Annotated in this window: 433 protein-coding genes, 11 tRNA genes, 1 pseudogene and 1 riboswitch (2 of these 446 only partly in view); of the genes and pseudogenes, 201 read left to right on the top strand and 244 right to left on the bottom strand. The window is 56.2% G+C overall.

Going from position 1 to position 459,807, the window contains the following annotated elements:
* From puuE to USG84_RS02475, 3 genes and pseudogenes are all read right to left on the bottom strand, one after another.
* Positions 1-866: the 5' portion of an allantoinase PuuE gene (puuE, locus tag USG84_RS02485; protein WP_320738234.1), read on the bottom strand. It extends 34 nt beyond the left edge of the window; the window shows 866 of its 900 coding nt (coding positions 1-866); the start codon lies at positions 864-866; the stop codon falls past the left edge of the window.
* Positions 784-1,659: pseudogene (gene hpxA, locus USG84_RS02480) on the bottom strand (allantoin racemase). Before hpxA ends, puuE begins: the two are co-directional and overlap by 83 nt.
* Complete coding sequence (locus tag USG84_RS02475) at positions 1,659-2,375, bottom strand: GntR family transcriptional regulator (protein WP_253541469.1); 717 nt, start codon at positions 2,373-2,375, stop codon at positions 1,659-1,661. The pseudogene hpxA and the gene USG84_RS02475 overlap by 1 nt, the downstream one beginning before the upstream one ends.
* A 144-nt stretch (positions 2,376-2,519) precedes the next feature.
* Between USG84_RS02475 and USG84_RS02470 the strand changes: the two genes are divergently transcribed.
* Complete coding sequence (locus USG84_RS02470; protein WP_151412853.1) at positions 2,520-4,016, top strand: NCS1 family nucleobase:cation symporter-1; 1,497 nt, start codon at positions 2,520-2,522, stop codon at positions 4,014-4,016.
* A 102-nt stretch (positions 4,017-4,118) separates the two neighbouring features.
* On the top strand, positions 4,119-5,435 hold the full coding sequence (gene guaD / locus USG84_RS02465) for a guanine deaminase (RefSeq protein ID WP_320738148.1): 1,317 nt from the start codon (positions 4,119-4,121) through the stop codon (positions 5,433-5,435).
* On the opposite strand, the gene uraH is transcribed toward guaD, so the two are convergent.
* Positions 5,415-5,738, bottom strand: coding sequence for a hydroxyisourate hydrolase (gene uraH / locus USG84_RS02460; protein ID WP_061098646.1), 324 nt, complete (start codon positions 5,736-5,738; stop codon positions 5,415-5,417). The genes guaD and uraH overlap by 21 nt on opposite strands.
* Positions 5,735-6,235, bottom strand: coding sequence for a 2-oxo-4-hydroxy-4-carboxy-5-ureidoimidazoline decarboxylase (gene uraD / locus USG84_RS02455; protein WP_151412852.1), 501 nt, complete (start codon positions 6,233-6,235; stop codon positions 5,735-5,737). Before uraD ends, uraH begins: the two co-directional genes overlap by 4 nt.
* A gap of 239 nt (positions 6,236-6,474) precedes the next feature.
* Here uraD and hpxO point away from each other — a divergent pair, with 239 nt between their 5' ends.
* Genes hpxO through USG84_RS02440 form a run of 3 tightly spaced genes read left to right on the top strand, consistent with a single transcriptional unit; the run spans position 6,475 to position 9,626 of the window.
* Complete coding sequence (gene hpxO / locus USG84_RS02450; RefSeq protein ID WP_253541463.1) at positions 6,475-7,629, top strand: FAD-dependent urate hydroxylase HpxO; 1,155 nt, start codon at positions 6,475-6,477, stop codon at positions 7,627-7,629.
* 15 nt (positions 7,630-7,644) lie between these two features.
* A complete protein-coding gene (hpxD, locus tag USG84_RS02445) occupies positions 7,645-8,679 on the top strand; it encodes a molybdenum cofactor-independent xanthine hydroxylase subunit HpxD (RefSeq protein ID WP_320738147.1) in 1,035 nt (344 codons plus the stop codon).
* 11 nt (positions 8,680-8,690) lie between these two features.
* On the top strand, positions 8,691-9,626 hold the full coding sequence (locus USG84_RS02440) for a PDR/VanB family oxidoreductase (protein ID WP_253541457.1): 936 nt from the start codon (positions 8,691-8,693) through the stop codon (positions 9,624-9,626).
* Positions 9,627-9,689: 63 nt separating this feature from the next.
* Here the strand turns inward: USG84_RS02440 and USG84_RS02435 are convergent, their stop codons facing one another.
* Genes USG84_RS02435 through USG84_RS02420 form a run of 4 tightly spaced genes read right to left on the bottom strand, consistent with a single transcriptional unit; the run spans position 9,690 to position 14,604 of the window.
* Positions 9,690-10,262: a DJ-1/PfpI family protein gene (locus USG84_RS02435; protein WP_151412851.1), complete on the bottom strand. Its 573-nt coding sequence runs from the start codon at positions 10,260-10,262 to the stop codon at positions 9,690-9,692.
* A gap of 22 nt (positions 10,263-10,284) precedes the next feature.
* The gene (locus USG84_RS02430; RefSeq protein WP_151412850.1) at positions 10,285-11,475 is read right to left on the bottom strand and encodes a glycoside hydrolase family 88 protein; all 1,191 of its coding nucleotides are present in this window, start codon (positions 11,473-11,475) and stop codon (positions 10,285-10,287) included.
* A 13-nt stretch (positions 11,476-11,488) separates the two neighbouring features.
* The gene (locus USG84_RS02425) at positions 11,489-12,769 is read right to left on the bottom strand and encodes an oligosaccharide MFS transporter (protein WP_151412849.1); all 1,281 of its coding nucleotides are present in this window, start codon (positions 12,767-12,769) and stop codon (positions 11,489-11,491) included.
* The gene (locus tag USG84_RS02420) at positions 12,766-14,604 is read right to left on the bottom strand and encodes a DUF2264 domain-containing protein (protein WP_253541455.1); all 1,839 of its coding nucleotides are present in this window, start codon (positions 14,602-14,604) and stop codon (positions 12,766-12,768) included. The genes USG84_RS02425 and USG84_RS02420 overlap by 4 nt, the downstream gene beginning before the upstream one ends.
* A gap of 229 nt (positions 14,605-14,833) precedes the next feature.
* Between USG84_RS02420 and USG84_RS02415 the strand changes: the two genes are divergently transcribed.
* Positions 14,834-15,700: an AraC family transcriptional regulator gene (locus tag USG84_RS02415; protein WP_151412848.1), complete on the top strand. Its 867-nt coding sequence runs from the start codon at positions 14,834-14,836 to the stop codon at positions 15,698-15,700.
* Between the two features lie 75 nt (positions 15,701-15,775).
* On the opposite strand, the gene USG84_RS02410 is transcribed toward USG84_RS02415, so the two are convergent.
* Positions 15,776-15,863: transfer RNA gene (locus tag USG84_RS02410), tRNA-Ser, on the bottom strand.
* A 279-nt stretch (positions 15,864-16,142) separates the two neighbouring features.
* Between USG84_RS02410 and USG84_RS02405 the strand changes: the two genes are divergently transcribed.
* The 5 genes from USG84_RS02405 (at position 16,143) to USG84_RS02385 (ending at position 21,254) form a co-directional block, all read left to right on the top strand.
* Entirely contained in the window at positions 16,143-17,279 is a 1,137-nt protein-coding gene (locus USG84_RS02405) for a D-alanyl-lipoteichoic acid biosynthesis protein DltD (protein WP_151412867.1), read from the top strand.
* Positions 17,280-17,407: 128 nt separating this feature from the next.
* A complete protein-coding gene (locus tag USG84_RS02400) occupies positions 17,408-18,526 on the top strand; it encodes an MBOAT family O-acyltransferase (RefSeq protein WP_151412866.1) in 1,119 nt (372 codons plus the stop codon).
* Entirely contained in the window at positions 18,523-19,956 is a 1,434-nt protein-coding gene (locus tag USG84_RS02395; RefSeq protein ID WP_151412847.1) for an AMP-binding protein, read from the top strand. The genes USG84_RS02400 and USG84_RS02395 overlap by 4 nt, the downstream gene beginning before the upstream one ends.
* Positions 19,957-19,973: 17 nt before the next feature.
* Positions 19,974-20,192 (top strand): acyl carrier protein, encoded by a 219-nt coding sequence (locus USG84_RS02390; protein WP_028012621.1) that lies wholly within the window; start codon positions 19,974-19,976, stop codon positions 20,190-20,192.
* A gap of 225 nt (positions 20,193-20,417) precedes the next feature.
* Complete coding sequence (locus USG84_RS02385) at positions 20,418-21,254, top strand: alpha/beta fold hydrolase (RefSeq protein WP_253541452.1); 837 nt, start codon at positions 20,418-20,420, stop codon at positions 21,252-21,254.
* Between the two features lie 68 nt (positions 21,255-21,322).
* On the opposite strand, the gene USG84_RS02380 is transcribed toward USG84_RS02385, so the two are convergent.
* Positions 21,323-21,410: transfer RNA gene (locus USG84_RS02380), tRNA-Ser, on the bottom strand.
* 144 nt (positions 21,411-21,554) lie between these two features.
* Positions 21,555-23,183, bottom strand: coding sequence for an ABC transporter substrate-binding protein (locus USG84_RS02375; RefSeq protein WP_151412846.1), 1,629 nt, complete (start codon positions 23,181-23,183; stop codon positions 21,555-21,557).
* A 269-nt stretch (positions 23,184-23,452) separates the two neighbouring features.
* On the opposite strand from USG84_RS02375, the gene yccA reads away from it, so the two are divergent.
* Positions 23,453-24,112 carry an FtsH protease modulator YccA gene (yccA, locus tag USG84_RS02370; RefSeq protein ID WP_013097244.1) on the top strand — a complete coding sequence of 220 codons (660 nt, stop codon included), beginning with the start codon at positions 23,453-23,455 and terminating at the stop codon, positions 24,110-24,112.
* Positions 24,113-24,168: 56 nt separating this feature from the next.
* Here the strand turns inward: yccA and USG84_RS02365 are convergent, their stop codons facing one another.
* Positions 24,169-24,645 (bottom strand): hypothetical protein, encoded by a 477-nt coding sequence (locus USG84_RS02365; RefSeq protein WP_151412845.1) that lies wholly within the window; start codon positions 24,643-24,645, stop codon positions 24,169-24,171.
* Positions 24,642-25,403, bottom strand: a complete 762-nt coding sequence (locus tag USG84_RS02360) for a winged helix-turn-helix domain-containing protein (RefSeq protein ID WP_151412844.1) — start codon at positions 25,401-25,403, stop codon at positions 24,642-24,644. The genes USG84_RS02365 and USG84_RS02360 overlap by 4 nt, the downstream gene beginning before the upstream one ends.
* Positions 25,404-25,734: 331 nt before the next feature.
* Here USG84_RS02360 and USG84_RS02355 point away from each other — a divergent pair, with 331 nt between their 5' ends.
* The 6 genes from USG84_RS02355 to tusE all read left to right on the top strand — a co-directional run bounded on the left by USG84_RS02355 (position 25,735) and on the right by tusE (position 31,955).
* Positions 25,735-26,454, top strand: a complete 720-nt coding sequence (locus tag USG84_RS02355) for a fimbrial protein (RefSeq protein ID WP_206689348.1) — start codon at positions 25,735-25,737, stop codon at positions 26,452-26,454.
* A 75-nt stretch (positions 26,455-26,529) separates the two neighbouring features.
* The gene (locus USG84_RS02350; protein ID WP_028012615.1) at positions 26,530-27,036 is read left to right on the top strand and encodes a CS1 type fimbrial major subunit; all 507 of its coding nucleotides are present in this window, start codon (positions 26,530-26,532) and stop codon (positions 27,034-27,036) included.
* Between the two features lie 72 nt (positions 27,037-27,108).
* A complete protein-coding gene (locus USG84_RS02345) occupies positions 27,109-29,835 on the top strand; it encodes a TcfC E-set like domain-containing protein (RefSeq protein ID WP_320738146.1) in 2,727 nt (908 codons plus the stop codon).
* Position 29,836: 1 nt separating this feature from the next.
* Positions 29,837-30,994: a CfaE/CblD family pilus tip adhesin gene (locus tag USG84_RS02340; RefSeq protein ID WP_253541444.1), complete on the top strand. Its 1,158-nt coding sequence runs from the start codon at positions 29,837-29,839 to the stop codon at positions 30,992-30,994.
* Between the two features lie 10 nt (positions 30,995-31,004).
* Positions 31,005-31,556, top strand: a complete 552-nt coding sequence (locus tag USG84_RS02335; protein WP_151412842.1) for a LuxR C-terminal-related transcriptional regulator — start codon at positions 31,005-31,007, stop codon at positions 31,554-31,556.
* Between the two features lie 69 nt (positions 31,557-31,625).
* Positions 31,626-31,955, top strand: a complete 330-nt coding sequence (gene tusE, locus USG84_RS02330; protein WP_028012611.1) for a sulfurtransferase TusE — start codon at positions 31,626-31,628, stop codon at positions 31,953-31,955.
* Here the strand turns inward: tusE and yccX are convergent.
* The 3 genes from yccX to USG84_RS02315 are packed head-to-tail and all read right to left on the bottom strand — an operon-like array spanning position 31,952 to position 33,601.
* Positions 31,952-32,233 (bottom strand): acylphosphatase, encoded by a 282-nt coding sequence (gene yccX, locus USG84_RS02325; RefSeq protein ID WP_151412841.1) that lies wholly within the window; start codon positions 32,231-32,233, stop codon positions 31,952-31,954. The genes tusE and yccX overlap by 4 nt on opposite strands.
* Before the next feature lie 11 nt (positions 32,234-32,244).
* Positions 32,245-33,033 carry an AraC family transcriptional regulator gene (locus USG84_RS02320; protein WP_061098663.1) on the bottom strand — a complete coding sequence of 263 codons (789 nt, stop codon included), beginning with the start codon at positions 33,031-33,033 and terminating at the stop codon, positions 32,245-32,247.
* Positions 33,034-33,043: 10 nt separating this feature from the next.
* Positions 33,044-33,601 (bottom strand): kinase inhibitor, encoded by a 558-nt coding sequence (locus USG84_RS02315; RefSeq protein WP_151412840.1) that lies wholly within the window; start codon positions 33,599-33,601, stop codon positions 33,044-33,046.
* Positions 33,602-33,775: 174 nt separating this feature from the next.
* On the opposite strand from USG84_RS02315, the gene rlmI reads away from it, so the two are divergent.
* On the top strand, positions 33,776-34,966 hold the full coding sequence (rlmI, locus tag USG84_RS02310) for a 23S rRNA (cytosine(1962)-C(5))-methyltransferase RlmI (RefSeq protein WP_151412839.1): 1,191 nt from the start codon (positions 33,776-33,778) through the stop codon (positions 34,964-34,966).
* 60 nt (positions 34,967-35,026) lie between these two features.
* The gene (gene hspQ, locus USG84_RS02305) at positions 35,027-35,344 is read left to right on the top strand and encodes a heat shock protein HspQ (RefSeq protein WP_008499919.1); all 318 of its coding nucleotides are present in this window, start codon (positions 35,027-35,029) and stop codon (positions 35,342-35,344) included.
* 37 nt (positions 35,345-35,381) lie between these two features.
* Here hspQ and USG84_RS02300 read toward each other — a convergent pair whose 3' ends face one another.
* Positions 35,382-35,795, bottom strand: a complete 414-nt coding sequence (locus tag USG84_RS02300) for a CoA-binding protein (RefSeq protein ID WP_061098666.1) — start codon at positions 35,793-35,795, stop codon at positions 35,382-35,384.
* Positions 35,796-35,968: 173 nt separating this feature from the next.
* Between USG84_RS02300 and csgI the strand changes: the two genes are divergently transcribed.
* Both csgI and mgsA read left to right on the top strand, forming a co-directional pair.
* Positions 35,969-36,631: a curli synthesis inhibitor gene (gene csgI / locus USG84_RS02295; RefSeq protein ID WP_061098667.1), complete on the top strand. Its 663-nt coding sequence runs from the start codon at positions 35,969-35,971 to the stop codon at positions 36,629-36,631.
* Between the two features lie 80 nt (positions 36,632-36,711).
* On the top strand, positions 36,712-37,170 hold the full coding sequence (gene mgsA, locus USG84_RS02290; RefSeq protein WP_041912035.1) for a methylglyoxal synthase: 459 nt from the start codon (positions 36,712-36,714) through the stop codon (positions 37,168-37,170).
* A 57-nt stretch (positions 37,171-37,227) separates the two neighbouring features.
* On the opposite strand, the gene helD is transcribed toward mgsA, so the two are convergent.
* On the bottom strand, positions 37,228-39,282 hold the full coding sequence (gene helD / locus USG84_RS02285) for a DNA helicase IV (RefSeq protein WP_151412838.1): 2,055 nt from the start codon (positions 39,280-39,282) through the stop codon (positions 37,228-37,230).
* A 123-nt stretch (positions 39,283-39,405) separates the two neighbouring features.
* Between helD and USG84_RS02280 the strand changes: the two genes are divergently transcribed.
* Positions 39,406-39,852: a YccF domain-containing protein gene (locus USG84_RS02280; protein ID WP_041910601.1), complete on the top strand. Its 447-nt coding sequence runs from the start codon at positions 39,406-39,408 to the stop codon at positions 39,850-39,852.
* Between the two features lie 18 nt (positions 39,853-39,870).
* Positions 39,871-42,033, top strand: a complete 2,163-nt coding sequence (gene yccS / locus USG84_RS02275) for a YccS family putative transporter (RefSeq protein WP_045261705.1) — start codon at positions 39,871-39,873, stop codon at positions 42,031-42,033.
* Here the strand turns inward: yccS and USG84_RS02270 are convergent.
* The gene (locus USG84_RS02270; RefSeq protein WP_061098669.1) at positions 41,990-42,616 is read right to left on the bottom strand and encodes a TfoX/Sxy family DNA transformation protein; all 627 of its coding nucleotides are present in this window, start codon (positions 42,614-42,616) and stop codon (positions 41,990-41,992) included. The two genes, yccS and USG84_RS02270, sit on opposite strands and share 44 nt — an antisense overlap.
* Before the next feature lie 217 nt (positions 42,617-42,833).
* On the opposite strand from USG84_RS02270, the gene sulA reads away from it, so the two are divergent.
* Together sulA and ompA are read left to right on the top strand one after the other, a co-directional pair.
* Positions 42,834-43,343 (top strand): SOS-induced cell division inhibitor SulA, encoded by a 510-nt coding sequence (gene sulA, locus USG84_RS02265; RefSeq protein ID WP_041910604.1) that lies wholly within the window; start codon positions 42,834-42,836, stop codon positions 43,341-43,343.
* A 354-nt stretch (positions 43,344-43,697) separates the two neighbouring features.
* A complete protein-coding gene (gene ompA / locus USG84_RS02260) occupies positions 43,698-44,753 on the top strand; it encodes a porin OmpA (protein WP_108780329.1) in 1,056 nt (351 codons plus the stop codon).
* Between the two features lie 63 nt (positions 44,754-44,816).
* Here ompA and matP read toward each other — a convergent pair whose 3' ends face one another.
* On the bottom strand, positions 44,817-45,269 hold the full coding sequence (gene matP / locus USG84_RS02255) for a macrodomain Ter protein MatP (protein ID WP_253541439.1): 453 nt from the start codon (positions 45,267-45,269) through the stop codon (positions 44,817-44,819).
* A gap of 186 nt (positions 45,270-45,455) precedes the next feature.
* Between matP and USG84_RS02250 the strand changes: the two genes are divergently transcribed.
* Both USG84_RS02250 and fabA read left to right on the top strand, forming a co-directional pair.
* Positions 45,456-47,216: an AAA family ATPase gene (locus USG84_RS02250; protein WP_151412837.1), complete on the top strand. Its 1,761-nt coding sequence runs from the start codon at positions 45,456-45,458 to the stop codon at positions 47,214-47,216.
* Positions 47,217-47,284: 68 nt separating this feature from the next.
* The gene (fabA, locus tag USG84_RS02245) at positions 47,285-47,803 is read left to right on the top strand and encodes a bifunctional 3-hydroxydecanoyl-ACP dehydratase/trans-2-decenoyl-ACP isomerase (protein WP_000227926.1); all 519 of its coding nucleotides are present in this window, start codon (positions 47,285-47,287) and stop codon (positions 47,801-47,803) included.
* 73 nt (positions 47,804-47,876) lie between these two features.
* On the opposite strand, the gene rmf is transcribed toward fabA, so the two are convergent.
* The 6 genes from rmf to rlmKL form a co-directional block, all read right to left on the bottom strand.
* Positions 47,877-48,044 carry a ribosome modulation factor gene (gene rmf, locus USG84_RS02240; RefSeq protein WP_013097261.1) on the bottom strand — a complete coding sequence of 56 codons (168 nt, stop codon included), beginning with the start codon at positions 48,042-48,044 and terminating at the stop codon, positions 47,877-47,879.
* Positions 48,045-48,300: 256 nt separating this feature from the next.
* Positions 48,301-48,867 (bottom strand): membrane integrity-associated transporter subunit PqiC, encoded by a 567-nt coding sequence (gene pqiC / locus USG84_RS02235; RefSeq protein WP_151412836.1) that lies wholly within the window; start codon positions 48,865-48,867, stop codon positions 48,301-48,303.
* Positions 48,864-50,504, bottom strand: a complete 1,641-nt coding sequence (gene pqiB / locus USG84_RS02230; protein WP_047364232.1) for an intermembrane transport protein PqiB — start codon at positions 50,502-50,504, stop codon at positions 48,864-48,866. The genes pqiC and pqiB overlap by 4 nt, the downstream gene beginning before the upstream one ends.
* Positions 50,505-50,508: 4 nt before the next feature.
* Entirely contained in the window at positions 50,509-51,762 is a 1,254-nt protein-coding gene (pqiA, locus tag USG84_RS02225; RefSeq protein WP_253541437.1) for a membrane integrity-associated transporter subunit PqiA, read from the bottom strand.
* 13 nt (positions 51,763-51,775) lie between these two features.
* A complete protein-coding gene (locus tag USG84_RS02220; RefSeq protein ID WP_253541435.1) occupies positions 51,776-53,683 on the bottom strand; it encodes an ABC transporter ATP-binding protein in 1,908 nt (635 codons plus the stop codon).
* 12 nt (positions 53,684-53,695) lie between these two features.
* Positions 53,696-55,804 (bottom strand): bifunctional 23S rRNA (guanine(2069)-N(7))-methyltransferase RlmK/23S rRNA (guanine(2445)-N(2))-methyltransferase RlmL, encoded by a 2,109-nt coding sequence (rlmKL, locus tag USG84_RS02215; protein WP_151412835.1) that lies wholly within the window; start codon positions 55,802-55,804, stop codon positions 53,696-53,698.
* Between the two features lie 98 nt (positions 55,805-55,902).
* Here rlmKL and USG84_RS02210 point away from each other — a divergent pair, with 98 nt between their 5' ends.
* Positions 55,903-57,012: a YcbX family protein gene (locus tag USG84_RS02210; protein WP_253541430.1), complete on the top strand. Its 1,110-nt coding sequence runs from the start codon at positions 55,903-55,905 to the stop codon at positions 57,010-57,012.
* Here the strand turns inward: USG84_RS02210 and zapC are convergent.
* On the bottom strand, positions 57,009-57,551 hold the full coding sequence (gene zapC, locus USG84_RS02205) for a cell division protein ZapC (RefSeq protein WP_151412834.1): 543 nt from the start codon (positions 57,549-57,551) through the stop codon (positions 57,009-57,011). The genes USG84_RS02210 and zapC overlap by 4 nt on opposite strands.
* 165 nt (positions 57,552-57,716) lie before the next feature.
* On the bottom strand, positions 57,717-58,727 hold the full coding sequence (gene pyrD / locus USG84_RS02200) for a quinone-dependent dihydroorotate dehydrogenase (RefSeq protein ID WP_061098677.1): 1,011 nt from the start codon (positions 58,725-58,727) through the stop codon (positions 57,717-57,719).
* Positions 58,728-58,976: 249 nt separating this feature from the next.
* Here pyrD and ssuE point away from each other — a divergent pair, with 249 nt between their 5' ends.
* From ssuE to ssuB, 5 genes are read left to right on the top strand one after another with little or no spacing between them, the layout of a single operon-like run.
* A complete protein-coding gene (gene ssuE / locus USG84_RS02195) occupies positions 58,977-59,552 on the top strand; it encodes an NADPH-dependent FMN reductase (protein WP_151412833.1) in 576 nt (191 codons plus the stop codon).
* Complete coding sequence (locus tag USG84_RS02190; RefSeq protein WP_253541427.1) at positions 59,545-60,507, top strand: sulfonate ABC transporter substrate-binding protein; 963 nt, start codon at positions 59,545-59,547, stop codon at positions 60,505-60,507. The genes ssuE and USG84_RS02190 overlap by 8 nt, the downstream gene beginning before the upstream one ends.
* The gene (gene ssuD / locus USG84_RS02185) at positions 60,504-61,649 is read left to right on the top strand and encodes an FMNH2-dependent alkanesulfonate monooxygenase (protein ID WP_253541422.1); all 1,146 of its coding nucleotides are present in this window, start codon (positions 60,504-60,506) and stop codon (positions 61,647-61,649) included. Before USG84_RS02190 ends, ssuD begins: the two co-directional genes overlap by 4 nt.
* 9 nt (positions 61,650-61,658) lie before the next feature.
* A complete protein-coding gene (gene ssuC, locus USG84_RS02180; RefSeq protein ID WP_151412832.1) occupies positions 61,659-62,450 on the top strand; it encodes an aliphatic sulfonate ABC transporter permease SsuC in 792 nt (263 codons plus the stop codon).
* A complete protein-coding gene (gene ssuB, locus USG84_RS02175; protein ID WP_151412831.1) occupies positions 62,447-63,217 on the top strand; it encodes an aliphatic sulfonates ABC transporter ATP-binding protein in 771 nt (256 codons plus the stop codon). Before ssuC ends, ssuB begins: the two co-directional genes overlap by 4 nt.
* A gap of 100 nt (positions 63,218-63,317) precedes the next feature.
* On the opposite strand, the gene pepN is transcribed toward ssuB, so the two are convergent.
* Positions 63,318-65,930: an aminopeptidase N gene (pepN, locus tag USG84_RS02170; protein ID WP_320738145.1), complete on the bottom strand. Its 2,613-nt coding sequence runs from the start codon at positions 65,928-65,930 to the stop codon at positions 63,318-63,320.
* A 426-nt stretch (positions 65,931-66,356) separates the two neighbouring features.
* On the opposite strand from pepN, the gene USG84_RS02165 reads away from it, so the two are divergent.
* Positions 66,357-66,623 carry a DinI family protein gene (locus USG84_RS02165; protein ID WP_320738144.1) on the top strand — a complete coding sequence of 89 codons (267 nt, stop codon included), beginning with the start codon at positions 66,357-66,359 and terminating at the stop codon, positions 66,621-66,623.
* 43 nt (positions 66,624-66,666) lie between these two features.
* Here USG84_RS02165 and USG84_RS02160 read toward each other — a convergent pair whose 3' ends face one another.
* Together USG84_RS02160 and USG84_RS02155 are read right to left on the bottom strand one after the other, a co-directional pair.
* Positions 66,667-67,224 carry a recombinase family protein gene (locus USG84_RS02160; RefSeq protein ID WP_320738143.1) on the bottom strand — a complete coding sequence of 186 codons (558 nt, stop codon included), beginning with the start codon at positions 67,222-67,224 and terminating at the stop codon, positions 66,667-66,669.
* Positions 67,225-67,254: 30 nt separating this feature from the next.
* A complete protein-coding gene (locus USG84_RS02155) occupies positions 67,255-67,380 on the bottom strand; it encodes a hypothetical protein (RefSeq protein ID WP_320738142.1) in 126 nt (41 codons plus the stop codon).
* Between the two features lie 85 nt (positions 67,381-67,465).
* Here USG84_RS02155 and USG84_RS02150 point away from each other — a divergent pair, with 85 nt between their 5' ends.
* Complete coding sequence (locus tag USG84_RS02150) at positions 67,466-68,083, top strand: tail fiber domain-containing protein (protein WP_320738141.1); 618 nt, start codon at positions 67,466-67,468, stop codon at positions 68,081-68,083.
* A 27-nt stretch (positions 68,084-68,110) separates the two neighbouring features.
* On the opposite strand, the gene USG84_RS02145 is transcribed toward USG84_RS02150, so the two are convergent.
* Positions 68,111-69,124 carry a tail fiber domain-containing protein gene (locus tag USG84_RS02145; protein WP_320738140.1) on the bottom strand — a complete coding sequence of 338 codons (1,014 nt, stop codon included), beginning with the start codon at positions 69,122-69,124 and terminating at the stop codon, positions 68,111-68,113.
* On the opposite strand from USG84_RS02145, the gene USG84_RS02140 reads away from it, so the two are divergent.
* The gene (locus tag USG84_RS02140) at positions 69,114-69,341 is read left to right on the top strand and encodes a hypothetical protein (RefSeq protein WP_233606844.1); all 228 of its coding nucleotides are present in this window, start codon (positions 69,114-69,116) and stop codon (positions 69,339-69,341) included. The genes USG84_RS02145 and USG84_RS02140 overlap by 11 nt on opposite strands.
* 131 nt (positions 69,342-69,472) lie before the next feature.
* A complete protein-coding gene (locus USG84_RS02135) occupies positions 69,473-69,835 on the top strand; it encodes a hypothetical protein (protein ID WP_320738139.1) in 363 nt (120 codons plus the stop codon).
* Here USG84_RS02135 and USG84_RS02130 read toward each other — a convergent pair.
* From USG84_RS02130 to USG84_RS01945, 39 genes are all read right to left on the bottom strand, one after another.
* Positions 69,800-70,441: a hypothetical protein gene (locus tag USG84_RS02130; RefSeq protein ID WP_320738138.1), complete on the bottom strand. Its 642-nt coding sequence runs from the start codon at positions 70,439-70,441 to the stop codon at positions 69,800-69,802. The genes USG84_RS02135 and USG84_RS02130 overlap by 36 nt on opposite strands.
* On the bottom strand, positions 70,438-70,740 hold the full coding sequence (locus USG84_RS02125) for a hypothetical protein (RefSeq protein WP_318155199.1): 303 nt from the start codon (positions 70,738-70,740) through the stop codon (positions 70,438-70,440). Before USG84_RS02125 ends, USG84_RS02130 begins: the two co-directional genes overlap by 4 nt.
* Positions 70,734-74,174 (bottom strand): host specificity protein J, encoded by a 3,441-nt coding sequence (locus USG84_RS02120; RefSeq protein ID WP_320738137.1) that lies wholly within the window; start codon positions 74,172-74,174, stop codon positions 70,734-70,736. Before USG84_RS02120 ends, USG84_RS02125 begins: the two co-directional genes overlap by 7 nt.
* A 52-nt stretch (positions 74,175-74,226) precedes the next feature.
* The gene (locus tag USG84_RS02115; RefSeq protein ID WP_059290920.1) at positions 74,227-74,817 is read right to left on the bottom strand and encodes a tail assembly protein; all 591 of its coding nucleotides are present in this window, start codon (positions 74,815-74,817) and stop codon (positions 74,227-74,229) included.
* Positions 74,818-74,874: 57 nt separating this feature from the next.
* Positions 74,875-75,285 (bottom strand): hypothetical protein, encoded by a 411-nt coding sequence (locus USG84_RS02110; protein ID WP_320738136.1) that lies wholly within the window; start codon positions 75,283-75,285, stop codon positions 74,875-74,877.
* Positions 75,286-75,314: 29 nt separating this feature from the next.
* Positions 75,315-76,025, bottom strand: coding sequence for a C40 family peptidase (locus tag USG84_RS02105; RefSeq protein ID WP_096152003.1), 711 nt, complete (start codon positions 76,023-76,025; stop codon positions 75,315-75,317).
* 1 nt (position 76,026) lies between these two features.
* Entirely contained in the window at positions 76,027-76,785 is a 759-nt protein-coding gene (locus USG84_RS02100; RefSeq protein ID WP_045407314.1) for a phage minor tail protein L, read from the bottom strand.
* Positions 76,782-77,120, bottom strand: a complete 339-nt coding sequence (locus USG84_RS02095; RefSeq protein ID WP_000963855.1) for a phage tail protein — start codon at positions 77,118-77,120, stop codon at positions 76,782-76,784. The genes USG84_RS02100 and USG84_RS02095 overlap by 4 nt, the downstream gene beginning before the upstream one ends.
* A 2-nt stretch (positions 77,121-77,122) precedes the next feature.
* Positions 77,123-80,404 carry a phage tail tape measure protein gene (locus USG84_RS02090; protein ID WP_320738135.1) on the bottom strand — a complete coding sequence of 1,094 codons (3,282 nt, stop codon included), beginning with the start codon at positions 80,402-80,404 and terminating at the stop codon, positions 77,123-77,125.
* Between the two features lie 34 nt (positions 80,405-80,438).
* Complete coding sequence (locus USG84_RS02085) at positions 80,439-80,702, bottom strand: DUF4035 domain-containing protein (RefSeq protein ID WP_000050396.1); 264 nt, start codon at positions 80,700-80,702, stop codon at positions 80,439-80,441.
* 23 nt (positions 80,703-80,725) lie between these two features.
* Positions 80,726-81,127 carry a phage tail assembly chaperone gene (locus USG84_RS02080; protein ID WP_001135721.1) on the bottom strand — a complete coding sequence of 134 codons (402 nt, stop codon included), beginning with the start codon at positions 81,125-81,127 and terminating at the stop codon, positions 80,726-80,728.
* 54 nt (positions 81,128-81,181) lie between these two features.
* A complete protein-coding gene (locus USG84_RS02075) occupies positions 81,182-81,652 on the bottom strand; it encodes a phage tail tube protein (protein WP_000202242.1) in 471 nt (156 codons plus the stop codon).
* Positions 81,653-81,706: 54 nt separating this feature from the next.
* Positions 81,707-82,054 (bottom strand): hypothetical protein, encoded by a 348-nt coding sequence (locus USG84_RS02070; protein WP_320738134.1) that lies wholly within the window; start codon positions 82,052-82,054, stop codon positions 81,707-81,709.
* Positions 82,051-82,500 carry an HK97-gp10 family putative phage morphogenesis protein gene (locus USG84_RS02065; RefSeq protein ID WP_028019707.1) on the bottom strand — a complete coding sequence of 150 codons (450 nt, stop codon included), beginning with the start codon at positions 82,498-82,500 and terminating at the stop codon, positions 82,051-82,053. Before USG84_RS02065 ends, USG84_RS02070 begins: the two co-directional genes overlap by 4 nt.
* The gene (locus tag USG84_RS02060) at positions 82,497-82,835 is read right to left on the bottom strand and encodes a phage head closure protein (RefSeq protein WP_207168136.1); all 339 of its coding nucleotides are present in this window, start codon (positions 82,833-82,835) and stop codon (positions 82,497-82,499) included. The genes USG84_RS02065 and USG84_RS02060 overlap by 4 nt, the downstream gene beginning before the upstream one ends.
* Positions 82,836-82,843: 8 nt before the next feature.
* Complete coding sequence (locus USG84_RS02055) at positions 82,844-83,170, bottom strand: head-tail connector protein (RefSeq protein ID WP_207168135.1); 327 nt, start codon at positions 83,168-83,170, stop codon at positions 82,844-82,846.
* Complete coding sequence (locus USG84_RS02050) at positions 83,170-83,394, bottom strand: hypothetical protein (protein ID WP_320738133.1); 225 nt, start codon at positions 83,392-83,394, stop codon at positions 83,170-83,172. The genes USG84_RS02055 and USG84_RS02050 overlap by 1 nt, the downstream gene beginning before the upstream one ends.
* 40 nt (positions 83,395-83,434) lie before the next feature.
* The gene (locus USG84_RS02045) at positions 83,435-84,646 is read right to left on the bottom strand and encodes a phage major capsid protein (protein WP_126349041.1); all 1,212 of its coding nucleotides are present in this window, start codon (positions 84,644-84,646) and stop codon (positions 83,435-83,437) included.
* Between the two features lie 9 nt (positions 84,647-84,655).
* Entirely contained in the window at positions 84,656-85,504 is an 849-nt protein-coding gene (locus tag USG84_RS02040; protein WP_320738132.1) for a head maturation protease, ClpP-related, read from the bottom strand.
* A gap of 13 nt (positions 85,505-85,517) precedes the next feature.
* Positions 85,518-86,822 (bottom strand): phage portal protein, encoded by a 1,305-nt coding sequence (locus USG84_RS02035; protein WP_284593247.1) that lies wholly within the window; start codon positions 86,820-86,822, stop codon positions 85,518-85,520.
* Entirely contained in the window at positions 86,822-88,558 is a 1,737-nt protein-coding gene (locus USG84_RS02030) for a terminase large subunit (RefSeq protein ID WP_317104374.1), read from the bottom strand. Before USG84_RS02030 ends, USG84_RS02035 begins: the two co-directional genes overlap by 1 nt.
* Entirely contained in the window at positions 88,558-89,055 is a 498-nt protein-coding gene (locus USG84_RS02025; RefSeq protein WP_045326830.1) for a phage terminase small subunit P27 family, read from the bottom strand. The genes USG84_RS02030 and USG84_RS02025 overlap by 1 nt, the downstream gene beginning before the upstream one ends.
* Before the next feature lie 157 nt (positions 89,056-89,212).
* The gene (locus tag USG84_RS02020; protein ID WP_414146771.1) at positions 89,213-89,563 is read right to left on the bottom strand and encodes an HNH endonuclease; all 351 of its coding nucleotides are present in this window, start codon (positions 89,561-89,563) and stop codon (positions 89,213-89,215) included.
* Complete coding sequence (locus USG84_RS02015; protein ID WP_414146770.1) at positions 89,563-90,153, bottom strand: hypothetical protein; 591 nt, start codon at positions 90,151-90,153, stop codon at positions 89,563-89,565. The genes USG84_RS02020 and USG84_RS02015 overlap by 1 nt, the downstream gene beginning before the upstream one ends.
* On the bottom strand, positions 90,135-91,592 hold the full coding sequence (locus USG84_RS02010; protein ID WP_320738131.1) for a glycosyltransferase family 2 protein: 1,458 nt from the start codon (positions 91,590-91,592) through the stop codon (positions 90,135-90,137). The genes USG84_RS02015 and USG84_RS02010 overlap by 19 nt, the downstream gene beginning before the upstream one ends.
* Positions 91,593-91,749: 157 nt before the next feature.
* A complete protein-coding gene (locus USG84_RS02005) occupies positions 91,750-92,031 on the bottom strand; it encodes a hypothetical protein (RefSeq protein WP_320738130.1) in 282 nt (93 codons plus the stop codon).
* 205 nt (positions 92,032-92,236) lie between these two features.
* Positions 92,237-92,506, bottom strand: a complete 270-nt coding sequence (locus tag USG84_RS02000; RefSeq protein ID WP_320738129.1) for a hypothetical protein — start codon at positions 92,504-92,506, stop codon at positions 92,237-92,239.
* Positions 92,503-93,045, bottom strand: coding sequence for a glycoside hydrolase family 108 protein (locus USG84_RS01995; protein ID WP_033146312.1), 543 nt, complete (start codon positions 93,043-93,045; stop codon positions 92,503-92,505). Before USG84_RS01995 ends, USG84_RS02000 begins: the two co-directional genes overlap by 4 nt.
* On the bottom strand, positions 93,045-93,326 hold the full coding sequence (locus USG84_RS01990) for a phage holin family protein (RefSeq protein ID WP_065187067.1): 282 nt from the start codon (positions 93,324-93,326) through the stop codon (positions 93,045-93,047). The genes USG84_RS01995 and USG84_RS01990 overlap by 1 nt, the downstream gene beginning before the upstream one ends.
* Positions 93,313-93,699, bottom strand: coding sequence for a phage holin family protein (locus USG84_RS01985; protein ID WP_001283165.1), 387 nt, complete (start codon positions 93,697-93,699; stop codon positions 93,313-93,315). The genes USG84_RS01990 and USG84_RS01985 overlap by 14 nt, the downstream gene beginning before the upstream one ends.
* 108 nt (positions 93,700-93,807) lie before the next feature.
* Positions 93,808-93,963, bottom strand: a complete 156-nt coding sequence (locus USG84_RS01980) for a DUF3927 family protein (RefSeq protein ID WP_000579590.1) — start codon at positions 93,961-93,963, stop codon at positions 93,808-93,810.
* The gene (locus USG84_RS01975; protein ID WP_045334164.1) at positions 93,960-94,385 is read right to left on the bottom strand and encodes a tellurite resistance TerB family protein; all 426 of its coding nucleotides are present in this window, start codon (positions 94,383-94,385) and stop codon (positions 93,960-93,962) included. The genes USG84_RS01980 and USG84_RS01975 overlap by 4 nt, the downstream gene beginning before the upstream one ends.
* 273 nt (positions 94,386-94,658) lie before the next feature.
* Positions 94,659-95,441, bottom strand: coding sequence for an antitermination protein (locus USG84_RS01970; RefSeq protein WP_023332570.1), 783 nt, complete (start codon positions 95,439-95,441; stop codon positions 94,659-94,661).
* Complete coding sequence (locus USG84_RS01965) at positions 95,438-95,749, bottom strand: hypothetical protein (protein ID WP_320738128.1); 312 nt, start codon at positions 95,747-95,749, stop codon at positions 95,438-95,440. Before USG84_RS01965 ends, USG84_RS01970 begins: the two co-directional genes overlap by 4 nt.
* Positions 95,750-95,751: 2 nt before the next feature.
* Positions 95,752-97,623, bottom strand: coding sequence for a toprim domain-containing protein (locus tag USG84_RS01960; RefSeq protein ID WP_320738127.1), 1,872 nt, complete (start codon positions 97,621-97,623; stop codon positions 95,752-95,754).
* A gap of 103 nt (positions 97,624-97,726) precedes the next feature.
* The gene (locus USG84_RS01955) at positions 97,727-98,737 is read right to left on the bottom strand and encodes a hypothetical protein (RefSeq protein ID WP_414146782.1); all 1,011 of its coding nucleotides are present in this window, start codon (positions 98,735-98,737) and stop codon (positions 97,727-97,729) included.
* On the bottom strand, positions 98,724-98,999 hold the full coding sequence (locus USG84_RS24025) for an HNH endonuclease (RefSeq protein WP_414146781.1): 276 nt from the start codon (positions 98,997-98,999) through the stop codon (positions 98,724-98,726). The genes USG84_RS01955 and USG84_RS24025 overlap by 14 nt, the downstream gene beginning before the upstream one ends.
* An 82-nt stretch (positions 99,000-99,081) precedes the next feature.
* Positions 99,082-99,291, bottom strand: coding sequence for a DUF4222 domain-containing protein (locus tag USG84_RS01950; protein ID WP_023063376.1), 210 nt, complete (start codon positions 99,289-99,291; stop codon positions 99,082-99,084).
* A 1-nt stretch (position 99,292) separates the two neighbouring features.
* Complete coding sequence (locus tag USG84_RS01945) at positions 99,293-99,637, bottom strand: transcriptional regulator (RefSeq protein ID WP_023150197.1); 345 nt, start codon at positions 99,635-99,637, stop codon at positions 99,293-99,295.
* Between USG84_RS01945 and USG84_RS01940 the strand changes: the two genes are divergently transcribed.
* The 14 genes from USG84_RS01940 (at position 99,630) to USG84_RS01875 (ending at position 111,305) form a co-directional block, all read left to right on the top strand.
* Positions 99,630-100,328, top strand: coding sequence for a S24 family peptidase (locus USG84_RS01940; RefSeq protein WP_109976278.1), 699 nt, complete (start codon positions 99,630-99,632; stop codon positions 100,326-100,328). The two genes, USG84_RS01945 and USG84_RS01940, sit on opposite strands and share 8 nt — an antisense overlap.
* Positions 100,329-100,529: 201 nt before the next feature.
* Positions 100,530-100,961, top strand: a complete 432-nt coding sequence (locus USG84_RS01935) for a helix-turn-helix domain-containing protein (RefSeq protein WP_320738125.1) — start codon at positions 100,530-100,532, stop codon at positions 100,959-100,961.
* Between the two features lie 66 nt (positions 100,962-101,027).
* Positions 101,028-101,414 (top strand): helix-turn-helix transcriptional regulator, encoded by a 387-nt coding sequence (locus USG84_RS01930; RefSeq protein ID WP_023344749.1) that lies wholly within the window; start codon positions 101,028-101,030, stop codon positions 101,412-101,414.
* A 106-nt stretch (positions 101,415-101,520) separates the two neighbouring features.
* Complete coding sequence (locus USG84_RS01925) at positions 101,521-101,742, top strand: hypothetical protein (RefSeq protein WP_320738124.1); 222 nt, start codon at positions 101,521-101,523, stop codon at positions 101,740-101,742.
* Positions 101,735-102,142 (top strand): hypothetical protein, encoded by a 408-nt coding sequence (locus USG84_RS01920; protein ID WP_320738123.1) that lies wholly within the window; start codon positions 101,735-101,737, stop codon positions 102,140-102,142. Before USG84_RS01925 ends, USG84_RS01920 begins: the two co-directional genes overlap by 8 nt.
* 189 nt (positions 102,143-102,331) lie before the next feature.
* Positions 102,332-102,739, top strand: a complete 408-nt coding sequence (locus USG84_RS01915; protein ID WP_320738122.1) for a hypothetical protein — start codon at positions 102,332-102,334, stop codon at positions 102,737-102,739.
* A complete protein-coding gene (locus USG84_RS01910; protein ID WP_320738121.1) occupies positions 102,739-103,317 on the top strand; it encodes a hypothetical protein in 579 nt (192 codons plus the stop codon). Before USG84_RS01915 ends, USG84_RS01910 begins: the two co-directional genes overlap by 1 nt.
* Before the next feature lie 14 nt (positions 103,318-103,331).
* Positions 103,332-103,703 (top strand): hypothetical protein, encoded by a 372-nt coding sequence (locus USG84_RS01905; RefSeq protein ID WP_320738120.1) that lies wholly within the window; start codon positions 103,332-103,334, stop codon positions 103,701-103,703.
* On the top strand, positions 103,687-103,944 hold the full coding sequence (locus tag USG84_RS01900; RefSeq protein WP_013097283.1) for an excisionase family protein: 258 nt from the start codon (positions 103,687-103,689) through the stop codon (positions 103,942-103,944). Before USG84_RS01905 ends, USG84_RS01900 begins: the two co-directional genes overlap by 17 nt.
* 44 nt (positions 103,945-103,988) lie before the next feature.
* Positions 103,989-105,281, top strand: a complete 1,293-nt coding sequence (locus USG84_RS01895; protein WP_320738119.1) for a site-specific integrase — start codon at positions 103,989-103,991, stop codon at positions 105,279-105,281.
* A 184-nt stretch (positions 105,282-105,465) separates the two neighbouring features.
* Entirely contained in the window at positions 105,466-106,668 is a 1,203-nt protein-coding gene (gene pncB / locus USG84_RS01890) for a nicotinate phosphoribosyltransferase (RefSeq protein ID WP_151412830.1), read from the top strand.
* A gap of 167 nt (positions 106,669-106,835) precedes the next feature.
* A complete protein-coding gene (gene asnS, locus USG84_RS01885) occupies positions 106,836-108,236 on the top strand; it encodes an asparagine--tRNA ligase (protein ID WP_048960458.1) in 1,401 nt (466 codons plus the stop codon).
* Positions 108,237-108,841: 605 nt separating this feature from the next.
* The gene (locus USG84_RS01880; protein ID WP_151412829.1) at positions 108,842-109,930 is read left to right on the top strand and encodes a porin; all 1,089 of its coding nucleotides are present in this window, start codon (positions 108,842-108,844) and stop codon (positions 109,928-109,930) included.
* A gap of 184 nt (positions 109,931-110,114) precedes the next feature.
* Positions 110,115-111,305 (top strand): amino acid aminotransferase, encoded by a 1,191-nt coding sequence (locus tag USG84_RS01875; RefSeq protein ID WP_061098686.1) that lies wholly within the window; start codon positions 110,115-110,117, stop codon positions 111,303-111,305.
* 47 nt (positions 111,306-111,352) lie between these two features.
* Here USG84_RS01875 and USG84_RS01870 read toward each other — a convergent pair whose 3' ends face one another.
* The 7 genes from USG84_RS01870 to cmoM all read right to left on the bottom strand — a co-directional run bounded on the left by USG84_RS01870 (position 111,353) and on the right by cmoM (position 121,990).
* Entirely contained in the window at positions 111,353-112,000 is a 648-nt protein-coding gene (locus USG84_RS01870) for an MBL fold metallo-hydrolase (protein WP_028012581.1), read from the bottom strand.
* Positions 112,001-112,020: 20 nt separating this feature from the next.
* On the bottom strand, positions 112,021-112,572 hold the full coding sequence (locus USG84_RS01865; protein ID WP_061098687.1) for a YcbK family protein: 552 nt from the start codon (positions 112,570-112,572) through the stop codon (positions 112,021-112,023).
* A 174-nt stretch (positions 112,573-112,746) separates the two neighbouring features.
* Positions 112,747-114,570: a L,D-transpeptidase gene (ldtD, locus tag USG84_RS01860; RefSeq protein WP_253541417.1), complete on the bottom strand. Its 1,824-nt coding sequence runs from the start codon at positions 114,568-114,570 to the stop codon at positions 112,747-112,749.
* 178 nt (positions 114,571-114,748) lie between these two features.
* Entirely contained in the window at positions 114,749-119,200 is a 4,452-nt protein-coding gene (gene mukB / locus USG84_RS01855) for a chromosome partition protein MukB (protein WP_320738118.1), read from the bottom strand.
* Complete coding sequence (mukE, locus tag USG84_RS01850; protein ID WP_008499954.1) at positions 119,200-119,904, bottom strand: chromosome partition protein MukE; 705 nt, start codon at positions 119,902-119,904, stop codon at positions 119,200-119,202. Before mukE ends, mukB begins: the two co-directional genes overlap by 1 nt.
* On the bottom strand, positions 119,885-121,207 hold the full coding sequence (gene mukF, locus USG84_RS01845; RefSeq protein ID WP_041910621.1) for a chromosome partition protein MukF: 1,323 nt from the start codon (positions 121,205-121,207) through the stop codon (positions 119,885-119,887). Before mukF ends, mukE begins: the two co-directional genes overlap by 20 nt.
* A gap of 3 nt (positions 121,208-121,210) precedes the next feature.
* Entirely contained in the window at positions 121,211-121,990 is a 780-nt protein-coding gene (gene cmoM / locus USG84_RS01840) for a tRNA uridine 5-oxyacetic acid(34) methyltransferase CmoM (RefSeq protein ID WP_061098691.1), read from the bottom strand.
* A 124-nt stretch (positions 121,991-122,114) separates the two neighbouring features.
* Between cmoM and elyC the strand changes: the two genes are divergently transcribed.
* Positions 122,115-122,894: an envelope biogenesis factor ElyC gene (elyC, locus tag USG84_RS01835; RefSeq protein ID WP_151412828.1), complete on the top strand. Its 780-nt coding sequence runs from the start codon at positions 122,115-122,117 to the stop codon at positions 122,892-122,894.
* Here the strand turns inward: elyC and USG84_RS01830 are convergent.
* The 13 genes from USG84_RS01830 to USG84_RS01770 all read right to left on the bottom strand — a co-directional run bounded on the left by USG84_RS01830 (position 122,871) and on the right by USG84_RS01770 (position 137,797).
* A complete protein-coding gene (locus USG84_RS01830; protein ID WP_151412827.1) occupies positions 122,871-123,764 on the bottom strand; it encodes a YcbJ family phosphotransferase in 894 nt (297 codons plus the stop codon). The genes elyC and USG84_RS01830 overlap by 24 nt on opposite strands.
* A gap of 141 nt (positions 123,765-123,905) precedes the next feature.
* Positions 123,906-124,652, bottom strand: a complete 747-nt coding sequence (kdsB, locus tag USG84_RS01825) for a 3-deoxy-manno-octulosonate cytidylyltransferase (protein ID WP_061098694.1) — start codon at positions 124,650-124,652, stop codon at positions 123,906-123,908.
* On the bottom strand, positions 124,649-124,831 hold the full coding sequence (gene ycaR, locus USG84_RS01820) for a protein YcaR (RefSeq protein WP_006174474.1): 183 nt from the start codon (positions 124,829-124,831) through the stop codon (positions 124,649-124,651). Before ycaR ends, kdsB begins: the two co-directional genes overlap by 4 nt.
* A gap of 45 nt (positions 124,832-124,876) precedes the next feature.
* Positions 124,877-126,106 carry a winged helix-turn-helix domain-containing protein gene (locus tag USG84_RS01815; protein ID WP_151412826.1) on the bottom strand — a complete coding sequence of 410 codons (1,230 nt, stop codon included), beginning with the start codon at positions 126,104-126,106 and terminating at the stop codon, positions 124,877-124,879.
* Between the two features lie 44 nt (positions 126,107-126,150).
* Positions 126,151-127,128 (bottom strand): tetraacyldisaccharide 4'-kinase, encoded by a 978-nt coding sequence (gene lpxK, locus USG84_RS01810; RefSeq protein ID WP_253541412.1) that lies wholly within the window; start codon positions 127,126-127,128, stop codon positions 126,151-126,153.
* Positions 127,125-128,873, bottom strand: a complete 1,749-nt coding sequence (msbA, locus tag USG84_RS01805; protein ID WP_253541411.1) for a lipid A ABC transporter ATP-binding protein/permease MsbA — start codon at positions 128,871-128,873, stop codon at positions 127,125-127,127. Before msbA ends, lpxK begins: the two co-directional genes overlap by 4 nt.
* 36 nt (positions 128,874-128,909) lie before the next feature.
* Positions 128,910-131,174: a ComEC family protein gene (locus USG84_RS01800; RefSeq protein ID WP_320738117.1), complete on the bottom strand. Its 2,265-nt coding sequence runs from the start codon at positions 131,172-131,174 to the stop codon at positions 128,910-128,912.
* A 214-nt stretch (positions 131,175-131,388) separates the two neighbouring features.
* Entirely contained in the window at positions 131,389-131,676 is a 288-nt protein-coding gene (ihfB, locus tag USG84_RS01795; protein ID WP_008499965.1) for an integration host factor subunit beta, read from the bottom strand.
* A 170-nt stretch (positions 131,677-131,846) separates the two neighbouring features.
* Complete coding sequence (rpsA, locus tag USG84_RS01790) at positions 131,847-133,520, bottom strand: 30S ribosomal protein S1 (RefSeq protein ID WP_008499966.1); 1,674 nt, start codon at positions 133,518-133,520, stop codon at positions 131,847-131,849.
* A 111-nt stretch (positions 133,521-133,631) separates the two neighbouring features.
* Positions 133,632-134,315: a (d)CMP kinase gene (cmk, locus tag USG84_RS01785; RefSeq protein WP_013097305.1), complete on the bottom strand. Its 684-nt coding sequence runs from the start codon at positions 134,313-134,315 to the stop codon at positions 133,632-133,634.
* Positions 134,316-134,500: 185 nt separating this feature from the next.
* A complete protein-coding gene (gene aroA / locus USG84_RS01780; protein ID WP_253541409.1) occupies positions 134,501-135,784 on the bottom strand; it encodes a 3-phosphoshikimate 1-carboxyvinyltransferase in 1,284 nt (427 codons plus the stop codon).
* A 69-nt stretch (positions 135,785-135,853) separates the two neighbouring features.
* Complete coding sequence (serC, locus tag USG84_RS01775) at positions 135,854-136,942, bottom strand: 3-phosphoserine/phosphohydroxythreonine transaminase (protein ID WP_151412824.1); 1,089 nt, start codon at positions 136,940-136,942, stop codon at positions 135,854-135,856.
* A 162-nt stretch (positions 136,943-137,104) separates the two neighbouring features.
* A complete protein-coding gene (locus USG84_RS01770) occupies positions 137,105-137,797 on the bottom strand; it encodes a DUF421 domain-containing protein (RefSeq protein WP_151412823.1) in 693 nt (230 codons plus the stop codon).
* 127 nt (positions 137,798-137,924) lie between these two features.
* Between USG84_RS01770 and ycaO the strand changes: the two genes are divergently transcribed.
* From ycaO to pflA, 4 genes are all read left to right on the top strand, one after another.
* The gene (gene ycaO, locus USG84_RS01765; protein WP_151412822.1) at positions 137,925-139,685 is read left to right on the top strand and encodes a 30S ribosomal protein S12 methylthiotransferase accessory factor YcaO; all 1,761 of its coding nucleotides are present in this window, start codon (positions 137,925-137,927) and stop codon (positions 139,683-139,685) included.
* 407 nt (positions 139,686-140,092) lie between these two features.
* Positions 140,093-140,950, top strand: a complete 858-nt coding sequence (gene focA / locus USG84_RS01760; RefSeq protein WP_028012564.1) for a formate transporter FocA — start codon at positions 140,093-140,095, stop codon at positions 140,948-140,950.
* A 51-nt stretch (positions 140,951-141,001) separates the two neighbouring features.
* Positions 141,002-143,284: a formate C-acetyltransferase gene (pflB, locus tag USG84_RS01755; RefSeq protein WP_023338210.1), complete on the top strand. Its 2,283-nt coding sequence runs from the start codon at positions 141,002-141,004 to the stop codon at positions 143,282-143,284.
* Positions 143,285-143,487: 203 nt separating this feature from the next.
* Complete coding sequence (pflA, locus tag USG84_RS01750; protein WP_045630022.1) at positions 143,488-144,228, top strand: pyruvate formate lyase 1-activating protein; 741 nt, start codon at positions 143,488-143,490, stop codon at positions 144,226-144,228.
* Positions 144,229-144,264: 36 nt separating this feature from the next.
* Here the strand turns inward: pflA and USG84_RS01745 are convergent, their stop codons facing one another.
* From USG84_RS01745 to lrp, 10 genes are all read right to left on the bottom strand, one after another.
* On the bottom strand, positions 144,265-144,795 hold the full coding sequence (locus USG84_RS01745; RefSeq protein ID WP_061098704.1) for an anti-virulence regulator CigR family protein: 531 nt from the start codon (positions 144,793-144,795) through the stop codon (positions 144,265-144,267).
* Positions 144,796-144,918: 123 nt separating this feature from the next.
* Positions 144,919-146,067, bottom strand: coding sequence for an MFS transporter (locus tag USG84_RS01740; RefSeq protein ID WP_045261768.1), 1,149 nt, complete (start codon positions 146,065-146,067; stop codon positions 144,919-144,921).
* Positions 146,068-146,342: 275 nt separating this feature from the next.
* Positions 146,343-147,206, bottom strand: coding sequence for a dimethyl sulfoxide reductase anchor subunit family protein (locus tag USG84_RS01735; protein WP_061098705.1), 864 nt, complete (start codon positions 147,204-147,206; stop codon positions 146,343-146,345).
* 1 nt (position 147,207) lies between these two features.
* Positions 147,208-147,825 (bottom strand): DMSO/selenate family reductase complex B subunit, encoded by a 618-nt coding sequence (locus USG84_RS01730; RefSeq protein ID WP_014883208.1) that lies wholly within the window; start codon positions 147,823-147,825, stop codon positions 147,208-147,210.
* A 10-nt stretch (positions 147,826-147,835) separates the two neighbouring features.
* Positions 147,836-150,280: a dimethylsulfoxide reductase subunit A gene (gene dmsA, locus USG84_RS01725; RefSeq protein WP_061098707.1), complete on the bottom strand. Its 2,445-nt coding sequence runs from the start codon at positions 150,278-150,280 to the stop codon at positions 147,836-147,838.
* A 211-nt stretch (positions 150,281-150,491) separates the two neighbouring features.
* Positions 150,492-151,784: a serine--tRNA ligase gene (gene serS, locus USG84_RS01720; protein WP_320738116.1), complete on the bottom strand. Its 1,293-nt coding sequence runs from the start codon at positions 151,782-151,784 to the stop codon at positions 150,492-150,494.
* Positions 151,785-151,876: 92 nt separating this feature from the next.
* Positions 151,877-153,220: a replication-associated recombination protein RarA gene (gene rarA, locus USG84_RS01715; RefSeq protein WP_151412820.1), complete on the bottom strand. Its 1,344-nt coding sequence runs from the start codon at positions 153,218-153,220 to the stop codon at positions 151,877-151,879.
* A gap of 9 nt (positions 153,221-153,229) precedes the next feature.
* The gene (gene lolA / locus USG84_RS01710; protein WP_014883204.1) at positions 153,230-153,844 is read right to left on the bottom strand and encodes an outer membrane lipoprotein chaperone LolA; all 615 of its coding nucleotides are present in this window, start codon (positions 153,842-153,844) and stop codon (positions 153,230-153,232) included.
* Positions 153,845-153,971: 127 nt separating this feature from the next.
* On the bottom strand, positions 153,972-157,667 hold the full coding sequence (locus tag USG84_RS01705; RefSeq protein ID WP_253541407.1) for a DNA translocase FtsK 4TM domain-containing protein: 3,696 nt from the start codon (positions 157,665-157,667) through the stop codon (positions 153,972-153,974).
* 135 nt (positions 157,668-157,802) lie between these two features.
* A complete protein-coding gene (gene lrp, locus USG84_RS01700; protein WP_000228469.1) occupies positions 157,803-158,297 on the bottom strand; it encodes a leucine-responsive transcriptional regulator Lrp in 495 nt (164 codons plus the stop codon).
* Positions 158,298-158,965: 668 nt separating this feature from the next.
* Here lrp and trxB point away from each other — a divergent pair.
* The 5 genes from trxB (at position 158,966) to infA (ending at position 164,789) form a co-directional block, all read left to right on the top strand.
* The gene (gene trxB / locus USG84_RS01695; RefSeq protein ID WP_028012555.1) at positions 158,966-159,934 is read left to right on the top strand and encodes a thioredoxin-disulfide reductase; all 969 of its coding nucleotides are present in this window, start codon (positions 158,966-158,968) and stop codon (positions 159,932-159,934) included.
* Between the two features lie 114 nt (positions 159,935-160,048).
* A complete protein-coding gene (gene cydD / locus USG84_RS01690; protein ID WP_320738115.1) occupies positions 160,049-161,815 on the top strand; it encodes a heme ABC transporter permease/ATP-binding protein CydD in 1,767 nt (588 codons plus the stop codon).
* A complete protein-coding gene (gene cydC / locus USG84_RS01685; RefSeq protein WP_253541402.1) occupies positions 161,815-163,536 on the top strand; it encodes a heme ABC transporter ATP-binding protein/permease CydC in 1,722 nt (573 codons plus the stop codon). Before cydD ends, cydC begins: the two co-directional genes overlap by 1 nt.
* Positions 163,537-163,581: 45 nt before the next feature.
* Positions 163,582-164,286, top strand: coding sequence for a leucyl/phenylalanyl-tRNA--protein transferase (gene aat / locus USG84_RS01680; protein ID WP_151412819.1), 705 nt, complete (start codon positions 163,582-163,584; stop codon positions 164,284-164,286).
* A 284-nt stretch (positions 164,287-164,570) separates the two neighbouring features.
* Positions 164,571-164,789 carry a translation initiation factor IF-1 gene (infA, locus tag USG84_RS01675; RefSeq protein ID WP_002211347.1) on the top strand — a complete coding sequence of 73 codons (219 nt, stop codon included), beginning with the start codon at positions 164,571-164,573 and terminating at the stop codon, positions 164,787-164,789.
* Between the two features lie 70 nt (positions 164,790-164,859).
* Here infA and USG84_RS01670 read toward each other — a convergent pair whose 3' ends face one another.
* From USG84_RS01670 to clpS, 3 genes are all read right to left on the bottom strand, one after another.
* The gene (locus USG84_RS01670; RefSeq protein WP_151412818.1) at positions 164,860-165,309 is read right to left on the bottom strand and encodes a hypothetical protein; all 450 of its coding nucleotides are present in this window, start codon (positions 165,307-165,309) and stop codon (positions 164,860-164,862) included.
* Positions 165,310-165,622: 313 nt separating this feature from the next.
* Complete coding sequence (gene clpA / locus USG84_RS01665) at positions 165,623-167,902, bottom strand: ATP-dependent Clp protease ATP-binding subunit ClpA (protein WP_253541399.1); 2,280 nt, start codon at positions 167,900-167,902, stop codon at positions 165,623-165,625.
* 27 nt (positions 167,903-167,929) lie between these two features.
* The gene (gene clpS / locus USG84_RS01660) at positions 167,930-168,250 is read right to left on the bottom strand and encodes an ATP-dependent Clp protease adapter ClpS (RefSeq protein ID WP_006174393.1); all 321 of its coding nucleotides are present in this window, start codon (positions 168,248-168,250) and stop codon (positions 167,930-167,932) included.
* Positions 168,251-168,517: 267 nt separating this feature from the next.
* Between clpS and cspD the strand changes: the two genes are divergently transcribed.
* Positions 168,518-168,739, top strand: coding sequence for a cold shock-like protein CspD (gene cspD, locus USG84_RS01655; RefSeq protein ID WP_006809408.1), 222 nt, complete (start codon positions 168,518-168,520; stop codon positions 168,737-168,739).
* Between the two features lie 70 nt (positions 168,740-168,809).
* Here cspD and macB read toward each other — a convergent pair whose 3' ends face one another.
* Positions 168,810-170,750, bottom strand: a complete 1,941-nt coding sequence (gene macB, locus USG84_RS01650; protein ID WP_253541396.1) for a macrolide ABC transporter ATP-binding protein/permease MacB — start codon at positions 170,748-170,750, stop codon at positions 168,810-168,812.
* Positions 170,747-171,862, bottom strand: coding sequence for a macrolide transporter subunit MacA (gene macA, locus USG84_RS01645; protein ID WP_061098716.1), 1,116 nt, complete (start codon positions 171,860-171,862; stop codon positions 170,747-170,749). The genes macB and macA overlap by 4 nt, the downstream gene beginning before the upstream one ends.
* Before the next feature lie 159 nt (positions 171,863-172,021).
* Between macA and USG84_RS01640 the strand changes: the two genes are divergently transcribed.
* Positions 172,022-172,978, top strand: coding sequence for a VirK/YbjX family protein (locus USG84_RS01640; RefSeq protein ID WP_151412817.1), 957 nt, complete (start codon positions 172,022-172,024; stop codon positions 172,976-172,978).
* On the opposite strand, the gene USG84_RS01635 is transcribed toward USG84_RS01640, so the two are convergent.
* Positions 172,975-174,633, bottom strand: a complete 1,659-nt coding sequence (locus tag USG84_RS01635) for an ATP-dependent endonuclease (RefSeq protein ID WP_253541393.1) — start codon at positions 174,631-174,633, stop codon at positions 172,975-172,977. The two genes, USG84_RS01640 and USG84_RS01635, sit on opposite strands and share 4 nt — an antisense overlap.
* Positions 174,634-174,923: 290 nt before the next feature.
* Here USG84_RS01635 and aqpZ point away from each other — a divergent pair, with 290 nt between their 5' ends.
* From aqpZ to USG84_RS01595, 8 genes are all read left to right on the top strand, one after another.
* Positions 174,924-175,619, top strand: coding sequence for an aquaporin Z (aqpZ, locus tag USG84_RS01630; RefSeq protein WP_014831264.1), 696 nt, complete (start codon positions 174,924-174,926; stop codon positions 175,617-175,619).
* A 158-nt stretch (positions 175,620-175,777) separates the two neighbouring features.
* Entirely contained in the window at positions 175,778-176,677 is a 900-nt protein-coding gene (locus USG84_RS01625) for a lysine exporter LysO family protein (RefSeq protein ID WP_151412816.1), read from the top strand.
* 144 nt (positions 176,678-176,821) lie between these two features.
* Positions 176,822-178,474, top strand: a complete 1,653-nt coding sequence (gene hcp, locus USG84_RS01620; RefSeq protein WP_061098719.1) for a hydroxylamine reductase — start codon at positions 176,822-176,824, stop codon at positions 178,472-178,474.
* 10 nt (positions 178,475-178,484) lie between these two features.
* Positions 178,485-179,453: an NADH oxidoreductase gene (gene hcr, locus USG84_RS01615; protein ID WP_151412815.1), complete on the top strand. Its 969-nt coding sequence runs from the start codon at positions 178,485-178,487 to the stop codon at positions 179,451-179,453.
* A 264-nt stretch (positions 179,454-179,717) separates the two neighbouring features.
* Complete coding sequence (poxB, locus tag USG84_RS01610) at positions 179,718-181,436, top strand: ubiquinone-dependent pyruvate dehydrogenase (protein ID WP_253541387.1); 1,719 nt, start codon at positions 179,718-179,720, stop codon at positions 181,434-181,436.
* A gap of 38 nt (positions 181,437-181,474) precedes the next feature.
* Entirely contained in the window at positions 181,475-182,476 is a 1,002-nt protein-coding gene (gene ltaE, locus USG84_RS01605; protein WP_253541384.1) for a low-specificity L-threonine aldolase, read from the top strand.
* Positions 182,477-182,486: 10 nt separating this feature from the next.
* The gene (locus tag USG84_RS01600) at positions 182,487-183,923 is read left to right on the top strand and encodes an SDR family oxidoreductase (protein ID WP_320738114.1); all 1,437 of its coding nucleotides are present in this window, start codon (positions 182,487-182,489) and stop codon (positions 183,921-183,923) included.
* 91 nt (positions 183,924-184,014) lie between these two features.
* Positions 184,015-185,028 carry an NAD-dependent epimerase/dehydratase family protein gene (locus USG84_RS01595; protein ID WP_253541378.1) on the top strand — a complete coding sequence of 338 codons (1,014 nt, stop codon included), beginning with the start codon at positions 184,015-184,017 and terminating at the stop codon, positions 185,026-185,028.
* A 144-nt stretch (positions 185,029-185,172) separates the two neighbouring features.
* On the opposite strand, the gene USG84_RS01590 is transcribed toward USG84_RS01595, so the two are convergent.
* From USG84_RS01590 to gspC, 15 genes are all read right to left on the bottom strand, one after another.
* Entirely contained in the window at positions 185,173-186,993 is a 1,821-nt protein-coding gene (locus USG84_RS01590; protein ID WP_151412814.1) for a glycoside hydrolase family 19 protein, read from the bottom strand.
* Positions 186,994-187,127: 134 nt separating this feature from the next.
* Positions 187,128-187,565, bottom strand: a complete 438-nt coding sequence (gene iagB, locus USG84_RS01585) for a type III secretion system invasion protein IagB (protein WP_151412813.1) — start codon at positions 187,563-187,565, stop codon at positions 187,128-187,130.
* 108 nt (positions 187,566-187,673) lie between these two features.
* Positions 187,674-190,385 (bottom strand): glycosyl hydrolase family 18 protein, encoded by a 2,712-nt coding sequence (locus USG84_RS01580; protein WP_253541375.1) that lies wholly within the window; start codon positions 190,383-190,385, stop codon positions 187,674-187,676.
* 256 nt (positions 190,386-190,641) lie between these two features.
* Complete coding sequence (locus USG84_RS01575) at positions 190,642-191,439, bottom strand: prepilin peptidase (protein WP_151412812.1); 798 nt, start codon at positions 191,437-191,439, stop codon at positions 190,642-190,644.
* Entirely contained in the window at positions 191,436-191,921 is a 486-nt protein-coding gene (gene gspM, locus USG84_RS01570; protein ID WP_151412811.1) for a type II secretion system protein GspM, read from the bottom strand. The genes USG84_RS01575 and gspM overlap by 4 nt, the downstream gene beginning before the upstream one ends.
* On the bottom strand, positions 191,918-193,051 hold the full coding sequence (gspL, locus tag USG84_RS01565) for a type II secretion system protein GspL (RefSeq protein ID WP_253541371.1): 1,134 nt from the start codon (positions 193,049-193,051) through the stop codon (positions 191,918-191,920). The genes gspM and gspL overlap by 4 nt, the downstream gene beginning before the upstream one ends.
* A 15-nt stretch (positions 193,052-193,066) precedes the next feature.
* Positions 193,067-194,077: a type II secretion system minor pseudopilin GspK gene (gene gspK / locus USG84_RS01560; RefSeq protein WP_151412810.1), complete on the bottom strand. Its 1,011-nt coding sequence runs from the start codon at positions 194,075-194,077 to the stop codon at positions 193,067-193,069.
* A complete protein-coding gene (gene gspJ, locus USG84_RS01555) occupies positions 194,074-194,697 on the bottom strand; it encodes a type II secretion system minor pseudopilin GspJ (protein WP_253541368.1) in 624 nt (207 codons plus the stop codon). Before gspJ ends, gspK begins: the two co-directional genes overlap by 4 nt.
* The gene (gene gspI / locus USG84_RS01550; RefSeq protein ID WP_061098732.1) at positions 194,694-195,074 is read right to left on the bottom strand and encodes a type II secretion system minor pseudopilin GspI; all 381 of its coding nucleotides are present in this window, start codon (positions 195,072-195,074) and stop codon (positions 194,694-194,696) included. Before gspI ends, gspJ begins: the two co-directional genes overlap by 4 nt.
* Complete coding sequence (gene gspH / locus USG84_RS01545; RefSeq protein ID WP_061098733.1) at positions 195,067-195,552, bottom strand: type II secretion system minor pseudopilin GspH; 486 nt, start codon at positions 195,550-195,552, stop codon at positions 195,067-195,069. Before gspH ends, gspI begins: the two co-directional genes overlap by 8 nt.
* Positions 195,552-196,001 (bottom strand): type II secretion system major pseudopilin GspG, encoded by a 450-nt coding sequence (gspG, locus tag USG84_RS01540; protein WP_006809430.1) that lies wholly within the window; start codon positions 195,999-196,001, stop codon positions 195,552-195,554. Before gspG ends, gspH begins: the two co-directional genes overlap by 1 nt.
* A gap of 3 nt (positions 196,002-196,004) precedes the next feature.
* The gene (gene gspF / locus USG84_RS01535; RefSeq protein WP_151412808.1) at positions 196,005-197,213 is read right to left on the bottom strand and encodes a type II secretion system inner membrane protein GspF; all 1,209 of its coding nucleotides are present in this window, start codon (positions 197,211-197,213) and stop codon (positions 196,005-196,007) included.
* A complete protein-coding gene (gene gspE, locus USG84_RS01530) occupies positions 197,213-198,691 on the bottom strand; it encodes a type II secretion system ATPase GspE (RefSeq protein WP_006809432.1) in 1,479 nt (492 codons plus the stop codon). Before gspE ends, gspF begins: the two co-directional genes overlap by 1 nt.
* Before the next feature lie 14 nt (positions 198,692-198,705).
* Positions 198,706-200,628 carry a type II secretion system secretin GspD gene (gene gspD, locus USG84_RS01525; protein ID WP_061098735.1) on the bottom strand — a complete coding sequence of 641 codons (1,923 nt, stop codon included), beginning with the start codon at positions 200,626-200,628 and terminating at the stop codon, positions 198,706-198,708.
* Between the two features lie 13 nt (positions 200,629-200,641).
* The gene (gene gspC / locus USG84_RS01520; protein ID WP_253541365.1) at positions 200,642-201,373 is read right to left on the bottom strand and encodes a type II secretion system protein GspC; all 732 of its coding nucleotides are present in this window, start codon (positions 201,371-201,373) and stop codon (positions 200,642-200,644) included.
* A 300-nt stretch (positions 201,374-201,673) separates the two neighbouring features.
* Between gspC and USG84_RS01515 the strand changes: the two genes are divergently transcribed.
* Positions 201,674-203,230, top strand: a complete 1,557-nt coding sequence (locus USG84_RS01515; RefSeq protein WP_151412807.1) for an ExeA family protein — start codon at positions 201,674-201,676, stop codon at positions 203,228-203,230.
* Positions 203,230-203,856: a hypothetical protein gene (locus tag USG84_RS01510; RefSeq protein ID WP_253541363.1), complete on the top strand. Its 627-nt coding sequence runs from the start codon at positions 203,230-203,232 to the stop codon at positions 203,854-203,856. The genes USG84_RS01515 and USG84_RS01510 overlap by 1 nt, the downstream gene beginning before the upstream one ends.
* On the opposite strand, the gene USG84_RS01505 is transcribed toward USG84_RS01510, so the two are convergent.
* The 3 genes from USG84_RS01505 to USG84_RS01495 form a co-directional block, all read right to left on the bottom strand.
* On the bottom strand, positions 203,857-204,480 hold the full coding sequence (locus USG84_RS01505; protein ID WP_061098739.1) for a helix-turn-helix domain-containing protein: 624 nt from the start codon (positions 204,478-204,480) through the stop codon (positions 203,857-203,859). It abuts the gene before it with no gap.
* Positions 204,481-204,752: 272 nt separating this feature from the next.
* Positions 204,753-205,583, bottom strand: a complete 831-nt coding sequence (locus tag USG84_RS01500; RefSeq protein WP_151412806.1) for an N-acetylmuramoyl-L-alanine amidase — start codon at positions 205,581-205,583, stop codon at positions 204,753-204,755.
* Positions 205,580-205,903, bottom strand: coding sequence for a heavy metal-binding domain-containing protein (locus USG84_RS01495; RefSeq protein ID WP_151412805.1), 324 nt, complete (start codon positions 205,901-205,903; stop codon positions 205,580-205,582). Before USG84_RS01495 ends, USG84_RS01500 begins: the two co-directional genes overlap by 4 nt.
* Before the next feature lie 97 nt (positions 205,904-206,000).
* Here USG84_RS01495 and USG84_RS01490 point away from each other — a divergent pair, with 97 nt between their 5' ends.
* From USG84_RS01490 to artJ, 6 genes are all read left to right on the top strand, one after another.
* Complete coding sequence (locus tag USG84_RS01490) at positions 206,001-206,519, top strand: lipoprotein (RefSeq protein WP_061098742.1); 519 nt, start codon at positions 206,001-206,003, stop codon at positions 206,517-206,519.
* Between the two features lie 226 nt (positions 206,520-206,745).
* Positions 206,746-207,474: an arginine ABC transporter ATP-binding protein ArtP gene (gene artP, locus USG84_RS01485; RefSeq protein ID WP_021240921.1), complete on the top strand. Its 729-nt coding sequence runs from the start codon at positions 206,746-206,748 to the stop codon at positions 207,472-207,474.
* Positions 207,475-207,493: 19 nt separating this feature from the next.
* The gene (gene artI, locus USG84_RS01480; RefSeq protein WP_008500032.1) at positions 207,494-208,225 is read left to right on the top strand and encodes an arginine ABC transporter substrate-binding protein ArtI; all 732 of its coding nucleotides are present in this window, start codon (positions 207,494-207,496) and stop codon (positions 208,223-208,225) included.
* Between the two features lie 6 nt (positions 208,226-208,231).
* The gene (gene artQ, locus USG84_RS01475; RefSeq protein ID WP_061098743.1) at positions 208,232-208,948 is read left to right on the top strand and encodes an arginine ABC transporter permease ArtQ; all 717 of its coding nucleotides are present in this window, start codon (positions 208,232-208,234) and stop codon (positions 208,946-208,948) included.
* On the top strand, positions 208,948-209,616 hold the full coding sequence (gene artM / locus USG84_RS01470) for an arginine ABC transporter permease ArtM (RefSeq protein ID WP_032639161.1): 669 nt from the start codon (positions 208,948-208,950) through the stop codon (positions 209,614-209,616). The genes artQ and artM overlap by 1 nt, the downstream gene beginning before the upstream one ends.
* A gap of 179 nt (positions 209,617-209,795) precedes the next feature.
* The gene (gene artJ / locus USG84_RS01465) at positions 209,796-210,527 is read left to right on the top strand and encodes an arginine ABC transporter substrate-binding protein ArtJ (RefSeq protein ID WP_151412804.1); all 732 of its coding nucleotides are present in this window, start codon (positions 209,796-209,798) and stop codon (positions 210,525-210,527) included.
* A 42-nt stretch (positions 210,528-210,569) separates the two neighbouring features.
* Here artJ and USG84_RS01460 read toward each other — a convergent pair whose 3' ends face one another.
* From USG84_RS01460 to nfsA, 11 genes are all read right to left on the bottom strand, one after another.
* Positions 210,570-212,039: an ATP-binding protein gene (locus tag USG84_RS01460; RefSeq protein WP_151412803.1), complete on the bottom strand. Its 1,470-nt coding sequence runs from the start codon at positions 212,037-212,039 to the stop codon at positions 210,570-210,572.
* The gene (locus tag USG84_RS01455) at positions 212,023-212,730 is read right to left on the bottom strand and encodes a response regulator transcription factor (protein WP_041912037.1); all 708 of its coding nucleotides are present in this window, start codon (positions 212,728-212,730) and stop codon (positions 212,023-212,025) included. The genes USG84_RS01460 and USG84_RS01455 overlap by 17 nt, the downstream gene beginning before the upstream one ends.
* Positions 212,731-212,802: 72 nt before the next feature.
* Positions 212,803-213,930: a 23S rRNA (uracil(747)-C(5))-methyltransferase RlmC gene (gene rlmC / locus USG84_RS01450; RefSeq protein WP_253541359.1), complete on the bottom strand. Its 1,128-nt coding sequence runs from the start codon at positions 213,928-213,930 to the stop codon at positions 212,803-212,805.
* A gap of 40 nt (positions 213,931-213,970) precedes the next feature.
* On the bottom strand, positions 213,971-214,444 hold the full coding sequence (locus tag USG84_RS01445; protein WP_061098747.1) for a YbjO family protein: 474 nt from the start codon (positions 214,442-214,444) through the stop codon (positions 213,971-213,973).
* A gap of 65 nt (positions 214,445-214,509) precedes the next feature.
* Positions 214,510-215,355, bottom strand: a complete 846-nt coding sequence (potI, locus tag USG84_RS01440; protein WP_061098748.1) for a putrescine ABC transporter permease PotI — start codon at positions 215,353-215,355, stop codon at positions 214,510-214,512.
* The gene (potH, locus tag USG84_RS01435; RefSeq protein WP_151412802.1) at positions 215,352-216,305 is read right to left on the bottom strand and encodes a putrescine ABC transporter permease PotH; all 954 of its coding nucleotides are present in this window, start codon (positions 216,303-216,305) and stop codon (positions 215,352-215,354) included. The genes potI and potH overlap by 4 nt, the downstream gene beginning before the upstream one ends.
* A 9-nt stretch (positions 216,306-216,314) precedes the next feature.
* On the bottom strand, positions 216,315-217,448 hold the full coding sequence (gene potG / locus USG84_RS01430) for a putrescine ABC transporter ATP-binding subunit PotG (RefSeq protein WP_320738113.1): 1,134 nt from the start codon (positions 217,446-217,448) through the stop codon (positions 216,315-216,317).
* Between the two features lie 99 nt (positions 217,449-217,547).
* Complete coding sequence (potF, locus tag USG84_RS01425; protein ID WP_061098751.1) at positions 217,548-218,660, bottom strand: spermidine/putrescine ABC transporter substrate-binding protein PotF; 1,113 nt, start codon at positions 218,658-218,660, stop codon at positions 217,548-217,550.
* 350 nt (positions 218,661-219,010) lie between these two features.
* A complete protein-coding gene (locus USG84_RS01420; RefSeq protein WP_151412801.1) occupies positions 219,011-219,487 on the bottom strand; it encodes a YbjN domain-containing protein in 477 nt (158 codons plus the stop codon).
* A 63-nt stretch (positions 219,488-219,550) separates the two neighbouring features.
* Positions 219,551-220,453, bottom strand: coding sequence for a 30S ribosomal protein S6--L-glutamate ligase (rimK, locus tag USG84_RS01415; protein WP_028012504.1), 903 nt, complete (start codon positions 220,451-220,453; stop codon positions 219,551-219,553).
* 69 nt (positions 220,454-220,522) lie between these two features.
* Entirely contained in the window at positions 220,523-221,245 is a 723-nt protein-coding gene (nfsA, locus tag USG84_RS01410) for a nitroreductase NfsA (protein ID WP_061098752.1), read from the bottom strand.
* Positions 221,246-221,429: 184 nt separating this feature from the next.
* On the opposite strand from nfsA, the gene USG84_RS01405 reads away from it, so the two are divergent.
* Positions 221,430-221,699 carry a GrxA family glutaredoxin gene (locus tag USG84_RS01405; protein WP_006809455.1) on the top strand — a complete coding sequence of 90 codons (270 nt, stop codon included), beginning with the start codon at positions 221,430-221,432 and terminating at the stop codon, positions 221,697-221,699.
* A 30-nt stretch (positions 221,700-221,729) separates the two neighbouring features.
* Here USG84_RS01405 and USG84_RS01400 read toward each other — a convergent pair whose 3' ends face one another.
* Positions 221,730-222,098 carry an inner membrane protein YbjM gene (locus USG84_RS01400; RefSeq protein WP_061098753.1) on the bottom strand — a complete coding sequence of 123 codons (369 nt, stop codon included), beginning with the start codon at positions 222,096-222,098 and terminating at the stop codon, positions 221,730-221,732.
* Between the two features lie 279 nt (positions 222,099-222,377).
* Here USG84_RS01400 and USG84_RS01395 point away from each other — a divergent pair, with 279 nt between their 5' ends.
* Positions 222,378-224,063: an aspartate:alanine antiporter gene (locus tag USG84_RS01395; RefSeq protein ID WP_014169303.1), complete on the top strand. Its 1,686-nt coding sequence runs from the start codon at positions 222,378-222,380 to the stop codon at positions 224,061-224,063.
* 403 nt (positions 224,064-224,466) lie between these two features.
* Here the strand turns inward: USG84_RS01395 and USG84_RS01390 are convergent, their stop codons facing one another.
* Positions 224,467-225,111: a hypothetical protein gene (locus tag USG84_RS01390; RefSeq protein WP_151412799.1), complete on the bottom strand. Its 645-nt coding sequence runs from the start codon at positions 225,109-225,111 to the stop codon at positions 224,467-224,469.
* Between the two features lie 167 nt (positions 225,112-225,278).
* Here USG84_RS01390 and USG84_RS01385 point away from each other — a divergent pair, with 167 nt between their 5' ends.
* From USG84_RS01385 to arsC, 3 genes are read left to right on the top strand one after another with little or no spacing between them, the layout of a single operon-like run.
* Positions 225,279-225,599 carry a metalloregulator ArsR/SmtB family transcription factor gene (locus USG84_RS01385; RefSeq protein ID WP_151412798.1) on the top strand — a complete coding sequence of 107 codons (321 nt, stop codon included), beginning with the start codon at positions 225,279-225,281 and terminating at the stop codon, positions 225,597-225,599.
* Between the two features lie 40 nt (positions 225,600-225,639).
* Positions 225,640-226,929, top strand: coding sequence for an arsenic transporter (locus tag USG84_RS01380; protein ID WP_253541354.1), 1,290 nt, complete (start codon positions 225,640-225,642; stop codon positions 226,927-226,929).
* A 12-nt stretch (positions 226,930-226,941) separates the two neighbouring features.
* On the top strand, positions 226,942-227,373 hold the full coding sequence (arsC, locus tag USG84_RS01375) for a glutaredoxin-dependent arsenate reductase (RefSeq protein WP_151412797.1): 432 nt from the start codon (positions 226,942-226,944) through the stop codon (positions 227,371-227,373).
* Between the two features lie 21 nt (positions 227,374-227,394).
* Here arsC and USG84_RS01370 read toward each other — a convergent pair whose 3' ends face one another.
* Positions 227,395-227,946 (bottom strand): TetR/AcrR family transcriptional regulator, encoded by a 552-nt coding sequence (locus USG84_RS01370; RefSeq protein ID WP_045327381.1) that lies wholly within the window; start codon positions 227,944-227,946, stop codon positions 227,395-227,397.
* 81 nt (positions 227,947-228,027) lie between these two features.
* Between USG84_RS01370 and USG84_RS01365 the strand changes: the two genes are divergently transcribed.
* Complete coding sequence (locus USG84_RS01365; RefSeq protein ID WP_320738112.1) at positions 228,028-229,242, top strand: MFS transporter; 1,215 nt, start codon at positions 228,028-228,030, stop codon at positions 229,240-229,242.
* Positions 229,232-230,044, top strand: a complete 813-nt coding sequence (locus tag USG84_RS01360) for a Cof-type HAD-IIB family hydrolase (RefSeq protein ID WP_151412796.1) — start codon at positions 229,232-229,234, stop codon at positions 230,042-230,044. Before USG84_RS01365 ends, USG84_RS01360 begins: the two co-directional genes overlap by 11 nt.
* Positions 230,045-230,104: 60 nt before the next feature.
* Here USG84_RS01360 and USG84_RS01355 read toward each other — a convergent pair whose 3' ends face one another.
* On the bottom strand, positions 230,105-231,337 hold the full coding sequence (locus tag USG84_RS01355) for an MFS transporter (RefSeq protein WP_151412795.1): 1,233 nt from the start codon (positions 231,335-231,337) through the stop codon (positions 230,105-230,107).
* 168 nt (positions 231,338-231,505) lie between these two features.
* Between USG84_RS01355 and USG84_RS01350 the strand changes: the two genes are divergently transcribed.
* The 3 genes from USG84_RS01350 (at position 231,506) to deoR (ending at position 233,675) form a co-directional block, all read left to right on the top strand.
* Positions 231,506-232,234 (top strand): phosphatase PAP2 family protein, encoded by a 729-nt coding sequence (locus USG84_RS01350; protein WP_151412794.1) that lies wholly within the window; start codon positions 231,506-231,508, stop codon positions 232,232-232,234.
* 7 nt (positions 232,235-232,241) lie between these two features.
* Positions 232,242-232,850 (top strand): undecaprenyl-diphosphate phosphatase, encoded by a 609-nt coding sequence (ybjG, locus tag USG84_RS01345; RefSeq protein WP_151412793.1) that lies wholly within the window; start codon positions 232,242-232,244, stop codon positions 232,848-232,850.
* Positions 232,851-232,916: 66 nt separating this feature from the next.
* Positions 232,917-233,675 (top strand): DNA-binding transcriptional repressor DeoR, encoded by a 759-nt coding sequence (gene deoR, locus USG84_RS01340; RefSeq protein WP_047368171.1) that lies wholly within the window; start codon positions 232,917-232,919, stop codon positions 233,673-233,675.
* Positions 233,676-233,736: 61 nt separating this feature from the next.
* Here deoR and dacC read toward each other — a convergent pair whose 3' ends face one another.
* Positions 233,737-234,942, bottom strand: a complete 1,206-nt coding sequence (gene dacC, locus USG84_RS01335) for a serine-type D-Ala-D-Ala carboxypeptidase (RefSeq protein WP_151412792.1) — start codon at positions 234,940-234,942, stop codon at positions 233,737-233,739.
* 240 nt (positions 234,943-235,182) lie between these two features.
* Between dacC and USG84_RS01330 the strand changes: the two genes are divergently transcribed.
* Positions 235,183-235,809, top strand: coding sequence for a glutathione S-transferase family protein (locus USG84_RS01330; RefSeq protein ID WP_061098766.1), 627 nt, complete (start codon positions 235,183-235,185; stop codon positions 235,807-235,809).
* On the opposite strand, the gene USG84_RS01325 is transcribed toward USG84_RS01330, so the two are convergent.
* A complete protein-coding gene (locus USG84_RS01325) occupies positions 235,810-236,928 on the bottom strand; it encodes a PQQ-dependent sugar dehydrogenase (protein WP_253541350.1) in 1,119 nt (372 codons plus the stop codon).
* Between the two features lie 108 nt (positions 236,929-237,036).
* Entirely contained in the window at positions 237,037-237,420 is a 384-nt protein-coding gene (bssR, locus tag USG84_RS01320) for a biofilm formation regulator BssR (RefSeq protein WP_028012482.1), read from the bottom strand.
* 216 nt (positions 237,421-237,636) lie between these two features.
* Between bssR and rimO the strand changes: the two genes are divergently transcribed.
* Entirely contained in the window at positions 237,637-238,962 is a 1,326-nt protein-coding gene (gene rimO, locus USG84_RS01315; protein ID WP_252002663.1) for a 30S ribosomal protein S12 methylthiotransferase RimO, read from the top strand.
* Between the two features lie 60 nt (positions 238,963-239,022).
* Here rimO and gsiD read toward each other — a convergent pair whose 3' ends face one another.
* From gsiD to iaaA, 5 genes are read right to left on the bottom strand one after another with little or no spacing between them, the layout of a single operon-like run.
* Positions 239,023-239,934 carry a glutathione ABC transporter permease GsiD gene (gene gsiD, locus USG84_RS01310; protein WP_061098769.1) on the bottom strand — a complete coding sequence of 304 codons (912 nt, stop codon included), beginning with the start codon at positions 239,932-239,934 and terminating at the stop codon, positions 239,023-239,025.
* A 1-nt stretch (position 239,935) separates the two neighbouring features.
* Positions 239,936-240,856 carry a glutathione ABC transporter permease GsiC gene (gene gsiC, locus USG84_RS01305; RefSeq protein WP_061098770.1) on the bottom strand — a complete coding sequence of 307 codons (921 nt, stop codon included), beginning with the start codon at positions 240,854-240,856 and terminating at the stop codon, positions 239,936-239,938.
* Positions 240,857-240,861: 5 nt separating this feature from the next.
* A complete protein-coding gene (gene gsiB / locus USG84_RS01300) occupies positions 240,862-242,400 on the bottom strand; it encodes a glutathione ABC transporter substrate-binding protein GsiB (protein ID WP_320738111.1) in 1,539 nt (512 codons plus the stop codon).
* A 23-nt stretch (positions 242,401-242,423) separates the two neighbouring features.
* Positions 242,424-244,295 (bottom strand): glutathione ABC transporter ATP-binding protein GsiA, encoded by a 1,872-nt coding sequence (gene gsiA / locus USG84_RS01295; protein ID WP_151412791.1) that lies wholly within the window; start codon positions 244,293-244,295, stop codon positions 242,424-242,426.
* 11 nt (positions 244,296-244,306) lie between these two features.
* The gene (gene iaaA, locus USG84_RS01290) at positions 244,307-245,245 is read right to left on the bottom strand and encodes a beta-aspartyl-peptidase (protein ID WP_151412790.1); all 939 of its coding nucleotides are present in this window, start codon (positions 245,243-245,245) and stop codon (positions 244,307-244,309) included.
* A 188-nt stretch (positions 245,246-245,433) separates the two neighbouring features.
* Between iaaA and moeA the strand changes: the two genes are divergently transcribed.
* Positions 245,434-246,666: a molybdopterin molybdotransferase MoeA gene (gene moeA / locus USG84_RS01285; protein ID WP_320738110.1), complete on the top strand. Its 1,233-nt coding sequence runs from the start codon at positions 245,434-245,436 to the stop codon at positions 246,664-246,666.
* A gap of 1 nt (position 246,667) precedes the next feature.
* A complete protein-coding gene (gene moeB, locus USG84_RS01280; RefSeq protein ID WP_151412789.1) occupies positions 246,668-247,420 on the top strand; it encodes a molybdopterin-synthase adenylyltransferase MoeB in 753 nt (250 codons plus the stop codon).
* Positions 247,421-247,509: 89 nt separating this feature from the next.
* On the opposite strand, the gene fsa is transcribed toward moeB, so the two are convergent.
* Positions 247,510-248,172 (bottom strand): fructose-6-phosphate aldolase, encoded by a 663-nt coding sequence (gene fsa / locus USG84_RS01275; RefSeq protein ID WP_151412788.1) that lies wholly within the window; start codon positions 248,170-248,172, stop codon positions 247,510-247,512.
* Positions 248,173-248,299: 127 nt separating this feature from the next.
* Here fsa and USG84_RS01270 point away from each other — a divergent pair, with 127 nt between their 5' ends.
* From USG84_RS01270 to USG84_RS01255, 4 genes are all read left to right on the top strand, one after another.
* Positions 248,300-249,199 (top strand): glycyl-radical enzyme activating protein, encoded by a 900-nt coding sequence (locus USG84_RS01270; protein ID WP_151412787.1) that lies wholly within the window; start codon positions 248,300-248,302, stop codon positions 249,197-249,199.
* 4 nt (positions 249,200-249,203) lie between these two features.
* Positions 249,204-251,636 carry a formate C-acetyltransferase/glycerol dehydratase family glycyl radical enzyme gene (locus tag USG84_RS01265; protein ID WP_320738109.1) on the top strand — a complete coding sequence of 811 codons (2,433 nt, stop codon included), beginning with the start codon at positions 249,204-249,206 and terminating at the stop codon, positions 251,634-251,636.
* 153 nt (positions 251,637-251,789) lie between these two features.
* The gene (locus tag USG84_RS01260; RefSeq protein WP_320738108.1) at positions 251,790-252,605 is read left to right on the top strand and encodes a Cof-type HAD-IIB family hydrolase; all 816 of its coding nucleotides are present in this window, start codon (positions 251,790-251,792) and stop codon (positions 252,603-252,605) included.
* A gap of 149 nt (positions 252,606-252,754) precedes the next feature.
* Positions 252,755-254,011 (top strand): DUF1479 domain-containing protein, encoded by a 1,257-nt coding sequence (locus USG84_RS01255; protein ID WP_061098779.1) that lies wholly within the window; start codon positions 252,755-252,757, stop codon positions 254,009-254,011.
* Here USG84_RS01255 and USG84_RS01250 read toward each other — a convergent pair.
* Positions 254,008-255,081, bottom strand: a complete 1,074-nt coding sequence (locus USG84_RS01250) for a LacI family DNA-binding transcriptional regulator (RefSeq protein ID WP_151412786.1) — start codon at positions 255,079-255,081, stop codon at positions 254,008-254,010. The two genes, USG84_RS01255 and USG84_RS01250, sit on opposite strands and share 4 nt — an antisense overlap.
* A 288-nt stretch (positions 255,082-255,369) precedes the next feature.
* Between USG84_RS01250 and USG84_RS01245 the strand changes: the two genes are divergently transcribed.
* Positions 255,370-256,671 (top strand): MFS transporter, encoded by a 1,302-nt coding sequence (locus tag USG84_RS01245; protein ID WP_151412785.1) that lies wholly within the window; start codon positions 255,370-255,372, stop codon positions 256,669-256,671.
* A gap of 17 nt (positions 256,672-256,688) precedes the next feature.
* Positions 256,689-259,052 (top strand): glycoside hydrolase family 31 protein, encoded by a 2,364-nt coding sequence (locus tag USG84_RS01240; RefSeq protein WP_320738107.1) that lies wholly within the window; start codon positions 256,689-256,691, stop codon positions 259,050-259,052.
* A 187-nt stretch (positions 259,053-259,239) separates the two neighbouring features.
* On the opposite strand, the gene USG84_RS01235 is transcribed toward USG84_RS01240, so the two are convergent.
* Complete coding sequence (locus tag USG84_RS01235; RefSeq protein WP_047073790.1) at positions 259,240-260,835, bottom strand: ABC-F family ATPase; 1,596 nt, start codon at positions 260,833-260,835, stop codon at positions 259,240-259,242.
* A gap of 222 nt (positions 260,836-261,057) precedes the next feature.
* Between USG84_RS01235 and ldtB the strand changes: the two genes are divergently transcribed.
* On the top strand, positions 261,058-261,978 hold the full coding sequence (gene ldtB, locus USG84_RS01230; protein ID WP_008501186.1) for a L,D-transpeptidase: 921 nt from the start codon (positions 261,058-261,060) through the stop codon (positions 261,976-261,978).
* 43 nt (positions 261,979-262,021) lie between these two features.
* On the opposite strand, the gene USG84_RS01225 is transcribed toward ldtB, so the two are convergent.
* The 9 genes from USG84_RS01225 to mntR all read right to left on the bottom strand — a co-directional run bounded on the left by USG84_RS01225 (position 262,022) and on the right by mntR (position 272,662).
* The gene (locus USG84_RS01225; protein WP_253541322.1) at positions 262,022-262,738 is read right to left on the bottom strand and encodes a GntR family transcriptional regulator; all 717 of its coding nucleotides are present in this window, start codon (positions 262,736-262,738) and stop codon (positions 262,022-262,024) included.
* Positions 262,739-262,749: 11 nt separating this feature from the next.
* Entirely contained in the window at positions 262,750-264,075 is a 1,326-nt protein-coding gene (locus USG84_RS01220; RefSeq protein WP_151412784.1) for a PTS sugar transporter subunit IIC, read from the bottom strand.
* A 51-nt stretch (positions 264,076-264,126) separates the two neighbouring features.
* Entirely contained in the window at positions 264,127-265,503 is a 1,377-nt protein-coding gene (locus USG84_RS01215) for a glycoside hydrolase family 1 protein (protein ID WP_253541319.1), read from the bottom strand.
* 149 nt (positions 265,504-265,652) lie between these two features.
* Positions 265,653-266,693, bottom strand: a complete 1,041-nt coding sequence (locus tag USG84_RS01210; RefSeq protein ID WP_151412783.1) for an aldo/keto reductase — start codon at positions 266,691-266,693, stop codon at positions 265,653-265,655.
* Positions 266,694-266,795: 102 nt separating this feature from the next.
* Positions 266,796-268,319, bottom strand: a complete 1,524-nt coding sequence (locus tag USG84_RS01205) for an efflux transporter outer membrane subunit (protein ID WP_253541315.1) — start codon at positions 268,317-268,319, stop codon at positions 266,796-266,798.
* On the bottom strand, positions 268,319-269,890 hold the full coding sequence (locus USG84_RS01200) for a DHA2 family efflux MFS transporter permease subunit (RefSeq protein ID WP_061098788.1): 1,572 nt from the start codon (positions 269,888-269,890) through the stop codon (positions 268,319-268,321). The genes USG84_RS01205 and USG84_RS01200 overlap by 1 nt, the downstream gene beginning before the upstream one ends.
* Positions 269,887-270,981 carry an HlyD family secretion protein gene (locus tag USG84_RS01195; protein ID WP_253541312.1) on the bottom strand — a complete coding sequence of 365 codons (1,095 nt, stop codon included), beginning with the start codon at positions 270,979-270,981 and terminating at the stop codon, positions 269,887-269,889. Before USG84_RS01195 ends, USG84_RS01200 begins: the two co-directional genes overlap by 4 nt.
* Positions 270,982-271,082: 101 nt before the next feature.
* On the bottom strand, positions 271,083-272,192 hold the full coding sequence (locus tag USG84_RS01190; RefSeq protein WP_253541309.1) for an anion transporter: 1,110 nt from the start codon (positions 272,190-272,192) through the stop codon (positions 271,083-271,085).
* Entirely contained in the window at positions 272,189-272,662 is a 474-nt protein-coding gene (gene mntR, locus USG84_RS01185) for a manganese-binding transcriptional regulator MntR (protein WP_008501176.1), read from the bottom strand. The genes USG84_RS01190 and mntR overlap by 4 nt, the downstream gene beginning before the upstream one ends.
* 183 nt (positions 272,663-272,845) lie before the next feature.
* Between mntR and mntS the strand changes: the two genes are divergently transcribed.
* Both mntS and USG84_RS01175 read left to right on the top strand, forming a co-directional pair.
* Entirely contained in the window at positions 272,846-272,974 is a 129-nt protein-coding gene (gene mntS, locus USG84_RS01180) for a manganase accumulation protein MntS (RefSeq protein WP_014831181.1), read from the top strand.
* A gap of 269 nt (positions 272,975-273,243) precedes the next feature.
* Positions 273,244-274,827 carry a phosphoethanolamine transferase gene (locus USG84_RS01175; RefSeq protein ID WP_151412781.1) on the top strand — a complete coding sequence of 528 codons (1,584 nt, stop codon included), beginning with the start codon at positions 273,244-273,246 and terminating at the stop codon, positions 274,825-274,827.
* A 117-nt stretch (positions 274,828-274,944) separates the two neighbouring features.
* Here the strand turns inward: USG84_RS01175 and ompX are convergent, their stop codons facing one another.
* Positions 274,945-275,463 carry an outer membrane protein OmpX gene (ompX, locus tag USG84_RS01170; protein WP_061098792.1) on the bottom strand — a complete coding sequence of 173 codons (519 nt, stop codon included), beginning with the start codon at positions 275,461-275,463 and terminating at the stop codon, positions 274,945-274,947.
* Between the two features lie 355 nt (positions 275,464-275,818).
* On the opposite strand from ompX, the gene rhtA reads away from it, so the two are divergent.
* From rhtA to ybiO, 6 genes are all read left to right on the top strand, one after another.
* Positions 275,819-276,706: a threonine/homoserine exporter RhtA gene (gene rhtA, locus USG84_RS01165; RefSeq protein ID WP_061098793.1), complete on the top strand. Its 888-nt coding sequence runs from the start codon at positions 275,819-275,821 to the stop codon at positions 276,704-276,706.
* A 299-nt stretch (positions 276,707-277,005) separates the two neighbouring features.
* Positions 277,006-277,509 (top strand): DNA starvation/stationary phase protection protein Dps, encoded by a 504-nt coding sequence (gene dps / locus USG84_RS01160; RefSeq protein ID WP_008501171.1) that lies wholly within the window; start codon positions 277,006-277,008, stop codon positions 277,507-277,509.
* Between the two features lie 361 nt (positions 277,510-277,870).
* Complete coding sequence (glnH, locus tag USG84_RS01155) at positions 277,871-278,614, top strand: glutamine ABC transporter substrate-binding protein GlnH (RefSeq protein WP_014831177.1); 744 nt, start codon at positions 277,871-277,873, stop codon at positions 278,612-278,614.
* Positions 278,615-278,707: 93 nt separating this feature from the next.
* Positions 278,708-279,367 (top strand): glutamine ABC transporter permease GlnP, encoded by a 660-nt coding sequence (gene glnP / locus USG84_RS01150; protein ID WP_003858462.1) that lies wholly within the window; start codon positions 278,708-278,710, stop codon positions 279,365-279,367.
* Positions 279,364-280,086: a glutamine ABC transporter ATP-binding protein GlnQ gene (gene glnQ / locus USG84_RS01145; RefSeq protein ID WP_151412779.1), complete on the top strand. Its 723-nt coding sequence runs from the start codon at positions 279,364-279,366 to the stop codon at positions 280,084-280,086. Before glnP ends, glnQ begins: the two co-directional genes overlap by 4 nt.
* A gap of 125 nt (positions 280,087-280,211) precedes the next feature.
* The gene (ybiO, locus tag USG84_RS01140) at positions 280,212-282,425 is read left to right on the top strand and encodes a mechanosensitive channel protein (protein WP_320738232.1); all 2,214 of its coding nucleotides are present in this window, start codon (positions 280,212-280,214) and stop codon (positions 282,423-282,425) included.
* A gap of 45 nt (positions 282,426-282,470) precedes the next feature.
* Here the strand turns inward: ybiO and rlmF are convergent, their stop codons facing one another.
* Complete coding sequence (rlmF, locus tag USG84_RS01135) at positions 282,471-283,382, bottom strand: 23S rRNA (adenine(1618)-N(6))-methyltransferase RlmF (RefSeq protein ID WP_253541306.1); 912 nt, start codon at positions 283,380-283,382, stop codon at positions 282,471-282,473.
* Between the two features lie 243 nt (positions 283,383-283,625).
* Here rlmF and mcbA point away from each other — a divergent pair, with 243 nt between their 5' ends.
* From mcbA to ybiJ, 3 genes are all read left to right on the top strand, one after another.
* Positions 283,626-283,892: a DUF1471 family periplasmic protein McbA gene (gene mcbA, locus USG84_RS01130; RefSeq protein WP_049136969.1), complete on the top strand. Its 267-nt coding sequence runs from the start codon at positions 283,626-283,628 to the stop codon at positions 283,890-283,892.
* 120 nt (positions 283,893-284,012) lie between these two features.
* On the top strand, positions 284,013-284,279 hold the full coding sequence (locus tag USG84_RS01125) for a DksA/TraR family C4-type zinc finger protein (RefSeq protein WP_151412777.1): 267 nt from the start codon (positions 284,013-284,015) through the stop codon (positions 284,277-284,279).
* Between the two features lie 286 nt (positions 284,280-284,565).
* Positions 284,566-284,826 carry a DUF1471 family protein YbiJ gene (gene ybiJ, locus USG84_RS01120; RefSeq protein ID WP_014883102.1) on the top strand — a complete coding sequence of 87 codons (261 nt, stop codon included), beginning with the start codon at positions 284,566-284,568 and terminating at the stop codon, positions 284,824-284,826.
* A gap of 114 nt (positions 284,827-284,940) precedes the next feature.
* Here the strand turns inward: ybiJ and ybiB are convergent, their stop codons facing one another.
* The gene (ybiB, locus tag USG84_RS01115; protein WP_061098797.1) at positions 284,941-285,903 is read right to left on the bottom strand and encodes a DNA-binding protein YbiB; all 963 of its coding nucleotides are present in this window, start codon (positions 285,901-285,903) and stop codon (positions 284,941-284,943) included.
* A 256-nt stretch (positions 285,904-286,159) separates the two neighbouring features.
* On the opposite strand from ybiB, the gene USG84_RS01110 reads away from it, so the two are divergent.
* The 5 genes from USG84_RS01110 (at position 286,160) to USG84_RS01090 (ending at position 291,529) form a co-directional block, all read left to right on the top strand.
* The gene (locus USG84_RS01110; protein WP_061098798.1) at positions 286,160-286,696 is read left to right on the top strand and encodes a fimbrial protein; all 537 of its coding nucleotides are present in this window, start codon (positions 286,160-286,162) and stop codon (positions 286,694-286,696) included.
* Between the two features lie 69 nt (positions 286,697-286,765).
* Entirely contained in the window at positions 286,766-287,440 is a 675-nt protein-coding gene (locus tag USG84_RS01105) for a molecular chaperone (RefSeq protein ID WP_151412776.1), read from the top strand.
* Between the two features lie 24 nt (positions 287,441-287,464).
* Positions 287,465-290,008: a fimbria/pilus outer membrane usher protein gene (locus USG84_RS01100; protein ID WP_151412775.1), complete on the top strand. Its 2,544-nt coding sequence runs from the start codon at positions 287,465-287,467 to the stop codon at positions 290,006-290,008.
* A gap of 22 nt (positions 290,009-290,030) precedes the next feature.
* Positions 290,031-291,020: a fimbrial protein gene (locus USG84_RS01095; protein WP_151412774.1), complete on the top strand. Its 990-nt coding sequence runs from the start codon at positions 290,031-290,033 to the stop codon at positions 291,018-291,020.
* A gap of 5 nt (positions 291,021-291,025) precedes the next feature.
* A complete protein-coding gene (locus tag USG84_RS01090; RefSeq protein WP_151412773.1) occupies positions 291,026-291,529 on the top strand; it encodes a fimbrial protein in 504 nt (167 codons plus the stop codon).
* Here USG84_RS01090 and dinG read toward each other — a convergent pair.
* The gene (dinG, locus tag USG84_RS01085; protein WP_320738106.1) at positions 291,516-293,693 is read right to left on the bottom strand and encodes an ATP-dependent DNA helicase DinG; all 2,178 of its coding nucleotides are present in this window, start codon (positions 293,691-293,693) and stop codon (positions 291,516-291,518) included. The genes USG84_RS01090 and dinG overlap by 14 nt on opposite strands.
* 97 nt (positions 293,694-293,790) lie before the next feature.
* Entirely contained in the window at positions 293,791-295,173 is a 1,383-nt protein-coding gene (gene rhlE / locus USG84_RS01080; protein ID WP_151412772.1) for an ATP-dependent RNA helicase RhlE, read from the bottom strand.
* Positions 295,174-295,378: 205 nt separating this feature from the next.
* Between rhlE and cecR the strand changes: the two genes are divergently transcribed.
* The 5 genes from cecR to USG84_RS01055 are packed head-to-tail and all read left to right on the top strand — an operon-like array spanning position 295,379 to position 301,019.
* Positions 295,379-296,056, top strand: a complete 678-nt coding sequence (gene cecR / locus USG84_RS01075) for a transcriptional regulator CecR (protein WP_151412771.1) — start codon at positions 295,379-295,381, stop codon at positions 296,054-296,056.
* Complete coding sequence (gene hlyD, locus USG84_RS01070; RefSeq protein WP_151412770.1) at positions 296,053-297,048, top strand: secretion protein HlyD; 996 nt, start codon at positions 296,053-296,055, stop codon at positions 297,046-297,048. Before cecR ends, hlyD begins: the two co-directional genes overlap by 4 nt.
* The gene (locus tag USG84_RS01065; RefSeq protein ID WP_151412769.1) at positions 297,041-298,780 is read left to right on the top strand and encodes an ATP-binding cassette domain-containing protein; all 1,740 of its coding nucleotides are present in this window, start codon (positions 297,041-297,043) and stop codon (positions 298,778-298,780) included. The genes hlyD and USG84_RS01065 overlap by 8 nt, the downstream gene beginning before the upstream one ends.
* On the top strand, positions 298,770-299,903 hold the full coding sequence (locus tag USG84_RS01060; protein ID WP_151412768.1) for an ABC transporter permease: 1,134 nt from the start codon (positions 298,770-298,772) through the stop codon (positions 299,901-299,903). The genes USG84_RS01065 and USG84_RS01060 overlap by 11 nt, the downstream gene beginning before the upstream one ends.
* Before the next feature lie 9 nt (positions 299,904-299,912).
* Positions 299,913-301,019: an ABC transporter permease gene (locus USG84_RS01055; RefSeq protein ID WP_253541296.1), complete on the top strand. Its 1,107-nt coding sequence runs from the start codon at positions 299,913-299,915 to the stop codon at positions 301,017-301,019.
* Here the strand turns inward: USG84_RS01055 and USG84_RS01050 are convergent.
* Positions 300,981-301,391: a YbhQ family protein gene (locus USG84_RS01050; RefSeq protein ID WP_115874544.1), complete on the bottom strand. Its 411-nt coding sequence runs from the start codon at positions 301,389-301,391 to the stop codon at positions 300,981-300,983. The two genes, USG84_RS01055 and USG84_RS01050, sit on opposite strands and share 39 nt — an antisense overlap.
* Before the next feature lie 133 nt (positions 301,392-301,524).
* Between USG84_RS01050 and USG84_RS01045 the strand changes: the two genes are divergently transcribed.
* Genes USG84_RS01045 through USG84_RS01035 form a run of 3 tightly spaced genes read left to right on the top strand, consistent with a single transcriptional unit; the run spans position 301,525 to position 304,483 of the window.
* Complete coding sequence (locus USG84_RS01045; protein WP_151412767.1) at positions 301,525-302,286, top strand: endonuclease/exonuclease/phosphatase family protein; 762 nt, start codon at positions 301,525-301,527, stop codon at positions 302,284-302,286.
* Positions 302,283-303,521 carry a cardiolipin synthase ClsB gene (gene clsB / locus USG84_RS01040; RefSeq protein ID WP_045259955.1) on the top strand — a complete coding sequence of 413 codons (1,239 nt, stop codon included), beginning with the start codon at positions 302,283-302,285 and terminating at the stop codon, positions 303,519-303,521. Before USG84_RS01045 ends, clsB begins: the two co-directional genes overlap by 4 nt.
* Complete coding sequence (locus USG84_RS01035; protein ID WP_151412766.1) at positions 303,521-304,483, top strand: lysylphosphatidylglycerol synthase domain-containing protein; 963 nt, start codon at positions 303,521-303,523, stop codon at positions 304,481-304,483. The genes clsB and USG84_RS01035 overlap by 1 nt, the downstream gene beginning before the upstream one ends.
* A 59-nt stretch (positions 304,484-304,542) precedes the next feature.
* On the opposite strand, the gene USG84_RS01030 is transcribed toward USG84_RS01035, so the two are convergent.
* The 6 genes from USG84_RS01030 to moaA form a co-directional block, all read right to left on the bottom strand.
* Complete coding sequence (locus USG84_RS01030) at positions 304,543-305,250, bottom strand: Bax inhibitor-1 family protein (RefSeq protein WP_061098812.1); 708 nt, start codon at positions 305,248-305,250, stop codon at positions 304,543-304,545.
* A gap of 64 nt (positions 305,251-305,314) precedes the next feature.
* Entirely contained in the window at positions 305,315-305,767 is a 453-nt protein-coding gene (moaE, locus tag USG84_RS01025; RefSeq protein WP_151412765.1) for a molybdopterin synthase catalytic subunit MoaE, read from the bottom strand.
* Position 305,768: 1 nt separating this feature from the next.
* Positions 305,769-306,014 carry a molybdopterin synthase sulfur carrier subunit gene (gene moaD, locus USG84_RS01020; RefSeq protein ID WP_045259953.1) on the bottom strand — a complete coding sequence of 82 codons (246 nt, stop codon included), beginning with the start codon at positions 306,012-306,014 and terminating at the stop codon, positions 305,769-305,771.
* Positions 306,007-306,492, bottom strand: coding sequence for a cyclic pyranopterin monophosphate synthase MoaC (gene moaC / locus USG84_RS01015; RefSeq protein WP_008501142.1), 486 nt, complete (start codon positions 306,490-306,492; stop codon positions 306,007-306,009). Before moaC ends, moaD begins: the two co-directional genes overlap by 8 nt.
* A 3-nt stretch (positions 306,493-306,495) precedes the next feature.
* On the bottom strand, positions 306,496-307,008 hold the full coding sequence (moaB, locus tag USG84_RS01010) for a molybdenum cofactor biosynthesis protein B (protein ID WP_151412764.1): 513 nt from the start codon (positions 307,006-307,008) through the stop codon (positions 306,496-306,498).
* Positions 307,009-307,032: 24 nt separating this feature from the next.
* Positions 307,033-308,022 (bottom strand): GTP 3',8-cyclase MoaA, encoded by a 990-nt coding sequence (gene moaA / locus USG84_RS01005; RefSeq protein WP_253541292.1) that lies wholly within the window; start codon positions 308,020-308,022, stop codon positions 307,033-307,035.
* Positions 308,010-308,144: riboswitch (molybdenum cofactor riboswitch) on the bottom strand. (Overlaps the previous gene by 13 nt.)
* A 225-nt stretch (positions 308,145-308,369) precedes the next feature.
* Between moaA and yvcK the strand changes: the two genes are divergently transcribed.
* Positions 308,370-309,278, top strand: coding sequence for a uridine diphosphate-N-acetylglucosamine-binding protein YvcK (gene yvcK, locus USG84_RS01000; RefSeq protein ID WP_151412763.1), 909 nt, complete (start codon positions 308,370-308,372; stop codon positions 309,276-309,278).
* A 71-nt stretch (positions 309,279-309,349) separates the two neighbouring features.
* Here the strand turns inward: yvcK and uvrB are convergent, their stop codons facing one another.
* Positions 309,350-311,365, bottom strand: coding sequence for an excinuclease ABC subunit UvrB (gene uvrB, locus USG84_RS00995; RefSeq protein ID WP_320726963.1), 2,016 nt, complete (start codon positions 311,363-311,365; stop codon positions 309,350-309,352).
* 750 nt (positions 311,366-312,115) lie between these two features.
* On the opposite strand from uvrB, the gene USG84_RS00990 reads away from it, so the two are divergent.
* Positions 312,116-312,838, top strand: coding sequence for an ABC transporter ATP-binding protein (locus tag USG84_RS00990; protein ID WP_151412762.1), 723 nt, complete (start codon positions 312,116-312,118; stop codon positions 312,836-312,838).
* On the opposite strand, the gene bioD is transcribed toward USG84_RS00990, so the two are convergent.
* The 4 genes from bioD to bioB are packed head-to-tail and all read right to left on the bottom strand — an operon-like array spanning position 312,801 to position 316,428.
* Complete coding sequence (gene bioD, locus USG84_RS00985; protein WP_253541286.1) at positions 312,801-313,502, bottom strand: dethiobiotin synthase; 702 nt, start codon at positions 313,500-313,502, stop codon at positions 312,801-312,803. The genes USG84_RS00990 and bioD overlap by 38 nt on opposite strands.
* Positions 313,495-314,250, bottom strand: coding sequence for a malonyl-ACP O-methyltransferase BioC (gene bioC, locus USG84_RS00980; RefSeq protein WP_151412760.1), 756 nt, complete (start codon positions 314,248-314,250; stop codon positions 313,495-313,497). Before bioC ends, bioD begins: the two co-directional genes overlap by 8 nt.
* Positions 314,234-315,391 (bottom strand): 8-amino-7-oxononanoate synthase, encoded by a 1,158-nt coding sequence (gene bioF / locus USG84_RS00975; protein WP_253541282.1) that lies wholly within the window; start codon positions 315,389-315,391, stop codon positions 314,234-314,236. Before bioF ends, bioC begins: the two co-directional genes overlap by 17 nt.
* Complete coding sequence (gene bioB / locus USG84_RS00970; RefSeq protein ID WP_008501133.1) at positions 315,388-316,428, bottom strand: biotin synthase BioB; 1,041 nt, start codon at positions 316,426-316,428, stop codon at positions 315,388-315,390. The genes bioF and bioB overlap by 4 nt, the downstream gene beginning before the upstream one ends.
* An 86-nt stretch (positions 316,429-316,514) precedes the next feature.
* On the opposite strand from bioB, the gene bioA reads away from it, so the two are divergent.
* Both bioA and USG84_RS00960 read left to right on the top strand, forming a co-directional pair.
* Complete coding sequence (bioA, locus tag USG84_RS00965) at positions 316,515-317,804, top strand: adenosylmethionine--8-amino-7-oxononanoate transaminase (RefSeq protein ID WP_414146769.1); 1,290 nt, start codon at positions 316,515-316,517, stop codon at positions 317,802-317,804.
* Between the two features lie 48 nt (positions 317,805-317,852).
* Positions 317,853-318,329 (top strand): kinase inhibitor, encoded by a 477-nt coding sequence (locus USG84_RS00960; RefSeq protein WP_253541278.1) that lies wholly within the window; start codon positions 317,853-317,855, stop codon positions 318,327-318,329.
* Positions 318,330-318,432: 103 nt separating this feature from the next.
* Here the strand turns inward: USG84_RS00960 and hutH are convergent, their stop codons facing one another.
* From hutH to hutI, 5 genes are all read right to left on the bottom strand, one after another.
* Entirely contained in the window at positions 318,433-319,953 is a 1,521-nt protein-coding gene (gene hutH / locus USG84_RS00955) for a histidine ammonia-lyase (RefSeq protein WP_061098823.1), read from the bottom strand.
* The gene (gene hutU / locus USG84_RS00950) at positions 319,950-321,638 is read right to left on the bottom strand and encodes a urocanate hydratase (RefSeq protein WP_151412759.1); all 1,689 of its coding nucleotides are present in this window, start codon (positions 321,636-321,638) and stop codon (positions 319,950-319,952) included. The genes hutH and hutU overlap by 4 nt, the downstream gene beginning before the upstream one ends.
* Positions 321,639-321,765: 127 nt before the next feature.
* Positions 321,766-322,500, bottom strand: coding sequence for a histidine utilization repressor (locus tag USG84_RS00945; RefSeq protein WP_253543476.1), 735 nt, complete (start codon positions 322,498-322,500; stop codon positions 321,766-321,768).
* A gap of 19 nt (positions 322,501-322,519) precedes the next feature.
* Positions 322,520-323,458, bottom strand: a complete 939-nt coding sequence (gene hutG / locus USG84_RS00940) for a formimidoylglutamase (protein ID WP_320738105.1) — start codon at positions 323,456-323,458, stop codon at positions 322,520-322,522.
* The gene (gene hutI, locus USG84_RS00935) at positions 323,455-324,675 is read right to left on the bottom strand and encodes an imidazolonepropionase (protein ID WP_253541274.1); all 1,221 of its coding nucleotides are present in this window, start codon (positions 324,673-324,675) and stop codon (positions 323,455-323,457) included. Before hutI ends, hutG begins: the two co-directional genes overlap by 4 nt.
* 224 nt (positions 324,676-324,899) lie before the next feature.
* On the opposite strand from hutI, the gene USG84_RS00930 reads away from it, so the two are divergent.
* On the top strand, positions 324,900-326,183 hold the full coding sequence (locus USG84_RS00930) for a putative acyl-CoA thioester hydrolase (RefSeq protein ID WP_061098828.1): 1,284 nt from the start codon (positions 324,900-324,902) through the stop codon (positions 326,181-326,183).
* A 52-nt stretch (positions 326,184-326,235) separates the two neighbouring features.
* On the opposite strand, the gene tisB is transcribed toward USG84_RS00930, so the two are convergent.
* Complete coding sequence (tisB, locus tag USG84_RS00925) at positions 326,236-326,325, bottom strand: type I toxin-antitoxin system toxin TisB (protein WP_023332440.1); 90 nt, start codon at positions 326,323-326,325, stop codon at positions 326,236-326,238.
* Positions 326,326-326,768: 443 nt separating this feature from the next.
* Positions 326,769-327,764 (bottom strand): 6-phosphogluconolactonase, encoded by a 996-nt coding sequence (gene pgl / locus USG84_RS00920; RefSeq protein ID WP_253541272.1) that lies wholly within the window; start codon positions 327,762-327,764, stop codon positions 326,769-326,771.
* Between the two features lie 140 nt (positions 327,765-327,904).
* On the opposite strand from pgl, the gene USG84_RS00915 reads away from it, so the two are divergent.
* Positions 327,905-328,723 carry a pyridoxal phosphatase gene (locus USG84_RS00915; protein ID WP_151412757.1) on the top strand — a complete coding sequence of 273 codons (819 nt, stop codon included), beginning with the start codon at positions 327,905-327,907 and terminating at the stop codon, positions 328,721-328,723.
* Here USG84_RS00915 and modC read toward each other — a convergent pair whose 3' ends face one another.
* The 4 genes from modC to USG84_RS00895 form a co-directional block, all read right to left on the bottom strand.
* The gene (modC, locus tag USG84_RS00910; protein ID WP_151412756.1) at positions 328,724-329,782 is read right to left on the bottom strand and encodes a molybdenum ABC transporter ATP-binding protein ModC; all 1,059 of its coding nucleotides are present in this window, start codon (positions 329,780-329,782) and stop codon (positions 328,724-328,726) included.
* Positions 329,783-329,784: 2 nt separating this feature from the next.
* A complete protein-coding gene (modB, locus tag USG84_RS00905) occupies positions 329,785-330,474 on the bottom strand; it encodes a molybdate ABC transporter permease subunit (RefSeq protein ID WP_253541268.1) in 690 nt (229 codons plus the stop codon).
* Positions 330,474-331,247: a molybdate ABC transporter substrate-binding protein gene (gene modA / locus USG84_RS00900; protein ID WP_151412755.1), complete on the bottom strand. Its 774-nt coding sequence runs from the start codon at positions 331,245-331,247 to the stop codon at positions 330,474-330,476. The genes modB and modA overlap by 1 nt, the downstream gene beginning before the upstream one ends.
* 178 nt (positions 331,248-331,425) lie before the next feature.
* Positions 331,426-331,575, bottom strand: a complete 150-nt coding sequence (locus tag USG84_RS00895; protein ID WP_013097516.1) for an AcrZ family multidrug efflux pump-associated protein — start codon at positions 331,573-331,575, stop codon at positions 331,426-331,428.
* Positions 331,576-331,702: 127 nt separating this feature from the next.
* On the opposite strand from USG84_RS00895, the gene modE reads away from it, so the two are divergent.
* The 7 genes from modE to gpmA all read left to right on the top strand — a co-directional run bounded on the left by modE (position 331,703) and on the right by gpmA (position 339,448).
* Positions 331,703-332,491 carry a molybdenum-dependent transcriptional regulator gene (gene modE, locus USG84_RS00890; RefSeq protein WP_151412754.1) on the top strand — a complete coding sequence of 263 codons (789 nt, stop codon included), beginning with the start codon at positions 331,703-331,705 and terminating at the stop codon, positions 332,489-332,491.
* Positions 332,492-332,558: 67 nt separating this feature from the next.
* Positions 332,559-334,031 (top strand): molybdate ABC transporter ATP-binding protein ModF, encoded by a 1,473-nt coding sequence (modF, locus tag USG84_RS00885; protein WP_253541266.1) that lies wholly within the window; start codon positions 332,559-332,561, stop codon positions 334,029-334,031.
* A 200-nt stretch (positions 334,032-334,231) separates the two neighbouring features.
* Complete coding sequence (gene galE / locus USG84_RS00880) at positions 334,232-335,248, top strand: UDP-glucose 4-epimerase GalE (RefSeq protein WP_151412753.1); 1,017 nt, start codon at positions 334,232-334,234, stop codon at positions 335,246-335,248.
* A 9-nt stretch (positions 335,249-335,257) separates the two neighbouring features.
* Entirely contained in the window at positions 335,258-336,304 is a 1,047-nt protein-coding gene (gene galT, locus USG84_RS00875) for a galactose-1-phosphate uridylyltransferase (RefSeq protein ID WP_253541264.1), read from the top strand.
* Positions 336,305-336,306: 2 nt separating this feature from the next.
* Complete coding sequence (gene galK / locus USG84_RS00870) at positions 336,307-337,455, top strand: galactokinase (RefSeq protein ID WP_061098838.1); 1,149 nt, start codon at positions 336,307-336,309, stop codon at positions 337,453-337,455.
* Complete coding sequence (gene galM / locus USG84_RS00865) at positions 337,449-338,489, top strand: galactose-1-epimerase (protein WP_061098839.1); 1,041 nt, start codon at positions 337,449-337,451, stop codon at positions 338,487-338,489. Before galK ends, galM begins: the two co-directional genes overlap by 7 nt.
* A 206-nt stretch (positions 338,490-338,695) precedes the next feature.
* Positions 338,696-339,448: a 2,3-diphosphoglycerate-dependent phosphoglycerate mutase gene (gpmA, locus tag USG84_RS00860; RefSeq protein WP_008501111.1), complete on the top strand. Its 753-nt coding sequence runs from the start codon at positions 338,696-338,698 to the stop codon at positions 339,446-339,448.
* A gap of 61 nt (positions 339,449-339,509) precedes the next feature.
* On the opposite strand, the gene aroG is transcribed toward gpmA, so the two are convergent.
* Entirely contained in the window at positions 339,510-340,562 is a 1,053-nt protein-coding gene (gene aroG, locus USG84_RS00855; protein WP_151412752.1) for a 3-deoxy-7-phosphoheptulonate synthase AroG, read from the bottom strand.
* A 303-nt stretch (positions 340,563-340,865) separates the two neighbouring features.
* Here aroG and USG84_RS00850 point away from each other — a divergent pair, with 303 nt between their 5' ends.
* Complete coding sequence (locus tag USG84_RS00850) at positions 340,866-341,246, top strand: protein YbgS (RefSeq protein WP_045259933.1); 381 nt, start codon at positions 340,866-340,868, stop codon at positions 341,244-341,246.
* Positions 341,247-341,351: 105 nt separating this feature from the next.
* The gene (zitB, locus tag USG84_RS00845) at positions 341,352-342,290 is read left to right on the top strand and encodes a CDF family zinc transporter ZitB (RefSeq protein ID WP_320738104.1); all 939 of its coding nucleotides are present in this window, start codon (positions 341,352-341,354) and stop codon (positions 342,288-342,290) included.
* Here zitB and pnuC read toward each other — a convergent pair.
* The 18 genes from pnuC to mngA form a co-directional block, all read right to left on the bottom strand.
* Positions 342,287-343,006, bottom strand: coding sequence for a nicotinamide riboside transporter PnuC (gene pnuC / locus USG84_RS00840; protein WP_151412751.1), 720 nt, complete (start codon positions 343,004-343,006; stop codon positions 342,287-342,289). The two genes, zitB and pnuC, sit on opposite strands and share 4 nt — an antisense overlap.
* Positions 343,007-343,029: 23 nt before the next feature.
* Positions 343,030-344,073 (bottom strand): quinolinate synthase NadA, encoded by a 1,044-nt coding sequence (nadA, locus tag USG84_RS00835; RefSeq protein ID WP_151412750.1) that lies wholly within the window; start codon positions 344,071-344,073, stop codon positions 343,030-343,032.
* A 191-nt stretch (positions 344,074-344,264) separates the two neighbouring features.
* A tRNA-Lys gene (locus tag USG84_RS00830) sits at positions 344,265-344,340 on the bottom strand.
* A 3-nt stretch (positions 344,341-344,343) separates the two neighbouring features.
* Positions 344,344-344,419 (bottom strand) — tRNA-Val (locus USG84_RS00825).
* A 27-nt stretch (positions 344,420-344,446) separates the two neighbouring features.
* Positions 344,447-344,522 (bottom strand) — tRNA-Lys (locus tag USG84_RS00820).
* 161 nt (positions 344,523-344,683) lie between these two features.
* Positions 344,684-345,478 (bottom strand): cell division protein CpoB, encoded by a 795-nt coding sequence (gene cpoB, locus USG84_RS00815; protein WP_253541255.1) that lies wholly within the window; start codon positions 345,476-345,478, stop codon positions 344,684-344,686.
* A 9-nt stretch (positions 345,479-345,487) separates the two neighbouring features.
* Complete coding sequence (gene pal / locus USG84_RS00810; RefSeq protein ID WP_003858578.1) at positions 345,488-346,009, bottom strand: peptidoglycan-associated lipoprotein Pal; 522 nt, start codon at positions 346,007-346,009, stop codon at positions 345,488-345,490.
* 35 nt (positions 346,010-346,044) lie between these two features.
* Positions 346,045-347,337 (bottom strand): Tol-Pal system beta propeller repeat protein TolB, encoded by a 1,293-nt coding sequence (gene tolB, locus USG84_RS00805; RefSeq protein WP_013097529.1) that lies wholly within the window; start codon positions 347,335-347,337, stop codon positions 346,045-346,047.
* A 134-nt stretch (positions 347,338-347,471) separates the two neighbouring features.
* Entirely contained in the window at positions 347,472-348,725 is a 1,254-nt protein-coding gene (tolA, locus tag USG84_RS00800; protein WP_061098844.1) for a cell envelope integrity protein TolA, read from the bottom strand.
* Between the two features lie 28 nt (positions 348,726-348,753).
* The gene (gene tolR / locus USG84_RS00795) at positions 348,754-349,182 is read right to left on the bottom strand and encodes a colicin uptake protein TolR (protein WP_003858589.1); all 429 of its coding nucleotides are present in this window, start codon (positions 349,180-349,182) and stop codon (positions 348,754-348,756) included.
* A 3-nt stretch (positions 349,183-349,185) separates the two neighbouring features.
* Complete coding sequence (gene tolQ / locus USG84_RS00790) at positions 349,186-349,878, bottom strand: Tol-Pal system protein TolQ (RefSeq protein ID WP_008501101.1); 693 nt, start codon at positions 349,876-349,878, stop codon at positions 349,186-349,188.
* Entirely contained in the window at positions 349,875-350,279 is a 405-nt protein-coding gene (gene ybgC, locus USG84_RS00785; protein ID WP_003858593.1) for a tol-pal system-associated acyl-CoA thioesterase, read from the bottom strand. The genes tolQ and ybgC overlap by 4 nt, the downstream gene beginning before the upstream one ends.
* A 148-nt stretch (positions 350,280-350,427) precedes the next feature.
* Entirely contained in the window at positions 350,428-350,718 is a 291-nt protein-coding gene (ybgE, locus tag USG84_RS00780) for a cyd operon protein YbgE (protein WP_061098845.1), read from the bottom strand.
* Entirely contained in the window at positions 350,718-350,831 is a 114-nt protein-coding gene (gene cydX / locus USG84_RS00775) for a cytochrome bd-I oxidase subunit CydX (protein WP_151412749.1), read from the bottom strand. The genes ybgE and cydX overlap by 1 nt, the downstream gene beginning before the upstream one ends.
* Before the next feature lie 14 nt (positions 350,832-350,845).
* Positions 350,846-351,985, bottom strand: coding sequence for a cytochrome d ubiquinol oxidase subunit II (gene cydB / locus USG84_RS00770; RefSeq protein WP_028012386.1), 1,140 nt, complete (start codon positions 351,983-351,985; stop codon positions 350,846-350,848).
* A gap of 15 nt (positions 351,986-352,000) precedes the next feature.
* Positions 352,001-353,569, bottom strand: coding sequence for a cytochrome ubiquinol oxidase subunit I (gene cydA, locus USG84_RS00765; RefSeq protein WP_045261075.1), 1,569 nt, complete (start codon positions 353,567-353,569; stop codon positions 352,001-352,003).
* Between the two features lie 678 nt (positions 353,570-354,247).
* Positions 354,248-356,878: a mannosylglycerate hydrolase gene (gene mngB / locus USG84_RS00760; protein WP_253541251.1), complete on the bottom strand. Its 2,631-nt coding sequence runs from the start codon at positions 356,876-356,878 to the stop codon at positions 354,248-354,250.
* Positions 356,879-356,902: 24 nt separating this feature from the next.
* Positions 356,903-358,819, bottom strand: coding sequence for a PTS 2-O-a-mannosyl-D-glycerate transporter subunit IIABC (gene mngA, locus USG84_RS00755; RefSeq protein ID WP_253543475.1), 1,917 nt, complete (start codon positions 358,817-358,819; stop codon positions 356,903-356,905).
* Positions 358,820-359,000: 181 nt separating this feature from the next.
* On the opposite strand from mngA, the gene USG84_RS00750 reads away from it, so the two are divergent.
* The 4 genes from USG84_RS00750 to USG84_RS00735 all read left to right on the top strand — a co-directional run bounded on the left by USG84_RS00750 (position 359,001) and on the right by USG84_RS00735 (position 363,776).
* Positions 359,001-359,717, top strand: a complete 717-nt coding sequence (locus USG84_RS00750) for a GntR family transcriptional regulator (RefSeq protein ID WP_151412747.1) — start codon at positions 359,001-359,003, stop codon at positions 359,715-359,717.
* Positions 359,718-360,046: 329 nt separating this feature from the next.
* On the top strand, positions 360,047-362,002 hold the full coding sequence (locus tag USG84_RS00745) for an alkyl/aryl-sulfatase (protein WP_253541247.1): 1,956 nt from the start codon (positions 360,047-360,049) through the stop codon (positions 362,000-362,002).
* A gap of 63 nt (positions 362,003-362,065) precedes the next feature.
* Positions 362,066-362,989: a transporter gene (locus tag USG84_RS00740; RefSeq protein WP_151412745.1), complete on the top strand. Its 924-nt coding sequence runs from the start codon at positions 362,066-362,068 to the stop codon at positions 362,987-362,989.
* Between the two features lie 13 nt (positions 362,990-363,002).
* Complete coding sequence (locus USG84_RS00735) at positions 363,003-363,776, top strand: hypothetical protein (protein WP_253541245.1); 774 nt, start codon at positions 363,003-363,005, stop codon at positions 363,774-363,776.
* 85 nt (positions 363,777-363,861) lie between these two features.
* Here the strand turns inward: USG84_RS00735 and sucD are convergent, their stop codons facing one another.
* The 8 genes from sucD to sdhC form a co-directional block, all read right to left on the bottom strand.
* Entirely contained in the window at positions 363,862-364,731 is an 870-nt protein-coding gene (gene sucD, locus USG84_RS00730; RefSeq protein WP_008501094.1) for a succinate--CoA ligase subunit alpha, read from the bottom strand.
* Positions 364,731-365,897, bottom strand: a complete 1,167-nt coding sequence (gene sucC, locus USG84_RS00725; protein ID WP_059355295.1) for an ADP-forming succinate--CoA ligase subunit beta — start codon at positions 365,895-365,897, stop codon at positions 364,731-364,733. The genes sucD and sucC overlap by 1 nt, the downstream gene beginning before the upstream one ends.
* Before the next feature lie 94 nt (positions 365,898-365,991).
* Positions 365,992-367,212: a 2-oxoglutarate dehydrogenase complex dihydrolipoyllysine-residue succinyltransferase gene (gene odhB / locus USG84_RS00720; protein ID WP_320738103.1), complete on the bottom strand. Its 1,221-nt coding sequence runs from the start codon at positions 367,210-367,212 to the stop codon at positions 365,992-365,994.
* 14 nt (positions 367,213-367,226) lie between these two features.
* Complete coding sequence (gene sucA, locus USG84_RS00715; RefSeq protein WP_061098851.1) at positions 367,227-370,034, bottom strand: 2-oxoglutarate dehydrogenase E1 component; 2,808 nt, start codon at positions 370,032-370,034, stop codon at positions 367,227-367,229.
* Positions 370,035-370,299: 265 nt separating this feature from the next.
* Positions 370,300-371,016 (bottom strand): succinate dehydrogenase iron-sulfur subunit SdhB, encoded by a 717-nt coding sequence (gene sdhB / locus USG84_RS00710; protein WP_008501090.1) that lies wholly within the window; start codon positions 371,014-371,016, stop codon positions 370,300-370,302.
* 15 nt (positions 371,017-371,031) lie between these two features.
* Positions 371,032-372,798, bottom strand: coding sequence for a succinate dehydrogenase flavoprotein subunit (gene sdhA / locus USG84_RS00705; RefSeq protein ID WP_059355294.1), 1,767 nt, complete (start codon positions 372,796-372,798; stop codon positions 371,032-371,034).
* Positions 372,798-373,145: a succinate dehydrogenase membrane anchor subunit gene (gene sdhD, locus USG84_RS00700; protein ID WP_008501088.1), complete on the bottom strand. Its 348-nt coding sequence runs from the start codon at positions 373,143-373,145 to the stop codon at positions 372,798-372,800. Before sdhD ends, sdhA begins: the two co-directional genes overlap by 1 nt.
* A complete protein-coding gene (sdhC, locus tag USG84_RS00695; protein ID WP_026080740.1) occupies positions 373,139-373,543 on the bottom strand; it encodes a succinate dehydrogenase cytochrome b556 subunit in 405 nt (134 codons plus the stop codon). The genes sdhD and sdhC overlap by 7 nt, the downstream gene beginning before the upstream one ends.
* Before the next feature lie 638 nt (positions 373,544-374,181).
* Here sdhC and USG84_RS00690 point away from each other — a divergent pair.
* Positions 374,182-375,465: a citrate synthase gene (locus USG84_RS00690; protein ID WP_047347070.1), complete on the top strand. Its 1,284-nt coding sequence runs from the start codon at positions 374,182-374,184 to the stop codon at positions 375,463-375,465.
* A 100-nt stretch (positions 375,466-375,565) separates the two neighbouring features.
* On the opposite strand, the gene nei is transcribed toward USG84_RS00690, so the two are convergent.
* From nei to USG84_RS00655, 7 genes are all read right to left on the bottom strand, one after another.
* On the bottom strand, positions 375,566-376,357 hold the full coding sequence (gene nei, locus USG84_RS00685; RefSeq protein ID WP_253541243.1) for an endonuclease VIII: 792 nt from the start codon (positions 376,355-376,357) through the stop codon (positions 375,566-375,568).
* A gap of 18 nt (positions 376,358-376,375) precedes the next feature.
* Positions 376,376-377,116, bottom strand: a complete 741-nt coding sequence (pxpA, locus tag USG84_RS00680) for a 5-oxoprolinase subunit PxpA (RefSeq protein ID WP_253541241.1) — start codon at positions 377,114-377,116, stop codon at positions 376,376-376,378.
* A complete protein-coding gene (pxpC, locus tag USG84_RS00675; RefSeq protein WP_253541239.1) occupies positions 377,103-378,035 on the bottom strand; it encodes a 5-oxoprolinase subunit PxpC in 933 nt (310 codons plus the stop codon). The genes pxpA and pxpC overlap by 14 nt, the downstream gene beginning before the upstream one ends.
* Positions 378,029-378,685 (bottom strand): 5-oxoprolinase subunit PxpB, encoded by a 657-nt coding sequence (gene pxpB / locus USG84_RS00670; RefSeq protein ID WP_151412743.1) that lies wholly within the window; start codon positions 378,683-378,685, stop codon positions 378,029-378,031. Before pxpB ends, pxpC begins: the two co-directional genes overlap by 7 nt.
* A 14-nt stretch (positions 378,686-378,699) precedes the next feature.
* Positions 378,700-379,443, bottom strand: coding sequence for a type 2 GTP cyclohydrolase I (locus USG84_RS00665; RefSeq protein ID WP_253543474.1), 744 nt, complete (start codon positions 379,441-379,443; stop codon positions 378,700-378,702).
* 10 nt (positions 379,444-379,453) lie between these two features.
* On the bottom strand, positions 379,454-380,866 hold the full coding sequence (gene phrB / locus USG84_RS00660; protein WP_151412742.1) for a deoxyribodipyrimidine photo-lyase: 1,413 nt from the start codon (positions 380,864-380,866) through the stop codon (positions 379,454-379,456).
* 599 nt (positions 380,867-381,465) lie between these two features.
* Positions 381,466-381,672, bottom strand: a complete 207-nt coding sequence (locus USG84_RS00655) for a YbfA family protein (RefSeq protein WP_061098857.1) — start codon at positions 381,670-381,672, stop codon at positions 381,466-381,468.
* Between the two features lie 308 nt (positions 381,673-381,980).
* On the opposite strand from USG84_RS00655, the gene kdpF reads away from it, so the two are divergent.
* The 9 genes from kdpF (at position 381,981) to potE (ending at position 393,912) form a co-directional block, all read left to right on the top strand.
* Entirely contained in the window at positions 381,981-382,070 is a 90-nt protein-coding gene (gene kdpF, locus USG84_RS00650) for a K(+)-transporting ATPase subunit F (RefSeq protein ID WP_014069365.1), read from the top strand.
* Positions 382,070-383,749: a potassium-transporting ATPase subunit KdpA gene (gene kdpA / locus USG84_RS00645; RefSeq protein WP_253541235.1), complete on the top strand. Its 1,680-nt coding sequence runs from the start codon at positions 382,070-382,072 to the stop codon at positions 383,747-383,749. Before kdpF ends, kdpA begins: the two co-directional genes overlap by 1 nt.
* Before the next feature lie 18 nt (positions 383,750-383,767).
* Positions 383,768-385,816 carry a potassium-transporting ATPase subunit KdpB gene (kdpB, locus tag USG84_RS00640; protein ID WP_253541233.1) on the top strand — a complete coding sequence of 683 codons (2,049 nt, stop codon included), beginning with the start codon at positions 383,768-383,770 and terminating at the stop codon, positions 385,814-385,816.
* Between the two features lie 12 nt (positions 385,817-385,828).
* Positions 385,829-386,404 (top strand): potassium-transporting ATPase subunit KdpC, encoded by a 576-nt coding sequence (kdpC, locus tag USG84_RS00635; RefSeq protein ID WP_061098861.1) that lies wholly within the window; start codon positions 385,829-385,831, stop codon positions 386,402-386,404.
* Positions 386,405-389,092, top strand: coding sequence for a two-component system sensor histidine kinase KdpD (gene kdpD, locus USG84_RS00630; protein WP_061098862.1), 2,688 nt, complete (start codon positions 386,405-386,407; stop codon positions 389,090-389,092).
* The gene (gene kdpE / locus USG84_RS00625) at positions 389,089-389,766 is read left to right on the top strand and encodes a two-component system response regulator KdpE (RefSeq protein ID WP_008501074.1); all 678 of its coding nucleotides are present in this window, start codon (positions 389,089-389,091) and stop codon (positions 389,764-389,766) included. The genes kdpD and kdpE overlap by 4 nt, the downstream gene beginning before the upstream one ends.
* A 278-nt stretch (positions 389,767-390,044) precedes the next feature.
* Positions 390,045-390,149, top strand: coding sequence for a leader peptide SpeFL (speFL, locus tag USG84_RS00620; protein WP_003858645.1), 105 nt, complete (start codon positions 390,045-390,047; stop codon positions 390,147-390,149).
* 254 nt (positions 390,150-390,403) lie between these two features.
* On the top strand, positions 390,404-392,602 hold the full coding sequence (gene speF / locus USG84_RS00615) for an ornithine decarboxylase SpeF (RefSeq protein WP_320738102.1): 2,199 nt from the start codon (positions 390,404-390,406) through the stop codon (positions 392,600-392,602).
* On the top strand, positions 392,599-393,912 hold the full coding sequence (gene potE / locus USG84_RS00610) for a putrescine-ornithine antiporter (RefSeq protein WP_253541227.1): 1,314 nt from the start codon (positions 392,599-392,601) through the stop codon (positions 393,910-393,912). The genes speF and potE overlap by 4 nt, the downstream gene beginning before the upstream one ends.
* Positions 393,913-394,015: 103 nt before the next feature.
* Here the strand turns inward: potE and pgm are convergent, their stop codons facing one another.
* Positions 394,016-395,656, bottom strand: coding sequence for a phosphoglucomutase (alpha-D-glucose-1,6-bisphosphate-dependent) (gene pgm / locus USG84_RS00605; protein ID WP_253541225.1), 1,641 nt, complete (start codon positions 395,654-395,656; stop codon positions 394,016-394,018).
* A gap of 24 nt (positions 395,657-395,680) precedes the next feature.
* Positions 395,681-396,229, bottom strand: coding sequence for a replication initiation negative regulator SeqA (gene seqA / locus USG84_RS00600; protein ID WP_028012363.1), 549 nt, complete (start codon positions 396,227-396,229; stop codon positions 395,681-395,683).
* Between the two features lie 183 nt (positions 396,230-396,412).
* On the opposite strand from seqA, the gene ybfF reads away from it, so the two are divergent.
* The 4 genes from ybfF (at position 396,413) to fur (ending at position 399,024) form a co-directional block, all read left to right on the top strand.
* Complete coding sequence (gene ybfF / locus USG84_RS00595; protein WP_151412741.1) at positions 396,413-397,186, top strand: esterase; 774 nt, start codon at positions 396,413-396,415, stop codon at positions 397,184-397,186.
* 128 nt (positions 397,187-397,314) lie between these two features.
* A complete protein-coding gene (gene ybfE, locus USG84_RS00590) occupies positions 397,315-397,602 on the top strand; it encodes a LexA regulated protein (protein ID WP_061098866.1) in 288 nt (95 codons plus the stop codon).
* 155 nt (positions 397,603-397,757) lie between these two features.
* The gene (gene fldA / locus USG84_RS00585) at positions 397,758-398,288 is read left to right on the top strand and encodes a flavodoxin FldA (RefSeq protein WP_253541223.1); all 531 of its coding nucleotides are present in this window, start codon (positions 397,758-397,760) and stop codon (positions 398,286-398,288) included.
* 289 nt (positions 398,289-398,577) lie between these two features.
* A complete protein-coding gene (fur, locus tag USG84_RS00580; protein ID WP_028012361.1) occupies positions 398,578-399,024 on the top strand; it encodes a ferric iron uptake transcriptional regulator in 447 nt (148 codons plus the stop codon).
* Between the two features lie 91 nt (positions 399,025-399,115).
* On the opposite strand, the gene chiQ is transcribed toward fur, so the two are convergent.
* The 4 genes from chiQ to nagE form a co-directional block, all read right to left on the bottom strand.
* Positions 399,116-399,442 carry a ChiQ/YbfN family lipoprotein gene (gene chiQ, locus USG84_RS00575; RefSeq protein ID WP_061099693.1) on the bottom strand — a complete coding sequence of 109 codons (327 nt, stop codon included), beginning with the start codon at positions 399,440-399,442 and terminating at the stop codon, positions 399,116-399,118.
* A gap of 47 nt (positions 399,443-399,489) precedes the next feature.
* A complete protein-coding gene (gene chiP, locus USG84_RS00570; protein ID WP_028012359.1) occupies positions 399,490-400,887 on the bottom strand; it encodes a chitoporin ChiP in 1,398 nt (465 codons plus the stop codon).
* A 447-nt stretch (positions 400,888-401,334) separates the two neighbouring features.
* Positions 401,335-403,002, bottom strand: coding sequence for a glutamine--tRNA ligase (gene glnS, locus USG84_RS00560; RefSeq protein WP_151412739.1), 1,668 nt, complete (start codon positions 403,000-403,002; stop codon positions 401,335-401,337).
* Between the two features lie 179 nt (positions 403,003-403,181).
* Entirely contained in the window at positions 403,182-405,203 is a 2,022-nt protein-coding gene (gene nagE, locus USG84_RS00555; protein WP_253541220.1) for an N-acetylglucosamine-specific PTS transporter subunit IIBC, read from the bottom strand.
* Between the two features lie 326 nt (positions 405,204-405,529).
* Here nagE and nagB point away from each other — a divergent pair, with 326 nt between their 5' ends.
* The 11 genes from nagB (at position 405,530) to USG84_RS00500 (ending at position 412,289) form a co-directional block, all read left to right on the top strand.
* Positions 405,530-406,330 carry a glucosamine-6-phosphate deaminase gene (nagB, locus tag USG84_RS00550; RefSeq protein WP_028012356.1) on the top strand — a complete coding sequence of 267 codons (801 nt, stop codon included), beginning with the start codon at positions 405,530-405,532 and terminating at the stop codon, positions 406,328-406,330.
* Positions 406,331-406,385: 55 nt separating this feature from the next.
* Positions 406,386-407,534, top strand: coding sequence for an N-acetylglucosamine-6-phosphate deacetylase (nagA, locus tag USG84_RS00545; RefSeq protein ID WP_253541217.1), 1,149 nt, complete (start codon positions 406,386-406,388; stop codon positions 407,532-407,534).
* Between the two features lie 8 nt (positions 407,535-407,542).
* Positions 407,543-408,763, top strand: a complete 1,221-nt coding sequence (nagC, locus tag USG84_RS00540) for a DNA-binding transcriptional regulator NagC (protein WP_028012354.1) — start codon at positions 407,543-407,545, stop codon at positions 408,761-408,763.
* 45 nt (positions 408,764-408,808) lie between these two features.
* On the top strand, positions 408,809-409,561 hold the full coding sequence (nagD, locus tag USG84_RS00535) for a ribonucleotide monophosphatase NagD (RefSeq protein ID WP_061098871.1): 753 nt from the start codon (positions 408,809-408,811) through the stop codon (positions 409,559-409,561).
* Between the two features lie 250 nt (positions 409,562-409,811).
* The gene (gene asnB, locus USG84_RS00530) at positions 409,812-411,476 is read left to right on the top strand and encodes an asparagine synthase B (RefSeq protein WP_253541214.1); all 1,665 of its coding nucleotides are present in this window, start codon (positions 409,812-409,814) and stop codon (positions 411,474-411,476) included.
* Positions 411,477-411,703: 227 nt separating this feature from the next.
* Positions 411,704-411,780, top strand: a tRNA-Met gene (locus tag USG84_RS00525).
* A 7-nt stretch (positions 411,781-411,787) separates the two neighbouring features.
* A tRNA-Leu gene (locus tag USG84_RS00520) sits at positions 411,788-411,872 on the top strand.
* Between the two features lie 23 nt (positions 411,873-411,895).
* Positions 411,896-411,970 (top strand) — tRNA-Gln (locus USG84_RS00515).
* 17 nt (positions 411,971-411,987) lie between these two features.
* A tRNA-Met gene (locus USG84_RS00510) sits at positions 411,988-412,064 on the top strand.
* A 39-nt stretch (positions 412,065-412,103) separates the two neighbouring features.
* A tRNA-Gln gene (locus USG84_RS00505) sits at positions 412,104-412,178 on the top strand.
* A gap of 36 nt (positions 412,179-412,214) precedes the next feature.
* Positions 412,215-412,289: transfer RNA gene (locus USG84_RS00500), tRNA-Gln, on the top strand.
* Positions 412,290-412,375: 86 nt separating this feature from the next.
* On the opposite strand, the gene ubiF is transcribed toward USG84_RS00500, so the two are convergent.
* Positions 412,376-413,551, bottom strand: a complete 1,176-nt coding sequence (gene ubiF / locus USG84_RS00495) for a 3-demethoxyubiquinol 3-hydroxylase (protein ID WP_151412738.1) — start codon at positions 413,549-413,551, stop codon at positions 412,376-412,378.
* A 135-nt stretch (positions 413,552-413,686) separates the two neighbouring features.
* On the opposite strand from ubiF, the gene miaB reads away from it, so the two are divergent.
* The 10 genes from miaB to rihA all read left to right on the top strand — a co-directional run bounded on the left by miaB (position 413,687) and on the right by rihA (position 423,956).
* Entirely contained in the window at positions 413,687-415,111 is a 1,425-nt protein-coding gene (miaB, locus tag USG84_RS00490) for a tRNA (N6-isopentenyl adenosine(37)-C2)-methylthiotransferase MiaB (RefSeq protein ID WP_059357943.1), read from the top strand.
* A 163-nt stretch (positions 415,112-415,274) separates the two neighbouring features.
* Positions 415,275-416,321 (top strand): PhoH family protein, encoded by a 1,047-nt coding sequence (locus USG84_RS00485; protein WP_028012349.1) that lies wholly within the window; start codon positions 415,275-415,277, stop codon positions 416,319-416,321.
* The gene (gene ybeY, locus USG84_RS00480; protein ID WP_003858677.1) at positions 416,318-416,785 is read left to right on the top strand and encodes an rRNA maturation RNase YbeY; all 468 of its coding nucleotides are present in this window, start codon (positions 416,318-416,320) and stop codon (positions 416,783-416,785) included. The genes USG84_RS00485 and ybeY overlap by 4 nt, the downstream gene beginning before the upstream one ends.
* Before the next feature lie 84 nt (positions 416,786-416,869).
* On the top strand, positions 416,870-417,748 hold the full coding sequence (gene corC / locus USG84_RS00475; RefSeq protein WP_021242574.1) for a CNNM family magnesium/cobalt transport protein CorC: 879 nt from the start codon (positions 416,870-416,872) through the stop codon (positions 417,746-417,748).
* 5 nt (positions 417,749-417,753) lie between these two features.
* Positions 417,754-419,292, top strand: a complete 1,539-nt coding sequence (gene lnt, locus USG84_RS00470) for an apolipoprotein N-acyltransferase (protein ID WP_151412737.1) — start codon at positions 417,754-417,756, stop codon at positions 419,290-419,292.
* 401 nt (positions 419,293-419,693) lie between these two features.
* Complete coding sequence (locus tag USG84_RS00465; protein ID WP_151412735.1) at positions 419,694-420,599, top strand: amino acid ABC transporter substrate-binding protein; 906 nt, start codon at positions 419,694-419,696, stop codon at positions 420,597-420,599.
* Positions 420,600-420,754: 155 nt separating this feature from the next.
* On the top strand, positions 420,755-421,495 hold the full coding sequence (locus USG84_RS00460) for an amino acid ABC transporter permease (protein WP_028012347.1): 741 nt from the start codon (positions 420,755-420,757) through the stop codon (positions 421,493-421,495).
* Positions 421,495-422,169, top strand: coding sequence for a glutamate/aspartate ABC transporter permease GltK (gene gltK / locus USG84_RS00455; RefSeq protein ID WP_028012346.1), 675 nt, complete (start codon positions 421,495-421,497; stop codon positions 422,167-422,169). Before USG84_RS00460 ends, gltK begins: the two co-directional genes overlap by 1 nt.
* Positions 422,169-422,894 carry an amino acid ABC transporter ATP-binding protein gene (locus USG84_RS00450; RefSeq protein WP_014883001.1) on the top strand — a complete coding sequence of 242 codons (726 nt, stop codon included), beginning with the start codon at positions 422,169-422,171 and terminating at the stop codon, positions 422,892-422,894. Before gltK ends, USG84_RS00450 begins: the two co-directional genes overlap by 1 nt.
* Before the next feature lie 120 nt (positions 422,895-423,014).
* Positions 423,015-423,956 (top strand): pyrimidine-specific ribonucleoside hydrolase RihA, encoded by a 942-nt coding sequence (gene rihA, locus USG84_RS00445; RefSeq protein ID WP_151412734.1) that lies wholly within the window; start codon positions 423,015-423,017, stop codon positions 423,954-423,956.
* 54 nt (positions 423,957-424,010) lie between these two features.
* On the opposite strand, the gene USG84_RS00440 is transcribed toward rihA, so the two are convergent.
* Entirely contained in the window at positions 424,011-424,493 is a 483-nt protein-coding gene (locus tag USG84_RS00440) for a zinc ribbon-containing protein (protein WP_028012343.1), read from the bottom strand.
* A 216-nt stretch (positions 424,494-424,709) separates the two neighbouring features.
* Between USG84_RS00440 and leuS the strand changes: the two genes are divergently transcribed.
* From leuS to lipA, 14 genes are all read left to right on the top strand, one after another.
* Entirely contained in the window at positions 424,710-427,292 is a 2,583-nt protein-coding gene (gene leuS / locus USG84_RS00435) for a leucine--tRNA ligase (RefSeq protein ID WP_151412733.1), read from the top strand.
* Positions 427,293-427,306: 14 nt separating this feature from the next.
* Entirely contained in the window at positions 427,307-427,876 is a 570-nt protein-coding gene (gene lptE, locus USG84_RS00430; protein ID WP_151412732.1) for an LPS assembly lipoprotein LptE, read from the top strand.
* Positions 427,876-428,907: a DNA polymerase III subunit delta gene (gene holA / locus USG84_RS00425; RefSeq protein WP_253543473.1), complete on the top strand. Its 1,032-nt coding sequence runs from the start codon at positions 427,876-427,878 to the stop codon at positions 428,905-428,907. Before lptE ends, holA begins: the two co-directional genes overlap by 1 nt.
* On the top strand, positions 428,900-429,565 hold the full coding sequence (nadD, locus tag USG84_RS00420; RefSeq protein ID WP_151412731.1) for a nicotinate-nucleotide adenylyltransferase: 666 nt from the start codon (positions 428,900-428,902) through the stop codon (positions 429,563-429,565). Before holA ends, nadD begins: the two co-directional genes overlap by 8 nt.
* Positions 429,566-429,833: 268 nt before the next feature.
* Positions 429,834-430,151 carry a ribosome silencing factor gene (gene rsfS, locus USG84_RS00415; protein ID WP_003858696.1) on the top strand — a complete coding sequence of 106 codons (318 nt, stop codon included), beginning with the start codon at positions 429,834-429,836 and terminating at the stop codon, positions 430,149-430,151.
* 3 nt (positions 430,152-430,154) lie between these two features.
* Positions 430,155-430,622: a 23S rRNA (pseudouridine(1915)-N(3))-methyltransferase RlmH gene (gene rlmH / locus USG84_RS00410; protein ID WP_003858701.1), complete on the top strand. Its 468-nt coding sequence runs from the start codon at positions 430,155-430,157 to the stop codon at positions 430,620-430,622.
* A 28-nt stretch (positions 430,623-430,650) separates the two neighbouring features.
* Positions 430,651-432,552, top strand: coding sequence for a peptidoglycan DD-transpeptidase MrdA (gene mrdA, locus USG84_RS00405; protein WP_028012338.1), 1,902 nt, complete (start codon positions 430,651-430,653; stop codon positions 432,550-432,552).
* 2 nt (positions 432,553-432,554) lie between these two features.
* Positions 432,555-433,667 (top strand): peptidoglycan glycosyltransferase MrdB, encoded by a 1,113-nt coding sequence (mrdB, locus tag USG84_RS00400; protein WP_042715186.1) that lies wholly within the window; start codon positions 432,555-432,557, stop codon positions 433,665-433,667.
* A gap of 16 nt (positions 433,668-433,683) precedes the next feature.
* Positions 433,684-434,793, top strand: a complete 1,110-nt coding sequence (gene rlpA, locus USG84_RS00395; protein WP_151412730.1) for an endolytic peptidoglycan transglycosylase RlpA — start codon at positions 433,684-433,686, stop codon at positions 434,791-434,793.
* A 139-nt stretch (positions 434,794-434,932) separates the two neighbouring features.
* On the top strand, positions 434,933-436,144 hold the full coding sequence (dacA, locus tag USG84_RS00390) for a D-alanyl-D-alanine carboxypeptidase DacA (protein WP_045261014.1): 1,212 nt from the start codon (positions 434,933-434,935) through the stop codon (positions 436,142-436,144).
* A 105-nt stretch (positions 436,145-436,249) separates the two neighbouring features.
* Positions 436,250-436,513: a DUF493 family protein YbeD gene (gene ybeD, locus USG84_RS00385; protein WP_003858718.1), complete on the top strand. Its 264-nt coding sequence runs from the start codon at positions 436,250-436,252 to the stop codon at positions 436,511-436,513.
* Between the two features lie 94 nt (positions 436,514-436,607).
* Positions 436,608-437,249, top strand: coding sequence for a lipoyl(octanoyl) transferase LipB (gene lipB, locus USG84_RS00380; RefSeq protein ID WP_151412729.1), 642 nt, complete (start codon positions 436,608-436,610; stop codon positions 437,247-437,249).
* A 290-nt stretch (positions 437,250-437,539) separates the two neighbouring features.
* On the top strand, positions 437,540-438,493 hold the full coding sequence (locus USG84_RS00375; protein ID WP_151412728.1) for a YbeF family transcriptional regulator: 954 nt from the start codon (positions 437,540-437,542) through the stop codon (positions 438,491-438,493).
* Positions 438,494-438,700: 207 nt separating this feature from the next.
* On the top strand, positions 438,701-439,666 hold the full coding sequence (lipA, locus tag USG84_RS00370) for a lipoyl synthase (RefSeq protein WP_008501032.1): 966 nt from the start codon (positions 438,701-438,703) through the stop codon (positions 439,664-439,666).
* 80 nt (positions 439,667-439,746) lie between these two features.
* On the opposite strand, the gene tatE is transcribed toward lipA, so the two are convergent.
* Both tatE and USG84_RS00360 read right to left on the bottom strand, forming a co-directional pair.
* Entirely contained in the window at positions 439,747-439,947 is a 201-nt protein-coding gene (gene tatE, locus USG84_RS00365) for a twin-arginine translocase subunit TatE (protein WP_028012332.1), read from the bottom strand.
* Between the two features lie 126 nt (positions 439,948-440,073).
* Entirely contained in the window at positions 440,074-440,862 is a 789-nt protein-coding gene (locus tag USG84_RS00360) for a deaminated glutathione amidase (protein WP_320738101.1), read from the bottom strand.
* A 67-nt stretch (positions 440,863-440,929) separates the two neighbouring features.
* Between USG84_RS00360 and crcB the strand changes: the two genes are divergently transcribed.
* Positions 440,930-441,313: a fluoride efflux transporter CrcB gene (gene crcB, locus USG84_RS00355; RefSeq protein WP_041910922.1), complete on the top strand. Its 384-nt coding sequence runs from the start codon at positions 440,930-440,932 to the stop codon at positions 441,311-441,313.
* A gap of 218 nt (positions 441,314-441,531) precedes the next feature.
* On the opposite strand, the gene cspE is transcribed toward crcB, so the two are convergent.
* Both cspE and pagP read right to left on the bottom strand, forming a co-directional pair.
* Positions 441,532-441,741 (bottom strand): transcription antiterminator/RNA stability regulator CspE, encoded by a 210-nt coding sequence (gene cspE, locus USG84_RS00350; protein WP_002439184.1) that lies wholly within the window; start codon positions 441,739-441,741, stop codon positions 441,532-441,534.
* A 190-nt stretch (positions 441,742-441,931) separates the two neighbouring features.
* Entirely contained in the window at positions 441,932-442,549 is a 618-nt protein-coding gene (gene pagP, locus USG84_RS00345) for a lipid IV(A) palmitoyltransferase PagP (RefSeq protein WP_061098886.1), read from the bottom strand.
* Between the two features lie 393 nt (positions 442,550-442,942).
* On the opposite strand from pagP, the gene dcuC reads away from it, so the two are divergent.
* The gene (gene dcuC / locus USG84_RS00340; protein ID WP_061098887.1) at positions 442,943-444,310 is read left to right on the top strand and encodes an anaerobic C4-dicarboxylate transporter DcuC; all 1,368 of its coding nucleotides are present in this window, start codon (positions 442,943-442,945) and stop codon (positions 444,308-444,310) included.
* Positions 444,311-444,404: 94 nt separating this feature from the next.
* Positions 444,405-445,214: a ribonuclease I gene (gene rna, locus USG84_RS00335; RefSeq protein ID WP_151412727.1), complete on the top strand. Its 810-nt coding sequence runs from the start codon at positions 444,405-444,407 to the stop codon at positions 445,212-445,214.
* Here the strand turns inward: rna and USG84_RS00330 are convergent.
* A complete protein-coding gene (locus USG84_RS00330; RefSeq protein ID WP_151412726.1) occupies positions 445,208-445,828 on the bottom strand; it encodes a flavin reductase family protein in 621 nt (206 codons plus the stop codon). The genes rna and USG84_RS00330 overlap by 7 nt on opposite strands.
* A gap of 260 nt (positions 445,829-446,088) precedes the next feature.
* Between USG84_RS00330 and rnk the strand changes: the two genes are divergently transcribed.
* Positions 446,089-446,499 carry a nucleoside diphosphate kinase regulator gene (rnk, locus tag USG84_RS00325; RefSeq protein ID WP_061098890.1) on the top strand — a complete coding sequence of 137 codons (411 nt, stop codon included), beginning with the start codon at positions 446,089-446,091 and terminating at the stop codon, positions 446,497-446,499.
* 123 nt (positions 446,500-446,622) lie between these two features.
* Here the strand turns inward: rnk and USG84_RS00320 are convergent, their stop codons facing one another.
* Positions 446,623-447,861: a zinc-dependent alcohol dehydrogenase gene (locus USG84_RS00320; protein ID WP_028012324.1), complete on the bottom strand. Its 1,239-nt coding sequence runs from the start codon at positions 447,859-447,861 to the stop codon at positions 446,623-446,625.
* Positions 447,862-448,042: 181 nt separating this feature from the next.
* Between USG84_RS00320 and uspG the strand changes: the two genes are divergently transcribed.
* Positions 448,043-448,471 carry a universal stress protein UspG gene (uspG, locus tag USG84_RS00315; protein ID WP_028012323.1) on the top strand — a complete coding sequence of 143 codons (429 nt, stop codon included), beginning with the start codon at positions 448,043-448,045 and terminating at the stop codon, positions 448,469-448,471.
* 39 nt (positions 448,472-448,510) lie between these two features.
* On the opposite strand, the gene USG84_RS00310 is transcribed toward uspG, so the two are convergent.
* The 6 genes from USG84_RS00310 to ahpC all read right to left on the bottom strand — a co-directional run bounded on the left by USG84_RS00310 (position 448,511) and on the right by ahpC (position 455,188).
* Positions 448,511-449,278 carry a dimethyl sulfoxide reductase anchor subunit family protein gene (locus tag USG84_RS00310; RefSeq protein WP_151413407.1) on the bottom strand — a complete coding sequence of 256 codons (768 nt, stop codon included), beginning with the start codon at positions 449,276-449,278 and terminating at the stop codon, positions 448,511-448,513.
* Positions 449,278-449,835 carry a 4Fe-4S dicluster domain-containing protein gene (locus tag USG84_RS00305; protein ID WP_080327917.1) on the bottom strand — a complete coding sequence of 186 codons (558 nt, stop codon included), beginning with the start codon at positions 449,833-449,835 and terminating at the stop codon, positions 449,278-449,280. Before USG84_RS00305 ends, USG84_RS00310 begins: the two co-directional genes overlap by 1 nt.
* The gene (locus USG84_RS00300; protein ID WP_320738100.1) at positions 449,832-452,108 is read right to left on the bottom strand and encodes a molybdopterin-dependent oxidoreductase; all 2,277 of its coding nucleotides are present in this window, start codon (positions 452,106-452,108) and stop codon (positions 449,832-449,834) included. Before USG84_RS00300 ends, USG84_RS00305 begins: the two co-directional genes overlap by 4 nt.
* A complete protein-coding gene (locus USG84_RS00295; protein ID WP_151413405.1) occupies positions 452,105-452,680 on the bottom strand; it encodes a molecular chaperone in 576 nt (191 codons plus the stop codon). The genes USG84_RS00300 and USG84_RS00295 overlap by 4 nt, the downstream gene beginning before the upstream one ends.
* 190 nt (positions 452,681-452,870) lie before the next feature.
* Positions 452,871-454,436, bottom strand: coding sequence for an alkyl hydroperoxide reductase subunit F (gene ahpF / locus USG84_RS00290; RefSeq protein ID WP_061098895.1), 1,566 nt, complete (start codon positions 454,434-454,436; stop codon positions 452,871-452,873).
* Positions 454,437-454,624: 188 nt separating this feature from the next.
* Positions 454,625-455,188, bottom strand: coding sequence for an alkyl hydroperoxide reductase subunit C (gene ahpC / locus USG84_RS00285; protein WP_014882974.1), 564 nt, complete (start codon positions 455,186-455,188; stop codon positions 454,625-454,627).
* Positions 455,189-455,810: 622 nt separating this feature from the next.
* Between ahpC and citR the strand changes: the two genes are divergently transcribed.
* The 3 genes from citR to USG84_RS00270 all read left to right on the top strand — a co-directional run bounded on the left by citR (position 455,811) and on the right by USG84_RS00270 (position 458,722).
* Positions 455,811-456,710, top strand: coding sequence for a DNA-binding transcriptional repressor CitR (gene citR, locus USG84_RS00280; protein ID WP_151413404.1), 900 nt, complete (start codon positions 455,811-455,813; stop codon positions 456,708-456,710).
* Positions 456,711-456,887: 177 nt separating this feature from the next.
* Positions 456,888-458,111, top strand: a complete 1,224-nt coding sequence (locus USG84_RS00275) for a phosphoadenosine phosphosulfate reductase (RefSeq protein ID WP_253541206.1) — start codon at positions 456,888-456,890, stop codon at positions 458,109-458,111.
* The gene (locus tag USG84_RS00270) at positions 458,096-458,722 is read left to right on the top strand and encodes an IbrB-like domain-containing protein (RefSeq protein WP_253541205.1); all 627 of its coding nucleotides are present in this window, start codon (positions 458,096-458,098) and stop codon (positions 458,720-458,722) included. Before USG84_RS00275 ends, USG84_RS00270 begins: the two co-directional genes overlap by 16 nt.
* On the opposite strand, the gene USG84_RS00265 is transcribed toward USG84_RS00270, so the two are convergent.
* Positions 458,723-459,807: the 3' portion of a pyridoxal phosphate-dependent aminotransferase gene (locus tag USG84_RS00265; protein WP_151413403.1), read on the bottom strand. It continues 76 nt past the right edge of the window; only the last 1,085 of its 1,161 coding nucleotides appear in the window; its start codon lies beyond the right edge, outside the window — the gene reads right to left on this strand; it ends in the stop codon at positions 458,723-458,725. It lies immediately after the preceding gene.

Genomic DNA, 459,807 nt, shown 5'->3' with positions numbered 1-459,807 from the left:
TCGGCAATCTGCTGGCGGGTACAGACCCACACCCGCTCGTGCTGCTGCACGTAGTCAAGGAACCGCTGCAGCGCGCGAAAACGCCCCGGCCGCCCCAGCAGGCGGCAGTGCATGCCGATGGACATCATCTTCGGCGCGCTTTCCCCCTCCTCGTACAGCACGTCAAAGCTGTCCTTGAGATACGTATAAAACTGCTCGGCGGTGTTAAACCCCTGCGCGGTCGCGAAGCGCATGTCGTTCGCATCCAGCGTATAGGGCACGATCAGGTGCGGTTTGCGGGTGCCGTCGCCGCAGGCCACTTCCGTCCAGAAGGGCAGGTCGTCGCCGTAGTAGTCGCTGTCGTAGTCGAAGCCGCCGTGCTCCACCACCAGCTGTCGGGTATTGGGGCTGTCGCGCCCGGTGTACCAGCCCGTTGGCAGCTTGCCGAACAGGTCGGTCAGCACGTGCACCGCCTTATGCAGGTGTTCGCGCTCCTGGCTGATGCCCATGTTCTGGTAGTGGATCCAGCGCCAGCCGTGGCTGACCACGTCGTAATCCGCCGCCCTGATCGCCTCAACGATCTCCGGGTGACGCGCCAGCGCCATCGCCACGCCAAAGACCGTCAGCGGCAGGCCGCGCTTTTGAAATTCATTGTGGATCCGCCAGAACCCGGCGCGGCTGCCGTATTCGTAGAGGGAGTCCATCGACATGTGTTTGTCCGGGTAGCTGGCCGCACCGATGATGTCCGACAGGAACTGCTCGGATCCGGCATCGCCGTGCAGAACGTGGTTTTCCGCACCTTCCTCATAATTGAGCACAAACTGCACGGCGACGCGCGCCTGATTCGGCCACCGCGCGTGCGGCGGGTTGCCCGCGTAGCCGCGCAGATCCCGCGGGTAATCCTGTTCAAAAAGCCCCATTGCCACCCCCAAAAAATTAAAATGGATTCAGTGCCTGAAAATATCCGCTTAACGCTTTTTTCTCCGGGAAGGCCAGATCCCCGTGCTTGCTGGTCGAGAGCCCCAGCGCCACCAGCGACTCCACCATCTTCACCGCCGCGCTGACGCCGTCGATAACCGGCACGCGCAGCTCGCGGGTCAGCTCGTGCGCAAGGGTCGCCATGCCGCCGCAGCCCAGCACGATGGCGCCGCAGCCGTCCTCCTTCAGCGCCTGTATACAGCGCGCGCGCACCTTCTCCTGCGCCAGACCGCTGCCGTCTTCCAGCGCCAGCACCGGGAGATCGATGGCGTGCAGCGCCGCGCACTTGTCCTGAAAGCCATACTGGTGCAGCAGATGGCGGGCAATAATCAGCGTGCGCGGCAGCGTGGTGACCACCGAAAAGCGCGTCGCCACCAGCGTCGCCATATGCATGGCGGCTTCCGCAATGCCGACTACCGGCCCCTGCGCCAGCTCGCGCGCCGCCAGCAGGCCCGGATCGCCAAAGCAGGCGATGACGTGACCGTGCACGCCCTGCTCTCTGCCGAGCCTGACCTGTTCGAGAACCCCCACGGCGGCGATGGCTTCATCAAAGTGGCCCTCGATAGACGGCACGCCAGCGCTGGGGCAGACCGCGAGGATCTCCGTGCCCGGCGCCGCCACCGCGCGGGCCGCCGCGCCGATGGTTTCCGTCATCGCGAGGCTGGTGTTGGGGTTAATGACTTGTATACAGACAGATGACATTACGACTCCTTGTGGCCGGCAAACAGCCGGGCAAAATCAGGCAGGCACTCGCCCGCCCGCTCGAAGCATAGGCTGGCGACGATATGTTCAAAATGGTGCATTAGGGCATCGCTCAGCGGCTGCAGCGCCTTCTGACGCAGCAGATCCACCAGCTGTTCGTGGTCGTTGCAGCGGCAGCCCTGACGCCACGGCGCGCCCCAGGTGGCAATCACCAGCGAGGAGCGCTGGCTCAGGCCTGTCACCATCTCCGTCAGCACCTGATTGCCGGAGATGGCCTGCAGCTGAATGTGGAAATTGGCGGAATGTCGGATCGCCGCCGGGCCGTCGTACGCCTCGTGCGCCTGCTGCTCCTGACGATTAATGGCCTCCAGCGCGGCAAGGTGCGGCGGCTGGCAGCGGGCCAGCACGTCCGGCAGGTTGGCGACCTCCAGCAGGGCGCGGGTGCGGAAGATGTGCCGCGCCTCTTCGACCGTCGGGCTGGCAACGTGTGCACCACGCTTGGGCGTTAAGGTGACCATTTGCACAGCGGCGAGTCGTTGAAGCACCTTGCGAATGCCCGTGCGGCTCACGCCAAACACCTCGGCCAGCGCCTCTTCCGGCAATTTGCTTCCCGGCAGCAGCTGATGTTCGACAATCGCGGTCATCAGCGCCTGAAAGATCGATTCGTCTTTGTCATGCAGGTCTGGCGCGGTCTGCAGGGCGTTTACGATGTTCATTTACCACTCCATCTTTTACCTTTCGTTAGCGAATCGTATACATAAAAATAAAATATTGCATACAAGATTTATTATTTTGGCCTGAATCCTGCAATACCGTTTGCACTCCCACTCAACGGGTTTTCATTAACAGGAGCAGGATTCATGCCAAACAGTCAAAACGCACAGCAGGGTACGGCCGCTGATTCCGGTGCGGTTTACAGCCCACGTCTTTGCAATGAGGATCTGGCACCAACGCGTGACCAGAACTGGAGCTGGTACAACATCTTTTCTTTCTGGATGTCCGACGTTCACAGCATGGGGGGTTACGTTGTTGCCGCGAGCTTCTTTACGCTCGGGCTGGCAAGCTGGCAGGTGCTGCTCTGCCTGCTGGTGGGGATCTGCATTGTGCAGCTGTGCGCCAACCTGGTCGCAAAACCTAGCCAGATGGCGGGCGTACCCTACGCGGTGATCAGCCGTCAGGCGTTTGGCGTCTTCGGGGCCAATATTCCGGCGGTGATCCGCGGGCTTATCGCCTTTGCGTGGTACGGCATCCAGACCTGGCTTGCCGCCAACGCGCTGATGCTGGTGGTGCTGAAGTTCTGGCCTTCTCTGGCGAGCCTTACCACCGGTGCCTTCCTGGGCCTGTCGCCGCTGGGCTGGATCTGCTTTGCCATCATGTGGGTCCTTCAGGCGATGGTCTTCTGGCACGGCATGAGCGCCATTAAGCGCTTTATTGATATCGCTGGTCCCGCGGTCTATGTGGTGATGCTGGCCCTCGCGGGCTGGATTGTATACAAGACCGGCTTTGACGGGATCTCCTTTACCCTCGCCAGCAAATCCCTGAGCGCGGGCGAGCAGACCTGGCAGATGATCACCGCGACCGCGCTGGTGGTCTCCTACTTCTCCGGCCCGCTGCTCAACTTTGGCGACTTCTCCCGCTACGGCAAAAGCATGGGCGAGATCCGCCGCGGTAACCGCTGGGGGCTGCCGTTTAACTTCCTGCTGTTCTCCATCGTCACCGTGGTGATTGTCTCCGGCACCCAGTCGCTGTTTGGCCGCATGATCACCGACCCGATCGAAACCGTCAGCCGCGTGGGTAACGATCTGGCCGTGGCGATTGGCCTGCTGACCATGATCACCGCCACCATCGGGATCAACATCGTCGCGAACTTTGTCTCACCGGCGTTTGATTTCTCTAACTGCTCGCCGCAGAAGATCAGCTTCCGCACCGGGGGGATGATTGCCGCCGTCGGCTCGATCCTGCTCACCCCGTGGAACCTGTTCAACTCGCCGGAGCTTATCCACTACACCCTGGACGTGCTCGGCGCGTTTATCGGCCCGCTGTTCGGCATTCTGATTGCCGATTTCTACCTGATTAAGCGCGGCAAGGTGTCGGTAGACGATCTGTTCGACGACACGCCAAAGGGCAAATACTGGTACCGCAACGGCTTTAACCCGAAGGCCATTGGCGCGCTGATCCCGTCCGTTGCCGTGGGGCTGGTGATTGGCTTTATCCCGGCCCTGCATGAGGTGGCAAACTTCAGCTGGTTTATCGGCGTCTTCCTCGGCGGCGTGACCTACCGCTGGCTGGCGCGGGAAGAGCGCGAGACGGCAGGCGCGGCCTCGTTCAGCTCCCGCGTGGCAACGCAAAAAGAGTAACCCCCTCCCTTCGGCCGCAGTTTATCTGCGGCCCGTTCATTCTGGCACCGTTCTTGCTGAGCCTTTTCACCCCGCTACGCAAACACTAAGGCAGGACCCACGATGGAATACCAGACTGCGATACGCGGTGCATTTTTCGATATCGCCCAGGTCTGCGACAGCGCAGACGCGATCGCCCAACACGCGCGCTACCTTGAGGACGGGCTGCTGTTTATCCAGAACGGTAAAATTCTGGCGCGCACGGCGTGGCAGGAGGGCGAGCAGTATCTTGACCCTCACAAAGGCTACACCGACCTGCGCGGCAGGCTGCTGCTGCCCGGTTTTGTCGACACCCACGTTCATTATCCGCAAACGGAGATGATCGGCGCCTTTGGCGAACAGCTGCTTGAGTGGCTTATCACCTACACCTTCCCGGTGGAGAGCCAGTTTGCCGATGAAGCCTACGCGAAGGAGATCGCCGAATTTTTCATTAACCAGCTGGTGAGCAACGGCACCACCACCGCGCTGGTGTTTTGCACGCTGCATCCGGAATCGGTCGAGGCGCTGTTTACCGAGGCCCTGCGCCTCAACATGCGCCTTATCGCCGGGAAGGTGATGATGGACCGGCACGCGCCGGACTACCTGAGCGAAGACGCAAAGCAGAGCTACCGGCAAACGCGGGAGCTGATCCAGCGCTGGCATCAGCGGGGGCGGCTGGGGTATGCCATTACGCCGCGCTTTGCCCCAACGTCCTCACCCGAGCTGCTCGCCGCGGTCAGCCTGCTCAGAGAGGAGTTCCCGGATACCTGGCTGCAAACCCATCTCAGCGAAAACCCAAACGAAGTGGCCTGGGTGAACGATCTCTGGCCGGAGCACGAGCGCTATCTGGACGTGTATCACCACTACGGCCTGACCGGCGAGCGCAGCGTGTTTGCCCACGCGATTCATCTCCACCACAGCGAGTGGCAGTGCCTGCACGACACCGGTTCGGCGGTGGCGTTTTGCCCCACCTCGAACCTGTTTCTCGGTAGCGGGCTGTTTCGCCTGCCCGCCTGCTGGCAGCACAGGGTGCGGATGGGCATCGGCACCGACGTCGGCGCGGGCACCACCTTCAGCATGCTGCGCACCCTGGGAGAAGCCTACAAGGTCGGCCAGCTTCAGAGCTACCGCCTGCGCGCCAGCGAGGCGTTTTATCACGCCACGCTGGGCGGCGCGCACGCCCTCAGGCTGGACGACAAGATTGGCAACTTCGCCCCCGGCAAAGAGGCGGATTTTGTGGTTATCGATCCTGACGTGACGCCGCTGCAGCGCCTGCGCAATCGCCGCTGTCAGGATATCTACGAGCAGCTATTTGTGCTGATGACCCTGGGCGACGAGCGCAACATCAGCGAGACCTGGGTCAACGGCGAGCGGGTGTGGTCAACTGCCCCGGTAGGTTGACCACCCGCCGGGCGCAATCACAAACGGCAGATGGAAGTGCTCGTCTGCCGTTTCTCCCGTCACAAAATCAATTTGCGCGCAGGGGTAGATCGTCTCCCGGCCGGTTTCGTGAAACCACGCGCCGATCTCCGCCACCAGCCGATAGCGGCCTGCGGGCAGAGACGAAACGAACGCGGCAATGCGCCCCTGCGCGTTGGTCACGCCCGTGGCCAGCGTGTTCCCGTCCTGCTGCAGATGGACCGTCACGCCCTCTGCGGGTTTGCCCGTTGAAATATCGAGAATATGGGTGCTGAGCGTGCTCATTCGCTAATCACTCCTTCCAGCCGCAGCAGCGTAATTTCCCGCAGCTGTTCCAGCGCCGCCTGCACTTCCTGCGCGTCGCTGTTCTCCAGCCGCGCGTTCAGTATCTGTAAAATGTCCTCGCCGCTGCGGCCCTTCGCGCGGATCAGAAAAACGCGCCCGAAGCGGGCCTCATAGCGGGCGTTGCCCTCGCGCAGCGCCTGCGCAAGCGCCGCGTCCCGGTCATTCACCGCGCCCTGCTCCTGACGCGACAGCGCCGCCTCCGCCTGTGCACCCGCGGGCTTTTCGCCGATGCGCGGGTGGGCGCTCAGGGCTTGCGCTAACGCCGCCTCATCCCAGCGCTGCATCATCGCCTGCGCCGCGATCGTTAATTCACTCCGGCTCGGGTAAGGCCGACCGCAAACCAGCGCCTCAGCCCAGCCGGGGAGCGCCACGCAGGGGTGGATTAGCGCGAGAGCCTCTTTCTCAGGAAGATGATTGAAGTCGTGCAGTGCGATCATGATGTCTCCTTTATTGTCATCCTCCGGGTTGTTGCACAAACCGCGCCACTCTTGTGGCCGGTGTGAAACAGTCGATTCTGTATGGCTGAACAGGAAATTATTGATTCATAAAAAGGCATGTTCACCGCGTTTGCGCACCTTAGCAGTGCAAACCCATCTCCCACAACGCTGTTTTCGCCACTCTGCAGCCTGGTACGCAAATTGCTGAATGTTTTTACACCCTGCAAAAGGAGAGAAGCATGAAAGCAATCGTCATTGGCGCGGGTATTGGCGGCCTGAGCGCCGCCGTCGCGCTAAAGAAAGCGGGCATCGACTGTACCGTGTTCGAAGCCGTAAAAGAGATCCGGCCCGTCGGGGCGGCCATCTCCATCTGGCCTAACGGCGTGAAATGTATGCAGCACCTCGGCATGGGCGACATTATCGAGACCTGGGGCGGTCCGATGCGTTTTATGGCCTACAAGGATTACCGGCGCGGCGACACCCTGACCCGCTTCAGCCTCGCCCCGCTGGTGGAGCGTACCGGCGGGCGCCCCTGCCCCGTCTCGCGCGCTGAACTCCAGCGCGAGATGCTGGACTTCTGGGGGCGCGACAAGGTGCAGTTTGGCAAGCGCGTGGAACACGTCCACGAAGACGACGCGGGCGTGAGCGTCACCTTCACCGACGGCACCACGGCAGCCGGGGATTTCCTGATTGCCGCAGACGGCAGCCACTCGGCGGTTCGCCCGTATGTGCTGGGCTATACCCCGGAGCGCCGCTACGCCGGCTACGTGAACTGGAACGGGCTGGTGAAAATTGACGAAGAGATTGCCCCGGCGCACCAGTGGACCACCTTCGTTGGCGAGGGCAAACGCGTCTCGCTGATGCCCGTCTCCGGCGGACGCTTCTACTTCTTTTTTGACGTGCCGCTGCCCGCAGGCCTGGCGGAGGATCGCACCACCCTGCGCGCCGATCTCACGGGCTACTTCCGCGGCTGGGCACCGCCGGTGCAGAAGCTTATCGCCGCGCTGGATCCCGATACCACCAACCGCATTGAAATCCATGACATCGAGCCGTTCGACAGCCTGGTGCGCGGCAGCGTCGCGCTGCTCGGCGATGCCGGGCACAGCACCACGCCGGATATCGGCCAGGGCGGCTGCGCGGCCATGGAGGACGCCGTGGTGCTGGGCGAATGCCTGCGTGAAAACCACAACATTACGCTGGCGCTGCGGCAGTACGAAGCCCTGCGCTGCGACCGTGTGCGTGACCTGGTGCTGAAGGCGCGTAAACGCTGCGACGTCACCCACGGGAAAGACATGGCGTTGACGCAGGCCTGGTATCAGGAGCTCAAAGAGGAGACCGGAGAGCGCATTATCAACGGTCTGTGCGAGACCATTCAGGGCGGCCCGTTAGGCTGAACAGGAGGGACAACGATGAAAAGAGAACCGACTCCACCCGCCCACTGCACGTTTGAGCCAGAAGACTGGCTACGTCTGGCGAAATGCTGGCATCCGGTCGCGCGCGCCTGCGACGTCGGCCCGGCGCCGGTCAAAGCCACCCTGCTGGATGAACAGCTGGTAATTTATCGAATTAACGACCAGGTCGTGGTCGCCCGTGACGTCTGCCCGCACCGCGGCGTGCCGCTGACGCTGGGCTTTCACGATGAGCACGGGATTATCTGCCCGTACCACGGCCTCCGCTTTGGGGAGGACGGGCGCTGCAACCGTATTCCGTCCAGCCCCGACCAGCCCGTTCCGGCGAAGCTGAACCTGATTAACTACGCGGTGGAAGAGCGCTTCGGCCTGATCTGGACCTGCCTGGCGTTTGACCCGGACAATCCCGTGCCGCTGCCCACCATGCCGCACTGGGACGACGACGGATTTCAGCAGATCAACTGCCCGGCGTTTGAGGTGAACGGCTTCGCCGGGCGCCAGGTGGAGGGGTTTCTGGACGTGGCGCACTTTGCCTGGATCCACACCGATACCTTTGCCGACCCCAATAACCCACTGGTGCCCCACTATCAGCCGCAGGAGACGCCTTTCGGTTTCGTGGCCGATTACTGGAGTTCCGTGAGCAACTATCCCGCCAGTTCACCCGTGCAGGCGCCAGAAGGGTTCCAGTGGCTGCGCCATTTTGAAATGCATCTGCCGTTTACCGCCACCCTGACGATTCATTTTCCGGGTGAATCGCGGCTGGTGATTATGAACGCCGCCTCGCCCGTCTCGTCACGGGTGACCCGCATGTTCGCGCCTATCGCGCGCAACTTTGATCTGCATATTCCGGTGGAAGACGTGCATGCCTTTAACCTACGCATCTTCGAAGAGGATCGCCTGATGGTCGAAACCCAGCGCCCGGAAAGCCTGCCGCTGGATCTCACTCTGGAAGCCCATATTCCGGCAGATAAGAGTTCGATTGCCTACCGTCGGGGACTGAAGAAGATGGGCTTTGGCGAATTTTTCCTGGTATGACGGAGGCCAATATGCTGAACGCGATCGTTGACGGGCTGTGGCGAGAGGGGGATAAAAGCCTCGCCGTCAGGCTGGTGGCCGAAAACGGCGAAGCGCTGCCGGCGTGGCAGCCCGGCGCGCACATTGATGTCCACCTGCCCTGCGGCGTGGTCCGCCAGTACTCCCTGACCGGGGATTTTAGGGAGGAGAGCTATCTTATCTGCGTGGGGCGGGAAGCCGCCTCGCGCGGCGGGTCGCGCTACGTTCACGAAACGCTGCGTCCGGGCCAGAGGCTTTCGATCTCGGCCCCCCGCAATCTGTTTCCGCTGCATCAGGCAGAGCGGGTATTGCTGCTGGCAGCAGGGATTGGCATTACGCCGCTGTATGCGATGGCTCTGCATTTGAAAGCTATCGGGACGCCGTTTACGCTGCACTATTACGTCAGAAGCCGGGAAAGCGCGGCGTTTGCGCGCGAACTCTCGCAGTGCGCTGACTGCATTATTCATACCACCAGCCCACGAACCACGCTGGCGGAGCATCTCCCGGCGCCTGAGGCGGGGCTGCACGCGTGGGTGTGCGGACCCGCGGGGTTTATGGAGAAAGCGCGCGATTTGGCGGCGGCGAAGGGTTGGGATGACGCCCATATCCACAGCGAGGCGTTCCAGCCTGTAGCCCCTCCTGCCGCGGGAGACGCGGGAGAGATTTTTACCGTCAAACTTGCCTCCACCGGCGAGCGCTGGCCGGTGCCTGCGGATAAGACCATCGCTCAGGTATTACAGGAAAACGGCGTGGACGTGCCGCTGTCCTGCGAAATGGGGATCTGCGGCGCCTGCCTGACGCCGGTGATTGACGGCGTGGTGGACCACAGGGATAGCGTGCAGTCGGATACGGAAAAAAGCGCGGCTAACCAGCAGGTGGCGCTCTGCTGTTCGCGGAGTCACTCCGGGGAGCTGGTGATTGCGCTGTAAAACGAAATAACTATCCTCCGGCATAGCCGGAGGTTTTTCAGTTGTGCCAGCAACGCTTTGTTATCAGACGCGTCCCGGCGGCCACGCATAATCAATATGGCTGGCCTGCTCGCGCGCCAACGCTTCATCGCCCTGTAATCGCGCCGCCAGGGTAAAGGCGAAATCAAATACTTTACCCAGCCCACGGCCGCTCAGCAGATTGCCGTCTTCCACCACATCGGCATCGACGTAAATGCCATCGCTGACCGTTTTCCACAAATCGCCGGAACAGACATAGCGGCGCCCTTTGAGCAGTCCGTTGCCGCCCAGCACGCGGGCGGCGGCGGAGCAGATCGGGCAGATATATTTGCCCGCTTCATCATGGCGGCGAACGAAGGCAATCACCTCCGTGCTTTTCGCCAGGTTGACGCTGCCTTCCGGGCCCCCCGGTAACACCACGGCGTCAAAGGTCCGATCGAGGCTGGCCTTCAGGGTGCTATCCGCCACCATTGGGATGGCGTGATAGCTCACCACCTCGCGACTCTCGCCGCAGGCTATCGTCTGTACCGTAATATTCAGGCGGCGCAGGATATCGATAGTGACAATCGCTTCCCCCTCTTCAAAACCGGGGGCTAATAGCACGGCTACGCTTTTCATCTTGCTCTCCATTGCTTAAGGGTTACCAGTACGGGTGCCAAATCTGTCGCAGCCGCACCAGCAGCTCAAGATAAAAATAGTCTCCCCAGCTACAGCACTGATCGACGCCCTTACCGCTGCCCATATGATAAACCGAGTGCTGCAGCAGCCCTTCGGTCGGATCGTCGTCATGAGCAAGGTAGTTTTCGGTCAGCGACTGCGCAATACGCAGCGCCATCTCTTCATAATACGCGCGGTGTGCGTCGAGCGTCGGCAGCGCCTTGACCAGCTCCAGCAGGCCACAGGCGGCAATCGCCGCCGCTGAACTGTCGCGCACGGCGTCGGTACCGAGCAGGGCCAGATCCCAGTGGCACACATCATCTTCCGGCAGACGGTTGAGGAAGTAATGCGCCAGGCTGCGTGACAGCTCAACCATCTGCTTATCGCCGGTGTGCTGATAGCTGAGCAGAAAGCCGTAAATGCCCCATGCCTGGCCGCGCGACCAACACGAGGTATCGCTGTAGCCCTGATGGGTGTTGCCAAAGCGCGGCTCACCCGTCTGCACATCCATATAGTAAGTGTGATACGTCGAGGCATCTTCACGCACGATATAGTTCGCTGCTTGTCCGGCGTGAGCCGTCGCCGCCTGCGCATAGCGCGGATCCCCGGTCTGTTCGCTGGCCCAGTACAGCAGCGGCAGGTTCATATTGCAGTCGATGATCATTCGCCCCTGCTGCTCCGTGTCGTTTAAATCACCCCACGCCTGAATAATGCTGGCCGTTGGGTTAAAACGCTCCATCAGGAGCCCGGCTGCCAGCAGCGCCGACTGGCGAGCCGCTTCGTTGCCGGTGAGACGCCAGGCGCTGATGCAGGAGAGCGAATAGAGGAACCCGAGATCGTGCGTTGCGGTGTCGATACGCTGCTCAATACGCCGGGCGAACGACGGTAAATAGCGCTCGGCGGCTTCGCGATAATGCGCTTTGCCGGTCATCTCCCACGCCAGCCACAGCTGGCCAGGCCAAAAGCTGGTGGTCCACTCCACGTTATCGGTGCGCGGCCAGACGCCCTTCTCACAGGCTTCGCCGGGGAACTTATCGCCGAAGGCGATAATATTCTTGTCTAGCTTGCGTGTGACGCGGGTTAAGGCCGCTTCCAGCTTCTGGCTCAGCGCCAGGCGATCGACCTGATGCAGTTCGATCGGCCGCAGCGCTTCGGTGATAACAGATTTGGTCATAACAACTCCTGAATTAATGTTTGGCCGGTTCAACCGGGACGGTATCTAAAGCCGGAGCAAAGGGTCGTGAAACATCGCGATTCGACTGGCAGCGCGATAGCGTAAAGGCGGAAATCAGCGTAAACATCAGGGCGCAGCAGCCCATCAGCAGATAGGTATGCTCAAAGCCTATCCTGTCGTACAGGTAGCCGGCAGGCGGGGCGACCACAATCGAACCCACGTAAATCATCGCCTGGTAGCCCAGCAGGTACATCGTGGCGTTAACCCGACGATGGAAATGTTCGGCGATGTATTTGAAGACCGAAATCAGCAGCAGCGCGATCTCGACGCCATAAAACGGTTTGATGATGGAGATAACAATCGGGTCGCTGGTCAGCCCGGATGCGATCAGCCGTGCTCCGACCACGCAGCCGCAGAACAGCAGGCCGCGCTTCGCACCGTAGTGGTTCACCAGCCACGGGATAAACATCATCATCACGAACTCCATTCCCGACTGGACGGTGCTCAGGTAGCCGTACCAGGCATTACCCTGCTCTTTGGTGGCGAAGAACGACACGAAGTAGCGCGGGAACTGCTGCTCGGCGATAAACATCATCCACGCCACTCCGGCGACGTAGAGGCTGAACATCCAGAATTTGCGGTTTTTCAGCAGCATCAGCACGTCGGCAAAAACGATCTTATTGGCGGAGATGACGCTGTTGTTGCGCAGCTGTTCGTCGCCGATTTTGAGGCTCATCAGCACCAGCAGCATCAGTACCGAGGTACCGCTGCTGAGCAGAAAGTTGGCCAGCGGCGTGAAATTAAACAACAGCCCGGAGACCGAAGCCGCCATCGCCCAGCCCAGCGAACCCCACATTCTGATGCGGCCAAACTCCAGCCCGTACAGGCGGCTAAAGCGGTCGGCATAAGATTCAGACGCCGCCACGCCGGCGTACCAGCCCAGGCTCAGATACAGCGCGCCGATGATAATCCCCGCCATCGCATGGCTTTGCAGCAGCGGCTGGTACACCAGCGCGAAGAACGGGGCCATCAGCGCAGAGATGGCGCAGACAAAATAGAGCAGCCACTTGCTCATGCCGATTTTGTCCATGATGTAGCCGTACACCGGCTTCAGGACCACCGCGAAGACGCCGTTGATGGCGAACACGCTGCCGATGGTGACGCTATCGAGACCCACTTTCTGGCTCAGCCATAAGGCGTACAGGCCAAAGCTGGATGACCAGGTGAAGAAGTAAAGAAAAATAAAGGTACTCATTTTGTACTGTGCGGCGCGTACGGACGATGATGTGCTCATAGCGATGCCTCCGGGGCCAGAACGAGCGTCGTTTCTTGTCGTGCCGTCACGAAGCGTACCGCGTCATCGCTAATGATGGCCTGTGGACAGCGTTGCGGGTCGAAGTCGGCGGCATTTCCCGCCCACACCGCGCTGATTAACACATGCTTGCCGGGGTCGAGTTCACCGCGCAGCACTGGCACCGCCGCGCGCTCGGCGAACAGCAGATTACTGTTTGGCGGCGTCACTACCGTCTCGCCGCGGCGGGCGTGCGGGTGTAAACAGAAAATGGCTGAGACATCCCGGGCATTGCGTAACCAGCAGGCGCCGTCGCTCTCGTGGACCTGCGGCTGCGGGCGGTTCGCCAGGCTAAAGCCTCCCTCCGCGCAGTCCAGCGCGCGCCGGGTATGGATACGATGGACGCGCAGCTGCCAATCGCCCAGCGCCAGCAGCCAGCTCTCAATCACCGCGTCGCGCCACGGCAGCCAGCGGCTGTAAATGGTGCCGTCAGCGGTGACCACGTGCTGGCATTCGCGGCGCCCACGCCAGTAGTTATCCTTTTCGGCCAGCAGCAGCATCGAATCGGGCGCGGCATGGTTCAGGCCGTAGCGCCCGCGTTCGATGGTGAAGCCAAAGCGGGTGGAATAGGCAAATTTGCAGTATTTCGCTTCGGTATTGACGAAGTTGTTCAGCTCCAGCTGGCCGGACGTCAGCATCCACAGGTGGTCGGCCTGATGCACCACCACCTGATCCGCGTGGGCTATCGTGTGCTGCGCGGGCAACGGCGGCAGCGGCAGCTCAGCCGCCTGCCAGAAGGCATTGCCCTCATCTAATGCCAGCACCAGCAGGGTCTTCAGGCCCCAGTATGGCGAACCCGGCGCGTTGTAGTCTTCCGCCATCGCCAGGTTCGGATAGCTGTAGCCGACGCTCAGCACGCCGTCGCGGTCGAACATCGGTTGCTTCAGCCACCAGCGCAGATGGCGCAGAACGATGCCCTTCATCACGCCAGGCGAAAAGACCTCCAGCCCGGCGAAGGCCGCCGCACTCCAGAACGCCGCCTCGGCAAAGCGGTAGGTCAGGCTACGGCCAAACGGGATCGCCGCGCCGTCTTCGGCAAAGAAATGGATGAAGTCAGAGGAGAAACGCGCGGCCCGGTCATGCAGCGTTGCACAGCGCTGTGGATCGACCCCGGCCATGAGCTTCGCGTAAATCAGGCCATAGAAATGAAAGCCCATCGAGATGTAATAGTCGCGCGGCCGGCCCGGACCATCGGAGTACCAGCCATCGCCGAGGTAGTAATGCTCCATGGCAGCAAAATGATCTTCCAGCGCCTGCGGGTTAGTTGGCATGCCGCAATAATGGAAGCCGACCTGCACCAGAATCGGAAAGAAGTGCCAGTTGTTATCGGGGATTTCCCGGGTCTCGCACTGCTTTAGCCAGCGCCATAAATTCTCTTTCTCCGTCTCGGTGAAGTGCGCCAGTACGGTTTCACCCGCCAGCGCCAGCAGCAGCCCGTAGGCCGCCATCTCGACAATTCGCTGATCGTAAGGCGCCACGTCGCCCCAGTAATCGGCATGCTGCGGATTGGTGCCGTTTTTTATCGCCTGTATATAGAAAGAGAAGTGCTGCGGCTCGCTGCCGCCAGCCAACAGCGGCGTCACCCCCCACAGCAGGCGGGAAAAGGTTTCCATGCTCGCGACCTGCTGGCCGTAGTGAGCGGTAAAGTTCGCTAAATCAATGCGGCTGGCGTCTTTTTTAAAAAAGGGCGCCACCGCGTTCAGCATGTCGTTGACCAGCCGTTGCACCTCTTCCCGGCTTGTCAGTGAATTATCCAGATGAATGTTTTCAGGTTGCACAGGGTCCTCCCGCATTACACGAGGGTAGAGATAAGTTATTGTTATTTGGCTTTTTTAAAGCCACACGTGCGACGTCTGAATGAAGAGTAACTGCTTTTATTCCCGGCGCTGAGTGAGCAGACTCACAAAATTAAACCGCTATTTCATTTTTGCTGGATTTTGTCGATCGGGAGGGGGATAAATTACAAACGATGGCCTAAAAATTTAAATCTGTTGTCCTGGAGGCAAAATGGGTGAAACGCAACTGCTGGAACGCATAACGCTCGATCGGCAGGCCATTTCTTTTAACCGCATGTACACCACCAGCGCGATTTACTACCACTGGCATCAGTGCGTTGAATTGCTCTATATTTCCAGCGGCTACGGCATCGTGGTGGTGGATAATCAGCACTACACCGCCCGTCCGGGGCGATTATTTATCTTCCCGCCCTTCCGTTTGCACAAAGTGCAGGTCGATCATAGCGATAAGAATCCCTACCACCGCACGACCATGCACATTGAGCAATCGGTCGTCGAAAGTGCACTCGGCGCCTTCCCTCGCCATCAGGCCCGGTTCGCCGCGCTGGCCGCCAGCAATCTGCCAGCACAGATTTACGATCTCAGCGAACATGCGGCGTTTATCGAGAGGATCCTTGAACAGTTTCAGCGCCTGGAGGGCTACGAACAGACCGAGGCCTGTGAGGTGGCATTTCTGGTGATGCAGCTCATGACGTTTCTGCCCGAACAGCCGCAGCCCTACCCGCCGCGCCAGCAGACCGTCGCCTCGCGGATTATGAGCTGGGTCGAAGCCCACTATGCCCGCAAGTTTTCGCTCGACCAGCTGGCCCACGACCTGGGGCTTTCGCGCAGCTATACCTCACGAATTTTCCGCCAGCAGACCGGCGGTACCATCCACGAATATTTGCTGACCCGGCGGATAAAAAGCAGCTGCGATTTGTTACGGTACAGCGATGAGCCTATTGACGCCATTGCCCTGGCCGTCGGGTTTAGTGAGGTAACCTATTACATTACCTGCTTTAAAAAGATGATGCGCCAGACGCCACTGCAGTATCGGCGCAGTATCCTCAGCGCCAGAACGTCCTGTTCGCGTATTTGAACGTCATTAACAGATCGAAAGGGGTTTTCTGCGCATAAAAAAACCCAGGTCGCATAACGACCTGGGTTTCAAATTTGGCGGAAGCGTAGAGATTCGAACTCTAGAACCCTTTCGGGTCGCCGGTTTTCAAGACCGGTGCCTTCAACCGCTCGGCCACGCTTCCAAAGTGAGGCGCACTATAAACATCTATTAGCGCCTTGTAAAGCAGGAATTTTTCGTTTTTTGCCTGCAGGCGTTTGACTGCGCAAAAAGTCACCCGGACGCTTTCCTGCCCTCGCGCCTTCCCCCCTTGTACATACCGTTACACAGCAACGCTCATCCTTTTAAATCACTGTGGTATAGAATGCCCAAAAAAATAGACGTCCATGTGTTTCGTAGTGGTAATAAATCCGGGTAACGCTGGTTTAAACGCATTACTGTCATAGGGCCTTACTGGTTGATGATGAAAATCAAAAATACGTTTTGCTTACATATCGTGATGGCCGTTTTGGCTATTTTAGTCCTGAGCTTTCACCCGCTGGTGACAAGCTTTGATCCGCCGCTTAAATTCCAGCCGCTGATCAAATCTATGGCGGGGACGACAAAAGAACAGGCGGAAAAAATAGCCACTATTTCCCATGCCTTAGAAGGGAGCGCTATTTTCTTCCTCGGCGCGTCTGAGGTTGCTACCTCAGAAGATGAGCATTACGCGGTATATAATTATTTTAATAAGCAATTGCACCAGCCCGTCGTGGCCTATGGCGATGCGTTTGTCGATGACGAAACGCAATTTTTACTTCTCTCGCGTTTTAAAAATAGCCTTAACGCAAACAGTAAAGTCGTTTTGCTGCTGGCACCCGACGCCTTTTACTCAAAAGGCCTGCCGCCCGCTATTTATGCGGATAATTTTCCGGGCTCCGTTTTTAACCCCCTGATGAAAGATCCGCAGGCGCGCCCGTTACTGGTTAATTACCTGAAGCATATTGATGCGAAAGAGATAAGCCATTTAACCTTCGGGCAAATGGGTGTCTATGGCTGGCATCCGGCGCTGATGTGGGACGAACTGAGTTTTCAGTTTGCAAACTTCTGCACCCTGATTAAAAACGACTGGCTGTCGCTGCTCTACATTACGCCACAGCCGGCGCAGCCCTGGCCTCAGCAGCCAGCCGCCCGTCTTTCCCCTGACTGGGATAAAGCGCTGGCGAATGCCCGGGAGTTGAATAAAAAACGCCATCAGAGCGCGGCCACGCTGTGGATGGACAAAACGATTTACGACGCGGACGGTACACGGCAGCAGTGGGATGACACGCCGGTGGTGCCGGGGCAGTTCGCCGCGTTCAGGAAAACCGTTCAGCTTTTGAAAGCGCATCACGTGCAGGTGATTGCGATCGTTGACCCGGTTAACCCGTGGGCGCTTTACAATACCGACACCTTCCGCCCGTTCGATAAGCAGATTCAAACCATTCTGAAAGAGAACCAGATCCCGTATTTAGATATGTACGCCATGCCGTATCAAAATGGCTGGAACTGGGATCGTCTGCACCCTACCGAACTGGCCTGGGTGCCAATGCTTCGCTTTATTGCACAGAGTTTTAAATAATGAAAATCGCGATCCGTCTTTTTTGCCTTTATTTACTGCTGGCGATCACCATCGTCGCATGGACCGCTGTCGATGACAGCATGAGTATGCAGCTGCATTTTGAATATCAAAAATTCTGAGGCGAAATGATGTACAGCTCAGGAATGTTTTTTGTCTGTTTATTTTCATCCGCGCTGGCGTTTACGCTGGTCAATCGCTTATTACGTCATCGTCTGACTTATTTATCGGCCTTATCCGTCCTTGCTGCATTAGGCTGGGGCTATATTTTTCAGGGTGATTACATTATCCCCCTGGCCGTCTTTTGCTGTTTTTATCTCTTCGCTACGCTAAAAGAAAAAGGATGGTTAAAAACCTGGCAGGCGATCGTTTTAACGCTGCTGCCCCTGTTTTTGGTGAAATTACACCTTAATCATCATCTCGGCATGCTCGGTCTCTCTTTTATGACGTTCCGCGCGGTGGACGTGCTGCTCTATCGAAGTAAAAAAGAAGGGCAGAATTTCCTGCACTATTTCTGCTATCTCTTTATGCCCTTTATTATTCTGGCCGGCCCGATGTATCGCTGGCGGACGTGGATGAGCGATGTAAATAAGCCGGCATTTGTCCTTAATCGCGAACAGTTTTTAACCGCGCTGGAGCAAATTATTACCGGCATCATCCAGAAGTTCCTGTTTGCCATGCTGATCGATTCGCTCGTCGTGCAGCCCTGGAGCCATAAGCCGTTTACCCTGACCGTGGGCGTAGTAATGTCGATTGCCTACAGCGCCTACCTCTACTTTGATTTTGCGGGCTACAGCAATATGGCCATCGGCGCGGGTCGCCTGTTTGGGCTGAATATTCCGGCAAACTTCAATATGCCGCTTCTTGCGAAGAACCCTCAGGATTTCTGGCGCCGCTTCCACATCAGCCTGTCCGAATGGCTGCGCGACGTGGTCTTTATGCCCGTCTATATGAACCTGATGAAGTTTAACTTTTTCCGCCAGAACAAAACGCTGGCGCAAAATATCGGCATTTTTTGCACCCTGTTCTGCATGGGGGCGTGGAACGGCCTGGAACGCCATTACGTCATCAGCGGCGCGCTGTTTGGCGCGATTTCCGTCGCGCACAACATGCTGCTGTGGTCAGCCAAACGCAGCCCAACGTTACACCGCGGATTGCAGTATCCGGCCGTTGCGTTTTTGGGACGAATTCTGACGCTGGGAAGCGCCGCAGGGTCCCTTTACATCTTCAGTGGAATGTCACCTCTATGAAAAAGCATACCGACCTGCAGGAACTGCAGGATTTCTTACGTGCTGCACTGCGCGATCCCGCCTCCCCGCAGCAGCTGGCCATCAGCGGCAGCGACGAAACCCTAAGCTGGCACCAGCTTTCCGCTGCCGTGACGGACTGGGCAGAGCGCTATCGACGCTGCCAGCCCGCAGACGGTACGCCAGTCGTGCTGTACGGCCATCAGCAGGCCGAGTTCGCCGTGGCGATCTATAGCTGCCTGCTGCACAACATTCCGTACATCCCGGTGGACTGCATCTACCCGCAGGAGCGGCTTCGCGAGATCTGCCACCTTGCCAGTGCCCCTTACTACTACGACGTGGCGACGCGGCAGTTCATCGCCACCGGCGAGGCGGGCAAGGTGCTGGAGGAGCAGGATCTGGCCTATATCATGTTTACCTCAGGCAGCACCGGAAAACCGAAAGGCGTGCAGATTGGGCGTGAAAGCGTCTGGCACTTCATGAAGTGGGTCAGCCGGGACTTTTCGCTGCCGGAAAAGCCGGTGCTGATGAACCACGCGGTGTTCAGCTTTGACCTCTCCCTGATCCCTCTGCTGGCGAACCTGGCGATGGGAGGCCACATCGTGCTGAATGCCAAAGAGGATATTCAGAAAGAGAACTGGCTTGAGCGACTGCAAAGCAACGCGGTCTCCGCCTGGGTTTCCACCCCCTCTTTTGCCTACCAGCAGCTGCTTTCCCCGCACTTTAACAGCGAGTATTTACCTGCACTCAGCGTCTTTATCTTCATTGGTGAAGTGTTGAATAAAGCGCTGGTTAAGCAGCTTCGCCGCCGCTTCCCGCAGGCCAAAATCATCAATTCCTATGGCCCAACGGAAGCGACCATCGCGACGACCGTGGTTGAGATCACGGATGCCATCCTTAACAGCGACAGCGCGGTGCTGCCGGTGGGGGTGATGATGCCGGAGAGCCGAATGGAAGTTTCCGCCGAGGGCGAGCTGATTATCTGGGGTAAAAACGTCATGCGCGGCTATCTCGGCCTGCCGCAGGAGAACGCGGCAAAACTGCTGCGTCGGGAACATGACGCGTTCCGCGGCTACCGGACCGGCGATCTGGGTTATGAAGACGGGCTCATCTACTGCCAGGGCCGCAACGACAGCCAGGTCAAGCTGAATGGCTACCGCATCGAGATCAACGAGATTGAAAACCGCCTGCTGGCCATGTCCGGCATCAGCGAAGCGGTGGTGATGCCGCTCATGAAACCGTGCGGCAGCGTGCTGCGCATCGCCGCGTTCTGCGTGACGGAGCTGGCGCCGGATGCGATCAAAACCTCGCTGGCAAACGTGGTGCCCCACTACATGGTGCCTTCACAAATTATCGTAAAAGACGCTTTGCCGCTGAATCCTAACGGCAAAATTGACCGCAAGCTGCTGGACGCTTACGCCCGCACACATTAATTATCCCAGGAAAAATGATGGAACACGATATTCTCGCCCTGTTTGAAAAAGTGTTATCCCGCAAGGTGGGCTTTCACGATGAGCTGATTGAATCCGACATTCTCGACTCCATTCTGGCGGTCGACATGGTGCTGGAGGTGCAGGACGTTTACGGCTGTATGATCCCGCCTACCGACGTGGCGACGGTGCTGAAAACCCCGGCAGATCTCGCCCGCTATATTGAAGAGAACCGTTAACACCCGCTCCTCTGATGGCTCCGGGGATCTCTCCGGGGCCCATCATGCGCTCTCCCCTTCTGGATACCTTTCACAGGAATGAAACCCACCGGTTTTACTATTTCTCCTACACTTTAGGGGTACTGTCGGTACGGGAAGCAAAACAAGCCAACATCATGAAGACAATAATGGTTCGCTATGCGCTCAGCCAGCGATCGTTGCGTCTTTAACAGAGGAGTCTGCGGTATGGCATTCGTAACAACGAAAGACGGCGTCAATATTTACTACAAAGACTGGGGTCCGAAAGAGGCTCAGCCCATTGTTTTCCATCACGGCTGGCCATTGAGTGCCGATGACTGGGATAACCAGATGCTCTTCTTCCTTGCGGAAGGCTATCGCGTTATCGCTATCGATCGTCGTGGTCACGGGCGTTCGGACCAGGTCAGCGAAGGGCACGATATGGATCATTATGCGGCCGACGCGTCGGCCGTGGTTGAAAGCCTGGACCTGCATAATGCCGTGCACGTCGGCCACTCTACCGGCGGTGGCCAGGTGGCCCGCTATGTTGCGAAGTACGGCCAGCCGCAGGGGCGCGTCGCCAAAGCGGTGCTCGTCAGCGCCGTTCCACCGTTGATGGTGAAAACAGAAAACAACCCTGGCGGGACACCCATTGAGGTCTTCGACGGCTTCCGTAAGGCGCTGGCCGCGAATCGCGCCCAGTTTTACCTCGACGTCGCCAGCGGTCCTTTTTACGGTTTTAACCGGGCGGGGGCCGAGGTTTCACAGGGCACCATTCAGAACTGGTGGCGTCAGGGCATGATCGGCAGCGCCAAGGCCCACTATGAGGGCATTAAGGCGTTTTCAGAAACCGATCAGACAGAGGATTTGAAAACCATTACGGTTCCCGTTCTGGTGATGCAGGGCGATGACGATCAGGTCGTGCCTTATAAGAATGCCGCCCTTCTGCAGGACAAGCTGCTGGCGAACAGCGTGCTGAAAATCTATCCGGGCTTCCCGCACGGGATGCATACCACCCACGCGGATACCATTAACGCGGATATTCTGGCCTTTATCCGTTCATAGACGTCAGGTTTTCAGATACGCGCAAAAAGAAAAAACCCCAGCTTAACGAGTAAGCTGGGGTTTATATCTGGCGGAAGCGCAGAGATTCGAACTCTGGAACCCTTTCGGGTCGCCGGTTTTCAAGACCGGTGCCTTCAACCGCTCGGCCACACTTCCTGAGTGAGGCGAACTATAAACACCTCACCGCATGCTGTAAAGAGTGGCTGCATTCGTTCGCTTTAAAATTAGCCAAAATGTGCTTAATCGGTTGAACTGACAACACATCGGCGATTTTATCAGCATAAAATCCAGCCCTCTCGCTTAGTGCTTTTTGATGTACATATCTTTTGTGAAATAGTACCCCAGCTTATCCGGCGTAAAGCCACCCACCCACGGTTTCACCAGGTGCGTACGGACGTAGTGATAAACCGGAATGGCAGGCACATCACGCCCAAGCAGATCTTCCGCCTGCTGGTAGAACTTACCCCGCTCTGCCGCCGTTTTGGCCTTTGCGGCGTTGATCAAGGCTTGATCGTAGTCCGGGTTGCTGTACTGGCTGGTGTTTTCGCTGTCGCCGGTACGGAAGTTGTTCAGGAAGGTCGCCGCGTCGTCGTAGTCGGCAATCCAGGCGTAGCGCACCGCGTCAAAGTTGTGGGTGTGCATGGTATCCAGCATGGTTTTCCACTCCTGATTTTGCAGCTTCGCGTCTACGCCGAGGTTTTTCTTCCACATCGAGCTGGCCGCAATCGCGATGCGCTGGTGCGATTCAGAGGTGTTATAGAGCAGGTTGAAGCTCAGAGGATGGCTTTCGTTATACCCGGCCTCGTTGAGCAGTTTTTTCGCCTCAGCGATGCGTTTGTCCAGCGGCCAGCTGGCGTAATCCGGGTTCTGCAGCTTGACCCCGCCGATGTCCGGCTGGCTAATCAGCCACGCCGGGCGCTGCCCCTGCCCCATTACCTTCTCAGCAATGATGTCTTTATCCAGCGCCATGTTCAGCGCCTTGCGCACGCGCGCGTCGTTGAACGGCGGTCGGGTGGTGTTGAATTCGTAGTAATAGGTCGCCAGCTGCGGGGAGACGTCCAGCTGGCTGCCCAGCGTTTTCTTCAGCTGAGCAAACTGGTTAATGGGTACCGTATACACAATGTCAATTTCGCCCGCTTTATAGCGGTTCACATCCGAGGCCTCGGAGGTGATGGGAAGATAGGTGACTTTGTTAATAACGGTATGCGCGTTATCCCAGTAGCGCGGGTTACGCTCCGCCACAATGCGTTCGTTGACCACCCACTGGGACAGCTTATACGCCCCGCTGCTGACGAAATGCTCCGGTTTGGTCCACTTTTCACCGAAACGGCCAATCAGCACTTTATCCACCGGCACCAGCGACGGATGCGCCAGCATCGCCAGAAACGCCGCGTTGGGCTGGGTGAGCGTCACTTCCAGCGTGGTGTCGTTAATTGCTTTTACGCCCAGCGTGTCGGGGGCTTTTTTCCCCTGGGCAATATCGGCCGCGTTGACGATATGCATGTTGCCAGGATAGCTGGCGTACGGTGAAACGGTTTTTGGATCGACCAGGCGCTGCCAGCTCCAGACCACATCCTCTGCGGTAATGGCCGTCCCGTCGCTCCAGGTGATGCCCGGACGTAAGTGGAACGTCCAGACGGTGTTGTCCTTGTTCTCCCATTTTTCCGCCAGCCGGGGTTGAATTTCCCCTGACGGGGAGACGCTCACCAGCCCTTCGAATAAATCGCTGATAATATTGAATTCGACATCGCTTTCGACTTTATGCGGGTCGAGCGAGGCCGGTTCGCTGCCGTTGTTTCTGACCAGTTCCTGTTTTTCGGCCAGCGCTGTTCCTGCCGGCACGTTAGCCGCCCAGGTTGCCGTGCTGGCGCACAGGATCCCGGCGGTAAGTAAAGAGAGCGTAAAGCGCGTGCGTGTTTGTGGTTTCATTTCCTTCGCCTTATTGTCTGTTTTATGACGATCCGGAGATAACTCTTAGCGCCCGAAGGAAAATAACGCAATATTTTTCAGTAACCTATAAGAGGTTGATCTGGTAAATACTTTTAAACCGCCGTTCATACTGGTTACACATGCTTTTGCAGAAGAAACAACCACCTTCAGCGCTAACGTGCTGAGTAAAGATGGGTAAAACCACTTTGAGACTGGCGCGCCGTTTCCTATTCTTTCCGTTAATTACATCTGTCATAAGAGAGTGACTCATGGATCGTATAATTACTTCCTCACGCGACCGCACATCGCTACTCAGCACCCACAAGGTGCTGCGCAATACCTATTTTATGCTCAGCCTGACGCTGGCGTTTTCGGCGATCACCGCTACCGCCAGCACCGTGCTGATGCTGCCGTCTCCGGGCCTGATCCTGACGCTGGTCGGGATGTACGGTCTGATGTTCCTGACCTACAAAACCGCTGATAAACCGGTCGGTATTCTTTCCGCGTTCGCCTTCACCGGCTTCCTGGGGTATATCCTGGGGCCGATCCTGAACGCGTACCTGTCTGCCGGGATGGGTGACGTGATTGGCATGGCGCTGGGCGGTACCGCGCTGGTGTTCTTCTGCTGCTCGGCCTACGTGCTGACCACGCGCAAGGATATGTCCTTCCTCGGCGGTATGCTGATGGCGGGTATCGTGGTGGTGCTGATTGGTATGGTGGCAAACATCTTCCTGCAGCTGCCTGCCCTGCACCTGGCGATTAGCGCGGTGTTTATCCTGCTTTCATCCGGCGCGATCCTGTATGAAACCAGCAACATCATTCACGGCGGTGAGACCAACTACATCCGCGCGACCGTGAGCCTGTATGTGTCGCTGTACAACATCTTCGTCAGCCTGCTCAGCATCCTGGGCTTCGCCAGCCGCGATTAAGCAGACTTGCTGAAACAAAAAGGAGAATGCCTCAGGCATTCTCCTTTTTTTATGCCCTAGTCACCGCGGCAAATATAGGTGGGATAGAGCCGGTCCTGTATCAGCCACACGGCGGGTTCGAGCTCGGAGATCGTGAGGTAATAGCGGGCTGTCGGCCTCGCAAAGCTTCCCCACTTTTCGTCCGGGGTATTGTCATTATGCCGACGCCAGGTTTTGGCGTAGCTCAACACGATAACGTTATCATCATCCCGTCGCGACCAGGTAAAATCCACATCCCTGTCAACGATCATGCCCCGGCCTTCCGCCATAGCAGCACCTTTGTACGTTGTTAATCCGGTACCGTCCCGATGAAAATAGAACTGGGCAACGGTATTGACCCGCACCTCATTCGCTTTTCCCTCATTGCGCGTAAAATTAAATTCCGTACTGCAGGCCAGCGCATCGCGTTTATACAGGCCGCCCGAATAGATAAACAGCGCCAGCGCGCCGCCGGCAAGCGCACCGCCCGCGGCGAACAGAAGTTTAGTTTTCATTTTGCTGCCCCGCTTTTATAGCGAATGGTTTTGCACAGGCTGGTTTTATTGACCGGGCATGCGCCAATGAACACTTCATCCGCAGCCGCAAGGTTAAAGCGGGCGCTGAAATAGTAGATATTGTACGCTTCGCGCGCGCACGCCACGTTATTCATCTCCAGCAGCGCCGCCAGTTTCGACAGCACCAGCGGCCGGCCATGATCGTTAATAAGCCAGATGCTGCAGCCCGCTATTTTCTGCGCGACGGGCTTTGGCGTCATCGGTATAGCAATCTTCTGCTGCTGGTTAAACAGCAGGCCTAACCCCAGTGCTGATGCTAACAATACCGCCGCCGCGGCGCCCCATTTCAGGGAAATACGCTGACGTTTTGCCTCTGGCGGCGCCACAGCAGAGTGCGGCTGCGGTTCAGCAGGGTGAACGGTTTGCGCAGGCTGGCAAATAACGTCGGCAACAAAACGGAATCCATACCGGGGTATCGTCACAATAAAATTATGATGTTCACCGAGGGACTGGAAGCCTTTCCGTAATTCACTGACCGCTTTGTTGAGGTTATTTCCAGACGGTGTAAAGCCATACTCCTCCCAGACGCGCGTAATTAATTCTTCCCGACTCAGATCGTGCCCTTTATGACGAATAAACTCCTGTAAAAGGCGAACGGCTGGCGCCGAGAGCGTTAATACAGACTCCGGTTGACCAACAAGACTAATTGCATGTGCTTCAGGATCAAATAACAACGAATTATTGCATATAAAAAACATATTTCACTCTCAGCTATTACCGCAGGCTTTTTTATCCCTGTGACATCGGCAAGAAAATCGCTTCCTGAGCAGGTTGTTTTTTCATCAACAGGAATTTTCTCCCCATCCTGGGTAGCGGCATTTTCTTTTAACTATACAACTTTAAGCCCATCAAAGCAGGATAAATCACTGTATATCAGCGGTTAACTAATACAAATTTTCACAACCTGCTGTTCTGGTTAAAGTTTCCCTGCCCTGAAGCGATACGAAAGCAGACGGTGTCCTGGTGTTAAAAACCGTACAAGAACTCAGAGCAGGCAGGCTGAATGTGAAACAGAAACAAAAAGTGAATATGACAACCGCGTTTTATGTCGCCGCGCTGTCGCTGTCATTTTTCTCAGAAATGACAATGGCCAATATGAGCGTCTATCCAATGGAACTTAACGTGGATAGCGCCGGTGCAGCGCAAATAAAAGTGGCATCGAAAACGGATGATATTCAGTTCATCCGGGTGAGGCAAAAGAAAATTCTTAACCCCGGAACGGCCCAGGAAAAAGAGATTGACGTTGCTTCATGGAAAGAAGGCGGCGTCGTGGTGACGCCCGATAAATTTGCCCTGGCGGCAGGCGCAATGCGCGTGGTGCGCCTTGTTTCACTGACGCCGCCGGAAAAAGAGACCACCTGGCGAGTCTATTTTGAAGGGGTGAAACAGCCGGACAGCATTATTCCCGGCCAGCCCGAAAGCACGGCAGCGACGGCAAAGCTGGGGGTCAATGTTATCTGGGGGGCGCTGGTACATCTGGCCCCCGCAACGGAGCGCGTTTCGCTGCATATCGATCCCGCACGGGGGACCGTCACCAACGCCGGCACCCTGCGCGTGCCGCTCAGGGAGATCGGTATTTGTCAGTCAGACGACGTCTGTAAATGGATTAAAGAAGACGCCACGATTTACCCGGATACCGAGCGGAAATTAAAAACGCTTAATCAGGTAAACGGCAAGAAATACAAATTCCGCTACTTCAACTGGGTGAAAAAAACCGCTGAAGAAGCTGACTTACCCGTCGTGCAATAACACGACGTCACTGTAAAAACCCTTGTGGTTTGTTTAAAGAGCCAGGGTGCTCATTTGTAAAATATGGAGATATCAATGCGTAAATTTATTAAACCTCTGATGATCGTTGCCGCGATGACCACATCTGCCAGCGCGCTGGCGATCCAGAAAGATATTACCGTCAACGCCAGCGTTGATTCACAGCTGGATATGACCCAGGCCGATAACACGCCGCTGCCAGCCAGCATCGACATGCAGTATCTGCCGGGTCGTGGCCTGGAAAGCTACCGCCTGAACACCAAGGTATGGTCCAACTCCGCTACCAGCAACGTCAAAGTACGCCTCGTTAGCGCAGCTAAGCTCACCAACACGGATGGGGATCAGATTGTACCGATGACGGTTCTTCTGGGTGATAAAACCCTCTCCACCACCGATGCCGAATTTACCGGAACCGAACTGTTCCCGGGCAGCATTGAAAACGGTTCTGCGGTTCTGCCTCTGACCATTTCCCAGACCACCAAAGGCATTCTGAAAACCGGCCAGTACAGCGGCGTTGTGAGCCTGATGCTGACTCAGGCAACCACCACGGAAGGCGGTGCGTAACACCACAGCACCTAAGGAATAACGTCAGAGGGCGCCCGCCCTCTGACGTCAGGATGATGTCGAGGCTCGTTCATGGCGTTTCACAGAAATACTCTCCTTTTTGTTGCTTTATTACCCGCATCTGTCCACCTCGCCTGCGCCGAGATGGCCGTCCCGGCCGGATTCGAGGACCTGGCAAAAACGCAGCGCATGTGGACAGAAGTGAGCTTATACGGCGAGTCGCTTGGCCTTTTCGAAACCGATATCAATCTTGAAACGGTCAGTTTTGTCGCGCCTGAAACCGTGGTCGCGGCCATCAAACGTCAGTTTAACGACGATCCTGCCCTTATCGGCTCCGTTTCCGCGGCGCTGGCCGTTCCGCTTGCCCGTAACGGCAACCTGGCCTGCAGCAGCAACGGCTCCGCGACGGGGTGTGATTATCTCGAAACCCGCCGTGCGGCCATCATCTATGACGAAAACAATGCCCGCATAAACCTGTTTTTTGATAAGCGCTTTTTGCCAAAGCCCTCGGTGGAAAACCAGTGGTATCAGCCCACGCAGGAGACCGAAAATGCGTTGATTCATCAGCAAAATATCAATTTTGTTGCCGACAGGGATTATCAGTCCGCCACCGTTCAGGGCAACGGGGCGCTGGCACTGACCCAGGACGGCTATCTTAACCTCGACTGGACCTGGCTGGGACAACGCTCGCGTCACCAGCAGCAGCAGGAAATGACCGTTAATAATGCCTGGTTCCGCCAGGATTTATGGCGTGAATATTACCTACAGATGGGCGAGATGGATACCCGCGATCTGTTCAGCAACGCCGGGGGGAATATTAACCTCAGCCAGCTGCCGCTGGGCAAAATTCGTGGCCTGCGCGCGGGCTCTACGCGAGCCTGGATCAACCCGGTTCAGCAATCGAAGGGCACGCCCATTACGGTGCTGCTTTCGCACGATGCGCGTATCGACGCGCGCCGCGGCAAGGAGCTGCTGGCCAGCTTTTACCTCAATGCCGGGGCGCAAACCCTGGATACCCGCGCGTTTCCGGATGGAAGCTATACCGTGACGCTGTCTGTTTATGAAAACAACCGACTGACGCGTACCGAGCAGGTTCCGTTTACCCGTACGGGCATTACGCCATTCGACCGCATCGAGTGGTTTATGCAGGCAGGAGAAACGGCCAATAACGATCCCAATGACGAACGCAGCCCGGTCGCGCAGGCGGGTATACGCCTGCCCGTTACCCCGACGCTGGCGCTGACCAGCGGCGCAACCGTCCTGAAAAGGCAGCATTTTCTGGAAAATGCCCTCGACTGGAGCCGCGGCTTTAACGCGGGCCCGATCGACGGGGTGTTAAGCACACGCTTTAGCTACCTCTACGGCAGCAAGGGCCAACGCGGCAATATTCAGCAAATCAGCTATAACGACGGGTTTTCGCTGAGCTTCTATCGCAACGCGTTATCCGCAGAAAATTGTGATACCCGCAGCGCAGGTTTTGACGCCGTCAACGGCTGTTATCGTAGCCTCTCGGTCATGTTCTCCGTACCTGTCGGCTCGTGGTACGCCAGCCTGGGGTATTCGGATAACCGCAACGAAGGGCGCTACGTTACGCGCCGGGAACTGCCTGACCATGACGATCGTCACGACGCCGGCCTGCCGTGGGAGCCGGTGTATGTGACCCGCTCCCGCACGCAGGCCTGGCAGGCCTGGCAGGCCGGGCTGAGTAATACCATTAGCGCGCGCGGTCTGAACATCAACAGCAGCATTAACCTGTTTATGCGCAACGACCACTCTCGCGACGGGAAAGACAAAGGTGGCTATCTGAGCGTTAGCCTCTCGATGGCGCATAACCGCCAGGGCGATGCTTCAGGCTATACCTCGCTTGGGGCAACCTGGCAGCACCAGCAGAATCAGAAAAACCAGCTGAGCTACAGCGTGGCGCATAACTGGTATGCCGACGCGCGCGGCGAGAATGAATACGGCCTGAGCGCGTCGGGGATCAACAGCGATTCGCTCAACGCCTCGGCGTATACGCGCCAGGGCGGACGTTTTGGTAACGCCAGCCTGACGGTGAGCGACGCGTGGGATCGCCAGGATCGGCGCCATACGTTAAGCAGCAGCGGCAACTACAGCTCCACTCTCGCCCTGTCGCGCTCCGGGCTGTGGCTTGGCCGCTGGAGCGACGGACGCCCGGCGTCTGCCGTTGCGGTAAACGTGGCTACGCCTGAGGACTCCCGGGATTCACGCGTCGCCGTCTCGCTGGATAACGGCGGCAGCGCGGATATCCCGGCCAACAGCCGCGCCCTTTTTGCGGTGCCGGGTTATCAGCCAACAACGCTGACGGTTAATGAGTCGCTGAACGTCTCATCAGGCACCAGCAGTGAAATCACGCAGGGTTCCGGCAGCCGGACGCTCTTTATGGTGCCGGGCAAAATGCTTCGCCGGGACGTGCAAACCACCACCCGCTACACCTGGCTCGGCCAGCTTACTGACGAACACCATTCGCCGTTCGTGGGCGGCGTGCCGCTGAACGTGAACGGCTGGAACGATCTCGGCAATGGCGGTTTCAGCGCCCAGAGCGACGCCCTGCTCCGCAACCTTTATCTGGTGCGCCAGCAGCAGTTTTATCAGTGTGAGCTGAGCGTAAAAAGCATGCGCGACGTGGTGCGTTACGTCGGGTCGATCCCGTGTCGGGAACTCACCTTCTCCGCCCTGCCGGATTCGGTCCAGCACCAGGCGCAGCTGATGCTCGCCGGACGTAACGTGCCGACGGGGCCAACGGCCATGAATGCAGAGCACCTCACCAAAGGGAAATGATGTGAACAACTACCTCTTTATTTTGCTTTTTTTGACCTTGTGGAGCTGCCAGACGCTGGCGGGCGTCCCTGCCGGAAGAAATTCCAGCGTAGGGATTAGCTACGATCGCGCGGTGCCGCCTGCGCGCTTTGATATCTGGGTCCATGAACCGAGCGGTTACGACACTGTTGACCCACAAAAGTGGGGACGCAACACCCTGACCTGCCAGTCCCGCACCGACCCGACGTACGGAGCCTGTATGACAGCCCCGGTCTGGTTTTCCGCGAACCCTGCCGCCCCCTACGCCATTACGCTGCGTTTTACCCACGCGTCGACAAATAAAACAGCAGATGTGAAGGTCTATGGCGAAAAACGTATGTTTATCAACAACAAAGTTTTCACTTTTGCCAGCTTTGTGACCGGCGGTACCGGCGATCTCTCGGCCTGGAACCGGGAGCCCTATTTTGATTTTTACATCGTTAAGGGCGAACTGGACAAGCTCGCCCAGCCGGGCATCTGGACCGCAACGCTGAAGCAGGATCTGCGCGAATGGGGAAGCGCCGACTGCGGGGGCAACTTTAACGATGTCAACGTCGGATGTCCGGGCTACCTCACCATTGCCCGCTGGCAGGCGACGATACGTATTGAGGTGGTCGATCCGGGTAACCAGCAGATTTATCTGCCGGCGTTCCCCCACTCAACCCCGATGGTTAACCTCAACCTGACCAATTTTCCGGGGCGGCCCGGCGGCAGCGAAATCCAGGGCGAGAGCGCGCTGGATATGTGCCTGTATGACGGCAATAACAGCGCCAGCACGCGCGTCTATCTGCGCTTTGAGGATGACGGTGTAGCGGCAACAGACCGTGCCGAAGGGGCGTTTTCCGTCAGACGGCGCGGAGGAAGCCAGACCGAACCGCGGGATCGCCTCGATTATCAGGTTACGGTGACCAACCCGGTGACGGGTGCAACCGAAACCGCGGCGAATGGCAAAACGCTGGTCTGGCAGGGCACTAATGACCCGCAATATCTGCGTCAGGTTGTGCTGCCGGGTGGACGGGAGAGCGTACTTTGTGTCCCCGCCCCCATCGTTCTGAAAACGCCCGCGTTTGCTGCCAGCAGTAAAAATGCCGGGGATTACACCGGCACGCTGCGCGTTATCTATACGCCCAGTACTTTATAAAGAGGCTATCGTGAGTTACGCCATTCTCGACAACAATCGTTTTTATGCCGAAGGGTTGCGCTACGCCCTTCTGCGCCGTAACGCTCAGACGCAGGTTGAGAGCGGTACGGTAAAGTGGTGCCGTTCGCTGCTGGCCTGCGACACCCTCGTTGTTCGCTGCCGCTTTTCCGTCTCGGGGGCGCATCTGGCGCTGGTCGACATTCTGCTGCAGCTGGAGGCCAGACGCTGGGAAGGAACGGTGTATCTGGTGTGCAATGAAAAAGGCTGGGCGCTGGCTACCCATCTGCGAAAGCGGTTTGCCGCGCTGACCTTATATATCATTGACGACCGGATTGCCGTTGCGGATGCGGCATATCTGCTTGCCAGAGAGCCCCGCCGGGTGCGAACCCTGAACTGTTGCCTGACGGGCATGGAGTTCAACGTTCTCGACAGGCTGGTGAACGGACAATCGGTAAGGCACGTCGCGCATATGACGCAGATGAGTGAAAAACAGGTCTCGACGTACAAATGCAACGCGCTAAAAAAGCTTAATGCCAACAATCTGCTCCAGCTTCTTCTGTAGGTCGAGGTTTCTCACGCCGCCCCTTATTTGCTAGACTAGGGGCGGTTTTTACTTTATCGACAGAGCACTATGTTCATTTTTGCAGGCCAGGAAATTGAGACCGATAGCGAAGGCTATCTGAAAGACACAACGCTATGGAGCGAGCCGCTGGCGGAGAAAATCGCCGAAAACGAAGGCATCGCCCTCTCCCCCGAACACTGGGAAGTGGTGCGTTTCGTGCGCGAATTCTATCTCGAATTCAACACCTCTCCGGCGATCCGCATGCTGGTTAAAGCGATGGCCAATAAGTTCGGCGAAGAAAAAGGCAACAGCCGCTATCTGTATCGCCTGTTCCCGAAGGGCCCGGCCAAACAGGCCACCAAAATTGCCGGCCTGCCAAAACCGGTGAAGTGTATTTAATACCGAATACCGAAGTTCACATATTCCCTGCCGGGTTGATGCGGTTCCGTTAAGACCTTATCAACCCGGGCGCTGCGCGGCCCACCTGCTTTCAGCCACGCCATCAGTTTTTCAACCTGCTCCGCGTCGCCGCAGGCGACGACCTCAACGCTGCCGTCGTCCATATTTCGCGCGTATCCCGTTAGCCCAAGCGTCGTCGCTTCGCGCTGGGTGCTGTAGCGGAACCCGACGCCCTGAACAACGCCGTGGACCCAGGCAATGGTGCAGACTTTTGACATTTTTCTTCTCCTTAACGTAGCGTTTTCGGTAAACAGCCATAGTGCTGCCGGAAACGGGCGGTGAAACGAGAGCTGGAAAGATACCCACATTGTAATGCGATTTCGCCGATCGGTAGTCGGGTCGACTGAAGCTGAGACAGCGCCACGGCCATCCTCACCTCCTCCACAATCTGGCGAAAACTCTGCGACTCTTCGCGTAAGCGTCTGCGCAGCGTCGGCACGCTTAAGGCCAGACGGCTGGCGACGTCCTGCGCGGTCCAGGCTCTGGCGGGCGACAGCATAATGAACTGCCGCACCTGCTCGGTCAGGTTACTGTTTCGCTCAATAAGCAGCGGACCCGCCACGCCATCATTCAGCAATGCCAGCAGAAGGCCAAAGGCCTGATGTTTTTGCAGCGCTTCCGGTAAATCCTGACGCACGGCGTGCAGCAGGTTATCCCACATAAACGCCAGCCCCTCGCTCAGCGGGGCACAGAGGGAATGTGATGTCGTTCGCGGCCAGGACTTCAGGTAATGCGCTTTAAACTCGGCGAGGATCTCCGGGGACAACATCAGTAAATCAGAATGAAAAAAACCGTTCGCGGGCTGATTGATAATCTCCATCGTCGTATTGGCCGGGATAATGATGAGCTCATCCCGGGTGGCCACCAGGCGGTTATCGTCCTGAACAATTACCTTACTGCCATGCGTGATATGGCAAATGGCCGGGAAAAAGAGCTTAACCTGGTGCAGACGATGCATTTTGCTGGCGTTCACTTCACCCGCCGTGAGGTGTTTATATCGAAAATGGAACTCCTGCACCGGTTTATCCTTATCTGCTGTAGGTTGCGGTTAACTGGGCTTTTTCCAGAACGTGACTGTGGAGCATAAAGCCGACCAGCGCACCGCTGGCATTTTTATCGAGAGGCAGTTTATCCACGTCCAGCGCCCAGACGGTCATCTGATAGCGGTGGGGTTTGTCTCCCGCTGGAGGACATGCGCCGCCGAAGCCAGAATAACCGAAATCATTACGCCCCTGCACCGCGCCGGCAGGTAATTTTTCGCCGTTTGGGTTTCCGGCATCAGCGGGCAGCGTCGTTACCTTCGCGGGGATATTGACTACGGTCCAGTGCCACCAGCCGCTGCCGGTGGGCGCATCCGGGTCATATACCGTGACGGCAAAACTTTTCGTACCGGCAGGCGGATTTTTCCACGCCAGCTGCGGAGACTGGTTACCGCCGTGGCAGCCGAATCCCTCGAATATCTGCGGCTGCGCTAAATGGCGCTCGCCGGAAATATCCTCACTGGTGATGCTGAAAGGCGTTGCCGCTGAAACCTGAAAACTGATTGCCGCCAGAGCGGCTATGGCTATCACACTGCGCTTTTTCATGGGTGCTCCCTTTGCTGTACCGGAAGCCCCACTGTAAAGCCTGCTGCAATGCCGTAATGTGCCTAAGCGATTTGATTTTGTGCCGAAACGCTCAACGTCATCCGCAGATGATTGCGCCAGGCTGAATGTGCTACTCTACGCGCCATTTCCCTGAAATCGACAGAACAGCAAATTATGAGTGTACGTTTAGTGTTAGCCAAAGGGCGCGAGAAATCATTACTGCGCCGTCATCCCTGGGTCTTTTCCGGCGCGGTTGCCCGTATGGAAGGCAAAGCCAGCCTCGGTGAAACCATTGATATTGTTGACCACCAGGGGAAATGGTTAGCGCGAGGCGCCTACTCGCCAGCGTCCCAGATCCGCGCGCGCGTCTGGACCTTTGATAAAGATGAAACCATCGACATCGACTTCTTCGTCCGCCGCCTGCAGCAGGCGCAGCAGTGGCGCGAATGGCTGGCAAAGCGCGACGGGCTGGACAGCTACCGCCTGATTGCCGGTGAATCCGACGGCCTGCCGGGCGTGACCATCGATCGCTTCGGTAACTTCCTGGTGCTGCAGCTCCTGAGCGCCGGAGCGGAATACCAGCGTGCCGCGCTGATTAGCGCGCTGCAAACCCTGTTCCCGGAATGCGCTATTTACGACCGCAGCGACGTGGCGGTGCGCAAAAAAGAGGGCATGGAGCTGGCTCAGGGTCCGGTTACCGGCGAGCTGCCGCCTGCCCTTCTGCCGATTGAAGAGCACGGCATGAAGCTGCTGGTGGATATCCAGGGCGGGCACAAAACGGGTTATTACCTCGATCAGCGCGACAGCCGTCTGGCGACCCGCCGGTACGTTGCCGACAAACGCGTCCTGAACTGTTTCTCCTATACCGGCGGCTTCGCCGTTTCGGCGCTGATGGGCGGCTGTGCTCAGGTGGTGAGCGTGGATACGTCGCAGGAAGCGCTGGACGTGGCGAAGCAGAACGTCGAGCTGAACAAGCTTGACCTGAGCAAAGCTGAATTTGTTCGCGATGACGTCTTCAAGCTGCTGCGTAAATATCGCGATGGGGGCGAGAAGTTCGACGTCATCGTGATGGACCCGCCAAAGTTTGTGGAGAACAAAAGCCAGCTGATGGGCGCCTGCCGTGGGTATAAGGATATCAACATGCTGGCCATCCAGCTGCTGAACCCGGGCGGAGTGCTGCTCACTTTCTCCTGCTCCGGGCTGATGACCACCGATTTATTCCAAAAAATCATCGCCGATGCCGCAATAGATGCCGGGCGTGATGTACAATTTATAGAGCAGTTCCGTCAGGCAGCCGATCACCCCGTGATTGCTACCTACCCGGAAGGACTGTATCTGAAAGGGTTTGCCTGTCGCGTCATGTAACTTGAAAAGAGAAATATTGCCCACACTTAATGTGTAAGTAGTGTTTCCCGGGAGGTGACTATGATTGCCAGCAAATTCGGTATCGGCCAGCAGGTCCGCCACACTTTGCTAGGGTATTTGGGTGTGGTCGTGGATATCGACCCGGAGTATTCCCTTGATGAACCGTCAGCGGACGAGCTGGCGGTGAACGCAGAGCTTCGCGCTGCGCCCTGGTATCATGTGGTGATGGAAGGTGATGACGGACAACCCGTTCATACCTATCTTGCCGAAGCGCAGCTGAGTAGCGAACTGCAGGAAGAGCATCCGGAACAACCCACGATGGATGAACTTGCTCAGACTATCCGCAAACAGTTACAGGCTCCGCGCCTGCGGAACTAAGCGTGTAAAAAAAAGCCCGATGACGGGCTTTTTTTTATTACTTCGCCAGACCCAGCCGGGGAATATCGATCGCAGGACAGCGATCCATGACAACCTTCAATCCCGCATCCCGCGCCAGCACGGCGGCCTGCTCGTTAATCACGCCCAGCTGCATCCACAAGGTTTTCGCCCCTACGGCAATCGCGTCCTGCGCCACGCCCCATGCGGCCTCGGAATTACGAAAGACATCCACCATATCAATTTTTTCCGGCACCTCTGCGAGCGTGGCATAACCCTGCTGACCCAGCAGCGTTTTTCCCGCCACTTTTGGCGACACCGGGATGACGTGATAGCCCTGATCGAGAAGGTATTTCATCACCCGATAGCTTGGACGGTCGGGTTTATCGCTCGCGCCCACCAGCGCAATGGTACGCGTGGATGTCAGAATCTCGGCAATATCGTTCTCTTTCATGGTTTTTCTCCTGGCTTTTTTAAAAGTGTACGCCAAAGCGCACATCTCAACCATCCATCCCATACAGATGTATGAGGGCAAAACGGCAAAATATGTCTATATGTTAGTAAACGTGATTACCGAAAGATTTAGATACATTAATGCGGCGAAAATATGTCTGACGGGAGCCTTCTATGAAAACCGGTATTGCCACTGCTCTGATTGCGTTAGTGATGCCGGTTTGCGTTTTTGCCACCACGCTTCGGCTCTCTGGCGATATTGATCTTCTGGTTTTGGACGGGAAAAAGGTTTCAAGCTCGCTATTGCGCGGGGCTGACAGCATTGAGTTAGATAACGGGCCGCATCAGCTGGTGTTCCGGGTCGAAAAATCGATAGGCCTGACTAACCATGAGCAGCGGATGTACATCTCTCCGCCGCTGATTGTCAGCTTTAATACCCGGCAAGTCAGTCAGGTGAACATTACCCTGCCTCGCCTTGAAACGGAGAAGGAGGCTGCGGCCTTTGACGCCGAGCCGCGCGTTGAACTGCTGGACGGGAATGCAATGCCGATCCCGGTGAAGCTGGATATTCTGGCGTTGACCAGCGCCCCGAAAAGCCCGGACTACGAGGCCGCGACGCAGGTCTATAACAAAGCCGGCAAACGCGCCTCTCTTCCGCAGTTTGCCACCATGATGGCGGACGACAGTACGCTGCTATCCGGCGTCTCGGAACTGGACGTCATTCCGCCGCAGTCCCAGAGCCTGACGGAACAGCGCCTTAAATTCTGGTTCCAGCAGGCCGATCCCGACACGCGGGCCCGGTTTTTACAGTGGGCAAAACAACAACCTTCATCATAAGCCACATTTTTTACGCCTTTCTCTTGCAGCGTCAGACGGTTCCCGTCATCGTGTAGTCAGTTAACCTGATGGATATGATTATGGAACTGACAACACGCACGCTGCCCGAACGCAAACACATTGCGCTGGTGGCGCACGATCACTGTAAACAAATGCTGCTTAACTGGGTTCGCCGCCATCAGCCGCTGCTGGAAAAGCACGCCCTGTCGGCGACCGGCACCACCGGTAACCTGATCCAGCGCGAAACGGGTCTGGAGGTGAATGCGATGCTGAGCGGCCCGATGGGCGGGGATCAGCAGGTCGGAGCGCAGATTTCCGAAGGGAAAATTGATGTGTTGATTTTCTTCTGGGATCCGCTGAATGCGGTTCCGCACGACCCGGATGTCAAAGCGCTGCTGCGTCTGGCAACGGTGTGGAATATTCCGGTGGCGACGAACCTGTCGACGGCGGATTTCATCATTGAATCCCCGCAGTTTAACTCGCCGGTTGAGATCCTTATTCCGGACTATCAGCGCTATCTTTCCGAGAGACTGAAGTAGCTTTTTTGCCGGGTGGCGGCTACGCCTTACCCGGCCTGGAAATCTTGCCTGACGCTGTTATGGCTTTCTCGCCACCGGCACGTCAATACTCTTCAAAATATCGACAAACACGGATGGCTCCTCTTTGTTGAACAGCAGCCACACGCGGTGCCGCGCGCGGGTGATGGCCACGTACAGCAAACGCCGTTCTTCGGCATCCGGGAAGTCTTCCGGCACCGGCAGCAGGGCCTCTTCCATGACCGACTCGCGGGCCGGGGCCGGAAAACCGTCGCTGCCCTCTTTCAGCCCCACCACAATCACATAATCGGCCTGCTGTCCTTTGCTGGCGTGAATGGTCATAAATTCGAGCTGCAGTTTCGGCCAGCGGGTAGCGGCTTTTTCCAGCGCAGCAGGCTTAAGATGATGATAACGCGCCAGCACCAGGATACGCTCATCGGGCTTCACATAGCCGCTGAGCTTGTCCAGCAGCGGCTCCAGCTGGTCATCCGCCAGCAGGGTGACCGCTTTTTTATCCCCTGCCCGCAGGCTGTTTAGCGGCTTGGCCAGCTGATGCGGGTTCTGCTGGATAAAGCGGTTGGCGATTTCACCAATCCGTGAATTGAAGCGGTATGTCGTGTCCAGATCGCTGCGGTCGCCTTCGCCAAAATAGTGGTGGAAGGCGGTCGTCAGCGAGAGCTGCGCCCCGCTGAAGCGGTAGATGGCCTGCCAGTCGTCTCCCACAGCAAACAGTGAGGTATGTTTGTTCTGCGCCCGCAGCGCCGAGAGCAGTGCCGCACGCTGGGGTGAGATGTCCTGGAACTCATCCACCAGAATATGCTTCCACGGGCTGACAAAGCGCCCCTTCTCCAGAATGACGATCGCCTGATGGATAAGACCCGAGAAATCAACGGCATTTTCCTCTTTCAGCGCGGTTTTCCAGGCTTTCAATAGCGGAGCCATTAGTTTGACCCGTTTTGAAAACAGATCGCGGATCGCCTCCGGCGCGCTTTCAATCATCTCTGCCTGCGAGCCGCCGTGCATCCGCATCAGGCTGACCCAGCGGTCAAGACGCGAGCCGAGCCGACGCGCCAGTTTTTCATCCTGCCAGAAGCTGCCCTCCGGCACCTCCCAGGCGAGTTCCTCCTCCAGCCACTGGCGCCACCCTTTCGCCTGCGCCTTTTTCTCACTGCACTGCTGGCGCCAGGTTTTAATAAACAGCGCCTGCCGCGCCTGCGCGTCGTTTTCCAGCTTACTGATGACAGGCACTTTTTTGCTGCCCTGCTGAATGATATGCAGCGCGAGGGCATGGAAGGTTCTGGCGGTAATGTCCCGGGTGTGCAGGCGTTCCTGAATGCGTTCGTCCATCTCCTGGGCCGCCTTACGGCCAAAGGCCAGAAGCAGGATCTGATCGGCAACGGCCTCCCCGGTCGTGAGAAGCCAGCCCGCACGCGCCACCAGCACCGACGTTTTACCGCTTCCGGCCCCCGCAAGCACCAGCAGCGACTGCTCGCCGTTGACCACCGCGCGCGCCTGAGCAGGGTTGAGCGGTGAAGTTTCCACCGTACTGAAAAAGTCGGCGTATTGGGTGAGCATGGCATCCGTCCAGGCCTGGTTATGCGCCAGCCGGCTTTTATCCATATCGTTCAGCCAGGCCTGACACTGACGCCAGGCGTCGCGACAATTGTCGAACTCATCAAGGCGCGTCACGGAGAGCGGCAGCGCCGAGAGTGCCTGCCGGATCTTTTGCTGCAATCCGGCAGTCTGCTGGCGAGTCAGCCACGTTTGTTGCGCGTTGCTTTGCGCAATATCGTCCAGCACCTGCTGCAGCACCTGAGCGGCAATCACGCTCATGTCATGGCTCCACTGCTGCCAGAGCGCGTTCAGGTGATGATGGAAACGCTGGGTTTCCGCCCACTCGGTGCCGTGAAGGCGCACGACTTTGTCGTCAGGTAGAACGAACTCCAGCTCGCCCCACACCAGCCCGCGCTTGCAGTGAATAGCCAGAAGCTGATTAAACGGAATAAGGTATTCGTGGCGTTCTCCGGAGACTTTCACCCCGGCGTTGAGCAGAACAACTCTGTCATAGGGGTGTTGCGCCAGGCGTTTGCCTAATGAAGTTGCTTTCAGTTCCATGTCCCGCCAAATCCACGAAGAGATAATTTACCTGACAGTTTAACTGCCAGTTTTAAGGTGCTCCAGCCTAAAAAAACGTTACAATCATTGGGCGTTAATTTTATCGAAAGGAAGTGAGGGTTTATGCGTACCGTTCTGAATGTGTTGAATTTTGTGCTGGGCGGTTTTGCCACCACCCTTTCCTGGCTTTTTGCCACGCTGGTGAGCATCGTCCTGATTTTCACGCTTCCCCTGACCCGCTCCTGCTGGGAAATCACGAAACTGTCGTTCATTCCCTACGGTAACGAAGCTATCCACGTTAACGAGCTGAACCCGGAGAGCAAGAGCGCCCTGATGAATACGGGGGGAACTTTGCTGAACATTCTGTGGCTGATTTTCTTCGGCTGGTGGCTGTGCATCATGCATATTTTTGCCGGTATTGCGCAGTGCATCTCAATAATTGGTATTCCGGTCGGGCTCGCCAACTTTAAGATCGCCGCCATCGCCCTTTGGCCCGTCGGGCGCAGGGTGGTTCCGGTTGAGGTAGCCCAGGCGGCGCGTGAAGCGAACGCACGTCGTCGTTTTCAGTAAAAAGGACTGGCCGCGTTTATGCTAAGCCCACTGCTTCGCCGTTATACCTGGAACAGCGCCTGGCTCTACAACGTCAGGATTTTTATCGCTCTTTGCGGCACGGCTGCCCTGCCGTGGTGGCTGAATGATGTCAAGCTCACCATCCCGCTCACGCTGGGGGTGGTGGCCGGGGCGCTTGCGGATCTGGACGATCGCCTGGCCGGGCGTTTGCGGAACCTGGTCATTACGCTGGTCTGTTTTTTTATCGCCTCCGCGTCCGTTGAGTTACTTTTCCCCTGGCCGTGGCTGTTTGCCCTGGGCCTGACGCTCTCCACCAGCGGGTTTATTTTGCTGGGCGGTCTGGGGCAGCGCTACGCCACTATCGCCTTCGGTGCCTTGCTGATTGCCATCTATACCATGCTGGGCGTTTCCCTGTACGACCAGTGGTACCAGCAGCCTGTGCTGCTGCTGTTGGGCGCCATCTGGTATAACCTGCTGACGTTAACCGGTCATCTGATCTTCCCGGTTCGCCCTTTGCAGGATAACCTTGCCCGCAGCTATGAGCAGCTAGCCCACTATCTGGAACTGAAGTCCCGACTGTTCGACCCGGATATCGAAGAAGAAAGCCAGGCGCCGCTTTACGATCTGGCGTTGGCAAACGGCCAGCTGGTCGCCACCCTAAACCAGACGAAAGCCTCGCTGCTTACCCGCCTGCGCGGGGATCGCGGCCAGCGCGGAACGCGCAGGACCTTACACTACTATTTTGCCGCTCAGGACATTCATGAACGCGCCAGCTCCTCGCACGTTCAGTATGCCGCCCTGCGCGAAAAGTTCCGCTACAGCGACGTCATGTTCCGCTTCCAGCGCCTGCTTTCCATGCAGTCTCAGGCATGCCAGCAGCTCGCGCGCTCCATTCTTCTGCGCACGCCCTATCAGCACGACTCCCGCTTCGAACGCGTGTTTAGCCATCTCGATGCGGCGCTCGACCGCGTGCAGGCCAGCGGAACGTCACCGGAACAGATCAAAGCGCTGGGTTTTCTGCTCAACAACCTGCGGGCGATTGATGCTCAGCTGGCGACGATTGAGTCCGAGCAGGCGATGGCACTGCCGGGCAGCGAGATGGATAACCAGCTTGCAGATGACAGCGTGCACAGCGTGAGCGATATGTGGCTACGTCTGAGCCGCAACTTCACGCCGGAGTCGGCGCTGTTTCGCCACGCGGTGCGAATGTCCCTGGTCTTATGCGTGGGGTATGCTTTTATCCAGATAACCGGTTTGCACCACGGCTACTGGATCCTGCTGACCAGCCTGTTTGTCTGTCAGCCGAACTATAACGCCACCCGACACCGCCTGGCGCTGCGTATTATCGGCACGCTGGTCGGGGTCGCGATCGGCCTTCCGGTACTCTATTTCGTACCGTCCATTGAAGGACAGCTGATCCTGATCGTGATTACCGGCGTGTTGTTCTTCGCGTTTCGCAACGTGCAGTACGCCCATGCCACCATGTTCATCACGCTGCTGGTTCTGCTCTGCTTTAACCTGCTGGGTGAAGGGTTCGAGGTCGCCCTGCCCCGCGTGCTCGATACCCTGATTGGCTGCGCTATCGCCTGGGCCGCCGTCAGCTTTATCTGGCCGGACTGGCGTTTCCGTAATCTACCGCGCGTGTTGGACAGGGCCATGAACGCCAACTGCCGATACCTGGATGCCATCCTTGAGCAGTATCATCAGGGCCGCGATAACCGCCTGGCTTACCGGATAGCGCGCCGCGATGCGCACAACAGCGATGCGGAACTGGCCTCGGTCGTCTCTAATATGTCAACGGAACCTCGCGCCACGGCCGAGATTCGTGAGACGGCTTTCCGGCTGCTCTGCCTGAACCATACCTTCACCAGCTACATTTCCACGCTGGGCGCCCATCGTGAAAAACTCACCAATCCGGGCATCCTCAACCTGCTGGATGACGCGGTCTGTTATGTCGATGATGCTTTGCATCACCGGCCAGCCGATGAGCCGCGCGTGAGGCAGGCGCTGGATGAACTGACCCAACGTATTGCGCATCTTGAGCCCGGAAACGACAGCAAAGCGCCTCTGGTGCTTCAGCAGATTGGCCTGCTCATCGCCCTGCTGCCAGAAATTTGCCGTCTGCAACAGCAAATCGCTACCTGGAGGAGTGATTCTCCTGTGGCTCAGGCAGCGCATTAAACCACTCCGTCAACTCCCGGCGAATGCCGGCCGGGAGTGCCGCCTCATGCAGCCCCTCGATCGCCCCTTCCAGCGCGAAGAGCACTTTAATACTCAGCGCTTTATTTTTTGCCCGCATCTTTAGCCAGCACTCCCTGGCGCCAAGCGCCCGCAGCGTTTCTTCGTTGGTTATGCCCGCTTCAAAGAGCAGTACTTCCAGCTGAAAGGTCAGGTTTGGCAGGTCCTTAAGTCGATTGCGCTGATGGCGCTGGTAACGCTCTTTTCTTGCCGCATTGAGTGCGAAAGAGGAGAGCTGAAGCAGACGCTCCCTGTCTTGCCACAGCCCGTCATCCACCCGGTAATAGTTGAGAAGCACCGGCCGGCCCCGCTTCATCAGGGTCAAAAAAGAAGCGGCATTTTTCACACAGTATTTTGCGCTTTCTTCACAGGCGCGGAGATAGAGCTCACCGTCTGACACCATGGCAAAAACTGCATCGTCCACCGCCAGGGTATAGCCGCCGAACAGCGCGCGATGATGAATTTCACCCAGCGGTGAGAGGTATTCCTGGGATTTATAAATCCGTTCATAAGATATCTTTTTCATGATATTTCCCTTCAAAATCATAAAGTAACAACGAAATTTCTTACTAGCGGATCCGTTAGCAGGAAAATAGGCAACTTAGCGTCGTTGAGCAAGATGATTTTTCGAAGGGCATCAACATTGAATGAATTTTGCGAGTCGCTTTCCGAAAATGAGGTTGATCTTTATGCACACAGGGGTTACTGTATATCCATACAGTAACTACAGGGCTGGAATGAATATGTACACTTCAGGCTATGCAAATCGCTCAACTTCTCTCTCCTCTACCGCGGGCACTGTCGCGCAGAACACCGTTGGGGGTGCTTCGACGGGGCTTATTAGTGAAGTGGTTTACCGTGAAGACCAGCCTCTGTTGACCCAACTCCTGCTGCTTCCGTTATTACAGCAGCTTGGTCAGCAATCGCGCTGGCAGCTCTGGCTGACGCCACAGCAGAAACTGAGCCGTCAATGGGTGCAGTCCGCAGGCCTGCCCCTGGCAAAGGTGATGCAGATCAACCAGCTTTCTCCCTGCGATACCGTCGAGTCGATGATTCGCGCGTTACGTACCGGAAATTACAGCGTGGTGATCGGGTGGTTACCGGAAGAATTGACGGAAGAGGAACATTTTCGTCTGACCGAAGCGGCTGAAGAAGGGAATGCGATCGGGTTTATCATGCGCCCGGTTCGTCCAGATTCTTATCGCAGAGGACAACTTTCTGGGCTAAAAATTCACTCAAATTTGTATCATTGAGTGAAATTAAGATTTTTCCTGGAATTTTTTTTGACCGCAAGATGCGGTTTTAGTTCCCGGCCTCAAAATTGCGGCAAGGCTTGTCTGGTGCGGTTCTCCTTAATTTTATTGCACAAAATTCGTTCTAAAAATGTTAAATAATAGGTATACGGAACTTTTTTTTTCATATGCCTGACAGACTTCACACTTGTAAGTTTTCAGCTACGTTGTAGACTTTACATCGCCAGGGGTGCTCGGCCTAAGCCGAAGATATCGGTAGATTTATATTTGACCACGCCCCCCGGTGAAGGATTTAACCGTGATTCTCTCTTGAGACCTTCATGGCGAATTTTGGATGATAACGAGGCGCAAAAAATGAAAAAGACAGCTATCGCGATTGCAGTGGCACTGGCTGGCTTCGCTACCGTAGCGCAGGCCGCTCCGAAAGATAATACCTGGTATGCAGGTGGTAAACTGGGCTGGTCTCAGTTCCACGACACTGGCTGGTACAACAGCAGCCTGAACAACGATGGCCCTACTCACGAGAGCCAGCTTGGTGCAGGTGCGTTCGGTGGCTATCAGGTTAACCCGTATGTTGGTTTTGAAATGGGTTACGACTGGTTAGGTCGTATGCCATACAAAGGCGACACCATCAATGGCGCTTTCAAAGCTCAGGGCGTTCAGCTGACCGCTAAACTGGGTTACCCAGTAACTGACGATCTGGACGTGTACACCCGTCTGGGCGGCATGGTATGGCGTGCAGACTCCAGCAACAACATCGCTGGCGACGACCATGACACTGGCGTTTCCCCAGTATTCGCTGGTGGCGTTGAGTGGGCTATGACCCGTGACATCGCTACCCGTCTGGAATACCAGTGGGTTAACAACATCGGTGACGGTGCTACCGTTGGCGTTCGTCCAGACAACGGCATGCTGAGCGTAGGTGTTTCCTACCGTTTCGGCCAGCAGGAAGATGCAGCACCAGTTGTTGCTCCAGCGCCGGCTCCAGCTCCAGAAGTACAGACCAAGCACTTCACTCTGAAGTCTGACGTTCTGTTCAACTTCAACAAAGCGACCCTGAAACCAGAAGGTCAGCAGGCACTGGATCAGCTGTACACCCAGCTGAGCAACCTGGATCCTAAAGACGGTTCTGTAGTGGTTCTGGGCTTCACCGACCGCATCGGTTCTGACGCTTACAACCAGAAACTGTCTGAGAAACGTGCTCAGTCTGTTGTTGATTACCTGATCTCTAAAGGTATCCCAGCTAACAAGATCTCCCCACGTGGTATGGGCGAATCTAACCCAGTTACTGGCAACACCTGTGACAACGTTAAAGCTCGCGCTGCACTGATCGACTGCCTGGCACCAGATCGTCGCGTAGAGATCGAAGTTAAAGGCGTTAAAGACGTTGTAACTCAGCCAGCGGCATAAGTTATCGTCTTATAAAAAAACCCCGCCATGCGGGGTTTTTTATTGTCTGAAGAAAACAAAAATCTATTTTTTGCCCAACAACGCCTGAAGGTCGTTTTTCAGCGACGACATCTGGCTGGCGTACTTCTCTTTATGTTCGGCATCCTCAATCAGCTGCACGATGGTTTCCGACAGGGTCTTACCACGCCGTTGCGCCAGCCCGGCCAGACGCTGCCAGACCACGAACTCCAGGTCGATGGATTTTTTCCGGGTATGCTGATGCTCGGCATTAAAATGCCGTTTACGTCGCGCGCGGATAGTTTGCTTCATCCGGTTTAACAACGCGGGATTAATGTGCTTCTCAATCCAGCCATTAACCTGTACCGGTTCATTTTCGAGGGTCAGCAAAATATCCACGGCTTCTTGCGCAGCGCTGGCTTCGATGTAGCAGGTGATCAGCTCCCCTTCACGGTGCTTTTTGACCAGGTACTTCCATTTCCAGCCGCTTTCGAGATTTTCCAGTTGTTGATATTTCATTGCGATCTCAGTGTTACCACGTAACTCTGTTCAGAATATCAGTTTTTTAGCAATCTGCTGAAAAGAAATCATATCCTGTGAGTGAGTGCAGCCAATCCGCCTGCTGAAATACCCAATCCTGCTTGGGTAGAGCCCCTCGCTTACGGTATACTCCACGCTTTTACATCTGACTAAAAAACATCAACTTTGACCATTACGAAACTAGCATGGCGTGACCTTGTTCCGGATGCCGAGAGCTATCAGGAACTGTTTGCACAGCCCGATCTCGCAAAAGAACACGAATTCATCCTTAGCGATACGCAACCACGCTTACATTATGCGCTGGAGCAGACGTTAAGCCCGTGGGCGACATCGCCCTTCATGCTGCTGAAAGCCCCGGAAGAAGCGGAATATCTGACGCTGCTTGGGGATGCCATGCGCCAGCTGCGGCCGGACACCAACGCGGTATTTGGCGGCCAATATCGTATCGCGGGGCATAATATTACCTTCGAACCGGCGGACCAGGCAGACGGTCGTTTTGCTGCTAAAGGCGAGGTGATTACCGCTAATTGGGTCGAGGCTGAACAGCTCTTTGGCTGTCTGCGCCAGTTTAACGGTGAGCTTTCCCTGCAGCCGGGGCTGGTGCATCGTGCAAACGGCGGCGTGCTCATCATCTCTCTGCGCACCCTCCTCTCGCAGCCGCTGCTGTGGATGCGCCTGAAAACCGTTGTGACCCAACAGCGCTTTGACTGGGTCGGCTATGACGAGTCTCGTCCTCTTCCTGTCTCCGTGCCGTCCATGCCGCTGTCGCTGACCGTCGTGCTGACGAGTGACCGCGAATCGCTGGCGGACTTCCAGGAGATGGAGCCGGAGCTGGCCGAGCAGGCGGTTTACAGCGAATACGAAGACAACATTCAGATTGCCGATGCGGACGACATGGCGCAGTGGTGTCAGTGGGTAATGGCCGTGGCGGAACGTTTTGCATTGCCAGCGCCTGCCGCTGACGCGTGGCCGGGTTTAATCCGTGAAGCCGTTCGCTATACCGGTGACCAGGAAACCCTGCCGCTCTGCCCGCTCTGGATCGGCAAGCAGCTGCGTGAAGTGGGTACGATCAGCGGTAACGGTGCGTTTACCGGCGAACAGCTCACGCAGATGCTGGCGCAGCGAGAGTGGCGCGAAGGCTATCTTGCTGACCGCATGCAGGATGAAATTCTGCTGGAACAAATTCTGGTCGAGACAGAAGGCGAACGCGTTGGGCAGATCAACGCTCTCTCGGTGATCGAGTTTCCTGGCCATCCGCGGGCGTTCGGTGAACCCTCGCGAATCAGCTGCGTTGTGCATATTGGCGATGGCGAGTTTACCGATATTGAACGCAAGGCCGAACTGGGCGGCAATATTCACGCCAAAGGCATGATGATCATGCAGGCGTTTTTAATGTCTGAGCTGCAGCTTGAGCAGCAAATCCCCTTCTCCGCCTCGCTGACGTTCGAACAGTCCTACAGCGAAGTGGATGGCGATAGCGCCTCTATGGCTGAGCTGTGCGCCTTAATCAGCGCCCTGGCGGACGTGCCGATCAACCAGAACATCGCGATTACCGGTTCGGTCGATCAGTTTGGTCGTGCTCAGCCCGTTGGCGGTCTGAACGAAAAAATTGAAGGCTTCTTCTCTGTCTGCCAGCAGCGCGGTTTAAACGGCAAACAGGGTGTGATTATTCCGGCGCCTAACGTACGCCATCTCAGCCTGTGCCAGGATATTCTGGACGCGGTTGAACAGGAACAGTTCGCCATCTGGGCCATCGAAGGGATTGAGGATGCACTACCCTTACTGACAAACCTGGTTTGGGATGGCGAAGGTCAGACAACCCTGATGCAGACTATCCAGGAGCGCATTGCTCAGGCGACACAGCAGGATGCTCGTCATCGTTATCCATGGCCGTTACGCTGGATGGGTTGGTTCAGTTCGAACTGATCGGACTTGTTCAGCGTACACGTGTTAGCTATCCTGCGTCCTTCACTAAAATAAGGCTTACTGAGAACATGGTAGATAAACGCGAATCCTATACAAAAGAAGATCTTCTTGCCTCTGGTCGCGGTGAACTGTTTGGCGCGAAAGGCCCACAGTTACCGGCCCCGAACATGCTGATGATGGACCGTGTCGTGAAAATGACCGAAACCGGCGGCAACTTCGATAAGGGTTACGTAGAAGCAGAACTCGATATCAACCCGGACCTGTGGTTCTTCGGTTGCCACTTCATTGGCGATCCGGTAATGCCTGGCTGCCTGGGCCTGGATGCCATGTGGCAGCTGGTTGGCTTCTATCTGGGCTGGCTGGGTGGTGAAGGTAAAGGCCGCGCGCTGGGCGTGGGCGAAGTGAAATTCACCGGTCAGGTTCTGCCTACTGCGAAGAAAGTGACCTATCGTATTCACTTCAAGCGCATCGTTAACCGTCGCCTGATTATGGGCCTGGCGGATGGCGAAGTGCTGGTAGACGGTCGTCTGATCTATACCGCGAACGACCTGAAAGTGGGTCTGTTCCAGGATACCTCTGCTTTCTGATAACGGCTTTTAGCCCCGTTCAGAAAGGCGAAACCTCCGCAATGCGGAGGTTTCTTTTTTTAAAGAGACGTTATCAGGCTATTAGTGCCCTGTCGCCGATGGCTTCTCGCCAGCCTCCAAGCCATTGTGACCTTTGATTTATCGTCTGATAAGGACACATTTCTTTCGAACGTCCAGCGATGCCGGCCTGATAACCACGTTGATGAGCCCGTTCCAGGCGATCTCGTTTCTGTCTCTTCATGCCTCGTTTCCCTCATTCTTTTGTCTGGTGGAAAGAAAACAGTGTCTGCGCCAGATGCGCAGGCACAGATAACGAATACCCCGATTTACTCTCAGCGTCAATGTTCAAAATTCATACGGGTGTCATATTTGTGAGCTAGCTGGAAGATCATTTGTACAAAAATTGTGACCCGGCACAAGTAACAACCTGACGCAAAAACGAAAAAAAAACCGCAATCAGCACCAGGCCGATTGCGGTTTTTGACGATGAATTTTACTTATGGCAGCCGGGAAATTTCCCTGGCGATACTGGCTGACTCCTGCGCCCAACCCTGAGCCAGCACTTTCACCATTTCATCATAGCCATCCTTCTGCTGCTTCAGCTCCAGATGGAAAGGACGCTTAATCAGCTGTCCCTGATGATTCAACAGCCACTCGCCGCTGATGACAACGGCACCGTCATAACGGCCGTGGAAGCCCGTTACCGTGACGTTCAGCGTGTCCTGATCGCTTCCCAAAGGCTGGGAGGCAACAACCCAGCCCGGAAGCTGGCTGCCCAGATTCGCCACCAGCGTATTGCGTAACTGCTGATCCAGCGGGCTGGCCCACAGGTTGTTGTTGGCGATAACGTACTGTACATCGCTGGTCTGATAGACCACCCCGTTGCCGGCCAGGTAATCTGGCACGGCGACCTGCTCAACCCACAGCAGACGGTTGCCCTGCGAGGCGGTAGTTTGCGTAACCGCCTGCGTCACCAGCGGCAGCTGGTAGTAGCTTTTCGTTTCGCTCCCGGAGCTACAGGCCGTGAGTACCATCGCTCCTGCAATCGCTAGCCATTTTTTCATTGTTTCGCCCTCTTCGGCTCAGGATCCTTTTTATCTTTCGCTTCGAACACCAGCGCATTGCTCTTCTCGTTGAGCGTTTTCAGAACCGGCTGCAGTTCGCGCAAGACCTGATCGAGACGCTGCATATCTGCCACCATCTTGTTGTACGCCGCCGAGCCAGGCTGGAAGCCCTGCATACTGCGGTTCAGCTCGCGCAGCGTTTTCTGCATATCCTGCGGCAGCTGCTGCATACTCTGGTTGGCTGTGATCTTGTTGATGTTGTCCAGCGTAGTCTGCAGGCGCTGCATCGTCGCCTGGCTTTGATGTAACGAACCTGTCGCCGCCTCAATCATTGGGTTCAGAGGCAGGTTGTTAATTTTATCCAGCGTTTCCATAAGACGCTGCTGGATCTGGGCCAGACCGCTGCTTACCGTTGGGATGATCTTGTAACCACCAAATTCACGCATACCGGTAATCGGCGGCGCTTTTGGATAGAAGTCCATATCAACATACAGTGCGCCGGTCACCAAGTTACCGGTTTTCAGCGAGCCGCGCAGACCGCGATTCATCAGGTCGGTGATGTGCTCGCCGATATCCTGATTCTCACCAATCTGGTTGATCAGGCGCTCAGGCTCAATGCGGATCAGCACCGGAATACGGTAATCATCATCAAGCATCTGCTTAAGGCCAGGAACAAAGTAAGGCACTTGACCCACCGTCCCCAGACGAATACCGCGGAACTCAACGGGCGCCCCAGGCTGCAGGCCGCGAACAGAATCCTTAAAGAACATCAGATAGTCGATGTGATCGGTATAGAGTGCATCCTGAATGCTTTTTTGATCGTCGAACAGGCGGAAAGCGGTGTTCTCCGCAACCGGCTGCCCCAGGTCCAGCCCTTCGGGTACGTCAAAACTCACGCCACCGCCAAACAGCGTTGTCAGCGAGCCCATTTCTACACGCATGCCCGCCGAGGTCAGATCCACCGCGATGCCGCTGTCTTTCCAGAAACGGACGTTGCTGGTGACCAGACGATCGTTAGGCGCATTGATGAACAGCTGATAGCTGATGGCTCTTTTCTGAGGATCGAAGGTGCTTTTCTCCACCGAACCCACGCGATAGCCGCGGAAAAGAACCGGATCGCCCGCCGTGAGCTGGCCCGCTTTTTTACTGTCGAGGATCACGCGGATACCTTTTGCATCAGGCGGGGCAAGCGGAGGTGAATCCAGAAGCTGGTACTGCGCCGGCTGGCTGCCTTTTGCACCCGGCTGCAGCTCGATGTAGGCACCTGAGAGCAGCGTTCCTAAGCCGCTGATCCCCTCGCGCCCCACCTGAGGTTTAACCACCCAGAAAACAGAATCGCCGTGCAGCAGTTTTTCCATGCCGGCATTAAGACGCGCCTTAATCTCCACATGGGTTAAATCGTCGGTCAGGGTTGCGCTTTCCACCACGCCCACATCCACGCTGCGGCTTTTGATGGTCGTTTTACCGCCCTCAATTCCTTCGGCATTGGTGGTAATCAGCGTCACTTCCGGTCCCTGATGGCTGTAATGATAAAACAGGATCCATGCACCGATCAGCGCGGTCACGATGGGGAAAATCCACACCGGCGACCAGTTTTTGACCTTCTGCACTTTCGCCTCTCCACTCTTATTTTCCATGCTCTTACTCTTCCTCATGGCTTGATTCAGGCTCACGATCCCACGATAAACGAGGGTCGAAGGTCATGGCCGCAAACATGGTCATAATCACCACCAGTGCAAACATTAAAGCCCCCATCGCGGGATAAATACTCATCAAACCGCCCATCCGCACCAGCGCAGAGAGAACGGCAATCACAAAAACGTCGATCATTGACCAACGACCAACAAATTCGACCACTTCGTAAATCAGGTGCATGCGTTCGCTGTCGCGCTTTCCGTGGCCTTTTGCATCCCAGCAGAGCCAGGCAATGGCGATCATTTTTAATGTGGGCACCATAATACTGGCGATAAAAATCACGCCGGCGACAGGATAGGATCCTTCGCCCCACAGCAGTATGACCCCGGCGAGGATCGTCGAGGGCATTTTGTCGCCGAGCAAATCGGTGATCATAATCGGCAGAATATTGGCGGGCAGATACAGCATGACGGACGTGACCAGCAGCGCCATCGTCCACTGCAGGCTGTTTTTACGGCGAACGTGGCCCTTCGTTTCGCAGCGCGGACAAACTTCAAGATCGGCGGGCAGCACGGCGGTGCAGCACGGGCAGGAACGGAGCCCCTGGCGGATACCCGGCACGCCGACCTTCACCGTCTGCGCAAGCGTCGGGGCCGGGGCGATATCGTCCCAGGCCCAGCGCCTGTCCACGCACTGGAAAGCACGCAGCTGCAGGACGCAATACAGACACCAGGGAATAAAGCTGCTGCCTATCCCCACGTCGCCGTACGCCATCAGCTTCACGAAACTGACCAGTATCCCCGCCAGAAAGATCTCGGCCATCCCCCAGCTTTTGAGCTGAAAAAGGATGCGCGCAAGCCGGATTTTCAGCGATGACGGCATCCTGACGCGGTTAACCAGCAGCAGGATGACGACCAGGCAAAACGCCGGGACTATCTGGACGAACAGCAGAAAAAAGGTGCCCAGGCTGGCGTAATCTTCCGAGAACATCACGCCCGGGATTTCAAGCAGATTCACCTGGCTTGTCATCCCACCGACCTTCATATAGATGAAGGGGAAGAGATTGGAGAGCAGCAGCATGAACAAGGCTGCCAGCGCGTAGGCAGTGGGACGCTGCCGCGGCGCGTCCCACTCGGTTGTCAACGTTGCGCCACAGCGTGGACACAGGGCTTTATGTCCGTGACCAAGCTCTGGCAACGCCACGAGCATATCGCATTGCGAGCATAATATATGCCTGTCGGCATGGTGCTGGTCACACATATTTAATCCCTGTTTATGCGCCGTTTTTCAGAGACTCAAGGTACTCCCAGCGCTCAAATGCTTCTTCCAGGGCTTTTTCAGCCGAGGACATTTCAGCCAGTACTTTCTGAGTATAGTCATGCGATTGGGTAAAGAATGATGCATCAGCAACCTGTGCTTGCAGCCCCTCAAGCGCGGCCTCCAGCTCTTCGAGACGCTGAGGTAGCCCCTCCAGTTCGCGCTGCAGGTTATAGCTTAGTTTAGCCGAGGTTTTCTTGACAGTTTCTGCTTTTGTTACAGCAGGTTCAGAACTTGTTCTGGACTTTGACTGTTTCTGCGCCAGAGACTGCGACTGCTGCCCTTTTGCGTCGTGATAACCGCCCACGTACTGACCAATTCGCCCTTCACCTTCGAAGATCCAGCACTCGGTCACGGTGTTATCCACGAACTGACGATCGTGACTAACCAGCATCACGGTTCCCTGATAACCGTCGATCAGCTCTTCCAGTAATTCCAGCGTTTCGACATCCAGATCGTTCGTCGGTTCATCGAGGATCAGCAAATTGCTTGGCTTCAGGAACAGACGGGCCAGCAGAAGACGGTTACGCTCCCCGCCGGAGAGCGCGCGCACCGGCGTCATCGCGCGTTTCGGGTGGAACAGGAAGTCCTGCAGGTAGCCCAGAACGTGACGCGGCTTGCCGTTTACCATCACTTCCTGTTTACCTTCGGCGAGGTTGTCCATCACCGTGCGGTCCGGATCCAGCTCCGCGCGGTGCTGGTCGAAGTAGGCCACTTCCAGCTTGGTGCCGCAGTGAATGCGGCCGCTGTCGGCCTGCAGCTGGCCCAGCATCAGCTTCAGCAGCGTGGTTTTGCCGCAGCCGTTCGGGCCAATCAGCGCAATTTTGTCCCCGCGCTGAACCTGAGCTGAGAAATCTTTCACCAGTACTTTCCCGTCAACCTGATAGTTAACGTTTTCCATTTCGAAGACAATCTTGCCGGAGCGGGACGCCTCTTCCACCTGCATTTTGGCGCTGCCCATCACTTCGCGGCGCTCGCTGCGCTCGCGTCGCATCGCCTTCAGGGCACGCACGCGGCCTTCGTTACGGGTACGGCGCGCCTTGATGCCCTGACGGATCCACACCTCTTCCTGCGCCAGCTTGCGGTCGAACTCGGCGTTCTGCAGCTCTTCCACGCGCAGGTTTTCTTCTTTCTCCAGCAGATACGTATCGTAATCGCCAGGATAGGTAACCAGCTTGCCGCGGTCGAGATCGACAATGCGCGTCGCCATATTGCGAATAAACGAACGGTCGTGCGAAATGAAGATGATGGTGCCGCTGAAGGTTTTCAGGAACCCTTCCAGCCAGTCAATCGCTTCAATATCCAGGTGGTTGGTTGGTTCGTCCAGCAGCAGTACCTTAGGGCCACTGACCAGCGCGCGGCCCAGCGCCGCTTTACGCAGCCAGCCGCCGGAGAGCGCGGACAGTTCCATATCCGCTTCGAGACCAAGCTGGGCCAGCACCTCGTTAATGCGGTTTTCCAGCTGCCACAGACCGTGGTGATCGAGCATCTCCTGCACTTTCGCCAGTTCGTTGAGGTTCCTGTCGCTCGGGTCGGTCATCACAAGATGCGAAATCTCGTGATAGCGCTTCAGATACTCCGCCTGCTCGGAGATGCCTTCCGCCACGAAATCGTACACGCTGCCGGTCACATGACGCGGCGGATCCTGCTGGAGGCGGGAGACGATCAGATCCTGCTCGTACACGATGCGGCCGTCATCCAGCCCCTGCTCGCGGTTGAGGATTTTCATCAGCGTGGATTTACCCGCGCCGTTACGGCCCACCAGACAGACGCGCTCGTTATCTTCGATATGCAGCTCTGCATTATCGAGAAGCGGTGAGTCGCTGAAAGAGAGCCACGCGCCGTGCATACTAATTAATGACATTTATTTTTCCTTTCAGACCGCGGTAATCAACCAGCAGTTATGAATTTGACGGTTACGGGCGAAGTCCTGAGACAGCGTTTTTTGGCTGATTTCTTGTGCTTTCAGTCCCAGGGCTGCCAGGCCGTCATGATCCATACGGAAGCCGCGTTTGTTGTTCGAGAACATAATGGTGCCGCCTTTGCGCAGCAGGCGCTTCAGGTCGGTCATCAGGCGCAGGTGATCGCGTTGAACGTCAAAGCTATCCTCCATGCGCTTGGAGTTAGAGAAGGTCGGCGGATCGATAAAGATCAGGTCGAATTGCTCGTCGGTATCGCGCAGCCAGCCCAGCACGTCGGCCTGCATCAGGCGATGCTGGCGTCCGGTCAGACCGTTCAGGCGCAGGTTGCGTTCGGCCCACTCCAGATAGGTACGGGACATATCCACCGTGGTGGTGCTGCGCGCGCCGCCGAGACCGGCGTGCACGCTGGCGCTCCCGGTGTAGGAGAACAGGTTGAGGAAATCTTTGCCCTTGCTCATCTGGCCGAGCATGCGGCGGGCGATACGGTGGTCAAGGAACAGGCCGGTATCAAGATAGTCGGTCAGGTTCACCCACAGGCGGGCGTTGTATTCGCCCACTTCGATAAAGTCGCCCTTTTCGCCCATCTTCTGGTACTGGTTTTTACCCTTCTGACGCTCGCGGGTTTTCAGAACCAGCCTGTTCGGCGCAATCCCCAGCACGGCAATGGTGGCCGCAATGACGTCCAGCATACGCTGACGCGCTTTTTGCGCATCAATGGTTTTCGGCGGAGCATATTCCTGAATCACCACCCAGTCCGCGTAGCGGTCAACCGCCACGTTGTACTCCGGCAGGTCGGCATCGTACAGGCGATAGCACTCGATCCCTTCCTGCTTCGCCCATTTTTCAAATTTCTTCAGGTTTTTGCGCAGGCGGTTGGCGTAATCTTCCGCCACGCCGGTTGGCTTGCTGTCCGCCGCTTTCTCTGCCAGATGGTAGTTTTTCTGCACGCAGTCCAGCGGGCCGTTTTTCGCTTTAAACTGGCGATCGGCACGCAGCTGCAGGCAGCTCAGCAGCTCCGGCGAGGCGCTGAACAGAGACAGGTTCCAGCCGCCGAAATAGTCCTTCATATTGCGGCCCAGCAGGCTGTGCAGGGCAATCAGCGCAGGCTCGCTGTCCAGACGCTCGCCGTATGGCGGGTTGCTGATCACGGTTCCGTACGGGCCTTTCGGCAGCGGGTTGGTCAGGTTCGCCACGTCTTTCACCTCGAAGGTGACCAGCTCGCCGATACCGGCGCGACGGGCGTTGCTGCGGGCGCGTTCAATCACGCGCGGGTCGCTGTCCGAACCGTAGAAGTGAGAGGTGTACCCCGCCAGGCCCTTACGCGCGCGGGTCTGCGCGTCGTCTTTAACCTCTTTCCAGAGCGCTTCATCGTGCTGTGCCCAGCCCTTAAAGCCCCAGTGGCCGCGGTGCAGCCCCGGCGCACGGTCGGTTGCCAGCATTGCGGCCTCAATCAGCAGCGTACCGGAGCCACACATTGGGTCAAGCAGCGGCGTGCCCGGCTGCCAGCCGGAGCGCATCACGATGGCGGCGGCCAGGGTTTCTTTGATCGGCGCCATACCGGTGCGATCGCGGTAGCCGCGCAGGTGCAGACCGGCGCCGCTCAGATCGAGGGAGATGCTCGCCGTGTCGCCGTTCAGCCAGACGTTGATACGCAGGTCCGGATTTTCGCGATCGACGTTCGGACGTTCCTTATTTTTACGCGTGAAGCAGTCAACAATCGCGTCTTTTACGCGCAGGGCGCCGTACTGGCTGTTGCGGATCTCGTCGTTCACGCCGTTGAAATGCACCGCGAAGGTGGCGTCAGGCGTGAAGATCTCTGTCCAGTCGATCATCTGTACGCCGGTGTAGAGATCCAGGTCGCTATAGACCTTGCACTCCTTCATCGGCAGCATGATGCGCGACGCCAGACGGCTCCACATCAGGCTCTGGTAAATAAGCCGCGTGTCGCCCTCAAAATGGACACCACCCTGAACCACCTGGCACTCTTGCGCGCCCAGGGCTTCCAGTTCAGTTTTTAACAGCTCTTCCAGCCCACGGGCCGTACTGGCAAACAGAGAATTCATATCGTCACTTTTACTCTTAGAAAATTGTCGCGCATTATAGCTAATATGGCGTGTATGTCATAAAGTTGAAGGCTTATTTTCATTTGCGGGAGTGTGCAGTGGCGACGTTATCCAGGCTTTTTATTCATCCGGTGAAATCCATGCGCGGCATCGGCGTCTCTCACGCGCTGGCAGACATGAGCGGGTTCGCCTTCGATCGTATTTTTATGGTCACCGAGCCTGACGGGACGTTTATCACCGCACGCCAGTTCCCGCAGATGGTCCGCTTTACCCCTTCCCCGCTTCATGACGGTTTGCATCTGACCGCGCCGGACGGTTCCAGCGCGGTGATCCGCTTTGCTGATTTTGCGGCTGCCGACGCGCCAACGGAAGTATGGGGCAACCATTTTACCGCGCGCATCGCACCGGATGAAATTAACCGCTGGCTGAGCGGCTTCTTCTCCCGCGACGTGCAGCTGCGCTGGGTTGGGCCGGAACTGACGCGTCGCGTAAAGCGCCACGACGCCGTTCCCCTCTCCTTCGCGGATGGCTTCCCGTTCCTGCTCACCAACGAAGCGTCCCTGCGTGATTTACAGAATCGCTGTAAAGCCAGCGTACAGATGGAACAGTTCCGTCCGAACCTGGTGGTGACGGGCGTCGACGCCTGGGATGAAGATACCTGGAAAGTCATCCGCATCGGCAGCGTCATCTTTGATGTCGTCAAACCCTGCAGCCGCTGCATTTTCACCACGGTAAGCCCTGAGAAAGGCCAAAAGCATCCTTCCGGCGAGCCGCTGAAAACGCTGCAATCGTTCCGTACCGCACAGGACAACGGCGATGTCGATTTCGGCCAGAACCTGATCCCGCGCTCCAGCGGCGCGATCCGCGTAGGCGATGAAGTTGAAATTCTCGCCCGCGGGCCGGCGAGAGCGTACGGCTCAGGCCAGGAAGAAGAAATGGTCGACGTTGTGACAAACGTCGCCTATGCAGTGGATATTCACTGGCAGGGCAAGATTATTCGTGGCAACAATCAGCAGGTTTTACTGGAGCAACTGGAGCAAGCCGGTATTCGCGTACCGTATTCCTGCCGTGCGGGAATTTGCGGATGCTGCCGCATCAAGCTGCTGGAGGGTGAAGTGAGTGCACTGAAAAAATCTGCAATTGGCAATGACGGCACAATCCTGTGCTGTAGCTGCGTACCGAAAACGTCGGTACAGCTGGAAGCTTAAACCGCCTGTTCGAGGCTGAAGGAATCTACGCGCAGCTGTGGCTTCAGCCTGTCATTCATGACTTTGATCGCATCACCTAACTGCATTACGCGCCCGGCAATCGTCACGCCGGGCTGCGCCAGCAGACAAAGTGCGGCGTTTTCGCCCGGCTCAACCACTAACAGGCTCACCTCTTCAGCGGTATCGCTCAGGTTAACGCTGGCCGCATCACCCGTTGCTGGCGTCCAGTCCATGCCGTGAGGCAGGAAATGCCAGCTTTTCGGCATTTGCGGTTTCAGGAAACGAATAGCCACCAGCGCATTTAATACCAGTTCGGCACGCTGCTCTTTTGAGAGCTCCAGATCGCGGCATTTTTCTTCAAAGGAGAAATAAAGCGCCGCATCGTCAACGCAGAAGCCCGATGGAGAAAACGCGTCCGGGGTTAACATTCGGCGGGCAAAACGAGAACGAAACAACATGCCATTGGCTAAATCGAGCATCATGCGATCGTGCTCGTCGCAAAAATACCAACGCCAGTTATCGTCAGGTTTAATTCGCATGTTTCTCTCCCGTCCCCAAACGTCCTGTACTAAAAATGTCCTGTTGGCCGCTTCGTTTATAACACTAGTAATAAAAGACTATAATGTCTAAATAAGCAACAGTGACGGAATATAAAACAACCAGGGCTGGAAATAAAGCCCTGGTTGTCTGATTAAGAGAAAAGATTAGATATGAGTAACGATTTCTTTAATCAGCGGCGGGCCTTTAAAAATAAAGCCGGAATAGATTTGCACCAGTGACGCACCGGCCGCCATCTTCTCGCGCGCAGCAATCACCGAGTCGATACCGCCGACGCCAATAATCGGTAAACGGCCATTTAATTCCGCAGACAGAGCGCGAATAATTTCGGTGCTTTTTAATTGTACCGGACGGCCACTTAACCCACCCGCTTCGTCACAGTTTTTCATTCCCTGAACGAGCGAACGATCGAGCGTGGTATTCGTTGCAATCACCCCATCGATATTATGGCGAACCAAACTGTCGGCAACCTGGATCAATTCTTCATGAGAAAGATCCGGCGCGATCTTAACCGCGACAGGAACATATTTATGGTGGATCGCCTGGAGTTCATTTTGTTTATTTTTAATGGCACTCAAAAGATCGTCCAGCGCTTCGCCATATTGTAACGAGCGTAAACCCGGGGTATTAGGTGAGGAAATATTCACCGCGATATACCCGGCATAGGCGTAGACTTTTTCCATACAAATCAGATAGTCATCTTTACCCTGCTCAACCGGCGTATCTTTATTTTTGCCAATATTGATGCCTAACACCCCATCGAAATGGGCTTTCTTCACGTTCTCCACCAGATGATCAACGCCGAGGTTATTAAAGCCCATGCGGTTGATCAGCCCTTCGGCTTCGACCAGGCGGAACAGGCGCGGCTTGTCATTTCCCGGCTGCGGGCGCGGCGTGACGGTACCAATTTCGATGGAGCCAAAGCCCATCGCGCCCAAGGCATCGATGCACTCGCCATTTTTGTCCAGACCGGCCGCCAGACCCAGCGGATTTTTAAAGGTCAGACCCATGCACTGCACAGGCTTTTCCGGCACGTTTTGACGCACCAGTGCCGCCAGAGGCGTGCCTGTAATACGACGTAATTGCTGGAATGTAAATTCATGAGCGCGCTCGGGGTCGAGCTGGAAAAGGGCTTTACGAACGAAGGGGTAGTACATGAACTCTCCTGGATTCCCGGTGTGCAAACCGGGAGGGGATTATGGGCGATCCCGTCGCGAAAGGGAATTGACCTGCGGCAAAAAAAACGGCGTAAAACGCAATCGTTTTCCTGCCTTTCCCTTTCTTATGCAGTTTTTCGCATTTTAATTGCGGATAAATCATTTAGTGGAATAACCGCGCGGTGTCACACTCCTGAAAATTGTTATGAATGTTAGATAAAAGCAAACAATTAGTTATAAGGAGGATGTATGCGCGTCATTACCCTGGCCGGAAGTCCACGATTCCCTTCGCGTTCCAGCGCCCTGCTGGAATATGCCCGTGAAAAGCTCAACGCCCTGGACGTGGAAGTGTGCCACTGGAATCTGCATAACTTCGAGCCTGAAGATTTGCTGTATGCCCGCTTCGACAGCCCCGCGCTGAAAACCCTCACCGAGCAGCTCAAGGAAGCGGACGGCCTCATCGTTGCGACCCCGATTTATAAAGCCTCTTTTTCGGGCGCGCTGAAAACCCTGCTCGATCTTCTCCCCGAGCGCGCGCTGAACGGCAAAGTGGTGCTGCCGCTGGCAACGGGCGGCACGGTGGCACATTTACTGGCGGTGGATTACGCCCTGAAGCCGGTGCTGAACGCCCTGAAGGCGCAGGAGATCCTCCACGGCGTTTTCGCGGATGATTCGCAGGTCATTGACTACCAGCATAGGCCGCACTTCACGCCGAATCTGCAAACGCGCCTTGATGCCGCGCTGGAAACCTTCTGGCACGCGCTGCATCGCCGGGATATCCAGGTTCCTTCTTTTACTCCGCCTCAGGGAGTCGCACATGTTTAAAACCTTAACCCGCCTCGGACTGGCTGGCCTGATGGCGTTTTCCGCGCTGGCGCATGCCGCAGAAACCGCACCGGACAGCTTACGCATTGGCTACCAAAAAGGCAGCGTCAGCATGGTGCTGGCAAAAAGCCACCAGCTGCTGGAAAAACGCTTCCCGGACACCAAATTCTCCTGGGTGGAGTTCCCGGCAGGGCCGCAGATGCTTGAAGCCCTGAACGTCGGCAGTATCGATCTGGGCAGCACGGGCGACATCCCGCCTATTTTTGCTCAGGCTGCCGGGGCAGACCTGGTCTACGTCGGCGTAGAACCCGCGAAACCGAAAGCCGAGGTGATTCTGGTACCTGAAAACAGCGACATTAAAAGCGTCGCCGACCTTAAAGGGCGTAAGGTCGCTTTTCAGAAAGGCTCCAGCTCGCACAACCTGCTGCTGCGCGCCTTACAGGAAGCCGGGCTTAAGTTCACCGACATTCAACCCGTTTACCTGACGCCTGCCGACGCGCGCGCCGCGTTCCAGCAAAAGAACGTTGATGCCTGGGCTATCTGGGATCCGTACTACTCAGCGGCATTACTGCAGGGCGGCGTACGGGTGCTGAAGGACGGTACCACGCTGAAACAGACCGGCTCGTTCTACCTCACCGCACGCCCTTACGCGGAAAAAAACGGCGCGTTTATTCAGGGCGTGCTGGATACCTTTACCCAGGCAGATGCGCTGACCCAAAGCCAGCGTCAGGCGAGCATTGCCCTGCTGGCAAAAACCATGGGCCTGCCTGAACCGGTGATCGCGAGCTATCTCAGCCACCGTCCACCCACCACCATTTTACCGGTAGACGCGCACGTCGCCGCGCTTCAGCAACAGACCGCTGACCTCTTCTATCAAAACCGCCTGGTTCCAAAACAGGTCGATATTCGCGAACGCATCTGGCAGCCCGCAGGCAAAGAAGGAGCTAAATCATGAGTCTGAATCTTTTCTGGTTTTTACCCACCCACGGCGATGGGCACTATCTTGGCACAGAGGAGGGTTCGCGCCCGGTTGACCACGGCTATCTGCAGCAGATTGCGCAGGCGGCGGACCGAATCGGTTTTACCGGCGTGCTGATCCCGACCGGACGCTCGTGCGAGGATGCCTGGCTGGTCGCCGCGTCGATGATCCCGGTCACCCAGCGCCTTAAATTCCTGGTAGCATTGCGCCCGAGCGTCGTCTCCCCCACCGTGGCGGCGCGTCAGGCGGCAACGCTGGACAGGCTCTCCAACGGCCGGGCCCTGTTCAACCTGGTGACGGGCAGCGATCCGCAGGAGCTGGCGGGTGACGGCGTGTTCCTCGACCATACCGAGCGCTATGAAGCCTCCGCCGAGTTTACCCGCGTCTGGCGACGCCTGCTGGAAGGCGAAACCGTCACCTTTGAAGGCAAGCATATTCACGTTCGCGACGCGAAGCTCTACTTCCCGCCGGTGCAGCAGCCGCGTCCCCCGCTCTATTTTGGCGGATCGTCGGATGTGGCTCAGGATCTGGCCGCCGAGCAGGTCGATCTCTATCTGACCTGGGGCGAGCCGCCCGAACTGGTGAAAGAGAAAATTGCCCAGGTCCGCGCCAAAGCCGCCGCCCATGGCCGCAGGGTGCGCTTCGGCATTCGCCTGCACGTGATTGTGCGCGAAACCAATGAAGAAGCCTGGCAGGCGGCAGACCGCCTGATCTCCCATCTGGACGATGAGACCATCGCGAAGGCGCAGGCCGCGTTTGCCAAAACCGACTCCGTCGGGCAGCACCGCATGGCCTCTCTGCACAACGGCAGGCGCGAGAATCTGGAAATCAGCCCGAACCTGTGGGCGGGCGTCGGCCTGGTGCGCGGCGGCGCGGGCACGGCGCTGGTCGGCGACGGCCCGACCGTAGCCGCCCGGATTAATGAATACGCTGACCTGGGCATCGACAGCTTTATTCTCTCCGGCTATCCGCACCTGGAAGAGGCGTACAAGGTGGGCGAGCTGTTATTCCCGCATCTGGACGTCGCCGTTCCGGAAATTCCGCAGCCGCAGCGGCTCCAGCTGCAGGGCGAAGCCGTGGCGAACGAGTTTATTCCGCGCAAAGCCGCGCAGAGCTAAGGAGTGACCATGTCTGCCACCTCACAAAAATGGCTGCTGCGTGCCGCCCCGTGGTTTTTGCCCCTCGGCATCGTGGCGCTCTGGCAGCTCGCGTCGACCACCGGCTGGCTGTCGAGCCGCATTCTGCCCTCTCCGGAAGGCGTCGTAGAAGCGTTCTGGTCGCTGAGCGTCAGCGGCGAGCTGTGGCAGCATCTGGCGATCAGCTCCTGGCGCGCGGTGATTGGGTTTTCCATCGGCGGCAGCATTGGTCTGGTGCTGGGGTTGATTAGCGGCCTTTCCCGCTGGGGCGAGCGGCTGCTGGATACCTCCATTCAGATGCTGCGCAACGTGCCGCATCTGGCGCTGATCCCGCTGGTGATTCTGTGGTTTGGGATTGACGAGAGCGCCAAGATTTTCCTCGTGGCGCTGGGCACGCTGTTCCCGATATACATCAACACCTGGCACGGCATCCGCAATATCGATCGCGGTCTGGTGGAGATGGCGCGAAGCTACGGCCTGTCCGGCTTTTCTCTCTTTACACACGTGATCCTGCCGGGCGCCCTGCCCTCCATTATGGTCGGGGTGCGTTTTGCGCTCGGCCTGATGTGGCTGACGCTGATTGTGGCGGAGACCATTTCAGCCAACTCCGGCATCGGCTATCTGGCGATGAACGCCCGCGAATTTCTGCAAACGGACGTGGTGGTAGTTGCCATCATCCTGTATGCCCTGCTCGGCAAACTCGCGGACGTCAGCGCCCAGTGGCTGGAGCGCAGCTGGCTGCGCTGGAACCCGGCCTATACCCTTCAGGAGGCGAAAGCATGAATACGGCACGACTGAACCAGGGAACGCCGCTGCTGCTGAACGGCGTAACCAAACGCTACGGCGAAAACACCATTCTTAACGGGCTGGATCTACACATTCCCGCCGGCCAGTTTGTGGCCGTAGTCGGGCGCAGCGGCGGCGGCAAGAGCACGCTCCTGCGTCTTTTAGCCGGGCTGGAAGCCCCCAACGGTGGAGAGATTCTGGCAGGAACAACGCCGCTTTCGAATATTCAGGACGATACGCGCATGATGTTTCAGGACGCGCGGCTGCTGCCCTGGAAGACGGTGATTAATAACGTCGGGCTGGGGCTCAAAGGCAACTGGCGGAATGAAGCCCGTCAGGCGCTGGCCGCCGTCGGGCTGGAAAACCGTGCAGGTGAATGGCCTGCGGCGCTGTCGGGTGGGCAGAAGCAGCGCGTGGCTCTGGCGCGAGCGTTGATTCACCGTCCCGGCCTGCTGCTGCTTGATGAGCCGCTCGGCGCGCTCGATGCCCTGACGCGGATCGAAATGCAGGATCTGATTGAATCCCTCTGGCAGGCGCACGGCTTTACGGTCCTGCTGGTGACGCATGACGTCAGCGAAGCCGTGGCGATGGCGGACCGGGTATTGCTTATAGAAGACGGGAAAATCGGTTTGGATCTGACGGTGGATATCCCGCGCCCTCGTCGCGTAGGGTCGGCGAGACTGGCGGAGCTGGAGGCAGCGGTGCTGGAGCGGGTGATGAAGCGTGGGGAAGCGGAGATTCAGCGGATAAAGGCCAATGCCTGATGCCCTCACCCCGGCCCTCTCCCACTGGGAGAGGGAGAAAACCAATGCCCCTCGCCCCCACGTAGGCCCGGTAAGCGTAGCGCCACCGGGCTTTTTTACATCAGGCCAGTGCTTTAGCAATCTTCTCGTACAGATCGCCAGACAGATTTTCCAGCCCTTTCAGCTGCTCAAGCGCGGCGCGCATCTTCGCCTGGCGCTGCGCATCGTAGCGTTTCAGGCGAATCAGCGGCTCAATCAGACGTGATGCAACCTGCGGGTTACGGCTGTTCAGCTCGGTCAGCATTTCCACCATAAACTGGTATCCGCTGCCGTCTTCGGCGTGGAACGCGGCCGGGTTGCTGCTGGCAAATGCGCCAATCAGCGAGCGAACGCGGTTCGGGTTGCTCATGGTGAACGAACGGTGCTTCAGCAGGCTGCGAACCTTGCTAAGCGCATCGGCCGCCGGGCTGGTCGCCTGCAGAATAAACCACTTGTCCATCACCAGGCCATCCTGGTGCCACTTGTCGTCATACTCCTGCATCAGCGCATCGCGGCACGGCAGTTCAGCGGCAACGCTTGCCGCCAGCGCGGCCAGCGCATCGGTCATGTTATCCGCTTCGTGATACTGCTTGCTCACCAGCGTGTTCGCCAGCCCGGCCTCACCAAACGCAAGATAGCGCAGGCAGGTATTGCGCAGGGTACGCTTGCCGATATCCGCATGCTCCACGCGATAGGCGTCAAGCTTGTTGGCGTTGTAGAGCACCAGGAATTCATCCGCCAGCTCGGTCGCCAGCGTGCGGGTCAGCGCTTCGCGCACGGCCACGATGGCAATCGGGTCGATGATGTCGAACAGCTCCGCAATTTCAGTCGCGGACGGCAGGGTCAGAATTTCAGCCGCCAGCGCCGGGTCAATCTTCTCGTCCAGCAGGATGGCACGGAACGCGTCTGCCACGTGCACCGGCAGCGTCAGCGGCTGACCCTGCTGGTAGCGGTTCACGTTCAGCTTGATGTAGGTTGCGAGCAGGCTCTGCGCGGCGTCCCAGCGAGAGAAATCGTTGCGCGCGTGGCGCATCAGGAACGTCAGCTGCTGGTCGCTCCACTTGTACTCCAGCTTCACCGGCGCGGAGAATTCGCACAGCAGCGCAGGAACCGGCTGGAAGTAGACGTTATCGAAGATAAAGGTCTGCTCTGCCTGGGTCACGTTCAGCACGTTATGCACCGGATGGCCGCCCTTCTGCAGCGGGATGACGTTGCCTTCGTTGTCGTACAGCTCAATGCTGAACGGAATGTGCAGCGGATATTTATCTTCCTGCTCGGCGGTTGGCGGCGTGCGCTGGCTGATGGTCAGGGTGTACTGCTCGGTTTCCGGGTTGTAGTCGTCCTTCACGGTGACGATCGGGGTCCCGGCCTGGCTGTACCAGCGGCGGAAGTGAGAGAGATCAACGTTGGACGCGTCTTCCATCGCCTGCACGAAGTCGTCGCAGGTGGCCGCGCTGCCGTCGTGGCGTTCGAAATAGAGCTGCATCCCTTTCTGGAAGTTCTCCTCGCCCAGCAGGGTGTGGATCATGCGAATAATTTCCGCGCCCTTCTCGTACACCGTCAGGGTGTAGAAGTTATTCATCTCAATGACTTTATCCGGACGGATCGGGTGCGCCATTGGGCTGGCATCTTCCGCAAACTGCAGGCCGCGCATGGTACGCACGTTGTTGATGCGGTTGACCGCCCGCGAGCCGAGATCGGAGCTGAACTCCTGGTCACGGAAGACGGTCAGGCCCTCTTTCAGGCTCAGCTGGAACCAGTCGCGGCAGGTGACGCGGTTACCGGTCCAGTTGTGGAAATACTCGTGGCCGATGACGCGTTCAATATCGAGGTAGTCTTTATCGGTGGCGGTATCGGTACGCGCCAGCACGTATTTGGAGTTAAAGATGTTAAGGCCTTTATTCTCCATCGCGCCCATGTTGAAGAAGTCGACGGCGACGATCATATAGATGTCGAGATCGTATTCGAGGCCGAAGCGCTCTTCGTCCCACTTCATGGAGTTAATGAGTGAAGTCATCGCCCACGGCGCGCGGTCAAGGTTGCCGCGGTCAACGAACAGCTCCAGCGCCACTTCGCGTCCAGAGCGGGTTTTGAAGGTATCGCGCAGCACGTCGAAATCACCCGCCACCAGCGCAAACAGGTAGCACGGTTTCGGGAACGGATCCTGCCACTGCACCCAGTGACGGCCATTTTCCAGTTCGCCCTCGCCGACGCGGTTACCGTTGGAGAGCAGGAATGGATAGAGCGTTTTATCGGCAATGATTTTAGTGGTAAAGCGCGCCAGCACGTCCGGGCGGTCGAGGTACCAGGTAATGTGGCGGAAACCTTCTGCTTCACACTGGGTACACAGGGCCACGCCTGACTGGTAAAGCCCTTCCAGCGCCGTGTTGGCGGCAGGGCTGATTTCATTCACGATGCGCAGCGTAAAGCGTTCCGGCAGGTTGTCGATGACCAGCTGGTTGCCTTCTTCTTTATAGTCTGACCAGGGTTCATCGTTAATATGCAGGGAGACCAGCGTCAGGTCTTCGCCATCCAGACGCAGCGGTACGGCAGTCGCGCTGTGGCGCGTCACCTGGCTTACCGCCGTCACAACGGTTTTTGTGGCATCCAGGTCAAAAGTCAGGTCGATATCGCTAATCAGGTATTCCGGCGCACGGTAGTCGTGGCGGTATTTGGCTTGTGGCTGTTGTGTCATAGAAAACCTTATGCATCGTTTGTCGAGTAACGTTTCAATATATTCCTGTTGCGTAAAACGCGCTATGCAGAATGTTCATCTTTTCAGGCAGAAACACCTTTTTTGCTACATTTGTATAATATGAACTCATAATTTTTAAAATCGATAAATATCGTCCAGGAGCGCATAAAACAAGGGATGAGCGAGATCGATACAAAACATGATTAACGAACTTTAACGCACTTTACCATGCACTTTTGCCCCATCCATGCCCCAAAGCTTTTTTAAGCCAACCTCAGACACCATCGGCTCTGCAGGTCACATCGACAATAATTATTCACGCAGAAATACCCTCAAAATTTAAAAACAAAGAGCTCACGCCTTGACAGACAAATCCTCCACAGCAAAAAATACTGTATATCCAAACAGTAGATAATGGAGCGCATTATGTTTGTTGAACTGGTTTACGATAAGCGAAACGTTGAAGGCTTGGAGGGAGCCAGGGAGATTATCCTGGCCGAGTTGACGAAACGAGTGCACAACATTTTTCCCGACGCTGAAGTTAAGGTTAAGCCGATGCAGGCTAACAGCCTGAATAGTGACGCAAGCAAAAGCGATCGGGAAAAGCTGAATCGGATGTTGGAGGAGATGTTTGAAGATTCAGATATGTGGTTGGTTTCTGAGTTCCCGACTGTTCGCCAGGTTGGGCTTTAAGTATGGTAAGGCAGTTGAGCATACTGCGGCTGCCTTACCACCATTAGAGTTTTATCCCCACAGGAAACTTTTTATAAAGCGTACACACAGCCACGTCATAAATTATCGCTACCTGCTTCCTGTCCACGCCGTTCGCTATCAATCTGCCAGCCTGCGCCCATTGCTCCAGGGTAAGCTTCGGACGCCTGCCACCGATTCGCCCTTTCTCACGAGCTGCGGCCAACCCTGCCCGGGTGCGCTCCACTATCAACTCCCTCTCCATTTCTGCCAGCGCTGACATAATATGAAAGATGAAGCGCCCCATCGGGCTTGATGTGTCGATGCTGTCAGTGAGGCTCTTGAAGTGGATGCCGCGCTGCCGGAGTTCGTCCACCAGCAGCACCAGATTCCGCATGCTGCGACCGAGTCGATCCAGTTTCCAGACCACCAACGTATCACCCTCATTTAATGTCTTGAGAAGCTTTTTGAGTGCTGGCCGGCTTGCCACTGTTCCGCTCATTTTTTCTTCGAAAATTTGTTCACATCCTGCGCGTTCGAGCGCTTGCCGCTGAAGATCCGTATTTTGGTCATTTGTTGACACCCTTACATAGCCAATTTGCATATTTTTCACCCAGTTATTTCTGCAAAAAAATCAGGTGAAGTTATCGACCAGGCCGCTCCAGAGCAATCTATAAAACGTCGGTTTAGGAAACAGCGCCACCAAGAACATCGGCACAGCGGCGGGAACGGTCGCTGCCGGTGATGATTCACGGCTCACTGGAGCCCTTCAAAAAACTGGTGGAACACTTAACGGCCAGTTTAATTTTAATTCTTCCTCTTTGGTCCTGGATAATAAATCAGGGATGCGTGTTCCTCTTGGCACCATGACATTTTATGGTGGGGTGCAATCAGGCCAGGCTAATAATGACATTGTCGGACTAACAGCTGATGCAAGCGCCGTTACGAATCAGTTCGTGGGCGGGTGGATTTATAAATGGTTCTCTGATGCAGTCATTACTGGCATAAAGCGCGGTGGAGGTACAGACGCGAGTTATTTCGTGATTTACTATAACGGAGGTTCCACCCCCGAAAAAAACTGGACCTTCGATCTGAAAACGGGCAATGCAGCTGCGTCCGGTTCCTGGAACAATAACTCTGATGCCAGGCTGAAAGAAAACATCGAACGTGTTGCTAATCCGCTTGAAAAAATGCGAAAGGTCAGGGGGGTGACATGGGATCGACGTGATGGTGCCGGACCGGGTCAGGGGTTTATTGCTCAGGAAATGAAAGCTGTAATGCCAACAGCGGTAACCATATCACCGAACCCAGTGAAGCTTGAAGATGGTACCGAACTGGAAGATGTGCTGACGGCTGATACATCTGGTTTCGCAGCAGCTCTTCACCATGAGGCAATTTTGGCTTTAATGGATCAAATCGAAGAACTAACTGGAAAAGTTGAGGCGTTGCAGGCCGGGAGCTGAATAATCCGCCACCGGCTTATAAATCACTTAGCGGGCCAGTAACAAATTATCGACCTGTGCTTTAAGCCTTTCAATTTCATCCATGAGAGCAAGGATCGCTTCATGGTGCAGAGCTGCAGCAACCCCGTAAGTATCGACAGTTTTCACATCAGAAATCACTGTGCCATCCTTCAGGGAAATGTCATAGCCACCTTTAACAGCTTCAGGAAACTCTTGCTCAACGTCCTGGGCAATAAAGCCGTAACCCGTTGTTTCATTGTCTATACGCTCCCAACAGCAGCCCTTGATGCTTCTCATCTTCATGAGAGGATCGGATATGCGCACGATGTCTTTTTTTATGCGCGCATCAGAGAGTGATACCCATTGACCACCAGTGCCACGCCCATCAGGGTAAAACATAAACGATGCGGCTGCTCCACCAGATTCTGCTGTCACATTTAACTGAACACGATCAAGTGGAGTCGAGCCGCTCCGTATTGCACCTAGCGCCCATGAACCGCTATACCACTTACCGACTACCTGGTTTACATAATTGCCCTGAGAGGAATCATTTGTTGTATTATTCATCTCAATGGAGTTATCACCGCCACTTCCCTTTCTGACCCCTAAACCACCGCCGGCATTTGTATGCCAGTCAGTTGCTCCGCCACCAACACCGTTGATCGTCACAGCAGATGAAATCGTCCCCCCCGTTTTACCGTTAACGGTTCCAAGCCGTGAATCGTCGCCAGCTGCCACGGTTCCGGCCACCGTTCCGACGTTCCTCGTGGCACTACTTCCCAAACCGAGGTTTGTGCGAGCGTCTGCGGCATTCGTTGCGCCGGTTCCGCCGTCTGTGACAGCAAGCGCACCATTGCTCCCTTTCTGTGCCAGTTTACCGATGCCAGGGATGGTTACGGAGGTACCGTTGATCGTTACGGTGATACTCTGATTGGCTGAGGTTGTGGCGAACGTCTCCCACGCTCCAATGTTCTCGTCATATTCTTTGATGAGCTGAGACATAGCCTGTGCCAGTCCATCAACCGAGATAATGTCGGACACAAGAATTCCATACTTCTGGCCGCTAAGTGCCGGGGAAGCGGCAGGGGTTACCGTAATTGACGTGGCGCTGTTCACGGATGAAATCTGGAACAGCTGTACCGGGTTAGACATCACGATAATCGTCTGGCCAGCGCGAACCTGGCTGGCGGGTGCCGTCCAGTTTGTACCCGTCCCGGTGGCGGTATTTCCGTTGATAGCAATGGTGCCGGTGTTATAAAGCATGAACTACCTCACGATAATAACGATCGTTTAAAGCGATCAATAATGTAAAATTGATCGCTCTTATCAATCTGACTATTTTTTAAACTCGAATAAAATGGATATTCCCGCAGATACAGGAATGTAGAAATGAAACGATTATTTGCCGTGGTACTTTTGCTGATGGCTGGCTGTGCCGATAAAGACAGAGACTATGTCTTCAAAATGGATTACCCGGTGGATGCGGCGCGCTTATCTCTTGGGGGAGATATTCACGTGAATATTGACTGCGCCATGAGGCAAGTTAACGTAATTTCAGACAGCAGCAATGGCATTTTCAGCCGACATATAAATAAGCGGCTCAGCAATATCTGTTATAAGAAAACGGATAAGCTTAATGTCGTATACCGCTTCGAACCTGCAAAAGGTGTGAAGCAAAACATGATCGCTACTCAATACCCGCGCGTCCCACCCGTATCAAATTCCGACAAACTGAGCGATGGGAATTCGTAACCCTCTCCCCTGAAGTATCTGGCTCCAGTTGCGCTGATTTTTGGATATATACCTGCCCTGCAGCTGTGAGCCAGTCCATTTTAAAGCGATCCCTGAGTAACCAGTCGCCCCACCATCATCACTCAGATTTCCCGGACAGTTGTTAACCAGAATCCACGGGTTAAAGCCGAGGTTTATCGCAAAGGTATTGTTCTGCAGATCATAACTCGCTGGTACATCAAAAAAACCAACTACCCGGGGCATTTTCGATGCTGATGCAGCGCTCCAGATAAGGTTTCCACCAGCGTCGAATACATCCAGGTAACCGCTCTGAATTCCAATATTTCGCGTCGTGCGTATCATCCTCCCTGCATTATCTTCAAGAAGATCGGCGCCGGGTAAACCATACTTATTTGCATCCAGTTGAAGCCAGCGCAAATTCCCGTCATTCCAGAACTGTTGCTGGGTAAATCCCAGCGTGCTTCCGTCACCAAACGGGCTGTCTACACGGTAAAAACCTTTTTCAGTCACAGCCCCCAGAGAACGCTGATCATAAAAAAGGGTGGACCTGTTTTGCGAATCGACGAGTAACTTGCCGGCACTGTTGTAAACTTCGAATCCGCTCATTGAAAGTTATAAACCTCAACTGTGAAAGTGAATGCAGGACTACCAGTGGTCGGTAAATAGAATGCAGTGAAGCCGCCATTATAAGCGCGGCAGTAATATTCATTTGCAGTTACGCCAGTTGTTACAATGGATATAAATGAACCATCCTGGGTGATACCGGAAAATGAAACGTCTTTCGCCGTTTCCCCGGCAGCAAATGTTACTGTTGTGCTTCCAATATAGCGGATAGCATAATCACTTAAATCAACGGCAATACGCCCTGCTCCGTCCCAGCATTGCAACCCCTGTGGCATTACCATAACCCCATTCTGACACGCAGCACGTTGTTGCTGTCGTAGATTTGAATGAGCGTGCTGGATATCAACATCCTGCCGCCGCCGCCCACACCGTTAATTTCAAATGTTCCCCCCTTATCAAGCTTCCAGCCTACAGAGCCAGCCACATAGTTATTCGACTGGATATAGTTACCGATTTTGGCGTTCTCAATGGTACCGTCCTGAATGAAGCTGGCCCGGATGAATGTCTGCCCGTTCTGGATCACGAACGGCAAAGCCACGCTATTTCCGGCTGCCGTGGTGACGGCGAAGCGATCAGCCAGGAAGATAACCTGCGACTGCATGCCGGATGGTGTATTCTGAACCCCAATACCCATCCCGGCAGCGTAATACTGCCCGTTACTGGTTACGCCCACCTTGATGTTGTACATGGCACTGAGGTTACCGTTTACATCTGCGATAGCCTGTGCGTTGACGTTTATCGCGGCACTGTTTTCGCCAGATTTAACAGTCAGGGTGTTAATTTTTGTCGCCGAAGCCTGGGTGAAATCAGCAAGAGTTTCTGTCAGGTCCGTTGAGTTAGAGATATTGCCACCAGCTTCCGCATCCAGCGTGACCAGCGCGCGTGCGACCGCCTGGCTGGCATCGGCAATCGTAGTATCCACTCTGTCTATGCTGGCACTGTTCCCGGCGTTCGTGGCGGTCTGCGAGCGACGACTTACCACCTGCGCCAGCCCATTCTGAATAATCGCGATTGCCGAGTTCTTCACTCCTCCCGTCATGCCGTCCATCGACACAGAAATCTCGTCGATCTTCACTTCGGCCTGAGCCAGCCCGTCAGCGTTCTCCAGAATGTCTTTCGCCTGCTGCTCGAGTTCGTCGGCATGATTTTTAATTTCATCAGCCATGCCAGCAATTTTTTCATTGCTGTCCACCGCGTTCTCGATCAGGTCTTTGAACGTATCGGAGTCTTTAATTTCCTCCAGGATCACGTCTGTGATGTCGGAAACATCGATGCTGGCCTGTCCTCGCACCCATTCGGTGTAACCTGATTCGTTGCCGCTGCGGTCCACCAGCTGCGCGCGGTACCAGAAAATCTGCCCAGCCTTAAGGCCCATCTGCTGATATTTGCGCTGCGGGTAAGGCACATCGGTCAGCAGCATCGCATCGTCTTCGGTACCGGTCAGGCTGTACTGAATTTCCGTCTTCAGCGTGTCGTCGGTATTCGCCGGGAATCCCCAGTTCAGCTCGATACCAAATACAACGTTTTCAGAAGCGATGAAGCCAACCGGCTTCGGTGGGCTGCCCACTTTACCCGTCAGCGTTTTCTCTTCTGAATAGCCCCATCCGGAAGAAATTTCTGCGGCATTGATTGCGCGCACGCGCACCAGGTAGCGCCCTGCATAAATCCCCGGGACGTCGAATGATGTGGTGGAGCTGCGCGGCACGTTAACCCAGTTCCCGTCGTTTCGGCGCCATTGCGCTTCATAGGCGATAGCGTTCTGCGCCTGGTCCCAGCTCACTCGCATCGTTTCGACGCTGATATTCTGCTGAACCACGGAAAACGAGCTGATCACGATGTTCGCAGGCGGCGACTGGTTACCCGGTGGGATCACGCTCACCGGCCGCTGGTCGATAATGGCTCCGGTATCGATACGGGCATATTTATCCGGATCGTGCCATGCGCCAGTAATCGAGAACGTGCCATCATCCTTTTCGGAAACGCTGACAACACGATACTGCTGCGCGTAGAGCTCGTCAGATTCAACCACCCAAACAGCTTCGGCCTGTGGCGTCTCACTGTATGCCGTGGTGACTGTGACTGATTCCCCGTTTACGGCCTGAATGGTCCTGCTCTGCGACACTCCGGATGGTAAGTTGAGAATAAGGCGATCTCCTGCTACTGCATCTGCCACGCGGTCAAGCTTGATAACGCGACCGTTAACGGCGCTGATGCGGCCGCCCATAACCTTTCCGGAAAGCAGCTCGTCTGCCACGGCGATGATGTAGCCCGGCTGCGGAATGTTGCCGTCCAGCCCAACATCAAACGAAACAACGCGATCCTTGTTGTTGGTGAGAATACCCCAGCGCCCCTTTCGGTTCGCTTCTGACTGCCTGGTGCAGCCGATGGCTGTCATTTCCAGCTGATTGAAGCCGTATCGCGCCACCAGCGCCTGCTCAAATACCGGCTCCATCGCGTCGGCATAAGCGTTACCCGGGTCTGACCATGAAACCAGCGCTGTGGTGTAGCGGCTTTTCGTGGTGCTGCTCGAATAGGTGAAGCGACCGCCAACAACGTTAGCGCGCGTGTAGCTGTAATCAACATCGCGCGGCATGTCAGCCAGGGCCACAATCTGATCCCCGCCCCAGTAGGTCATGCCACGGAAGATAGCGGCAAAATCACGCAGGACTGTGTAGGCATCGTTCCGATCCTGAATGTACACGTTGCAGGTATAACGTGGTTCGGTACCGTTGCCCCCTTTGCCGTCTGGTACCATCTGATCACAATACTGGGCAACCTGATAAAGCGTCCATTTATCAATATTCGCAGCGGTCAAACGGTGCCCGAGGCCGAACCGGTCAGAAACAACCAGGTCGTAAAAAATCCACGCAGGGTTATCCGTCCATGCCCACTTAAACGCACCGGTCCACGTACCGCTATAAGTGCGTGTTTCAGGGTCGTAGGTATCTGGAACGCGGATAACACGGCCGCGAGGCTCGCAGGAGATCTGCGGGATTGATCCGTTAAACTGGCTGGAATCGAATTCGATGTAAAGCAGCGCGGTGTTCGGGTAGCGCAGTTTGGCGTCAATCACCTCGGTGAAGCTCTGCAGCGTCATCGTGTCGCCGATCTTCGCGCTGTTGGCGTCAGAGGTAATCTTACGCAGGCGTATTGTCCAGGTGCTGCCAGCCTGCGGTAAATCGATACGGTGGCTGCGCTCATAACCAGACGTCGTTTTGCCAGTCACGCTGGTATTGAGTACCGTCTGCCATGCGCCGCCGTCCGTTTGCAGGTCAATCGCATAATTGACCGAGTAACCCACCAGATCGCCGTCGTCCTCCTGTTTGAAAAGCGAGGGCCATTTCAGACGCAGGCGAACTGCTGAAAGCTGCGTATTGGTAAACGTACGCGTCCAGGCTGTAGCGCTTGATACTTCTGTACCCACGCTGATTTCATTTTCGGTACCGGGAATCCCCTGAATGTAATTTTGCGCCTGTGTTCCCGCACGAAACTCCCACGTCACACCGCTGAAGTTTTGGGAGCCGTCGGCGTTCTCAAGCGCCGTTCCGTCCAGATAGATATCTTTGCCGGTTAGCTGCCCTGCAAACTCCCCTTCCCCAAGCGCAACGAGGATTTTTGCCTTCGCTACAGATTGCAGATCATCAGGCTGTTCGGTAGGGGTTCGTGAACTTGAGCTGCCGCCCTTGCGGCCCTTTAACACTTTATCTGTAGCCATATTGCGCCCATAAAAAAAGCCACCCGAAGGTGGCCAGAAAAAAGTTAGTTATCTACTGCTGATCTTCGACATAAATTCCGGCAGAAATAATCGCTCCGCCTATCCGCCGGCGGCCATATAGGAGCGGTACCGGATAGCCTTGCGCCGCGGTGTTTGTTACACCACCGAATGCGTATGATGCACGGTTATCTGCGCTTTGTTTGCTGGCTAATCCGGTTGGTTGGGGTGATAGCATCTGGACGACGCCACCAAGGATCAGAGCTCCACCAGCCTGATAGAAAAATGGTGAAGCTCCAGCAAATGGCGTGAAATTTAATACCACCCCAACGGCCACCAATACAGCACCTAAAATAGTTTGTAATACACCTGCTTTTTTACTTCCAATCGGCACTGGAACGATTCTTATAACCTCACCACTGACAGGAAATCCTAATTCATCAACGCCAATATTTTTCTTCCCGCGAAAAACCGCATAAGAAAGCCCTCTTTGCTTACTTGTATTCATGAATTTTTCGAAACCATTAATCGTAGCAGATAAGGCTTTGCAAGCTTCTTTGGTTGTGCTTATTGAGCGATGATGTGTTTTACCAAAAGTCTTTCCCAGAACGCCGCCAAGTTCAATGCGAGTCATTACATCTGACATGAATCACCCCAATAAAAAAGCCACCCAAAGGTGGCCTTTTCCTGTTAAATATCAACTCTAATTTATCGACATCGGGAGTATATCTACATTCCCACTTTGATCGATAAATATCCTTAAAACTCGAGGAGTGTTTTCTTTTATTGAAAACTCCCGTTCTTTTTTAGGTGCACCATTACATAGGCCTTTACCGGCAAACCCAGCCCCAATCAATATATCGCCAGGGTTTAAGTACGCAGTGACTTTTTCACCTGTATCAAGTTCAGCCAAATATTTACCATTGATATAGGTTGTTATAGCGCATCCACCAGCAACGAAACCTTTATCGCGAATGATAGTTACGGCAGTTGTGTTTGTTGACTGTTGAAATTCTTTCGGTGCTGACACTTCTTTTGCATACTGCGGGAGAACTGGCTCAGTCGAACAACCAGCCAAAATTAACAACGAAAATGCCAATAATGATTTTTTCATATCCCTATCCCCTTTGGTTTTGCAAAAGGTTAGCACAGAGATTTGTAACGTAGAATCTTCATCGTCCTTTCCTGCCAATAGCCACCATACGGCACGCGCTGGCTCAGATGTCCGTACAGGTGGTGCAGCAGCATATTTCCCTCCAGCAGAATTCCCGCGTGGTTCCACTTATCAGCCTGGACCTGCATGATCACCATATCGCCGGGTTTCGGTGGCCCGTCGAATTCCCGGAAACCGCACTCATACCAGCAATCCTGATAGAAGTTGTCCGGATAGTCGTTTTCCCACCAGGGATAATCGACGCGGTAATCATGGAGTTCGATGCCATGCGTTTGCCGGAAATAGCTCATTACCAGCCCCCAGCAGTCGAAGTGTCCAAGCACAAACGGACGCTCCAGCAGCGGCAGTTCTCCGCGCGGCTGGATGGTGCGTAAATCCCCCTCCGGCCAGCTCACAATATGCCAGGGTAAAAGCGTTGCGTCGCATTGCGCTTTATCCAGTTCGCTCGGTTGCGTTGTGGCGTCAGGGTGACTGTGAACGATGGCGATCACCGTTCCCCAGTCCTCAGCAGCTGCGTAGTCTTCGGGGCAAAGGACAAAATTGTCCTCCGGCGCCGCGGCAAGATTCCGGCACGGGAAATAACGTTCAACGCGGCTTTTCTGCGCCACCACGCCGCAACACTCAAGAGGATATTCAGCTGCAGCATGCGCCATAATCGCATCGATGGTTTTCTGACGCATATCAACTCCTGATCAAAGACGTGCCCGGGAAGCCACCAAACGAGAGTTCGTTATTTTCGCCGAATCGGAGTTTGCAGGCCGTCAGCGTGCCATTGCATTCATCCAGCGACGGATCGCTTACCGGGTTGTTGTTTTTATCGAAATAGCGGGTGCCGGCATAGTCGCAGCCGTCGCCGGTACGATATTTATTCCGGATGCACCAGGTACACAGGGAATGAAGCTGTCGCGTCGGGATCATTTGCCCCTGCAGGTCCATCGGGCTGGACAGAACAAATTCAACGGTTTCACCGGCAAGCTCGCCAGTTTTCCCGTCGATATACCAGACCTGCAGCTTTTCCTGAGTCGGGTCTGCTGTGGGGTTGCCGTCCGCGAAATTTCTGGCATCGAGATATTTCTCTTTTGTGTCGTGAATAGTGACTTTCGCCTGCAGCAGATCGTCATACGCAAGACACAGGGCAGAAATAGAGCTTTCGATGTTCGCAACCGTCAGTGATGGCGTTGCATTGCTCCCACTGGTTGATTTTTCCAGGCCTTCCAGCTGATACGGCCAGGCGGCGTATTCATTTCCCTGCCACCAGATTGGTTTCGCCGGAAGCTTGGACTCATCCCCACCAGCGGCGATGATTTCCGCTTCTGTGTGGGGAATGCTGTAATTGTGAAAGCGGAGAACGTCCGTTAGCCCAAAGGAAGAACCGTCCACCTCAATCAGACGAACATCGTTTCCGGATTCCAGCTTCTGATAATCTGCGTTTAAGCTCATGGTTTAAATGCCTGGATGAATGTTGCTTCAAGGTTGAATTTCCCCGCGCCAAGCCCGGTGGGTTTATACGTTTCGCAACGATACAAACCCAAAGGTTCGAGCGGTGGCTTCCATTGAAAGGCTTTCGTTCCTTCATGCCTGTCGAGAAAAGATTTAATGGCAGAAATGTAGGTTTCGTTGCCAGTGAAGTTAAGCGTCCACTGCTGAGTTCTGGTGTTCAATCCATCCCCTGAAACCTGCTCATATCCATCGCCAAACTGGGCTTTCCTGACGCGGAAACTTGTATCAGCCTCCGCGTTAATCCGTGGGCACCAGGTGAAAGTTTCAATGGCCATAATTATCGGGTTCCTTTCATTGCGTTCCAGATGTCGCCGCCGGGACGAATGTCACGCATCACATTCTGCTTATAACGTCGATCAACAAATTCCCCGACCTCGGCACCAAATTGCTCAAGGCCTGGCGAGGCCTGAGTTTGAGTGTTGCCGTTGCCATCGATGGTGATATAAACCTGTGGCGCCGAAGATACAGACTGACCGCCGCCACCTCCGACCGCACGAACGCCGAGAGAACCATCCGGCGCGCGGGTAAGCGGCATGATCGCCTCCGGCCCAGCCTCGCCCATGATTCCGGCCCCGCCTTTTGCGAAAGCGAACATGGTGGGGTTTCTGACGATCCCATTACTGAAAGCGCTCAGAGAGGGGGAGTCATAAACGCCGCCTTTGGCGTTAAACTGGAAGTTCGATCCGTAACTTGAAACCGCCGTACCGGTGCTGGCTGATGCTCCCGCACCGCCCCCGAAGAAGCTGCCTACACTGCCGATGAGAGAGCCAAAGATGCCAGAACCGGAAGAGGCCCCACCCATCGCGCTAACCACCGCCATCTGCAGAGCCACTTTTTCGATAATCTGCAGGACAGAAATACCCCACGATTTCCAGCTAACCTTATTGCCTTCTAGCATTGAGGTGACGTTACCAAACGCGCTGTCGAGTGTGGTTTTCACCCCATCAGAAACCGTGCCGGATACGTTACTGATTTCATCAAACCAGTTTGCATAGCCGCGTGATACTCCGGACATCCAGTCCGCTTCAGCTGCTGCAATAGCCTTGTATTTCTTATCCAGAGCATCGAGGGCTGCGGCGCGCTGCGCGATGGCCTCGGTGCCGCCGTCCGTTTTAGCAAAAACACGGTCGATCTGTTGCGTCTCGTCGAACCGGCTGCGCTGGCGATCGCTCATGCCTGCGGTTTCGGTTGTCAGCGTCGCCTCATCCCTGAACTTTCGGGCCGCTTCAGTTAAATCCTTCAGGGCATCAGCTTGTTCGCGCTGCTTGCGCACGTTCTCGTCGGCTTTTTGCGTCCATTTTGCCAGCTCTGCTGATGATGCCTGGATCGCCCTTCGCTGCTCGTCGGTCCATTTAGTGCCTGCCTGGTGCGATGCAGCGTAAAGCTCCGAGGCTTTTTCGCCTTCTGTGGCCCGAACGCGTTGCACATCGATAGCCACACTCAGATCGGCCATTTTCCGGGAATACTGTTCGGCGGTGCTGGCCGCTTCACGCTCGGCTTTACTCTGTGCTTTCGAGGCGGCGGTAGAGGTTTTTTTTGCCTCCGCAGCCGCTGCATCTTTTTTGGCTGCCTGATCCTTGTTGTAGATGTACTGGGTGTAAAGTGCTCCCGTCAGCTTCAGGTCTTCTGCTTCATACACGTGCTGCTGATGGAGTTTCTCTAAACCGCTTAGGCTGGCCAGCTCGTTATCTCGGCGTGAGCGCTCCAGTGCGGTTTGCTGTTGAGGCGTTGCGTTCGCCAGTGAAACGACGGGCCCGGCATATTGCGGCGGCTTGGCGCCAGCGGTCGCTGACATTGAGCGGTTAAGCAGGTCATACGCACCTTTCAGGATAGAGACGGCGCCAGCCTGTTCGATAGCCTTTTGCGTGGCCAGATCGCTGGCCTGGTTTACCAGTTTCTGCGTTTGCTCGACTTTTGAGGCTGCCTGTTCGCGCTGGTACTCCAGCTGGTTCAGCTTATCGGTCAGCTCGATATTTTTGGCCGTGATGTCGGCCTGGTCCATGAAAGTGTTGATCAGGGTCAGCGTCGGATGGCGGTTATAGTCCTGCTGGATTTGGTCAACCGCCTTAAGGCTGTCTTTCACCTTCGCGATCTGAGAGTCGAGGTCGGCCAGGTCCTGTTTTTGCGCCTGTAAAGAAGTACGGGCATCAGCCGCGGTCGAACGCAGGCCAAGCACCGACATCTGCTGGAGCTTGGTGTTGATCTCGTCGAGGTTGTTGGCAAAACCTACCGCCTCACGGTGCACCTGCTGGGTATGCTGATACAGGCCATACATCGCAGCGCCGGCACCGATAATCACTCCAGGCCAGCCACCGAGAATGCCAAGAACGCCACTACCCAGGCGGGACATCACCGAGGCTGTATTGGTGAGGTTATTAACGGCCGAAGCTCTGCCAGCAAGCGCCGTATTCAGTGATGCCTGAGCAGCAGCAAGATTACGCTCAGCGACAATCTGAGCCTCAATACTCGTCGCCGCTGCACGCGCCTGTTGAGCGCGGTAAACAGCCTGGCGACCAGCAGCAACGCTAACCTGAGCTCCACGGACCTGAGCCTGCGCCAGCGCGACCTCGGCGGCCGTATTAGCGAGGACTGCCCGGGTTGACTGAGCAACGCTGCCGACCATGTTGCCAAAATAACGAGCGAGGCCAACACCAACCAGAATACCGGCTGTATTTGCCACATCATCGATGTTATTCGCCAGACCATCCAGCACGCCGGAAAGCGTTGATGATGCGCCGACCGCATCGTTCGCCCCGCCAACCCATGCAAGGAAGGCGTTTTGCACTTTCTGTGCAGATCCGCTGATGGATGCAGGAAGGGTGTCGAATTCTTTACGTAGGATCTCGACGTTAGTCAGCAGCGGGACGATCTTGTTGGTAGTCAGCTCGCCGTTGTTGGCCATATTTCGCAGGCCACCAACAGTGGTGCCCAGCCCATCAGCCAGCAGTTTCGCCAGGCGGCCGCCGTTCTCCATGATGGAGTTAAATTCTTCGCCTCGCAAAACGCCTGAGCCAAGCGCCTGACTAAGCTGGGTAATAACCGAGCTAGCCTCTTCGGTACTGGCACCAGATAGCTTCAGTGAGGTTGCTACGGTTTCCGTAACTTTTGCGACGTCAGCAGAAGCATAACCGGCATCACGCAGGGATTGAGCGATACGGCTGTAAAGGTTGCTGTTTGCCTCGAGGGATGTTCCGGTGCGCTGGCTAATCTCCATCAGCACGCGCTGGGACTGCACGTAATCCTCGCTGGAAGAGGACGCAAGGCGAAGACGCCCATTCAACTGGTTCCACGTGTCGGCAAACTGAATCAGCTGATGCGTGGCAAATGCACCAGCCCACGCACCGGCAAGCCCGGCAGCAGAGGATCGCACGGTTGCAAGCTGAGAATTCAGGTCAGCCAAAGACCGCTGAGTTTCACGCGTGGCCGCTGCAGCTTTTTTCCCGCCCTGTTCCATAGTGCGGTAGTAATCGGTTCCCATGCGGGACGCTCTGGCGATCTCTGACTGGAAAGAAGAAGAGTTCGCCGAAATTTTGATGATTAGCTCGCGCAGCGTTGCCATATTTCACCCATAAAAAAGCCCGCAGCCGCGGGCATCAAAGACTGGACATCCATTCTTCAAGTTCAGAGACTTCTGCGCCTTCTTCCTGCTCACCCCATTTCAGCATCACGTCAGGAATGGTGAATTTCCCGCCCTGAGAGTTCAGCATTGCAACGGAGATCTGCGCCGCCTGAGCATCGGCGCGCCAGTCACCAATCGGACTGATGCGGTCGAACTCGATCCACATTTTGAGCTCGCTGGCGGTCATTGTCTGGCGCAGTTCGTGGAGAGTACGCCCCAACCGGAGCGCCAGCGACATCAGGAAGAAGGTCAGCGGCTGCTTTACGGCTTTCCCGCTTCTTCCTGGCTCATTCCGAGGTTGAGAGCCTGAGCAAGCAGGCGGGAGTGCACAGGACCATAAATTTTAGATACCTGCTCCTGATCCTCATCGCTGAATACTCGCTCGCCGTTTTCATCCAGCAGAACGTCAATAAACAGAACCACATCAGCCTCTTTGTTACGCAGAAACTTTTCCGCCTCCGTCAGCGTCGGTGCCTCTTCGCCCTCGGCGAGCTGTGGATTAACGATCTCCCGGAATTTCACCCAGGCATCGCCAGAGGGTTCACGCAGCGTTACCTTTGCGCCATCCCATTCAGGGACCGTGATACCTTCTTTGGTGCGGTAGGCTTTCGATGCTGTAAGCGCCACGTTGCGTAATGAATTCTGTGATGTTTTTTGCGGCATTTCATTTTTCTCTTGTTACATGATCGGAGGGATAAAAAAAGCGGCCGAAGCCGCTCAGGAACCAGACGCGTAGATGCGTTTAGGTTTGCCGCGTACACGCAGAGAATAGGTAGCGCCAACAACGGAAGAGGTTGCAGCAGACCATGAGCTCTGGCGCACCTCAACCAGCACGTAGAAACCGTTGCCAGACGGGAATACCACGCGCAGCGCGCGCAGTTCGTCATTTTCGTAAGCGGTCTGCAGTGCCTCCTGTGCTGCTTCATCGCCAACCCAGTTACGGGTAATGCTCATTTCAGCTGGCGCGGCGAGGCCGTTGGTTTGCTCCTGTTCAGTTGAGCACAGCGTGGTTACGTCGATATCCCCTTTCTGCCCGCCGGTGAAGGTGATCTCCTTTGTTGCACAGGCTGCTTCCAGCCAGGTAACGCCAGCCCCCGGGAAACCTGAGGCGTTAAAATCCTCGGCGGTTACGGGTGCGTCGGAGACGGCAAAGGTCATCCCCTTTGTGACTTCATACTTACTGGTCATGGTTTCTCCAGTTAAAAAAAAGACCGCCGGAGCGGTCTGTTATGGTGGGTAAAGTTAAACGGTTACCTGAAACTCGAGCGTTGCCCGGTGATAGCGCAGATCAGGCTCATAGCCCGGCGTTTTCACAATGTTTTCCGGCTTCAGCACCTGCAGAGCATCAAGCGCCATATTCCTGATCGTGCGCGCTTCAGTGATGGTGCTGGAGTAAACATCGACTTGCACCGAAACGGCGGATTCCGCCTGACCGCAGAGAACGTCAGCGGCCGCCTCGGTAATAATCGAGAAAATTACCCAGGGCGGCGAGACTGAAGGCTTCCCGTCACTGCCGAGCGGCGCAACGTAGGGATAAACCTGCCCTCCGGCCAGCGGCGCCAGCAGAGGATAGAGATCTTCTTCCGTCATTTGCTTAATGCCTCGTCAATGGCCTGGTTCATGCGCCTGATCGCAACCTCCGTCGCCTGCTCCTGGCGAACATCGAACGCGGGACGAATGAAAGGGTGCGGCGGCATGTTAACGGTACCCATTTCGACGAATCGCCAGTAAAAGGCGTTTCTCGGGTTATTCGCCTTCATCGTGTTATCGCTGTTCCCGGTGCGCGGGTTAACACCACGAATGTGGACGCCGGAAGAAATTTCCCCGCGGCGGCGGCTTTTTTGGGTCACCACCACCACGTTTTTTTTCAGTTTCCCGGTACGCACCGGCGCGCGGGCGATCACTTCTTCCTTAAGCACTTCGGCGCCAGCGCGCGTGGCATCGCGAAGAACCTTGTTATTTTCAGCGCGGCTGAGCGACTCAAGGTCTTTTGCGATGTCATTTAAACCGGAGAAGTCGAGGCTCGTTTCAATCATTTTTCGGCCCCCTGCTTACATAAAATTTCGAAAAGAACACCACGAGAATCAGGTATTGGTGGACCAACAATATTTAAAACAGCCCCCTTAAACGGGCCAGTTTCAACCCTTATCCTGGAGGCAGCAGTGATATCACGGCGAAATCGTGTCCACACCCTGATAGTAGCGATGGCGGTTTCAGCCCCTGCCGCTACCAGTTCACGTCCACTAATCCCTTTTACTTCGGCCCATGTCTCCGGGGCGTCATGCCACGATTCAACGGGCTGCCCGGAGCTATCCCTTTCCGAAGAAAGGTTCTGTACGGTGATTCTGTCTCTGAGTCTCCCGGCCTGCATAACACCTCCTACAACCCATAGATTCGGTACGGCTGCAGTAACGCTTCCACAGCAAATGGGATATCTGATGTTATGTTCCCGATATTTACTGCCTCTCGGTTTGCATACCAGTGACCGATAAGGAGTAACATCGCAGCCTTCACATCGTCTTTAAGGAGAATCGAATCAGGGTCTTCTGCGTATCCAGGGCTGCTTTCAGTGTCATAGAGCGTTCGCCTTGTCCATGTCTGTACATATTGCGCAGCCGCACCTGTGTATATCTTCAGCAGAGCATCATCGCCGGTAAAATCGGTATCAATGCGGCAGTGCTGTTTCACCACATCAAGATCGACCATTATTTTTTCGCCTTCTTGTCCGCTTTTACTTCCGGCTGTTCCTGCTGCTGTTCCTGCTGCTGTTCCTGCTGCTGTTCCTGCTCTGCAGGATTTTCTGATTCATCGAGCTTCGCATAGCCTTTTTTGATGAGCTCGCGACCGTGCTGTTCCAGAGTTTCCAGCGGAAGCCCCTCAGTAACGACAGTACCGCCGAAATAAATCGGTTTAAGTGCAATCAGTTTCATTTTCCCACCTGTAAAAGCGGCCCGAAGGCCGCATTATTTATCAGCTACCAGCGCCAGTGCTGAATGAACCGTACACGAATGCTTCAGGGCGTTTAACGGCCAGTGCCAGACGTTCTTCACAACGGATGGTGATCATGTTTTTCTCGAAGTCGTCGGCGTTCTCCGTGGAGATAACCACGTTCGCATCTTCGCGGTCGAAGATTTGCGCCCCAGCGTTGAAAGCACCGGTCAGGAATTTACCCTGGAAGGCCGCCGCTTCCGTGGCTACAACCGGCAAGCCCCAAAGCGTCGGTCCAGTCAGCGCTGCAGGGTTAGCCAGGATGTAACGGCCAAGGCTGTCTTTGGTCAGTTCGATCCGCGCCCAGTCAATGAAGTGAAGAACGTGGCCAGATGCTGGGAATCGCGCCAGTTGCGCCTGCAGCATTGCCAGGCGCAGATCGTCAATCCCGCTCTGCTGTTCCACAGTAAACGCCGGATTAAACGCTGACGCCTGAGGAACAATGCCATGCAGATGCACGCCGGTACCATCACCGAAGAGAATTTCCTGCTCTTCCGCGTACTTCAGTCCGTAGCGCATTTCTGCATCAACGGTTGACTGCAGCTGTGCGAAGTCATCCAGGATCTGCTTCGAGGCTTTGAACAGGTGAGCGATGGTGCTTACGCCAGTGATTTTCGGCGTAAACTCAATTTCGCTGTATGGTTTCTGTGTATTTTCAGGAACCACTTTCGCGTTGTTGGTAAAGCCAGTCTGTTGCACCCAGAAAATAGCAGGGGAGGAAGTGCGACCAGGCGCAATCAGATCGCGGATGAACAGGCGCTGCTTCGGTGCCGTATCGATGCCCGGAATTCGCTGGGGTTCGATAACGCCATCAGGCACATCAGCAGAAGTCAGTGCCGCCTTAACCGGGATACTGATACGTTTGCCACCTTCCACCCCGGAGGCAAAGGTTTTCAGCGCTTCAGCAGAGATCACCTGCTGACCGATTGACTCCACAACATGCTTCGCGTTTGCCAGCGGCATCTGGGCAACATGTTGCTCCAGTTCGCCCATAGCTGCCTTCAGCGTTTTTTCTGCCTCACGCAGTGCGTTGAACTCAGAAGCCATTTTATCGACGGCTGCCTTTGTTTCTTCTGACAGCTTGCCGGACTTCTGCGCCTCCTTCACTGCTTCTTCTGCTTTCGCGTTGAACTTGCCGGTAGCCTCTTCAATGCTGGCCGTGACTTTTTTCAGAATATCGTTTACTTCAGACATAAAGGGTCCTTATTTGACTAACGCCGCCAGGGCGCTTTCAAGTGAATTGATGGTTTCAGGTTTGATGTCTTCGGCAGCGCCCGGCGTACCGTCGTTGGTGGTGACAGCGCCAGGCATGCCACCGGATAAGGCTTTAATGAGTTTTCTGCGCTCAGAGCGCGGGGTGTTGGTCTTGGCCAGCAATGCATCAAGTTTGCGAAGCGCGGCTGCAGGCGATTCGTCGCCGGCGCTGACAGCATCAGCAGAAAGCAGGCTGTCTGCCAGTCCCTTCGCTACTGCATCACTGCCACCGATATAGCTTTCCGCGTCCATCAGCTTCTGCACAGCGGCCATATCAAGGCCGGAGCGCGCCGCGTAGATGTCAGCCATAGCGGTATCGAAGGGTTCCAGTGACTGTGCCAGTTCTGCAAAATCATGGCGGTTTCCCATCGCGTATACCCAGCAGTTGTGGATCATCAGGAAGGCACCGCGGCCAATCTGAATATCATCCCCGGCCATCGCAATTATCGAGGCGGCGCTGGCGGCAATGCCCAGCACCTTCACCGTTACACGGCCTTCGTATTCGCGGAGCAGGTTATAAATAGCCAGACCTTCGAACATGTCGCCGCCCGGTGAGTTGATATTCACCGTGACGTCGGCGCCGTTCATCGCCCGAAGCGCACCGGCAATACGTTTAGCTGTTACCCCTTCGCCCCAGTAGTCCTGCCCGATAACATCAAAAACAGAAATGCTGTTATCGTCGGTGTCCGCCGCTTTGATCCCGCCGTCCCAGCGGTCCAGTGCGGAAGGTAATGTTTCACAGGTAACGCGCGCGCAGGGGCGACCCGCCGGTGCTACCGGAAGTTGTTTTTTGCTCATCAGGAAAGTGCTCCTAAGCGGCCTGTTTCAGCGGAGATTGTTCAAAGGAAATATCGGGGAATACGTGGTTATGCAGCTCTCGCAGGGCCAGTGCCTGAACAGCAGGGTTGCTGCTTTCGAGATTTTTCAGTTGCGTCAGGTTGAGCTGAACGGTGTAAATATCGCCCCCTTCAATTGGCGGCATGTTCTCAAGACGACGAACGTCATTGCGGGACATCCAGCCATTTTGAAGCGCGCTGGTATAGTATGCCGCGCGACCGGCACTATCGGCTCGCAGTAGACCTTCAACAGAAAATTCTGCAAACACTTCGTCATCGCTGTCGAGTAAGCACCGGCCAATTTCCTGCTCAATATTCACCAACAGCGGTCGAAGGGTATGAGTCAGAAACTGCAGGTTCATACCTTCCAGGCTGGATGCCCAGCTGCTTTGTTTCGTAGTGTGACCAACCATGAAAGGCGGCACGCGAAACCAGCGGCAGATCTCCTCAATGCTAAATGCGCGGCTTTCGAGCATCTGAGCATCTTCCGGGTTCATGGTCACGCCCTGATATTTCAGGCCGCCTTCAAGAACCATAATTTTTCCGGCGTTTTTGGAGCCGGTGAATGATGCCATATAGCCACGAAGTCTTTCACGTTGATCGTCTGTCAGCGCATTATCAGCGGAGAGAAAACCTGAGCTCTGCAGACCCTGCTCGAATATTTTCGCCGCGGACTCTTCAACGGCCATTGCTGAACCGATCACATCCCGGCCAGTCTTCATCGGCATCATGCCGCAAACACCATCCAGACCGAACCCGCGAATGTGCATGATGTTTTTAACCGGAATGACGCGCTCGTTTCCGTTTTCAGTGTATGTGTATTCCAGCGTCCCGGTAGTGAGACGTTTAACCACCATGTTCTGCGGCAGTAAAGGCACCAGCGAAACCAGGCGGTTTGCGATGAATTTCTTCTCAATGAAGGCATTCCCGCGCAGACAAATACTGGCGACCACCATCAACATAAAGCGTGATGGTGTCATTTCTGAATTGGGTCGGCGGCACAGTATCGAATAGGCCGGATGATCGGTTGCCGCTTTACGCGAACCGTCAGGCTGTCGAACGTATATTTTCAGCGGAAGGGTTGAAATAGACTCGCTTAACAGCCTTACGCATGCCCACACAGCCGATAGCTGGATGGCTTTATCGGCCGTGACCACCTTTCCGCTGCTGCTGGTGCCAAACCATTCCTCCCAGAACGTGCCGGTAGTCAGGCTGATAGGCACACCAAGCCAGTTAAGCAGAGCGCTTTTCACCCTGCCTGGCTGTTTGTTTTTTTTCATCAGAAACCTACCATGATGGGATTATTGAAGAATCCGGAGAGATCCTGCTGGTCGTTGCCACCGTTAACCAGAACGCGGCTCATTGCTGTGAACAATGCCGCCGGGCCATCAATCTTGGCCTCTGGTGTGGACTTGTTAGGGAAAATGTTCTCGTTCCGGTCAGGTTTGACGGTTACGTTGGACATCATCCAGTTCATTACCGGGTGATCGCTGTGATGGAAGCGGCCGCCGTATACCAGTGCTTCGACCTCTTTCATCGCCTCAGAGAAATTGCGAACCGTCTGCGGCACTTCCACCAGCGGCAGCCCTTCTTCTGCCAGCGCAAGGCTGAACTGCGTCGCACTCCACGGGTCGAAGCCAATTTCTTTCAGACTCTCGCCAGCAACCCACACCTGCAGCTCTTCCTTAATCTGAGCATGGTCGATTACATCCCCGTCGGTAAGGATCAGCTTGTCTATCTCGGCCCACTTACGATAGAGCTCTGCCATCTGGCGTGAACACTTCTCAAGGCGTCCTTCCGGCAGCCAGAATTTAAAATCCGCATGAACGTGGCCACCTGGCGCGCGCCAGACTTTAGCGGCTGCACAGATATCAATTTTGTTTGAAAGGTCAACGCCCACCCAGGAGGGATAGGTTTTAAGTTCGTGCTGCGGGGCGATAAACTCGCATTTTTCCCATTTCATCATGTCCATCCAGGCAGACTCAGCGGTAACCCAGATATTCATGTGTTTGGTGAAAAAGTTAATCCTGGCCGAAACCTGCTCTTTCGCCTTTTTAGCCAGGCGGCGCAGGTCATCCCAGCGCTTACAGATACCCAGCCCCGGATTCGCCTTCTGCCAGACTTTTTCATCAAAGGGATCGTCACCTTCATCTAAGGTGTAGATGATGGCAAAAAACGTATCGTCTTTAACCAGGCCGCGCAGGACCTTGATTGCGTAATCGCGTAGTTCGTAACAGATACCTTCTTTGTTGAAGCCGGCGGTGGTGATACCGAAAAGCAGCGACTGCAGGCGCGCGCCTGTGGCCGTCTCCAGAACGTCCCAGACGTCACGGGTTTTATGAGCATGCAGCTCGTCGACGATGGCACAGTGGATGTTCAGGCCGTCGAGGTTGTTCGCATCTGATGATAAAGGCTCGAATTTGGAGGCCGTTTGCTCCTGGTAGATAGCGAGCTTGTTGAATTCGAAGATCCGCCCAAGAGTGGCTTTCGCCTTCTTGACCATATTTTTCGCGTCTTCAAAAACAATTCGCGCCTGGTCACGGGTGGTTGCAGCGGAATAAACCTCCGCCCCGCCCTCGCCGTCAGCGCCAGCCATATAGAGCCCCACGCCGGAGCAAAGTGTTGATTTGGCATTTTTACGGGCCACCTCAACATCTGCTGTACGGAAACGCCGAACCATCACCGGCCGACCGCTACCGTCGTTACGCAGGACGGTTTCCCCCGTCTCTTCGTTAACCAGCGGGATAACAAAACCAAAAATATTAATCAGGATGAAAACATGCCAGTCCATCAGCTCAATAGGCTGGCCTGCCAGAGCGCCTTTTACGTGAGGCACAAAATTATAGAAATTCAGAATGTGCTGCGCGCGCGGCTCACTGAAGAAAATACCGCGCTCTTCGCCGTGTGCCAGATCGTCAAGAAAACGCTGACAGGCAAGGCGCACATACTCACAGGCAATAATTTCCCCCGCCACCACCCTCTCGGCGTAGCGGATGCCTTCTGCAACCTTAGCCATTAATCCCTCGCTTTCATAAACTCGGCCAGCGGGTCAACCGCATCAGGACCTTTTGCATTCACTTTAGAGCGGCTTGCTGGTGTCATGCCGAACTCACCGAGCATGGCGCGCAGACGTTTCCAGGCATCAGCTTTCATAATGGCTGCCGGGTGAGCCTTGATCATGCGAATCTCTCGCTCTTTGCCTTCGTCTGGCTCTTCGTCGCTATAAACGGCGTAGGTGTAGCCTTCTCTCTCCAGCGTATCGCAGTGATGCCGGTACTCGGTGTAAACCTCAACCAGAAGCTCAAGTGCTCTCGCGTCCAGCTGCGACATGACGCCAAGCGCATCGAGCTCTTCAGCCATACGCCTGAACCAGTATTTCCCCTGCTTGTCGAAATGCTTCGGCGTTGGGGGTACCCCTGCAGCTGGCTTAGGTTCGTTTTCATTAATCGGGCGTTTTGATGGGTTACCCCTCACCAAACGTAGATGGGTCGGGGTTTTCGGTGGTCCAGACATAATCGAAAACTCCTATTAATCATCGAATGGGGGACCCCATAAAAAAGTTTTCTAACCTGCGGCGATGTGAAAAGAGGTTAGGCGGCGGTCCTTTGGCGCGTCGTTCCTGAACTTTCAACCCGCCCTCTCCCTCGGTCGATTCAAATGAGAATTGATATCATTTGAGTCTTTCGACCGCTGTCTTCGCCCTGTGGCAAGGCTTACAGAGGCTTTCGAGGTTGGACAGATCATCGGTCCCCCCATTTGCTTTGGCAGTAATGTGGTCCACCGTCTCAGCGGGTGTATACCTTCCATTTCGCAGGCATTCCTGACAAAGGTGTTTATCTCTGACGAGAACGATTGGGCGCAGCCTGTCCCACTTGCTGCCATAACCTCTCTGATGCCTGCTCTGCCCTCGCTGATGCTGCTGCCAGCCTTCGTTAAGGTGCTTGGGACAATAGCCTGAGCGGTCTGTGGTTGTGCCAGGGCAGCCACGCTTGCGGCATGCTCTCGGTATTAACGCAGGCATCAGGCTAACCTCCACGCCCTGCGGCGTTCTGTTCGAGGCGCTGAGTCAGGGTGACGCTCAACCGGTTCGCCGTCAGCATGATCCACCAGCGAGTAACACGGATAAACCACTGCGCCGCCATAGGCATCACCTACGGCATAATCAGCTGGCTTGCTGCTGTCCCATCGAGAAAGGACTCGTTCAATATTCTGATGGGGTACGCTATAACAAACGCCGTGTATAAGCCGCTGCAGCGTGATGTAATCAGCCTGAGTCTTATCAGCAAAAATCAGCCGCTCAGCTATCTGCATTTGATACTGAGGTGGTCGCCCCGTTCCCAGGTAGAAACTCACCAGCGATTCCGGGAAGCGGTTAAGCCATTCGCTAACCTGCTCAATAAAATTTGGAACAGGTAATGCGTCATCTTCGATTATCACTACCCGGCAATCCTGCCATGATGCCCATTCAAGCGCGCGGCGATGATTCCAGTTTGCGCCATGGTCTCCGCTATCAATCAGCAGTACATCCCCGAGAAGTCCAGCAAGACGCGATGCCTGCTTATATCGGGAATGGTGTCCTATAACCGCAAACTTCACTTGTGTTTCCACCATGCAGCCTCCTTACCAATACCATCAGTCTTGAAAACGGTATGAACCAGAGGGCCGGTGACCAGCCTGTCGGCGAATGATTGCGCGACAATACCGAACGCCAGCATGTCACCCACCGCGGCGCCAGCCTGTTCTTTCTTCCAGAATCGATAACTCTCGATCCGGTAGTAAAGACGGATGATGCCGTGAGCTAAAGCCATTACATCAGCGCGGGTGCCACCCAGCAGACCAGCGTTAAGCATCACATCGCCGCGGTGCGCTTCAATGAATTCCTGATAGATACGCTCAGGATGATTCTGCTTCGCCCAGGAGTCGGCGTAGGTCTTCGGTTCAGAACCGACATACACCTTCCCGGCTTCCATTTCTTCCCACGGCGCGTGAAGCATTTCGACATCGGTACCATCAGTACACCAGACGAACCGGTATTCAGGGTGATCGCGCAGGTGCTGCCAGATATGCAGCCAGCGTCGGAAGTAGACGTTCATCTTCACGTCAGGAACGCGGTAAAGCTCAACGTCTGCCGGTGCCGTCTGTAATTCATCCACCAGCGCAATACGGCCACAATTCCGAAGCGACCCCGCCCACCTGGTCAGCATGTCAGGCGAGGCCGTCATTTTCGTACCGCGCTGAGGGTCAGGCTGGCTGGTCAGTAACGTAGTGATAACGACGTCGCGCTGACGCCGATATTCAACGTAACCGGTAAAGCCGGTATCACGTCGTTCGTTGTGGATCTTCACATTACGTTCCACCAGCGCTTGGCGGTCGGGCCTCGGTACCGAACGCTCCACAGCTTCATGCTCATCGAGGGAATGAATGAGCTTGTCTGAACCGAGGACATCAGCATAAGCCCACGTAGTAAGTCCTGCGTTATGGATGCGCAAGGCGAGGTCGCTGTGCTCGTACATGCCGCGACCGTATACCGGATCGAATCCGCCCACCTTCTCGATGGCGCTGCGGTGGTAATAAAGCATTACGCCGCGCTGCCCGGTATACGCCACATGCTGATCGTCACGGTAAAGCACCGAAAGGTCATTAAGCTTATTGCGGCCAGCCAGATCGAGAAACTGATAAGCCAGGTGCGGCTCTGGTGATTCGATGTAGGGAAGATGCCAGTTATCTGCGATTGGCCATGCATCATCGTCCCACAGGAAGAGATGCTCACACCCGGCGTCCACCAGCGCGGTTAAGCTGGCGTTCTTCGAAGCGACAATACCGCATGATTGCTCATGGCGTATAAGCTTCACGTTATCGGGTACAACTGCAGCAGGTTTTGAGCCATCGTCTATGACAACCACCAGCGCTCCAGCTGGCAGGTGCTTCATGTGCTGTTCGAGCGCTCGTTTCAAAACATCGGCGCGCTGATGTGTCGTTATTGCAATCCCGATCCGAGATGAAATTGCGATGGCAGGTACATACGGGACACCATCAATAGTGACCTGCATTTGATTTTCCTTTTAGACGTGAGCCTGTCGCACGGCAAAGCCGCCGAAAGTTAACGGTTTACCCAGGCTCACAGCTGAAAGACTTTCTTTGATGTGCGCGTGCGATGCGCATTAAAAAGCCCCGCTATTGCGAGGCTCAATGTGTATTTTTTGTGGGCTAGCAGTCGGCATCTGGACGCGCTACAGCACGACAGGCCCACATGCAGGCTTCCTGCATTTTGGTGCGCGCAATGGCGAGACAGCGGGCAGCTTCGTGTGCTTCAGCTGAGTGGTTGCCGGTAGCAGATAACTCATCGTTAATATGCTCACGTTCTGTATCAAGTAAATTACAGAAGTGTCGGCTGACACCCTTCAGGCGATTCATGCGCTCAATATCACCAGGCGTTAGGGTTCGATAGCCTTTAACGGTGGTGCCATCCTGCGGTTTAGCTTCGCTCATCGGTTTCTCTCTTTTTGGCGGGTATGGAAACTTACCCGCGATTAAATGTGAACACAGCAGCATGCGTCACTCCTACTTCTGGCAATTCGCCTGCCACGCTTTGTTATGCGCCAGGATGTCTTTCTTCGTTTGGCGGTCAAGAACATCCCAGTCATGAGCGGTGCCGTAAATGGGTCTAACCCAATCGCAGGCAGTGTCCACTACCTCAACCCTTACGGGTCCAGTTTGTGCGCAGCTCACGATCAACATCATCGCCAGGCATATGGTTAACGGTCTGCTGTACATTGCTGGCCTCTTTCGTTGTCTCTACCCGGCGATCTGCTGCTGCGACCGTTGCCGCTGCGTTATCTTCGGTTCTCTGCTGGTCGGCTTTCGCTTCCGCTTTGCTGGTTCCGCGTGAATGACCAAGGCCAAACGCGGCGGCAATAGCAGCAAACACCGCGACAACGAGTCCGGTAATCATCTCAAGCGTCATATAACCACCCGCTCCTTCACCCAGCCATAAACAAACGTTTCGTTCGCGCTGCGCTGTTCTGCCAGCTCAAGATAACGCTGACCCTGGCTACAATTCAGGGCCCGAAGCATAACCAGCTCACCCTCTTTTCCGCGCCGGGAAAGATAGCTTTTTAACGCGCTGATAGTTCGCGGACCGATAAAACCATCAGCAATCAGATCGGGATAGAGCGTCCCCTGAATGTTGAACACGTTCAGCCAGCGCTGGAACCATTTGGTCTGAACCGATGGGCCCATGTTTACGCCTGTGTCGCAGAGTTCGGCGGCGATGGCTGGTGATACCTCAGAAACAAGGTCGAAGCGTGGCCCTGTCCAGTAGTCAGCAGTCAGGATATCCAGCGCCTGCTGGCGGGTAAGGTTGCGCATATCACCGTTATAACCGTGTGCGCGAGCTACCGCTTGCGTGATCCCCCAGTTTGTTGGGCCGCCTTTGTCGTCGGGGTGATTAACGTACCCGCCCTCTTTGCCGAGGATGGCATTAAATATTTCGTCTTTGGTCATTAGTGCCTCAGATGATCAACCAGGCGCGCAACGTTGCCTCTGACGGCTACCAGCACGGAAAGGAAAATGATGTTGGCCCCAATAGTGGCCCATGACGAATGAGGATAAATCCCGCACAGGTAGGCCAACGGCACAGCGCTGTACGTGACAGTAATCAGCCAGGCTAAACGGGAAACCCACGGACGGTGCCGGGAATCGCCACGACGATAAAACATCAGGGTAATCACCACCCCGGCGCAGAGCAGAGCGTTTAATGTTGCAGTTGGGTCATTTAGTACCACCTGAACCTCCCCGGCGCGTTATCAGCGCCACCAGCGAGCCGACATCCTGGTTGTTCAGGAACGTCAGGATTTTGACGGCTAATGCAGAAATGATTACGGCACCGATGGCGTCCAGAGGTTTATCACTATATCCAGTCCAGGCAGATAACTTTGAGCCTACCAGCCCGGAGCATAAGATCCCGGCGATATACGACACTATGAAATATGCCAGTCGGCGGGTTGCACTCAGATCAGCTGCTGTGGCGATGTAGAATACGGCACCTGCAAATGCGCCAAATACCACACCATAATCGGTGCCTGTAAGCAGGCCATAGATACTGGCACCCGTCAGAGCGCCACCGGCTAAGCCAGTGCCGGAAATAGGATCGGACATCGGTCCCCCTCAATGCTGTGAATCCTCTCAATATGAGGGGAAAGAAGGCCGCTAGGCGGCGTTATTGTCACTCTGTCAAAGGCCATCGTAATGACCTTTTGCACAGTGTTATTTACTGGATTTAATCAGGGGCCAGAGCAGCGCAATCACTCCGGCCACCAGCACACCATCAGCAAGGATGGACATCATTTTGCTGGTGAAGTCGATGGCAACCACCAGGAACAACAAAACCCCGGCGGCCGCCCAACGCAGTTTTCCGATCACAGGTACTGATCCAGTGGAAGCTGCAGCGCCTGAGCGATTTTCTTCAGCTGTTTCTCTTCTTCTTCACCGATCCCGTCGTTGTCAGCAACATCGAGACACAGACACAGAACGTCAACAGCATCAGTTGTACCGGCAACGTCAGCCAGCTCGCGCAGCGCCTGAGCATTAGCGGAGCGCGGCGAGGCTTCGTAGCGCGCGCGAATATTGCTGCTCATCTGCGCAATTTCTCCGGCGAACGGTGCGAAGGCAGGCAGTGCCGAAATGGTTTTTTCCAGCGTGGCGATTTCTTTCGCATCGCAGGTACCATCGGCATACGCAATGGAGTAAGCGCCCCATACTGTCGCCTCAACCGCATCGCGGTTTTCCATTTTCTTAACTTCAGTAACGGCTTTACGTGCTTTCTTTTTGAAGATACCGAACATAGTGACTTTCCTTTTAGCGGGTGAGCCAGCGCTCAGGAATGATCAGCCCACAGAGAAAGTCACACCGACCGTTCCCTATGGCTCACCCCTGAAAGGCTCTGTGGTTGGATTGCGCCGAGCGTGGCGCGAAGAATTGCAGGCATAAAAAAACCCGCGCTGAGGCGGGTTTGATGTCGTGTAGGCGTAATATCCCACGATGGAAAGCATACAGGACAGTTTTATGCAAAGTCAACACTAAAGTGCAAAAAAGTGTCGCTATTTGCTCCGATCATATTAATAAGTTGTCGCCTTCTCAAATTCCACTGCTGCGTGACGCTCCCCCTGGCGCAGAGTGTCCACCAGCATTTCATAGAAGGGTTTCCAGTTGCGTGACCACGAGGACTGATGGAGGTCAGGGAGACGCTTCAGAATGGCGCGGTGTACCGTAGCCGAGGAGATAGCAGAGAAGCCATTACCAGAGCAACGTTCACACGTTTTGAAAACCGGTGCGCCGCGGTCTTTGGTCGCTTTGCGGTCCAACACTTCGCCTTTACCGCCACACCTGCACCGGGCAAGGATCACTTTCTTTCCTCCGCATGTTCCGCAAACCCTATTCACCAGCTCATTTTTGATCTTCGGGGCCACCACTTCGGCACCGTCGGCGTCGAAAATACCAGGATGTTTAACCACATCCTCATTCCCGGAGATAAACCCGGTACCGCTGCAACTGTGACATGTCACGCTGGTAGCCGCCGAACGGGAGTAATCAGCAAAGGCAAATTGTGCCAACATCTGCATGCACCATCCGAACTGCCCACCAGCTGCTTTGCGAACATTCTTCGGGGCGACATCCATCGCATATCGCGCCAGCGCCTGAACTGCGAGTTGTTCATCCGTTTTGCTGATTCCCGCTTTACCGAAGAACGCCGCCAGGCCGAAGCGCGCACGGCTGCTGGTGGTGCCAATCGCCGCCATTACGTCTGTTCCTGTAAGGCGGTCCGGAGAAGTTCCCTTCACGTCGTCGCTGATGTGCATACCCTGAGGGCTGAAATGTTTGAGCGATGCTTCCAGTTTCATTGGATTGTATCCCCCTTTTCCGCAGTTCCGAACCATCCAGGATGTGTCCACGGGACGCTGGTAACTTTCTCGCCATTTCCCCATAGCGTTAACGCTCGCATCGCCACATAGTGCATCAGGATTTTTTCATGCTCACGCCACTCGTCATCGGGGTTTTCTTCTAAAAACTCTTCAATGCCCTCAGCGATGCTACCAAAGCACTCTGGCAGATCGCTGTTACTTATAGCGGTCTGGCTCGCTGCCTCCTGAAGTTCCATAAAGCGTTGCTTGGTGAACAGGTACGACATTTCGTGAATGAGACGGTCCATTTTCAATACCTCGTGACGTTGTTTGCTTCCCACTCAAGATCCAGCTCACTCTGTGGTTTGCCGACCAAGTAGTTAAATGGTTTCTTATCGCCTTCCAGGAACTGGTGCGAACGGGCATCAAATGTCGCCCCGATATCACCGATCCACCCTTCCCCTTCGCGCTGCTTGAGCAGCCGAATCATTGATGCTGGCATCTGGATAGCATTTTGCTCATCCTTATCGAGGCTCTCATAGCCCATCCTTTCAGCCTTACGCTGTGCCAACTCCCGAGGGATGTTACGCCAAACAGCCATAACGTTATCAGGCATATCGGTTAATGCGCCGGTACCTTTGACGTCCATTTTCCCTGTCGGTGCGGATTCGTTTGTTTTACGGGCATGTGTAACCAGCAAAACGTGACAATTGTGTTCATTTTTGAAATCGCACAGTGTGTCGATAAATTCTTTCTGCCCGCCGTAATCCTCTTCATCGAGGCCGCATTTCGCCAGGTTGTCGATGACAAAGAGATCAATTCCATAGCGGCGGCGCGCATAGGCGAAAATCTCCAGCAAACGCCCGGCCTTAGCCGTACCAGTAAGCTTGAACACCCACAGACGATCGGAAAACCACTCATTCGTCATGATTATTTCTTCTCGCTTTGGCGACGCGGTACAAATGGTTTGCCGTGTCAGGCGGGCCAGCATTTTCCCCGGTTTCAATTCCAGAGACGCAATACATGTCCGAACATTCTGATTCATGGCAGCAACAGCGATATGTCCCACCAGCTCGGTTTTACCGTGGCCGTTCACTCCGTTAACAAGCGTCAGCTCGCCGGCGCGGAATTTAAAATTACTGTTCAGCGAATCCCACGGGCTGGAAAATAACCCAACATCTCGATGCTCGAATGCATCCAGTGTTTCCTGAAGGAGATCACCCGCAGAGCAGAGTTCATCAGGGTCGAAGAATTTAGCGGTTCCCAAGTATTGCCATATTTCATCCTCGCTCATCCCCGCGGTCAGGCATTCGTTGATATCTTTGTGCGGCAGCTCTACCAGGCGGCACCGATGCTCCCCCAGACGGCGAGCAATTTCTTTTGCGGCTTCGCGCCCAACATCATCGTTATCGAGGCTTAACCAAATTTCTTCGAATCGGTCGAGGTTGTGATACTCGTATTCGATCCATTGCTGTTTGGCCCCTTTTCCACCACCGAACGGTACCGATAGAGCACTGATACCGAATTGCGAGTAGGTCATACAGTCAATCTCTCCTTCGCAAAGCACAACAGCGCGAGCTTTCGCGTCCATAGCCTGCCAGCCAAACAGACATGGCTCGCAATCAGCCTCAGCCATGATCAACTTTTTGCCATTTGGTCGTTCAGTGCCGATTCGCTTTACCTGCAACAGCTCACCGTTACGAAGATACGGAAACGCCACTGCTGGCACTTCCCGGTTTTCATCGTGGTACCAGACGACTGCATCCGAAACACGGAATTGATCAGCTGTCTCCCGGTTGATGCCGCGGGAAGCCAAGTAGTCGTAGCAATGACTCGCCTTTTTAACGCCCTTCTTCGTCGGACGAGAGAACGTTTTTTTCTTCGCTTCGAAGTGGAGGTCGTCGTCTTTCAGGCCAAGAAACTCTTTCGCTTCTCGCATGGCGTCATGCAACTGACAGTTACGCACCAGAACCCAGAGATCCAGCAGGTCACCGCTGTCACCGCTGGCAAAGTCAGCCCATGACTTTTTACCGCCGATATTGACCTTGAGGCTTTTACCTGAGTCACCGTTCGTATTGCCAGCGCACCACTCTTTCCCCTCCAGATGTCCTTTCGGAAGGAGAAATTTAGCGACGCGCTCGGCGTTATCCCATAGTTTTTCTGAAAGTTCAGCAGGGGTCATCAGACACTCCGTAAATCAAATTTGATAAAGCACCACGTCACGAATCCCTCGCGCAGAACGCCACAGTTATAACCAGCAACCAATACACGCTTGAGGGTTGTTTTCATGGGCGGTTAACTCCACGTTTCATGCGGTCAATTGCGGCCTGACTGATAAACACCTCAGCCGAACCGTCATTGGGTTTGGCGTACCAGGACGCTCCTGCCCCACCAACGGCGTTTGTGCCTGCAGATATCTGAGGGGCTCCCTGAGGCTTTTCGTCGTTCCAGCGCTCACCGTTCAGGTATGAGGCTGGAAGGAGTTTGTCGAAGCCCATTTGCTGCGCCTTTGCCCTGACGCGAATATCTTCTGCCAGCATTACGGCGAAGCTATCAGGTGTACCTCGGTTCGCTTTTTTCCAGTCGCGATATTTGGTCCTGAACGCTGACTTAGCCTTGACCTTGGCATCCTTCCTCAGGCCTGCCCCCCAAAAAATATTTTCGAAAGCGGCATCGACTGGATCTGGGCCCTCAGCATCATCAGATTCTGAATCAGGTTTTTCCTGTGAAGGTTTCCCTTTCGACTCGTCAGGTTTATCGCCATCAGTCCGATTCGAATCGGACAAATTAGTTTTATTCCTTTCCTCTTCCCTTCCTTTCCTTTCCCTTCCGTCAGTGAGTTCGTCGTGAGCACTCAGTGAGTCCTCAGTGTTATCTCCATTACTTGTATGTGAATCATGCTTTTGTTTTTCATCATCACTCACTGAGCCATCCATGTGATTCGGTGCTGGTTTCCGTGAGTTATCAGTAACGTCTTCAGGAGTAGGTATTGTTGTTGCGGATGGTCGGTTAATTTTCTGGTGTTTAGAAAAACCATCAATGTGAATATATTCAACACCACTCACTGAATACTCACTGATTAACCCAGCCTGGCTAAGTTCTTTAATTAACGGCTCGCAGTCGATCATGTCCGCAGGGAAAATCTGCATCTTGATACGCTTCGGGGAGCGCACCAGATTGCCTTTGTCGTCAGCAAAATTGAACATTCCGATAAACATCAGGCGCGCCTCAAATGAGCACTCGACAATCTTCTCATCAGTCCAGAACTCAGGTTTAATTGTTCTAATGCGTGCCATCAATTAGCCCTCCATCAGCACAAATAACTTCAATTACATCAGGCATTGACTGGAATTTTGCATCAACCAGGGAGGCCTTGCGCGCATTACAGGAATCACACAAACATTGCATGTTGTCTGGGTGATGAGCCCCTCCGTTACGTCGAGATACAATGTGATCTGCGACCAATTTAATGCGGTCTTGACTGCCACAATGACGGCATTTGAATCCGTCGCGCCAAAGAACAAATTCGCGTAGTGCGCGATGGCAAGGTACGCGCATTTTCAGGCGACCTTTGATCGTGGGCACTTTCCATTTGTCGCCGTTCTGGTCTAACCAAAACTCAGACGGCACCTTTCCGTAATCACGCATTTTGCGCCTCCGAGACCTTCGTAAAATATTGCTGGAACTTCCAGACAGGCTGCATACATTCATGCGGATAATTCTGCCTGGTGAAATAAACCTGCTGCTTATCCCGATTCCAACCGGTGACATGCACAATCACACCGCGCGGATCGCGATAATCGATATCCAATTGCTTAATTTGGTTTTCGGTAGTGATTGAGTGCGACATATCACACCTCATTGCCCGGATGAGGGAATGTGTCTGGAAGGTCTGGGCGGATCTGGTAGGCTTTAACTTCGCCCCCAGTAGCTTTAACAATGGACATGACATGATCAGCCTTAACCCGGCTACCATTAAGCCAGCGAAAAACAGCTGGTTGAGTAACCCCGCAAGCCCTTGCTAATGCAGCTTGTCCGCCGAGAATATCGATAGCTCTCTTGACATGTTGATTGATCATAAAAATACCAAAAGTTATTGAACACAAGGAAAGAGTATAACCTTGAATAACTTTATGCAATAACTTATCGTATTTGCCACTTAATAACTTTTTGTATAGGCTTATTGGTATGAACACATTCTCAGATCGTCTTCAAAAAGCGATGGTTGACGCTGGCCTTACACAGGCAGAATTAGCGATGAAAGTTGGGGTTTCGCAACCAGCTATCTGGCGCCTTGTTGCAGGCAAAACCAACACAACACGTAAGTTGGTTGAGATTGCGAATGCGCTGGGTGTAAGCCCTGAATGGCTTTCTACCGGGAAAAATCATGTACCCCACAGGCAGGCGTATGTGATAGAGACTATGCCCGACAGGGAAGTAAAGGATAACGCTGGCATATTCAGGGTCGAAGTTCTTGACCTTTCTGTGAGTGCCGGGCCTGGCACGTTTATGCTTTCAGAATATGTTGAGGTTTTACATGCTATTGAGTTCACTACTGAACACGCAAAATCCCTCTTTGGAAATCGTAGTGAAGATGTCGTAAAAGTAATGACCGTCAATGGCGACAGCATGGCCAGCACATTCAATTCCGGTGATCGTGTCTTCGTTGACATTTCCGTCCGACACTTTCTAACGGATGGTGTGTATGTCTTTGTTTTTGGTAAAACATTTCACCTAAAACGACTCCAGATGCAGGGAAACAGGCTAGCAGTCTTATCGGATAACCCAGCATATGAGAAATGGTATATCACGGAAGAAAACCAAGATGACCTTTACGTGATGGGCAAAGCCATAATGCACGAATCAATCAATTACAATAGGCTCTAACCTTCAACACCACACATTTTGAAGCCGCTGAAAAGCGGCTTTTTCTTTATCAATAGCTGTATACATGCAGTAAAACAATAAAATTTAATCAAAAAAATCAATGCATTAAACCAAATTGCAAAATAAAAATAAGTTTTGTTATTGCAATAAGTTATTGCATGACTTAAAGTTCATTCATCGGCAAACAACGGAGCCAATGAAATGAATACTCAAATCACCGTAGCCAAAACCATCGGCAAAAGAATATTAAATCAAAGATCTTCGCTTCGACTCTCTCCGGATTTTTTGGCTGATCATCTTGGTTTAACAACCGAAACCATTAACAACTGGGAAACGGAAAAAACTGTTCCCTTTGCTGACCAGTTAATCCAATTGGCTAACATTCTTCATTCTGATGTTCTGTGGCTCATCTCAGGAAACGAGCAGTGCGGTGAATTTACAGAGCCAACAAGTATTTTAACGTCCAATCAACTTAACTCATGGGCTGCGGATATTGGCAATTGTAGAATGGCTTTATCTAACGCTATGGATTGCATGCCTCCGGAATTGTCGGCTATCGGTACACTAACTATCGTTTATGAAAAATTAGACGACTTGCAAGAAACCATCAGCAAGCAAGCCGACAAAATTTAAAATTAATTAACATTATTTAATTAACACCTTTCTTGGTGGGGACAAACTCACCCTTAGGAAATGAAAATGCAAAATTCCGTCGCAATTAATCAGCCAATAAAAACGCCTCAAATGCTGTTCGGATCTGACAACATTAATGACTTTGGCAACCGCGTTCAAAGCTGCCGGATGGAAGGTGATTCAATGCAGCCGACCATCGAACCATGTGAGGTTGTGGCTTTCGTTGATTGCGGTGGACGTGCGCTTACCTCTGGCATTTATGTTTACACAATGGATGCTTTTGGTCGCCCATGCCTTTTCATTAAGAGAATCGAGCCATTAGCTGATGGCTCATTAAAAATCATCTCTGATAACCATCATTACGAAACTTTCACCCTTAACACCGATGAACAGAAAGAAATCAAAATTCACGGTCGGGTAGTCGCTTCTTTGGCTGTGAGGCGCTTCGTATGACTTTCATCACTGATAAATCGGCATATAGAACAGCATGCCTTTATGCGGCGTGCGGTTACGAGGTAATCGCTCGTCTTTATCTTAAAAAAGCATATGGTCGTTAATTATGGGTGTTTTAAAAAGACAGGATATTCAGGAAGTGAATATCAAAGCGGAGAAGTTGTCTGGCTTGTCGCAAACATTATTTGAATATCACGACAAGTTAGACAGATTTCAACTTAAAACAATATGCGCTCTGGTTTATGACCTCGCCGCTGAGATTCATGGATGGACCGAAAAAGAAGAGGAAATAGTTATGGGTTTGGAGGAGGAAAAGCGCAATGGATAAATTAATCGAGACATATCGACGCCGAATTTTAAAGGCAGCGTTATTACGCCACCAGCGAAAAACGGGCAGTAACTGCCTTGTTATTAAGCTCAATAAAGGCGGCATTAACACGGTCGAATTAACAGAGATTTTACTTGATGGATTATTACGAAAATTCGAAAGGATTGCGTTCAGTGAGTACGGAAATGTCGATGGTGTAAAAGCCATCAGGGGAATTTACAGCGGCGCTGTTGATGTAAATGGCAGCGGTGAATTCCTTACGGATAGCGGGAAGGAGTTAATCGACGAGCTCATTTCTGAGCTGGTTGAGTTCGTCAAAAAACAAAAAGTTGAGACTCCGAAAACAGAGGTTCATGAAATGGGGGGATCTGATGGCACTTACAGCGATACGAATTCCTGAGTGGGTTCACCTCAAAGCAGCACACGTTTTAAGCCAGTTCAGGGCAAGGCGCATTTACCCCTGCCGTATGCACGGCTCCGGTAATTTGAGCCTCAAGGTTAATCACCGCTGGCGGCTGCTATCACGAGATGGCGGCAAGAACTGGGAAGTAATGAGTCACGAACGATACAGCAAAGTTAAGGACCGGAAATGAACGATAAACGCATCAGCACCACCTCAATTGACAGCGCCTTTTCCAAAGAGCTACAGCCTGTTTACGTCGTATCAAGGCACGGCTACTCGCGCCGTTTCCTCAGCAGGAGCGCGGCGATCAGCAACCTTGCTCACTACATGGTAACCAAAACTTTTCACCGTGCCGGTTTGAACACCAACGAACCAGACGAGCCTTTTTTCAGCAATGGTGTGCTCGTCAATCGCATGGGCCAGCACACACAGCAATATCTCTTTGCACATAACCGATGCATGCGGCGCATTCGCCGAATTCTGGAACGCAAGCGCGAAGCACTTAAGTGGCTCGGGAAGTGGGACGCGATGCATGACCGATTCGTTAAAGAGGTTGATGCACTTCAAGCCATCAAGCCTAAAGGAGTGTATTGATGATTGCCTCAGCCTTTACTCCGGAGCCTACATCAACAGGCATCCGCTTTGGTAACCGAGTCATAAGTTATTCCGTCGCGGTTCGCCAGCTCGACAATGGCATCTATGACAAACGAATTCCGGATGGATTAGATCTGTTGGCTTGTGTGATGGAAGCGATTGAAAGCGGCTGGTTTACCCCGGGCATCGAGAAAGAAATCATCATTTGGCGTTGGATGCTTGTTGCGGTCTTCATTACCGAGGAACAGGCAAAGAACGGCACAGTTGAGGTTGCCAACGATTCTGGAGGGTTTGACACCGCAGTTATCTACTCCGGACAGCACGGTTCAATCAGTGTTTATCCTGCGCCAGAGCGGTTCGCACTCGCAAGCCATGTGGAAGGGTTAGCAATTGAGAAATACGGTCAGGAACTCGGCCAGCAGATGGCGCTGCGCATGTACCGGGACATGTTAGATACGGACGCTGAGAACGGGCTTCAACTCTCAAAAATGGGGCGGGAAGGTTTTAATCTCCTTCATGACAGCTTCATTGAACAGATTCAGAAAGAAGGTATGCCAGACATGCCGGTAATGCACTGAGGGAGGGGTTAACAATGCACAAATTTTTCGTCGAGACTGACAACCTGAACACAATCAGCGATTGCCTGCAGCAGCTTGTTAACGCAGAAGAAGCGCAGCTCAGTATTGAAGAGCAACTGGCGAGATCGAACAGCAGTAGTGACTTGAGCACATGGCGCAAAAAGGCAGAGAACGCTCTGCGGCTGATCAAAGGGAAGCGTCGCATCATCACAGCCCGTCTGGCAGTCCTGCGTCATGAGGAAAAAGAACGCAACATAGATCTGCACCAGCAGCACAACGACTTCCTGGTTCAGGCTCTGCGCGAAATTGTAACGCCCTCCTCTTTTGCGCGTTGCGTGCGTCTGGCTAAAGAGAAAATGGAGGAGATCCATGCAAACCAGTGCTGAAATCGTTCTTCTGGTGCCGAATGACTGGGTTAGCGAAAAGGTTCTGATTGCGGTTACCGGGCTCAAGCCCGGAACCATCACCCGCGCCAGAAAAGAATCCTGGATGCTGGGCCGCGAGTACCTGCACATTTCACCAGATGGTAATCCCAAGCCTTCGAGCGAATGCATGTACAACAGGAAAGCCGTTGATCAGTGGATCGAGGCGCAGAAAAAAAATCAACCAGGTGCGAAGACAGCATGAAACGCAGTACACTCGTCCACGCTCCTGGACGTCAGGAGGGATCAATGGCTAATGCATCATACCCGACAGGCGTCGAAAACCACGGCGGTTCGCTCCGCATCTGGTTTCTGTATAAAGGTAAACGTGTCAGGGAAAACCTCGGTGTCCCTGACACTGCAAAAAATCGCAAGATAGCTGGTGAGCTGCGTTCTTCGGTTTGTTTTGCGATAAGGATGGGGAATTTTAACTATGCAGAAAAATTCCCAAACTCACCGAACCTTGCCCGGTTCGGTCAGGATAGAAAGGAAATTACTGTGCTGGAGCTTACCGAAAGATGGTCAGAGCTGAAGAGAATGGAGATCAGCTCTAATACCATGAGTAGGTACGAATCCATCATAAAAAACATGCTTCCGCGCATCGGCGAAAATAAAATGGTTTCTGCGGTTACCACTGAAGATTTGCTGTATGTCAGGAAGGAGTTGCTGACGGGCTTCCATGTAATGAAGAAGGATCACCGGACACAGGTAAAAGGCCGGAAGTCTTCCACGGTGAATAATTACATGATGCTGATGGCCGAGATCTTCCAGTTTGGAGCTGATAACGGCTACGCAAAGGAAAACCCGTTTAGCGGAATTAACCGTCTCAGGAAGGCAAAAGACGAACCAGATCCACTCACGACAGACGAGTTCATCAGGTTCATTCAGGCATGCGGCCACCAGCAGATGCGAAACCTCTGGACCGTCGCCGTTTATACCGGAATGAGGCATGGGGAATTATGTGGTCTTGCATGGGAAGACATCGATCTCACCGCGGGAACCATTACGGTTAAGCGCAACCTTACCCAAACGTATGAGTTCACCCTGCCAAAAACCGAGGCAGGCACTGACAGGGTGATTTATCTCATACAACCAGCTATTGATGCCCTCAGGAATCAGGCCCAACTGACGCGCCTTGGCCGGCAGCATGAGGTTGAAGTGAATTTGCGTGAATATGGCCAGTCAGTCATACATCCATGCACTTTCGTTTTCAGCCCTCAATGCGTCAAGCGTGGGTCCCGAAGAGGATATCATTACGCGGTTAATTCGATTAATAAAATTTGGGCCCCGATAATCAAGCGCGCCGGCATTCGTTACCGCAACGCTTACCAGTCACGGCATACCTATGCGTGCTGGTCATTATCAGCTGGTGCGAACCCAAACTTTATAGCAACTCAGATGGGGCATACAGATGCACAGATGGTTTACAAGGTGTATGGAAAGTGGATGTCAGAGAAGAGCGGCGAACAGGTTACTCTGCTTAACAAGGCGCTTTCACACATTGCCCCATCACTGCCCCAAAGCATGGTAGTAGTGCAGTAGAAAACCTTAAATTCAAGTGGTTAGCAGCCATGTTGCTACATTTGTATAACACGGGGCACGAAATGCTCTCGACCATAAAGTGTGCTTATGTTGTGATCGGGGTTCAATAAATCACTAAACAAGGTATACTCCGGAGTTGTTTATTGTACTAAACGCTCCCGTGAGAGGATGCTACAGCGCACCTATGACTCAATTCGCTTCTCCGGTTCTGCATACGTTGCTGGATACCGACGCGTATAAACTGCATATGCAGCAAGCCGTTTTCCACCATTACTATGACGTTCACGTCGCGGCGGAATTCCGCTGCCGTGGTGACGACTTGCTCGGTATTTACGCAGACTGCATCCGTGAACAGGTCGATGCGATGCAGCATCTGACGCTGCAGGACGACGAATACCAGTGGCTTTCTGGCCTGCCTTTCTTCAAAGCGGACTATCTGAACTGGCTGCGCGACTTCCGCTATAAGCCTGAACAGGTCACCGTGACCAACGAGAACGGCAAGCTGGATATTCGTCTTGAAGGTCCGTGGCGGGAAGTGATTATGTGGGAAGTGCCGCTTCTGGCCGTCATCAGCGAGCTGGCTCACCGCTACCGTTCGCCTGAAACGGGCGTTGAACAAGCGGTCGCCTCGCTGGAAAACAAACTTGAGGCATTCTCAACGCTGACCGAAGGGCTGGATATGTCCCGCTTCCGCCTGATGGATTTCGGCACCCGTCGCCGCTTCTCTCGCGAAGTTCAGCAGGCTATCGTTGAACGTTTGCAGCAGGAGCCGTGGTTCGTGGGCACCAGCAACTACGATCTTGCGCGTCGCCTCAACCTGACGCCAATGGGCACTCAGGCGCACGAGTGGTTCCAGGCGCATCAGCAAATTAGCCCTGACCTGGCTAACAGCCAGCGTGCGGCGCTGGCCGCCTGGCTTGAAGAGTACCCGAATCAACTCGGGATCGCCCTGACCGACTGCATTACGATGGATGCCTTCCTGCGCGACTTTGGTCCCGAGTTCGCAGAGCGTTACCAGGGGTTACGCCACGACTCCGGGGATCCGGTTGAATGGGGCGAAAAGGCGATTGCCCATTATCAAAAACTCGGCATTGACCCGATGAGCAAGGTACTGGTCTTCTCCGATAATCTCGACCTGGCGAAAGCCGTCGAACTGTATCGTCATTTTAATGCCAGAATTAATCTGGGCTTCGGGATCGGTACCCGGTTGACCTGCGACATTCCTCAGGTAAAACCTCTGAATATCGTGATAAAGCTGGTGGAATGTAACGGCAAGCCGGTGGCAAAGCTCTCCGACAGCCCGGGTAAAACCATCTGCCATGACAAAGCCTTTGTTCGCGCATTGCGCAAAGCGTTCGATCTCCCCCAGATCAAAAAAGCCAGTTAAGCGCTTACGGGAGCCTTCAGGGCTCCCTTCCCCTATTTATTTCTCAATTCTTCTCTTTTGACTGCGAAATTTACTTGTCTGATAGCGGTTGGCAGGTAACATAGATATCCCCCCGTCTTGGGGTGGACAAGTGTTTATTTTTTCCGACTATTAACAGAGAGAATATTATGAGCGTTGTGCCTGTAGCCGACGTACTCCAGGGCCGTGTCGCCGTTGACCAGGAGGTCACCGTGCGCGGATGGGTGCGTACTCGCCGAGATTCTAAAGCTGGCATCTCCTTCCTTGCCGTCTATGACGGTTCCTGCTTTGATCCTGTACAGGCCGTCATTAATAATTCTCTGCCCAATTACAATGATGACGTTCTGCGCCTGACGACGGGCTGTTCCGTTATCGTTACCGGTGTGGTTGTCGCATCACCTGGCCAGGGTCAGAGTTTCGAGATCCAGGCCTCTGCCATTGAAGTCACCGGCTGGGTTGAAGATCCGGACACCTACCCGATGGCGGCAAAACGTCACAGCATCGAATACCTGCGTGAAGTCGCACACCTGCGTCCGCGTACCAACCTGATTGGTGCGGTGGCTCGCGTGCGCCATACGCTGGCCCAGGCGCTGCATCGCTTCTTCGATGAACAGGGTTATTTCTGGGTGTCTACCCCGCTGATCACCGCGTCCGATACGGAAGGCGCAGGCGAAATGTTCCGCGTCTCGACGCTGGACATGGAAAACCTGCCGCGCACGCCGGAAGGTAAAGTGGACTATGACAAAGACTTCTTTGGTAAAGAAGCCTTCCTGACGGTATCCGGTCAGCTCAACGGCGAAACTTACGCCTGTGCGCTGTCTAAAATCTATACCTTCGGCCCAACCTTCCGCGCCGAAAACTCCAACACCAGCCGCCACCTGGCGGAGTTCTGGATGCTGGAGCCGGAAGTGGCGTTTGCCGATCTGAATGACGTTGCAGGTCTCGCAGAAGCGATGCTGAAGTACGTCTTCAAAGCGGTGCTGGAAGAGCGTCCTGACGACATGAAATTCTTCGCAGAGCGCGTTGACAGCGATGCTGTGGCGCGTCTGGAGCGTTTCGTCTCCGCCGACTTTGCGCAGGTGGACTATACCGACGCGGTAGCGATCCTCGAAAAATGCGGTGAGAAGTTTGAGAACCCGGTTTACTGGGGCGTCGATCTGGCGTCTGAGCACGAACGCTATCTCGCCGAGAAACACTTCAAAGCGCCGGTTGTCGTTAAAAACTACCCGAAAGACATTAAAGCCTTCTATATGCGCCTTAATGAAGACGGTAAAACCGTGGCAGCGATGGACGTACTGGCGCCGGGCATCGGTGAAATCATCGGTGGTTCTCAGCGTGAAGAACGTCTGGACGTGCTCGATGCGCGCATGGAAGAGATGGGTCTCAACCCTGCGGACTACAGCTGGTATCGCGACCTGCGACGTTATGGCACCGTTCCGCACGCTGGTTTTGGTCTGGGCTTCGAACGTCTGATCGCCTACGTTACCGGTGTTCAGAACGTGCGTGACGTGATCCCGTTCCCGCGTACTCCGCGCAACGCCAGCTTCTAAGCTACGAAACAGACAATGGCCAGCATTTGCTGGCCATTATTTTATTCTGTCCTGTCAGTTTTTGTCAGCGTAAAGTCAGCCTTTTTAAACCATCACCCCGTCACAACCACTACCTGTTACGTTTTGTTTCCGCGAAATATCCAGCCACAAAAAATAAACCTCAGTCTTATTGCGATTATTACATCGTGAAGTATTAGCACAAATTTCAACCGATTTTTCAGCCATCCAGAAGTCTTTTTCTGGTCATAAGAAAAAACGAGTCGTTTAACATCCGTTTATAGGAATTGCCTTTATCCAAATTAAACATAAGGAATTCATATATATAGGAAACAAACTGATGCTTAATTCGCCAAGAGGTTCCGAAATTTGAGATGGTTCACAAAGTTCCCAAAAATACACATTTAGTTACACATATTTTCTTTCTGTAACTCAATCTTGAGAATTGTAGCACTTTCAGGCTAGCGAAACGCTTCGGTGAATGGAAAGATGCCTGTCAGATACATAAAGACACCAAACTCTCATCAATAGTTCCGGAAATATTTATTGACAGAATTTATTGGCGGCGGTGGCGAGTGTCATAAAAAAACCAATGAGGGTAATAAATAATGATGAAGCGCAATATTCTGGCAGTGGTAATCCCTGCCCTGCTGGTAGCCGGTGCAGCTAACGCTGCAGAAATCTATAACAAGAACGGCAACAAACTGGATCTGTACGGAAAAGTGGTTGCCGAGCATGACTTCGTCACCTCAGGTGACAACACTGACAGCAGCGACGCTACCTATGCGCAGATCGGTTTCAAAGGTGAAACTCAAATTAATGACCAACTGACTGGTTATGGTCAGTGGGAATACCGTGCCCTGGCAAGCCAGGCAGAAAGCAACCAGACTCAGCGTACTCGTCTGGCGTTCGCTGGTCTGAAAGCCGGTGATGCAGGTTCAATCGACTACGGTCGTAACTACGGTATCGTTTACGACGTAGAATCCTACACCGATATGGCGCCATCCTACTCTGGTATGACCTGGGCCAACTACTCTGATAACTTCATGACCGGCCGTACCACGGGTGTTCTGACCTATCGTAACTCTGACTTCTTTGGTCTGGTTGACGGTCTTAGCATGGGCCTGCAGTACCAGGGTAAAAACGAGCGTGACGACGTTAGAACGTCTAACGGTGACGGCTTCGGTACTTCTGTAGGTTATGAATTCGGCGAAGGTTTCGGCCTGATCGGTGCATACAGCAACTCTGACCGTACTGATGCGCAAAGCGCTGATGGCAAAGGTGAGAAAGCTGAAGCATGGGCAGTTGGCGCGAAATACGACGCAAACAACATCTACCTGGCAACCACCTATGCTGAAACCCGCAATATGACCCGTGAAGATGACGGCTCATTCGCGAACAAAACTCAGAACTTCGAAGTTATCGCCCAGTACCAGTTCGACTTCGGCCTGCGTCCTTCCGTGTCTTACGTTCAGTCTAAAGGTAAAAACCTGGCACAGCGTGGCACCTTCTCTGGCGGCGATGCTGACCTGCAGAAATTTGTTGAACTGGGTGCGACTTACTACTTCAACAAAAACTTCAACATCTATGTTGACTATCAGCTGAACCTGATCGACGACACCGACTACTCTCGTAGCGTTGGTATCGTGAACGGTAAAGACGACCAGGTTGCAATGGCTGTAACTTACCAGTTCTAATCAGTACACCACTTTGTTATATGCATAATGAACAGGGCTTCGGCCCTGTTTTTTTATGCCTGACAGAAAATAATGGCGACTTTTGAAAAGCCGCACGCTTTTCGTCGCAAACGGTTGGCATTTTGTAAATCTACCGTTAACCTGATAGCGGATTTCACTTCTGTAATCACAATGGAACTTCGTCATGTTTGAGAACATTACCGCCGCTCCTGCCGACCCTATTCTGGGCCTGGCCGATCTGTTTCGTGCCGACGACCGCCCTGGCAAAATCAACCTGGGTATTGGTGTATATAAAGATGAAACCGGCAAAACTCCGGTACTGACCAGCGTTAAGAAAGCTGAGCAGTATCTGCTGGAAAATGAAACCACCAAAAACTACCTCGGTATTGATGGTATCCCTGAATTTGGTCGCTGCACCCAGGAGCTGCTGTTCGGTAAAGGCAGCGCAATCGTGAGTGACAAACGTGCGCGCACGGCGCAGACCCCTGGCGGTACCGGCGCGCTGCGCGTGGCGGCGGATTTCCTTGCGAAAAACACCTCTGTTAAGCGCGTCTGGGTGAGCAACCCAAGCTGGCCGAACCACAAGAGCGTATTTAACTCTGCGGGCCTGGAAGTGCGCGAATATGCTTACTACGACGCGGCAAACCACGCTCTGGACTTTGACGGCCTGCTGGCAAGCCTGAGCGAAGCGCAGGCGGGTGACGTGGTGCTGTTCCACGGCTGCTGCCACAACCCAACCGGTATCGATCCAACGCTTGAGCAGTGGGAACACCTGGCGAAGCTCTCCGTTGAGAAAGGCTGGCTGCCGCTGTTTGACTTTGCTTACCAGGGCTTCGCCCGCGGTCTGGAAGAAGATGCCGAAGGCCTGCGCGCGTTCGCAGCCGTGCATCAGGAGCTGATCGTTGCAAGCTCCTACTCCAAGAACTTTGGTCTGTACAATGAGCGTGTAGGTGCCTGTACGCTGGTTGCGGCTAACGATGAAACCGCCGATCGCGCCTTCAGCCAGATGAAGTCCGTTATCCGCGCTAACTACTCTAACCCGCCGGCACACGGTGCGTCTGTTGTTGCGACCATTCTGAGCAACGATGCGCTGCGCGCGATCTGGGAACAAGAGCTGAACGATATGCGTCAGCGTATCCAGCGCATGCGCCTGCTGTTTGTGAACACCCTGGCTGAGAAAGGCGCTGACCGCGACTTCAGCTTCATCATCAAACAGAACGGCATGTTCTCGTTCAGCGGCCTGACCAAAGAGCAGGTTCTGCGTCTGCGTGAAGAGTTTGGCGTGTACGCCGTGGCCTCTGGCCGCGTGAACGTTGCAGGCATGACGCCTGACAATATGGCGCCACTGTGCGAAGCGATTGTCGCCGTCCTGTAATTTGCGCCCACAAAAAAGCCTGCTTACGCAGGCTTTTTTTATGCTGGTTACCAGACAGGCATCTCATCCTGAAGGAACGGGTTATGGAGCCGTTCATAGCCCAGCGTCGACATCGGACCGTGTCCAGGGATAAACGTTACGTCATCACCCAGCGGCAACAACTTCTGTTTGATCGACTGAATCAGCTGCCCGTGATCGCCGCGCGGAAAATCGCTGCGTCCCACGCCACCTTTGAAAATCACATCGCCGGAAATCAGCAGACGGGACTGGTCATCAAAGAAGACGATATGGCCTGGCGTATGCCCAGGACAATGCAACACCTGTAAAGTCACATTCCCTACGTTAACGCGCTCTCCTTCGTTCAACCAGCGATCGGGCGTCAAAGGCAGACACTCATCAAGGCCAAACATGCGGCTTTGGGCGGGTAACCCCTGCAGCCAGAACTCATCTTCTTTTTCCGGGCCGATAATCGGCACACCGTAGTGTTTAGCCAGTTCAGCCGCTGCGCCTACATGGTCGAGGTGACCATGCGTCAGTAAAATCTGCATCAGCGTCACGCCGCTGTCGGCAACGTCCTGCTTGATTTTCTCAGCGTCACCGCCGGGATCGACAAGCGCGGCCAGTTTGGTTTGCTCGCACCAGATTAATGAACAATTCTGGGAGAACGCGGTAACCGGAATAATACGATAGTTCATACTGCTCCTGTGTTTCGTTATTACCAGTGCCGAACCGGCCCGGTATCAATATGCACAAAGTTGCTACGTGGGTAATATCCTACACCACCAGCGCGCATAGATAACGCGGCTTTGCGAATATTGGCTAACGAAACGCCTTCAATATGGAAATCCATTGCCTGTCCCTTCGTGTGGTAGCTCTTTTTCGCTACACCACGGCTATGGGCGCGCAGTTCATTGTTGGTATCAATTGAGCGATAACCAGAAATAAGCTGCACCGGCCTGCTGGTGCCCAGAAGGCCCTGAAGGCGGAAAAGCTGATCAAACAGTCCTGGGTCGATGGCTTTTACTTTATTCGCGCGGAAATCACGGAAAAAATGGTTGAGTCTTGCTAATTCATCCTGAATATAGCCTCTGCCATCGAAAAACTCCGCTTTTAGCGACTCACCGGTGTGAAGATTGCTGAGCGTTAAAACGCGCGGACGAGGTGTCGAGAGGGTGGCAAATGCTGGCGTCGGTAAGATGGCCGCTGCGCCAAGCGCAACACCACCTAACGCCAGCAGCTTGCGGCGATTAGCGTCAAATTTGTCCATGATAATCAGGTCTACAGGTCAAAGAAATCGTAATATGCTTAGCGCACGAAGGGCACCTTAACTGGCAAAACAGAGTACGTCAAGGCGCCCAACCCCAGTGAATACGCGGCTTACAGCGATATTGGCCCCGATTCACCATAACTTACGACAATCATTTTTCCCGAACTGCTTCATTTACCTGATTAATTGTTCCGCTTTTGGCAAAATTTGTGCGCCGGATCGCGCGGTGAGATCATAATTGTAAATATCTGTACGGTACTGAGTGCGACCGTCTTCACCCACAAACGCCGTCAGATAATAAAGATTAACCGGAATGTTGTGGCGAATATTCACGTAGCGCGTATCCCCCTGCTTCAGGGCGTCAGAGATACGCGTATCGTTCCAGCCCGCATCCTGCAACAGCATGTTGGCCAGCTCCGAGGCTTTATTCACGCGCACGCAGCCTGAACTCAGTGCCCGGGTATCTTTCTGGAACAGATTGTGGTTCGGCGTATCGTGCAGATAGATTGCATCTGAACTTGGCATGTTGAATTTATAGCGTCCCAGAGAGTTATGCGCTCCGGGAGCCTGCTGGAAGCGGAACGGCAGATTGGAGGCCGTAATCGTCGACCAGTCGACCATGTAAGGATCGATCGCCTCTTTACTGTTCCAGCCACGCATCACCGTATAGCCATGACGTTCCAGATAACCCGGATCGTTCCAGACCTTAGGCAGAATGTCCTTACGCGCCAGCGTCGGCGGCACGTTCCACGGTGGGTTAACCACCACGTTATTTAACGCGCTGCTCATCATCGGCGTTTTGCGATCCGGACGCCCGACAATCACGCGCGAGGCCAGTTTCTCGCTACCATCCTGATAATAGACCAGGGAATAGGCCGGGATATTGACCATAATGCCGGTGGACAGCGTGCCCGGCAGCAAACGCAAACGCTGAATATTAAGCGCCAGCACCCCTGCCCGCTGCGCAGGCGATACGTTAAGCCAGTCACGCGTTGACGGTCCAATGACGCCATCGGCTCCCAGCCCCTGAGCGGCCTGGAACTGTTTAACCGCGGCGACCAGCTCGCGATCGTAAGCCTCGGGCTTGTTACTCAGGGTAGTGGCCTTGTTCTCTTTTACGGGCGCTGACGGGCTGACCACCGCGCTTTGCGGATCGTCGCCCGGCAGGGCAATCTTCGGCCCGCCATCAAGAATACCGGAGCGTTTCAGGATCTCGCGCAGGGCTGGCACATCGCTGCTCCACTGACCCGGACGCAACGTTGCGGTCCCCCGCATTTGCGGCCATGGTCGCGAGTCCCCCACCAGCGCAAGGAGCGACTGGTGCATGGTGGCATACTGTGGATGCGCCGGCGCGAGGCTGGCAATAAAGCGCGGCAGGTCGCCGTTATCCAGCGCTAATTGCCACTGGTTAATCACCGACAAAGCTGGCGTCGCCAGCTTATAGGGCCTGTCGCTGTACAACCAGCGGTTACCATTGACCGGAATTCCCGCCACAAACTGCAGGTAGCCCATCATGGCATCGGAAAGGACCACGTCCCGCGCCTGACCGGTGACGGCAGGGTCGGTTAACAGCTCAACCCACTTCGTAAACTGCGGCTGGAAGCCCGCAATCGCCACTTCCGCCAGCTGTTGCTGAAAGGCGCGCACGGCTTCACGGTTTTCCCACATGGGCTTCATATCCCGGGCAGCATAAAGCAGCGTGAGCTGATTGATATAGGCGGGCGTGTAGCCTGAAGACAGGCCTGTCTGGAGCTGCTGGCTGAGCGATTCAACGTCGATGCCTTCCGGCAATGGCTTAATCCCGGCCATGATGGCCGTTGCCGGAGATTGTTCCAGCGGCTGAGACAATGACGTCGGCTGCGCGCCTGTCGTTGCGGAGCTGTCAGTCGGCACAATTTCAGGCTCGTCGGCCTGGGCGGTTAACAGTGGAGCAAACATCACTGCCAGACATAAACTCAGCGCTGACAGCTGACGACCACATTCTTTCTTTAGCAACATCCCTTGCCCCCTGTTTTTACGACATGCCCATCACGGTGGGGCTTTCTTTTATTATAGGTAGACGACAACGCTGTTGCCTTACCTTATGTAAAGAAGTTTAAAGATAACGCAACCCTGAGCACAAGTTAAGTGAATAAAAAAAGCGGCGCTTTTGCGCCGCTCTTTGTAACAAAACGCCTCAGGAAGCGTCTGCCGTGGTTTCCGGCAATGACTCAGGCGGCTGCGGCGCAAAGCCACGTAGCCCGACAACGTGCACGTGTTCGCTGTTCTGGAACACTTTACGCACCAGCTTATAGGTGGTGCCTTTTTCAGGGCTGATGTTTTCCGGTGCCGCAATGATGAGCTGCATATCGAGACGTTCGCAAAGCTCAAACAGCGTGGCAATCGAGCGGGCATCGAGACGCGCCGCTTCATCGAGGAACAGCAGTCGGCATGGGGAAATGTCTTTCCCGCGCAGGCGACGCGCTTCATCTTCCCAGCTCTGCACCACCATCACCAGAATCGACATCCCGGTACCGATCGCTTCACCGGTAGAGAGCGCTCCAGACTCCGCACGCAGCCAGCCGTCTGAGCCACGGTTAACCTCAACTTCCATTTCCAGGTAGTTACGGTAGTCCAGCAGCTCTTCACCGATGGTTTGCGGCGTACGCTGACCCATATCAATCTGCGGATTCAGGCGCTGATACAGCTTCGCCAGCGCTTCGGAGAAGGTCAGACGGTTGCTGTTGAACAGATCCTGATGCTGCTCGTGCTGCTCAGAGAGCACTTCCAGCAGCGTCGCGTGGGCTTCACGCACGTTGACGTTAAGACGCACGCTGTTGACCTGACCAAACGACACGCTCTGCAGACCCTGGTTCAGCTGGCGGATACGGTTCTGCTCGCGCTGAATGGTTTTGCGAATGATATTCGCCACGCTGCGGGAGCTGATCGCCAGCTTCTGCTCGCGGGAGGTCAGCTCTTCCGTCAGACGCCCCAGCTCGATTTCCATCTGTTCGATGGCTTCGACCGGATCGTCGGTACGGATGATGTCCTGACGAATACGCTCGCGCAGGTGCTGGTAAACCGCCACGAAGAACTGAATTTTACGTTCCGGACGCTTCGGATCCTCTGACATGCGCAGCACATCGCGCAGGTGTTCGTTATCCGCCACCGCCAGACGCAGCGCACCCAGCGCCTTATCCGACATCGAACGCAGTTCATCGGCAGAGAGGTATGCCAGCTCGCGGCGGTGCAGGCGACGCTCAACGTTGTTGTCTTTCACCATCCGCATTACGGCGCACCAGCCCGCTTTCGCCGTCACCACCTGCTCGCGCATTTCGTGATAGTCGCGCTCCAGCTTGCGCAGGCGACGGGTCAGGTTATCCATTTCCGCTTCGCAGAAAGTGAGCGCTTTTTCCAGCTGATTACGACGCGCGCGGTTATTACTGAGCTGGCTGTGTAGCTCATCACGACGAATGCGCGCGCGCTCTTCCGCCCCGCTGTCGGCACGGACGCCTATGTCCTGCAGCTCTTTCTGCAGGTCGTTTAAGAGCTCTTTCTTGGTGTCGAAGGAGCTTTTCAGCGAGGCCAGCACCTGGTTGTACTGGTTCAACTGAGCCGAGTGGCTGCGCATCGCTTCGCGGGCGCGGGTACGTTCCGCTTCCGCCTGCTCAAGGCGCTGACGCAGTTTTTCATTCAGGTCGCTGTTACCGCTCAGCATTTCAGCCGAATCGGAGTAGCCGAAGTGCGCACGACGCTGCACCACTTCCGTCAGGGCAAACGCCTGCTGACGCGCTTCGCGCTGCACCTGCTGTGACCAGGCATAATCTTCTTTTAACTGCTCGAACTGTTCCGGGTCGCTCTGCAGTACAGACACGACGGGCTCCAGCTTCGCCAGCTGGTTGCCGTGCTGCTGCACGAAACGCGCGGCTTCCTGGGCTTCATCCAGACGTTCCTGGATTTCATCCACGCGGTCGGCCAGCGTGTCATCCGCCAGCAGGTTCAGGCGCGGCAGAATGCGGTTAAGGGCAGCGACGCCCTCTTTCGCCTGTTCGAACTGGACGCGGCTCTGCTGGTTGTCACTTTCATGACTGGCAATCGCGCGCTCCAGCTCGCCACGACGGGTATTGAGCTTGCGGATTTCCGCTTCCGGGTCGGCTTCAAACGCCACGCCCAGATGGCTGCCGATAAAGCGGCTGAACGCCTGGTGCAGACGCTGGGTTTTCTGTACGTCAAACGACAGGGTGGCAAAACGTTCAGACAGCGTTTCACGCTCGGCGTGGAGGCTCTCAATGCGGCTTTCGCGAGCGGCGCGGCCAAACAGCGGCAGCTCCGGGAAGCGGGAATAGCGCCACTGGCGGTCGGCGATTTTCACCACCACCGCTTTTTCCAGCTCGTCAACGCTAAACACGCTGTCATCGAACGACTGCGGATCCCCTTCGATCAGATAGAGATCTTCCGGACAATCTTCCAGCCCTGCCAGCTGCTCAGAAATCAGCGACAGGTCCGGCACCACGATTGCGTTGCGGGATGGACCGTACAGCGCGGAGAAGTACGGCGCATCGTCCAGGCCAACGTCATCATAAATCTCAGACAGCAGTACGCCGCCAAAACGCTCGGCTAAGGTGTTCAGACGCGGATCTTCTGACCCGCCCGGCTGGCTTAAGCGCTCGATTTCTTCATCGACGTCACGCTTGCGGGCACCCACTTCGTCACGCTCAACAATGGCTTCGCGCTCGCGCTCCAGCAGCTGCTGCAGGTATTCTGTCACCTGCTGGCTGGATTCGAACTCCTCGCCGCACTGTTCGCTGAGCTGGTTCAGGCTGCTTTGCGCTGCCAGCCAGACCGGCGCACGCTCCAGAAGCGTCTTAGAACGAGACTGAAGCTGCTCCAGCTCCTGACGCAGCGTCATACGCTGTTCGCTGGCGTTTGATACGGTATCGGACAGGGCCGCAATTCGCGCTTCCAGCTCCTGATGCAGCGCCTCAAGCTCGTCGAAATCGTACTGTTTGCCCTGACGCTTGCAGAACTCGGCCAGCAGACGCTCGGCTTCCTGCTGCTCGCGCAGGCGCTGTTCCAGCTCGTTCAGGCGCATGCGCAGCGGCTGCACCTGTTCGGCAAGATGGCGCTGGTTGACGCCGTCGCGCAGCAGTTCACGGGCGACTTCCCAGGCTTCGTTACGCACCAGCGGGCCATTAATGGCAACCACCAGCTGATAAGCCTGCTCAAACTGGCTGTGCGCCGTTTGCGCGACGCTCATTTTCTGTTCAAGCGAGAGCAGTTTCTCGGTGGCTTCCTGCTCTTTGGCCTGGAAGGTGTCCAGCCACTCGTCGGCGCTGTCCGGCGTCAGGTCTGGCAGATGGCACAGCTCTTTTGCACGCTGTAGCGCCTGCAGCGCCTGGTTGTACTGGATCGCACGCGTCTGCTGCACGTCCAGCGCCTGCTGGTAATCGGCAAGCTGGCTTTTCAGCTCGTCCACTTCAAGCTCGGCGGCTTCGGCGCGGGCTTCGTTCTCTTCCTGCATCTCGGCGGCTTCGGCCACCACTTCATTTTGCTCTTCGAGACGAATCTGCAGCTCATCGAGATCCGCTTCGTAGCGTTCGATCTTTTCCTGCTGGCGCAGCGCGGTTTGCACCAGGTTCAGGTGATCGCTGGCAGCCTGGTAATCGGCTTCCAGATCGCCTTCGGCACCGTTGTGTTCGCCCAGCTCGCGCGCCATCTCGACGTGCTTATACTGCTCGGCCACCAGCTGTTTACGGGAGGTAAACAGCTCGCGGCGGTATTCTAATGCCTGATCGAGATGGACGCGGCGCTCGTTGGCGTGACGCATATAGTCCGCCGCCACGTAGTTGGTGGCTTCGCTGATCAGGTGTTTAAACAGGTCGCGGTCAGACTGGGTAACGCGAATCGCTTCCAGCGTCATGCGGTTTTCACGCAGCGCCGCTTCCATGTCCTGGAAGGCCTTACGCACGCCGCTGTTTTCCGGCAGCAGGTAGTCGCGCAGGGAGCGGGTAATGGCGCTGGAGATACCGCCGTACAGGGACGCTTCGATCAGACGATAGTATTTGCTACGGTCTGATGCGGTGCGCAGACGGCGCGCCACCACGCCCAGATCGAACATCAGGGAGTGATAGTCGGTAATCGAATTGAACTGCTTGAACTGCACGCCTTCAATGGCCTCGAGCTTGTCTTTCAGCTCCTGCAGCGTCAGCACGCGCGCCTGGCGCTCGTTCAGGGTTTCCGTGAGCAGCGCGGTCGGCTGCACGGAGGTTGGCAGCCCCTGAATGGCGAACGGTTTGATATCCACTTTACGGTCGCGACCGGCGACCTGCTGCAGGCGCACGCCCACCACCACGCGCTGGTGACGCGAGTTGATGACGTCCAGCACGGAATAGCAGACGCCCGCTTTCAGCTTACCGTGCAGGCCTTTATCGCGGGAGCCGCTTGTCGCGCCCGCTTCGGTGGTGTTACGGAAGTGAAGCAGCGTCAGATCGGGGATCAACGCCGTAACAAACGCCGCCATGGTGGTGGATTTCCCCGCCCCGTTACCGCCGGAGAGCGTCGTGACCAGCTCATCCAGATCGAAGGTTCGGGCAAAGAAGCCGTTCCAGTTAATCAGCGTTAGTGAGCGAAATTTACCGCGTTCAATCATTACTCTTCCTCCCCGCTATCCGGCAGATTCTCTTCATGCTCGTCATTGAGCTGCAAATGGTTTTCCACCGGCATCGCTTCACCGTCGCGGATCATGCGAAGCTGCGCTTCACGCGCGTCATCGCCCGCACGCACGTCGGCGCCGAAGCGGAAGACCGATTCCGTAATGCGGAATTTGCTGCTGTCGTGGCCCATAAACCAGACCATCCCCAGACGGCGCAGACGGTTCAGAGAAGAGCGAACCTTTTCCTGTAATTTCTGACGGTCTAGATCCGACCCCGTCGAACGGTTGTTCACCAGCTTGAGCAGCTTGCTCTCATCCGCCAGCGTCAGCAGCTCATCGTACAGCTCCTGCTGGGTGAAGATGCCTTCATTCGCCAGACGCTCGGGGCTGAGATAGAGGTAACAAAGAATTTTGCCGACCATCATATCCAGCTCGGAGAGCACGGAGCGCGGGATTAGGGTTGTGGAACGCGGGCGCAGGTAGAAAAAACCTTCCGGCGCGCGGATCAGCTCCACGTTATAGCGGGCGTAAAACTCTTCCAGATACTCCTGGAAGTCCATCAAAAAGGCGTGATTATCCAGCTCGTCCAGGCCAATGTGACGACCGGCACGCAGCTGGCTGTCCAGCGCCGGAAATAACGGATTCGCCAGCGCCTGTGCCAGCTTAACTGGCATCACTTGTTCAATATTTGTCAATGACATGCGCCTGTACCTTGGCTCCGTAATCGTTAATTGGCTGCCACTTCGGCGGCAGTCCGGTGAAGTCTGCTTGCGCGATACCCAGGCGCACCGCCTGGTCTACCACAATGCGGGCAACGTCGAAGTGGCGCGCGCGAGGATATTGCGCCAGATAGTCGCGCACCACGAGTCCAAGATCCAGCGGCGCTTGTCTGGTTTTGTAGACGGCGAGCTGTTCTTCGATCATCGCCGCAAGCTGCTCGCGAATTTCGTTGAATTCTTCGTACTCCAGATCCGGCGGCAGTTCACCGGTCACCTCTTCGTCGCGCAGCGCCATCTCTTCGTCGCGCATATCCAGCAGACGATCGGCATTGGCATAGGTCAGCGCCCACGGTGCATCAAAGTAGGTCTGTACCGACTGACGCAGACGCTGAGCAAAGACGCGGTTTTTATCCATATCAATCGCGGTACGGATAAATTTATGCACGTGACGGTCATAGCCGATCCACAGGTCGATCGACTGCTGGCCCCAGCTGATAATGCGGTCGAGTTTGCTCTGCAGATCGAACACCAGACGGTCGATAAAATGCAGATCGTCGTGCGCCAGGGTCGCGTCCTGGATGCGCAGCAGGTTGGCCTGCAGCTTGTCCCCTGCGGCCTCCAGCGTATCCTGCAGTTCACGCAGCGTACCGGAGGTTTCTGACAATAAAAGTTCACAGCTGGAGATGGCCGCACGCCAGTCTTTATTCAGCAGCTGCGCGATATCGTCTTTCACCTGCTGCTGCTGTTCGTCCATCAGGCGCTGGGTGAGATCGATACTGTCGAAAATCTCGGCCACCGAGTATTTCAGCGGCGCGTAAACGTTGCGGTGCCAGTGGAATTCGTCACCGTTTTCATCGGCCGCGTCGGCGGCACGCTTAAGCTCACCCGCCACGATCGAGAGCTGCATGGAGAGACGCAGCGTGGAAAATTCGCGCTGGCGAATGTAGTAATCGGTAATGCCGATACCCAGCGGAGTCAGGCGATAGATGGCGTTTCCTTCCGCCTGCTCGCTGGTAAAGCGGTTCAGCAGACGTTGACGCACCATATCGTTGATTGCGTTGTTGGCACGCACGCTAATGGTTTCGCTGGTTTGCTCAAACGCATCACTGACGTGGCGGAACGCATCCACCAGTTCACCCTCGCTCATTTCACCATCCAGCCGTTCGCCGTTCAGCGTGGCAACCGCCAGCAGGAAAGAGAGTCTGTCTACCGGCAGCGAGATGGAGAAATCGTTTTTCCTGGCCCAGGCAACCAGTTCGGGGACTGTCTGGGAAAATTCACTCATAGGTTATCCTTGCATCTGCGGCTTGTGCGCGGTGACGTGAATATAGCGGCCAAGGCTGACAAACGGCTCCTGGCGGCAATACCGCGTTTCTAATTCTGTTAAGGTGTCAAAACAGTCACGCTGTTTGTGTTTTTCACGCAGATAATCATGAAACACCCTGACGCCCGTCTTCCCGACGATCTGCCAGCCAATCTCTTCCAGCCAGCCGTAAACCTGCTGCGGATCGCGCGGATAGTCCGGGGAAAGCGTGCGTTTTTTCTTTTTAGGCATCCCGACCTGAACATAGTCGAAGTTACCTGCCACCATGTTGTGCATCAGGAAGCCGTTAGCATTGTAGAACATCAGCGACAGCGTACCGCCCGGGCGTAACATCGACCACAGGGTTTGTAACACGCTTTGCGGATCGGCAACCCACTCCAGCACCGCATGAAACAATATCAGATCAACCTGGGTTTCCAAATGCTGCGCGATGTCCTGAGCGGCGCATTGTATAAAATGCATGTTGTCGCTCACACCTTTCTCCTCTGCGGCACGCGTCGCGCGGGCAACCATTTCAGCAGAAAGATCGCAAAGCGTAACGTGATGACCGAGCCCGGCCATTTTTATCGCCGTCTGCCCTTCACCGCCTCCGGCGTCCAGCACGCGCAACGTTTGGCCGCCAAAGGTCGCCAGAATAGTGTCCAGATCCTGCCAGAGGATCGTCTGACGGAGCTGCCCTTTCGTGGTGCCATAAATGTTGCGCGAAAACTTTTCCGCGATGTCATCAAAATTGCGATCCCGCATTGGGAGAGTTCCACTCGCTAACTGCAAAACCGCTATTTTGTCACACCCGCGCGGAGAATGAACCTCTCTGGTGTAATATCACCGGCAATCATCTGCTGTATGGTCAAAAAAGGAACCAAAAAGGATGCTTTTTACCCTTAAGAAATACGTTGGAGGGATGATGCTTCCCCTTCCGCTGCTGCTTATCATCATCGCGCTGGGGCTGGCGCTGGTGTGGTTTAGTCGCTTTCAGAAGAGTGGCAAAACGCTTATTACGTTCGGCTGGCTGGTCCTGCTGCTGCTGAGCCTGCAACCGGTGGCGGATGGACTGCTGCGCCCCATCGAAAACAGGTACCCGACATGGCAGGGAAACCAGAAAGTTGAGTACATCGTGGTGCTGGGCGGCGGGTATACCTGGGATCCTGACTGGGCTCCCAGCTCGAACCTGATCAACAACAGCCTGCCGCGGCTAAACGAAGGCATTCGCCTGTGGCTGGCGAATCCGGGTTCAAAAATGATCTTCACCGGCGCGGCGGCAAAAACGAACCCGGTGAGTACGGCTGAAGCTGGGGCCAGAATCGCGGAATCGCTCGGCGTACCGCGTTCCTCCATCATCACGCTGGACAGCCCAAAGGATACCGAGGAAGAGGCCGCGGCGGTGAAGCAGGCGATTGGCGATGTTCCGTTCTTACTGGTGACCTCCGCCTCGCACCTGCCACGCGCGATGATTTTCTTCGAGAAGCAGGGCCTGCACCCGCTTCCCGCACCGGCAAACCAGATGGCCATCAGCGCGCCGCTCAACCCATGGGAACGGGTGATCCCCTCGCCAATGTGGTTGATGCATAGCGATCGCGTTGGCTACGAGACGCTCGGACGCCTCTGGCAGTGGCTGAAAGGATCGTCAGGCGAGCCAGGGCAAGAGTGATTTAGCCGCCAGATCGAAGTTGGCGCGATTGAAACGTCCGGTGTTGATCAGCTGCGCCACTTCATCCCAGAGCAGATAAAGCCAGCGACGCCAGAGAAACGCCTCTGCAACGGGTGCGCGTTGAAGGTAGTGCCACAGTAAACCTTCCGCCGCCCCGCTGTCGCTGAGCCTGAACAGCTCATATTCCCGCGGTGCCCAGAGCATGATCCCCGGCCCTAGCATCGCCAGGAGCTGATCGCTGCGGGAGTCTTTCAGCATGCTGCGCAGAGTAAAATTGCCGTGGATCAGCACGCAGTTGTCGTTAAAACCGTCGAACAGCGCCGGCAAGCACTCGCGGGTACGAAACAGAATACGTTTATCCTGCATGGTCAAACCGGTGTTGTTGAACTGGTTAAGCGTCCCCCACAGCACTTCAACCCGCTGGCGATACCACAGCGGCCACAGGTTTTCCTGGGTGCTGTCGACCGGACCAACAAGCCCGCGGCTATCCTGACGGTGCCAGGCCAGCAGCGCCTCGACAATCTGGTCTTTGAGCTGTTCCCAGCGTTCCGGCGTGCGCGCGGGCGCTTCAACGGGCACACCGCGTAAACGCTCAATCAGCAGTACGTCCGGGCCGGGGTGTTCCTCGTGGGTCATCACGCCGTACACGGTCGGCATACGGACGGTTCCCTCCCGAGCCAGCATCGACATTTTCCAGGCGAGCTGCCTGGCCACGCCCGGCGACGAAAAACTTCGTGCCATCAGCGGCATCGGGTTGCCCTGGCTGTCATACAACGACCAGAGCGCGGTATCGACCTTTTCACTCACGCACTCGACCCGGCTTAACGTCTCACCCAGCAGATGGCTAAGTTCGGCACGCAGCTGTTCCATATGAGATTACCCCCATTAAGACTACTGCTTTTATAATGAGCGCACAGCGTGAAGATGTCACCCGGAAGAGATCAATTAGGATAAAGAAAGGGGAATTTGCGGGGAGAGGGCATCCCCCCGAAAGGAGGGATGCAGGCGGGATTAGCGCAACTCGGCGCGGACGCGCTCAAGATCTTCCGGCGTATCAACGCCCGTTCCCGGCACTTCGCGGGCAACGGCAACGTGGATTTTTTCGCCATACCAGAGGACGCGAAGCTGCTCCAGCATTTCGATATGCTCCAGCGGGCTCGGCGCCCAGGCAACATAGCGACGAATAAAGCCGGCGCGATAGCCGTAGATCCCAATATGACGCAGGAAAGTATCACCGATGGTCTCTTTAGAGAGCGCAAAGCGATCGCGATCCCACGGAATCGTCGCGCGGGAGAAATAGAGCGCATAGCCTTCGGCATCCATCACCACCTTCACCGCATTCGGATTGAATGCCTCTTCAGCGTGGTGAATGGGCACCGCGAGCGTCGCCATACCGACCTGACGCTGCGCAAGGTTTTCCGCCACCTGACGGATAATAACGGCCGGGATCATCGGCTCGTCGCCCTGCACGTTTACGATGACCGTATCGTCACTGAAGCCACACTTCTCAACCACTTCCGCCAGACGTTCGGTGCCGGACTGGTGATCGGCGCGGGTCATGCACACCTCACCGCCAGCGGCCTCAACCGCACGGGCGACGTCAGGATGATCGGTTGCAACGATAATGCGGTCGGCACCGGACTCACGCGCCCGCTCAAGGACATGCACAATCATCGGCTTGCCGTTGATATCGACCAGCGGTTTCCCCGGCAGACGCGTTGAGGCATAACGCGCAGGAATAATGACAACAAAACTCATGGTTTGCTCTCTTCTGCCACCAGGGAACGAGCTTCATTTTCCAGCAGCACCGGAATGCCGTCACGCAGCGGGAAGGCCAGACTGTCCAGTTTGCAGATCAGCTCCTGTTTATCCTGGCTGTAGTAAAGTTTGCCGTTGCATACCGGGCAGGCAATAATTTCAAGTAAACGGTGATCCATAGTTCCTCCGTATGGGTAATCGCTAAAGCTTAACACATTCCCTTTTCAGGACGTGCCTGTTTCCCAGCCACTTCGACAGGATGTGAATAACCCGTCAGGTACCCGGCCAAGCCTCACGTCGCGAGCCCCCTGCCAGCGCGCGAACTCGCTCAAGGCGGACGTTAACCCTTTTTCCAGGTTCGCCGTGACCCTGACGCCCTCTTCCAGATAAAGGGCAATGACTTCAAGCGTGCCGGTCTTGCGGTGCATTTTGGCATCCATGCGCCCGACCAGCTGCCCCTTGTGCAGCAGGGGTAAAACAAAGTAGCCGTATTGCCGCTTTGGTGCCGGGGTATAGCATTCCAGCCGGTAGCTGAAATCGAACAGCTGCTCGGCGCGCTTTCTGTCCCAGACCACCGGATCGAAAGGTGATAACACCGCGCTGTGGGTCGCCCGGAGTTTCCCCTCCAGGGCCTCGGGCAGCAGAGGGAGGAGATCCGCATGCAGCCACATTTCACCCAGCGTTTCCACCGTGACGGGAATGACTCGCTGTTCGCGCTGCCATATCTCCAGCAGCGGCTTCAGCGCGGGCTGCCGGAGGCGGTAATAGTCTGCCAGCCATTGCGGACGGAAAATGCCAAGGCTGCGGGCGCTGTTTTCCAGCATGATGGCCTCGGCCGCCTCCTGGGTAAGCAGATCCCGCTCGTCGTCCCAGTGGGGCATCACCCGATGCGTCAGGTCGTAGACACGCTGGAAATTACGCCGTTCAATGACCATGACTTTGCCTGACGTGAACAACCCTTCAAGATGGCGCTTGTGTGGCTTCCACTCCCACCAGCCGCCTGCACCTTTGCGCGGATGTTCAAAATCGACGGAACGAACGGGGCCGTTTTCCTGAATATGGCTGATAAGCTGCTCAATTTCGGCCTCATGTTCCTCCATCCACGCCTGCCGGTATTTCCAGCCCATCTTTTCCGGAGCAAGCATGCGGTGCCGCACCAGGGCGAAATCGCTGCGGGGCAGGAAGCAGGCTTCGTGCGCCCAGTACTCCATCAGCTCCCCTTTGCACAGCGCCTCATCCAGCCACTGCGAGGGATAGCTCCCCAGGCGGCTAAACAACACCAGGTAAGGGCTACGGGCGACAATGTTAATGGTGTCGATTTGGAGCAGCGACATGCGCTGGACGGTAGAGAGGATATCGGCAGGCTGCGCGCGGCGACGGGGCTTTTTGAGCAGCCCCTGCGCGGCAAGGTGTAAATGACGTGCGGCTGAAAGCGAGAGTTGCGGTAAAGACATGCGTTTTCCTGTCAGTCAAAGCGCCACCAGAACCGCGTAAGCCTCTACTGCACCAACGCAATCAGTTCCTTGAGCAATTGTTCCGGCTGTTCGCCGCTGAGTTCAGCGTCAACCGGCAGATACCACCAGTTATCTTTCGCAAAGGCACGGCATTTCACCGCATCTTTTTCGGTCATAATGAGCGTCTGGCCAGGCGCGGTAAGCGCCTCAACCTGCTCTGCCACCAGCGCCTGATGGTCGGCCAGCGGAACGCGTTTTTCAAGCCGGGCACCACACTGCTCCAGCGTCGCGAAGAAGCGCGGCGGATGACCAATACCCGCCATTGCCACCAGCGAAGGCAGTTCGGCAACCGCCCGGCGTTCCCCCGTCACCAGGTTGACCGCCATTCCCGGTAACAGACGCATAGGAATTTCACCCTGCTTTGCTTCACCGCCGTTAACAATCACCGCATCAACGGACTTAAGACGCGAAGCCCGTTCACGCATGGGGCCAGCGGGCAGCCACCAGCCGTTGCCGAAACGGCGAACGCCGTCGATAACTACAATCTCTTTATCACGCCCCAGAGCGTAATGCTGCAGGCCATCATCAGTGATGATGATTTGTACCGCGTGTTCAGCAAGCAGGGCCTGCACGGCATCGCTACGCACCGGGGAGACCGCAACCGGCGCGCCGGTGCGCTGGAAAATCAATACTGGCTCATCACCCGCTTCTGCGGTCGTGGTTTGCGTCGTCAGCAGTAACGGGTAATGCGCCGCTTTGCCACCATACCCACGCGACACCACGCCGGGGCGGATGCCGCGTTTTTGCAGCTGCTCCACCAGCCAGATCACCACCGGCGTTTTGCCGTTGCCGCCCGCCGTGAGGTTACCCACCACCACAACCGGAACCGGGGCGCGCCAGGCACGCTTGATCCCCAGACGATAAAACAGGCGAATAATGCCGCTCACCAGGCCGTACAGCAAGGAGAGCGGCAAAAGCAGCAGCCACAGCGGGGATTCACCGGACCAGATGCGCGCAATCATTCGCCGAACTGCATCTTATGAAGCTGGGCGTAAACGCCGCGGTGTTCCAGCAGATCGGCATGGCTTCCGCGTTCAACAATGATGCCGTCCTCAACCACGACGATCTCATCTGCCTGCTCGATAGTGGACAGACGGTGCGCAATCACCAGCGAAGTACGGTTCTTTTGCAGTTCATCCAGCGCTGACTGAATCGCGCGTTCAGATTCCGTATCCAGTGCAGAGGTTGCTTCGTCCAGGATCAGTATCGGGCTATCGCGCAGCAGCGCGCGCGCAATGGCGATACGCTGGCGCTGGCCGCCGGAGAGAAGTACCCCGTTTTCACCGATTATCGTATCCAGACCGTTATCCATCTTGTTGATAAAGTCCATTGCATACGCCATACGCGCGGCGTTCTCAATCTGCTCGCGGCTGTACTCGTCAGTGCGCGCATAAGCAATGTTGTTGGCGACCGTATCGTTGAAGAGATGCACGTTCTGAGAAACCAGCGCAACCTGGTTACGCAGCGACTGCAGGGTGTACTCCCGCAGGTCGTGACCATCCAGCAGGATCTCACCTTCGTTAATATCGTAGAAACGAGTGATGAGGCTGGCAATGGTGGATTTACCGGAGCCGGAGCGGCCTACCAGCGCAACGGTTTTACCTGCCGGAATCGTCAGGTTGATATTGCGCAGAGCCGGCGTTTCGCGGCCTGGATAGGTAAAGGTCACGTTGCGGAACTCCACGTCGCCACGGGCGCGCTCAACCTCGCGTGTACCTTCGTCTTTTTCCTGTTCGGAATCCAGAATGCTGAATAACGTCTGGCAGGCGGCCATACCGCGCTGGAACTGGGCGTTCACGTTCGTCAGGGATTTCAGCGGGCGCATCAGGGCAATCATAGAGGAGAAGACTACGGTGATGGTACCCGCCGTCAGCGTATCCATTACGCTCGGGAAGCTTGCCGCATAAAGAACGAACGCCAGCGCCAGTGAGGCAATCAGCTGAATGATCGGGTCAGAGATGGAAGAGGCCGAGACCATCTTCATCCCCTGCAGACGCATTTTGTTGCTGACTTTATCAAAGCGTTTGGTTTCGACTTCCTGACCGCCGAAGATCAACACTTCTTTGTGGCCTTTCAGCATCTGTTCTGCGCTGGTAGTCACCTGCCCCATCGTGTTCTGCATATTCTTACTGATATTGCGGAAGCGCTTTGAGACGACGCGGATAGCAATGGACACGACCGGTGCCAGAACGATAAGGATCAGCGACAGCTGCCAGCTGTAATAGAACATCATCGCGAACAGACCGATGATCGATGCCCCTTCACGCACGACGGTAATCAGCGCGCTTGAAGAGGAGGAGGCAACCTGCTCTGAATCGTAGGTAATACGAGAGAGCAGCGTCCCGGTGGATTGCTTGTCAAAGAATGAGACCGGCATGCCCATCATGTGGCTGAACAGTCGACGGCGCATGGTCATAACCACTTTCCCGGAAACCCAGGAAATGCAGTAGCTGGAGATATAGCTGGTGATACCACGTAAGATCATCAGCCCGATAACCACCAGAGGCATCCATAGCAACACTGAGCGATCCGTTTTACCAAAACCGTCGTCCAGTAACGGTTTGAGGAGCGATAGCATAAAAGTATCGCTGGCTGCGTTGAGGATTAACGCTACACCCGCCACGATCAGGCCTGCTTTAAAAGGTGCAATCATCGGCCAGAGTCGGCGGAAGGTTTGCCACGTGGAGAGATCTTTGTCGTTATGCATTCAAAAAACCAGCATTTGTTGAAATAGCCGCATATTCTACCCGTTATCTACGGGCGCGCCAAACCACTGATGATACCAGGGAGGTAAAAATTGATCCCGCACGCGCCGGATTTGCCAGCGATGGTGCGAAAATGTCACCGATATTTGCCCGGAATGGGGGGTATCGTGCCAGATATATCCCTCTTTTCGATAGCGCCGGACCACTTTAGGCGACGGAAATCGCCATGCGTTATAGCGGGCCGCAGAATCCAGAGCTATCTCTCCTTCCACCCGCTGTACCAGCGGCAATGACGACGAGGTATTGCTGCCGTGATGAGGTACCTGTATGAGTGTGGACGTCAGATGTTTCCAGTAATGGCTAAGCATAGCCTGTTCTGCCTGTGCTTCAATGTCACCCGTCAGCAAAACGCTCTGCTCGCCGTCGTCAATTTTTACCACGCAGGAGTGATTGTTCCCCTGAGCCGGATAATTTTCAGGGGGCCAGTGGACGGTGAAGGTTAACCCCTGCCATCGCCATTTCTGCCCACGAAAACAGGGACGATGCCCCGCCAGGCGCAACGGACTTCTTACCCACATCTCAGGCCACGCTTTTTGCAGCGATGCAAGGCCTCCCGCATGGTCGAGATGCTCATGGCTGAGAATAACGCCTTCTGGCTGCAGGTGATGCCAGCGCAGCCATGGAATAATTAACCGCTGTGCGCTATCCCCGCCCGGCCAGGCAAGCCCGGTGTCATAGAGAATGGCTTTTCCCTGCCTTTCAATGACCATTCCCAGCCCCTGCCCTACATCCAGCATATGGAGCGTCCAGGCGTCGCTTTTCGCCGTTCGCCAGAGGGGAAATGCCAGTAAGACACTTCCAGCCAGACAAGCGGCAGGAACGGTTTTCCAGGCGCGGAAACGCCAGCCGATGAGGATAAGCCAGGGCAGTAACGTCATGTACTGCCAGCGTTGATCCACACTCTGCCAGCCGTCTGGCAGGCGCATCAGCAGCCAGAACAACCCGGCAAGCGTCTTATCGGCTGCATACCAGATACCGCTTTCCAGCCCCGCCAGCGGCAGCAGATGGAGCAGCATGCCGAGCAAAATAAGCGGTACGCAGACAAACGTCACCAGCGGAACGGCGAAGAGGTTCGCAATCAGAGAGGAAATGCTGAAACCATGGAAAATCAGAACCTGTAGCGGCATGAGAAGTAACAGCATGCCGACCTGCAGATAGAGAAGGTTCAGCAGCGGACGTACCCGACGCACCTGCCGCCAGTGAGGAAGCGGCAGCCACTGAAACCAGAAAATCAGCGCGGCGACGGCAAATGCAGACAGAAGCAGGCTCTGCGAAAGTATGGCTAAGGGATCGCTTATCAGAATCGCCGCGACACAGCAGATCCACACCTGCCAGGGAGACCATTGCCGGGCACCGATTCGCAGCGCCGCCAGCACGGCGAGGGCAATCACCGTTCGAAGCGCTGGAGGTTGCAATCCGGTCAGCCAGGCGTAGAAAGCAGCAAAGAATAACCCTGCCAGCAGAGGCATTTGCCAGTTGACCCGATGGCAGGGTAATAAAAACTGAAGCCCGCGCGCGAGCAACCAGACGATAGAAGCCGCCAGCGCGATATGCAGTCCCGAAATCGCCATCAGATGCAGCGTGCCGGTTTCACGCATCAGGTCTTTTATTTCTCTGGGGACATCCAGACGTTCCCCCATCCCCAGCCCGAGGATAACCGCGCCCCAGCGATAAGCTGAAAGCCGGTTTTGCAGCGACGTCAGGTATTGCGCTCGCAGGCTGCAGCGTCCATCGACAAGTTCTGCATGGGTAAAGCGCCCGCTCAGCGTTTGATGGCGGGCGATAGCGCTGCGCTGGGGGTCATACCCTCCGTCGTTCAGTTCGCCGTGCACAGGCCTGAGCCGGAGCGTCATCGCCCAGCGCTGACCAGCGCACGCTTTCTGCGGCAGATAATGACCATAAAGCGTTACGCCCGTTGACGCCCACCAGCGCTGGCCATCAACTTTGAGTATTTTTGCCTGATGCACAGTGGCAGCATCAGTCGCGGCGATCTCTACTTCGGCCTGCACGGCACCTGCGGTTAAATGCTGCATCGGCCAGAAGCTCTCTTGCGCGGCCAGAATGCCCCACACGCAAAATAACAGCGTAATCCCCACATACTTCAGCCGTACGTTTTGGCGTGCGGCCAGTGCAGCCCCGCCAGCCATCATTATCCACACGGTATAACGCGAGGGCAGTTCGGGTAACCAGAGTAACGGGGCTATCGCCAGAATGGCGCAGATACCTAAAGCGGGAATTCCCATTGCTACCTCCCTGTTTCAGGGTGGCAGTATGCTCGCGGGTGATGTGGGTCGTCAGGTATGAAGGATGCGATTTACAGCAAGGGCAGCAATGTATTTTATGCGTTACACAAAACGAAACGGAAAATGCGGGGCCCCTTCAGAAAGAAAGCGACGGGCACAAAAAAAGCACCCGCAGGTGCTTTTTTTCGAACCCAGTTTAACCGGCTGGCTAAACTCAGTTGCCGTAAATATTGGCGCGATCGCGCAGTTCTTTACCCGGCTTAAAGTGTGGAACGTACTTCCCTTCCAGCTCGACTTTATCACCAGTTTTCGGGTTACGCCCGGTACGTGGAGCACGATAGTGCAGAGAAAAACTACCGAAACCGCGGATTTCAATGCGCTCGCCCTGGGCAAGAGTGGAGGCCATATGCTCCAGCATCTCTTTTACGGCATCTTCCACTGCCTTGGCAGGGATATGCGGTTGCTGACTGGCAAGTCTTTCAATCAATTCTGACTTGGTCATGATTCCTCCGGTTCCTTTCAAACCAATTAGCTGAACAGCTCATTAAACAAGGGCGGCCGTAGCCGCCCTTTGTTATTGATTACAGGACGAATCCTGCAATCTGTCAAGTCTGCTCCTCATCCTTCGCGCTGTAAATGCGTTACAGCTCAAATGATGCTGAGAACCTGATATTACTCGCCTTTAGCTGCTTTGAAAGCTTCAGCCATTGCGTTGTTAGAGAAGTTTGCATCTTCCTGTTTGTTAACAGTTGCGATTGCATCTTTCTCATCAGCTTCGTCTTTAGCACGAACAGACAGGCTGATTGCACGGTTCTTACGGTCAACACCGGTGAACTTAGCTTCAACGTCGTCGCCTACGTTCAGAACCAGAGTGGCATCTTCAACGCGGTCACGTGAAGCTTCAGAAGCGCGCAGGTAACCTTCAACGCCGTCAGCCAGCTCTACGGTTGCGCCTTTAGCGTCAACTGCAGTCACTTTACCGTTTACGATTGCGCCTTTCTTGTTCAGTGCAACCCAGTTGTTGAACGGATCTTCTGCGAGCTGTTTAACGCCCAGGGAGATACGCTCACGTTCTGCGTCAACCTGCAGAACAACTGCAGCGATTTCGTCGCCTTTTTTGTATTCACGAACTGCTTCTTCGCCTGCAACGTTCCAGGAGATGTCAGACAGGTGAACCAGGCCATCGATGCCGCCGTCCAGGCCGATGAAGATACCGAAGTCAGTGATAGACTTGATTTTACCTTCAACACGGTCGCCCTTGTTGTGGGTTTCCGCGAACTGCTGCCATGGGTTGTTTTTGCACTGCTTCAGGCCCAGGGAGATACGACGACGTTCTTCGTCGATATCCAGAACCATAACTTCCACTACGTCACCAACGTTAACAACTTTGGATGGGTGGATGTTTTTGTTGGTCCAGTCCATTTCGGAAACGTGCACCAGGCCTTCAACGCCTTCTTCGATTTCAACGAAGCAGCCGTAGTCGGTCAGGTTGGTTACGCGACCAGTCAGTTTAGTACCTTCTGGGTAACGCTTAGCGATAGCTACCCATGGATCTTCGCCCAGCTGTTTCAGGCCGAGGGATACACGAGTACGCTCGCGGTCGAACTTCAGCACTTTAACAGTGATTTCGTCGCCCACGTTCACGATTTCGCTTGGGTGCTTAACGCGTTTCCACGCCATGTCGGTGATGTGCAGCAGGCCATCAACGCCGCCCAGGTCAACGAATGCGCCGTAGTCAGTGAGGTTCTTAACGATACCTTTGACTTCCATGCCTTCCTGCAGGTTTTCCAGCAGCTGATCGCGTTCTGCGCTGTTTTCGGATTCGATAACGGCACGACGGGAAACAACAACGTTGTTACGCTTCTGGTCCAGCTTGATTACTTTGAACTCAAGCTCTTTGCCTTCGAGGTGCAGGGTGTCACGGACTGGACGAACGTCTACCAGTGAACCTGGCAGGAACGCACGAATACCATTCAGCTCAACAGTGAAGCCACCTTTAACTTTGCCGTTGATAACACCGACCACAGTTTCAGCTTCTTCGTAAGCTTTCTCCAGCGTGATCCATGCTTCGTGACGTTTAGCTTTCTCACGAGACAGCAGGGTTTCGCCGAAGCCGTCTTCTACTGCGTCCAGAGCAACGTCAACTTCGTCACCAACCTGGATTTCCAGCTCGCCCTGGGCGTTTTTGAACTGCTCAGCCGGAATGGCGGACTCAGATTTCAGACCGGCGTCAACCAGTACTACGTCTTTGTCGATAGCAACAACAACACCGCGAACGATGGAACCCGGACGGGTTTCGATTTCTTTTAAGGATTCTTCAAACAGTTGAGCAAAAGATTCAGTCATGTTTAATCTTCAGGTTAATATTAACGTCCACCTGGCTCCGTGCCGGATGGGGTTGTTTCACATACCCGCCGTCAATCCATTGCAGCGGGGGTACTGCTAAATCGGTCGCGATTACGCGAGTGCCAGTTTTTGGCGCGCATATTGTAGCGCTTTTTCAATCACTTGCTCAATAGTTAAACTGGTTGAATCCAGAACTAATGCATCTTCTGCAGGAACAAGTGGTGCGACGGCGCGGTTACGATCGCGGTCATCGCGCTCTTTTATCTCGGATAAAAGGCGATCAAAGTTAACACTAAACCCCTTTTCCTGCAACTGAAGCATACGGCGTTGAGCACGTTCTTCCGAAGAGGCGTCAAGGAAAATTTTTACTGGCGCATCAGGAAATACGACGGTTCCCATGTCGCGTCCGTCAGCGATCAGACCCGGGGCTTCACGAAACGCTCGCTGACGACGCAGCAGCGCCTCGCGAACGCGTGGGAAAGCGGCCACCTGGGAGGCCGCATTAGCGACTTCCTGCGTACGGATTTCGCCGCTCACGTCTTCCCCTTCCAGAATCACTTCCAGGTTGCCATCGGTGGAAACAAAACGCACATCCAGATGCGCAGCCAGCGGTACCAGCGCTTCTTCAGAGGCGACATCCACGTGATGATGCAGCGCAGCCAGCGCCAGCACGCGATATATTGCTCCCGAATCTAAAAGATGCCATTGCAATGCTTCCGCCATCGCTTTGCACAGAGTACCTTTCCCTGCGCCACTCGGCCCATCAATGGTGATTACCGGGGCAACTGCCGTCATCTTTTTCTCCTTAAATAAGGCATACCGTTAACATGAACGCCGCGCATTATACGCGCCAACGTGCGCAACTGTTACCTTTGCGTGCAAATTACGGAATGATAGAAGCAGAGTGTAGAAGAAATGAGCGGGAAAGATCGTCAGGAAGCGTAAGGAAATGCCGCATCAGGTGATGCGGCAAGTCTTCATCATGCCAGGGTGCTAATGCGCGCCAGCTGTTCGAAATAGTCCGGGAAGGTTTTCGCCGTACATTTCGGATCGAGAATGGTCACAGGGGTATCGGACAGCGCCACCAGCGAGAAACACATCGCCATACGGTGATCGTTGTAAGTGCCAATTTCTGCAAACTGCAGTTTTGCCGGAGGGGTAACGCGAATGTAATCTTCGCCCTCTTCTACCTCAGCGCCGACTTTACGCAGCTCGGTTGCCATCGCGAACAGGCGGTCCGTCTCTTTTACGCGCCAGTTGTAGATGTTACGCAGCGTGGTGGTGCCTTTGGCAAACAGCGCCGCCGTGGCAATGGTCATCGCCGCATCCGGGATATGGTTCATGTCCATGTCGATGGCGTTCAGCTCGCCGTGGGTACAGGAGATGAAATCATCGCCCCAGGTGACAACTGCGCCCATTTTCTCCAGCACGTCAGCAAAACGAATATCGCCCTGTACGCTGTTGCGGCCGATGCCGGTCACTTTTACCGTACCGCCTTTAATCGCGCCAGCGGCAAGGAAATAGGACGCGGATGAAGCATCGCCTTCAACCAGGTAGTTGCCCGGCGACTGGTACTGCTGCGCTCCGCGAACCACGAAACGCTGATAAGACTGGTTTTCCACCTCAACGCCAAAGGTTTTCATCAGGTGAAGCGTGATATCAATATACGGTTTGGAGACCAGCTCACCTTTAATCGTGATAACCGTATCCTGCGGGGCCAGCGGCGCGGTCATTAGCAGCGCCGTCAGGAACTGGCTGGAGACGCTGCCGTCAACCTCGACGCTACCGCCGGTAAAGCCCCCGCGCAGACGCAGTGGCGGGTAATTTTCCTGCTCCAGATACTCAATCTGCGCGCCGCCCTGACGCAGGGCATCCACCAGGTGGCCGATCGGACGCTCCTTCATGCGCGGCTCGCCGGTCAGCACGATATTATTGTTCCCCAGGCACAGGGCCGCCGCCAGCGGACGCATCGCGGTACCCGCGTTACCCAGAAACAGCTCAAGCTCTTCACCCGCCTGCAGCGCGCCGCCGTTGCCTGTCACTTCGCAGCGGGTACGATCGTCAGAGAGTGTGTAATGAACGCCCAACGCTTTCAGTGCATTGAGCATATGGCGCACGTCATCGCTGTCCAGCAGGTTGGTGAGGACGGTGGTGCCGTTTGCCAGAGCTGCCAGCAGCAGAGCGCGGTTCGAGACACTTTTTGAACCAGGCAGATTGATGGTGCCATCTACCCGCGCGATAGGTTGTAACGTCAGGGATTCCATGAAAACTAAACTCTCAACTCAACATAATAAAAACCCCGCAGGGACGCTGCGGGGGTGAAAAAACGCAAATTAACCGTGACGACGTTCGAAGTCGATCATGAAATCGGTCAGGGCTTTAACCCCTTCCAGCGGCATCGCGTTATAAATGGAAGCACGCATACCGCCTACCACGCGGTGGCCTTTCAGCGCATGCAGGCCTGCCGCGAAGGACTCTTCCAGGAACACTTTGTCCAGGCTGCTGTCCGCCAGCTGGAACGGCACGTTCATGCGGGAACGGTTCGCTTTCGCCACATCGTTACGGTAGAAACCGCTCTTGTCGATGACGCCATAGAGCAGCTCGGCTTTCTGCTGATTAACCTTGTCCATCTGCGCCACGCCGCCGTTTTGCTTCAGCCATTTGAAGACCAGGCCGGAAAGGTACCAGGCAAACGTTGGCGGGGTGTTGAACATGGAGTCGTTATCGTTCAGCACGGTGTAGTCAAGAATCGACGGGCAGGACTTATGCGCTTTACCCAGCAAGTCTTCACGCACGATGACGATAGTCAGGCCCGCAGGACCGATATTTTTCTGCGCGCCCGCATAGATAACACCGTAACGGCTGACGTCAAGTGGCGCAGACAGAATGGTGGAGGAGAAGTCGGCGGCAACCACAACGTTTTTGCCGAAGTCTGGCGTCTCGTCGATGGCGATCCCGTCAATGGTTTCGTTCGGGCAGTAGTGAAGATAGGCGGCGTTATCAGAAAGCTGCCACTCGCGCATTGGCTTCACGGCGCGCAGACCGTCAACGGTCACTTTGGCGTCGATAACATTCGGCGTGCAGTATTTGTGCGCTTCTTTAACGGCGCTTGCCGCCCAGTAACCCGCGTCAACGTAGTCAGCCGTCGTTTTGTCACCAAGGATATTCAGCGGTACGCCTGCAAACTGACCGCGGCCGCCGCCGTGGCAGAACAATACTTTGTAGTTCGAGGGAATATTCAGCAGATCGCGAAAATCCTTTTCTGCCTCTTCGGCCACCTGAATAAACTCTTTACCACGGTGGCTGATTTCCATCACCGACGTACCCAGACCGTTCCAGTCACACAGCTCCTGCTGAGCCTGTTTGAGCACGTCTGCCGGTAACATTGCCGGACCTGAACTGAAATTAAAGACTTGAGCCATTTCCCCTCACCACGCTAAAAGCCATAAGTTAAAACTGTGGATATCGGTTTTATCATTCAGTGACACGCGCCGCAATGTCTAAAACTTATGACCGGTGAAATGTGCCCCGCGTCACACAAAACAATCTGCCGCCTCGATACGACAAAACCGACAAAATGGCTGTCAGGTAATACGTTTAGCCCGGCTAACCTTCGTCCATTCTGGATTTGTACAGCGGGGGCATAGTTGATGATCGCCAGCCTGCATGACAACCACATGGCTGCATTTTATGCAGGCATACTCGCCCACTTCCGGTACGGTTTTGTATCGTTCGATGAGCATATCCGGCAGGATACAGAGCCCGGGCTTCACTTCCTCGTCGGGATAGTAATAGACGCTGATTTGGCCGTTCGTTTCCATAATCGCCAGACGCACCTGCCCCAGTTGCTCCACGCTGCTCAGACGCAATTCCATAAAGAACTCGAACTCGGTCATATTGGCGCTTTGCACATTTTCCCAGGCCAGTTGCCCGTCTTCGACGATAACCACCGGCTTCCCTTCGAACAGATCTTCCAGCTTCTCACTTTTCGACATCAGCCACATGACCAGCCAGTAAAGCAAGGCGAGGGAAACAAAAACGATAAACACTGGCACCATCGGCACGTCGTCATAAAACGCGACGTCCCCCGCCGCCGAGCCCAGCGTCAGGATGATCAGCACTTCAAACAGCGACATCTGCCGAACGCCGCGACGGCCGGTGATTTTGAGAAACAGGAAGACCAGAACGAAAGTGTAAAGGCTGCGCAGCGCCACTTCGCCCAGAAATTCAGGTGGAACTTTACCAAACGCCATCCGCTGGAGATCAAATGCTTTCATTTTTCTATGCCTTAACAGTCAGTTACTGCTACTAAGCATAGCCTAGCCATTTATTTTCGCCGGAGATAGCACCCGTCACGCAAAACCCGTATCATTGCGCGCTTTACGTACGATAAAAGTGAACGCCATGACTCAAACGTTTATCCCCGGCAAAGACGCCGCTCTGGAAGATTCCATCGCTCGCTTCCAGCAGAAACTGACCGACCTGGGCTTTAACATCGAAGAAGCCTCCTGGCTGAACCCGGTGCCTCACGTCTGGTCCGTGCACATTCGCGACAAAGACTGCGCGCTCTGCTTTACCAACGGTAAAGGTGCGACGAAAAAAGCGGCACTGGCCTCTGCGCTGGGTGAGTACTTTGAGCGTCTGTCCACCAACTATTTCTTCGCTGACTTCTGGCTGGGTGAAACCATCGCTAACGGTCCGTTCGTTCACTATCCGAACGAAAAATGGTTCCCGCTGACCGAAGACGATGAACTGCCGGAAGGCATTCTGGATGCCCGTCTGCGCGCGTTCTACGATCCGGAAAATGAACTGACCGCCAGCATGCTGATCGATCTGCAGTCGGGTAACGAAGATCGCGGTATCTGCGCCCTGCCGTTCACCCGTCAGTCTGACGAGCAGACCGTATATATTCCAATGAACATCGTCGGCAACCTGTATGTGTCCAACGGCATGTCCGCCGGTAACACCCGCAATGAAGCGCGCGTGCAGGGCCTGTCTGAAGTGTTCGAGCGTCACATTAAAAACCGCATCATCGCAGAATCCATCAGCCTGCCGGAGATCCCGGCTGACGTGCTGGCGCGCTACCCGGGCGTGGTGGAATCCATCGCGAAGCTGGAAGCGGAAGGTTTCCCAATCTTTGCGTATGACGGCTCGCTGGGCGGTAAATATCCGGTTATCTGCGTCGTGCTGTTTAACCCGACTAACGGAACCTGCTTCGCTTCCTTCGGCGCGCACCCTGACTTCGGCGTGGCGCTGGAGCGTACCGTGACCGAGCTGCTGCAGGGCCGTAGCCTGAAAGATCTCGACGTGTTCACCCCGCCAACGTTTGACGATGAAGAAGTGGCCGAGCACACCAACCTCGAAACCCACTTCATCGACTCCAGCGGTTTGATCTCTTGGGATATGTTCAAGCAGGACGCGGACTATCCGTTCGTGGACTGGAGCTTTGCCGGTACCACCGAAGAAGAGTTCGCCACACTGATGGCCATCTTCAACGCCGAAGATCAGGAAGTCTACATTGCCGACTACGAACACCTGGGCGTTTACGCGTGCCGCATCATCGTACCTGGCATGTCCGATATCTACCCTGCTGAAGATCTGTGGCTCGCAAACAACAGCATGGGCGCGCACCTGCGTGAAACCCTGCTCTCCCTGCCGGGCAGCGAGTGGGAAAAAGAAGATTATCTCAACCTGATTGCCCAGCTGGACGATGAAGGCCACGATGACTTCACCCGCGTGCGCGAGCTGCTGGGTCTGGCGACCGGTAAAGACAACGGCTGGTACACCCTGCGCATCGGTGAGCTGAAAGCGATGCTGGCCCTCGCGGGCGGCGATCTGGATCAGGCTCTGGCCTGGACCGAATGGACCATGGAGTTTAACCAGTCGGTCTTCTCCGCCGAGCGCACCAACTATTACCGCTGTCTGCAAACCCTGTTGCTGCTTGCACAGGAAGAGGATCGCGAGCCACTGCAGTACCTCAACGCTTTCGTACGTATGTACGGTGCTGAAGCGGTTGAAGCCGCCAGCGCGGCACTGAGCGGTGAAGAGCCGTTCTACGGTCTGCAGGCGGTTGACAGCGATCTGAAAGCCTTCCCGGCGCATCAGTCTCTGCTGAAGGCCTATGAAAAGCTGCAGAAAGCAAAAGCCGCTTCCTGGTCAAAATAAGCGCATATAACATTAACAGCAGTAGGCGTATTCAATCGTCTGGGCTATATTACGGGGCAATTTCATTGCCCCGTTTTTTTATTCTCTTCGGCAATGATTGTTGATTGTAATAATTAAGTTAAACACGGGTAAATATAATAATATTTGCCTGGGCTTTATTGTTACTTTTTATGGTAAATACTCCATATTAATTAACTGTTTCGAAGGGGGCCGAACGAAAAAATTCAACTCTTTTCATAACTTTTAAAATTTATTTTTATACGGATAATCAAATACTTACTCCGCATTTGTTGTAAAACCATACATACTGCGGGCCTATAAGCCAGGCGAGATATGATCTATATCAATTTCTCTTCTATAATGCTTTGTTAGTATCTCGTCGCCGACTTAATAAAGAGAGAGTTAGTGTGAAAGCTGACAACCCTTTTGATCTTTTACTCCCCGCCGCGATGGCAAAAGTTGCCGAAGAAGCGGGTGTCTATAAAGCAACGAAACACCCGATGAAAACGTTCTATCTGGCGATCACCGCAGGTGTGTTCATCTCTATCGCTTTCGTCTTCTACATCACCGCCACCACCGGTACTGCCGGAATGCCTTTCGGCATGGCCAAACTGATTGGCGGCATTTGCTTCTCACTGGGTCTGATTCTCTGCGTCATTTGCGGCGCCGACCTCTTCACCTCAACGGTGCTGATTGTTGTGGCGAAAGCCAGCGGAAGAATTACCTGGGGTCAACTGGCGCGCAACTGGCTTAACGTCTACGTTGGTAACCTGATTGGCTGTCTGCTCTTTGTTCTGTTGATGTGGCTCTCTGGCGAGTATATGACCGCCAACGGTGGCTGGGGGCTTAATGTCCTGCAAACCGCTGACCACAAAATGCACCACACATTTATCGAAGCCGTTGCTCTCGGCATCCTCGCAAACCTGATGGTCTGCCTGGCGGTCTGGATGAGCTACTCCGGTCGTAGCCTGATGGATAAAGCCATGATTATGGTTCTGCCGGTTGCGATGTTTGTTGCCAGCGGCTTCGAGCACAGTATTGCGAATATGTTCATGATCCCGATGGGGATTGTTATCCGCAACTTTGCAAGCCCGGAGTTCTGGACCGCAGTTGGTTCATCCCCGGAAAGTTTCTCTCACCTGACTATTATGAATTTCATTACTGATAACCTGATCCCCGTTACTATCGGGAACATTATCGGTGGGGGTCTGTTAGTTGGGTTGACATACTGGGTCATTTACCTGCGTGGCGGCGACCATCATTAATGGTTGTCTCAGGCAGTAAATAAAAAATCCACTTAAGAAGGTAGGTGTTACATGTCCGAGCTTAATGAAAAGTTAGCCACAGCCTGGGAAGGTTTTGCGAAAGGTGACTGGCAGAATGAAGTAAACGTCCGTGACTTCATTCAGAAAAACTATACCCCGTATGAAGGTGACGAATCCTTCCTGGCTGGCGCAACTGACGCGACCACCAAGCTGTGGGACAGCGTAATGGAAGGCGTTAAACTGGAAAACCGCACTCACGCGCCAGTTGATTTTGACACCTCCGTTGCTTCCACCATCACTTCTCACGATGCTGGCTACATCAACAAAGCCCTTGAGAAAATCGTTGGTCTGCAGACTGAAGCACCACTGAAACGCGCAATCATCCCGTTCGGTGGTATTAAAATGGTTGAAGGTTCCTGCAAAGCGTATAACCGCGAGCTGGATCCAATGCTGAAAAAAATCTTCACCGAATACCGCAAAACCCATAACCAGGGCGTATTCGATGTTTACACCAAAGACATTCTGAACTGCCGTAAATCTGGCGTTCTGACTGGTCTGCCAGATGCGTATGGCCGCGGCCGTATCATCGGTGACTACCGTCGCGTTGCGCTGTACGGTATCGACTTCCTGATGAAAGACAAGTACGCGCAGTTTGTTTCCCTGCAGTCCGATCTGGAAAACGGCGTAAATCTGGAAGCGACTATCCGTCTGCGTGAAGAAATTGCTGAACAGCACCGCGCGCTGGGTCAGATCAAAGAGATGGCGGCGAAATATGGCTGCGATATCTCTGGTCCTGCAACCAACGCCCAGGAAGCTATCCAGTGGACCTACTTCGGCTACCTGGCTGCGGTTAAGTCTCAGAACGGCGCAGCAATGTCCTTCGGTCGCGTGTCTACCTTCCTGGATGCGTACATCGAACGTGACCTGAAAGCAGGCAAAATCACCGAGCAAGACGCTCAGGAAATGATTGACCACCTGGTCATGAAACTGCGTATGGTTCGCTTCTTGCGTACCCCAGAATATGATGAACTGTTCTCTGGTGACCCAATCTGGGCAACTGAATCTATCGGCGGTATGGGCGTTGACGGCCGTACGCTGGTTACCAAAAACAGCTTCCGCTTCCTGAACACCCTGTACACCATGGGTCCTTCTCCGGAGCCGAACATCACCGTTCTGTGGTCTGAAAAACTGCCTCTGAACTTCAAGAAATTCGCCGCTAAAGTGTCCATCGACACCTCTTCTCTGCAGTACGAGAACGATGACCTGATGCGTCCGGACTTCAACAACGACGACTACGCTATCGCTTGCTGCGTGAGCCCAATGGTTGTTGGTAAACAAATGCAGTTCTTCGGTGCGCGTGCAAACCTGGCGAAAACCATGCTGTACGCTATCAACGGCGGCGTTGATGAAAAACTGAAAATGCAGGTTGGTCCTAAGTCTGAACCAATCAAAGGCGACGTGCTGAACTATGACGAAGTCATGGAGCGCATGGACCACTTCATGGACTGGCTGGCTAAGCAGTACGTGACCGCGCTGAACGTTATCCACTACATGCACGACAAGTACAGCTACGAAGCCTCTCTGATGGCGCTGCACGACCGTGACGTTATCCGCACCATGGCGTGTGGTATCGCTGGTCTGTCCGTGGCTGCTGACTCCCTGTCTGCAATCAAATATGCGAAAGTTAAACCAATTCGTGACGAAGACGGCCTGGCCGTAGACTTCGAAATCGAAGGCGAATACCCGCAGTTCGGTAACAACGACGCTCGCGTTGATGACATGGCGGTTGACCTGGTAGAACGTTTCATGAAGAAAATTCAGAAACTCACTACCTACCGTAACGCTATCCCGACTCAGTCTGTTCTGACCATCACCTCTAACGTTGTGTATGGTAAGAAAACCGGTAACACCCCAGACGGTCGTCGTGCTGGCGCGCCATTCGGCCCAGGTGCTAACCCAATGCACGGTCGTGACCAGAAAGGTGCTGTTGCCTCTCTGACCTCCGTTGCTAAACTGCCGTTTGCTTACGCGAAAGATGGTATCTCTTACACCTTCTCTATCGTGCCAAACGCGCTGGGTAAAGACGACGAAGTGCGTAAAACTAACCTCGCGGGTCTGATGGATGGTTACTTCCACCACGAAGCGTCCATCGAAGGTGGTCAGCACCTGAACGTGAACGTAATGAACCGTGAAATGCTGCTCGATGCGATGGAACACCCTGAGAAATATCCTCAGCTGACCATCCGCGTATCTGGCTACGCAGTACGTTTTAACTCCCTGACTAAAGAACAGCAGCAGGACGTTATCACCCGTACTTTCACTCAGTCCATGTAAGTGGAATTGACTGAAATCACGCGTTAAAAAGCGTACAATAAAGGCTCCACGCAAGTGGGGCCTTTTTAACACCCTCGCTTCACCAGTCTCTTTTGTCCGCTATCTATACTTTATGGATAACAGCCAAAACAGACTCGACATAGCCTTGGAGCTGTGCAACTACATAGGCCCCCGGATGGGCCAAATTCGGAGATATCACCGCAATGTCAACTATTGGTCGCATTCACTCCTTTGAATCCTGTGGCACCGTCGATGGCCCGGGTATCCGCTTTATAACCTTTTTCCAGGGCTGCCTGATGCGCTGCCTGTACTGCCATAACCGCGACACCTGGGACACGCACGGCGGTAAAGAAGTCACCGTGGAAGATCTGATGAAAGAGGTAGTGACCTACCGCCACTTTATGAACGCGTCCGGCGGTGGCGTGACCGCGTCGGGGGGGGAAGCTATTCTTCAGGCTGAGTTTGTCCGCGACTGGTTCCGCGCCTGCCATAAAGAAGGTATTCATACCTGTCTCGACACCAACGGCTTTGTGCGCCGCTACGATCCGGTCATTGATGAACTGCTCGAGGTGACCGACCTGGTGATGCTCGATCTCAAACAGATGAACGATGAGATCCACCAGAATCTGGTTGGCGTTTCTAACCACCGTACGCTGGAGTTTGCCAAATACATCGCCGACAAAGGCATCAAAACCTGGATCCGCTACGTTGTTGTTCCCGGCTGGTCAGATGACGATGACTCCGCGCACCGCCTGGGTGAATTTACCCGCGACATGGGCAACGTCGAGAAAATTGAGCTTCTACCCTATCACGAACTGGGTAAACATAAATGGGTGGCGATGGGCGAAGAGTACAAGCTTGATGGCGTGAAGCCGCCGAAAAAAGAGACGATGGAACGCGTGAAAGGTATTCTTGAGCAGTATGGCCACAAGGTTATGTATTAAAGAGAAGGCCCGGTAAGAACCGGGCCTTTTTATATTCTATTTAAAGACGCCGTTAATAACGGAGGTTACAATCGCCGTACTCAGCGCAATTAAGACCAGATCGTCACCCACCACGCGCCATTCATAGCCAGGGTAGGAAGGAAGCTGGCCGAGCATAGACGCTGGCACGGTTTTCTTCGCAATGCCCGGAGGAAGTGGTTTACCGCGGGCGAGGTTTTTCGCAATACCCGGAGGCAGAGACTCATAGCCCGTTAAGCCGTAATTCAGTGCCAGGTGGCGGGCATGATCGAAGCTCACGCGAGCATCAACGTCATTACCGACATCTTTGCTGTTTTTGAAGCTCTTATCCGATTTCCCAGGGTTATCCTTTCCGCTATTTTGCTTATTACCATGGTTACCGGAATTACCAGAATTCCCGTTACCATGATTGCCGCCATTACCTTGTCCGCCACCGTTTCCGTGACCACCGCCGTTCCCGTTTCCAGGGTTAGCCATGACCGGAGCCGTTGCAAACGTTAAAGACAACACTACGGCAAGTGCGGTAGTGGAAAAACGACGTATAGACATGATTGTTGCCTTTTAGTGGTAGAACTCACTTGAATTATCGCCAGGCGGGAAAAACAAACAATGAGTAAAAGTCTTATATGTGACAGGGACAAAAAAGCCTGTCATCGACAGGCTTTTATTTAATCAGGCGTGTGCCACAGGGGTTGGATGCTCGCCCGCTTTGCGCAGCAGCATCAGGAGATAAATAAACGACACGCTGGCAATCATGATAAACAGCAAATTGTCAGAATAATTCTGCATCAGCATCGCGGTAAATGTCGGTCCCAGCAGGCTACCGATGGTGTAGCTTAATAATAGCGCCTGATTCATTGCAACGAGTTGGTGATGTTCTACTTTCTCACAGGCCCAGGCCATCGCGACCGGATAGAGCGTGAAACCTGCGGCTCCGAGAATAAACAGCGCGGGCGCCATCGCGGCGTTGCTGAGCATCGCAAGGCATCCCATGATCACCACGAAAACCTGAACGCGCAGTACCAGCAGACGACCAAAGCGGTCCGCCAGGCGGCCAATCGGCCATTGCCCCACAATACCCGCACTGACCATCACCGCCATCCAGAAACCAATTCCGGAATCGCTGACGCCCTGATGATTCAGGTAGAGCGGCATCAGGCCGTAGAGCGAGCCCAGTACGATCCCCGAGATAATGCAGCCGTTAACGCCCAGACGCGCCTGACGGAGTCTGAGCATCGGCCAGACGTGGGTCGCTTCCTGATGCTCGCTGTTCTGGTTCACAATGCGCGTGAAGAGCAGCGGCAGGATAGCGGCTAGCACCATCCCCGTTACCCACGGCAGAACGCTCATCAGATCGGTTGGCAGCTTGCTGACCATCAGTTGACCCAGCACGGTGCCGACGTAGTAAACCATCATATAGGCCGCCAGCAGGCGTCCGCGGTTGCGGGAGGTACCGCTGCACATCAGAGCACTTTCAACCACCACCCAAATCATTGCGCAGCCTACGCCAGCGATAAAGCGCCACGCCATCCAGCTCCAGAAGCCAACCATCAGGCCCAGACCGGCGCACCCGGCAGCGAAAATCAGCGAGGCCAGATAATAGCTGCGATTAAAGCCAAAACGCTTAATCAGGCTACCGGTTAATAATGTGCCCAGCAGGTTCCCGGTGAAAAAGGACGAGCTGACCATACCAACCTGCCAGGTCGGTAAGTTTTCATGGGCGAGCCACAGCGGGACGAGCGTGTTTAACACGGCGATCGCCAGGGTCAACAGAAGCAGGCCACAGAGCAACAGGAGCACTGGCCGGGTATAGGTGGTCATGGATTAAAAACCGTGAGGAAGTTCAGATTTCGTGCGCATCATGCCACTGGCAAAAACAAAGTCAATCCACAGATTTAGCCGGCTCGCACAATATCTTCCCTGTCGATTTAAAAAACTTATCCTGCTAATGCAGCGCCTGCTATAGATATTAATTATGTATCTGTTTTTATTTATTAATGACCAAAATTAAAACAAAACGACAGTCGAAAAATTTCATGAATGAAAAAAAGAAAAGCCGGGCGCTATGTCCCGGCTTTTAATAACCAAAAATAAAATTAGCTGGCGATTGCCATACCGACCGTCATATGCAGGCCATAGAACACGCCGCGACCAATGAGCTCGCCCGCCAGCACCAGCACAAAGGCCAGGGATAGCAGCGGCAAAGCGGGCTGGTAACCTTTAAGCTGAGGGGCAATCCAGCATACCAGCGCAGCCGCCAGCAACGCCACGCGCCAGGCCATTAGCGAGCCGTAGTCCGGCACCAGCGCAGAAGCCTGCTGGATAGAGCTGTGAATGGTTGCCAGTTCGGCACCCTGCATCAGGGCAACCATCGCACTCACCACCAGCGCCAGCAGCGAAACGGCTGGCAACAAACGCATTGCCCAACCGTCTACCCCCGCCACGCGCAGCAGCAGATAGCCCAGCAGCGGCCCGCCGATAAACATCGTCAGGAAGAAGCTCATCGGCGTCCAGACGCTGTACCAGGTTGGGACGGTATCGATGGTGTTGTAGACGCGCACCATCATCCACACGAACACCACGCCCAGTACCATGGTGACGATCAGCCACAGGCTGCGCAGGCCCGCAGGCAATTTCTTGAGCGCAGCCAGCAGCCACCCCAGTCCGCCGACCGCAAAGAAGATTGCCCCGCTGGCAATTTCGTTACTGAGGGATGAGGCCCCCACGCGGTTCAGGGAGTTGAACGCGCGCATCGGTGAGCCCAGGTGCAGCGTAGAGGCGATAAATCCAATCCCCATCAGCACCCACAGGCCAAACATGCTCAACACTAAACGCTGCTGCTGTTCAGCATTGAGGTTCCCTTTTAACAGCGCCAGCGCAAGAACAATGAAGCCGCCCACTACGCACTGCCCAAAGACCGTGAAGATCATCAGCGGCCATTCATGCCATCCACTTCCCATCTCACACCTCCTTCGGATTAGCCAGGTAGCCGGTGGTGTCACCCGTCGGACGGCTGTTGGCGTTAGGTTTAATGACAATACTCGGCTTCGTGAAGTGCGCTGACGGCAGCGGCGCCACTGCGGCAAGCTGGCCGTGTTTCTGACGCAGCTCTTCAATCGGACCAAAATCCAGGGCGCGCAGCGGGCAGGACTCGACGCAGATTGGCTTTTTGCCATCCGCCACGCGGCTGTGGCAGCCGTCGCACTTGGTCATATGCCCTTTGGCGGCGTTATACTGCGGCGCGCCGTACGGGCACGCCATATGGCAGTAGCGACAGCCAATGCAGACATCTTCATCCACCACCACAAAACCGTCTTCCCGCTTGTGCATCGCCCCGCTCGGGCACACCTTCGTGCAGGCCGGATCTTCACAGTGGTTACAGGCAATCGACAGGTAATAGGCAAAAACGTTCTGATGCCAGACGCCGTTATCTTCCTGCCAGTCGCCCCCGGCGTATTCGTAAATGCGGCGGAAGCTCACGTCCGGAGTGAGATCTTTGTAATCTTTACAGGCCAGCTCGCAGGTTTTGCACCCGGTGCAACGGCTGGAATCAATGAAAAATCCATACTGGGTTGTCATCGGTTACTCCTTAAACCTTTTCAACCTGGACAAGGTTTGTGTGAGACGGGTTGCCTTTCGCCAGCGGCGACGGACGCTGCGTGGTCAGGACGTTAATACTGCCTGCCTGGTCGATGCGGTTGGCATCCGGGCTGTACCAGGCCCCTTCCCCCAGCGCCACTACGCCAGGCATCATGCGCGGTGTCACTTTGGCTTCAATGTGCACCTCGCCGCGACCGTTAAAGATACGCACGCGATCCCCATTGCTAATACCACGTGCTTTGGCATCCATCGGGTTGATCCACATCTCCTGGCGGCAGGCGGCCTTCAGTACGTCGACGTTACCGTAGGTGGAGTGCACGCGCGCCTTGTAGTGGAAACCGGTCAGCTGCAGCGGGAATTTCGCCGTCAGCGGATCGTTATAGTTTTCGAACCCCGGCGTGTAGATCGGCAGCGGATCGATAACATCGCCTTCCGGCAGCTCCCAGGTAGACGCGATTTTTGCCAGCTCTTCGGAGTAGATTTCGATTTTGCCCGACGGCGTGGTCAGCGGATTCGCCTGCGGATCTTCACGGAACGCTTTATACGCCACGTGATGCCCTTCCGGGTCACGCTGCTTGTACATGCCCTGCTTGCGGAAGGTATCGAAGTCCGGCAGGTCAGGAATCGCTTTACGAGAGAGTTCGTGCAAATGGCGCATCCACCCTTCCTGCGTGCGTCCCTCGGTAAACTGCTGCTCAACGCCAAGACGTTTCGCCAGCTCGGAGGTCATCTCATAAATGGTTTTGCACTCGAAGCGCGGCTTGATGGCCTGGTCGGTAAAGATCACGTAGGACATGTTGCCGCAGGACGCATCCAGCGCGAAATCCATCTGCTCAGACGCGGTGCAGTCCGGCAGCAGAATATCGGCATATTTTGCCGAGGAGGTCATGTGGCAGTCGATCACCACAATCATCTCGCACTTCTTGTCATCCTGCAGGATTTCATGGGTGCGGTTGATTTCCGAGTGCTGATTGATAAGGCAGTTGCCGGCGTAGTTCCAGATCATCTTGATCGGTACATCCAGCTTGTCCTTGCCACGTACGCCGTCGCGCAGGGCGGTCATTTCCGGGCCACGTTCAATCGCATCCGTCCACATAAACATGGAGATGCTGGTCTGAACCGGGTTATCCAGCGTCGGCATACGCTCAAACGGCACTTCATAAGAACCTTCGCGCGCGCCGGTGTTACCACCATGAATACCGACGTTTCCGGTCAGAATAGAAAGCATGGAGATAGCGCGGGTGGCGATTTCGCCATTCGCATGACGCTGCGGTCCCCAGCCCTGGCTGATGTAGGCCGGTTTAGCTGAGCCAATCTCACGCGCCAGCTGAACAATGCGCTCAACCGGAATACCGGTGATGGTGGAGGCCCACTCCGGCGTTTTCGCCACGCCGTCGCTACCCTGGCCGAGAATATAGGCCTTGTAGTGACCGTTGGCAGGGGCACTGGCTGGCAGGGTTTTCTCGTCATAACCGACGCAGTATTTATCAAGGAACGGCTGATCGACGAGGTTTTCAGTAATCATCACCCACGCCAGCGCAGAAACCAGTGCCGCATCGGTACCGGGACGAATGGGGATCCACTCATCTTCACGCCCGGCACCGGTGTCGGTGTAGCGCGGATCGATGATGATCATGCGGGCATTGGATTTGGCGCGGGCCTGTTCTAGGTAGTAGGTCACCCCGCCGCCGCTCATGCGGGTTTCACCCGGGTTGTTACCGAAGAGTACGACCAGCTTACTGTTTTCGATATCGGACGGGCTGTTGCCGTCGGCCCAGCCGCCGTAGGTATAGTTCAGGCCCGCGGCAATCTGTGCGGAAGAGTAGTCGCCGTAGTGGTTGAGATAACCGCCGCAGCAGTTCATCAGACGCGCGACCAGCGTTTTACCCGGTGGCCAGGAGCGGGTCAGCGTGCCGCCCAGCGTCCCGGTGCCATAGTTCAGGTAGATGGACTCGTTGCCGTACTCTTTGATCAGGCGCTGCATGTTGGTGGCGATAATGTCGTAGGCTTCGTCCCAGCTAATGCGCTCAAACTTCCCTTCCCCACGTTTACCGACACGCTTCATTGGATATTTCAGACGATCCGGGTTATAAACGCGGCGACGCATGGAGCGACCGCGCAGGCAGGCGCGAACCTGGTGTAACCCTTCGTAGTTATCGTCCCCGGTGTTGTCGGTTTCGACATACTTAATTTCGCCATCCACCACATGCATACGCAGCGGACAACGGCTACCGCAGTTTACGGTACACGCACTCCACACCACTTTTTCCGGAGCTGCGGCTGAGGATAGTGCATCCGCCGCCGACGCCAGCCGGGTAAAAGGGAGCGTGAAGGCGCTGCTGGCTACAGCCAGGCCGCCTATTGCCGTGGTTTTCATCAACCCACGGCGAGTGACCTCGGCAGCCATTAACGCTTCAGGCGCTTTGATTTTCATAGAGACTCACTTTGGTTGCTCACAAAGAAAAGAGAGGCGGCACGAACCGCTATATAGTTTTATAAATAACGAATTGCTTCGTTATCAGCGTTTTATGCTAACTTTCATTCGGAGGAGTATTACTACTTTAGAGGGAGGGGGTATTGCGTCGTGTCAATTCATAGGCATAAAAAAAGCGCCAGAAGGCGCTTTTTTGTTGTGAGGCAAAGAATTAGCCGATGTACTGCTGGCCTTTCATGTATGGACGCAGCACTTCAGGGATCTCGATGCGGCCATCTGCCTGCTGGTAGTTTTCCAGCACGGCAACCAGGGTACGGCCAACAGCCAGACCAGAACCGTTCAGGGTATGCACCAGACGGGTTTTATTATCAGATTTGCTGCGGCAGCGTGCCTGCATGCGGCGCGCCTGGAAATCCCAGACGTTAGAGCAGGAGGAGATTTCACGGTAGGTGTTCTGCGCAGGCACCCAGACTTCCAGGTCGAAGGTTTTGCAGGCACCAAAGCCCATATCACCGGTGCACAGCGCCATGCGGCGATACGGCAGGCCCAGCAGCTCCAGCACTTTTTCCGCGTGGCCGGTCATCTCTTCCAGCGCGTCCATGGATTCTTCAGGACGTACGATCTGCACCATCTCAACTTTGTCGAACTGGTGCATACGGATCAGACCACGGGTATCGCGACCGTAAGAACCTGCTTCCGAGCGGAAGCACGGAGAGTGTGCCGTCAGCTTGATTGGCAGGTCGTCTTCGTCAATGATCTCATCACGCACGAGGTTGGTCAGCGGCACTTCCGCGGTTGGGATCAGCGCATAGTTGCTGCTGTCTGCTTCTTCATCCAGCGGACGGGTATGGAACAGATCGCCGGCAAATTTCGGCAGCTGGCCCGTACCGTACAGCGTATCGTGGTTAACCAGATACGGAACGTAGGTTTCGCTATAGCCGTGCTGCTCGGTGTGCAGATCCAGCATGAACTGCGCCAGGGCGCGGTGCAGATGGGCAATCTGGCCTTTCATTACCACGAAGCGAGAACCGGTCAGCTTAACCGCTGCCGCAAAGTCCAGGCCCGCGTGCATTTCGCCCAGCGTAACGTGATCGCGCACCTCGAAGTCAAACTCGCGAGGCGTGCCCCAGCGTTTCACTTCAACATTGTCGTTCTCGTCTTTGCCGACAGGCACGCTGTCGTCAGGAATGTTCGGGATCGCCAGGGCGATATCACGAATTTCGGCCTGAAGAATGTCCAGCTCCGCTTTCGCCTGATCCAGCTCTTCACCCAGCTTGTTCACTTCCAGGCGTAATGGCTCAATATCTTCCCCGCGCGCTTTCGCCTGGCCAATGGATTTCGATCGAGAGTTACGCTCTGCCTGCAGATTTTCAGTTTGTACCTGCAGAACCTTACGACGCTCTTCAAGAGCGCGCAGCTTATCTACATCCAGCTTAAAGCCCCGGCGTGCCAGTTTTTCAGCGACTGCGTCTGGCTCATTACGCAGCAGATTGGGATCGAGCATGCTTATCCTGTGCTTATCGAATTAAAATAGGAAAATGTGACCACAGCCTGCGGCCACAGGGATACTACGCCAACATTACCGCAACGATAGCGCTAACGGTAGCGTTTTATAGGGCTATTTTGATCCTGTCCGGCAAGCCAGGCGAGCTTTTCGCCAATCTTACCCTCAAGACCTCTGTTTGTGGGGTGATAATAGCGGGTTTGTGCCATCTCCTGCGGGAAATATTCTTCGCCAGCGGCGTAGGCGTTGGGCTCATCATGGGCGTAGCGGTACTCCTGCCCGTAGCCCATCTCTTTCATCAGCTTGGTTGGCGCATTGCGCAGGTGGACCGGCACATCGTAGTCAGGGCGTTCACGCGCGTCCGACATCGCGGCTTTAAACGCGGTATAGACGGCATTGCTTTTCGGCGCACAGGCCAGGTAAACAATCGCCTGAGCAATGGCGCGCTCCCCTTCCGCCGGGCCTACGCGGGTGAAGCAGTCCCAGGCCGAGATCGCAACCTGCATGGCGCGCGGGTCGGCGTTGCCAACATCTTCTGACGCAATTGCCAGGCAGCGGCGCGCAACGTATAGCGGATCGCCACCCGCGGTGATGATACGTGCGTACCAGTAGAGCGCAGCATCCGGGGCGCTGCCGCGCACGGACTTATGCAGCGCCGAGATCAGGTCGTAAAAACGATCGCCTTTATTATCGAAACGCGCGCTGCGCTCGCCGGCAATTTCGGTCAGCAGCTCCTGCTTCAGCACGCGCTTTCCGGCATCATCCACTTCGGCCATGTCGGCCATCATTTCCAGCGTGTTCAGCGCGCGGCGCGCATCGCCGTTGACCAGCTCCGCAATCGCACGTCGCGTGTCGTCAGGCAGAACGATATCCTGACCGCCGTAGCCACGCGCTTTGTCGTCCATCGCCTGCGTGAGGACCTTTTCGATATCCTCGGTGGTCAGGGATTTAAGCAGGTAGACGCGCGCGCGGGACAGCAGCGCGGAATTGAGTTCAAACGACGGGTTTTCGGTGGTCGCGCCGATGAAAAAGATCGTGCCGTCTTCAATATGCGGCAGGAAAGCGTCCTGCTGGCTCTTGTTGAAGCGGTGGACTTCATCGACAAAGAGAATGGTGCGGCGCCCGGCATTGCGGTTCTGACGCGCGCGCTCGATCGCCTCGCGGATCTCCTTCACGCCGGACGTTACCGCTGAGATACGTTCAACGTCCGCGTTAGCATACCGGGCAATGACTTCTGCAAGCGTGGTCTTGCCGGTACCCGGGGGCCCCCAAAGGATCATTGAGTGTAAATGCCCCGCCTCAATGGCGCGCGGCAAGGGTTTCCCCGCAGCCAGCAGATGCTGCTGACCGATGTACTGCGCTAAATTTTCTGGCCGCATACGGGCGGCCAGAGGTTGAAACGCATTATCTGAAAAATCGAGCGACAGATTGCCCACTCATGCCTCTTACTTATTGCGTTGGTCGTCCACCGTCACGCCCTGCGGCGGGGTAAAGGTGAATTTCGATGCGTCTACGGCGCCGTTCTGCTGAGACTTAAGCTGGTAGCTGCTGCGCTGATCGTCCTGCTCAACCGCGCCGAACTGATTAATGGTACCGTTGGTGCTTACGTTGATGGTGAACTGCTTCAGGTTGCCGTTGCTGCCTTTTGGCGTCAGGACAAATTCATCACCATTCTGTTTAATGTTGTACTGCTGCCAGTCGCTGGCCTGGTTGCGGGCGATCAGCATAAACGGTGTGTTGCTGGTCGCGTCTTTCAGCCAGGTCGCAGTGGCCTGCTCAACAAACGGGTTGAAGAACCACAGGGTTTTACCGTCAGAAACCAGAATACTTTCATCCGGCTGGGTCATATGCCAGTTGAACAGATTGGGACGTTTTACCCACAAATCTCCCTGGCCTTCCTGCACCGCGTTGCCGCTGCCGTCTGTCACTTTTTGCGTGAAGCTGGCGTGGAAGCTGCTTACTTTGTCCAGTCGGCTTTTAAGGTCGCTGGCTGCATCAGCCCAGACGCTGCTGGCTACAAAACTGGTGAGTAATGCACAGGCGATGGCGATTTTTTTCATTGTTATTCCTTAAAATACGTCTTCCCGAAATGGGGTTTCCGTTTCTATTCTGGACCTGCCCGCAGGCAGGCGACAGAAGAATATGCTTAATTTTTGCTGATTTACCCTTCTTTGCAATTGCTGAAGGTTAATCAAACGGCGGCGGAGCCAGCACCTCGCGGTTACCGTTGTGCCCCTGTTCGCTCACGATACCCTGCGCTTCCATCTGCTCAATGATACGCGCCGCGCGGTTATAGCCGATGCGGAACTGACGCTGAACGCCAGAGATGGAGGCTTTACGTTTTTCAGTAACGAAATTAACCGCCTGATCGAATAACGGATCCAGCTCTTCGCCGCCGTCAAAGCCACCGCCGCCGCCTTCGCTTTCGCTGTCGGAGGTAATGCCGTCAACGTACTGCGGACGCCCGCGCGCCTTCCAGTCCTGCACCACGGCGTGTACTTCCTGGTCGCGAACAAACGCGCCGTGTACGCGCACCGGAGAGGTGGAGTTCGGGCCGGAGTAGAGCATATCACCCATTCCCAGCAGCGACTCAGCGCCGCCCTGGTCAAGAATGGTACGCGAGTCAATTTTGCTCGAAACGGTAAACGCGATACGGGTCGGAATGTTCGCCTTAATCAGACCGGTGATAACGTCCACGGACGGACGCTGGGTCGCCAGCACCAGGTGAATACCTGCCGCGCGCGCTTTCTGTGCCAAACGCGCGATCAGCTCTTCCACTTTCTTACCAACGGTCATCATCAGGTCGGCGAATTCATCCACCAGCACGACGATATAAGGCAGTTTCTCCAGCACCGGATGCTGGGCATCCATGCTGTCACCCGGTTTCCAGTAAGGATCCGGGATTGGACGGCCCATGCGCGCCGCCTCGGCGATTTTCTCGTTATAGCCAGCCAGGTTACGCACGCCCAGCGCCGACATCAGCTTGTAGCGGCGCTCCATCTCGTTGACGCTCCAGCGCAGGGCGTTGGCGGCGTCTTTCATGTCGGTGACCACTTCCGTCAGCAGATGCGGAATGCCTTCGTAGACCGACAGTTCGAGCATTTTCGGGTCGATCATGATGAAACGCACATCTTCCGGCTGCGCTTTATAGAGCATGCTGAGGATCATGGCGTTCACGCCGACGGACTTACCGGAACCGGTAGTACCCGCTACCAGCAGGTGAGGCATTTTCGCGAGGTCTGCCACCACCGGATCGCCGGCGATATCTTTACCCAACACCACGGTCAGTGGGGATGGGTTATCGCGGAACTTGGTGTTATCCAGCACTTCACGCAGGTAAACGGTCTGACGTTTCTTGTTCGGCAGCTCAAGGCCAACGTACGGTTTACCCGGAATCACTTCCACCACACGTACCGCCACGGTCGACAGAGAACGCGCCAGGTCGCGGGACAGGTTAGAAATACGCGCGGCTTTGACGCCCGGCGCCAGGTTCAGTTCGAAACGGGTGATCACAGGACCGGGTGAGTAGTTCACCACATCCGCCTTGATGCGGAAGTCTGCCAGGCGGGCTTCCACCAGACGGGCCATCTGCTCCAGGGCAAACGTATCAACCGGTTCGACTTCAGCCGGTGGCGGCGTCAGCAGATCCAGCGACGGCAGCGGCGTGCTCGGACGCTGCAGCGGACGGCTGTCACCGTTACGCATCAGCAGCGGGTGAATCAGGCTCTCCTGCGGCTGTGGCGCTGGCTGCTGGAACTGCGGCGGCTGTTGTTGTGGCTGCTGCGGTTGCGCATACGGCTGCTGAACAGGTTGCTGCGGCTGCGCGTATGTCTGTGCCTGCGGCGCTGGCTGCTGGCGCACAGGCTCTGCTTCCGGCATCACGCTTGGGGTGAACAGAGGTTCGCTCGGGCCATCATCCACCAGATCTTTCATCGGCGAGAACTCGAAATCCGATAATGAGAACGGGTTCGCGCCAGCAGGCTGTTCACCGGAGTAACGCTGCTGCTGGGTTGCCGCGAACTGACGCGCTAATTCGGCTTCAGCCGCGTCATCTTCGTCTTCCAGCATCGGTTCATCGTGCTGATAGTCTTCACCGTAGCGCTGATTCTGCTGCGCGGCGAACTGGCGGGCCAGCTCGTCCTGCTGCATTTCATCAGCGTCATCCTCGTAGTCCGTCTCACGCGCTTTTTCTTCGGCCATCCGCTGGGAAGGCAGCTTGATCCCATAGGAGGCAAGCTCACGACGGGTTGGAACGCGGACGCGGTTAGGGCGAGGCAGCTGCGGACCAATTCCCTCTTTTACCTGAGGACGCGGCGCACCGCCCGTTGCCAGGCTAAAGACAGGTGCCGCCGCCGCTGCGGCCGCGGTAGCCTGCTTCACGCTTTCCGCTACGGGGGCAACAGCAGGCGTCGGGTCGACCGGAGGAACCGAAACAGACGGGGCTTTTGGAGCAGGTTCCTGCACCGGTTCAGGCACAGGCTGATACCATGCCGCCAGCTGCTCGCGCTCACGAGCCCGGCGTTCTTCAACTTCTTCAAAGTAGTACATTGGCGGACGAGACGGTTTCACCTCTTCCACCACCTCAGGTTCAGGCTGAGGCTCGACATAAGGCTGCACAGGTTCAACCGGTTCAGGCACGTACTCCTGATACGGCTGGGCCACAGGCTGCTCATACTGCTGCGGTTCATACTCAGGTTGCGGCGGCTGGTAAGGCTGCTGCCACTGCTCCTGCTGCACAGGGATATAGCTTTCTGGTTCAGGGGCGATAACAGGCTCCGGCGTGTGGATACCCGGCGCGGTCTGCCACGCAACCTGAGGCTGCTGAATAGAGGATTCCGGAGGCGAAACCGGCGCGGATGGCATCACGGCTTCGACAGGCGCGGCATACGCCTGGGCTGCTGTCGTTGCGGCTGCGGCCGCGGCAACCGGCGCGGTAACGGTATGGCCGTTAAGCAGCGGATCGTATTCATCGAAATCACCCGGCATCGCACGGTTGCCGGAGAAAAGCACATCATCAGGATCTACTGCGTTACCCGCTGCGCGGTACTCCACCTGCTCGTCTTCATCCATACGCTTACCGGAGAAGAGCGCCGCATCGGTTTTACGTCCAAGCGGGTTAGCAAATTTCTCAGCAACGCGCTGGCGACGCGCCAGGGCACCGCGCAGAATACGGGCACGACGAGATTCACGACGCTGCACCGGGGCATCGTCTTCCTCTTCGTACTCGTCTTCATATTCTTCTTCATCGACCCACGTGTCGTCGCGGCGGGTACGGTTGCTCGCGAAAGTCAGGATCGTAAGAATAAAGCTGCCGATCTTCTCGGCAATGCTCACCCATGACCAGCCGGTAAACAGCGTCAGCCCGGCCGCCCAGATGCAGAGCAGCGCCAGCGTGCCGCCGCTGCTGTGAAGCATCGGCTGTAGCGCAGAGCTCAGCAGGCTGCCAATCACCCCACCGGAGGCAAAGTACCAGATATCATCGGCGTTAATCGCCGCCAGCCCGCAGGAGGTGAGGATCAGTGCCAGCGCGCCAATCAGGCGCAGGGAAACCGCGAAATAGTCGATGTAATCATCGTTCTGACGATGACGCCATGCAAACCAGCATCCGCCAATAATAATGACGGGAATGGTGTAGGCCATCACACCGAAAATGAAAAAGAGCGTGTCCGCAAGCCAGGCTCCGGGTACGCCGCCTAAATTATGAATAGGCTCATGCCACGCGGTTTGCGACCAGCTGGGATCGGAGGGGTTGAAACTGAGTAAGGCTGCCATCAGCCAGACGGCAAAAAGGGCAATAACGATCAGCAAAGCCTCGAGGAGACGACGTCCGCTGCTTAGCTTCGATAGTGTGACTTCTTTGTCTTCAGTGTATTCCTGGCTCAAGAAAGGCTCTCCAGGTATCAGGCATATCCTGCCTGTTTGCTAAAACGGACAACAGCGCCGGGGCTCCCCGGCACTGTTGCTGTATGGATTAACAGGAGTGTAATCAAACTACGCTGATTTTGCACCTGTTCCGTGTTAGCGCGTCTTAATAACCAGACGATTGCTCTGTTTGACCTCTTCCATCACCACATAGGTACGGGTGTCGTTCACGCCTGGCAGACGCAGCAGGGTTTCCCCCAGCAGCTTACGGTAGGCGGACATATCAGGCACACGGGTTTTCAACAGGTAGTCGAAATCACCGGACACCAGATGACACTCTTGAATTTCTTCAAGTTTTTGTACAGCGGCGTTAAATTGCTCAAACACATCCGGCGCACCACGATTCAGAGTAATCTCAACAAATACCAGAAGTGAGGCATCCAGATAATGCGGGTTCAGCAGAGCCGTATAGCCCTGAATAAAACCCTGTCTTTCCAGTCGGCGCACACGCTCAAGGCACGGCGTCGGGGAAAGTCCCACACGTTTTGAAAGCTCGACGTTGGAAATACGCCCATCCTTTTGCAATTCATTAAGAATGTTACGATCGATACGGTCGAGATCTTTGCCAGGGCGCTTCTTGCTATCTACCATTATTATTGTCTCTCTGTATTCCTTCCCTACTCCTGCCTGGACCCTGTGCACATCACTGTTCAGAGCCTGTACCCGTTAGTCATCACATCGCCTGGTTATGTATTATATCCGTCATACTTCAAGTTGCCTGTGCGTTGGCTTTCCTCGCTCACCCCAGTCACGTACTTATGTACGCTCCAGGGGATTCGCTGCGTCGCCGCCTTCATGCAACTCGAATTATTAGGCTATAGACGCGATGCGGATTCGGGTTCTGTTGGTAAGAAGACCGCTGCCCGAAGGCTGTCACCGACATCACGTATGGCGTCTGTCCACGCCATGCGTAGATTTCACTGACACGGTAAAAATGGCATTTACGTGCATGCCTATGCGGCATACGGTTAACGCGGTTTTTTTTCTTCCTTGAATGTTTTCGCAAATGCGCAGGGGATTGTCAAAGCAAAACATCGTTTTTTAGTACAAGATGCCGGATATTCATTACGGGGGGGTATTAATCCTCATTTTACTGCCTTATAAACGAGCGGTTTTCAGTAGAAAACGTGATGTAACGGCGCTAGATTCATCGGGCGCAGCTATTGCATATATCGAAAGCAAAATCCCAGTGCTCTTTTTTTACGGCAACAAATTCCCTACAATCCAGCCCATTGCCTGCCAACAACAATGGGGATCTCATGGGCACGACCAAACACAGTAAGTTGTTAATCCTTGGTTCTGGACCTGCGGGATATACCGCGGCGGTCTATGCTGCACGCGCAAACCTGCAGCCGGTACTGATCACCGGCATGGAAAAAGGCGGTCAGCTGACCACCACCACGGAAGTGGAAAACTGGCCGGGCGACCCGAACGACCTGACCGGGCCGCTGCTGATGGAACGCATGCACGAGCATGCTGCTAAATTCGAAACCGAAATCCTGTTCGACCACATCAACAAGGTCGACCTGCAAAACCGTCCGTTCCGCCTGACGGGCGACAGCGGCGAGTACACCTGCGACGCGCTAATCATTGCCACCGGCGCCTCTGCCCGCTACCTCGGCCTGCCGTCTGAGGAAGCGTTCAAAGGCCGCGGCGTCTCTGCCTGTGCGACCTGCGACGGTTTCTTCTACCGTAACCAGAAAGTCGCGGTTATCGGCGGCGGTAACACCGCGGTGGAAGAAGCGCTGTACCTGGCGAACATCGCCTCTGAGGTGCATCTGATCCACCGTCGTGACACCTTCCGCGCGGAGAAGATCCTCATTAAGCGCCTGATGGATAAAGTGGCGAGCGGCAACATCGTGCTGCACACCAACCGTACCCTGGAAGAAGTTACGGGCGATCAGATGGGCGTTGCGGGTCTGCGCATTCGTGATACTCAGAACACCGATAACGTCGAAACGCTGGAAGTGGCGGGCCTGTTTGTGGCAATCGGCCACAGCCCGAACACCGCGATCTTCGAAGGCCAGCTGGAGCTGGAAAACGGCTATATCAAAGTGCAGTCCGGCATTCACGGTAACGCGACCCAGACCAGCATCCCGGGCGTGTTCGCTGCCGGTGACGTGATGGACCATATCTATCGTCAGGCGATCACCTCTGCGGGCACCGGCTGTATGGCCGCGCTGGACGCTGAACGCTACCTCGACGGACTGGCTGAACAAGGTAAATAATCTTTACAAGTCAGTAACAAACGTAAATAAAGGCGGCCACTGGTCGCCTTTATTTTTGCTCGCGTGTAACATGCAGATGTCTAATTTCTTATAACGTCACCTGCAAAATACGCAATGGAAAAAACCCGTCAACAAGAGTTAACACGCTGGCTGAAACAGCAAAGCGTTATTTCCCGCCGCTGGCTTACGATCTCCCGTCTTCTGGGGTTCGTTAGCGGTCTGTTGATTGTTGCCCAGGCATGGCTGCTGGCCCGCATTCTTAATCACATGATCATGGAGAACATTCCCCGCGAAGCGCTCCTGCTGCCCTTTATTGTTCTGATCCTGGTTTTTGTCCTGCGCGCCTGGGTGGTGTGGCTGCGTGAACGTGTCGGCTTCCACGCCGGACAGCATATCCGCTACGAAATCCGCCGTCAGGTGCTCGATCGCCTGCAGGAAGCTGGGCCCGCGTGGATCCAGGGTAAACCCGCCGGAAGCTGGGCGACGCTGATCCTTGAGCAGATCGACGATATGCACGATTACTACGCGCGCTATCTTCCGCAGATGGCGCTGGCGGTTTTTGTGCCGCTGTTGATTGTTATCGCCATTTTCCCCGTTAACTGGGTGGCGGCATTGATCCTGCTGGGCACCGCCCCGCTGATCCCGCTGTTTATGGCGATGGTCGGCATGGGTGCGGCTGATGCCAACCGCCGCAACTTCCTGGCGCTGGGCCGGCTGAGCGGACATTTCCTCGATCGCCTGCGCGGGATGGAAACCCTGCGTATTTTTGGTCGCGGTGAAGCGGAAACCGAGAATATTCGCCTGGCATCACAGGACTTCCGCCAGCGCACGATGGAAGTGTTACGCCTGGCGTTCCTCTCGTCCGGCGTGCTGGAATTCTTTACCTCGCTGTCGATTGCCCTCGTGGCGGTTTATTTCGGTTTCTCCTATCTCGGCGCGCTGGATTTCGGCCACTACGGCACGGCAGTCACCCTCTCTGCCGGTTTCCTCGCGCTTATCCTGGCCCCGGAGTTTTTCCAGCCGCTTCGCGACCTGGGGACCTTCTATCATGCCAAAGCGCAGGCCGTTGGCGCGGCCGACAGCCTGAAAACCTTCCTGGAGACGCCGCTGGCGCACCCGGAGCGCGGTGACGTGACGCTGAATGCTAAAGACCCCGTGACCATTGAAGCGCAGGACTTTTCCATTCTGTCACCTGAAGGCAAAGTGCTCGCAGGTCCGCTGAACTTTACCCTGCCAGCCGGAAAACGCGTGGTGCTGGTCGGCACCAGCGGTTCCGGGAAAAGCTCTCTGCTGAATGCGTTATCCGGTTTTATGGCCTACACCGGTTCGCTGCGGATAAACAAAGCTGAACTGCGTGATCTCGATCCCGACGCCTGGCGTAAGCAGCTCAGTTGGGTCGGACAAAACCCGCAGCTTCCTGCTTCCACGCTGTGTGAAAACGTGCTCCTGGCGCGCCCGGATGCCCGTGAAGATGAACTGCAGTCCGTTCTCGACCGCGCGTGGGTCAGTGAATTTCTGCCGCTGCTCCCGCAGGGTGTCGATACCGTGGTAGGCGATCAGTCTGCCGGTCTGTCTGTCGGCCAGGCACAGCGCGTGGCCGTCGCCCGTGCGCTGCTGAACCCGTGCCAGCTGATGCTGCTAGATGAGCCCGCTGCCAGTCTGGATTCACACAGCGAGCAGCGCGTCATGGCGGCCCTGAACGCCGCTTCCTTGCAGCAAACCACCCTGATGGTCACCCATCAGCTGGAAGGCCTTGCTGACTGGGACGAGATCTGGGTGATGGAGAACGGCCGTATTGTTGAGCAAGGCGATTATGCCGCTCTCGTTGCCGCGCAGGGGCCGTTCGCCGCCCTGCTGGCGAACCGTCAGGAGGACATCTGATGCGTGCTCTGCTGCCTTATCTTGCGCTCTATAAACGCCACAAATGGATGCTGACGCTGGGGATCGTGCTGGCGATTGTGACGCTGCTCGCCAGCATCGGCCTGCTAACGCTTTCCGGCTGGTTCCTGTCGGCCTCCGCCGTTGCCGGGTTCGCCGGATTATACAGCTTTAACTATATGCTGCCGGCGGCAGGCGTGCGGGGTACCGCCATTACCCGTACTGCCGGACGTTATTTCGAGCGGCTGGTCAGCCACGACGCGACGTTCCGCGTCCTGCAGCACCTGCGCATTTACACCTTCAGCAAACTGCTGCCCCTCTCCCCTGCCGGGCTGGCGCGTTTTCGTCAGGGTGAATTACTTAACCGTGTCGTTGCGGATGTCGACACGCTGGACCACCTTTACCTGCGGGTGATCTCCCCGATAGTGGGCGCGTTTGTGGTGATTGTAGTGGTCACGCTGGGGCTGTCCGTTCTGGATGTTCCCGTTGCGCTGACGCTCGGCGGAATCATGCTTCTGACGCTCCTTATTCTGCCGCCGCTGTTTTACCGCGCCGGGAAATCCACCGGGGAAAACCTGACGCGGCTGCGCGGGGATTACCGCCAGCAGCTGACCTCCTGGCTTCAGGGCCAGGCAGAGCTGACCATTTTTGGTGCCAGCAAGCGCTACCGTGCCCGAATGGAAAGTACGGAGCTGAACTGGCATGAAGCCCAGCGCCGCCAGTCCGAACTGACGGCCTTCTCGCAGGCGCTGATGATGTTAATCGGCGGCGTGGCGGTGATCGCCATGCTGTGGCTGGCATCCGGCGGGATTGGCGGCGACACCCAGCCAGGCCCTCTTATTGCCCTCTTCGTTTTCTGCGCGCTGGCCGCTTTTGAGGCACTGGCCCCGGTGACGGGCGCCTTCCAGCATCTTGGGCAGGTGATCGCCTCTGCCCTGCGCATCACCCAGATTACCGAACAGGAGCCTGAAGTCACGTTCAGCGCCGGGCAGACCGCCGTGCCTGAGCAGGTGGCGCTGACGCTTGATAACGTGACCTTCGCCTATGACAAACAGGCGCAGAACGCGCTGGACGGTATCAACCTTTCCATTAATGCAGGGCAGCGAATTGCGATCCTCGGCCGTACCGGCTGCGGTAAGTCGACGCTGCTGCAGCTGCTGACGCGCGCCTGGGATCCACAGCACGGTCAGATTCGTTTTAATAACACGTTGCTGACTGATTTCAGCGAGCAGGCCCTGCGCAAGACCGTGAGCGTCGTTCCCCAGCGCGTGCATCTGTTTAGCGCAACCCTGCGCGATAACCTGCTGCTGGCCGCGCCAGAGGCTTCGGACGATGATCTTCGCGCCGTACTGGAGCAGGTCGGACTGCACAAGCTGCTTGAGGACGAAGGGCTCAACAGCTGGCTGGGTGAAGGCGGTCGTCAGCTTTCCGGCGGCGAGCTACGCCGTCTGGCCATTGCGCGCGCGCTTCTGCATGATGCGCCGCTGATGTTGCTCGACGAACCTACAGAAGGGCTTGATGCGACAACCGAGAGTCAAATCCTTGATTTGCTGGCAAACGTCATGGCAGGAAAAACCGTCCTGATGGTGACGCACCGCCTGCGCGGGCTGGCAAGTTTTGATCGGATAATTGTGATGGACAACGGGCACATTATTGAGCAAGGTAGTCACGCAGAGCTGTTGGCGAAGCAGGGTCGCTACTATCAGTTTAAACAGCGTCTGTAGACTATATTTGTAGCGTCCTCACTCGCGTACTGGAGTTTTGCCGTCATGCGCCTGGTCCAGCTTTCTCGTCATAACATCGCGTTCCCTTCGCCGGAGGGAGCGCTGCGTGAGCCCAACGGGCTGCTGGCCCTTGGCGGTGACCTTAGCCCTGCGCGGCTATTAATGGCGTACCAGCGCGGCATCTTCCCGTGGTTTTCTCCCGGCGACCCGATTTTATGGTGGTCTCCCGACCCGCGCGCCGTGCTGTGGCCAGAGCAGTTCCATCTGAGCCGCAGCATGAAGCGATTCCATGCCAAATCCCCGTACCGCGTAACGCTGAATCACGCCTTTGGGCAGGTGATCGAAGGCTGTGCCGAAGATCGCCACGAAGGAACGTGGATCACCCGCGATATCGTCAACGCCTATCACCAGCTCCATGAGCTTGGCTACGCCCACTCCATTGAGGTTTGGGAACACGGGGAACTGGTTGGCGGCATGTACGGCGTGGCGCAAGGGACGCTGTTTTGCGGCGAGTCGATGTTCTCTCGTGCGGTCAACGCCTCGAAAACCGCGCTGCTGGTCTTCTGCCAGGCCTTTGCCCAACGCGGCGGACACCTGATCGATTGTCAGGTGCTCAATGAGCACACGGCCTCCCTCGGTGCAGTTGACATCCCGCGACGACAGTATATCGAGCATCTGGACGTCTGCCGTCAGGAGAAGCTCCCGCGCGACTTCTGGATCCCCAGGACGCTCTTTATGCCCAATGCTTAAATGTTTTCCGCATATTTTTTGTGAGGGTGTTATAATTATGCCGCAGAGTAGCTTCTGCCTGTTGCCCCGCCGCCGTTTGGGACCCTCGCTTCAGATAACGTCCTGACGTTTATCCTGTCGTCTCCCCTTTACGAATGCGCTTCCTGTTCGGTTGTACCGTGACGCTTGGGCAATGCGCCGAAACTGTTTTGCTGCGTTTTAATCGCGCAATTCTTTACTTAATTGATGAATTTCGGCATTATCTTGCCGGTTCAAAACTTGGTAGTGATACCCCAGAGGATTAGATGGCCAAAGAAGACAATATTGAAATGCAGGGTACCGTACTTGATACGTTGCCTAATACCATGTTTCGCGTAGAGCTGGAAAACGGTCACGTGGTAACTGCGCACATCTCCGGTAAAATGCGCAAAAACTACATCCGCATTTTGACGGGCGACAAAGTGACTGTTGAACTGACCCCGTACGACCTGAGCAAAGGCCGCATTGTCTTCCGTAGTCGCTAATTGTTTTCGCCTGTAATGGCAGATGAATATTTAAAAGGTCGGGATTATCCCGGCCTTTTTTATTTATGGCTTAGTGCGGCTGTACCGGTAGATGTATTGTGATCCACGGCTGTACAGGAGTGATTAAATCCTCCGCCATAGAATGAGCCATGTCATGAAGTAGCCCCGTCAGGTGCGGCAGCATATCGCGGTCAAAATGCGAAACCAGCAGCACGTGGTTTAACGCCCGGCAGTAGTCGCATTTCGTTTCTGTATCTTCCAGCAGCCACTCTTTTTGTCGCGGTTGTTCCGCTTCGTCCTCAAATTCCAGCACCTGAAAATCACGCATTGATTCTGTGAGGCCGGATTTCATTTCTTCCAGCCAGGCGCCGAGGCAACGGCAAACGGGCTGCGTTTGTGGGAGTGATTTGCAGTCGAGGAGGATTTCGGTGAGCAGTTTGCAGCGCTCTGCGAGGGTTGGGAGATCGGGGTTGAGGGAGAGTTCGCTGTAGAGTTGGGCGAAGCTATTAATATCAGTCATAGGTGATCCTTTATGCACATAAGATTGTCTGTGCACACACTTTCAGGACGCCAATCCCGGCACCTGATTTTGCAGGTGCGCCGCCATTTTATTACTGTGGATTTATCCAGCAACAAACTTCGAAAGAAACTGGAAAGCGCCTCGCAAAATTCCTATGCGGCCTGTTCCCCTCACCCTAACCCTCTCCCCAAAGGGGCGAGGGGATTGTTCACTGCTCGCATTAATTTGTGGGGAACCCTCAGCCCACGGGGAGAGGGAGAAAAGCGGGCACAAAAAAGCCGGGTTAAAAACCCGGCTTTTGAACTAAAACAACTCAGTGAGCCGCTTCCGGCTTGTGCTTCGCCGCGCTCTGGAAATCGTACGTCAGTTCGTTCTTCGCCTGGTCCAGCGCCACGGTGACCTGACCGCCGTCCACCAGCGAGCCAAACAGCAGCTCGTTCGCCAGCGGTTTCTTCAGGTTGTCCTGAATCACGCGCGCCATCGGACGGGCACCCATCGCACGGTCGTAGCCTTTCTCGGCCAGCCAGTTGCGGGCCTCCTGGCTCACTTCCAGCGACACGCCTTTCTGATCCAGCTGAACCTGCAGCTCGACGATAAACTTGTCCACCACCTGATGGATCACCTCGGTAGACAGGTGATCGAACCAGATAATGTTGTCCAGACGGTTACGGAACTCCGGCGTGAAGATCTTCTTGATCTCCTCCATCGCATCGGTGCTGTTATCCTGGTGGATCAGGCCGATGGATTTACGCTCGGTTTCACGCACACCGGCGTTGGTGGTCATCACCAGCACCACGTTGCGGAAGTCCGCCTTGCGCCCGTTGTTGTCGGTCAGCGTCCCGTTGTCCATCACCTGCAGCAGGATGTTGAACACGTCCGGGTGCGCTTTCTCGATTTCATCGAGCAGCAGTACCGCGTGCGGATGCTTAATCACCGCGTCGGTAAGCAGGCCGCCCTGGTCAAAGCCCACGTAGCCCGGAGGCGCACCAATCAAACGGCTGACGGTGTGACGCTCCATATACTCGGACATATCAAAGCGCAGCAGCTCAATGCCCAGCGCTTTGGAGAGCTGAACCGTCACCTCGGTTTTCCCCACGCCGGTCGGGCCAGCGAACAGGAAGGAACCGACAGGCTTGTGGTCATGCCCCAGTCCGGCACGGGCCATCTTGATCGCTTCGGTTAAGGCCTCAATGGCTTTATCCTGACCAAAGACCAGCATTTTCAGGCGGTTGCCGAGGGTGCGCAGCGTGTCGCGGTCGCTCTGAGAAACGCTCTTCTCAGGGATACGCGCGATGCGGGCCACCACGGACTCAATATCCGCCACATTAACGGTTTTCTTACGCTTGCTGGCCGGCATCAGACGCGCACGCGCCCCTGCCTCATCAATCACGTCAATCGCCTTATCCGGCAGATGACGGTCGTTGATGTATTTCACCGCCAGCTCCACCGCCGCACGGACCGCTTTCGCGGTGTAACGCACGTCGTGGTGCGCTTCGTACTTGGTTTTCAGGCCGTTGATGATCTGCACCGTTTCGTCAACGGACGGCTCGGTCACGTCGATTTTCTGGAAGCGACGCGCCAGCGCGCGGTCTTTCTCAAAGATGTTGCTGAACTCCTGATACGTCGTGGAGCCCATCACGCGGATCTTGCCGCTGGAGAGCAGCGGTTTGATCAGGTTTGCCGCATCCACCTGGCCACCGGAAGCCGCACCTGCGCCGATGATGGTGTGGATCTCATCGATAAACAGGATGCTGTTGGTGTCCTGCTCCAGCTGTTTTAACAGCGCCTTGAAGCGTTTTTCAAAATCACCGCGGTATTTCGTGCCCGCCAGCAGCGAGCCGATATCCAGCGAGTAGATGGTGCAGTCGGCAATCACTTCCGGCACGTCGCCCTGCACAATGCGCCAGGCAAGCCCTTCGGCAATCGCGGTTTTACCCACGCCGGACTCCCCCACCAAAAGCGGGTTGTTCTTGCGGCGACGGCACAGCACCTGGATCGCGCGCTCCAGCTCTTTATCGCGGCCAATCAGCGGGTCGATGCCGCCAACGCGAGCAAGCTGATTAAGGTTGGTGGTGAAGTTTTCCATACGATCCTCCCCGCCTGCTTGCTCTTCATTGTTGTTGATCTGATTGCTGGAATCCGATGCCTGGTTAGGCTCGTCTTTGCGCGTTCCGTGAGAAATAAAGTTAACCACGTCGAGGCGGCTGACTTCGTGTTTGCGCAGCAGGTAGGCAGCCTGTGACTCCTGCTCGCTGAAGATGGCGACTAAGACATTTGCGCCAGTCACTTCGCTACGTCCGGAAGACTGGACGTGAAATACCGCGCGCTGCAGCACGCGCTGGAAGCTGAGCGTCGGCTGCGTGTCGCGCTCCTCTTCACTGGCCGGCAGCACCGGTGTGGTTTGTTCGATGAAGGCTTCGAGTTCCTGACGCAGCGCCACCAGATCCACGGAGCAGGCTTCCAGCGCTTCGCGGGCAGATGGGTTGCTAAGCAGTGCGAGCAGTAAATGCTCGACGGTCATAAACTCATGTCGGTGCTCACGCGCTCTGGCGAAAGCCATGTTTAAACTGAGTTCCAGTTCTTGATTGAGCATAGGCACCTCCCCCAATTTTATGCCTTATCAGGCCTTTTCCAGCGTACACAGCAACGGATGCTCGTTCTCCCTCGCATAGTCGTTCACCATCGCCACTTTGGTTTCCGCCACCTCGGCGGTAAAAATGCCGCAGATAGCTTTGCCACGATAATGAACGGTAAGCATCAGTTGCGTTGCACGTTCTACATCATAAGAAAAGAACTTTTGTAGCACGTCAATAACAAATTCCATCGGCGTGTAATCATCGTTCATTAACATAACTTTATACATAGATGGCGGTTTTAGCGCGTCACGCACTTTGTCTTCCGCCAGCTGGTCAAAATCCAGCCAGTCGTTGGTCTTACCCATTTTGCATAACCACTTTGAATCTACCTCAGATGTTAGATAACAATCATCTATTACTGTCATCCGCGATGTCTGTCACAAACTGTTGCAATAGCGTTAACTGCTTCAAACTTTGGTTGATTATTGTCCCAACTCCAGCGCCAAACGCTTGACGACGTCTTTCGTTTATCTAAATTGTACAAGCGTGAGATGGCGAGGTTTTGAACAGCCCCCACTCCACCACCGGTTCATTCCATCTTAATTTATAAGATTTACGAAGGATGTCGAAGCATGGAAATGGGTACTGTTAAGTGGTTCAACAACGCCAAGGGGTTTGGCTTCATCTGCCCCGAAGGCGGCGGCGAAGATATCTTCGCTCACTATTCCACCATTCAGATGGATGGTTACAGGACGCTCAAAGCCGGGCAGTCCGTCCGGTTCGATGTACACCAGGGACCAAAAGGCAATCATGCAAGCCTAATCGTACCCGTTGAAGCAGAAACGGTTGCATAGCTCTCTGTTTTATTGTGTACATCACGCAGTCAAAATGCCAGCCCGATCGGCTGGCATTTTTATTTTCGGGTTATTCCCGAGCCAGCGCGTCCACCGGATCCAGCCGCGCCGCGTTGCGCGCAGGCAGCCAGCCAAACAAAATCCCGGTAAAGGTGGAACACAAAAACGCGGTGAGTATCGCCATCGGCGAGAAGCCAATCTCCCAGCCGGGTAAAAAGAGCTGGAGCGCAAAGGCAATCATCATCGAGAGCGCAATGCCCATCGCGCCGCCCACCAGGCACACCAGCACCGCTTCAATTAAAAACTGCTGAAGCACGTCGCTGGCCCGGGCCCCGACCGCCATGCGGATGCCAATCTCCCGGGTACGTTCAGTTACTGACACCAGCATGATATTCATCACCCCGATACCGCCGACAACCAGCGAGATCACCGCCACCAGCGTGAGGAACAGCTGAAGAGTACGTGTGGTCTTTTCCGCCGTTTTCAAGAGGCCGTCCATGTTCCAGGTGAAGAAATCCTTCTTCCCGTGACGCAACGTTAACAGCCGCTCCAGCTGCTGTTCCGCCAGCGCGCTGTCGTAGCCCTCCTTCACGCGCACGGTGATGGAGTTAAGCCAGGACTGGCCCATAATCCGCCCGGAGATGGTGGTATACGGCAGCCAGACGCGCAGGATCTTGCTGCTGCCGAACATCGACTGCTTCTCTTCCGCCACGCCGATAACCGTGGCAGGCATGTTGCCGACGAGGATCACTTCCCCCACCACGTTCGCTTTATTGGGGAAAAGCTGCCTGCGCGAGTTGGCGTCCAGCACCACCACCTGCGCCCTCCCCGCCAGCTGTTCGGCGTTGAAGGTGGCGCCTTCGCTGAAGGTCATGCCGTAGACGTTGAAGTAGTCGCCGCTCACGCCGTTAGCGCTGGCCGCCACGTCGATGTTGCCGTAGCGCAGACGCAGGTTTTGCGAGACCGCAGGCGTGGCGGAGTTCACCCACGGCTGCTTCTGGATGGCCGCCAGATCGTCATACTTGAGCGCCTGCTGGTACTGCGGCTCGTCGTCGCCGAAATCTTTGCCGGGATAGACGTCAATGGTGTTCGTCCCGATGGCGCGAATATCCGCCAGCACCAGCTGCTTGGCCGCATCGCCCACCACCACAATCGACACCACCGAGGCGATACCGATAATGATGCCGAGCATGGTGAGCAGCGTGCGCATTTTATTGGCCGCCATCGCCAGCCAGGCCATGGTCAGCGCTTCACGAAAGCCGCTGGAGAACTGCGCCCAGCCGGTCGACGCAGGCAGCGCTTCCTTCGCTGCCGCCGTTCTGGCCTCGCGCGGCGGCGGGTTGCTCACCAGCTCGCCGTCGCGGATCTCAATAATCCGTTCGGCCTGCGCCGCCACCTGCGGATCGTGGGTAACGATAATCACCGTGTGGCCCTGGTCGCGCAGCTGGTGCAGGATCGCCATCACCTCTTCGCCGGAATGGCTGTCGAGCGCCCCGGTCGGTTCATCCGCGAGGATCACCTGCCCGCCGTTCATCAGCGCGCGGGCAATACTCACGCGCTGCTGCTGGCCGCCGGAAAGCTGCGACGGCTGGTACTCCACCCGCTCCGCCAGCCCCAGACGCGTTAACAGCGCCTTCGCGCGCTCAAGGCGTTTCTTCCGCTCAACGCCCGCATACACCGCGGGAACCTCCACGTTCTGGGCCGCACTCAGGTGCGAGAGCAGATGGTAACGCTGGAAGATAAAGCCAAAGTGTTCCCGGCGCAGCTTCGCCAGGGCGTCGCCGTCCAGCGTCGAGACGTCCGTCCCGGCCACGCGGTACGTGCCGCTGGTGGGCTTATCCAGACAGCCGAGAATGTTCATCAGCGTCGATTTACCGGAACCCGACGCGCCGACGATCGCCACCATCTCGCCCGCCTCCACGCGCAGGGAGATACCTTTCAGCACCTCCACCGGGCCGTCGCCGGACGGATAGCTGCGACGAATGTCGTTCAGCTCAAGCAGCGCGGTCATTTAGCGGCTCCGGGCAGGCTTTCGCTGACAACAACCTCCTCGCCCTCTTCCAGCCCTTTTACCACCACCACGTCGGTGTCGTTGCGCGCGCCAATCACCACCTCGCGCTCGCGCGTTTCGCCGTTGCGCAGCACTTTCACCTTATAGCGATTGTCCCCGGCGGATTCACCCAGCGCGGAGAGCGGAACGGTCAGCACATTTTTCACGCCGGTCAGCTGGATATGCACCTGCGCGGTCATGTCCAGGCGCAGCACGCCCTTCGGGTTTGGCACTTCAAAACGGGCATAGTAGAAAATGGCGTCGTTAACCTTTTCCGGCGTCGGCAGAATGTCTTTCAGCACGCCTTCGTAGCGGGTCTGCGGATCGCCGAGTACGGTAAACCAGGCGTTCTGCCCCGGCTTAAGATGGATCACGTCCGCCTCGGAGACCTGAGCCTTCACCAGCATGGTGCTCATGTCCGCCAGCGTCAGAATGTTTGGCGCCTGCTGGGCGGCAATTACCGTCTGGCCCTGCAGGGTGGTAATTTGCGTCACTTCCCCGGCCATCGGCGCGACGATCTTTGTGTAATCAAGGTTGGTTTTCGCCGTATCCAGCGAGGCCTGATTACGCTTGATTTGCGCATCAATCGTACCAATCTGCGCCTGTTTCACCGCCAGTTCAGTCGCGGCGGTGTCTAAATCCTGCTTTGAAATAGCCTGGGTTTTCGCCAGGGCCTGCTGGCGGGTCAGCGTCACCTGCGCCAGGTTACGCTCTGCCTGCGCCTGCGCACGCTGCGCGCGCAGCTCCATCAGCGTCGCTTCCACTTCGCGGATCTGGTTCTCGGCCTGTTCAGGGTCGATAACGCCAAGCAGCTGGCCTTTTTTTACCTTGTCGCCAATCTCTACCGACAGCGTTTTCAGCTGGCCGCTGACCTGAGCGCCGACGTCAACCTTGCGCAGCGCGTCAAGCTTGCCCGTCGCAAGGACGTTTTGCTGCAGTTCGCCCGGGCGAACGATCAGCGTCTGGTACTGCGGTACAGGCGCATTAAGCACCTGCCATAACCAGAATCCACCGGCTACAATCACCAGCGCCAGCAGCAGAAACAGCGTTCTGCGTTTTCCCTTGAGGTTCATAAATATTCCAAATAAATGTTCTGGCAATAATAAACGTTGATTCTATCTAAACGACTCCTTAACGAAACCCCCGTTCTCCGAAATCACCCTAATTTGTTTACAAGACGTTGATATTTCCCCTGCTGAAATAGCGGTATTCCAAAAGGCTCAGGATTTATCATGTCTTCTATCGTCGATACACCTCTTTCAAACCTGACGCAGCCGACATCCGGCTGGCAGCTCTTCAAAAACCTGGCGTTCGGCAAGATCGCGCCCGGCCTTGCATGGCAGAACCCCGCCTATCGCCGTAAGTTCATGCTGCGTTCGCTGGCGACGCCCGTGAGCACGTCTCGCCTGTTAACGAACCTCGCTAAGCAGCCGCGTCTGATGCAGATGCTGCAGGTGCAGCCCGGGCTGCCGTGTCGGCTTCATCGTCCCTGGCTGACGGTGACGATGGATCGCCAGCACGCGCTGGAATCCCTGAACTGGCACTACCAGGCCATGAGCCGCCAGCTCCCGGCCACGCTCCTGAAGGGTTATCTTTCGGCGCAGGGGACTACGCTGCTGACCTTAACCGGGAAAGATGAACAGCAATTTACCGTCCGCCTGTGTGCCGATGCGTTCCTGGATAAAGAGGGAGAGGCCACCCTCACCTTCTGCGACGGTCAGAATACGGTGCTGGCGGAGCTAACCTTTACGCTCTGCCAGTTTGAAGGAAAATCGACGCTGTTCATCGGCGGCTTGCAGGGTGCGAAAGCGCATGTTCCCCATGAGCTGATCCAGAAAGCGACGAAGGCCTGCCACGGTCTGTTCCCGAAACGCCTGCTGGTTGAAGCCGCCATGACGTTCGGCGCAGCATTCCCGGTCGCGCAGATTGTTGCCGTCAGTAACGCCACCCATATTTATCGCAGCTGGCGCTACCGCAAGAAAAAAGAGGGAAAACTGCTGGCCGATTACGACGGCTTCTGGAGCTCCCTCGGTGGGGAAAAGCAGGAGAGCGGCCACTTTATGCTGCCGCTTGCCATGCCGCGTAAACCCGTAGAAGAGATCGCGAGCAAAAAACGCGCCGAATACCGTCGCCGCTACGCGCTGCTGGATAGCCTGATTCAGCAGGTGAACCAGGCGACCGAACGTTAATCCGCCCTCCCGCGTGCCAGCCACAGCACGCGGGAGAACATTTTCCGCAGCAGCGTCGGAACGGCCTCCACGCCCCGCCTTCCCGCTTCCGTCGCCACTTCAATGGCTAAATCCGGTTTTGACGAGCGGTGAATAGCTTTGGCGATCACGCGGCGCATGTTCATCGGGACGTCGACCGGCACCATCGCAATGCGGTGGAATACGTCGTCAAAGCCCTGACGGTACATAAAATGCTCCATGTCCATCGCGGGCAGCATCGTTAAGTGGTCGCGCTCTTCTTCCCGCTCGTTGTTCAGCAGGCCGCGCACGGTTGAGGCATATTTTTTCCCCGCCTCGTCGCCGTCCACCAGCACATGCCATTCAATTCCCATTCGGCGGGCAAATTTTATCAGCGGTTTTAATCCCGACTGGGCAAATTCGATCACCTTAATGCCTTCGGCATCAAAATGGTGGCCGCACTGGCGCGCCAGTTCGTTGATGACCCAGGTCTCCGTTTCCCCCTCCACCAGCAGCCAGCAGCGGGCGAAGAGCGACGAGGCGCGATTAAAGCGAATGTGAAACGCGATACGCCGCCCGTCTTCGGCATTCATCCCGCCGGGCCCGAGGCGGTACGCGGATACGCGGGAGGACTCGCGCACCAGACGGCAGATGTGCTCCACCGGCGTCAGCGATAGCAGCTCGCCGGAATTGGTGGTGGTAATCCGCTGGAGCGGCAGCAGATTCAGCAGGTGCCACGCCACGGAGAGCATGATGGGGTGCAGGCGCGTTTCCGGGTCTTCCACCAGCAGCAGCGGGCGGGCATCCCGGTCAAGACGGACGGTGCCCTTCGCCTGCAGAAGCGTTGAAAACAGCCCCAGCAAAATCACCCGATGGGTACGCCCGCCGGGCCGGTCGATCATCCGGTTGATGATGTCAAGATAGCGCCAGCTGCGCTGCTCATCATGAGAACGACGGCGCATCAGACGATGGCGCGACTCCGACGTGCCCTGCTCGGAAAAATAGTGCTCCAGCAGCTGCACCATCGCGGACAGCCCCTGACGAATCTGACCATCGGTGAGGTTCTGCGGACGTGACACCAGCTCTCGCGCCAGGAAATCCAGCTCGCGGGCGGTGACTTCCACCTCCGGCATATTCGGTACGGTGCCGTTACGGATACGGCGCATAAAGCGCGCATCGCGCAGGCGTAACACCGGCGTCAGGCGGATAAGGTGACGCGCAAGATCGTCGATATTCTCCAGCGGGATCGGGTTGGCTTTCTCATCAAGGAATTCACGCAGGGTCAGTACCCCCTCGCTTTCCGCCATCTCACCTTCCAGCCGATAGAAAATCCGGTGGAAGCCGTCGTCGCAGGGCACCCAGCAGGGCGATAGCGGGCGGAAGCGACGCACGCGGTGACGGCCGGGCTCGGATTCGCGGAACGTCAGGATGATATGCAGGTGCTTCTCGCGGCCTGCGATATCGCCAGGTGGGAACCAAAAATCATCGTGGACGAAGTGATACAGCTTGTCTTCGGGTGAGAGCAGCAGCGTCAGCGCATCAAGCAGGCTGGACTTACCCCACGCGTTCTCGCCGATCAGGACGTTGTTCTGCTCCAGCTGCAGCGACAGGCGGTTAATACCGCGAAACCCGACAATTTCCACACGTTCGAGAAGCATAAATCCCCCGCGAAATGATCACTTTTTCCTTTAAGTTATCAGCAGTATAGCGGCAGGAACCCTGGCACGACAGCAGAACATTCGCGCTTGCGAGATTTGAACTATGCTCTATTTACCGCTGACTTGAACAAGGATTGACATCACATTGCCTTAAATCAAATTAATCCAATTTATTTAAGTGGCGAAGGGATGTTGTTGGTTTCTAAAATACGGGCTCTTTGAGTCGTCATCCCTTTATGGCGATATATCCCGCGCGCGGGAAACGCGTGGAAAATTATTTTGAGGTGGTTATGTTTAGAAAATTGGCAGCAGAATGCTTTGGTACATTCTGGCTGGTATTTGGTGGCTGCGGTAGCGCCGTTCTGGCAGCAGCATTCCCGGAATTAGGTATTGGTTTTGTCGGCGTCGCGCTGGCATTTGGCTTAACCGTATTAACCATGGCTTTCGCCGTGGGGCATATTTCCGGCGGTCATTTTAACCCGGCGGTGACATTAGGCTTATGGGCGGGCGGGCGTTTCCCGGCGAAAGAGGTTATTGGCTACATCGTGGCGCAGGTGGTTGGCGGCATTATTGCGGCAGGCGTTCTGTACGTCATTGCCAGCGGTAAAGCGGGCTTTGACGCGGCGGCCAGCGGCTTCGCCTCTAACGGCTTCGGCGAACACTCTCCGGGCGGTTATTCCATGCTTTCTGCCATCGTAATTGAAATTGTGCTGACCGCAGGCTTCCTGCTGGTGATCCACGGTGCAACCGACAAATACGCACCAGCAGGGTTTGCGCCTATTGCCATCGGTCTGGCGCTGACGTTGATCCATCTGATCTCCATTCCGGTGACCAACACCTCCGTTAACCCGGCGCGCAGCACCGCCGTCGCCATTTTCCAGGGCGGCTGGGCGCTTGAGCAGCTCTGGCTGTTCTGGGTGATGCCGATCGTCGGCGGTATTCTGGGCGGCGTGCTGTACCGCACCCTGCTGGAAAAACGCGATTAATGGTTTTCTCCCTCTCCCCGTGGGAGAGGGCAACAGGCCGCACATACAAGCCGGGTAAGGCGCAGCCGCCACCCGGCTTTCTTTTGCCGCTTTACTGTACAGCCTTTATTGGGTAGTGTCTCTGGCGCTTAACGAATACTCAAAAGGACCGGCTGTTCATGTTTTCAGGACTCCTCATTATTCTGCTACCCCTGATTCTGGGCTATCTTATTCCGCTGCGTCATGAATCGGCCTTAAAGCTTATTAACCGTTTTCTCAGCTGGATTGTTTACGTCATTCTGTTCTTTATGGGGATAAGCCTGGCCTTCCTGGATAATCTGGCGACGAATTTACTTTTCATCCTGCATTATTCCGCGGTCACCGTGGTGGTTATTTTGCTGTGCAATATTGCCGCCCTGCTCTGGCTGGAACGCACTATTCCGTGGAAAAATAATCATCACCAGGAGAAGCTCCCCTCCCGAATTGCAATGGCGCTGGAATCATTAAAGCTCTGCGGCGTCGTGGTGCTTGGATTTCTTCTGGGCCTTAGCGGATGGACATTTTTACAGCACGCGACGGACGCCAGCGAATATACCCTGATTTTCCTGCTGTTCCTGATTGGTATTCAGCTGCGAAATAACGGCATGACGCTGAAACAGATTGTCCTTAACCGTCGGGGGATGATCGTTGCCGTTATGGTTGTCGCCAGCTCAATGGTGGCGGGCGTGATTAATGCCTTTATTCTCGATCTGCCGCTGAAGACCGGCCTGGCGATGGCCTCCGGGTTTGGCTGGTACTCCCTCTCCGGTATTCTGCTGACCGAATCCTTCGGCCCGGTGATCGGCAGCGCCGCCTTCTTTAACGATCTGGCGCGAGAGCTGATTGCCATCATGCTGATCCCGGGTCTGGTTCGCCGCAGCCGCTCAACGGCGCTGGGCCTGTGCGGCGCGACGTCGATGGACTTTACCCTGCCGGTTCTCCAGCGTTCGGGCGGGCTGGAGATGGTGCCCGCCGCCATCGTACACGGCTTTATTTTAAGTCTGCTGGTTCCCGTCCTGATGGCGTTTTTCTCCGCCTGATACCTCCATGGCGGTAGGGTGCCTGCCGCCAAAATTGCGCTAAATCAATCTCCCTCTATTTTGTAGCAGAAACCCCTTTTCACCGTTCTGGCACAGGCATAATCTTAAACATGTATATTAAATATAACTTTAACAGGTGTGATTATGTTTTGTGTGCAATGTGAACAAACTATCCGTACCCCGGCAGGCAATGGCTGTTCTTACGCGCAGGGTATGTGCGGTAAAACCGCAGAAACATCAGACCTGCAGGATCTGCTGATAGCCGCCCTGCAGGGGCTTTCCGCCTGGGCATTCAAAGCCCGCGAGTACGGCATTGTCGACCATTACGTCGACAGCTTCGCGCCGCGCGCCTTTTTCTCCACGCTGACTAACGTTAACTTCGATTCTCCGCGCATCGTCGGCTACGCCCGCGAAGCGATTGCCCTGCGCGAAGCGCTGAAGGCGCAGTGCCTGAAGGTGGATGCTAACGCTCATGTGGACAATCCTATGTCAGAGCTTCAGCTGGTGAGCGACGATCTGGGCGACCTGCAGCGTCAGGCGGCAGAATTCACCCCGAATAAAGACAAAGCGGCGATTGGCGAGAACATCCTCGGCCTGCGCCTGCTGTGCCTGTACGGCCTGAAAGGCGCTGCGGCCTACATGGAGCACGCGCACGTTCTTGGCCAGTACGATAACGACATCTACGCCCAGTACCACAAAATCATGGCGTGGCTGGGTACCTGGCCTGCCGATATGAACGCCCTGCTTGAGTGCTCCATGGAAATCGGCCAGATGAACTTCAAAGTGATGAGCATTCTGGATGCCGGTGAAACCAGCACCTACGGCCACCCGACGCCAACGCAGGTCAACGTGAAAGCGACCGAAGGCAAGTGCATCCTGATTTCGGGCCATGACCTGAAAGATCTCTACAACCTGCTGAAGCAGACCGAAGGCACCGGCGTTAACGTCTATACCCACGGCGAAATGCTGCCGGCGCACGGCTACCCTGAGCTGCGTAAATTTAAACATCTGATCGGTAACTACGGCAGCGGCTGGCAGAACCAGCAGGTGGAGTTTGCCCGCTTCCCTGGCCCTATCGTGATGACCTCTAACTGCATCATCGACCCTACCGTGGGCGCGTATGACGACCGCATCTGGACCCGCAGCATCGTCGGCTGGCCGGGCGTGAGCCACCTTGAAGGCGACGATTTCGGTCCGGTCATTGCGCAGGCGCAGCAGATGGCGGGCTTCCCGTACAGCGAAATTCCGCACCTGATCACCGTCGGCTTCGGTCGCGAGACCCTGCTGGGCGCCGCAGATTCGCTGATCGATCTCGTCAGCCGTGAAAAGCTGCGCCACATCTTCCTGGTTGGCGGATGCGACGGCGCGCGCGGCGAGCGTAACTACTTCACCGATTTCGCCACCAGCGTGCCGGAAGACTGCCTGATCCTGACCCTGGCGTGCGGTAAATACCGTTTCAACAAGCTGGACTTCGGCAACATTGAAGGACTGCCGCGCCTGATTGACGCAGGCCAGTGTAACGATGCTTACTCGGCCATCATTCTGGCGGTCACGCTGGCGGAAAAACTCGGCTGCGGCGTCAACGACCTGCCGCTGTCCCTGGTGCTCTCCTGGTTTGAGCAGAAAGCGATCGTGATCCTGCTAACCCTGCTCTCACTCGGCGTGACCAACATCGTGACCGGCCCGACCGCGCCAGGCTTCCTGACGCCGGACCTGCTGGCGGTACTGAACGAGAAATTCGGCCTGCGTTCAGTCACCAACGTTGAAGATGATATGAAGCAGCTGCTGAGCGCATAAGGAGCGATTCATGACCATGCCAACCTCACAATGTCCGTGGCGGATGCAGGTTCATCACATCCATCAGGAGACGCCGGATGTGTGGACGCTGTCGCTGCTCTGCCACGACTACTATCCCTACCGTGCGGGCCAGTATGCGCTGGTCAGCGTTCGCAACTCGGCGGACACCCTGCGCGCCTACACGATCTCCTCCACGCCGGGCGTGAGCGAGTACATTACGCTCACTATCCGCCGCATTGATGACGGCGCAGGCTCGCAGTGGCTGACCCGTGACGTGAAGCGCGGGGATTACATCTGGCTGTCCGACGCGCAGGGTGATTTCACCTGTGACGACAAGGCAGACGATAAATTCCTGCTGCTGGCGGCGGGCTGTGGCGTAACGCCGATTATGTCGATGCGCCGCTGGCTGGCGAAGAACCGCCCGAAGGCCGACGTGCAGACGATCTTCAGCGTGCGCTCTCCGGAAGATGTGATTTTTGCCGGGGAGTGGCGTGATTATCCGGTGACGCTGGTGGCGGAACACAACGCGACGCACGGTTTTGTGCCCGGCCGCCTGAGCCGCGAGCTGCTGCAAAGCGTGCCGGATATCGCGAACCGTACCGTGATGACCTGCGGCCCGGCGCCGTACATGGATATCGTGGAGAAAGAAGTGAAAGCGCTTGGCGTGACCCGCTTCTTCAAAGAGCAGTTCTTCACGCCGGTGGCGGAAGCGGCAACCAGCGGAATTCAGTTCACCAAACTGCAGCCCGCGCAGACCTTCTTTGGCCGAGTGGGCACCACGCTGCTGGAGGCGCTGGAAAGCAACAAGGTGCCGGTAGTAGCGGCCTGCCGTGCGGGCGTGTGCGGCTGCTGTAAAACGAAAGTGGTTTCCGGGGAGTATACCGTCACCAGCACCATGACGCTGTCCGACGCGGAAATTGCCGAGGGTTACGTGCTGGCGTGCTCGTGTCATCCGCAGGGTGATCTGGTCCTCGCATAAGCGGTAAATGTTCGATCGTAGGCCCGGTAAGCGCTAGCGCCACCGGGCTTTTTATTGGGTGGCACCGCGTTTATCCGACCAACAACAGCTTAACCACTACTTCGCCGATCTCCCCCTCAGGCGATTAATTCCGGCCCCCTTTTCCCATCGGCATACCGCTTAATTGCGCCTGAAAAGCACCTTTTAATTGGAGGGATTCGACGGGCAATGCGGCGACTTTCTTCTAAGCTTGTAAGCGATATCACAAAAAGGAGACGGACAACCATGAAACAAACCGTGGCTGCATATATAGCGAAAACGCTCGAACAGGCTGGCGTAAAACGTATCTGGGGCGTGACCGGCGATTCCCTGAACGGGCTCAGCGACAGCCTGAACAAGATGAAAACCATTGAATGGATGCCGACCCGTCATGAGGAGGTCGCCGCCTTCGCCGCGGGTGCCGAAGCGCAGCTCACCGGGGAACTGGCCGTGTGTGCGGGCTCGTGCGGGCCAGGCAACCTGCATCTGATCAACGGCCTGTTCGACTGCCACCGAAACCACGTGCCGGTGCTGGCGATTGCCGCCCATATCCCCTCTTCCGAAATCGGCAGCGGCTATTTTCAGGAGACGCATCCGCAGGAGCTGTTCCGTGAATGCAGCCACTACTGTGAGCTGGTTTCATCCCCGGAGCAGATCCCGCAGGTGCTGGCTATCGCCATGCGCAAGGCGGTGCTGAACCGCGGCGTGTCAGTCGTCGTCATCCCCGGCGACGTGGCGCTCAAGGCCGCGCCGGAAGGGGCAAGCACCCACTGGTATCACGCCCCGCAGCCGGTGGTGACGCCAGCCGAAGAGGAGCTGAAAAAGCTGGCGCAGCTGCTGCGCTACTCCAGCAACATCGCCCTGATGTGCGGCAGCGGCTGCGCGGGCGCGCATAAAGAGCTACTTGAGTTCGCCGGCAAGCTCAAAGCGCCAATCGTCCACGCCCTGCGCGGCAAAGAGCACGTCGAGTACGACAACCCCTTTGATGTAGGCATGACCGGGCTGATCGGTTTTTCCAGCGGCTTCCACACCATGATGAACGCCGACACGCTGGTCCTGCTCGGCACCCAGTTCCCGTATCGCGCGTTCTACCCGACGGATGCCAAAATTATTCAGATTGATATCAACCCGTCCAGCATCGGCGCGCACAGCAAGGTCGATATGGCGCTGGTGGGCGATATCAAATCCACCCTTGCCGCGCTGCTGCCGCTGCTTGAAGAGAAAACCGACCGCAAGTTCCTTGATAAGGCGTTGAGCGACTACCGCGACGCGCGCAAGGGGCTGGACGATCTCGCCAAACCGAGCGACAAAGCCATCCACCCGCAGTATCTGGCGCAGCAGATCAGCCATTTTGCGGACGACGACGCCATTTTTACCTGCGACGTCGGCACGCCCACCGTCTGGGCGGCGCGCTATCTGAAGATGAACGGCAGACGCCGACTGCTCGGCTCGTTCAACCACGGCTCGATGGCCAACGCCATGCCGCAGGCGCTGGGCGCAAAAGCGACGGCACCGGAGCGTCAGGTCGTGGCGATGTGCGGCGACGGCGGGTTCAGCATGCTGATGGGGGATTTCCTGTCGGTGGTGCAGATGAAGCTTCCGCTGAAAATCGTGGTCTTTAACAACAGCGTGCTGGGCTTCGTGGCGATGGAGATGAAGGCCGGAGGCTATCTCACGGACGGCACCGAGCTGCACGACACCAACTTCGCCCGCATTGCCGAGGCCTGCGGCATCACCGGCATTCGCGTGAAAAAAGCCTCCGAGGTGGATGAAGCCCTGCAGCGCGCCTTCTCCATCGACGGTCCGGTACTGGTGGACGTGGTCGTCGCCAAAGAAGAGCTGGCCATCCCGCCGCAGATCAAGCTGGAACAGGCTAAAGGTTTTAGCCTCTACATGCTGCGCGCCATCATCAGCGGGCGCGGTGACGAAGTGATCGAACTGGCAAAAACCAACTGGCTCAGGTAAAACATTTCGCATGACCTCTTAAAATAAAGGGATGTGAAATGATTGATTTGCGTAGTGATACCGTTACCCGCCCGAGCCGCGCCATGCTCGAAGAGATGATGGCCGCCCCGGTCGGGGACGACGTCTACGGCGATGACCCGACGGTCAACGAACTGCAGCGCTATGCGGCAGAGCTGAGCGGCAAGGAGGCCGCGCTGTTCCTGCCGACCGGCACGCAGGCGAACCTGGTGGCGCTCCTAAGCCACTGCGAGCGCGGTGAAGAGTATATCGTCGGCCAGGGCGCGCATAACTACCTGTACGAAGCCGGCGGCGCGGCGGTGCTTGGCAGCATCCAGCCGCAGCCGATTGACGCCGCGCCGGACGGCTCCCTGCCGCTGGATAAAGTCGCGGCGAAAATCAAAGCTGACGATATTCACTTCGCCCGCACCAGGCTGCTCAGCCTCGAAAACACCCACAACGGCAAAGTGCTGCCGCGCGAATACCTGAAAGCCGCGTGGGAGTTCACCCGCGAGCGCGGGCTCGGCCTGCACGTTGACGGCGCGCGCATTTTTAACGCCGTCGTGGAGTACGGCTGCGAGCTGAAAGAGATAACGCAATATTGCGACTCGTTCACCATTTGCCTCTCTAAGGGTCTGGGAACGCCGGTGGGTTCTCTGCTGGTCGGCAATGCGGACTATATCAAGCGCGCCAACCGCTGGCGTAAAATGACCGGCGGCGGCATGCGTCAGGCGGGCATTCTGGCGGCTGCGGGACTTTACGCGTTAAAAAACAACGTGGCGCGCCTTAAGGACGATCACGATAACGCCGCGTGGATGGCAACGCAGCTGCGCGAGATAGGCGCGGACGTGATGCGTCACGACACCAACATGCTGTTCGTGCGCGTGGGCGACGAGCACGCCGCTGCGCTGGGCGAATTTATGAAAGCCCGTGGCGTGCTGATCAACGCCTCCCCGGTCGTGCGCCTGGTGATGCATCTCGACGTGAGCCGCGAACAGCTGGCGGACGTGGTGAAACACTGGCAGGCGTTTTTACAGCGCTAAGGAGCATCACGTGCCGCAACGCATTCTGGTGCTTGGCGCCAGCGGATATATTGGTCAGCATCTCACCACTGCGTTAAGCCAGCAGGGGCATCAGGTGCGGGCAACGGCACGCAGCACCGAGCGTCTGCAAAAACTCGCTTTGCCTGGCGTGACCTGTCACAACGTCGATCTCAACTGGCCGAAGGAACTTCCCGCGCTGCTGGAAGGGGTCGACACGCTTTACTACCTGGTCCACAGCATGGGCGAAGGCGGGGATTTTATCGCCCACGAGCGGCAGGTGGCGATGAACGTCCGCGATGCCCTGCTGCAAACCCCGGTGAAGCAGGTGATTTTTTTGAGCTCGCTCCAGGCGCCCGAACACGAGCAGTCCGACCATCTGCGCGCCCGCCAGCTGACGGCCGACACGCTGCGCGGGGCGAATATTCCCGTTACCGAACTGCGCGCCGGGATCATCGTCGGCGCGGGTTCTGCCGCCTTCGAAGTGATGCGCGATATGGTCTACAACCTGCCGGTGCTGACCCCGCCGCGCTGGGTGCGCTCGCGCACCACGCCGATTGCGCTGGAGAACCTTCTTCACTATCTGGTGGCCCTGCTGGATCGCCCGGCAGAACAACACCGCGTGCTGGAGGCGGCAGGCCCGGAAGTGCTGAGCTATCAGGAGCAGTTCGAACATTTTATGCGGGTGAGCGGCCGCAAACGCTGGCTGGTGCCCATCCCCTTCCCGACCCGGTGGATATCGGTGTGGTTTTTGAATGTGATCACCTCGGTTCCCCCGACGACCGCGAAAGCGCTGATCCAGGGGCTGAAGCACGATCTGCTGGCGGACGATCGCGCGCTGCGCGCATTGATCCCCCAGGAATTGATCCGCTTTGACGACGCGGTGCGTCATACGCTGAAGGAAGAAGAGAAGCTGGTGAACTCCAGCGACTGGGGCTACGACGCGCAGGCCTTTGCCCGCTGGCGCCCCGAGTACGGCTATTACCCGAAGCAGGCGGGCTGCACGGTAAAAACCTCTGCGAGCCTTCACGCGCTGTGGGAAGTGGTGAACCAGATCGGCGGCAAAGAGCGCTATTTCTTCGGCAATATTCTCTGGCAAACGCGCGGCGCACTGGACCTGCTGGTCGGTCACCGTCTGGCGAAAGGTCGCCCGGCGCATCCGTATCTTAAGCCAGGCGATGCGGTCGACAGCTGGAAGGTGATCATCGTCGAGCCGGAAAAACAGCTGGCGCTGCTGTTCGGCATGAAGGCACCGGGGCTGGGGCGACTCTGCTTTACCCTCAAGGACAAAGGCGACCACCGGGAGCTGGACGTTCGCGCCTGGTGGCACCCGCACGGGATGCCGGGTCTGTTCTACTGGCTGTTTATGATCCCCGCCCATCTGTTTATCTTCCGGGGAATGGCAAAACGCATTGCGCAACTGGCAGAACAAAAGACGAAAATAAGTTAATAAAACCCTCTTTCTTTCACCTTTCCCATTGCAACACATCGTAATTCACGAAAGAATGCGCACGAAATTCTTTTCAACACAGTGGATTGATATGAAGGTACTGGTTACCGGGGCGACCAGCGGCTTAGGCCGAAATGCGGTCGAATTTCTGCGCAACAAGGGCATCAGCGTCAGGGCCACCGGTCGCAACGAAGCGATGGGTAAACTGCTGCAAAAAATGGGCGCGGAGTTCGTCCATGCCGACCTGACGGAGCTGGTCTCCTCGCAGGCGAAGGTGATGCTCGCCGGTATCGACACGCTGTGGCACTGCTCCAGTTTTACCTCCCCGTGGGGGACCCAGGAAGCCTTCGATCTCGCCAACGTGCGCGCCACGCGTCGTCTGGGCGAATGGGCCGTCGCCTGGGGCGTGCGTAACTTTATCCATATCTCCTCCCCGTCGCTCTATTTCGACTATCACCACCATCGCGACGTGCAGGAAGATTTCCGCCCTGCTCGCTTTGCCTGCGAGTTTGCCCGCAGCAAGGCGGCCAGCGAAGAGGTGATCGACCTGCTGGCGCAGTCAAACCCGCATACCCGCTTTACCGTCCTGCGCCCGCAGAGCCTGTTCGGACCGCACGACAAAGTGTTTATTCCGCGTCTGGCGCAGATGATGCACCACTACGGCAGCGTGCTGCTGCCGCGCGGCGGCGATGCGCTGGTGGACATGACCTATTACGAAAATGCCGTCCACGCCATGTGGCTGGCAAGCCAGCCGGACTGCGATAAGCTCATTTCCGGCCGCGCCTATAACATCACCAACGGTGAACCGTGCACGCTGCGCAGCATCGTGCAGCGGCTGATTGATGAACTGCAGATCGACTGCCGTATCCGTTCCGTGCCCTACCCGATGCTGGACATGATCGCCCGCAGCATGGAGCGTTTTGGCAGTAAATCCGCCAAAGAGCCCGCGCTGACGCACTACGGCGTGTCGAAGCTTAACTTTGATTTTACGCTGGATATTTCGCGCGCTGAGATTGAACTGGGATATAAGCCAATTGTGACGCTGGATGAAGGCATTGTGCGCACGGCGGCGTGGTTACGGGATCACGGGAAGTTGCACCGGTAAGCGTCCAGCCTCATGTAGGCCGGGTAAGCGCAACGCCACCCGGCAAAAGACAGAGTGTGCGGCCTGATGCCCTCACCCCGGCCCTCTCCCACCGGGAGAGGGTGCAAACACTAAAACGGCAACCTTTCGGTTGCCGTTTCGCTTTTACAGAGCCGTCCAGGCATCAGCCCATGCCAGACCTGCGCCTGGTTCATAGTATGCCGGGGCGTTGTTACACCAGCCGCTGTACGGGAACGGTTTGCACTGGAACAGTTTACCGTGGTTGTTCACGATATCACCTGCGTTGTACTTGCTGTTCGCGCTCCACGCCGGGTAAGCACCGTCATCCTGAGAAGGCGTTGAGGCTTTCGCCTTCACGTTCAGCAGGTAGGAGGTGGTGCTGCTCAGTTCGCCATCGCTGACGGTCAGGCTCACTTCAATCTGCTGCGCCGTGGCGGATTCTGGCGCCTTGAAGGTCACAACCGCTTTGTCCTGACCGGTCACGGTCTGGCCATCCTGAGAACGCCAGGTGTAGGTCAGCTTGTTACCATCCGCATCGGTAGAACCTTCCGCGCTCAGAGAAACCTGTGCACCCGCTTCAACGGCGCCGATTGGGCCAGCAATGTGCGCAACCGGTGCATGGTTCACCGCAACAGGCTCAGCCGGGGTTTCATCCGGCGTCGGCGCTGGAGCCGGTGCCGGCGTTTCATCTTCTGAAGGCGCTGGCGTTACCGGGGTTTCGTCCGGCGTTACGGCAGAGCCGTCATCGTTTACGATGTTGACGTTGTAGAACTTCTGCACGCACTTGGTGTAGTCACCGTCTTTAAAGGCGCTGAACGGCGTCTGGTAACCCACCAGCTGGCACGCATAGGTTGAACCCGTCGGCGTATCCGGGCTCCATCCCCAGTCCTGTTCCCAGTAAATCTTCAGGGCACCAGCACCACCTTCGTCAAACTGCTTCATGTTGGCGCAGCCCAGCACTTCGTTGGCCGGGACAGGCACTTTCAGGTAGTTCGCGAACTCTTTGTAGTACTTGATGCGGTTCTGAGACTGGGCAATTTCAGTCGGGCCGCCGCACTCTACGCCGCCGTTGATGATCTGGGTGGTCACGCCGAAGCCGGGGACCAGACCGTTGGCTTTATCATGATCGTTCGGCTGCCACGTGCCGTCGATAACCTGCAGCATGCTTGGTTTTGGCGGCTGCGGGTAGGCGAAGAAGAAGATCGCACTCGCCAGGTTCAGCCAGGTGTCCGCCACCAGCTCAGGTTTATCGAGCAGGGTGCGCACGTCGCCGTACATCGCCTCAGAGAATGGACCGTAGTTGTAGTTGTAAGACAACTGCTTCGCACCGCGGCCAAAGTAGCTCAGGAAGTCGCCGTCTTTGTCTTTACCGCACGGCCAGGTCTGCCCCTGCCACACGTCCGGGTTACATTCGCCGTTATAGCCGCCCTTCTGGCCTTCGCTCCAGCCCATTTCACGCACGTGAACCAGCGCCTGTCGCCATTCGGCTTCCGGACGCCAGCTTTCGTGGCCGCCGGTTTCCTGAGCAAAGTGCGCAAACATGGTTGCCAGCTCTTTGCGGCAGATCGCGTCGCTGTCGCGACCGTCGTTGTAGGTCTTACACAGCGCCGGGAATTTACCCACCGCTTTCAGGAAGTTGCTGTAGGTATATGCCTGAGCGCGCAGCGGGAAGAGATATTCCCAGTCGCTGGCCTTCACGATCCCTTCAACGCGCTTCACGTTGTCCGGGTTTGCCGCGCGGCCTGGTTCAATCAGTTCTACCTGGGCGTTATCCAGCGTCTTGATGGTCTCTTTAACCGAAGCCATCAGCGGGAAATCCGTCAATTCCTTCTCTTTCTTCGCCAGATCGCTGGCTTTCATGGTGTATGGTTCACTGGTGGTCGCCTGCAGCGAGGCAGCCTGCGCCATAAACGGTGCTACGCATGCGCCGGCAACGAGTACACTCAGTAACGTCCTTTTATTCATTTCAGTATTCCTGTTAATTGAAGTTAAAGTTAAATCCCGGCTTATGTATTAATCCTTTAATAAATAAACCACAGACAGCTGTTTTCACTTTTCGAAGAACACCCTCGGGAATTCTTCAAAAATAAAAAACCTTTCTATTGCGCCGCTAATTTCAACTGCTGATATTTTTTCCAGACCTTATGGGCATACATCATTCGCTGCGGATAATTCTCTTTTTTTAACCCGGCGTTATAGGCACCTACCGCTTCCCAGTTATAGCCATATACCTTTATCATCCCGGAAAGGATCGAGGCGCCGACCATGATGGACGTACAGGGCTCGGTCATCAGTCGATATTCGTCAATGCCTCTGCTTTCCAGCTCCGTAAAATGTGTACTGTTAATTTGCATTAGCCCGACATCACGCGTGCCGTCATGATTTTTCCCAATCGCGTATGGATTCATACCGGATTCAACATTAGCAATGGCATACAATAAATAGGGATCGACATGATAATAGTGCGCGGCTCTGTCCCAACAATTTGCCAGCGCGCTTTGGCTTATTATCAATAACAACAATATTAACTTTTTCATTTTTACCTGCTGTAAGCGTCAGTGATTTCTCCTTAGTAACATCCTGTAAAATGAAGTTTGAATCACTCACCATCCCCAGCGGGAATGGTGAGTGTTTATCGGGCTAGATTATTTGCAGTCTGTTGAAGGACCTTCTTTCACCCATACATCGCTGTTGGCCGGGTTATCACCGCGGGTCCACCATTTGGCACGGTAAACGTTGCCCTGGTAGGTTGTGGTTTCGCCGCCGTTGTAGACGAGATCAGAACGCCAGTTCATCTTCACGTCGCTGACCAGTTCCCAGGCATCCACGCCGAAGCCAGGCTGGTTGCCCTGCGTCCAGTACTTCGCTTTCCACACCAGATGGTCGAAGCTTACGGTATCGCCATTGTTGTAGATTTTGCTGGCATCCCAAGCGGCATATTTGCTGGCGTTAGCATCGACAGGCGCGTCGCAGCTACCGGTTGCAGAACCTTCGTCAGACGGTGGAGTGACATCATCAGATGGAGGCGTCACATCATCAGCCGGAGGAGTTACGTCATCAGCCGGTGGCGTAACGTCAGCCGGTTTCGGATTCACGGTAACCTGCACGTTAGACTGCACGCTGGTTTTACCATCGCCTACGACCACGCTCAGGGTGTAAGTCGACGTAGAGGCAACGTCTGGCGCAGTGATGCTTACGTTCGCGGTATCAGTACCGGTGGCGTGCATATCCGCTGGAACGCTCCAGGCGTAGGTCAGTGCATCACCGTCTGGATCCGCAGCCTGCGCATGCAGAGAATAGGTTTCCCCTGCCTGCAGCGTTACCGCTTCCATTGCGTTCACAACTGGAGCCTGGTTCGCTTTCGGCGCTTTGTTCACAACCTGCACATCAATTGCGTTGCTCAGGCCTTTTGCATCCGTAACCGTCAGGCGGAACGTCATGCTCTGGTCGCTGGTCGCTGCCGGAATGTTGAAGGTCGCTTTCGCTTTGGTGCTGTTGGTGATGGTCACAGATGGGCCAGAAACCTGGGTCCATTTGTAGGTAATCGCATCGCCATCCGGATCGCTGGAAGCAGAGCCATCAAGCGTGACGGTTGCCGGGCCAGAGACGTTCTGATCCGCAGAGGAAGCGATTGGCGCGTGGTTGGTGACCACCGGATCAACCGGGGTAGAACCGCCCAGCAGGCTTTCGTTCATCGCGTTCAGGATGTCGCCGGTATCAGAGTCGATGGACCAGGCAAAGAGACCACCCAGGTTTTTAGACAGCACGTACTTGCCTTTAGCGGCGGTAGAGCGTGCATCTTCATAGGTGATCAGGTCGCCGGTAGACTTATTGAAGACATATGGTGCTTCTGCGTCCGCGTCATAACCATATTCCCAGCCTGGCTTGCCTTTGTACTCATTAACGATCTGACGATAGTCAACCACGCCAGGTTCCCAGGTGCCTTTCACCATCCCGGTGGCGGTACCGGTGAATGGATTGTCACCGGTGTAGCCATGCACGCCGGTCCAGCCGCGGCCATACATGCCCGCACCCACCACGATCTTGCCTGGCTGTACGCCCTGTGACAGCAGCGCGTTAACGCCATTTTCAGTGGTGTAGTCGGTGTCTGGACGCCATGCTGGCGCACGCAGTGCAGCCTGGTGACCCAGAACGGTGTTGCTCCAGCCGCCGTAGAAGTCGTAGCTCATCAGGAAGATATGGTCGAGGTACTGCTGAGCAGTGGTGTAATCCACGTCTTCAATCTTATCGCGGCCTGCACCGATGGCGCTGGTCAGTTCATAGGTACGGCCAGTCTGAGCAGACAGCTCGTTCAGCATGGTGCGCAGGTCGTGCATCAGCGCGGTATAGGTTGCTTTATCCTGCTGCGGATTGCCCAGGGTTTCGGTTACACCGCCGCCGCCAGGGAATTCCCAGTCGATATCCACACCGTCAAAGAATTTCCAGGTCTGGAGGAACTCTTTCACAGAGGAGACGAAGCGGGCGCGAATTGCCGGATCGCCCATGTGGAAGAACGGATCGGAGAGCGTCCAGCCGCCGATGGATGGCAGCACTTTCAGGTCCGGATGCGCTTTTTTCAGCGCCATCAGCTGGCCAAAGTTACCTTTGTACGGGTCGTCCCAGTTGGAGACGCCTGCCTGAGATTTTTGCAGCGCGGCCCATGGATCGTGAATTGCCACGGTGAAGTCAGGACGGCCTTTACAGTCGTTCTGCAGCACGCGGAAGCTGTTGCCGCCTTCAATGGTTTTCAGGCCGTCGTTAATGCCGTCGCCGCCACAGATTGGAATAAAGCCGTACAGAATGTGGTTGAGGTTGGCCGCAGGAATTTTATCTACCGGGAAGTTACGATCGTAAACGCCCCATTCAGGGAAGTAGGCTGCAACCACCTTGTCGGTGTGTTTCGCGAAGGTTTTGTTGTTTTCCTGCAGAGGCGTATTCAGCGGCAGCAGGTGGCTACCGTCGGTATCAGCGACGATAATCAGCTTGCTGGCGCTTTTCGCACAGCCGCTGGCGTTACACACTTCTACCTGCTCCTGATAGCGTCCGCCTTTTTTCACTTTGAACGTAGCAGAGCCCGTCGCGCCGCCCGCACCGGTCCACACGGTCTGTCCGTCCAGCAGAACTTTAGCTGAAGTCGGTGCATCTCCGCTCCAGACGTTCCATTCCACTTTGACATCCACGCCATCGTTATGCACTTTGACCAGATTGTTATAATCCTGAGCATTCTGATCCACTTCAACCAGGGCAAATTTGTCGTTGCCGTAGCCGAGAGTCGGTGCGCCTGGCGCCGCTGCAAATGCGGAGCTGGTTGCCGCCGCAATAAAGAGCGCCAGATATTTAGGCTTCATAAATTTCATTTTTATTTCCTGATAAATTTATACGTAACGTAATAATCCATGTCTTCCTTGAGAGCATGGAGTCTATTTGCGTAAAGCTTATTTAACCAACCTGAAAACCGTGACAATAAAAAACGTTTTGCTGCGTTGTATTCCTCCATAAAAAGATACAAGCCCAAATTCCGTGTAGCTTATATCTCTTACGATACACTGAGCGCAAAGAGGCGTCCTTCTCTTCCACCGTCAAAAAATTTATAAAAAAACTTGACCCGTATATTTAAAATATGAAAGCAAACTGCTGTCCAATAAACACCACTATTCCAGCAAATGAGAGATACGGTCCGAAAGAAATAGTGAGGTTATTTTTATTTAAATTATTTACGGTGAAATAACCCACAATACCGCTCAGCGCTGCCGCGAGTTCAATCGAAGGCAGCGCCTGCCAGCCGCACCAGGCGCCTAAGGCCGCCAGCAGCTTAAAATCGCCATATCCCAGCCCTTCCCGTCCTGTAAACAACCGAAATGCCCAGTAGAGCAGCCAGAGGGAGAGGTAGCCCGCTACCGCACCGAACAGCGCATCGCGCAGCGGCAGCGTGTGGTCAAACACATGGAACAATAATCCTGCCCACAGCAGCGGCTGCGTCAGACAATCCGGCAGAAGCTGATATCGCCAGTCGATTATCGCCAGGGGCAGCAAAAAGGCGGCCAGCAGCCACACGGCAAAGAGTGACTGGATGTCCGGCATCCACCAGGCGGTGATGCCGCAAAACAGTGCGGAAAAAAGCTCGATTAAAAATAGCCGCAGGGGGATAGCCGTTTTGCACTCGCGGCAGCGCCCGCGTAATACAAGCCAGCTGACCAGCGGGATATTCTCCCAGGCGGCCAGCGTGTGCTGACACGCCGGGCAATGCGAGGCCGGAAAGAGCAGATTACCGCCACCCTCTTCCTGCATGACCATGCCCGGCACGCGTTCGGCAACCACCCCAAGAAAGCTTCCGACAATGCCGCCTAAGATCGCACTCATTAACGGGAACCCCACCGGGTAAACGTCCCGCATCAGCGCGAACGTACTCATGCGTTTTTGCTCCAGGTGAGCTGGACTTCCGCTTTCACATCGCTGAGATGATCCACCGGCGTGAGGTTCATTTTCTGCAGCCTGACGCCGGAAGTCTGGTTTATTTCCCGCAGCCAGTTTTTCAATTCGTAGACGTTTACGCGACTGACCACGAACGATAATGTTTGCCCATCCTGACGCACATCCGCCAGAGGGAGATGAATTTCCTGGGCGCTGTTCTCTACCACCGTGCGTGGATTATCCGTTTTGACAATCTGGACCTGAAGATGGTTTTTATCTATTTCGCTGCGCATCCAGTTCAGCGTCTCTTTTTGTCTGGTCAGGGTGGCCTTGCTGTTCTGAATCATATTATCCAGCGGGATCATGCCCGCATAATAAATAACCGCCCCCGCTATTGCGGCGGCACATATTTTCAGAATGATTTTTTCCCTGGCGCTGTAATTCTGGTAACGAGACTTAAGCTGCGTGATTCGCTCTTTCATTTATATTTCCCTGCGATCATGGCGGTATAAGGAGCAGAGGTCGAAACAGGCTGTAAGGTGAAATCGAAATACTCCCCCGCCTGGTTTACAAACGCCTGCAACGCGGATTGGCTTTGCGAACTGGCGCTCAGCGTCAGCGTATTTTGCTGAGCATCGTATTCGAGCAGCGCGATCTCCAGCGCGGGCACGGCCTGCCTGGCTTTTTCCAGATCTTCCAGCTGCAGAAACACCCCTTTGCTCTGCTTTTTCATATTTTGACCAAAGTGGTATTTGATATTGGTCTGCTGGCGCATGCTGGGGAAATGGTGCTGGTAAACCTGCAGGATCTCCTGCTGAAGCTGATTTTCCTGCTGCACCAGCATCCAGGCCATGGCGACGCGCGGGCCCAGCAACAGGCCGAGAGAGAGCAGGCCCGCTGCGACGAGCGCCGCTTTAACGCCTTTCGAGGCTTTACCGTTACCCGCTTTAGGGCTGAACTCGCCGTGCAGGAGCGTGACGCGACAGGCCTGCCACTGGGGCTGGATCAGCACCAGCGGATGCTGCCATGCCTGAGCGATGTCGACGACCACACCAGCAGGCGCTTCGCCGTAACAGCACACCTCCCCCTCTCCGGCCTTCTGCATCAGAAGCGGCAGCAGGCTCGCCTCCATTTCGCTGGCGACGTGCGGTGATAAGCGCAGCCAGTAGCCGTCATCCACGGCAACAAGGGTACTTCCGCCCGCCGTCACGGGGAGCAGCCAGGCATCCGGCAGCACCTGGATCACCTTTAACCCCGCCTCCTGGCAGCGGCTTAACCACCCGCGCAGCAGGTCGGCGTCTATCGCCACCGCATCCACCTCGGCGCCTTTTTTGTTCAGCACAGTCCAGTGGAGATTATCCACGTCGCCAATCAGCGTCTCTTCCGCCATCCACGAGAACGCCGTCGCCTGAGAGGCGACTTTCTTCGGCAGCGTAAAATGGCGGAAGATCATGCTGCTGGCGGGCAGCAGCAGACAAACACGGGCCGCCAGCGGATGGTCCGCCAGCGCGTCCAGGCTCTCCAGCGTCTCAACCTGCTGGCTGCCGGAGACACAGCCCATTATTTTCCCGCCCTCGCGGTTATCGGGACGAACAAAAAGTACCTGTTTCATAGCGATCTACTTTTCTTATTCAATCATTCGGTAACGACGTTGCCACGTCACGATCTCACCGGCCTCGTTATTGACCTGAAGCTGGCTAACCACGCGAAGCGTTAATTCATCGGTATTGCCGGTATAGTTCACGCGGAAATACCGGCTGCTGATGGAGAGAAGCTCGGCCACCTGCGGGAGATCGTCTTTCAACTGCGGGAAGGTTTGCTCCAGCGCCTTGCTGAAGGTTTCCATATTTTCCCAGCCGGTTTCAGGACGCGAGTCAATCAGGCGAACGGCGTCATCTTCCGTTAATTTTCCGGGGAACAGGGCGGCCAGTAAGGCGGCCTGCTCCGGTTTTAGGGTGTTCACATCCACCTTGCTGGCAGAGTCCGGCAGCGCGCAGAGCAGCTTGCTCACCTTCGGGTATGCCGCTACCGGGAACGCGGGCAGCTGTTTGATCTCAGCAATGGTGCGCATCATCTGGTTCGCGGGCTGGCGGGCGGGCACAACGCCCGCCCAGGCATCGCTCTCTGCACCGTCTTTGGCCGTCGTCGCGTCGCCATCGAGATAGTCCACCAGCTGTTGATACACCTCTTCCGCCGCAGCGTGGCTGATGCCGCTTTCCGTCAGGATCTGTTCAACAATCTGCTCGTTGCGCGGTTTTTCCGGCACGGCGGGCGCGTTTTGCCCCTGCGGTATTTTCTCTGCGGCCAGCAGGTTGTTGACGTTAAAGCATTCCTGCGCGTCTTCCACCTGGCTGACCACCGTGTAATCTTCGCCCCGGGTTTCCAGCGGCTGGTGCCAGTCGCCGTCAAGGTTCAGGGCCTTGTTTTCACCGCTGGCGTCGGTCTGCAGGCGGTCTTTCACCACCTTCTCCTGCGCCTGCATCGCCCAGCGCAGCTGCTGCTGGCTTACCTGGTAATGGGTTTTCTGCAGGTTGCGGCAGAACTGCTGGCTGATTTTGGCGGCCAGCGCCGACATCATGACCAGCAGGATCAGCACCACCAGCAGCGCGACCCCTTTCTGTTTACGTAATGCACTCATGATTTTGCTTCCGGTGCCGGTGCTGGCGACGGCGCAGGCGCGGCCTCTGGCGCAGCGGCTTCAGGCATATCGCCCGGGGTCGTGAAGACCCAGCGCCAGGTGTCGCCGTTTTCCATGGTCAGCGTCAGCTCCACGCCGTCCGGCAGATGCGCCGCGTCGCTCCAGCTTTTCTGCCAGCCCTGACGGTAAAAACGCCACTGCAGGGATGTCACCTCGCCGACAATCGGCACTTCATCGGGTTTGACGTCCGCCGGGCCGTCAATCACCGGCCAGACGTCGCGGTACAGACGCCCCTCTTCCAGCCGCCAGCGCACGCGCTCCAGCTGGACCGTTCCGCTCACCCCGTTCAGGGTGGTCAGCTCAAGGGCATCACCCTCCTGACGAAACAGCTCCGACTCGTTGCGCGGCGCGCGCGCCTGAAGCTGATAAAAATCGCGCTCCATCAGATTCCAGGCCCGCTGCAGCTGGTTAAGCTTTGCGGCGCTGGCATCCGTCGCCGAACTGGTGCGCATCGCACCGTCCAGAATTTGCCAGGCCAGCGTGCTGATCACCGCGAAGATGGTCAGGGCAATCATGATCTCCAGCAGGGTAAAGCCGCGCTGGCGTCGCGTTTTCTTCACTTGCTCTCTCCCGGCGGAATGATGTGCAGCGCAATCACCGGCTGGCTGTCGTCGCCTTCCGCGTAGACGCGGATCGCGTTCGCCCAGACGCCGTCGGCGGTTTTTACCCGCTGCTTGCGCCAGTTCCAGCCGCGCCCGCCCATGATTTCCGTCCCCTGCGCCTCGGCGTCCGGGAAGTCGGTTTTCGTGAGTTGCGCTTCCGCCAGCTGATTTTCCGCCACCCAGCTGGCCTGCAGCGTGTCCGCCAGGCCGTGGGTGAAACGCACGTTCAGGGAGACGGAGTTCATCAGGGCCAGCGCGGCGGTGGAGAAGATCGTCAGCGCGACCATCACCTCCAGCAGCGTCATCCCCTTTTGCTTTTTATTGCCATTAGCCATCGTTTTCTACCGATACCGGGGCCGCGCCTTGCGACACCACGCGGAAATGGTGCTGTTTGTCGTAGCTTTGCAGCGTCAGCGTGAAGCGGCTGATTTCACCGTCCGGTAAAAAGAGGACCTGCGGGTCGGAGGTTACCGTGGCGGCAAGGCGCTGCGGCGAGAGCGACACGTGCATCTCCTCCGGGAAATCGCCTTTGGTGGTAATACGTCCTGCGGATAACGGCACCCAGCGACGTTCGCCGTTTTTATCGTCGAGCGTTACCAGCTGATAGTTATCCGTGGTAATTACCAGCCCGACGATATTTCCGTCCATCACCGCACGGTCTGAACCATAATCAACGAGGGCTTTTAATTGCTGGCCAAATATATCCGCACCGCTGCGCGAGGGTATTGTTGACACCACCATCATGGCGCAGCTGGCAAATATCACCAGCGCCAGAATAATTTCCAGCAACGTAAAGCCGCGTTGTTTATTCATTATTTCTCTTTCTTATCCAGAGACCAGTTCGTAATATCATCAGCGGTATTGGCTTCACCGTCCGGACCGGCTGAGAAAACGTCCACCGCGCCGTGTTCGCCCGGGCTGACCAGAATGTAATCCCCACCCCACGGGTCCTGCGGCAGGCGGCGAATATAGCCGTCCGCGCGGTAGCCGTTCGGGATTGGCGCGATTTCAGGCTTGGTCACCAGCGCCTGCAGGCCCTGCTCCGTGGTCGGATAACGGTGGTTATCCAGCTTATACATATCCAGCGAGCCTTCGAGGGCGACAATATCGCTGGTCGCTTTTTGTTCGTCCGCTTTCTCTTTATTGCCCATTAAGTTCGGCACCACCATGCTCGCCAGAACGCCGAGAATAACGATAACCACCATTAATTCGAGCAAGGTAAAGCCCGCCTGGCGCGCCAGGTTTTTACGTTTTAAAGCCATGATTTAACCTACCATATTATTAAGTTGCAGAAGCGGTTGTAATATTGACAGTACGATGAATAAAACAATCGTTGCCATGGATACCACCAGCGCCGGTTCAAATACCGACAGCGTTAATGTAATGCGATGCTGTAATGCCGATTCCTGGTTTTCCGCCGCGCGGTCCATTAAATTGCCTAATTCCCCGCTCTCTTCGCCGGAGGCAATCATATACAGCATGGTCGGCGGGAATAATTTCGCCTGTTCCAGCGCCGCATACAGGGATGCCCCCTGGCGCACGGTATCCGCCGCCTGCTCCAGCACCTGCCGGGCGTAGAGGTTTTCGATACCGTCCATCGCGATGTACATCCCCTCCAGCAGCGGCACGCTGCTGGCCTGCAAAATGCTCAGGGTGCGGATATAGCGGGCGCTGTTGATGGCGCACACCAGCTTTTTAATCGGCGAGCCGTTCACCAGCCAGCTGTTCCAGCGAAAGCGGTTTTTGGCGTTCCTGAGCCAGGTTTTTAAGCCAATAAAGCCGCCCCCCAGGATGCCCACAATATAGATGCCGTACGCCTGCAGGAAATCGCTCACCGCAATCAGCGTGCGGGTGGTGATCGGCAGCTGCTGCTTCATGTGGGTGAACTGCTCAATCACCTGCGGCACCACCGCCACCAGCAGGATGCTGATGACCGCGATGGCCACCACCGTCAGGGTGATCGGGTAGACCATCGCCTGCGTCAGCTTGCTTTTCATCTTCTGGCGCTGCTCGTTGTACTCCGCCAGCTTCTCCAGCACGTCGCCCAGGTGGCCGGTCTTTTCACCGGCCATCACCAGGGTGCAGTAGAGCTTGTCGAAGGTGCGTGGGAACTGGCTGAAGGCGTCGAACAGCGTGTGCCCTTCCACCACCTTCTCGCGAATTTCCACGACCATCGCCGCCAGCTTTTTGTCTTCCGTCTGCTTCGAAATCGCTTTCAGCGCGCTCTCCAGGGGCAGCGCGGCGTTAACCAGCGTCGAGAGTTGGCGGGTAAACATCGACAGCACCGGCGTCGAGAGCTTAGCCCCGGTTTTCGCTTTGCCGGATGCCGCCGCCTCGCGGGTTTCGGCGATGCTGACGGGCATCAGCTTTTGCTCGCGCAACATCTGGCGAACCTGCTTTTGCCCCTCGGCCTGCAGCGTGCCGCGCTGGGTTTTCCCCGCGGCATCCGTCGCCGTCCAGGCGTAGAAGGCCATTACGCATCCCCCCCACGCTCGGCGGTGACGCGCATCACCTCTTCAAGAGAGGTCACGCCGCTAATCACCTTCAGCAGCCCGTTTTCACGCAGGCTGTAGGCCTGCTTAAAGAGCTGCGTTTCGATGGACATTTCGTCTTTATCTTCATGAATGGCGCGGCGCATGGTGCTGTCCACCACCAGGAACTCATGAATACCGGCCCGGCCCTGGTAGCCGCTCTGGCGGCAGTGTTCACAGCCTACCGCGCGGTAGATTGCTTTCGGCGGCGCGTCCATAAAGCTGAACAGCGCTTTTTCATTGGCGTCCAGCGGACTGGTGGTCCGGCAGTGCGTGCACAGCCGACGCACCAGACGCTGGGCAATGACACCGAGCAACGATGAACCGATTAAAAAGGACTCCAGCCCCATGTCCCGCAGGCGGGTTATCGCCCCTGCGGCGCTGTTGGTGTGCAGCGTAGACATGACCAGGTGACCGGTAAGCGACGCCTGCACCGCAATTTGCGCGGTTTCGCCGTCACGAATTTCCCCGATCATCACCACGTCCGGGTCCTGACGCAGAATGGCGCGCAGCCCGCGGGCAAAGGTCATGTCCACGCGCGGGTTAACCTGCGTCTGCCCCACCCCTTCCAGCTCGTATTCGATCGGGTCTTCTACGGTGAGGATGTTGCGCTCGTGGCCGTTCAGCGCCGAAAGAATGGCGTACAGGGTGGTACTTTTACCGGAGCCTGTCGGCCCGGTGACCAGGATAATGCCGTGCGGGCGGTCAATCAGCCCTTTCAACTTCTCCAGCTCTTCATCAATCAGGCCCAGCTTGTTGATGTCGGGCTTTAAATTGCTTTTGTCGAGCAGACGCATGACCACGCGCTCGCCGTACTGGGACGGAATGGTCGAGACGCGCACGTCAATCGCCTTGCGGCCAATGCGCAGGGAGATACGGCCATCCTGCGGCAGACGCTTCTCGGCGATGTCCAGCTTTGACATGACCTTGATACGCGACACCAGCAGCGGCGCGAGCTTGCGCGCGGGCTGCAGCACGGGACGCAGCACGCCGTCGACGCGGAAGCGAATGCTCAGCGTGCGCTCGAAGGTTTCGATATGAATATCCGACGCGCCGTCCTTTACCGCCTCGCCGAGAATGGCGTTGATGAGGCGGATCACCGGCGAGTTTTCGTCGTTATCGAGCAGATCTTCGTTATCCGGGATCTCCTCGGTTAACGCCATCAGGTCGATGTCCGCGTCCATGTCGTCCACCAGCTGCTGCGACACGCCGCTGCTCTGCTGCCAGATTTTAGCCAGCATCTCGTCGAAGGCTTCCGGCGTCAGGGTGACCGGGACGAACGCGCGTCCCAGCACCCGGCGCACCTCCAGCAGTGCAAATGCCGGGGTGTCATCACGGATATAGACGTCATTGTTGTAGAACAGCACGCCGTTATCTTTTGCGTAGCTGCTGCTACACAGCGTTTTACTCAGTTCGTCCACGTTATCCCTCCGCCTTACTCTTTAAACGGATTGCGCGTCGCGCTGGTTTTCACCGGTGCGGCGCTGGTGCTGGCAGAAGGAAACGCGGGCAGAATGGCGTTATCCGCCGGTTCAAGAATGCCGAGCTTTTTCTCCTCCACGCGCTGCATCTGGCGAACGCGGATCTGGTCATATTTCTCTTTCGACGCCGCGCTGTAGTTTTCGTCGTCGCGCAGGACGGTGGTATGGATAAACACCATCAGGTTGCGTTTGGACGTATCCTGCGAGGTGTAGCGGAACAGTTGCCCGACCAGCGGGATATCCCCCAGCAGCGGCACTTTCGAAACCGACTGCTTAGTGACGTTTTCCATCAAGCCGCCAAGCACCACCGTCTGGCCGCTGTGCACCATCACTTCGTTATTGATGGTGCGGGTGTTAAAGGTTGGGCCGAGGCTGGCGTCTTCCGTCGCGCTGTTGTCTACGCTGGACACTTCCTGCTCAATTTTGAGGTGGATCATGTCGCCATCGTTGATTTGCGGCACAATTTTCAGCTTGGTACCGACGGTCTTACGCTCAACGGAGTTAAAGACGTTGTCGCCGCTGGTGGTCTGCGAACCGGAAAGGACCGGCACGTCCTGACCGACGTTAAACGACGCCTCTTTGTTATCCAGCGTAACCACGCTTGGCGTGGAGAGAATGTCATTTTTACCGTCGGTAGAGAGCGCGGTCATCAGGGCGCCAAAATCACCGTTAAAGAAGCCGGTCGCCAGGCCGGTGAAGCTCGCCCCTTTCATGGTGCCGTTTTTAATCTGGCTGATTGGCAGACCGGTGGAGCCGAACTGCACGCCGCCGTGCTTGCCGGTCCACTGCACGCCAAGATCCAGACCGTTGCCGTCCTGCACTTCAGCAATGATCGCTTCCACAAGAACCTGCGGACGACGAATATCCAGCTTGTCGATCACCTTCTCCAGGGAGTTCATCACGTTAGGCTGCGCGGTGATCACCAGGGAGTTGGTTGACTCGTCGGCGGTAATATTCAGATCCGTTGAGGCGCTCGCGGTTTTCGCTTTAGAGGTGCCCGGCTTGTCTTTCAGCTGCTCGCCAATCCCGGTGAGGACCGGAACCACTTTGGTGGCGCTGGCATATTTGAGATAGAAGACGCGGGTGTTCCCCTCGTTGTTCTGCTCACGATCCAGCTGATGAATAAGGGAACGGGTACGCGCGCGCGCGTCTTCCGGGCCGCTGATCACCAGGCTGTTGGTTTCGTCATCGGCCACCACTTTGGTGGCCAGCTGCGGCGCATTCTGCCCTTTCTGCTCCTCGTTGCTGAGGTTGTTCAGCATATCCGACAGATCTTTGGCGGAAGCAAAACGCAGCGGCACGATTTCGCGACGCTGAATACCGTTTTTATCGACGCGCTGCACCAGGTCTACCAGGCGGTTAACCACCGAGGCTTTACCGGTTAACAGCAGCACGTTGGACGGTTCGAAGTGGACCACGTTACCGATACCGCTGGCATCGTTCAGCTGACGCAGCAGCGGGGCAAGTTCGCGCACCGGCACATTTTCCATGCGCACCACGCGAGTGATAATCTCATCGCCTTTGCCCGGATTTTTGCTGTCGGCCAGCGGCGCACCCGCGGTGCGGGCGACGCTTGAGCGCACCACTTTCACCATACCGTTGTCCATCGGGATCACCGACAGACCGTACAGATCCAGCACGCTCAGGAAAAACTGGTAATACTCATCTTCCGTCAGCACGTTATAGGTTCTGACCGACACCGTGCCCTGAACGGACGGGTCGACGAGAATGGTTTTGTTCAGATTGCGGCCTACCGTATCGATAAACTCGCGGATATCGGTATTTTTAAAGCTCGCGCTAAAGTTGGCTGCAAGCAGCGAACCGGAATATAACGACAATGCGGTCAGCGCCACGCACGCCCAAGGAAATTTCTTCATGTCTGTACACTTGTTAATTGTTTAGAACATTGACCCGAATATTTTCAAGGTGAGCGTGACGTCTGACGACGACCTCCGCTTCTTTCATCTTCGACCAGCTGGCAATAATACTTTTTGCCTTTGCTTCATCGGTCATATCGACAGAATTGACTTCTACTGCCACGTCGCCTTTTTGTAGCCCGGAATGGCTATAGAACGACGAGGCGTTCCTTGGATTGATGTTGTAGCCTTCCAGCTGGCCTTTTTCGATTAACGGTTTGAGCACCAGATAATCATCCAGATGCACGCTTTCCGCGCCCGCATCTTTCGTCGATTTGGTTACCGGGCCGCTGTCAACGCCGCCCTTAAAATAGTCAGGCTTATTTAAAGCCAGTACCTGCGTAGCACCTTCGTAATTAACCACCACATTGTCTTTGTTAATTTCCTGAATAAAGGCATCGTTAAAACCGGTCAGCGGCTCACCTTCACGGTAGCTCTTCTGACCTCCCGGCGTTTTGATCACCGCGAAGGAAAGCCAGGCGTCATCGCTGCGCACGATACCTTCTATCTCCGCTGCCAGCGGGGCTTTCGTCGCAGTCGGTAAGTTGTCCTGACGCACCGCAGCCGTGAAAAGGGTGAATTTTTTTTCTTCACGGCGATTTTTCAGCGGCTGTTCATCAGATTTAGCCAACTTATTCGTAACTTTTTTATAATCTTTAAACGTCAGATAGCCTTGCTGGCCGCAAAAAATTAACAGCGCAAACATAATGCAGGGCGTTATCCACCGTGACAGAAATGAGAACCTCATTTTTCATCTGGCCTTTAACAAAGCGAAAATAAGCAGCGTCGTGCTGCGCCAATATGTGAGAAAATAGTAATTAGCTGCTGTAAATGCGACCACTGACTTTGCCGCTAACTTTCATAAAGAAAAATATTGACCGTATAAAATCCAGATGTTAGGCGTGGCCCGGTGGATATTTTTACCCTGCGCGCAAATTGACCACCCTGTAGCGTTACTTTACTTTCTCGTCCTGTTGCTATTCCTAATCAGAGACGGTAAGTCGTTATGTATCAGAGCCACTTTCATTTTAAAAACCCGCCGTTCAGGGAGATTATCCGTTCAACCGGGGATTTTCTGGTGCCCTATCATCAGGACGTGTTTAACCTGCTGAAAGAGAAAACCCAACGGGCGGGCGTGAGCGGTCTCTTTTGTGACGACGCCCGTTTGTCAGGTCAGTTCAGCCATGCGCTGAAATCCACGATGCCTGGCGTGCTTGCCATCAACGCGTTTCCAAAACTGAGCGCCAGTAGCCTGCTGTACAAGCTCAACCCGGGAACGAAAGAGAACAAGAACCGAATTCAGGCGGTGGATGCCGTGCTACAGCAGTGGCAGAGCGGGAAAGCCAAAGCGAAAGTGCTGGTGATTAACCATGCCGAAGCCATGAAAGAGAGCTGCCACGAGGTGCTGGGCATGCTGCTTGCACGCGCCCAGGAGCTGGAGTTTCGCCTGGCCGTGGTGCTGATGGGCACGACGGATCTGGACGCCGTTTTGATGCAGCAGTCTGAACTGCGTGAATATGCGCATACCCGCCACACGCTACGCCCCCTGACCTGCCGGGAATTTCTCAGCTATGTCCAGGCGCAGTGTGAAGAGCACGGGTGCGAGAACTCGCCGCTCACCCCGGCGCGCGTGCGCAAGATGCACGCGCTGACCAAGGGGAATATCAGCAAGCTGAATGAACTGGCACACCTGTCGATGCTGGCCGCCTGGACTGAACGTGCACTACAGGTCAGCCCGCGTCATTTACGCCTGGCGGCCGGAGAGATCCTTCCTGCGAAAAAACACGGTAAGCGCCTGGCAACCGTGGGACTGTTCGCTTCCGTGCTGTTCGCCGCCTGCGGCTGGTATTTGACCTCCTCGATCACCGCAAAACTTCCGGTTCAGCTGCCGGTGCCCGTCAGCTGGAAACAGCAGGCGCCAAAAGTTGAGGCGCCCGCGGTGCCGGTTATCGACAAAGAAATGGTTAATCAGCCGGATGCGATGCATCAGCTTTACCTGATGTGGGGGTATGACGCCTCGGCGGATGACGCTCTGTGCCAAAACGCCGCCAAGGTGAACCTGATGTGTAAACAGGGCAACGCCTCGCCGGATGCGCTGGCACGAGAGGGTTATCCGTGGGTCAGTGAACTTAAAACCGGTGACCATCTTAACTACGCCGTGGTCGCCCGCGTTGGGGATACCTCTATCGACCTGCTGATGAACAACCGCACCTGGCAGGTAAGCCGCCGCTGGTTTAACCAGCATGCGACCGGAAACTATACCCAGCTGCACCGCCTGACGCCGGAAGGTAAAGACGCCATCAGCGCCGCCAGCGATGCAAAAGAGTTGGGCTGGCTGGATCAGCAGCTGAGCCTGGCGCTTGCCGAGCCTGAAACCCATTCACAAACCTGGACGGCGGAGATGATGAAACGCACCCGCGAGTTCCAGCAAAAAATGCATCTGCACGTGGACGGTATTCCGGGGGAAGACACGCTGATGCATCTGATGCGTGAAACGCATACCACGCCGAGCGTATTGCTGCAGGCCACACCAGACGCCAAAACGCAGGAGAAGCATTCCTAATGTCTACCATTTGTCTTGCGGCTCAGCGCAGCTACGTCACCGGGGAGGCGGTCTGGTTTTCATACCGCGTCCCAAGCCTGAGAAAAATCTTTGGAAATACCTTTTTGTGGGCGTTAGGCCTGTGCGCCATGGTCATGGCAGGGCTATACGCGCACGTTTACTGGAACCTGCGCCATCCGGCGCCGGAACCGGTTAAAGCGAGCGTCGCGAAACCCGAAACGCAGCTTTCAGATATGCACTACGTGTATGTGAGTAAGCCTTTCCCGCGTCCGCATCCAAAACCCGCGCCGGTGCACGCGGATGTTCCGGCCATGCAGGATCTGCCCATCATCAGCGATGATGCCGACTGGCAGCAGGCACCTGACGGCGGCGTGCCGCACGATACGTCGCGGGATACTTTACCCGGAACCGAAGCGCACGATGCGGTACCCGCCAGCGCAGGCGGTGACGATGCCTCAATAACCGAGTTATTTAAGCAGGCATTAAAAGAACAAGAGCAAGATTATTCGCAAGGAAAAATTCCCGCGCCGCCGATTGACGAAACGCAGGATAATTCGCAGAAAGGTGCATTACAGAAAGTAGACTCCCGGCCTCCTTTGAGTAAGAAAGGAGACCGGCTGGAGTAGTTAATATTTTTCAGGCAATGTTGTCAGGTTAAGGAGTCGACCCTTCTCGACGACAATGTACTCCCCTTTTTTCAGGTCGGAGAGAATTTTAATAATGGTACTGCGCGCCAGGTTGGTGTATTCCTGAATATAATCATAAATATTGATATCGCGCTGATGATGAACAATCAGATCGTTAATTTCGTACAAAAATTCACGTACGACAGAATAAGCGCTGCGGGCAACCAGGACATCGTCGCGTTTGCTCAGCATGCAGATGTACCAGGAGAGAACTTTGGTCAGTTGAGGCCATAAATTGTTGTCGGTCATCAGCTGCGCGAAGACCTCTTTTTTGATTGAACGCACCACGGTGTTGGCGCGAACCAGTCCGTACATATGGGTTGCGTTGTAGTACATCGACGAGAGACCAAAGATGCACTGGCCCGTTACCGTGAACATGCACAGCTCGTCGGATTCGCGTCGGAATTCCACTTCGCCGCTGACGATAATATGAATATATTGCGAATCAGATGTGGATATTTTTTGCCATTTCTTTAAGGTTTTTTCTTCAAAACCTGAGGTTGCAGAAATAATGGCTTCCATTTCATGTTGCGGACGTAATTTTTTTGCGTAGATGCTTAACATTGTTATACCCGATTTAAGATATGAAATTTTAATTTACAGGAATAAGGCAAAAGAAAGCCTTACCCTCAGAATATTTTGCTGAAGAAGTTCTCAAGGAGAAAAATAAAAGCTGAATGCGATATATTTATCTGCTGCATTAGTTAGCAAGCTATGTGTCTATCTTAAATGCGGATAATTTTAAGTCAATTAACTAAAAATGAATTGAGTTTGTACTTAAGATTAATCTGAAGGGTTTTCAGGAAAAACTACTCATTCGGGGGTATTCCGAAGGATTACCCCTGCCCGTATTTTTCTAATAGCGCTTCGGCAATGGCCATCGTTTCAACATCGGCGATGCCGTTCCACAGGTCAGGCCTGAAGTGCATCTGGAATGCCATGATGATGCGTTTCTGCTGCGCCGGGGTGCTGTTTACCGGCACCTCATAGCCGTAGCGCGCGAGTAAATCGAGTAACGCGGCGGTATCTACCTGCTGAAAGCGCGGCCGTCCGTTTATATAGAAAGCCACGCGCGCGGGGTCGGGCCATGCGCCTATCCCCTGCTGAGCCAGCTCCCGCCAAGGGAACAGCGGGCCAGGATCGTCCTTGCGCTGTGGCGCAATGTCCGAATGGGCCACCACGTTTTCAGGCCTGATGCTATAGCGGGCAATGATGTCTTTCGCGAGCGGCACCAGCGCTGCAATCTGCGCAGGCTCGAACGGCGTAAAATGTTTCACCCCGGCCGTTTTCTGCCAGCCGCGATTTTCCAGCTCAATGCCGACAGACGTGTCATTAATACGGTTAGTGCCGCGCCAGAAGCTAATGCCCGCATGCCAGGCCAGCTCGCTCTCCGGCACCAGCTGCCAGATTCGCGGCTTGCCGTCCGGCGTGGGCGGCTTCGCGGGGATCAGATAATGCGAGCTGACGTTTTTGTCGGTTAAGGTCGCAAGCGAGGTATCGAAGTCGTCGGCGGTGTAGTGGATCACCAGCACCTTGATGCGCGGGTAGGCCGCCTGCGCCTGATGGCGGGTATCAAGCTCGTAGGCACCTTTATCAACGATGCCTTTTTCCTGGGCGCATCCTGCCAGCAACATCGCCAGCAGGAGCGTTGAAAGCGAACGCTTCATCGACGGGTTTTCACCGCCGTGCCGCTTACGCTCACCATCAGCATGCTCGAATCTTTGCCGACGGTTTCATAATCAATATCGATTCCTACAACGGCATCTGCGCCCAGCGCTTTTGCCTGCTCGCCCAGCTCCTTAAACGCAATTTCGCGCGCTTTACGCAGCTCTTTTTCGTACGCGCCGGAGCGTCCACCGACGATGTCACGAATGCCGGCAAAGAAATCCCGGAAAATGTTCGCGCCCAGAATCGCTTCGCCGGTGACCACGCCGCAGTACTCGGTAATAGGTTGCCCTTCCAGGGTTGGCGTTGTTGAAAACTGCATACTTTCTCTCCTTCTTTAGCGTTCAATGCGTTAGCAACAGCATTATCGGTTCGTTACGCTATGATTGAAAGGATAGTTAATAAATAAGGAAATCAACATGCGCTACTCTGCTTTAACGCTTTTGGTGCCCTGCGCGCTGGTGCTCAGCGCCTGTACCACCACGGTCACGCCAGCCTTTAAGGATATCGGTACCCGCAGCGGCCCTTGTATAGAGGGCGGCCCGGACGCCGTGGCGCAACAATTTTATGATTACCGCATTCAGCATCGCGGAAATGACCTGACCGCCCTGCGCCCGTACCTGAGCGATAATCTGGCAAAACTGCTCAACGATGCCACCCGCGATCCGCAGCATAACGCCCTGCTGAAATCCGATCCGTTCTCCAGCCGCGCCACGCTGCCGGACAGCGCCGAGGTGGCCAGCGCGTCAACCATCCCGAACACCGATGCGCGGAACATTCCGCTGCGCGTGAAGCTGACCCAGGGCACCCAGACCTGGCAGGATGAAGTGCTGATGATCCGTGAAGGCCAGTGCTGGGCGGTGGACGACGTGCGCTATATCGGCGGCAGCGTTCATGCCCCGGCAGGCACGCTGCGCCAGTCGATTGAGAACCGCTAAATCATCAGTGATAAAAATGTTACCCCCGTAAAATGTCCGGCATTTCATGCGGAATGCCGACATTTATACTCGCCGACCTTGCCGTTCGCTATTTTGTGCTATGTTTAAGAGGAAATGCGGGTTATATTTAACTTTTAACGCAGAAATATTGCATAACTATTCTGTCAACGGTACTATCTGCGGCCTCAATTGCTATAGATTGCCTGGATGAGTAAAGACTGCCCCGATGAGTATTAAACTAAACGGCATTAACTGCTTCTACGGCGCACACCAGGCGCTGTTTGACATCACGCTGAACTGCCCGGAAGGCGAAACGCTGGTTTTACTTGGCCCAAGCGGTGCAGGCAAAAGCTCCCTTCTGCGCGTCCTTAATCTGCTTGAAATGCCCCGTTCCGGTACGCTGGCTATCGCCGGTAACCATTTTGATTTCGCGAAAACCCCGTCAGATAAAGCGATTCGCGAGCTGCGTCAAAACGTCGGCATGGTCTTCCAGCAATACAATCTCTGGCCGCACCTGACGGTGCTGCAAAACCTGATTGAAGCCCCGTGCCGCGTGCTGGGGTTAAGTAAAGATCAGGCCATCACGCGCGCCGAAAAGCTGCTGGAGCGTCTGCGCCTTAAGCCCTACAGCGACCGCTATCCGCTGCACCTCTCAGGCGGTCAGCAGCAGCGTGTGGCGATTGCCCGCGCGCTGATGATGGAGCCCGCGGTACTGCTGTTTGATGAACCGACCGCGGCGCTGGACCCGGAAATCACCGCCCAGATCGTCAGCATTATTCGCGAGCTGGCGGAAACCAATATCACGCAGGTCATCGTTACCCACGAAGTGGAAGTGGCGCGTAAAACCGCCAGCCGTGTGGTCTACATGGAAAACGGGTATATCGTTGAGCAAGGTGACGCGAGCTGCTTCGCGAACCCGCAAACCGATGCCTTCAAAAACTATTTATCTCATTGATTGTGTCAGGGGAAATATAATGAAAAAAGTATTACTTGCCGTGCTGCTTGCTGGCGTTACCCTTTCCGCTACCGCAGCCCAGACCATTCGTTTCGCCACGGAAGCCTCTTACCCTCCGTTTGAGTCCATTGATGCGAACAACAAAATTGTTGGCTTCGACGTAGACCTGGCAAACGCCCTGTGTAAAGAGATCGACGCAACCTGTACCTTCAGCAACCAGGCGTTCGACAGCCTGATCCCAAGCCTGAAGTTCCGCCGCATCGACGCCGTCATGGCCGGTATGGACATCACCCCTGAGCGTGAAAAGCAGGTGCTGTTCACCACCCCTTACTACGACAACTCCGCCCTGTTCATTGGTCAGAAAGGTAAATTCACCTCTGTCGATCAGCTGAAAGGCAAAAAGGTAGGCGTGCAGAACGGCACCACGCACCAGAAATTCATCATGGATAAACATCCGGAAATCACCACCGTTCCGTACGACAGCTACCAGAACGCGAAGCTAGATCTACAGAATGGCCGTATCGACGGCGTATTTGGTGATACCGCTGTGGTGACCGAGTGGCTGAAAGCCAACGACAAACTGGCGCCAGTGGGCGACAAAGTGACCGATAAGGACTACTTCGGTACCGGTCTGGGGATTGCCGTTCGTCAGGGCAACACCGAGCTGCAGCAGAAATTCAACGCTGCGCTGGAAAAAGTGAAGAAAGACGGCACCTACGAAACCATCTACAAAAAATGGTTCCAGAAGTAATTCCTGATGAATGAAATTTTTCCTTTAGCAAGCGCCGCCGGGATGACCGTCGGCCTTGCCGTTTGCGCACTGATTATCGGCCTGGTGCTGGCGATGTTCTTTGCGGTGTGGGAATCAGCAAAATGGTTCCCCGTCGCCTGGGCGGGCTCCGCGCTGGTCACCGTGCTGCGTGGGCTACCGGAAATTCTGGTGGTCCTGTTCATCTATTTCGGCTCCTCCCAGCTGCTGCTTACGCTGTCGGACGGCTTCACCATCAATCTTGGCTTTGCGCAGATCCCGGTGCAGATGCAGATTGAAAACTTTGACGTCAGCCCGTTCCTCTGCGGCGTGATTGCCCTCTCCCTGCTCTACTCCGCGTACGCGTCGCAAACCCTGCGCGGCGCGCTGAAGGCCGTACCGCAGGGGCAGTGGGAATCCGGTCAGGCGCTGGGCATGTCGAAAGCAGCCATCTTCTTCCGTCTGGTGATGCCGCAGATGTGGCGCCACGCCCTGCCGGGGCTGGGCAACCAGTGGCTGGTATTGCTGAAAGATACCGCGCTGGTGAGCCTGATCAGCGTGAACGATTTGATGCTGCAAACCAAAAGTATCGCCACCCGCACTCAGGAGCCGTTTACCTGGTACATCGTGGCGGCGGCTATCTACCTGGTGATCACGTTGCTCAGTCAGTACATCCTCAAGCGTATTGACCTGCGTGCGACGCGCTTTGAACGGAGACCAGGCTGATGCTTGAATATTTTCCGGAGCTGATGAAAGGGCTGCACACCAGCCTGACGCTGACCGTGGCGTCCATTATCGTGGCGCTGATCCTGGCGCTCATCTTCACCATCATCCTGACGCTGAAAACGCCGGTGCTGGTGTGGGTCGTGCGCGGCTACATCACCCTGTTTACCGGTACGCCGCTGCTGGTGCAGATCTTCCTGATTTACTACGGCCCGGGACAGTTCCCGTCGCTGCAGGAGTATCCGGTTATCTGGCACCTGCTCTCTGAGCCGTGGCTGTGCGCCCTGATTGCCCTTTCGCTGAACAGCGCGGCCTATACCACCCAGCTGTTTTACGGGGCGATCCGCGCCATTCCGGAAGGACAATGGCAGTCCTGCGGGGCGCTGGGCATGAGCAAGAAAGACACGCTGGCGATCCTGCTGCCGTACGCCTTTAAGCGCGCACTCTCCTCTTACTCCAACGAAGTGGTGCTGGTGTTCAAGAGTACCTCTCTGGCCTACACCATCACCCTGATGGAGGTGATGGGCCACGGGCAGCTGCTGTACGGACGCACCTATGACGTGATGGTGTTCGGCGCGGCAGGCGTGGTCTATCTGGTGGTGAACGGTCTGCTCACGCTGATGATGCGCCTGATTGAGCGTAAGGCGTTAGCGTTTGAGCGCAGAAATTAATCACAAGAGTGCATAAATCGTAATGACCAGAGCGGATAACCTGATGGCTTATCCGCTTTTTTTTATACCAAACATAATATTTACTCATATTTATTGCATATAAATTCATTAGCTGGCATTGTACATCCATGCCGCAGACACGGTGCATAATGACAAGATAGACAGACGGGAGCATTACCATGAAAAAGTTAGTTCTGGCCGCACTACTCGCCACCTTCGCCGCTGGCGCTGCCGCCGCTGATAAAATCAATTTTGGCGTTTCGGCCACCTATCCGCCGTTTGAATCGCTGGACGCCAGCAACCAGATCGTCGGTTTCGATATCGATCTGGCGAAAGCGCTGTGCAAGCAGATGCAGGCCGACTGCACCTTTACCAACCACGCGTTCGACAGCCTGATCCCGTCGCTGAAATTTAAGAAATACGATGCGGTGATCTCCGGGATGGACATCACGCCGGAGCGCAGCAAGCAGGTGGCATTTACCGACCCGTACTACGCCAACTCGGCGGTAGTGATTGCGAAGAAAGGGGCTTATAAGTCCTTTGACGAGCTGAAAGGCAAACGCATCGGGATGGAAAACGGCACCACGCACCAGAAATACCTGCAGGACAAGCATCCTGAAGTGAAGACCGTGGCCTATGACAGCTACCAGAACGCGATTATCGACCTGAAAAACGGCCGTATCGACGGCGTATTCGGCGATACCGCCGTGGTGAACGAGTGGCTGAAAACCAACCCGCAGCTGGGTACGGCAACCGAGAAAGTGACCGACCCGCAGTACTTTGGTACAGGCCTCGGCATTGCGGTACGTCCGGATAACAAAGCCCTGCTGGAAAAACTGAACGGCGCGCTGAAGGCGATTAAAGCGGACGGCACGTACCAGAAAATCAGCGATCAGTGGTTCCCGCAGTAATGGTTTTTGCCGGGTGGCCTCTTCGCCTTACCCGGCAATTTCTCACAGCGGCACAAAAAACCTGAACCGCGCCCCGCTCACCGACTCCATTAGCGCGATCCCGCCGCCGTGCAGCTCCAGCATTCGCTTAACGATTAACAGCCCTAACCCGCCGCGGTTCTCCCGCGCAGCCTGGGTATTCAGCGCCGAAGGCCGCTGGAACAGATCGTCACGCAGCGAGGCATCCACCCCCGTTCCGCTGTCTGCCACTTCGACCTGAAGCCGTTCATTCTCCTGCCAGACCGCCAGACGAATTTCCCCGCCGATGGGCGTGTGGCGCATCGCGTTATCCAGCAGGTTGGTCACCACGCGCTCGATCATCGACACATCGGCATTGACCAGCGGCAGGGGGCCCGGCACGTCAATATGCAGATTCACCTCGCGCGTGCGGGCGGTGAGCTCAAACTTCTGCGCCACGTCGGAAATCAGCTCTGCCATCGCGAAACGCTCGCGCTGCGGCTTAATGCCGCCGTGCTCAAGGCGCGCCAGCTCGAACAGCTGCTGCGAAAGATGACGTACCTTTTGTCCCTGACGCAGCGCGGTGGCGAGGTACTGCTGGTGCTCCTGCGGGGTCAGGGTGGCGGATTTGAGCGACAGGGTTTCGAGATAGCCCAGCAGCGAGGTGAGCGGCGTGCGAAGATCGTGCGAAATATTGGCGATAAACTCCCGGCGCTGGCGATCGCTGTCGGCCAGCTGATCCCACTGGCGGGTGATTTTCCGCGCCAGCTCGATGAAACTGTTGCGCAGGAGGGCCACTTCGTCATTGGCCGCGGCGTCCGGCGGCTGTGCTGCGAGCAGCCTGATTGCGCTCATGCTGTCCTGCTCCAGGCCGGTGACCTCTTCCGTCAGGCGTTTAACCGGACGCGTCACCCAGTACCAGACCAGCAGTCCCGCCAGCAGGCCAAACAGCGCGACCCACAGCAATGACCAGAGCACCGTACTCCAGAGCGCCTTATGCCAGGCCATTTCCGCCAGCGCGTTCGACTCCTCGCCCTGCAAAATAATGTACAGGTAGCCCTTAAGCTCGCCGTCCTGCCGCAGCGGCGTGGCGCTGAACACTTTTTTATTTTGGCTGCGCGGATCGTCGCCCAGTACCGGTATGGCGGTACCGCTCAGGAAGGTCTGAACCGGTGCCAGGTCGATTTTTTGCCGCTGAATATGGCCCGGCGGTGCGGCATCGGCCAGGATATCGCCGTCCGGCGAGATAACGTACAGCTCAACGCTCGGGTTGAAGGTCATCAGCCGGTCAAACAGCGGTTTCAGCGCGCTGCGTTCGACCCTGCCCTGCGCGTCCAGAATCGGTTCCCGCTGAACGATCTGCTGCGCCAGGCCGCCCGACAGCCGCTGCACCATCGCGTTGCCGTACTGCATGCTGCTGTAGAGCTGCACCGCGCAGGCGACGGTGGCGCAGAGCATCATCAGCAGGACAAACAGCAGCGTCAGGCGCTGGCTCAGGCTAAAGTGGCGCATCATGGTTTGGCTCCGCAAATTTATAGCCCTTGCCCCAGACGGTGCGAATAATCTCCGGCTCGGCGGCGTCCTTCTCAATCTTGATGCGCAGGCGGTTGATATGGGTGTTGACGGTGTGCTCGTAGCCTTCGTGCTGATAGCCCCACACCTGCTCCAGCAGCGCCAGACGGGAAAACACCTCGCCTGGATGGCGGGCGAAGAAGTACAGCAGTTCGAATTCGCGCGGGGTGAGATCCACCACCTGGCCGTGAAGCAGCACGCTGCGCGCCAGGGGATCGATCGTCAGGCCGTGAGCCTGAATTTGCCCGTCAGCCTGCGCCTGACCCATCGCCTGCTGGCGGCGGAACAGCGCTTTGATGCGGGCAATCAGTTCCTGGACTGAAAAGGGTTTGGCGAGATAATCATCGGCGCCGGTTTCCAGCCCGGTGATGCGGTCGGTTTCGCTGCTGCGGGCGCTGATGATGATCACCGGCAGGTAGCGGGTCATCTGACGAATGCGGCGGCAAATCTCCAGGCCGTCAACGTTGGGAAGCATCAGGTCGAGGATCACCGCATCCCACGGCTGTTTTTCAAGGCGCTGCAGGGCGTTGCCCCCGTCGGGCTCGTGGGTAATGGCGTAGCCTTCGTCTTCTAAATTGAGCCGCAGAAGCGCCGCGATATCGTGGTCGTCTTCCACCAGCAGGATCTGCTTCATGGGTAAGCCTTAATTCATCTCTTATGACGTAAGCTTACCTGATTTTATGGGCCGGCAGAGTTCACATTTTGTTTAAGATTTCACGAGCAGCGTCAGCACTTCATAATGCGCGGTATGCGGGAACATATCGAAAAGCTGAACGCGTTCAATGCGGTAGCCAGGCAGATTAGCGATATCTTTCGCCATGGTCTGCGCGTTACAGCTGGAATAGACGATGTATTCTGGCGCCATCTGGCTCAGATAGTCGCACAGCGCGCTTCCGATGCCACGACGCGGCGGATTGACCAGCACCAGCTCCGGCACGTTGCCCTGGCCGGTCGCGAACTGCGTGGAGTCCAGCGCCTGGAAGTGCAGATTGGTTAACCCCAGCTCAGCGGCGGACTGCTTTGCGCAGGCAATCGCTTCGGCGGAGATCTCAATTCCGGTGAGCTGCATCTCAGGCGTGGCGCAGTGCAGGCCAAAACCGCCCACGCCGCAGAACAGATCCCACATATGATGGACGTTTAACGCGCGCACCCAGTCGCGGGCGGTGGCGTACAGGCTGCTTGCCACGGTCGGGTTGGTCTGGAAGAAGCTTTGCGGGCGGATCCACAGCGGCACGCCGTTGAAGCTCTCCGCCAGCGCGTGCTGGTCGGTGAAGAAAATCTCTTTCTCCCCTTCCATGATCGCCATATGCACCGGCTGAATGTTTGCGGTAATGACCTTTAACTGAGGAAGCTGTTCCTGTAGCCACGGCAGCGCCGCGCGCAGCTGCTCCAGCTTGGCCACCGAACGCAGCACGAAGCGCAGCATCATGCCGCCGTCTTTCTGGCTTTCCGTCAGCAGAAGGTACTTCAGCTCGCCGCGCCTGCGGGCGACGCTGTAAGGCGTTAACCCCGCGCGAGCGATAAACGGCTTAAGTGCGGCAAAGACCGGCCCAAACGAGGCGGGATAGAGCGGGCAGTCGGTTAAATCCTCCGGCGTACCGTCGCGGTGCAGCATCCCCAGCAGCGGTTTTTCAACGCTGCCGCTGACCACCATTTTGGCTTTGTTGCGAAAGCCCTGCTCAGGGCCGCTGACGGGTGCGCACCACTCGCCCACCGCGCGCGCTGCCAGCAGCTGTTGCAGGTCGGCCATTTTGGCGGTGAGTTGTTGAGAGACCGGCTGTTCTATCCACTGACAGGAGCGGCAGCGTCCGGCGTCATAGAGTGCGCACTGCATATGAAAACCTTAAGAATCACGAGGGCTGCGATTATACACATTATTGCAGGCGGAAGAACCGCCGACTGGAGGCTGGCGCAAACAGCAGCAGAAGCACCAGCATATCCGGCAACTTCTGCATGACCAGCGCATGGAAAATCTCGCGCTTCGAGCCTCCGGCAATGCTGAACAGCTCCGGGTAGCCGTAGCCCAGCGAGGCGGCCCACAGATAGCTGGCGGCGGTAATTTGCGTCAGCAGATAGACCCAGCGCGCCCAGTTGCGCCCTTTGACCAGCGAAAACGCGCAGTAGATCTCGATAAACACCAGCACCAGGCTGCTTAAAAAGACCAGCGTCAGATTCCACGTCTGCACGCTGCGGTGAATGAATTCCCCGATGCCGCGCGCGCCCAGGGTATTCAGAATCATCAGCACGTCCAGGCAGCGGATCATAATAATGGCGAGCGCCGCCACCTGAACCAGCGCAGGAACGTTAGGACGGGCGTGCGTAAGACGTGATTTTTTTAATAGTCCCAATGTTTTACTTCCCTGAAAAACAGTGCCGCGTCACGCGCGGCACATCACTGGAAATTTTAAATGCTTCAGCCGCGTCTTGCACGCTGGATATCACGCACGCGCTGTTTTTCCGCGCGCGCCATCAAATACCAGGCGATAAATCCGACAATTCCGACCACGCCGAGGATGATAGAGGCCAAGGCGTTGATCTCCGGGTTGACCCCCATGCGCACGCTGGAGAAGACCAGCATCGGCAGCGTCGTTGCGCCCGGCCCGGAGACAAAGCTGGCGATAACCAGATCGTCGAGAGAGAGCGTGAACGCCAGCAGCCAGCCGGAGATCACCGCCGGCATAATCATCGGCAGGGTAATGATGAAAAAGACCTTCAGCGGCGTGGCGCCAAGATCCATCGCCGCCTCTTCAATGGAGCGATCCAGCTCGCGCAGGCGCGAGGAGATCACCACTGCCACGTACGCGGTACAGAAGGTGACGTGCGCCAGCCAGATGGTGAGCATGCCGCGATCCGCCGGCCAGCCGATGGCGTGCGCCAGGGCCACGAACAGCAGCAGCAGCGACAGGCCGGTGATGACGTCCGGCATCACCAGCGGGGCGGTGATCATAAAGGCGAAACCGTTCGAGCCGCGAAAACGCCCGAAGCGGACCATCACCAGCGCGGCGATGGTGCCCAGAACGCAGGCCATCGTAGCCGCCAGCGCGGCAATGGTCAGGCTCAGCCCCACCGCGCTCATCATCGCGTCGTCATGGAACAGCTCGCTGTACCAGCGCGTCGACCAGCCCGCCCATACCGTCACCAGCTTAGAGCTGTTGAACGAGTAGATCACCAGCATCAGCATCGGCGCATACAGGAAGGTAAAGCCGATAATGAGGATCAGAATTCGCCACGGGGAGCGCACTACCGGTAAGTTGTTCATCCGCGATCTCCCATCTGTTTCTGCTGATGCTTGTGGAACCACATGATCGGCACGATCAGCAGCAGGAGCATGATAATCGCCACCGCCGACGCCACCGGCCAGTCGCGGTTATTAAAGAATTCCTGCCACAGCACGCGGCCAATCATGATGCTGTCCGGCCCCCCGAGCAGTTCCGGGATCACGAACTCCCCGACCGCCGGAATAAAGACCAGCATCGACCCGGCGATAATGCCGCCTTTGGTCAGCGGCACAATGACGCTGAAGAAGGTCTTCAGCGGACGCGCGCCAAGATCGAGCGACGCTTCCACCAGCGAGTAGTCAATCCGCGTCAGGGCCGTATAGATCGGCAGCACCATAAACGGCAGATAGGCGTACACGATGCCGATATAGACCGCGAGGTTGGTGTGCAGGATGGTCAGCGGCTGATCGATAACCCCGAGCCACATCAGAAAATTATTCAGCACGCCGTTGTTCTTCAGGATCCCCATCCAGGCATAAACGCGGATCAGGAACGAGGTCCAGGACGGCAAAATCACCAGCAGCAGCAGGATGTTGCGCGTCGACGGCTTGCTGTGCGCCACGGCCCACGCCAGCGGGTAGCCCATCGCCAGACAGCAGAGCGTCGAGATCGCCGCCACCTGCAGCGACTGTAGGTAAGCTTCGAAATAGAGCGGATCGTCGGTGAGCTGCAGGAAGTTACCCAGGTTCAAGGTCAGCGTCAGCTGCCCGTCGGCCCACTCCCACAGATCGGTATACGGCGGGATCGCCCGCGCCATCTCCGCCAGGCTGATCTTAAAGACGATCAGAAACGGCAGCAGGAACAGCAGGATCAGCCACACGTACGGCATGGCGATCACCAGCTTGCGGCCGTGGTTCATTTTAAGACGCGTCAGCCAGTGGGCAAAGCCGCCCGGTTTTTTGACGCGGGCTGGAGGTTCAAGTGTGCTCATGATCGCTCCTTATACCGTCAGCACGACGCAGCTGTCCGCGTCCCAGCACAGGCGCACTTCGTCGCCCCAGGTCGGCTGTCCTTTGCGATAGCGATGTTCGTTCTGCAGCTGGGCGCTGAGCATCTGTCCGCTTTTCAGGCGCACGTGATAGATGGAGAGATCGCCAAGATAGGCAATGTGCACCACTTCCCCGACGGCAAAGTTGTAGCCGTCGGCAGGCGGATCGTCACAAAGCATGATCTTCTCCGGGCGCAGCGCCACGTAGACCGGCACGTTATCCACCACCGAGCTGTCAGGATCGACCTTAAGCGGATGCTGCAGCCCCGGTGATTCGATGACCAGGCCATCCTCCTGACGATCCTTCAGCAGTCCTTCGAAGACGTTGACCGAACCGATGAACTCCGCGCTGTAGCGGGTGGTCGGATGCTCGTAAATCTCTTCCGGCTCGCCAATCTGCACGAACTTCCCGCGGTTCATGATCGCGATACGACCGGCCATGGTCATGGCCTCTTCCTGGTCATGGGTCACCATCACGCAGGTCACGCCCACGCGCTCGAGGATATCCACCACTTCCAGCTGCATGCGGTCGCGCAGCTTTTTGTCCAGGGCGCCCATCGGCTCGTCGAGCAGCAGCAGTTTCGGGCGTTTCGCCAGGCTTCGGGCCAGCGCCACGCGCTGACGCTGGCCGCCGGAGAGCTGGTGCGGCTTACGCTTCGCGAACTCCTGCATGTGCACCAGGCCCAGCATTTCGGCCACGCGCGCGGCGATTTCGGCTTTCGGCAGCTTGTCCTGCTTCAGGCCAAAGGCAATGTTCTGCTCCACCGTCATGTGCGGGAACAGCGCGTAGGACTGGAACATCATGTTAATCGGGCGCTGATACGGCGGCACGCTGGAGAGATCCACGCCATCGAGCATGATCTGCCCGGCGGTAGGCTGTTCAAAACCGGCCAGCATACGCAGCAGGGTCGATTTACCGCAGCCCGATGCGCCCAGTAGCGCGAATATTTCGCCTTTATAGATAGTCAGGCTGACGTCGTCCACGGCATGCTGGCCATCGAAAGATTTGGTGAGGTTACGAATTTCAAGAAGCGGGGTCAGCGCTTTACGGACTTTCGCCTGCGGGCGGGGGATCGCGTCATTCACGGGGTGTTCTCCGGTAGAGATCAAATCATGGTGCAGGCGCACCAGAACGGTGCGCCTGTTGCCGGGGGCGCTAACGCTTGCCCGGCCTGTGACAAAGGGTTATTTACCGCTTTTCACCTTGGTCCACGCGCGGGTACGTACGCGGTCAATTTTTGGATCCTGAACCTTGAGGGTGAACAGCTTGGCGAACACGTCCGCCGGCGGATAGATAGCCGGATTATTACGGATCTCTTCGCTAATCAGCGGCAAGGAGGCCTTGTTACCGTTGGCGTAGTAGACGTGGTCGCTGATATGGGCAATCACTTCCGGACGCATCAGGTAGTTAAGGAACTGGTACGCTTCCTCTTTATTTTTCGCATCGGCAGGCATCGCGAAGACGTCAAAGAAGGCCAGCGCCCCCTCTTTCGGAATGAAGTAAGACACGTTCACGCCGTTTTTTGCCTCTTTCGCGCGGTTCGCCGCCTGCCACACGTCCCCTGCCCAGCCGATCGCCACGCAGATGTCGCCGTTCGCCAGGTCGTTGATGTACTGGGACGAGTGGAAGTAGCGAATGTTTGGACGCAGCTTCAGCAGCAGATCGGTCGCAGGGCCGGTGTAATCATCGGCTTTATTGCTGTTCGGGTCTTTGCCCAGGTAGTTCAGCACGGTGGCGAAAATCTCTTCCGGCGCATCGAGGAAGGAGACGCCGCAGCTTTTCAGCTTCTCAAGGTTTTCCGGCTTCAGCACCACGTCCCAGCTGTCCAGCTTAACGTCCGGGCCCAGCGCGGCTTTGACTTTATCCACGTTGTAGCCGATACCGGTGGTCGCCCACAGGTAAGGCATCGCGTATTTGTTGTCCGGGTCGTGCTTCGCCACCAGCTTCAGCACTTCCGGGTCGAGGTTTTTCCAGTTCGATAACTTGCTCTTGTCCAGCGGCTGGAAGACGCCCGCCGTCAGCTGACGCTCCAGGAAGCTTGCGGAAGGTACCACCAGGTCAAAACCGGTGCTGCCCGCCATCAGCTTTCCTTCCAGCACTTCGTTGGAATCGAAAACGTCATAGACCACTTTGATGCCGGTCTCTTTTTCAAAATTAGCGACCGTGTCCGGCGCAATATAGTCAGACCAGTTGTAAACGTGCAGCGTTTTTTGTTCCGCAGCGAGCGTGCCGGCAGAGACGGCCATCAGAGCACCCGCAACCAGACCCGATAACCATTTTTTATTCAAGGCGATCATAGTGTTATTCCTTCTGAAAGCTCGTTAACAAACGAGCTAAACTGTGCAATCTGGATATATGCAAAAATCATGCATAGTTTGTCGCTCTGCTCAAAATAAAAAGAAACCTCTTTACCCGGCAGTTTCCGCTCGCTTTTTTAAGCATCGCAAGAATAACTGTAGCCCGTGTCTCCGGCTATAGCCCAGACGAAAAAACGCCTTTTATCAATTTTTTATGCAGGTTAAGTCTACGTGATAAGCCGAAATGGCCTTGAGGGAGGTGAAATATTCTTTAAAGAAAGGTTAAAAGCAGCAGAAAAAATGGCCTTCTGCAGCCGCTATGGCAGCGACTGCGCAAAAGTCAGACAGGCTTAGTGAAGAAAATTGGGAGATGCATCATTATTCTCTGCATCGTCTTCCGCGCTGTACAGCAGATGATGTGCATTGGCTTCCATCATAACCATGGAAATTTGCTCTTCACTCAAGCGCATAAACCAGGCGAACTGCTTGAACGACAGCCCTGCCCCGGAGAATAAAGACTGGCAAACGACCAGTTTTGGCAGATTATCGTCCTGTATATCGATAAATGCTTTCACCGTCAAAGAACTGGCATTGATCGCCGACAGGTCGGAGGCCAGCGCCAGCAGCGCAGAAGGCTTCACTTCGGCCAGCGCGGAGAAAAGGATCACGTCGTTAATCAGATCGATTTTAGCATCGAAAATGCCGTCGAAATTCTGCATATGAGGCAGATGCAGCGCCTGGCAGGAATCGCATTCGAAGAACGTGATCCCGGCATCATCAAGCCATTGACGTAACGTATCCAGTGTAGGTACGACCTGTAAATCCATCGCGGTGCAGCCTCTTTAGTAAAAACTTCGCATAGGGTACTCAAAAAGCGCCCGGTAATCCATTTAACCGCCCGTTTTAAGACAGTAGCCCGGCGTGGCATGACGCTCGATCCATGAGATCATTTTACCTGCAATATCGACCCCTGTGGTTTTTTCCACGCCTTCCAGCCCCGGGGAGGCGTTCACCTCCATCACCAGCGGCCCGCGCGTCGCGCGCAGAAGGTCCACGCCCGCCACGTCCAGCCCCAGGGTTTGCGCCGCTTTAACGGCTATTTCCCGCTCGCGTTCGCTAATATCGGCTACCCGCGCTACGCCGCCGCGGTGAAGGTTAGAGCGGAAATCGCCCTCTTTGGCCTGACGCTCAATCGCGGCCACGACCTCGTTACCCACCACAAAGCAGCGAATGTCGCGCCCTTTCGCCTCTTCAATGTACTCCTGCACCAGAATGTGTGCATTCAGGCCGCGAAAGGCGTCAATCACGCTTTCTGCTGCCTGACGCGTTTCCGCCAGCACCACGCCTATACCCTGCGTGCCTTCCACCAGCTTAATCACTAAAGGCGCGCCGCCCACCATGTCGATGAGATCGCTGGTGTCGTCCGGTGAATGGGCAATGCCCGTGACGGGTAGATCGATCCCCTGTCGGGCGAGCAGCTGCAGGGAGCGCAGCTTGTCGCGGGCGCGGGAAATGGCGACGGATTCGTTGAGCGGATAGCTGCCCAGCATCTCGAACTGGCGCAGCGCGGCGGTGCCGTAGTAGGTAATCTGGGAGCCGATGCGGGGGATCACCGCATCGAAGTGCGGCAGCTTGCGGCCTTTGTAGTGAATCGACGAGGCGGCGGGGTCGATGTTCATATAGCAGGACATCGGGTCGAGGATCTCAACCTGATGCCCGCGTTTCGCCGCCGCTTCTCGCAGGCGCTTACATGAATAGAGCGTTCCGTCCCGGGACAATATGGCAATTTTCACCCTGCACCTCTCTGAAGACATGGAAAAAGCCTGCATATCATATACGCGGGCAGGCGCAGGTTAAATGGACTATCGCGTTGCCCAGCCCTGCTTGTGCAGATACTCAAGAATAAACGGGCGGTTTTCTTTAATGATGGTGCGGCGAATATGGTCCGTCCAGGTGTCGCGACGGTTATTGCTGCCGCGCGTCATGTAGTAGTTCGCCAGCTCTTCATCGTAGTGATTCAGAACGTCCTGGTCGACCGGCTGGTAGTGGTTTTCGTGCACCAGCATGGCGGCAGGAATGCGCGGCTTCAGATCCGGGTTATCCGCCGGCCAGCCGAGGCACAGGCCAAACAGCGGCAGCACGTGTTTTGGCAGCTTCAGCAGGTCGGTCACGCTTTGAATGTTGTTACGCAGACCGCCGATATAGACGCCGCCTAACCCCAGCGACTCCGCCGCCGTAAAGGCGTTTTGCGCCATCAGCGCGGTATCCACCACGCCCAGCAGCAGCTGTTCCGCCAGCCCCAGCTCGGCCTCGGGGCAGATCTGCAGGTGGCGATTAAAGTCGGCGCAGAACACCCAGAACTCGGCTGCCTGAGCCACATGCTTCTGCCCGCCGGTGAGCGTCACCAGCTGTTCACGCATGGCCGGATCGGTAATGCGAATAATGGAGCTGCACTGCAGAAAGCTGGAGCTGGAGGTGGCTCTTGCGCTGTTAATAATCGCTTCGCGCTGCGCCTCGGTAATCGGCTCATCGGTGAAGTGGCGAATGGAACGGTGGGAAAGGAGCAGGTCTATGGTTGGCGTCATCTTGTCTCTCTTTGTCTTGCTTAATACGTATGGCAGCCAGTATAGGCAATGATGCGCGCGGTGTAATTGGCGAAACATAGCTCATAGATATTATAACGACAGGCGAAACCTTCTTTAATGACGACAGGTTATGGGGCACTATAGCTGCTATTCGCCGTCAGGCTTGTTTTTTGAGGAGAGAGAAATGTTTGCAGTAATTTTTGGTCGTCCAGGGTGCCCTTACTGTGTTCGCGCGAAAGAGCTGGCTGAGAAACTGACCGAAGAGCGCGATGACTTCAACTTCCGCTATGTGGACATCCACGCGGAAGGCATCACCAAAGCCGATCTGGAAAAAACCGTCGGTAAGCCGGTTGAAACCGTACCGCAGATCTTCCTCGATCAGAAACACATCGGCGGCTGCACCGACTTTGAAGCCTACGCTAAAGAACATCTGGGCCTGTTTGCCGCTCAGTAATGAAAGGACGCCCTCACCGTGAGGGCGTTTTTATTTGTGGTGTCGTCGGTGCTGAACCAGGCTGCGCACAAACAGGTAGCAGAGCGCGCCAAGCGCGCACCAGAACACGGCGCTCAGCAGCCACGCCAGCTCCTGCCAGAAACTCCGCGTTGAGATATACATCAGGCGCATCATGAGCAGACACAGCGGCGCTGCGAGTATGGCACCGAGGAGCGGTTTCACCACCTCCCCTTTACGGGAGAGAAAACTGGCAGCGGCACCCGGCAGCGTGAAGAAGAGCAACCCCAGCTCGGGATGCCCGGACGCCCTGAACGCGCCTTTCACATTAAATGCGAGCGACATACACACGACCGTGAACAGCAAAAAACAGCTGATCACCCCCGCCCAGTTTCGTTTCATATTCAAACTATCCTCCTGACTTATCTCTATCAAATACACATTCGTCGGGTAGACGCCCAGTCAGATAAAGCAGTGCGGCAATCCATGCCAAAGTACGCACAGGGTGATGCGATAATCAGTAGCTGTCAGTAGCTAATGCGATTAAACTACACGCCAGCTAATGTTTTAGGGAATAAAGCAGGAAACAGGGAGCGTTAACGCCTTTCCCTGACCCAGAAAACAGTAGCCCAAAAAGTCCTTTCATTCAACAACTTACTGGTAAACAAGAAGTTAGCCTCCGTGAATATAAACGTCGCAGACTTGTTAAATGGGAATTACATCCTGTTATTATTTGTGGTACTGGCGCTGGGTCTTTGCCTGGGTAAATTGCGCCTGGGTTCGGTTCAACTCGGTAATTCCATTGGCGTTTTAGTCGTCTCCTTATTATTAGGCCAGCAGCACTTCAGCATTAACACGGACGCGCTGAACTTAGGTTTTATGCTGTTTATTTTTTGCGTTGGCGTAGAAGCGGGACCTAACTTTTTTTCAATTTTCTTCCGCGACGGCAAAAATTATCTGATGCTGGCGCTGGTGATGGTCGGCAGCGCGCTGCTGATCGCGTTGGGGCTGGGCAAACTGTTTGGCTGGGATATCGGGCTTACGGCCGGTATGCTGGCCGGTTCCATGACCTCCACCCCCGTGCTCGTGGGCGCTGGTGATACGCTTCGCCATTCCGGCATGGCCGGCGCGCAGCTCTCTACCGCCCTCGACCACCTGAGCCTGGGCTACGCCCTGACCTATCTGATTGGTCTGGTGAGCCTGATCGTTGGCGCGCGCTACCTGCCAAAACTGCAGCACCAGGATCTGCAGACCAGCGCCCAGCAAATCGCGCGCGAGCGCGGCCTGGATACCGATTCCAAACGTAAAGTCTATCTTCCGGTGATCCGCGCCTATCGCGTCGGGCCGGAGCTGGTGGCATGGGCAGACGGCAAAAATCTTCGCGAGCTGGGGATTTACCGCCAGACGGGCTGCTATATCGAACGTATCCGCCGCAACGGCATTCTGGCGAACCCGGACGGCGACGCGGTGCTGCAGATGGGCGACGACATCGCGCTGGTGGGTTACCCGGACGCCCACGCCCGTCTCGACCCGAGCTTCCGTAACGGCAAAGAGGTGTTCGACCGCGACCTGCTCGACATGCGCATCGTCACCGAAGAAATTGTGGTGAAAAACCACAACGCCGTGGGCCGCCGTCTGGCGCAGCTGAAGCTGACCGACCACGGCTGCTTCCTCAACCGCGTGATCCGCAGCCAGATTGAAATGCCTATCGACGACAACGTCGTGCTCAACAAAGGCGACGTTCTGCAGGTCAGCGGCGACGCGCGACGCGTAAAAACCGTTGCCGACCGCATCGGCTTTATCTCCATTCACAGCCAGGTCACCGACCTGCTGGCCTTCTGCGCCTTCTTCATTGTTGGCCTGATGATCGGGATGATCACCTTCCAGTTCAGCAACTTTAGCTTCGGCATCGGTAACGCCGCCGGGCTGCTGTTCGCCGGGATCATGCTGGGCTTCCTGCGAGCCAACCACCCGACCTTCGGCTATATTCCGCAGGGCGCGCTGAACATGGTGAAAGAGTTCGGTCTGATGGTGTTTATGGCGGGCGTTGGCCTAAGCGCCGGCAGCGGCATCGGCCACAGCCTGGGCGCCGTCGGCTGGCAGATGCTGGTGTCCGGCCTTATCGTCAGCCTGGTGCCGGTGGTGATCTGCTTCCTGTTCGGCGCCTACGTGCTGCGCATGAACCGCGCCCTGCTCTTCGGGGCAATGATGGGGGCCCGTACCTGCGCGCCGGCAATGGAAATCATCAGCGATACCGCGCGCAGCAACATCCCGGCGCTGGGGTATGCTGGTACGTACGCTATCGCCAACGTGCTGCTGACGCTGGCGGGTACGCTGATTATCATCATCTGGCCTGGACTCGGATAACTCCTAAGTTTGCGCGTAATGAAAAAATTTTTGTTACGCGCAGAACTTTTTTAGCAGGGGGCAGTCATAACTAGTGCCACTGCTTTTCTTTGATGTCCCCAATTTGTGGAGCCCATCAACCCCGCCGTTTTGGTTCAAGGTTGATGGGTTTTTTGTTGCCTGAAAATAGCAAACAATTTTCAATCGATTCGGTTGGCTCCATTCCGACAAAAATGGAGGGAAAATGTTTTAATTTCACATCACGAAAGTCCAGGCTCAGCTACCTCTAATTTTGGCCGCTGCGTATGAAAGCAGATAGCCAGCTATCAACGCCACAAAACATCCGGCGAGCTTCAACCATGTACTTTCAAACCAGAAGAAAGACCCCAAAGCAAAAATCACAGCCAGAAAGGTGATAGTTCCCTCAATTGCGTGGGACATTAACGATTTTACAAATTTCATTCTGTATTCCTTTGCAATCAATAGGATGCCCTTCAATGAACACGAGGTAAGGCTCTAGCTGTTGTTCAACGAGGAAGTAGACCATATCCAGATTCTCTTTTGACACCATGGCGTACGTAGAGGGATATTTGGTTTTCATCCTTCTTGATGCTCTGGCTGACTCTTCAATAATCCCCTGGAACATAACGACGTTTAACGCTGCTGAAGCACTAAACCGGATAAAATGTTTGTACGCCTGATCGATTGCCAGACGATTCAACATAAGACTCGCGGTTGTCTGTGCCAGTACGATCTGTCCAGCTGTTCGCCCACCAACACTTCCGGCTCCGTAACCCAATTTATTGTTTACAGCCTTTTTACCTTCATCATTGAGTTTTTTATAAAAGGATGTGAAAACAATAGTAATTAGTCTGCGTAAAGGTGACTCAGCATTACCCAGACTTTTGAGCATATAGAAAAAACGCTCCGTCTCAGCCTGGTTTCTTTGTTTAGCGCTATCCCCGGCAAATCCGCTTCCCTCCCAGCTTCTTACAACACCCAGGTAAGCGGTATTTGGTATGGAGGAGATCCCATCGAGAATCCCTAATGCAACCTGTTTAGCGTCCATATCTCATTCTTAGTCATCCTGTCCCGCACAAAGAATATCCAAAGCTCATTAGCGATTCCAGACGATTTTTTCAGTTTAAAAGCAGCCTGGTCTCCTCCCCTCTTCCATCCCCCACATCAAACATATATGATTTATAGAATATGTATTAACTACTCGCAGGTTTGATCATGCTCCACCCACTCCACCTCTTCAAAACCCTCTCCGACGAAACGCGGCTCGCCATCGTCATGCTGCTTCGCGAAGCCGGCGAGCTGTGCGTCTGCGATCTCTGCGCCGCCACCGCCGAATCTCAGCCTAAAGTCTCCCGCCACATGGCTCTGCTGCGCGAGTCCGGGCTGGTTATCGACCGTCGCGAGGGGAAATGGGTCCATTACCGTCTCTCTCCCAACATGCCTGCATGGGCGGCAACCGTTATCGACACCAGCTGGAACTGCCTGCGGGAAGAGACGCGCATGAAGCTGAAAAACCGGCTTCCGGGTTCGTGCTAAACAAAACACATTCACAAAAACAGATATAACGGAGTGAGCGATGTTTCTGGCAGGGGCAATTTTTCTGTTTACGCTGGTGCTGGTCATCTGGCAGCCCAGGGGGCTCAGTATCGGCTGGAGCGCGACCATTGGCGCCGCGCTGGCGCTGGTCAGCGGCGTGATTCACATTAACGATATTCCGGTGGTCTGGAATATCGTCTGGAACGCCACGGCAACGTTTATCGCCGTCATCATCATCAGCCTGCTGCTGGATGAGTCCGGCTTTTTCGAGTGGGCGGCGCTGCACGTAGCCCGCTGGGGAAACGGTCGCGGGCGATTGCTGTTTACTTATATCGTCCTGCTGGGTGCGGCCGTGGCGGCGCTGTTTGCCAATGACGGCGCGGCGCTAATCCTGACACCTATCGTCATCGCCATGCTGCTGGCGCTGGGGTTCAGCAAGCAGGCCACGCTGGCGTTTGTGATGGCGGCAGGCTTTATCGCCGATACCGCCAGCCTGCCGCTGATTGTGTCGAACCTGGTCAACATCGTATCGGCAGACTTCTTTAAGCTGGGGTTCAGCGAATACGCCTCGGTGATGCTCCCCGTTGATATCGCCGCGATTACCGCAACGCTGGTGATGCTGCACCTCTTCTTCCGCAAGGAAATTCCCCGGGAATATGACCTGGCGAAACTTCAGGAGCCCGCGCGGGCCATTCACGATCTCCCGACGTTCAGAACGGGCTGGGTCGTGCTGCTGCTTCTGCTCGTTGGCTTCTTTGTGCTTGAACCTCTCGGCATTCCGGTCAGCGCCATCGCGACCGTCGGCGCGCTGATTTTATTCGCTGTCGCAAAGCGGGGACATGCAATAAACACCGGAAAAGTGCTGCGCGGCGCACCGTGGCAAATTGTTATCTTCTCGCTTGGGATGTATCTGGTGGTATATGGCCTGCGTAATGCCGGGCTGACGGACTCTCTCACAGGCGTGCTGAATAGCCTGGCCGGACACGGGCTGTGGGCCACCACGCTGGGAACCGGGTTCATCACCGCGTTCCTGTCATCCATAATGAACAATATGCCCACGGTGCTGATTGGCGCGCTCTCCATCGAGGGCAGCACGGCAACAGGATTGATCAAGGACGCGATGATTTACGCCAACGTGATTGGCTGCGATCTGGGGCCAAAAATCACGCCTATCGGCAGCCTCGCTACCCTGCTCTGGCTCCACGTGCTGGCGCAGAAAAATATGACGATAACCTGGGGCTACTATTTCCGGACGGGCATCATCATGACGCTGCCGGTCCTGTTTGTGACGCTCGCCGCACTGGCGCTACGTCTCTCCTTCACACTGTAATGAGCCACTGATATGAGCCACATCACCATTTATCACAACCCGGCATGCGGCACCTCGCGCAATACGCTGGAGATGATCCGCAACAGCGGCGCGGAGCCGGAGATTATCCTCTATCTGGAAACCCCGCCGTCGCGCGATAGGCTGACCACCCTGATTGCCGATATGGGCATTTCGGTGCGGGATCTGCTGCGCAAAAACGTGGAGCCGTATGAACAGCTCGGTCTTGCTGAAGATAATTTCACCGACGACCAGCTTATAGACTTCATGCTCCAATACCCGATCCTGATTAACCGTCCGATTGTGGTGACGCCGCTGGGCACCCGCCTGTGCCGCCCGTCTGAAGTCGTCCTCGACATCCTGCCGGACGCGCAGAAAGGAGCGTTTACCAAAGAGGATGGCGAAACCGTCGTGGACGCCAGCGGGAAAAAAATCGAACGCAGGTAAAACAGGCAGGGCGAGTGATGCCTAAGGGTTTTCCTCGCCCGCAATTCTCCCCACCATAGCCCGAATCTCTTCGCGGGTTAACGGTGCCCGGTCGGTCACATAGTGCAGCGTCATCCCTTCGATAAACGCATCCAGCGCGCGGGTGGTAACCGGGTCGAACCACTGCTCCAGCGTGGTCTGGCTCATCTTCATCCAGTCCTGCATTACCGTTTTTAGCGCCGCGCTGCGGTGCATAAAGGCGTAGAGCTGATACATCAGCGCCATGTTGTGCGGCGTGGTCACCTGCGAGCTGTGGATCAGCGTGGTGATGGATTCACACGCCATTTCCGGGCCGGTGACGCCCGCGAAGAAATCCCGGTACTGCTGCGACATCTGCCGGGTAAACCACGTGAAGGCCTCCTCCAGCAGCGGCTCCATGCCGTCGAAATAGTAGGTCATCGACCCCAGCGGCACGCCCGCGCAGGTGGCGATTTTACGGTGCGTAACGGCGTGAATCCCGTGCTCAGCAATGGTGTCCAGCGTTGCCTGCAGGATCTTCTCCCGGCGATGCGGATCGTTCGGTGGTCTGCTCATAAATTCCTCACGTGGTTTGTGTACAAATGTACACAAACTTGCTAGTGTTGTCGCTACTGTTGTACTTCTGGTGCTACCCCAATGACGCTGACCTCTCCCCGTAAAGCCCTGCAGCTCCGCATGTGGGCGCTGTTTATGTTCTTCTTTATTCCCGGTCTGCTGATGGCCTCCTGGGCCACGCGTACGCCCGCCATTCGCGATATTTTGTCCGTCTCCACCGCGGAGATGGGCATCGTGCTGTTCGGCCTGTCGATAGGCTCAATGAGCGGCATTCTCTGCTCCGCGTGGCTGGTTAAGCGCTTTGGCACACGGGCGGTGATCCGCACCACCATGTGCTTCGCGGTCTTCGGGATGATGGTGCTGAGCGTGGCGCTGTGGTTTGCCTCGCCGGTGCTGTTTGCCCTGGGGCTGACGGTATTTGGCGGCAGCTTCGGCTCGGCAGAGGTGGCAATTAACGTTGAAGGGGCAGCGGTCGAGCGCGAGATGAACAAAACCGTGCTGCCCATGATGCACGGCTTTTACAGCCTCGGCACGCTCGCCGGCGCGGGCGTGGGAATGGCGCTGACGGCCACTGGCGTGAGCGCGAACCTGCATATCCTGCTGGCGGCGCTGGTGTGCATCATTCCGATCCTGACCGGCATCCGGGCGATCCCGAACGGCACCGGCAAGAATTCCGCTGAAGAACAGCATTCGACGGAAAAAGGGCTGCCCTTCTACCGCGATTTCCAGCTGATGCTCATCGGCGTGGTGGTGCTGGCGATGGCCTTCGCGGAAGGTTCCGCCAACGACTGGCTGCCGCTGCTGATGGTGGACGGTCACGGCTTTAGCCCGACCTCCGGCTCGCTGATTTACGCCGGGTTTACGCTGGGGATGACCGTGGGTCGCTTCACCGGCGGCTGGTTTATCGACCGCTACAGCCGCGTGGCGGTGGTGCGCGCCAGCGCCCTGCTCGGCGGCCTGGGCATTGCTATGATCGTCTTTGTGGACGTGGACTGGATTGCCGGGGTCTCGGTGATCCTCTGGGGACTGGGCGCGTCGCTCGGCTTCCCGCTGACCATTTCAGCTGCCAGCGACACCGGTCCGGATGCCCCGACCCGCGTCAGCGTGGTGGCAACCACGGGCTACCTCGCCTTCCTGGTCGGGCCGCCGCTGCTTGGTTTCCTCGGCGAGCACTACGGGCTGCGCAGCGCCATGCTGGTGGTGTTAGGGTTGGTTATCATCGCGGCGCTGGTGGCGCGCGCGGTGGCAAAGCCGGAAACGGAACAAACGTCAATGGAGAAGGGATATGAGCGTTAAACTGATCGCCGTCGACATGGATGGCACATTCCTGAGTGATGCCAAGACCTATAACCGCCCGCGCTTTCTGGCGCAGTATGCGCGCATGAAGGAGCAAGGCATTCGCTTCGTGGTCGCCAGCGGCAACCAGTATTACCAGCTGATCTCCTTTTTCCCGGAGATTGCGCATGAAATTGCGTTCGTCGCCGAAAACGGCGGTTGGGTGGTCGATGCCGGGGAAGACGTGTTCAACGGCGAGCTGACAAAAGCGCATTTCACCACCGTGGCCACCGTCTTAAACGATGTTCCCGGCATTGAAATTATCGCCTGCGGGAAAGGCAGCGCCTACACGCTTAAGGCCTATGACGATGCCTTCATTGATATCGCGTCAAAATATTACCACCGCCTCGAAAGGGTGCAGGATTTCGACAGCCTGAACGACATCTTCTTCAAGTTCGGGCTCAACGTTTCCGATGACGAAATTCCGCGCATTCAGGCGCTGCTGCATGAAAAGCTGAGTGACATTATGGTGCCCGTCACCACCGGTCACGGCAGCATTGACCTGATTATCCCCGGCGTACATAAAGCCAACGGCCTGCGGATCCTGCAAGCGTGCTGGGGCATCGAGGACAGCGAGGTGGTGGCCTTTGGCGACAGCGGCAACGACGTGGAGATGCTGCGCCAGTCCGGGTTCAGCTTTGCGATGGCGAATGCCAGGCCGCATATTAAGGCGGAGGCGCGTTTTGAAGCGCCGAACAATAACGAGGAAGGCGTTTTAAACGTGATTGAGAAGGTGCTGGAGGGAGAGGCGCCGTTTAATTGATAGCGTTCGGTCTGGTGACCTCACCCTAACCCTCTCCCCAAAGGGGAGAGGGAAAAAAGATTATGGTTGCAGGGCGTTGCCGACGCGTTTGTCCTTCAGGAACACCACCATCAGGCCAACCCACAGCGCGCCGTTGGCGAGGTTAAACAGGCTGAACAGACCGTTGCCGCCCAGCGCGTAAGCGTGCTTGCTCACCTCTATACCGACGGTAAAAATCAGCATCTGCAGCATACCCATCGCCGCGGAGACCGTACCTTTGCTCATCTCGCTCGCAAACAGGGTCAGGCGCACCAGGCCCGCGTTCGCCACGCCAATCCCGAAGGCATAAATGCTCAGCCCCGCCGTCATCCACAGGTAGGCGTGGGATGACGCGACGGTCGCTACCGCCGCCAGAATCAGCCCTGCCGCAATCGGCCAGCCGCCCATGATAATCAGGGAACGCACGGTGCGGCGAGACGTCAGACGGGCCAGCACCAGGTTACCGATAATCAGCGCGCCAAAGATCGGCACCTGCAGCAGGCCGTACTCGTAGCTGCTGAGCTGTTCGCCGCTGATGATAATAACCGGCGACTGCGCGATCCACGCCAGCAGCGGCAGGCTAACGAACCCGGTCGCCAGCGCGCCCGCCACAAAGCGGCCATTTTTCAGCACTGCTTTGTAATCCCGGCCCAGCTCTTTGAGCGAGAGTTTTTCACCCAGACGGGTAGCCGTTTCCGGCATCGCCCGGTGCAGGCCGAAGAACGCGATGGCGGCGAGAACGGCAAAGAGCACAAACATCCCTTCCCACGGCGCAACGTGCACCCAGGCGGCGCCCACCAGCGGCCCGAGTAAGGGGGCGATCAGCGCCACGTTCGCCATCAGCGCGGTAATTTTGATGCACACCGCCTCTTCAAACGACTCCTGAATGGCGGCATACCCCACGGCGCCGATAAAGCACAGGCTGACCCCCTGCAGGAAGCGCAGCAGGGTAAATTGTTCAATGTTTTGCGCCAGCAGCGTGGCGAGGCAGGTGACGATAAACCACACCACGCCCGTCAGCATTACCGGGCGGCGGCCAATACGATCCGACAGCGGGCCTAACAGCCACTGCAAAAACATGCCGCCGGCCAGATAGGCGGTCATGGAGGTCGGCACCCACTCAATTCCCGCGTTGTACTGCTCCACAACGGCCAGCATACCGGGCTGGATCATATCGTTGCCGATATAGGTAGAGAATTCGTAGAGCACCAGACACAGGGGGAAAAGCAACGCCTGACGACCCAGACGTGAACCAGAAGTAGAACGGTTTAACATGCAATCTCTTTATAATGACAAAATCGCGACGAGTGTAATGAAATGCCGCTGCCCGAGATAGTGATTTATCGAGGAGAAACAGAAATAAAGCACATATCGTCTTCGTTTAAGGTTTCCTTAAGTTGACAGATTTATGATAGCCCGATTATTCGTCAACGACCTCATATTATGGCACTCACCTCCCGCCGCTCAGAATTGTCTAACTTACAGACAAATAAGACAAAACGACTTTACCGCTTACCGCCCCGCTTTTATGGTTATCAGCTTTTAGTGCTGTTAGCCCTTGCCGTGGCGTTTACGTGGCTTTCGCGCGATGAAGCGCTCGACAGATGGACCACCGGCTTTTGGTATGACGCGGCGACGCAGACTTTCCCGCTGCAGAAAGACCACCTGCTGGATCTGCTGAACCATCGTCTGGCGAAGTACATTGCGATTGCCTTAGGCGCCGTGGCGCTGCTTTACGGCGCTTACAAACGTAACGCAAGGCTGGTTACCGCCGCGCTGCTGATGGGGCTTGGCGCGCTGGTGGTCGGCGTGCTGAAAAGCATCAGCCACCACAGCTGCCCGTGGGATCTGGTGGAATATGGCGGTAAGGCAGTGTCTTACCCCCTGTTCAGCGCCGTCCCGGCAGACAGCGGCCCGGGGCGCTGTTTCCCCGGAGGTCATTCCTCCAGCGGCTTTATGGTGATGGGGCTGTTTTTTGCCTTCTGGCGCGAGCGTCCGCGTCTCGCCTGGAGCTTTGTGGTCCTTGGCGCGGTTCTGGGCCTGGCGATGGGCTTCGGCCAGGTGATGCGCGGGGCACATTTTTTCTCTCACAACCTGTGGGCCGGGTGGTGGGTCTGGTTTTCCCAGGTGGCGGTCTACGGGCTGGTTTCCACCCGGTTTGCAAAAGAGTGATTACGCTATGCTAGAGAATCTGAATTATCAGCTGTTTTATCTGATCAACGCCACCCCGGCCTCGCCAGAGTGGATGATTGATTTTGCCACCTTCCTGGCGAAAGACCTTATCAGCATCGTGCCTGCGCTGGCAGCCATTCTCTGGCTGTGGGGGCCCCGCAGCCAGGTCAAGGCGCAGCGCCAGCTGGTGATCAAAGTCGCGATGGCGCTCGGGGTTAGCGTGCTGGTCAGCTATATTCTCGGCCACGCGTTCCCGCACGATCGTCCTTTTGTCGATCGCGTTGGCTACACCTTCCTGCACCACGCGCCGGATGACTCCTTCCCGAGCGATCACGGTACGGTTATCTTCACCTTCGCGCTGGCTTTCCTGTTCTGGCATCGTCTGTGGTCCGGCGCAGTGCTGATGGTGGTCGCTGTGGCCATCGCCTGGTCGCGCGTCTATCTCGGCGTCCACTGGCCGCTGGATATGGTCGGCGGTTTCCTGGTGGGGCTGATTGGCTGCGTGAGCGCGGCTATCCTGTGGAATCTCTTCGGTGAGGCGCTCTACCGGGGGCTCTCTTCGCTGTATCGCGCCATTTTTGCCATCCCGATCCGCAAAGGCTGGATACGTGACTAACCCCAACCGGACAGGTTACACTGAGCCCCCGCCCTGCGGGGGCTCACTTTTTTATCCCGAGGAACTATGGAAACACGACGCGATGACCGCATTGCTCAGCTGCTACAGGCGCTGAAGCGCAGCGATAAGCTGCATCTGAAGGAAGCCGCCAACCTCCTCGGCGTCTCAGAGATGACCATCCGTCGCGATCTGAACAGCGACAGCGCCCCCGTGGTGCTGCTGGGCGGGTACATCGTCCTTGAGCCGCGCAGCGCCAGCCATTATCTGATCAGCGACCAGAAGACGCGGCTGGTTGAAGAGAAGCGCAAAGCCGCTCGCCTTGCGGCCACGCTGGTCCAGCCACACCAGACGCTGTTTTTTGACTGCGGCACCACCACGCCGTGGATTATCGAAGCCATCGACAGCAGCATTCCCTTTACCGCCGTGTGCTACTCCCTGAACACCTTTCTGGCGCTTCAGGAGAAACCCGAGTGCCGGGTGATCCTCTGCGGCGGCGAGTTTCACGCCAGCAACGCCATATTTAAGCCGCTTAACCTGCAGGACACGCTCAGCAATTTATGCCCGGACATCGCGTTTTATTCCGCCGCAGGCGTGAACGTCCGCCAGGGTGCAACCTGCTTTAATCTGGAGGAGCTGCCGGTGAAGCACTGGGCGCTAAATGCCGCGCAGTACCATGTGCTGGTGGTCGATCACAGTAAGTTTGGCAAGGTGCGTTCGGCAAGAATGGGCGAGCTGGCGCAGTTTGACGCCATCGTCAGCGATTGCCGCCCGGACGACGAGATTGTGGCCCATGCAAAGGCGCAGCAGGTGAAGTTAATGTATTAAGAGGGGTGCGGCCTGACGCCCTCACCCCGGCCCTCTCCCACTGGGAGAGGGAAAAACCGGTTTAACTGAACCAGCTGCCAAACCAGCTATGGAATTTCATCAACACGAAATCCCACATCCGGCTGAAGAAGCCTCCCTCTTCCACCGCTTCCATCACAATCAGCGGACGTTGTTCAATCGACTTGCCGTTTAGCTGGAAATCAATCGTCCCGACCACCTGGCCTTTTTTCAGCGGCGCGGTGAGCTGCGGCTCGGTCAGGGTAAAGCTGGCCTTCAGGTTCTTCAGCTGACCGCGCGGAATGGTCACGGAACCGGCCTCACCCGCCCCCAGATTCACCTCGCTCTTGTCACCAAACCAGACGCGCTGGCTGACGAACGTGGCGTCCGGTTTAATCGGCGTCACGGTTTCAAAAAAGCGGAAGCCCCAGGTCAGCAGTTTTTCTGATTCGTTAAAGCGGATGCGGTCGGTTTTGGTACCCAGCACCACCGAGATCAGGCGCATGTCGCCCTGCGTCGCGGAGGCCACCAGGTTGTAGCCCGCGCCCGCCGTGGTGCCGGTCTTCATTCCGTCCACGTTGACGTTGCTGCTCCACAGCAGGCGGTTGCGGTTCGGCTGGCGAATTTTGTTGAAGGTAAACTCTTTCTCTTTGTGGATGGCGTATTCATCCGGCACGTCGTGGATTAGCGCTTTCCCCAGCAGAGCCATGTCGCGCGCGGTGCTGAACTGTCCCGGCGCATCCAGGCCGTGAACCGTTTTGAAGGTGGTGTTGGTTAAGCCGAGCTTCTGCGCATAGCCATTCATCAAACCAATGAAAGAATCCTGACTGCCGGCAACGTAGTCGGCCAGCGCGATGCATGCATCATTTCCCGATTGAATGATTACCCCTTTGTTCAGATCGGAGACGGAGACCTGATCGCCAGGCTTCAGGAACATCACCGACGAGCCCCGCAGCGCCGGGTTGCCGGTCGCCCAGGCGTCCTTCCCGATGGTGACCATATCGTCCAGCTTGATCTTGCCCGCTTTTAACGCCTGCCCGACCACATAGCTGGTCATAATTTTGGTCAGGCTGGCCGGATCGAGTTTCTCATCCGCATTGCCTTCCACCAGCACCTTACCGCTGGAATAGTCCATCAGGATCCAGGCGCGCGCGTCCACAGGCGGCGCTTCGGGCGCAGCCTGTTCAGCCGCGTAGAGTGTTGGTGCAAACAGGAAAAGGAGCGCAGAGCCTGCCGCCAGGCTGCGCAGAGAAGTCATTTTTCGCGTCATAAATGCCACCCGAGTGTCCATTCAAAAATTACGTCACATCACCGTGTCGCAAGAAGCGATGAGTAATAGCGCACTAAAACGGTTAAAGAAACCCAACGAGGGTAAAGTTATTAAAGTTTATGCAATAACATTCATTTACGCTTTGATTCAGGCGATTTTTTTGTCTTCTGTTGCGTAATTGTTAGGTTTATCTCACCATGGCAAAAAGCCGACCCGGATTCACACTCATCAGGAGTAAATATGATTACGCTGTGGGGCAGAAACAATTCGACCAACGTTAAGAAAGTGCTCTGGACGCTGGAGGAACTGGATTTACCGTTTAACCAAATCATGGCTGGCATGTCGTTCGGCGTGAACAAAGAGGCCGACTATCTGGCGATGAACCCGAACGGCCTGGTGCCGCTGCTGCGCGATGACGAAACAGACGCGACGCTTTGGGAGTCCAACACCATTGTGCGTTACCTCGCCGCCCAGTACGGTCTTGGCCGCCTGTGGGTTGAAAACCCGGCGCAGCGCGCGCAGGGTGAGAAGTGGATGGACTGGGCGAACCAGACGCTTTCACCCACCCACCGCGTGATCCTGATGGGGTTAGTCAGAACCCCTGAGGCCGAGCGCGACTACCCTGCCATTCACGCCGCGCAGGATGCCTGCGAAAACCTGTTTGCCATGATGGACGATGAGCTGGCGAAGCACGCCTGGTTCTCCGGCGAGGCGTTCGGCGTGGGCGATATCGCCGTAGCGCCGTTCGTCTGGAACCTGACTAACCTCGGTCTGAAATGGACGCCGCGCCCTAACCTTGACCGCTGGCTTAAGCAGCTTAGCGAGCGCCCGGCGTACCGTAACGTGGTGATGATCCCGGTAACCTGATTACGCACCGGACGGGCTAACTTTTAATAGCTGCCCGTCCGTTTCGTCGGTCAGGACATACAGATAGCCATCCGGCCCCACCCGCACATCGCGAATACGTTGCTCCCGGTCGCCCAGGATCCGCCCGTCCTCCGTAACCTTATTGCCGTCCACGCTCAGCACGATCACGTCCTTTTCCTTCAGCGCCCCAATAAACAGCTTGTTTTTCCACTGCGGGAACACGTCGCTGTTGTAGAACGCCATGCCGCTGACCGCGGGCGACACTTTCCAGACAAACAGCGGCTTTTCGGCGCCCTCAACGTGCTCGCCTTTGGCTTCCGGAATTTTCAGCCCGCTGTAGTTGATGCCGTGCGTCGCCAGCGGCCAGCCGTAATTTTTACCCTTCTCGGGGATGTTGATTTCATCCCCGCCGCGCGGGCCGTGCTCGTTCAGCCAAAGCGTGTCGCTCCACGGGTTCATCGCCATCCCCTGCGGGTTACGAATGCCGTAGGACCAGATTTCAGGCCGCGCGCCGGAGGTGTTCACAAAGGGGTTATCCTCAGGGATTTTGCCGTCTTCGGTGAGGCGCACCACTTTACCCTGCAGCTTGTCCAGATCCTGCGCCGTCGGGCGCTGGTTGTTCTCGCCGAGTCCGATAAAGAGATACCCTTTGCCGTCGAACACCAGTCGCCCACCAAAATGGTTACCGGTAGAGAGTTTCGGCATCTGGCGGAACACCACCTGGAATCCCTCGATGCGGGAAAGATCGTCGCTCAGGCGGCCATAGCCCACCGCCGTTCCGGCCTTGCCGTCATGCCCGGCTTCGGCGTAGCTCAGCCAGACGCGGCGCGACTTTTCAAAATCCGGCGCCAGCACCACGTCCAGGAGTCCTCCCTGGCCGTTCGCCCACACCTTCGGCACGCCGACAATGGGATCGGAAAGTCCTTTCCCGGCCTGCCAGCGCTTGAGCTGCCCGCCCTTAAGCGTGACCAGTAAACCATCATTGCCCGGCAGGAACGCCATCGACCAGGGGTGATCGAGTCGGTTTTGCAGCACCTCAACCTTTATCGCCTCTGGCGCAGCAAGAAGCGAAAACGGAATGAACAATGCAGGCAGGAAAATCAACGAGGATCGAGGCATAACGCGCTCCTTTTTCGGCATATGGCATAAAGATTAGCCATTACCTCCGGGCGCGTTACCACTTTTACAAAAGCTTAATCAGATGGGGGGAGTTGCCTCCCCCCGAACTCAGTGCTGTGCAAGCGTCTCGTGCTTGTTAAGACACATGATGCAAAGAGAGAGCGTTGTCAGGCAGTTTTCAAGCTTCTCCGCGTTAACAGCGATAAAATTCGGGCAGTCGTGGCGTCCGTTCATCAAACATACCCCTGCAATGGAGAGCACCTCAGCGGCGCGACGCAGCGCCATCAGCTCGCATTCATCGTATTCCGCCTTCAGGGTCGGTGCTTTTTCACGCATGAAATTACACAGTTCAAACAGATTATCACGCAGATGTTCGCTTTCGCTGACTGACATATAGCCCTTTGCCTTCCTGAGCTGCAGATAGGCGGCCAGGTCGATTCGGGCGTTGATCAGCTTGTTAAGCAGATCGCGTTTCAGTCTGTCAACGGACATGCTATTTCCTCCTCTGTCAGCCATGTTGCACATTCAGAATAAGTTCATTTTTTGTACAGTTTAATGCCTGAGATCAATTATTCTTAACCGATTAACATTATTTACAATGTTACAACCTCTACCCGACCCATCCGGCTTGCAAAGAGTGTATAAATCCCACGCGATACGCTGTAAAATCCCGCCCTGATAACTCCATAATTGATGAATTTTTAACCTATGAGCAATGTTACGCACCAGCCGAAAATCGGCTTCGTCTCCCTGGGCTGTCCGAAAAACCTGGTGGATTCCGAACGCATCCTGACCGAACTGCGCACCGAAGGCTATGACGTGGTGCCAAGCTACGACAACGCCGATATGGTGATCGTTAACACCTGCGGCTTTATCGACAGCGCGGTGCAGGAGTCACTGGAAGCCATCGGTGAAGCCCTGACGGAAAACGGCAAAGTGATTGTTACCGGCTGTCTGGGCGCGAAAGTGGATCAAATCCGCGAAGTGCACCCGAAGGTGCTGGAGATCACCGGCCCGCACAGCTACGAGCAGGTGCTGGAACATGTTCATCACTACGTGCCAAAACCGAAGCACAACCCGTTCCTGAGCCTAGTGCCGGAACAGGGCGTGAAGCTGACGCCGCGTCACTACGCCTACCTGAAAATTTCCGAAGGCTGCAACCATCGCTGCACCTTCTGCATTATCCCGTCCATGCGTGGCGATCTGGTGAGCCGTCCGATTGGCGAAGTGCTGGCGGAAGCTAAACGTCTGGCCGATGCGGGCGTGAAGGAGCTGCTGGTGATTTCCCAGGACACCTCGGCCTACGGCGTGGACGTCAAGCACCGCTCCGGGTTCCACAACGGCGAGCCGGTGAAAACCAGCATGGTCGGCCTGTGCGAGCAGCTGTCCAAGCTCGGTATCTGGACGCGACTGCACTACGTCTACCCTTACCCGCACGTTGACGACGTGATCCCGCTGATGGCGGAAGGCAAAATCCTGCCGTATCTGGATATCCCGCTGCAGCACGCCAGCCCGCGCATCCTGAAGCTGATGAAGCGTCCAGGCTCCGTTGACCGCCAGCTGGCGCGCATCAAGCAGTGGCGCGAGATCTGCCCGGAACTGACCCTGCGCTCCACCTTCATCGTCGGCTTCCCTGGTGAAACCGAAGAAGATTTCCAGATGCTGCTCGACTTCCTGAAAGAAGCGCGTCTTGACCGCGTAGGCTGCTTCAAGTACAGCCCGGTAGAAGGCGCAACCGCCAACGAGCTGGCGGATCAGGTGCCGGAAGAGGTGAAAGAAGAGCGCTGGAACCGCTTCATGCAGCTGCAGCAGCAGATCTCCGCCGAGCGTCTGCAGGAGAAAGTGGGCCGTGAGATCATGGTTATCATCGACGAGGTGGACGAAGAAGGCGCGATTGGCCGCAGCATGGCGGATGCCCCCGAAATCGACGGCGCGGTGTACCTGAACGGCGAAACCAACGTTAAGCCGGGTGATATTATTCGCGTGAAGGTAGAAAACGCGGATGAATATGACCTGTGGGGTAGCCGGGTTTAATCTCACCCCTCTGTTGTAGGCCGGGTAAGGCGTAGCCGCCACCCGGCACATTTCACTGCACTACCCCTTAATCCTCGGATCCAGCGCATCGCGCAGCCCGTCCCCCAGCAGGTTAAACGCCAGCACGGTCAGAAAAATCGCCAGACTCGGGAAGATCGCCACGTGTGGCGCAATCACCATATCCGCCCTCGCCTCGTTCAGCATCGCGCCCCACTCCGGCGTCGGAGGCTGCGCCCCCAAACCCAGAAACGACAGGCTCGCCGCCGAAATAATCGACACGCCGATACGCATGGTAAAATAGACTACGATGGACGACACGGTCCCCGGCAGAATATGGCTGAACAGGATCGTGGCATCGCTGGCCCCCATGCTGCGGGCGGACTCGATAAACGTCTGCTGCTTCAGCACCAGCGTGTTGCCGCGCACCAGACGGGCGAAGGCCGGAATCGAGAAGACCGCCACCGCAATGATGACGTTCGCCATACCGCTCCCCATGATCGCCACCACGGCAATCGCCAGCAGAATGCCGGGGAAAGCAAACAGCACGTCGCAGATGCGCATGATGATGCGGTCCCACCAGCCTTCGTAATACCCGGCGACGAGCCCCAGCACGGTGCCGATGGCCGCGCCGATCAGTACCGCGACGACTCCGGCGGCAAGCGAGATCTGCGCCCCCACCAGCACGCGGCTGAAGATATCGCGGCCGAGTGAGTCCACGCCGAACCAGTGCAGCATTGAGGGGCCGTCGTTCAGGCGGTCGTAATCAAAGTAGTTTTCCGCATCAAACGGCGCTACCCACGGCGCAACGATCGCCACCGCAATCAGCACCAGCACGAACAGCCCCGCCGCCATCGCAACCGGCTGACGGCGAAAACGCCGCCAGAATTCGGACCACGGCGTGCGGACATGCTCCGGTTTCAGCCCCGGCATCGCGTTCAAAACGGCCTGACGCCGCCAGTTCAACAATCGCATCTTACTTATACCTGATGGCCGGGTTAATGGCGGCGTAGAGCACGTCCACCACTAAGTTGATAAGAATAAACTCCAGCGAGAAAAGCAGGACTTCCGCCTGAATCACCGGGTAGTCGCGCATCTCGACGGAATCGACCAGCAGGCGCCCCAGCCCCGGCCAGTTGAAGACCTTTTCCACGACGATAGAGCCACCCAGCAGGAAACCAAACTGCAGCCCCATCATCGTCACCACCGGGATCATCGCATTGCGGAACCCGTGCTTGAGAATAACCCACTTCTCGCTGACCCCTTTCGCCCGCGCGGTGCGAATATAATCTTCGCTCAGCACGTCCACGAACGAGGCGCGGGTAAAGCGCGCCATCACCGCCGACACGGCAGCGCCCAGCGTCATAGAGGGCAGAATGTAATGCTTCCAGGTATCGGCCCCGACGGTCGGCAGCCAGCCCAGCTCGACGGAGAAGATCTGCATCAGCAGCATCCCCAGCGCGAACGCCGGAAAGGAGATGCCGGTCACCGCCAGCGCCATGCCGAGCTTGTCCGGCCAGCGGTTGCGCCAGACGGCAGCAATAATCCCCGCGCCAAGCCCAAACACCACCGCCCAGCCCATGCTGGCAATCGTTAACCAGAACGTGGGCATAAAGCGGCTGGCAATCTCCTCCGACACCGGACGCCGCGACACCATCGAGATACCAAAGTCGCCCTGTAGAACGTTGCACATATAGTGCAGAAACTGCATATACAGCGGCTGGTCGAGGCCCAGCTGTTTACGCACCAGCTCAATGACGGTGGCATCCGCCTCTGGCCCTGCAACCAGGCGAGCCGGATCGCCCGGCAGCATATGGACAAACAAAAACACCAGTACCGCCACTATCAGCAGCGTCGGGATAAGCCCCAGCAGGCGTTTACAAACATAATTCAGCATGAGGTTTATTTTAGATCCGCATCGTCAAAGCTAAAGCCGGTGTCCGGCATGATGTAGAATCCGGTCAGCGCTTTGTTATGGGCTGAGACCAGTTTCTCCACCACCAGCGGCACCCACGGTGACTCTTTCCAGATAATGTCCTGCGCGTCTTTGTAGAGGCGGGCTTTCTCTTCCGGTTTGGTCGTCTTCAGGGCATCGGCCAGGTCTTTATCGACCTGCGGATTGCTGTAAAACGCGGTGTTGAACAGGGTTGGCGGCCAGTTCTGCGAAGCAAACAGCGGCGACAGCGCCCAGTCGGCTTCCCCGGTCGAGGCCGTCCAGCCGGTGTAGAACATCCGCACGCCGCTCTCTTTCTGCCCTTTCCCCTCAACCTCTGCCGCACGCTGTCCGGCATCCATCGCGGTGACCTGCGCCTTAATTCCCACCTGCGCCAGCTGCTGCTGGGTGAACTGCAGCACCTTCTGGGCGGTACTGTGATTATGCGACGACCACAGCGTGGTGCTGAAGCCGTTCGGGAAGCCCGCCTCTTTCAGCAGCTCGCGCGCTTTGGCCGGATCGTACGGCCACGGCTGATAGCTTTGCGCATAGGCGATGGCCGGGGGCAGCACGCCGGTAGCCGGGGTGGCATAGCCGGCAAAAGCAACCTTCACCAGCGCCTGACGGTTAATGGCGTAGTTGATGGCTTCACGCACCTTCGGGTTATCGAACGGCTTCTGCGTGACGTTCATGCTGATGTAGCGCTGCATGATAGACGGGCTGGCAACCAGCTCCAGCTTGCTGTTTTTCTGCAATATCGCGGCCTGCTCGTACGGGATCGGGAAGGCAAACTGTGCCTCGCCGGTTTGCAGCATCGCCGCGCGGGTGTTGTTGTCCACCACCGGGCGCCAGGTGATGGTGTCCAGCTTCGGCAGCCCCTTCTGCCAGTATCCCGCGAATTTTTTCACCTTCACGAAATCGGTCTGGTTCCAGGTGAGCAGCTCGTACGGCCCGGTTCCCACCGGGTGGAAGCCGATCTCTTTACCGTACTTTTTCAGCGCGGCGGGCGAGATCATCGCCGTCGCCGGATGCGCCAGAATATTGATGAACGCCGAGAATGGCTCTTTCAGGGTGATTTTTACCGTCGCCGGGTCGACGACCTCGGTGCTGGCGATATTTTTATACAGGTTATAGCGCTTGAGGCTGTTTTGAGGATTGCTGGCACGGTCGAGGTTGACCTTTACCCCCTCCGCATTGAAATCTGTCCCGTCCTGGAACTTCACGCCGGAACGGAGCTTGATGGTATAAACCAGCCCGTCGTCGGAAACGGTGTACCCCTCCGCCAGCACGTTTTTCAGCTTCATCTCTTTGTCGAGGCCAAACAGCCCCTGATAGAACGATTTCGCCACCGCCTGGGAGAGCGTGTCGTTGGCGTCGTACGGATCGAGCGTGGTGAAGTTGGAGCCGACGGCAACCACCACATCTTTGGCGGCGAACGCGGGGGCAGCGGCCAGGGCTGCCGTCACGCTCGCGGCTAACAACCATCTACGCGCTACAAATGTAACCATTGTGTTCTCCTGCCTGTTGTAAGTTATAACCGTGAGAAGGCATTGTCCTGGCGCGGGGGAGCCACGAAGTGGCCCGGACCAACCTCACGCAGCGTGACGCGCTCCATGGCCTCACCGCGTTTACGTATGTTGCTCGGCATCTCATCCTGCAGCAGCACGCGCTGGCCGTGGCGGTGCGCGGGATCGGCAACCGGGACCGCCGCGATAAGCTTGCGGGTGTAAGGGTGCTGCGGGTTCTCGAACACCGCCCTTCGCGGGCCAATCTCCACGATTTGCCCCATAAACATCACCGCCACGCGATGGCTGATGCGCTCTACCACCGCCATATCGTGCGAGATAAACAGGAAGGCAATCCCCATATCCCGCTGTAAATCCAGCAACAGGTTGATGATTTGCGCCCGGATCGAGACATCCAGCGCCGAGACGGACTCATCCGCAATCACCACCTTCGGGTTCAGCGCCAGCGCGCGGGCGATGCAGATACGCTGCCGCTGCCCGCCGGAAAACTCGTGTGGATAACGCCAGGCGTGTTCCGGCTTCAGGCCAACGCGCTCCAGCAGCCAGGCAACGCGACGCTGCGCCGCCTCGCCGTCGAGCAGGTTATGCACCCGCAGCGGCTCCATAATTGAGTACCCTACCGTATGGCGCGGGTCGAGAGAGGCATACGGATCCTGGAAGATAAACTGAATATCCCGGCGGACCGCCTGTAATTTATTATCCGGCAGGGTGTCGATACGTTCCCCATTAAAGGTTATCGTCCCCTCCTGCGTCTCCACGAGCCTGAGCAGCGCCCGCCCGGTGGTGGATTTCCCGCAGCCGGACTCCCCTACCAGCGCCAGCGTTTCACCCGGCCAGAGATCGAAACTGACGTTTTCCACCGCATGCACTTCGCGCTTCAGGCGGTTGAAAATTCCGCTGCGCAGCGGAAAGCGGGTTACCAGATTGCGCACTTCAAGTATCGGTTTGCCCGGCACCACGGTGTCCTGCTCGCGTTCATCCTCCTGCGGCTCTGTCGCCTCCAGGGAAATCAGCGGAAAGCGGCGCGGCAAATCGCTGCCGTTCATCGCCCCAAGGCGCGGCACCGCCGCCAGCAGCGCTTTGGTGTATGGATGCACGGGAGCATGGAAAATCTGCTCGACCACGCCGGTTTCCACAGCATTGCCCTTGTGCATCACCAGCACCCGATCGGCGATGTCGGCCACTACGCCCATATCGTGGGTGATGAAAATCACCCCCATCTCCATTTCCTGCTGCAGCACTTTGATGAGCTGCAGGATCTGCGCCTGAATCGTCACGTCCAGCGCCGTCGTCGGCTCATCGGCGATCAGCACCGCCGGACGGCAGGAGAGCGCCATGGCAATCATAACCCGCTGGCGCATGCCGCCGGAAAGCTGATGCGGGTAGCGCCCCAGAATGGCCTGCGCCTCCGGAATGCGCACCAGCTCCAGCATCCGTCGGGCCTCTTTGAGCGCCTCATCGCCGCTCAGCCCCTGATGCAGCCGGATGGACTCGGCTATTTGCTCCCCGACCGGGAAAACCGGGTTGAGCGAGGTCATCGGCTCCTGGAAGATCATCGCGATATCCGCCCCGCGCACGCCCTGCATCTGCGCGTCGCTTAGCTCGTTTAAATCGATGACCTGACGGTTACGGCGGCGCAGGAGCATTTTCTCGCTGCTGATTTGCCCGCCCGTCTGTTCCAGCAGGCGCATCAGCGCCAGCGCGGTGACCGATTTACCGGAACCGGACTCGCCGACAATCGCCAGCGTCTCGCCGCGCCTGAGCGAGAACGATAAATTCTGTACTGCGGGGATGAACTGCCGCTCTTCCTGAAACGCAATATTCAGCTGATGGACAGCCAGCACCTCGCGGTTGTCCAGTTCTTCAGTGTGCGGCACGCGCTGCCCCCTTATTCACGATAGATGCCCGTGCTCGGCTCATCACCGGCGTAACCCCAGGCGCGATACATCCCTTCGCTGTTGAACGGCAGGGCCACGTTGCCCTCGCGATCGACCGCAATCAGCCCGCCGACGCCGCCCAGGGCAGGTAATTTTTCCATCACCACCCGCTCGCAGGCCTCGCTCAGGCTTAAACCGCCGTAATCCATCAGCGCGGTGATATCGTAGGCCGCGAGGGCGCGAATAAACACTTCCCCGGTGCCGGTACAGGACACCGCTGCCGTGGCGTTATTGGCATAGCAGCCCGCGCCCGGCAGCGGGCTGTCGCCGACGCGTCCGGGGAGCTTGTTGGTCATGCCGCCCGTTGACGTGGCCGCCGCGAGGTTGCCGGCTTTATCAAGCGCCACCGCGCCGACCGTGCCCATTTTGGTGGTTTCATCCAGCGGCGCAGCATGGTCAAGCTGCGTCATGCCCGCCGTACGGGCTTCCAGCAGCTGCTGATAGCGTTCTTCCGTGGAAAACAGCTCCGGCGATACCGGTTCCATTCCGTGCTCATAGGCAAATTTTTCCGCCCCGGCGCCCGCCAGCAGAACGTGCGGGCTCTCCTCCATCACCAGACGCGCCGCCAGCACCGGATTTCGCAGATGGCTCACGCCCGCCACGGCGCCCGCCTTCAGGGTGACGCCGTCCATCACGCAGGCGTCCAGCTCGTGGGTTTCATCCCGGGTAAAGACCGAACCGATTCCGGCATTAAAGAGCGGACACTCTTCCAGCAGACGCACCGCCTCGGTGACCACATCCAGCGCGCTCTCGCCCGCTTCCAGCATTTTCTGGCCCGTTTCCACAATGGCGTACAGCGCGTCAATGTAGCGCTTTTCCTGCTCGGGACTGAGCTGTGCACGGGTGATTGCCCCTGCGCCGCCATGAATTGCGATTACCGCATTAACCATTCGCATCACCCGTTAGCCTGATTCGCGGCTTTTTCTATAAATATCATTATCGTCGATGAAACTTCAGATGATTTTTGAATATAGAAAGACGCAACAGTGATGTAAAGCGTACACCCATCGGGTCATACAGTTAGCCGCACTTTTCTGCCATAATGGACGCTTTCGTTGTTACTCCGCAGGAGCCCACCATGGATTTTACCGCCGGACTGATGCCGCTTGAGACGGCACTCTCGCAGATGCTTGACCGTATTTCTCCGCTGCATGACGTTGAGACGCTGCCGCTTGTGCGCTGTTTTGGTCGTATTGCCGCGCGCGATATCGTCTCGCCGATGAACGTGCCGGGGTTCGATAACTCCGCGATGGACGGTTACGCGGTGCGCCTGGCGGATCTCCAGACGGGCAACGCCCTGCCGGTGGCGGGTAAAGCGTTTGCGGGCCAGCCGTTTAGCGGCGAATGGCCGGCGGGCACCTGCGTGCGCATCATGACCGGCGCGCCGGTTCCGGCTGGCTGCGACGCCGTGGTGATGCAGGAAGAGACCGAACAGACCGACGACGGGGTGCGTTTTACCGCCAGCGTCAAAGCGGGTCAGAATATCCGCCGTACCGGCGAGGACATTACCCTTGGCGCAACGGTCTTTGCCGCCGGGCAGAAGCTGACGGCAGGTGAACTGCCGGTGCTGGCATCGCTCGGCATCGCCGAAGTCGACGTTGTCCGTAAGGTCCGCGTGGCGGTCTTCTCCACCGGCGACGAGCTGCAGCTTCCGGGCCAGCCGCTGCAGGACGGTCAGATTTACGACACCAACCGCCTGGCGGTACACCTGATGCTGGAGCAGCTGGGCTGCGAGGTGATTAACCTCGGCATTATTCCAGACGATCCGGAAAAACTGCGCGCCGCGTTTATCGAGGCGGATAATGCCGCCGATGTGGTCATCAGCTCCGGCGGCGTATCGGTTGGCGAAGCGGATTACACCAAAACCCTTCTTGAAGAGCTGGGCGAAATCGCCTTCTGGAAGCTGGCGATCAAGCCGGGTAAACCATTCGCCTTTGGCAAGCTTCCGCACAGCTGGTTCTGCGGCCTGCCGGGTAACCCGGTCTCTGCGGCACTCACCTTCTACCAGCTGGCGATCCCGCTGCTGGCGAAGCTTTCCGGCAACAAAGCCAGCCCGCTACCGGAACGCCTGCGCGTGCGTGCCGCCACGCGTCTGAAAAAATCGCCGGGCCGTCTCGATTTCCAGCGCGGCATTCTGGCGCGCAACGCGGACGGCGAGCTTGAAGTGAGCACCACCGGCCACCAGGGCTCGCATATTTTCAGCTCCTTCAGCCAGGGCAACTGCTTTATCGTGCTGGAGCGCGAGCGCGGCAGCGTGGAAGCAGGTGAATGGGTTGAGATCGAGCGCTTTAACCACCTTTTCGGAGGCTAACATGACGGTGGAGCTGAGCGACCAGGAGATGATGCGCTACAACCGCCAGATTGTGCTGCGCGGGTTTGACTTTGAGGGCCAGGAAGCGCTCAAGGCAGCCAATGTGCTGGTCGTCGGTCTCGGCGGGCTGGGCTGCGCCGCCGCGCAGTACCTTGTCGCAGCGGGCGTTGGCCGCATGACGCTGCTGGATTTTGATACCGTGTCGGTGTCCAACCTGCAGCGCCAGACGCTGCACAGCGACGCGACGGTGGGCCAGCCAAAAGTGGAATCCGCCCGCACGGCGCTGGCGCGCATTAATCCTCATTGTGAATTCACCCTGATTGACGCCATGCTGGATGACGACGCGCTGTTCGCGCAGATTGCGCAGCACGACCTGGTGCTGGACTGCACCGACAACGTGGCGATTCGTAACCAGCTGAACGCGGGCTGTTTTGCCCACAAAACCCCGCTGGTTTCCGGCGCGGCCATCCGTATGGAGGGGCAAATCAGCGTCTTTACCTACGCCGAAGGTGAACCCTGCTACCGCTGCCTGAGCCGCCTGTTCGGCGAGAACGCGCTAACCTGCGTCGAGGCGGGCGTGATGGCGCCGCTTGTTGGCGTGATTGGTTCGCTGCAGGCGATGGAAGCGATCAAAGTCCTGGCGCGCTACGGCACGCCAGCGGCGGGGAAAATCGTGATGTATGACGCGATGACCTGCCAGTTCCGCGAGATGAAGCTGATGCGTAGCCCGGGGTGTGAGGTTTGTGGAGGTTAAAGCAAACGGCAACCTTAAGGTTGCCGTTTTAGTGTTTGCTCCCTCTCCCTGTGGGAGAGGGTTGGGGTGAGGGCATCAGGCCGCACCCATCAAATCGACGTCCGTCCAAACGCCCCCTGCCAGTCCTGCTCAAACTTCACGATCGCCGCATCCACCGCAGGGGAAGTAATAAACTGCTGCGCCACGTCCAGCGGCAGCGTGATGGACTCGCACCCTGCCAGCAGGCAGTCCAGCGCCTGACGCGGGGTCTTGAAGCTCGCGGCCAGCACCTTTGACTGCGGCGCGTGCAGCGTCAACAGCTGCTGCAGCTCAATCACGGTCTGGATCCCATCCCCGCCCTGCGCGTCCACGCGGTTGACGTAAGGGGCGACATACTCTGCTCCCGCCAGGGCGGACAGCATCCCCTGCGCGGCGCCGTACACCGCCGTGCCCAGCGTCGGGATCCCTTCCGCTTTCAGCATCTTAATGGCCGCCAGCCCTTCCGCGGTCACCGGCACCTTCACCACCAGGTCGTTAATGATGGCGCGCAGCTTGCGCGCGTCTTCCACCATCCCTTCGGCGGTGGTTGCCATTACCTGGGCAAACAGACGGCCCTTACCGCCCATCGCGTCGTGCAGCGCGGGCAGCAGCTCGTCGAGCGGCGTTTTACCTGCCGCCACAATGCTTGGGTTGGTGGTCACGCCCGCCAGCGGGAAGATACGCGCCAGCTTTTTGACTGCCGCAACGTCAGATGTGTCGAGATAAAGTTCCATGATGTCACCCTCAAAATTAGCCTGCACTTACCCTATCACGATAAAACCCGCTCAAGAGTTGACCTGCATCAAGATAACTTTCATTCGAAAGTAATTTAATCTTCATATGCAACTTGAGGGCAAAAGTATGATCTTCAATATTCAGCGTTACTCCACTCACGACGGCCCCGGTATTCGAACCGTGGTGTTCCTGAAAGGCTGCTCGCTGGGCTGTCGCTGGTGCCAGAACCCGGAAAGCCGCTCCCGCAGCCGGGACGTGCTGTTTGACGCACGCCTGTGTCTGGAAGGCTGCGACCTGTGCCAGCTGGCGGCGCCGGGCTGTATCGAACGCGCGCTCAATGGCCTGGTTATCCACCGCGAAAAGCTGAGTGAAGAGACGCTTAATGCCCTCACCGAATGCTGCCCGACGCAGGCGCTTACCGTCTGCGGTGAAGAACAGCAGGTGGACGAGATTATGGCCACCGTGCTGCGCGACAAACCTTTCTACGACCGCAGCGGCGGCGGGATCACCCTCTCCGGCGGCGAACCGTTTATGAACCCGGCGCTGGCGCACGCCCTGTTTAAGGCCAGCCACGAACAGGGGATCCACACCGCCGTGGAAACCTGCCTTCACGTGCCGTGGCACTATATTGAGCCGTCATTACCGTACGTCGATCTGTTCCTCGCCGACCTGAAGCACGTCGACGGTGAAGTGTTCAAGCAGTGGACGGACGGCTCGGCTAAGCGGATCCTGGATAACCTGAAGCGCCTCGCCGCTGCCGGGAAAAAGATCACCATTCGCGTGCCGCTGATCCAGGGTTTTAACGCGGATGAAGCCTCGATCGCTGCCATTACAAACTTCGCCGCCGATGAACTTGGCGTCGACGATATTCATTTTCTGCCGTATCACACGCTGGGCATGAACAAATACACCCTGCTCGGCCAACCCTACTCTGCCCCTGACAAACCGCTGGATAACCCTGCCCTGCTGGACTTCGCGCAGCAGTACGCCTGCCAGAAAGGGTTAACCGCGACCTTACGAGGATAAACCTATGACCACCCTGAATCTCAACACCCTCAGCGAACGTATTAAAGCGCATAAAATGGCGCTGGTGCATATCGTCAAGCCGCCGGTCTGCACCGAGCGCGCGCAGCATTACACCGAAATGTACCAGCAGCACATGGACAAGCCGATCCCGGTGCGTCGCGCCCTGGCGCTGGCGCATCACCTGGCGGAACGCACCATCTGGATCAAGCACGACGAGCTGATTATCGGCAACCAGGCAAGCGAAGTGCGCGCCGCGCCGATTTTCCCGGAATACACCGTATCCTGGATTGAGAAAGAGATTGACGATCTGGCGGACCGTCCGGGTGCGGGCTTTGCGGTAAGCGAAGAGAACAAGCGCGTGCTGCATGAAATCTGCCCGTGGTGGCGCGGCCAGACGGTGCAGGACCGCTGCTACGGCATGTTCACCGACGAGCAGAAAGGCCTGCTGGAAACCGGCATCATCAAAGCCGAAGGCAATATGACCTCCGGCGACGCGCACCTGGCGGTGAACTTCCCGCTGGTGCTGGAGAAAGGTCTCGACGGCCTGCGCGCCAAAGTGGCCGAGCGCCGCTCGCGCATCAACCTGACGGTGCTGGAAGATCTGCACGGCGATCAGTTCCTGAAGGCAATTGATATCGTGCTGGAAGCCGTCAGCCTGCACATCAAACGCTTCGCCGACCTGGCGCGTGAGATGGCGTCTACGGAAACCCGCGAAAGCCGCCGCGACGAGCTGCTGGCGATGGCGGAAAACTGCGACGTGATTGCCCACGAGCCGCCAAAAACCTTCTGGCAGGCGCTGCAGCTGTGCTACTTCATTCAGCTGATCCTGCAGATTGAGTCCAACGGCCACTCCGTCTCCTTCGCGCGTATGGACCAATACCTGTACCCGTACTACCGCCGCGACGTGGAGCTGAACCAGAGCCTCGACCGCGAGCACGCCATCGAGCTGCTGCACAGCTGCTGGCTGAAGCTGCTGGAAGTGAACAAGATCCGCTCCGGCTCGCACTCCAAGGCCTCCGCCGGCAGCCCGCTGTACCAGAACGTCACCATCGGCGGCCAGAAGCTGGTCAACGGTGAGCCGATGGACGCGGTCAACCCGCTCTCCTACGCGATTCTGGAGTCATGCGGTCGCCTGCGCTCCACCCAGCCGAACCTGAGCGTGCGCTACCACGCGGGCATGAGCAACGACTTCCTCGACGCCTGCGTGCAGGTGATCCGCTGCGGCTTCGGCATGCCGGCGTTCAACAACGATGAAATCGTGATCCCGGAATTCATCAAGCTCGGCGTTGAACGCGACGACGCCTACGACTACGCGGCCATCGGCTGTATCGAAACCGCGGTGGGCGGCAAGTGGGGCTACCGCTGCACCGGCATGAGCTTTATCAACTTTGCCCGCGTGATGCTCGCCGCGCTGGAAGGCGGCCGCGACGCCACCAGCGGCAAGGTGTTCCTGCCACAGGAGAAAGCGCTCTCTGCCGGCAACTTCAATAACTTCGAGGAAGTGATGGCGGCGTGGGACAGCCAGATCCGCTACTACACCCGCAAATCCATCGAGATCGAGTACGTGGTGGACACCATGCTGGAGGAGAACGTCCACGACATTCTCTGCTCGGCGCTGGTGGACGACTGCATCGAGCGCGCGAAAAGCATCAAGCAGGGCGGCGCGAAGTATGACTGGGTCTCCGGCCTGCAGGTGGGTATCGCCAACCTCGGTAACAGCCTGGCGGCGGTGAAAAAGCTGGTGTTTGAGCAGGGCGCTATCGGCCAGCAGCAGCTGGCGGCGGCGCTGGCGGATGACTTCGACGGGCTGACCCACGAGCAGCTGCGCCAGCGCCTGATCAACGGTGCGCCGAAGTACGGCAACGACGACGACAGCGTGGACATGCTGCTGACGCGCGCCTACCAGACCTACATTGAGGAGCTGAAGCAGTACCACAACCCGCGCTACGGCCGCGGCCCGATTGGCGGTAACTACTACGCGGGCACGTCGTCCATCTCCGCTAACGTGCCGTTTGGCGCGGCAACGATGGCGACCCCGGACGGACGTAAGGCGCATACCCCGCTGGCGGAAGGGGCAAGCCCGGCCTCCGGTACGGACCACCTCGGCCCGACGGCGGTGATCGGCTCGGTCGGTAAACTGCCTACCGAGGCGATCCTGGGCGGCGTGCTGCTAAACCAGAAGCTGAACCCGTCGACGCTGGAAAATGACAGCGATCGCCAGAAGCTGATGGTGCTGCTGCGTACCTTCTTCGAGGTGCATAAGGGCTGGCATATTCAGTACAACATCGTCTCGCGTGAAACGCTGCTGGAAGCGAAGAAACACCCGGACCAGTACCGCGACCTGGTCGTGCGCGTGGCGGGCTACTCGGCGTTCTTCACCGCCCTGTCGCCGGATGCGCAGGACGATATCATTGCGCGTACTGAGCATACGCTGTAGCAATCAATCCCCTCTCCCACGGGGAGAGGGAGAAAACACTAAAAACGCCAACCTCGTTGCCGTTTTGCTTTTACTTTCGAATGAAATTAAATTTGTGCTCCCCGTCACCTTGTTATTAGAATGTTTCAAAACGCAGTGACCCAGGAGCACAGTATGACCGTTAAAGTTATCGTCACCGATATGGACGGAACTTTCCTTGATGATGCCAAGCAGTACGATCGTGACCGCTTCCAGGCACAGTTTGAGCAGCTTAAATCCCGCGATATCGAATTCGTTGTCGCCAGCGGCAACCAGTATTACCAGCTCATCTCCTTCTTCCCCGAGCTGAAAGACCAGATCTCCTTCGTGGCGGAAAACGGCGCGCTGGTGTTCGACCACGGCGAACAGGTGTTCCACGGCGAGCTGACCCGCCATGAGTCGCAGATCGTTATTGGCGAACTCCTGAAAGACAAAGGGCTGAACTTTGTGGCCTGCGGTCTGGAGAGCGCCTACGTGAGCGACAAAGCCCCGGACGCCTTCGTGGCGCTGATGTCAAAGCACTATCACCGCTTAAAGCGCATCAGGGATTACCGCGAAATCGACGACGTGCTGTTTAAGTTCTCCCTGAACCTGCCGGACAGCGATATCCCGAACCTGGTCGATAAACTGCACGTCTCCCTGGACGGCATCATGAAGCCGGTTACCAGCGGCTTTGGTTTTGTGGATTTGATTATCCCAGGCCTGCACAAAGCCAACGGCATTAGCCGCCTGCTGAAACGCTGGAAAATCTCCCCACAGGAGTGCGTCGGCATTGGCGACAGCGGCAACGATGCCGAGATGCTGAAGCTGGTGAAATACTCTTTTGCCATGGGCAACGCGGCGCAGAGCATTAAAGAAATCAGCCGCTACAGCACCGACGACAACAACCATCAGGGCGCGCTGAACGTGATTCAGGCCGTGCTCGACAACCACTCTCCTTTCGACGTCTGATCTTTTCCTCGCCGGAGCCTCGCTCCGGCCCCTCACTCTTTTTCCGTCCTGTGGCTTGCGTCAAGTTTTTAAACTTGCATTAACTTATTTTTAACTTAAAGTATCACTTGTAGACATTTTTACTTTCGAATGAAAGATGCGAGGCAGCTATGACCTTTACCAGTGAAACCTTGCCAGCGGACCACAAAGCGGCAATCCGTCAGTTAAAACGTGAGTTACGCGCGCAGATCGGCGACGTTCAGGCGGTGTTCGACAAGCTCAGCGATAAAATCGCCACCCGCGTGGCGGAGATCAACGCTCTCAAAAACAAAGGTGAATCCGTCTGGCCGGTGATTCCGTTTGCAGATGTGAAAAACGGCACGATTACCGACGCACAGCGCGAGGCCGTTAAGCGCCGCGGCTGCGCGGTGATTAAAGGTCACTTCCCGCGCGAGCAGGCGCTGGCGTGGGATCGGTCGATGCTTGACTACCTCGACCTGAACAAGTTTGACGAGGTGTACAAAGGGCCAGGCGACAACTTCTTCGGCACCTTAACCGCCTCCCGTCCGGAGATTTACCCGATCTACTGGTCCCAGGCGCAAATGCAGGCGCGCCAGAGCGAAGAGATGGCGCAGGTGCAGTCGTTCCTGAACCGTTTATGGACATTCGAGAGCAACGGCAAACGGTGGTTCGACCCGGACGTGAGCGTGATTTACCCGGACCGCATCCGCCGCCGCCCGCCGGGAACCACCTCAAAAGGGCTGGGCGCGCACACCGACTCCGGCGCGCTGGAGCGCTGGCTGCTTCCGGCCTATCAGCAGGTGTTTGCCCGCGTGTTTGACGGCAACGTCGAGAAATACGATCCGTGGAACGCCGCGCACCGCACCGAAGTGGAAGAGTACACCGTGGATAACACCACCAAGTGCTCGGTGTTCCGCACCTTCCAGGGCTGGACGGCGCTGTCGGACATGATCCCCGGCCAGGGGCTGCTGCACGTGGTGCCGATCCCGGAAGCGATGGCCTATATACTGCTGCGTCCGCTGCTGGACGACGTGCCGGAAGACGAACTCTGCGGCGTCGCGCCGGGGCGCGTGCTGCCGATTTCCGAGAAATGGCACCCGCTGCTTGTCGAGGCGCTGACCAGCATTCCGGCGCTGGAGGCGGGCGATTCCGTGTGGTGGCACTGCGACGTGATCCACTCCGTCGCGCCGGTGGAAAATCAGCAGGGCTGGGGCAACGTGATGTACATCCCCGCCGCGCCGATGTGCGAGAAAAACCTCGCCTACGCGAAAAAGGTCAAGGAAGCGCTGGAAACCGGCGCGTCGCCGGGAGACTTCCCGCGCGAGGATTATGAAAAAAGCTGGCAGGACCGCTTTACCGTGAACGATCTCAACATCCACGGCAAGCGCGCGCTGGGCATGGCTTAACTGTCGTACAGCCCTTCCCGCTCCACGGCGGTGCGTCGTTTCCCCTGACGTATCCGCCGTACCGACTCCCGCACGACCAGCGTACCGTTTAGCAGCAATGTCCCTACCGGCGCGTCCGGGCGCATCAGCCGCTGCTGGAGCATATGCACCGCTTCCGTTCCCAGCTCGTCGCGGGGAACATGCACCGCCGTTAAGGGCACATCCTGAATCGCCGCCAGATTAAAGCCGTCGATGCTCATGACCGAGACGTCCTGCGGCACGCGCAGACCGTGATTTTGCAGGGCGCTGATGGTGCCTGCCGCCATAAAGTCCCCGCCTACCAGGAACGCCGTCGGCAGGTCTTTTCCCTGCTGCTGGTTAAGCCACTCGCTTACCAGCTGCTCCGTCTCTCTGGCGCTAAAGCTTGGCACCACCAGCAGGTCGCGCCTGTCGTTAAACCTGAGATTATGGGCGTGCCACGCGTCGCGGATCCCCGCCAGGCGCAGCTCCATAGTGTAGCGACGCAGGCACAGCACGTTCATCACCTCACGGTGCCCCATCTCGAAGAGGTACTCCGCCGCCCGCTCGCCAATCGCACGGTGATCCGGGGCGACGGCAGGCAGGCGCATGCGGCGGTCCCGGCAGTTAATCAGCATGCAGGGTTTCCCCACGTCCACCGCCAGATCGTGGATGTGCGGATCGTCGATACCGAGCAGAATGGCCGCCTGGGTATCCGGCTCGTTCATGCGTGCCAGAAAAATCTGAGCGTCGCTGTCGTTCTCCTCCAGCGCGCAGTAGCGCAGCCGAACCTCGTGCGAGGCAAGCCCTTTGCTCACGCTCTGGATCACGCGGTAGTAAAAGATGTCGGACCGCTCGTCGAAGGCACGCTGAGGGGCAAAAACCACCAGGCTGTTAAGCAGCAGACGCCCTGCCGCCATGCCGTCCATCACCCCCAGGTCTCGCGCGCACGCCAGCACCTTAGCCCGCGCCTTTTCGCTGGTATTCGCTTTGCCTGCCAGCACGCGGGAAACCGTACTGATGGAAAGCTGCGTGCGGGCCGCGATTTCGGTGATTTTTAGCCTTTTGTCCATTTTGTGATCTGGCTCCATTTGCGAAATGAAAAATTTTTCATAGCGTATTCGTCAGGCAATAGCTGACATAAAGGCCATCATGCCAGAGGGTTTGCGTCAGTTATGAGAAATTTTGCACAAAATCCACTTTTGCCCTCTCATTTTCTTCCCTAAGGTGAACTTGTCACACAGCTTCCATACTAGTTGTATAGCAACTTAAGCATTCTAAGCGGATAGAAATCAAAGGCATAACAATCTGTGTGACACCTGAACCTCCGTCCCCTTACCGTCCGTCTTGTGGAGAGTAAAATGAGTCAGGACATCAATAACACCGTTGCGACAAGCAAAACCCGTCGCGTCATCAAGAACCTGCGCTGGTACGTGCTGGTGCTGTTCTTACTTGGCGTCACCGTTAACTACATCACCCGAAACTCGCTCGGGATCCTCGCCCCGGAGCTGAAAGAGAGCCTCGGGATCACCACCGAGCAGTACTCCTGGATCGTCGGCGCGTTCCAGATTGCCTACACCATTTTCCAGCCCCTGTGCGGCTGGCTGATTGACGTTATCGGCATGAAGATTGGCTTTATGGTCTGCGCCGGGATCTGGGCGCTGATGTGTATCTTCCACGCGGGCGCCGGAAGCTGGCTGCACCTGGCAATTCTGCGCTTCTTTATGGGGGCTTCTGAGGCCGCCGCCACTCCGGCGAACGCCAAAACCATCGGCGAATGGTTCCCGAAATCGGAACGCCCCGTTGCCGCCGGCTGGGCGGGCGTGGGCTTCTCCATCGGCGCGATGCTGGCCCCGCCTATCATCTACTTTGCTCACGCGTCGTTCGGCTGGCAGGGCGCGTTTATGTTTACCGGCGTTCTGGCGCTGCTGTGGGTGATCCTCTGGTGGGCGTTCTACCACAACCCGGAGCAGCACCCGAACCTGAGCCGCGACGAGCTGGCGTTTATCAAGCAGGATAACGAACCTGCACCGGTCAAATTGCCCTTCCTGACCGCGCTGAAAACCGTCTCGAAAAACAAACGCTTCTACGGTATCGCCATTCCGGCCTTTATGGCAGAACCCGCCTGGGCAGTGCTGAGCTTCTGGGTGCCGCTGTACCTCGCCAAAGAGCACGGCATGGACCTGAAGCAGATTGCGATGTTTGCCTGGCTGCCCTTCCTTGCCGCCGACCTCGGCAGCGTGGCAAGCGGCTACCTGACGCGCCTGTACACCCGCTGGTTCGGCTGCTCCCGCGTGAACTCGGTGGTGGCAAGCTCCGTCACCGGCGCGTTCCTGATGATTTCTTTGGCCATCGTCGCCGTGACCCGCGACCCGTATATCACCATCGTGCTGATCTCCATCGGCGGCTTCGGGCACCAGATCATCTCCTGCATGCTGAGCGCCCTGGTCGTGGAGTCGTTCGACAAAGGCCAGATGGCGACCGTCAACGGCATGCGCGGCTCGGCGGCGTGGATCGCCAGCTTCCTGTTCTCGCTGTTAATCGGGGTGACCGCCGACAAAATCGGCTTTAACCCGCTCTTTATTGCCATGGGCTTCTTTGACCTGATTGGCGCTCTCTTCCTGGTAGCATTTATTGCTGAACGTCGCGCCAAGCGCGCCTGATAGTGGATGTATTGCATATGAAAACCCTGAAAAACTGGACCGTTGATACGCAGTCGGCAAACCATCTTGAGCTGCTGGTGGATAACCAGCACCGCCTGTGCCTGTATGTGCTGGAAGAGAACCTGTTCCGCGTGCTGATTAAGCGCAAAGGCGAGCTGGCGCTGGACCGCACCTGGAGCATCGCGCCGGAACAAGACGTGCCGTGGGAAGGCCGCCGTCGTGACGACTTAAGCGGTTTCTCCTGCCCGGCCTGGACCCTGACGCAGCAGGGTGACGCAGTGACGGTGGCAACGGAGCAGCTGCGCGTGACCGTCCACCAGCCGCTGTGGATGGAGTGGCACTACCGCAATGACGCAGGCGAGTGGCAGCCGCTGGTCAACGACCGCCCGACCAGCGCCTACCTGCTGAACGCCCACGGCGACGGGGTGTCGCACTATCTGAGCCGCCGCAAGGACGAGCGTTTCTACGGCCTGGGCGAGAAAGCGGGCGACCTGCAGCGCAACGGCAAACGCTATGAGATGCGCAACCTCGATGCAATGGGGTACAACGCGGCCAGCACCGACCCGCTCTACAAGCACATCCCGTTCACTATCGCCCGCCGCGACGACGTGAGCTACGGCCTGTTCTACGACAACCTGAGCAGCTGCTGGCTGGATCTGGGCAACGAGATCGACAACTACCACACCGCCTACCGCCGCTGGCAGGCGGAAGCGGGCGATATTGATTACTACATTTTTACCGGCAAGCGCGTGCTGGACGTGACCAAAGCCTTCGTGCGCCTGACCGGGAAAACGCTGTTCGGGCCGAAGTGGAGCCTGGGCTACAGCGGCTCGACCATGCACTACACCGACGCGCCGGACGCGCAAAACCAGCTGATGAACTTCATCCGCCTGTGCGAAGAGCACGCCATTCCGTGCGACTCGTTCCAGCTCTCGTCCGGCTATACCTCCATCAACGGCAAGCGCTACGTCTTCAACTGGAACTATGACAAGGTGCCGCAGCCGAAGGTGATGAGCCAGGCCTTCCACGACGCGGGGCTGAAGCTTGCGGCAAACATCAAGCCGTGCCTGCTGCAGGACCATCCGCGCTATAACGAAGTGGCGGAGAGCGGCCTGTTCATCCGTGATTCAGAAACCGACGCGCCTGAACGTTCCAGCTTCTGGGATGACGAAGGTTCCCACCTCGACTTTACCAACCCGCAGACGGTGAAATGGTGGCAGGAAGGGGTCACCACGCAGCTGCTGGAGATGGGGATCGACTCCACCTGGAACGATAACAACGAATACGAAGTGTGGGACGGCGAAGCGCGCTGTCATGGTTTTGGCAAGGAGATCGCCATCAAACACATCCGCCCGGTGATGCCGCTGCTGATGATGCGCGCCTCGCTGGAAGCGCAGCAGCGTTTCGCGCCGGAAAAACGCCCGTATCTCATCTCCCGCTCCGGCTGCGCCGGGATGCAGCGCTACGTCCAGACCTGGAGCGGCGATAACCGCACTAACTGGGACACCCTGCGCTATAACATCCGCATGGGGCTGGGCATGAGCCTGTCCGGGCTGTTCAACGTCGGCCACGACGTGGGCGGTTTCTCCGGCGACAAGCCGGACGCCGAGCTGTTCGTGCGCTGGGTGCAGAACGGCGTGATGCACCCGCGCTTTACCATTCACTCGTGGAACGATGACCATACCGTGAACGAGCCGTGGATGTACCCGGGCGTCACGCCAGCCATTCGCGGCGCGATTGAGCTACGCTATCGCCTGATGCCGTACTTCTACACCCTGCTCTGGCTGGCGCACGCCGACGACGAGCCGATGCTGCGCCCGACCTTCCTCGACCACGAGCACGACGCGCAGACCTTCGAAGAGTGCGATGACTTCCTGCTGGGCCGCGACCTGCTGGTGGCAAGCGTCGTTGAAGCCGGGCAGCGCGAGCGCCGCGTGTGGCTGCCGGATAACGACACCGGCTGGTACGATTTTTACACCCACGCGTGGTATGCGGGCGGCCAGTCGATCGTCCTCGACGCGCCGCTGGAAAAACTGCCGCTGCTGGTGCGCGCCGGTGCCGCTCTTCCGCTGAGCGAACGCATTACCCACGTGTCCACTGAAAAAGACAATACCCGCGAACTGAAGCTGTTCCCGCTGAAGGGCGTCGGCACAACCTCCGGGCTGCTGTTTGAAGACGACGGCGAAAGCTGGGGCTACCAGAACGGCAATGCGCTGTGGGTGGAGTGGGAAATGGTGTGCGACGGTACAACCATCAATCTGAAGGTCAACGCGCGCGGGGATTATCGTCCGGCGTGGAAAGCGCTGAAGGTGTCGCTGCCTGTAGGGGAAAAACGTACGCTGCGGGTGAACGGGGCTGAAGGGGGCGAGTGGGTGGTGTAGTGCGGCCTGATGCCCTCACCCTAACCCTCTCCCATGGGGAGAGGGAATAAAGGCACGACGCTTTTCCCTAAGTATTTCGCGCTGCAGGAAGGCGGCAAACCTGTGAATCCCCGGGAGCTTACATAAGTAAGTGACCGGGGTGAACAGGTGAAGCCAACGCATCTGCAGCGTGAAAGACGACGGGAAATTAGCCGTCGATACCTTTACTGCGCAGATAATCTTCGTAATTACCGGTAAAGTCTACCACGCGCTCTGGCGTAATTTCGATCACGCGGGTCGCCAGCGAGCTGACGAACTCACGGTCGTGAGAGACGAAGATCAGGGTGCCCTGATACATCTCCAGCGCCATGTTCAGCGATTCGATCGATTCCATATCCAGGTGGTTAGTCGGTTCGTCCATCACCAGGATGTTTGGTTTTTCCATCATCAGCTTGCCGAACAGCATACGGCCCTTCTCACCACCGGAGAGCACTTTAGCCGGCTTTTTGATGTCGTCCTGGCTGAACAGCAGGCGACCCAGAATGCTGCGCACCGCCTGCTCGTCGTCGCCTTCCTGCTTCCACTGGCTCATCCAGTCAAAGACGGTCAGATCGTTTTCGAACTCGTACTCATGGTCCTGCGCGTAGTAACCAATCTGCGCGTTTTCAGACCACTTCACGGTGCCGTTGTCCGGCTGCAGTTCACCCACCAGGGTTTTCAGCAGGGTAGATTTACCCACGCCGTTGGCGCCCAGAATGGCAATCTTCTCGCCCACTTCCAGCAGCAGGTTGAAGTTTTTAAACAGCGGGCCTTCATCGAAGCCTTTGGTAAGGGCTTCCACTTCCAGCGCGTTACGGAACAGCTTCTTGTCCTGCTCGAAGCGGATGAACGGGTTCTGACGGCTGGAGGCTTTCACTTCTTCCAGCTTGATTTTGTCGATCTGACGAGCACGGGAAGTCGCCTGACGCGATTTAGAGGCGTTGGCGCTGAAGCGGCTGACGAAGGACTGCAGGTCCGCAATCTGCGCTTTCTTCTTGGCGTTATCCGCCAGCAGACGCTCACGCGCCTGGGTGGCCGCCGTCATGTATTCGTCGTAGTTGCCCGGATACACGCGCAGCTCGCCGTAGTCCAGATCCGCCATGTGCGTACAGACCATGTTCAGGAAGTGACGGTCGTGCGAGATGATGATCATGGTGCTGTCGCGGTCGTTCAGCGTCTGCTCCAGCCAGCGGATGGTGTCGATGTCCAGGTTGTTCGTCGGTTCGTCAAGCAGCAGGATGTCCGGGTTAGAGAACAGCGCCTGCGCCAGCAGCACGCGCAGCTTCCAGCCTGGGGCGACTTCGCTCATCGGGCCGTAATGCTGTTCAACCGGAATGCCCACGCCCAGCAGCAGCTCGCCCGCACGCGCTTCCGCAGAATAACCGTCCATTTCGCCGTACTGGGTTTCCAGATCGGCCACTTTATAGCCATCTTCTTCGCTCATTTCAGCCAGCGCGTAAATGCGATCGCGCTCCTGCTTCACTTCCCACAGCTCCGCGTGCCCCATGATCACGGTGTCGAGTACGGTGAACTCTTCAAAGGCGAACTGATCCTGACGCAGCTTACCGATGCGCTCGTTAGGGTCGAGCGACACGTTGCCGAGCGTTGGCTCCAGGTCACCGCCGAGGATCTTCATGAAGGTGGATTTTCCGCTACCGTTGGCACCAATCAGGCCGTAACGGTTGCCGCCGCCAAATTTGACGGAAATGTTTTCGAACAGCGGCTTACTGCCAAACTGCATAGTGACGTTGCTGGTAACTAACACGGGGAGATTCCTGCGAAAAGTGTGATAAACACGGCATTATGCCACAATTCCGAATTGAGATCCCGTGTTGCGGCAATCCACTAAACTTTAACAAAATCGAAAAAAATGTGATTTCGTACACATCTGAATTCCCTGTGAGCGGGAATGCACATATAATGCGCTCCCATCACAGATTCAGACTTATCAACTCATCGCCAGAATGGCTTAGATACCTCGCACAACATGAACATGAAATTAACAACGCTTTTTGCGGCGGCGTTAGCCGTAGTAGGTTTTTGTAAGACCGCGTCTGCGGTGACGTATCCCCTGCCGACAGACGGAAGCCGTCTGGTGGGTCAAAACCAGGTGGTGACGGTGCCTGAGGGTAACTCTCAGCCGCTGGAGTATTTCGCCGCGCAGTACCAGCTGGGCCTGTCTAACATGCTGGAAGCGAACCCGGGCGTTGACCCGTATCTGCCAAAAGCGGGTACCGTGCTGAATATTCCTCAGCAGCTGATCCTGCCGGATACCGTTCATGAAGGCATCGTGATCAACAGCGCCGAAATGCGTCTGTATTACTACCCGAAAGGCACCAACACCGTTATCGTGCTGCCAATCGGTATCGGCCAGCTGGGCAAAGACACACCGCTGAACTGGACCACCAAAGTAGAGCGTAAGAAAGCGGGCCCAACCTGGACGCCAACCGCCAAAATGCACGCGGAATACATTGCTGCGGGTGAGCCGCTGCCCGCCGTTGTACCAGCCGGCCCGGATAACCCGATGGGCCTGTACGCGCTGTACATTGGCCGCCTGTACGCCATCCACGGCACCAACGCCAACTTCGGTATCGGCCTGCGCGTAAGCCACGGCTGCGTGCGCCTGCGTAACGACGACATTAAGTTCCTGTTCGAAAACGTGCCGGTCGGTACCCGCGTGCAGTTCATCAACGAACCGGTGAAAGCGACCTCTGAGCCAGACGGCAGCCGCTACATTGAAGTACACAACCCGCTGTCTACCAGCGAAGACCAGATCAACAACAACGAGATCGTCCCGATTACGCTGAACAGCGCGGTGCAGTCCGTGACCTCTCAGCCTGACGTCGAAACCACCATCGTCGACCAGGCGATTCAAAACCGTTCCGGTATGCCGGTTCGTTTGAATTAACAGAGAAACATTAAAAAAGCGGGTTTCGATACCCGCTTTTTTTTTACCCGTTATTCACGATAACAACCCCGCCGTGGTCGTACCGATAGTGGCAGTGGGCATACTCCAGCGCTGTGCCGTCCTCCAGATAAATCACCTGCTCCACTTCCAGCACCGGATCGGTTTGCTCGCAGACCAGATGCTCCCTGTCCAGCGCGTTTGGCTTTAGCGCCCGCACCACCCGGTACGACCCCATAATTTTCAGCCCCAGCGTCTCCTGAACGTACTGAAACACCGAACCTTCAAGATGGCTTTTCGTCAGGCCGGGCACCAGATTCATCGGCATCACCGTGGAATCCAGCGACATCGGTTCACCGTTTAATAAGCGCAGGCGAATAAAGTCATAGACAGGCGCATCGGCGTTAATCATCAGCGACGCCTGCTCTTTCTCGTTCGGGAAGCGCAGCTCAAAATGCACCACCTGGCTGGTGACCGTGCCCAGATGTTCCCAGGTTTTGGTGGCGCCGAAGTAGTCGCTGCCGGAGAGATCCCACTGGGAAAGCTGAAGGAAATTCTTGCGGATGAACGTTCCCTGCCCCTGACGGGTATAGACCAGCCCTTCGACGATCAGCTGGCGCATCGCCTGCTGGATGGTCATCCGGCTGGTGCTGAACTCCGCCGCCAGCGCAAACTGGTCCGGCAGGGGTTCGTTGGCGGCGTACTGCTGGCTGATAATGCGTTTCTTGATTTCCCGCGCTATGGTGATGTACTTCGCCGCCATCGTCCTTCCTTTCAGTTAGTTTCTATCCCGCTGTTTTTCAACGCCACTCGCTCGGCAATCTTGAGGAAAGGCAGGTAGAAGAATACACCAAATACGATGATTGCCAACTGCACCACCACCGCCCGCCAGTCCCCCGCCGTCGCCAGCCAGGCGCTGAGGATCGGCGGCGTGGTCCACGGGATCATCACCACGCAGCGGGACATTAGCCCCAGCGTGGTGCAGAGCCAGGCAAAGTAAATGCCGATGGCGGGCAGCAGCACAAACGGGATCATCAGCGGCAGGTTAAAGACGATCGGCAGGCCGAAAATGACCGGCTCGTTGATGTTGAACAGGCCAGGCGCCAGCGACAGACGCGCCACCTGCTTCGCCGATTGTTGCCGCGAGAAGATAAAGATGGCGATCAGCAGCGAGATCGTGCTGCCCGTGCCGCCCACCATGCCAAACGTCGGCACGAAAATGTTGTTGATGATATGCGGGATGGGCTGTCCGTTGGCGAAGGCCAGCATGTTCTCGTTGGTGTTGATCAGCAGGAACGGCTCCAGCACCACGCTGTTGACCACCGACTGATGAATACCGAGCGTGAACAGGAAGTTGCCGAAGCTGTAGATGAAAATCGTCCCCGGCAGGCTGGTGTTGATCAGCCGCAGCGGCTGCTGGATGAAGGTGGTGATCAGGTGGATCAGATCCGTGTGCAGCACGTTTGCCAGCAGCGCCGCCAGCACGGCGAACACCGACAAGGTAAGAATGGTTGGGATCAGCGCGGTAAAGGATTGGCTGACCGCCGGGGGCACGTTCTCCCCCAGCGAAATGTGCAGCGCCTTCAGCCGCGAAATGGCGATAAACAGCTCCGTTGAGAGCAGCCCGATCAGCACCCCGGCGAAAATTCCGGTTGAGCCGATATTGGCGAACGTCAGCACCTGGGTGACGCTCACCGCGGCGTCGCTGCCGACGGGCGTAATCTGCAGGCGCATCGGCATCATGATGATAAAACTGCTGACGGCGATAACCACTGCCGAGACCGGATTGTCGAAATCTTTGTTGCGCGCCAGCGACCAGGCAATCATCGGCGCCAGCAGCAGCGCGGCAATATTCAGCGTGCCGTTGACGATCGCCTCGCCCCACACCTTAAACCGTGTGAGCGTGTCGCCCTCAAAAATCCACGGGAACACCACGTTGTTCACCAGCACCGCCAGACCGGCGAGGATGAAAATCGGCATCACCGTGGCGAAGGCGTCGCGCAGGGAGCGCAGGTGCACCTGGTTTGCCAGGCGCGCCGAGAACTCAACAAATTTATCGACAAAAGACTGCATGTGCGGTGTTATTTTTGCTTCAGACATAGCGGATAGTTCCCATCAATCAGTCACAAAAACGGCCCGGCAGCGTACGGCTTACATCTCGCGTCCGTTGGTATGAATAACCTGTTTTAACCACGCGTAGCTTTTCTTCGGCACGCGCCTGAGGTCTTTCAGGTCGTGGTTTTCCCGGTTAACGTACACCACGCCGTAGCGCTTACGCATGTCGCCCTGGGAGCTGAGAATGTCGATTAACCCCCAGCCGAGGTAGCCGATCACCTCTGCCCCGTCCTCAAACATCGCCTCCTTCATGGCCTCGATATGCGCCCGGTGATAGTCGATGCGGTAGGTGTCCTCAATCGGGTTCACGCCGTCCCAGGACTCAATCACCCCTATGCCGTTTTCGATCGGGAAGACCGGCATGCGCCAGTCGTTGGCGTAGCGGGTGATGATGGTGCGAAAGCCCAGCGGATCGATCTGCCAGTTCCACTCGGTGGCCTTAAGGTACGGGTTATTTTTCTCGCCGTGCAGCAGGTAATAGTTCACCGGCGTGCCTTCCGGTATGGCGTCGCTGTCCAGCGTTTTGCTGGCGTAGTAGCTGAAGGCCATAAAGTCGTTTTTCGTGCGGGCAAACAGCGCGAGATCGTCCGGGCGGTAGATATCGCCAAAGCCCTCCTGCTCCACCACCGCCATCACCGCCGGGCTGTAGCCCTGACCGGCAAAGACGCGCAGCAGGTTCTGGTTGAGGAATTCGTCATACTGCTGGGCGCAGAAGATATCGCGCGGCTTGCAGGTGGCCGGATAGATCAGCTGGTGCGCCAGCATGCCGCCCATCAGCTGGCCCGGTTTTGTCTGGTGCAGGTACTCGGTCAGCGACATGTGCGCCACCATCGCATGGTGCTGAAGCTCATAAAGCTCGCGCAGGGTTTGCTCCCCTTTCATGTAGCCGGAAATACGGAACGCTTCCGGCATATGGAAGATGTTCTGCTCGTTAAAGGTCAGCCAGTACTTCACGCGGTCGCCGAAGCAGTCGATCATCTTTTTGCCGTAGCGGATAAAGGCCTCCATCACGCGGCGGTCGTTGAAGCCGTTGTACTCCTGCGCCAGCGCCAGCGGCATGTCGAAGTGGTACAGGCAGACCATCGGCTCGATGCCGCGGGCAATCAGATCGTCGATAAAACGGTCGTAAAACGCGATGCCCTCGTCGTTGAACGCGCCGTCACCCTGCGGACAGACGCGGCTCCACGAGATCTGAAAGCGGTAGCAGTTCATGCCCAGATCCTGCATCAGGTCGAAATCTTCCCGGTAGCGGTGGTAGGAGTCGGTGGCCACTTTCCAGTCGGAGATATTCTCCCCGGCTTCGCGAATGTCGTAGACCGACATGCCCTTCCCGCCCTCGTTCCAGGCCCCTTCCGTCTGCATGCTGGACACCGAATTGCCCCATAAAAAGTTGGCCGGCAGCGATTTGTTCATGCTCTCTCCCTATATGACTAGTCATTTAAAATTTCATGACTAGTCATATAGGCGAAGATGAAATTTGGATCAAAGATGAGGATCTTTTTTTGTGAGCAGTGCGGGAAAAAAAGCCCCGGCAGGCGAAGCGCCACCGGGGATGAGGAGGGTTATTGTTGCGCGAGCTGGCTGCGGCGATATTCGCCCTGCCGCGCGAGCATCCAGCCCGGATACTCGCGCGGCAATGCGCTCACTGCATCCAACTGCTTAAGCTCGTCTTCGCTCAGTCGGATCCCTGTTGCGGCAATATTGTCGTCCAGCTGATCGACGCGTTTCGCACCAATAATCACGCTGGTTACCGCTTTCTGATGCAGCAGCCACGCCAGGGCGATTTGCGCGACGGAGACGCCTTTGCCTTCGGCAATCGTGCGCATTACGTCCACGCAGTCGAAGGCGCGCTCTTTATTCACCGGCGGGAAGTCGAACTCCAGACGACGGCCTCCAGTTTCGCTCTGCCCGTCGCGGCCATATTTTCCGCTCAGCAGGCCGCCCGCCAGCGGGCTCCAGACCATCAGCCCAACGCCTTCGCTTTGCATCATCGGCACCAGCTCGCGCTCAAGATCGCGCCCGGCGATGGTGTAGTACGCCTGCAGCGACGCGAAGCGCGCCAGCCCGAGGCGTTCAGAGATACCGAGCGCTTTGGCAATCTGCCATGCCGCCCAGTTCGAGACGCCGATGTAGCGCACGTGGCCGTGCTGGACCAGGTTATCCAGCGCATAGAGCATCTCTTCTATCGGCGTTGCCGGGTCGAAACCGTGCAGCTGATAGAGATCGATATGATCCAGCTGCAGGCGGCGCAGGCTCTCCTTCACGCCGCTGATAATGTGATACCGCGAGCTGCCGCGCGAGTTCACTCCCGCGGTGCCGGTTTCACCGAACACTTTGGTGGCAACCACCACATTTTCGCGCGGAACGTTGAGGTTTTTCAGCGCCCGCCCGAGTATCTCCTCCGAGCGCCCTTCCGAGTAAACGTCGGCGGTGTCGATGAAGTTGATCCCGGCATCCAGCGCGCGGCCCACCAGCTGCTCGGCTTCGCTCTGCTGCAGCTGGCCAATCTTGCCCCACATGCCGCCTTCACCGCCGAAGGTCATGGTGCCGAGGCACAGTTCAGAAACAAACAGACCGGTGTTGCCCAGTTTTTGATAACGCATCAGTTATTCCTCGCATGTCGATTGGGTATCCGATAGTTATACCCGCCCCTCAGCCATCGCGAATGTGGCGTTCCTGTCCGTTTCTTGCCCAATCCTCTGAATTTATCCGCGCGGGGCGTCGCCAAAGACGCTGTAGTTCGGGAGCTGCACCTGCTGATATGGCTCCCAGCCGCCGCCGAGCGCCTTGTAAAGCGCCACCAGATCGAGCGCGCTCTGCACCTGCGCCTGCGCGCGCTGCTGCTCGGCCTGCGCCAGCTGCCGCTGTGCGTCCAGCACGTCGATAAAGCTGGCGATCCCCTGCCGGTAGCTGTCGCTGGCTAAATCAAAGGCGTTTTGCAGGGCGTCGATGGTTTTCGCGAGGCCCGCTTCACGCTGCTGGTCGGTGCGATAGCTCACCAGCGCATTTTCCACGTCCCCGAGCGCCGTCAGGACCGTCTGGCGATAGTCCAGCACCGCCGCCCCCTGCTGCGCGCGCGCCACCTTGACGCTGGAGACCAGCCGGCCGCCCTGGAAGATGGGAATGGAAACCTGCGGGCCGAAGCTGTAGAAGTGGCTGCTCCAGTCGGTCAGCCAGCTGCTTTCGCTGTTGCGCAGGCCAAGCTGCCCGGAGAGGGTAAAGCTCGGGAACAGCTCGGCCACCGAGACGCCGATTTGCGCCGTGGCGGCATGAAGGTTCGCCTCCGCTTCGCGCACGTCCGGGCGACGGCGCGCCAGCGTGGACGGAATGCCGGTCTGCACGATATCCGGCAGCGCGGGCATCGGCTGCGCGGATTGTAGTTCCGCATCCAGCGCCCCCGGCGGCTTGCCGAGCAGGATCGCCAGGCCGTTCATCGCCTGCCGCTCCTGCGCCTGATACTGCGGCAGCTGCGCTTCAAGATTGCCCAGCTGCGCCCGGGCGTTTTCCACGTCCATCTGCGGAGAGAGTCCGCCGCGCTGGCGGCTTTCGGTGAGGTCCAGCGTCTGCTGCGCGCTTTTAATCTGGGTGTTCAGGGTGGCGATAATGCTCTGCGCCCCGCGCAGCTGGAGCCACGCGCGCGCCACTTCCGCTTCCAGGGATACCAGCGCGTCGTTGCGCTGCTCGATTGCGGCCTTCTGCTGCGCCTCGGCGGCTTCCACCTGACGGCGCACCTTGCCCCAGAGGTCGATTTCCCACTGGGCGTCGAAGCTGCCCTTGTAGAGGTTAATCGGCTGCGTCAGCGGGCCCAGCGCGCCTCTGAGTTCAGGATCGACATTATCCAGCTGGTCGTACACGCCGTGGGATTTTAGCTCCCCTTCCAGCCCGAGCTGCTGGCGCGTCGCCTGCAGATTGCCGTTCACCGACGGGAAAAAGGCCCCGCCCGCCTGGTTAATCTGTTCACGCGCCCCGGCTATGCGCAGCACCGTTTGCTGCAGCGTCAGGTTCCCGGCGATGGCGCGCTCGACCAGGCTGTCGAGCTGCGGCGAGCCGAAGGTTTTCCACCAGCGCGGGTTCGTCGCGGCGGAGGTGGTTTGCGATTTCACCCCGCTATCGCCCTTATCGTTCCAGTGCGTAACGGCGGGCGGCGCAGGCTGCTGGTAGTCCGGCCCGACGGCGCAGCCCACCAGCAGCATCATTATCATCAGGGGGTGTAAACGTCTGTGTATCATCAGTGTGCTCCTGCACTCCCCTCGCTCTTAACCGGCGAGAGCAACAAACAAAACGGAATCAGTAACAAGGCCACCGCGCTCAGGATGGTGAAGACGTCGATGTAGGCCAGAAAGCGCGACTGCTCGATCATCGTCTGGTACATCCGCCCGGTGGCAATCCCGGTCGGGTCGCCGACCTGGGTGGTGAAGTTCTGGATCGCCTGGGCGCTTTCGCGTATCGCCAGCTGGAACTGCTCGTTAAACGGCGAGGCGTGGTACGCAAGGTGCGCGCTGTGCGCCTGCGCGCGTTCGGTGATGGCGGCCGTCGAGAGCGAAATACCTATGGACCCCGCCACGTTGCGGAACATGGTGAACAGCGCCGCCGCGTCGGCGTTGAGCCGCCTCGGTATAGAGATGAAGGCGATGGTGGTGAGCGGCACAAACAGGAACCCCAGACCAATCGACTGGGCGCTGCGGAACAGCACCAGCGTTTCGAAATCGATATCCGGCGTCAGCGTGCGCGACCAGAAGAACGACACCGCCAGGCAGGTAAAGCCAAAGGCGATGATCCAGCGCGTCTGCACTACCGGCATCAGCTTCAGCACCAGCGGGATGGTCAACACGATCAGCACCGCGCCGGGCGACAGCACCAGCCCGGACCAGGTGGCGGTGTAGCCAAGATCCTGCTGCGCCAGCTGCGGAATCACCACCGAGCTGCCGTAGAGGATCATCGCCATCCCCGCCATCAGCAGGCTGGAGATCGCGAAGTTGCGGTCTTTCATGCAGTGGAGATCTACCACCGGCTTTTTGGCATACATCAGCCAGTAGATTGCGCCGATAATGCCGACCAGCGTCAGCACCGCGAAGGTGCGGATAAAGTTCGAGTAGAACCAGTCGTCATCCTCGCCCCGATCGAGCATCACCTGCAAACAACCGAGACCGAGGGCGATCAGGCCGATCCCCGTCCAGTCGATCGATAGCTTCTCTTTTGATTTGCTCTCCCACGGCGGATCTTCCAGCAGCTGGTAGATCGCCAGCACCGTGACAATCCCCACCGGGATGTTGATAAAGAACACCCAGCGCCAGGAGTAGTTGTCGGTGATCCAGCCCCCCAGCGTCGGGCCAAGCACCGGCGCAACGATGATGGCAATGGAGGAAAGCCCAAACGCTTTGCCCCTGTCCTCAGGCTTGAAGTAGTCGAGCAGCACCGACTGCTGGGTGGGCTGTAGCCCGCCGCCAAAGAAGCCCTGCATCACGCGGAACAGGATGATTTGCCAAAGCTCGGTGGCGATACCGCACAGAAACGAGCAGATGGTGAACATCACGATGCAAATGAGGAAGAACTGCTTGCGGCCAAACAGCCGGCTCAGGAACGCCGAGATGGGCAGCACGATGCCGTTCGCCACCAGGTAGCTGGTCAGCACCCATGTGGATTCGTCATAGCTGGCCGAAAGCGACCCCGCCACGTGCGGCAGCGCGACGTTGACGATGGTGGTGTCCAGAATTTCCATAAACACCGCCAGGGTGACGACAATCGCCACCGCCCACGGGTTACTGGCGGGCTTCCAGTTATCGTGGCTATGATCCGTCATTCCACGGTAACCTTCGGTTCAACCGACAGCCCCAGCGGCAGCGGCTTGTTCGGATCCAGACCTTTATCAATGACGATTTTCACCGGCACGCGCTGAACAATCTTCACGAAGTTACCGGTGGCGTTTTCCGACGGGAAGGCGGAGAAGCGCGAGCCGCTGCCCTGCTGGATGCTGTCGATATGGCCTTCAAGCTCCATATCCGGCCAGGCATCCACGGAGACGCTGACCTTATCGCCGGGCTTCATGCGCTCAAGCTGGGACTCTTTAAAGTTCGCCACGACCCATACGTTCGGGGAAACCAGCGAGAACAGCGCGGTGCCCGCCTGCACCAGCGTGCCGGGCTGCACGTTGCGTTTGGTGACAAAGCCGTCGAACGGGGCGCGGACTTCGGTATAAGAGAGGTTCAGGTTCGCGGTTTCCAGCTGCGCTTTGGCCTGATCGACCTGACGTTCGCGGGCTTCAACGTTGGTCTCCTGCTGGCGAATCTGCAGCTGTATCTGCTCCGCCACTTCCAGCTGTGCCTGGGCGCTGGCCAGACCGGCCTGGGCGCTGCGCAGCTGAGCGTTCGCGGAATCAATACTTTGCTGGGTGGTCGCGCGCGGGTCGACGCCGCGCTGGCGCCGGTACTCTGCCTGCGCGTTCGCCAGATCGGCCTGCGCTTTCAGCACCTGCGCTTTGGCTTCGTCACGCTGGGCGGGATACTGCACCTTCGAGAGCGCCAGCTGCGCCTGGGCCTGATGCAGCTGCGCGATAGCCAGCCCAAGCTGGGCCTGAGCCTGATCGCGCTGGGCGGTGGTATCGCGAGGATCGATGACCACCAGCAGGTCGCCCTTTTTCACGCGCTGGTTATCGCGCACGCGAAGCTCGGTAACGTAGCCCGCCGTTTTGGGGGCAATCGTCACCACGTCGCCGTCGGTAAAGGCGTCGTCGGTGGTCTCTTCGTTACGGGTTAAAAACCACCAGACCAGCGCCACAACAACCATCACCACCACGACAATGCCGAGGATAATTAACGGTTTTTTGCCCGGGCGTTTACGCTCGTTATTGTTTTTTTCCTGCTCGTCAGCAGGCGGATTTTGTTCTTCTGCCATAGTTCAGCAACGGTCCTGTCAGTGAGCGGCATCACACTATGCCGTTCACTAAAGCTAGGACGTTGCTATACATTTGCCAGGAAAAACTGACAAATTGCGCACTATATGAGAAGGAATAGTCCGAAACCAATCGCCGCAGCCCAGAGCAGCATCGGGATCGACCAGAGGTGGAAGCGCCACCAGATGCGGCGGTCGTTGGCCATCCGCAGGGCGATCAGGTTTGCCAGGGAGCCGGGCAGCAGCCCAAACCCGCCGATGTTGACCGCCCAGGCCAGCAGCGTGTCCGGCGGAACGTAGTTGAGTAGCAGAATGGTGGCAGGCACGTTGCTGATAAACTGCGACAGGCCAATCGCCGTCAGCCACAGCCCCGGCTGCGACAGACCGCTAACGCTGTGCAGAACGTTTTGCAGCACCGGAAGCTGAATAAGCAGATGCACGTCGATGAACATCGCCATAAAGACCAGCAGCAGCGTCCAGTCCACGCTCACCAGCACGCGCCGCGCCAGCACGACAAAGCCCGCGGCGACGAGCAGGACGCCCGCCAGCTCATACTTTAGCTCCAGGGCGAACAGAAAGACGATGTATAACCCGAGGCAGCTCCAGACCAGCCGCGGCTGCCACTGCGGGCCCGTGGTTCCGCTATGGTATTGCAGCTTTTTATCCGGAAACGCGAACCAGCAGACCGCCAGCAGCGACAGCATCATCACCAGCGCCAGAGGCGCCATCTGCCAGGTAAAGGCGGCGAATGACAGGCCGGAACGTCCCCAGAGAAGAATATTTTGCGGGTTACCGATGGGCGTCAACAGAGAACCGGCGTTAACGGCGAGCGCTTCAAAGATGATCAAGCGGCTGACAGGGATCTCGCACAGCTTACGCAGGGTGAGCGTGAGGGGCACGATGATAAACAGCGCCACATCGTTGGTCAGAAACGTCGACAGCACCGCGGCGGAGAACACCATAAACAGGGCCAGCCTGCGCTCGGTGGCAAAACGGCGCACCATTTTACGTCCCAGGACGTCAAAATAGCCGCTCAGCTCGACCCCTTTGGTCAGCATCATTAACCCGCTCAGGGTGATGATGGTGCGCCAGTCAATCGCCGCAGACCAGGCCTGTGGCGCAAACGGCACAAACAGGCTTAACCCGGCGCCAGTGATTAATAAGAGATGGAAGAAACGATCGCGTGACAGGGCCTGCAGTCCAGGGATTTTCATTCAGCGGAGGGACCATATTTAAGGGTAAATTCGCGAAACTTCACCAGCGTCTCTTCGCTAACGTGGTGCTCCATTCCTTCCGCATCCCGGCGGGCAATTTCCGGGCTGACGCCCAGCACCAGCAAAAAGTTCTCGACAAGCTGATGGCGCTCGCGGCTCTCCTGAGCAAGCTTCTCCCCTTCCGGCGTCAGAAACACGCCGCGCCAGGGGATCATTTCGATCAGGCCTACCGAGGCCAGACGTTTTAACATTTTAGCGACCGTTGGCTGCGAAACCCCCAGCCTGGCGGCCATATCAACCTGACGCGCTTCCCCAACCTCGCGGATCAGATCGGAAATCAGCTCAACATAATCATCAATCAGTTCACGCCGGTGCGCTTCACGGACCTGGCGAAAACCTTCGACATGCTCCTCAACGTTCACCAGTTGCGTCGTTTTTTTAATGGTTGGCTTACCTGCGCGACGGTTCATTGTACTTCCTCAGTGGGGTGACGCTTCCAGCGCCCGGTATCGAGAGCGCACATTGTAAACCATCCCTCCACAAGCACAAAAAATTAACGAAATAGCCATAGCTATACAATATAGCCTGTGCTATATCTGTATGTAATGCAGTCACCCTTCACGGATCGAAGGGATCAAACATCAGGAGGTCTTATGAACGAATTCAAGAGGTGTATGACCGTGTTTACCCACTCTCCTTTTAAAGTGCGCTTAATGCTGTTGAACATGCTGTGCGATATGTTTAACAACAAACCGCATCAGGACGACAAACCTTCCCACTAAGCGGCGTTGCGGTACGCCGCTTCATTTTTCTGTCACACTTCCGCTGTAAACTGACCAATTCCCGATAATTTTTGCGGATTTGCAGCCCCCCTCGCAAAACATCTGTTTAGCAACTGTTGACCTTAATTCACGCTCGCACTATCTTCTTGCAGCCCTGCACAATTTGCGGCTCGCTGAAGCGGACCTCTCATTCCCTTTCCACGCACTGTCCGGCAGGCTTTGACCCTTGGCGCCAGGGTGAGCACATGGCGTTTTTGTGATAGTGACCTATGAATGTAACCCTGTTAGATACCATCGTTACCCGCAGCCGGGCCTTAAGCCCGTGGACGGGATTTTACTTTTTGCAGTCGCTGCTGATTAACTTTGCGCTCGGCTATCCCTTCAGCCTGCTTTATGCAGTGGCTTTCACCTGCATCCTGCATGTGCTGTGGCGAGCGGCCCCGCGCGTGCAGAAAGCGTTGGTAGGGGTCTGCTCGCTGGTTGCTGCGATGTATTTCCCGTTTGGCCAGGCCTACGGCTCGCCAAACTTTAATACCCTTCTCGCGCTGCACTCCACCAATATGGAAGAGTCGACGGAGATCCTGACGATCTTCCCCTGGTACAGCTACGTGGTAGGGTTATTTATCTTCGCGTTGGGCGTTATCGCCATCCGCCGTCGGTCGGGCGAGAAAAAATCCTGGGGTAAAATCGAAATACTCTGTCTGGTCTTCAGCCTTGCCGTGGCGTTCGTCGCCCCCATCCAGAATATTCCCTGGGACGGTAAGCTAAGGCTCATCAATATAGGCTATCCGGTGTTCCGTTTCGTGAAAGACGTCGTCGTGAACAATAAAGAGGTTCTCGACGAGCAGGCGCGCATGGCTGAACTTTCCAATATGAAAGACACCTGGAACGTGCTGGCGGTTAAGCCGAAATACCATACCTACGTGGTGGTGATTGGCGAGAGCGCACGTCGCGACGCACTGGGCGCCTTCGGCGGGCACTGGAATAACACGCCGTTTGCCAGCTCGGTCAACGGTACCCTGTTTACCGATTATGTGGCGGCCAGCGGTTCAACGCAGAAATCGCTCGGCCTGACGCTGAACCGCGTGGTGGATGGCAAACCTCAGTTTCAGGATAATTTCGTCACCCTGGCCAACCGCGCCGGTTTTCAGACCTGGTGGTTCTCCAATCAGGGGCAAATTGGCGAATACGACACGGCCATCGCCAGTATTGCCAAGCGTGCTGACGAAGTGCAGTTCCTGAAGAGCGGCGACTTTGAAGCCGACAAAAACACCAAAGACGAGGCGCTGCTGAAGATGACGGCGCAGGTCTTTGCTACCCCGCGCACCCAGCCGCAGCTGATTGTCCTGCACCTGATGGGGTCGCACCCGCAGGCCTGCGATCGCACTGGCGGGAAATACGCGGAGTTTGTGCAGTCTAAAGAGACCTCCTGCTATCTCTACACCATGACGCAAACTGACGAACTGCTCAGCAAGCTTTACGATCAGCTGCGCAACACGGGCGAAAGCTTCTCCGTGGTCTATTTCTCGGATCACGGGCTGGCGTTTAAAGAGCGTGGCAAAGAAGTGCAGTATCTGGCGCACGACGATCAGTTCCAGCAGAATTTCCAGGTGCCGTTTATGGTGCTGTCGAGTGATGATAAAACGCATCGCGTTATCAAAGCGCGGCGCTCGGCGAATGATTTCCTGCAGTTCTTCTCGCAGTGGACGGGGATTAAGGCCAAAGAGATAAAAAATAGTTACCCGTTTATCTCCAACAAGAAAGCGCCCCCAGTGTACGTTACCAACTTCAAGTTACAGAAAGTTGACTACAACCATTTGGGTACGGACATTTTTGATATTAAGAGTAAGTAAGCAGTGCGGTCTCGTGCGGTCTGATGCCCTCACCCTGGCCCTCTCCCACTGGGAGAGGGTACAAACAAAAAAAAATCCGCCACATTGGGCGGATTTTTTATTAGCTCACCGAAGTGATTAGAAGCGGTAACCTACGCCCGCGATCCAGGTGCCAACGTCAACGTTGCGGATACGGCTCTGCTCATAGGAGAAGTCCAGAGCAACGTTTTCGATTGGGTTGAACTGCATACCCGCGCCATAGGAGAAGCCGTAGTCGCTGTTGCTTGCAGTGCGGTTCAGACCCTGGTTTTCGGTCTGCTGGAATTTACCGTAGCCAACACCTACAACACCGTAGATGCTTGCCCAGTCGTTCAGACGGTAAGCTGGACCAGCAGTGATACCGTAGTACTGGCCTTTGTTGTATGCGCCGTTTTCAGTACGATCTTTCTCGGTGTAGGTGAAAGAACCGATCACGCCCAGCGGGTTGTTATCCTGCTCGTAACGATACTTCAGGTTGAAACCGTTGGTTTTGTTCATCACGCCCTGCATATCGCTCTGAGCGTAACCACCAGTTACGGTAGAAGTAGCAGCTACAGCGGTACCTGCGGAAACAGCCAGTACAGCGGCCAGTGCTGAAAGACATGCAATTTTTTTCATAACCACCTCAAATGTGCTTCAAGTAAGTCCGTAAGTTTTAAATATATCAAAAAAATTTGCGAAACTCTTTGTGATTCGTGATGTCTAATGAGGCCTTTCCTGTAACAGAACGTTTCCAACCTCAGCTAACTCTTTCAAATCACATGCGATTTTTCCTACTAAACGCCCATATTGCGCGTCTGCGCCGTTACATTCATCCAGATTATTCCTAATCTTTCAGGTGATAAATCCACCAGCGCTTAACCATTTTACGGATTTCATGGGTCTTTTTTTTCAACGTAGTCTCAACCGTAGCTGTATATTTCCTTTACACTGCAACCTTTACTCCATTTGACATTAGCTTACAGGAGAAAGGATGCCTGGGTTATCCCGCACGTCGTCGGTCTGGTTGCCGGTAGCCGTCATACTTATTGCCATGTTGTCCATCCAAAGCGGTGCTTCGCTGGCAAAATCGCTTTTTCCACTGGTGGGTGCGCCCGGGGTGACAGCCCTGCGTATCGTGCTGGGCACGGCGATACTCGTTGCCATTTTCAAACCCTGGCGTCTGCGCTTCAAAAAAGAGCAACGGCTCCCCCTGCTTTTTTATGGCCTGTCCCTCGGGGCAATGAACTATATGTTCTACCTCTCCATCCAGACCATCCCGCTCGGGATCGCCGTCGCGCTGGAGTTTACCGGCCCGCTGGCGGTGGCGCTTTTCTCATCACGTCGTCCGGTGGATTTTATCTGGGTCGTACTGGCCGTTCTGGGCTTATGGTTCCTGCTGCCGCTCGGCCAGAATGTCTCTGAGATTGATCTCACGGGCGCAGCGCTGGCTCTGGGAGCAGGAGCGTGCTGGGCTGTCTATATCCTCACCGGGCAGCGCGCGGGTGAAGAGCATGGCCCGGCAACGGTCGCCCTGGGTTCCGTGATTGCGGCTATCGTTTTTGTGCCGATCGGTATGGCGCAGGCCACGGAATCTATCTGGCAATGGTCAGTCATGCCCATCGGGCTGGCGGTCGCTATTCTTTCAACGGCTCTCCCCTATTCTCTGGAGATGATCGCCCTGACGCGTCTGCCGACGCGCATATTTGGCACCCTGATGAGCATGGAGCCCGCCCTTGCGGCGATCTCCGGGATGGTGTTCCTGGGCGAAACGCTGACGTTAACCCAGACGCTGGCGCTCTGCTCAATTATTGCGGCGTCGATGGGGTCAACGCTCACCATGCGCCCTGAACCCAAAGTTGAGAAAATCGACATCGGCTAATGCCATATATTCTGCATGGCTTCACGGCCATGCAGAATAAAGGCCAGAACGCCATCCGTTATAATTTCTTACATAGTTTGTCATATTATCGAAATATCCTTCCCCGTCTATTTCCCTTACGGTGAATTAAGATTGATCTGTATCAATTTTAAAATAACCTATTAATTTCAAGTTGTTAAATTATCAACCTCCTTCTCGCTATTAAACCGATAGGCACAGCCAGACCGCAGAGAAAAAATCCGGTGCTATACTTAGTTCCGTAATTACCTGGGACATAAACATCAAGAGGATATGAGATTATGAGTACCGCTAAACTGGTGAAAACGAAAGCGTCTAATCTGCTTTATACCCGTAACGATGTATCGGATAGCGACAAAAAAGCGACCATTGAGTTGCTGAATCGCCAGGTGATCCAGTTCATCGATCTTTCGCTGATCACCAAACAGGCCCACTGGAATATGCGCGGTGCAAACTTTATTGCCGTCCATGAAATGCTGGATGGCTTCCGCACAGCACTGGTGACACACCTTGATACGATGGCTGAACGTGCCGTACAGCTGGGTGGTGTCGCGCTTGGGACCACGCAGGTGATCAACAGCAAAACGCCGCTGAAAAGCTACCCGCTGGATATTCACACCGTTCAGGATCACCTGAAAGAGCTGGCGGACCGCTACGCGATTGTGGCCAATGACGTTCGCAAAGCGATTAGCGAAGCGAAGGATGAAGATACCGCAGACATCTTCACCGCCGCGTCCCGCGACCTGGATCAGTTCCTGTGGTTTATCGAATCCAACATCGAGTAATCCATACGACTTTCCTATCAAACCCTCGCCTCTGGTGAGGGTTTTGCACATTTATGGTGCACAGATTTTGCCTGAGACGGTGCAAAAGTGAAGAAATTGTAATAATCACCTCACACAACCGTTAATGGAAGATTGTTTTTTCGTCAGAATTTACGCTAAATATCTCCCCGTCAGTTGACCCAAACGAAGCGCACCAAAATGGTGCTCCATGCTGGTGCAACACGACATCATTGCCACGCTTTTTGTGCAATGCATGATTCCATCCCCTTTGAAAAACAAGAGCTTGTAAAGTTGGCACGATTTTTTCATTGTGCCAGTCGTTCTCGCAGGGGATCGCCCCGTGGATATAAAAGGAAATGCTATGAAGTCTGTATTAAAAGTTTCACTGGCTGCACTTACCCTGGCTTTTGCGGTGTCCTCTCAGGCTGCCGACAAACTGGTTGTGGCGACCGACACGGCGTTCGTTCCGTTTGAATTCAAACAGGGTGACAAATACGTTGGTTTTGATGTTGATCTGTGGGCCGCTATCGCCAAAGAACTCAAACTGGACTACACCCTGAAGCCGATGGACTTCAGCGGCATCATCCCGGCGCTGCAAACCAAAAACGTCGATCTGGCGCTGGCGGGCATCACCATTACCGAAGAACGTAAAAAAGCGATCGACTTCTCCGACGGCTACTACAAAAGCGGCCTGCTGGTGATGGTGAAAGCGGACAATAACGACGTTAAAAGCGTGAAAGACCTCGACGGTAAAGTGGTGGCAGTGAAGAGCGGCACCGGTTCCGTGGATTACGCGAAAGCGAATATCAAAACCAAAGACCTGCGCCAGTTCCCGAACATCGACAATGCGTACATGGAGCTCGGCACCAACCGTGCTGACGCCGTTCTGCACGACACCCCGAACATCCTGTACTTCATCAAAACGGCTGGTAACGGCAAGTTCAAAGCCGTGGGCGACTCTCTGGAAGCGCAGCAGTACGGTATCGCGTTCCCGAAAGGCAGCGACGATCTGCGCACGAAGGTTAACGGCGCGCTGAAAACCCTGAAAGAGAACGGCACCTACAACGAAATCTATAAAAAATGGTTCGGTACTGAGCCTAAATAATTTTACCTGAATTCAGGTTTATAGCGCCCGGCGGCGCTCACGCTTGCCGGGCCTGCATTTTTCGTTTTTCACCACGGTATACAGGAATACATCATGCAGTTTGACTGGAGCGCCATCTGGCCTGCCATTCCACTCTTGCTTGAAGGCGCTAAAATGACCCTGTGGATTTCGGTCCTCGGTCTGGTTGGCGGGTTGATTATCGGTCTTGTCGCCGGTTTCGCCCGCACCTACGGCGGCTGGATTGCAAACCACATCGCACTGGTTTTCATCGAAGTGATCCGCGGCACCCCGATTGTCGTGCAGGTCATGTTTATCTACTTCGCCCTGCCAATGGCCTTTACCGACCTGCGCATCGATCCGTTCAGCGCGGCCGTCGTGACCATTATGATCAACTCGGGCGCCTATATCGCGGAAATTACCCGCGGTGCGGTACTGTCGATTCATAAAGGTTTCAGCGAAGCCGGTCTGGCGTTAGGTCTTTCTCGTCGCGAAACGATCCGTCACGTTATTCTCCCGCTGGCGCTGCGCCGCATGCTGCCGCCGCTGGGTAACCAGTGGATCATCAGCATTAAAGATACGTCGCTGTTCATCGTTATCGGCGTGGCCGAACTGACCCGTCAGGGCCAGGAAATTATTGCGGGCAACTTCCGCGCGCTGGAAATCTGGAGTGCGGTCGCCGTTGTCTACCTGATCATTACGCTGGTACTGAGCTTCGTTCTGCGCCGTCTTGAAAGAAGGATGAAAATCCTGTGATTGAATTTAAAAACGTTTCCAAGCACTTTGGCCCAACCCAGGTGCTGCACAATATCGATCTGAACATCAAGCAGGGTGAAGTGGTGGTGATTATCGGGCCGTCCGGTTCCGGTAAATCGACCCTGCTGCGCTGCATCAACAAGCTGGAAGAGATCACCAGCGGCGATCTGATCGTTGACGGTCTGAAGGTGAACGACCCGAAAGTGGACGAGCGTCTGATTCGCCAGGAAGCGGGCATGGTGTTCCAGCAGTTCTACCTGTTCCCGCACCTGACGGCGCTGGAAAACGTCATGTTTGGCCCACTGCGCGTGCGCGGTGCCAACAAAGCGGCGGCGGAAGCGCAGGCAAAAGACCTGCTGGCGAAGGTTGGTCTGGCGGAGCGTGCGCACCACTATCCTTCCGAACTCTCCGGCGGCCAGCAGCAGCGCGTGGCGATTGCGCGCGCGCTGGCGGTGAAGCCGAAGATGATGCTGTTTGATGAGCCGACGTCCGCACTCGACCCGGAGCTGCGCCACGAGGTGCTGAAAGTCATGCAGGATCTGGCGGAAGAAGGGATGACGATGGTGATCGTGACCCACGAAATTGGCTTTGCTGAGAAGGTGGCCTCCCGCCTGATCTTTATTGATAAAGGCCGCATCGCCGAAGACGGTAATCCGCAGGCGCTGATCGCGAATCCGCCGAGCCAGCGTTTGCAGGAGTTCCTGCAGCACGTCTCCTGATCCCTCGCTTCATACCGAGCCGGGCTTGCCCGGCTTTTTTACGCCAGATTGTTCCCAAAAACTCTCCTGCGCCCCTCGCCCTCTATACTTATCATTTTGCACGATATTTTTTGTCGGAGGACGCCGTGCCGTGGATCCTGCTGCTGTTGATAAGCCTGTTTAGTGCGCCATCGCTCGCCGTGGCGATCCCCGGTGTCACCACCGGAACGACCGCTACCCAGCAAAGCACGCCGCCTCCGGAACCGGATGCTGAACAAAAAAAGGCGGCTTACAGCGCGCTTGCCGACGTCCTTGAAAACGACGCCTCCAGAAAAGAGCTCATCGAGCAATTGCGCAAAGCCGCCGCCACGCCGCCGCAGGAAACCGTTCCGACGCTCACCCCGCCGCCAGTTGAAGAACAAAAAACGGTGCTGGAAAACATCACCGACGTGAGCCGCCACTACGGGGAAGCGCTCTCCTCACGCTTTGCCCAGCTTTACCGCAACCTGATGGGATCCCAGCACAAGGCGTTTAACCCGCATACCTTTACCGCCGCCGCCACCCAGTTTTTGATGCTGGCCGCGGCCGTGTTTATTTTTTACTGGCTGGTGCGCCTGTGCGCCTGGCCGCTGTACCGCAGGATGGGCCACTGGGGGCGAAAAAAGAACCAGCATAAAAACAGCTGGCTGCACCTCCCCGCTATGGTTGCCGGGGCGTTTATCATCGATTTACTGCTGCTGGCATTAACGCTGTTTGTCGGTCAGGTGCTGGCGGACCGCCTCAATACGGGCAACAAAACCATTGCCTTCCAGCAGGCGCTCTTCCTGAACGCGTTTGCGCTCATCGAATTTTTTAAAGCGGTGCTGCGCGTCATCTTTTGCCCGCGCGTGCCTGAGCTTCGCCCTTTCAATATCAACGACGACAGCGCGAAATACTGGGCCGTGCGGCTAAGCGTCCTCAGCGGCCTGATAGGCTACGGCCTGCTGGTTGCCGTGCCGATTATCTCCAACCAGGTTAACGTGCAGTTTGGCGCGCTGGCGAACGTGCTGATTATGCTCTGTATAACCGTCTGGTCTCTGTACCTTATCTTTCACAATAAAAGGGCGATCACCGAGAGTCTGCTGCATCTGGCCGACCGCTCCCTCTCTTTCTTCAGCCTGTTTATCCGCGCCTTCGCGCTGGTGTGGCACTGGCTGGCAAGCGCGTACTTTATTGTGCTGTGCTTCTTCTCGCTGTTCGACCCGGGAAACAGCCTGAAATTTATGATGGGAGCGACGTTCAAAAGCCTGGCGATTATCGGCATCGCGGCATTTGTGTCCGGGCTGTTGTCCCGCTGGATCTCGAAAACTATCACCCTGTCGCCGCAGGTGCAGCGTAACTACCCGGAACTGCAAAAACGGGTGAACGGCTGGATGTCGGTGTCGCTCAAGGTGGCGCGCATTCTGACCGTCTGCGTGGCGATCATGCTGCTGCTGAACGCGTGGAGCCTGTTTGATTTCTGGAACTGGCTGCATAACGGCGCCGGCGAGAAGACCGTCGATATTTTAATTCGTATCGCGCTGATACTGTTCTTCTCCGCCGTTGGCTGGACGCTGCTGGCGAGCCTTATCGAGAACCGCCTGGTATCGGATATTCACGGCAGGCCCCTGCCCAGCGCGCGGGCAAGAACACTCTTAACCCTGTTCCGCAACGCGCTGGCGGTGATTATCAGCACCATCACCATCATGATCGTGCTGTCGGAAATCGGCGTGAATATCGCCCCGCTGCTGGCGGGTGCCGGCGCGCTGGGGCTGGCGATCTCCTTCGGTTCGCAAACGCTGGTGAAGGATATTATTACCGGCATCTTTATCCAGTTTGAGAACGGAATGAATACGGGCGATCTGGTGACCATCGGGCCGCTGACCGGCACCGTGGAGAGGATGTCGATTCGCTCGGTGGGCGTGCGTCAGGATACCGGGGCATACCACATCATTCCGTGGTCATCGATCACCACCTTCGCCAACTTCGTGCGCGGCATTGGCTCCGTTGTGGCGAACTACGACGTGGATCGTCACGAGGATGCGAACAAAGCGAAGCAGGCGCTGAGGGATGCGGTCAGCGAACTGATGGAGATGGAGGATATTCGCGGGCTGGTGATTGGCGAGCCGTCGTTTGCCGGCATCGTTGGGCTGACCAACACGGCGTTCACCCTGCGCGTGTCGTTCACCACGCAGCCGCTGAAGCAGTGGACGGTACGCTTTGCCCTCGACAGCATGGTGAAAAAGCACTTCGATCTGGCGAACGTGCGAACGCCGGTGCAGACGTATCAGGTGTTGTCGCCGCCCGCCTCGCCGCTCCCTCCGCAGGAACCGACGCTGTAACCGAGCCGGGTGGCGGCTTCGCCTGACCCGGCCTACGAGGGGGTACTATTTGCGACGTTTGTTATCGTCCATAAACGACCAGGCGATAAAGCGGCTCTGCTTCTGGCCCTGCGCCATCTCTTTTTTCACCACTTTTACGGCGCCCGCTTCGCTCAGCGCACGGTAGAGCGGCGGCAGGTTATCCCCGCGGGAAACCAGCGTCGTAAACCACTTCACCTGACGGCCAAACTGTTTACTTTCCGCAATCATGCGCAGGATAAAGGCAACTTCACCGCCCTCGCACCACAGCTCCTGCTGCTGCCCGCCGAAGTTCAGCGCGGCGTCCTCCGCCTGACCGAGGTTGCGGCGTTTACGCTCGCTGCCCGCGCGGGCCGCTGCCGCCGAATCATGGAACGGCGGGTTGCACATCGTGGCGTCATAGCTTTCGTTTTTATGAATAATGCCGTTGAAGATCGACGCCGCATCTTTCTGACGACGCAGACGAATGGCGCGGCTCAGGCCGGGGTTAGCGCTGACGATCGCCTGCGCGCTGGCAAAGGCCTCGGCGCCGATTTCGCTCCCGGTAAAGCGCCAGCGATACTCATGCACGCCAATCAGCGGGTAAATCAGGTTTGCCCCGGTACCAATATCCAGGACGGAAGCCTGCGGTGGGATCGCGCCGTCACGATCTTCGGCGAGAAGATCGGCAAGGTGATGGACGTAATCAGCCCGGCCCGGAACGGGAGGACAGAGAAAGCCTTCCGGGATATCCCAGTGCGCCACGCCGTAAAAATGCGCCAGCAGCGCTTTGTTCAGCGTTTTCACCGCCTGCGGATCGGCAAAGTTGACGGTCGGCTCACCCGCTGGGGTCTGGACAATGTAGTCCTGCAGCGCAGGGCTGCTCTGGCACAGGGCGCTCATGTCGTAGCGGCTACGGTGGCGGTTTCGCGGGTGCAATCCCGGCTTTTGGGAAGTCATGGCATTCTCCTTTAAACAGCGGCGTAAGATACCCTGTGCTGGCCCAGCGGTAAATCTTTCTCTGCGGCGCTTAAAAAACCGCCGTAAATCAAACACCTCTACGTCTATGATCTGTCAGCGAATTGTCAGTTTTTATCGTTCAAAAAATAAGCAGATCATCATCAAATATTTGCGCTAAGTCACACTCGTCAGGCTTCTAAACTTAAAGGGAATCACCTGTTGTTTCCTCATGAGGATGTGATTATGAAAAAGTACCTGACCCTTGCTATTATCGCCGGCGCCCTGGCGACCGCTTCATTTTCTGCAATGGCCGTTCAGTCACTGAATGAAAGTACCGATACCAGCCAGCTGCGTCCGGCGGGCACCGTTTCGGTTAGCCGCGCAAGTAACCTGGACGATCTGCAAAACAAACTGGCCGAGAAAGCCCGCCAGGAAGGTGCGAAAGGCTTTGTGGTGAACTCCGCAGGCGGAGATAACCATATGTACGGCACGGCAACCATCTATAAATAATTCCCTCTTTATAAAACTGCATCTGCCTGCCGGATGCAGTTCGTTTTCCCCTTTATCTTGATTGTTCATTTTTTAACCCCATATTAAAAGCAGGGTATATACCGATTGCAGGAGGATGCTATGGCTTCCGGCTGGGCGAATGATGACGCCGTTAACGAACAGATCAACAGTACTATTGAAGATGCGGTTGCGCGCGCTCGCGGTGAGATTCCGCGCGGCGAAAGCTTGAAGGAGTGCGAAGAGTGCGGAGAGCCGATCCCGGAGGCGCGGCGTAAAGCCATCCCCGGCGTAAGGTTTTGCATCACCTGCCAGCAGGATAAAGATTCAAAAAATGCTTCACATTCAGGTTATAATCGCAGAGGATCGAAAGACAGCCAGCTACGTTGACTTTCCTTTACCTAAGTTAACCGCGTGGGCGCTTACCTTTACGCTCACGAATTTTAGCGAACCGCGTAGCAAAATGTGCCCTTCATCTCTCTTCTGTAAAGCGCAGCAACAAGAAGTGTAAAGCGCAACTTTGATTTAATTAATAATCAATAAGTTATTTGTCATTCAATTTTTTTGATTTACCACGTCAATTCTCTTCGATTTTATCCCCCCGAAAAAAACGTGATACTTATCACATCGACGGAACATCGTCCCCTTAACAGAAAACACCTGCGAGAGATTAATTATGAAAACCATCAAATATGCTGTAGCTGCTGTTGCCCTGTCCGCTCTGTCTTTTGGCGCATTCGCCGTAGAGCCTGTTTCATCAACTCAGGCCCAGAGCATGAATAAAATCGGTGTGGTGAGTGCAGAAGGCGCAACCACGCTGGACGGTCTGGAAGCCAAGCTGGCTGAGAAAGCGGCGGCTGCCGGTGCGAGCGGATACACCATCACCTCCGCTAACACCAATAACAAACTGAGCGGTACTGCGGTTATCTACAAATAATCGCCTGAATGAATGCTGTACCCTCGCCAAACCCTCTGGTGAGCTGCTCCAACCCTCATTGACCCTGTTGTTACCCTTGTTTGCCCGTCCGCCACTGGACGGGCTTTTTTTTGCCTAAAACGACTGCGCCACGCGCTGTAAGCCGGCTTCCACCGTCTCAACCTCCCCTGTCGCCAGCAAGCAGCAGGCCATTTGCAGCTTGATCGACTGTGGAACCGGCACATTCCCGGCCAGGCACTGCGTAATCCAGTGCGCGGTAACCTGCGGATCTTTCGACTCCGGCAGGAGAACATCGCTGTTGTCTTCCCCACGCTCGAGCACAACGCGCGTACCGGCAGGATCGATCAGCATCAGCTGAGGGCAGCGCTGTGGATTGGCATAAACTTCACCTTCCGTACCGTGCATCAGCAGCGCCCTGCCGCCAATCTCCTCAAAAAATTTCCCAACACGCCCCACGTATTCCGGGTGTGAGACGCTGGAAAGTCGCAGTGCGGCGTCTTCAGCAAACGGCGTCGCCAGCTTCGCCAGAGTATGCGCGCTGTTGCGCACGCCCATGCGCCAGCGCATGTCCAGCTGCTTTTCCAGCGGCGGGCAGAGCGCGCGCACGGGAATATAGACCGGCTGGTTCCCCTCCAGCTTTGCCTGCGCCTGGCCGGCATGAAGAGTCGGTTCAATGCCCAGCAGTTCAAAGATGGTTTCTGTCAGCACGCGCGTGGGATCTTCGCTGACCCCGTGTACCACCACCGGGAACCCCAGCTTATGTAATAAGATCGCCAGCAGCGGGGTCAGGTTTGCCTGCTTGCGCGCGCCGTTATAGCTCGGGATTACGATCGGCATCGGTTTTGCCACCGGCGGCGTTAAGCGCAGCGTTTGCGCCTGCATCGCCTCGTAGAAACCGCGCATCTCCGCTTCGCCTTCACCTTTGATGCGCAGCGCAATCAGGATGCCGCCCATCTCCAGGTCCGGTACTTCGCCATTGAGCATACGGGTATACAGGGCGCGAGCGGTCTCATGGTCCAGATCGCGGGCGTGGTTTTTGCCCCGGCCTACCTCTTTGATAATCTTGCGATAATCCACGACATCTCTCCTGAAAATATCATCTTGTTAACAATATAGCCCCGTTGAACGTCTGGACGTTAGTTTTTTTCGACACAATCAACGTTCTGTTTTTATGGCGAAAAATGAAACTCAAGCATTATTTCAATTATTTGTGATTTCTACAGAAGATTCTTAACGCATCAATATTTGATTAAATAACCAGCGGAAAGTCATTAAGGGTCAACGGTGAAAACGTCCAGGCAACGCTATCACCAGAAACATACCAGGATTTGTTATGAACAAGGTTGCTTTAGGTTTAATCATCGCCGCAACGATAGGATGTTCTGCATCCGCATTTGCGACAACAAACGGTGAAGGTCAGATCAATTTCACCGGTGAAATTATCGATTCTGCTTGTCAGGTCGTGAATGGGTTAAGTAACCCATTAAATGTTCAGCTGGGTAAAGTGTCTAAAACGGTATTTACCGGCGCAGGCTCTACCAGCACGTTAACGAAGTTTGATATTCAGTTAACGAATTGCCCGGAAACGGTTACTTCCGCTGCGATTAACTTCGGCGGTACGCCGGATGCGAATAACAACGCCACGCTGGCCTTAACGCCGGATACCGATGCGGCTACGGGTGTCGCTATTCAGCTGGTTGACGCGTCAGAGCAGCCAGTCACCCTGTATACGCCGTCTCAGCAATATCCATTAGCCTCCGGCACGGCGGTTAACGATCTTGAGTTCGGCGCTCGTTATATCCAAACCGGCGCTGCGATTACCGCAGGCCCTGCTAACTCTGTATCGACCTTCACCGTTATTTATAACTGATCTTATCAATCCTGAGATATTAATGCTTTTGCGGGCATTAATATCTCATCTATTTATTGAGAAATCTTTATGCGCCACGGTTATTTACTGAGCACTTTTTTACTGGTAGCCGCCACTGCAAATGCGGGCGTCATTATTAATGGCACCCGTCTGGTCTATCAGGGAGATAAAAAGGAATCCTCTCTTGGTCTTTCAAATCCAGATGCGACGGATTATCTGGTGCAGTCCTGGGTTGATTCCGGCGGTAAAAACCCGGCCAAAGCCCCGTTCCTGATCACCCCGCCGCTTTTCCGTCTGGATGCAAAAGAAGATAACGTTCTGCGCGTGGTGCGTACGGGCGGAAATTTACCGGAAGACAGGGAATCCCTGTACTGGTTGAATATTAAAGCCATCCCTTCCTCAAAACACGTTGAGGGGGTAAATACGCTGCAAATCGCCATTAATACTCGAATCAAATTACTGTATCGCCCGTCTTCGGTAAAAGGCAGACCAGAAGATGTGGCCGATAAACTTGAATGGCGCCGCGAAGGTAATGAGCTGGTGGTGAATAACCCCACGCCGTTCTATATGAATTTCCAGACCGTTACGCTGAATGGTCATAAAATCACTAAAGCCACCTGGGCCGTGCCGAAAACGGAAACGCATTTTGCTATACCTGGCAACGTTGGGGGCTCAAACGTCACGTATTCCATTATTACTGATTACGGCAGCATCAGCCATACCTGGTCGAAATCCGTTCATTAATACTTCCCCGGTAATAAAATAATCATGTACAGCGATAAAAAGCCGTTCACCTGCCGATTTTCGTCATTGCTGGTCATTCTTTGTGGCCTGGCAATGGCGATCTTTGCGCAGCAGGTTATGGCTGATGATTATTTTAACCCGGCCCTGCTGGATATTGATAATCCCCAGCAGGGGAAAACCGATTTGTCCGTTTATGAAAAAGGCCCAGGCCAGGCGCCGGGTAAATATCAGGTCGCGGTATTTATCAATAACAATAAAATTGATACCCGCGATGTCACGTTTACTCTGCAAAAAGACGCTCAGGGCAACAGCACGCTGCAACCTTGCTTTACCCTGGACGATTTAAAAAGCCTCGGCATCAAAACCAAAAAATATCCGCAGCTGATGGCCAAAGGCCAGTGCGCCGATTTACACGCCATCCCTGCCGCATCCGCGACCTTCCGCGTTCGCAACCAGCAGCTGCTGCTGAGCATTCCCCAGTCGGCGCTCGGTCAGGTGCCTCGCGGTTACATTGACCCAAAAGAATTTGACGAAGGGATCAACGCGGGCCTGCTTAACTACAGCGCAAACGCCAGCCAAAGCCATGCGCGCCAGCAGGGTGAACAGGACACCAGCAGCCAGTACGTTAACCTGCGTCCAGGTTTGAACATTGGCGCGTGGCGCGTTCGCAACTATTCCACCTGGAATCGCAGCACCACGGGTAAGGAGGAGGACCAGAAATTCACCTCCGTTTATACCTACGCGCAGCGCGACATTGTGGCGATGAAAAGCGACCTCACCGTCGGCCAGAGCTCCTCCCCTTCCGACGTTTTTGACAGCGTCCCCTACACCGGGGTGGAGCTGAAATCCGATAACGACATGCTGCCGGACAGTGAAAAAGGCTACGCCCCCATTATTCGCGGCACCGCCCACAGCAACGCGCTGGTGGTGGTACGCCAGAACGGGTACATCATTTATCAGAACACGGTCGCACCGGGCGCGTTCGAAATTAACGATCTCTACCCCACCGGCAGCAGCGGCGATCTCCAGGTCACCGTGAAAGAGACCGACGGCAGCGAAAGCCATTTTGTGGTGCCGTTTGCCTCCGTGCCGGTATTGCAGCGTGAAAAAAACCTGCGCTACAGCGTGACCGCCGGGCGCTATCGTTCTTATGACAAAGACGTGGAAAAGACCCCGTTTGCCCAGGGCAGCGCCATCTACGGTTTACCCTACGGTTTTACCGCCTACGGTGGCATGCAGCAGAGCAGCCATTATCAGTCTCAGGCGGCAGGTATCGGGAAAAACATGGGTGATTTAGGGGCGTTCTCCATCGACGTCACCCGCGCCAAAGCCCTGTTGAAAAAACAGCAGGCCAGCAAAGGCCAGTCGTGGCGCGTGCGTTACAGCAAAGATATCGCCCGCTCTGGCACCAACTTCACGCTGGCGGGCTACCGCTATAACAGCAAGGGTTTTTACACCCTCGAAGACACCATGGAGTCCTATACCCACTCTGACGACTGGTCTGCACCTCAGCAGCGCCGCGCCCGAACCGAAGCCACCGTCGACCAGACGCTGCCGGAAGGCTGGGGGTCCGTCACCCTGAGCATGGTGAAAGAGACGTACTGGAGCCAGAGCCAGAACATGACCTCCTTGAGCGTCAGCTACAACAACAGCTGGCACGGCGTGAGCTACAGCCTCAGCTACAGCATGAACAAAAACACCAGCGACAGCGATGAAGACGGTAATGAGGTCACGAACGACAACCAGTTCTCGCTGAGCGTCTCGGTGCCGCTGGACCACTGGATGCATAACACCTGGGCCACCTACAACCTGAACAACACCAAAGACGGCACGACGCAGAATATCGGCCTGAACGGCACGGCGCTGAAAGAAGACAACCTGAACTGGAACATCCAGGAAGGGCTGAGCAGCACCGGCAGCGGTAACTCCACCAGCATCAACGCCGACTACAAAGCGACCTATGGCGAAGTGAGCGCAGGGGTCAGTCAGGACAAATATCAGCAGACCGTGAACGTCGGTTTGCAGGGCGGCGTGGTTGCCCATGCTAACGGGATAACCCTGAGCCAGCCGCTCGGTGAGACCATCGCGCTGGTAAAAGCGCCGGGAACCCACGGGACGCACATCGCGAACCAGACGGGCGTTGAGACCGACTTCCGCGGCTACACCGTCGTGCCGTTTGTTACCGCGTATCGCCACAACACCATTGCGCTGGATACCGAAACGCTGCCGGACGACGCCGACGTCACCCACGCGGCGCAGATCGTGACCCCAACCCGCGGGGCCGTGGTGCGCGCCAGCTTTAATACCCGCGTAGGTAACCGCGTGCTGATGACGCTGACACAAAATGGTAAACCGCTGCCCTTCGGCGCAACGGTTACCACCGAGGATAAAGACAGCGAATTTATTGTCGGGAACGACGGCCAGACCTACCTGTCGGGTCTGCCACAGCAAGGGCATCTCAACGTTTCCTGGGGACAGGAGGCGAGCGAGCACTGCGTCGCTGACTATGCGCTAACGGATGAGAAAGAGAAAACCAGCATCATTAACGCTGCCGCGCAGTGTCATTGATCTACCGTTCAGGCTAACGATTATGCAAATGATTAAACAGTGCTTTTTCTTACTGGTTCTGGGAACCGCCGCGTTATTTATGCCGCATGCGAAGGCGACCTGTACAACGCCGGACCTGCCAAAGATGATTAACGTGGCGTCAATCTCCGTTCCGACAACGCTGGCGGTAGGTGAGACCATTCCTGGAACAGAACAGGTTGCCCATGTCGCCGGTAACTGCGATCAGGCCGCAGATAGCGGCCTGGAGATCGTATCCTGCTACTACGGTACGGGAGCAGAGATCCCAGGACTAAAAGGTGTCTACGACTCTGGTGTTCCCGGCGTTGGGGTGGCATTGATGAACGATCGGGGGCAGCGCATCAGCGGAGCAGGCGGCGTTAACTGCATCTCAACGGGAACGCCGGTGGGGTATGTTTCCAGCGATGGCAAACAGAGCTTTAATTTTGACGTTACGCTGGAGCTGGTCAAAACCAGCGATACGGTAGCGTCTGGCACGCTCGATCAGAGCCAGACTCGTTTTGGTATCGGGGTGTATCACCACGAAGGGATCGGCAACCCTAACGACATCGCCTATGCGGGCAACGTCATCCTTAAAGAGGTCACCTGCTCCGTCCTGCCAAAAAACCTGACGGTTAACCTTGGAGATTTCCCGGTCAGCGACTTTGTCAGCGTGGGGATGCTCTCCTCTCCGGCGCAGAATTTTGACGTCACGGTGCACTGCGACAGCACCGTGCAGCCCGAAGTAAAGATCACCAGTTCAAACGGCTATGAAACGGCGTTTGAAGGAGTGCTGAAACTCACGCAGCAGCCCGGAGCCGCAACGGGAGTCGGCGTACGCATGCTGTTCGACGACAATATCGCCACCTTTGACACCTACGTTAACACCCGAAGCGAAGCCATCGCCAACGAGACGCTTACCATACCGTTTGAGGTACGCTACGAGCAGGTTAGCGATGTGGTCACACCCGGTCCTGCAAACACCGTTGCTACCATCACTCTCGCCTATAAGTGACCAACATGAAAAAGACCATTGCGATTCTGGCGCTGGGGCTGATCGCCCAGGCTCACGCCGACGATATTCAGATCCAGATGACGGGGAATATTTACGCCAACACCTGCGTCATCGACAGCGCCAGCCGAAACCTGACAGTGGATCTGGGACAGGCGGTGTCGGGCAGCTTTAAAGACGTGGGCGATACCGGCGAGTGGAAAGACTTTTCCCTTTCTGTGTCGCACTGCCCGGCCACGCTTGCTCTCGCCACGGCCTTTTTCTACGGCCAGGCCGACAGCACACACCCGACTAAATTCGCCAATATCGGCAGCGCAAAAGGGCTGGCGCTGGAGCTGGCAGACCGTCAGGACAAAATACTGATTGCCCCGCAGGCCGCCTTTAACGTCGCCATTAACCCGAGCGACCACACGGCGACGTTTCCGCTCTCCGCGCGCTATTACGCCACCGCCATGCCCGTCACCGCCGGCACGTTCAGCAGCGTAGTGCAGGTGACCTTCACTTACCAGTAGGACCGCGCCTCTTAGCACGGATGCTTTTTCCACGCCCGGCGGTCAGTTTTGCCGGGCGTTTTTTTACCTCCGGCACCTCCGGCTGTTCAATCGGGAAAACAGGCAGCGCGTTCAGCAAACGCTGGCCGTAGTTTTTGGTGAGCAGACGCTTGTCGTAAATCACCACCTCGCCCCAGCAGCCGTGGCTACGAATAAGACGCCCCACCTGCTGAATCAGGTTAAACGACGCCGCAGGCAGGCTCTGAACCTCAAACGGATAGCGGTTAAGGCTTTTCAGCCACTCGCCTTCGGTGATCACCACCGGGCTGTCGATGGGCGGGAAGGCGATTTTATGGATATGCACCTGCGTCAGGTAGTCACCCTTCAGATCCAGACCTTCGGCAAACGACTGTAGCCCCACCAGCACGCTGCGCTCGCCGCTGTCGATGCGCTTGCGGTGGGTTTCCACCAGCCGGTAACGGGGCTGGTCGCCCTGCACCAGCAGGAGTAAACGCAGATCGGTAACGTGTTCGAGGAAACGCTGCATCGCGCGCCCGCTGGCAAACAGCACCAGCATGCCGGGGTATTTTTTGCTCTCGACCTGCTCGCGGAAGTAGGCCGCCATCTCGGCAATGTGCTGCTCTTCGTTGTCGATAAGCGGCTCGTAGTTCATGCGCGGAATGACCAGCTTGCCCTGCTCGCAGTGGTTAAACGGCGAGTCCAGCGCCACAAAACGGTCGCCCGCTTTCTCCTTCAGGCCGCTCATCTCCTGTAGCCTGGAGAAACTGTTCAGGGAGCGCAGGGTCGCGGAGGTGACCACCACGTGCGGCACGCTGCGCCAGATGAGCTTTTCGAGCTGATCGGCCACGCGGATGCCCACGCAGTGGAAAAAGAGGTGCACCTGCCCGTCCCGCACTTCGCGGGTGGCCCATTTGGTGACCGGCGCGCCCGAGGCCTGCGCCATCGAGGCCAGCCGCCAGAGCTTGCTCTGCGCTTCGAACATCCCCAGCGCGCGGTTCATCTGCAGCAGGATGCGGTGCAGGCGCACCACGTCGTGCGAGCCGGTTTTCTCGCTGAGGTCGTTCAGGAACATCTCCGCCAGTCCGCGCAGCTTTTCCAGATGCTTTGCCAGCTGCTGGCAAATCTCCATCACCTCTTCCGGTAGCTCCCCCATCGCAAAGCGGTGTTCGGCTTCCTGGGCGGCGGGAAGATAGAGGTTCAGGATGTTGTTCAGGGACGAAATAAGGCTATAGACCTCTTCGCAGTGCTCGCTCAGCCGCTCAGGGACCGCCAGCGGCGGCGTGGTTTTCGGGCGGAACTGCTCCATGCAGGTCGCCACCAGCTTGCAGAAGAGATCGAGCTGCAGGCGGAACCACGGCGCCGTAATTTCAGCGCTCATCTCCAGCGCGTCCCGCGCCACGTCCGGCAGATGGTGGCCTTCGTCGAGCACCAGCAGCAGGTTTTTAGGCTCCGGCAGCACTGCTTCACTCTCCAGCGCGGCCATCACCAGCGCGTGGTTGGCGACAACCACTTCGGCTTCCTGGATCTCGCGCCGGGCGACAAAGAACGGGCACTCGCGGTAGTAGTGACAGTTGCGGTTCAGGCAGCTCACTTTATCGGTGCTCAGCCTGCGCCACAAGTCGTCGCTAATCGCCAGGCTGGTGTGATCCCGCAGCCCGTCCCACTTATAGCCGTCGAGTTCTGCTTTGAGCTTTGCGCACTGCTCCTGCTCTGCCTTGTTGTTTGGCGTCAGCTCATCATCCAAAAAGGCGAGCAGATCCTGCTGCGAGGGCTCGCTGCTGGCCAGCGCCGCCAGGTTACGCGGGCATACGTAGCGCCCGCGTCCAAAGGCGGCGGTAAACCGCAGGTCGGGGATGATTTTGCGCAGCAGGGGTAAATCTTTGCTGAAGATCTGGTCCTGCAGCGCCACGTTGGCGGTGCTGACCACCAGCGTTTTGTCCTCCTCCCGCGCTATCGCGATGCCGGGAATGAGGTACGACAAGGTTTTCCCGACGCCGGTCGGGGCTTCAATCGCCAGATGTCGCCCGTCGTCCCCGGCGAGCGTTTTTGCCACGTCGGCAATCATCTGCCGCTGCGGCGCTCGGGGGATAAAATCGGGGATCTGCTGTTGTAGCGCCTTATACCATGCGCCAATTTGCGCTTTCAGCGCCGCGGTTAAAGCCATTGGAAAACCTGAAATACTGTATAAACAGCCACTATTGTGGCACTTTCTCTTCGCTGCGGCAAAAAGAAAAGCCCGGCTTTACGACCGGGCTTCCAGATTACTGCGGGTTAGCAGGTTTGCGCGGGCGGCGTCGGCGCTGCCCTTCCCCTGCCGGTTTCCCTTCCCCACTGCGCCACGGGATTTCACCGGCCGGCTTGCCGTCGCTGTTACGACGCGGCGGTTTGCCCGATGACTTCGGCGCGCCGCCTTCGGCACGACGCGGCTGCTGGCCGCGACCGCCGCCGCCCTGACCGCGACCGCCACCCTGACGACCGTTCTGAATCGGCTCGGCTTTGATGGACGGGTCCACTTCGTAGCCCGGGGTTTCGATGCGCGGGATCTCTTTCTTCAGCAGACGTTCGATGTCGCGCAGCAGCTTGTGCTCGTCCACGCAGACCAGAGAGAGCGCCTCACCGGTCGCCGCCGCACGGCCGGTACGGCCGATACGGTGAACATAATCTTCCGGGACGTTAGGCAGCTCGTAGTTCACCACGTGCGGCAGCTCTTCAATATCGAGGCCGCGGGCAGCGATGTCGGTCGCCACCAGCACGCGGATGTCGCCGGATTTGAAGTCCGCGAGCGCGCGGGTGCGCGCGCCCTGGCTCTTGTTACCGTGGATCGCCGCGCTGCGGATGCCGTCTTTATTCAGCTGTTCCGCCAGGTGGTTCGCGCCGTGCTTGGTGCGGGTGAAGACCAGCACCTGCTGCCAGTTACCCTGGCCGATCATCTGGGAGAGCAGCTCCCGCTTGCGCTTTTTATCCACAAAGTGAACGTGCTGCGTCACCTGCTCGGAGGCGGTGTTGCGGCGCGCTACTTCCACTTCCAGCGGGTTATGCAGCAGCTTTTCCGCCAGCGCCTTGATCTCATCGGAGAAGGTCGCGGAGAAGAGCAGGTTCTGGCGACGCGGCGGCAGCTTAGCCAGCACGCGACGAATATCGTGGATGAAGCCCATGTCGAGCATGCGGTCGGCTTCGTCCAGCACCAGAATTTCAATGCTATCAAGTTTCACCGCGTTCTGGTGTTCCAGATCCAGCAGACGGCCCGGCGTTGCCACCAGCACGTCCACGCCGCCGCGCAGCTTCATCATCTGCGGGTTAATGCTCACGCCACCGAAAACCACCAGCGAGCGGATGTTGAGGTAGCGGCTGTACTCACGCACGTTCTCGCCAATCTGGGCTGCCAGCTCGCGGGTTGGGGTGAGGATCAGCGCGCGCACCGGACGACGGCCTTTGGCATGCGGCTGGTTTTTTACCAGCAGCTCTAACAGCGGCAGCGTAAAGCCCGCGGTTTTACCGGTACCGGTCTGGGCGCTGGCCATCAGGTCACGGCCCTGAAGCACGGCGGGAATAGCCTGCTGCTGGATAGGGGTTGGCTCAACGTAGCCCTGCTCTGCGATCGCGCGCAGAATTTCCGGGTTCAGGCCAAGGGAATCAAAAGACATAAAAACTCCGAACCGCCCCGACCATCACAGGTGTAGTTTTCAGGGAGATATCACGAATAGAAGGACAAAAACCACAATGTCGCGAAGGAGCGGAGTGTAGCAGCTTTTGTGACGTGGCGCATAAAATATCCCTGTCGTATCCCTCGACGGATTAGCGATTCAGGTATAATTTTAATCAATCGATTGATTAATTTTTAATACTGCCATGAATACGACACCGACGACAACCAAAGGTGAACAGGCCAAAAGCCAGCTTATCGCCGCCGCGCTGGCGCAGTTTGGCGAGTATGGCCTGCATGCCACCACGCGGGATATCGCCGCCCAGGCCGGGCAAAACATTGCGGCCATTACCTACTATTTTGGCTCAAAAGAGGATTTATACCTCGCCTGCGCCCAGTGGATTGCCGATTTTATCGGCACTAACTTTCGCCCGCACGTCGAGGAGGCCAGCGGGCTGCTGAGCCAGCCGACGCCGGATCGTACCGCTATCAGGCAGCTTATTCTCAATGCCTGTCACAATATGATCCGCCTGCTGACGCACGACGATACGCTCAACCTGAGCAAGTTTATCTCCCGCGAGCAGCTCTCCCCCACCGCCGCCTACCAGCTGGTACACGATCAGGTGATTGCCCCGATGCACACCCATCTGACCCGGTTGATTGCCGCCTACACCGGACGGGACGCGAGCGATACCGACACCATTTTGCATACCCACGCCCTGCTGGGCGAAATTCTCGCCTTCCGTCTCGGGCGTGAGACCATCCTGTTACGCACGGGCTGGACACAATTCGATGAGGATAAAGCCGCGCAGATTAGCCAGGTCATCACCTGTCATCTCGATCTGATCCTGCAAGGCTTAACGCAAAGGAGCCTGAAGTCATGAAAAAACCTGTCGCCATCGTTCTGGTGGTTATTGTATTGCTTGCCGCGGGAATCGGTGGCTGGCTGTGGTATCAGAGCCAGCAGGATCGGGGCCTGACGCTGTACGGTAACGTGGATATTCGTACTGTGAATATGAGCTTCCGGGTTGGCGGGCGTCTCGCCTCGCTGAACGTTGACGAAGGCGATACCATCAAAGCCGGGCAGACGCTGGGGATGCTGGATAAAGCCCCCTTTGAGAACGCGCTGATGCAGGCCAAAGCCGGCGTTTCCGTCGCGCAGGCGCAGTATGACCTTATGCTGGCGGGCTATCGCGATGAAGAGATTGCCCAGGCCGCTGCCGCCGTTAAGCAGGCCAAAGCCGCCTACGACTACGCGCAGAACTTCTATAACCGCCAGCAGGGACTGTGGAAAAGCCGCACCATTTCCGCCAACGATCTGGAAAACGCCCGGTCATCCCGCGACCAGGCGCAGGCGACGCTGAAATCCGCGCAGGATAAATTAAGCCAGTACCGCTCCGGTAACCGCGAGCAGGACATTGCCCAGGCGAAAGCCAGCCTTGAGCAGGCGCAGGCGCAGCTGGCTCAGGCGGAACTGGATCTGCACGACACCACCTTAACCGCCCCGTCTGACGGCACGCTGATGACCCGCGCGGTGGAGCCGGGCAGCATGCTCAGCGCGGGCAGCACCGTCTTAACGCTCTCCCTGACCCGTCCGGTCTGGGTGCGCGCCTACATTGACGAGCCAAACCTCGGCCAGATGCAGCCGGGGCGCGAGCTGCTTCTCTACACCGACGGCCGCCCGGACAAGCCGTATCACGGCAAGGTCGGCTTTGTCTCCCCTACCGCCGAATTCACGCCGAAAACCGTTGAAACGCCGGATCTGCGTACCGACCTGGTGTACCGCCTGCGCATCATCGTCACCGATGCGGACGACGCGCTGCGTCAGGGCATGCCTGTTACCGTGACCTTAAGCGACGGGGAACGTCATGAATGATGCGGTTATCCAGCTCAACGGTCTGGTCAAACGCTTCGCGGGCATGGACAAGCCGGCGGTCGCGCCGCTGAACTGCACCATTCAGAAAGGCTACGTGACCGGACTGGTCGGCCCGGACGGCGCGGGCAAAACCACGCTGATGCGGATGCTGGCGGGGCTGCTGAAGCCGGATGAAGGCTCGGCCAGCGTGCTTGGTCTGGATCCGATTAAAGACGACGGCGCGCTCCACGCCATGCTCGGCTATATGCCGCAGAAGTTTGGCCTGTACGAAGATCTGACGGTGATGGAAAACCTCAATCTGTACGCCGACCTGCGCAGCGTCACCGGTGAAGCCCGGCAGAAAACCTTCGCCCGCCTGCTGGAGTTCACCTCCCTCGGCCCGTTTACCGGGCGGCTGGCGGGCAAGCTCTCCGGCGGGATGAAGCAGAAGCTGGGGCTGGCCTGCACGCTGGTGGGCGAGCCGAAGGTGCTGCTGCTGGATGAGCCCGGCGTCGGCGTGGACCCGATTTCCCGCCGCGAGCTGTGGCAGATGGTGCACGAGCTGGCGGGCGACGGGATGCTGATCCTCTGGAGCACCTCCTACCTCGACGAAGCGGAGCAGTGCCGGGACGTGCTGCTGATGAACGAGGGCGAACTGCTCTATCAGGGTGAACCGACCGAGCTGACGCAAACCATGGCCGGGCGCAGCTTCCTGCTGCACAGCCCGCAGGAGTCTAACCGCAGGCTGCTCCAGCGGGTGCTAAAGCTGCCGCAGGTGAGCGACGGGATGATTCAGGGCCGCTCGGTGCGCGCGATCCTCAAAAAAGAGGCCACCGTCGACGATATTCGCCGTGCGCCGGGCATGCCTGAAATTGAAATGGACGAGACCGCCCCGCGCTTTGAAGATGCGTTTATCGACCTGCTGGGCGGTGCGGGCACGTCGGAATCGCCCCTTGGCGCGATCCTGCACACGGTGGAAGGCACGCCGGGCAAAACGGTGATCGAAGCCAAATCCCTGACCAAAAAATTCGGGGATTTCGCCGCCACCGACAACGTCAATTTTGCCGTGAAGCGCGGCGAGATATTTGGCCTGCTCGGGCCGAACGGCGCGGGAAAATCGACCACCTTCAAAATGATGTGCGGCCTGCTGGTCCCGACGTCCGGCAAGGCGCTGGTGCTGGACATGGATCTGAAAGTCAGCTCCGGCAAGGCGCGCCAGCATCTCGGCTATATGGCGCAGAAATTCTCGCTGTACGGCAACCTGACGGTCGAGCAGAATCTGCGCTTTTTCTCCGGCGTGTACGGCCTGCGCGGGCGGGCTCAGAATGAAAAAATCCGCCGCATGAGCGACGCCTTCGGGTTAACGAATATTGCGTCACACGCCACCGACGAGCTGCCGCTCGGCTTCAAGCAGCGTCTGGCGCTGGCCTGCTCGCTGATGCACGAGCCCGATATTCTGTTTCTGGATGAGCCCACCTCGGGCGTTGACCCCATTACCCGCCGCGAATTCTGGCTGCACATCAACAGCATGGTGGAAAAAGGGGTGACGGTGATGGTGACCACCCACTTTATGGACGAGGCGGAGTACTGCGACCGCATCGGGCTGGTGTATCGCGGCAAGCTGATCGCCCACGGTACGCCGGACGACCTGAAGGAACAGGCCGCTGACGAAGAACAGCCAGACCCGACCATGGAGCAGGCGTTTATCACCCTCATCCACGACTGGGATAAGGAGAATGCCCATGCGCAGTAGTGCCCTTTCCTGGCGCCGGGTGCGCGCGCTGTGTATCAAAGAGACGCGGCAGATCGTGCGCGACCCCAGCAGCTGGCTGATTGCGGTGGTGATCCCCCTGCTGCTGCTGTTTATCTTTGGCTACGGCATTAACCTCGACTCCAGCAAGCTGCGGGTCGGCATTCTGCTGGAGCAGCAGAGCGAAGAGGCGCTGGACTTCACCCACGCCATGACCGGCTCGCCCTATATTGACGCCACCGTCAGCGACAACCGGCAGGAACTGATCCAGAAAATGCAGGCCGGGAAAATTCGCGGCCTGATCGTCATCCCGGTGGATTTCGCCGCCAACATGGCGCGACCTGGCGCCGATGCGCCGATCCAGGTGATTACCGACGGCAGCGAGCCGAACACCGCGAACTTCGTGCAGGGCTACGCGGAGGGCATCTGGCAGCTCTGGCAGATGCAGCGCGCGGAAGACCGGGGCGAGACGTTTGAACCGCTCATTGACGTGCAGACGCGCTACTGGTTTAACCCCGCCGCCATCAGCCAGCACTTTATTATCCCGGGCGCGGTGACCATCATCATGACGGTGATCGGCGCGATACTGACCTCGCTGGTGATCGCCCGCGAGTGGGAGCGCGGCACCATGGAGGCGCTGCTCTCCACCGAGGTGACGCGGGTTGAGCTGCTGCTGTGCAAGCTCATCCCCTACTACTTCCTCGGCATGCTGGCGATGCTGCTCTGCATGCTGGTTGCGGTTTTTATCCTCGGCGTGCCGTACCGCGGCTCGCTGATCGTGCTGTTCTTTATCACCAGCCTGTTTTTACTCAGCACGCTGGGGATGGGGCTGCTCATCTCCACCATCACCCGCAACCAGTTTAACGCCGCGCAGGTGGCGCTAAACGCCGCCTTCCTGCCGTCAATTATGCTCTCCGGGTTTATCTTCCAGATAGACAGCATGCCGGCGGTGATCCGCGCCGTGACCTACATCATTCCGGCGCGCTACTTCGTGAGCACGCTGCAGAGCCTGTTCCTGGCGGGGAATATTCCGGTGGTGCTGATTATCAACACCCTGTTTTTGATGGCGTCGGCGGTGATGTTTATCGGGTTGACGTGGCTGAAAACCAAGCGGCGACTGGATTAAGGAGCGCACATGTTTCACCGTTTATGGACACTGATCCGCAAAGAGCTGCAGTCCCTGCTGCGCGAGCCGCAAACCCGCGCCATTCTGGTGCTGCCGGTGCTGCTTCAGGTTTTACTGTTCCCGTTTGCCGCCACCCTTGAGGTCACTAACGCCACCATTGCCATTTATAACGAAGACAACGGCAAACACGCCGTCGAGCTGACGCAGCGTTTCGCCCGGGCGAAGGCTTTTACCCACATCCTGCTGCTGAAAAGCCCGCAGGAGATCCAGCCCACCATCGACACGCAAAAAGCGCTGCTGCTGGTGCGCTTCCCGGCGGATTTCTCCCGCAACCTGGATACCTTCCAGACCGCGCCGATGCAGCTGATCCTCGACGGGCGCAACTCCAACAGCGCCCAGATAGCGGCCAACTACCTGCAGCAGGTGGTGAAGGATTATCAGCAGGAGCTGATGGAGGGCAAACCGAAGCCCAACAACAGCGAGCTGGTGGTGCGAAACTGGTACAACCCGAATCTGGACTACAAGTGGTTTGTGGTGCCGTCGCTGATCGCCATGATCACCACCATCGGAGTGATGATCGTGACTTCCCTTTCCGTTGCCCGCGAACGCGAGCAGGGCACGCTGGATCAGCTGCTGGTCTCCCCGCTCGCCACCTGGCAGATTTTCGTCGGCAAAGCGGTGCCGGCGCTGATCGTCGCGACGTTCCAGGCCACCATCGTGCTCGGCGTCGGGATATTTGCTTACCAGATCCCGTTTGCCGGATCGCTGGCGCTGTTTTACTTCACGATGGTGATTTACGGGCTGTCGCTGGTGGGGTTTGGGCTGCTGATTTCGGCGCTCTGCTCCACGCAGCAGCAGGCTTTCATAGGGGTATTCGTCTTTATGATGCCGGCGATTCTGCTCTCCGGGTACGTTTCACCCGTCGAGAACATGCCGGTGTGGCTGCAGGATTTAACGTGGATAAACCCGATTCGACACTTTACGGATATCACCAAGCAGATCTATCTGAAGGATGCGAGTCTGGACATTGTCTGGGGCAGTTTGTGGCCGCTACTGGTCATAGCGGCCACGACGGGCTCAGTGGCCTATGCGATGTTTAGACGCAACATTGCGTAGCTTTTTCTCTTTGGTGAGCAGCGACACTACCGCTGGCCCTGCAAGGATTGCCAGACCCGCCAGGGCCAGCAGCAGGTTGTTTTGCAGCACGCGTGACAGCAGCCAAAGCACGATCATCGCGGCACCAAAGTACCAGGTGGTGGTGAGCTCTTCGAGCACATCACCTACCTCGCGCCAGCGCGCTTCATGGTGGCGCTGTAAGAACAGCATCGACAGCACGGTGACGCCATAGAGGACGCATAGCCCTAAGCCAACACGCACCAGCGTGCCGCTCATCCAGCCCATCACCAGTACGGCCACGACCAGTAAATGCAACATTATCTGCCAGCAACTCAAACCGGTTGCGACACGAACACGTTGTTGCCACTTCATGGCTTCTCTCCTGAAGGATTTTTCTCTGCTTAATCAGACTACCGCACTTTACGGAAAATTCCGTAACGCCGCATCTTTTTGTGACGCCGACTACACTTTATTTTCATCTGGATAGTCACCCAGGAAGGTGTTTATGAGCAAAAAAACGCAGCATTTCTCGCTTAAGGTGCTGACGATTAACATTCATAAGGGCTTCACAGCATTTAACCGCCGCTTCATTTTACCGGAGCTGCGCGACGCGGTACGCACCGTCAGCGCGGACATTGTCTGCCTGCAGGAGGTGATGGGCGCGCACGAGGTACACCCCATGCATTTCGAAAACTGGCCCGATACGCCACACTATGAATTTCTGGCCGACACCATGTGGAGCGATTACGCTTACGGCCGCAACGCGGTCTATCCGGAAGGCCATCACGGTAATGCGGTGCTGTCGCGTTTTCCTATCGAACATTATGAGAACCGGGACGTTTCCGTCGGGGAGAGCGAAAAGCGCGGGCTGCTTTACTGCCGCATTACGCCGCCGGATCTTGACGTTCCCGTTCACGTGGGCTGCGTTCACCTCGGACTGCGTGAAGCCCACCGTCAGGCGCAGCTGGAGATGCTGGCTGACTGGACCAATGCGCTGCCGGAGGGCGAACCCGTGGTGGTGGCCGGAGATTTTAACGACTGGCGGCAACGTGCCAACCACCCTCTGAAGGTGAATGCGGGGCTGGAGGAAATTTTCACCCGGGCACATGGTCGTCCCGCACGGACGTTTCCCGTGCGCTTTCCCCTGCTGCGCCTGGACCGCATCTACGTGAAAAATGCGCATGCCAGCAGCCCGACGGCGCTGGCGTTACTGAACTGGCGACATCTTTCCGACCATGCCCCGCTGAGCGCGGAGATCCACTTATGAAATGCACATGGCAGGAAGGTAACCGTATTACGCTGCTGGAAAACGGCGATAACTTTTATCCGGCGGTCTTTGAGGCGATTAGCCACGCACAGCAGAAAGTCTACCTTGAAACGTTTATCTGGTTTGAAGACGACGTTGGCAGGCAGTTGCACAGCGTACTGCTGCATGCCGCCCGGCGCGGGATAAAAATCGAGGCCCTGCTCGACGGGTATGGCTCGCCGGATCTTAGCGATGAATTTGTTAACGAGCTCACCGCCGCTGGCGTGGTGTTCCGTTACTACGATCCCGGTCCGCGCCTGTTCGGCATGCGAACCAACCTGTTCCGCCGCATGCATCGCAAAATCGTGGTGGTGGACGAAACGGTGGCGTTCGTGGGCGGCATTAACTACTCCGCCGAGCATATGTCGGATTACGGCCCGGAGGCCAAGCAGGACTACGCGATCCGCATTGAGGGACCGGTGGTTCAGGACATTCAGCTGTTCGTGCTGGAAAACTTGCCCGGTAAAGAGGCCGCTCGCCGCTGGTGGCGACGCCGTCATCGCCCGGAAGAGAACCGCAAGCCCGGCGAAGCGCAGGCCCTGTTTGTCTGGCGGGACAACGAGGAGCATCGGGACGACATTGAACGTCATTACCTGAAGATGCTGGCCAATGCGAAGCGCGAAGTGATTATCGCCAACGCCTATTTCTTCCCCGGCTACCGTATTCTGCACGCCATGCGCAACGCGGCCCGACGCGGCGTGAGCGTTAAACTGATTGTGCAGGGCGAGCCGGATATGCCGATTGTGAAGGTGGGCGCCCGCCTGCTCTACCGCTACCTGGTGAAAAGCGGCGTGCAGATATATGAATACCGCCGCCGGCCGCTGCACGGCAAAGTGGCCGTCATGGATGACCACTGGGCAACCGTCGGCTCCAGTAACCTCGATCCGCTGAGCCTGTCGCTTAACCTGGAAGCGAACCTGATCATCCATGACCGTCAGTTTAACCAGACCCTGCGCGATAACCTTCAGGGGCTTATCCATAAGGACTGCGTGCGGGTGGATGAATCCATGGTGCCGAAACGGAGCTGGTGGAACGTTGGCATCGGCGTGGTGGTGTTCCACTTCCTGCGCCACTTCCCGGCGATGGTCGGCTGGCTGCCAGCGCATACGCCGAAGCTGGCGCAGGTGGATCCGCCGGTACAACCTGAAATGGAAACCCAGGACCGCGTTGAAGCGGAAGATGGAGGCAAACCCTGATGTCAAAATCTCATCCTCGCTGGCGGCTGGCAAAAAAAATCCTCACCTGGGTGTTCTTCATTGCGGTCGCGGTACTGCTGGTGGTGTACGCTCAGAAAGTGGACTGGGAGGAGGTGTGGAAGGCTATCCGCAACTATAACCGGCTGGTGCTGCTGGGCGCCGCAGGGCTGGTTGTCATCAGCTACCTGATGTACGGCTGCTATGACCTGCTCGGGCGCGCCTACTGCGGCCACAAGCTGGCTAAACGTCAGGTGATGCTGGTGTCGTTTATCTGCTACGCCTTTAACCTGACGCTGAGCACCTGGGTCGGGGGGATTGGCATGCGCTATCGCCTGTACTCGCGGCTTGGCCTGCCGGGTGGGACCATCACGCGTATTTTCTCACTAAGCATCACCACCAACTGGCTGGGCTATATTCTGCTCGGCGGGGTGATTTTCACCATTGGCGTGGTGCAGCTGCCCGCGCACTGGTATATCGACGAAGCCACGCTGCGCATTCTCGGCGTCGTGCTGCTGCTGATTATCGCCGTGTATCTGTGGGCCTGCGCCTTTGCTAAGCGTCGCCATATGACCATTAAAGGGCAGAAACTGGTCCTGCCGTCGTGGAAGTTCGCGGTGCTGCAGATGGCGGTATCCAGCGCCAACTGGATGGCGATGGGGGCAATCATCTGGCTGTTGATTGGAGAGGACGTGAATTACTTCTTCGTGCTGGGCGTGCTGCTGGTGAGCAGTATCGCCGGGGTTATCGTGCATATCCCGGCGGGGATTGGGGTGCTGGAAGCGGTATTTATCGCGCTGCTGGCCGGAGAACATGTTTCACAAGGGACGATTATTGCCGCTCTGCTCGCCTACCGCATGCTCTATTATTTCCTGCCGCTGGCGCTGGCAACGGTCTGCTATCTGGTGCTGGAGAGCCGGGCGAAGAAGCTGAGGGCGAAGAACGAGAAGGCGATGGCGAAATAAACGGCCCCCTCACCCCGGCCCTCTCCCCAAAGGGGAGAGGGTTAGGGTGAGGGGCAATTTTAACGACGGTTGCCAAAAATCCGCAGCAGCATCAGGAACAGGTTGATGAAGTCCAGATAAAGCGTCAGCGCGCCCAGAATCGAGTATTTGCGCAGGTTGGAACTGTCGCGCACGTCGATCTGCTCGCCAATGTTTTTCAGCTTCTGGGTGTCGTAGGCCGTCAAGCCAACGAAGACCACCACCCCGATGTAGGTCACGGCCCACATCAGCGCGTCGCTCTTCAGCCACAGGTTCACCAGCGACGCCAGTACAATCCCGATCAGCCCCATAAACAGCATGTTGCCTAAGCCGCTCAGGTCACGCTTGGTGGTGTAGCCATAGAGGCTCATCGCGCCAAACATACCGCCGGTCACCACAAACGTGCTGGCGATGGAGGAGTAGGTGTAGACGATGAAAATGCTGGAGAGCGTCAGCCCGGTCAGCGCCGAATAGAGCATAAACAGCGTGGTCGCCATTCCGGCACTGAGCTTCTGCACCAGGCCAGAAAGCACAAACACCAGCGCCAGCTGCGCGATAATCAGCCCAAAGAAGGTGATTTTGCTGGAGAAGATAAACATCATCAGCTCAGGCGTGTTCGCCGCATACCACGCGATGAACGCGGTAAGCAGCAGGCCGACCGTCATCCAGCCGTACACCTGTGCCATATACGTCTGCAGGCCGCTACGGGTCTGCTGTACTATTGAATCGGAACGCGGAAATCGGTCCATGATTCACTCCTGATTAAGGTTAAGAAGACACTCACGTTAAGAGTAACACATCCACGTAAACCGACTACCAACGGCTGGCGGCCTGTTTATCGCTGTCGCGGGATTCCACCCAGCGGTCGCCTTCCGGCGTGGCTTCACGCTTCCAGAACGGCGCTTTGGTTTTGAGGTAGTCCATAATGAACTCCCCTGCCGCAAAGGCGCTACCGCGGTGCGCGCTGGTCACCCCGACAAAGACAATCTCTTCGCCTGGCCACATCTCGCCGATGCGGTGGATCACCGTGATCCGCCCAAGCGGCCAGCGGCCTCGCGCTTCATCCACAATTGCCGCCAGCGATTTCTCCGTCATGCCCGGATAGTGCTCCAGCGTCAGCGCTTTTACGCTGTCGCCGAGGTTGTGGTTTCGCACTTTGCCGGTGAAGGTGACGACCGCGCCGTCTTCATCGCGCTCCGCCAGCCAGTCATATTCTGTACCGACGTTAAAGCGCTCGGGACCGACCAGAATTCGGGTTTCCGCCATCTTATCCCCCTGTGACCGGCGGGAAGAAGGCCACTTCATCCCCTTCTGTCAGCGGGTGGGTGAACTCCACCAGCGTCTGGTTAACGGCCGCCAGCAGCTTGCCTTCGTCAAGCGCCAGCGCCCAGCGGTCGCTTTGCGCGGCCAGATGCGCGCGCAGGGCGGCGACGTTTTCAAAAGAGGCGTCCAGCGTCAGGCTGTCGGTATTGACCAGCTCGCGCACCTGGGCGAAAAAGAGCACCTTAATCATGGCTATCCACCTTAAAATCACCGGATTTGCCGCCGCTTTTCGCCAGCAGACGAACCGGGCCAATCACCATATCTTTCTGCACCGCTTTGCACATGTCGTAGATGGTCAGCGCGGCGACAGAGGCCGCCGTCAGGGCTTCCATCTCCACGCCGGTTTTCCCGGTTAAGCGGCAGAGGGACTCAATACGCACGCGGTTGTGCTCCGGCTGCGCCTGCAGGTTCACTTCCACCTTGCTCAGCATCAGCGGATGGCAGAGCGGAATTAAGTCCCAGGTGCGTTTCGCGGCCTGGATACCGGCGATGCGGGCGGTCGCAAACACGTCACCCTTGTGATGGCTGCCGTCGATAATCATCGCCAGCGTCTCCGGCAGCATGGTGACGAACGCTTCCGCGCGCGCCTCGCGCACCGTTTCCGCTTTGGCGGAAACATCCACCATATGCGCTTCGCCAGCGGCGTTAATGTGGGTCAGTTGTGACATAGCTTATTTCTTTAAATGGGGATGAAAATTACACGGACGGGTACGGGCATCCAGCTGCGGGGCAATAATATTTTCCCACGCGGTGCGGCAGGCTTTGGTCGAGCCCGGCATGGCGAAAATCAACGTCCTGTTCGCCACGCCCGCTACGGCGCGAGACTGAAGCGTGGAGGTGCCGATCTCTTCAAACGAGAGCATGCGGAACACTTCGCCGAAGCCTTCCACTTCGCGGTCGAACAGCGGGAGCAGCGCTTCCGGCGCCTGATCGCCTGCGGTAAAGCCGGTGCCGCCGGTCATTAGCACCACCTGGACGTCGTCACTCGCAATCCACTGCGAAACCTGCGCGCGAATGGCGTAACGGTTCTCTTTGACGATCGCTTTATCAACGATATGGTGTCCGGCTTCGTGGGCCGCCTCGCGCAGCCAGTGGCCGGAGGTATCGTCCTCATCACCACGGCGGTCGGAAACGGTAAGAATAGCAATGCGTGTCGGGATAAATTCTGCGCTTACCTGACTCATCTTCTGGTTCCTTCTAAAGCCTGATTACCCGCCGATATAGGACAGGTTCTGAGTAATGCCGGTATTGCCCTGATGCAGGAAGTGGGTCTGCTTTTTATGCGTCAGCGCCCCGGAAATGCGCGCTTCAAGCGCATCCTGCTGAGCATCGTCTGCCAGCAGATCGCGCAGATCTACACCGCCGTCGCCGAACAGGCAGAGATGGAGCTTGCCCACCGACGATACGCGCAGCCGGTTGCAGCTGGCGCAGAAGTCTTTCTCATAGGGCATGATAAGCCCAATCTCGCCTTCGTAATCCGGGTGACAGAAGACCTGTGCCGGGCCGTCGCTACGCTGGCGGATCTGGTGGATCCAGCCGCGTTTCAGCAGTTCGTCGCGCAGCACCATGCCGGAGATGTGATGGCGACGGAACAGCTCGCTGCCCTCGCCGGTTTCCATCAGTTCAATAAAACGCAGTTGAATGCGGCGTGGTTTGATCCACGCCAGGAAGGTGTCGAGCTGATGGTGGTTAACGTCGCGCATCAGCACCGTGTTGACCTTGACCTTTTCGAACCCGGCGGTAAACGCCGCGTCGATGCCGTCCATGACCTGGCGGAATTTATCCTGCCCGGTAATGGCGTGAAACTGCCGGGCATCAAGGCTGTCCACGCTGACGTTGATAGCGGTTAAGCCCGCATCGCGCCAGTTGGCCACGTCACGCGCCATGCGGTAACCGTTTGTGGTCACCGCAATCTGGCGGATGCGTTCGTTTTCACGAACGGCGGCAATGATGTCGGGGAAATCACGACGCAGGGAGGGTTCGCCCCCGGTCAGACGGACTTTTTCCGTACCGAGCTCAGAGAACGCACGCGTGACGCGGCGCACTTCGTCCACGGAGAGAAAGCCATTGTTGGTGACGCTGCCCGGCTTGTAGCCATCAGGCAGGCAGTAGGTGCAACGGAAGTTGCACACGTCGGTAATCGACAGACGCAAGTAGTAAAACTTACGCGCGAAAGCATCAGTAAGTTGTGAAGCCATGTACACCTTTCCAGATACGGGAGGCACAGTCATTTCTTTCTGTACCCTGGTGGCAAATCCGCCACGGCCAGGGCGCCATATCATTCGACACAGGCGCCAGGGCTAGAGTGTATGTTTTCAGTTGAGAAAACGTGGTTATGGCGATAGTAGCGCGGAAATTCTCACTTCGCCATCATCGCTTTACGCTATATAATTATGTATATAGCGACTCAGTCCTGCATTTTCACTACAGAATACCTAAAAACCGCATTTTCGCATTGATATACGTCATTTTGCGTTGGGTGAGGCATCGTCTTTTGGGGGTAGTTAAGTTACTGTTACGCGATTACGGGTGAAAAGGAATATGTATGCGCAGTCGCACTTTTGCGGATCTTGACCGGGTGGTCGCTCTTGGCGGAGGCCACGGCCTGGGCCGCGTTATGTCCTCTTTGTCGTCACTGGGCTCACGGCTGACAGGAATAGTGACAACCACCGACAACGGCGGCTCAACCGGGCGGATCAGGCGGGCTGAAGGCGGCATTGCCTGGGGAGATATGCGCAACTGCCTGAACCAGTTAATTACCGAGCCGAGCGTCGCGTCGGCGATGTTTGAGTACCGTTTTGGCGGCAATGGTGAACTTTCCGGGCATAACCTCGGAAATTTAATGCTTAAAGCGCTGGATCACCTGAGCGTGCGCCCGCTTGAAGCCATCAATTTGATAAGAAACCTGCTGAAAGTGGATGCGTTTCTGATCCCGATGTCTGAACAGCCGGTGGATTTAATGGCGATTGATGCCGACGATCACGAAGTGTACGGCGAAGTGAATATCGACCAGCTTCTGCTGCCGCCAAAAGAGCTGATGACCTACCCGAACGTGCCGGCGACGCGTGAAGCCGTCGAAGCCATTGGCGAAGCGGATTTAATTCTGATCGGCCCCGGCAGCTTTTATACCAGCCTGATGCCGATCCTGCTGGTGAAAGAGCTGGCGCAGGCGCTGCGTCGCACCCCTGCCCCGATGGTCTATATCGGTAACCTCGGCCGCGAGCTGAGCCCGGCCGCGGCGAGCCTGTCGCTGGCGGACAAACTCAATTTGATGGAGCATTACGTCGGGAAGAAGATCATTGACGGCGTGGTGGTGGGGCCAAAGGTTGATGTGTCCGGCATCGGCGATCGCCTGGTGGTACAGGAGCCGCTGGAGGCCTCAGACATCAAGTATCGCCACGACCGTCACCTGCTGCGCGAAGCGCTGGAGAAGGCGATTCAGGCGTTGGGTTAGGTTCGTTTGGTGCGGCCTGATGCCCTCACCCCGACCCTCTCCCACAGGGAGAGGGAGAAAACAACGCTTACTCACGATGCCGCGATAAACAGATCCCGCAGCTGATGAAGCTGGTCGCGGATCTGCGCCGCCTCTTCGAATTCCAGGTTCTGGGCGTGCTGCATCATTTGCCCTTCCAGCTCGTGGATTTTCTGCTGCAGCGCCTTCGGCGTCAGCACGACGGTATCTTCTTCCACCACTGAACGCGCCTTGCCGCGGCCTTTCGCTTTGGTCTTCGCAATGTTCTGACCCAGCGCCAGAATATCCACCACCTTCTTGTTCAGCCCCTGCGGCGTGATGCCGTGCTCTTCGTTGTAGCGCTGCTGTTTCTCGCGGCGGCGTTCCGTTTCGCCAATCGCTTTCGCCATCGACGGGGTGATTTTGTCCCCGTACAGAATCGCTTTCCCGTTGACGTTACGCGCGGCGCGGCCAATGGTCTGGATCAGGGAGCGCTCAGAGCGCAGGAAGCCCTCTTTATCGGCGTCCAGAATCGCCACCAGCGAGACTTCCGGCATATCCAGACCTTCTCGCAGGAGGTTGATCCCCACCAGCACGTCAAACTCGCCCAGACGCAGATCGCGGATGATCTCCATACGCTCCACGGTATCGATGTCCGAGTGCAGATAGCGCACCTTCTCACCGTGTTCTTCCAGATACTCGGTCAGGTCTTCCGCCATGCGCTTGGTGAGCGTCGTCACCAGCACGCGCTCGTTGATGGCGGAACGGGCCCGGATCTCAGAGAGCAGATCGTCCACCTGGGTCGCCACCGGGCGCACCTCGATAACCGGGTCCAGCAGACCGGTCGGACGGACCACCTGGTCGATCACCTCATCGCCGGATTTCTCCAGCTCGTAGTTGCCCGGCGTGGCCGACACGTAGATAGTTTGCGGCGCCAGCGCCTCAAACTCTTCAAACTTCATCGGACGGTTATCCAGCGCTGACGGCAGGCGGAAGCCGTACTCCACCAGCGTCTCTTTACGCGCGCGGTCACCGCGGTACATCCCGCCGATCTGCGGGATCGTGACGTGGGATTCGTCGATCACCAGCAAACCGTCGGCCGGAAGGTAGTCAAACAGCGTCGGCGGCGGCTCGCCCGGCCCGCGCCCGGAGAGGAAGCGCGAGTAGTTTTCGATACCCGAGCAGTAGCCCAGCTCGTTCATCATCTCCAGATCGAACTGGGTGCGCTGGCTCAGGCGCTGCTCTTCCAGCAGCTTATTGTTGGCCAGAAGCACCTTACGGCGCTCTGCCAGCTCCTCTTTGATCTCTTCCATCGCCTGCACGATACGCTCGCGTGGCGTTACGTAGTGCGTTTTAGGGTAGATGGTAAAACGCTGGATCACCGACTCAACGTGGCCGGTCAGCGGGTCGAACAGCGACAAACGTTCGACCTCTTCGTCAAACAGCTCGACGCGCAGCGCCATATCGTCCGATTCCGCCGGGAAGATGTCGATCACCTCACCGCGCACGCGGAACGTCCCGCGCTGGAAGGCCTGGTCATTACGGGTGTACTGCAGCTCGGCCAGACGGCGCAAAATCGCGCGCTGATCGATGATCATCCCCTGCGTCAGGTGCAGCATCATCTTCAGATAGAGATCCGGGTCGCCCAGGCCGTAAATCGCCGAAACAGACGCGACCACAACCACATCGCGACGCTCAAGCAGCGCCTTGGTCGCAGACAGTCGCATCTGTTCGATGTGCTCGTTCACCGAAGCATCTTTCTCGATGAAGGTGTCAGAGCTCGGCACATAGGCTTCCGGCTGGTAGTAATCGTAGTAGGAGACGAAATACTCCACCGCGTTTTCCGGGAAGAACTCTTTCATCTCGCCGTAAAGCTGTGCCGCAAGGGTTTTGTTAGGTGCAAGCACCATAGTGGGGCGCTGCAGGTCAGCGATCACGTTGGCGACAGTAAACGTTTTGCCCGAGCCGGTTACCCCCAGCAGCGTCTGGTGCGCCAGCCCGTCCTCCAGCCCCTCTTTAAGACGACGGATCGCCTCAGGCTGATCGCCAGATGGGCGGAAAGCAGAATTCAGTTTGAACGGTTTACTCATGGGCGACGACCTGATGACGTTATAAGCGGCAGGTGAGTAATTTTACTCGTTGTTGGCAGGAATGCCAGTAAAAAACACTGGATGAAAAACCAGTGGCGTGTCAGGATATTTAGCGTAGCGGCGGAGTCATTAGCGCGTTAGCGGACAAAATTTAGGCTCCGACGAGATAAAAAACCAGCCAGGCTGGGTTATCCCCAGAACTTTTTCTTTTTTAACATTTGTCAAGCCAGGTAATGATAGTTTTATGGCAACGAGTGACACTTTCATTACGGTAATTGCTTTTATCTAAGCAATTAAATTTTAAACGATATTTTCTAAAGCCGCGTTTCGCGTCAATTTGGGCGAAAGCCGCGTCTTCTCTCGCTTATCGCGTGTTTTCTAACTCTAATGCACATGGTTATCCACAGGAATAGTGGATAACTGCTTCCAGCCCGTGCAGACCGCCGCTCAGCAAATTCCCGGATTTTCCCACGAGGCGGCAACAAAAAATTTTTATAGCTATTTTTTGACGATAAACAGTTGAGTCATTCATAACCAACAGATGCGATCCTGCTCACGTTTCGGCCATTTTCCGTCCTGCACCACGACTCAACATTCCCGGCACCACCGATGTGCAAGCCACGCGTTTTTACCCTGCTCTCCTGTGGCTTATTCCTAAAAAAGGCGTTTTTTTAATCGATTTCAGGTTTCTGGCAGGAGTTTTGCAGCTTCACATCAGGCCTATCCCTACGCATTTTTAAGGAGAGAAAGATGTTGAGTCTGCGTGCAGTGAATCAGTTTTACGGAAGCCAACATACGCTATGGAACGTGGATTTAGATTTTCCGCAAGGGATGTGTACAGGCGTTGTTGGCCTGCCGGGGATGGGCAAAACCACCCTCATGAACTGCATTACAGGAAAAGTGCCCGTCGATAGCGGCACCATCATCTGGCATGAAGCGGGCGCACCGCCGCGTGATTTGCTTAGTCAGCCACCGGAACAGCGTTCAGGGCCGGGAATAGGCTATGTGCCGCAGGACAGGCGTATTTTTTCTCAGCTGACGATTGAGGAGAATCTGCATATTGCCATGCGGGCGGTGGGGAAACCCGACCCGGCGGCGAAAAGCGACGTGTACGATCTGTTCCCGGAACTTTACGCGCGACGTCAGACGCGGGGCAATGCTCTTTCGCCAGAGGATCAGTATCAGCTCGCCCTGGCGAATGCGCTGGTCAACCGCCCGCGGATGCTGATTCTGGATGAACCCATGCACGGCGCGGGACACGGCTTTGCCCAGAAGCTGGCGCAGCTGCTGGTGCGCTTAAACCGGGAGTTAGGCATGACGGTGCTGCTGGCGGAGCAGCAGCTGTCGTTTATCCGCCGGGTGGCGGATCGGTTTTGCATGCTTTATCGCGGGCGTAACGTGGCGCAGGGCCACGTTAGCGAGCTGAACGATGAGCTTATTGCCCACTGGATGTCGCGGGAAGCAAGGCGCTGAGGTCGAGATAGCGCCCGGTTTCGGCCTGCTCAGCATCGCCAGCAATCCAGGGGATTTCCCCGAGGAACGGCGCCGGCAGCACGCGCTTGAGTGTCGCCAGATATTCCTGATGCCGCCTGCCCGGCGCCACCACGTCGTTGGCTATCCAGCCTGCCAGCGTCAGCCCTGCCTGCTGAACGGCCTGCGCCGTCAGCATGGCGTGATTGATGCAGCCCAGCTTCACGCCGACGACCAGAATGACCGGAAGCCGCTCGGCCTGCACCCAGTCAGCAAACGTCTGCGTGTCCGAAAGCGGGGTAAACCAGCCGCCCGCGCCTTCCACCAGCACCCAGTCGGCCTGGCTTTCCAGCGCCCGTAACCCGTCAGACAGCACGGCGAAATCAATCGGACGGCCTTCGTCAGCGCTGATAATGTGCGGCGACGTCGGCTCGGCAAAGGTATACGGATTCACCGCCGAATAGGCGAGCTCAAGGGTACTGTGACGCTGGAGCGCCAGCGCGTCGGTGTTGCGTAACCCTTCCGCCGTCATCTCGCTGCCGGAGGCGACGGGCTTATATCCGGCGGTGTTTTTCCCAAGCTGTCGTGCCGCCTGCAGCAGCGCAGCGCTGGCAACCGTTTTGCCCACTTCCGTATCCGTGCCGGTAACAAAATAACGTTCAGTCACGTTCGATAATCCCATGAAAAAGTTGATAAGAGAGCGGGAAAAGGCCCCGCTGCTGCGGCCAGGCCAGCTCCAGGCGCTGCAGCTGCCCCCGGGTCAGCGGTTTTTTCTCCCGCCCGGCGTGCAGGTGCGTGGCGCCGATGCCCTTCAGCGAGCGCATAGCGCTGAACGCATCGCTAAAATTAAGCGTGATGGTCTGTACCGTGCTGCGACAGCGCCAGCCTGCCAGCGCCTGCGTCACCTGCTCATGCGATAAGAAGCGGTTGGCGTGCGGCTGCTCATCCACCGCTTTCCACGCCTGATTCAGCTCCGGCAGCGAGCTTTCCAGCAGGGTGGTAAAAGCGACCTTTCCGCCCGGTCGTGCGACGCGATAAAGCTCGCGTAACGCCTGCGGCAGGCTGCTGCACCACTGCACCGCCAGATGGCTCCAGACCAGATCGAACTGCGCGTCCGCGAGCGGGATAGCCTCAATATCCGCCGCTAAATAGTGATGCGCAGCCTGCTGCAGGCGCGCCTCGTCCAGCATGGCGGGCGACAGGTCGATGGCCGTCACCTCGCTCCCCGCCTCGCGCCAGTAGCGGCTGTTGCTGCCGGGACCGCATCCGGCGTCCAGCACCTGCGGGAAGCGGTTCTCGCCAAGCGCGGCCAGAAGCCCCTGCGCGCTCTGGCGCTGGAGTTCATCGTGCAGCGAATAGCTCCGCGCGGCCCGGCCAAACGCCGCTGCAACGGCCTGCTTATTCACCGGCATCATGGAGCGCCTCCAGCAGCGTCTGGATATCCTGAGCCTCATGCGCCGCCGTCAGGGTTAAGCGCAGACGCGCGGTGCCCGGCGGGACGGTCGGCGGACGAATGGCCGTTACCCACATCCCGCGCTCGCGCAGCGCCTGGGCCAGCGCCAGTGCGCGACTGTTTTCGCCGACAATCACCGGCTGGATGGCGCTCTGCGAATCGGGACTCTGGAAGGGAAGCGCCGCCAGTCCCTGACGGAAGCAGGAGATGTGCTCTGCCAGCCGCTGGCGACGTTCATCCCCTTCTGCGCTGCGGATCACCGCCAGCGACGCCGACAGCGCCACGGCCTGCGCCGGGGGCATGCTGGTGCTGTAGATAAGGTGACGGGCAAACTGCAGCAGATAGTCGGCGACCGGCTCGCTGCACAGCACGGCGGCGCCGCTGACGCCGAAGCCTTTGCCGAAGGTAACCACCAGCAGTTCCGGCTTCACGTTTTGCTGATGGGCGCTGCCGCGTCCTTCGTCGCCCATCACGCCAATGCCGTGGGCATCGTCGACCAGTAGCCATGCGTTTTGCCGCTTTGCGGCCTCGTGCAGTGCGGCAAGCGGCGCGCTGTCGCCGTCCATGCTGAATACCCCTTCCGTGACCGCCAGCTGTTGCCCGTCGCAGGGCTTATCCAAAAGCGTAGCGAGCTGTGACGCATCGTTATGGGCAAAGCGGCGCAGCTGCGCCGGGCTTAAGTTTGCCGCCTCCAGCAGCGAGGCGTGGCTTAAGCGATCGGCAACAATACGGTCCTCTTTCCCCATCAGGGCCGCGATGACCGCCTGGTTGGCGGCAAAGCCGGAGATAAAGAGCAGCGCGCGCGGGTAGCCCAGCCAGTCGGCCAGCTCTTCCTCCAGTGCCTGATGCGCCGTGGTGTAGCCGCTGACGTGTCCCGAGCCGCCGCTGCCCACGCCAAACCGCTCCGCGCCCTGCTGCCAGGCGCGGACGATGGCCGGATGCTGGCTCAGCCCGAGATAGTCGTTGCTGGACAAATTACAAAACTGCCGCCCCTCGCGGGTCAGAAAACGGCCCGCGCCGTTTTCCACTACCCTGCGAACGCGAAACGCCTCTGCCGCCCGGCGTTCTTCCAGCGCGGCATTAATCCGTGCCTGCCAGGTCATACGGCTGCCGCGTTGTAGAACTGGTCGGTGTCGGCGTTGAAAATCTGCTGCTCCAGCTGCTGCTGTTGCTCGTTATCGCCCGTCAGCACCTCGGTCTGGTGCGGGTTCAGCCCCAGCTTGCGGAACAGCTGAACGTCTTTGTCCTCTTCCGGGTTCGGCGTGGTCAGCAGCTTGCAGCCGTAGAAGATGGAGTTGGCCCCGGCCATAAAGCACATCGCCTGGGTTTGCTCGTTCATCTGCTCGCGGCCCGCAGAAAGGCGGACGTAAGAGGTTGGCATCATGATGCGCGCCACCGCGATGGTGCGGATAAAATCAAATGCATCCACGTCCTCGTTATCCGCCAGCGGCGTGCCTTTGACCTTCACCAGCATGTTGATCGGCACGCTTTCCGGCGGGGTTGGCAGGTTCGCCAGCTGCAGCAGCAGGCCCGCGCGGTCTTTCACCGTTTCGCCTAAGCCAACGATCCCGCCGGAGCAGACCTTGATCCCCGCGTCACGCACTTTGTCCAGCGTGTCCAGGCGCTCCTGGTAGGTGCGCGTGGTGATGATGTTGCCGTAAAACTCCGGCGAGGTGTCGAGGTTGTGGTTGTAGTAGTCCAGCCCCGCCGCCGAGAGGCGCTGCGCCTGCTCCTCGTTCAGCGTGCCGAGCGTCATACAGGCTTCGAGGCCCATCTCCTTCACGCCCTTCACCATCTGCTCCAGATACGGCATGTCGCGATCGTGCGGGTTCTTCCACGCCGCGCCCATGCAGAAGCGGGTTGAGCCGGCGTTTTTCGCCTTGCGCGCGGAGTCGAGCACCTGCTCCACCTCCATCAGGCGCTCGGATTCGAGACCGGTTTTGTAGCGCGCGCTCTGCGGGCAATATTTGCAGTCTTCAGGACAGGCGCCGGTCTTGATCGACAGCAGCGTGCTGACCTGAACATGACGCGGATCGAAGTGCTGACGATGCACCTGTTGGGCTTCAAACATCAGCTCAAGGAAAGGTTTGTTGAATAATTCAGTAACTTGCGACATCGTCCAGCGTGCGTGGTGAGCCATTGGGCTTCTCCAAAGGGTTTTGTTAATTTTCGGTTCGGTTTATACTCGTAAACCTAAAACTTTTCAAAATGGTTTACAAGTCGATTATGACCCAGGACGATCTCGCCTTCGACAAGCAGCATATCTGGCACCCTTACACCTCCACCACCCGCCCCCTTCCCGTCTATCCGGTGGCCTCGGCCCACGGCTGCGAGCTGCACCTCGCCAGCGGCGAGCGGCTGGTTGACGGGATGTCCTCCTGGTGGGCGGCCATTCACGGCTATAACCACCCGCGCCTGAACGCGGCGATGAAGGCCCAGATTGACCAGATGTCGCACGTGATGTTTGGCGGAATCACCCATCAGCCCGCGGTGGATTTATGCCGTCGCCTGGTGGCGATGACGCCTGAATCGCTGGAGTGCGTGTTCCTGGCCGATTCCGGCTCGGTGGCGGTGGAAGTGGCGATGAAGATGGCGCTGCAGTACTGGCATGCGAAGGGCGAAACGCGCCAGCGGTTCCTCACCTTCCGCAACGGCTATCACGGGGATACCTTCGGGGCGATGTCGGTGTGCGATCCAGACAACTCCATGCACAGCCTGTGGAAGGGCTATCTGCCGGAAAACCTGTTTGCCCCGGCCCCGCAGAGCCGCTTCGACGGCGAGTGGAACGAGATGGACATGGTCGGTTTCGCGCGGCTAATGGCGGCGCATCGTCATGATATTGCCGCCGTGATACTGGAGCCGATTGTGCAGGGCGCGGGCGGGATGCGGATGTACCATCCGGAATGGCTGAAGCGCATTCGCAAGATGTGCGACCGCGAGGGCATTCTGCTGATTGCCGATGAAATTGCCACCGGCTTTGGCCGCACCGGCAAGCTGTTTGCCTGCGAACACGCGGGGATTGCGCCGGATATTCTGTGTCTGGGCAAAGCGCTGACCGGCGGCACCATGACGCTCTCCGCCACGCTGACCACCCGCCAGGTTGCCGACACCATCAGCGACGGCGAGGCGGGCTGCTTTATGCACGGCCCGACGTTTATGGGAAACCCGCTGGCCTGCGCCGTCGCAAGCGAAAGCCTCGCCATTCTGGAGAGCGGCGAGTGGCAGACGCAGGTCGCAGCCATTGAGGCGCAGTTGAAAGACACGCTGAGCGCCGCATCGGGTGCAAATTTCGTGGCGGACGTGCGCGTGCTGGGTGCCATCGGGGTGATTGAAACCACCCATCCGGTGAACATGGCGGCGCTGCAGCGCTTCTTCGTTGAGCAGGGCGTCTGGGTGCGGCCTTTCGGCAAGCTTATCTATCTGATGCCGCCGTACAGCATCACGCCGGAGCAGCTGCGTAAATTAACCGACGCGGTCGTAACAGCCGTTAACATTCCCGCGCATTTCGCGATTTAACCCCATGCGTTACACTTCCTGAACGAGTGAATAACGAGGGTAAACCGTATGAAAATCATCAGTAAAGATCTGCGCGACGGTGAAAAACTTCCGGAACGCCACGTTTTCAACGGCATGGGGTATCAGGGAGACAATATCTCTCCGCACCTGGCGTGGGACGACGTTCCGGCCGGAACCAAAAGCTTTGTCGTGACCTGCTACGACCCGGATGCGCCAACCGGCTCCGGCTGGTGGCACTGGGTTGTGGCGAACCTGCCTGCCGACACGCGCGTGCTGCCGCAGGGTTCCGGTTCCGATCTGGTTGCCCTGCCTGAGGGTGCGATCCAGACCCGCACCGACTTTGGTAAAGCGGGCTACGGCGGTGCGGCGCCGCCAAAAGGGGAAACCCACCGCTATATCTTCACGGTGCACGCGCTGGACGTGGAGAAAATTGAGGTCGATGAAGGGGCGAGCGGCGCGATGGTCGGGTTCAACGTGCATTTCCATACGCTTGGCAGCGCGTCGATTACGGCGATGTATTCGTAATAGTGCGGGCTGATGCCCTCACCCCGGCCCTCTCCCACAGGGAGAGGGAGAAAATCTGACAGTTCCCTCTCCCTGTGGGAGAGGGTTAGGGTGAGGGTAAATATCACAGCACCGAAGGCAGCAGTCCTACCAGCCTTCCCTCTTCCAGAAGCTGCATCGCCTTATCAATATCCGGCGCAAAGAAGCGGTCATCATCGTAGTGCGATACGTGCTCGCGCAGCGCATGGCGCGCCTGCTCCAGCAGCGGGCTGGATTTTAGCCCATCACGCAGATCGATACCCTGGCACGCCGCCAGCCATTCCACCGCCAGCACGCCGCGGGTGTTGGAGGCCATCTCCCACAGACGACGTCCGGCAGCCGGAGCCATCGAAACGTGATCTTCCTGGTTTGCCGAGGTTGGCAGGCTGTCCACGCTGTGCGGGTGCGACAGGGCTTTGTTCTCGCTTGCCAGCGCCGCCGCGGTCACCTGGGCAATCATAAAGCCCGAGTTGACCCCGCCGTTACGCACCAGGAACGGCGGCAGCTGGGACATATGTTTATCCATCATCAGCGCGATGCGGCGCTCGGATAACGCTCCGACTTCGGCAATCGCCAGCGCGATATTATCCGCCGCCATCGCCACCGGCTCGGCGTGGAAGTTGCCCCCGGAGACCACCTCGTTTTCCTGGGCGAACACCAGCGGGTTGTCTGACACCGCGTTGGCCTCCACCAGCAGCACCTCTGCCGCCTGGCGCAGCTGCGTCAGGCATGCGCCCATTACCTGCGGCTGGCAGCGCAGGGAATACGGATCCTGCACCTTCTCGCAGTTATGGTGTGAATCCGCAATCTCACTCGTATCGGTAAGCACGTGGCGGTACATCGCGGCGGCGTCAATCTGCCCGCGCTGGCCGCGTACGTCATGAATACGCGCATCAAACGGACGGCGCGAGCCCAGCACCGCCTCCGTGGTCAGCGCACCGCACACCACCGCCGAGGCAAACAGATCTTCCGCTTCAAACAGGCCGCGCAGCGCGAAAGCGGTCGACGCCTGGGTGCCGTTCAGCAGCGCCAGCCCCTCTTTCGCCGCCAGGGTGATCGGGGCTAATCCGGCTTTTTTTAGCGCCTCTTTCGCAGGAAGCCATTCGCCCTGACAGCGCGCTTTGCCTTCACCCAGCAGCAGCAGCGACATATGCGCCAGCGGCGCGAGATCGCCAGACGCGCCAACGGAGCCTTTGGCGGGGATCCACGGATAGACTTCCGCATTCACCAGCGCCATCAGCGCCTGGATCACGCTCAGACGAATGCCCGAGAAGCCGCGCGCCAGGCTGTTAATCTTGAGCACCATCATCAGACGGACAATTTCGTCGTCCAGCGGCTGGCCGACGCCCGCCGCGTGGGAAAGCACCAGAGAACGCTGCAGGTTTTCCAGATCGTGCGTGGCAATGCGGGTTTGCGCCAGCAGGCCAAATCCGGTGTTAATCCCGTAGGCGGTGCGCCCTTCGGCAACAATTGCTTCGACGCAGGCGACGCTGTCGTTTATCGCGGCGTGGGCGCTTTCATCAAGTGAAAGGGTGACCGGCTGACGCCAGACGTTACGCAGCTGTTTGAGCGTCAGCGAGCCGGGAGTGAGTGTTAACGCGTTCATGCATGCTTTCCTTGTGTGGCAGGGATCATCGGCAGGTTCAGTCCCTGCTCTTTGGCACAGTCAATGGCAATCTCGTAACCCGCATCCGCGTGACGCATCACCCCGGTTGCCGGGTCGTTGTGCAGCACGCGGGCGATGCGCGCGGCCGCTTCATCGGTTCCATCACAGACGATGACCATCCCTGAGTGCTGGGAGAAGCCCATCCCGACGCCGCCGCCGTGGTGTAGCGACACCCAGGTGGCGCCGCTGGCGGTATTCAGCAGGGCGTTAAGCAATGGCCAGTCGGAGACCGCGTCAGAGCCGTCGCGCATGGCTTCGGTTTCACGGTTCGGGCTGGCTACGGAGCCGGAGTCCAGATGGTCGCGGCCAATGACGATCGGCGCGGAGACTTCACCGCTGCGAACCATTTCGTTGAAGGCCAGGCCCAGCTTTTGCCGCCACTCCAGCCCCACCCAGCAGATGCGCGCCGGTAAGCCCTGGAAGCTGATGCGCTCGCGGGCCATATCCAGCCAGTGGTGGAGGTGTTCGTCGTCTGCGACGATCTCCTTCACTTTGGCGTCGGTTTTGTAGATATCTTCAGGATCGCCGGACAGGGCCACCCAGCGGAACGGGCCGATACCGCGGCAGAACAGCGGACGAATATAGGCAGGCACGAAGCCCGGGAAGTCAAAGGCGTTATTCACGCCCATCTCTTTCGCCATCTGGCGAATGTTGTTGCCGTAGTCAAAGGTCGGAATGCCCATCTGGCTGAAGGCCAGCATCGCGGAGACGTGTTCTGCCATGGCCCGTTTGGCGGCGAGCACCGTGCCTTCCGGGTCGGTTTCCGCTTTTTGCTGGTATTCTTCCCATGTCCAGCCTTTTGGCAGGTAGCCGTGCAGCGGATCGTGGGCGCTGGTCTGGTCGGTGACGAGATCCGGGCGCACGCCGCGGGCAACCAGCTCCGGCAGAATATCCGCCGCGTTGCCGCACAGGGCAATCGACACCGCTTTGCCTTCAGCGGTGTACTTTTTGATGCGCGCCAGCGCGTCATCGAGGTTGTCGGCCTGTTCGTCGACGTAACGGGTACGCAGACGGAAATCAATGCGGCTCTGCTGGCACTCAATGTTCAGCGAGCAGGCACCGGCAAGCGTGGCGGCCAGCGGCTGCGCGCCGCCCATGCCGCCCAGACCGGCGGTGAGCACCCAGCGGCCCTTCAGCGAGCCGTTATAGTGCTGACGCCCCGCTTCCACGAAGGTTTCGTAGGTACCCTGCACAATCCCCTGGCTGCCGATGTAGATCCAGCTCCCGGCGGTCATCTGGCCATACATCGCCAGCCCTTTTGCGTCCAGCTCGTTGAAGTGTTCCCAGGTGGCCCAGTGCGGCACGAGGTTAGAGTTGGCGATCAGCACGCGCGGCGCGTTCTTGTGGGTTTTGAACACGCCAACCGGCTTGCCGGACTGCACCAGCAGGGTTTCGTCGTGTTCGAGTTCGGTCAGGGATTTTACAATTGCGTCATAGCATTCCCAGCTGCGCGCGGCGCGGCCTATGCCGCCGTAGACCACCAGCTCGTGGGGATTTTCCGCCACCTCAGGATCAAGGTTGTTCATCAACATGCGCAGCGGGGCTTCGGTGAGCCAGCTTTTAGCGGTAAGCGTGGTGCCGCGCGCGGCGCGGACGTCCTGCTGGCGGTATTTACCTGACGACATTGTGTGCTCCTCATAAGGGACAGATGATGCATTTAGATATACTTGTATAGACAAGCACACACAAGATCGGATTTAACAAAAAAGATACAATTTTGTTATATTGCGTTAGCGATCACGCTTATAAAACTTATGACATAAAGTGGCCCTGCAGCCGGTAACGGTTCCCCGGGAAAAGCAGTCGGGCGTGCGACACGATGTGCGATGACGACCAGGTACGACGGCGGATCAGCAGGCACGGATCGTGTTCTTTAATGCGCAACAGCTCGCACTCCTGCGGCGTCGCGCGCACGGCTTCCACAATGTGCTCCCCTTCCGTGAGCGGTGCGACGAGCGAGAGATAGGCGTGCGGCGTGGTGTGGGTGTAGTCCTGGTTCAGGTATTCCGGTATCCGCTCTGCGCTGACGCAGCGATCTTCAATCTGCACCGGAATGTCGTTTTCAAAATGCACCATCACAGAGTGGAAGATGCGGCTGCCCTCTTTGACGTTCAGCTCAACGGCCTGCTCGGCGCTGGCCTGAGTCTCTTCCAGCACCAGCACTTCGCAGCGGTGCTGATGGTTACGCGCGGCAATTTCGTCCGCGATGCTGCGGATTTCAAACAGCGCCGACTGTCCTTTGGGCTCCGCCACGAAGGTCCCAACCCCCTGCAGGCGCACCAGAAGCCCTTCGTCGGTGAGCTCGCGCAGCGCCCGGTTGACGGTCATCCGGCTAAAACCGAACTGCGCCACCAGCTCAGCCTCCGACGGAATGCGATCGTGCGGGCGCCAGACGCCAGTAGCAATCTTTTCGCTGATCGCCTGCTTCACCTTTTCATAAAAAGGCGCGGGAGGGCTCGGTTGCGGCAGGGGCGAGCGTGAAAACATCATGACTCCTTAAATAGTGTTATGCCCACCAGTGAGCAATTTGCCAGGCCAGACGGGCGGCGAGCTTTGCGCCCTGTCCGTCCCGATCGTACTGCGGGTTAAACTCTACAAGATCGGCGGCCTGCAGCTTACCGCTGCGGCAGATTTGTTCGATAACCGGCAGCAGATCCAGCGCCGGAACCCCTAATGCCGCAGGGGCGGAAACGGCAGGCATTTCGCCCGCGGGCAGGACGTCCAGATCGATCGTCAGATAGACGCGATCGGCCCGCGCCAGCACCTTTTCCAGCGCCGATAATGCCTCGCGCCTGAAATGGATATCCTCCACCAGCGTAGCGTTCAGGCGTTCGGCCTCATCCCACAACGCCTGAGTGTTCGCCGCGCGGCTGACGCCAAAGCAGGCGTAGCGAAACTCGCGCCCGCGTTCATCGCAGTAGTTAGCCAGCTGACGAAACGGAGTGCCGGACGTCGCCCGGTCGGCCTTGCGCAGGTCAAGATGCGCGTCCAGGTTTATCACCGCCACGCGCTCGCCGGGGAACGCATCCAGAACACCCCGGCCGTGCGCCCAGGCGGTTTCGTGCCCGCCGCCAAACACCAGCGTGCGCATCCCGGACTGCTGGCAAGCCGTGACGGCATCGCTTAACGCCCGCTGCGCGGATTCAAGCTCATCGCCTTCAACGTACACCGAGCCCATATCCGCCAGCCGCTCGTGTCCCTGATGGCTTGCCATATTCGCCAGCGCTTTGCGCAGAATATCAGGGGCCTGCGCGGCGCCGGGCCTGCCCTGATTGCGTTTAACCCCTGCATCGCATTCAAATCCTACCAGCGCGATGCCGGATGAAAGCGGCGTGAACTGCCCCTGCTGTTGTATCGTCTGGAAAATACGCGTTGCATTGGTGGCCTCGGCGCTGTCGTCGCGCCCCTGCCAGACCGTTTCGGCTACGGGCCGCCATAAGCTCATGCTGCCTCCCCACGGAAAACGCGTTGATAAAGCGGGTTGCGCCCCGGCTCGTAGACCATCTCCACGGGATGACGAGCATGCCAGACGATAAAATCGGCAACAAACCCCGCCCGCAGCTGCCCGTGGGTTGCGCCACGGCCCAGCGCCTGAGCCGCATGCCGCGTGACGCCAGCCCAGGCCTCTTCAGGGGTGAGGCCAAACTGGACGCAGGCCATGTTCATCGCCAGGTGCAGGCTGGCAAACGGGCTGGTGCCGGGGTTATAGTCGGTGGCGACGGCCATCGGTATCCCCTGTTTTCTGAGCTGTTCAACCGGCGGACGCTGGCGCTCCTGCAGAAAATAGAACGCCCCGGGCAGCAGGACGGCAACCGTGCCGCTTTCCGCCATCGCCTGAACGCCCGCGTCGTCGAGATATTCGATATGATCGGCCGACAGCCCGTTATACTGGCTGACCAGCGCCGCGCCGCCCTGATTCGACAGCTGTTCAACATGCCCTTTCACCGGGATACCGAGCGCGGCAGCGGCCTGGAAGAGGCGCTCGGTTTGCGACGGGGTAAAGCCGACGTTTTCACAAAACACGTCTACTGCTTCATAGAGCTCTTTTTGCCACAGCGCGGGCAGGATCTGCTCACAGACCAGCGCGAGGTACGCATCCGGATCCTGTCGATATTCTGCCGGTACCGCATGGGCAGCCAGCAGCGTTGGGCTGATGTCGATCGGATTATCGAGGCTCAGTTGGCGGGCAACCTGCAGCATCTTCTCTTCGGTATCAAGGTTTAGACCGTATCCCGATTTGATTTCAACGGTCGTTACACCTTCATTCATCAGACGCTGGAGCCGCTGCTGCGCCAGCTTAAGCAGGGTTTCGGGTGAGCTGCTGCGCGTCGCCGTCACGGTGGCGTTAATCCCGCCTCCCTGAGCGCTGATGGTCTGGTAAGAGACGCCGTTCAGACGCTGCTCCCACTCCGCCGCGCGGTCGCCACCGAAAACCAGATGGGTATGGCAGTCAATCAGGCCTGGCGTGACCAGACGTCCTTCAAGATCGATGACGTGACGGTGTCCGGAAGGAAGGTCAGGTTCAGGGAGCACGGCAAGGATAGTTTGGCCGCGCACGACCAGCGCGTGCTGCTCTTTCAGGCCATAAGGCGAGGATGAATCGGGAACCATTGTTGCCAGGCGCGCATTTCGCCAGATAACATCGTCAGGATGAAGCTGCATGGGCATTCCAGTTGTCATGGGTTGTATAGACATTTATTTGCATCCATCGTCTGCTGTCAACCGCCCTGAGGGAAAATGTTATTTATTTGTGATGACTTTCCCGTCACCTCCGGGCAAAAAATGCAACTTTTACCCTTTTTATCTTCCCGTTTCGCTCAACTTAGTATAAAAAAGCAGGCTATTTCGTCTATCCCGTAAAGACTTGCATACCCAGGAGCTTCACCTTGAACATTTCCAGGATTTCCCGTCTGGCGTTAGCGCTCGCCTTTGGCGTGACATTATCCGCATGCAGTTCAACACCACCGGATCAGCGTCCTTCTGAGCAGGTTGCGCCCGGTACCGCCTCCCGCCCGATTTTGTCCGCGGATGAAGCGAAGAACTTTGACCGTGCCCATTACTTCTCGGCGATGGATCCTAACGCCGCGCCGTGGACACCGTCTTCGATTAACCTGCCTAAGCAGCCTGACTTCGTTGTTGGCCCGGCTGGCGCGCAGGGCGTAACGCACACCTCTATCCAGGCAGCGGTTGACGCGGCGATCGCTAAGCACAGCGCGTCTCGTCAGTACATCGCGATCCTGCCGGGTGAATACGAAGGCACCGTGTATGTTCCGGCGGCACCTGGCAGCATTACGATTTACGGTCTGGGTGAAAAAGCCATCGACGTAAAAATTGGCCTGGCGATTGATTCCGAAATCGACAGCACCGCCTGGCGTCACCTGGTGAACCCGGCCGGCAAATATATGCCGGGCAAACCGGCGTGGTATATGTTTGATAACTGCCAGAGCAAGCGTTCCGCCACCGTTGGCATGATGTGCTCGGCGGTATTCTGGTCGCAGAATAATGGCCTGCAGCTACAGAACCTGACCATTCAGAATACCCTGGGTGACAGCGTGGATGCCGGTAACCACCAGGCCGTTGCGCTGCGTAGCGACGGCGATAAGGTGCAGATTAACAACGTCAACATTCTGGGCCGTCAGAACACCTTCTTCGTGACCAACAGCGGCGTACAGAACACGCTGCAGAACAACCGTCTGACCCGTACGCTGGTGACCAACAGCTACGTTGAAGGTGACGTGGATCTGGTGTCCGGTCGCGGCGCGGTGGTGTTTGATAACACCGATTTCCGCGTGGTGAATTCCCGTACCCAGCAGGAAGGCTATGTGTTTGCTCCGGCAACCCAGTCTAACCTGTTCTACGGCTTCCTGGCCGTGAACAGCCGCTTTAATGCGGCCGGTGACGGCGTGGCGCAGCTGGGCCGCTCCCTGGACGTGGACTCCGCTACCAACGGCCAGGTCGTTATCCGCGACAGCGTGATCAACGAAGGCTTTAACGTGGCGAAGCCGTGGGCTGATGCGGCTATCTCCAAACGTCCGTTCTCCGGCAATACCGGTGCGGTGGACGATAAAGGGAACGTGCAGCGCAACCTGAACGACGCGAACTTCAACCGCATGTGGGAATACAACAACCGCGGTCTGGGCAGCAACGTGGTTGCTGAGCCGAAGCAGTAATATAAGAGTAAAAGGGGGATGTTAATCCCCCTTTTTACTGCGACTGGATACGTCAGGCACCAAACTTAAGATACGCATCCAATAGTTGCATAATCGCAACCATGAGTTGCAGGAACAGAATTGCCCATTCCACACCGCTCATACGCCACTCCTTTGGTATAGAGCACTTCTCCTCTGATTTACCTTTCCGCTGCCTGTCACCAGAGGTGTGTTGGTTATGTTTTGATGTGCTCCGCAGTTTAGGCACCGCCGGCACCACCCGACAGCCAGGACTTAAAAGGGATCCTGAATTGCGGAACTGCAACACATCAAACCAACGGACAGAATGATATCAGACCATTACTGTACATAAAAACAGTTAAAGGGAGTTTAGGAATTTATAAAGAGAACACAAATAACCAACTGATTATATTAAATATTTATATCTCACATCGTCTCATAATCTTTTTTCTTCGTTGATGATGAATTTACATCACCTCAAGCCAATATTATGATGGACGTGTTGGTTACGTTTTGATGTGCTCACCCGGCAACCACCGGGCATAAAAAAACCTCGCATTCGCGAGGTTTTTTGTTTTAAGCCGCTTAGTGAGCGTTAACGACCACCCACATTGGTCCCTGGCCGACCGCATAGCGTCCTTTCTCTTCCAGCAGCCCCTGCTCGCCTTTGATTTCATATAGCGCGATGTGGTGGGATTTCTGCCCCGCCGCAATCAGGTATTTACCGCTGCGATCGATATTAAAGCCGCGCGGCTGGGTTTCCGTTGGCTGGAAGCCTTCAATCGCCAGCACGCTGCCATCTTCGGAGACGCTGAAGACGGTAATCAGGCTGGAGGTACGATCGCAGGCGTACAGATGGCGGCCATCCGGCGTGATGTGAATATCCGCCGCCCAGCGGGTGTCGGAGAAGTCAGACGGCATCATATCCAGCGTCTGCACGCACTCAATCTGGCCGTTAGGATCTTTCAGCTCCCATACGTCCACAGAGCTGTTCAGTTCATTAACGACGTAGGCATATTGCTGGTTCGGATGGAAGACCATATGGCGAGGACCTGCGCCCTCAACGGTGGTGACTTCAGCAGGATTCTGCGCCACCAGGTGACCATCGTCGCTCAGGGTAAACAGGCAGATACGATCCTGCTTAAGCGCAGGCACCCACAGCGTGCGGTTGTCCGGAGAGATATTCGCCGAGTGGCAGCCTTCAAGCCCTTCCACGACATCCACGGTATCAACCGGAAGGCCATTTTCCAGACGCGTAACGCTAACGCAGCCTGCGTTGTATGAGCCGCTGAAGACAAAGTTGCCTTTACGATCGGTCGAGATGTGGGTTGGGCTGCCCGGCAGTGGCGCTTCAGCAGTGTAGGTCAGCGCGCCGTCGTCAGGAGAGATGCGGTAGGCCAGCACGCGAAACTCCGGGCGCACGCCCACGTACAAGAAACGTTTATCCGGGCTGACGACCATCGGCTGCACCTGGCCCGGCACATCAACAACCTGAACCAGCGTGAGCGAACCTTCTGCATTCAAGCGCCAGACGTGGATCTGCTGACTTTCAGGACTGGCGGTATAAACGGTTTGTTTCATGAATACTCCTTTCCTCACTGCACGTGAAAGTGATTATTTTTAACGGTGAATGCTGAATTTTAGCCAGGAATTTTGCAGCGATTTACTCTCGGTGTAACATCCCCTGAGACCTAAAATTCAACATTAACCCGGAAGAACAAATGACCTCGCGCGTGATTGCACTGGATTTAGACGGAACATTACTTACCCCTCAGAAAACCCTGCTCCCCTCTTCCCTTGAAGCGCTTAAACGTGCGCAGGAAGTGGGATATCAACTCCTTATCGTAACGGGTCGACATCACGTTGCCATTCACCCTTTTTATCAGGCACTGGCGCTAGATACACCTGCAATTTGTTGTAATGGCACTTATTTGTATGATTATCAGGCAAAAAAGGTTTTAGCCTCCGACCCACTGCCGGTTCCCCAGGCGCTGCAGCTGATCGATCTGCTGGATGAGCATAACGTTCACGGCCTGATGTACGTGGATAACGCGATGGTGTACGAGCGCCCAACCGGCCACGTGGTGCGCACCAGCAACTGGGCATTGTCCCTGCCTGAAGCGCAGCGTCCGGTCTTTACCAAGGTTTCCTCCCTGCGCCAGGCGGCCCGGGATGTTGAAGCTATCTGGAAATTCGCCCTGACGGATGAAGACACCAACAAGCTGAATACCTTCGCGAAACACGTCGAGGACACGCTGGGGCTGGAGTGCGAATGGTCCTGGCACGATCAGGTGGATATTGCCCGCAAGGGTAACAGCAAAGGCAAGCGCCTGACGCAGTACGTGGAATCAAAAGGCTGGTCTATGCAGGACGTGATTGCCTTCGGCGACAACTACAACGACATTAGCATGCTGGAAGCCGCCGGTACGGGCGTGGCGATGGGCAATGCCGACGACGCGGTAAAAGCGCGCGCTAACGTGGTGATTGGCGACAACACCACCGACAGCATCGCGCAGTACATCTATACCCACCTGCTGTAATCAGGCGGTAATCGAGACGCTCTTGATTTGCGCGTAAAGCCACAGGCCGGGCTTGATTGCTAACTCATCCCTGGCCCACGGGCTGATGCGCGCCCAGAGCGTCCTGCTGCCCACGTCGAGCTTCACTTCCACCTGCCCGTTATCATCAAAACACTCCGCCACTTTGGCGCGCAGAATATTTCGAATACTGGTTTGCAGCGGCGGCTGCAGCACCAGCGAGACGTCCGATGCCTGAATGCGAATACGCAGCGCGGACTGTAACGGTTTATCGATCTTATTGACCCAAAGATGCTGGTCGCCCAGCGCCAGGGCGGTCATCGCGTAGTGCGGATGATGCTCCAGAACGCTGACCTTCAGGATGCTGCTCTGCTGCTCTCTGGGTAACCAGGGGTGCATCACGCTGCTGCCCCACACCTCTTCCAGATTGCCGAAGGCCTTCACGCTGCCCTCTTCCAGCACCAGCACCTTATCGGCCAGATGGAGGATCTCATCCAGTGAATGGCTGACGTAAAGCATCGGAATATTAATTTCGCGGGTCAGACGCTGCAGGTAAGGCAGAAGTTCGCGCTTGCGCGGTATATCCAGCGAGGCCAGCGGCTCGTCGAGCAGCAGCAGTTCGGGGGCGGTAAGCAACGCGCGGCCAATGGCCACGCGCTGTTTCTCCCCGCCGGAGAGCGAGGACGGCAGCCTGTCGAGCAAGGGTTCAATGCCTAAAAGCGTCACCAGCTTATCAAACTGTCCGGCCATGCTTTTCGCCATGCCGTAGCGCAGGTTGCCACGCACGCTGTAGTGCGGGAACAAGCGCGCGTCCTGGAAAACATAGCCGATGCGGCGTTTATCCGGCGAGAGGTAAACCTTGTTCTCCACGTCATTCAGGACGCGGTTATTCAGGACAATACGGCCTGACTGCGGGCGCGTCAGGCCGCTGATGGCGTTAATCAGAGACGTTTTTCCCGCGCCCGACACGCCGAAGACGGCGGTGATGCCGCTTGCAGGCAGCGTCTCGTTAAGCGTCAGGGTGTGGTTTCCCAGCGTCTGGGTGAAATTCAGTTCCAGCATCGTTATTTCCCCATCCGCTCGCGGCTCAGACGCGCCAGCCATTCAGAAACCAGCAGCGAAACCAGGGCTAATACGATGGAGATGATGCACAGCCGCGCTGCGGCACTCTCTCCCCCCGGCGTCTGGATCAGGGTATACATGGCCGACGGAATGGTCCGCGTCTCGCCGGGAATGTTCGACACAAACGTGATGGTCGCACCAAACTCGCCCAGCGAGCGGGCGAACGCCAGCACCGTGCCGACAATAATACCGGGTAACGTCAGGGGGAGCGTGATGGTGAAAAAGACGCGCCAGCGCCCGGCGCCGAGCGTGCGGGCCGCCTGTTCGAGCTTTATATCCACGCCTTCCAGCGCGAGGCGGATCGCTCTGACCATCAGCGGGAATGACATCACCGCCGCCGCCAGTACCGCACCGCGCCAGCTAAAGGCAAAGGTGATTCCGAACCAGTCGTAGAGCTTTTCGCCGATAAAGCCGCGTCGCCCCATCGAAATCAGCAGCAGATAACCGACCACCACGGGCGGCAAAACGAGAGGAAGATGAAGGACGCTGTCGAGCAGGGCTTTGCCGGGAAACCGACAGCGAACCAGTAGCCAGGCAAAAAAGATCCCAAAGGGCAAACTCAGCGCAACCGCAAGGGAGGAGACTTTAAGGCTCAGCAGAACAGCCTGCCATTCAGGATCGGTCAGTATCATCAGTGAGTCGTAAATCCATAACGTTTAAAGATTGCGGACGCCTCCGGCCCCTTCAGATAATCGCGGAAGGCCGTTACGGTCGCATTTTTATGTCCATCAACAATCGCCACAGGATATTCCACTTTCTTGTGTGAGTCTTCCGGGAAGGTGCCAACCACTTTTACGCCCTTGCTGGCAACGGCATCGGAGCCATACACAATGCCCAGCGGAGCTTCGTTACGTTCCACCAGCGCCAGCGCGCCGCGCACGTCTTCCGCCGGGGCCAGTTTTGGTGACAGGGTCTCCCATGCGCCCAGCTTTTGCAGCGCTTCTTTGGCGTAAATCCCGGCTGGAACGTGTTCCGGGTCACCCACCGCCAGACGGCCACCGTTCAGCAGACGAGTCCAGTTTGTCTCTTTGTTGATGGTGAATTCACCCTGCGCGCTGGCCTTCGGTGCAACCACAACAAGGCTGTTGCCCAGCAGCGTTTCGCGGGTCGCCGCATCAATCGATTTCTTCTCCACCGCGTAGTCCATCCACTTCTGGTCAGCAGAGATAAACAGATCTGCCGGAGCGCCCGCTTCTATCTGACGCGCCAGCGTAGAGGAAGAGGCAAAAGAGGGGACCACCTCGACGTTTTTCTCTTTTTTATACACCGCCGCAATATCCTGCAGCGCGTTGGTCAACGACGCCGCCGCAAAGACCGTGATTTTACCTTCGTCCGCCAGCGCGTGTCCGGTGAGTGAAAGCGTCAGCGTTGCCCCTGCGAAAAGGCGTACCCATGAACGTGCCATCTGTAACTCCTGTGAGTAGCGTTATATACATATTAATATAACGGTATCGTCAGGGAGATCCCAGCGGTAATTCGTACCGCTCAAGGGGTAAATCGGTGTGATGCGTTAAATAATATCGGCGAAAGTAAGAAAAGCTTGAGAGCAAAACGCCCGGGCAAGCCGGGCGTTTTGTGGGAAATTAATGCTGCTTTTTCGCACGGTCTCTGTGACCGATATTCGAAAAGACGTTGAACACTTCACCCAGGCCGTAGATGGCACCGAGGATGATGGCCATCACTACTGGTACCATGATCACGGCGAATACCAGACTTTTCAACAACTCTAACATGGTTTTCTCCAGATTTTGTGAATGGGCTATTCTACCCCGAAAAGTAAGAAAAACATCCCCTTTTGTGCGGTGCCCTTTGCGCCCTGCACCATTTGGGTCACAATATTCTTTTTGCCAGGACACTGTTATGCAGGCCGAAATTCTTCTTACTCTCCGACTTCAGCAAAAGCTTTTCGCCGATCCACGACGTATTGCCCTGCTTAAACAGATAGAACACACCGGCTCAATTAGCCAGGGCGCTAAGAACGCCGGGATTAGCTATAAAAGCGCCTGGGATGCCATCAATGAAATGAACACCCTGAGCGAACAACCGCTGGTGGACAGAGCCACAGGGGGCAAAGGCGGTGGAGGTGCTGTCGTCACACGTTACGGCAAGCGCCTGATTCAGCTTTACGATCTCCTGGGACAGATTCAGCAAAAAGCGTTCGATGTATTGAGTGACGACGACAACGTTCCGCTGGACAGCTTGCTGGCCGCCATTTCCCGCTTCTCGTTACAGACCAGCGCCCGCAACCAGTGGTTTGGTACGGTGACGGCGCGCGATAATCTCCAGGTACAGCAGCATGTTGAGATCCTGCTTGCCGATGGCGTCACTCGTCTGAAAGCGGCAATAACGGCGCAGAGTGCACAGCGCCTCGATCTGGATGAAGGCAAAGAGGTGCTGGTGTTGCTGAAAGCGCCCTGGGTAAATATCACACGCGACCCAAACGCGGCAAAGGCGGCTGATAACCAGCTGCGCGGCACCGTCAGCCATATCGAACGCGGCAAGGAGCAGTGTGAGGTGCTAATGCCCCTGGCAGACGGACAGGCGCTCTGCGCAACGGTTCCGCTCAGCGAGGCGGACGGTTTAGAAGAAGGTGCTATCGTCACCGCATATTTCAACGCAGACCGGGTGATTATCGCCACATTGTGCTGAGCGCATTGACAATCACACCGACAGTGCGTATCCCTGACATCTGTTGCTGCAAAAAATGGGATACATCATGTCATCATTGCATATTTCGCAAGGTACGTTTCGTCTTAGCGATACCCGAACGCTGACGATTGCCGATCTGACAATACGCGCGGGTGAAAGCTGGGCGTTTGTCGGCACAAACGGCAGCGGTAAATCCGCGCTGGCCCGCGCGCTGGCGGGAGAGCTTCCCCTTCTCAAAGGCGAATGCCGGAGCGATTTCACGCGCCTGACGCGCCTGTCCTTTGAACAGCTGCAGAAGCTGGTCAGCGACGAGTGGCAGCGCAATAACACCGATTTGCTCAGTCCTGGCGAAGAAGATACCGGCCGCACGGCGGCGGAAATTATTCAGGATGAGGTGAAAGATCCCGCTCGCTGCCAGCATCTGGCCGAACAATTTGGCATTTCCGCGCTGCTGAACCGGCGGTTTAAATACCTCTCTACCGGCGAGACGCGGAAAACGCTGCTGTGCCAGGCGCTTATGGGCCAGCCGGAGCTGCTGATTCTGGATGAGCCCTTTGACGGGCTGGATGTCCACTCCCGCGCCCAGCTGGCCGCCCTGCTGGGCTCTCTGAATCAGGAAGGCTATACGATCGTACTGGTGCTGAACCGCTTTGATGAAATTCCTGATTTCGTGCAGAACGCGGGCGTGCTGGCAGACTGCAGCCTGATCGAAACCGGGGAAAAATCCGCCCTGCTCCGACAGGCGCTGATAGCCCAGCTTGCGCACAGCGAAAAGCTGGCGGGCATTGCGCTGCCGGAGCCCGACGCGCAGGCAGCACGCCACGGTCTCGATCCCCGGCAGCCGCTTATCGTTTTGCGCGACGGGGTGGTCTCCTATGATGACCGTCCGATCCTTAACCACCTCAGCTGGACGGTCAATCCTGGCGAACACTGGCAGATCGTCGGCCCCAACGGCGCGGGGAAATCCACGCTGCTGAGCCTGATCGTCGGCGATCACCCGCAGGGCTACAGCAACGATCTGACGCTGTTTGGCCGCCGTCGCGGCAGCGGCGAAACCATCTGGGATATCAAAAAGCACATCGGCTACGTCAGCAGCAGCCTGCATCTGGATTACCGGGTCAGTACCACGGTACGCAACGTGATCCTATCCGGGTATTTTGATTCCATCGGCATTTATCAGGCGGTGTCGGATAAACAGCACAAGCTGGCCCAGCAGTGGCTGGATATTCTGGGGATGGATAGCCGGGTGGCTGACGCGCCGTTTCATAGCCTGTCGTGGGGGCAGCAGCGCCTGGCACTGATCGTTCGCGCGCTGGTAAAACATCCTACGCTTCTGATCCTCGACGAGCCGCTGCAGGGGCTGGATCCGCTTAACCGACAGCTGGTCCGACGCTTTGTGGACGTGCTGATTAGCGAAGGTGAAACGCAACTGCTGTTCGTTTCACACCATGCCGAAGATGCCCCCGCCTGCATCACCCACCGCCTGGAGTTTGTCGCGAACGGCGAGGGATATCGTTACCTTCTCAGCAACGTTGGTTAACCACGGAGGGCGTTGCCCTCCTCTTTTCAGATAACTTGCATCAATACATCACTATCTCTTTGATCTAGAATGCGCTGAGTCATCAAAAAAGCGAGTGTAAAAACGAGTGTAAACGATTCCACTATTTTATCCCATGTCACACTTTTCGCGTCTCTGTTATGCTATGGTTATTACATACCATATGCCCAATGGAGCGAATTATGCGAGTTCTGGTAACAGGTGGTAGCGGTTACATCGGAAGTCATACCTGTGTGCAACTGCTGCAAAATGGTCACGATGTGATCGTCCTCGACAACCTGTGCAATAGTAAGCGCAGCGTGCTGCCGGTGATTGAACGTCTTGGCGGTAAACAGCCGACCTTCGTGGAAGGCGACATCCGCAACGAAGCGCTGATGACCGAGATCCTTCACGACCACGCCATCGAAGCGGTGATCCACTTCGCGGGTCTGAAAGCCGTAGGTGAATCCGTTGCGAAACCGCTTGAGTATTACGACAACAACGTCAACGGTACCCTGCGTCTGATCTCCGCCATGCGCGCGGCAAACGTCAAAAACTTTATCTTTAGCTCCTCCGCCACCGTCTATGGCGATCAGCCAAAAATTCCTTACGTTGAAAGCTTCCCGACCGGTACGCCGCAAAGCCCGTACGGCAAAAGCAAGCTGATGGTGGAGCAGATCCTGACCGACCTGCAAAAAGCCCAGCCGGAGTGGAGCATCGCCTTACTGCGCTACTTCAACCCGGTCGGCGCCCATCCGTCTGGCGATATGGGTGAAGATCCGCAGGGTATCCCGAACAACCTGATGCCGTACATCGCCCAGGTGGCGGTAGGCCGTCGCGAGTCGCTGGCCATTTTTGGTAATGACTATCCGACCGAAGACGGTACCGGCGTGCGTGACTATATTCACGTGATGGATTTAGCAGACGGCCACGTTGCGGCCATGCAGCAGCTGGCTGGCAAACCGGGCGTGCATATTTATAACCTCGGCGCCGGGGTCGGCAGCAGCGTGCTGGACGTAGTTAACGCCTTCAGCAAAGCCTGCGGAAAGCCGGTGAACTACCACTTCGCTCCGCGTCGTGATGGCGACCTGCCTGCTTACTGGGCCGATGCCACCAAAGCAGACAAAGAGCTTAACTGGCGTGTCACCCGCACGCTTGATGAAATGGCACAGGATACCTGGCACTGGCAGTCACGCCACCCGCAGGGTTATCCGGACTAAGGATCCGTCATGACTTCGTTTAATCCCGTCGATCATCCGCATCGTCGTTTTAACCCGCTAAGCGGGCAATGGATTTTGGTCTCTCCGCATCGCGCCAAGCGCCCCTGGCAGGGGGCGCAGGAGACGCCTGCAAAACAGACGCTGCCACAGCACGACCCGGACTGCTTCCTCTGTCCAGGCAACAAGCGCGTAACCGGGGATAAAAACCCGGACTACAAAGGCACCTTCGTGTTTACCAACGATTTTGCCGCCCTGATGACCGATACCCCGGACGCGCCCGCGAGCCACGACCCGCTGATGCGCTGCGAAAGCGCGCGCGGTACCAGCCGCGTGATCTGCTTCTCGCCCGATCACAGCAAAACGCTGCCGGAGCTGAGCGTGGACGCGCTGAAAGAGGTGGTCAGCACCTGGCAGGCGCAAACCGCTGAGCTGGGGCAGAGCTATCCGTGGGTGCAGGTGTTCGAAAACAAAGGCGCGGCGATGGGCTGCTCTAACCCGCATCCGCACGGCCAGATCTGGGCGAACAGCTTCCTGCCCAACGAAGCCGAGCGTGAAGACCGCCTGCAGAAGGCCTATTTCGCAGAAAACGGCTCACCCATGCTGGTGGACTACACCCAGCGCGAGCTGGCCGACGGCAGCCGTACAGTAGTGGAAACCGAACACTGGCTGGCGGTCGTGCCTTACTGGGCCGCCTGGCCGTTTGAAACGCTGCTGCTGCCGAAAGCGCACGTTCAGCGCATTACCGATCTCAGCGACGTGCAGCGCGACGACCTGGCGCTGGCGCTGAAAAAACTGACCAGCCGTTACGACAACCTGTTCCAGTGCTCCTTCCCGTACTCCATGGGCTGGCACGGCGCGCCGTTTAACGGTGAGGAGAATCAGCACTGGCAGCTGCACGCCCATTTCTATCCGCCGCTGCTGCGCTCTGCGACGGTGCGTAAATTTATGGTGGGCTATGAAATGCTGGCGGAAACCCAGCGTGACCTGACGGCGGAACAGGCGGCAGAGCGCCTGCGCGCCGTCAGCGACGTCCACTATCGCGAATCAGGAGTCTAAAAATGAGTCTGAAAGATAAAACACAATCCCTGTTTGCTGAGAAATTTGGCTACCCTGCCACCCACGTTATTCAGGCGCCTGGTCGCGTCAACCTGATCGGTGAACACACCGACTACAACGACGGCTTCGTGCTGCCGTGCGCCATCGATTACCAGACGGTCATCAGCTGCGCAAAGCGCGACGACCGCAAAGTCCGCGTCATTGCGGCGGATTACGGTAATGAGACGGACGAGTTTTCCCTCGACGCCCCGATTGTGACGCACGACGGCCAGCAGTGGTCTAACTACGTGCGCGGCGTGGTGAAGCATCTGCAGAAGCGCAACAAGAACTTTGGCGGTGCGGATTTAGTCATCAGCGGCAACGTGCCGCAGGGTGCGGGCTTAAGCTCGTCGGCCTCGCTCGAAGTGGCCGTGGGAACCGTCTTTCAGCAGCTGTATCATCTGCCGCTGGACGGGGCGCAAATCGCCCTGAACGGTCAGGAAGCGGAAAACCAGTTCGTGGGCTGCAACTGCGGCATCATGGACCAGCTGATCTCCGCGCTGGGCAAAAAAGAGCACGCGCTGCTGATCGACTGCCGCTCGCTTGGCACCAAAGCCGTTCCGCTGCCAAAAGGCGCGGCCGTGGTAATCATCAACAGCAACTTTAAACGCACGCTGGTGGGCAGCGAGTACAACACCCGCCGCGAACAGTGCGAAACCGGCGCGCGCTTCTTCCAGCAGCCTGCCCTGCGCGACGTGACGCTCAATGAATTTAACAAAGTGGCGCACGAGCTGGATCCTGTCGTCGCCAGACGCGTGCGCCACGTGCTGACGGAGAACGCCCGTACCGTTGAAGCCGCCTCCGCGCTGGCGAAAGGCGACCTGAAGCGCATGGGTGAGCTGATGGCGGAATCTCACGCCTCCATGCGCGATGATTTTGAAATCACCGTGCCGCAGATCGACACCCTGGTTGACATTGTGAAAGCGGTCATTGGCGACAAAGGCGGCGTGCGCATGACGGGCGGCGGCTTTGGTGGCTGCATCGTCGCGCTGGTGCCTGAAGAGCTGGTCCCTGCCGTCCAGGACGCCGTAGAGAAGCAGTACGAAGCGAAAACGGGCATCAAAGAAACGTTCTATGTATGTAAAGCATCACAAGGAGCCGGACAGTGCTAAACGAAACACCTACCCTCGCACCGGATGGTCTGCCGTATCGCCTGTTAACCCTGCGCAACAGCGCGGGGATGGTGGTTACGCTTATGGACTGGGGTGCGACCCTGCTTTCAGCCCGCGTACCGATGCCGGACGGCAGCGTGCGCGAAACCCTGCTCGGCTGCGCCTCGCCCGAGCAGTACGTGAATCAGTCTGCCTATCTGGGCGCGTCCGTCGGGCGCTATGCCAACCGCATCGCGAAGAGCCGCTTTGAGCTCGACGGCGTGCAGTATCCCCTGCTGCCAAGCCAGGGGGAGAACCAGCTGCACGGCGGCCCGGACGGGTTTGATAAACGCCGCTGGAAAATTGTTCGTCAAAACGACGGCGAAGTGCTGTTCTCGCTGGATTCGCTTGATGGCGATCAGGGCTTCCCGGGGAACCTTACCGCCTCCGCGCGCTTTACGCTGACGGACGACAACCGTATCGCCATTGAATACCGTGCGACGGTCGACAAGCCGTGCCCGGTCAACCTGACTAACCATGCCTACTTCAATCTCGACGGCAACCAGTGCGACGTACGTAACCACAAGCTGCAGATCCTGGCGGACGCGTATCTGCCGGTTGACGAGACGGGCATTCCATATCAGGGGCTGAAGGACGTGAGCGGGACCAGCTTTGATTTCCGCAGCGCTAAGGCTATCGCCGAGGATTTCCTGAGCGATGACGATCAGCGCAAGGTGAAAGGCTACGACCACGCGTTCCTGCTGCAGGCCAAAGGTGATGTGAAGCAGCCTGCCGCACAGGTCTGGTCCAGCGATGAGAAGCTGCAGATGACGGTGTATACCACCGCTCCTGCCCTGCAATTCTACTCGGGCAACTACCTCGGCGGCACGACGGCACGCGAACACGATGAGTACAGCGACTGGCAGGGCCTTGCATTAGAGAGCGAGTTCCTGCCGGACAGCCCGAATCATCCTGAATGGCCGCAGCCGGACTGCGTGCTGCGCCCCGGTGGAGAGTACATTAGCGTGACGGAATACCATTTTATTCCAAAATGATTTCCAGCCCTCCCATCGGAGGGCTTTTTTCTGCGCGTCTTGCTGAAAATAGCGCCGATCGCAGACAAAATCATAACCCTGAATTCACAAGCATCTTACACTCAGAGACTATTTTCGCTATGGTTAGGGTTAAGCGTTGCTGCTGGCACGGCCACAGCAATATAATGAGAATTGTTATCATTCTAAAAATGCTTGAGGAGTAAGAGATGGCTATTACTAAGCTGGTCCTGGTGCGTCACGGCGAAAGCCAGTGGAACAACGAAAACCGCTTTACCGGTTGGTACGACGTTGATCTGTCCGAGAAAGGCGTAAGCGAAGCAAAAGCAGCAGGTAAACTGCTGAAGGAAGAAGGCTTCAGCTTTGATTTTGCTTACACCTCTGTGCTGAAACGTGCCATCCACACCCTGTGGAACGTGCTGGACGAACTGGATCAGGCCTGGCTGCCGGTTGAGAAATCCTGGAAACTGAACGAGCGTCACTACGGTGCGCTGCAGGGCCTGAACAAAGCGGAAACCGCTGAGAAATACGGTGACGAGCAGGTTAAACAGTGGCGTCGCGGCTTCGCGGTAACCCCACCAGAGCTGACCAAAGATGACGAGCGCTATCCGGGCCACGACCCGCGCTACGCGAAACTGACCGACGCTGAGCTGCCAACCACCGAGAGCCTGGCGCTGACCATCGACCGCGTTGTGCCTTACTGGAACGAAACCATTCTGCCACGCCTGAAAAGCGGCGAGCGCGTCATCATCGCTGCTCACGGTAACTCCCTGCGCGCGCTGGTGAAATACCTGGACAACATGGGCGAAGACGAGATCCTCGAACTGAACATCCCAACTGGCGTACCGCTGGTGTATGAGTTCGACGAAAACTTCAAGCCAATCAAACACTATTACCTGGGTAACGCGGACGAAATCGCAGCGAAAGCAGCGGCTGTCGCGAACCAGGGTAAAGCGAAGTAATTTTCGCCGGACGAAAAAAAAGCGCGGAGCCTTCCGCGCTTTTTTATTTGTGCGTTAAGACTCAGCCGCGGCGCGCTTTTACCGCATTCGCCAGCTGACGCAGGATGGCATCGGTATCGTCCCAGCCAATGCAGGCATCGGTAACGCTTTTGCCATACACCAGCGGCTCGCTGCCTTCCAGGTTCTGGTTACCTTCAACCAGATGGCTTTCAATCATCACCCCAATTACCGCCTTCTCACCGTTGGCGATCTGCTGACAGACGTCAGTCCCCACTTCCATCTGCTTTTTGAACTGCTTGCTGGAGTTGGCGTGGCTGAAGTCGATCATCACCTGCGGCGGCAGCCCGGCTTTTTCCAGCCCGGCCTTCACCTCTGCCACGTGTTTTGCACTGTAGTTTGGCTCTTTGCCGCCGCGCAGAATGATATGGCAATCACCGTTACCGCTGGTGTTAACGATGGCGGAGTGACCCCATTTGGTCACGGACAGGAAGCAGTGCGGCGCACCCGCGGCGTTGATGGCGTCGATAGCCACCTTAATGGTGCCGTCAGTGCCGTTTTTGAAGCCCACCGGGCAAGAGAGACCGGAAGCCAGCTCGCGGTGTACCTGAGATTCAGTGGTGCGCGCACCAATCGCGCCCCAGCTCATCAGGTCTGCCAGGTATTGTGGCGTAATCATATCCAGGAACTCGCCGGCAGCAGGCAGGCCGCTGTCGTTGATCTCCAGCAGCAGTTTGCGCGCAATGCGCAGGCCGTCGTTGATCTGGAAGCTGTTATCCATATGCGGATCGTTAATCAGCCCTTTCCAGCCCACGGTCGTGCGCGGTTTTTCAAAATAGACGCGCATAACGATTTCCAGCTCGTCCTTCAACTCTTCACGCAGGGTGAGCAGACGCGCCGCATACTCTTTCGCGGCGGCAGGATCGTGAATGGAGCACGGGCCAATCACCACCAGAAGACGATCGTCATTACCTTTCAGGATCTTGTGGATCGCTTTACGAGCATGAGAAACCGTGTTTGCGGCATTTTCAGTGGCGGGGAATTTCTCAAGGAGTGCTACAGGAGGTAATAACTCATTGATCTCTTTAATGCGTAAATCGTCGTTCTGATAATTCATCTTCTTTCCAGCTCTGCCATATCTTTAGTAATGAAAGCAATCCTTTCAATCTATCTTGTCGACCAGGAAGTGTAAACACGGTTTTACACTTCACGCAGATAATTCCTGGAATTCGCCTAAAAATCGCCACAAAATAGCGAAAAATGAGATCTAACCTAAGCTTTTTAACTGTAACAACCATTTTTAAACGCTTAAACGCGATTCCCTACTGACGTAAGTCCGTAAGGCGGAATCTTTCGCCTCTAAAAAGATGCACTGTTGGAGAATGTTATCCAGCGTAACGACAAGAACAGGAGCACCATCATGAAAATGACAAAACTGACCACCCTCTTCCTGACTGCCACACTCACCCTTGCCAGCGGCAGCGTCCTGGCCGCAGAAACGGGTGCTTCAGACAGCAACGGTGATGCCAATGCGGCAGCAGCGGCAGGCCAGGTTGCGCCTGATGCGAAACAGAATATCGCCCCGAATAATGTCGATAACAGCCAGATCAATACCGGCAATACCAACACCGGCGGCACCATGCTGCATCCGAACGGTAGTGCTTCTGACACCATGAATCATGACAATATGAGCTCGGATGAGGTTCATAAGAACTCGATGTGTAAGGACGGCAAATGTCCCGATCCGAACGACAAAGTGGGTAACGACGCCAATACCAAAACTGACGGCACAACTCAGTAATTCTGGATGCGTTAAGTGCGAAAGGAGAGCCCAGGCTCTCCTTTCTTTTTGGAGTAACCTGTTAAAAACGCTACACTAAAATAATAACGAATCAGGAAAGCAGACATGGCGCACACCCACTCACACCCCTCTTCTCCCGGCAACGATAACGCAAAACGACTTATGCTGGCCTTTGGCGTTACGGCCACTTTTATGGTTATCGAGGTCATTGGCGGCCTGGTTTCCGGCTCGCTGGCGCTGCTGGCTGATGCCGGACATATGCTGACCGATGCCGCAGCGCTGCTTTTCGCCCTGCTGGCGGTGCAGTTTGCTCGCCGCCCGCCCAACGCGCGCCATACCTTCGGCTGGCTGAGGCTGACCACCCTTGCCGCGTTTATTAACGCCATCGCGCTGGTGGTTATTACTGTTCTTATCGTCTGGGAAGCCGTACAGCGTTTCAGGCACCCGCAGCCCATCGCCGGGACGACAATGATGGTAATTGCCGTGGCGGGGCTGCTGGCAAATATTCTGGCGTTCTGGATTTTGCATCGCGGCAGCGGGGAAAAGAACCTCAACGTGCGCGCTGCGGCTCTGCACGTGCTGGGGGATTTGCTCGGTTCAGTTGGGGCGATTGTCGCCGCGCTGGTGATCCTCTATACCGGCTGGACGCCCGTTGACCCGATTCTCTCCGTGCTGGTGTCGTGTCTGGTCTTGCGCAGCGCCTGGCAACTGCTGAAGGAGAGCGTCAATGAACTGCTGGAAGGGGCACCGGCATCCATGAACATTGACGAGCTTAAGCGCAACCTGCGCCGTACTGTCCCGGAAGTACGTAACGTTCATCACGTACACGTCTGGCTGGTGGGCGAGAAACCGGTTATGACATTACACGTCCAGGTGATCCCGCCGCACGACCACGATGCGCTGCTCGAACGCATCCAGCACTTTCTTGAACATCACTATGAGATTGGTCACGCCACCATCCAGATGGAGTATCAGCCCTGTAGCGGGCCGGACTGCCACCTTAACGAGGCGCAGCCCGACCATTCACATCATCACCACCATTAGCTTGATAGCGCGTGTGAGCCACGCTCACGCGCGCTCTTGATCCACATCCGGCTGCCGTTCAGGGCAATGAAGGTCAGCAGCAGATATTCCAGCGACATGGCATAAACGCCCTGAAGGGCAAAAATCACCACGCTGATGACGTTGATGATGACCCACAGCAGCCAGTTCTCAACGTATTTACGGGTCATCAGGACCATCGCCGCGATCGACAGCACCATCATGCAGGAATCCCAGAACGGGAAGGCATCCGGCTGAAGCTCCGGCATCGTCACGTTGAGGCCCATAGCGGACATGACCGAAACGGCAACGCGGGTCAGAAACGCAAACACCGGGTTGATGTAGACGGTCATCAAACCAATGGCAACCACGCAGGCAACGAACCAGGCGATGGCTTTCGGCAGGGGCAGCCAGCGGATCTGCAGCTCAGCCTCCTGCTGGCTGTTCTGCCGGGACCAGGCGTACCAGCCGTAAATATTGGCGGCGAAGAAAAACAGCTGCAAAAGCAGGCTGGCGTACAGCTGGATCTGGAAGAAGATAATCGCAAACAGCGTGACGTTAATCAGCCCGAACGCATAGTTGCCGATCTTCTCCAGGCTTGCCAGCCAGATGCACAGCAAACCCGCCAGCGTGCCTATGGCTTCAATCCATGACAGGTCATAGCCACCTGCACCAATCGGTATATGAACCAGAATGTTCTGCGTGCTAAAAAAATCCATCTTTTCCCCAGGGCGTCTTTGAATTAAGTACGTAGTGTAGCCGCAAAATCCAGCATGCGGTTAAGCGGAATTAACGCACCTTCACGCAGGGCGGCATCGACATGGATTTCATGCGCCGCACCGCCTGTCTCGAGCCCTTCAGCAATCGCTTTCAGGCCGTTCATCGCCATCCACGGGCAATGCGCGCAGCTGCGGCACGTTGCGCCCTCGCCCGCCGTTGGCGCTTCCAGCAGCTCTTTCTCCGGTACGGCCTGCTGCATCTTATAGAAGATACCGCGATCGGTCGCGACGATGAGCTGCTTGTGCGGCAGCGTCCTGGCCGCGTTGATAAGCTGGCTGGTTGAACCAACCGCATCGGCCATATCGACAATCGACTGCGGTGATTCAGGATGAACAAGAATGGCTGCGTCAGGATAAAGCGCTTTCATGCGGGACAGCGCCTGGGTCTTAAATTCGTCGTGCACAATGCATGCGCCCTGCCAGCAGAGAACGTCAGCGCCGGTCTGTTTCTGAACATACTTGCCAAGATGGCGGTCCGGGGCCCAGATAATTTTCTCACCCAGGCTGTCCAGATGCTCAATCAGCTCAACGGCGATGCTCGACGTAACCACCCAGTCTGCGCGCGCTTTTACCGCCGCGGAGGTGTTGGCGTAAACCACCACGGTCCGGTCAGGATGGGCATCGCAGAAGGCTGTGAATTCGTCAATCGGGCAGCCTAGATCGAGCGAACATTCCGCATTGAGCGTCGGCATCAGAATGGTTTTTTCCGGGCTGAGAATTTTTGCCGTTTCGCCCATAAAACGCACGCCTGCAACCAGCAGCGTGGAAGCGGGATGTTTTGCACCGAAGCGGGCCATCTCCAGTGAATCAGAAATACAGCCCCCGGTCTCTTCCGCCAGCTGCTGAATTTCCGGGTCGGTATAGTAATGGGCCACCATCACCGCATCGCGCTCTTTGAGAAGCAGTTTGATCTTCTCGCGGTAGAATTGTTTTTCATCCTGGCTTAATGGCACAGGCTTTGGCGGAAAAGGATAGATTGCGGCTTCTGGATCAAACATCACGCTCATTATGGCTTCTCGTTTTACTGGCTTAACAATATTGCCTTTCTTTTGCCTGACAAAGCAAAATGCGCGGCAATTGTGTTTTATATACTAAACAAGATAGCGAATCTGAAGTGAAAAGTCACCGGGAATAGATGGGAGGAGCATTTGTTGTACGGCAGATAGCAAAAAAGCGCCTTTAGGGCGCTTTTTAACATTGGTGGGTCGTGCAGGATTCGAACCTGCGACCAATTGATTAAAAGTCAACTGCTCTACCAACTGAGCTAACGACCCGAGTGGTGGGTGATGACGGGCTCGAACCGCCGACCCCCTCCGTGTAAAGGAGATGCTCTACCAACTGAGCTAATCACCCACTCTGTACTGCCGGTAATGCGTTAAGTGGTGGGTCGTGCAGGATTCGAACCTGCGACCAATTGATTAAAAGTCAACTGCTCTACCAACTGAGCTAACGACCCACTTTTAAGCTGTTTTCACGTTGTTTGATATCCCGTGGCAACGGCGGCATATATTACTGATTTAAGAATTCAGCGCAACAAAAATTTCGATGAAGATCACTTAACTGCTTACGAATCATGCTGCACGACCAGAAATAACGCGATTTCTGGTCATGCGATAATCATCCCATCGAATTCAGGCGTTTTTGCGCCTGCTTAGCACCTTCGGTGCCCGGGAATTTTGCGACCACCTGCTGATAAACCGCTTTGGCTTTCGCCGTGTCGCCTTTGTCCTGCATGATCACGCCAACTTTGTACATCGCATCTGGCGCTTTCGGCGATTTCGGGTAATTTTTCACCACAGAGGCAAAATAAAACGCCGCATCGTCCTTTTTACCCTTGTTGTAATTCAACTGACCGAGCCAGTAATTGGCGTTTGGCTGGTAGGTTGAATCAGGGTATTTCTTAACAAAGTTCTGAAACGCAGCTATCGCGTCATCCTGACGAGATTGATCCTGCACCAGGGCAATGGCCGCATTGTAATCCGTATTCGCGTCACCGCTCTGTACAGGCGCCCCTGTTGACGCTGAAGCATCAGCAGACGGCGCAGGTGTGGAGGTTGCCGCGCCGCTCTGATCGCCTGCCGCTGGCTGTGCTGCTGCACCACCGCTGCTCAGGCTATCTATCTGCAATAAAATCTGCTTCTGACGTTCCACAACCTGGTTAAGCTGATACTGGCTTTCCTGAATCTGGCCGCGGAGAGAGTCAATATCGTTTTGGTTATCGGAAAGTTGCTGCTGGAGTTGGGTTAAAAGCTGACTGTGAGCGTTAGAAATACGCTCGAGCTGAGTGACCCGGTCTTCTACCGAGCCTGAGCCGACACTACTGATTGGTGCCTGAGCAAAAGCGGCCCAGGGGGCCGCTATTCCAACCAGTAACGACAGACTCAACAGATGATGTCTGAAGTTACTGCTCATGCAATTCTCTTAGTAAACCAGTACGGCACGACGGTTTTTGGAGTAAGCCGCTTCGTCGTGACCCAGTACTGCAGGTTTTTCTTTACCGTAAGAAACGATGGAGATCTGGTCAGCAGAAACGCCTTTACCCTGCAGGTACATCTTAACGGCGTTAGCACGACGTTCACCCAGGGAGATGTTGTACTCTGGAGTACCACGTTCGTCCGCGTGACCTTCTACGGTGACTTTGTAAGATGGGTTGCTACGCAGGAAGTTAGCGTGAGCATCCAGCATCGCAGCGAAGTCAGAACGGATGTCGTATTTATCCAGATCGAAGTAAACGATGTTGTTCTGCTGCAGCTGCTGCATCTGAAGACGCGCTTGCTCTTCAGAAGACATGTTGCCATTGCCGTTCGCGTCCATACCGGTACCGGCACCCATCATGCCTTCGCCGCTCTGGTCATTGCTGGCGTTCTTGTTAGAAGAACACGCTGCGATTGCCATTACAGGCAGAGCGATCATCAGCCCCTTCAGCACTTTGTTCAGTTGCATTTCTATGATTCCTTTAGTAATCAATTAATTATTATTTACAGATACGGCGACCAGGCAGGTGATTTTACCTGTCCATCAGTGGCCGGAATACGCGCTTTGAAACGCCCATCTGTAGAAACCAGATTCAGCACAGATCCCATCCCCTGAGAAGAGCTGTAGATTACCATAGTGCCGTTAGGTGCCAGACTTGGCGTTTCATCCAGGAACGTTGACGACAGAACTTGGACGCCACCCGCTACCAGATCTTGTTTGGCAATGTGCTGCTGCCCACCGTTGGAGCTGACCATTACCATGAATTTACCGTCGCTGCTCACGTCTGCGTTCTGGTTCTGCGAACCTTCCCAGGTAATACGCTGCGGAGCACCGCCGTTGATGTTCACTTTATAGATTTGTGGACGGCCGGCCTGGTCAGAGGTAAACGCCAGGTTTTGGCTGTCCGGGAACCATGATGGTTCAGTGTTGTTGCTGCGACCGTCGGTCACCTGACGGATCTGGCCGGAGCCAATGTCCATCACGTACAGGTTCAGGCTACCGGTTTTAGACAGCGCAAACGCCAGTTTAGACCCATCTGGAGAGAAGGAAGGCGCACCGTTGTGACGTGGGAACGACGCTACCTGACGCACCGCACCGTTAGCCAGCGTCTGGATAACCAGCGCAGAACGACCGCTCTCGAAGGTCACGTAGGCCAGTTTAGACCCGTCCGGAGACCAGGCTGGAGACATCAGCGGCTGTGAAGAGCGTTTCACCAGGAACTGGTTGTAACCGTCGTAGTCAGAGACGCGCAGCTCGTACGGGAACTGACCACCGTTGGTCTGCACCACATAAGCAATACGGGTACGGAACGCACCTTTAATGCCGGTCAGCTTTTCGAACACCGCGTCGCTGGCCGCGTGTGCCGCGTAGCGCAGGTACTGTTTAGTGACCTTGTAAGAGTTCTGTGCCAGAACGGTACCCGGTGCACCGCCGGTATCAACCAGCTGCCAGGCCACGTTGTAAGAACCGTCCGGGTTAGGCGTAACCTGACCCACAACCACCGCATCAATACCCAGCGCAGACCATGCTGCAGGCTGTACTTCCTGCGCGCTGCCCGGCTGCTGAGGCAGACGAGAACGATCTAACGGGTTGAATTTACCGCTGTTACGCAGGTCAGCCGCCACGATGCCGCCGGCATCTTCAGGTGCAGCGCCAGGACCGGCCCACTGGAACGGAACAACACCGATTGGACGTGCCGAGTCCACCCCCTGGGTGATCTCGATACGTACTTCTGCGTGCAGGACTGCTGCCCACAGCATTAAAAAACTAAATGCTACACGTAATGCCTGCTTCATCATATCTCCCTTATCCGGGTAACCTTACCCACGATAATTTAGCAGAATGTTAACAAACTCAAATAGACAAAACTACCAGAACCCTGTGACTAAACCTGGTCTATTTTTCCCCGTTTGCACGGGGAAAATGTAACTTAAGGTTTGAAGTCCAGCGGCGCATTTTTGAAGACTTCGTAGACTGCCTGAGAAGGCGGTTTAGGCATCTTCGCCTGACGCGCTGCAGCCAGAGCCGCAGTACATAAAGCCGGGTCGCCACCTTCAGACTTAATATCAAGCAGCATGCCGTCCGGAGCCAGTTTTATACGCAGCGTACACGTTTTACCGGCATAGGAAGACGCATCATAGAACCGGCTTTCAATCGCCGATTTAATCTGCGCGGCATAGCCGTTGATTTCAGCCCCTGTCGCACCGTTACTCTTAGTGTTACCACTTCCGGTCGGCGCTGCGTTGTTTCCTTTCGCACCACCGCCCGTTTTCGGTGCATTCTTACCGGAGCTTAAGTCGCCCAGCAGATCGTCAACCCCTGCGGCGGCAGCGGCTTTTTCAGCGGCAGCAGCCTTTTTGGCAGCCGCTTTTTCAGCAGCAGCTTTCTTATCGGCAGCAGCCTTCTCGGCTGCAGCTTTTTTATCAGCAGCGGCTTTTTCAGCGGCGGCAGCTTTTTCTGCAGCAGCCTTCTCAGCCGCAGCGGCTTTCTTCGCAGCCTCGGCAGCCGCTTTCTTCTCTGCTTCCTGAGCGGCTTTCTTCGCGGCTTCGGCTTCAGCTTTCTTCTGAGCGTCAGCAGCGGCTTTCTTCGCGGCTTCCGCTTCGGCTTTCTTCTGAGCATCCGCAGCGGCTTTCTTCGCGGCTTCCGCCTCAGCTTTCTTCTGGGCATCGGCAGCCGCTTTCTTCGCCGCTTCTGCCGCTAATTTCGCCTGGGCATCAGCCTGCGCTTTGGCATCCGCTGCGGCTTTTGCTGCCGCCGCTTCCGCCTGCTTTTGCTGTTCCTGCGCTTTCTTCGCGGCCTCTTCGGCTTGCTTCTGCTGTTCCGCCTGCGCTTTCGCGGCTTCCTGCGCCTGCAAACGTTCTTTCTCAAGCTGCTTCAAACGCTCCTGCTCGGCGGCCTGCTTTTCACGCAGCTCTTCCGCCTGCTGTTGCGCCTGTTTTTCACGCTGCTCTTCAGCCCGTTTGGCACTCGCCTTCTGCTGTTGTTCGCGATTATAGTTTTGCACTACCGCACCGGGATCCACCATTACGGCGTCAATGGAAGATCCCCCACCGCCGCCTGCTGATGCATCAATATGCTCGTCGAACGAACTCCAGATCAGCGCTGCAAAAAGAATCACGTGCAGCACTGCGGAGACGATTATCGCTCGCTTAAGCTTGTCGTTCTGTTCGGTTGCCTTTGACACTATCGGTTCCCAAAAACTACGCGGATGATCAAATAGGTTGAGTCATTAAGCCAACTGACTTAACACCCGCACTATGTAGCAAGTTCAGCGCTTTAATAATTTCATCGTAAGGTACGTCTTTCGCGCCACCGATCAAGAAGACCGTTTTCGGATTTGATTCCAGGCGACGCTGCGCCTCAGCAATCACCTGCTCGGGTGGAAGCTGATCCATACGATCTTTTTCTACCACCACGCTGTACTGCCCTACGCCGGAAACTTCAATGATGACCGGAGGATCGTCATTGGTGCTCACCGCCTGTGATTCTGTCGCATCCGGCAGATCGACTTCCACGCTCTGGGTGATGATCGGCGCTGTCGCCATGAAGATCAGCAGCAGTACCAGCAGGACGTCCAGCAGTGGAACGATATTGATTTCGGACTTGAGCTCGCGACGACCTCGTCCACGCGATCTGGCCATGGTTTACCCCTTGTTGCTCTCGGTGCTGGTAAACGCCTGACGGTGCAGAATCGCGGTGAACTCTTCCATAAAGTTGTCGTAGTTCAGTTCCAGTTTGTTCACGCGCTGGTTCAGACGGTTGTAAGCCATTACCGCCGGGATTGCCGCAAACAGACCGATAGCGGTCGCAATCAGTGCTTCAGCGATACCCGGTGCAACCATCTGCAACGTCGCCTGCTTCACCGCGCCCAGCGCGATAAAGGCGTGCATGATCCCCCACACGGTACCAAACAGACCGATATACGGGCTGATGGAGCCGACGGTACCGAGGAAAGGAATGTGCGTTTCAAGGTTTTCCAGTTCACGGTTCATGGAGATACGCATCGCACGCGAGGCCCCTTCCACAACCGCTTCCGGCGCATGATTGTTTGCCCGATGCAGGCGAGCAAACTCTTTGAATCCGCTATAGAAGATTTGCTCGGAGCCGGTCAGGTTTTCACGACGTCCCTGGCTCTCCTGATACAGACGAGAAAGCTCAATACCCGACCAGAACTTATCTTCAAACGCTTCCGCTTCACGGCCAGCAGCATTGAGGATACGCGTTCTCTGGATAATGATGGCCCAGGATGCGATTGAAAAACCAATCAAAATCAACATGATAAGTTTAACCAGAAGGCTTGCCTTCAGGAACAAATCAAGGATATTCATGTCAGTCACTGCTTAAACTCCGCGACAATAGACTTAGGAAGCGCACGAGGCTTCATTATGGTTGGATCAACACAAACAATCAGTACTTCAGCTGAGTTCAGTACGGTGTTCTCTGCGTTGACTATCCGCTGCGTGAATACCAGTGAGGTCCCGCGCATTGATGTAATTTCAGTTTGGACTTCGAGCATATCGTCGAGTCTGGCAGGCGCAAAATACTCAAGCGTCATCTTGCGTACCACGAAGGCAACTCGCTCAGCCAACAGCACCTGTTGACTAAAGTGATGATGGCGCAGCATCTCTGTGCGTGCCCGTTCATAAAAAGCAACGTAGCTGGCGTGGTAAACCACACCACCGGCATCGGTATCTTCGTAATAGACACGAACCGGCCATCGAAACAGCGTTGTATTCACTTTACATCCCGGTAATGCAATAAAAGTTGGAGCTTTCAAACTTCGCTACTATACGCGCGGGAAAGATGGTTTGGAATGGGAGAAAGTAAACGGAGAGTAAATTTTTATGGGCTCGGGTAAGCCCATAACGTTAACGGACATTTCTTATTCAGAAGAAGAAGAAAATCAGACCTGCGAGGAGAACCAGGTCGGCAATGAGCGGGCAGAAGATACCCTGCCAGTGGACCGCTCTCGGACGAAAGCCCACGCCGTGGATCACCCCAGCACAAACCGCCCACATGATGAGGAAGCCGTGCCAGATCTCAAGCTCGCTGGTCTTTGCCGCAAAGCGCGACGGGTCCCAGAAGATACAGCCTGCCAGCAGTAATGCCATCACTAAAGAAAGCGCCCGTAACGGGCGCTTATCCATTACCGCGTAAAGCTTCGCGATAATATTCATCAGTGTTTTTCTTCACCCGTTTTGGTCGCTTCTACGTGCTCAAGCGCCAGGGCAGTGATGACACCAAAAGCACAGGCAAGAAGCGTCCCTAAAATCCATGCGAAATACCACATATTCAGCTCCTTACTTAGTACATAGAGTGGGTGTTGCTTTCGATATGTTCTTTAGTGATACGACCGAACATTTTCCAGTAACACCAGATGGTGTATGCCAGAACAATCGGAACGAACACGCAAGCAACGTAAGTCATTAAGTTCAGCGTCATATGGCTGGAGGTTGCATCCCACATGGTCAGACTAGCATTCAGCATGGTGCTGGATGGCATGACGAATGGGAACATGGCAATACCCGCCGTCAGGATGATGCACGCCAGCGTCAGTGAAGAGAACACGAACGCCAGAGCACCTTTCTCCAGACGAGACGTCAGCACGGTCAGCAGCGGCAGCAGCACGCCCAGAGCCGGGATCGCCCACAGCGCAGGGGTATTGTTGAAGTTCACCAGCCATGCGCCAGCCTGACGCGCCACTTCTTTGGTCAGCGGGTTAGACGGTGCCGAGTGGTTGATAGCAGACGTCACCACGTAACCATCAATACCGTACACCACCCACACGCCTGCCAGAGCGAAGCAGACCAGGGTCACCAGTGCCGCAACCTGTGCAGTAGCACGAGAACGCAGGTGCAGTTCACCGACAGTACGCATCTGCAGGTAAGTTGCGCCCTGAGTGATGATCATCGCCACGCTCACCACGCCGGCCAGCAGGCCAAACGGATTCAGCAGCTGGAAGAAGTTACCGGTGTAGTAAAGACGCATATATTCGTCGAGGTGGAACGGTACGCCCTGCAGCAGGTTACCGAACGCTACGCCAATCACCAGCGGTGGAACGAAGCTACCAATGAAGATGCCCCAGTCCCACATGTTGCGCCAGCGGGTATCTTCAATCTTGGAACGGTAGTCGAAACCAACCGGACGGAAGAATAAAGAGGCCAGCACCAGAATCATCGCCACATAGAAGCCGGAGAACGCAGCCGCGTAGACCATCGGCCAGGCAGCGAACAGCGCGCCGCCTGCGGTGATCAGCCACACCTGGTTACCGTCCCAGTGAGGGGCGATGGAGTTAATCATGATTCGACGCTCGGTGTCATTACGGCCTAGGAAACGGGTGAGCATCCCCACCCCCATGTCGAAACCATCCGTGACGGCGAAACCGATCAGCAGAACGCCAACCAGCAGCCACCAGATAAAACGCAATACTTCATAATCGATCATTTGATGACTCCTGTCTTAGCGTGCCGGCTGAGTAGTCGCAGTGGACTGCTCGTAGTGATAGCGACCGGTTTTCAGGCTGCTTGGGCCAAGGCGCGCGAACTTGAACATCAGGAACAGTTCAGCCACCAGGAACAGGGTGTACAGACCACAGATCAGCAGCATGGAGAAGATCAGGTCGCCTGCCGTCAGGGAAGAGTTCGCGACCGCCGTTGGCAGCACCTCACCAATCGCCCATGGCTGACGGCCGTACTCTGCAACAAACCAGCCGGACTCAATCGCGATCCACGGCAGTGGAATACCGTACAGCGCGGTGCGCAGCAGCCATTTTTTCTCGCCGATGCGGTTACGAATCACGGACCAGAAGGACGCCGCAATGATCAGCAGCATGATGATGCCGCAGCCCACCATGATACGGAATGCGAAGTACAGTGGCGCAACGCGTGGAATCGAGTCTTTGGTCGCCATCTGAATCTGTGCTTCCGTCGCGTCAGAAACGTTCGGGGTATAACGCTTCAGCAGCAGACCGTAGCCCAGGTCTTTCTTCACGTCGTTAAATTGATCGCGAACGGCCTGGTCGGTAGAGCCGGCACGCAGCTGTTCCAGCAGCGAGTAAGCCTTCATACCGTTACGGATACGCTCTTCGTGCTGAACCATCAGCTCTTTCAGACCCGTTACCTGCTTATCGACAGAACGGGTTGCGATGATACCCAGCGCGTAAGGAATTTGAATGGCGAAGCGGTTTTCCTGCGCGTCCTGATCGGGAATACCGAACAGCGTAAAGGCAGCAGGCGCCGGTTGGGTTTCCCATTCAGCTTCGATAGCGGCCAGTTTGGTTTTCTGCACGTCGCCCATTTCGTAACCGGATTCATCACCCAGAACGATAACGGAGAGGATTGCAGCCATACCGAAGCTTGCTGCGATAGCAAAGGAGCGCTTGGCAAACGCGAAGTCACGACCGCGCAGCATGTAGTAGGAGCTGATACCCAGCACGAACATCGCGCCGCACACGTAGCCAGATGCGACGGTGTGAACAAATTTAACCTGAGCGACCGGGTTCAGAACCAGCTCGGCAAAGCTGACCATCTCCATACGCATGGTTTCGAAGTTGAAGTCAGACGCGATCGGGTTCTGCATCCAGCCGTTCGCCACCAGGATCCACAGCGCGGACAGGTTCGAACCTAATGCCACCAGCCAGGTTACGGCCATGTGCTGGACTTTACCCAGACGGTCCCAGCCGAAGAAGAACAGACCTACAAAGGTGGATTCGAGGAAGAAGGCCATCAGACCTTCAATGGCCAGCGGCGCACCGAAGATATCCCCTACATAGTGGGAATAGTAAGACCAGTTAGTCCCGAACTGGAACTCCATGGTCAAACCGGTTGCCACGCCCAGCGCAAAGTTGATACCAAACAACTTGCCCCAGAACTTGGTCATATCTTTATAAATCTGTTTGCCGGAGAGGACGTAAACCGTTTCCATGATTGCCAGCAGGAACGCCATACCGAGCGTCAGTGGCACAAACAGGAAGTGGTACATCGCGGTCAAGGCAAACTGTAAGCGCGACAGTTCGACTACGTCTAACATTATGACTCCTTGCTCATCGCATGAAGACTCCGAGAGTGAACCCCGTCAGAGAGAGATCCACACGCATGCCCCAATACAAATTATTCGCATCCTGGTCGTCGTTATTACCCTGGAGAAGGATAAAAACGATGACGACAGGTTACAAATAGGTTAATAAAAAACTCAAATTGATCCCGCAAATATAATACGCTGCAAAACCCTTACAATAAACAGGTTTTTATTGAATCACATTTACGTTTTTCGACGGCGATCAATTTATAGCAAAATTACCACTTTTCGGCCATTTTGATCGGGGACAATTTAGCGCTTTTCAGCATCTTTTTCCAAGCATTAAACTTTGATTTAAATCAAAAACAGGTCTTGATGTTAATCATGTTTAGCCGCGGTAAGAATGGTAAAAACCATGTTAATGATATGTGCATGCAAAGATGCGATTGGTTATCGAAGACGAAAAAAATATAAACAGAAGTGATTTTATTTAACGCGAGAGAAAACGCCCTGCCGAAGCGGGACAAACAATAAGCGTAGCTGGGCCAGTTTATTTTTCCATTCTGTTTTTGCAATCCTTAGAAATTACATTTGATTTACTTTTATTATCCCGGAAGTTAACACCGAAGCGTGACTATTTAATGAAAAAAGACCGCAAACTCTGCGGCCTTTTGATCGCGTCAGCGGTTTTCAGGCAAGAAGGATGCTAAAGGTCCGTGACTGTCCCGGTCTGAACGCCCCGACAATGCCCTCTTCTTCACGATTGTCAATTACCCGTTCATTCATGTCCGTTTCGCAGCACCGCTTCACCGTTGGATTCACGGATAACGTCGCGTCACATGCGCTGGACTCCGAAGGGTTGAACAGACGAAGAATGAACTCGTCTCGATCTTCAGCCTTTTTGAGCGTACTGAGCACGCATCCCGTTGGCGAAAGTGCCAGCAGGCTGTAACTTTCCGGCGTGGTAAACGACGAGCGATTGAGCTTCATCGCGTCCCAGGGAATTTTGTTGTAGCACTGCACCGGCGTTAACCACGATTTAGCCTGCTGCGCGACGCCCGCGTTTTCCGGCGTTCCACTGAAGCTGAAGAGGCTAAAGCGACAGCTTAATGAACCGCGCACCTGGGAGTCAGGGACGGGCATTTTGATTCCTGAAGGTCTGCCGGGGCGCAACAGCAAATCTTCTTTGCCGAGTAACCCCACGCCGCGCAGCAGGGTCAAAGCAAATGCTTTTTTATCCTCGCCTACCACTTCAAACTCGCGTAGTCCTTCGGTGAACAGCGCAAGCCCGTTGCGTTTTTCCTGCAGGACGGCATAGTTGAGTAAGTTCCAGACGGGAACCGGCGCTTCTTTCCACCCCTCCTCCTGCCAGTTTTCCATCGCAGCGTCCTTCACCGGACGAGTGAGCGTGCCAAACTGCGTATCCGCTAACACGTCCTCTGTCATAAACGGCGTTGGGATCAGCACGCGAACGCGGTGGTCGTCAGCCTGATTATCCAGACGCACGGCCACATCAATACGCCTGCTGTTATGGCTAAGCGTGACGTCAAACTCTACGTTGAGAGAGCCATTTTGCTGGCGCGCCGCGCGTTCGGCCAGATTCGCCGGTACAGCAATTCGATGGCGGATCACCGCCCTGCTCTGCCAGCCTTCGTGTATCACCTCGACGTGATGCTCGCCCTGCGTTGAAGTGAGTCTCCACTCTTCCCGCGAAGGCGAGTAGTCGTACTCATCGCCATCATCCGAACTCTCTTCGATTTCCAGCACCCGGTCATAAATCAGCCCGGTTTCTTTGTCGCGCAGGCGCAGCGTACCATCGTTATTCAAATCAATCTGCCAGAAGGCGTTTTCAAGCAGGGATTCGGTGTTTTTCAGCGGAGGGAGAACCTTCCCGGCCACGTTTGGCTCGATAAACAGCGTACGGTAGCCCATCGATGGCAGTATCTGGCTGAGCTGAATATCAAACTCCATAAACGGCTCATAATTGCCGTAATGGACAATCTGCCGGTCAATGAGGCCAGGGTCCAGCTCGCGCGCGCTGCGAATGAAATACGGGATCTCGTTGCCTTTATCATCCAACAGACGGAACTGACTGGCGCGCAGTCGAATCGTGGTGTTCATCACCTCTTCACGCGGCCAGGGCATCAGGTTGAACATCACCAGCTTGTCGGCGTCGCTTTGCGGCATGTTGTCGGCAATCTTGCGCATATAGAAACGCACCAGGTTGTCCGCCATGTCTTCGGCCAGTTCAAAGCGGGAGACAATCTCGCGATGCACCTTGTCGCTGCAGCAGCAGCCGATGCTGTCGTGAGCGTGGTTTTTGAGGATCTCTTTCCACATCTTCTCCAGCAGGCCGTGGTGGTAATCGAAGCCCAGCGTCCAGGCAAGCGTCGCCAGCGGTTCGAGGATGTTGACAATTTTGTTCTCGATACGCGCATGGGCGATTTTGATATCCATGCGCGTGGAGCCGATTGTCCGGTGCACGCGCATGTATTTCCCGTCGATAAACTCCCCTTTCAGAGTTGCCAGCTCATCGCGGCGCGCCTCGATGTGGTCAAACACCTCCTCAAAGCGGCTCATCACAAACTGACGCTGCGGATAGATTTCACGCAGCTTATCCATCACCGCGAAAATATTCTGCTGCAGCGGCATCTGATCGTGGCCGTTGGGCAGCAAAATCTCTTTGGTGACGGAGGCCTTTTCCAGAACGTCGAAATAGCTGTCGAGCCGTTTGCGCAGCCCGGCTTCGTCCTCCGGTAAGTACTTACCAATCGCGTAGCCCAGCGGCAGCACCTGTGCCGTGACTTCACTGCCGTCCTGGCTCTGCCAGAGAAACTCGGTTTTATCGGTCCCGTGCCGTTCAGAGCAGCCGCGCCAGAACATGGTGCGGGTAATGCCAAATCCGTTATAGATATGCGGAAGCTGGCCGGACATACCAAACGAATCCGGCAGATAACCGATCTTCATCGGCTCGCCGAATGCCATACAGTCCCGGATGCCGTACATCAGGTTGCGGACAATCGACTCGCCGCTGACAAGGGTGGTATCGGTCTGGGTATACCATGGGCCGATTATCAGCTTTCCGCGCTCGACGAGCGCCTTCACGCGTGCCCGGTTTTCGGGCACGACGGCAAAATAATCCTCCAGCACCGCCGTCTGGCCATCGAGGACGTAATATTTATATTCGTCATCCTGCTCCAGGCGGGCCAGGATCTCTTCCATATTATTGACCAGAAGAATACGCGACTCTTCAGTGGTGAAGTACCACTCACGGTCCCAGTGCATATGCGGCGTGATATGAACGCGAGATACAGCTTTCATCTTCGTTTCCTGTTTTGTGAGTTTTTACGGTATGGCGTCTTCAGTGACGTACTTGCCCTTTTTTACCGCCTGACGTCGCCAGAGCAGCAGAACAAACGTGGAGATAGCGGTCCCCACCAGCGCCGCGCCAAACCAGCCCGCCGCCGCAACCACACCGCTCAGCCCTGCATCGTGAAGTAAAAAGAGAGAGAAAATACCGGCCCCCGGCGTGGATAACCCGATCCCCATCGCGCCAACAATCGCGCCTGTTACCATGGAGCCGAGCACAAATGAGCCAATGACGCGAAGCGGATCTTCAATCGCCATCGGGATCGCCCCTTCGGTAATGCCCGCCAGGCCGAGCAGCCACGTCGATTTACCGGTTTCAATTTCAAATGGTTTGAACAGCTTCGGCGCCAGCATCGTTGACGCCGTCACGGTAAAGGCCGACACCATTTTGACGGAGGCAAAGATCGCATAGGGCCCGTAAACGCCGTTCGCCATCGCCCCCAGGCAGAACGCGTAAGAGGCTTTATTAACCGGCCCGCCGAGGTCGAATGAGCACATAAACCCGAGTATCGCCCCGAGGAGCAGCGCATTCGCGCCGGACAGACCGTTAAGCCAGGCGGTGAGCGTGTTGTTGAGCCAGGCCACCGGTTCGCCGATCACAAACAGCATCAGACTGCCCGCGCCCAGCACGCCGATGACCGGATAGAGATAAAAGGTCAAAAAACCGTTGAAGCGGCTACTCAGGCGGATGTGATTTTTCACCCAGCGCATCAGGTAGCCCGCGATCAGCCCCCCGACGATAGCGCCCAGAAAACCGGAGCCGATCATATTCGCAGCAAGACCGGCCGCAAAGCCCGGCGTCAGCGCGGGTTTATCCGCCAGCGAATAAGCGGTATAGGCCGCCAGAACAGGCACCATCAGAATGCCGAGCATGCCGCCGCCAAGCTTGCGGTACATCCACAGCCACGAGTTTTCCTGGTCAAACAGGTGCTGCAGGCCCAGAATTTGCGCCAGCAGTACCGACACGGCAAGCACCGTACCGCCAGCGACGATCAGCGGCACCGCAAAAGAGATACCGCTGAGAAGCGCCTGCTTGAGTTCAGTTTTAACGCTCTTTTTCGTTTCGGTATCGACATGCGCAGGACGCGCATCGGATGCAGGCTGCAGCGCCAGCGCGCGCTCAATGAGCGCTTCAGCATGGCGCAGGGGCTCCGCGACGGGCACGGAGATAGCGGGTATCCCCTGGAAACGCTCGCTCTCTTTGATCGCCACTTCTGCGGCAAAAATGCACGCTTTAGCCTCCCGCAGCTGCTGCGCGGTAATGCGCCCCTCAATACCGTTCGCCCCCTGCTTTTCGACCACCACGTTGACGCCAAGCCTGCGTCCCGCTTTTTCCAGATACTCCGCAGCCATATAGGTATGGGCGATCCCGGCCGGACAGGCGGTGACGCAAACGACGGTCGGGGCATCCTGCGAGAACGCACTTACTTGCGCATCCTCTTTCGTATCCAGTGCCTCAAGCAGCGCCTGAGGGGTGGACGCTGCCTGCACGCGTGCCCGTAAATCATCATCCGCCAGCCGGGTGGTCAACGCCGTCAGCAGCTGCATATGCGTACTGCCTGCTTCCGCAGGAGGGATTGCCAGCAGAAAAATCAGGTCTACCGGCTCCGGACCCTCCACGCCTTCCCACAGCAGCGGCTCGCGCAAGGTTGCCACCGCAAAGGCCGCCTCTTTCACCGCGGAGCTTTTACCGTGCGGCACGGCCAGCCCCTCGCCCAGCGCCGTTGGCCCCAGGCTTTCGCGAGCGAAGACTTCATCAACGAAAGCCTGCGAGTCGGTAATTTTGCCAAGCGAGACCAGCCGCTCGGCCAGCGCGTGAATAGCTTCGTCACGGCTACTGAAATGTGCGTTGAGGCACAGCGCATCAGGATGCGTTAACGCCGTCAGGTTAATCATCATTCTCACCATAAGAAAAAATGTATGCGCCGAGTGTGCCAGAATAAACCATACATTTATGTGATCACTTTCACTTACGGTGCAATATTTGTATTTAATTTGTATTATTTACAAAGTTCAATGACGGTGCATAATTAGCGAGAATAGTATTAAGAAAACAATACAAAAACGGAATAACATGACCAGCAAACCGATGTATCGACAGATTGCAGACGCGTTGCGCGAGCAAGTTCAGCGCGGCGAACTTAAAGCTGGCGATGCGTTACCCACAGAGTCTGCCCTGCAGGAAGCCTACGCAGTCAGCCGCGTCACGGTACGTCAGGCGCTTAAGCTGCTTACCGAACAGAACATTATTGAGAGCATTCAGGGCAGCGGCTCGTATGTGAAAGAGGAGCGGGTCAATTACGATATTTATCAGCTCACCAGTTTTTACGAAAAACTCGCGGACCGGAACGTTGAAACCCACAGCGACGTGCAGATTTTTGAGGTTGTCAAAGCGGATGAATCGCTGGCGCAGACGCTGCTGCTGACAGCGGGCGAGAAAGTGTGGCACGTCAAACGCGTACGCTTTATTAAGCAAAAACCGGTGACGCTGGAAGAGACATGGATGCCTCTCGCGCTCTTTCCTGACCTGACCTGGGAAGTGATGGAAAACTCCAAATACCACTACATTGAGCAGATCAAAAAAATGGTTATCGATCGCAGCGAGCAGGAGATCGTCCCGGTCATGCCGGATGAGGAAACGATCGCCGCACTGGGTATTGATCCCACCAGACCGATCCTGGAAAAGATTTCGCGCGGCTTTCTCAAAGACGGCAGAGTTTTTGAATACAGCCGCAATCGTTTTAAAAGCGATGATTACCGCTTCACGTTAATTGCGCGTCGCCATCGCTAATTTTACGCCCTGTATTACAGCAGAGCATAATAATTGATGGATTGAAATATTTCTGTCTGTACCTTTTTGTAAGCCCTGACAAGTTTACTATTTACGACATAAATAATATAAAGTGAGCGCGCTCACGCTTATTATTTTCATTTTAACAAACTCTGCGCTTTTACCCCTTATCAACGCTGGCTCTGCGTCATTCATTCACTCAAGAGATGAATTGCCAAACTTTCGTTTTCTTTCCGCACAGTTCATACTACTCGCGGATATAATTTCTCTTTTCCGGTTTCGTTATGCCTCATTCTCGGCGTGGTCTTTTACACAAAGGGATTCAGGCTATGAAACTCAAGAAAATTGCTTTCCTCATGCTCACCCTGGCGGCATCTGCACAGGCCTGCGCAACCGGCGTCGCCCCCTCCGCCTCTGCCTACACCCGTGAATATAACGCGGCGATGTATCAGAAGCTCAACTTCGATGACAAGCGCGATATCGAAGATGCAAAACGGGGATTTATCGCCACCATAAATCCTTTGATCATAAAAAACGACAATGGAAAAACCGTTGTTAACCTTGAGAACTGGTCATTTTTAAAAGGCGAAGCGCCCGATACCGTTAACCCTTCCCTCTGGCGCCACGCACAGCTGAATAATATTAACGGTCTCTTTAAGGTTACCGACCGCGTATATCAAATACGCGGTATCGACGTTTCAAACATGACCATCATAGAAGGGGATAGCGGATTAATTATCATCGACCCACTGGTTATTCCCGAGTCAGCACGTGCCGGGCTGGAGCTTTATTATCAGCATCGGCCCAAAAAGCCGGTTGTCGCGGTGATTTATTCCCATAGCCATCTCGACCATTTCGGCGGCGTCAAAGGCGTAGCGTCCGAAACGGATGTTAAGAGCGGCAAAGTCAAAATATACGCGCCGGAAGGGTTTATGGAAGAAGCCGCCAGCGAAAACTTCCTGGCCGGTAACGCGATGAGTCGCCGCGCGCTTTATATGTACGCGATGATGGTCAAACCGAGCGCTGTGGGCCACGTGGACAACGGGATCGGTAAAACTATCGCCACCAGCAAAAACACGCTCATCGCCCCCACCAATATCATCAGCCAGCCAGAGCAGCGCGTAATGATTGATGGTGTTGAGGTGAACTTTATTCTCGCGCCGGGCACCGAGGCACCATCGGAAATGATGATGTGGTTCCCGCAGTTCAAAGTGTTTGATGGCTCCGAACTCTTCAACGCCACGATGCACAACCTGTACACCCTGCGCGGTGCAAAAGTCCGCAGCGCCGTTAACTGGTGGAAGGCGCTGGATAAAGCGCTGGTGAAATATGGCGATAAGGCAGAGATCGCGCTCAGCCAGCATCTGTGGCCCGTCTGGGATAATGCGCGGGTAAAAGATTACATCGCCGCCCAGCGCGACATGTACAAATACATCAACGACCAGTCGCTGAACCTCATCAACAAAGGATACAGCATGGATGAAGTGGCTGAAAAACTCACCCTGCCGGACAGCATCGGCAAGCGCTGGTTCAACCGGGGCTACTACGGCTCGCTCAGCCATAACGCCAAAGCGATGTATATGTATTACATGGGCTGGTATGACAGCAACCCTGCCAACCTGCACCCGCTACCAGAGAAAGAGGCCGCCCCGAGATATGTTCGCCTGATGGGAGGCGAGAAGAAGGTTTATCAGCAGGCAAAACAGGCGGCGGACAGCGGGAATTATCGCTGGGCGGCGCAGCTGCTCAATCATCTTATTTTCGCCAATCCAGACAACAGGCAGGCGAAAGATCTGCAGGCGGAAATCTTTACGCAGCTGGGCTATCAAAGCGAAAACGCCATCTGGCGCAACGAATACCTCAGCGGAGCGAAGGAGCTTCGTGATGGCGTTCCTGTCCTGCCGGTCGCCAGTACGCTGGATAGCGATTTAACCGCCAGTATCGAACCTGACACCCTGCTTGATTATATGGGCGTGACGTTAAACGGCCCGAAAGCGAACGGCAAAACCCTTCGTTTCAACTGGACGCTGCCAGAGGGCGACACCTACGGCGTGGAGCTCAATAACAGCGTAATTATCTATCACAAAGGGCTGCCGTTTACCGATGCGGCATTCAGCCTCAAAGCCAATGTCGTCGACGTGGCGAGGCTAATCAGCCACACCGTTCCCGTGGATAAAATCCTCGGTGACGGCACGGTATCTCTGAAGGGTAACCCGCAGAAGCTGGACGAATTACTCGGGCTACTGGATGTCTTCCCGCAGATGTTCAATATCGTCACCCCTTAAACTCTGACGGCTCCCGGCTTTAGCGGGCGGGAGCCGTGCGCCTAAAAATAACAGGAGGGCTTTATGCGAAGCTCTGAGCGTAACCTTTTGGTCGCCATTATTGTTTTGATAGTGGGAATGCTGCTCGTCTTATTGCCGGTCTACGTGCGCGCCGATAATGCCCGCGACTGGCAAAACATGCCAAAAGATAAAAACCTGATTTTCGGTTACTACAGTAATATTCATACCAACACATCCATTGACAGCGCCCTGCCCGTGGACGGCGCGAGCGTCGATGCCGATCTCTACCTGCTGCGCTATGCCCGCTCTTTTGATATTGACGGGCGAATATCTGCGATACAAATCATTCAACCTTACGCCAGCGTGACGGCCTCACTCGATAACGCCCGTTATTTCACCGGATCGTTAAGCCATGAAAATCTCGGCGATACGCAGGTTATTTTTGCCCATAACCTGTTTGGTGCCCCCGCGTTAAGCGAAGAGGAGTTTCGCCGCTGGCAGCCTGAAATGTTCCTCAGCGCCGCCATGTGGCTAACGTTACCGACCGGCGACTACGACAGCGGCAATACGATCAATATCGGCGCGAACCGCTGGTCGTTTAAACCCGAGCTAGCGTTTGGTTTACCCCTTGGCCCAACCTGGCTGGAGCTTAACAGCTGGGTAAGTTTTTACACCGACAATAAAGACTATCAGCAAAACAGCCGCCTTGAGCAGCGCCCGCTCTATGCGCTGGAAGGCCACTGGAGCTACACCCTCTCCCCCGCGCTGTGGCTGTCTTTAGACGGAAGCTGGGCAAAAGGAGGTGAAACGCGCGTCGATGGCCAGCTACAGGACGATGAGCAGGAAAACGTGCTGCTGGGCGGCTCCGTCGGCTTTATGCTGAGCCCCCACCTCGGCGGAATGGTCGCTTACACCGATACAGCCAAACACCGGGATGCCTCACCTGACATCACAACGTGGACCTTCAGGCTCCAGTATTTCTGGTAAGGAGACGACGCCAATGCGTTGTATGACATTGTTTATCGCGCTACTGGGCGCGTTGCCAGCGCTGAGCCTGGCGGAGGAGACGGATGCAGTAGAAAAAGCCACCAATCCGTTACATCTTTCCACTTCCATCGCGCTTCAGGACTATTACACCCCGGAGCTTTACGGTAGCGATCAGCACACTAACGATACCCTGCTGCGCGCAACCGTGCCGATTGCCGCTAACGACTGGGTGCCCGTGCCGCAGATTCTTCGGATGACCGCCCCGCTGGCTACCCGTCCCCAGCCCGGCAGCGGCTACAGCACCGGGTTAGGTGATATCAATCTGTTCGATATTTTTCTGCTTAAACAGGACGGGGTTAAAATCGGCGTCGGCCCGCTAATCACGGCCTCTTCCGCCTCGGAAGACGAACTGGGAAGCGGCAAATGGCAGGCGGGACTATCCGCTGTCGCCATCAAATCCAGCCCCAGATGGATGGCGGGCACGCTGGTGCAGTGGCAAAAAAGTTTTGCGGGGGATGGCGAACGCGATGATTTAGAAACAGGTACGTTTCAGCCCATCGTGGTCTATAAGTTGCCAAAAGGCTGGTATTTACGCACCTCCGGCATCTGGACCTGGAATATGAAAAGCGACGATTATTATATCCCACTCGGTTTTGGCGGCGGACGCGCCTGGGCGATGGGCGATAAAGTAATGAGCGCTTTTATAGAGCCTCAATGGACCGTGGCGCATAAAGGGGACTATTTACCGGAGTTCACCCTGTTCGCAGGTGTCAGTATCATAATGTAAAAAAAAGGCCGCTTTACAGCGGCCAACCATGTCGAAACGGACATTTTTATACTTCATCGCTCCCCATTCGGGGAGCAGAGAGGACTTACTTAATGATGGATTTCAGTGCTTCGCCGATATCCGCCAGGCTGCGAACGGTTTTCACGCCCGCGGCTTCCAGCGCTGCGAATTTCTCATCAGCCGTACCTTTACCGCCGGCGATGATCGCGCCTGCGTGACCCATACGCTTGCCTTTCGGCGCGGTCACACCCGCGATGTAACCGACAACAGGCTTGGTTACGTGCTCTTTGATATAAGCAGCCGCCTCTTCTTCCGCGCTACCGCCGATCTCACCGATCATCACGATCGCTTCGGTCTGTGGATCTTCCTGGAACAGCTTCAGGATGTCGATGAAGTTAGAGCCCGGGATCGGGTCACCGCCGATGCCCACGCAGGTGGACTGGCCGAAGCCGTAATCGGTGGTCTGCTTAACCGCTTCATAGGTCAGGGTACCGGAACGGGACACGATGCCCACTTTGCCCGGCTTGTGAATGTGGCCCGGCATGATGCCGATTTTGCATTCGCCCGGGGTGATAACGCCTGGGCAGTTCGGGCCGATCATGCGCACGCCTGCTTCGTCCAGCTTCACCTTCACGGTCAGCATATCCAGGGTCGGGATGCCTTCGGTGATGGTGATGATCAGTTTGATGCCTGCGTCGATCGCTTCCAGAATGGAGTCTTTGCAGAACGGTGCCGGAACGTAGATAACGGTCGCGGTTGCGCCCGTCGCTTCTACCGCTTCACGCACGGTGTTGAACACCGGCAGGCCGAGGTGCGTGGTGCCGCCTTTACCTGGCGTTACGCCGCCAACCATCTGCGTGCCGTAGGCAATCGCCTGTTCGGAGTGGAAAGTCCCCTGGCTACCGGTGAAGCCCTGGCAGATAACCTTGGTATCTTTATTAATTAAAACTGACATTATTTCCCCTCCACTGCGGCAACAACCTGCTGAGCTGCATCCGTCAGACTTTTCGCTGCAATAATATTCAGGCCGCTGTCAGCCAGTTTTTTCGCGCCGAGTTCAGCGTTGTTACCTTCCAGACGCACAACCACCGGAACGTTCACGCCCACTTCTTCTACCGCACCGATGATGCCGTCAGCAATCAGGTCGCAACGGACGATGCCGCCGAAGATGTTAACCAGTACCGCTTTAACGTTGTCGTCAGAGAGGATGATTTTGAACGCTTCGGTTACGCGCTCTTTGGTGGCGCCACCGCCAACGTCGAGGAAGTTTGCCGGCTCACCGCCGTGCAGCTTAACGATGTCCATGGTGCCCATTGCCAGGCCCGCACCGTTAACCATGCAGCCGATGTTGCCGTCCAGCGCGACGTAGTTCAGCTCCCACTGAGCAGCCTGCGCTTCACGCGGGTCTTCCTGAGACTGGTCGCGCATTTCGCGCAGATCCGACTGGCGGAACAGCGCGTTGCCGTCAGCGCCCAGCTTGCCGTCGAGGCAGATCAGGTCGCCCTGGGTGGTGATCACCAGCGGGTTGATCTCGATCAGCGCCAGATCGCGCTCCAGGAAGATAGTCGCCAGACCCATGAAGATCTTGGTGAACTGCTGAACCAGTTTGCCTTCCAGGCCCAGTTTGAACGCCAGCTCGCGACCCTGGTAAGGCATTGGGCCCGCCAGCGGATCGATTGCCACTTTGTGGATCAGGTGCGGGGTCTCTTCCGCCACTTTTTCGATTTCCACGCCGCCTTCGGTAGACGCCATGAACACCACGCGACGGGAGCTACGGTCAACAACCGCGCCCAGGTAAAGTTCTTTCGCGATGTCGGTCGCCGCTTCCACCAGGATCTGGTTAACCGGCTGGCCGTTCGCATCTGTCTGGTAGGTCACCAGACGCTTGCCGAGCCAATGTTCAGCAAACGCACGAATCTCTTCTTTGCTCTTAACAACCTTCACACCGCCCGCTTTACCACGGCCACCAGCGTGAACCTGACATTTAACTACCCACGGGCCGGAACCGATTTTAGATGCGGCTTCTTCTGCTTCACGCGGGGTAGTACAGGCATAACCCACCGGAGCCGGTAAGCCATACCGGGCAAACAGCTGTTTGGCCTGATATTCATGTAAGTTCATGTGTTCTATCCATCCTTCAGGGTAATCGTTATCTTCAAACCTGTAGACCGGCGCAGCGTGTGCCGGCCTACGGGGCAGGTGATGCTAAAAGTGACTAGACGTCCAGCAGCAGGCGCGTTGGATCTTCCAGCAGCTCTTTAATGGCTACCAGGAAGCCCACGGACTCGCGGCCGTCGATCAGGCGGTGATCGTAAGAGAGCGCCAGGTACATCATCGGCAGGATCTCTACTTTACCGTCTACCGCCATCGGGCGATCTTTAATGGCGTGCATACCCAGGATCGCGCTCTGCGGCGGGTTAATGATCGGGGTAGACATCAGCGAGCCGAATACGCCGCCGTTGGTAATGGTGAAGTTACCGCCGGTCAGGTCGTCTACGGTCAGCTTGCCGTCGCGGCCTTTAACAGCCAGCTCTTTAATGTTTTTCTCGATGTCAGCCATACCCAGGGCATCCACATCACGCAGTACCGGGGTCACCAGGCCACGTGGGGTAGAAACCGCCATGCTGACGTCGAAGTAGTTGTGGTAAACCACGTCATCGCCATCGATGGACGCGTTCACTTCCGGGTAGCGTTTCAGCGCTTCAACCACCGCCTTCACGTAGAAGGACATAAAGCCCAGACGGATACCGTGACGTTTTTCAAACGCGTCACCGTACTGCTTACGCAGGTCCATGATTGGCTTCATGTTGACTTCGTTGAAGGTGGTCAGCATCGCGGTGGAGTTTTTCGCTTCCAGCAGACGCTCGGCCACGCGCTTACGCAGGCGCGTCATCGGTACACGTTTTTCGCTGCGGGCACCCAGAGCAGGCTGAGCTGCCGGCGCGGCCACAGGGGCTTTCGCTTCTGCCTGAGCAGGCGCTTTCGCCAGGTGTTTGTCGATGTCTTCACGCGTCAGACGACCGCCCACACCGGTGCCTTTGATGGCTGCCGGGTCAAGGCTGTGTTCAGCCAGCAGGCGACGGATCGCCGGGCTGAGGGCGTCGTTAGACTGTTCTTCCAGAGAAGCCTGCTGGCGCTGAGCCGGCGTAGAGGCTTTCTCTTCAGACTTGGCGCTGGACTCTTTGCCCGCGCTGTTGCCTTCACGCAGGCGACCCAGGATCTGACGAGAGGTAACGGTGGTGCCTTCATCTTCCAGCACCGCGTCCAGAACGCCATCCGCCGAAGCCGGTACTTCCAGTACCACTTTGTCAGTTTCGATTTCTACCAGCACTTCATCGCGCTTAACGGCATCGCCTGGTTTTTTGTGCCAGGTAGCGACGGTCGCATCTGCTACGGATTCAGGCAGGTCGGGAACAAGAATATCTACGCTACTCATTTTGTATCCTTTAATTAATCGACGTTCAGCGCGTCATTGACCAGATCTTGTTGCTGCTTCTGGTGAACGGACATATACCCTACCGCCGGAGAGGCGGAGGCCGGGCGACCTGCATAGCGCAGGGCTGACCCAAATGGAATCACTTCACGGAAATGATGCTGGCTGCAGTACCATGCGCCCTGGTTGAGCGGCTCTTCCTGGCACCAGACAAAATCATGTACGTGAGCGTACTGTTTCAGCACTTCCTGCATCGCCTGATGCGGGAACGGATAAAGCTGTTCGATACGCACGATGGCGACATCTTTCTGATCGTTCTTACGGCGCTGTTCCAGCAGGTCGTAATAAACCTTACCAGAACACATCACCACACGCTTCACGGCCTGCGGATCCAGCTCGTCAATTTCACCGATGGCCGGCAGGAAGGTGCCGTTCGCCAGCTCTTCCAGGCTGGAGACCGCCAGCGGATGACGCAGCAGGGATTTCGGCGACATCACCACCAGCGGACGGCGCATACCGCGCAGCGCCTGACGACGCAGCATGTGGTAGACCTGAGCCGGAGTGGACGGCACGCAGACCTGCATGTTCTGCTCGGCGCAGAGTTGCAGATAACGTTCCAGACGCGCGGAGGAGTGCTCCGGACCCTGGCCTTCATAGCCGTGCGGCAGGAGCATCACCAGGCCACACATGCGGCCCCACTTCTGCTCGCCGGAGGAGATGAACTGGTCGATAACCACCTGCGCACCGTTGGCGAAATCACCGAACTGCGCTTCCCAGATGGTCAGGGTGCGCGGTTCAGCGGTGGCGTAGCCGTATTCGAATGCCAGAACCGCTTCTTCAGACAGCACGGAGTCCCAGACCTTGAACTGGCCCTGACCGTTATGCACGTGCTGCAGCGGGGTGTAGGTTGAACCGTTAGACTGGTTGTGAACCACCGCGTGACGGTGGAAGAAGGTGCCGCGGCCCGCATCTTCACCGGACAGACGAACAGGAATACCTTCGTCAACCAGCGTTGCGTAAGCCAGCGTTTCCGCGCCGCCCCAGTCGAACAGCTTCTCGCCTGCCGCCATGGACTGACGGTCAGCGTAAATTTTCGCCACGCGAGACTGCATCTCGATAGCGTCCGGCACGGTGCTGATGCGCTTAGCCAGCTCCTGCAGGCGCTTCATCTCAACCTTGTTCGGGTAGCTCTCATCCCACTCGTGGTTGAGGTACGGCGACCAGGTAAAGGAGTGCATGTTCATCGGGCGCAGCTCTTTCACCACGCATTCACCCGCGTCCAGCGCGTCGCGGTAGAGGTTGACCATTTCGGTCGCATCTTCCAGCGTCGCCACTTTGTCGCTTTCCAGCTTGTCAGCATAGATTTTGCGCGGCGTCGGGTGTTTTTTGATCTTCTGGTACATCAGCGGCTGGGTTGCACTTGGCTCATCCGCTTCGTTGTGGCCGTGACGGCGATAGCAGAAGAGGTCAATGAACACATCGCGTTTAAAGGTGTTACGGAAGTCCAGCGCCAGACGGGTAACGAACGCCACGGCTTCAGGGTCATCCGCGTTAACGTGGAAGATCGGCGCCTGCACCATCTTACCGATGTCGGTGCAGTATGGCGTAGAACGCGCATCCAGCGGGTTAGAGGTGGTGAAGCCCACCTGGTTGTTGATCACGATGCGAACGGTACCGCCCACTTCGTAACCACGCGCTTTCGACATGTTCAGGGTTTCCTGAACCACGCCCTGCCCTGTGACCGCCGCATCGCCGTGGATGGTGATTGGCAGCACTTTGTTGCTGCTCGGCTCGTCCAGACGATCCAGACGCGCGCGCACGGAGCCGATAACCACCGGGCTGACGATTTCCAGGTGCGACGGGTTAAACGCCAGCGCCAGGTGAACCAGACCGCCTTCGGTTTCGATATCCGACGAGAAGCCCATGTGGTACTTCACGTCGCCGGTGCCGAGATGTTCTTTGTGTTTGCCCGCGAATTCGTCGAACAGGTCCTGCGGTTTTTTACCCAGCACGTTGACCAGCACGTTCAGACGACCACGGTGCGCCATGCCGAGCACCACTTCACGGGTGCCGCTCTTGCCTGCATGGCGAATCAGCTCTTTCAGCATCGGCACCAGCGCGTCGCCGCCTTCCAGCGAGAAGCGTTTTGCGCCCGGGAACTTCGCGCCCAGATAGCGCTCAAGCCCTTCCGCTGCGGTCAGTTCGTTAAGGAAGCGTTTCTTCTCGTCGGCCGAGAAGGTCGCGTGGCCCGCTACGGATTCGATGCGCTGCTGGATCCAGCGTTTCTCTTCGGTAGAGGTAATGTGCATATATTCCGCGCCGATGGAGCCGCAGTAGGTTTGCTTGAGCGCGTCAATCAGATCGCCCAGCTTCATCGTGTCTTTGCCGATGGCAAAGGAACCTACGTTAAAGCTTTCCTGGAAATCGGCCTCGGTCAGATCGTGATACGCCGGATCGAGATCGGCCACACGTTCCTGCTGCCACAGTCCCAGCGGATCGAGATTCGCATGCTGGTGACCGCGGAAGCGATAAGCGTTGATAAGCTGCAGGACTTTAACCTGCTTCGCATTGGTGTCAGGGTCGGAAATCGCAGAAGAGTAACGTGAGGCATCCTTCGCCAGACGACGGAAATAATCACGTGTTTTGGAATGGAATTGATCCGGTTTGACCCCTGTACCAGGCAACTGCTGGAACATGGAACGCCAGTTTGCGTCCACTGAGTCAGGATCGGTTAAGAAGTCTTCATAGAGCTGTTCTATCCAGCTCTGGTTGGCACCAGAGAGGTAAGAAGAGTCCAGCCAGGCTTTCATTGCGCCGTTCTGCATCGTGATCCCTTAAGCATTTTTATGCTTACTTTCGCCGTAGAAACTACCACGCACACCGCGTGTACGTGCCGGGGTTCACCTGCGAGCTCTTTGTGGCCCGCGAAGGAACCTTTAGAAACTGTCTTAAGGGTTTCCCCTCACCCCGACCCTCTCCCACGGGGAGAGGGGGAAGGTCGTCGGCAGTTTTTAAAGATTTCCTGCAATCTGTTCCCTCTCCCTGTGGGAGAGGGTTAGGGTGAGGGGAACAGCGCTCCCCTCTCACTACTTACGCACTGCGCTGCAGCAGCATCGACTTAATATGGCCGATGGCGCGCGTCGGGTTCAGCCCCTTCGGACACACACTGACGCAGTTCATGATGCTATGGCAGCGGAATACGCTGAAAGCGTCACTCAGCCCTTCCAGACGGCTGTCGGTTTCGGTGTCGCGGCTATCGATCAGGAAGCGATAGGCAGCCAGCAGACCGGCCGGGCCGATAAACTTGTCCGGGTTCCACCAGAACGACGGGCAGGACGTTGAACAACATGCACAGAGAATACATTCGTACAACCCATCGAGTTTTTCACGCTGCTCAGGAGACTGTAAGTGCTCGCGAGCGGGTGGATTTTGCCCATTATTCAATAAGTAAGGCTTAATCTTCTCATATTGTGCATAGAATTGCCCCATGTCTACCACCAAATCACGCACGACCGGCAGGCCTGGCAGAGGACGGATAACAATTTTCTGGCCGGGACGCTGCAGCGCTGAAATTGGCGTGATGCAGGCCAGGCCATTTTTGCCGTTCATGTTCACGCCGTCAGAGCCACACACCCCTTCACGGCAGGAGCGGCGGAACGACAGTGTCGGATCTTTTTCTTTCAGCTGGATTAAGGCATCCAGCAGCATCATGTCGCGACCTTCTTCCGCTTCCAGGGTGTAGTCCTGCATGCGCGGAGCATCGTCTACATCCGGGTTATAACGATAAACTGAGAATTCGAGTTTCATTATCCTGTCTCCGCATTAGTAAGTACGAATCTTCGGCGGGAACGCCGGACGCAGTTTCGGTTCCATGTTGACGTTACGACGCGTCATGGTTTCCGACTCTGGCAGATACAGGGAATGGCACAGCCAGTTTTCATCGTCACGCTCCGGGAAGTCGAAGCGGCTATGCGCGCCACGGCTTTCGGTACGGAAGTTTGCCGACATCGCGGTCGCGAAGGCGGTTTCCATCAGGTTATCCAGCTCCAGGCACTCAACGCGCTGAGTGTTGAACTCGCTGGAGGTATCGTCCAGACGGGCATTTTTCAGACGCTCGCGGATCGCCTTCAGCTGCTCAAGCCCTTTGGCCATCGCGTCGCCTTCGCGGAATACCGAGAAGTTGTGCTGCATGCACTCCTGCAGCGCCTTACGGATTTCCACCGGATCTTCGCCGTTACGGTTACCGTTCCAGCGGTTGAGGCGCTCAAGAGAGGCATCAATTTCGTCGTCGGTGGCGTCACGCAGCGCGCCCTGCTCGGCAATGGATTCCTGCAGGTGCAGACCCACCGCGCGACCAAACACCACCAGGTCCAGCAGGGAGTTGCCGCCCAGACGGTTGGCGCCGTGTACGGATACGCAGGCAATTTCGCCTACCGCGAACAGGCCAGGGATAACCACGTCTTCGCCCTGCTCGTTCACGGTCAGCGCCTGACCGGTTACTTTGGTCGGAATACCGCCCATCATGTAGTGGCAGGTTGGGATAACCGGAATCGGCTCTTTCACCGGGTCGACGTGGGCGAAGGTGCGGGACAGCTCCAGAATGCCCGGCAGACGGGATTCCAGCACCTCTTTACCCAGATGGTCGAGCTTCAGCTTCGCGTGTGGACCCCATGGGCCGTCGCAGCCGCGGCCTTCACGGATTTCGATCATGATAGAACGCGCCACCACGTCACGACCCGCCAGGTCTTTCGCATTCGGGGCATAACGCTCCATGAAGCGCTCGCCGTGTTTGTTCAGCAGGTAGCCACCTTCACCGCGGCAGCCTTCCGTCACCAGAACGCCCGCACCGGCGATACCGGTTGGGTGGAACTGCCACATCTCCATATCCTGCACCGGCACGCCGGCGCGGATAGCCATACCGACGCCGTCACCGGTGTTGATGTGGGCGTTGGTGGTGGACTGGTAAATACGGCCTGCGCCGCCGGTCGCCAGCACGGTCGCGCGGGCTTTGAAGTAAACCACTTCACCGGTTTCGATGCACAGTGCGGTACAGCCAACGATCGCGCCATCGGCGTTTTTCACCAGATCCAGCGCATACCACTCGGAGAAGATGGTGGTGTGGTTTTTCAGGTTCTGCTGATACAGGGTGTGGAGCAGCGCATGACCGGTACGGTCAGCCGCCGCCGCGGTACGTGCCGCCTGCTCGCCGCCGAAGTTTTTCGACTGGCCGCCAAACGGACGCTGATAGATGGTGCCATTTTCCAGACGGGAGAACGGCAGACCCATATGGTCCAGCTCCAGAATCGCTTCCGGGCCGGTTTTACACATATATTCGATGGCGTCCTGGTCGCCGATGTAGTCGGAACCTTTTACCGTATCGTACATGTGCCATTCCCAGTTATCTTCGTGGGAGTTACCCAGCGCAACGGTAATACCGCCCTGCGCAGATACGGTGTGGGAACGGGTCGGGAACACTTTAGAGAGCAGCGCACAGGTCTGGCCGCTCTGGGAAATTTGCAGTGCGGCGCGCATACCTGCGCCACCCGCACCAATCACAACAGCATCAAATTCTCTGACTGGCAGTTTCATTACACACCCCACACCACAACAAATCCATAAATGACGTAAACCACCAGCGCAACAACAATAGCAAGCTGTAGCGGCAGGCGAATCGCCAGCGGTTTAACGTAATCGGTCAACACCTGCCACATGCCGATCCAGGCATGAATAAGGATGGAGAACAGCGCCAGCAGGGTGAACACTTTGGTGAAGGCCGATCCGAAGAAACCACTCCAGATTTCCCACGTCAGCGTGCCGCTGGTCGCGAAGAAACCGATCATGTAGATGATGTAAAGGGTGAGGACGATCGCGGTAGCGCGGACCAGAATGAAGTCATGTACGCCGTTGCGTCCTAATGCGGAGGCGTTGCTTACCATACGAGAACTCCTGCGAGAAGTGAAAGCACGACAGTGATCACAAATGAAATGTTAGCGGTACGTTTCCCGGCCTCGAACGTCTCTTCCAGATAGCCAAAGTCCATCAGCATATGGCGAACGCCGCCAACGACGTGATAGGCCAGCGCGGTGAGAATGCCCCACATGATAAATTTCACGAAGAAGCTGTTCATGATGGCAGAGGCCTGGAGGAAACCTTCAGGGGAAGAGAGGCTGGTGCCCAGTAACCACAGCAAAATACCGACCGCCACAAACGTAATCACACCAGAAACACGGTGCAGAATGGACGCTATTGCTGTTACGGGGAACCGGATCGTTTTGAGATCCAGATTGACAGGTCTTTGTTTTTTCACATTTCTTATCATGAATAACGCCCACATGCTGTTCTTATTGTTTCCTTCCTCCGGACTGCGATGCGGGTCAAGCAGCGTTCCTTTTCTATAACTGCGCGTCATGCAAAACATTGCTTCCAGATGCTAAAACGACACGTTACAACGCTGGGTGGCTCGGGATTGCAGGGTGTTCCGGAGACCTGGCGGCAGTATAGGCCGTTCACAAAATCATTACAATTAACCTACATACAGTTTGTTGGGTTTTCTCTGGAACAGTGATCAGGGTCACGATAACAACATCTTTTTAATTTTTAATCATCTGATTTGACAAATGTTAAACAATATTGTTACAAACGTCATCAGAAAAGGCATATAATGCGCAAAAGTTATGAGGTCTCTCTTTCACCTGACAAATAGTTATGTAACAGTGTGATGGTATTGACCGAAGTTATCAGGACAGTTATTAGTGATATACAGGTTTGAATAATTCGGACTGCAAAAACGCTGATTTGCTGTTGTTTCACTGATATTTCATTCGTTTACCTGCAAGGCGCCATAGCTCTGTACCCTGGTTACTCCTCGTGAGCTGAGCGGTAAGCCAAATAACAATCTGGTAACGGTGATTAACAGCTGAATGCAAATCCGGTAAAAGCAGTCTTAAGCATAAGGCGCTAAGGAGACCGTAAATGGCTGATACAAAGGCAAAACTCACCCTAAATGGTGATGATGCTATTGAACTGGATGTGCTAAAAGGCACGCTCGGTCAGGATGTTATTGATATCCGTACGCTGGGTTCCAAAGGGGTATTTACCTTTGACCCTGGATTTACCTCTACCGCATCTTGCGAATCCAAAATCACCTATATTGACGGTGACGAAGGTATCCTGCTCCATCGCGGCTTCCCCATCGATCAGTTAGCCACCGAATCCAACTATCTGGAAGTGTGCTACATCCTGCTGAACGGCGAAAAGCCGACCCAGGCGCAGTACGATGAATTCAAAACCACCGTAACCCGTCATACCATGATCCATGAGCAGATTACCCGTCTGTTCCATGCGTTCCGTCGTGACTCTCACCCGATGGCGGTGATGTGCGGGATTACCGGTGCGCTGGCGGCGTTCTACCACGACTCCCTTGACGTGAATAACCCGCGTCACCGTGATATCGCGGCGTTCCGCCTGCTGTCCAAAATGCCGACCATGGCGGCGATGTGCTACAAATACTCCATCGGCCAGCCGTTTGTGTACCCACGTAACGACCTCTCCTACGCCGGTAACTTCCTGCGCATGATGTTCTCCACGCCGTGCGAAGAGTACGAAGTGAACCCGGTGCTGGAACGCGCGATGGACCGCATTCTGATCCTGCACGCTGACCACGAACAGAACGCCTCTACCTCGACCGTCCGTACCGCGGGCTCTTCAGGCGCGAACCCGTTCGCCTGTATCGCTGCGGGCATCGCCTCCCTGTGGGGACCGGCGCACGGCGGCGCGAACGAAGCGGCGCTGAAGATGCTGGAAGAGATCAGCACCGTTGAGCACATTCCTGAATTCGTGCGTCGCGCGAAAGACAAGAATGACTCCTTCCGCCTGATGGGCTTCGGTCACCGTGTCTACAAAAACTATGACCCGCGCGCCACCGTTATGCGTGAGACCTGCCACGAAGTGCTGAAAGAGCTGGGTACCAAAGATGACCTGCTGGAAGTGGCGATGGAGCTGGAACACATCGCGCTGAACGACCCGTACTTCATCGAGAAGAAACTCTACCCGAACGTCGATTTCTACTCTGGCATTATTCTGAAAGCGATGGGTATTCCATCCTCCATGTTCACCGTGATCTTCGCCATGGCGCGTACCGTGGGCTGGATTGCGCACTGGAACGAAATGCACAGCGAAGGCATGAAAATCGCCCGTCCTCGTCAGCTGTACACCGGCTACGAGCAGCGTGATTTTAAGTCTGACATTAAGCGCTAACAGAAGTTGGGTGCGGCCTGATGCCCTCATCCCGGCCCTCTCCCTGTGGGAGAGGGTGAAAACATTAAAAACGGTAACCTCTGGGTTACCGTTTTTTGTTTTATTTCTGGCAGTGCGGGCACCAGTAAAAGGGTCTTGAGGAGAGCATCATCCTGTCGATAATCCCGCCGCACCGCTCGCACTTTTTCCCCGCCCGATGGAACACCTTGAACCGAAACAGCGCCCCGTGATGTTTATTCTCATCCACCAGGCCGCGCGTGTTGTACGACAGCCGCGGAATATCCAGCAGCGCCTGAGACAGCGCGTCCAGCTGTTCATCGCTCAGCTGAGAGGCCTTATGCTGCGGCGCCAGCCCCACTTCCCAAAGGATTTCCACCCGCAGATAGTTGCCTAATCCCGCCAGAAAAGCCTGATCGAGCAACAATCCGGAAAACTGCCGGTTACGGAATTTGGGGGATAACAGACGGGCTTTGACCTCGCTCGCCGTCAGGCGTATGTCCAGCACGTCCGGCCCGACGCGCTGAAGAAACGGATGCGTGAGCAACTGCTCCGGCGTTAACATTTCGATATCAGACGCGCTGTACAGCAGGATCGCCTTATCCGCCGTTTGCAGCCTGACGCGAAGCACGCGGGTGGTTTGCGGCTGTTCACCCGACTCCACCACGCGCCAGACGCCGTAAAGCTGGTTATGGCTATATAACGTCAGGTTATGGGAAAAGTGCGTGAGCAACGCTTTGCCCCGCGTTTCAATGTGGGTCACCGTCTGTCCCACCAGCTGTGATTCAAACGGCTTAAGCTGAGGAAAGGCAAACCAGACATCCGTCAGGGGTTTGCCCTTTATCGCCGCCTCCAGGCTATCCGCCGCGCGGCGGATCTCCGGACCTTCTGGCATGTTATTATCCTTTCATGTTTAATCTGCGCTGACGAGAATGCCCTCTTCAGAGAACGCCGCACGCATGCGGCGCGCGAACTGGAGCGCATGCTCGCCGTCGCCGTGTAAGCACACCGTTTCGGCCTGAACGTTTGCGAATGTTCCATCCACGGCGGTCACCCGCCCGAAGCGCACCATCTCCAGCGTCTGCGCCAGCGCTTCGCCTTCATCAGTAATCAGCGCCCCGGCCTGCGTGCGCGGAACCAGGCTGCCGTCCGGCAGGTATCCCCGATCGGCAAAGACTTCCTGCCGCGTCGTCAGCCCCAGCCGCTCTCCGGCGCGAATAAGCTCGCTGCCCGCCAGGCCCACCAAAATCAGCTGCGGATTGCAGTCCCGCACCGCGCGGGCAATGGCCTCCGCCAGCGCAGCATCTTTCGCCGCCTGATTGTAGAGCATGCCGTGCGGCTTCACGTGTCGCAGCGCGCCATTCTCAGCGCGCGCTATCGCCTCCAGCGCGCCAATCTGGTAGAGCACCTGGGCGTAGACCGTCTCAGGGGGCAGATCCATCGCCGTACGGCCAAAGTTTTCCCGGTCGGGGAAGCTCGGATGAGCGCCTATCGCGACGCCATTTCTAATGGCATTACGCACGCTCTCTAGCATGGTTTGCGCATCGCCCGCGTGAAAGCCGCAGGCGATATTGACCGAGGAGACCAGGGTCATCAGTTCCGCATCGGCGCTGCTGCCCTCACCCAGATCGGCGTTTAAATCAATCTTTACCATCAAGCCTCCACTCCAGCTGTTCGAGATAACGCTGCTGATCCTGCCGCGCCTTTAGCGCCTCCTCCAGCGAACACTGCACGAAATGAATCGGCTGGCCGAGAGGAATTTGCGCCAGATGGTAGCGATCCGCGTCGATAATGCAGGCAATGCGCGGATAACCGCCAGTGGTTTGCGCGTCGTTCATCAGCACGATGGGCTGCCCGTTGCCCGGCACCTGAATCACGCCCGGCAGCAGGCCATGGGAAAGGAGCTCCCGGTCCGTCGTGCGGGTCAGCGGCTGCCCCTGCAAACGGTAGCCCATGCGGTTACTCTGCGGGCTGATCTTCCACGGCGCGCGCCAGAAAGACTCTTTAGAGGCCTCATCAAACTCCTGATATTCCGGTCCCGGCAGGGCGCGGATCACGTTCCCCCACAGCAGCTGTTTTACGCCCTGCGTGGTGGAGAAATGGCGCGCTGACGGCTTAATCGCCAGGCGGTCCCCGTCGCGCAGCAGGCGCCCTTCATGACCGCCGATGCCCGCTTTTTGATCGGTACTGGATGAACCCAATACCTCCGGCACGTCGATGCCCCCGGCCACCGCAAGGTAGCTACGCACACCGTGCAGAGGGCGCTTCAGGGTCAGACGCTGCCCGGCCTTCGCCCGAAGGCGCCAGCCGGTCCACACCGCTTTGCCGTCCAGCGTCGCGTCGCAGCCCGCGCCGGTTAAGGCGAACCAGGTCTCCTGACCAAACTCAATCACACACTGACCCAGCGTAATTTCTAGCGCCGCCGTGCTGCCCGGGTTGCCAACCAGCAGGTTAGCAATCTCAAGAGATGGACGATCAAGCGCGCCGCAGTAGCTCACGCCGGACTGACGCATACCAAAGCGTCCGGCGTCCTGAACAGAGGTATAAAGCCCCGCGCGAATAAGCGTTAACATACCCCCTCCTTCTGCGGGATAAAGCGCAGGGTATCACCCGGACGCAGGAGGATCGGCGCCTCCTGCCCCGGTTCAAATAGCGGCATAGAGGTGTGCCCGATAAGCTGCCAGCCGCCCGGTGAGGTAAGCGGATAAATGCCGGTTTGTTCACCGCCAATCGCCACCGTTCCCGCGGGAACGCTCAGGCGCGGTTCGGCCCGACGCGGGGTATGCAGCCGGGGAGATAGTCCGCCCAGATACGGAAAGCCCGGCTGAAAACCCAGAAACCAGACGACGTATTCCACCGAGGTGTGCAGCTCAACAACCTGCTTTTCCGTGAGCCCACAGTGTTCGGCTACCACGCCCAGATCGGGGCCGGCCTTACCGCCATAGACGACCGGGATCTCAATCGTCCTCGATTCCGGCTCCAGCGCTTCGCTCTCCTCCCACCAGCGTTGCAGGCGCTCAATCGCATCCAGCGCCCCCGTGTGCGGGTTACGCAACACCACGGTGATATTATTCATACCCGGAATGGCCTCAACCACGCCCGGCATATCGGGCAGACGCTGTGCCAGCCGCCAGATTCGCTTCTGCGTGGCGAGCGTAACCGGCGGTTCAAGTTCCAGTACCACTGCGCTTTCACCCAAAAGATAACAACGCGCTCTCTGCACTCGGGCACCTCTCATCAGGCCGGATTAGGGATATCAATAAAGGTCACATCCAGATCGGTATTTTCCGTCAGCCACTCGCTGAGGGCGCGAATACCGCCGCGCTCGGTAGCGTGGTGGCCTGCCGCGTAAAAATGCAGCCCCTGCTCGCGGGCAGAGTGAACCGTCTGCTCAGAGACTTCGCCGGTAATAAAGGCATCAACGCCAAAGCGCGCGGCGCTGTCGATAAAGCCCTGACCGCCGCCGGTACACCACGCAACGCGCTTCACGGTATCCGGCCCGGTATCGCCGCACCACAGCGGACGACGTCCCAGGCGCGCCTCGATCCACGAGGCCAGTTCCAGCCCCGGTACCGGCATCGACAGTTCGCCCCACGGTACCAGCGGCTCGATTTCGCCCATCACGGTAATCCCCAACAGCTGCGCCAGCTGGACGTTATTTCCCAGTTCAGGATGTGCATCCAGCGGCAGGTGGTAACCGTACAGGTTGATGTCATTCGCCAGCAGCGTTTTGAGGCGGTTGCGCTTCATGCCGCGGATAATCGGCGATTCGTTTTTCCAGAAGTAGCCGTGATGGACAATCACCGCATCGGCTTCCTGACGCACCGCCTCATCCAGCAGAGCCTGGCTTGCCGTCACGCCGGTGATGATTTTCTGCACCGTTTCGCGCCCTTCGACCTGCAGGCCATTCGGGCCGTAGTCGCTGAAGGAGGCGGTATTAAGTTTTTCGTTAATCAGGCGTTCCAGTTCACTGTTTTTCATCATCATTCTCTCAAACTTTTCGTGCGGCCTCGTACGCCGCCAGCGTGGCGACGCGCGCCTGTTTATGGTCAACAATCGGGCGGGGATAATCGAGCTTTACGCCCTGTTTATCCGCCCATGCCCACGGGTCGTGGATCGCTTTTTCAGGAACGTTCCTGAGCGCGGGCAACCAGCGGCGAATAAAGTCGCCGTTGGCATCAAATTTTTGCCCCTGAGTGGTCGGATTAAAAATCCTGAAATAGGGAGCTGCATCGGTGCCGGTAGAGGCCGCCCACTGCCAGCCACCGTTATTCGCAGCCAGATCGCCATCGATCAGCTGAGAAATAAAATAGCGCTCCCCGATTCGCCAGTCGATAAGCAGATCTTTCACCAGGAAGCTCGCGGTAATCATTCTCAGACGATTGTGCATCCACCCGGTTTCATTCAGCTGGCGCATAGCGGCATCAACAATCGGATAGCCCGTCTCCCCTTTTTGCCAGGCCTGTAAAAGCGCCTCATCGTGCTGCCATTTTAGGTTATCGGTCCAGGGAATAAACGGACGATGCTTACAGAGATCGGGATGATACGTCATCAGATGGCGATAGAATTCGCGCCAGATAAGTTCGTTCAGCCACACCGAGCCCGCCCCACCGTCCAGCGCCTGCGGCTGTTCGGCGAGAAGACGATGCAAACACTGGCGGGGAGAGAGCACGCCCAGCGCCAGGCATGCCGATAGCCTGCTTGTCCCTTCAATTGCCGGGAAATCCCTGCGCGCGTCGTACTCTCCCGCGCCCTGCTTGCAAAACTGGCGCAGCTTCGCAATAGCGGCCTTCTCACTGGCAGGGAACAGAAGTTCATCAAATGCCCGTTGGGGATAGTTAAACGTTAATTCGGGGAGATCGGTTATCGCCTCTCCTCTGGCTGCGGGCGCGGGTACGCACTCCGGCAGCGCCTCTTTCAGGCGCTTAACAAAAGCATTTTTAAACGGCGTAAACACTTTATACATTTCGTGACCGCCGGTCATCACGCTGCCCGGAGCCAGCATCACGCTGTCATCAAATCCCTCACAAACCACCTCTCCCAGCATTTTCTCCAGCTGGCGGTCCCGCTGCTGTTCGTTAAGTTCGTACTGGTAGTTATAAAAAAGATGCGTGACGCCGTTCTGCTGGCATATCTCCTGCAGCATATGAAGCTGCGCGGTAAAATCGCTGACCTCTTTGTAGATCAGCGGAATACCTTTCTCGGCAAGCGCGCGCTGCAGTTCGTTCAGGTGTGATTTGAGGTAAGCCGCCTGCCGCGGAGCCATATCATGCTGCTGCCACTGTTCAGGCGTGGCGATAAACAGGGCCAGCACATTCGCGTCTTTTTCGCGGCAGGCTGCCGCGAGAGCGATGTTGTCATGTACGCGTAAATCCGCGCGAAACCAAACCAGATGGGTGGGCATAAAACTCCAGGCTATTGTCCATTATGTCCATAAGGGCATGCCGTAAAAGGAAAAAGCATGCATTGAACTACTTTGCCATGAAGTGTAGACGGGATGAAATAAAAAAGGCCGCCCGGGGCGGCCTTAACGCTACTTGTCCTGCGCTATCGTGGTAAATGTAATAAACACGGTTGGTTCATCACTTTTGACAACGAGTACGCTGGCGACAATGAACGCGATGCAAAAATAGCGTTTCATTATGCGGTCCCTGCTGCTAACCGCTCCACCGTTCACCACCGGTGATAAGTCGGTGGACACAAGCCCTGACGAGAGCCTGACTTACGGTTGTGGTGACGCCTTTCCCGGGACCGGTGCCCATGTGCGAGATGGCGGAAAGGGACGCTGCATAGTAGTTGCCCCTGGCGTAAAACGTAATCCACCGAAAAGGTTTTTAAGAATATATTTAGGGAGTTGCAGTTTGATTACTCAAGGATCCGAGATATTCTTGTAAGCCTCTGACGAGGGCTTGAAGACTACCCAACGGACCGCGAATCCCGAGGGACAAAAAAACCGCCATATTGCTATTGGCGGTTTTTTTATGGCTACGCGTCAGCGTTGTATCAATAGAAATCGCAGGTCGCTTTCTCGGCCTGATCCATCCACACCGGCTTGTCGCTGGTTTTCGCCCAGACGCGGTGCAGGTAGCTGTAAAAACGCGCACGATCTTTCCAGAACAGCATTACCGGCAGGGCCAGCACGCCAGCCACTACGGCGAAAGTGCGACGCATGAACACGATATGAGCCGGATACTCTTTATAAAGATCCATATTTTTCTCCCCTGTAGTTGGCCGGAAACCGTCTCCGGAAAATGTGAAATCTGTGACCTGGATAAAATAATATCGCTTTGCGTGTAATTTTACTACTCATCCGACCACTTATTTTCATTCATTTAGTGAATATTTACATTCACGCCGTAACTAAGTTACAAAAAAGTTAATGGTTTACTTATCAATAGTTAAATTGTGGTCTTTCCATTTTTATACTTTTTTTACACCCACCCTTCTGATTTTTGCGAAATCTTTGCGCCGTAAATCCTACCGTTAGCACAACAACAAAAGTCACCCGGAGGTGGATTGTGAGTGCAGGTCTTATTGCCGGCATCGTGCTGGTGTTCCTGTTATTGGGTTATCTGGTCTATGCCCTGATTAACGCGGAGGCATTCTGATGGCTGCTCAGGCGTTTTTGCTTATTGCCAGCTTCTTAGCGGTATTGTTCATTCTGGCAAGGCCGCTGGGAATGGGGCTGGCCAGGCTTATCAACAACGTCCCCCTGCCCGGCACGGGAAGCGTTGAAAAAGGGATCTGGCGCGTACTGGGAATCGACGATCGGGAGATGAGCTGGCGTGAATATCTGTTCGCCATTCTGCTGCTGAATATCGTTGGGCTTTTTGCACTTTTTGCCATGCTGATGCTGCAGGGTAGCCTGCCGCTGAATCCGCAGCAGTTACCGGGCCTGTCCTGGCACCTGGCGCTGAACACGGCAGTCAGTTTTGTCACCAATACCAACTGGCAGTCCTATGCCGGTGAAACCACGCTGAGCTATTTCAGCCAGATGGCTGGATTAACCGTGCAGAACTTCCTCTCTGCCGCCAGCGGTATCGCGGTGATTTTCGCGCTGACGCGCGCGTTTGCGCGTCAGAAAATCAGTACCCTGGGTAACGCCTGGGTGGATTTAACGCGCATTACGCTGTGGATCCTGCTGCCGATTGCGCTGCTGATCGCGCTGTTCTTTATTCAGCAGGGCGCCCTGCAAAACCTGCTGCCTTACGCGCCGTATACTTCGCTTGAAGGAGCAAAACAGATCCTGCCAATGGGGCCAGTGGCGTCGCAGGAAGCCATCAAGATGCTCGGGACCAACGGCGGTGGCTTCTTCAACGCCAACTCGTCGCATCCGTTTGAAAACCCTACCGCCCTGACCAATTTTGTGCAGATGCTGGCGATCTTCCTGATCCCCGCCGCGCTCTGCTTCGCCTTTGGTGATGTGGTCAACGATCGCCGTCAGGGGCGCACCCTGCTCTGGACCATGTCGCTGATCTTCGTGGTCTGCGTGGCGCTGGTGATGTGGGCGGAATGGAGCGGTAACAGCCATTTCTTGCCGCTTGGGGCGAACAGCAATATCAACATGGAAGGTAAAGAGAGCCGCTTCGGCATTCTCGCCAGCAGCCTTTATGCAGTCGTCACCACAGCTGCCTCGTGCGGGGCGGTGAACGCCATGCATGACTCTTTCACCGCGCTGGGCGGCATGATCCCGATGTGGCTGATGCAGATCGGCGAGGTGGTGTTTGGCGGCGTGGGCTCGGGTCTTTACGGCATGCTGCTGTTCGTGCTGCTGGCGGTGTTTATTGCCGGCCTGATGATTGGCCGCACCCCGGAATACCTCGGTAAAAAAATCGACGTTCGCGAGATGAAGTTAACCGCGCTGGCGATTCTGGTCACCCCAGCCCTTGTGCTGCTCGGCACCGCGCTGGCGCTGATGACCGATGCCGGACGCAGCGGCATCTTTAACCCAGGCATTCACGGTTTTAGTGAAGTGCTGTATGCCGTTTCGTCTGCCGCCAACAACAACGGCAGCGCCTTTGCGGGCTTAAGCGCCAACTCCCCGTTCTGGAACTGCCTGCTGGCGTTCTGCATGTTTGTGGGTCGCTTCGGGGTGATTGTGCCGGTGATGGCGATTGCCGGATCGCTGGTGAATAAGAAAATTCAACCGACCACCACCGGGACTTTACCCACCCACGGCGCGCTGTTTATCGGCCTGCTGATGGGTACCGTTTTGCTGGTGGGTGCCCTGACCTTTATCCCCGCCCTCGCGTTAGGCCCGGTCGCGGAAACTCTCTCTTTACGCTGATTTTGCGGAGTATTTGTCATGAGTCGTAAACAACTGGCCCTGCTCGAACCGACGTTAGTTCGTCAGGCGCTTATGGATGCGGTCAAAAAGCTGAGCCCGCGCGTGCAGTGGTACAACCCGGTGATGTTTATCGTCTGGGCGGGCAGCGTCCTGACCACCGCCCTGGCGATTGCTATGGGGACGGGCCACATGCCGGGAAACGCGATGTTCACCGGGGCCATCAGCCTGTGGCTGTGGTTTACCGTGCTGTTCGCCAACTTTGCGGAAGCGCTGGCGGAAGGCCGGAGTAAAGCGCAGGCCAACAGCCTGAAAGGGGTGAAAAAAACGGCGTTTGCGCGGAAATTACGTGAACCGAAATACGGCGCGCAGATGGACCACGTTCCGGCGGATGAGCTGCGTAAAGGCGATGTGGTGCTGGTGGAAGCCGGCGACATCATCCCGTGCGACGGAGAAGTCATTGAAGGTGGCGCATCGGTAGACGAAAGCGCCATTACCGGGGAATCCGCGCCTGTGATCCGTGAATCCGGCGGCGATTTTGCCTCCGTAACGGGCGGGACGCGCATTCTTTCCGACTGGCTGGTGATCCAGTGCAGCGTCAACCCGGGCGAAACCTTCCTCGACCGGATGATCGCCATGGTGGAAGGCGCTCAGCGTCGTAAAACACCTAACGAAATTGCCCTGACCATTCTGCTGGTGGCCTTGACCATCGTCTTCCTGCTGGCAACCGCGACGCTGTGGCCATTTTCCGCCTATGGCGGCACGCCGGTCACCATCACCGTGCTGGTGGCGCTGCTGGTCTGCCTGATCCCCACCACCATCGGCGGCCTGCTGTCGGCCATCGGCGTGGCCGGCATGAGCCGTATGCTCGGTGCCAACGTTATCGCCACCAGCGGGCGCGCGGTTGAAGCCGCCGGTGACGTGGATGTCCTGCTGCTGGACAAAACCGGGACCATCACCCTCGGTAACCGCCAGGCGTCGGATTTCTTACCCGCCCCGGGCGTAGATGAAAAAACGCTGGCGGATGCCGCGCAGCTCTCCTCGCTTGCCGATGAAACCCCGGAAGGACGCAGTATCGTGATCCTCGCCAAGCAGCGCTTTAACCTGCGCCAGCGCGACGTTCAGAGCCTGCATGCCACCTTCGTGCCGTTTACGGCGCAAACCCGAATGAGCGGGATTAACATTCAGGATCGCATGATCCGTAAAGGCTCTGTGGACGCCATTCGTCGCCACATTGAGGCCAACAACGGCCACTTCCCGCCGGAGGTGGACAATCTGGTCGAAAGCGTGGCCCGTCAGGGGGCCACGCCGCTGGTGGTGGCAGAAGGCGCGAACGTGCTGGGCGTGATTGCCCTGAAGGATATCGTCAAAGGCGGCATCAAAGAGCGCTTTGCCCAGCTGCGTAAAATGGGCATTAAAACGGTGATGATCACCGGGGATAACCGCCTTACCGCCGCGGCGATTGCCGCCGAAGCGGGCGTGGATGATTTCCTTTCCGAAGCCACGCCGGAAGCGAAACTGGCGTTAATTCGTCAGTATCAGGCGGAAGGTCGTCTGGTGGCGATGACGGGCGACGGCACCAACGATGCCCCTGCCCTGGCGCAGGCCGACGTGGCGGTGGCGATGAACTCCGGCACCCAGGCGGCAAAAGAGGCGGGCAACATGGTCGACCTCGACTCCAACCCGACCAAGCTGATTGAGGTGGTGCACATCGGCAAGCAGATGCTGATGACGCGCGGTTCGCTGACCACGTTCAGTATCGCCAACGACGTGGCAAAATATTTCGCTATTATCCCGGCGGCCTTTGCGGCCACCTATCCGCAGCTCAATGCGCTGAACGTGATGCACCTGCACTCTCCGGCATCGGCCATTCTGAGCGCGGTGATCTTTAACGCCCTGATTATTGTCTTCCTGATCCCGCTGGCGCTGAAGGGGGTGAGCTATAAGCCGCTCACGGCGGCCGCCATGCTGCGCCGCAACCTGTGGATTTACGGCCTGGGCGGGCTGGTGGTGCCTTTCATCGGTATCAAAGCTATCGACCTGCTGTTGACCCTGTTCGGGCTGGTTTAAAAGGTGAATCAAATGACGATGTTACGCCCCGCTATACTTTTGTTTATTCTGCTGTCTCTCATTACCGGCGGGCTGTACCCGCTGGTGACCACCGCGCTGGGCCAGTGGTGGTTTAAGGATCGGGCCAACGGCTCGCTGATTATGCAAAACGGTGAAAACCGCGGTTCGCGCCTGATTGGTCAGAACTTTACGGATGCTCGCTACTTCCAGGGACGCCCTTCCGCCACTGCCGAAAGTCCGTATAATCCGATGGCGTCCGGCGGCAGTAACCTGGCGGGCAGCAACCCGGAGCTGGACAAAGCCGTCGCTGAGCGCGTGGCAGCCCTGCGTGCCGCCAATCCGCAGGCCAGCCGTGAAGTGCCCGTCGAGCTGGTAACCGCCTCGGCCAGCGGGCTGGACTACAGCCTGACGCCGGCAGCAGTGGCCTGGCAGATCCCGCGCGTCGCCGCCGCCCGTCAGCTGACCGTCGAACAGGTGAGCAAGCTGGTGGCCGAGCACACGCAAAAGCCGCTGGTCAGCTTCATCGGCATGCCCGTGGTAAATATTGTTGAGCTGAATCTGGCGCTGGACGCGCTAAGGAAAAACTAAATGACCGACGAGCCCATGCGCCCGGATCCGGACAGGCTGCTTGAACAGACGGCTGAAGCCCATCGCGGCAAACTGAAAATTTTCTTTGGCGCCTGCGCGGGCGTCGGGAAAACCTTCGCCATGCTCACAGAAGCCCAGCGGCTTCGGGCGCAGGGGCTCGATATTCTGATCGGCGTGGTCGAAACCCACGGACGCAAAGAGACGGCATCGCTGCTGAAGGGGCTGGCTACCCAGCCGCCCCGCCGCATCAGCCACCGCGGTCGGTTAGTCACGGAGTTTGATATTGACGCCGCCCTCGCCCGCCGCCCTGCCCTTATCCTGATGGACGAACTGGCGCACAGCAATGCGCCGGGCTCGCGTCATCCAAAGCGCTGGCAGGATGTTGAAGAGCTGCTCGAAGCCGGCATCGATGTATTCACGACGGTTAACGTTCAGCATCTGGAAAGCCTGAACGATGTGGTGAGCGGCGTGACCGGCATTCAGGTACGGGAAACGGTTCCCGACCCGTTCTTTGATTCTGCCGATGAGGTGGTGCTGGTTGACCTGCCTCCTGACGATTTGCGCCAGCGCCTGCACGAAGGCAAGGTTTATATTGCCGGCCAGGCCGAGCGCGCCATCGAACATTTCTTCCGAAAAGGTAACCTGATTGCCCTGCGCGAGCTGGCCCTGCGGCGTACTGCCGATCGCGTCGACGATCAGATGCGAGCCTGGCGGGACCTGCAGGGACAGGAGCGCGTCTGGCATACGCGGGATGCCATTCTGCTGTGCGTGGGCCACGGCAGCGGCAATGAAAAGCTGGTCCGCACCGCCGCTCGCCTGGCGGCCAAATTTGGCAGCGTCTGGCATGCGGTGTATGTCGAAACGCCTCAGCTGCACGCTCTGCCCGAAAACCAGCGCCGCGCGATCCTGAGCTCGCTGCGCCTGGCGCAGGAGCTGGGTGCCGAAACCGCTACCCTTTCCGATCCGCAGGAAGATAAGGCCATTCTGCGCTACGCGCGGGAGCATAACCTGGGGAAAATTGTCATTGGCCGCCGCCAGCATCGCCGCTGGTTTAGCCGCGAATCCTTCGCCGACAAGCTGGCCCGCCGCGCGCCGGATCTGGACCTGGTGATCGTGGCGCTGGATGATAAACCTGCCCCCCTCCCCAGCCGCGCGCCGGACAGCCGTGCCTTCAGCGATAAATGGCGCATTCAGCTTCGCGGCTGTTTTGTCGCCGTTGTGCTCTGCGCCCTGATCACCATTATCGCCAGCAAATGGCTGATTGCCTTTGATGCGGCCAACCTGGTGATGATCTACCTGCTGGGCGTGGTGGTGGTGGCGCTCTTTTACGGACGCTGGCCGTCGGTACTGGCGACGGTTATTAACGTTATCAGCTTCGACCTGTTCTTTATTGCCCCCCGCGGGACGCTCGCGGTTTCGGACGTACAGTACATCCTCACCTTCGCCGTGATGCTGACCGTCGGGCTGGTGATCGGGAACTTAACGGCTGGCGTGCGCTACCAGGCGCGTATCGCCCGCTATCGCGAACAGCGCACGCGGCATCTTTATGAGATGTCGAAATCGCTGGCGGTGGGCCGCACGCCGCTGGATATTGTGCAGACCAGCGAGCAGTTTATTCGCTCGACGTTTCATGCCAGCAACCTGATTTTACTCCCGGACGAGCACGGCAAGCTGCGCCCGCTGACGTCGGCCTCGGGCATGACGCCCTGGGACGAAGCCATCGCCCGCTGGAGCTTTGATAAAGGGCTACCGGCGGGTGCAGGGACCGACACCTTGCCCGGCGTGCCCTATCAAATCCTGCCCCTGCGCAGTGCCGATAAAAATCAGGGGCTGGTTATCGTGGAGCCCTCCAATCTGCGCCAGCTGATGATCCCCGAACAGCAGCGACTGCTGGAGACCTTCACCCTGCTGGTTGCCAGCGCGCTGGAGCGGCTGGCGCTTACCGCCAGCGAAGAGCAGGCCCGGCTGGCAAGCGAGCGCGAAAGCATTCGAAACTCGCTGCTGGCGGCGCTCTCCCACGACCTGCGTACGCCGCTTACCGTCCTGTTTGGACAGTCGGAAATCCTGACGCTGGACCTGGCGGCGGAAGGTTCAAAACACGCCATGCAGGCCAGCGAAATCCGTCAGCACGTGCTCAATACCACGCGTCTGGTGAATAACCTGCTCGATATGGCGCGGATCCAGTCAGGCGGTTTTAACCTTAAAAAAGAGTGGCTCACGCTCGAAGAGGTGGTGGGCAGCGCGCTGAAAATGCTCGAACCCGGCCTCGGTGGGCGGCATATTGCGCTGAACATGCCGGAACCGCTGACCTTAATTCACGTCGACGGTCCGCTGTTTGAACGAGTGTTAATTAACCTGCTGGAAAACGCCGGCAAATATGCGGGTGCCAGCGCCCGGATTGGCGTGGATGCGACGGTGGACGATGACACGCTTCGTCTTGACGTCTGGGATACCGGACCGGGCATTCCTGCCGGACAGGAGATGGCTATTTTCGAAAAATTCGCCCGCGGCAATAAGGAGTCTGCCATCCCGGGCGTGGGGCTGGGGCTGGCGATTTGTCAGGCAATCATTGATGTCCATGGCGGAACCATTTTCGCGGAGAATCGTCCGGAAGGCGGCGCGCGTTTTTGTGTTACACTTCCTCTGGAAACCCCGCCAGAACTGAATGAATTACCAGAGGATTTGTGATCAACGTTCTGATTGTTGAAGATGAGATCGCCATTAGCCGGTTTCTGCGCGCTGCGCTGGAAGGCGATGGTCTGCGCGTTCATGATGCGGGTACGCTTCAGCGGGGGTTAATTGAAGCCGCGACCCGCAAGCCGGACCTGGTGATCCTCGATCTTGGCCTGCCGGACGGTGACGGGATCGATTTTATTCGCGAAGTGCGCCAGTGGAGCCAGATGCCGATTCTGGTGCTCTCCGCCCGTACTGAAGAGACGGATAAAATCGCCGCGCTGGATGCCGGGGCGGACGACTATCTGATAAAACCTTTTGGTATCGGCGAGCTGCAGGCTCGCCTGCGCGTGGCCCTGCGCCGCCACAGCGCAACCACGCCTGCTGACCCGACCTACACGTTTGGGGATATCCGGGTTGATCTGGCCGCGCGGCGCATTGTGCGCGGTGAAGAAGAAATCCATCTCACGCCAATCGAGTTTCGCCTGCTCGCCGTGCTGCTTAATAATCACGGTAAAGTACTCACCCAGCGCCAGCTGCTAAGTCAGGTATGGGGACCCAACGCGGTGGAGCATAGTCACTATTTACGCATATATATGGGGCATCTTCGCCAGAAACTTGAAGTTGATCCCGCACGTCCCCGTCATTTATTAACTGAAACCGGTATCGGTTATCGGTTTATGCTTTGAATAACTATTCACTTTATTTTTAAATAAAAACGAAATTCCTCAGAAAATATTTCACAAATAACCCAACCGTTATTTTTTGGATTATTTACGCTCACTTCAAACACTCACAACACAATCCATTAACGTAATATCAACAAATCAGAATTTTGATCTGCGATATTCATCAAAAACGACTATTTATTTCTGAAATGATCGGTTAATGGTGATCTGTTTCACAGTTAATCGCCTTTTCCTGGATAAAATTACCATGCTTTCAATTACTGAAAGGAAAATGAAACATGGAAAACAACAATCGCTTAATGCCCCATATAAGGCGGACAACGCATATCATGATGTTTGCCCACCGAAACTGCTTTGACTTTCATCTCTTTAATGCCCGGTAGTCCTTCGACTTCTGGCGCACTTGCTTACAGGTTATCCTGAAACACCTTATCTTACAGGCAATTGCCTGTGAAATCGTGCGCTCATTCATCTTGATTCAGACTCATCCGCACCGGGCGGACTGAATTTCAATCATCAAAAAAGCAATTCGCTGATTTTAATCAGCGGCTACCCTTTGCTTTTTTTCCGGAAAATTATCGATTTCTTTCTTGCAAGAAATCGAGGGACGCTTATTACCTAAAATAAAGAGAGAAAGATGAAAAGTTTAAAAATCGCAGCCAGCCGTGCATGCCCGGACTGCTTTACTACCCAGCGTGAAGTGGTGGATATCCGCGCTTCTGATTATATTGATGTAGCCGCCATTGTTCTGGCGGTCACGGATATTGCCAGCGGTATCCTCGAAGAAATAGAAGCCACCGGTTTTGGCATTCCCGTATTTGTCGCGACGCACAAAGAAGAGATTATCCCGGCAGACTATTTATCACGCATTCATGGCGTATTTGAACATTCGGACACCAGCAACGACTTTTACGGACGCCAGCTGGAAGCGGCCGCGCAGAAGTATGAAACCCAGCTGCGCCCGCCGTTTTTCCGGGCCCTCGTCGACTACGTAAACCAGGGCAACACCGCGTTTGACTGCCCCGGGCATCAGGGCGGGCAGTTTTTCCGCCGTCATCCTGCCGGCAATCAGTTTGTCGATTTCTTTGGCGAAACGCTTTTCCGCTCTGACCTGTGCAACGCCGACGTGGCGATGGGGGATCTGCTGATCCACGAAGGCGCACCGTGCATTGCCCAGCAGCATGCGGCAAAAGTCTTTAATGCCGATAAGACCTACTTCGTGCTGAACGGTACCTCGTCATCCAACAAAGTGGTGCTTAACGCCCTGCTTACCCCTAGCGACCTGGTGCTGTTTGACCGTAATAACCACAAATCTAACCACCACGGCGCGCTGCTGCAGGCTGGGGCAACCCCGGTGTATCTGGAAACCGCGCGCAACCCGTACGGCTTTATCGGCGGTATTGACGCGCACTGCTTTGAGGAGAGCTACCTGCGTGAACGGGTGGCAGAGGTGGCGCCGGACCGCGCGCGCGACGAGCGTCCGTACCGTCTGGCGGTGATCCAGCTGGGCACCTACGACGGCACCATCTATAACGCCCGTCAGGTGGTGGATAAAATTGGGCATCTCTGTGATTACATCCTGTTTGACTCGGCCTGGGTGGGCTACGAGCAGTTTATCCCGATGATGGCCGACTGCTCGCCGCTGCTGCTGGAGCTGAACGAAAACGATCCGGGGATTCTGGTCACCCAGTCCGTGCATAAACAGCAGGCCGGTTTCTCCCAGACCTCGCAGATCCACAAGAAGGACAGCCATATCAAAGGCCAGCAGCGCTATGTCCCACATAAGCGGCTCAACAATGCTTTTATGATGCACGCCTCCACCAGCCCGTTTTATCCGCTGTTTGCAGCGCTGGACATTAACGCACGCATGCATGAGGGGCAAAGCGGCCGCAACATGTGGATGGACTGCGTGGTGACGGGCATTGAGGCGCGCAAGCTGATCCTGGAGAACTGCCGGTTTATTCGTCCGTTCGTGCCGGAGACGGTGGATGGCCGCGCGTGGGAAAGCTGGGACACGGCAGAGATTGCGACCGATCTGCGCTTCTTCCACTTCGTACCGGGTGAACGCTGGCACGCCTTTGAAGGTTACGCTGAGCACCAGTATTTTATCGACCCGTGCAAGCTGCTGCTGACCACGCCGGGCATTAACGCCCGCACCGGCGAATATGACGACTTCGGCGTGCCCGCCACCATTCTCGCCAACTTCCTGCGTGAAAACGGCATCGTGCCGGAAAAATGCGACCTCAACTCGATCCTGTTCCTGCTCACCCCTGCGGAGGATATGGGCAAGCTGCAGCAGCTGGTCGCCCAGCTGGTGCGCTTCGAAAAACTGCTCGAGAGCGATGTTCCGCTGAAAGACGTCCTGCCTTCTCTCTATAAACAGCATCCGGAACGTTACGCGGGCTACACCCTGCGCCAGATCTGCCAGGAGATGCACGATCTGTACGCCCGCCACAACGTAAAGCAGCTGCAAAAAGAGATGTTCCGCAAGTCTCACTTCCCGCGCGTAATGATGAACCCGCAAGAGGCGAACTACGCCTACCTGCGCGGTGAGGTCGAGCTGGTCTCCCTGCGCGACGCGGAAGGCCGCATCGCCGCCGAAGGCGCGCTCCCTTACCCACCGGGGGTGCTGTGCGTGGTCCCAGGGGAAGTCTGGGGCGGTTCCGTGCTGCGCTACTTTGCCGCGCTGGAAGAAGGCATCAACCTGCTGCCGGGCTTCGCGCCGGAGCTGCAGGGCGTGTACGTCGAGGAGTGTGACGGTCGCAAACAGGTTCGCTGCTACGTCATCAAACAAACTGCCGCTCAGCCATCGCTGCTGAAAGGAGAAAAATTATGAGCAAGTCCAATAAGATGGGCGTGGTGCAGCTGACTATCCTCACCATGGTCAACATGATGGGATCTGGGATTATTATGCTGCCCACCAAGCTTGCCGAGGTTGGAACCATCTCTATCATCTCCTGGCTGGTGACGGCTGTCGGATCGATGGCGCTGGCATGGGCGTTTGCCAAGTGCGGGATGTTCAGCCGTAAGTCAGGCGGGATGGGCGGCTATGCCGAGTACGCCTTCGGCAAGTCCGGTAACTTTATGGCGAACTACACCTACGGCGTGTCGCTGCTGATTGCCAACGTGGCGATTGCCATTTCCGCCGTGGGTTACGGCACGGAGCTGTTTGGCGCGACGCTCAGCCCGGTGCAAATTGGGCTGGCAACCATCGGCGTGCTGTGGCTCTGCACCGTGGCTAACTTTGGCGGCGCGCGCATCACCGGGCAGCTCTCCAGCATCACCGTCTGGGGCGTGATTATTCCGGTTGTCGGCCTGTGCGTCATCGGCTGGTTCTGGTTTAGCCCGACGCTGTACGCCAACTCCTGGAACCCGCACCACGTGCCGTTCTTTACCGCTGTGGGCTCGTCTATCGCCATGACGCTCTGGGCTTTCCTGGGCCTGGAATCCGCCTGCGCGAACGCGGAAGTGGTGGAAAACCCGGAGAAGAACGTGCCGATTGCGGTCCTTGGCGGGACGCTGGGCGCGGCGGTGATCTATATCGTTTCAACCAACGTGATTGCGGGCATCGTGCCAAACATGGATCTGGCTAACTCCACGGCACCGTTCGGACTGGCCTTTGCGCAGATGTTTACGCCGGAAGTCGGGAAAGTGATCATGGGTCTGATGGTGATGTCCTGCTGCGGCTCGCTGCTCGGCTGGCAGTTCACCATCGCACAGGTGTTTAAATCCTCGGCTGACGAAGGCTATTTCCCGAAAATATTCTCCCGCGTGACCAAAGCGGATGCGCCGGTGCAGGGTATGCTGGCAATTGTTATCTTCCAGAGCGGATTGTCGCTGATGACCATCAGCCCGTCGCTGAACAGCCAGTTCAACGTGCTGGTCAACCTGGCGGTGGTGACGAACATCATTCCATATATTCTGTCTATGGCGGCACTGGTGATCATTCAGAAAGTGGCGAAGGTGGATCCGCACAAAGCGCGAGTCGCGAATATCGTGGCGCTGGTTGGGGCGATATACAGCTTCTATGCGCTCTACTCGTCCGGCCAGGAGGCGATGCTGTACGGGGCGATGGTGACCTTTATGGGCTGGACGCTGTACGGTCTGGTGTCGCCGAGATTTGAATTGAAGAATAAGCATAGCTAGGTAAAAGCAAGACGGCAGCCCTTGGGCTGCCGTCTTTATTGTTTTCTCCCTCTCCCTGTGAGAGAGGGCCAGGTGAGGGCATCAGCCCGCACCAGAACACAACTTATGCGTTTTTCAGCACTTCGCTGACAATCTCTACCGCTTCTTTCTCAATCTGCTGACGGTGCTCAGCGCCGAGGAAGCTTTCGCAATAGATTTTGTAGGCATCTTCCGTACCGGACGGACGCGCGGCGAACCAGCCGTTTTCGGTCATCACCTTCAGACCACCGATAGACGCACCGTTACCCGGTGCCGCCGTCAGACGCGCGGTGATCGGATCGCCTGCCAGGGTGCTTGCGCTGACCATCTCCGGGGAGAGTTTGGACAGGGCAGCTTTCTGCGCAGAGGTCGCGCTAGCCTGGATACGGTTATAGCTTGGCGCACCAAAGCGTGCAGCCAGCTCGTTGTAGTGTTCCTGCGGGTTCTTGCCGGTAACCGCGGTAATCTCCGCCGCCAGCAGGCACATGATGATGCCGTCTTTATCGGTCGACCACGGAGTGCCGTCGAAACGCAGGAAGGACGCGCCCGCGCTCTCTTCGCCGCCGAAGCCAAAGCTGCCGTCGTGCAGACCGTCAACGAACCACTTGAAGCCCACCGGCACTTCCACCAGCTTGCGGCCCAGCGCGTCCACCACGCGGTCGATCATCGCAGAAGAGACCAGCGTTTTACCGACAGCCACCTCTTTGCCCCACTGCGGACGGTGCTGGAACAGGTAGTTGATCGCAACAGCCAGATAGTGGTTTGGGTTCATCAGCCCCGCAGGGGTGACGATGCCGTGACGGTCATAGTCCGGGTCGTTAGCAAACGCCAGGTCGAATTTATCGCGCAGCGCCAGCAGGCCCGCCATCGCGCACTCGGAGGAGCAGTCCATACGGATCGCGCCGTCTTTGTCCAGGTGCATAAAGCGGAAGGTCTGATCGACGTGATCGTTCACGATGGTCAGATCCAGCTTGTAGTGCTCGGCGATGCGCTTCCAGTACTCAATACCGGAGCCGCCCAGCGGATCCACGCCCAGCTTCAGGCCGGCTTTCTGAATCGCCGCCATATCGACGATATCCGCCAGCCCTTCCACGAACGGCTGAACCAGATCCTGCTCTTTCACGTGGCCGGAGGCCATCGCCTCATCAAGAGAAATACGTTTAACGCCTTTCAGGCCGTCTGCCAGCAGCGCGTTTGCGCGATCTTCCACCACTTTGGTGACGTTAGTGTCAGCCGGGCCGCCGTTAGGTGGGTTGTATTTGATACCACCGTCTTCCGGCGGGTTGTGGGATGGCGTGATGACGATACCGTCAGCCTGCGCGCCACCTTTTTTGTTGTGCACAAGGATCGCGTTTGATACCGCCGGTGTTGGAGTAAACCCATTGTTCTCCTGAACAATCACGTCCACACCGTTCGCCGCCAGCACTTCCAGCACGGAAATAAACGCCGGTTCAGACAGCGCATGGGTATCTTTGCCCACGTAGCACGGACCGGTAACGCCGTTTTTAGCGCGCTCTTCCGCAATGGCCTGAGCAATGGCCAGAATGTGCGGTTCGTTAAAGCTGTGGCGCGCCGCGCTGCCGCGGTGTCCAGATGTACCAAACTTCACTGCGTGTTCTGCGTTGCCCACGACCGGTTTCAGCACGTAATACTGCGCGGTCAGCTGAGCGACGTTAATCAAATCGCTTTGTTGTGCAGGTTGGCCTGCACGGCTGTGATTTGCCATTACCGGGTCCTTATGATGCAAGGGTTAAATTGTACCGCAAACCTTTTCAATCAATTCCGCCGGGAACTGCATGGACTGCATGATGTGTTCAATCATGCTGCACTTGCGGCCCGTATTGGTATTGGTGATCACCCAGTACGGGGTGCCAGGGACATGTTTAGGTTTGGTTTGATTGCCATTTTGCAGCAGCGTCTGCTCGTCGCCCGCGAAATAGACGCGGGTACGGCCGTGCAGCGACTCGGTCGCTTCAGCAAACGCTTTGTTATCCAGGGAGTAAAGTGTAGACAGCACCAGCATAAAACGGTTGACCGCCTTTTTCTGCTCCGCATATTCGTCGGACAGCAGCAGCTCGCGCATCGCGCGTACTTTATCTTTTACCGGCGTCACGGCAGGTTTTGCTTGTGCAGCAACGCTCGGCTGAGACACGACATCTTTGGTAACTGGGGTGGCAGGCTGTGAAGCGGCGGAAATTTTAAGCATGCGCCGTAAAATGTCGGACGCGCTCTCCCCGATATGCCGCGTCTGGCTGGCAATATACTGATAGAGTTCGTCATCAACTTCGATTGTTTTCATCTTAATCCAGTGCGATATCTTATCTGAATACAAGTCATTGGGATTATAAGGTCAAATCCCAACAGCGGATAGCGTCAAACCAGGTTGGCGGCAAAAGTCAGATTAAACTGGAACCTTGCAGCCGGGCGGCAGAATGGTCAACATGATACCCTAACCTGACATACGTAAAAAAAGAACTTTGCCATGAAATTGAATACCCGAGCGCAAACTGCACAATCGCCGAACAATAATTCCCCCATCGTGCTGGTTCATGGGCTTTTTGGCAGCCTGGATAACCTCGGCGTGCTGGCCCGCGATTTGGTTACCGATCGCGATATTTTGCAGGTCGATATGCGCAACCACGGGCTTTCCGGCCGCTCAGACGAAATGACCTATTCGGCAATGGCGCAGGATCTGCTGGATACGCTGGACGCGCACAACCTGCAAAAGGTGACCCTCATAGGGCATTCAATGGGGGGTAAAGCGGTTATGGCGCTCACCGCGCTGGCACCAGAGCGAATTTCCGGGCTTGTCGTGATTGACGTTGCGCCCGTGAACTACGACGTTCGCCGTCACGATGAGATTTTCGCGGCGATCAATGCGGTAACCGAAGCTGGCGTTTCCACACGTCAGCAGGCGGCAGCGGTTATGCGTGAGCATCTTGATGAAGAAGGCGTGGTGCAGTTCCTTTTGAAATCGTTTGTTGACGGGCAATGGCGTTTTAACGTGCCGGTGCTGTGGGACCAGTACAACAACATCGTGGGCTGGGAAACCGTCCCCGCCTGGCCGCACCCTACCCTCTTTATTCGCGGCGGTAACTCTCCTTATATAACCGACGCCTACCGCGACACGCTGCTTACACAATTCCCGCAGGCCCGCGCCCACGTGATTGCCGGTGCCGGACACTGGGTGCATGCGGAAAAACCGGATGCTGTACTGCGCGCAATCCGCCGCTACCTCGCTGATACTGCAAATTGATTAAAAAGAGAGCGACTGGAAGGCTGCGGGCTTCCAGTCGTTGGCGTGCCGTTTTTGGTGATGTATGATGGCGCGCTTATCGCCCGGGCTTTAGCAGGGCGGCGTGTTTCCCCCGAAGTCTCATAATCATGGCCAAAGAACAAACGGACCGTACGACACTAGATCTGTTCGCGAATGAGCGTCGACCGGGACGACCGAAAACGAATCCGCTTTCGCGCGATGAACAGCTGCGTATCAATAAACGCAATCAGCTTAAACGCGATAAAAATCGTGGGCTTAAGCGTGTCGAACTGAAGCTCAACGCCGACGCTGTCGATGCGCTTAACGAACTGGCAGAGGCGCGTCATATCAGCCGCAGCGAGCTTATTGAAGAGATGCTCATCGCCCAGCTTGAGACGCTACGCAGCCAGGCATAAGTCTGAAAAACCCCTTTATCGCCCTTTTCATGTAGCACAGAGTGCAGTCCTGCGCGATAGCGGTTTCCGCAGGGTTGCCAGTTCTGCTATTATTGCCCTTATCCGTGGCCGAATTGCGCCACCATACCATTAAGTTTCAAGAGGTTATTTTACTCATGGCAATCATCGGCATTTTCTTCGGCAGTGATACCGGCAATACCGAAAATATCGCAAAAAACATTCAGAAACAGCTCGGTAAAGACGTTGCTGATGTGCATGACATCGCCAAGAGCAGCAAAGAAGATCTCGAGGGCTATGACATTCTGCTGCTGGGTATTCCAACCTGGTACTACGGTGAAGCCCAGTGCGACTGGGACGATTTCTTCCCGACGCTGGAAGAGGTGGACTTCAACGGCAAGCTGGTCGCACTGTTTGGCTGTGGCGATCAGGAAGACTATGCCGAGTACTTCTGTGATGCGCTAGGGACGATTCGCGACATCATTGAGCCTAATGGCGCGGTTATTGTTGGCCACTGGCCGACTGCCGGTTACCACTTCGAAGCCTCTAAAGGCCTGGCCGATGACGAACATTTTGTCGGACTTGCCATTGACGAAGACCGTCAGCCAGAACTGACGGCAGAGCGCGTAGAGAAGTGGGTTAAGCAGATCCGCGAAGAACTGCACCTGGACGCTATTCTCAACGCCTGATTTTTATACGGCGCAACGCAGGTTGCGCCCGTTTTCCAGGTAAAACCGATTAAATTAATTGCTACAAACTTTTAACTTTTTCGCCCAGACCTGTACAATGTCTCCCTGGTAAAATGTGGTTTCCATTGAGCAAGTTTGTTGGTGATACCACGTTTTTATAAGCATACTTTGCCTGAGACTTGCAGTTTTCATTTAGGCATGGCAGTTCTATAATGAGACGCATTATCCCGGGTGCATTTTCTGTCACTTCCTATAGAAGTGAATCGTTTAGCAACAGGACAGATTCCGCATGACTGACAACAATACCGCATTAAAGAAGGCTGGCCTGAAAGTAACGCTTCCTCGGTTAAAAATCCTGGAAGTGCTTCAGGGTCCAGACAATCACCATGTCAGTGCGGAAGACCTTTATAAACGTCTTATCGACATGGGTGAAGAGATTGGGCTGGCCACCGTATATCGCGTGCTGAACCAGTTTGATGACGCGGGCATTGTTACCCGTCATAATTTCGAAGGCGGTAAATCTGTATTCGAACTGACCCAGCAGCATCACCACGATCACCTGATCTGCCTCGACTGCGGCAAGGTCATTGAATTTAGCGATGATTCCATCGAAGCGCGTCAGCGTGAAATCGCAGCTCGTCATGGCATTCGCCTGACGAACCACAGCCTGTACCTTTACGGTCACTGCGCTGAAGGTGATTGCCGCGAGAATGAACACGCTCACGACACAAAATAAGTTAGCGTTCATACTCTGAGCCAGCCGCAAGGTTGGCTTTTTTTTGCATTAAAAAGCCCGGTAAGCAAAGTGCCACCGGGCGTAAAACAGCTTATTTGTTGTTATTGCGTATCTCGTCCCAGATCTTATCGCAACGCTTCGCCACTTCCTGATCGTTACCGGTTTTACGTGCCTGGATACAGGCCTGATAATCCATCACGCGAACATTCTCCTGCGTTGCGAACGCCTCATGCGCTTTATCTTTCTTCAGCACATTTAGCACGCTCTGGCAGGCTTCAATTTTCTCAGGCGATCCTTCCGCAGTATTAATACAGGCGCTATACGCTTCCTTCAGACGGGCGTCCTCTTTCGGCGCCTGAGTCTGAACACACGCCACCAGCCCTGATGCCATCAGCGCGACGATTACGATTTTTTTCATCATGTGCAGTCTCCAGACCGGCGGGATTCAGTCCGCCGGTGTGCTCATCAGAAGATGGTGAATGGGGCGATAACCATGAATTTGACGTCACGTTCATCCTGGAAGATGTTGCCGTAACCGCCCGCATAGCTTGGGATATCGGAGTGGTTGTCATACTGGGTGAAGTGCAGCTTGAACATCGTGCCCTTCGCGCGGCCATCCTGCAGGGTGTAGATAGCATCCAGGCTGTAGGAGGACTCCTTCAGGCGATAGTTTGGATCGTAGTACGCATCCGGCGTCGCCATATCAGCAGGTTTTGCATCCCAGGCATAAGCGTAAGAAGCGCCCACCGCCCAGCCCGGCAGGTTCCAGTTTTTCAGGTCATACATAGCGCCGAAGAAGACCGCTTTCTCGCCGTCGGCGTTGAAGTCGGAGCGGTTATCCCACCAGATATCCAGACGACCGTTGGATGAGGCATAGGTCGGCGTCATACGCTGCAGGAAGTAGCCCTGCTGCCCTTCCGCCTTCACCCACGTTCCTTCCAGACGCAAATCAACCTGGCCTACTTTGTAGCCGAAGGTCAGCGCCTGCAGCCACGCGGTGCCGTTATAAATGTCATTTACGCTGCCATCGCTGACCTTATCACGCGTACCGTAGAACTGGTAGCTGGTGCTCAGCGGGCTACCGGCGATATCAAATTTGTAGCTGGCTTTAGCAAAATACTGATCGATATAGCCTTCCGCCTGACCAAATGCAGCTTCCAGAACCAGATCGTTTTTAAAGTCGTACTTCGCGCCCAGGGAGTGGAGGTAATCGACTTTGGTTTTCTTATCGTTCTGGTAGAACTTGTCCATCTCAATGTGCCACGGCGCTTTGTACTCGTTGGTCCACATATAGGAGAAGCTCAACGCACCTGCATCACCGTAGTCAAAGTTAGCCCCGGCTTCTGCCCCCTGATAGGTACCAGGCATAAAGCTCCAGTGCGGCGCTAACAGCGTCTGACCGGTTGGCTGAATATACCCCCCGCGCGCCCACACCGGGCCGTATTTAAATTTCGCTGCGGCCTTATAAAGGCTGATACCGCTTTTATCTCCGGACCAGTCTTCGTCATAGGCTTTATTGCTGGAGGAGAAGGCAATTTCGTTCGGGTGGCCGCTGTCGCCGTTTTCCGCCATTTCAATTGCGGTGAATGCGGCGATATCCAGGCCGAACATATCGGCGGCGTAGCCTGACTGGAAGTCCAGGTTGGCGTTCCAGGTGGAGTGAGAGAGGTTGGTTTTGTATTTATCTTCAGTGACGTCTTTACGGTCACGTTCACGCTGCCAGTAATAAATACCGCCAGTGAGGGTAGAATCTTCGATGAAACCTGCTGCTTTCGCCTCTGGTGTCACCACCAGGCCCGACATTGCTGTCACACCGGCAATAGCCAGCGCCAGCGCACTACGTTTGCCACTGAACGTACGCATAGATTATTCCTCTTTGACGAATTAAAGCGCCTTAAACGGCGAAAATAGAAAAGACCAAAAGGTCAGGGGTAGTTATAAATACCCTCGAATTAACTACCGTCTTTAGGTTATTTTTCGCGACGCGAATTATCAATGCTTTTCGGTGGGCAAAAGTCAGGATTATGACGAAGTGCACATAATTGGTAGTGCTTTGTAACATTTAACCGGAAGCGAGGTATGGCGGGGGTAAAACAGGCAATTTCTGCGAATGATATCATTAAAAAAGCCGTATTTTCCTTTATTCGCCATTTCGTATAACAGACAAACTTTTTTTAGAAAAATAAGTAGCACCACATTGACCTAAATTTTTAGCTGGTCTAATTATGGGCCTACTTTAACGATATGATCATTAAATAAAAAAACGCCGCTATAAGCGGCGTTTGTTTCTCATTGACCAGTGCAGCGTTATTATTCGCCGATCTTCGTCCAGGTATCACGCAGACCTACGGTACGGTTAAATACCGGCTTTTCTGCCGTGCTGTAACGGCTGTCCAGGCAGAAGTAACCTTCACGCTCGAACTGGAACGCTTTGCCCGCTTCAGCGGCTTTCAGCGATGGCTCCGCATAACCCTGCTTGATCACCAAAGATTCCGGATTGATCGTCGCCAGGAAGTCTTCTGCCGCACCCGGGTTAGGCACGCTAAACAGACGATCGTACAGACGAATTTCTACCGGCAGCGCGTGGGAAGCGCTCACCCAGTGGATCACGCCTTTCACCTTGCGGCCATCTGCCGGATCTTTGCTCAGCGTCTCTGCGTCGTACGAACAGAAAATGGTGGTGATGTTACCTTCTGCATCTTTCTCTACGCGCTCGGCTTTAATGACGTAGGCGTTACGCAGACGAACTTCTTTACCCAACACCAGACGCTTGTACTGCTTATTGGCTTCTTCACGGAAGTCAGCACGGTCGATCCAGATTTCACCGCTGAACGGCACGTCGCGGCTTCCCATTTCCGGTTTGTTCGGATGGTTAGGCATGGAAACCAGCTCGCTTCCACCCTGCGGGTAGTTTTCGATAACCAGCTTCACCGGATCGATAACGGCCATCGCGCGCGGGGCGTTTTCGTTAAGGTCTTCACGAATGCAGGATTCCAGAGACGCCATTTCGATGGTGTTGTCCTGCTTGGTCACGCCGATGCGTTTGCAGAACTCGCGAATAGAGGCGGCAGTATAACCGCGACGGCGCAGACCAGAGATGGTTGGCATCCGCGGATCGTCCCAGCCTTCAACGTGCTTGTCGGTCACCAGCAGGTTCAGCTTACGCTTGGACATCACGGTGTATTCCAGGTTCAGACGAGAGAACTCGTACTGACGAGGGTGCACAGGAATGGCGATGTTATCCAGCACCCAGTCGTACAGACGACGGTTGTCCTGGAACTCCAGCGTACACAGCGAGTGCGTAATGCCTTCCAGCGCATCGCTGATGCAGTGGGTGAAGTCGTACATCGGGTAGATGCACCACTTGTTGCCGGTCTGGTGGTGTTCTGCGAACTTAATGCGGTACAGCACCGGATCGCGCATCACGATAAACGGCGATGCCATGTCGATTTTGGCACGCAGGCACGCTTTGCCTTCTTCGAAGCCACCGGCACGCATTTTTTCAAACAGCGCCAGGTTCTCTTCCACGCTGCGGTCACGGAACGGGCTGTTTTTACCCGGTGCAGTCAGCGTACCGCGATACTCGCGAATTTCGTCAGCAGATAGCTCGTCGACGTATGCCAGGCCTTTGCCGATCAGCTCCACCGCGTAGGCATACAGCTGATCAAAATAGTCAGAGGAGTAGCAGATATCGCCAGACCAGTTGAAGCCCAGCCATTGCACGTCGTTTTTAATGGACTCAACGTATTCGATGTCTTCTTTTACTGGGTTGGTGTCATCGAAACGCAGGTTGCACTGCCCCTGGTAATCTTGCGCAATGCCAAAGTTCAGGCAGATCGATTTCGCGTGACCAATGTGCAGGTAGCCGTTCGGCTCCGGCGGGAAACGCGTATGTACCGTGGTGTGCTTACCACTGGCCAGATCTTCATCGATGATCTGACGAATAAAGTTACTCGGGCGGGCTTCTGCCTCACTCATCGTGGATTCCTCAAAGCGTAAACAACGTATAACGGCGTATGATCTTATAAGCGGGTCGTAGTGACAACCCTTAGTTACGGAAAATACGTATCAGATGAAAATAATGGGGGCGTTTGCTGCAAAAAAAAGCGGCGGAGGATATCCCCCGCCGCTTAAGGCATGACTCTACTCAGGAGCGATTACTTGCCTTTAATCTCGTACAGTGGTGTTTGACCCGCAACCACCTGATCTTTTGCCTGGAGAACCAGACCGCTGAAGTCGTCGATGTTGCTGCACACGACCGGGCTAATCATCGAGCGCGCGTTGGCGTTCAGGAAGTCCAGATCCATTTCCAGAATCGGCTGACCTGCCACCACTTCGGCACCCTCTTCCACCAGGCGAGTAAAGCCCTGACCGTTCAGCGCAACGGTATCGATACCCATATGGACAACGATCTCCGCGCCTTTTTCGGTTTCGAGGCAGAACGCGTGGTTGGTGTTGAAGATTTTCACGATGGTACCGGCCGCAGGAGATACAACGGTTTTGTCCGTTGGTTTCACCGCCACGCCGTCACCGACCGCTTTGCTGGCAAACGCTTCGTCAGGCACCTGCTCAAGCGCAACCACTTCACCGGTGACAGGAGAAACCAGCGCAGCGATGGTCACCGCGTTTGGCACCGCCTGCGGTTTTGCAGCCGCTGGCGCAGCGGCAGGTGCGGCAGAAGCTTCTGCTGCGGCTACCGGGCCGGTGGTTTTCATGGCGTTGGCAATTTTCTCAGCCACGAAGCCAACGATAATCTGCACGCTGGTTTTGTTCAGGCGGATAACGCCAGAAGCACCCAGACGTTTTGCCAGCGCTTCGTTCACCAGAGAGGAGTCTTTCACGTTCAGACGCAGACGAGTGATACAGGCGTCGATACCGGTCAGGTTGTCAGAACCACCCACAGCGGCGATGTACTGACGCGCCAGGCCAGAAACGTCCTGCTCCTGACCGCCGCTCACGTTCACATCCTGACCATCCGCTTCGCTACCGGCCACAGCCAGCTCGCGACCCGGGGTCATCAGGTTGAATTTGGTGATGGTGAAGCGGAACACCACGTAGTAGATAACGAAGAACACCAGACCTTGTGGGATCAGCATCCACCAGTGGGTCGCCAGCGGGTTACGGGACGACAACACCATATCCACCAGACCGGCGCTGAAGCCGAAACCGGCAATCCACTGCATGCTTGCAGCGATGAACACGGAGATACCGGTCAGCACAGCGTGGATCACATACAGAACCGGCGCAACGAACATGAAGGAGAATTCCAGCGGCTCGGTGATACCAGTGAAGAAGGCAGCGAACGCACCTGCCATCATGATACCCAGCACTTTCGCTTTGTTTTCAGGACGCGCGCAGTGGTAGATAGCCAGCGCTGCACCCGGCAGGCCGAACATCATGATTGGGAAGAAGCCCGCCTGGTAACGACCGGTGATACCTACCACCGCTTTACCTGCTTCGATGGACTGTGCGCCACCCAGGAAGTTAGGAATATCGTTAATACCGGCAACGTCGAACCAGAATACGGAGTTCAGCGCGTGGTGCAGACCGACCGGGATCAGCAGACGGTTGAAGAACGCGTATACGCCCGCACCGACGGAACCCAGCTTCTGAATGTGTTCACCGAAGTTAACCAGACCGTCGAAGATAACCGGCCAGATGTACATCAGGATGAACGCAACGAAGATCATCACAAAAGAGGTCAGGATTGGCACCAGACGGCGACCGCTGAAGAAAGACAGCGCTTTTGGCAGCTCAACGCTGCTGAAGCGGTTGTACAGTTCCGCAGAGATAATACCGACGAGAATACCCACGAACTGGTTGCTGATCTTACCGAACGCGGCTGGAACCTGGTCCGCCGGGATCTTCTGGATCATGGAAACCGCAGCCGGAGAACAGAGCGTGGTCAGCACCAGGAAGCCCACGAAACCGGTCAGCGCCGCAGCACCGTCTTTATCTTTGGACATACCGTAAGCCACACCAATGGCAAACAGCACGGACATGTTGTCGATGATGGCGGAACCGGATTTAATGAAGAACGCCGCTAATGCGTTGTCTCCACCCCAGCCTACCGGGTCAATCCAGTAACCGACACCCATTAATATCGCTGCCGCCGGCAGCGTGGCGACCGGCACCATAAGCGCGCGGCCAACCTTCTGTAAATAACCTAGAATACTCACTTTCTTCCCCCTATGAGACCCCGTTTCAGGCACGTTCTCTGCTGTGTTTTTATTGTGTCACTAACTATTAATACAGTTGATGATTCACTGGCATTGTGAGTGTGTGAAAAATTAATTCGTATCGCAAATTAAACACCCATTTTTTGTGATTTTTGTCACCAAATATCGTAATCACCCCTCCCTTTCACTGGCTAACAGTCAAAACTTATTTTATCATTCAAAAAATCGAGACGGATTGATCCGGCCTGAAAGGTTCCAGGTTACGCTTAAGCATCAGGTTCCGATACCCATCCGCCCACTCTTCTACTTAAACTTTGAGGTGAACAATGAGACTGATTCCCCTGGCAACTGCTGAACAAGTCGGTAAATGGGCCGCTCGCCATATCGTTAACCGTATTAATGCCTTCAAGCCTACTGCCGATCGTCCCTTCGTTCTTGGCCTTCCAACCGGTGGTACTCCACTGACCGCGTACAAAGCGCTGGTTGAAATGCACAAAGCGGGCCAGGTTAGCTTTAAACATGTTGTGACCTTCAACATGGACGAATATGTTGGCCTGCCAAAAGAGCATCCAGAAAGCTACCATAGCTTCATGCACCGCAATTTCTTTGATCACGTTGATATCCCAGCTGAAAATATTAACCTGCTGAATGGAAATGCGCCTGATATTGACGCAGAATGCCGTCAGTACGAAGAAAAAATCCGTTCTTACGGTAAAATCCACCTGTTCATGGGTGGCGTGGGCAACGATGGTCATATCGCGTTCAACGAACCAGCCTCTTCTCTGGCTTCCCGTACTCGCATTAAAACGCTGACCCATGACACCCGCGTGGCAAACTCCCGCTTCTTTGACGGTGACGTGAACCAGGTTCCAAAATACGCCCTGACCGTTGGCGTAGGCACCCTGCTGGATGCCGAAGAAGTGATGATTCTGGTGCTGGGCGGCGTGAAAGCGCAGGCGCTCCAGGCTGCCGTTGAAGGCAACGTTAACCACATGTGGACCATCAGCTGCCTGCAGCTGCATCCAAAATCAGTCATTGTCTGCGACGAACCGTCCACGATGGAGCTGAAGGTGAAAACGCTGAAATACTTCAACGAGTTAGAAGCAGAGAACATCAAAGGTCTGTAATTGAATAACCGCCTCTTCCATAAGAGGCGGCCGCTTTTTTTAACCGGGGGTCGTTATGTACGCTTTAACCCACGGTCGGATTTATACCGGCCATGAAATTCTGGATGACCATGCGATTGTTATCGCCAATGGCCTGATTGAACGTGTTTGTCCGCTGGCAGAGCTGCCGCCGGAGATTGAACAGCGCTCACTCAATGGAGCAGTAATCTCCCCCGGTTTCATCGACGTACAGCTGAACGGCTGCGGCGGTGTGCAGTTCAATGATACCGCCGAGGCGGTGACGGTTGAAACGCTGGAAATCATGCAGAAAGCTAACGAGAAATCAGGCTGCACCAGCTATCTGCCGACGCTCATCACCAGCAGTGATGACCTGATGAAACAGGGTATCCATGTGATGCGCGAATACCTGGCCAAATACCCGAACCAGGCGCTGGGTCTGCACCTTGAAGGGCCGTGGCTGAACATAGTGAAGAAAGGCACGCATAACCCGGATTACGTGCGCAAGCCGGATGATGAACTGGTCGACTACATGTGTGCCAACGCTGATGTCATCACCAAAGTGACGCTGGCGCCTGAAATGACCGGTACGGATGTCATCAGCAAACTGGCTGCCGCCGGGATTGTGGTTTCAGCAGGCCACTCAAACGCCACGCTGAAAGAAGCCAAAGCGGGCTTCCGCGCGGGTATTACCTTTGCCACGCACCTTTACAACGCCATGCCGTATATTACCGGCCGTGAACCGGGTCTGGTCGGGGCGATTTTCGACGAACCAGACGTCTACTGCGGCATTATCGCTGATGGCATGCACGTTGATTACACCAACATTCGCAACGCCAAGCGGCTGAAAGGCGACAAGCTCTGCCTGGTCACCGATGCCACCGCGCCAGCAGGTGCAAATATTGAGCAGTTCATTTTTGCCGGTAAAACAATATACTACCGCAATGGACTGTGTGTGGATGAAAACGGTACGCTGAGTGGCTCCTCTTTAACCATGATTGAAGGGGTGCGTAACCTGGTTGAACATTGCGGGATTGCGCTTGATGAAGTCCTGCGTATGGCCACCCTTTATCCGGCTCGCGCCATAGGCGTGGATAAACAGCTCGGCGGAATTGCACCAGGTATGGTTGCAAACCTGACGGCATTCACACACGATTATAAAATTATTAAGACCATCGTTAATGGTAACGAGGTCGTCACTGAGTAAGTAAAAGTATGACACCAGGCGGACAAGCTCAAATCGGTAATGTCGATCTCGTTAAACAACTTAACAGTGCGGCGGTTTATCGCCTGATTGACCAACACGGTCCAATCTCGCGGATCCAGATAGCCGAACAAAGCCAGCTTGCTCCCGCCAGCGTGACAAAAATTACCCGCCAGCTCATTGAGCGCGGTTTGATCAAAGAAGTCGATCAGCAGGCCTCCACCGGGGGCCGCCGCGCCATCTCCATTATTACCGAAACCCGCAACTTCCAGGCCATTGGCGTCCGGCTTGGTCGTCATGACACCACGCTCACGCTCTACGATCTGAGCAGCAAAGCCATTGCGGAAGAGCACTACCCGCTGCCCGAGCGCACCCAGGAGACGCTGGAACACGCGCTGCTGAATACCATCGCGCACTTTATTGAAAGCTGTCAGCGCAAGATCCGCGAGCTCATCGCCATCTCCGTCATTCTGCCAGGCCTGGTCGACCCGGAAAGCGGTGTGATCCGATACATGCCGCATATTCAGGTTGAGAACTGGGCCCTGGTCGACGCGCTGGAGAAACGCTTTAAGGTGACCTGCTTTGTCGGCCACGATATTCGATCTTTAGCGCTGGCTGAGCACTACTTTGGTGCGAGTCAGGACTGTGAAGACTCTATTCTGGTGCGCGTACACCGCGGTACGGGCGCAGGCATTATCTCCAATGGCCGTATTTTCATTGGTCGAAACGGTAACGTCGGCGAGATTGGCCACATTCAGGTTGAACCGCTCGGCGAACGCTGCCACTGCGGCAACTTCGGCTGCCTTGAAACCATCGCCGCCAACACGGCCATCGAGCAGCGCGTCCGTCACCTGCTTGAGCAGGGTTATCAAAGCCGCGTCACGCTGGACGATTGCAAGATAGGCACCATCTGCAAAGCCGCCAATAAAGGCGACGCGCTGGCCTGTGAGGTAATCGAGCAGGTAGGACGTCATCTGGGGAAAACCATCGCCATCGCCATTAACCTGTTTAACCCGCAGAAAGTGGTGATCGCCGGAGAGATTGTTGAAGCGGAAAAGGTGCTGCTGCCCGCCATTGAAGGCTGTATTAACACCCAGGCGCTGAAAGCATTCCGCCAGAACCTCCCGGTGGTGCGTTCGAAGCTTGACCATCGCTCGGCAATTGGCGCGTTTGCGCTGGTCAAGCGCGCCATGCTCAACGGGATCCTGCTCCAGCATTTGCTGGAATCCTGATCGGACCTTATAGTAACGCCTTCTTTTTTTGATGTCGGACTGTCCATGACCATTAAGAATGTAATTTGTGATATCGACGGCGTGCTGATGCACGACAACGTTGCCGTGCCGGGTGCTGCGGAGTTTCTTCACCGCATCATCGACAAAGGAATGCCACTGGTTCTGCTCACGAACTACCCTTCCCAAACCGGTCAGGATCTGGCGAACCGCTTTGCCACCGCAGGCGTCGACGTGCCGGACAGCGTGTTTTATACCTCGGCAATGGCAACGGCGGATTTTCTGAAGCGTCAGGAAGGAAAAAAAGCTTACGTTGTCGGTGAAGGCGCGCTGATCCACGAGCTTTATAAAGCAGGCTTCACTATTACCGACGTGAACCCGGACTTTGTGATCGTCGGTGAAACGCGCTCCTTTAACTGGGAGATGATGCATAAAGCTGCCTACTTTGTCGCCAGCGGCGCGCGCTTTATCGCCACCAACCCGGATACGCACGGCCGTGGTTTCTATCCGGCCTGCGGCGCGCTCTGCGCCGGTATCGAGAAAATCTCGGGCCGTAAGCCGTTTGTTGTCGGCAAACCGAGCCCGTGGATCATCCGCGCCGCGCTGAATACGATGCAGGCACACTCAGAAGAAACCGTCATTGTTGGCGACAACCTGCGCACCGATATTCTGGCCGGCTTCCAGGCGGGGCTTGAAACCATTCTGGTGCTGTCTGGCGTCTCTCAGCTTGATGATATTGATACGATGCCGTTCCGCCCAAGCTGGATATACCCCTCCGTCGACGAAATCGACGTTATATGATTCAGAACCACGCTTCAGGGCGTGGTTTTTCATTTTCGGCCCATACAAACAAAACCCCATCTAACAAAAAGCGTGTTTCATTGCATAATCATCAATAAAAGGATGAGTGACATACTCTTTTTTCACTATTCCGCAATCACTATTGCACTATTTCCGCTTTAGCCCGTAAAACGCTTGCGCCCCCTCCCCCTTTTGCGGCATTTTCATAAGCAAGCGACATCACAATGCAACAGGGTTAACGGAGAAGGTTATGTGTTCAATTTTTGGCGTACTGGATATTAAAACTGACGCGGGCGAACTGCGTAAAAAGGCACTCGAACTGTCCCGCCTGATGCGCCATCGCGGCCCGGACTGGTCAGGCGTTTACGCCAGCGAAAAAGCGATTCTGGCTCACGAACGTCTGTCTATTGTTGACGTCAACGCCGGTGCACAGCCGCTGTATAACGAGAAAAAAACGCACGCGCTGGCTGTCAACGGTGAAATCTACAACCACCAGGCGCTGCGCGCCGAATACGGCGACCGCTACGCGTTCCAGACCGGTTCTGACTGTGAAGTGATCCTGGCGCTGTATCAGGAGAAAGGGCCTGAGTTCCTGGACGACCTGCAGGGCATGTTCGCCTTCGCCCTGTACGACAGCGAAAAAGACGCTTACCTGATTGGCCGTGACCACATCGGCATTATTCCGCTGTACATGGGCCACGATGAACACGGCAACTTCTATGTCGCGTCCGAAATGAAAGCCCTGGTTCCGGTCTGCCGCACCATTAAAGAGTTCCCGGCGGGCAGCTATCTGTGGAGTAAAGACGGTGAAATCCGTCCGTACTATCAGCGCGACTGGTTCGATTATGACGCGGTTAAAGACAACGTGACGGATAAAGCCGAGCTGCGTCAGGCGCTGGAAGATTCCGTGAAAAGCCACCTGATGTCAGACGTGCCTTACGGCGTACTGCTCTCCGGCGGTCTGGACTCCTCCGTGATCTCCGCGATCACCAAGAAATTCGCGGCCCGCCGCGTGGAAGATCAGGAGCGTTCCGAGGCCTGGTGGCCGCAGCTGCACTCCTTTGCCGTGGGCCTGGAAGGGGCACCTGACCTGAAAGCCGCGCAGGAAGTGGCGAACCACCTCGGCACCGTGCACCATGAAATTCACTTCACCGTGCAGGAAGGTCTGGATGCGATCCGCGATGTGATCTATCACATTGAGACCTATGACGTGACCACCATTCGCGCCTCCACGCCGATGTACCTGATGTCGCGTAAGATCAAAGCGATGGGCATCAAGATGGTGCTCTCCGGTGAAGGGTCTGACGAAGTGTTTGGCGGCTACCTCTACTTCCACAAAGCGCCAAACGCCAAAGAGCTGCATGAAGAGACCGTGCGTAAGCTGCAGGCGCTGCACATGTTCGACTGTGCACGTGCCAACAAAGCGATGTCGGCCTGGGGCGTGGAAGCGCGCGTGCCGTTCCTGGATAAGAAATTCCTCGACGTGGCGATGCGCATCAACCCGCAGGACAAGATGTGCGGCAACGGCAAAATGGAAAAACATATCCTGCGTGAATGTTTTGAATCTTACCTGCCGGCGAGCGTGGCATGGCGTCAGAAAGAGCAGTTCTCTGATGGCGTTGGCTACAGCTGGATCGACACCCTGAAAGAGGTAGCGGCAAAACAGATTTCTGACCAGCAGCTGGAAACCGCAAGCTTCCGCTTCCCGTACAACACGCCGGGCTCGAAAGAAGCGTACCTCTACCGTGAGATCTTTGAAGAGCTGTTCCCGGTGCCGAGCGCAGCCGAATGTGTTCCAGGCGGTCCGTCAGTGGCCTGTTCCTCCGCGAAGGCCATTGAATGGGATGAATCTTTCAAGGCGATGAACGATCCATCAGGACGTGCGGTAGGCGTCCACCAGTCCGCCTACAAATAATCACAACGATTTCAAACAGGCCCCTCAGGGGCCTGTTTTTTTTGCCTCACATTTCACCGGCAAAAACCGATTAATAACCAATAATTGCCGAATATTCGGCCACGCTGTTCGCAACCTAACCAAACAGTCACATTCCGGCTATTTTCGTTGAAAAAGGTGTTGACGCTGCAAGGGTCTATACGCATAATGCGCCCCGCAACGCCGATAAGGTAACGCGAAAAAAAGATGGCTACGTAGCTCAGTTGGTTAGAGCACATCACTCATAATGATGGGGTCACAGGTTCGAATCCCGTCGTAGCCACCATCTTTTTGCGGGAGTGGCGAAATTGGTAGACGCACCAGATTTAGGTTCTGGCGCCGCAAGGTGTGCGAGTTCAAGTCTCGCCTCCCGCACCATTCCCGGGTAAGCGTTGCACGGATGGGGTATCGCCAAGCGGTAAGGCACCGGTTTTTGATACCGGCATTCCCTGGTTCGAATCCAGGTACCCCAGCCATCGAAGACTGCAGTACTGGCTACGTAGCTCAGTTGGTTAGAGCACATCACTCATAATGATGGGGTCACAGGTTCGAATCCCGTCGTAGCCACCAAATTAAGATTATCGATTTGTTTCGGTAATAAAAAATTGTTGGGGTATCGCCAAGCGGTAAGGCACCGGATTCTGATTCCGGCATTCCGAGGTTCGAATCCTCGTACCCCAGCCAATTTAAAAAGTCGTTAAGCAGTCCGTTTAACGCAATTGGGGTGTCGCCAAGCGGTAAGGCTCTGGTTTCTGATACCAGCATTCCGGGGTTCGAATCCCTGCACCCCAGCCACTTAAAACAAAAAAGCCCGCTCTGCGGGCTTTTTTGTGCCTGATGCCCTCACCCTAACCCTCTCCCACGGGGAGAGGGAATAAAGATTAGAGTCCGAGGGCGTATTTCAGGGCCTGACGCTTCAAACCGCCGGCACGTTCCGCTGCCATCAATCCAATGTTACGCAGAATGCGCACCGGGGCCAGGTCATTGCTGAAACCGGCATAGAACAGATCCATCCCCGACTGCATGATGAAGTTATCCGCCATACGGCGCGTCTGATAGCGCTTCAGCACCTGATGGCTGGCCCAGGCTTCCGCATGAGCGCGTGCGTTGCCCAGCACGACCAGTAACGCATCGACGTCACGGTATCCAAGGTTGACTCCCTGCCCCGCCAGCGGGTGGATGGTGTGCGCCGCATCACCCACCAGCGCTAAACCTTCGCGGGCATATTGCAATGCATGACGGCGCGTGAGCGGGAATGCGCCTGCCGCCACCGGCGTGATGTGACCTAAGCGGCTCGGGAAGTGCTGCAGGATTTCCCGCTGCAATTGCTCCATACTCAGCCCCTGCAGCTGGCGAATGCGCGCTGGCTTGTCGTACCACACCAGCGACGCCCAGTTATCGAAGAGCGGTAAAAACGCGTGCGGACCGTTCGGGGTAAAGTGCTGCCAGGTGCTTTCGCCCGGCGCATCCTCACACTGAACGGTAATTAGCATGCAGGACTGCTGATATTGCCAGGCATGAACCCCAATACCCGCCATCTCTCTGACCTGCGAGTTAGCGCCGTCCGCCCCGACGACCAACTTCACGGCCAGTTCATCGCCGCTTTCGAGCGTCAGCAAATAGCCGCTTTCATGAGGATGCAGTGCCTTAAGTGACGCAGGCATACGCAGCGTCACCTTCGGATGAGCCTCCAGCGCCTGCCATAGCGCCAGCTGGAGCACGCTGTTTTCCACCATATAGCCCAGGCGCGGCAGCTTCAGCTCGGCGGCGTCAAATGACACGTGGGCATTTTCCCACTCCCAGGTTTCAAGGCGGCTGTAAGGGTGCGCGCGCATCGCCTGCACCGCCTCCCAGACGCCCAGACCGCGCAGCAGATCGACGGACGCCGCGCTGATGGCGGAAATGCGCACGTCCGGTTTGCTGGCGGGATCGAATGTCGGCGGTGCCGACTGCTCAATTACCGTTACCTCAAATCCCTGCTGCGCCAGCCCCAGCGCCAGCGCGCCGCCGACCATACCGCCGCCGACAACGGCAACTTCGGTGTGTTGGAGTGTCATGGTCAATTTTCCTTATTGGAGAATCCCTTAAGTTTACCGGATTTTTGCGGTCATGAGACACACAACCTTCATACTGGTCACAACCCCACCAAAGCATTACAATACGCGGCTTGCAATCCTGAGCTGAGCAAGTCGATGACTAAAAAACTCCATATAAAAACCTGGGGCTGTCAGATGAACGAATACGATTCATCCAAGATGGCCGATCTGCTGGATACCACCCACGGATACCAGCTGACTGAAAATGCGAAAGAAGCCGATGTGCTGCTGCTGAACACCTGTTCAATTCGTGAAAAAGCACAGGAAAAAGTCTTTCATGTGTTAGGCCGCTGGAAGCTTCTGAAACGGAAAAATCCGGACCTGATCATCGGTGTCGGTGGCTGCGTCGCGTCGCAGGAAGGTAAGCTTATCCGCCAGAGAGCCCCGTATGTGGATATCGTCTTTGGCCCTCAGACCCTGCACCGCCTGCCGGAGATGATCAATCAGGTTCGCGGCAACCGTAGCCCGGTCGTTGACGTCAGCTTCCCGGAGATCGAAAAGTTTGACCGTCTGCCAGAGCCGCGCGCCGATGGCCCGACCGCCTTCGTCTCGATCATGGAAGGCTGCAACAAATACTGTACCTACTGCGTGGTGCCTTACACCCGTGGTGAAGAGGTCAGCCGCCCGGCGGACGACATTCTGTTTGAAATTGCGCAGCTTGCCGCGCAGGGCGTCCGCGAAGTGAACCTGCTGGGCCAGAACGTTAACGCGTGGCGCGGCGAGAACTACGACGGTACCACCGGCAGCTTTGCCGAACTGCTGCGCCTGGTGGCGGCGATTGACGGCATCGACCGCATCCGCTTTACCACCAGCCATCCGATGGAGTTTACCGACGACATCATTGACGTGTATCGCGATACCCCTGAGCTGGTGAGCTTCCTGCACCTGCCGATTCAGTGCGGCTCTGACCGCGTACTGAACCTGATGGGCCGTCCGCATACGGTGCTGGAGTACAAATCCACCATCCGCAAGCTGCGTGAAGCGCGCCCGGATATTCAAATTAGCTCAGACTTTATCGTCGGCTTCCCTGGCGAAACCGCTGATGACTTCGAGCGCACCATGAAGCTCATCGGTGAAGTGAATTTCGACGTCAGCTACAGCTTCATCTTCTCAGCGCGTCCTGGAACACCAGCGGCCGACATGGTTGACGATGTGCCGGAAGAGGAGAAAAAGCAGCGTCTGTATATTCTGCAGGAGCGTATCAACCAGCAGGCCAATGCCTGGAGCCGCCGTATGCTCGGCACCGTTCAGCGCATTCTGGTGGAAGGCACCTCCCGCAAGAGCATCATGGAGCTGTCTGGTCGAACCGAAAATAACCGCGTGGTGAACTTTGAAGGTACCCCGGACATGATCGGTAAATTTGTGGATGTCGAGATTGTCGAAGTGCTGACCAACTCGCTGCGCGCGAAGGTGGTACGCACCGAGGACGAAATGGGCCTGCGCATTGCGGAGACGCCTGAATCCGTTATCTCTCGCACCCGCAAAGTGAACGACTCCGGCGTGGGCATCTACCAGCCGTGATCCTTCAGGCCTGCCTGTCCGGCAGGCCTTGTATTTCCTCTCATCGTCCCCAATATCTTCCGCAACGCTTGCGCCTTTATTCTGTGGCGTGAATAATTTCGGTAATGACCGTTTTATTACGCCGTGTGGCGGCGAGTCAGTTAACTACTCAAAGAGGAACAGTTTGAACATAGATACGCGTGAAATTAGCCTTGAGCCCGCAGACAACGCTCGCCTGCTGAGCCTGTGCGGGCCGTTTGATGACAACATCAAACAACTGGAGCGACGTCTGGGTATCGAAATCAATCGTCGCGATAACCATTTCAAACTCACCGGACGCCCTATCTGCGTCAACGCGGCGGCAGATATTCTGCGCAGCCTGTATGTCGATACCGCCCCGATGCGCGGCGAAATTCAGGATATTGAGCCGGAACAGATCCACCTCGCCATTAAAGAGGCGCGCGTGCTTGAGCAGAGCGCGGAAAGCGTGCCGGACTACGGTAAGGCGATCAATATCAAGACCAAGCGTGGCGTCATTAAGCCGCGTACGCCGAACCAGGCGCAGTACATCGCCAATATTCTTGACCATGACATCACCTTCGGCGTGGGTCCGGCGGGTACGGGTAAAACCTATCTGGCGGTTGCCGCTGCGGTGGATGCGCTGGAGCGTCAGGAGATCCGTCGCATCCTGCTGACCCGCCCTGCCGTTGAAGCGGGTGAAAAACTCGGTTTCCTGCCCGGCGATCTCAGCCAGAAGGTCGACCCTTACCTGCGCCCGCTGTACGACGCGCTGTTCGAGATGCTCGGCTTCGAGAAAGTTGAGAAGCTGATCGAGCGTAACGTGATCGAAGTTGCCCCGCTCGCCTACATGCGTGGCCGCACGCTCAACGACGCGTTCATCATTCTCGATGAAAGCCAGAATACCACCATCGAACAGATGAAAATGTTCCTGACGCGTATTGGCTTTAACTCGAAAGCGGTCATTACCGGCGATGTCACCCAGATCGACCTGCCGCGCAGCACCAAGTCCGGCCTGCGTCACGCCATTGAGGTGCTGTCGGAGGTAGACGAAATCAGCTTTAACTTCTTCCACAGTGAAGACGTGGTACGCCACCCGGTGGTCGCGCGCATCGTTAACGCCTATGAAGCCTGGGAAGAGGCGGATCAAAAACGCAGGGCCGAACAGGCCGCGGAACGTAAGCGCGAAGCTCAGGAGCAAGAACAGAAATGAGTCAGGTGATCCTCGATTTACAGCTGGCGTGTGAAGACAATTCCGGCATGCCAGAAGAGGCACAGTTTCAGAAATGGCTGGATGCGGTAATCCCCCAGTTTCAGGAAGAATCTGAAGTCACGATTCGCCTGGTGGATGAAGCGGAAAGCCATGAGCTTAACCTGACCTACCGCGGGAAAGATAAGCCGACCAACGTGCTCTCTTTCCCGTTCGAAGCGCCGCCGGGCATTGAGATGCCGCTATTGGGCGATCTGATCATCTGCCGTCAGGTGGTGGAACAGGAAGCCAAAGAGCAGCAAAAACCGCTGGAAGCCCACTGGGCGCACATGGTGGTACACGGCAGCCTGCACCTGTTGGGCTACGACCACATTGAAGATGACGAAGCGGAAGAGATGGAGTCCCTTGAGACAGAGATAATGCTTGCTCTGGGCTATGAGGATCCGTACATTGCCGAGAAAGAATAGTCAGTTACTGACTACCATGCCGCCGCGCAGGGACATAGCGCGGCGGTTAACGTTGAACTAACAAGAGAACCCTTAACAAACGCCATGAGCGACGACAATTCACACAGTAGCGACACGACAACCAGTAAAAAGGGATTTTTCTCCCTCATTCTGAACCAGCTTTTCCACGGCGAACCGAAAAACCGTGATGAACTGCTGGAGCTGATTCGTGATTCCGGGCAGAACGACCTTATCGACGAAGACACGCGCGAAATGCTCGAAGGGGTTATGGACATCGCCGACCAGCGCGTCCGCGATATCATGATCCCCCGCTCGCAGATGATCACCCTGAAACGTAACCAGACGCTGGACGAGTGCCTCGATGTGATCATCGAATCCGCCCACTCGCGTTTTCCGGTCATCAGCGAAGATAAAGATCACATCGAAGGGATTTTGATGGCCAAAGATCTGCTGCCGTTTATGCGCAGCGATGCCGAAGCCTTCAGCATGGAAAAAGTGTTACGCCAGGCCGTGGTTGTGCCGGAAAGTAAACGTGTGGATCGGATGCTGAAAGAGTTTCGCTCTCAGCGTTACCACATGGCGATTGTTATTGATGAATTCGGCGGCGTCTCAGGTCTTGTCACGATCGAAGATATTCTTGAGCTGATCGTGGGCGAAATTGAAGACGAGTACGACGAAGAAGAGGATATCGACTTCCGTCAGCTCAGCCGCCACACCTGGACCGTGCGCGCGCTGGCCTCGATTGAGGACTTCAACGACGCCTTCGGTACCCACTTCAGCGATGAAGAGGTCGATACCATTGGCGGGCTGGTGATGCAGGCCTTTGGCCATCTTCCGGCGCGCGGTGAGACCGTTGACATCGACGGTTACCAGTTCAAAGTGGCAATGGCCGACAGCAGACGTATTATACAGGTTCACGTCAGAACGCCGGACGATTCACCGGTGCCAAAACTGGAAGATTAATGTAAATGGCATTTGCCCCATTGCTTGAACGCCAGCGCGTCCGTTTGCTGCTGGCGCTGTTACTCGGAGCCAGCGGTACGCTGGCTTTTTCTCCTTACGATATCTGGCCCGCGGCCATTCTCTCCCTGATGGGGCTTCAGGGATTAACCCTGAATCGTCGTCCGGTACAGGCCGCTGCGATCGGCTACTTCTGGGGGCTGGGGCTGTTTGGTTCCGGGATTAACTGGGTCTACGTCAGCATCGCCCAGTTTGGCGGGATGCCGGGCCCGGTGAACGTCTTCCTGGTCGTCCTGCTCGCCGCCTATCTCTCGCTCTATACCGGTCTGTTCGCCGGCATTCTCTCTCGCCTGTGGCCTAAAACCACCTGGCTGCGCGTCGCCATTGGCGCGCCGGTTGTCTGGCAGATTACCGAGTTCCTTCGCGGCTGGGTACTGACCGGCTTCCCGTGGCTGCAGTTCGGCTACAGCCAGATTGACGGCCCGCTAAAAGGGCTGGCGCCGGTCATGGGCGTTGAAGCGATTAACTTCCTGCTGATGGTGGTGAGCGGCCTGCTGGTGCTGGCGCTGGTCACGCGCGGCTGGAAGCCGCTGGTTGCTGCGCTGGTGCTGTTCGCCCTGCCCTTCCCGCTGCGCTATATCCAGTGGTTCACGCCCGAGCCCGAGCGCGCCATGCAGGTTTCCATGGTGCAGGGGAATATCCCGCAGTCCATGAAGTGGGACGAAAAAGAGCTGCTGAACACGCTGAAGATCTACGCCAACGCTACCGAAGAGGTGATGGGTAAATCGCAGCTGATTATCTGGCCGGAATCCGCTATTCCCGATCTGGAAATTAACCAGCAGCCGTTCCTGAACATGATGAACGACCTGCTGGTGGCGCGCGGCAGCACGCTGATTACCGGCATTGTTGATGCGCGTCTGAACCAGCAGAACCGCTACGACACCTACAACACCATTATTACGCTCGGCAAAGACAGCGAATACAGCTACCACTCCACCGACCGGTACAATAAGAACCACCTGGTGCCGTTCGGTGAATTTGTGCCGCTGGAGTCGATCCTGCGTCCGCTGGCACCGTTCTTTGACCTGCCGATGTCCTCCTTCAGCCGCGGCCCGTACGTTCAGCCCCAGCTGCACGCGCACGGTCTGGCCCTGACGGCCGCTATCTGCTACGAAATTATCCTCGGCGAGCAGGTACGGGATAACTTCCGTCCGGATACCGACTATCTGCTGACCATCTCCAACGATGCGTGGTTCGGGAAGTCTATCGGCCCGTGGCAGCACTTCCAGATGGCGCGCATGCGTTCCCTGGAGCTGGCGCGCCCGCTGCTGCGCAGCACCAACAACGGCATCACCGCGGTGATTGGTCCGCAGGGTGAAATCCAGGCCATGATCCCGCAGTTTACGCGCGAAGTGTTGACCACTCACGTCACGCCAACCACGGGGCTGACGCCGTACGCCCGCACCGGCAACTGGCCGCTGTGGATCCTGACCGCGCTGTTCGGCTTTGGGGCTGTGCTGATGAGCCTTCGTCAGCGTCGGAAATAATCTTACCCCTCACCTGGCCCTCTCCCCATATGGGAGAGGGAAGAATCCTGTACACATTTCAATTTCCCGCTCCGCCTTTTCCCCTCTCCCTTCCAGGGAGAGGGGAAATCCTGGCACGCCTATTGCTTTGTTTATTCACGCAAACGCAGTTTGGCTTAACGTGCAACCTTGTCGCACCAGCGTAGATCGTCGGTAGCACCGAAACGGTGCAACGGGAGATTATTGCCTCTGAATGGTGCGGCGCGCTTCGCAAAAATAAACAATAACGCAGCAAAATCTTTACATTAAGCCAGACTAAATGTTAACAAGCTTGCATAACACTGCACTCGCATTGCGCGAGATATAACAACATCACAATGGGTATCAATGCGTCACTGGCGCTGATAAGAAAGGAGTTGGGTATGCAATTACGTAAACTGGCCACAGCAATGCTGGTTATGGGAATGTCCGCAGGCGTGGTTCACGCTGAAGACGCTCCGGCAGCAGGCAGCACTCTCGACAAGATTGCCAAAAACGGCGTCATCGTGGTCGGCCACCGTGAATCTTCCGTCCCGTTCTCTTACTACGACAACACGCAAAAAGTCGTGGGCTATTCACAGGATTACTCCAACGCTATCGTTGAAGCTGTGAAGAAAAAGCTGAACAAACCTGACCTGCAGGTGAAGCTGATCCCAATCACTTCACAGAACCGTATTCCACTGCTGCAAAACGGCACCTTTGACTTCGAGTGTGGCTCCACCACCAACAACCTCGAGCGTCAAAAACAGGCGGCCTTCTCTGACACCATCTTTGTCGTGGGCACCCGTCTGCTGACCAAGAAGGGCGGCGCAATCAAAGACTTTGCTGACCTGAAAGGCAAAGCGGTCGTTGTGACCTCCGGTACCACTTCTGAAGTCCTGCTGCACAAGCTGAACGACGAGAAGAAAATGGATATGCGCATCATCAGCGCGAAAGACCATGGCGACTCTTTCCGTACGCTGGAAAGCGGTCGTGCCGTTGCATTTATGATGGATGACGCCCTGCTGGCGGGCGAACGTGCGAAGGCGAAGAAACCAGACAACTGGGATATCGTCGGTATCGCGCAGTCTAAAGAAGCCTACGGCTGTATGCTGCGTAAAGACGATCCGCAGTTCAAAAAGCTGATCGATGACACCATCGCTCAGGTGCAGACCTCCGGCGAAGCGGAAAAATGGTTTGACAAATGGTTCAAGAACCCGATTCCACCAAAAAATCTCAATATGAACTTTGAACTGTCTGACGACATGAAAGCGCTGTTCAAATCTCCAAATGACAAGGCTCTTAACTAATTAGAACAACAGGGGCGGGATCTCCTGCCCTCTCGATTGTCGGGAAGCATGGACAGACTATACGCTGAGTGGTCGTTCCCCACTCAGCGCGAAAAATGAGCTTCTCACCAATCTTCGAGGGTAGCGCTGCTACCCTCTTTTTTCTGGAGTTTATTATGTCAATAGACTGGAACTGGGGCATATTCCTGCAACAAGCCCCGTTCGGCAACACCACCTATCTTGGCTGGCTGTGGAGCGGCTTTCAGGTTACCGTGGCATTATCGATAACGGCGTGGATTATCGCGTTTCTTGTCGGTTCTTTGTTCGGTATTCTGCGCACCGTCCCTAACCGTTTCCTTTCAACAATAGGCACTCTGTATGTGGAACTGTTCCGTAACGTTCCGCTCATCGTGCAGTTCTTTACCTGGTATCTGGTCATCCCGGAACTGCTGCCGGAAAATATTGGCATGTGGTTCAAGTCGGAGCTGGATCCGAACGTGCAGTTCTTTGTCTCCTCTATGATGTGTCTGGGGCTGTTTACCGCTGCGCGCGTTTGCGAGCAGGTGCGTGCCGCCATTCAGTCATTGCCGCGCGGACAAAAAAATGCGGGCCTGGCGATGGGCCTGACCCTGCCACAAACCTACCGCTACGTGCTGCTGCCTAACGCCTACCGCGTTATCGTTCCACCGATGACCTCTGAGATGATGAACCTGGTGAAAAACTCGGCCATCGCCTCCACCATCGGCCTGGTGGATATGGCTGCACAGGCGGGCAAGCTGCTGGATTACTCCGCTCACGCGTGGGAATCCTTCACCGCGATCACGCTCGCCTATGTTTTGATTAACGCTTTCATCATGCTGGTGATGAACCTGGTTGAACGCAAAGTACGCCTGCCGGGCAATCTGGGGGGCAAATAATGTACGAATTTGACTGGAGTTCTATTGTTCCATCCATGCCTTACCTGCTCGATGGCCTGGTGATTACCTTAAAGATCACCGCGATCGCTATCGTCGTGGGTATCGTCTGGGGCACACTGCTGGCCGTCATGCGCCTGTCGAGCTTTAAGCCGCTCGCCTGGTTTGCGACTGCCTACGTTAACGTCTTCCGCTCCATCCCGCTGGTGATGGTGCTGCTGTGGTTTTATCTGATTGTTCCCGGCTTCTTACAGAACGTGCTGGGGCTGTCGCCGAAAACCGATATCCGCCTGATCTCTGCGATGGTGGCATTCTCGATGTTTGAGGCCGCTTACTACTCAGAGATTATCCGTGCGGGTATCCAGAGTATCTCCCGTGGGCAGTCCAGCGCCGCGCTGGCGCTGGGAATGACGCACTGGCAGTCCATGCAGCTCATCATTCTGCCGCAGGCGTTTCGCGCCATGGTTCCGCTCCTGCTGACCCAGGGTATCGTGCTGTTCCAGGATACCTCTCTGGTTTACGTTCTGAGCCTGGCGGACTTCTTCCGTACCGCGTCGACCATCGGTGAACGTGATGGTACGCAGGTCGAGATGGTGCTCTTCGCGGGTGCGGTCTATTTTGTGATTAGTTTAAGCGCGTCGCTGTTGGTCAGCTGGCTGAAGAAAAGGACTGTATAATGATTTCCCTGAAAAATGTTTCTAAATGGTATGGGCACTTTCAGGTGCTGACCGACTGCTCCACCGAAGTGAAAAAAGGCGACGTCGTGGTGGTGTGCGGACCGTCTGGCTCCGGTAAGTCGACGTTGATCAAAACCGTTAACGGCCTGGAGCCGGTGCAGCAGGGTGAGATTGTCGTCAACGGTACCAAAGTGAACGACAAGAAAACCAATCTTGCTCAGCTGCGCTCACACGTCGGCATGGTGTTCCAGCATTTTGAGCTGTTCCCTCACCTCTCCATCATTGAGAACCTGACGCTGGCGCAGGTCAAAGTGCTTAAGCGTGATAAAAAAGCGTCGCGCGAGAAAGGGCTGAAGCTCCTGGAACGCGTTGGGCTTTCGGCGCATGCCGATAAGTTCCCGGCACAGCTTTCCGGCGGCCAGCAGCAGCGTGTGGCGATTGCGCGTGCGCTGTGCATGGATCCGGTGGCGATGCTGTTCGATGAGCCGACGTCGGCGCTCGATCCTGAAATGATCAACGAAGTGCTGGACGTGATGGTCGAGCTGGCGCACGAAGGGATGACCATGATGGTGGTGACGCACGAAATGGGCTTCGCCCGTAAAGTGGCCAACCGCGTGATCTTCATGGACGAAGGGAAAATTGTCGAAGACTCACCGAAAGAAGAGTTCTTCGCCAACCCGAAATCCGAACGCGCCAAAGATTTCCTCGCGAAAATCCTGCACTAATCTTCCCGGTGCGCAATCTGCGGATTGCGCACTGCTTCACGCTTTCACTCAGTTCCTCTCGTCGGCGTCACACCGCAGCGTTAACCTTGTCACAAAATAACGCTACGTATGGAGAACGCTATGGCACAGCCAATTATTCTCGATTGCGATCCGGGTCATGATGACGCGATCGCGCTCGTCCTCGCACTTGCCTCCCCTGAACTGGACGTAAAAGCCGTCACCTCGTCCGCTGGAAACCAAACGCCGGACAAAACCCTGCACAACGTGCTGCGCATGCTGACGCTGCTTAACCGCGTCGATATTCCCGTCGCCGGCGGAGCCGTGAAGCCGCTGATGCGCGAGCTGATCATTGCCGACAACGTTCATGGCGAAAGCGGGCTGGACGGTCCGGCACTGCCGGAGCCGGGCTTTGCGCCGCAAAACTGCACCGCCGTGGAGCTGATGGCGAAGGTGCTGCGTGAAAGCACCGAACCCGTAACGCTGGTCGCCACCGGACCGCAAACCAACGTTGCGCTGCTGCTGAACAGCCATCCGGAACTGCACGGTAAAATCGCCCGTATTGTGATTATGGGCGGCGCGATGGGGCTGGGGAACTGGACGCCTGCGGCGGAGTTCAACATCTTTGTCGACCCGGAAGCCGCGGAAATTGTTTTCCAGTCGGGTTTACCGATTGTGATGGCGGGGCTGGATGTTACCCACCGCGCGCAGATTATGGCGGACGATATTGAACGCTTCCGCGCCGTGGGCAACCCGGTTGCGACAACCGTAGCCGAGCTGCTCGATTTCTTTATGGAGTACCACAAAACCGAGAAATGGGGCTTCCACGGCGCGCCGCTGCATGACCCGTGCACCATCGCCTGGCTTCTGAAGCCTGACATGTTTACCACGGTGAACAGATGGGTTGGCGTAGAGACGCAGGGGAAATACACCCAGGGGATGACGGTGGTGGATTACTATTCTCTAACGGGGAATAAACCGAATACGACGCTGATGGTGGATATCGACCGGGAGGCGTTTGTGGATTTACTGGCGGAGAGGCTGGCTTACTATTCTGCGGCCTGATGTCCCCACCCTGGCCCTCTCCCACCGGGAGAGGGAACAAATCTGCGCTTTTAATTATGGCTCAAATGGCCGACGCTGGAACTGATCGTGCCCGCACTTCGGACACAGCGGCAACACATCCGGCGTGTATACCGCAATATGGTGATGGCACTTCTCGCACACCAGGTTCCCCAGCCCCACCACTTCACCGCTCTGGTAGACGCCGTGGTGGTTCAAGTCCTGGAACACCTCACGCCACTCCAGCTGGGTTTTATCGGTAATATCCGCCAGCTCCTGCCACAGGCTCTCTTTGATCACCCGCATAAAGACGCTGTCGGCAATCTCATCCTGGCTCTCTTCGTAGCTGCGCGCGAACTCTTCCAGATCGCGGCGTACGGCGCGCGTCACCTCTTCCACTTCGGTTCGCGTTAACTCACCCGTTTGCGTCACCCGTTCACGCGCCTGTTCGACCAGCGCGTCAATATCGCGCTCGCCGTTACGCAGCCGTTCCGTCAGTGTCGCCACCAGTTCGCGGTAAAATTGAGCAACCTTGTTCATCATTTTGCCTCCCGGGTAAGTAACTATTTCTAATAATAGACCTTATTTCGCCGCCGCTTTGTCAGGTGAAGCACAGACCCGGTAAATTCCTGCAAAGTGCAATTGCGCGAAAGGCTGTTTTGACGCGGGCGTTTGGGCTATGCTATGCGGATCTGAATTACCACATCCATTGGCTACATTTTTGTAGCTGTATTGAACACAGGACCACTGGCTGCCATGCAAGAGCAATACCGCCCGGAAGAGATAGAATCAAAAGTCCAGCAACACTGGGACGAGAAGCGCACCTTTGAAGTAACCGAAGACGAGAGCAAAGAGAAGTATTACTGCCTGTCGATGCTTCCCTATCCTTCTGGTCGACTACACATGGGCCACGTGCGTAACTACACCATCGGTGATGTGATCGCCCGTTACCAGCGCATGCTGGGCAAAAACGTTCTGCAGCCAATCGGCTGGGATGCGTTCGGCCTGCCTGCAGAAGGCGCAGCGGTTAAAAACAATACCGCTCCGGCACCGTGGACGTATGACAACATCGCGTACATGAAAAACCAGCTCAAAATGCTGGGCTTCGGCTATGACTGGAGCCGCGAGCTGGCGACCTGTACCCCGGAATACTACCGCTGGGAGCAGAAGTTCTTCACCGAGCTGTACAAAAAAGGCCTGGTATACAAGAAGACCTCTGCCGTTAACTGGTGCCCGAATGACCAGACCGTTCTGGCGAACGAGCAGGTTATCGACGGCTGCTGCTGGCGCTGCGACACCAAAGTTGAGCGTAAAGAGATCCCGCAGTGGTTTATCAAAATCACCGCTTACGCTGACGAACTGCTGAACGATCTGGATACGCTGGACCACTGGCCGGACACCGTTAAGACCATGCAGCGCAACTGGATCGGCCGTTCTGAAGGCGTGGAAATCACCTTCAACGTTGAGAACTACGACCAGACCCTGACCGTCTACACCACCCGTCCGGATACCTTCATGGGTGCGACCTATCTGGCCGTGGCCGCAGGTCACCCGCTGGCGCAGAAAGCGGCAGAGAACAACCCGGAACTGGCGACCTTCATCGACGAATGCCGCAACACCAAAGTGGCCGAAGCCGACATGGCGACGATGGAGAAAAAAGGCGTTGATACCGGCTTCAAAGCAATCCACCCGCTGACGGGTGAAGCCATCCCCGTCTGGGCAGCGAACTTTGTGCTGATGGAGTACGGTACGGGCGCAGTGATGGCCGTGCCGGGCCACGATCAGCGCGACTACGAGTTTGCCACCAAATACGGCCTGACCATCAAGCCTGTAATCCTGGCGGCTGACGGTTCTGAACCTGACCTGTCCGAGCAGGCGCTGACCGAAAAAGGCACCCTGTTCAACTCCGGCGAATTCAGCGGCCTGAGCTTCGAAGAGGGCTTCAACGCCATCGCCGATAAGCTGGCCTCTCTGGGCGTGGGCGAGCGTAAAGTGAACTTCCGTCTGCGCGACTGGGGCGTGTCCCGTCAGCGTTACTGGGGTGCACCAATTCCAATGGTGACCCTGGAAGACGGCACCGTCATGCCAACGCCTGAAGATCAGCTGCCGGTGATCCTGCCGGAAGACGTGGTTATGGATGGCATCACCAGCCCGATCAAAGCCGATCCTGAGTGGGCCAAAACCACCGTCAACGGCCAGCCTGCGCTGCGTGAAACCGATACCTTTGACACCTTTATGGAGTCGTCCTGGTACTACGCGCGCTACACCTGCCCGCAGTACAAAGAAGGCATGCTGGATTCTGACGCCGCCAACTACTGGCTGCCGGTAGATATCTATATTGGTGGTATCGAACACGCCATCATGCACCTGCTCTACTTCCGCTTCTTCCATAAGCTGATGCGCGATGCCGGCATGGTGAACTCTGACGAGCCCGCTAAACAGCTGCTGTGCCAGGGTATGGTGCTGGCAGACGCCTTCTACTACGTTGGCGCGAACGGCGAGCGCAACTGGGTTTCTCCGGTTGATGCCATCGTTGAGCGCGACGAGAAAGGCCGTATCGTGAAGGCGACAGACGCTGAAGGTCATGAACTGGTTTATACCGGCATGAGCAAGATGTCCAAGTCTAAGAACAACGGTATCGACCCGCAGGTGATGGTTGAGCGTTACGGCGCTGACACCGTGCGTCTGTTCATGATGTTTGCTTCTCCGGCTGATATGACGCTGGAGTGGCAGGAATCCGGCGTGGAAGGCGCGAACCGCTTCCTGAAACGCGTCTGGAAACTGGTGTACGAACACACCGCACAGGGTGATGCCCCGGCACTGAACGCCGCTGCGCTGAGCGAAGATCAGCAGGCGCTGCGTCGTGATGTTCATAAAACGATTGCGAAAGTGACCGATGATATTGGGCGTCGTCAGACCTTCAATACCGCAATTGCGGCTATTATGGAACTGATGAACAAGCTGGCGAAAGCCCCGCAGGACGGCGAGCAGGATCGTGCCATCATGCGTGAAGCGCTGCTGGCCGTGGTTCGCATGCTTAACCCGTTCACGCCACACGTCAGCTTCACCCTGTGGCAGGAGCTGAAAGGCGAAGGCGATATCGACAACGCGCCGTGGCCGGTGGCTGACGAAGCAGCGATGGTAGAAAACACCACGCTGGTGGTGGTCCAGGTCAACGGCAAAGTCCGTGGTAAAATTACCGTGGCGGTCGATGCAACCGAAGATCAGGTCCGCGAGCGCGCGGGCCAGGAACCTCTGGTTGCGAAATATCTTGAGGGCGTTACCTTACGTAAAGCGATCTACGTACCGGGTAAACTGCTCAATCTGGTCGTTGGCTAAGCGCGGGAGGAAACGTGCGACAACTGGCAACAATACTCTTATCTCTGGCGGTGCTTGTCACCGCTGGCTGTGGCTGGCACCTGCGCAACACCACGGCGGTGCCCGCTGAGATGAAAACAATGATCTTTGATTCCGGGGATCCAAACGGCCCACTCAGCCGGGCAATCCGCAATCAGCTGCGTCTGAATGGCGTTGAGCTTATCGAGAAAGGTACGCTGCGCCAGGATGTACCGTCTCTGCGCGTACTGGGGATGACGCTGGGACAGGATACGGCGTCCATCTTCCAGGACGGCCGCACGGCTGAATATCAGATGGTGCTGTCGGTCAACGCGGCTGTACTGATCCCGGGTAAAGACATCTATCCGATCAGCGCAAAAGTGTATCGTTCGTTCTTTGATAACCCGCAAACGGCGCTGGCAAAAGATGCTGAACAGCAGATTATCATCAACGAAATGTACGACAAGGCGGCGGAGCAGCTGATCCGCAAACTGCCAGGTATTGCAGCGACTAACCGAGAAGGCTCTGACATTATCGAAAAACCGGATGCCAGCACGCCTCCTGTTTCTACCTCTCTGGGTAAATGATGATCAGGCTGTATCCTGAACAACTCCGCGCGCAGCTCAATGAAGGGCTGCGCGCGGCGTATCTGCTGCTCGGAAACGATCCGTTACTCCTTCAGGAAAGCCTGGATGCCGTGCGGCATGCGGCCGCCGCTCAGGGCTTTGATGAACACCATACCGTCCAGGTGGATAACTCCACCGACTGGAATGCCCTCTTCTCACTCTGTCAGGCGATGAGCCTTTTTGCGTCACGCCAGACAATCCAGATCCTGCTGCCGGAGAACGGCCCTAACGCGGCCATCAATGAGCAGCTGGCCACGCTCGTCAGCCTGCTTCACAGCGATCTGCTGCTGATTGTGCGCGGCAGCAAGCTCACCAAAGCGCAGGAAAATGCGGCGTGGTTCACCCAGCTCGCGACCCACGCGGTGCAGGTCACCTGCCAGACGCCTGAACAGGCGCATCTGCCAAAATGGGTGGCGGCAAGGGCAAAGCAAAACAACCTTCAGTTGGACGATGCGGCGAACCAGCTGCTTTGCTACTGCTATGAAGGCAACCTGCTGGCCCTGGCACAGGCGCTGGACAGGCTTTCCCTGCTCTGGCCGGACGGCAAGCTGACCTTACCGCGCGTTGAGCAGGCGGTTAACGATGCCGCACACTTCACGCCGTTCCACTGGGTGGATGCACTGTTGTCGGCGAAAAGCAAACGCGCCCTGCATATTCTCCAGCAGCTGCGCCTGGAGGGCAGTGAACCCGTCATTCTGCTGCGCACGCTGCAGCGCGAACTGTTGCTGCTGATAACGCTCAAGCGCCAGTCGGCCCACGCGCCGTTACGCTCCCTGTTTGATAAACACCGGGTATGGCAAAACCGTCGGGCAATGACCACCGAGGCCATCAACCGCCTGAGCCATGAACAGCTGCGTCAGGCTGTGCAGCTTCTGATGCGCGCCGAGCTCACCCTAAAACAAGATTACGGCCAGTCGGTGTGGGCGGAGCTGGAAAGCCTTTCCCTGCTGCTCTGCCACAAGGCGCTGGCTGACGTATTTATTGATGGATAGTATGCACTCTTTACAGGCTCTGTATGGCGGCACCTTTGACCCGGTACATTACGGGCATCTGAAGCCGGTAGAAATTCTGGCAAATCTGATCGGCCTGCAGCGCGTTACCATCATGCCCAATAATGTTCCGCCGCATCGCCCTCAGCCAGAGGCGACCAGCGAGCAGCGAAAAGAGATGCTCGCTCTGGCTATCGCGGATAAGCCGCTCTTCAGGCTGGATGAACGGGAACTGCGTCGCGACACCCCCTCGTGGACGTCGCAAACGCTGCAGGAGTGGCGGGCCGAACAGGGGCCTGACCAGCCGCTCGCCTTTATCATCGGTCAGGACTCCCTGCTCAACTTCCCCACGTGGCACAAGTATGAAACCATTCTGGAGAACAGCCACCTGCTCGTCTGCCGCCGTCCGGGATACCCGCTGACCATGCGCGAAGCGCAATATCAGCAGTGGCTTGAAGACCACCTGACCGATAACGTGGAAGATCTTCACAACCAGCCCGCCGGGAAGATCTATCTGGCGGAGACGCCGTGGTTCGACATCTCTGCGACCCTTATTCGCGAGCGTTTACAGCAGGGTTTAGCCTGTGACGATCTGCTGCCCGCCCCGGTGTTGTCGTATATTCATACGCACGGGTTGTATCAGAAAACCGCAGATAAATAGCCGGAAGGCATAAAAAGCAGCATATTGATTATCCTGCCTTGACAGGTTAAGCCATACTGTTATCCTCCGCTGCCAGACTTTCCCGCCGATCGTTGCTTTACAGAAATTGTTTTACAAAAATGGCGATGCAATCTCAGGCGGAGGGTGGGATGATACCCGCCTTCAAAAGCCCGGACGGTGACATTTGTCCCGACAGGGGCGTCAGTTCAGGTATACTGTCTGGCCACGAATTCATAGTTGTACAATCTCATTCACCCAGGGGGAAAACTTGCAGGGTAAAGCACTCCAGGATTTTGTTATCGACAAAATTGATGACCTGAAAGGTCAGGACATCATCGCTATCGACGTTAAGGGTAAATCCAGTATTACCGACTGCATGATTATCTGCACCGGTACCTCTACGCGTCATGTTGTTTCGATTGCCGACCATGTGGTTCAGGAATCGCGCGCAGCAGGACTGTTACCGCTTGGCGTTGAAGGTGAAGCGACCGCTGACTGGGTGGTTGTTGACCTCGGCGATGTGATTGTCCACGTCATGCAGGAAGAGAGCCGTCGCCTGTATGAGCTGGAAAAACTCTGGGGTTAATGCGTGAAGTTGCAGCTGGTCGCCGTCGGCACCAAAATGCCGGACTGGGTACAAACCGGTTTTACTGAGTATCTGCGTCGTTTTCCTAAAGATATGCCGTTCGAACTGGTGGAAATTCCCGCCGGGAAGCGCGGCAAGAACGCGGATATCAAACGTATTCTCGATAAAGAGGGTGAACTGATGCTGGCTGCCGCAGGCAAGAACCGCATCGTCACCCTTGATATTCCAGGTAAACCCTGGGATACGCCGCAGCTGGCGCACGAACTGGAGCGCTGGAAGCAGGATGGCCGCGACGTCAGTCTGTTGATTGGTGGACCTGAAGGGTTATCCCCCGCCTGCAAAGCGGCAGCAGAACAAAGTTGGTCTCTCTCTGCGCTGACGCTGCCCCACCCGCTCGTTCGGGTCCTGGTGGCGGAAAGCTTGTATCGCGCGTGGAGCATTACTACCAACCACCCCTATCACCGCGAGTAATGACTGACCAGGGTAGATTAAGCAGCGGATGAAACTACAGAATTCTTTTCGCGACTATACGGCTGAGTCCGCGCTGTTTGTGCGCCGGGCGCTGGTCGCCTTTACGGGGATTTTGCTGCTTACCGGCGTGCTGATCGCCAACCTTTATAATCTGCAAATTGTCCGCTTTACCGATTACCAGACGCGTTCAAACGAAAACCGCATTAAGCTGGTGCCTATCGCGCCCAGCCGCGGCATTATCTACGACCGTAACGGCACCCCGCTGGCGTTAAACCGCACCATCTATCAGGTCGAGATGATGCCGGAGAAAGTTGATAACGTGCAGAATACGCTGGAGGCGCTAAGAAGCGTTGTCGATCTTAACGATGATGATATCGCGGCCTTCAAAAAAGAGCGCGCCCGCTCCCACCGTTTCACCTCCATCCCGGTTAAAACCAACCTGACGGAAGTCCAGGTCGCCCGTTTTGCGGTGAACCAGTACCGCTTCCCCGGCGTGGAAGTGAAGGGTTACAAGCGTCGCTACTATCCTTACGGCTCCGCGCTGACGCATGTGATTGGCTACGTTTCCAAGATTAACGATAAAGACGTCGAGCGCCTCGATAAAGACGGCAAGCTGGCGAACTACGCCGCGACGCACGATATCGGCAAGCTGGGGATTGAACGCTACTACGAAGATGTCCTGCACGGGCAGACCGGCTACGAAGAAGTTGAGGTTAACAACCGTGGCCGCGTCATCCGCCAGCTTAAAGAAGTACCGCCTCAGGCGGGGCACGACGTCTATCTGACGCTCGATCTCAAACTGCAGCAGTATATTGAAACCCTGCTGGCGGGCAGCCGCGCCGCCGTGGTGGTCACCGACCCGCGCACCGGCGGCATTCTGGCCATGGTTTCTATGCCAAGCTATGACCCGAACCTCTTTGTTGACGGCATCTCCAGCAAAGACTACTCCGGCCTGCTGAATGACCCTAACACCCCGCTGGTGAACCGCGCCACGCAAGGCGTTTACCCGCCGGCATCAACGGTTAAACCGTACGTGGCGGTCTCAGCGCTGAGCGCGGGCGTCATTAACCGCAATACCAGCCTGTTTGACCCGGGCTGGTGGCAACTGCCCGGCTCTGAAAAACGCTATCGCGACTGGAAGAAATGGGGCCACGGCCATCTGAACGTCACGAAATCTCTGGAAGAGTCTGCGGATACCTTCTTCTATCAGGTGGCGTATGACATGGGCATTGACCGCCTGTCTGAGTGGATGAGCAAATTCGGCTACGGACACTACACCGGCGTGGATCTGGCAGAGGAACGGTCAGGCAACATGCCAACCCGCGAGTGGAAGCTGAAGCGCTTTAAGAAGCCGTGGTATCAGGGTGATACCATACCGGTGGGTATCGGCCAGGGCTACTGGACGGCCACCCCGCTTCAGATGAACAAAGCGATGATGATCCTCATTAACGACGGCGTGGTTAAAGTTCCGCATCTGCTGCAAAGCACCGTTGAAGACGGCAAAAAAGTGCCGTGGGTGCAGCCCCATGAAGCGCCGGTGGGCGACATCCATTCCGGCTTCTGGGAAATAGCGAAAGACGGTATGTACGGTGTGGCAAACCGTCCAAACGGAACCGCGCACAAGTATTTCGCAGGTACGCCATATAAAGTGGCCGCGAAATCCGGTACAGCGCAGGTCTTTGGTCTGAAAGCCAATGAAACCTATAACGCACACCGCATTGCCGAACGTCTGCGTGACCATAAGCTGATGACGGCGTTTGCCCCTTATGATAACCCGCAGGTGGCGGTGGCGATGATTCTGGAGAATGGCGGCGCTGGCCCGGCGGTTGGGACCATCATGCGCCAGATCCTGGACCACATTATGCTGGGTGATAACAACACCGAACTGCCGGCTGAAAACCCGGCCGCCGCTGCGGCGGAGGACCAATAATCATGACGGATAATCCAAATAAAAAATCGCTGTGGGATAAAATTCACATCGACCCAGCCATGCTGCTGATCCTGCTGGCCCTGCTGGTTTACAGCGCCCTGGTTATCTGGAGCGCCAGCGGCCAGGACATCGGCATGATGGAACGCAAGATCGGCCAGATCGCGATGGGTCTGGTCATTATGGTGGTAATGGCGCAGATCCCGCCGCGCGTCTATGAAGGCTGGGCGCCCTATCTCTACATCTTCTGTATTATTTTGCTGGTGGCGGTAGATGCGTTCGGTGCCATATCAAAAGGGGCACAGCGCTGGCTGGATCTGGGCATAGTCCGTTTCCAGCCCTCGGAGATTGCCAAAATCGCGGTTCCGCTGATGGTAGCGCGCTTTATCAACCGCGACGTCTGTCCGCCGTCGCTGAAAAACACCGCTATTGCCCTGGTGCTGATATTCCTGCCGACGCTGCTGGTTGCGGCGCAGCCTGACCTCGGCACCTCGATCCTTATCGCCCTCTCCGGCCTGTTTGTCCTGTTCCTCTCGGGCTTAAGCTGGCGTCTGATCGGTATCGCGGTGGTGCTGGTTGCAGCGTTTATCCCTATCCTGTGGTTCTTCCTGATGCATGACTACCAGCGCCAGCGCGTCATGATGCTTCTCGATCCGGAAACCGATCCGCTCGGTGCGGGCTATCATATTATTCAGTCCAAAATTGCGATTGGCTCCGGCGGGCTGCGCGGTAAAGGCTGGCTGCACGGTACCCAGTCGCAGCTGGAGTTTTTACCGGAACGCCACACCGACTTTATCTTTGCGGTACTGGCGGAAGAGCTGGGGCTGGTTGGCATCCTGATCCTGCTGGCGCTCTATGTGCTGCTCATCATGCGAGGATTGTGGATTGCGGCCCGCGCGCAAACCACCTTCGGCCGCGTCATGGCGGGCGGACTGATGTTGATTTTATTCGTTTATGTCTTCGTAAATATTGGTATGGTGAGTGGTATTCTGCCGGTGGTAGGCGTACCGCTACCATTGGTGAGTTACGGAGGCTCGGCACTGATCGTGTTGATGGCCGGGTTTGGTATCGTGATGTCGATCCATACCCACAGAAAAATGTTGTCAAAAAGCGTATAAAAATAAGGGGATCGGAATGCGTAAGCAGTGGCTGGGGATCTGCATTGCGGCAAGTTTACTTGCGGCCTGCACAAGTGATGATGGTCAGCAACAGGCAACCGTCGCGCCGCCGCAGCCTGCGGTGTGTAATGGCCCAATCGTTGAAATTAGCGGTGCCGATCCCGTTTATGAACCGCTGAATGCCAGCGCGAATCAGGATTACGAGCGCGACGGCAAAAGCTACAAAATCGTGCAGGATCTGTCCCGCTTTAGCCAGGCTGGCTTTGCCGCCATTTATGATGCCGAGCCGGGCAGTAACCTGACGGCATCGGGTGAAACGTTTGACCCAATGCAGCTGACTGCGGCGCACCCGACTCTGCCGATCCCTAGCTACGCCCGTATCACCAACCTGGCGAACGGCCGTATGATCGTCGTGCGTATTAACGACCGCGGCCCATACGGTAATGACCGGGTGATTTCCCTGTCGCGCGCGTCTGCCGATCGTCTGAACACCTCGAACAATACCAAAGTCCGCATTGACCCGATCATCGTGGCGCAGGATGGTTCGCTCTCCGGGCCGGGAACCGCGTGTACCACGGTGGCGAAACAGACCTATGCCCTCCCTGACCGCCCAAATCTGGACGGCGGCATGGGAAGCGTTTCCTCGCCGGCAGAACCTTCTCAGCCGGCGGGAGAGATTCGCCCGATCAGCAATGACACCCTGCAAAGCGATGATTCCACTGGCGCACCGGTAAAAAGCAGCGGCTTCCTTGGTGCACCAACGAACTTAGCTTCGGGCGTGCTGGAGAGCAGTGAGCCGACACCTGCCCCTGTTGCCGCCCCCGTCGTGCAGCAACCTGCCCCGGTAACGGCTCCGGTTACGACCCAGAGCGCAGCCGTTGCCGCTCCCGCAGCAGCCAGCGGCGGCTTTGTCGTCCAGGTGGGCGCAGTGAGCGATCGGGCCCGTGCCCAGCAGTATCAGCAGCGTTTAAGCCAGCAGTTTGGCGTACCTGGACGCGTTGAGCAAAACGGCGCGGTCTGGCGTATCCAGATGGGGCCGTTCGCCAGCAAGTCGCAGGCAGCGTCCCTGCAGCAGCGTTTGCAGAGCGAGGCACAGCTGCAGTCCTTTATCGCTGTTACGAAGTAATTAATCGGCGGTATCCGAAATGTCAGTTTGTGTAAAACACATTCACAAACTCATGCTTAAAGTCGGATGCCTGCCTGAATAGCATTTGCTATAGTAAGGCACTTTTTTTAATTCCATCACGGATGTCGTAGTTCTGACCATGAAGACCACTTTTTCTGCTCGTTTTGTGCAGCGCATGGCGCTGACCACGGCCCTTTGCGCGGCTGCACTCTCTGCAGCTCATGCTGATGACCTGAATATCAAGACCATGATCCCTGGCGTTCCGCAAATCGACGCGGAATCCTACATCCTGATCGATTACAACTCTGGCAAAGTGCTGGCTGAACAGAATGCCGATGCCCGCCGTGACCCGGCCAGCCTGACCAAAATGATGACCAGCTACGTCATCGGCCAGGCAATGAAAGCCGGTAAGTTCAAAGAGACGGATCTGGTCACCATCGGCAACGATGCGTGGGCTACCGGGAACCCTGTTTTCAAAGGTTCCTCGCTGATGTTCCTGAAACCGGGAATGCAGGTTCCGGTTTCTCAGTTAATTCGTGGCATTAACCTGCAGTCCGGTAACGATGCCTGCGTGGCTATGGCCGATTTCGCCGCCGGTAGTCAGGATGCATTCGTGGGCCTGATGAACAGCTACGTCAATGCTCTGGGTCTGAAGAACAGCCATTTCCAGACCGTACATGGTCTCGATGCAGACGGTCAGTACAGCTCCGCGCGTGATATGGCGCTGATCGGTCAGGCGCTGATCCGTGATGTGCCGAACGAGTACTCTATCTATAAAGAGAAAGAGTTCACCTTCAACGGCATTCGTCAGACCAACCGTAACGGCCTGCTGTGGGATAACAGCCTGAACGTTGACGGCATCAAAACCGGCCACACCGACAAAGCTGGTTACAACCTGGTGGCTTCTGCGACGGAAGGCCAGATGCGTCTGATCTCTGCCGTGATGGGCGGTCGCACCTTCAAAGGTCGCGAAACCGAAAGCAAGAAACTGCTGACCTGGGGCTTCCGCTTCTTCGAAACCGTGAACCCGCTGAAAGCAGGCAAAGAGTTTGCTTCTGAACCCGTCTGGTTCGGCGATAACGACCGTGCTTCTCTGGGCGTGGATAAAGACCTCTACCTGACCATTCCACGCGGTCGTATGAAGGATCTGAAAGCAAGCTATGTGCTTAACACAACTGAACTGCATGCCCCGCTGCAGAAAAATCAGGTAGTGGGCACCATCAACTTCCAGCTGGACGGTAAAACGATCGACCAGCGCCCCCTCGTGGTATTGGAAGAAATCCCTGAAGGCAATTTCTTCGGCAAAATCATTGATTACATTAAATTGATGTTCCATCACTGGTTTGGCTAAAAATCGAACACTTGAAAGTGTGATTTTGATCCCCATATACTAAGTATCCTGATAACTCCCACCTGACGTGGGAGTTATTCTTTTTGACGTTACGCCGGAGCTGACATGAAAACCAAACTTAACGAACTGCTTGAATTCCCTACCCCATTTACCTACAAAGTAATGGGTCTGGCGAAACCTGAGCTGGTTGATCAGGTGGTTGAAGTGGTACAGCGCCATGCGCCGGGTGACTACTCTCCGTCAGTAAAACCAAGCAGCAAGGGCAACTACCACTCGGTTTCTATTACCATCACTGCCACACATATCGAGCAGGTTGAGACGCTGTACGAAGAGCTCGGCAATATCGAAATTGTTCGTATGGTGCTGTAGTCCCTTTGCGGTTACCCGGTTTGCCGGGTAACCCCTCTTCCCCGCTGTGATATACTCCCCCTCATCTTTTGTCCCTCGTCTTCGGAGACGCGTTTTGTATCAGGATAAAATTCTGGTCCGTCATCTCGGGCTGCAACCTTATGAGCCTGTCTCTCAGGCTATGCACGACTTCACCGATTCACGCGATGACAACACCCCTGATGAGATTTGGCTGGTCGAACATCTGCCGGTATTTACGCAGGGCCAGGCGGGAAAAGCGGAACACTTATTAATGACGGGCGATATCCCGGTGATCCAGAGCGATCGCGGGGGTCAGGTGACTTACCACGGGCCTGGTCAGCAGGTGATGTACGTCCTGCTTAATCTGAAGCGCAGAAAGCTTGGCGTGCGTGAGCTGGTGACGTTACTGGAGCAGACCGTCGTCAACACGCTGGCGGAATATGGTATTGACGCGCATCCGCGTGCCGATGCACCGGGCGTCTACGTTGGCGAAATGAAGATCTGCTCTCTGGGGCTGCGTATTCGTAAAGGATGTTCCTTCCACGGCCTGGCATTGAATATTAATATGGATCTTACGCCCTTTCAGCGCATAAACCCCTGCGGCTACGCCGGCATGGAAATGACGCAAATGCGCCAGTGGGCCGACACCGCTACGCCAGAAAATATACGCCCCGTGCTTCTGAAGAACGTGTTAGCACTGCTTAACAATCCCCCGCACGAATATATCCCTGCTTAATATATCATTCAGACGGCCCGATAATTTGACGGGCCACTGTTTATTTACCGCTTTTACGCTTTACAATAATCCGCAGATTCTATATTTTCGAAGCGCCCGAATATTGCCCTTACATATTATTTAGCTTCCGGACAGCACGGCATACACAGGCTAAGTAACTTGAGTGATAATCACACAACTGTTTGTTTTTGATAAACAAGTGGAACAAAACCAACACTTTACGAATCTCTACAAGCATAATAAATAAATTGAACTATCATTCATGTTGTGAATGTATACGGAGTGAAAGCGTGGAGTATAATAATTTACCAGCCAAACGCCTGAATGACCCTGGTGGCGAAGATAAGCCGCAAATTTTTCGGACTTTACGTAATATTGATCTCAATTTACTGACTATTTTTGAGGCAGTATATGTCCATAAGGGTATCGTTAACGCTGCGAAAATTCTTAATCTCACGCCATCGGCAATAAGTCAGTCAATTCAAAAGCTGCGGGCTATATTTCCCGATCCCTTATTTATCCGTAAGGGCCAGGGCGTCACGCCAACGGCCTATGCGACACACCTCCACGAATACATCAGCCAGGGGCTGGAGTCGATTCTGGGTGCGCTGGATTTAACCGGAAGCTATGACAAACAGAGAACCATCACCATCGGCTGCTCCCCTTCTGTCGGCGTGCTGGTGATGCCCGCGATCTTCCAGGCCGTGAAAGAGCATGCGCCTCAGCTTCTGCTTCGCAATGTGCCTCTTAACGAACCTGACGTTCAGCTTGCTCAGTTCCAGACGGACCTGGTCATTGAAAGCGGTAGCTTTAGCGCCCGAGCGCTGGGGCAAAATGTGCTTTATGCGGATAACCTGGTGCTGGTTTGCCGCAGGCAGCACCCCGCCCTCAGCGAGCCGTTATCCATTGAGAACCTGCGCAACTACGACCACTCGTCTTTCATGACCGAAGGACAGTCTAACCACGCTCTGCGTCAGCGTATTGATGAAATTTTTCCGGAACGTCAGATCAGTTTCAGCAGTTACAATATGTTCACCACCGCATCCCTGATTGGCAGCAGCGATATGCTGTGCATCATGCCTTCACGCCTGTATAACCTGCTGCGGAAATGCTGGCCGCTGGAGAGTATTCCGCTTAGCCAGCTCAATGCAGAATCTATCGAGATTTCACTGCATTACAACAAGCTCAGCCTGCGCGATCCGGTACTGGAAAACGTCATCCGCATTATCCGTCAGGCCTTCTGACAGAGCGTACCCGTACACGTCCCTGCCGCTTGCAGGGCAAAACGCACAAAACAACAACTATTTTACAAATTGGCGACCTGGCAGGCTGCTTTAACGACCGTTTCAATGATATACTGCCTGTCGTTCGTTCAAAAATAGTTGATAAATACAACATTCCCTTGAATTGAAACGCTTTCCTTCGATATTCGCAACTGGAACACGCACGCTATGAGTAAACCCATTGTGATGGAACGCGGTGTTAAATACCGCGATGCCGATAAAATGGCCCTTATCCCGGTTAAAAACGTGGCTACAGAGCGCGAGGCGCTGTTAAGAAAACCGGAATGGATGAAAATCAAACTTCCGGCAGACTCTTCGCGTATCCAGGGGATCAAAGCGGCGATGCGTAAGAATGGCCTTCACTCTGTTTGTGAAGAAGCCTCTTGCCCGAACCTTGCTGAATGTTTCAATCACGGCACCGCGACGTTTATGATTCTGGGTGCTATCTGTACCCGCCGCTGCCCATTCTGCGACGTGGCGCATGGCCGCCCGGTGGCCCCCGATGCCAACGAGCCGCAAAAACTGGCGCAAACCATCGCCGACATGGCGCTGCGTTATGTGGTTATCACCTCCGTTGACCGTGACGATCTGCGTGATGGCGGTGCTCAGCACTTCGCTGACTGCATTACTGCTATCCGCGAAAAAAGCCCGAACATCAAAATCGAGACGCTGGTTCCCGACTTCCGCGGCCGTATGGACCGCGCGCTGGATATCCTGACCGCGACGCCGCCAGATGTGTTTAACCACAACCTGGAGAACGTTCCGCGTCTTTACCGTCAGGTGCGTCCGGGAGCCGACTATAACTGGTCTCTGAAGCTGCTGGAGCGTTTTAAAGAAGCACATCCGCATATTCCAACCAAGTCAGGTCTGATGGTCGGTCTGGGTGAAACCAATGACGAAATCATCGAAGTGATGCGCGATCTGCGCCGCCACGGTGTGACCATGTTGACGCTCGGCCAGTATCTGCAGCCAAGCCGTCACCACCTGCCGGTACAGCGCTACGTGAGCCCGGATGAGTTTGACGAGATGAAAGCCGAAGCGCTGGCGATGGGCTTTACCCATGCGGCTTGCGGTCCGTTTGTTCGTTCTTCTTACCATGCGGACATGCAGGCGAAGGGCGAAGAAGTCAAATAACGCCGTAATATTCATTTACAGTAATGCAAAAAAACCGGCCTCATGAGCCGGTTTTTTTCGCAAGCCCTCAGGCATTGCCGTTACTCTTTGTGGGAAAGCTTCTCTGCCGGGATGTCGTCAGCGCTTTTCTTCGCGGCTGCGTCATCGTCGTTCATCGCTTTCTTGAAGCCTTTGATGGCAGCCCCCAGGTCACCACCCAGCGTGCGTAACTTCTTGGTACCAAACAGCAGGACGACCAGTGCGGCAACCACCAGCAGTTTGGTAATACTAATCTCACCCATAGATACCTTCTTTACTTAAAACAGGCTGCATTCAGCGCCAAAAACCCGATCGTATTAACGGTCATTTGGCGCGTGCACACAATAGCAATCTGTAACAAGGTGAATCAAGCATTGTTGAAAAAAACATCACAATAATTGCGGTGGCGCAAAGCGACGGTTGCGAAGAACAGGTAATTGCTGACGCGCAAGCGCAACTCTTTCTAAAATTATCTCCGCCATTAGCAGAACCGGCGCTTCCGATGCGGCGGCAATCGTCACTCCCAGAGGATCCACCACCCTGCTCTGCCCGATGTTTTTATTGCCGCACTCCCCGGCGGCAACAACGTAGCAGGTCGTGTCCAGCGCGCGTGCCGCAAGCAGCGTTGCCCAGTGCTGCTCTTTTAGCGGCCCCTTAACCCATGCGGCAGGCAATACCAGCACGTCCGCCCCCTGCAGCGCCAGATGCACCGCCAGCTCCGGGAAACGAAGGTCATAGCAGGTCATCAACCCCACCTTAAACCCGTCGATATCAATGAGCGGCGGGACGACATCTCCCGGATCAACGCGTCGCGACTCCTGGATGCTGAACGCATCATAGAGATGAAGCTTGGCATAGCGCGCAACAATGGCACCGTCACGGATCGCCACGAGCGTATTCACTGCGCGACCCGGGGTAGAGGGAACATGCACGGTTAAGACGGTGGTCATCGTACTGCCCACGCTCTGGGCAAGCAGCTGCTGTAAAAATTCCCCGTCAAGGGCCTGCGCGGACTTAACGGACAAATCCGGGTCGTTATCATCCCTTGCCAGTAACGCCTCAGGAAGCACCAGCAGCGACGCGCCTTTCTGTCGGGCCTGTATCATCAGGTTAACGCACTGAACAGCGTTAACCCGCCAGTCAGGCGTGACCGCAAACTGCCCTACCGCAACATACATATTTGTCCCCTCATTATAAACAGCGTTAAACTCGCTACTCTTACACATCAAATAGCAGGTATTTAGCGTGTTACAACTCCTTTTAGCTGTTTTTATTGGTGGAGGCACGGGGAGCGTTGCGAGGTGGTTACTGAGTATGCGGTTTAACCCCCTGCATCAGGCAATTCCATTAGGGACGCTGGCCGCCAACCTGATTGGTGCTTTTATTATTGGAATGGGGCTGGCCTGGTTTAACCGGATGACCCACATCGATCCCATGTGGAAAGTCTTGATCACCACCGGCTTCTGCGGCGGTTTGACCACCTTTTCAACCTTTTCCGCGGAAACGGTTTTTCTCTTTCAGGAAGGTCGTATCGGCTGGGCGCTGGTGAATATCGCGATCAACATGATCGGATCTTTCGCGATGACGGGGATCGCATTTTGGCTCTTTTCCTCTGTAAGCACGCATTAACTGCCGGAGCGTTAATGTTGGCTTAATTTTTCTCTGTCACTCTGAAGGCAATACTGAACGAGGGTGACAAATGAAACAGAGTCTGATGAGCGCAGGCATGGTGTTGTTGAGCATACTGATCGTGGCCAGCTTCCTGAAAATTTACCTGCTTGGCTGATTCATAACGAAAAAAACCCGCTCATTGAGCGGGTTTTGAAATTCTTGCTGACGCGTCTGAATTACAGAGCGATTACGTTAGCAGCAGAAGGGCCTTTGGCACCGTTAGTGATTTCGAACTCTACACGCTGACCTTCAGCCAGAGTTTTGAAACCATTAGACTGGATTGCAGAGAAGTGTACGAACACGTCTTTGCTGCCATCTTCAGGAGTAATGAAACCGAATCCTTTGGACTCATTAAACCACTTAACGTTACCTTTAATCTTAGACATCAAAATTACCTTTACATTAAAAAACGACACAAATGCTGTGTCGGTTACCAGTACATCAATTGTGGGACCTTTTGTCCAGCGGATCTTTGACAAAAAGTGACTAAAGTCGCGTTAATTTTCACTGACAGATTTTTATCGCTTATGAATCAACGGCTGCGCGTTTTTTCACCAACATGTAACGTTTTGTCAGTTAAAACTGAAAACGCATCCAGGCGAAGTAAACGTTACCGTTGTTATACGTCCCCGGGATGTAGGTCATCTGGAACGTTGCAGGGCCATAGCCAACAGAGGCCAGAGGCAGCAATACAGGGATCGGAATGTACTTCCAGTTGTCGCGCGCGGTCACCCCGGCGGTATAGCCCAGACCCACGTGGAAGTTCTCATCCGCCAGCGGGCGCCAGGTTTTTTCCCAGCCGTAGCCGCCAATCGGTTCCCACTTGTTAAAGGAATCTTTGAAGGCCATCAGATAGATGCCATGCCAGTTTCCTTTATCATCCCAGCGCGACTGACCAAAACCCGCCCCCCAGGGACGCTCGTTATATTTATCCGTCTTCTCTTTGTCGTAAGCAAAGCGCGCGTGCCACGTTATTGCCGGGACATAGAGATCGTAATGTTCAGGCGCTGACCAGGTCTGCGAAACATTATCCGTAAAAGTAGAGAACCAGCCTTTATCCGTCGCGTTGTCCTCTGCCTGTGCAACAGTAGAAAACGTTAACTGACCAATAATAAACAATAAAATAGAGAAAAAAGTATTACGTACAATCACAATGCAATTACCATTCTTGATATTCGAGGCAAAGTTTACCATAAAGTAATTGAACCAAGCCTTAACGGCATCACCGCTACTCTTAAATATCAGGCCGTTTTTCGGGAATATTCTTAAAGCGCCGTTCTGCTTATCCCGAATAATCCCACATCTTGTACGCCTACTGCCTGTTAACCATCAACAGGATTATCAGGCCAGACCACACAAAAGTTTAACATTTTGTTATCATTAGGTAGACATGTTACGCTGTCTTTGCCGGTCAAGATCCTTATGACATAAATGCCTTAGCCATGGCAAAAACGCTGTTATGCTGTTCGTTAGTCGTCTGTTTATTGATTTTAATCAGCAAGGGCGGGCCATTAATTCGGCACATTTTCATCCTTCTTTTTTATATTAATTTTTTATATCTCAGGGCTGAAAGACACAGGGGAAATCATGCTTACGTTTTTCGAACTCCTAATTGGGGTCGTCGTCATTGTGGGTGTAGCTCGCTACATCATTAAAGGCTACTCAGCCACAGGCGTTTTATTTGTCGGTGGTTTAACGCTGCTGATTATCAGCGCATTAATGGGGCATCAGGTTTTACCTGCCAGCGCAGCCAGTACGGGCTACACCGCCACGGATATTGTTGAATATATTAAAATCCTGCTCATGAGCCGCGGTGGCGATCTGGGCATGATGATCATGATGCTGTGCGGTTTTGCAGCCTATATGACCCATATCGGCGCGAACGACATGGTTGTGAAGCTTGCCTCGAAGCCCCTGCAGTACATTAACTCGCCGTATCTGTTGATGGTGGCCGCCTATTTCCTCGCCTGCCTGATGTCGCTGGCCGTTTCATCGGCAACCGGGCTTGGCGTACTGCTAATGGCCACGCTGTTCCCGGTGATGGTAAACGTGGGCATCAGCCGCGGGGCAGCGGCGGCAATCTGCGCCTCCCCGGCGGCCATTATTCTCTCCCCGACGTCAGGTGACGTGGTGCTGGCGGCGAAAGCAGCCGAAATGTCGCTTATCGACTTCGCCTTTAAGACCACGCTGCCGATCTCGATCGTCGCCATTGTGGGAATGGGTATCGCACATTTCTTCTGGCAGCGCTATCTCGATAAGAAAGAGAACATCAGCCATGAAATGATGGATGTCAGCGAAATCACCACCACCGCGCCGGCGTTCTACGCCATTCTGCCGTTCACGCCGATTATCGGCGTACTGATTTTTGACGGAAAATGGGGCCCGCAGCTGCACATCATTACTATCCTGGTTATCTGTATGCTGCTAGCCGCTGTGCTGGAGTTCGTGCGCGGTTTCAACACCCAAAAAGTCTTCTCCGGCCTTGAGGTCGCGTATCGGGGTATGGCAGATGCGTTTGCTGGCGTGGTGATGCTGTTGGTTGCGGCGGGTGTCTTCGCCCAGGGTCTGAGCACGATCGGCTTTATTCAGAGCCTGATCTCCATCGCCACCTCGTTTGGCTCGGCCAGTATTATCCTGATGCTTGTCCTGGTGGTACTGACCATGCTGGCGGCGATGACCACCGGCTCCGGTAACGCCCCTTTCTACGCCTTCGTTGAGATGATCCCTAAGCTGGCTCACTCGTCCGGTATCAACCCGGCTTACCTTTCCATTCCCATGCTCCAGGCTTCAAACCTGGGTCGTACCATCTCGCCTGTTTCAGGCGTGGTGGTGGCGGTTGCCGGGATGGCAAAAATCTCGCCGTTTGAAGTGGTGAAACGCACGTCAGTGCCGGTGCTGGTTGGGCTGATCATCGTCATTATTGCTACCGAAGTGCTGGTGCCCGGCGCTGCCTAAGTGAAATTCCTGATTGCCAAAAAGCGCCTGCGGGCGCTTTTTGTGCTTTAATAACCCACAAAAATGAATTGCGCACAACCAATCAGGAAATCACATGTTCAGGAAGGATATTGTTATCCCGTCTGGCGCAGTAGCGCTTGCACTCAGTCTCTTCTCAGCACAGGCCGAACCTCTCAAGGCCACGCAGTACGGCGATTTCGATCGCTATGTGCTGGCTTTGTCCTGGCAAACGGGTTTTTGTCAAAGCATGGTCGAGCGTAACCGCAATGAGCCGGATGAATGTCGTCTGCAAAAAGAGCGCGACAATAAAACCGATTTTCTGACCGTTCACGGGCTATGGCCCGGCCTGCCGAAATCCATTGCCGCACGCGGCGTGGATGAACGTCGATGGATGCGATTTGGCTGTGCCACGCGCCCAATCCCGAACATGCCCGAAGTGAAGGCCAGCCGCAAATGCGCAGCAGCCGAAACCGGGCTGTCGCTTTCCGGCGCGGCGAAGCTGAACGAGGTCATGCCGGGCGCGGGCGGAAACTCCTGTCTGGAACGGTACGAATATGCCAAACATGGCGTCTGCTTTGGTTTTGATCCCGATGCCTATTTCGGCACCATGGTGAGAATGAATCAGGAAATGAAAACCAGCGCCGTCGGTCATTTCCTTGCGGAAAATTACGGTAAAACCGTCAGCCGTACCGACTTTGACAACGCCGTTGCCAAAACCTGGGGCAAGGAAAATATCAAAGCCTTCAAGCTGACCTGCAACGGTAATCCGGCGTATCTGACCGAGATGCAGATTTCACTGAAAGCAGACACCATTAACGCCCCGCTTTCTGCGGCATCCTTTGCTCCGCAGCCGCATCCAGGCAACTGCGGAAAACAATTCGTTATTGATAAGGCCGGTTACTGATCGCCCACCACCGGTCGCACCATGTCAAACCGGTGTTCGTCACTGATACCATAGTAAGCCGTCGGCCCACCCGCTCGCAGGATGGGCCGCGCTTTCGCCGTCTGGTATATCCCCTCTTCCAGCAGCGTTTCGGCAATATGGATCCCGACCACTTCTCCCAGCACCAGCCAGGTATCCACCGGCGTACCGTCGGCGCCGGTAAGCTGAATGCACTGAGACAGGCGGCACTCAAAATTGACCGGGCTTTCCGCCACGCGGGGAGCACTCACCAGTCGGCTTGCGGCAGGCGTTAACCCTGAAAAGGTGAATTCATCGCGGTCGTGAGGAAGCGTGGCAGAGGTTAGATTCATCGCTTCCGCGAGATCGCGCGTCGCCAGGTTCCAGACAAACTCCTTTGTTTCAACAATATTACGCACGCTGTCCTTCCAGCCGTTGCTGGAAAAGCCAACGATCGGCGGGCGATAGTTGAAGCAGTTGAAGAAGCTATACGGCGCAAGGTTCAGCTGACCGGCCTGGTCGCAAGAGGAGATCCAGCCAATCGGACGAGGGCCGACAATGGCGTTCAGCGGGTCATGCGGCAGGCCATGCCCCTGAGACGGTTGGTAAAAGTACATAGCGCTCTCTCGTTGGTAAGGGTGATGCTTCTCGCAGCGCCCGGGTTCAGAACACACAGCGTAACGCAATCCGCCAGGAATAAAGACTGAATAAATTTCAGTGAAAATTCATATGGCACATGAATGTGACCTTCATCACTTCAAACTTGCGCGTTCAGCCAGTATCATCGGGAGAGTTAAACCCTCGCTGCCAGACGGCGAGGGTTTTCTTTTGGATTGGTTTCTGCGTTAGACGCAGCATTAACGACATGGAGTAAAAAATGTCCAGACCTACAATCATCATCAACGAGCTCGACGCAGAACGTATCGACAGGCTGCTGGAAAAAGCAGAATTCGCCTCACTTCCGGTGGCCGACGCCCTGAATGAGGAGCTCGACCGCGCGCAGATGTGCACGCCAGAGTCCATGCCGCATGACGTGGTCACCATGAACAGCCAGGTGAAATTCCGCAACCTGACCACCGGCGAAGAGCTGACCCGCACGCTGGTTTATCCGGCTCAGATGACCGACAGCAGCGCGCAGCTTTCGGTTCTTGCTCCTGTGGGTGCCGCGCTGCTGGGGCTGCGCACGGGCGATACCATCCACTGGGAGTTGCCGGGCGGTGCCTCCACCCATCTGGAAGTGCTGGAGCTGCTCTACCAGCCAGAAGCTGCGGGCGATTACCTGCGTTAATGTCATTCTGAACAAACGCGACCCGCGTTGCACAGAGGATGCGCCTGCATCCTCTTTCCGAACATCTTCACCCGATTGTGCTTCACCGCGGTACTGTATCTTGACCGCCACCGGCGAGTGTCCTCACACCACGCCGCCCGGGAAGGCATTCACCAGGCCCTTCACTTTTTGCTCAGCGGCCTCAGGCGTTTCCGCGCCGGGCACCAGAATCACCTTCCGGCACTCCTCCTCCCGTTTTTCGAAAATCTTATAGGCACGTTCCGCATCCGCCAGGGGGAGATAATGCGTCACAATCTCTTCCGGCGTCAGCAGCCCTTTTTCGATCAGCGGTAACAGTTCGCCCAGCCAGGCGTGGACGTGCGTCTGGCCCATCTTAAACGTCAGCCCCTTATCGAAGGCATCCCCAAACAGGAAGCCGTGAATAAACCCGGCATACACGCCGGGTACGCTGACCACCCCGCCGCGCCGTACGGCAGCAATGCACTGACGCAATGCTTTGCCGCTGCTGCCCTCGATTTTAAGGTTGCTGAGGATCGTCTCCGTGGTGCTGCCTTTGGCCTCGAACCCGACGGCATCAATGACGGCATCGACACCCCGCTGCCCTGCGGTTTGCTCGATTATCTTTTCCGCCGCGTCGTTATCATCATCAAAATTGATGGGGATAGCACCGTAGCGCGCCTCGGCAAACCGCAGCCGGTAGGGGTGATGGTCGATAACAAAGATCTGCTCAGCCCCTAACAGCCGTGCGCAGGCTATGGTCAATAGCCCCACCGGGCCGGCACCGAAAACGGCGACGCTGGAGCCTTTTTCAATCTGCGCATTTTTTGCCGCCTGCCAGGCGGTGGGCAAAATATCAGACAGGAACAGGGCCTTATCGTCGGATAGCAGCTGCGGCACCTTAAACGGCCCGACGTTGCCTTTCGGCACGCGCACGTATTCCGCCTGCCCTCCCGGCACGCCGCCGTAGAGATGGCTATAGCCAAACAGGGCTGCCGGCGCGGGAATTTGCTTTTTGTTCAGCGCAGCGCCCTGCCCGGCATTGGTATTCTCACAGGCCGCGTACTGCTGCAGACGGCAAAAGAAGCAGTCACCGCAGGCGATGACAAAGGGGATCACCACGCGATCGCCTTTTTGCAGATCCTTCACCTCCCGACCGCACTCGACGATCTCGCCCATAAATTCATGTCCAAAAATGTCGCCGTGCTGCACCTTTGGGATCTTCCCACGATAGAGATGCAGGTCGGAGCCGCAAATCGCCGTGGCCGTGACGCGGAGGATGATATCGTCGGGCTGTTCAATGATGGGATCGGGGACATTCTCAACGCGAACATGGTGCGGACCGTGGTACGTGAGTGCTTTCATGCAACCTCCGAAAGGTTTCAGGTAAGTTTATAAAGGGTAGCTACCCCTGAAAGTCTGCCGGGAAATACGCGTCTTTTGAGATTTATCCTGGCAAGAGAGGAGAAGTGCCGAAGCGCTTACAGAAACCATGCATATTTTGTGGTTGAATGTATCCAGCGTTTATAAACAAGGAGAAACGGTTATGTATAAGACAATCATTATGCCGGTTGATGTTTTCGAAATGGAACTGAGCGACAAAGCTGTGCGCCACGCGGAATTTCTCGCGCAGCAGGATGGAATTATTCATCTTTTACACGTCTTACCGGGCTCTGCCAGCCTGAGCCTGCACCGCTTTGCCGCCGACGTGCGCCGCTTTGAGGAGCATTTACAGCACGAAGCCGAAACGCGACTGCAGACCATGGTCGGGCATTTCAGCATCGACCCTTCCCGCATCAAAACCCACGTCCGGTTCGGCAGCGTACGCGACGCCGTCAATGAACTGGCAGCGGAGCTGAATGCAGACGTGGTGGTGATCGGTTCACGTAATCCTTCCATTACCACTCACCTGCTGGGGTCGAACGCCTCCAGCGTGATCCGCCACACCCATATTCCGGTGATGGTAGTCCGGTAAATACCCACAAAAAACCCCGCTTTCGCGGGGTTTTGTTTATCAGTACAGGTGACCAATATTGACGATGGTGCTGACGGTATCGCCGAAGAAGGTCAGGCGGCTGAGCACCACGCCCACCAGCAGGAGCGCAAACACCGCTTTCTGCATCGGCTGGCGCTTCAGCGACAACGCGCCACCCACAATGCAGCACAGCAGGCTGCCCAGATAGAGCGGCGAGCTTAACCAGGCGTGAGCGGTCATTTTCATGATGGTGCCGCCGCTGAGCCACATCACCGGCGCGGCAATCAGCAGCGCCATCAGGGCAATAATTCCCTGGCGCAGCGCGGCGTTTGATGCTTTCAGCCCGAGCAGCGGCGTTGCGGCACAGCCCATCACCCAGACCGTCGCAAAGAACAGCATCATGGTGATGCCGTTGGCAATAGCCTGCATCGCCGGTGCCGCGTAGGTCATCCCCTGCACCACCACCAGCAGGATCCCGAACAGGGACGCCAGCAGCGCCGCGCCTTTGTTTCCCTTACTCAGGAAGGCCAGCCCAATCATGGCGCCGTAGAGGGTCGCGCCCAGAATTTCGCGGCTCAGCCAGGCATGTTTCAGGTTAATCAACGCGTTGTAAGCATGTTCCGGGTGCGCCAGATGCAGCACCGCGGCGACGGAGGCCACGCCCAGAATCAGCCCGGTAATCAGCCAGTGAAGGCGGGTGCCATGCACTTCACCACGCAGCGTGCGCCAGGTCAGGAGCAGCGTCATCCCAACGGACATCTGGCTCAGCACGGTAAAGATAACGAGCGGTATTTCATACTTTTCCATTATTTATCCCCCGGCTGTTTTGGCTGACGGGCCAGAATGAAGCGCGTACCCGGATTAAGCTGAGGCATCTTCGGGAAGCCCGGCGGATACTGCACGGCATTGTTCGGCAGCGGGTCGGCATCCAGATCGATAATCGTCAGCGCGCCGACCGGACAGGCGTTAACGCAGGCCGGGGCCATACCGATATCCAGACGTTCATAGCACATGCTGCACTTCTCAGCCTTTTGCGTCTCTTCGTTGAAGCGCGGCGCGCCGTACGGGCAGTTGCGGATGCAGTTTTTACAGCCGATGCAGCGCTCAGGGTTATGCACCACCACGCCGTCATCGCGTTTGGTGTAGGCTTCCACCGGGCACGCCGCCAGACAGGCCGGGTTTTCACAGTGGTTACAGGCCAGCGAGAAAAACGCGCGCTCCTCATGCGGATAAATTTCTTTATCCAGAGGATAGACATAGCGCCAGAAGCGATCCGGCTCAAGCTGGTTAAAGCTCTTGCAGGCCATGGCGCATCCGCGGCAGCCAATACATTTATCACTGTTCACTAAAAATGCGCGTCTCATGCGTCTGCTCCTTCATTCGCGATAAGGGCAATGTCGACAAACTGGCTGTGGATCGCCGCGCCAGGCGCGCCGGTTGCCATCTTGCCCATATCGGCTGGCGTATCTTTCACGACGTTCTGCACGTTGTACTTAAGCTTGTTAAACCAGGACTCATACATCACCAGGAAATCTTCCGGCACGTTGGTGGTGATCTTCGCCCGCAGCTCCACTTCGCCCACGTCGTTAAACACGCGGACTTTCGCCAGCTCGCGAATGCCCTTCTTCTGCGCGGCGGCTGGGTGGATATAGACAAACGGCTCCGGCCAGAAGACCTGCATCCAGTCGAGGTTGACGAACTGCGAGTGAAGGCCGTACTGCAAATGCGGGGTGAAGAGATGGAACGGCAGCTTGCCCTCCGCGGCCGGCATATACTCCGGCAGCGCTTTATGGCCGTTCTTTTCACACAGCTCGGAGAGGAACTCATACTTGCCCGATGGCGTTTTAAACTTGCGGTCGTGCCAGGCGGCAGAGCTGACCATTTTGGCTTTCACCGGCCCGTCCAGCAGATCGTCCCATGAGCGGATGCCAAACTGCTTCGCCATGCCCTCATTGAACTCCAGGTCGAGCCATTTTTTCTGGTCAATGTCCTGCGGGAAGGTACAGGAGCCCGGCTCCATTTTATTGATGGTGCGCGAGAGCAGCACGGCAATATCCAGATCGCTCTTGCATTCGTACATCGGTTTAATGGCCGGTTCATTCACCGAAAGCCAGTAGTGCCAGTAAGAAGACGACAGGTTCCAGTGCTCAAAGGTGGTGGTCACCGGCAGCACGATATCGGCATGCTGCACCGTCTCGTTAAAGAACTGATCGACGCAGACCACCATCTCCAGCTTGCTGAAGGCTTTTTCCATTTTGTTGCGGTCAAAGTCCTGGGCAAACGGGTTCTTGCATGCCACCCACAGCATGCGAATGGGCGGATCGTTGGCATCAAGAATGCTCTGCGCGGTCTGGTTCAGGTTCAGCGCGCGGTCGGAATAGTGGCTCTTTTCGCCGCTGTCGCTGACGAACTCCCCTACCGGGCCGCTTTCGCCCACCATGCCAACAGATCCGGCCGGTGGCTTCTGCGTCATCGCATGATAGTTATAGCCCCAGGTCTGCAGGTGGCCGTAGCGGGCACCGCCGCCTTCCACACCGATGTTGCCGGTCATGGCAACAAAAGCGTCGATGGCGCGCACGTTCGCCCCGCCGTTGACGTGGCGCTGCATCCCGTAGCCGATCCAGACGGTGGCAGGGTTTACCGCGGTAAACTCTTCCGCCAGCTGGCGAATTACGTCTGCCGACAGGCCACAGATTTCAGACGCCCACTCAACGGTGATGTTGCTGCGCAGATACTGCTCGAATTCCGGGAAGCCGTGCGCAAAGTTGTTCACAAACTCCTGGTCGACGCGGCCGATATCCAGCAGGTGGCGCGCCATTCCCAGCGCCAATGCGCCGTCCGATCCCGGGCGCACGCGCAGGTACAGATCGGCTTTCGCGGCGGTTTGCGAGAACAGCGGATCGATGACCACCACTTTCGCCCCTTTCTCACGCGCCTGATAGATGTACTTCATGGTGTGCATGGAGCACCACGCCGGGTTTGCGCCCCAGATAATGATGTATTTGGCTTTCACCAGATCTTCCGGGTCGTTACACCACATGTCGCCCATATCGTAGTGCTGGGCATCGATCCCTGCCGGCCAGCATGGCGTACCGGCAAAGCGCGTGGTGTAACCGAGAGAAGACATCATCCCCTCCACGGCATAGCTCATTACGCCGAGGTTGCCGGAGTATTTCGACAGCGCCAGGCCGAGCATAGATCCGTCTTTCTTTTTAATCTCCAGCATCTTGCTGGCAATGCGCTGCATGGCCTCATCCCATGAGATGCGACGCCATTTACCGCTGCCGCGCCCGTCCTGAATCATCGGATATTTAATGCGGTCCGGGGAGTAGACCCGGCGCGGGTAGGTCAGCCCCTTCACACACGGCGCGCCGTGGGTAAACGTGGACTCGCTTGCCCCGTCGACGAAGGTGATTACGTCATCTTTGACCCAGGTTTTTAAGCTGCAGGTGTCGTAGCAGTTACGCGGGCAAGCGTTACGGAAAATTTTGTAGGTTTTCGGGTTAAACGGAATGGGGGGCTGTGCCAGGGCACATCGGGAGGATAATAGTCCGCCGGGTAATGCGGCGACGGTACCCAGCGCAATCAGTCCTTTTAAAAAGGAGCGCCGGTTTAGCTGCCCTTTATTAATACTCATAATATTACTCTCGTTTTTAATTCATCAAACCAATTAGTCAGCTGCGACGCGAGACATTTCATTGCAGATGTTTTTGCACAATCATTTATTTTTGCGATAAACGCAGGGAGCCATAATTCGAGATGGCCGCGCACAAAGCGGGTGAGTGCATCATGATATTGCGGCGAATGTCTGGCATGCACGGAGAGCATCACCGCCAGCTCTATTTCATAGCTGATGTGATCGTCGGGAACGCTATTCTCCTCCGTCACGAACAGCCCAATGCTTTGCAGGAATTCGCGCACGCTCAGCGTTGTGGCCCCCATCAGCAGCGGCTCCTCGTCAAGGTAAACCGAGGCATAAGGCGGCGCCAGCAGCGTCGCAGGGCCGACAAACAGGGCGTTGAAGTCATACTCAACCTCTAACGCCTCATCCTGCTGCCAGGCTTCACTTTCCGGGAATAAAAGGTGTAACGAGGCGCATCGCGATGTCATGTTTGCCGCGTTAAAAAAATCACGAAACGTCAACCCCTTTATTTCAAATGGGGTTAACGCCTCATATATTGAAGAGGTGAATATATCTTTATCATTCATGTTAAATATAAATATTTATCGACACAAAAAACGACGAGATATTATCAGCAGGCTCATTAATTTCTTTGATCGAAGCAGGTAATTAACGCATGAAGTGGTCAATAACGAGGATAATTGAGGGTAAAAAAATCTAAAAAAAAGCCACCTCATAAAGAGGTGGCTAGTGCAGGTATCGTCTTACTTTCTTTTATTATGCGGTTTTGGTGCGGATCAGATAATCAAACGCGCTCAGGGACGCTTTTGCACCTTCGCCAGTGGCGATGATGATCTGCTTGTACGGCACGGTGGTGCAGTCGCCCGCGGCAAACACGCCCTTCACGCTGGTTTCGCATTTAGCATCAATAATGATCTCGCCCATGCGGTTGCGCTCAATCGCGCCTTCCAGCCAGGTGGTGTTCGGCAGCAGGCCAATTTGTACGAAGATCCCCGAAAGCTGAACGCTATGAACGTCGCCGCTTACGCGGTCACGGTACTCCAGGCCGGTCACTTTGCTGCCGTCGCCCTTCACTTCCGTGGTCTGCGCGTTCAGCACGATATCGACGTTTTTCAGGCTGCGAACTTTATCCTGCAGAACCTGGTCAGCCTTCATCTCTGGCGCGAACTCCAGCAGCGTCACGTGCTCAACAATTCCTGCCAGATCGATAGCCGCTTCCACGCCGGAGTTACCGCCGCCGATCACCGCCACGCGTTTGCCTTTAAACAGCGGGCCGTCGCAGTGCGGGCAGTAGGTCACCCCTTTGGTGCGGTACTGATCTTCGCCCGGCACGTTCATGTTGCGCCATTTCGCACCGGTGGCAACGATCACGCTGCGCGCTTTCAGCACCGCGCCAGAAGCGGTTTCAATCTGATGTAACCCCCCTTCCACCGCCGCCGGAACCAGCTTGCTGGCGCTCTGGCTGTCGATCACGTCCACTTCGTAGTCGCTGACGTGTGCCTTCAGCGCGCCCGCCAGCTTCTGGCCTTCGGTTTTCGGCACGGAAATATAGTTTTCGATGTCCACTGTATCCAGCACCTGGCCGCCGAAGCGTTCGCCCATCAGGCCGGTACGGATCCCTTTACGTGCGGAGTAAACCGCTGCCGCCGCACCCGCTGGGCCGGAGCCAACAATCAGCACGTCGTATGCATCGCGCTGGTTCAGTTCTTCCGCCGCGCGTTTTTCTGCGCCGGTATCTACTTTGGCAACGATTTCGGTCAGCGTCATGCGGCCCTGGCCGAATTCCTGACCATTCAGATACACCGCCGGAACGCCCATTACGTTGCGCTCGGTGATTTCGTTCTGGAACGTACCGCCGTCAATCGCCGTGTGCTTAATGCGCGGGTTCAGAACCGACATCAGGTTCAGCGCCTGCACCACGTCCGGGCAGTTGTGGCAGGAGAGCGAGTAATAGGTTTCAAACTCAAAATCACCGTCGATATCGCGGATCTGCTCCAGCAGCGCCTGCGCTTCTTTAGACGGATGACCGCCGGTCCACAGCAGCGCCAGCACCAGCGAGGTAAATTCATGACCCAGCGGAGAGCCGGCAAAGCGCGGCCCCTGGTCAGAGCCTGGGTTGGCGATCAGGAAAGAAGGCTTACGGACGGCAAGCGTATTGTCTTCTTTGAAAGTCACCTTCGGTGACAGTTCAGCAATCTCTGCCAGCAGTTCCTTGATCTCTGCCGATTTTGCGCTGTCGTCCAGCGTGGCAATCAGCTCAACGGGTTTGGTCAGTTTCTCAAGGTAGGCCTTGAGCTGGGTTTTCATCGTAGTGTCGAGCATGGTTCTTCCCTCTCTTAAGACGTCATCATGCAAGCTGCCTTATAGGGGCGGCCTGAATGCAACTTGCATCATGGTGCTGGAATGAAATGGGCGCGGGGGGCGCCCATTGATTGCCGGGTGGCACTTCGTTTACCCGGCCTACGATACTGTAGGCCTGTGCAAGCGCAGCGCCGCCAGGCTTTACAGACTTAAATCTTACCGACCAGATCTAAAGATGGAGCCAGGGTCGCTTCACCTTCTTTCCATTTCGCCGGGCACACTTCACCTGGGTGAGAAGCCACGTACTGAGCCGCTTTCACTTTACGCAGCAGGTCAGAAGCATCACGGCCGATACCTTCAGCGGTAACTTCGATAGCCTGGATAATGCCCTGCGGGTCAACCACGAAGGTTGCACGGTCGGCCAGGCCTTCATCTTCACGCATGTTGTCGAAGTTACGGGTCAGGGCGCCAGTCGGGTCGCCGATCATCGCGTATTTAATTTTCGCGATGGTTTCAGAGCTGCTGTGCCACGCTTTGTGGGTGAAGTGGGTATCGGTAGAGACAGAGTAAACGTCTACGCCCAGCTTCTGCAGTTCTTCGTAGTGGTCTGCCACGTCACCCAGTTCGGTCGGGCAAACAAAGGTGAAGTCAGCAGGATAGAAGAAGAACACGCTCCAGCGGCCTTCGGTATCTTTCTCGGTGACTTCAATGAATTCACCGTTTTTGAACGCCTGGTTTTTGAAAGGTTTAATTTTGGTATTAATCAAAGACATCTGTACTTCCTCCGTGTTTTCGTTGAGATGTAAGGTAACCAACTTTCTTCATCGGGGCTAATGCGTATGCTTTATCAAATCAATCAGCCAAACCTAACAACATCAACAAGACAGTAAGGTGAACCTTTTAAAGGAAACGCCAAAAGTAAAAAGGCCGCCTCAACGGGCGGCCCTGATACCTGAATTCCCCGCAGGTACATTCAGTGCCAGCCGAAGCTGGCGTTGCGTTGCGCTCTACAACCCTTAATATCAAGGCGGTAACAGCGGTTTGATTACACCACCCGTGTAGAGATTGAGCAATCCATAACAGAGGCATTTCTGCCTATGGCTGTGATAGGCAGTATCGAACATCATTTCGAGGCGTTATAAATTTATTTTTATGATAAAAATACCTCAATATATAAATGACAATTGTCATTTAAGCGTTTTATCCCTTCTTTAAGATAAAATTATCTTAATCATCTTTGAAGCGCTATTTTAATAATCTGACGTCGTGATATATTAAGGTGAGTTTAATTTAAAATTAAGAGAGTTAACCGAAAGGATTGTAAATGGTTAGCTTCAAACTATAGTTATCAGTGATGTGATAACCACAGCAAACACGACATCATCAGGACGAAACATGGCAAATCTCTACGACCTCAAGAAATTCGACCTCAACCTGCTCGTCATTTTTGAGTGCATTTATCAACATCTGAGTATCAGTAAAGCGGCCGAGACGCTCTATATTACACCTTCCGCGGTAAGCCAGTCACTGCAGCGTTTGCGCGGGCAGCTCAACGACCCGTTGTTTATTCGTTCAGGTAAGGGGATTACGCCGACTACGGTTGGCGTCAATCTGCATCATCATCTTGAACAAAACCTGAATCAGCTCGAGCAGACCATCAACATCATGCACAGCAGCGGGCTGAAGAAGAACTTTATCATTTACTGCCCGCAGTTTATGAGTACCAAAACGATGCTTGCCCCTATGAAACTGCTGATGGATAAGTATAATTATTCGATTGAATTACATGATGTTTTTCTTGCACCCAATTCCGCAGAAGATCTCTTAGCCTACCGTAAGGCTGACCTGATATTTTCGTTTGCCTCCTCGAGCAGCCGCTCTGTCGCCAGCACGCTGTATTACAAGCTTCCCTTTGTCCTGGTGTGTCGTGAGGGCCATCCCCGTATGAGCGAAAATCCGACTCGTGAAGAGATCCTTAATGAAAATTTTACCGCCTACCTTAGCGATGAGAACAGCGTCAAAGACTATCAGGAAAAAGCCGAAAACATTTTAACCGAAAGAAACGTCGTCTATCGTAGTGATTCCTTTATTTCTCTGTTGTCGATGATCAGTTCATCGGACCTCATCGGATTAGCGCCAACCCCGGCCTTTGAGCAATATGGCCAGGCGCTCAACCTGCGTAAAGTGGAAACAGATATTCAATTCCCCAGCATTGATATTTACATGATGTATAATCGTTCCGCACTGAATAGCTCAGCGTTTGCGAGCTTCATTGAAGAAATAACGCTCCCATAAAAAAACAATCGTGGTTCTCGCAGAGAATGCCGGGCCACGATATTACTGAAACATACACCCTCGTTATAGAAACAATCGGTATTAACTTTATACATTTATTTATTAATTGACTGATATAATTCTCACCTTAGTATTGACACTTAAGCCCGGCATTAATTACTCAGGATGAGAATGCGCATGTCAATTTATAAGTACCCTCTGCACCAGGATGTTCTTAGCGCGACTCAGGAACGAATAAAATGGACTCTCGAGAATTTACCCAGAACCTGCGTCTCTTTTTCTGGCGGTAAAGACTCCACCGTCATGCTGCATCTGGTTGCCCTTCGGGCGAGACAGATGAAAACAAAAATAGATGTGCTGTTTATCGACTGGGAAGCGCAATTTTCTTATACCATCGCCCACGTTGAACATATGCGCGAATTATACAGCGACGTCATTGACCATTTCTGGTGGGTGGCCCTCCCCCTGACGACGCAAAATTCCCTGTCGCAATTTCAGCCGGAATGGCAATGCTGGGAACCGGGCGCCCGGTGGGTTCGCCAGCCTCCAGAAGATGCAGTTACCGATCCCGCCTTTTTTCCTTTCTACCAGCCAGGCATGACGTTTGAAATCTTTGTTCGCAGTTTCTCCGACTGGTATTCACGCAATCGCCCGGCGGCCGTGCTGATTGGTATTCGTGCCGATGAATCTTACAACCGCTTTCTGGCTATCGCTTCAGCGCGGAAGCAGCGTTTTGCCGACGACAAGCCCTGGACAACCGTCGCGCCGGGGGGACATGCCTGGTATATCTATCCTCTCTACGACTGGAAAACCGCCGATATCTGGACCTGGTTCGCCAAATCGGGGTGTTGCTATAACGCCCTGTATGACCTGATGTTTCAGGCTGGCGTGCCGCCCCGCTACATGCGCATCTGCGAGCCCTTTGGCCCGGAACAGCGTCAGGGGTTATGGCTCTACCACGTTGTGGAGCCTGAACGCTGGGCGAATATGTGTGAACGCGTAAGCGGCGTGCGCAGCGGGGGAATTTATGCTGGTCACGATAATCATTTCTATGGTCACAGGAAAATCTTGAAGCCCGAACACCTTTGCTGGCGTGAATACGCCATGCTGCTGCTCGACAGCATGCCGCAAAATACGGCCGAACATTACCGCAATAAAATCGCCGTTTATCTGCACTGGTATCAAAAGAGAGGCATGGAGGATATTCCCGATACCCAGGAAGGCGATATCGGTGCCAAAGACATTCCCTCATGGCGCCGTATTTGTAAGGTTTTACTGAATAACGACTACTGGTGCAGAGCACTGTCATTCAGCCCAAACAAACCCAAACATTATCAACGCTACAGCGACAGAGTGAAGGCTAAACGCAAGGAGTGGGGCATTTTATGCGACAAAGAATAATCAACGACATCGAAACATATCTTCAGTCTCTTCACGAAGAGGACAGAATTAACGCCATTAATGCCTTTCGCCTGGCGCTGCACAAAAATAGCCCGTTTTACGATCAGCCCATCGACTGCGTACTGTGGATCAAACAGGACGCCATTACCGCCAACGATTACAATCCCAATAATGTGGCTCCGCCTGAAAAACGGCTGCTCAGCAAGTCGCTGGAGCTTGATGGATTCACCCAGCCTATTGTTGTGACCGAAAGCGAACCGCAACATTACGAAATTGTGGATGGATTTCATCGTCATGAAATTGGCACAAGTCGGGCTGCGTTGAAGCGTAAGCTCAGAGGTTACCTGCCCGTCACCTGCCTGCGCCAGGACCGGCAGAATAAACATGACCGCATGGCCGCCACCATTCGGCACAACCGGGCGCGCGGGCGACATCAAATCAACGCCATGTCCGAAATCGTTCGGGAACTTGCCCAGCTTGGCTGGAGCAATGAGAGAATTGGCGAAGAGCTCGGGATGGACAGCGATGAGGTGCTGCGTCTCAAACAAATCAACGGCCTGCTGGAGCTGTTTGCAGACCGCCGTTACTCTGAAGCCTGGACGGTAAAATAATCAGAGCGTGTTCAGACGCTCCGCCGCGGCCAGCAGCGTCGATTCCTGCTTCGCAAAGCAGAGGCGGATCAGCTTATGCGGGAAGGGATCGGCGCAGAACACCGACAGCGGAATGGCGGCCACGCCAACCTCTTTCGTCAGCCACTGGCAGAAACTGACATCATCCAGATCGGAAATGGCGCTGTAATCCGCCAGTAGGAAGTAGGTTCCTTCAGACGGCAAAATTTCCAGGCGGCTTTGGCCCAGCGCCGTCACAAACAGATCCCTGCGCGCACGGTAAAAATCCGGCAGGTCGCGATAGTGCTCGGGTTCAGCGCGCAGCATATCCGCCAGCGCCAGCTGAGCCGGGGTATTCACGGCAAACGTCAGGTACTGGTGCACCTTACGCAGCTCGGCGCTGATGGCGGCGGGGGCCACGCAGTACCCCACCTTCCAGCCGGTCATATGGTAGGTTTTACCGAATGACGACACGGCAATAGCCCGCTCGCGAAGCTGCGGATGGGCCAGCACGCTGGCGTGCCCTTCTTTCGCGAAACAGATGTGCTCATACACCTCGTCGCTCAGGACATAAACTTCACGCTCCGCAATCGCCTGCCACAGCGCGGCAAAATCGGCCTTTTGCCACACCGTCGCCGACGGGTTGTGCGGCGTATTGAGAATAACCAGACGGGTTTTGTCACTCAGCAGCGCCGTGAACGCCTGCCAGTCAGGGCGGAAATGCGGCGGCTGAAGCGCCACGCGTTTCACCACGCCGCCGGAGAGCTCAACCGCTGGCGCGTAGCTGTCGTAGCTCGGGTCAAAGCAGATGACCTCATCGCCCGCACGCACCAGCGCGGTAATGGCCGCATACAGCGCTTCGGTCGCCCCTGCCGTCACCGTAATGTCGCTGTTCGCATCGGGCCTATAGCCGTACAGCTCCGCCGTTTTATCCGCAATGGCCTCCCGCAGCGCCTGCACGCCGGTCATCGGCGCATACTGGTTCGCCCCCTGCGCAACGTGGTACGCCAGGCGCTCCTGCAAATAGCCAGGCCCGTCAAAATCCGGGAACCCTTGCGAAAGGTTAATGGCGTTGTGCTGCTGCGCCA

Origin of the sequence: Enterobacter sp. 168J2, from assembly GCF_034107265.1 — a bacterium.
GTDB lineage: Bacteria > Pseudomonadota > Gammaproteobacteria > Enterobacterales > Enterobacteriaceae > Enterobacter > Enterobacter nematophilus.
This window is presented reverse-complemented; position numbering and strand designations above follow the sequence as displayed.

Coding starts and splice junctions, on each gene's coding strand:
- USG84_RS02475 (WP_253541469.1), bottom strand. CDS start 2,375: ATGAACATCGTAAACGCCCTGCAGACCGCGCCAGACCTGCATGACAAA.
- USG84_RS02470 (WP_151412853.1), top strand. CDS start 2,520: ATGCCAAACAGTCAAAACGCACAGCAGGGTACGGCCGCTGATTCCGGT.
- guaD (WP_320738148.1), top strand. CDS start 4,119: ATGGAATACCAGACTGCGATACGCGGTGCATTTTTCGATATCGCCCAG.
- uraH (WP_061098646.1), bottom strand. CDS start 5,738: ATGAGCACGCTCAGCACCCATATTCTCGATATTTCAACGGGCAAACCC.
- uraD (WP_151412852.1), bottom strand. CDS start 6,235: ATGATCGCACTGCACGACTTCAATCATCTTCCTGAGAAAGAGGCTCTC.
- hpxO (WP_253541463.1), top strand. CDS start 6,475: ATGAAAGCAATCGTCATTGGCGCGGGTATTGGCGGCCTGAGCGCCGCC.
- hpxD (WP_320738147.1), top strand. CDS start 7,645: ATGAAAAGAGAACCGACTCCACCCGCCCACTGCACGTTTGAGCCAGAA.
- USG84_RS02440 (WP_253541457.1), top strand. CDS start 8,691: ATGCTGAACGCGATCGTTGACGGGCTGTGGCGAGAGGGGGATAAAAGC.
- USG84_RS02435 (WP_151412851.1), bottom strand. CDS start 10,262: ATGAAAAGCGTAGCCGTGCTATTAGCCCCCGGTTTTGAAGAGGGGGAA.
- USG84_RS02430 (WP_151412850.1), bottom strand. CDS start 11,475: ATGACCAAATCTGTTATCACCGAAGCGCTGCGGCCGATCGAACTGCAT.
- USG84_RS02425 (WP_151412849.1), bottom strand. CDS start 12,769: ATGAGCACATCATCGTCCGTACGCGCCGCACAGTACAAAATGAGTACC.
- USG84_RS02415 (WP_151412848.1), top strand. CDS start 14,834: ATGGGTGAAACGCAACTGCTGGAACGCATAACGCTCGATCGGCAGGCC.
- USG84_RS02405 (WP_151412867.1), top strand. CDS start 16,143: ATGAAAATCAAAAATACGTTTTGCTTACATATCGTGATGGCCGTTTTG.
- USG84_RS02400 (WP_151412866.1), top strand. CDS start 17,408: ATGTACAGCTCAGGAATGTTTTTTGTCTGTTTATTTTCATCCGCGCTG.
- USG84_RS02395 (WP_151412847.1), top strand. CDS start 18,523: ATGAAAAAGCATACCGACCTGCAGGAACTGCAGGATTTCTTACGTGCT.
- USG84_RS02390 (WP_028012621.1), top strand. CDS start 19,974: ATGGAACACGATATTCTCGCCCTGTTTGAAAAAGTGTTATCCCGCAAG.
- USG84_RS02385 (WP_253541452.1), top strand. CDS start 20,418: ATGGCATTCGTAACAACGAAAGACGGCGTCAATATTTACTACAAAGAC.
- USG84_RS02375 (WP_151412846.1), bottom strand. CDS start 23,183: ATGAAACCACAAACACGCACGCGCTTTACGCTCTCTTTACTTACCGCC.
- yccA (WP_013097244.1), top strand. CDS start 23,453: ATGGATCGTATAATTACTTCCTCACGCGACCGCACATCGCTACTCAGC.
- USG84_RS02365 (WP_151412845.1), bottom strand. CDS start 24,645: ATGAAAACTAAACTTCTGTTCGCCGCGGGCGGTGCGCTTGCCGGCGGC.
- USG84_RS02360 (WP_151412844.1), bottom strand. CDS start 25,403: ATGTTTTTTATATGCAATAATTCGTTGTTATTTGATCCTGAAGCACAT.
- USG84_RS02355 (WP_206689348.1), top strand. CDS start 25,735: ATGACAACCGCGTTTTATGTCGCCGCGCTGTCGCTGTCATTTTTCTCA.
- USG84_RS02350 (WP_028012615.1), top strand. CDS start 26,530: ATGCGTAAATTTATTAAACCTCTGATGATCGTTGCCGCGATGACCACA.
- USG84_RS02345 (WP_320738146.1), top strand. CDS start 27,109: ATGGCGTTTCACAGAAATACTCTCCTTTTTGTTGCTTTATTACCCGCA.
- tusE (WP_028012611.1), top strand. CDS start 31,626: ATGTTCATTTTTGCAGGCCAGGAAATTGAGACCGATAGCGAAGGCTAT.
- yccX (WP_151412841.1), bottom strand. CDS start 32,233: ATGTCAAAAGTCTGCACCATTGCCTGGGTCCACGGCGTTGTTCAGGGC.
- USG84_RS02315 (WP_151412840.1), bottom strand. CDS start 33,601: ATGAAAAAGCGCAGTGTGATAGCCATAGCCGCTCTGGCGGCAATCAGT.
- rlmI (WP_151412839.1), top strand. CDS start 33,776: ATGAGTGTACGTTTAGTGTTAGCCAAAGGGCGCGAGAAATCATTACTG.
- hspQ (WP_008499919.1), top strand. CDS start 35,027: ATGATTGCCAGCAAATTCGGTATCGGCCAGCAGGTCCGCCACACTTTG.
- USG84_RS02300 (WP_061098666.1), bottom strand. CDS start 35,795: ATGAAAGAGAACGATATTGCCGAGATTCTGACATCCACGCGTACCATT.
- csgI (WP_061098667.1), top strand. CDS start 35,969: ATGAAAACCGGTATTGCCACTGCTCTGATTGCGTTAGTGATGCCGGTT.
- mgsA (WP_041912035.1), top strand. CDS start 36,712: ATGGAACTGACAACACGCACGCTGCCCGAACGCAAACACATTGCGCTG.
- helD (WP_151412838.1), bottom strand. CDS start 39,282: ATGGAACTGAAAGCAACTTCATTAGGCAAACGCCTGGCGCAACACCCC.
- USG84_RS02280 (WP_041910601.1), top strand. CDS start 39,406: ATGCGTACCGTTCTGAATGTGTTGAATTTTGTGCTGGGCGGTTTTGCC.
- yccS (WP_045261705.1), top strand. CDS start 39,871: ATGCTAAGCCCACTGCTTCGCCGTTATACCTGGAACAGCGCCTGGCTC.
- USG84_RS02270 (WP_061098669.1), bottom strand. CDS start 42,616: ATGAAAAAGATATCTTATGAACGGATTTATAAATCCCAGGAATACCTC.
- sulA (WP_041910604.1), top strand. CDS start 42,834: ATGTACACTTCAGGCTATGCAAATCGCTCAACTTCTCTCTCCTCTACC.
- ompA (WP_108780329.1), top strand. CDS start 43,698: ATGAAAAAGACAGCTATCGCGATTGCAGTGGCACTGGCTGGCTTCGCT.
- matP (WP_253541439.1), bottom strand. CDS start 45,269: ATGAAATATCAACAACTGGAAAATCTCGAAAGCGGCTGGAAATGGAAG.
- fabA (WP_000227926.1), top strand. CDS start 47,285: ATGGTAGATAAACGCGAATCCTATACAAAAGAAGATCTTCTTGCCTCT.
- rmf (WP_013097261.1), bottom strand. CDS start 48,044: ATGAAGAGACAGAAACGAGATCGCCTGGAACGGGCTCATCAACGTGGT.
- pqiC (WP_151412836.1), bottom strand. CDS start 48,867: ATGAAAAAATGGCTAGCGATTGCAGGAGCGATGGTACTCACGGCCTGT.
- pqiB (WP_047364232.1), bottom strand. CDS start 50,504: ATGGAAAATAAGAGTGGAGAGGCGAAAGTGCAGAAGGTCAAAAACTGG.
- pqiA (WP_253541437.1), bottom strand. CDS start 51,762: ATGTGTGACCAGCACCATGCCGACAGGCATATATTATGCTCGCAATGC.
- USG84_RS02220 (WP_253541435.1), bottom strand. CDS start 53,683: ATGTCATTAATTAGTATGCACGGCGCGTGGCTCTCTTTCAGCGACTCA.
- rlmKL (WP_151412835.1), bottom strand. CDS start 55,804: ATGAATTCTCTGTTTGCCAGTACGGCCCGTGGGCTGGAAGAGCTGTTA.
- zapC (WP_151412834.1), bottom strand. CDS start 57,551: ATGCGAATTAAACCTGACGATAACTGGCGTTGGTATTTTTGCGACGAG.
- pyrD (WP_061098677.1), bottom strand. CDS start 58,727: ATGTACTACCCCTTCGTTCGTAAAGCCCTTTTCCAGCTCGACCCCGAG.
- ssuE (WP_151412833.1), top strand. CDS start 58,977: ATGCGCGTCATTACCCTGGCCGGAAGTCCACGATTCCCTTCGCGTTCC.
- USG84_RS02190 (WP_253541427.1), top strand. CDS start 59,545: ATGTTTAAAACCTTAACCCGCCTCGGACTGGCTGGCCTGATGGCGTTT.
- ssuD (WP_253541422.1), top strand. CDS start 60,504: ATGAGTCTGAATCTTTTCTGGTTTTTACCCACCCACGGCGATGGGCAC.
- ssuC (WP_151412832.1), top strand. CDS start 61,659: ATGTCTGCCACCTCACAAAAATGGCTGCTGCGTGCCGCCCCGTGGTTT.
- ssuB (WP_151412831.1), top strand. CDS start 62,447: ATGAATACGGCACGACTGAACCAGGGAACGCCGCTGCTGCTGAACGGC.
- pepN (WP_320738145.1), bottom strand. CDS start 65,930: ATGACACAACAGCCACAAGCCAAATACCGCCACGACTACCGTGCGCCG.
- USG84_RS02165 (WP_320738144.1), top strand. CDS start 66,357: ATGTTTGTTGAACTGGTTTACGATAAGCGAAACGTTGAAGGCTTGGAG.
- USG84_RS02160 (WP_320738143.1), bottom strand. CDS start 67,224: ATGCAAATTGGCTATGTAAGGGTGTCAACAAATGACCAAAATACGGAT.
- USG84_RS02150 (WP_320738141.1), top strand. CDS start 67,466: ATGCGTGTTCCTCTTGGCACCATGACATTTTATGGTGGGGTGCAATCA.
- USG84_RS02140 (WP_233606844.1), top strand. CDS start 69,114: ATGTCGGACACAAGAATTCCATACTTCTGGCCGCTAAGTGCCGGGGAA.
- USG84_RS02135 (WP_320738139.1), top strand. CDS start 69,473: ATGAAACGATTATTTGCCGTGGTACTTTTGCTGATGGCTGGCTGTGCC.
- USG84_RS02130 (WP_320738138.1), bottom strand. CDS start 70,441: ATGAGCGGATTCGAAGTTTACAACAGTGCCGGCAAGTTACTCGTCGAT.
- USG84_RS02125 (WP_318155199.1), bottom strand. CDS start 70,740: ATGGTAATGCCACAGGGGTTGCAATGCTGGGACGGAGCAGGGCGTATT.
- USG84_RS02120 (WP_320738137.1), bottom strand. CDS start 74,174: ATGGCTACAGATAAAGTGTTAAAGGGCCGCAAGGGCGGCAGCTCAAGT.
- USG84_RS02115 (WP_059290920.1), bottom strand. CDS start 74,817: ATGTCAGATGTAATGACTCGCATTGAACTTGGCGGCGTTCTGGGAAAG.
- USG84_RS02110 (WP_320738136.1), bottom strand. CDS start 75,285: ATGAAAAAATCATTATTGGCATTTTCGTTGTTAATTTTGGCTGGTTGT.
- USG84_RS02105 (WP_096152003.1), bottom strand. CDS start 76,025: ATGCGTCAGAAAACCATCGATGCGATTATGGCGCATGCTGCAGCTGAA.
- USG84_RS02100 (WP_045407314.1), bottom strand. CDS start 76,785: ATGAGCTTAAACGCAGATTATCAGAAGCTGGAATCCGGAAACGATGTT.
- USG84_RS02095 (WP_000963855.1), bottom strand. CDS start 77,120: ATGGCCATTGAAACTTTCACCTGGTGCCCACGGATTAACGCGGAGGCT.
- USG84_RS02090 (WP_320738135.1), bottom strand. CDS start 80,404: ATGGCAACGCTGCGCGAGCTAATCATCAAAATTTCGGCGAACTCTTCT.
- USG84_RS02085 (WP_000050396.1), bottom strand. CDS start 80,702: ATGTCGCTGGCGCTCCGGTTGGGGCGTACTCTCCACGAACTGCGCCAG.
- USG84_RS02080 (WP_001135721.1), bottom strand. CDS start 81,127: ATGCCGCAAAAAACATCACAGAATTCATTACGCAACGTGGCGCTTACA.
- USG84_RS02075 (WP_000202242.1), bottom strand. CDS start 81,652: ATGACCAGTAAGTATGAAGTCACAAAGGGGATGACCTTTGCCGTCTCC.
- USG84_RS02070 (WP_320738134.1), bottom strand. CDS start 82,054: ATGACGGAAGAAGATCTCTATCCTCTGCTGGCGCCGCTGGCCGGAGGG.
- USG84_RS02065 (WP_028019707.1), bottom strand. CDS start 82,500: ATGATTGAAACGAGCCTCGACTTCTCCGGTTTAAATGACATCGCAAAA.
- USG84_RS02060 (WP_207168136.1), bottom strand. CDS start 82,835: ATGCAGGCCGGGAGACTCAGAGACAGAATCACCGTACAGAACCTTTCT.
- USG84_RS02055 (WP_207168135.1), bottom strand. CDS start 83,170: ATGGTCGATCTTGATGTGGTGAAACAGCACTGCCGCATTGATACCGAT.
- USG84_RS02050 (WP_320738133.1), bottom strand. CDS start 83,394: ATGAAACTGATTGCACTTAAACCGATTTATTTCGGCGGTACTGTCGTT.
- USG84_RS02045 (WP_126349041.1), bottom strand. CDS start 84,646: ATGTCTGAAGTAAACGATATTCTGAAAAAAGTCACGGCCAGCATTGAA.
- USG84_RS02040 (WP_320738132.1), bottom strand. CDS start 85,504: ATGAGCAAAAAACAACTTCCGGTAGCACCGGCGGGTCGCCCCTGCGCG.
- USG84_RS02035 (WP_284593247.1), bottom strand. CDS start 86,822: ATGAAAAAAAACAAACAGCCAGGCAGGGTGAAAAGCGCTCTGCTTAAC.
- USG84_RS02030 (WP_317104374.1), bottom strand. CDS start 88,558: ATGGCTAAGGTTGCAGAAGGCATCCGCTACGCCGAGAGGGTGGTGGCG.
- USG84_RS02025 (WP_045326830.1), bottom strand. CDS start 89,055: ATGTCTGGACCACCGAAAACCCCGACCCATCTACGTTTGGTGAGGGGT.
- USG84_RS02020 (WP_414146771.1), bottom strand. CDS start 89,563: ATGCCTGCGTTAATACCGAGAGCATGCCGCAAGCGTGGCTGCCCTGGC.
- USG84_RS02015 (WP_414146770.1), bottom strand. CDS start 90,153: ATGGTGGAAACACAAGTGAAGTTTGCGGTTATAGGACACCATTCCCGA.
- USG84_RS02010 (WP_320738131.1), bottom strand. CDS start 91,592: ATGCAGGTCACTATTGATGGTGTCCCGTATGTACCTGCCATCGCAATT.
- USG84_RS02005 (WP_320738130.1), bottom strand. CDS start 92,031: ATGAGCGAAGCTAAACCGCAGGATGGCACCACCGTTAAAGGCTATCGA.
- USG84_RS02000 (WP_320738129.1), bottom strand. CDS start 92,506: ATGACGCTTGAGATGATTACCGGACTCGTTGTCGCGGTGTTTGCTGCT.
- USG84_RS01995 (WP_033146312.1), bottom strand. CDS start 93,045: ATGACCAAAGACGAAATATTTAATGCCATCCTCGGCAAAGAGGGCGGG.
- USG84_RS01985 (WP_001283165.1), bottom strand. CDS start 93,699: ATGTCCGATCCTATTTCCGGCACTGGCTTAGCCGGTGGCGCTCTGACG.
- USG84_RS01975 (WP_045334164.1), bottom strand. CDS start 94,385: ATGTTCGGTATCTTCAAAAAGAAAGCACGTAAAGCCGTTACTGAAGTT.
- USG84_RS01970 (WP_023332570.1), bottom strand. CDS start 95,441: ATGAAACTGGAAGCATCGCTCAAACATTTCAGCCCTCAGGGTATGCAC.
- USG84_RS01965 (WP_320738128.1), bottom strand. CDS start 95,749: ATGGACCGTCTCATTCACGAAATGTCGTACCTGTTCACCAAGCAACGC.
- USG84_RS01960 (WP_320738127.1), bottom strand. CDS start 97,623: ATGACCCCTGCTGAACTTTCAGAAAAACTATGGGATAACGCCGAGCGC.
- USG84_RS01955 (WP_414146782.1), bottom strand. CDS start 98,737: ATGGCACGCATTAGAACAATTAAACCTGAGTTCTGGACTGATGAGAAG.
- USG84_RS24025 (WP_414146781.1), bottom strand. CDS start 98,999: ATGCGCGTACCTTGCCATCGCGCACTACGCGAATTTGTTCTTTGGCGC.
- USG84_RS01950 (WP_023063376.1), bottom strand. CDS start 99,291: ATGTCGCACTCAATCACTACCGAAAACCAAATTAAGCAATTGGATATC.
- USG84_RS01940 (WP_109976278.1), top strand. CDS start 99,630: ATGAACACATTCTCAGATCGTCTTCAAAAAGCGATGGTTGACGCTGGC.
- USG84_RS01935 (WP_320738125.1), top strand. CDS start 100,530: ATGAATACTCAAATCACCGTAGCCAAAACCATCGGCAAAAGAATATTA.
- USG84_RS01930 (WP_023344749.1), top strand. CDS start 101,028: ATGCAAAATTCCGTCGCAATTAATCAGCCAATAAAAACGCCTCAAATG.
- USG84_RS01925 (WP_320738124.1), top strand. CDS start 101,521: ATGGGTGTTTTAAAAAGACAGGATATTCAGGAAGTGAATATCAAAGCG.
- USG84_RS01920 (WP_320738123.1), top strand. CDS start 101,735: ATGGATAAATTAATCGAGACATATCGACGCCGAATTTTAAAGGCAGCG.
- USG84_RS01915 (WP_320738122.1), top strand. CDS start 102,332: ATGAACGATAAACGCATCAGCACCACCTCAATTGACAGCGCCTTTTCC.
- USG84_RS01910 (WP_320738121.1), top strand. CDS start 102,739: ATGATTGCCTCAGCCTTTACTCCGGAGCCTACATCAACAGGCATCCGC.
- USG84_RS01905 (WP_320738120.1), top strand. CDS start 103,332: ATGCACAAATTTTTCGTCGAGACTGACAACCTGAACACAATCAGCGAT.
- USG84_RS01900 (WP_013097283.1), top strand. CDS start 103,687: ATGCAAACCAGTGCTGAAATCGTTCTTCTGGTGCCGAATGACTGGGTT.
- USG84_RS01895 (WP_320738119.1), top strand. CDS start 103,989: ATGGCTAATGCATCATACCCGACAGGCGTCGAAAACCACGGCGGTTCG.
- pncB (WP_151412830.1), top strand. CDS start 105,466: ATGACTCAATTCGCTTCTCCGGTTCTGCATACGTTGCTGGATACCGAC.
- asnS (WP_048960458.1), top strand. CDS start 106,836: ATGAGCGTTGTGCCTGTAGCCGACGTACTCCAGGGCCGTGTCGCCGTT.
- USG84_RS01880 (WP_151412829.1), top strand. CDS start 108,842: ATGATGAAGCGCAATATTCTGGCAGTGGTAATCCCTGCCCTGCTGGTA.
- USG84_RS01875 (WP_061098686.1), top strand. CDS start 110,115: ATGTTTGAGAACATTACCGCCGCTCCTGCCGACCCTATTCTGGGCCTG.
- USG84_RS01870 (WP_028012581.1), bottom strand. CDS start 112,000: ATGAACTATCGTATTATTCCGGTTACCGCGTTCTCCCAGAATTGTTCA.
- USG84_RS01865 (WP_061098687.1), bottom strand. CDS start 112,572: ATGGACAAATTTGACGCTAATCGCCGCAAGCTGCTGGCGTTAGGTGGT.
- ldtD (WP_253541417.1), bottom strand. CDS start 114,570: ATGTTGCTAAAGAAAGAATGTGGTCGTCAGCTGTCAGCGCTGAGTTTA.
- mukB (WP_320738118.1), bottom strand. CDS start 119,200: ATGATTGAACGCGGTAAATTTCGCTCACTAACGCTGATTAACTGGAAC.
- mukE (WP_008499954.1), bottom strand. CDS start 119,904: ATGTCATTGACAAATATTGAACAAGTGATGCCAGTTAAGCTGGCACAG.
- mukF (WP_041910621.1), bottom strand. CDS start 121,207: ATGAGTGAATTTTCCCAGACAGTCCCCGAACTGGTTGCCTGGGCCAGG.
- cmoM (WP_061098691.1), bottom strand. CDS start 121,990: ATGCGGGATCGCAATTTTGATGACATCGCGGAAAAGTTTTCGCGCAAC.
- elyC (WP_151412828.1), top strand. CDS start 122,115: ATGCTTTTTACCCTTAAGAAATACGTTGGAGGGATGATGCTTCCCCTT.
- USG84_RS01830 (WP_151412827.1), bottom strand. CDS start 123,764: ATGGAACAGCTGCGTGCCGAACTTAGCCATCTGCTGGGTGAGACGTTA.
- kdsB (WP_061098694.1), bottom strand. CDS start 124,652: ATGAGTTTTGTTGTCATTATTCCTGCGCGTTATGCCTCAACGCGTCTG.
- ycaR (WP_006174474.1), bottom strand. CDS start 124,831: ATGGATCACCGTTTACTTGAAATTATTGCCTGCCCGGTATGCAACGGC.
- USG84_RS01815 (WP_151412826.1), bottom strand. CDS start 126,106: ATGTCTTTACCGCAACTCTCGCTTTCAGCCGCACGTCATTTACACCTT.
- lpxK (WP_253541412.1), bottom strand. CDS start 127,128: ATGATTGCGCGCATCTGGTCCGGTGAATCCCCGCTGTGGCTGCTGCTT.
- msbA (WP_253541411.1), bottom strand. CDS start 128,873: ATGCATAACGACAAAGATCTCTCCACGTGGCAAACCTTCCGCCGACTC.
- USG84_RS01800 (WP_320738117.1), bottom strand. CDS start 131,174: ATGGGAATTCCCGCTTTAGGTATCTGCGCCATTCTGGCGATAGCCCCG.
- ihfB (WP_008499965.1), bottom strand. CDS start 131,676: ATGACCAAGTCAGAATTGATTGAAAGACTTGCCAGTCAGCAACCGCAT.
- rpsA (WP_008499966.1), bottom strand. CDS start 133,520: ATGACTGAATCTTTTGCTCAACTGTTTGAAGAATCCTTAAAAGAAATC.
- cmk (WP_013097305.1), bottom strand. CDS start 134,315: ATGACGGCAGTTGCCCCGGTAATCACCATTGATGGGCCGAGTGGCGCA.
- aroA (WP_253541409.1), bottom strand. CDS start 135,784: ATGGAATCCCTGACGTTACAACCTATCGCGCGGGTAGATGGCACCATC.
- serC (WP_151412824.1), bottom strand. CDS start 136,942: ATGGCTCAAGTCTTTAATTTCAGTTCAGGTCCGGCAATGTTACCGGCA.
- USG84_RS01770 (WP_151412823.1), bottom strand. CDS start 137,797: ATGAAAGCATTTGATCTCCAGCGGATGGCGTTTGGTAAAGTTCCACCT.
- ycaO (WP_151412822.1), top strand. CDS start 137,925: ATGACTCAAACGTTTATCCCCGGCAAAGACGCCGCTCTGGAAGATTCC.
- pflB (WP_023338210.1), top strand. CDS start 141,002: ATGTCCGAGCTTAATGAAAAGTTAGCCACAGCCTGGGAAGGTTTTGCG.
- pflA (WP_045630022.1), top strand. CDS start 143,488: ATGTCAACTATTGGTCGCATTCACTCCTTTGAATCCTGTGGCACCGTC.
- USG84_RS01745 (WP_061098704.1), bottom strand. CDS start 144,795: ATGTCTATACGTCGTTTTTCCACTACCGCACTTGCCGTAGTGTTGTCT.
- USG84_RS01740 (WP_045261768.1), bottom strand. CDS start 146,067: ATGACCACCTATACCCGGCCAGTGCTCCTGTTGCTCTGTGGCCTGCTT.
- USG84_RS01735 (WP_061098705.1), bottom strand. CDS start 147,206: ATGGGAAGTGGATGGCATGAATGGCCGCTGATGATCTTCACGGTCTTT.
- USG84_RS01730 (WP_014883208.1), bottom strand. CDS start 147,825: ATGACAACCCAGTATGGATTTTTCATTGATTCCAGCCGTTGCACCGGG.
- dmsA (WP_061098707.1), bottom strand. CDS start 150,280: ATGAAAATCAAAGCGCCTGAAGCGTTAATGGCTGCCGAGGTCACTCGC.
- serS (WP_320738116.1), bottom strand. CDS start 151,784: ATGCTCGATCCCAATCTGCTGCGTAATGAGCCAGACGCAGTCGCTGAA.
- lolA (WP_014883204.1), bottom strand. CDS start 153,844: ATGAAAAAAATCGCCATCGCCTGTGCATTACTCACCAGTTTTGTAGCC.
- lrp (WP_000228469.1), bottom strand. CDS start 158,297: ATGGTAGATAGCAAGAAGCGCCCTGGCAAAGATCTCGACCGTATCGAT.
- trxB (WP_028012555.1), top strand. CDS start 158,966: ATGGGCACGACCAAACACAGTAAGTTGTTAATCCTTGGTTCTGGACCT.
- cydD (WP_320738115.1), top strand. CDS start 160,049: ATGGAAAAAACCCGTCAACAAGAGTTAACACGCTGGCTGAAACAGCAA.
- cydC (WP_253541402.1), top strand. CDS start 161,815: ATGCGTGCTCTGCTGCCTTATCTTGCGCTCTATAAACGCCACAAATGG.
- aat (WP_151412819.1), top strand. CDS start 163,582: ATGCGCCTGGTCCAGCTTTCTCGTCATAACATCGCGTTCCCTTCGCCG.
- infA (WP_002211347.1), top strand. CDS start 164,571: ATGGCCAAAGAAGACAATATTGAAATGCAGGGTACCGTACTTGATACG.
- USG84_RS01670 (WP_151412818.1), bottom strand. CDS start 165,309: ATGACTGATATTAATAGCTTCGCCCAACTCTACAGCGAACTCTCCCTC.
- clpA (WP_253541399.1), bottom strand. CDS start 167,902: ATGCTCAATCAAGAACTGGAACTCAGTTTAAACATGGCTTTCGCCAGA.
- clpS (WP_006174393.1), bottom strand. CDS start 168,250: ATGGGTAAGACCAACGACTGGCTGGATTTTGACCAGCTGGCGGAAGAC.
- cspD (WP_006809408.1), top strand. CDS start 168,518: ATGGAAATGGGTACTGTTAAGTGGTTCAACAACGCCAAGGGGTTTGGC.
- macB (WP_253541396.1), bottom strand. CDS start 170,750: ATGACCGCGCTGCTTGAGCTGAACGACATTCGTCGCAGCTATCCGTCC.
- macA (WP_061098716.1), bottom strand. CDS start 171,862: ATGAACCTCAAGGGAAAACGCAGAACGCTGTTTCTGCTGCTGGCGCTG.
- USG84_RS01640 (WP_151412817.1), top strand. CDS start 172,022: ATGTCTTCTATCGTCGATACACCTCTTTCAAACCTGACGCAGCCGACA.
- USG84_RS01635 (WP_253541393.1), bottom strand. CDS start 174,633: ATGCTTCTCGAACGTGTGGAAATTGTCGGGTTTCGCGGTATTAACCGC.
- aqpZ (WP_014831264.1), top strand. CDS start 174,924: ATGTTTAGAAAATTGGCAGCAGAATGCTTTGGTACATTCTGGCTGGTA.
- USG84_RS01625 (WP_151412816.1), top strand. CDS start 175,778: ATGTTTTCAGGACTCCTCATTATTCTGCTACCCCTGATTCTGGGCTAT.
- hcp (WP_061098719.1), top strand. CDS start 176,822: ATGTTTTGTGTGCAATGTGAACAAACTATCCGTACCCCGGCAGGCAAT.
- hcr (WP_151412815.1), top strand. CDS start 178,485: ATGACCATGCCAACCTCACAATGTCCGTGGCGGATGCAGGTTCATCAC.
- poxB (WP_253541387.1), top strand. CDS start 179,718: ATGAAACAAACCGTGGCTGCATATATAGCGAAAACGCTCGAACAGGCT.
- ltaE (WP_253541384.1), top strand. CDS start 181,475: ATGATTGATTTGCGTAGTGATACCGTTACCCGCCCGAGCCGCGCCATG.
- USG84_RS01595 (WP_253541378.1), top strand. CDS start 184,015: ATGAAGGTACTGGTTACCGGGGCGACCAGCGGCTTAGGCCGAAATGCG.
- USG84_RS01590 (WP_151412814.1), bottom strand. CDS start 186,993: ATGAATAAAAGGACGTTACTGAGTGTACTCGTTGCCGGCGCATGCGTA.
- iagB (WP_151412813.1), bottom strand. CDS start 187,565: ATGAAAAAGTTAATATTGTTGTTATTGATAATAAGCCAAAGCGCGCTG.
- USG84_RS01580 (WP_253541375.1), bottom strand. CDS start 190,385: ATGAAATTTATGAAGCCTAAATATCTGGCGCTCTTTATTGCGGCGGCA.
- USG84_RS01575 (WP_151412812.1), bottom strand. CDS start 191,439: ATGAGTACGTTCGCGCTGATGCGGGACGTTTACCCGGTGGGGTTCCCG.
- gspM (WP_151412811.1), bottom strand. CDS start 191,921: ATGAAAGAGCGAATCACGCAGCTTAAGTCTCGTTACCAGAATTACAGC.
- gspL (WP_253541371.1), bottom strand. CDS start 193,051: ATGAAACAGGTACTTTTTGTTCGTCCCGATAACCGCGAGGGCGGGAAA.
- gspK (WP_151412810.1), bottom strand. CDS start 194,077: ATGAGTGCATTACGTAAACAGAAAGGGGTCGCGCTGCTGGTGGTGCTG.
- gspI (WP_061098732.1), bottom strand. CDS start 195,074: ATGGCTAATGGCAATAAAAAGCAAAAGGGGATGACGCTGCTGGAGGTG.
- gspH (WP_061098733.1), bottom strand. CDS start 195,552: ATGAATAAACAACGCGGCTTTACGTTGCTGGAAATTATTCTGGCGCTG.
- gspG (WP_006809430.1), bottom strand. CDS start 196,001: ATGGCTTTAAAACGTAAAAACCTGGCGCGCCAGGCGGGCTTTACCTTG.
- gspF (WP_151412808.1), bottom strand. CDS start 197,213: ATGGCCTTCTACGCCTGGACGGCGACGGATGCCGCGGGGAAAACCCAG.
- gspD (WP_061098735.1), bottom strand. CDS start 200,628: ATGAAGAAATTTCCTTGGGCGTGCGTGGCGCTGACCGCATTGTCGTTA.
- gspC (WP_253541365.1), bottom strand. CDS start 201,373: ATGTTTGCGCTGTTAATTTTTTGCGGCCAGCAAGGCTATCTGACGTTT.
- USG84_RS01515 (WP_151412807.1), top strand. CDS start 201,674: ATGTATCAGAGCCACTTTCATTTTAAAAACCCGCCGTTCAGGGAGATT.
- USG84_RS01510 (WP_253541363.1), top strand. CDS start 203,230: ATGTCTACCATTTGTCTTGCGGCTCAGCGCAGCTACGTCACCGGGGAG.
- USG84_RS01505 (WP_061098739.1), bottom strand. CDS start 204,480: ATGTTAAGCATCTACGCAAAAAAATTACGTCCGCAACATGAAATGGAA.
- USG84_RS01500 (WP_151412806.1), bottom strand. CDS start 205,583: ATGAAGCGTTCGCTTTCAACGCTCCTGCTGGCGATGTTGCTGGCAGGA.
- USG84_RS01495 (WP_151412805.1), bottom strand. CDS start 205,903: ATGCAGTTTTCAACAACGCCAACCCTGGAAGGGCAACCTATTACCGAG.
- USG84_RS01490 (WP_061098742.1), top strand. CDS start 206,001: ATGCGCTACTCTGCTTTAACGCTTTTGGTGCCCTGCGCGCTGGTGCTC.
- artP (WP_021240921.1), top strand. CDS start 206,746: ATGAGTATTAAACTAAACGGCATTAACTGCTTCTACGGCGCACACCAG.
- artI (WP_008500032.1), top strand. CDS start 207,494: ATGAAAAAAGTATTACTTGCCGTGCTGCTTGCTGGCGTTACCCTTTCC.
- artQ (WP_061098743.1), top strand. CDS start 208,232: ATGAATGAAATTTTTCCTTTAGCAAGCGCCGCCGGGATGACCGTCGGC.
- artM (WP_032639161.1), top strand. CDS start 208,948: ATGCTTGAATATTTTCCGGAGCTGATGAAAGGGCTGCACACCAGCCTG.
- artJ (WP_151412804.1), top strand. CDS start 209,796: ATGAAAAAGTTAGTTCTGGCCGCACTACTCGCCACCTTCGCCGCTGGC.
- USG84_RS01460 (WP_151412803.1), bottom strand. CDS start 212,039: ATGATGCGCCACTTTAGCCTGAGCCAGCGCCTGACGCTGCTGTTTGTC.
- USG84_RS01455 (WP_041912037.1), bottom strand. CDS start 212,730: ATGAAGCAGATCCTGCTGGTGGAAGACGACCACGATATCGCGGCGCTT.
- rlmC (WP_253541359.1), bottom strand. CDS start 213,930: ATGCAGTGCGCACTCTATGACGCCGGACGCTGCCGCTCCTGTCAGTGG.
- potI (WP_061098748.1), bottom strand. CDS start 215,355: ATGAACAACTTACCGGTAGTGCGCTCCCCGTGGCGAATTCTGATCCTC.
- potH (WP_151412802.1), bottom strand. CDS start 216,305: ATGAGCACACTTGAACCTCCAGCCCGCGTCAAAAAACCGGGCGGCTTT.
- potF (WP_061098751.1), bottom strand. CDS start 218,660: ATGATCGCCTTGAATAAAAAATGGTTATCGGGTCTGGTTGCGGGTGCT.
- USG84_RS01420 (WP_151412801.1), bottom strand. CDS start 219,487: ATGGATTTACAGGTCGTACCTACACTGGATACGTTACGTCAATGGCTT.
- nfsA (WP_061098752.1), bottom strand. CDS start 221,245: ATGACGCCAACCATAGACCTGCTCCTTTCCCACCGTTCCATTCGCCAC.
- USG84_RS01405 (WP_006809455.1), top strand. CDS start 221,430: ATGTTTGCAGTAATTTTTGGTCGTCCAGGGTGCCCTTACTGTGTTCGC.
- USG84_RS01400 (WP_061098753.1), bottom strand. CDS start 222,098: ATGAAACGAAACTGGGCGGGGGTGATCAGCTGTTTTTTGCTGTTCACG.
- USG84_RS01390 (WP_151412799.1), bottom strand. CDS start 225,111: ATGGACGCTAAACAGGTTGCATTAGGGATTCTCGATGGGATCTCCTCC.
- USG84_RS01385 (WP_151412798.1), top strand. CDS start 225,279: ATGCTCCACCCACTCCACCTCTTCAAAACCCTCTCCGACGAAACGCGG.
- USG84_RS01380 (WP_253541354.1), top strand. CDS start 225,640: ATGTTTCTGGCAGGGGCAATTTTTCTGTTTACGCTGGTGCTGGTCATC.
- arsC (WP_151412797.1), top strand. CDS start 226,942: ATGAGCCACATCACCATTTATCACAACCCGGCATGCGGCACCTCGCGC.
- USG84_RS01370 (WP_045327381.1), bottom strand. CDS start 227,946: ATGAGCAGACCACCGAACGATCCGCATCGCCGGGAGAAGATCCTGCAG.
- USG84_RS01365 (WP_320738112.1), top strand. CDS start 228,028: ATGACGCTGACCTCTCCCCGTAAAGCCCTGCAGCTCCGCATGTGGGCG.
- USG84_RS01360 (WP_151412796.1), top strand. CDS start 229,232: ATGAGCGTTAAACTGATCGCCGTCGACATGGATGGCACATTCCTGAGT.
- USG84_RS01355 (WP_151412795.1), bottom strand. CDS start 231,337: ATGTTAAACCGTTCTACTTCTGGTTCACGTCTGGGTCGTCAGGCGTTG.
- USG84_RS01350 (WP_151412794.1), top strand. CDS start 231,506: ATGGCACTCACCTCCCGCCGCTCAGAATTGTCTAACTTACAGACAAAT.
- ybjG (WP_151412793.1), top strand. CDS start 232,242: ATGCTAGAGAATCTGAATTATCAGCTGTTTTATCTGATCAACGCCACC.
- deoR (WP_047368171.1), top strand. CDS start 232,917: ATGGAAACACGACGCGATGACCGCATTGCTCAGCTGCTACAGGCGCTG.
- dacC (WP_151412792.1), bottom strand. CDS start 234,942: ATGACGCGAAAAATGACTTCTCTGCGCAGCCTGGCGGCAGGCTCTGCG.
- USG84_RS01330 (WP_061098766.1), top strand. CDS start 235,183: ATGATTACGCTGTGGGGCAGAAACAATTCGACCAACGTTAAGAAAGTG.
- USG84_RS01325 (WP_253541350.1), bottom strand. CDS start 236,928: ATGCCTCGATCCTCGTTGATTTTCCTGCCTGCATTGTTCATTCCGTTT.
- bssR (WP_028012482.1), bottom strand. CDS start 237,420: ATGTCCGTTGACAGACTGAAACGCGATCTGCTTAACAAGCTGATCAAC.
- rimO (WP_252002663.1), top strand. CDS start 237,637: ATGAGCAATGTTACGCACCAGCCGAAAATCGGCTTCGTCTCCCTGGGC.
- gsiD (WP_061098769.1), bottom strand. CDS start 239,934: ATGCGATTGTTGAACTGGCGGCGTCAGGCCGTTTTGAACGCGATGCCG.
- gsiC (WP_061098770.1), bottom strand. CDS start 240,856: ATGCTGAATTATGTTTGTAAACGCCTGCTGGGGCTTATCCCGACGCTG.
- gsiB (WP_320738111.1), bottom strand. CDS start 242,400: ATGGTTACATTTGTAGCGCGTAGATGGTTGTTAGCCGCGAGCGTGACG.
- iaaA (WP_151412790.1), bottom strand. CDS start 245,245: ATGGTTAATGCGGTAATCGCAATTCATGGCGGCGCAGGGGCAATCACC.
- moeA (WP_320738110.1), top strand. CDS start 245,434: ATGGATTTTACCGCCGGACTGATGCCGCTTGAGACGGCACTCTCGCAG.
- moeB (WP_151412789.1), top strand. CDS start 246,668: ATGACGGTGGAGCTGAGCGACCAGGAGATGATGCGCTACAACCGCCAG.
- fsa (WP_151412788.1), bottom strand. CDS start 248,172: ATGGAACTTTATCTCGACACATCTGACGTTGCGGCAGTCAAAAAGCTG.
- USG84_RS01270 (WP_151412787.1), top strand. CDS start 248,300: ATGATCTTCAATATTCAGCGTTACTCCACTCACGACGGCCCCGGTATT.
- USG84_RS01265 (WP_320738109.1), top strand. CDS start 249,204: ATGACCACCCTGAATCTCAACACCCTCAGCGAACGTATTAAAGCGCAT.
- USG84_RS01260 (WP_320738108.1), top strand. CDS start 251,790: ATGACCGTTAAAGTTATCGTCACCGATATGGACGGAACTTTCCTTGAT.
- USG84_RS01255 (WP_061098779.1), top strand. CDS start 252,755: ATGACCTTTACCAGTGAAACCTTGCCAGCGGACCACAAAGCGGCAATC.
- USG84_RS01250 (WP_151412786.1), bottom strand. CDS start 255,081: ATGGACAAAAGGCTAAAAATCACCGAAATCGCGGCCCGCACGCAGCTT.
- USG84_RS01245 (WP_151412785.1), top strand. CDS start 255,370: ATGAGTCAGGACATCAATAACACCGTTGCGACAAGCAAAACCCGTCGC.
- USG84_RS01240 (WP_320738107.1), top strand. CDS start 256,689: ATGAAAACCCTGAAAAACTGGACCGTTGATACGCAGTCGGCAAACCAT.
- ldtB (WP_008501186.1), top strand. CDS start 261,058: ATGAACATGAAATTAACAACGCTTTTTGCGGCGGCGTTAGCCGTAGTA.
- USG84_RS01225 (WP_253541322.1), bottom strand. CDS start 262,738: ATGGCGGCGAAGTACATCACCATAGCGCGGGAAATCAAGAAACGCATT.
- USG84_RS01220 (WP_151412784.1), bottom strand. CDS start 264,075: ATGTCTGAAGCAAAAATAACACCGCACATGCAGTCTTTTGTCGATAAA.
- USG84_RS01215 (WP_253541319.1), bottom strand. CDS start 265,503: ATGAACAAATCGCTGCCGGCCAACTTTTTATGGGGCAATTCGGTGTCC.
- USG84_RS01210 (WP_151412783.1), bottom strand. CDS start 266,693: ATGCGTTATCAAAAACTGGGCAACACCGGTCTGTTTGTTTCTGAACTG.
- USG84_RS01205 (WP_253541315.1), bottom strand. CDS start 268,319: ATGATACACAGACGTTTACACCCCCTGATGATAATGATGCTGCTGGTG.
- USG84_RS01200 (WP_061098788.1), bottom strand. CDS start 269,890: ATGACGGATCATAGCCACGATAACTGGAAGCCCGCCAGTAACCCGTGG.
- USG84_RS01195 (WP_253541312.1), bottom strand. CDS start 270,981: ATGGCAGAAGAACAAAATCCGCCTGCTGACGAGCAGGAAAAAAACAAT.
- USG84_RS01190 (WP_253541309.1), bottom strand. CDS start 272,192: ATGAAAATCCCTGGACTGCAGGCCCTGTCACGCGATCGTTTCTTCCAT.
- mntR (WP_008501176.1), bottom strand. CDS start 272,662: ATGAACCGTCGCGCAGGTAAGCCAACCATTAAAAAAACGACGCAACTG.
- mntS (WP_014831181.1), top strand. CDS start 272,846: ATGAACGAATTCAAGAGGTGTATGACCGTGTTTACCCACTCTCCTTTT.
- USG84_RS01175 (WP_151412781.1), top strand. CDS start 273,244: ATGAATGTAACCCTGTTAGATACCATCGTTACCCGCAGCCGGGCCTTA.
- ompX (WP_061098792.1), bottom strand. CDS start 275,463: ATGAAAAAAATTGCATGTCTTTCAGCACTGGCCGCTGTACTGGCTGTT.
- rhtA (WP_061098793.1), top strand. CDS start 275,819: ATGCCTGGGTTATCCCGCACGTCGTCGGTCTGGTTGCCGGTAGCCGTC.
- dps (WP_008501171.1), top strand. CDS start 277,006: ATGAGTACCGCTAAACTGGTGAAAACGAAAGCGTCTAATCTGCTTTAT.
- glnH (WP_014831177.1), top strand. CDS start 277,871: ATGAAGTCTGTATTAAAAGTTTCACTGGCTGCACTTACCCTGGCTTTT.
- glnP (WP_003858462.1), top strand. CDS start 278,708: ATGCAGTTTGACTGGAGCGCCATCTGGCCTGCCATTCCACTCTTGCTT.
- rlmF (WP_253541306.1), bottom strand. CDS start 283,382: ATGACTTCCCAAAAGCCGGGATTGCACCCGCGAAACCGCCACCGTAGC.
- mcbA (WP_049136969.1), top strand. CDS start 283,626: ATGAAAAAGTACCTGACCCTTGCTATTATCGCCGGCGCCCTGGCGACC.
- USG84_RS01125 (WP_151412777.1), top strand. CDS start 284,013: ATGGCTTCCGGCTGGGCGAATGATGACGCCGTTAACGAACAGATCAAC.
- ybiJ (WP_014883102.1), top strand. CDS start 284,566: ATGAAAACCATCAAATATGCTGTAGCTGCTGTTGCCCTGTCCGCTCTG.
- USG84_RS01110 (WP_061098798.1), top strand. CDS start 286,160: ATGAACAAGGTTGCTTTAGGTTTAATCATCGCCGCAACGATAGGATGT.
- USG84_RS01105 (WP_151412776.1), top strand. CDS start 286,766: ATGCGCCACGGTTATTTACTGAGCACTTTTTTACTGGTAGCCGCCACT.
- USG84_RS01100 (WP_151412775.1), top strand. CDS start 287,465: ATGTACAGCGATAAAAAGCCGTTCACCTGCCGATTTTCGTCATTGCTG.
- USG84_RS01095 (WP_151412774.1), top strand. CDS start 290,031: ATGCAAATGATTAAACAGTGCTTTTTCTTACTGGTTCTGGGAACCGCC.
- USG84_RS01090 (WP_151412773.1), top strand. CDS start 291,026: ATGAAAAAGACCATTGCGATTCTGGCGCTGGGGCTGATCGCCCAGGCT.
- dinG (WP_320738106.1), bottom strand. CDS start 293,693: ATGGCTTTAACCGCGGCGCTGAAAGCGCAAATTGGCGCATGGTATAAG.
- rhlE (WP_151412772.1), bottom strand. CDS start 295,173: ATGTCTTTTGATTCCCTTGGCCTGAACCCGGAAATTCTGCGCGCGATC.
- cecR (WP_151412771.1), top strand. CDS start 295,379: ATGAATACGACACCGACGACAACCAAAGGTGAACAGGCCAAAAGCCAG.
- hlyD (WP_151412770.1), top strand. CDS start 296,053: ATGAAAAAACCTGTCGCCATCGTTCTGGTGGTTATTGTATTGCTTGCC.
- USG84_RS01065 (WP_151412769.1), top strand. CDS start 297,041: ATGAATGATGCGGTTATCCAGCTCAACGGTCTGGTCAAACGCTTCGCG.
- USG84_RS01060 (WP_151412768.1), top strand. CDS start 298,770: ATGCGCAGTAGTGCCCTTTCCTGGCGCCGGGTGCGCGCGCTGTGTATC.
- USG84_RS01055 (WP_253541296.1), top strand. CDS start 299,913: ATGTTTCACCGTTTATGGACACTGATCCGCAAAGAGCTGCAGTCCCTG.
- USG84_RS01050 (WP_115874544.1), bottom strand. CDS start 301,391: ATGAAGTGGCAACAACGTGTTCGTGTCGCAACCGGTTTGAGTTGCTGG.
- USG84_RS01045 (WP_151412767.1), top strand. CDS start 301,525: ATGAGCAAAAAAACGCAGCATTTCTCGCTTAAGGTGCTGACGATTAAC.
- clsB (WP_045259955.1), top strand. CDS start 302,283: ATGAAATGCACATGGCAGGAAGGTAACCGTATTACGCTGCTGGAAAAC.
- USG84_RS01035 (WP_151412766.1), top strand. CDS start 303,521: ATGTCAAAATCTCATCCTCGCTGGCGGCTGGCAAAAAAAATCCTCACC.
- USG84_RS01030 (WP_061098812.1), bottom strand. CDS start 305,250: ATGGACCGATTTCCGCGTTCCGATTCAATAGTACAGCAGACCCGTAGC.
- moaE (WP_151412765.1), bottom strand. CDS start 305,767: ATGGCGGAAACCCGAATTCTGGTCGGTCCCGAGCGCTTTAACGTCGGT.
- moaD (WP_045259953.1), bottom strand. CDS start 306,014: ATGATTAAGGTGCTCTTTTTCGCCCAGGTGCGCGAGCTGGTCAATACC.
- moaC (WP_008501142.1), bottom strand. CDS start 306,492: ATGTCACAACTGACCCACATTAACGCCGCTGGCGAAGCGCATATGGTG.
- moaB (WP_151412764.1), bottom strand. CDS start 307,008: ATGAGTCAGGTAAGCGCAGAATTTATCCCGACACGCATTGCTATTCTT.
- moaA (WP_253541292.1), bottom strand. CDS start 308,022: ATGGCTTCACAACTTACTGATGCTTTCGCGCGTAAGTTTTACTACTTG.
- yvcK (WP_151412763.1), top strand. CDS start 308,370: ATGCGCAGTCGCACTTTTGCGGATCTTGACCGGGTGGTCGCTCTTGGC.
- uvrB (WP_320726963.1), bottom strand. CDS start 311,365: ATGAGTAAACCGTTCAAACTGAATTCTGCTTTCCGCCCATCTGGCGAT.
- USG84_RS00990 (WP_151412762.1), top strand. CDS start 312,116: ATGTTGAGTCTGCGTGCAGTGAATCAGTTTTACGGAAGCCAACATACG.
- bioC (WP_151412760.1), bottom strand. CDS start 314,250: ATGATGCCGGTGAATAAGCAGGCCGTTGCAGCGGCGTTTGGCCGGGCC.
- bioF (WP_253541282.1), bottom strand. CDS start 315,391: ATGACCTGGCAGGCACGGATTAATGCCGCGCTGGAAGAACGCCGGGCG.
- bioB (WP_008501133.1), bottom strand. CDS start 316,428: ATGGCTCACCACGCACGCTGGACGATGTCGCAAGTTACTGAATTATTC.
- bioA (WP_414146769.1), top strand. CDS start 316,515: ATGACCCAGGACGATCTCGCCTTCGACAAGCAGCATATCTGGCACCCT.
- USG84_RS00960 (WP_253541278.1), top strand. CDS start 317,853: ATGAAAATCATCAGTAAAGATCTGCGCGACGGTGAAAAACTTCCGGAA.
- hutH (WP_061098823.1), bottom strand. CDS start 319,953: ATGAACGCGTTAACACTCACTCCCGGCTCGCTGACGCTCAAACAGCTG.
- hutU (WP_151412759.1), bottom strand. CDS start 321,638: ATGTCGTCAGGTAAATACCGCCAGCAGGACGTCCGCGCCGCGCGCGGC.
- USG84_RS00945 (WP_253543476.1), bottom strand. CDS start 322,500: ATGTTTTCACGCTCGCCCCTGCCGCAACCGAGCCCTCCCGCGCCTTTT.
- hutG (WP_320738105.1), bottom strand. CDS start 323,458: ATGAGCTTATGGCGGCCCGTAGCCGAAACGGTCTGGCAGGGGCGCGAC.
- hutI (WP_253541274.1), bottom strand. CDS start 324,675: ATGCAGCTTCATCCTGACGATGTTATCTGGCGAAATGCGCGCCTGGCA.
- tisB (WP_023332440.1), bottom strand. CDS start 326,325: ATGAGCGGTGTGGAATGGGCAATTCTGTTCCTGCAACTCATGGTTGCG.
- pgl (WP_253541272.1), bottom strand. CDS start 327,764: ATGAAACAAACCGTTTATACCGCCAGTCCTGAAAGTCAGCAGATCCAC.
- USG84_RS00915 (WP_151412757.1), top strand. CDS start 327,905: ATGACCTCGCGCGTGATTGCACTGGATTTAGACGGAACATTACTTACC.
- modC (WP_151412756.1), bottom strand. CDS start 329,782: ATGCTGGAACTGAATTTCACCCAGACGCTGGGAAACCACACCCTGACG.
- modB (WP_253541268.1), bottom strand. CDS start 330,474: ATGATACTGACCGATCCTGAATGGCAGGCTGTTCTGCTGAGCCTTAAA.
- modA (WP_151412755.1), bottom strand. CDS start 331,247: ATGGCACGTTCATGGGTACGCCTTTTCGCAGGGGCAACGCTGACGCTT.
- USG84_RS00895 (WP_013097516.1), bottom strand. CDS start 331,575: ATGTTAGAGTTGTTGAAAAGTCTGGTATTCGCCGTGATCATGGTACCA.
- modE (WP_151412754.1), top strand. CDS start 331,703: ATGCAGGCCGAAATTCTTCTTACTCTCCGACTTCAGCAAAAGCTTTTC.
- modF (WP_253541266.1), top strand. CDS start 332,559: ATGTCATCATTGCATATTTCGCAAGGTACGTTTCGTCTTAGCGATACC.
- galE (WP_151412753.1), top strand. CDS start 334,232: ATGCGAGTTCTGGTAACAGGTGGTAGCGGTTACATCGGAAGTCATACC.
- galT (WP_253541264.1), top strand. CDS start 335,258: ATGACTTCGTTTAATCCCGTCGATCATCCGCATCGTCGTTTTAACCCG.
- galK (WP_061098838.1), top strand. CDS start 336,307: ATGAGTCTGAAAGATAAAACACAATCCCTGTTTGCTGAGAAATTTGGC.
- gpmA (WP_008501111.1), top strand. CDS start 338,696: ATGGCTATTACTAAGCTGGTCCTGGTGCGTCACGGCGAAAGCCAGTGG.
- aroG (WP_151412752.1), bottom strand. CDS start 340,562: ATGAATTATCAGAACGACGATTTACGCATTAAAGAGATCAATGAGTTA.
- USG84_RS00850 (WP_045259933.1), top strand. CDS start 340,866: ATGAAAATGACAAAACTGACCACCCTCTTCCTGACTGCCACACTCACC.
- zitB (WP_320738104.1), top strand. CDS start 341,352: ATGGCGCACACCCACTCACACCCCTCTTCTCCCGGCAACGATAACGCA.
- pnuC (WP_151412751.1), bottom strand. CDS start 343,006: ATGGATTTTTTTAGCACGCAGAACATTCTGGTTCATATACCGATTGGT.
- nadA (WP_151412750.1), bottom strand. CDS start 344,073: ATGAGCGTGATGTTTGATCCAGAAGCCGCAATCTATCCTTTTCCGCCA.
- cpoB (WP_253541255.1), bottom strand. CDS start 345,478: ATGAGCAGTAACTTCAGACATCATCTGTTGAGTCTGTCGTTACTGGTT.
- pal (WP_003858578.1), bottom strand. CDS start 346,009: ATGCAACTGAACAAAGTGCTGAAGGGGCTGATGATCGCTCTGCCTGTA.
- tolB (WP_013097529.1), bottom strand. CDS start 347,337: ATGAAGCAGGCATTACGTGTAGCATTTAGTTTTTTAATGCTGTGGGCA.
- tolR (WP_003858589.1), bottom strand. CDS start 349,182: ATGGCCAGATCGCGTGGACGAGGTCGTCGCGAGCTCAAGTCCGAAATC.
- ybgE (WP_061098845.1), bottom strand. CDS start 350,718: ATGAATATTATCGCGAAGCTTTACGCGGTAATGGATAAGCGCCCGTTA.
- cydX (WP_151412749.1), bottom strand. CDS start 350,831: ATGTGGTATTTCGCATGGATTTTAGGGACGCTTCTTGCCTGTGCTTTT.
- cydB (WP_028012386.1), bottom strand. CDS start 351,985: ATGATCGATTATGAAGTATTGCGTTTTATCTGGTGGCTGCTGGTTGGC.
- cydA (WP_045261075.1), bottom strand. CDS start 353,569: ATGTTAGACGTAGTCGAACTGTCGCGCTTACAGTTTGCCTTGACCGCG.
- mngB (WP_253541251.1), bottom strand. CDS start 356,878: ATGAAAGCTGTATCTCGCGTTCATATCACGCCGCATATGCACTGGGAC.
- USG84_RS00750 (WP_151412747.1), top strand. CDS start 359,001: ATGACCAGCAAACCGATGTATCGACAGATTGCAGACGCGTTGCGCGAG.
- USG84_RS00745 (WP_253541247.1), top strand. CDS start 360,047: ATGAAACTCAAGAAAATTGCTTTCCTCATGCTCACCCTGGCGGCATCT.
- USG84_RS00740 (WP_151412745.1), top strand. CDS start 362,066: ATGCGAAGCTCTGAGCGTAACCTTTTGGTCGCCATTATTGTTTTGATA.
- USG84_RS00735 (WP_253541245.1), top strand. CDS start 363,003: ATGCGTTGTATGACATTGTTTATCGCGCTACTGGGCGCGTTGCCAGCG.
- sucD (WP_008501094.1), bottom strand. CDS start 364,731: ATGTCAGTTTTAATTAATAAAGATACCAAGGTTATCTGCCAGGGCTTC.
- sucC (WP_059355295.1), bottom strand. CDS start 365,897: ATGAACTTACATGAATATCAGGCCAAACAGCTGTTTGCCCGGTATGGC.
- odhB (WP_320738103.1), bottom strand. CDS start 367,212: ATGAGTAGCGTAGATATTCTTGTTCCCGACCTGCCTGAATCCGTAGCA.
- sucA (WP_061098851.1), bottom strand. CDS start 370,034: ATGCAGAACGGCGCAATGAAAGCCTGGCTGGACTCTTCTTACCTCTCT.
- sdhB (WP_008501090.1), bottom strand. CDS start 371,016: ATGAAACTCGAATTCTCAGTTTATCGTTATAACCCGGATGTAGACGAT.
- sdhA (WP_059355294.1), bottom strand. CDS start 372,798: ATGAAACTGCCAGTCAGAGAATTTGATGCTGTTGTGATTGGTGCGGGT.
- sdhD (WP_008501088.1), bottom strand. CDS start 373,145: ATGGTAAGCAACGCCTCCGCATTAGGACGCAACGGCGTACATGACTTC.
- sdhC (WP_026080740.1), bottom strand. CDS start 373,543: ATGTGGGCGTTATTCATGATAAGAAATGTGAAAAAACAAAGACCTGTC.
- USG84_RS00690 (WP_047347070.1), top strand. CDS start 374,182: ATGGCTGATACAAAGGCAAAACTCACCCTAAATGGTGATGATGCTATT.
- nei (WP_253541243.1), bottom strand. CDS start 376,357: ATGCCAGAAGGTCCGGAGATCCGCCGCGCGGCGGATAGCCTGGAGGCG.
- pxpA (WP_253541241.1), bottom strand. CDS start 377,116: ATGGTAAAGATTGATTTAAACGCCGATCTGGGTGAGGGCAGCAGCGCC.
- pxpC (WP_253541239.1), bottom strand. CDS start 378,035: ATGTTAACGCTTATTCGCGCGGGGCTTTATACCTCTGTTCAGGACGCC.
- USG84_RS00665 (WP_253543474.1), bottom strand. CDS start 379,443: ATGAAAAACAGTGAACTGGAACGCCTGATTAACGAAAAACTTAATACC.
- phrB (WP_151412742.1), bottom strand. CDS start 380,866: ATGCCCACCCATCTGGTTTGGTTTCGCGCGGATTTACGCGTACATGAC.
- USG84_RS00655 (WP_061098857.1), bottom strand. CDS start 381,672: ATGGATCTTTATAAAGAGTATCCGGCTCATATCGTGTTCATGCGTCGC.
- kdpA (WP_253541235.1), top strand. CDS start 382,070: ATGGCTGCTCAGGCGTTTTTGCTTATTGCCAGCTTCTTAGCGGTATTG.
- kdpB (WP_253541233.1), top strand. CDS start 383,768: ATGAGTCGTAAACAACTGGCCCTGCTCGAACCGACGTTAGTTCGTCAG.
- kdpC (WP_061098861.1), top strand. CDS start 385,829: ATGACGATGTTACGCCCCGCTATACTTTTGTTTATTCTGCTGTCTCTC.
- kdpD (WP_061098862.1), top strand. CDS start 386,405: ATGACCGACGAGCCCATGCGCCCGGATCCGGACAGGCTGCTTGAACAG.
- speFL (WP_003858645.1), top strand. CDS start 390,045: ATGGAAAACAACAATCGCTTAATGCCCCATATAAGGCGGACAACGCAT.
- speF (WP_320738102.1), top strand. CDS start 390,404: ATGAAAAGTTTAAAAATCGCAGCCAGCCGTGCATGCCCGGACTGCTTT.
- potE (WP_253541227.1), top strand. CDS start 392,599: ATGAGCAAGTCCAATAAGATGGGCGTGGTGCAGCTGACTATCCTCACC.
- pgm (WP_253541225.1), bottom strand. CDS start 395,656: ATGGCAAATCACAGCCGTGCAGGCCAACCTGCACAACAAAGCGATTTG.
- seqA (WP_028012363.1), bottom strand. CDS start 396,229: ATGAAAACAATCGAAGTTGATGACGAACTCTATCAGTATATTGCCAGC.
- ybfF (WP_151412741.1), top strand. CDS start 396,413: ATGAAATTGAATACCCGAGCGCAAACTGCACAATCGCCGAACAATAAT.
- ybfE (WP_061098866.1), top strand. CDS start 397,315: ATGGCCAAAGAACAAACGGACCGTACGACACTAGATCTGTTCGCGAAT.
- fldA (WP_253541223.1), top strand. CDS start 397,758: ATGGCAATCATCGGCATTTTCTTCGGCAGTGATACCGGCAATACCGAA.
- fur (WP_028012361.1), top strand. CDS start 398,578: ATGACTGACAACAATACCGCATTAAAGAAGGCTGGCCTGAAAGTAACG.
- chiQ (WP_061099693.1), bottom strand. CDS start 399,442: ATGAAAAAAATCGTAATCGTCGCGCTGATGGCATCAGGGCTGGTGGCG.
- chiP (WP_028012359.1), bottom strand. CDS start 400,887: ATGCGTACGTTCAGTGGCAAACGTAGTGCGCTGGCGCTGGCTATTGCC.
- glnS (WP_151412739.1), bottom strand. CDS start 403,002: ATGAGTGAGGCAGAAGCCCGCCCGAGTAACTTTATTCGTCAGATCATC.
- nagB (WP_028012356.1), top strand. CDS start 405,530: ATGAGACTGATTCCCCTGGCAACTGCTGAACAAGTCGGTAAATGGGCC.
- nagA (WP_253541217.1), top strand. CDS start 406,386: ATGTACGCTTTAACCCACGGTCGGATTTATACCGGCCATGAAATTCTG.
- nagC (WP_028012354.1), top strand. CDS start 407,543: ATGACACCAGGCGGACAAGCTCAAATCGGTAATGTCGATCTCGTTAAA.
- nagD (WP_061098871.1), top strand. CDS start 408,809: ATGACCATTAAGAATGTAATTTGTGATATCGACGGCGTGCTGATGCAC.
- asnB (WP_253541214.1), top strand. CDS start 409,812: ATGTGTTCAATTTTTGGCGTACTGGATATTAAAACTGACGCGGGCGAA.
- ubiF (WP_151412738.1), bottom strand. CDS start 413,551: ATGACACTCCAACACACCGAAGTTGCCGTTGTCGGCGGCGGTATGGTC.
- miaB (WP_059357943.1), top strand. CDS start 413,687: ATGACTAAAAAACTCCATATAAAAACCTGGGGCTGTCAGATGAACGAA.
- ybeY (WP_003858677.1), top strand. CDS start 416,318: ATGAGTCAGGTGATCCTCGATTTACAGCTGGCGTGTGAAGACAATTCC.
- corC (WP_021242574.1), top strand. CDS start 416,870: ATGAGCGACGACAATTCACACAGTAGCGACACGACAACCAGTAAAAAG.
- lnt (WP_151412737.1), top strand. CDS start 417,754: ATGGCATTTGCCCCATTGCTTGAACGCCAGCGCGTCCGTTTGCTGCTG.
- USG84_RS00465 (WP_151412735.1), top strand. CDS start 419,694: ATGCAATTACGTAAACTGGCCACAGCAATGCTGGTTATGGGAATGTCC.
- USG84_RS00460 (WP_028012347.1), top strand. CDS start 420,755: ATGTCAATAGACTGGAACTGGGGCATATTCCTGCAACAAGCCCCGTTC.
- gltK (WP_028012346.1), top strand. CDS start 421,495: ATGTACGAATTTGACTGGAGTTCTATTGTTCCATCCATGCCTTACCTG.
- USG84_RS00450 (WP_014883001.1), top strand. CDS start 422,169: ATGATTTCCCTGAAAAATGTTTCTAAATGGTATGGGCACTTTCAGGTG.
- rihA (WP_151412734.1), top strand. CDS start 423,015: ATGGCACAGCCAATTATTCTCGATTGCGATCCGGGTCATGATGACGCG.
- USG84_RS00440 (WP_028012343.1), bottom strand. CDS start 424,493: ATGAACAAGGTTGCTCAATTTTACCGCGAACTGGTGGCGACACTGACG.
- leuS (WP_151412733.1), top strand. CDS start 424,710: ATGCAAGAGCAATACCGCCCGGAAGAGATAGAATCAAAAGTCCAGCAA.
- holA (WP_253543473.1), top strand. CDS start 427,876: ATGATCAGGCTGTATCCTGAACAACTCCGCGCGCAGCTCAATGAAGGG.
- nadD (WP_151412731.1), top strand. CDS start 428,900: ATGGATAGTATGCACTCTTTACAGGCTCTGTATGGCGGCACCTTTGAC.
- mrdA (WP_028012338.1), top strand. CDS start 430,651: ATGAAACTACAGAATTCTTTTCGCGACTATACGGCTGAGTCCGCGCTG.
- mrdB (WP_042715186.1), top strand. CDS start 432,555: ATGACGGATAATCCAAATAAAAAATCGCTGTGGGATAAAATTCACATC.
- rlpA (WP_151412730.1), top strand. CDS start 433,684: ATGCGTAAGCAGTGGCTGGGGATCTGCATTGCGGCAAGTTTACTTGCG.
- dacA (WP_045261014.1), top strand. CDS start 434,933: ATGAAGACCACTTTTTCTGCTCGTTTTGTGCAGCGCATGGCGCTGACC.
- ybeD (WP_003858718.1), top strand. CDS start 436,250: ATGAAAACCAAACTTAACGAACTGCTTGAATTCCCTACCCCATTTACC.
- lipA (WP_008501032.1), top strand. CDS start 438,701: ATGAGTAAACCCATTGTGATGGAACGCGGTGTTAAATACCGCGATGCC.
- tatE (WP_028012332.1), bottom strand. CDS start 439,947: ATGGGTGAGATTAGTATTACCAAACTGCTGGTGGTTGCCGCACTGGTC.
- USG84_RS00360 (WP_320738101.1), bottom strand. CDS start 440,862: ATGTATGTTGCGGTAGGGCAGTTTGCGGTCACGCCTGACTGGCGGGTT.
- cspE (WP_002439184.1), bottom strand. CDS start 441,741: ATGTCTAAGATTAAAGGTAACGTTAAGTGGTTTAATGAGTCCAAAGGA.
- pagP (WP_061098886.1), bottom strand. CDS start 442,549: ATGGTAAACTTTGCCTCGAATATCAAGAATGGTAATTGCATTGTGATT.
- dcuC (WP_061098887.1), top strand. CDS start 442,943: ATGCTTACGTTTTTCGAACTCCTAATTGGGGTCGTCGTCATTGTGGGT.
- rna (WP_151412727.1), top strand. CDS start 444,405: ATGTTCAGGAAGGATATTGTTATCCCGTCTGGCGCAGTAGCGCTTGCA.
- USG84_RS00330 (WP_151412726.1), bottom strand. CDS start 445,828: ATGTACTTTTACCAACCGTCTCAGGGGCATGGCCTGCCGCATGACCCG.
- rnk (WP_061098890.1), top strand. CDS start 446,089: ATGTCCAGACCTACAATCATCATCAACGAGCTCGACGCAGAACGTATC.
- USG84_RS00320 (WP_028012324.1), bottom strand. CDS start 447,861: ATGAAAGCACTCACGTACCACGGTCCGCACCATGTTCGCGTTGAGAAT.
- uspG (WP_028012323.1), top strand. CDS start 448,043: ATGTATAAGACAATCATTATGCCGGTTGATGTTTTCGAAATGGAACTG.
- USG84_RS00310 (WP_151413407.1), bottom strand. CDS start 449,278: ATGGAAAAGTATGAAATACCGCTCGTTATCTTTACCGTGCTGAGCCAG.
- USG84_RS00305 (WP_080327917.1), bottom strand. CDS start 449,835: ATGAGACGCGCATTTTTAGTGAACAGTGATAAATGTATTGGCTGCCGC.
- USG84_RS00300 (WP_320738100.1), bottom strand. CDS start 452,108: ATGAGTATTAATAAAGGGCAGCTAAACCGGCGCTCCTTTTTAAAAGGA.
- USG84_RS00295 (WP_151413405.1), bottom strand. CDS start 452,680: ATGAATGATAAAGATATATTCACCTCTTCAATATATGAGGCGTTAACC.
- ahpF (WP_061098895.1), bottom strand. CDS start 454,436: ATGCTCGACACTACGATGAAAACCCAGCTCAAGGCCTACCTTGAGAAA.
- ahpC (WP_014882974.1), bottom strand. CDS start 455,188: ATGTCTTTGATTAATACCAAAATTAAACCTTTCAAAAACCAGGCGTTC.
- citR (WP_151413404.1), top strand. CDS start 455,811: ATGGCAAATCTCTACGACCTCAAGAAATTCGACCTCAACCTGCTCGTC.
- USG84_RS00275 (WP_253541206.1), top strand. CDS start 456,888: ATGTCAATTTATAAGTACCCTCTGCACCAGGATGTTCTTAGCGCGACT.
- USG84_RS00270 (WP_253541205.1), top strand. CDS start 458,096: ATGCGACAAAGAATAATCAACGACATCGAAACATATCTTCAGTCTCTT.